The organism is Pseudoalteromonas sp. SCSIO 43210 (assembly GCF_054133285.1).
Genome location: NZ_CP087225.1, coordinates 634,386 through 1,095,758 on the forward strand (window position 1 = coordinate 634,386; position 461,373 = coordinate 1,095,758).

Consider the following 461,373-nt stretch of genomic DNA (forward strand, 5'->3'; position numbering starts at 1 on the left):
AGCAGTTGCAGCCGCTAAATCAATGGGCTTAAATGTGGCTGGTGTCGATTTACTTCGCTCATCTCGTGGGCCACTTGTGATGGAAGTAAACTCATCACCTGGTCTTGAGGGTATTGAGATCGCAACAGGTAAAGATATTGCAGGTATGGTGATTGACTTCATCGAAAAGAATGCTTCAAGTAAAGGAACAGCAACACGTGGCAAAGGTTAAAATTAACCGTCCTTTTACCTTATTAGGTGAACAGATTGGCGTAGGCGAGCGTAAAACGCTTGCCTTAGAAGCCGCAAAGCTTTACACCCATTCACCACTTAATATTCCTATAGAAGTGGTGAATGGTGTAATGGAAGGACCTGTGCTAATGGTCTGTGCTGCTATTCATGGTGATGAATTAAATGGCGTAGAAGTTGTACGCCAGTTACTTGCTAAAATAGATCCTAGTCAGTTACGTGGCACGTTAATCGCTGTGCCTATTGTGAATGTGTTTGGCTTTATTCATAAATCGCGTTACTTACCAGATCGACGTGATATGAACCGCAGTTTTCCAGGCTCTGAACGTGGCTCGTTAGCAGGACGTATGGCTTATATGTTTTTTAATCAAGTAGCAGTACATTGTACGCATATCATTGATTTACATACGGGGGCTATTCACCGGACTAATTTGCCACAAATTCGTGCTAATTTAGCAGATGAAGCAACAGCTGAAATGGCTAAAGCATTTGGCACGCCAGCGGTTATAGATGCATCACTGCGTAATGGCTCTCTTCGCAGCGAAGCGGCTAACTTAGGCATACCTGTTATAACCTATGAAGCAGGTGAAGCACTACGATTTGATCCTATTGCAATTGCAGCCGGTGTGCAGGGCGTTGATTATGTTATGCGTCATTTAAAAATGATTCGTGGCAAACGCCCGAAAAAATTACCAGATCCGATTATTGCAGGTTCTACAAGTTGGATACGCGCAGAAGTTGATGGCATTGTTCGTGCTCAAGTATCATTGGGCGAACGTGTAATTAAGGGCCAAATACTTGCTTATATTAGTAGTCCGTTGGGTGACTCTGAACTTGAGCTTTTAGCACCTAAAGGTGGGATTGTTATTGGCCAACAAACGATGCCATTAGTAAATGAGGGCGATGCAGTCTTTCATCTAGCTTACTTTGCGAGTGACAATGGTTTAGTTGAGCAGCAGCTAGAGAGCTTTATAGACGAAATAAATGATTTAGATGACGAACTTAAAACTGCGGAACTAAATAATTAATCGTTAACTTAAATTCTGTTTAGTTAAGCATTAAAAAGCCGCAGAAGGTAATTACCTTCTGCGGCTTTTTTGTGACTATTATTTTTTAACTATGTTTTTTTAGGGCCAATAATACGCTTTATAACAGGCGTTTTTGTTGGTTTTGGTTCTTTATTTAAAACCATGACAGGGCGCGTCACAAATAAATTGTTAGGATAAATAACACGATGGCCATCAATGTGTTCAAGTACTACATTCATCAAACCCATTTCGACAATGCGACCTTCAACATGATTCGCGCCATCAATAATTCGTACCCAATAACCAACGCGGCAGTCGTTTTGAATAAACATTAATAAGAATGCAGTTAAGTTACTTAATAACGACCATGCGGCAAAAAGTGCAACACCTAGCATGGCAAATAATGAGGAGCCAAGTACAAGTAAGCCACGTAATTCAATGCCCCAAAATACCAGTACTAAGCATATCATTACACAGGCAAGTATTATTTTAAGCAGTAGTTCTGCGCGCGATTTGTGATGTAAATCTACTTTACCCTTAATGGTTTTTTCGAGAAGCTTTTTAGTCAGCTTTAATAGCAACGGATAAAGTAGTAAGGCGATCAGGGTCACAATCAGTTTATATTGTGTACCAAAAAAATCTAAAATCTCTAACGGTTCCAAAATACATTCTCATATGGGGAGTAAGTAATAATTAAGTAATTAGTTTAACGTTTTAAGATGATGCGAAATAGTTATTTAAAAAGATTTTTTCACATTAACTAACCATTGTACTGAGTCTACATCGTCATAACTATCAAGCGGTGCGGCGATGTCAATGTGGATCATAGTACCTGCGTTAGCTCTGCTTGGGGCTAAGCGTAAACCTATGCCAACATTTTTAAGTACGTGATCGTTCTCGCCATTATCTTTGTCGTTAAACCACGCTCGGCCAACGTCAATAAACCCAGCGCCACCTACTTTAAATAGCTGAAGCAAATCGTACTCCCAATAATAGCGTTTTTCTAAACTAACTAAAAAACTGCGATCGCCGTGTTGATAATCCATAGGGTAGCCTCGTAAACCAGTTTCACCACCTAAAGTAAGTTGTTGGTCGGCAGTTAAGTTTTTAGCATATTGCAAACGCCCTTTTACATACCACGATTGATCAACACTGGTGTTTAAGTAGTATTGAATTTGACTAGTGGCCCTAAAGTTTTCTAATTGTTTGTGTTCTTTATTCCAATATCCTTCAATGTCAGTGTTAAAACGCCATAGAGTATTATCGCCAGAAAAATGTGCTTTTTTAAAATTTAATGAATAAATAGCACGACTATCATCATCACTCAAAGATTCATCAGAGTAACCAACAAGGGCTTTAACATTCCAGCCTAGGTTTAAATCTTCAGTGCGGTACATACTGTCGAAATTGCGTACTTTTATAAAGTTATCTTCAAACCAGTGGCCGCTTATAAATGGGTAACTTAAACTTCTGTCATCGGCAAGTGGTGCAAAGGTGGTGTCTATAGCTTCAAAGGTATGCTGCTCGTCGGTATAACCTAAGGTTAAGCGCTGGGTCCAGTTATTATTAAGCGCTTTAGAGTGCCCTATAAATGCACTGGTTAAATCGCTAGTTTGATCAAATTCGCTAAACTCTTCGCCGCGTTTATATAATGACTCTTCGCGCTGTTCTGAATAGCTTAAAATACCGTAACTAAGAGGGGTGTCAATTGCGTAAAATGGATAGGTTAACTCAAGTAAATGGCGCTTGCCATCGCTGTTATCGGCGTACTCTAGACGGCCGCGGTAGCGAGTAGATAAAATATTAGGATCGTCGTAAACAAATAAGTAACCATTGCGGTCGCTGTCAGTCGTGCGTGAAAACGATAGGCGTTTACCCCAACCAAAGAGGTTTGATTCTCTAAAGCCAATGCTTGATTTATTTTCACCACCGCTGCGGCTAAAGTTTATTTCAGGTAGAAGCGTCCATAAATCACGAGTCACTACCTTTACATCAATGTCACCATCGCAGTTCTCAGTTGCACTAATTTGGGCGTCATATAAGTAACTTTCTTTGCGTAGGAGGCGCTCTGATTCAGCTAATTTTTTAGCATCATATTTATCGCCGGTGGCAAACAGTAGGAGGTTATTAATTACATCCGGTTCGGTTTGAATATGTGCGCGGTTGGCAAAGCGAAATAATGCATTATTTTCTTCTTCGAGTTCGGTATTAAATACATTGAGTTGCTTAAGTGAAATAGTGGCAATTTTAGCATTGGGTTTAGCGCTTACAATGGAGATATCGTCGTTGAGTTGGCGGCGTAAGTTTTTATTATTAGAGTGGTCTAACTTTTCAACTTGGCAACGAGTATTATCATGAGTTTGTGCTAATGCGCTTTGCATGAATAAGGCTAAAATACTTAAGCTAATACAGTACTGTGTGATCCATTTCTTAGTTACCATTCAAACCCTTTACTGCTACGTAGCAAATTACTACCGTAATATCAGCTTACATCATAGTTACTAAAATGTAAGTTAAAAGTATTGAGTTTGAAAATTAAATATAAGGACTTTGAACTAAAGCCGCTAACTTAAATAAAAGGTGAGTGCAGCAAGTAGATGATCGGCTTCAGTGCCTTCTCCATTTATCCAAATACTTTGGCTGTAGTGCTCATAGTTTAAATTAAAGGTTTGCTGCTGGTAGCTAAAGCGAACTTGATGACGGTCAGCACCAGCAGAATACTCGTTGAGCGTTATATCGTCTGAATGTAAAAATAATGTACTCCACAGCTCAAAGTCTTCGTCATGCGGAGGCTCGATGGGCGTAATTACAATACATTTATGAGTATGGTCGTATTCTATTTTTGTCATAATGCTCTTAATTTGTAGCTAAGTAATTACGAATTGCAGTTAAAAAGGCGCCGCCATATTTATTTAATTTAGTGAAACCAACTCCCGACACTTTTAAAAACTCACTGTCATTTGTTGGCATAAGCTGCGCCATTTCAGCCAAGGTTTTATCATTAAATACTACATACGGTGGTACATCGTCGGCATCAGCAAGTTCTTTACGCAGTGCTCTTAAGCGGGCAAAGAGCTTTTTATCATAATTAAATTGCGCTAATTTATCTTGGTACACGTGCTTGGCTTGCAGGCGAGGTTCAGCCAATTGCAAAGCATATTCACTTTTTAAAATTGCACGCGCGGCTTCTGTTAATCTAAGTGACGCACCTTGTGTTATATCTTGGCTTAGTAAACCCTGATGAATAAGTTGACGTAAAATACTAAGCCAAAATTCACTGCTTTTATCTTTACCGATACCGTAAGTACTTAACTCATGATGGTTGTTATCGCGTATGCGGCTCGTGTTTGCACCGCGAAGTAATTCTACAATATAACCTAGGCCAAAACGTTGCTCAGCTCTATACACACACGAAAGCGCTTGCTGTGCGACTAACGAACCATCAAAGCTTTTAGGTGGGTTTAAGCAGATATCACAGTTGCCACAAGGTTCGCGCTGGTATTCACTAAAGTAGTTTAGCAATATTTGACGGCGACACGTTTGCGCTTCAGCAAAGCTAGCCATGGCGTTAAAGCGTTGTTCTTCTACACGGCGACGTTGTTCGTCATCAATGTCTTCAAAAAAGCGCCTTACACGACCAATGTCAGCCGGATCAAAATACATGATGGCTTCTGCGGCAAGGCCATCTCGCCCAGCTCGTCCTGTTTCTTGATAGTACGACTCTATACTTTTTGGAATATCGTAATGCAATACAAAGCGTACGTTAGGTTTATTAATCCCCATCCCAAAAGCAACAGTTGCTACTACAATTTGAATGTCGTCGCGGGCAAACCCAGTTTGCACGAATTGTCGTTGTTCGTTACTCATACCCGCATGGTAAGCGGCAGCGTTTAGCCCTGCATCTGCAAGTTTTTCAGCAATGTCGTCTACGCGTTTGCGGCTGGTGCAATAAATAATACCGCTTTGGCTTTTTTGCTCTTTTAAGTAGCGAAGCAATTGCACCATAGGTTTAAATTTTTCTTCTATGGTGTAGCGAATATTGGGGCGATCGAAGCTACCAGTATGAATATAAGGCTGTTGTAGTTTTAATTGCTCAACGATATCAAACCGGGTCGCTTTATCAGCCGTGGCGGTAAGCGCCATCATAGGAACATGTGCAAAACGTTGCTTTAATTCGTTTAAGCGAAAGTAATGAGGTCTAAAATCGTGACCCCAATGCGACACACAGTGCGCTTCGTCAATGGCAAATAAGCTCACATTTAAATGCGATAAACGCTCTAAAAAGTCGCGTTGTAATACTTTTTCAGGCGCTACATATAAAAGCTTAATTTGCCCCTGATGAAGCTGTTGATACACCAATTGCTGTTCTTCTCGCGCTAAGCTGTTATTAACGTAAGCGGCTTTTACGCCAAGTGCTTGGAGTTGCGTTACCTGATCTTGCATTAGCGATATAAGCGGAGATATAACAATGGTTACGCCTTCAAGCACTAAAGCGGGTATTTGATAACACACAGATTTCCCACCACCTGTGGGTAGCAATACAAGCGAGTCATGCCCATTTATAGCTGCATCAATAACTGCTTTTTGACCGTCGCGAAATTCGCTGTAGCCAAACACTTGTTTGAGGACAGTTTCTGGTTTACGCACAAGCGTACTAGAAGGTGGTGTTAATGTATTCATTGGCGGGTATTTTAGTGGTTTTTTAACGAGATGTCTTTAGCTGAGTTACTTGATGAATTATTTAAGTGGAGTCTCGTAGTTTTACACTATGTATGTTTTACTCATCTTACCAGTTTTGGCATAGAGAATAATAATGAATAAAGAAATGTTAATTGAACAAGTCGGGGCGTTGTTTGTAAATGGCATGCCGTTTAATCAGTTTTTACAAATATCGGTAGAATCACTGAGTCCTGAACAAGCAAAAATTACCTTTCCTTGGCAGGATGTATTTATTGGTAATCCAGCGCAAAAAATATTACACGGAGGTGTTATTTCAGCCGTGCTTGATAATGTGGGAGGAATGCTTGCTGCAGCAAGTGTGATTGATAAATTAACAGACTTAGATATTGGTAGTGTGCAAGCGAGGCTAGCTACGCTTGGAACCATCGATTTACGCACCGATTATTTACGCCCAGGCAAAGGCGAAGTGTTCACCGCGAGTGCAACGCTTATTCGTTCAGGCAACAAAGTGTGTGTATGTCGAATGGAGTTACATAATGAAAAAGCTATTCAAATTGCGTTTGGTACTGGTACGTATTTAGTTGGATAAACAATCCATGGAGAGTAAACTAGCGACCTTTTAGTATCACTAAGTGTTTTTATTATGTCGATTGATACAGAGCAGCGTAAAGGCGCTGTTTTTGCTTGCCTAGCATTTGTGATGTGGGGGTTAGCACCTATATACTTTAAATTTATCCAGCATGTGTCAGCTTTTGAAATATTAATGCATCGCGTTGTTTGGTCTGTCGTTTTTTTAGTACTTGTGGTAAGTATTCTTAAATATTGGCACAAAATAAAGCGTATTATTGTTCAGCCCAAACTAGTGTTAATGCTTGTTATTACTTCAGCGTTACTGGGGTTTAATTGGGGACTTTTCATATGGGCGATAAATAATAACCATATGCTGGATGCAAGCTTGGGGTATTACATAAACCCATTGTTAAATGTATTGCTGGGTATGCTTTTTTTAGGCGAGCGTTTACGTAAGTTTCAGGGCGTTGCCGTTGCACTCGCGTTTTCGGGAGTATTATTGCAACTCGTTAGCTTTGGCTCGTTTCCGGTAGTTGCTTTTTCATTGGCAATATCATTTGCACTTTATGGCTTATTACGTAAAAAACTCCCCGTTGAAGCTCTGCCAGGGATATTGCTTGAGGCACTTATATTATTACCTGTAGCGCTTGTTTATTGGTGGTTAATGGCGCCTTCTGACACATCAAGCCTTCCCGCTAACGATTGGCATACTAATGCGTTACTAATTAGCGCGGGCATTATAACTACATTACCGTTATTGTGTTTTACTGGCGCAGCTAAGCGTTTGCAGTACACTACATTGGGCTTTTTTCAGTACATTGGGCCAAGCTTAATGTTTATGCTCGCAGTGGTGTTTTACGGTGAGGTATTTGATGCAGAAAGATTAGTTACATTTGCATGTATTTGGAGTGCGCTTGCTATATTTAGTTGGGATTCTTACTATCAATCACGCAAACGAAAAAAAGCGGCAGTGGCGACAGCACAAGTGGCTAGTTAACTATTCTAGCTAATAATTTTGTTGCGGCCAGTTTCTTTTGCATCATAAAGTTTTAAGTCGGCCTGTTTTAATAGTTCATCAATTTGATAAACAGGCCCTGACGAAAAACCAATAGAAATTGTGAATCTAATGTTGGCTTTACTAAATTGTTGGCTATTAGCTTCTATAAAGTACCTAAATCCTTCAAGTTTTTTGAGTGCTTCTTGTTTATCGGTATCGGCAAAAAAAACAGCAAACTCTTCACCCCCCAAGCGTGCTACTAAATACTTTTTAAAGTATTTGCTAAAACAAATAGATAAACCTTTTAATACTTCGTCGCCTGCATCGTGGCCATAGGTATCATTAATTGCTTTAAAGTGATCGATATCAAGCATAGCTAATGCGCCATTACCGTTATCAAGTTCAATTTTCTTAAGGGATTTTCTAGCCTCTTCAAAAAAGTAACGACGATTGGGGATTTTTGTGAGGTAGTCTGTATTAGCTTGGTTTTTTATGGTTGCTAAAAGCGTTAACATATCGACATTTTGGCTTAATCGACAATAAAACTCCTCACTATTGAAAGGTTTATGTAGGTAATCATTTGCCCCGTTCTTTAAGAATAAGGTAGATAAATCTGAAGAATCAGCGCCTGAAATGCCAATTATTGCTTTTTCATCGTTATCATATAAACGCCTGATTTCTGTGCATAGTTCATCGCCGTTCATATTAGGCATTTCATTATCAGTGATAATAACGGAGATATCAGGTGATGTTTCAAGCATAACAAGTGCTTGTTTACCATCTTCAGCTTGTAAAGTTTGATATTTATGGCGGGTTAACAAGCTACATATGTACTGTCGTGTGGATAAAGAGTCGTCAACAACGAGTACTTTTACATTTTCGTTTCGAGGTAGTCGTAATAGCTGTTTTTCGAGATACTGATACGCTTGTTTATTTTCTTTGATGATGTAGTCAATTATAGGGTATTTTTCTACTGTATCGCGTGTTTTTTTATCAATATTACCCGTCATTACAATCGTTGGGATTTCAGCGTCGATAGTACAAGGAACTGCTTCGCCATTAGGCGCATCAGGTAAAATAAAGTCAACTACAGCACAAAAGTAGCTATTTTTACTGATAAGTTCTTTTGTTTGAGTTAGAGATTCAGCTATATCTACTTCATAACCCGCTTTAAGCGCGATGTGTTTTTGCACCCGCGCTATTGTTGGCGTATCTTCAACTATTAGTATTCTTCGCGTCACGTCACAACCTTGTTTATATTTTTGCAAAAGTATTTGCTTATACAAGTTGTAACTGCTAAAACGCAAAAAAGCAAATAAGTGAAGAGCTTATAGGTTATCTGCTTCAGAATAATACTCTTGGCTTATAGGAGCTGGCCCTGATATTTTTGAGCGGCCAAATAGGGTATGAAACTTACTCTTACATGTTGTAAGTTTAAGGTATTTAACCCAAGCACGCTCAATCGGATTTGTTGGCTCTAAAGTCCCCATTGCTACGGCTAAAAATTGTTCTTGGTGTTCGTTTTGTGGCTCAATAGTTTTGTTGTGTAAGCCTTTTAAAACAACGCCATGTTGGTCTAATATGCTGGCTTCTAATAAGGTGAAGTTTCCACTACGGCTAAAACCGCGTGGGAAGTTGTGATCATCATAAAACTGACGTTGGCTAACAAATGCTTGACGAAGTAGTGAAATATCATTGCTCATAGCTTTATCCTCATGCCTTAGTAATTAGCTGGAGTATGATGCAAGTTTGGCAATTTATTAAACAAGTTATTTTTATCGTGAGGATAAAAAATTGGATATAGATTTATTAAAAACATTTGTTGAAGTTGTGCGTACACGTCACTTTGGTAAAGCGGCCGAAAACCTTTATATCACCCAATCTGCGGTGAGCTTTAGGATTCGTCAGCTAGAGCAGGGACTTGGGGTTAATTTATTTATACGCCAGCGTAATAATATTCAACTTACAGCGCCGGGTGAGCGTTTGTTGCCACATGCTCAAATGATTATTACGGGTATGCAACGCGCCAAAGTAGATGTTGCGCTTGCCGATAATATGCATAAGCAAATTAGCTTAGCAGGAACGCCTAATATTTGGGATGCTTTTTTACAGTTTGGTATAACAAATATTGTATCGGCGATGCCGGGCGTGTCATTAGTCGCAGAAGTTAAAGCACAACAAGAAAGCACTCGGTTGCTATTAGAGCGAACTCTCGATTTAGCCATTTTATTTGATCCGCCTAAAGTAGATGAATTAGTAGTAGAGCGAATTTGTGAACTGCCTATTATTCCAGTGAGTGGCTATGATACTGCAACTAACGAAAACTTTTTTGATAACCAATATGTATATGTTGATTGGGGAACAACTTTTTCACTTTGGCATGCGCGTCAGTTTACAGGTAAAACGCCGCCTTACTTCAGAACAAGTACTGGTCGTATAGCACTTGATTTAATATTACAGTGCGGCGGGAGTGCGTTTATTCCTCAAGTACTTGTAGAGCATCATTTAAATAAAGGTGATTTATTTCATGTTAAAGATGTAAAAAATACGTCACGAGATGTATTTATTGCCTATCATAGAGATAATGAACAGAAAGAATTAATAGAAACGTTGGTAAATTTGTTATCACAAATGACACCTAGCTTGACGCTGGAGCCTAATTTATAGGTACAAATGAGTTGCTGAGTATCGATGTTATTTTGATTTCATATTTAATGCACTTTTATTAATTTAAAATTACAGAAATATTTCGATTGTAATATTTCTGTAATTTTACAGTGACAAACTGCTGCTGTTTTAAAATTAGTCTTTTGTGATTATCCAAGGAAATAACATGAAATTTGTAAAATCGAGCTTATGTTTAGCGCTATTAAGTGGCTTATCTTTTAATGCTCTTGCTGATGTAGACGTGTACGGCAAAGCGAATGTAACTATTCAATCATCTGATGACGGTGAAGGGTCGTTCACTGAAATTAAAAGTAATAATTCTCGCTTTGGTCTTAAAGGTTCTGAAAAGATAACAGAGGGCTTAGAGGCTGTTTATAAATTTGAGTTTCAAGTTGACGTGTCTGATGCGGACTCAAAGGGTGATAATGATGACAATATTTCTGCGCGTAACCAATATATAGGGTTAAAAGGTGTATTTGGCCAAGTTGTTGTTGGTCGACACGATACTGCACTTAAGTTATCTCAAGGTAAAGTTGATTTATTTAGCGACCTTGAAGGCGATATTAAAAGTATATTTAAAGGCGAAAATCGTTTAGGTGATTCTGTTACTTATTCATCAAATACTTACGAAGATTTTAGAGTACTTGCTACTTTTATTGCAGAAGATGATGAAGATGCAAAAAATGGCTATTCACTAGGACTTACTTATGGCGATTCTTCACTTAAAAAGAGTAAAGTATATGCATCAATTGGTGTTGATAGTGAAGTAAATGGCTACGATGTAGTTCGTGCAACTGTTCAAGGTAAAATTAATGATTTTAAAGTAGGCGCAATGTACCAAACACAAGAAAAAGTAGACGGCAGCGCAGAGGCTGACGGGTACTTATTAAGTGCAGCTTACATAATGGGAAACAATACATTTAAAGTGCAATACCAAACTATGGATTTTGACGACAGCGATGATAAGTCAGCAATCTCAGTAGGTGTTGATCACAAGTTAAATAAAAATATTAAAGTATTTGGTTTTTACTCGGGCTTCGACATGGACAACAACGTTGACCAAGATTACTTAGGCTTAGGTATGGAATACAAGTTTTAACTATTCGCTAAATTAGTTAAAACACTCCCTTTTTAACCGCACTCTTTTGAGTGCGGTTTTTTTTGCTTTAAATTATTTACTTAGCCGCCCATAATAGAGCTTAATTTGGAATGAGGTGCGAGTCCTCGACTGTTCCCGCAACTGTAATTAGCGCAAAGCTTTAAGTCAGATACAAATGGTATAGTACCAATTTTATTAAAAACATGATCTTTTTAGTGAATTAAATAACTTACTAACTTCGTTAAAAATTATTCATATAGAACAACTATATGTCATAATTTCCGCCTTGTTATTAAGCTGTTTATTTGTCGCTATAATAAATCACTAATTTAATGCAATTGGTATGAATTCTTTTAACGAGCGGGTTTACTCATTTTTCTTGTAGTGCATTAGTATTTTTATCGCATTTTTGGTGAGTTTAACCTAGGGTCTGTCGAACTTTGCGGATTAAAATTTGTTCAAACTAGGGGCTATTTAATCGCGGCGCGAGGTTTGTAACCTAGTGGGCTAAGTAAAAACCGAGCAACAAAGAGTAAATAGCCCCTAGGAAGAACCCTTTGGGCAGCGCCTGTTTGGCATTAATGCTACGTTATCGCCCATTTATGGGGAATAACCACACTACATAGGCTCTGCCTTGCCTAAATACCAAACAGACTGTTGCAAATTTAACCTTGAAAGATCAACAGACCCTAGCCTAGGACTGACTATTGCACACTCAAACGCCATTAAATACACCATTACTAAACGTTAAAAACGTATCGTGGGGTATTGGCAATAAAACGATTCTCAAAAAAATAGACCTTAAAATAACTACAGGTAAATTTGTTGGCTTGATTGGTCCCAATGGCGCTGGTAAATCGAGCTTATTGCGTTGTTTATATCGTTTTAGTAAACCCAGTGATGGCGTTGTAGAATTTAACAACACCGATATTTGGCAATTAAAAAGCGATGAGTACGCAAAAAAAGTAGCGGTTGTTTTACAAGAAACTCCGTCGCAATTTAACTTAAGTGTATTTGACGTTATTGCGCTTGGGCTAACGCCTCATAAATCGCTATTTAGCTCAATAACTAACATTGATAAACAGAAAATCACCCAAGCTATCAACACTGTAGGGTTGGCAGATCATAGCGATCAAAGCTTTGAGTCACTTTCGGGGGGGGAAAAGCAACGTGCCTTGATAGCCCGTGCGATAGTCCAGCAACCTCAGCTGTTAATAATGGACGAACCAACTAGCCATTTAGATGTTAAATATCAAATACAAGTAATGGAACTTGCTAAATCGTTGGGTGTAACGGTATTTGCATCGTTTCACGATTTAAACTTAGCTTCTGCAATGTGCGATGAACTAGTGGTTATTAAAAACGGTGAAATTACACATACAGGCGCGCCAAGTGAGGTATTAACCGAAAACATGCTAGGCGACGTTTTTGGTGTCTGCGCCCAAGTAAATAACCACCCGCAATTATCGAAATCGGGAAATAGCATCCCTCATATCACTTACTTTTATGGTTACAAATAATATGAGCGCAGTTAATACTCGCCACTCACTTGCGCTATTTGTAAGTGTTGCAGCTGCTTTATTTAGCTTATTTGCAGCACTTAGTTTTGGTGCAGCAGAGACCTCACTTCAAGACGTACTTAATAGTTTTTTGCTCTCAAATGAGGCGTCTTTTAATACGCGTATTATTTTTGAACTAAGAATGCCACGCACATTACTCGCCTTTTTAGCTGGCTCTGGTTTAGCAATTTCGGGGCTTATTTTACAAACGGTAACGCGTAACCCTTTAGCCGATCCTTACTTGTTTGGTATATCGTCGGGTGCCTCATTTGGCGTGGTATTACTTATGGCGCTAGCAGGCGTTAGCGCAGGTTTTATGTTATCGGCAGCAGCATTGCTGGGTAGCTTACTCGCCATGAGTTTATTAATACTTATTGCAGGTAGGCAGCAAAGTGCACAGGTAGAATCAATGTTATTAGCAGGCGTCGCTCTATCGTTTTTATTTAGTGCATTTACCAGCTTGTTGCTTTATTGGAGCGACCCTCAGGCAGTAGCCGCTATTTTATTTTGGACACTGGGCAGCTTTGCGCGTGCGCAGTGGGCTACGCTTTGGTTGCCTTTGTTGGTAATTACATTGTGTACGTTTGTAATGTTGAGCTTTAGAAGGCAACTCAATGCTATGTTACTGGGCGATGAAAGCGCAATTACATTAGGTGTTAGGGTCCAGCGCTTTAGAATACTCATGCTGGTTTTGAGCTCGTTAATTACCGCTGTGCTGGTGGCTATGTGTGGTGGTATTGGGTTTGTAGGATTAATGATACCGCATATTGTGCGCTTTTTTATATCCCAAGGCACCATCGCTGGCTTACTGGTAACCAGCTTGGTGGGCGGTACATTTATGGTGTGGGTTGATGTACTTTCGCGCTCATTGCTTAAAAACCAAGAGCTGCCCGTAGGCGTTATTACTGCAGCTATTGGCAGCGTATTCTTTTTGAGTTTATTGTTTTTTAGAAAGCGAAAGGTGTAATTCCATGAAAACCTTAATGGTGCAAGGCACTACATCAGATGCTGGTAAAAGCACTTTAGTTGCTGCCCTTTGCAGGGTGTTTGCTAAGCGAGGGGTAAAGGTTGCGCCTTTTAAACCACAAAATATGGCACTTAATAGCGCAGTAACAAAAGATGGCGGCGAAATTGGTCGTGCGCAAGCTTTGCAAGCAATAGCAGCTAAAGTAGAGCCCGAAATAGATTTTAACCCTATATTACTTAAGCCTAATAGCGACACGGGCGCACAAGTGATTATTCACGGAAAAGCCATTAGTAATATGGAAGCTGGCAAATATCACGACTATAAAAAAGTGGCGATGGATGCAGTAATTACCTCACATAACCGCTTAGCTAAATGCTTTGAATTACTCCTTGTTGAAGGAGCGGGTAGCCCTGCTGAAATAAACCTGCGTGAAAACGATATTGCCAATATGGGCTACGCCGAAGAGGTAGATTGCCCAGTAATTATAATTGCTGATATTGATAAAGGCGGCGTATTTGCACATTTGGTAGGTACACTTGCGTTGTTAAGCGAGTCAGAACAAGCGCGCGTAAAAGGCTTTGTTATAAACCGCTTTAGAGGCGATATAGGTTTGCTGCAAGGCGGGCTAGATTGGCTTGAAGAATACACAAACAAACCCGTACTTGGCGTATTACCTTATTTGCATGACCTCGCGCTTGATGCTGAGGACGCTGTCGCAATTGATAATAATGTAACCAACGCCACAATTAATATTGCAGTGCTGCTTGTTCCCCACATTAGTAACCACACCGATTTTGATGCACTGCGTTTGCACCCAAACATTAATATAAATTATGTGCGCCATACGCAAACGATCCCAGACGTTGATCTGATAATTCTCCCAGGCAGTAAAAATGTGCTGGGTGATTTAAGTTTTTTGAAAAATGAAGGCTGGGACACTCAAATTAAGCGCCACTTACGCTATGGTGGCAAAGTACTTGGTATTTGTGGCGGCATGCAAATGCTGGGCAATACAATCAACGATCCCGAGGGTATTGAATCGTCATTAAGGCAAGTAAATGGACTTGCCCTGTGCGATTTTGAAACCACGCTGACAGCACAAAAAGTATTAACTAAAATAACCGCTACACTGCTTTTAAATAACCAATCAACACCCTGTAGTGGTTACGAAATACATGCAGGAATTAGCCAAGGTACAGCGCTTGACAAGCCATTTTTAACCTTTGATGAAAACCACCCAAATGGTTTTACGTTTGATGGCTTTATTAGCGATGATAACGCCATTGCGGGTACGTATTTACATGGCTTATTTGATGAAGCCGATGCGACATCGCAAATTTTAAAATGGGTAAAACCAAGCGCCTCAATTAACCCAATTAGTATTGCCACTCATCGCGAGCAGCAGTTAGAACGATTAGCAACCATGTGCGAAACGCATTTAAATATACAGCAAATTATCTCGATTTATGAAGGGCACAATAATGACTGAACAAAATAACGATAAGCACAAGCAGCGCCAACAAAAAGTAAAAGAACAAGTGGATGCACGTGTTGCGGCAGCGCAAGATGTAAAAGGTATTTTTCAGGTAATCACCGGTAACGGTAAAGGTAAATCAACCTCAGGCTTTGGCGTTGTAGCACGCTGCGTAGGGCATGGAAAAAAAGCAGCCGTTTGCCAATATATTAAAGGTACGTGGGAATGTGGCGAGCGTAATTTATTACAAGGTGCAGGCGTTGAGTTTGTTGTAATGAACACCGGTTTTACTTGGGATACGCAAAATAAAGAAGCCGATACCGCAGCCGCGCAGGCAACATGGCAAGAGTCAAAACGTATGCTTGCTGATAGCAGTATTGATTTAGTATTACTCGATGAGCTTACGTATATGGTGACATACGGCTACGTAGATTTAGATGAAGTAGTAACAGCGCTTAATAACCGCCCGCCAATGCAGTCAGTTATTATTACAGGGCGTGCAGCACACCGCACTTTAACCGACCTTGCCGATACAGTAAGTGAAGTGCGTAATGTAAAACATGCATTCGACTCAGGTATAAAAGCGCTAGAAGGGTTTGATTACTAATGCTTAAAGTGTTTTTTATTGGGCTACTGCTTTTTAGTGTATCGGGCAGTGCACTTGCAGAGCAGACCAAGGATTCTAAAAAGCTGCGCATAATTGCGCTTGCACCGCACATTGTCGAAAACCTATTTGCCATAGGGGCGGGCGATAATATTGTGGGCACGGTTGATTACGCCGACTTCCCAGGTGAAGCCCAAAGTATTGAGCGCATAGGGGGTTATTACGGCATCTCGCTTGAAAAAGTATTGGCGCTTAAACCCGACTTAGTTATTGCGTGGAAAAGCGGAAATCAAAGCGAAGATTTAGCCCAAATAGAGCGTTTAGGTATAAAAGTATATTTGAGTAATCCCACCACAATCGCTGGTGTAGCCGACGAGTTACTTACTTTTGGTGAATTTACAGGGAATATTGAGCAAAGCCAGCAAGCGGCAAATGCATTTACGCAAAAACTAAACGGTATAGTTAAAAGCCAGCAAGATAAAAAAAATATAACCGGATTTTATCAGTTATGGGCTGAGCCCATGATGACAGTAAGTAAAAATACATGGATAAGCCAACTGATTGAAACATGCCATGTAAGTAATGTATTTGCACAAAGCACCACAGATTACCCGCAAATTAGTATCGAAAATGTTATTGTTACTAAGCCGCAAGTTATTATTATCCCTGATGAAAAATCAAAAACGCCACAGCCGGTTGTTAATTGGCAAAAGTGGCCAGAAGTACCCGCTGTTAAAAATGATCAATTTATTAGCGTAAATGCCGATTTATTACATCGTTTTACTGTGCGCATGCTAGATGGACTTGCGGATATGTGTGATAAAATAGACGTATCACGTAAACAGATTAAGAGTACACAATGAGCAATTGGGCTACATTTTTAGAAAGTGAATTACAGCAACCTTACATGCAGCAAACGTTAGAGTATGTGGCTAATCGCCGCAATGAAGGTATTGCTGTTTACCCGCCTGAAGCTCAAGTTTTTAGTGCTTTTGATGCCACCGCACTTAATGACATACGCGTTGTAATTTTAGGACAAGACCCATACCACGGAGAAGGGCAAGCGCATGGCTTGTGTTTTTCGGTATTGCCTGATGTAAAAAAGCTGCCGCCGTCGCTTAAAAATATGTACAAAGAGTTAGCTACCGATATCAGCGATTTTATTATTCCTGAGCATGGTTACCTGCAAAGCTGGGCAGATCAGGGCGTGTTTTTACTCAATACAGTATTGACCGTTGAACAAGGGCAAGCGCATTCACATAAGCATTTAGGATGGGAGCAATTTACCGATAATGTAATAGCGCATATTAATAAGCACTGCGAAGGTGTGGTATTTATTTTATGGGGTGCACATGCACAAAAAAAAGGGAAAGGCATAGATAGTGCACGCCATCATGTTTTAAAAGGGCCACACCCATCGCCGCTTTCGGCGCATAGAGGCTTTTTTGGCTGTCAGCATTTCTCAAAAACGAATGAGCTATTGCGAGCCCAAAAAGATAAGCCAATTAACTGGCAAATCTAATTTATTCCAAAGAACTCAAATTGTTTAAACCATTAAAAAAGGCTTCCAGATTCTGGAAGCCTTTTTGTTTAGTTGGGGCGTATTGAATTAAAAATCGAGCTCATCAATTGCAATACTGTCTGTAAAATAATCTAGTTCTTGTAGTTCTTTGCGTAGGCGCTGTTTGTCTTTTATTGCTTCTATTTCACGCCACTTCCTTTTTTTATTCTTTTGAGAGGTTTTTCTAGTTGTATCAGGACCTTCTAATATCTCTAATATATCGTTTAGGCTATCCATGAATTTCTCCTATTGATTTATGACCTCAAGAATACCTATACCACAGGCCTAGCTAAAATAGAACAAAAAAGTGACAGTTATGTTACGTAAGTGTGATTAATTGATGAAGGTTTATACGAGGATTATATGAAGTCGATATGAAGATTATATAGAGGGGTAGCGTATTTTAGGCATAAAAAAACGCCGCTATTGCGACGTTTTTAAAACACGATTATAGCAAATTACATTGCTTTAAAGCGCGCCTCTAGTTGTTCTTGTGCATCAGCAAAAGAGCGAATACCTTCAGCTAGTTTTTCAGTAGCCATAGCATCTTGGTTATGTAACCAACGGAACTGTGCTTCTGTTAATGGCTCTGGTTTTGGCTCTTGTGGAACATCGCTTTGCAGCAAGTATTCTTGTGCGCCTTCAAGGTTGCCTAAATCTTCTAAAAGATTAGGGCTAATAGTTAGCTTGTCACAACCTGTAAGTGCAATAATTTCGCCTGTGTTACGGAAACTTGCACCCATCACAACTGTTTTGTAGTCATGGCGTTTGTAAAATTCAAAAATGCTGCGTACAGACTGAACACCTGGATCTTGTAGCGGATCGGTTGGTTTTTCCATACCGTTAGCAACGTGCCAATCTAAAATACGGCCAACAAATGGCGAAATTAGAAATACGTTTGCATCGGCACACGCGCGGGCTTGGGCATCGCTAAATAATAAAGTAAGGTTACATTTAGTCCCTTCTTTTTCTAGCTGCTCAGCGGCTTTAATACCTTCCCACGTAGACGCTACTTTAATTAAAATTTTGTCTTTGCTTACACCTTCTTTTTCGTAAAGGCTAAGTAGGGTATGTGCTTTATCAATCGTAGCTTGCGTATTAAACGAAAGGCGTGCATCTACTTCAGTAGAAATATAACCAGGTACAATAGCGCTAATTTCTTTACCTAGTAATACGGCAAAGTAATCGCATGCTAGTTCAAGTTGTTTAGCAGGCTCTTGCTCGGTTTCTTTTGCGTAGCTCCAAGCTTTATCTAGGTAAGGCTTATATGCTTCAATCTCGCTCGCTTTTAATAAAAGCGACGGGTTTGTAGTTGCATCTTCTGGTTGATGCTTTTTAATAGCTTCAATATCACCAGTGTCGGCTACGATAGATGAATGTTGTTTTAGCCTTTGTAGAGCTGAAGTCATTTGCTTTCCTCATTCCAAGCAAGTTAAAAGAAAAATCTAATCACTCTTAATATATACAATCCATACTGCAACAGTGTGACAATGCTTGATAGGTCTTATGTCCTGATCAATAAAAAAACGGTAATGCATGGGTTATTAAGAGAGGATTTATTTAAACAAAACGTGCTTTTCGTTTCATTTAATGTTGAAATTGACACTAAATAAATTACAAGTCAATAGCTAACTATGATCACTGTTATTTCACCTGCAAAAAATCTTGATTACGAAACGCCACCCGCAACAGACAAGTTCACTCAGCCTGAATTACTAGAGCACAGCGAAGAGCTCATGAAAGTATGCCGTGAACTAACACCAGCGCAAATTGGCAGTTTAATGAAAATTAGCGATAAGCTATCTGGGCTTAACGCTGCACGCTTTAGCGAGTGGGCGCAGCCGTTCACACAAAGTAATGCTAAACAAGCCGCACTTGCCTTTAATGGCGATGTATACGGCGGTTTAGATGCAAGCACGCTTAAAGCTAGCGAGCTTGATTACGCACAAAACCATTTACGTATACTTTCTGGCTTATACGGCTTATTAAAACCACTTGATTTAATGCAAGCTTACCGTCTTGAAATGGGCACCAAGCTTGAAAACTCGCGTGGCAAAAACTTATACGAGTTTTGGGGCAGCGTAATAGCGAACAAACTAAACGAAGTATTAAAAGCACAAGACGCGCAATACTTAGTTAACCTTGCTTCAAACGAATACTTTAAAGCGGTAGATAAAAAAGCATTAAATGCACAAATTATTACCCCACACTTTAAAGACTGTAAAAACGGTCAATACAAGGTAATTAGCTTTTACGCTAAAAAAGCACGCGGTATGATGGCGCGCTACATTATCGAAAATAAAGTAACGCAATTAAGCCAACTTAAAGAGTTTACTGTGGCGGGTTATTACTTTAGCCCTGAGGCAACAGTTAAAGAGCTTGAGCCTGTATTTATGCGCGACGAACAAAATTAAACTGAGCGTAAACTTAATTAAATAGTTAAAAAGCCATGCACCGCATGGCTTTTTTGATGTTGGCGTTATATTTGCAACCTCATCTAATATTAATGAGAACACTAACTAAATAGGTGCAAATAAAATGATCAGCATTCCGTCAGTTGGCGAAGCCGAAAAACTAATAGAAGAAAAGCTCGGAGGGTGGTTTGATGTTGTAATAAGCCATATCCCTAATTTTATAGTGGCAATTGTAATTGCCATAGTATTTTCAATATTGGCGCGCTTTGCTGGCAAGCTGATGAAAAACGTGTTGCGCCGCTCTCTCGACTCAACGCAAATTGCCGATTTAATGGCGTCAATATTCAAAGTTATTGTGTTGTGCATAGGTTTATTTATAGCGCTCGATTTTGTTGGCCTAAAAGGCACCGTCACTTCGCTACTTGCTGGTGCGGGTATTGTGGGTTTGGCCATTGGTTTTGCGTTTCAAGACATGACCGAAAACCTAATTGCTGGTATAGCAATGGGTGTACGCAAGCCATTTAAAACAGGTGATGTAATAGAAACCGATGATGTGTTTGGTTCGGTGCATTCTATAAACCTACGTAACACGCTAATAGAGAGCTTTTACGGGCAACTAATACTTGTACCAAACAAAGTCTTATTTAGAAATGTACTAAAAAATTACACCACGCTAGGTATAAGACGTATAGAAGTACCCGTAGGTATTTCGTATGGCGACGACATAGAAAAAGCAAAAGACGTTATAGTCGATAAAATTAACGAATTTGACTTTGTAATACGTAAAGACGAAACCGCTGTATATGCTGAAGGTTTTGGCGACAGCAGCATTAACTTACTGGTGTGGTTTTGGATTAAATACCCAGGCGAGCCTGACTTTATGACGGTACGCCACAAAGGGGTTGTTGCCGTTAAGCAGGCACTCGACGAAGCTGATATTAGTATTCCTTTCCCAATTCGTACGCTCGACTTTGGCATTAAGGGCGGTGAGAAACTCGATGCCATGATAAGCGATAAAATAAGCCCGCAGTCATCAACTAAAAATAGTAGCGACGGTGCTGACTCTAGCCAAAGTGAGTAATTTAGTTAAAACACATTAGCCAAAAGCATTGGGAAATAGTTACTTACCAACAGCGCATTTTTACAGAGTAAAATTGCGCTTTTTAGTACATGCTTTTAATAATTATTAAGCCTGAACAGGGTAAGCCAAATTTAATCGGTTTTTGTTTATTATGATAACCGTGTTATTTGCCATAACTGATAATGTGATTACAATATGACCATTATTAATTTAAATAGTTTATCAATGCGTAAAGTAGCATTACTACAGTTCATAACCCTTACTTTATTAAGCTTCATGCTTGGGTGTACATCAATAAGTAATAAGCAGAGTACGAGTGAAAAACATAATTTTAAGTATGGTTTGAGCTATAAATTAAATGTAGATGACAATACTGCTGAAATACTTTTTCTTAATAAGAACGATACCCCTATAAACGCACTTACCCTACCAAATAAAACGGTATACATTGCAAAAGAGCAGTTACGAGAATTTTGCAGATCGGATGGTATTTTATGCGCTAGGGAAAAGTCTGAAAGTAACTTTGTTAGTTGGTCTCCCGATGGTGAGTTTTTAGCCGTTTTTGCAGGTGACACCCAAGGTTTTTGGTTTTTACCAACAATTGAAATAACCAAGTCTGCATTTAATGAAAGTCATATACTCAAGGTTGGACTTCATCAAACAACTAACCAGTTTAATATCGGTTTGTTTCATCAAACCGGTGGATGGTTGAATAACGAACAATATATTTTTTCAGCTGGTTTGAGTGGCAATAATTTTATTTATAAGTTCAACACAAAAACAAAGGAACTTAAGGGTTTTCCTTTTGAGTTAAATGAAGATTCTACAGTGAGCAATTTCGAAGAGGTATTTGTTGATAGTTATTCTTCGCAAAAAAGTAGTTTTAAAATAAGTGATGTGACTAAACAATTAGAAAAATTAAAATAAAAAAGCGCAGCTTGTGTTGGAGTAACAAGCCGCGCTTACGAATTAGTTATATAAATAGGTTTATGTGGTACGTATTAAATAACGCTAATTTTGTTACGAATGATTTTAACCCCATCTATATTTTCTAGAAATTTTTGAGCTAGTGCGCGCTGAAAACCAGTTTGTGCTTCACCGTACAAATCTACTTCACCATTTTTTACCTGCACACGAATATCACTTAACGCTAAGTTAGGATTAGTTCGTAGGGTGTTGGTGATAGTTTGTTGTAGGTTAGGTTGAGTGGCTACACTGCTTACTACTGCCATGTTGGTTGCTGCACTTACCTTTGTAGCGCAAACTAATAAAAATAAACAACAAAATGATACTAAAGCGATAGTTAACTTGAAGCGGTTCATAACTTAATCCTTACATTACGGTGAATCGTGCAGCCACAAAATGGAAATTCCATCGGCTAGGTTATCTTTGTAGTTACAATTTCGGTGCCAATATTAACGCTATGAAATATAAGATAATTTTATTAAGTGGGAATTAAGGTGGGCAAAAATTACATTTAAATGGGTATGAGTTACATGCTTGGGTTACATATGTAACGGGTACAAACACCAGAGCCTGTAAGGCTTGCATTAAAAAGCCGGCAAAAGCCGGCTTAGTATAAAAATGTTTTAGGTTACTTCTTCTTTTTAACCTTGGCCTTTTTCTTGGCTTTCATTTTTACTGGATCTTTACGCTTTTTAGCCGGTGGCTTAGCTTCTTTATGCTGTGGCTCAACACCTCTAATTACACGGCGTTTTAACTTTTGCTCAACGTAGCGCTCTACTTTATATAAAATGCCAATGTCATGTGCTTCAACTAACGATATTGCTATGCCTTTTTTACCAGCACGGCCAGTACGACCAATACGGTGTACATATACGTCGGCAGTGCGCGGCATATCAAAGTTAATAACGTGACTGATGTCAGATACGTCAATACCACGTGCAGCTACGTCGGTAGCAACTAATATGCTTGTTTTACCACTGTGGAAGTTTTCCATGGCTTTCATACGTTTGTCTTGTGGCATTTCGCCGCGTAACCACGCTGCTTTTACATCATTAGTTGTAAGTTCACCAATCAATGTTTCTAAGCGTTCGCGAGTTTTAACAAACACAATTGCTTTAGTCACGTCAGGATTTTTTAGCGTGTTAACTAACAATTCAAGCTTATGATGGTAATCGTCGGCTAAATGTACCCACTGATGAATTTTTGCTTTTTCTTTACGTGACGATTCGGCTTCTAATAGAGCTGGGTCGTTTAATGTTTTTTCAGCAAACCTTTCTACGCTGTCACCTTCAAGTGTTGCTGAGAATAAAAAACATTGGCGACGATTTTTAGCTTCGTCACAAATACGGCTCATTTCTTTTTTGAAACCCATATCTAACATGCGATCTGCTTCATCAATAATAAGCATTTCTACATGTTCAGCATGAAAGTTTTCGGTTTCTAGGTATTCCATTAATCGACCTGGTGTGGCGATTAAAATATCGTTATTTTTTTCGAAAATTTCTTTATGCGTGCCGTAGTTAATACCGCCTGTTACTACACCAATTTTTAGGTGTGTGCGTTTAGCTAGTAGTTCACATTGTTCATGAATTTGATAAGCCAACTCACGAGTCGGGGTCATAACGAGGACGCGCGCAAAACCAGGATCACGACGTGGGAAATCCAGTAAGTACTGAATAGCCGGAATTAAAAATGCCGCTGTTTTACCTGTACCAGTAGGCGCAGATGCTAAAATATCGCGCCCCTGTAGTGCTTCAGGAATAGCTTGTTGTTGAATGCTGGTTGGCGTCTCGTAGCCCATTTTATTAATGGCATCGAGTAGCTTGTTATCAAGATCAAATTCAGAAAATTGCATAGAGTGTCTAAAATAAGGGACAATTACCCTGATTATACGCGCTATGCTGCGCTTGGTGAATGAAAAGGTGAAAAAATGTCTGGTTTTGTATTTAAACAATTTAAAGTTGAACACGACCACTGTGCAATGAAAGTTTCTACCGATGGCATTTTGCTTGGCGCATGGGCTAATTTAAGCGGTGCAAAGTCATTACTTGATATAGGCACAGGCACCGGCTTACTAGCATTAATGTGTAAGCAGCGCAGTAATGAGCTTGATATAACTGCGGTAGAAATTGACGAAAGCGCCTATACCCAAGCATTACAAAATGTAGCTAATAGTCCGTGGCCAACAATAAGTATTAAGCACCAAACTATTCAAAGCTTTAGTAGTGAAGTTAAGTTTGATGTTGTTATCTCCAATCCACCGTATTTTAATCACAGTTTAAAAGGCGATAATGCTGCGCGTAATACCGCGCGCCATACCGACGGCTTAAGTTTTGAAGAGTTAATAAATGCGTTTAAACGTTTAAGCCATAGTCGCTCTCGCTTTAACTTAATACTCCCAAGCGTTGAAGGCGCATTATTTATTGAGCTTGCTACTCAAAATGGGCTTTATTTAAACACTCACTGCCAAGTAAAAGCCACGCCCAATAAAGATATTAGCCGCAGTTTAATGACATTTAGCTACGTAAAAAGCGATTTAGAATCATCAACCCTGTGTATTAGAAACTTAGATAATACCTACACTGCTGATTATATAGCTTTGTGCAAAACATTTTATTTAAAAATGTAAGTTACTTAGTAATGAAGGTTATTTAGTAATAAAGGATAGTTTACCCGTTATGCATACGTATTCAGTTTTTATTTCATCGACTATAAGCCTAGTGTTAACCACTTGTAAATAACATCGAGTAGTTGTTTTGCTCGCTCAACAATTGGATCACACACTATGAAACTCAATAAAATAATCACCACCGCAGGTTTAAGTCTAGGGTTGCTCTTACCTAGTATTGCCACAGCTACGCCCACCACATTTGTGCATTTGTTTGAATGGAATTGGCAAGATGTAGCGCAAGAATGTGAACAGTATTTAGGACCAAAAGGCTATGCTGCAGTGCAGGTATCGCCACCTAATGAACACATTACAGGAGGCCAATGGTGGACACGCTATCAGCCTGTAAGTTATGAACTGCAAAGTCGTGGCGGTAACCGTGCACAGTTTATTGATATGGTAAATCGCTGTAGTGCAGCTGGGGTTGATATTTATGTTGATACGCTTATTAACCATATGGCAGCAGGAAGTGGCACAGGCACAGCGGGTAATAGTTTTGGTAATAAAAGCTTTCCTATTTATAGCCCACAAGATTTTCATGAAAGTTGTACCATTAATAGCTCTGATTATGGCAACGATCGCTACCGAGTACAAAATTGTGAACTCGTTGGACTTGCCGATTTAGATACCGCTTCAAACTATGTGCAAAATACCATTGCAGCATATATTAACGACTTACAAGCTATTGGCGTAAAAGGCTTTCGGTTTGATGCTTCTAAACATGTTGCCGCAAGCGATATCCAAAGTTTAATGGCCAAAGTAAATGGCTCGCCAGTGGTTTTTCAAGAAGTGATTGATCAAGGTGGAGAGGCTGTTGGCGCCTCTGAATATTTAAGCACTGGTTTAGTAACTGAATTTAAATATAGCACTGAGCTTGGTAATACTTTTAGAAACGGCTCGCTTGCATGGCTGAGTAATTTTGGCGAAGGGTGGGGCTTTATGCCTAGCTCTTCTGCGGTGGTTTTTGTAGATAATCACGATAATCAACGTGGTCATGGCGGCGCTGGTAATGTAATTACCTTTGAGGATGGCCGCTTATATGACTTAGCCAATGTATTTATGTTGGCTTATCCGTACGGTTATCCAAAAGTAATGTCGAGTTATGATTTTCATGGTGATACAGATGCTGGTGGGCCAAACGTACCTGTACATAATAATGGTAACTTAGAGTGTTTTGCTAGTAATTGGAAGTGTGAGCATCGCTGGTCATATATTGCAGGCGGGGTCGATTTTAGAAATAACACCGCCGACAATTGGGCAGTAACAAATTGGTGGGATAACACGAATAATCAAATATCATTTGGTCGAGGTAGCTCGGGTCATATGGCTATTAACAAAGAAGACTCAACACTCATTGCAACGGTGCAAACAGACATGGCGCCTGGGCAATACTGTAATGTGCTAAAAGGCGAGTTGTCGGCTGATGCTAAAAGTTGTAGTGGCGAGGTTATAACGGTTAATTCCGACGGTACTATTAATCTCAATATTGGTGCTTGGGATGCAATGGCAATTCATAAAAATGCCAAGTTAAATACAAGCTCTGTGCCAAATACAGGGAGTGACTGGCAACGCACGGTTATTTTTATTAATGCACAAACGCAAAGTGGACAAGATATGTTTTTGCGCGGTGGTGTAGATCACGCTTATGCAAACGCAAATCTGGGTCGAAACTGCCAAACAAGTAATTTTGAGTGTGCAATGCCTATTCGTCATAATAATTTAAAAAACGTGACAACAAGCCCTTGGAAAGCAAATGATAACTACCTTGATTGGTATGGCATAGAAAATGGGCAAAGTAGCGAAGCAGAAGGTTCTGCGACCGACTGGACAGCGAATGTTTGGCCAGCAGGTTGGGGCGCTGAAAAAACGGTAAACACAGATGGTTTTGGTGTGACATCTTTAAATATATGGGGCGAACACTATTGGATGCTTGATGTAGATATGGATTGCAGTAAAGCGGTTAATGGATGGTTTGAACTAAAAGCATTCATTAAAAACGGCCAAGGATGGGAGACTGCTATTGCTCAAAACAATACACCTTATACAAGCACTAATCATATGGCGCAATGCGGAAAAATTAATAAATTTGAGTTTAATAACTCAAGTGTAGCCATTCGTAGTTTTTAAAAAATAAATAAAAAGCCTATATTTGAACCTAAGCCTAAGCTAATGATTATTAGTTTAGGTTTTTTAGGTACTGTTCTTTCATAGTGTGTTTATAAATCACCTGTTATGATTCACTCATTAGTTACATTGAATTAAGACAACACAATGAAAAAATTAAATAAAATAATACTACTAAGTACATTCTCTGCGGTTGTTTTGGCAAGCCAAAGTGCACTGGCAGCCATGACCCCAGTTGGGCTTTGGAAAACGATTGACGAGGATACAAACCAAGCTAAGTCGTATGTACGTATTACCCAAACCAACGGTACTTTAAGCGGTAAAGTTGAAACTATTCTAGACCCTACAAAACAAAATGATACATGCAATAAATGTGATGATGAGCTAAAAGATCAGCCTATTTTAGGAATGACTATTATTACTGATGTAAAAGCTGAGGATGATGACGTTTGGGGAGATGGCGAAATACTTGACCCAACAAATGGTAAAACCTACACCTTACAGCTCACAGTGCAAGATGAAGGTCAGAAACTTGAAGTTCGTGGTTACATTGGCTTTTTTTTCCGTAACCAATATTGGCTAAGGGTTGAGTAATTACTTTGTAGCGTAGCAATAATGGCTACGCAATTTTAGTTAAAGCGTTTCGCCGTATTCAGTCATTACTTGTTCAACCCAAGTCGCAATACGGTCATCACTTAGCTCGTATTGGCTGTCTTCGTCCAGTGCGAGCCCTACAAATTGTTTGCCATCGGGAGTTAGCGCTTTTGAAGCTTCAAACTCGTAACTACTGTCGTTGGACCAAAAACCAAGTTGGGTAAATGTTTGCGTATTTATTTCGTCGTGCAGCATCCCTAGCGCATCTTGAAACCACTGCCCGTAACCTTGCTGATCGCCCATGCCAAATAAAGCAATGGTTTTACCGCTTAGGTTTACGTCGGCTATGTCGTCCCATTTTGACTCCCAGTCTTCTTGTATTTCACCAAAATCCCATGTTGAAATACCAAAGATGATAAAGTCGTACTGCTGCGCATTTTTTAGTGGCTCGTCTTTAATATTGTGCAGGGTAACTATATCGGCACCAATAATGTCGCGAATCTTTTCTGCTGCCATTTCGGTGTAGCACGTAGTAGAACCAAAAAATAAACCAATTTGCATCGTATTTATCACTGTGTAATTGCCTGATATGATAGGCTCAAGTTTACCGTAAGGTATTTTTAATTGATACCTTAGCAAAGCATGAGAGCATAATGTGACAACGCTATCTGACGATTCTTTTGAAAATGACAGCAGTATGAGCAGTAATAGCGACTACCTAGAAACCTTTTTAGATAGCCTGTACTTAGAGCAAGGCGTAAGCGAAAACACATTAAGTGCTTATCGCAGCGATTTAGATAAGTTTTGCCTATTTTTAAAGGGCGAAAACTTAATGACGGTAACCGGGCTTGATATAGAGGGTTACTTAGCTCACAGAGTTGATTTAGGATTAAAACCACGTAGTACGGCACGTAGTATTAGTGCGCTAAAGCGTTTTTATCAGTACTTTGTGCGCGAAAAAATAATTAGTGATTCGCCCATGCTAAATATTGCTCAACCAAAAGCAGGGCAGTCGTTACCTAAAACACTCTCAGAAGCTGAAGTTGAGGCATTGTTAAATGCGCCCAATACAGAAGAAGCGATGGGACTGCGCGATAAGGCGATGCTTGAACTACTTTATGCAACGGGTTTGCGTGTAAGTGAGCTTGTTGGGTTGCGTATGGAGCAAATTAATTTGCGCCAAGCTGTGGTGTTTGTAAAAGGTAAAGGTAATAAAGAGCGCTTAGTGCCACTTGGCGAGGAAGCCATGTACTGGCTTGAGCAATTTTTAAAGGTCGGGCGTGCGCAAATGATAAAACACGCCACCGATTTTGTGTTTCCGTCTAAGCGCGGTGTTGGCATGACGAGACAAACCTTTTGGCATAGAATTAAACACTATGCTATTTTGGCAGCAGTTGAGTCTCCAATATCGCCCCATACAATGCGCCATGCTTTTGCTACGCATTTATTAAACCATGGGGCAGATTTACGTGTGGTACAAATGATGTTGGGCCACAGTGATTTATCAACCACACAAATTTATACCCATGTTGCTAATGAACGTTTAAAATCGGTGCATGCGCAGCATCACCCGCGTGCTTAATTTGAAATTAAATAGCACTAAGCCGGTCAATTTATAAGTACTTTTGGAATAGAGAAAATTATGAAAAAATTAATGTTAGCAGGTGCCATGTTGTGCACAAGTATTAGTGCATTTGCAAATGGCGTTGCTGTAGCTCCTGATGCTAATGATCCTATAGTGACTAAATTTGCGACTTTAGGCGTAACGGTTAAGCAAATTAACCCAAGTCCAGTTGCAGGGTTAAAAGAGCTTATTACCAACAAAGGCGTGCTTTACGCAAGTCCAGATGGTCAATTTTTAATGCAAGGTACGTTAATCGATTTGAATAATCGTAATAACCTAACTGAGCAAGCATTAAACGGCGTGCGCGTTGAAGGCATTAAAGAATACGAAGATTCGATGATTGTGTATAAAGCACCAAACGAAAAGCACAGCATTACCGTATTTACTGATATTAGCTGTGGCTACTGTCGTAAGTTGCACCGTGAGCTAGATGATTTACTCGATGAAGGTATTACCGTTAAGTATCTTGCATTTCCGCGTGGTGGGCTACAAGGTTCTGGTTATGCTGATTTAATGAATGTGTGGTGTGCTAAAGATCAGCAAGAAGCACTGACTGAGGCTAAGTCGGGCGCAGACACTAAAGTAATTGCAGGGTGTAATGCACCAGTTGCTGAGCATTACCAGCTAGGTCAAAGCTTTGGTATTAGCGGCACGCCGGCTATTGTTTTAGAAGATGGTACGATGATCCCAGGTTACCAGCCTGCAGCAGCATTAAAAGCAGCATTAGATGCTAACAAAGCGTCGTAATACGTTTTATAGTTAATAAAAAGGCCTTAATGGCCTTTTTTTGTCTTTTTAGTACGACTCAATAAGTTAAAACTCTGCATGAAAAAACTAATCATTGCGCGTGAAAACGTTGACGACTCGCATTTACCGAGTAATTTACACCCTGTAATTAAACAAATTTATGCTAACCGCAATGTATTCAATGCCGAAGAGCTAAATAACAGCGTAGCTACGCTTCACGACTTTAAATTGTTCAAAGACATCGACAAAGCCAGCGATTTATTAATTGAAGCATTAAAAGCGCAAAGCCAAATATTAATAGTCGGCGATTTTGATGCTGATGGCGCAACGAGTACGGCCACTTTAATGCAAGGCCTTGAGATGTTTGGTTTTAAGCATTTAGATTACTTAATTCCGGACCGGTTTAGCTTAGGTTATGGCTTGAGCCCCGCACTTGCAGAGCAAATAGTACAAATTAAGCCTGATTTAGTGATCACCGTAGATAACGGCATATCGTGTATTGCCGGTATTAATATTTTAAAAGCGGTTGGCATAAAAGTGCTGGTAACAGATCACCATTTACAAGGTGAGCAGCTGCCAAATGCCGATGCAATAGTAAATCCAAATAGGCACGAATGTAACTTCCCGTCTAAATCTATAGCAGGCGTTGGCGTTGCTTTTTACTTACTGATAGCACTGAGAAGCGTAATGCGAGACCTTGGTTATTTTGAGCAGCAACCGCCGCCTAATTTAGCTAACTTGCTCGATATTGTAGCGCTTGGTACGGTTGCTGACGTGGTCGCACTTGATGCAAATAACCGCACCTTAGTACATCAAGGTTTAGCACGTATTCGCAGTGGTAAAACACGCCCAGGCATCACCGCGCTTATTGAAGTGGCTAACCGCAATGCAGCGCGCTTAAGCGCAAGCGACTTTGGCTTTTCACTTGCGCCGCGTTTAAATGCAGCAGGGCGATTAGACGACATGAGTTTAGGTATAGCGTGCTTGCTCAGCACCGACATAAACCAAGCGCGCAGTATAGCGAGCGAGCTCGATAGCTTAAACTTTGCAAGGCGCGAAATAGAACAAGGCATGCAAGTGGAGGCACAAGCTGTGCTTGATAGGCTCGCATTTAGCGACGATAGCATCCCTGATGCTATTTGTTTGTTTCAAGATGATTGGCATCAAGGTGTTATTGGTATTTTGGCTGGTCGCTTGAAAGAAAAATACCACCGTCCAACCGTTATATTTGCTGGTGGCGAAAACGGTGAAATTAAAGGCTCGTGCCGCTCTATTGAAGGGCTACACATGCGCGATTTACTCGAAGGACTCAATACAGCCGACCCACACTTAATTAATAAATTTGGTGGCCACGCAATGGCCGCTGGTTTAAGTATTAACGAGCAGCACTTTAACGACTTTAAAAAAGCGTTTGATGCCGCAGTTAGCGCGCAACTTAGTGAAGAAAGTAAGCGCTGCATTGTGTTTACTGACGGTGAGCTGCCAAACGACTGCTTTACTATGGAGTTTGCTCAACTATTAAAGCAATCGGGCCCGTGGGGGCAGCAATTTCCTGAGCCAGTGTTTGAGCACACCTTTGAAGTAATACAGCAGCGCATAGTCGGCGAAAAGCATTTAAAGCTCGTTTTAAAGCATCAATCAGGGAGATTAGTAGACGCCATTGCCTTTGGTATTGATGTAAAAGAATGGCCCGACACAGAAGCGAAGTTTGTAAAAGTAGCGTACCAACTCGATATAAATGAGTTTAGAGGTAAATTTACACTGCAATTAATAGCCAGAGAACTTGAAAAAGTGTACTAAAAAATATGCACAAAGCATGCATAAAAGGCTAATAAAGCGCGCAGTTTTTTGTTAAAATCGGGCGTTTTTATCATTTGACGATAACTTACGCGGTATAAACGCGCGTAAATCAGCCATTTTGGAGTAATGACCATGTTTGAAGTGAATCCTGTGATTAACCAAATCAAGGAAATTCGCGAACGTACTGAGTTGCTTCGGGGGTACCTTTGACTACGCTCTTAAACAAGAACGCTTAGAAGAAGTTAACGCCGAACTTGAAGATTCAGCCGTATGGAATGAGCCTGAACGCGCACAAGCGCTTGGCCGTGAAAAATCAGCATTAGAAGCCGTTGTTGAAACAATCGACAACCTTGTAGCCGGTACTGACGACGTTGAAGGTTTACTTGAACTTGCTGTAGAAGCCGAAGATCAAGATACCTTTGATGAAGCACAAAGCGAACTCGCTGATTTGAATGCGCAGTTAGAAGGCTTAGAGTTTCGTCGTATGTTTTCAGGTCCTCATGACTCAAACGATGCGTACCTTGATTTACAATCGGGTTCTGGCGGTACTGAAGCACAAGACTGGTGTAACATTCTACTTCGTATGTACTTACGTTGGGGCGAGGCTAAAGGCTTTAAAGTTGAGCTAGTTGAAGCAACCGACGGTGATGTTGCTGGTATTAAAGGTGCAACAGTTCGCTTTGTTGGCGAATACGCTTACGGTTGGTTACGTACAGAAACAGGCGTTCACCGTTTAGTACGTAAAAGCCCATTTGACTCAAGTGGTCGTCGTCATACTTCGTTTGCTTCTGCGTTTGTATACCCAGAGATTGACGATAATATTGAAATTGATATTAATCCGTCAGATCTACGTATAGATGTTTACCGTGCATCAGGCGCGGGTGGTCAGCACGTTAACACTACCGAATCGGCAGTTCGTATTACTCACGTACCAACAAACACCGTAGTGCAGTGTCAAAACGAGCGTTCACAGCATAAAAATAAAGCCCAAGCGATGAAGCAATTAAAAGCTAAATTATTTGAGCTTGAGCTACAGCAGCAAAATGCTGAAAAACAAACGCAAGAAGATGCTAAATCTGATATAGGTTGGGGTAGCCAAATACGTTCATACGTACTTGATGACGCACGCATTAAAGATTTACGTACCGGCGTTGAAAACCGCAATACCCAATCGGTACTTGACGGTAACTTAGATAAATTTATTGAAGCCAGCCTTAAATCTGGCCTATAACCACCAAGCTAATAAAGAGCTAAAAAATGACTGATAAAATCCAAGACGAAAACAAGTTAATCGCTGAGCGTCGCGGCAAGTTAGACGCGATACGCGAAAATTGCCCAGCCAACGGTCATCCAAACCAATTCCGTCGTGAGCATTACACGGCTGATTTGCAAGCCCAGTTTGGTGATAAGAGCAAAGAAGAATTAGTTGAACTACAAGAAGTTGTGTCTATTGCTGGACGTATTTTAGCAAAGCGTGGACCGTTTTTTGTAATTCAAGACATGAAAGGTCGCGTACAAGCGTATGCATCTAAAGATGTTCAAAAAGATCTTAAAGAAAAATATGGTCAGCTAGACACTGGCGATATTATTGGTGTTAAAGGCGCGTTAAATAAATCGGGTAAAGGCGATTTATACGTAGAAATGACTGAGTATCAATTACTAACTAAGTCACTTCGTCCGTTACCTGAAAAATTCCATGGCTTATCAGATCAAGAAACAAAGTACCGCCAACGTTACGTTGACTTAATTACTAACGAAGCAACGCGCGAAACATTCCGTATTCGTTCACAAGTAGTTGAAGGCATTCGTCGCTTTTTAGCAGAGCGTGACTTTATGGAAGTAGAAACACCAATGCTACAGGTTATACCTGGTGGTGCATCTGCGCGTCCGTTTGTAACTCACCATAACGCGCTTGATATCGACATGTACTTACGTATAGCGCCAGAGCTTTACTTAAAGCGCTTAGTGGTAGGTGGTTTTGACCGTGTGTTTGAAATTAACCGCAACTTCCGTAACGAAGGGTTATCTACACGTCACAATCCAGAATTCACAATGATTGAATTTTACCAAGCATACGCTGATTACATCGACCTGATGAACATCACCGAGGACATGCTACGTACGGTTGCAACTAACGTATTGGGTAGCCCAATTGTTATAAATACAACGAAAGACGAAAACGGCGAAGTAACTGACTCAGTTGAGTATGACTTTGGCCAACCGTTTACACGTTTAAGCATGGCAGACGCTATCTTAAAATATAACCCTGAGTTTGATGCTGCGGTATTTAATGACCCAGAAAACCACTTTGACGAATTAAAAGCGTACGCTAAACAAGTGCACGTTAAAATTCCTGAAAACTGTGTTTGGGGCCCAGGTAAGTTTTTGTGTGAAATATTTGAAGAAACAGCAGAGCACATGCTTATTCAACCTACGTTTATTACTGGCTACCCTTGGGAAGTATCACCACTTGCACGTCGTAACGACGAAAACTCATTTGTTACAGACCGTTTTGAGTTTTTTGTTGGCGGTCGTGAACTTGCAAATGGTTTCTCTGAGCTTAATGATGCACAAGACCAAGCTGAGCGCTTTACTCGTCAAGTTGAAGAGAAAGACGCAGGCGATGATGAAGCAATGCATTACGATGAAGACTACATACGCGCACTTGAGTACGGCTTACCGCCAACTGCAGGTGAAGGTATTGGTATTGACCGTTTAGTAATGTTATTTACTGACTCATCTACAATTAAAGACGTTATTTTGTTCCCGCATATGCGTCCACAAGCTGACTAAGCTTTGAGTAAAACAAAGTAAGTTAATAAACGCCGCCTAATCGCGGCGTTTTTGTGTTTAAAGCCTAGACAATAAAGGTATGCTTTTAACAAGGTACTTCGTAAATAAAAAGATGTAATTTGTTAATTGTTTTTGATTAGGGTGGCGCTGTTTTTATAAACTTAAGCATTTGATATTGTTTGTTTTGATTCTTTTAAACAAATTTGGTTAGTATTATAACTTTTTATTATGACTGTTTTTTAAACATTTCGTTGTATTTATGTAACTTTTTTAGCTACACTATGGCGAAAATTTAAGCGGCCTAGGTTGTACGCTTTAACTAAGAATAATCAAACGGACTTATAGAATAATAAAATGAAAAATAAACGCGTTGAAGAGTCGTCAGAACTCTGTACGACAGAGCAAGAACGACAAGCTTACTATAGAGCCTGTATTGCTGAGTTTCAGCAGTTGGGGTATCAAGAGCAGTACCTTGCAAACCTAACAGATGAGTTAGTACCAGTTGAAGGTATTAATCCTCACTCTGAAGACTCATAAGCCGCTTAATTTTCAAACTAATTACACTTTAAAACCAAGCATATGTGCAATCTATAACCATATAGTCGTTTTTGGTAGAAAAGTGTTTGACATATTTTCTGAAATCTTTATTATACGCCCCACAAGACGGAGAGGTGTCCGAGTGGCCGAAGGAGCTCCCCTGCTAAGGGAGTATAGAGTTTGTAGCTCTATCGAGGGTTCGAATCCCTCCCTCTCCACCATTTCTTTTAATGGCGTGTTTTGTAAAGTTTTAAAGTATGGGTGCATAGCTCAGCTGGATAGAGTACTCGGCTACGAACCGAGCGGTCGGAGGTTCGAATCCTCCTGCGCCCACCATACTTTAATAACTCTGCTTAGAGTCTAAATAAGCAATTAAAGTGTTTGGCTTTATAACCAAGCGGTCGGAGGTTCATTCTTAGAAGATACGTCCTGCGCCCACCATACTTTAATAACTCTGCTTAGAGTCTAAATAAGCGAAAGCTCTACTTAGAGTTAAAATAAGTAAACTATAAAGTGGGTGCATAGCTCAGCTGGATAGAGTACTCGGCTACGAACCGAGCGGTCGGAGGTTCGAATCCTCCTGCGCCCACCACTTTATAGACTCTGCTTAGAGTATAAATAAGCTAAACTCTCACTTAGAGTCAAAATAAGTAATAGTAAAAATGAAAGTGGGTGCATAGCTCAGCTGGATAGAGTACTCGGCTACGAACCGAGCGGTCGGAGGTTCGAATCCTCCTGCGCCCACCACTTTCATGTTTTCATACGCTTTTAAGTGTAAGAAAAATAAACCGATGGAAATCGGTTTTTTTATGCCTGAATTTATACGCTCTGCTTAGAGTTTAAATAAGCAATCTATGAAAGTGGGTGCATAGCTCAGCTGGATAGAGTACTCGGCTACGAACCGAGCGGTCGGAGGTTCGAATCCTCCTGCGCCCACCACTTTCATAACAAGCCGACATTAAGTCGGTTTTTTTGTGCCCGAAATAAAGTGAAGTGTAAGCTACCACTCCTGTAGCCGCAGAGCTTGCTCGCGTGAGAAGCGGCAGCTTCTAATTACTTACCACCGATATAACTGATGCTTTATTTACGAGCTTTGCTCGTCGCGTCAGCAAGCTGCACGCCTACAAGTAAAACCAACCCAATCTTTAAATCTAAACTCCGAGCTTATTCATCCGTTGTAGACGCAGAGCTTGCTCGCGTGAGAAGCGCCAGCTTCTAATTACTTACCACCGATATAACTGATGCTTTATTTACGAGCTTCGCTCGTCGCGTCAGCAAGCTGCACGCCTACAAGCAAAACCATCCCTAATCTTTAAATCTAAACTCCGAGCTTATTCATTCGTTGTAGACGCAGAGCTTGCTCGCGTGAGAAGCGACAGCTTCTAATCACTTACCACCGATATAACTGATACTTTATTTACGAGCTTCGCTCGTCGCGTCAGCAAGCTGTTCGCCTACAAGTAAAAACAGCTCTAATCTTTAAATCTAAACTCCAAGTTTATTTATCCGTTGTAGACGCTGAGCTTGCTCGCGTGAGAAGCGCTTACCACCGATATAACTGATGCTTTATTTACGAGCTTCGCTCGTCGCGTCAGCAAGCTGCACGCCTACAAGCAAAACCATCCCTAATCTTTAAATCTAAACTCCGAGCTTATTCATTCGTTGTAGACGCAGAGCTTGCTCGCGTGAGAAGCGACAGCTTCTAATCACTTACCACCGATATAACTGATACTTTATTTACGAGCTTCGCTCGTCGCGTCAGCAAGCTGCACGCCTACAAGTAAAGCCATCCCTAATCTTTAAATCTAAACTCCAAGTTTATTTATCCGCTGTAGACGCTGAGCTTGCTCGCGTGAGAAGCGCCAGCTTCTAATCATTTACTACCGATTTAACTGAGACTTTATTTACGAGCTTCGCTCGTCGCGTCAGCAAGCTGCACGCCTACAAGCAAAACCATCCCTAATCTTTAAATCTAAACTCCAAGCTTATTCATTCGTTGTAGACGCTGAGCTTGCTCGCGTGAGAAGAGGCAGCTTCTAATCTATAAAATTCACAGCAAGTTTACGATCGTTGTTTGTCGCGTCAGCAAGCTGCACGCCTACAAGCAAAACCAGCCCAATCTTTTAAATTCAAACTCCGAGCTTATTTATCCGTTGTAGACGCTGAGCTTGCTCGCGTGAGAAGCGCCAGCTTCTAATCACTATATCTAAGTCCACTTACCCCCTTTCTAAAGCTGCTCTTTAATATTACCTATGTTATTTTAAACACCTTGTTTAAAAGGATATTGCAGTATGTTTAAAACCCTATTTATTACGTTATTTTTTATTTTTAGCGCCATTTTTATTGCAAGCGTGCAAGCCAACGAAGTTAACAACTCACTTGTAGTAGGTGCGCAGCAATATGCTAAATATTTACCGCAGTTAAAAAATAAACGTGTAGGGCTAGTAGTTAATCAAACATCAATGGTAGGGCAAACTCACTTGGTAGATGCGCTGCTGACTAAAAATATTAATATAACTAAAATTTTTGCACCTGAGCATGGCTTTCGCGGCGATCACGATGCGGGCGCACATGTAAAAAATGCCGTTGATAGCAAAACTGGGATTCCGCTTATTTCTATTTACGGTAAAAATAAAAAACCAAGCCAAGCTGCTTTAGCCGATGTTGATGTGATTATTTTTGATATTCAAGATGTGGGAGTGCGTTTTTATACCTACATAAGCTCTATGCACTACATGATGGAAGCCGCTGCAGAGCAGGGGATAGAATTTTTAGTACTCGACAGACCCAACCCAAATATTGCCTACGTTAATGGGCCAATATTAGAGCCAGAATTTAAATCGTTTGTAGGCATGCACCCAATTCCTGTTTTACACGGAATGACCGTTGGCGAACTTGCCAAAATGATCAAGGGTGAGGGCTGGATCAATAAAGCGCCCGCTTTAAAATTAACGGTGATCCCTGTTGATCATTACACTCGCAAAAGTACTTACAGCTTGCCTATAAAACCCAGCCCTAACTTACCTAACGATCAAGCCATTGCGCTTTACCCGTCACTTTGTTTTTTTGAGGCAACGCCTATCAGCATTGGAAGAGGCACCGACTTTGCATTTCAAGTAATTGGCTATTCGCCAGTTGCATTAGGTGATTTTAATTTTACACCGCGCGCAATTAAAGGCGCTGCTTTAAACCCTAAATTTAAAAACCAAACCGTGCAAGGGCTCGATTTAAGACAAGTAAATACCACAGGTCTAAATTTAACTTACTTAATAAGTGCGTACACGGAGCTTAGTAAAAATAATATCTCTTTTTTTGAACGTGCAGACTTTATGGATAAACTAGCGGGTACTAATAAATTGCGCTTAGCTATTGAAGCAGGGCAATCAGAGGTGCAAATAAAACAAAGCTGGCAGGCGGGGCTTGCGCAATTTAAAGCGCAAAGAGCGCCTTACTTGTTATATAAATAAGGGCGCCCATGTTTATTGCTTTAAAAAATAAAAGGCGTGGTTATATAAAAAAAGCGTTTGTAGTGGTTTTAAGTTTTATTATTGTGGGTTGCAGTACACCGCCTGAACCTATTAGCTCGGTGCTACCACTTACAAAAAGCCAACTTGTAGAGCTGCCTAATGCACAAGTGGTTGTAACGTTTCCTGAGGTAAATCCAAGTAGCCGGTTTTATGTAAATAACCGAGGAACGTTTAAAGCTTACAAAGGGCGCGGGCAATTATTAATACAAAACCACAACGCACAAAGCGCCGATATTTATATTAATAATCAAAAGCTCGACGTTAACCAACTAAGCGCCAATACTCTATACAATTACAGTTTGGCAAAAAATACTCACAACGGTGTTAATACCTTTAAGGTTGAAAATATTCTCCCTGCTGGCGCAAGCTTAACACTGCGTTTTGCATTTCCTACTTTAAGCGATGAACCAAAAAAGCATATAGATTTTACTGAAGTAGATACATTAATTGAACGCGATGTAAAAGCGGGTTTTCCTGGGGCTGTGTTGGCCGTTGTTAAAAATGGTGAGCTAATAAAATTAACCGCCTATGGCGATGCAAAGCAATACCAGCAAAGTGATTTAATGTTACTACGCCCAGAGCCAATGCAAACTAATACTTTGTTTGATCTTGCCTCAAACACCAAAATATTTGCCACCAACTTTGCACTTATGAAATTAGTAAGCGAAGGGCTGTTAAATATTAATAAACCCGTGCAAAGCTACCTAAGCGAATATAAAGGCGAAGGGCGAGCAATGCGCACAGTAAAAGACTTACTCACTCACAGCGCCGGATACCCGCCAGTATTTGACTTTCATCGTAAAGATGGCAGCAATGGCGACGCGTTTTATTCGCAAAACAGTAAAACCACCAAACAGCTATTACTTACCAGCGTCCCTTTTAGTAGTAAATCATCTGGGCAGCCTATTTACTCAGATATTGATTACATGATTTTAGGCGTACTCATTGAGCGCATAACTGGGCAGCCCCTTGACGAATATCTAGAGCAGCAAGTGTACGCACCACTAAAATTAACTAACACGTTATTTAATCCACTTAAAAAAGGCTTTAAGCCGCAGCAATTTGCAGCCACTGAGCTTAGCGGCAACACACGAGACGGGCGCATTAAGTTTGATAATGTTCGCACCAGTGTTTTACAAGGCCAAGTGCATGATGAGCGCGCTTACTACTCACTTGATGGCGTAGCAGGGCATGCAGGGTTGTTTAGTAATGCCCACGATTTAGCCGTGCTTTGCCAGCTATTACTAAATAATGGTGGCTACGGCGACCAACAATTATTTAGTGCAAGCGCCTTAGCGCAATTTTTAACGCCGCAATCAAGCGATGAAACCTACGGGCTTGGCTTTAGGCTTGCTGGTAACAACCAAGCTAGGCGTTGGCACTTTGGCCCTTATGCAAGCGCACAAGCATACGGGCACACAGGTTGGACGGGGACCGTGACCGTAATTGACCCCGCTTACGACTTAGCTATTGTTTTACTTACCAATGCTCGCCATAGTGCCATTAAAGGCTCGCAAAAACGTTACGAATTTACAGGTAAACAATTTGAAACCGCACAGTACGGATCGGTAGTGTCGCTTATTTATGAAGCGTTACTAAATCAATAAGCTATCGTATAGGTTAAAACGTACTAACTGTGCCACCTTAAGTGATTTATTTACAGGTGACTTGAGTAAGCCAATCCATTAAGCTAAGCGGTCTATAAAACTAAGCCGGTTTATGTTGTTAGGCTTAACAAATAAGCGTTAAAACGCGTACAAAGCGAGGTTTACTCGCTAATAATTAAGGTTAACTTTTTATGCATTGGTATTCTATTTTACCGCCGCTAATTGCGATTGCTATCGTGTTTTGGCGAAAAGAAGTGATTATGGCGCTACTTGTTGCTGTTGCTTCTTCTGAGTTTTTACTCGCCTTTCAGGGCGAAGGTAATAGCTTGTTTGACACTTTTTTAAATACCATTGAACGTATTATTACGGTTGCCAGTTCGCCAGGTAATACACGCATATTAATATTTAGTATTTTAATTGGTGCACTGCTTGCCTACATTCGCGAATCTGGCGGCGTTGCAGCAACCGTTAATATGCTAATGAACAAAGGTATTGCAAAAAGTAAGCGCCAAGTGGGCTTTTTAACCATGTTTACCGGCATTGCGGTGTTTATAGAATCTAACCTGAGCGTACTTACCTCGGGTATTTTATCGCGTGGCTTATTCGACAAATTTAAAATGAGCCGAGCGCGTCTAGCGTACATTATTGACAGCACCAGTGCGCCAGTGTGTATTTTAATACTACTTAACGGCTGGGGCGCATTTGTACTTGGTTTGTTAGGTAACTATGAGCTAGGTGAGTCGGCTGTATCAGTGTTATGGGGCAGCGTAGGGTATAACTTTTACGCCATAATTACCCTTGTCATTGTTTTTTACACCATCGCGTTTGATAAAGTGCATGGCCCAATGAAAGAAGCCGAACAAAAACTAGAGCTTCAAATAACTGACTTAAAAGAAGAAGTAAAAGGCTCTAAAGCGCGTTACATGTTAATCCCGCTTATTACGCTTATTACCAGCATGGTTGGCTTTATGTATTACACCGGTAATGGTGTACTAGCCGAGGGCAGCGGTTCTAAATCAGTATTATATGCAACGGTTTTAGCCATTGTTGTCGCTTACTTTTTAATGATTGGCTCACGTAAATTTACGCATCATCAATTAGTTGATACCGGTTTTAAAGGTATGGGCGAATTAATGCCACTGGTCGCCATTGTACTGCTTTCGCTTACACTTGGCGCAAGCTTAAAAGAATTGGGTACTGGCGTATTTGTAGCATCGCTTGTTGGCGACTACCTACCTATTTACTTAATCGTACCAGTGCTGTTTTTAACCGGCGCAGTTATGTCGTTTACTACGGGTACATCGTGGGGCACGTTTGCTATATTAATCCCAATTGGTGTGCCCCTTATTCAAGCGCTTGGTTTACCGCCATCGCTTGTTGTAGGTGCTATTTTGGGTGGTGGTATATTTGGCGATCACTGCTCGCCTATATCCGACACCAGCGCAGTATCGGCTATTGCATCGGGGTGTGACTTACTCACCCACGTTAAAACGCAGTTACCGTATGCCTTATTTGGTGGCGCATTGACGTTTATAGCGTACTTAGTAACAAGCATACTTGTGTTATAAAAACGTCTTATAAAAGTGTGCTGTAAATACTGAGTTTTAATTATTTATAAAATGCCTTGAAAGCCTGCAAATATGCAGGCTTTTTTAGGGCACAAAACAAGGATTGTTTAAATGAAAAATAAAGTTTTTGTCTTTTTTAGTTTTTTATTGTTTTTGAACGCATGCTCTTACCAAGAAAGCGAAACAGAACAAGCTAATAGGTTAGCAAAAACATACCAGCTCGATATAAAAACAGATAATCCAAAGCAATCTTATCCGAAAGATTTTACCGAAGAAGAGGGGACTTTAGCGAATGTTGAAGTGACTATAACCTCTTTAGATAGTGTTGCTGAAACTCTTGATGGGATTGAGTCTGCCTTGGGAGTTTACCCAGAAGGATTTATTTCTGAAGTAATTGATACTATTTATATTGTAGGCGCTATAACTATTGAAGGAGCTGCGGCTGGCGGAACTTATGGTTCTAGATGGATAGCTTTATCTAATGTTGCACAATGGAATGAAACAAAAGCTAACTATGAAAATGCGTATCGTGGAGTACATCATGAACTTAGTTCACTCATATTTAATAACTCACCATTTAGCGTAATGACATGGCAAAGTTTATTAAATAGAGATTGGAAGGCTGCAGTATCAAATTTTGAGGCACTTACAAAAGGTGAGTTAGCGCCAGATTATAGCGCAGGCTTTTTGTCTGATTATGGTAAAACATCTATGGGTAATGATTTTAATACTTACGCCGAATTTGCCTTTGCTGAACCTGAAAAATTGCGGGAACTTGCCGCAACCTACCCAATAATAGCTAAAAAGCTGAGTTTGTTTATTACTGCGTATACGCAGTTTTCGGCTAAATATCAGCAAAACTTTGAAGAATATTTTACTCGAACGGGTTTAAGTGATGTTGCGGTAGAACCTGAAAATGTAGAAATGACGATTCATTTAGACTTGAGTAACATTAAGCCGAAAATTATCAGATAACGCTATTTGATTACGATCTTACGTTTTTAGCGTACTTAGTAACAAGTATGTTTGTATTAAAAAATACGATTTTTACATAGTTAAAAGCCTGATTAACCGCAGGTTTTTTTGTTTAAAAAAAGCTTACATAGGTTGGGTTGAGTGACAAGAAACCCAACTGTTCTACAATGCAGTTTGCACCTATAAAGCTAAGTATATGTATATCTTTTGTAGGCGCATAGCTTGCTAGCGCGTCGGGCGTTAGCCTGAAAAGTTAGATTTAGTATTTGCGCACTAGGTTACTCATCGACTACTGATTCCAGAGTCATAGTATTAAGCATGACATCTGTGTTTTAGTTTTGCATAAAACAAAATCCGCCCTATGCCTTCTTAAAAAGGACTATTCATTTTGATTTGAGGGACTTTAAGTCACAAGCAAACTAATAAAAAGTGTATTTTTGTTATTGTGAGCTTAAAAATTATTTTTAACAATTCTTTACTCTTTTAATTCATGCAGTAAGCAAGTAATGCTGAAACTGATATCGAGTTGTATTATGATTAATTTAAAAAGTAATAAGGCTAATAATGAAAATGGATCTAGATTCTAAACAGAGTGCACTTCAAAAAATATCAAAACAAAATGCACTTTCAGCTGCTTTAGGTGCTGCATTCTGGAGTGTTCCTATTTTAGTTCTATGGGCATTTCTGTTTGAGTTAAAACCAGCTGCAGGTCCTGTGATGTTACTCATTAGTGGTGCATTAGTTGGTGCAGCTGTACGGTTTCATGGTCGAGGATACGAGCGTTTATTTTCGCTAATAGGTTTAATTGCTCATGCTTGTATTGTATTTGTAGCGTGGGATTTGCAGATTATTCTTGTTGGTGGCGTTTTAGCGGTTATTTTAGTTGGGGTTTATATTTTTGGCGCATGGGGAGCTGCCTACATATCACGCATTAATGTATCAATGCACGACCATAAAGAATTTGATAAATTATTTGAATCTGCCGATTATCAAAAACAAAAAAAGCTAAAAAATAGATGGTTCATTGTACTTCCTGTCGTTAGTGTTTTAACGCTTGTTGCAGGTTTTATCACGGCAATAGGTATCGTTATTTTTCAGCAACAGCAGCATATTGATATTGAGGTACAACAACATCAGCAGCGTGCCGCTGAATTTCGTGGTAAGCATATTGAAACAAATAATGAAAACCTCGCCTCTATGAGCACCAAAAAAGCATTAACATATGCTTATGCGTATCAGTCAGGAAGACACTTCGATGAACGAGGATATTATAAAGGAGCCTACCCGCAAGATAGCTTCCAAGCTTTAGTAATATTACGTTACCTAGCTAATGAAAAGAAAAACCCGCGCGCACAATTTATTTTAGGAAAAATACTTAATAACGAAAAAGGCCAGGCTTTATTATTACAAGCCGAAAAAGCAGGTGATGAATTTGCTATGCTTTATAGTATTTATGAATTTGGCTGTCTAATTGATGCGAAGAGAGGCAAACAGCTTCTAATGAGCTTTGCTAAAAATATAGAAGAGCAATCGGTTATTATTGACATACAGAGTATGAACAGCGACGACTTTAATGATCATTGTACAGTATTAGATAGTACTGAATTTGATTATCGTTATATACGAGATTATTAGTGAGTATTGAATTGAGAAGTATTGAGTTTCAATTCAAATCACTGCTCTAAGGTTTAGTTTTTTACTTTGAGTATTTAAAAACTTTATTTTAGATTTTGTGACGCATAAAGCTTCAGCCAAGAGGTATTGCCATGGATCCCTTTTTGTAATTTTATCTATGGGCGGCGACGTATTTTCTATTGCATCGGGAGGACTTACTTACCGGTGTTAAAACACGGCTATCGCCAGCTTATTTGATGACGGCCTGATACTTTTAACATACGTAGATTGAGCAGCACGAAACCCAACGGATCTCCAATGTAGTTTGCACCTATAAAGCCAAGTATATGTATATTTTTTGTAGGCGCATAGCTTGCTGGCGCGTCGGGCGTTAGCTTGAAAAAAATAGAGTGAATAATTAAAAAATTGCACAGAACTCACGTTTACTTATTGATATGTGGCACTATATAAAAAAGTATTATTTAAAAGGAATTAAATGAAAGAATTCAATTGGAGTAAAGCAACTAAGCCTCCATTAGAAGAATATTTTCCTGCAGATAAATTAGATCGTGCTCGCTACGCCACGTTCTTATCAAGGCTATTGGCTCAAGAGGGGTTTGACGAAAGCAGGCCGGATGATGAACAAAAGAAAAACTATGTATTAAACTTAAATGCTGAATGGGGGGCAGGTAAAACCTATTTTCTTAAGCGTTGGTCACAAGAATTAATAGTAGATTATCCTGTTGTATATATTGATGCATGGCAGCAAGACTATTCAGACGACCCATTTTTAACTGTAATTGCAGGTATTATAAAGCAGCTTCAACTGCAGGCTAAGTTTAATATAACAATACCTAAAAGCGCAGTTTCGATGTTTAAGGCTGTTGCACCTGCTATTGCACAAGGTTTAACTAAAAAAATATCAGGCATCGATTTAGATGAGTTACACACATTACTATTTTCTGATGAAGAAATTGAAAATGACCAAAATCAAAATTCTAATAAGCTGACGGGCAGCGACTTTTCACCGGCAGTAAAGGCGCTTGCACAAAACTTAATTAAAGATCATGAAGCTAAAAATAAGAGTATTGAAGTAATAAAGTCTAAGTTAGCTGATTGGGTCAGTAAGTTTGAGAAGCAGGAAGGTAAGTCGTTACCCATATTTATTTTTATTGATGAATTAGATCGCTGCCGCCCAAGTTATGCAGTAGAAATGTTAGAGACGATTAAACATATTTTTGATGTTAAAGGTATCGTGTTTGTTGTAGCAACGGATACAGAACAACTCCAACATACAATCAAATCAATTTATGGTGAAGGCTTTGATGCTAAGATTTACCTAGGCCGTTTTTTTAATAGCCGCTATAGCTTAAAACGACCTGTTTTAAAGGATTTTTTATCAGTACATAGTGATACAACTAAATTTGAATCTGCGCATTTAAAAAGTAAAAAAATTGAGATACTCCCTCGAACACAGACACCAGAAACCGCTTTAGCTAATATCTCAGTTGTTTTAGATGCGTTTCAGGTATCAGCAAGAACAGCCATTCAGATTACTGAGCGAATTACTGCCATTATTGTAAATTTACCAAGAGGTAAAAAAGTAGATGTACTCGTTCTCGCTATCTTATTTTGTATTTATGAAAAAGACCACTCACTTTATGAAGAGGTAATAACAGGAAGGTTTAAACGAGATGGAAAAAACCATAAGGGCGAAGTACGAAATATAAGCTTAAATAATTTTTTAAAACAGAGTATTCAAGAAGTACAACAACTAGCTGAGATAAAATACTTTATTGAACCATTATCTTACACAAATTCATTCTACTTAGGTCAAATGGCAAGTAGAAATAATAATTTTGCTACTGGAAATTACTCTATACAACTAGCTGAATTTATTGATAGTATCTTTTGCAGAGTATTTAATAATACAACAAATTCTTTGGCTGCAATGGTTAGTTCAAGTAGTGAGAATGTAACGGCACTTCATAGCGCTGAACAAAACTTAGCAAATGCTGATGTGAGAAAGCCTAGGGTTGGCAATATTACACTATTATGGTTAAGTTATATTTACATAAAAGATGGCTATAAAGAAATTACCAAAGAGCACTACCGTGATTTTATCGAGCTTTCCTCACCATTAGATTACATGGGCGATAGTTAACTATCTCTGTGCAGCGCGAAGCGCCTCTGTGTTCTCGGTGGTAATATTTATCTAAATTACCACCAATCTCAACTGGACCAATCCACCTAAGCCCCACACTGCTTAACCCCAGCGCCCGCATGTTTAAGCGCTATAATCTGCCCTTTACCGTTATGTGCCATAGCGAGCATATCACCCGTATTTATATCGTTTTCAACCGCGTGTTTACCCTTTAAATCATTGAGCAGTGAATGCTTAATTTGCACGAGTACCTCGTCATTACAGCTGGCTATGTACCAGTCGTTATCTACCTTCACCAGAGTGCCGTATTCTATATGGCGCTGTTGGTGGCGGCGTAAATCGTTAGCTAATTGACTATCAAGCGCGTGTTTTTGCTCTTTAATAGAGCTTGCGTAGCTACCAGCTTGGTTTATTTCGTGTGTTTTAATAATTGAATAGTCGTGAATGTCTATAGTGTTAAATCCGCTGTTAAGTACGGTTTTAGGCGCGTGGTTAATGCCATCTTTATTATCAAACACAATAAAAGCAAATACACCCAGTGCGCAGGCAAGGCTGGTTAGCTGCAGCGTAAAGCCGAACTTTTTAGGCTTTGTGTGCGTGGCCTTTTTAAGTAGCGCTTTTTGCTGAGTGCTTGTAAGTGTTGTGCGCGCTTTTCGCTCTTTGTAATGTTGTGTGAGCTTTTGATCAAGCGGCTCATCAGGCTTGTTCATTGTTTGCTCCTAATAAACGTTTAAGATTTTGCTTAGCATAGCGCAGCCTTGTTTTAATGGTCTCAAGGTTGCTTTGCGTTATAAGCTCTATGTCGGTGAGCGAAAAGCCTTCTTGTTGCAAGGTTATGGCTTCGCGCTGTACAAAGGTAAGTTGTTTTAGGGCGGCGTCGAACGCTTCGTAACTTATGTTTGAGCTGCCTATATGCGAGTCTCCACTAGTTAAGTCTCCACTAGTTAAGTCGCTTTCGCTCTTATCATTTTGTGCTGCTAAATGCGTGTTTTCGTCAAGCTCTACAAAGTGCTGTTGCTTGCGGTATTCGTCAATGAGTGTGTTGCGGGCAAGTTTAAACAACCACGCTTTAGGTGTGGTTTGCGCTTGGTAAAGGTGGCGTTTTTCGATTACTTTTAGCCATGTTTGTTGGCTTACGTCGTATGCTAAATGCGTATTAGATTGCGTAACAAGGTAGTGGTATAAGTCGTTACTGTAGAGGGCAATAAGCTGCTCTAAGTAACGATTGTCGCCACTTTTTGCGTAACTTGCCATGCAGTCCTTGCTTGGCGTTTCAAATAACCATGACTTAATACTTAGTAGCATAGGCGTTTAGTCCATTAAATAGAGTTATCTAATTTAAAATCGAGCTGTACGGTTTGACCTGTTTGTAATTGTGCCACACCTTCAATTACTTTGGGGCGATATTTCCAGCGTTTAATTGCTCTTATTGCTTCGCGATTAAAGGTGCGTTTGGGTTCGGCGTTAATAACTACCGGGTCGATTACTTCACCGGTGGGCGAAATACTAAAGCTTAGTTGTACCCAACCTTCAATACCATCGCGCGCGGCTGTGGTTGGGTATTTAGGGTTTATGCGCACTATGGGTGTTGCATCCCCTGTTGGGCGATTAATGGTATTATTAATGTCGTCACCAAAATCATCAATTGTAACTGGCGTAAAGTCGCTAATTGCCAACACAGGATCGGCTGATGTATCAAGCGGTGGTGCTTTTGGCGGCACTTTAGGCATTGACGGTGGCGGCTGTATTTTTTGTATATGCCTGACTTTTGAATCCTCAGGTGCCTGAAAAATCTCTACTATAATATCGCCCCCTGGTTTAACCGGTGCGCGTTGCTCGCCACTTATTAAATATTGCATAAACGCAAAAGCTGCAAAGGTCATTGCGGCGCCGCCAATAACGGCGGTCGATGTTTTAATAAATACTGGGTTGTTAGGTACTTCAAGTGTGTGCATAAGCCGCTCCAAATTAATGCATTAGGGTGTTTTCAAAGCTATAACGGGTGGCAAATCAAAAAGGGGTGAAATAATTTTATAAAAAATCTGGGGTTTAGTTACAATAGCCATTCGCAAATATTAAAACTTAACTTTTTAGGCTGTTATGCAACTCATTGAAATAAATAAAGCGCGTTACCGTAAACATTTAAACCGTGTTATTGCAGGATGTGGTATTGGTTTGGCTGTAGGCAGCTTGGCTATATCGCAAACGCTGATTGCTTTATTTCCTGATGAAAGTGGTAGCCACTTTCATTGGAACTTAATAGGTGTTGCTATTACAAGCGTTGGGCTTGCGTGGTTACTTCATAAATACCGTACACATAGCTTTATGACTGAAGTTGTTTATGTGTGGGAGCTTAAAAAAGCACTTAATAAAATAACCCGTAAAATGGCTAAGTTAAAAGCCGCTGGCCGTGAAGGCAATGCCGATGCGTTATTAGCGATTCATTATAGCTACGCGGGCTCTCGGTTATTGTGGCAGCTAGACGATAATCTAATCACCATGGACGATTTAGCCATTAAACAAGCTGAGCTTGAATCTGTTGCAGCGCAACATAACGTAACGCTAAATGCTGATGAGTATGATGCGAGCATTTTAAAACAGTTTTAGTTTTTAATGTTTAAAGGAGTGTCTAATGAAAAAAATATTAGTTGTTTGTTTAGGTAATATTTGCCGCTCGCCAACCGCAGAGGCGGTATTAAAAGCCCGTGCTAAAAAGCTTGGCGTTAACGTTAAAGTCGATTCGGCAGGGACTATTGGTTACCACGAAGGTAAAACGCCTGATAGTCGTTCAATGGCAGCAGGGGAGAAGCGCGGTTATAGTTTTAAAGGTATTTATTCGCGTAAAGTACGCACAAGTGACTTTACTGAATTTGATTTAATTTTAGCGGCCGATACACAAAATTTAGCTGATTTAAAAGCCCAGTGCCCTGCGCATTTACAGTACAAATTAGCGTTGTTTTTAGAGTTTGGTGAACAGAGCGTTAGTGCGATTCCCGATCCTTATTACGGCGGTGATGATGGCTTTGAAAATGTGCTTGATTTAATTGAAGCCGCAAGCGACAAAATACTGTCAAAAATTTAAAAGGTATGGTTAAGTTATAGTTAATGAATGACTGTTAATATGCCATTGGTAATTTAGGTATGAATACTGGGCTTATTGCAATTCACTCTATTGTAATTGGTACACCTTTTTGGAGAACGATATGAATTCAGTTAAGAAAATAGCAATGACAATGTGTATAGCACTCCCTGTATTTGCTCATGCTGGGGAGTCTATTGTTAAATGGCATGACTTTAACGATTATCGTGATGTACGAGCGTCGAATCAAGCCAGAGGGTCGTATCATAAACACATTGCAAGTAGCTTTGAAAAACATATGGCTAAGCTTGCTGAGCAGCTACCAAAAGGTTATAAATTAAACGTAGAGTTCACTGATTTAGATTTAGCCGGTGATGTGCGATACGGCGGTATGGATGAAATACGTGTAGTAAAACCAATCTATTTTCCGCGCATTAAGCTCAATTATTCGTTAACAGATAAAGATGGTAGCGTACTTAATAAAGGCAGTGATGTAGAGCTTAAAGATATGGGCTTTATGGATAAAATTAAAATGGGCCGCGAAGAATCATTTTATTACGAAAAACGCTTATTAACGCAGTGGTTTGGTGAACAAATATTACCAAGTTTAGATTAACTTAAAATAAAAATGCCGCTAAATAGCGGCATTTCTATTTTTAAGTTTTACTTAAAAGTAGCTAACAGCGTGAGTATTTGCTGTAACTTAATAACGGTAGTTTTAAGTTTTTCTTCATCAAAACCATCGTTAGATAAGCTTTCAACGTCAGCGGCTACGTCAAGAACATAAGGCTTAAAACGTTTAGCTTCAAAGCTAAATCCAGCATCTTGTGCAAATAAGGCTTTAAATTTGCCATGGCCTTGCTGCTGTAGTTCATCGAGTTTTTTGTCGGCATCAAGCGCCTGACGATAAACAATTTTTAAATTAGTATTGAGTTGTTCAATAATTGAATCCATGGTTTTCCTAAAGCTTTGTACTGCATGGCCGACATAATACTTGGATTACATTTAAAAGTCAGGTTTGTTATATGAATATATCAGGCACAAGTTTACCCGCTGTTTCTGGCTCAGGCCAAGGCAGTGAGCTTTATAGCGCTGCTTTATCTAAAAAGCAGCAACTAGCAGATGGCGCAGCAGCACTTGCACTTATTGAAGGTGCTGCACAATCGTCGAGTGCACAAACACCGGCTAAGTCGGTAACGGCATCATTGGGTAACAACGTAAATATATACGTTTAAATTAGCTTAAGATCGATAGGTGTTTTGCTTTTTTGACCACCTATTTCTCTAACTAACTTAGGCACTAAAAATCCAGGCAGAGCTTTTAATAGCTCTGCCATTATTTTTATTGCGTCTTCTTCGTTAATATCAAAGTGGCTGGCCCCTTCAACTTTATCTAGCAAATACAAATAATACGGTAATACGTCTGCGTCAAATAACGCTTCGCTTAGATTTATTTGCGCATCGAGCGTATCGTTCACATCTTTTAAAATTACAGCTTGGTTTAAAAGCGTTACGTTTGCTTGTTTAAGCTTTTGCATGGCAGCTTTAAAATCAGCGTCTATTTCGTTGGCGTGGTTTATGTGATTAATAAAAATAATTTTTAATGGCGATTTTGCTAATCGTTCACATAACTCATTGGTAATACGTGCAGGAATAACAACAGGTAAACGGCTATGAATTCGCATTCGTTTAATTTGTGGTAATTGCTCAAGCTCATCTAAAAACCAGCTTATTGCATCATCTTTGGCCATAAGTGGATCGCCGCCACTTAAAATCACTTCGTTTATATCAGCATCTGATTTTATGTAGCTTAGTGTTTCAAGCAGACTTTTTTTATTAAGTTGGTTTTCTTGATACGGAAAATGCCTTCTAAAGCAGTAACGACAATTTACTGCACAGCCGGTTTTAAACATTACTAAAACACGCGATTTATACTTATGTAAAAGGCCGGGTTGTTCGTTATCTTGCTCAAGTAGGGGATCTTTATTAAAACCCGATTTAGTCAAAAATTCTTGATGGCGTGGCATGACTTGCAATAAAAGAGGATCGTTTGGATCGCCTTTGCGTATTTTTTTTATAAAAGGGATAGGCACGCGTACCGCAAATAAACTGCGGGCTTTTAGGTCGTTTTCATGGACTTGGCTCGATAAACCGACCATTTCAAGCAAGGTCTTTGGGCAGGTAACTACATTTGCTAATTCTTTTTGCCAGTTTTTATGCAAATTTGCTTCATTTCTTTGTATCATTGGCATGTAGATTACTCGAAAAAATATAAATAGAGGAAACGATGGCGAATTATAGCACCAACGAGTTCAAGGGCGGCCTAAAAATTATGATGGACGGCGAGCCTTGCAGTATCTTAGAAAATGAAATGGTAAAACCTGGTAAAGGCCAGGCGTTCAACCGTGTTCGTATCCGTAAACTTATCTCTGGTAAGGTGCTTGAAAAAACCTTTAAATCGGGTGAATCAGTTGAAGGTGCTGATGTAATGGATACAGATTTAGCGTATCTATACACAGACGGCGAATTTTGGCATTTCATGAACAACGAAACATTTGAGCAAATTGCCGCTGACGAAAAAGCACTAGGCGATGCTGTTAAATGGTTAGTTGAAAATGATTTATGTACAATCACATTATGGAACGGCAGCCCTATTGCTGTTACACCACCTAACTTTGTTGAGCTTGAGATCACTGAAACAGATCCTGGCCTTAAGGGCGATACAGCGGGCACTGGTGGTAAACCAGCAACGCTTAGTACAGGCGCTGTAGTACGAGTTCCATTATTCGTACAAATTGGCGAAGTAATTAAAGTAGACACTCGTAACGGTGAATACGTAAGCCGTGTTAAGTAAGCTTTAACATTGTTTATAAAATCCCAGCTTAAGCTGGGATTTTTTTTGGAGAAAATATGTCAGCAGATCTTTGGGCCCCAAGCGCAAGCATTGAAACACTAAAACAACGTGCAGCGATATTACGTAGCATTCGTGAGTTTTTTTATACGCGTGATGTAATGGAAGTCGAAACACCAAGTTTGAGTAGTGCCAGTGTAACCGATGTACACTTAGCCAGTTTTAATACTAAATTTGTAGGCCCAGGGCACGCAGGTGGGCTTCCTCTATTTTTACAAACATCTCCAGAGTTTGCTATGAAACGCTTGTTAGCGGCAGGCTCAGGCGCTATTTTTCAGCTTTGTAAAGCATTTAGAAATGAAGAAGCCGGTAGTCATCACAATCCTGAATTTACAATGCTGGAATGGTATCGCCCAGGCTTTGATGAATTTGCACTTATGGATGAAATGGATGAGCTAATGCGGCTTGTTTTAGATGTCGAGCCTGCAACAAGGCTTACCTATCAGCAAGCGTTTGAACAAGCACTTGGGCTCGATCCGTTAACAGCAAGCATAGAGCAATTAAAGCAACTAGCGTGTGAGCAGGGGTTTGCTGATATAGCCCAAAATGAAACGCATAAAGATACCTTACTGCAATTATTATTTTGTATGAAAGTAGAGCCCACAATAGGGCAAGATAAGCCATGTTTTGTGTATCACTTTCCAGCTTCTCAAGCGGCACTGGCACAAATTTGTGAACACGATACACGTGTAGCAGGGCGCTTTGAGCTTTATTATAAAAATATGGAATTGGCTAACGGCTTTAACGAACTCACAAATGCTAGTGAGCAAGCTAAACGTTTTAATGAAGATAACGCATACCGCGCTGAAAACGGTTTAAAGCAAGTACCAATGGATAAGCGTTTAATTAAAGCGCTGGAGCATGGATTACCACAGTGCGCAGGGGTGGCTTTGGGTATAGATAGATTGGTAATGCTCGCAACAAATAAAGAAAAAATTAAAGACGTAATCGCGTTTGATGTGCAAAGAGCGTAATGCTGGACTTGTAGGCGCACAGCTTGCTGGCGCGTTAAAGCGAAGCCTTAAGGTCTTTTTATTTGGTTAGTTTAAAGTAATAAGAAGCTTCGCTTCTCACGTGAGCAAGCTCTACGTCTACAACACATTTTATTATTATTTATGTTTGATATGCAAAGAGTGTGATGCTTGACCTGTAGGTGCGAATTTACTTCGCGCTCATGTAATTTAACTTTATAAAAAAGCGAGGTATAAAACCTCACCTACAAATAAAAACACCGCGTTTAAATTAAACGCGGTGTTTTTTATTGCTTGCTGTAGCTTTCATTTGAAAGCCAACGGCTGTGCTTTACAGATTAAGTGTAAAGGTAACACCTGCTACACGAGGCTCACCTAATTGTGTGTAGGTATGTGTTGCGTAGCCATCTTGTGGGTCATTACCAAATTCAAAGCCACGTGTAGGGACTGTTTCGTCAAATACATTACGAGCCCATGCGCGTACTGCCCACATGTCTGCTTCATAGCCAAAGCTTAAATTAACTAAGTTACTGCTTGGTGCTTGTGAGTTGTGGCTATCAGAGAAGTAATAATCGTCCTTACCTTCAACACCAATCATACCGTAAAGCTCACTTGTAAAGTTATAACGAGCAGTAAACGCATACTGGTATTTAGGTGACTGTGCTTGTTCGCGACCGTCTTGATTTAAGCCTGATTGTGTTACAAAGTCGTCTATTTCAGTGTTTAAGTAACCAGCGCTACCTGTTAAAAACAGATTATCAGTTAGTTGGTAACTACCTTCAACTTCTAGTCCGTAATTGCTGCCAGAACTTGCGTTATCAACATAACCGGTAAATTGCTGACCTTCTACTTGCCATGCTTTTAACTGAATATCATCGCGGTGCATGTAAAATGCACCTAAGCGAAGTGTAAATTTGTCATCAAGTGATGAGCCTTTAACGCCGAATTCGCCACTCCATAAATATTCAGGGTCGAAACTGGTGTGCTGCTGGAAAAAATCAGCGCTTAGGTTTAAGCCTTCATCTTTCGCTTTAGCCAGTGCTTCTGAGTTAATACCACCGGCTTTGTAGCCACGCGTAATACTTGTGTAGATCATCGTACGATCAATTACTTGATACTCTAGCGCAATTTTACCGCCAACCATTACATCGTCAGTGTCTTGTATAAAGCCATTGCTATCGGTGTAGTCACCTTGGTATTGCTCTACACGTAAACCTGTAATGAGTGTTGTTTTAGAACCAATTGGAGTCGCTACTTGACCATATACTGCAACGTTACTGGTTTCGTAAGTTGAAGAAAACGGGCTTGCTAACCATGTGTATTGGCGCTCTAAATCAACATCACGGTTTTGGTAATAAATACCCGCAACCCAGTTACCTGTTTTAGAATTAAATTGTAAATCTACTGATTGGTCATCGCGATCGCGGCTGTAAAGATCGGTTGAGCTGTATCCATCAGGATGTAAGCCAGCAGCACATAAATTTGGCTCACTTGTATCGTTACAACCCCAGTCTTCGTCAAAGCTGTAAAGTAATTCGGAATCAATAGCCGATAGGTTTAGATTTACATCAAAAGCGTCAAAGCCCGTGTAAGTATTATTAACGCCTATTGCGTAGCTTTGTTGATTATCTTGGCCTGGTTCATCGGCAACACTATTGCGGCTGTTATCAAGCGTAAACGCATCGTAACCATTGTTTATATCAATATAGTGAAGGTTTAGCTCAGTATTTAAATGCTTTGTAAGCTGACTGTTTAATTTAAAACGCGCTACTTGCTCGTCTTGATTTTGTGTTTCGTCATTTAAGTACAGGTTATCTACGTAACCGTCTGACTTTCTGCGAAAGTAGCTAACGCGTGCGCTAGTGTCATCTGTTAAGCCTGTGCTTGCTGCAATGCCTGCTTCGCGTGTGTTGTATGTGCCAGCACCTACTTGTAATTTTAAACTTGGATCGCTTGTGGCTTTAGCTGAACCCATTTGGATCATGCCGGCCATACCGTCTGCGCCAAAGCGAGTGCCTTGTGGGCCGCGATAAATTTCTACTTGGTCTATATCAAATAATAATGAGCTGCCACCAAGGCCAGAATAGTTAATACCATCAATAACTAAACCAACTGATGGATTAATCGGGTCTACAAATTGTGAGCGAAGCCCCACGCCACGGATTTGGATATAGCGTCCGCGCGACGCGCCAGAAGTAAAGTTTACATTGGCGGTACTGCCTAATATTTCGTCTAAGTAACTTGCACCACGTAGATTAATTTCTTCTTCGCTGAATAAGCTTGCGCTTGCGCTTAAGGTTTGAATGCTTTCGCGTTGAAAATCGCCAGTTACAACAATTCTTTCTAGGTTGCTATCGTCAGCGTTAGCTGCAAGTGGTGCACCAAGCAGCGGTAAAAGTGCTGCGGTAATTAAAGACAAACGTAAGTTCATTAGGTTACTTAACTCCATTTTAGGGACTCGTATGGTAGCAATTATTTGAGCACATGTGCTATAAACTCGGCAATTATACGTTAAATAATTAGGATTATTAATATGACCTTTAAAGTTGACTTTAAAGTGCGTGATTACGAATGTGACTTACAAGGCATTGTAAATAACAGTGTGTATTTTAATTATTTGGAGCACGCTCGCCACGAATTTTTATACGCAAATGGTATTGATTTTGCTCAGTTAGCAAAAGATAAAATTAATCTAGTCGTGATGCGCAGTGAAATGGATTATAAGCATTCGCTCTTACCGGGTGATGAGTTTTATGTGGCTGTAGAGCCGCAGCGTATAAGTCGCCTTAAATTTGCATTTAAGCAAACGGTTGTTCGTAAATACGATGAAAAAGTAATGCTCAATGCACTAATAATAGGAACGTCGGTTAATGAAAAAGGCCGCCCATTTTTGCCTGATCAAATAGATAATGTATTCAAAACTACAACTTAGTGCGTAGTAGCGTAACTTTTGAACTATCATAGAACAAAAATTTACATTTTAAACATGCATTTTTAACGGATAAATCGCATAAATATTGTTATTATTACAGTAATTAGACAATTAGTTAGTAGTAGCATGAAATTAGCAGCAATACCGATGCTTATAATCGGTTTATGTGTTGGTTGCGCATCGACAGGGACGGTTACCAGTGAGCAGCTAAAATACACCCAATGGCAATTATCACGTGTTGATGGTTTAGCAATTCCACCTTCGTTTAATGCATCAATGAGTTTTATTGAAGCACTGCAAGTAAACGGTTTTGCTGGCTGTAACAAATTTTTTGGTGAAGGTTCGCTTGAAGAAAGTAACCTGACTGTAAGCAAGTTAGGTATGACGCGCAAGTCGTGCGGCAAAGAAATTGATGAGTTTGAGCAGCAGTTATTACAAGCCTTAAATCAAGGCGCAGAGCTTAAAATGCAAGACCAGCAATTAGTCATGCAAGGCGAGCAAACATTTGTGTTTATCCCTAAATAATTTTAAGTTTTTGAAAAACAGCCCCTTGCGGGCAGTTTTTAACTGACGTACACTCAGCGCAGATTTGATGAATAATATATCAAATTAATGAACAGAATTTATATATCAATACTTGTCGGAGTGCCAAAGCTAAGTAATTAGTTTTTGGCTGAGATCGCGAAAGCGGGATCCGTGAACCTGATCAGGTTAATACCTGCGTAGGGAACAAGCTGCCTAAAATGGGACGCTTGTGCGTCTTTTTTTATGCGCACAATAAAGTGATTTATTTTTTAGGCTGCAAAGTAGCATGTACGCTACTTTACGATCTTTCTCTATTCCTTTGGAATATCTGACAAGACAACCCTTAAGCAATGAGGCAAGTCATGTCAAACACTACAAATAAAGCGTCGCGCCGAGAAACTCGCGCTGCCGCGTCTGAATATATTTATAACTTAACGGGTCAACCGTTCCCAAATTCTCATAAAGTATACGTTGAAGGTACTCAACCAGGCGTGCGCGTTGGTATGCGTGAAATCACGTTAAGTGATACGTTTATTGGCGGTACAGATGAAAACCCTGTTTATGAGTCAAACGATCCGCTTCGCGTTTACGATACTTCGGGCCCGTATACCGATCCTAATTTTGAACTAGACGTGCGTAAAGGCTTACCAAAATTTCGTGAACAATGGATTGAAAACCGTGGTGACACTGAAATTTTAGAATCAGTGACGTCGCAGTTTTCGCAGCAGCGCATGGCAGATGAAGGGCTGGATCATATTCGCTTTGATCACTTGCCAAAAATTCGCCGTGGTGTCGCTGGTAAAAACGTAACGCAAATGCACTACGCACGCCAAGGGATTATTACTCCTGAAATGGAATACGTAGCCGTTCGCGAAAATATGGGACGTGCAGAAATTCGTAAAGAATTACTAGCCGCGCAGCATAAAGGCGAGTCGTTTGGTGCGAGTATTCCTGAATTTATTACCCCAGAGTTTGTACGCGACGAAATAGCCCGTGGTCGCGCTATTTTACCAAATAATATAAACCATCCAGAAACAGAGCCTATGATTGTAGGTCGTAACTTTTTAGTTAAAGTTAACGCCAACATTGGTAACTCGTCGGTCAGCTCATCTATTGAAGAAGAAGTAGAAAAAATGGTGTGGTCTACCCGCTGGGGGGCAGACACCGTGATGGACTTATCAACGGGTCGTTACATTCACGAAACCCGCGAATGGGTTGTGCGTAATTCGCCTGTACCTATTGGCACAGTACCGATTTATCAAGCGCTTGAAAAAGTAAACGGTGTGGCTGAGGATTTAACGTGGGAAATTTTTCGCGATACGCTAATTGAGCAAGCCGAGCAGGGTGTTGATTACTTTACTATTCATGCGGGTGTATTACTGCGTTATGTACCAATGACCGCTAAACGTGTAACCGGTATTGTGTCGCGCGGTGGCTCAATTATGGCTAAGTGGTGTTTAGCGCATCACAAAGAAAACTTTTTATACACGCACTTTGAAGACATTTGCGAAATTTTAAAACAATACGATGTGTGTTTTTCACTCGGTGATGGCCTTCGTCCAGGCTCTATTGCTGATGCCAACGATGAAGCGCAGTTTAGTGAGCTACGCACATTAGGTGAACTGACTAAAATTGCGTGGAAGCACGACGTACAAGTATTTATTGAAGGCCCAGGGCATGTGCCAATGCATATGATTAAAGCCAATATGGATGAGCAATTAAAGCATTGCGACGAAGCGCCATTTTACACTTTAGGCCCGTTAACGACCGATATTGCACCAGGGTACGATCATATCACCTCAGGTATTGGGGCGGCCCAAATAGCATGGTACGGCTGTGCAATGCTTTGTTATGTAACACCTAAAGAGCATTTGGGTCTGCCAAATAAAGAAGATGTCAAAGAAGGTTTAATTACTTACAAAATTGCAGCGCATGCCGCCGATTTAGCAAAAGGGCACCCTGGCGCGCAAGAGCGTGATAACGCCTTATCAAAAGCGCGTTTTGAGTTTAGATGGCATGACCAATTTAATATAGGTTTAGATCCAGACCGTGCTCGCGAGTATCACGACGAAACCCTTCCACAAGAGTCAGGCAAAGTGGCTCACTTTTGCTCTATGTGTGGCCCTAAATTTTGCTCTATGAAAATTAGCCAAGAAGTACGCGATTACGCTAAAGATTTAGAAACACGCGGTATTGATCCAAATGACGCTGGCGACGCTATTGAAATAAAAATGATTGATGTAGAAGCCGAAATGAAAGCTAAATCTGCCCAGTTTAAGCAAACAGGCTCAGAAATTTACCACAAAGCGGTATAGCAATAAGTTAGATACAGATGTAGGTGAGGTTTTATACCTCGCTTCTTTAAACATTGAAGAAGTGCGAGTGAGTTCGCACCTACTAATAACTGCTTTTGGAGGTTTTATGTTTTATAACATTGCTGTGGTGGGTTTTGGTTTAGCAGGGCGCTTAGCTGCCCTTGAGCTAAGTAAGTTGCATCATGTAACGGTGTTTGAAGCAGACGACGAGCAAACCCCAAATAGCGCCGGTAAAGTGGCAGCAGCAATGCTTGCCCCGCTTGCTGAGTCGGTATTGTGTGAGGCTGATTTAGCTTTAATGGGGCTTGATTCAATGAAACGCTGGCCGGGCATTATTGCAGAACTTGAAAGTGAAGTTTTTTTTCAGCAGCAAGGCACATTGGTCGTTGCGCATCAGCAAGATAAAGGCGATTTACAAAGCTTTACCCAGAGAATAAAGCCTATAGCAGGGCACAGCGCTCAGGCATTGAATGCTCAGCAAATAGCGCAGTTAGAGCCAGAGCTTGCTAATCGGTTTAACCAAGGTCTATTTTTACCCTGCGAGGGGCAAATAGATAACCAAGCCTTTTATAAAGCAAGTTTTACCATGCTCAACAAGCGCAAAGTTAAGTGTGTGTTTAACCAGCGCGTAACCATTAAAAACGGCGAAATAAATAATCGACCATTTGACTACATTATTGATTGTCGTGGGCTTGGTGCTAAAAGCGATAAACCGCTTAGAGGTGTGCGCGGTGAAGTAGCAAGGCTATATGCACCTGAAGTAAATTTAACGCGACCTGTGCGTTTAATGCATCCGCGTTACCCAATTTATATAGCGCCTAAACCTAATCATGAATATGTAATTGGTGCGACCGAAATAGAATCGCAAGATAGCGGCGCCGCAACAGTGCGATCAACTCTTGAGTTACTTTCAGCGGCTTATACCGTACACAGCGGATTTGCCGAAGCACGACTACTTAATATTCAAGCCGGATTACGCCCTGCATTTAGCGATAACCGCCCAGAAGTATCACAAGTTGGCAATGTAATTAGCATTAACGGCTTATATCGTCATGGTTATATGCTGGCACCGGCATTAGTGGCGCAAGTAGTTTCACGAATAGAGTGAGAATAAAATGAACATTACAATTAATGGCGAGCTACTTAATGTTAATAGCAAAGCGCTCGTTGAGGTACTTCAAAGTTTTGGTGCAGTTGCGCCTTTTGCTGTGGCTGTTAATGGCGAATTTATTCCACAAAGTCGGCACAGTAACTATGTACTTAATGAAGGCGACAGTGTTGAGTTACTGTCACCCATTCAAGGCGGATAAAGCTCATGCAAACTAAAGACTGTTTAACTATTTATGGAGAGCAAATAAAGAGTCGTTTATTGATAGGCTCTGCGCTTTATCCGTCACCCGACATTATGACCCAATCGATAGTCGCCTCTGGCGCTGAAATTGTAACCGTGTCGCTTAGGCGCCAACAAAGTGCAGCAGCGGGTGATGACTTTTGGCAGTTAATAAAAAATACAGGTTTAAAAATACTCCCTAATACCGCAGGGTGCCACAGCGTTAAAGAAGCTATAACGCTTGCAAAAATGTGCCGAGAGGTATTTGCCACCGACTGGATTAAGCTAGAGCTGATTGGCGATGATTACAATTTACAGCCTGACCCTTTTGCGTTACTTGAAGCGACAAAAATATTAATTAATGATGGCTTTAAAGTATTACCTTATTGCACCGATGACTTAGTACTTTGCCAGCGCTTAAATGAGCTAGGGTGTGAGGTGCTTATGCCGTGGGGTGCGCCAATAGGCACGGGTAAGGGCTTGTTAAATAGTTATAATTTAAAAACTATTCGAGAGCGCTTACCCGATACCACATTAATAGTAGATGCAGGTTTAGGTTTGCCATCGCATGCCTGCCAAGCACTCGAAATGGGGTATGATGCGGTATTATTAAATTCAGCCATTGCAGGGGCGGGTTGCCCAATTACTATGAGCCGCGCATTTAAAGGCGCAGTTGAAGCAGGGCGCTTTGCATATCAAGCAAAAGCGATGCCGGAAAAAGACGTTGCAGCCCCATCAACCCCAACAATGGGTATGCCATTTTGGCATCAGCAGTGAAGGAAAGAATATGAATAACGTAGTATGGACAATTGCCGGTTCTGATTCTGGCGGCGGTGCCGGTATTCAAGCTGATATAAAAGCAATGCAAAGTTTTGGTGTACATGGCTGCACGGCAATCACGGCGCTTACTGCACAAAATAGTTTAGGCGTAGAGGCTATTAATGCAGTGTCTACCGATATTATTGAATCGCAGTTACTAGCGCTTGAAAAAGACATGAAAGCCAAAGTGATAAAAATTGGCATGTTAGCCAATGTGCAGCAAATTCAGTTGATCAGCGAACATATAAGCCACTATAAAGCTAAGTGGCCTGCGCCTCCCGTTATTGTATATGACCCTGTTGCTATTGCCTCAAGCGGTGACTTACTAACAGAAGAAGACACCGTCAGCGCAATAAAAGAATGTTTACTGCCGCTGGTTGATGTAATAACCCCAAACACCCACGAAACACAGTTATTAACCGGTGTGTATTTAATTGGCCCAGCTGCAATAAAAGAAGCGGCTAATAAGCTATTAAGCTGGGGTGCAAAAGCCGTTGTTATTAAAGGCGGACATTGGGATTACCCAAGTGGCTACTGCATTGACTATTGTATTGATAGTAATACACAAAATGGTGAAGAATATTGGTTAGGCAATCAAAAAATACAAACACCGCATAACCACGGCACCGGGTGTAGCATGGCTTCGGTAATTGCTGCGTGTTTAGCTAAAGACTACCCATTAAAAGATGCCTTCATTTTAGCTAAAGCATATATAAACCAAGGGCTAAAGCAGTCTGTTCGATACGGCGAGGGGATTGGACCGGTTGCTCAGACCTCGTTTCCCACTAATTTAGCTGACTACCCACAAGTAATTGAGCCAGGTAGCTGGCTGGGCGATGAACTAGATTTCGATGTGCCGCTTGATTTTAATATGGCTGCTGATTTTGCACCTTGTGAAAGTAAATCGCTGGGCTTATATGCGGTTGTTGATAGCACCGATTGGTTAGAAAAGTGCTTACAACAAGGCATTAAAACAGCGCAGTTACGCGTTAAAAATAAAACGCAAGATGAGCTTGATGGGCTCATTAAGCATGCTGTTGAGCTGGGCAAGCAATACAACGCACAGGTATTTATAAATGACTACTGGCAGTTAGCTATTAAGCACGGTGCATATGGCGTGCATTTAGGGCAAGAGGATTTAGACATTGCTAATTTAGCGGCAATTAAAGACGCTGGGCTAAGGCTTGGGCTTTCTACTCATGGTTTTTATGAAATGCTACGTGCGCATAATTATCGCCCTAGTTATATGGCATTTGGTGCTATTTACCCAACCACCACCAAAGACATGACAGGGCAAATACAAGGTCTTGAAAAGCTGATTAAATTTGTGCCGCTTATGCAAAGCTACCCAACAGTAGCAATAGGTGGGATTGATTTAAGCCGTGCTGAGCAGGTAGCTAAAACAGGCGTAGGCAGTGTTGCCGTAGTGCGTGCGATTACCGAGGCTGATAATTACGTAGAGGCTATAAGCGCTCTGCAAGTGGCCATAAGCAGTGCCAATTAAAACTAACAAGGGTAATACTAATAAGGCTGATAAACGTGAGTGAGCTAAGCGATAAAGAAACCCTGCGTTACAGCCGCCATTTATTGCTTGAAGAAGTTGGGCTTGAAGGGCAGTTAGCACTTAAATCCTCAACGGTTTCAGTAGTTGGGGCTGGTGGTTTAGGTAGCCCAGCACTTTTATATTTGGCCGCTGCGGGTATTGGAACGCTTATTTTAATTGACGATGATGAGGTTGAGCTTTCAAACTTACAGCGCCAAGTGCTTTATAAAATAAACCACTTAGGGCAAAGCAAGGTCGCTGCAGCGGGTAAAGTATTAGCGAGCCTGAATAATCAAATAAACATAGTAACGCATTGTCAAAAGCTAGATGAGAGTAATGCCACTAATATTCTAAAAGGTGCTGACATAGTACTTGATTGCTCTGATAACTTTAGTACTCGCTATAGTGTTAATCGTTATTGTATTGCTAATAAAACACCGTTAATTTCTGGTGCTGCACTCGCAACCAAAGGGCAGTTAATGGGCTTTGATTTTAGGCAAAGTGATAGCCCATGTTATGGCTGTGTTTTTCCACAAAGCGAAGCTACACCGGTTATAAATTGCAGTAACGCAGGAGTAATTAGCCCGCTACTTGGTGTAATAGGCTCTATGCAGGCGCAACTTACGCTCAATTTATTGCTGGGGCATGCAGAGGGATGTATGTTTATAACCTTCGATGCGCTTACTTTAAAGCAACAGCATTTTAAAGTGATTAAAGATTCAGAGTGTAAAGAGTGTGGTAAATAGGTTTTGAAGGGGCTTGTGCCTGTTACTACATGTGGCTTTAAGAAACTAAAAGCTGCGCTTTTAACGTGAGCAAGCTCTACGTCTACAACGCATTAAACTTCTGCACCAAACTGTAGACGCACAGCTTGCTGGCGTGATGGGCGAAGCCCATAAAAACATAAACGATGCAGCCTGCAATTACATATAAACCAAAAGCGGCGCTTTTAACGTGAGCAAGCTCTACGTCTACAACACATCAAAACTTCTTCACCAAACTGTAGACGCACGGCTTGCTGGCGTGATGGGCGAAGCCCATAAAAATATAAACGATGCAGCTTGCAATTACATATAAACCAAAAGCTGCGCTTTTCACGTGAGCAAGCTCTACGTCTACAACACATCAAAATTTTTGCACCAAGCTTGTAGACGCACAGCTTGCTGGCGTGATGGACGAAGTCCATAAAGATATAAACGCTATAAGCCTGCAATTACATATAAACCAAAAGCTGACGCTTTTAACGTGAGCAAGCTCTACGTCTACAACATATCAAATTTTTGCACCAAGCTTGTAGACGCACAGCTTGCTGGCGTGATGGGCGAAGCCCATAAAAACATAAACGATGCAGCCTGCAATTACATATAAACCAAAAGCTGACGCTTTTCACGTGAGCAAGCTCTACGTCTACAACATATCAAAACTTCTGCACCAAACTGTAGACGTACAGCTTGCTGGCGTGATGGGCGAAGTCCATAAAAATATAAACGCTATAGCCTACAATTACTTATAAACCAAAAGCGGCCCTTTTCGCGTGAGCAGGCTTTACGCCTTCAAAAATAAAAAACCGCGTTAATTAAACGCGGTTTTTTTAATTTCTAATTAACGATTTATTTTAGTCGTTAATTTTTGCAAACGCAGTACCTAAGCGAGTAACCACTTCTGGTAGTTGATCGTCCAGTATTTCAGCCTTATCAGCACCCCATGCAAGTACCACAGTAGAGCCTAATTTAAAGCGACCCATTTCTTCACCCTTTTTAAGCGTGATAGCGTTATCGCCAGTGGTTGGGTATTTCCAACTAAATACATCGCTACCAGCTGGTGGCGTGACAGTACCTGCCCAAATAGTTTCTATGCTGGCTACAATTGTTGCGCCAACAAGTACCATAGCAAGCGGACCAATCTCAGTTTCAAAAATTGCGACTACTCGTTCATTACGTGCAAACAAGTTAGGCACGTTTTGCGCTGTAAGTGGGTTTACTGAAAATAAATCACCTGGCACGTAAATCATTTTGCTTAGTGTGCCATCAATTGGCATATGAATACGGTGGTAATCTTTAGGTGCTAAATAAATGGTGGCAAACTTACCGCCTAAAAATGGTGTTGTATCATCTTGTGAGCCGCCTAGTAGCGCTTGTAAGCTGTAATCGTGACCTTTAGCTTGTATTAGCTGTCCGTCAACAATATCGCCTAGCTGGCTGATTGCACCATCCACTGGATGAGTGATGATATTGCTATCTTCTACCATTGGGCGCATGCCGTCTTTTAGAGGGCGAGTAAAAAATTCATTAAAGCTTTTATAATGAGCCGGATCTGGGTATTGGGCTTCGCTCATATCTACTTTATATTGCTTAATAAATAGTTTAATTAAAGTCGTTGTTAAAGCACCTGCTTTAGCTGCGGCTAATTTTCCCACTACGCGTGAAATAAAATGTTTTGGCATTGCGTACTGCATTGCGATTTTAAATTTGTCTAAACTCACAGTATTTATCCTAAATTATACGCGAGGCGCACGGGCGCCTGCACGGCCATCGGCCATTGTTTCTAAAATTCGGTGGTAGCTGTCAAAGCGCAATTGAGAAATTCTTCCATCGGCTACAGCTTCTTTAACTATACAGCCAGGATCGTTTAAATGTTTACAGTCTCTAAAGCGGCACCCGCCTATAAATTCTCTAAACTCTTTAAAACACCACGTTACACGCTCAACATCTAAATGCCATAAACCAAATTCACGAATTCCTGGTGAATCGATTAGGTTACCGCCACTTGGTAAATGGTGAAGGCGTGAAACAGTTGTTGTATGCTGGCCTAGGCCGCTGTTTTCAGATACTTCTTTAGTTAATATTTCAGCGTTAGGTAATACAGTGTTAACGAGGGTTGATTTACCCACACCACTTTGACCAACAAAAATGTTATTTTTACCAACAAGTACTTCTTTTAATTCATCAATACCATTGCCCGATATATTACTAACAAGGAGTACTTGGTAATCAAGTTTACGGTAGATATCGAGAACTTTTTGTATTTCACTAAGACCAGCATCATCAATTAAATCTATTTTATTGAGTACTAAAATTGGCTCAATACCCATATCTTCACAGGCTATTAAATAGCGGTCGATAATACTTGGGGTAAACTCAGGTAGTACCGCCGATACCATGAGTATTTGATCAATGTTAGCTGCAATAACTTTTACACCATCGTAAAAGTCAGGGCGGGTAAGTTGTGAGCGACGCTCTTGCGTGGCTTCAATTACTCCGGCTAAATCACCTTCACTTACTTTGGCACGGCGAAACAATACCTCATCACCACACACTAAATTTGACACGGTACGGCGTATATTACAACGCAGTACATCGCCGTTCTGTGTTTCGACATCGGCGTGTTGGCCAAAACGACTGATCACAATTGCGCTCTCGACCTGACCTAAATTATCGGTTTGCCATTCTTGCGCGCCTTTTTTAGCTGGTTTTGAGTCTGCGCTATTAATGCGCTTTTGGTGATTGGCCTTGATCTGACGCGATTGGCCTTTACTTAATTTTTTCTGTTTTGCCACTGGAGGCCTATAACCTTAGTTAAATGTCGCTTTTCCTAAAAAAAGCTTTAGCTCGACGGTTGATGCTAATATGATATATCGAAATGCGTTGGATCTAAAGGAAAGCACCGCTTAGGTATTATGACTATTAATAAATCAAATTTAATTTGGCTCGATCTTGAAATGACCGGACTCGAACCAGAGACCGATAAAATACTCGAAATTGCGACGGTTGTCACTGACGCAGACCTGAATATATTAGCCGAAGGGCCAACTATAGCTATTCATCAAAATGATGAATTACTAAATGGTATGGACGAGTGGTGTACGACTCAGCATGGTAAATCGGGGTTAACAGCGCGCTGCAAAGCAAGTACCTTCGATGAAGAGCATGCTGTAGCGCAAACGTTAGATTTTTTAAAACAGTGGGTGCCTGCGGGTGTATCACCAATGTGTGGTAATTCAATTGGGCAAGATCGTCGCTTTATGAATAAATACATGCGTGAACTTGAAGACTTTTTCCATTACCGAAATCTCGACGTAAGTACTATTAAAGAATTAGCACGTCGCTGGAAACCTGAAGTGCTTGCTAAAGTGAACAAAAAAGGCTCACACCTTGCTTTGGACGATATTAAAGATTCGATTATGGAATTAAAAATCTATAGAGAAAATTTCTTTAATTTGTAAAAAACACTTGCAAACACTCCGTATTATTGTAGAATCCTGCCCCGCTCAAGACGATAACCCACGCGGGGTTAGTGTGTTTGAGTGATTGAATTACCATCAATAAATGCGGTACTAGCTCAGTTGGTAGAGCGCGACCTTGCCAAGGTCGAGGTCACGAGTTCGAGCCTCGTGTACCGCTCCAATTTCTAACCAAAAGAAATTGTAGTGTTGAATGAAAATATAATGCGGTACTAGCTCAGTTGGTAGAGCGCGACCTTGCCAAGGTCGAGGTCACGAGTTCGAGCCTCGTGTACCGCTCCAATTTCTAACCAAAAGAAATTGTAGTGTTGAATGAAAATATAATGCGGTACTAGCTCAGTTGGTAGAGCGCGACCTTGCCAAGGTCGAGGTCACGAGTTCGAGCCTCGTGTACCGCTCCAATCTTTTTATATCCTTAAAGTTTCTGTATTAAAAATCACAAATAAAATTATAATTTAAAGTCTCTCTTATCTATTTTATTGCATATGTAATACTCAGCATTGAAGTTTTGGTTGTTAGAAGCTATCGCTTCTTGCGTGAGCTCTGCGCCTACAATAAAGGTATTGTACTTTGAAGTTATGAGGTATGAGTGAGGTAGGAGGAGTCAATAATTTAAAACCTGAAGCTTTTATTAAAGCCGCTCCCCCTGAATCGTTGCTATAATACGCCTAGCGCCACCAGAGTTGCGATGTTCACCTAAGTAAATACCTTGCCATGTACCTAGTGCTAAATACCCATTAGAAATAGGAATAGTTAACTCACAGCCCAATGTGCTGGTTTTAATATGTGCGGGCATGTCGTCATCGCCTTCATAATCATGGCGGTAATAAGGCTGGCATTCAGGAACGAATTTATTGAAATGGCTTTCCATATCCATACGCACCGTAGGATCGGCATTTTCGTTTATAGTAAGGCTAGCGGAGGTATGTTGGATGAATAAGTGTAACAAGCCTACTGTGTAAGTAGTAAGTTCAGGGAGTTGAGACAATATTTCGTCGTCAATTAGATGAAAACCCCGCGAGCGAGGTTTTAATACTATGACCTTTTGTTGCCAACTCATAGCTTATCGAAACTAACTTCAATATTTGCATTACCAGCATCGCTAGTGAATGGCATGATGATTTTTTTACCTTGGCTTTTATGGGTAATTGTATGCCCTTTCCCTGATACGACAATAGGTGTTGCCATATCAAAATCAAAGCCTTTTTCACCTAATAAATTTTTAGCGCCACCGGTAACCATATTAGTAATTTCGCCGACCATATCGGTTACTTCTTCATCAATTGAATCAGGGCGTTCGCCTAGCATGCGTTCCATAATAGTTAATGCAAGCTCTTCATCAAAGGTAATTGAAAATGAACCTTTAGTTTGTGGGCCTACCATGCCAATAAGGCCAGACACATCACCACAGGCTATTTCATCTGTTTTGATACGTGGCTTACCTGGCTTTAATTGAGTTTGAGCCATGGTACTTAATACATTTATCAAAGAAGATAAAAAAGGATTGATGAACTCTACATTCATATTGCTTACTCTTAAATTGATACTATGAAAATGACTATAATTATATTAAGTATAGCCAATATGGGTAACTTTGAGGGCTAGGATGTCCTACAAGAATCACATTTTCCATGTGCTTCGATAGTTTGTCCTGAAACAACAAATCCACCCTCAGCCGCTAAGTTATTAAGCTCATGCGAAATAACGGTAGAGTGTAACTCTTTTACAAAACCACAAGTATCGCAAATTAATAACTGTACGGGATGAATATGATCAAAATGATGACACAGCATAAATGCATTTGTGCTTTCAATTTTATGAATAAAGCCTAGTTCGGCCAAAAAATCTAAGGCGCGATATATAGTGGCGGGTTTAGCACCTGACTCAGTTACTTTTAATTGTTCAAGTAAGTCATAGGCCCCCACGCCACCTTGGGCACTAGCGAGTAAGCGAAATACTTTCTCACGAATGGGTGTGAAACGTGCGCCACGGTTATCACATACTTGTTTTGCTTTACCTACGAGTGATTCTATATTCATCATTCTCTTATCCTTACGCTACCGTGATATACTAACATACTGTGTTGTAGTTGCAGCGTTTTTATTAGACGCTTTTTATCTAGGAAACCCAGTAATGCATGAATTATTAGCTATATTTATCTTCTTTTTTGCGGTGATAGACCCCATTGGCACTGTGCCTGTATTTATTGCAGTTACTCGCGGTGAAGATGAAAAATTTAAGCGCAAAGTAATATTTAAAGCCGTAGGTGTATCTGCCATCGTGCTTTTATTTTTTGTTGTAGCGGGTGAGCAACTACTTAATGCCATAGAAATTCCGCTTTCAGCATTTCAAATTGCTGGCGGCATAGTATTACTTATTTTTGCACTTTCAATGATATTTGGTGAAAGCAAACCAGAAACAGAAATAAAAAGTGTTCGAGATAGCACTGAGACCGCCATTTTCCCACTGGCTATTCCTTCTATAGCAAGCCCTGGTGCTATGTTGGGGGCCGTGTTGATGACTCGTAACGAAGAGCATACATGGGTTGAGCAGCTAATAACATCATCAACGATGTTAGCGGTGTTGGCTATTGTCCTAATTTTATTGCTCTTAGCTACGCATGTGCATAAATTAATTGGTGACAGTGGTGCAAGTATAATAAGTAGAATAATGGGGCTTATTTTGAGTTCAGTTGCGGTAACAAATATTTTAAGCGGTATTGCTCATTACTTTGGTTTGCAAGTATTTACTTAAAATCGTTGCGATTTTAGGAGACCATAACATTATATTTACTAACTTGAATTTGGAATAATTAATCACACGTAATGATATTTATGACTGGAAAATATTGGGTTTGCGGGTAATCGGCCTGCTGCTTATATGCAAATTACTCTTGCTGCTATTATATGAGTTTTAAGTGTAAGTCTCTGATTTTAAATTGTATTGTTGTTTTTTAATGCTGTATGGCTGTGTTTTTAGAGCGATATAATACTAAACGCAACCCCTTACTATATCGTTACAGTCTTAAATTGCTCACTCGTAGCGTTGTGTAAATTAAAATAGGTATTTTTTATAGTACCAATCCTCATAAAAGTTTTAGCCTAGGAGCAGTTTATCTTTTGAGATTTAATTTTAGCTGTGTGTTTGTTTTTCAGGCAAAACAGAGCCTATGTCGTGTGATTATTTCCCATAAATAGGCGATAATGCAGTACAAATATGCGCCGCCCTAATGGGGCTTTTTAGGGACGATTAACCTTCTGTTACTTACATTGATGAAGTTAAGTAGGCGAGAGCTAGGCATAGAAGCTTTACTCGGTTTTTACTTACTCTTACAGGGATGCAAGCCATTAGAGTTACGCAGGAGCAGTTACCGAAACCACTTGATTACAAACCTCGCGCCGCGATTTAATCGCCCCTAGATTGAACAAATTTCTATTCACAAAGATCAACACGGCCTAGCTACAGTGCAATTTAATTATTGTTAATAGACCTCAAATCTAAGCCGATTGGTGTAAGTAAAATAGTATTGTTTTTATTTTTTAACTGATTTTATAAAAAATTTTACTAAGTAAATAATCCTGCCTATATTTATTAACAATACCACCCTCCATGTAGAATAAATGTTTTTCTTAATTGTTTATTAGTTATTACATTTTTGGCTTTGTTGTAAGGAATACTAACGTTGATGTGATGCTGGAGGGTTTGTTTGTTTCCTTATTTACAAGAGAAGATTATGAAAAATAAAGTTTTAAAATTTACAGCGTGTTTTTTTATATTTTTGACTCCTGCTGTTCAAGCGGGTGACGAGGTGAAACATATACCAGGCGTTTTTATTGGCACTACACATTTTGACAGTGAAAGTGAGTTTACGTTTGGTGTTGAGTATGAATATAAGTTTACTCAAAATTGGGGAGCTGGAGTGGTATTTGAGCGTACAAATGATGCACATCATGGAGATGGAACGGCGGTTGCTTTGGCTTCGCTCTATTATCACCCGACTAAAAATGTTCGTTTAGGTGTTGGTTATGGTGAAGAGCGTATAGGCGGAGCTCACCCCCATAATGAAGATTTATACCGCATTAGCTCTGCTTATGATTTTCATGTCGGTGACTTTGGTATAGCACCAACGATAGCTGTCGATTTTATTGATGATGAAGAAGCAGTAGTTGTCGGTTTAGCTATTACTCGACCTTTTTAAGTTTTTACTTTGTAACAGTAAAGTTAGGTTTAAGCCTAAAATATGAAGGGGTCTAAAATGTTAAATAAGTTATCTATTACAAGTAAAATATACTGCCTAGGAATATCACAAATATTATTAATGGTGGTAATTGGGATTATATCTTTAACACAAATGAACAAAATTGGTATAGAGCTGGTTGATATAGCTGAGCGAGATATTCCGCTCAGCAACATGCTTACTGCAATGTCTGAGCACAAATTAGAACAAACGATATTTTTTCAGCGAGCTTTATTACACGCAAGTTTAGAACCAGGTAAAGCCAATGAAGAAATCGAGAATAAACTCACGTCATTAACGCAAAAAATTCAAAGTGAATTTAATAAGTCAGAAAAATTTGTCACCGATTCTATTGATTATTTGCACAGTGAAGAGGCAAAAGCGAGTTTTACTTCGCTAGCGAGTGACCTGAAGCTTTTAAATAAAGAATACCAAAGTATTTCTCTGAATATTAATGACATTATTGAGGCCACTAAAACGCAATCCGTTGGCAGCTTGGATGATAAAATAAAGTTAATAGAAGTCGCAGAAGATAAATTTGAGGAAAAACTTATAGCTTTACTCTCTCAGATCCAGCAGTTTACTTTAAACTCAGCTTTGCAAGCTGAAAATGATGAAAAGCAAGGTATTAACCTTATTCTTTATATATTTATCTTCTCCGTTATTGTGGGTGTTGTTTTATCATATATGATTAGCAGAGCAATCGCTTTGCCTGTGAATATGCTAAAAAATAGATTAGTTGAAATAGCTGATGGCGATGGCGATTTAACGTTAAAGCTTGATGAAAGCGCCGGCGATGAAACTGGCGATACAGCAAGAGCGTTCAACAAATTTTTATCAATGCTAAGAGAAACAATAAATGAAGCTAATATACATTTATCGCAATTAGACGACTCATCAAAGTTTGCCGTAACTGTTATGCAGGAAACGGTAGTTAATGTTGAAAAGCAAAGAGCTGAAACCGAAATGGTTTCAACAGCAGTAGAAGAAATGAACTGTACAACTTTAGAAGTTGCGAGTAATACCCAGAATGCTTCTGATGTAACAGAAGCAGTCAAAGAGCGTGTATTAAAGGGCAAGGCAGAAGCTTCTGAGGCAAAAGTTGTTATTCAGCGTTTAGCTAAAGAAATAGATGAAGCAAGTACCGTAATTGAGTGCCTTGTTACAGAAACAAATAATATCGGCAGCGTTTTAGATACAATACAGAGTATTGCCGAACAAACCAATTTACTCGCTTTAAATGCTGCAATAGAAGCCGCTCGTGCTGGTGATACTGGTAGAGGTTTTGCTGTTGTAGCGGACGAAGTCAGGGCACTTGCTCAACGAACACAGGTCTCAACTGTTGATATACAAGGGCTGGTTACTCGCTTACAAAGTGAGGCGAAAAATGCGGTTATTAGTATGAATAAAGGGATTAGTAGTGCTGACGAATGCCTTAAAAAAAGTACTGAAACGTCAGAAATATTTGCTAACTCAGCCATTGCTGTTAATGAGATTACGGACCTAAACTTACAGATTGCTACCGCAGCAGAAGAGCAGTCTGCTGTTGTAAGCGAAATAAATCAAAATTTAATTAATATTACTGATATTGCAATAGAAACATCTACAGGAGCAAAAAATACGTCAGAAGCAAATGAAAGTATCGCCCGATATATTGCTAATTTAAGAGTTAATTTGAATAAATTTAAAGTTTAAATTATGTTTTTATATAGAAGCAATGGAAGTGTGGCAATTCGGTAACATCATTACTAATTTAAAGATGTATATTTCTTTGATAATTAATGATTTTATGGGTTATGTAATTGTCTTGGGGCAGTGGTATTAGTTTAATGACTGTCGTGTACACAAATTAATGATATTTGCGTAAATTTATTAGTAGAGCCATATGGTTTATTTTAAGCTCGGCTACACCGATTGTCTTTTAAATGGTGTAGCTCATTATTTTAGTTTTTAGGTGTTTGCTTTGCATTGATGCCCGCTAGGCTTTTGTGTAAAATACAGCGCCTTTTAAGCTGTGCTTAATAACTTAATACCCTGAGGTTTGCTTTGAATAAATGTACTTTGGATAGACGCTTTTCTGTAGCCCCGATGCTTGATTGGATGTGTTGTCATTAATAATCAATAGGTTAAGTTGTTCTTGGGGTACTATAGGGAGACCGAAATACAAAAGCAGACCTGTAGTTTTTTCCAATAGTTTTTTTCGTGTGTCTTGCCTTATAAAATTTACTGTAGTAATTTAAAAACTCACAATTCGAAATCGATACTTAGATAAAGATTTCACTCAATTAACATTGGGTGGAGCGTCTAAGTTCGTGCCGCTCCACCTCTAGGAGCAGGCATGACTAGTAAAACGTTGTACAACACTTTTCCACAGCAGTACCAATCAAAAGCCATAGATAAATTTAGAAGTCATTTCTACCCTCAGCTCGTATCCAATGCTATGGATACCCTCGGCAATGAGCTAGAACCTCACAGTTATATGGTTTATAAACTTTTGGAAGAGGGTAGTGCAGAGTTAAAGCCATATGAGCTCTACCACCTTTATCAACCCCTTACTGCTTCTGAACTGAATTGTGCTGCTGAGAGGATATAAATGCAATGCGAAAACAATGCCGTAGGAATAAACGCCGATTGTCTCAGCTATTAAAAGAGGCTCATGCTAATGGCAAGCGTATAGAGGAATGGATTGGTTTAATGAAAGCTCGCACTCAAACAAAGGCGTGGAATCGGCTCGCTAACCGTTATGATGTGCATTTAGATTGGTCTAATACAGCGTTTGATACTTAATCCAAGTGGTTATTTGTACAGGAAGTTATTTACGCATCATCAACCACTAAAGGAAGGTTCAGAGTGTATATGAGCATCGATGAGCTCCCAATCGAGCATAAAAATAGGTTTTCCAATTTACCGTGGGATCAGGGGAGCTCTCCCATGGAGGTTGTATGAGCGACATAAGTAAACTTAGTTTTATCAAAAAATCGGCTAAAGTTCCCATTAGTGAATTAAAGCTGATAAAACGAAAAGATGGAGGCTTTAGAGAGCATCCTTCAAGGTTTTTTAAGCGACGTTGCCTTAGAAACTTTACCTACAAGAGTATGCAAGACCTAGCTGCTCAATCAAATATCGAGGTTGAGGTATTAGAACTATTTATGGAAGCTAATTTGACCGTTGACCTAGTGTTTGCTGAGCAGCTAAGCAGAGCGACTAAAATTAGTACTGCTACTTGGTTGGAACTACAGCGTCAATATGATGAGTATATAAAACACCGCTGATATAGATTGCAATAAACGGATCACTGCATTCCAAGTTTGAGGCCTATTTTATGATAGTTATTCCTCATACTGGTTACAAGAATACTTTTATAGCCTCAACAGCAGTGCGACTAAATTTTAAAAGGATACTAAGATGAGCTCTTATAAGCTTTTAATTAAATCACTAGAGCTGGCTTCAAAAAATCATGCGCAGCAAAAGCGAAAGTCAGATGGTTCGCCTTATATTAATCATTTGATAGAAGTCGTAGCCTTACTTGCTGATATCGCTGATATCGCTGAAATTGATGATGCCGATGAGCTAAGCGCCGCAATACTCCATGATATTTTAGAGGACACTGATGTTACTAGAGACGAGCTCTATAAAACCTGTGGTAATCGTGTTCTGGAGTTAGTCGAGGCACTTTCTGACGATAAATCGCTATCTTTAGAAGAGAGACGGAAAGATACGCTTAGAGTGCTTCCAAAGAAGCCTATTTCGGTAATGCGTATCAAATTAGCGGATTTGTGCTCTAATGCTTCTGCAATACCATCAGGTTGGTCATTAGAGCGGCAAACAGAATACTTTCAATGGTTAATCAGGTTGCTGAAATTTGTAAAGCATCTAGCCTTGCGTTGCATAATGAGTATCTGAGAAGGAGAGCTGTACACATTGCTGAATAGTACTCTCTAGTTGACCAATACATTTGTAATTACATTTAGACCTGCCAGATAAATGTTTCTATTAGGGCTTATTAATCTGGCAAGTTCAAACTTTAGCATCAAAGTATACCTTTAAACTATTTCCTTAAATTTATTGTCTGTTATTAGTACTCAGCCTACTTCGGCAAAGAGCGAAAAACAGATGGTCGATCTAACTTACCTTTGGACAATTTCAAGTTAGAGCTAATGTTCAAAATTCGCCCTCGAAGTTGAACGATTAAAGGTCTTGATATTGTTGAATTCGGAGTACGTTTAACCTGTACTACCCCACGCACACTAAAGATACATTACCTGCAACATCGACGCCTTTATCGCCACTTTGCTCTGTAACTTGAATATCCTCATATCCCATTGACATTAAGATTCGGGTAACCAGCTTTTCGAATTGGCAAGGATTCATCGACGATAACTGTTCAAATTAAATCTCGTGCTGAATACGATTGTGCTTGTTGATGTCCTTAAGAAGAGCGAATTTATCTTCCTCCGATAATTGTCGGCGGACAATAAAGTTTGAATTTTTCTCTCACGTAGGCTCCAATACTAAGTAGCGCTAGATAGAAAAGTAGACAATAAAGATTGAGACAAACTGCAGTGAAAATACTATTCAATATTTAACATAAAGTTTAATAACCAAGTGACGTCAGCCAGATAATCACCAAGATTAATTTGATGCTTGTCATTACTAGGTTTCAATAACTCACTCTGGGGCAGAGCTAATCTTGAGCAGTTTCGCTCACAGACTCCTAGTTAGTAATACAAACGACAACAGCACATTCCTAAGTGTTGGCTTAGTTCAGAGTAAACTTGGGGACGTTAGTCATAAACGATCTTGCTTAACCTGCATTAATTGCATTTTATGTTGTTTGCTGTAAAAGTTCGTTTAACAAAATATAAATTTTCTCCAGACTTTCTTTTTACTGATTAGTCCCCGCTGCTAATAAATGATTGTCTTTTGTGACCTATGTGCTCGTGAAGCGATAATTTCACCAAAAATCAAAACCTCTTGCAGAATACTAGGGGCTGTTCATTCATTTTCTACAACGCTTTACCTAAAAGATCAATCTCAGAAGCATGCATCTTTACCATTCACCGTTTGTGTCGTAAAGCAACACCGGCGATAAAGATCACTGCGGCCATGATCACGAGAAACTGGTTTAAGATGCTGAACAATTCAATAAAAGCGAGTTTTTGCGCTTGGCCAATATCAACGTACTGAGTAATAGGGTTGATAGCAATTAGACTTTCGGCATTATTCAAGTTTATCGAGCCAATGGTTTGTCCGTGCTGTGGCAATACTTCTCGGGTTGTTGATAGATCAAAACGCCGACTGATAACTAATGACGCTATTGCGCCATTTAATATATTCTCATAAGTTGCCCCAACCAACGCCACACCGACAATGCCACCCAAGATACGAAATAAATTAAAAAAAACAGCGGCTTCTTTGGCATCATCTCTGCTAATATCTTGAAATGCTATGGAGCCGATAGACAATACGATAAGTGGGATGGCTGCGGCTCGAAACAATTGAGAAGCAAACAGATGCTGACCTGACATACCATTTTCGTAATAGCTCAAACCATAGACCGCCAACGACAGCAGCAATACACCAAATGCTATAACTTCATAGCTGAACAGGCGCGGGAATCGGCCAAAAACCTTGATTATAATGACATGGGGTATGGCTATGAAAGAATAGAAGATGCCGATTTCTTTCGGTGTAAATCCATGCATAGTGGACAGGTAAAACGGCAATAAAAACAAATAAACCAAGACACAACATCCGGCCAGTGCGTTCACTGAGCATGAAAAGACAAAAGAAAAGCTCTTTAGAATATTGTAGTTTAGCAGGCGATTTTCTCGGTGGCTCTGAGAATAGCTAAACAGCATAAACAACGCCAGTGCTGCAAATAGGCTGAAAATAAAAGTTTGAGAATTAAACCAACCGACCTTATTACCATTGGTCAATGTCGACTCAAAGAGCACCAGACTCACCATAACAAGTAAAGATGAAACCACTTTTTTGTAGGATATTTGCGACCACTGAATCGTCTCCGGTTTGTCAACGGCATCCAAAGCCAGCAAACACAAAATGCCGATAGGTAAATTGACGATAAACAACGTCCGCCAAGAAACAAATTCAACCAGTAATCCACCAATCAGCGGTGACAGTAACGGGGCAAGCGAGCCAACAACCATATATTTGGTGATGTTTTGATCTCTGTTTTGTTGCGGCAGGTGATGAGAAATAATGTAATAGGGAAACAATAAAAGAATCCCGCCAAAGACGCCTTGAAGTACCCTTAACATCAGGAAAACTTCAAAGTTGTTACACACGGCAATCAGGGTTGAAGAGGCAATAAATCCATAGGAGCAATAGCTCAATAGATTGCGCTCTCCCAACAAACTGACCAATAAGCCAAACAATGGGATGACCGACAACTCGGCTATGAGATAGTAACTGACGATAGCTGAGGCGTCTGTTACAGTGACAGAAAACTCTTCTTGTATGATAGAAACAAACAGGTTGGTAACCTGCACGTCGAACATGGCCAAAAAAGCCAACAGTAACGTACTGTAGAAGTGTCTTTGTGAAATCGGCTGGCTCATTGTCTAGAATCGGGTTTTTCAATGGTTACATTTGCTGTCAGGCCAGGTGTTAAAGACTGTCGCGTGTTTTCAGTTAAAACCAGCTCTACGGGAATACGTTGAGCTGTTTTTACAATATAGCCAGAGGTCAAACTTAACGGTGTGGCACCACGCTTGGTTCCACCAACTGAGCCTATCTTGCTAATAACACATGAAAAGTCGTTCTCACCAATCGATTCAAATGAACACTTGGCTTTTCCACCAGGACTTAGGTATTGCAGGTATTTTTCATCAAAATAAGCTGCGACGTAAACGTCTTTAGTTGGTGATAATACGGCCATCAATTCGCCTTCTTTGACATATTCACCCGCATGCACGTAGACCTCGGCGACTTTACCGACAAGTTCAGTGCGTAATGTAAGGTCGTCGCTCCGTTCTTCGAGAACCATTCGAATCTTTTCAAGATCTTTGACAACCGCAGTTGACAGCTCAAGTGCACGTTGCTGTTTATTGAACTCCTGCTCAAGGGCCTGAATTTCAATGAGTACCTGATTCATCAATACTTCTTCTGAAACGCGATGATACGCATAGCCGTTGTATTCAATGTCAGACAGATAGCCGGTTTTGCCTAACTCCAAAGCCTTTTTATGATTGCTTTCTTTAATTGTGAAAGCATTTTTGGTAAGTATCTGTTTTTGTTTGAGCAATACAAGGCTGGAGGTGAGATCATCGATGCTTTGCTTGAGGTTTTGTTGCTTGAAACGCTCTTGGTTGATTAACATCTGGTTTTCAACCAAATCATAACTGGAGTGCGTATTTCTAATTTGAAACAGCTGCTGCCCGGCTGATAGTAGCAAGCCGCGCTCAACGTTAACTTCTTGCACAATGCCCGCAGCCGCTGCTCTAACTTCGATCAGATTCGCATCAATAAATGCGATATCCGACTGAAGCACTTTAGAGTTGAGCCAAATGAAGTAACCTGCACCGGCAACGACACAAATCGCACAGGTGCTGACAAGTACTGCTTTAAGCTTCATTCAAGATTCCATTTTTTTCCAGGTTTTCTATCTTTTGAATGCTTTGGCTAAGCTCAGCTTCTGAATCGGCGATTAAAACACACAATGCAGGTGAGGTCAGTACATCAATGGTTTTAGGGAAGGGGGAACCATCAATAGCTTTGGTAGTCACAAATTTAACCGCATCGATGTCGTTTAGCCGGTCAATTTTCTTTAGGCTTGCCGATTGGATTTCAGCTACGTTGCTTGTAAACAGTATCTTTCCACTTAACTCTGGTTTGCGCGGTACAGTATTACTCAACAGCTTATAGTTTGAGGCCAATTTGGCGTGTGAGAATCCATTACAGTGTTCAAACAACACATCACCAATACCGCCCAATCCGCTGATCCTGGCATTTACTTCGATAAGCCGTGGGCCAGATTCAGTCATCATCACTTCAATAAGGAATTGGCCAAACTTGATTTCCATTGCGTCCAGAATCTGTGAAACGTAAGCGTGAACAGCTTTTGAGGTTTCAGACTCTCTTGATAGCAGATTGATGGTGCGAATGTTCTTAACACCATCTTGGATGGTTTCGTCATAACAACAAGTCGCGACCTTATGATGCACGCCTTTATTACTTATAATGCAGATTGAGTGCTCTTGCCCAATCAATAACTCTTCGACAACGAGTTCAGCGACCAAATCACCATTTTTGTCATAGCAGCCAAGGAGTTCTTGAGTGCGTGACAGTAATTGCGCTTCATCATCACAAACAAATACGCCGAAAGAACCACCGCTTTCTGTTGGCTTCAAAATGACCGGATAGCCAATTTTTTGCTTGATGCCTTCTAACGTAGCAGCGTCTGGGGTTTCGGTTATGCGTTTGTGCTTTGAAACCTCAACGCCTTTGCTTGCCAAAAACGCATTTACACCGAACTTATTGCCTATAAAATTCTCCAGGTCAACAGCCGGAGTGAGTTCTGGCGTTAATCGCTTAGTCAATAGCACCCATAGTTTGGAACCTGTGTCGAAACCGTTATAGACCCGTTCAACTTGCCAATCTTTAAGTTGTGTTATCAAATCGTCCAATGAATCTTGCTGGTGTAATACAGTACTGAAATCCTCAGCGTCAAAGCTCAGACCAGAATCATCACTTGGTCTGAATGGGCTAAGAACGGCGATAATGTTATGGCCGTCCTGTTTAAGTTGTTTAGTTAAGTGTTGGTAATAGGGGTCGACTACAATCACACACGTCTTTTTTTCTGTTGGCATGCTTAATTCCTTACTATTAGAGTGTATCGATGAAAGCGTTGACTTGTTCAACGTTTTGAGTGAATAGTTGCTCGGTTATGTGATTGGCTATTTCAGCACTGGCCTTAGACAAACACTGAATACCAATCGAGGTTTGCACAATATCAGACATGCTATAGATGCTGCTGACATGCTGGTGCTCTTCGCACAAAGGCATAAAGTGATAGTGCTTGCTCAGTTTTGGCAGGGTTTCCAAACCCAAAGGCAGTTTCTCGTCTTGGCAGTGTTGCCACAAACGGATTTGATTGCGTACACATTCCAATTCCTGGCGATATTCTAAGCCTTGTCTTGGGCCGGTTGCATAAATCACCATATCGTAATGACGCACTTCGCCATTGGCGATGATCTTGATTTGGTTCTCGTTCATGGCCAGTTCACTGATTTTATAGCCATTTAGAATGTTCATTTTATTGAGCAGTTCAACTCGATCCAGATATTCAGGATGCGAACCAGAACGGCCATATTTGAACAGTTTCTTAAGCAGTTTTACTCGGGCCTTGTCTTCAAGTTTGCAATTGAAGTCCAAAATAGGTTGCAGAATATCAGCAGGTGCTTGTTCGCTTTCGTCTGGGTAGATATCAGAGTCATCTCTACCACGCCAAAGCGCCTCGTATATAGCTTGTTCAGGCAAAGGGGTTCTACTGTATACATCAAGTGTTGTACAACCTGATTTGACAGCGATAGACGCGTGATCAAATCCAGAAGCACCAGAGCCTATGATAGCTACTGACTTACCATCGAAGGTGCTGCCGTCATAGTTTTCCCAGGTGCATACGTACTTGTCTCTTGGCAATACATCTGCAAACTCATCCGGCAAGGCCCATTTACCGACTGAGGTCATGCCTGTAGCCAGTACGATTTTACGGGCATAATGGGTTGTTACTTTGCCGTTGTTAGCAATTGCAGTAACATAGCATTGATGTTTTTCAGACCATTGCAGATTGAGCAACTCAGTATCAAAAGAAACATTTAACTGCAATATGATAGTGAACCAATTCAAATATTCAGCCCAGTAATGGGTTGGAATATAGTTAAACTCATCATATTCTTCGGTCGAATACTTTGAGCAAAACCAGCTCTTGAAGCTGAGCAACGGATTGCCGCTTTCAAGCCCAGGGATAAACTTGGGCGTTCTTAAATTTTTCATTTTAGCAAAGGTGTTCCAAGGCCCACTTTTGCCTTCTGGCTGTTGGTCGATGATAGAGATTCGACGTATGCCATTTAACTTAAGATTGTAAGCCAGACACAGGCCTGACTGACCAGCGCCGACGACGATGACGTCCAGCACTTTCTCTTTAGAGACTTGTGTTGTCGGCACCCAACTTTGCTTGGAGAAAAACCTCAACTGGTCGAGGTATTCCGTTATTTGGCTTTCCAGCGCTTCGATACTATTAAACATAATGCTTACATTGACTCCCAAATTTAACTGCTTTTCCGTTAAGACAAAATTTCGCCCAGTGGCTCACCCAACATCAACTCTTCGCGCCAGCGGAGTTTGTTCTGTGAGTAAGAGTAATAGCGTTCCACAGCCATTGAATGAGTTACCTCTTCATATCCAGGAACAACTGGAGGACCTTTGCGAGTGCTATCGTTTCTAAGTTGGCTGTTAATCTTTCTATAAAGCGCGTTGGTCGCTTCATGTCTTTGTTCAATTGACTGATAAGAAGCGGTAAGTACCGGCTCAATTTTATGCCAAAGCGTGGCTTGCAGATCCGCTTTTTCGTTGTCATCTTTAACTAACATTATTCGGGTCAGAATATCGTGTAATTCCGGGTAAAAAGGCACTTGGTTAGCATCCACTAACTTTTTCGAAAAGCTGTCTCGTCCAAATCTAAAATTCACTGACATGCCGGTATCCAAATATTCAATGTAGTGCCAGATTGATGCAGGGAAAATAACCGCTTCGCCGGGCTCAAGAATGCAGTCGTAAGCGCCTAAGTATCTTAGCAAGTCGAGTTTTTCATCTTCCGGCAGGTTTTGGAGCAGCAAATTACTGAAATTCATAGTTGGATGGATTTTTTCCAGCGAAGCGGTCGGTACCATCACAACCCGTTTACGGCCAAATACCTGGTAGAGCATGACATGACGAAAGTCTCCGTCAAAGTGTAAGTGGGCATAGTTGCCTTTGTTGGCGACAAACATGAAGGAGACCAATTGTTCAGGATTGAGTGGCGGCAAGGCAATATTTGGCAGCTCCAGTGTATCTAAAACTTTTTGTGGTGACGGGCACTCGACGCAAAGCAAATCAGTATCTGGGTTTTGTTCGATATGAGCACAGTAGTCTTTGAGCTTCATGTCTGAAATCACATTTTTGACTTTACTGCTTAAGCCTCTTTCTTTTGGAACGGCGTCTTTTCTTAACTGGCTGGTGTAGTTGTTTTGCACCTGAATATCTAAATCAGGCAATAATGACAAAATGTCATCTTGCGTTTTACACTGGCCAATTTTAGCGTTAGCCTGGCTGTTCTGGATGATCACCGGTTTGGCGTTGGCCAAGTATTTTTCGAATATGATTTGTTGATTACATTCCGTAATACGCTCAACGTTATCAAGCGGTTTAATATTTTCGTTTACCATTTTAAATTCCGTTAATTCTCTATCAATTGTTTAACTATTTTTGACAAAGTGCGCAGGCCACCTTGTAGCGCGTCATTCTCGACCGCCAGGGAAATTCGGATGCAGGCACTCCTATTGTTTAGTTTGTTATGAGCGTCTATTAAGCCGAAAAAGAACATAGAGCCGGGAATGACAATGAGTTGTTCTTTCTTGGCTTGCTTGTATATTTCACAGTCACTCAGGCCAACGTGATTGAACTTAACCCAAAGAAACATACCGCCGTCATATTCATGAACCTGCCATTGAACTTGCTCGAAGAACGCATTCATGCAAGACATCGCCAAGTCAAACTTGCTGCGGTAAAGCGGCTGTAATTGATGTTCACAGAGGTTCAAAAGCGCCATGTTATTAAGGGCTTTTTCTGCCATCATCTGGCCATGTATTGAGGCCTGAATCGAACTGTTACATTGAAAGTGCGCCAGCGCTTTAATCAGGTACTTGTCACCAATGGCGATGCCAATGCGTGAACCCGGAATACCGCATTTAGACAGACTAAAGCTGTAGAGCATGTTTTCCTGCAGTGACATAGACACAGGTTTAAAGCACAGAGCAGGGAATGGATTACCGTATGCCGAATCTATGACCAACGGAATGTCGCGTTTTTGGCTGAAATTCTCTAAAAACGCCATCTCTCGGGCGCTCAAAACACAGCCTGATGGATTCCTCGGTTGCGACAGCAATACACCACTATAATCCGATGAACCTGATTCGATAGCGTCAATATCCAGTTGATACCTAAAGGTGCTGTCATCAATCGACTTTTCTACACCCAGCTTGGCATCAATGTGCTCAGGATTCGCCATTAATGCTTCATATCCGACATATTCAGGCAATGATGGGATCAATATTTTATTTTTGCCAGCGTGCTTGTCTTCACTAAAAATATTGCCAAGCATATAAAACAGTGTCTGAGTCCCATTGGTGACGAGCACGTTTTCAGGTGTTATTTGCCATCCCAGCTGGTTTTGGAAGACATCGCAAATGGCCGCGCGAAACGAAGGCAACCCCATTGAATCACCGTAGTGACAAAGGTTGTTCGTTAGCAATTCATTATCGAGGCTACCTACAACATCTTTCCAAAAATGCTTAACCTCGGGTGTGATAAGCGGATTGCCAACCCCCAGGTTAGTCCAGGCTGTATCTTTGGCTGAAGTCATCGCAAGCTTAATGTCTTGTGATATGCGGATCACAGCTGAGTTCTGACAAAGCTGATGGGATGTCTCAAAGTTTTTAGTTATTTGCATGTTAATATAGGCTCACGCAGATAAATCTTCGGCAATCTCAACCGGGTCGCTGTTGTATAAAGTATTGAGATCTTTTTTCAGTTGCTCATATGAAGTGGATTTCAAGATACAAGAGGCTGCAATATCCATGTTTGAGCGACATGCCGGCATTTGATCACCATCGTTAAACAAGGTCACTGGCTCCAGCTGCGACTCAACATCAGGGAAGTTGAACTGATGCAGAGTCCCTTTTTTGACCGGAAAATTTATAAAGGTTGAATAAATGGTGTCTGAGTCATCTCTTACGTAGTCGAATTTTTTGGTTACCAACGCCAGCTCATGTTCAAGTAAGTTCTCTCCAAATATATCCTGGTAGTTTCTGGTGATGGCAAGGCCAGGCGCACGAGCATTACTCTCAATCAGGATACATTCACCGGCTTTGTTAACTATAACTTCGGTATGTTGAATACCGTCAATATAGCCAAGCCCTCTAAGGACGTCTTTGGTGAAGCCTTTGATTTGCTTTTTTAGATCAGTGTCTTGGAGGTCAATCAGATAGTAAAGAGGTTTACCATCCTGAAATTCGATGTTCGGCACTGAGCGACAAACTTCACAGAAATAGATTTTACCGTCTACGGTCAAGGTATCGCAGGAATAGAAATCACCTTCGATAAACTCTTCAACGTCATAGGTCAGTTGCTCTGCAGCTTCACTTAGAAATGCTTCATATTGTTGTTGATCTTCAACAATGCCCACTTTCCAGCTGCCTGCCGATGAAGAGGGTTTGAACACCACTTTATGGCCAAATTGCTGTTGAACCTCACTGAAATTCGTTGGCAACTGAGCTATTTCGCTAACCTCAGTAAACTTGGGCACGCGAACACCGGCCTCAACCAATTTTTGCTTCATCGCAATTTTGTCACGATAGAAAATCAGCTGGTCCGGATGAGGGCCGGTAGAGATATCAAATAGTGCACGAAGTTGCGCGGCAACTATAGTGTTTGCTTCGTCAGCACAGAGGATAGCCATATCGTCAGACAGGTTATTTTGCTTAACATATTCGGCAATCTCATCAACAGCCAATGAATACATTACGCCGTCTACCGTTTCAGCACCGACTTCTACAACAGTAAGAAATTCAGATTTGAATTTGCCGGCTTGGGTCGCTTCTTCTTTGCTGACAAACACGTAAAAGTTCAAGCCTGAACTGTTCAGCCTGTCGAACTGATACATTTGCAATTGGCGTAAGCCGATTAATATAATATTCATTATAAATTCCTTATTTATTGATAAGTTGCTGACATAAATTGATGACGTCCTGTGTCACTTGTGTTGTCTTCGCGGAACCGCCAAGGTCAGGCGTCTTAACGAATTCGTCATAGCATAGATAGTGGCTTATCGCTTTGGTCAAAACCGTAGAGATCTCTTTAAAGCCCAAGTGGTCATACAACAAAGCAAGACTTGAAAAGGAGGCTATTGGGTTGGCTATGCCTTGACCGTAGATATCGGGTGCTGAACCATGTACAGGCTCAAACAAGCCGATTTTGCTTTCAGGGTTGATGTTGCCACTTTCAGTAATCCCCAATCCGCCAACTAAACTCGCGGCTAAATCTCCCAAAATATCACCAAATAGATTACTGGTAACAACGACATCAATACTGTTTGGTTTCATCACCATCTGCTGACAATAGGCATCAACATAGTGATAGTTTGTGGTTATGTGAGGGTAACGCCGAGCGACTGCTTTAAATATGTCTCGCCATAACTTGCCAACATTGGTGATAGCATTTGCCTTGTCTACCAAATCTACATGAGCGCGCTTATTCGCATCCGCCCAAGCAAACGCTGCGTTGATAAACTTCAAGACCTTGTCTTTTGAGTAGTAAGCGGTATCGATTGCTGCTTCGGTTTCCAGTCCTGACTGTACAGAGCCGCCAATTTGACAATACAAGCCTTGGGTGTTTTCACGGAAAATAGCGATATCGATTCCACCGGCTCTCTTAGCTTTTAAGGGCGTACAGTCAAGCCCTGTAGTTCTTATGGGGCGATAGTTAACATACAGATCAAGCTCTTGTCGCAACGCCAATAACAGTTCACGACCATGTTGCATATCAGGAATGCGAGGATCGCCAATAGCACCGAACAAGATAGCATCGTAATTTTGCTGGAGACTTTCAATGTCATTGGGTTTGAGCATGTAACCATGCTCAAGATAGAAGTCAGCGTCCCAATTAAATTGCTGAACGTCCACTTGATATTGGCTGTTGGCGTTAAAAAATTGAATAATCTTCAGCGACTGAGCAGTCACTTCTTTGCCGATACCGTCTCCAGGAATTACGGCAATAGTTTTTTGATTAGGATGCATTGAAAAATTCTCCTGGTGATACAACTCTTCCACAGGCTGCTGCAATAGCAACGACGATTGGTGAAGCAAGATAAAGGTCGCCTGGACCAGAGCGGCCAGGGAAGTTGCGATTCTGAGAGCTTATCGTTACTTCATCTTGTTTTTTAGACACGCCAGGGCCTGCATTGATGCATGCGCCACATGAAGGCTCTATCAGACTGACACCAAAATCTTCAAACAAAGTAATGTATTGTTGTTCTTCGCAATAGCGTTTTACATTGTCACTGCCGAACTGGATGTAGAAAGAAACGTCGTTAGGTTTTTTCACACCAATTTGATTGGCATGTTTAATGACCTTGGCATACATATCCATATCTTCGGTTTTACCACCAGTACATGAACCGCCATAAGCTCTGTCGATGGTAATAGCGTTCAATTGCGCGTCCAAGATATTAGATAATGGATGGGCATTACGAGGATCACCCGGCAAAGAAATACCAGGGCTCAGGTTTCTCAAATCAACCTTGATGCTGTAATCGTAAGTGGCAGATGCATCACCATTGAACTTTCTAAACCCTTCACATTGCGCAGCAGTCAAATTGTGTTGCTTTTGCAGATATTCAATGGTTACGTCGTCAACTTCAAAAATGGCGGTCATTGCGCCCATTTCTACTGCCATATTGGCGATAGTAGCGCGTTCATCCATTGATAATTGCTCAATGCCACTGCCAGTGTAAATCAATACGCTGCCAAGTAATTCGCCAGATTGAATCAATTCATGTGCAAGTAAGTAGATAACGATATCTTTTGCTACAACCCATTTAGCCAGTTCACAGCTTAAATCGATTTGAACACTTTTAGGGCTCTGGTATTTAACGTCTTTGGTCATCCAGGAGTTGGCCATATCTGTTGCACCAACACCAAATGCCAGTGCACCGATAGCACCTGCGGTGCAGGTGTGACTATCGGTGCCGATGATGACTTGACCCGGCAATGCCAAATCTTCCAATACGGCGTTATGACAAATGGCGGCAGAATGTTCTTCTGACTGACCCGAGTAGTATTTCAAATCATGACGCTCAACGAACTCAGCCTGCTCATCAATAAGAGATTGAGCTTGTGCTTTTAGATGAGCTTTATCTGCTGGTAATGTGTCACCCAAATAAGTCAGATGATCCTGAAAGCAAACGATGGATTCATTGTCGTTAAGTGATGCCTCACTGCCAAATTCTCCTTGGAACAAAGATGCACACATTGGCGTAACATATTCATGGGAGAAACGTAAATCCACTTCGCAGAAGAAAGTTCCATCCTCACCTCTGGCTGTCGGTACCTTAGACAGTCGATGCTGAGTAATTTTTTCCAGCATGTTCAACTGACAATCATCACTTGAAAGCGGTACCACTTCTTTGGTGTCGTGATGATGCAGGTTGAACTGAAATAATCCACCAGATTCAACTATGGCTTTGTCAGTAGCTGACATGTTACAGGTAAAGCGATTGATAGCGATGTCATTACCATCAAAAACATCTTCCAGAATTGAAAAATCCGTTGTTGGCAACAAACCGATATTGATACAGTTCTGGTAATAGATTTTTTCAAACGATTTGGCCACAATGATTCTTACACCAGCAGCTTTTTCGGCGTACGGGGAATGTTCTCGTGAAGAACCACAACCTTTGCTACGACCGGAGACCACAACGCTGGGAGCAATTGATTTTACATCACCCTGTTCAATCGCTTTGCTTCTAAAGCCCAAATAGACAAAGTTGGCCAAATTCTCATCATACCAAAAACAACACCAGCCAGGGGTGATCTCATCGGTAGAAATATTATCAGCCAAATCTGCAGAGAGTTTTAAGCCTTGATACTGTGCCTTACTGGTGATACCACCAAGCTCGATCTGGGTCAACATTAATTCAGGGCTGTTGGTCAGCGCCAATACTATCCCATTGGTTGTTACAACATTCATGCAGTTTTTTCCATCGGCTTTGGCACGTTAATCAGTTCTAAAACTTCGCTATGGGTAAGGGTACGGCGTACTTCGTTGGCTCTGCGCAAAATCTTTTCAACCACTTCGTCTTTTATTTCAAGGGAGTTTTGCTCCAGCCAATAGTGCACATTGGCACGGCCAGACATATGGTTGATTTCAATTTTATTTTTGCGATTAAATGTTTTGGCAGGTACGGCGGAATACACCAAGTCAGTCAAGGTTTCGTTTTGTAACTGCTTGGCTTTTTTAATCGCTGATGCATGTACGCCCGAAGCCGTTTTGAATACATCGTCACCGAACACCGGATAGTTAGGTGGAATGCTAAAGTCGAAATATTTTGACGATAACGCAATATAGCGATTTAACTCGCTAACATTCCATTTGCTATGACCGTCGAGATGCAAGTTAGCCAATAGTTGATCCATAGCCGTATTGCCTGTACGTTCACCTATACCAAGCGCCGTGCCATGAATTCGATCACAGCCCGATTCAATTGCCTCCAAAGAATTGATGAGCGCCAAGCCACGGTCATTATGGCCGTGCCAATCAAGATTAATATCAACGCCGTTATTGTTAAAATAGCTAAATGACCAACCAAGCAATGACCTCACAGAAGATGGTACGCATTGACCAACGGTATCGCAGATGGTCAACCGTTCGACACCAAGTTCCATAGCCAGGTCATATAATTTGATCAGTACATTTGGCGTCGCCCTGGTGGCATCTTCAATCACCAAAGTCGGTTTAACATTGTTGTTTAAACTAAATTGCAACGCATCTGAGGCGCTGTTGAGGATAAAGTCCAGATCCCATTTTTCAACCAGCTGTCTTATCGGGCTAACACCAATAAACAATAACGGTTCGATTTCACAGCCCAGCGTTTGCGAAATATTGACAATAGCTTTCGTATCGTCGATATGAGTTCTGCCAGCACAGGAAGGCTTAATATTCAGTCTATTTTTTTTAATAAAATTAACTAAATGCAGTACATTGTTATAGGCTTGAGAACTGGATCCGGGAAAGCCGATGTCAAGATATTCGATGCCAACAGCATCCATCGATTCTATCAACTGCTCTTGTTGCGCTATATCCGGTAAACGCACGCTAGTAGATTGCACACCGTCACGTAGTGATTCATCTAGCAGCGTTAATTGTTTAGATTTAGGTTTTCCCTGATGCCAATCATGGATAAGTTTGTTTATTTCCGATACCACAATCATAAGTCCTTATAATAAAATACAGAGCATAATGTTTTAATTTAAAAGTAAAAGTGATACTTTTGTTAACAGGTGTTAGAAAAAGTAACATATGAAGGACAGTGTAATAACATGTTAAGGACAGCGTATGAGTAAGTTGCCACCTTTGAAGTCATTGCAGTATTTTGAAGCCGCGGCCAGACATCTTAATTTTTCTCAAGCAGCAAATGAGTTATGTGTTACTCATAGTGCCGTCAGTCATCAAATAAAAAAGCTCGAAAGATGGGCTGGTACATCGCTGTTTGTCAGAGTGGCCAAGGGAGTCGAGTTGTCATCGCTGGGCGAGCGACTGATGCAGGATTGCCAAGAATCCTTTGCAATATTAGAACTATTTGCCACTGAAATTAGACCCCAAGGAATAAAAGACGTACTCATTCTCGGTTCGTCGTCAAGTTTTCAAGCTAATTGGCTATTGCACAAAATTGCCGAATTTGAACGGTTCAATCCATCAATAAAAGTTAAGTTTACCACCCAGTACCAGATCAGTGACCTGGTCAAAAAGAAAGTTGACTGCCTGATCCATAGCGATGATAAAACATACAAAGGCATTCACTCTGTCAAGTTGTTCAGTGACAGAATAGGGCCGGTGCACTCACCTGACATGAAGGTCATTGCCAAAACCCCAGAACAGTTTCAAAACAAGAAGTTGATCTCAGCCCAATCTCGCCCTGAAGCTTGGAAAACTTGGGCTGATAAAGTGGGATGTAGTTATTCCAAACTCCATTTTTTTAAAGAAGTCGATAGCCTGTCGTTAATGCTCGTAGCAGCCAAAGCCTCTTTAGGTATCGCAATTGCCCCACAAATGTTGATAAGTGAAGAATTAAAACGGGGTGAGTTGATCGCCCCATTTGGATTTATCGACAGTGCAGCATCGTTTATGTACAGCTTTTTACCAAACAGCAGTAAAAAACAGAGCCTGATTAAATTACAAGATTGGTTGATTAAAACCGCGAATGTGCACGATCAAGTTTAAGCGCCTGGGCGACTATACCTAGCTATTTTAATCGATGTCGTCAGGCTGGACTCTGACATGATAGAGGGGGAGCCTATGTTTCCAATTCCCAGTCAACTTACCAGTGGCGTAACTGATATGAGTAATCCTATTGATGGGATCAGCAATATCATCGCTTACGAGCTGACGCAAGAGTTTTGCCCTGAACAACTATTTGTGTTCTGCGGCCGACATCGCAAAAAGATAAAAATCTTACAGTGGACTAACAATGTTCTGTGGCTTCATTACAAGTGTCTTGAGCAAGGCAAGTACAAGTGACCGGGAATTGAGGGTGAGCAGCTTAGCCTGACAATCTCTACTCATCAGTTAAATTGGTTACTTGAAGGTTTGCCGCTGCAAAACGACTGTAATCACCCTCGACTCTACTATCGTTATCATAACTGTTGAACCTTATTACTTATGAGCATAATAAAGACTCAACGACCAGATTTTTAATCTAAATAATTACGACCATGTAACCCCGTAATTTGGTAGCTTAGTGTCACGCCTTTAGATTTCAGCATCTTAACCGATAAACCTGTACTACTTGCGCAGCAAGCTCAGGCTCTTTTAGACAAAGAAGCGAGTATTACGGCGCTATGATCTTAAGTCTAACAGTTGCTTTTTACTCAACTTCGTCAGTTAGGAAAAAGCAGTGAAGCTCACGCTGGGCATTGCTCAATTACAGAACCGAATACAATAGCCAGAACGTATAAAGTAATGTTTTAGAAAGTGTTCAGAAAAAGTTCAGCAAAATGCATTAACAAATAGGTAAGACCAACCTTCTGAAAACCTGTTTATCACGACAGCGTTGATAACGCTACAATTTCGATAAGGACAGAAGGTGCAAATAGATCGTGGGTTAGACGATAGCTTCTCTAATAAAAAAACCGTATATACGTGCGCATCTAATCTTTTTGTCAAAGCAATTGCTAAACAGGTGGAGTCCATATACGGGATAATAAATTGACTTAACAGCCCTCCTTGTTATCAGATCTATCGACCAATATTTATCAATCGCGCAGAGGTCATATTAATAACTTAGTGAATGTATTTTATGATATCGATAATTTTTATACCGTTTTCATTCCTCAATGGGAACTACAATGTCTGACCGACGGTACTCGCAAGAGTAAGAGCTCTGGCAGAATGACTATGAATGAAATTATGATGATTATCACCTAATCACCGCGACTTCAAAAACTTTTACACTGGATATTTGGCTCGATTTTACAAATCTGACTTTTCAAGCTTACTCGTATACACCCGATTTATTGAGGTTGTGCCTAGTGCTGTTACTCCTATGTGTTGATATTTATCTTCTTTGAAAAGCGATCCTACAGGCATCAAGTTTTTTAATCCAACGAGCATTAAGGTCAGCCATAATTTACGAAATCCAAAACATAAAACGCTAGCAAGCTCAGCCAGCCGAGGAAAAGGTACGATCGACTGGTTCTATGGTTTTAAACTTCATCTTATTGTGAACCATCAAGGCGACATTGTTGCCGCCAAAATAACTCCTGCGAATGTACAAGACATTAAACCAGTAAAAGGTATGGTCGTTGAATCAATGAATAAGCTCTATGCTGACAAGGAATATATTGGAAGAGCTTTAGCTAGCGATCTATTGGTGGGCGGAGTGACTGTCGTTAATGACGTGCGTAAAAACATGAAAGAAAAGGCTTTATCGTTATGGGATAGAGCCATGCTTTCTAGACGTTTTATTATTGAAACAATTAATGACCAACTAAAAAATATCTCAAAAATAAAGCATGCACGGCACCGAAGCGTACATAGTTTTATGCTTAATGTAATAAGTAGTTTAGTTGATTATCAACTCAAAAAAAGTAAACCGCAACTAAGTATTACATCAGCTGAATTCAATGAGATTTCAGTATTCCGTTAAAACGGTCTGGGTTATTTATATCTAAATGTTTGCAATTGAGCGATGAATATACAAAGTAACATAGGTCAATGTGGAAATAACTCACGATACAGAGTGATTCCAGACTCCTGGCCCCCCTGAATATATGCATCCAACAGGGCAGAGCCTAATATCGCTACATCGACTTTACCTTCCAGTTGCTCCACCTGTTTTCTTTTGCGTATTCCAAAGCCGATTCCAAGCGGGATATTGGTATGGGCCTTTATGTGTGTGATGTATTGAATTAATCCACTCCCTTGTTCTAGAGAGCTTTTTTGTTCTGAATTATTGTAAGACGAATTGCCGGTCACCCCTGTTCTGGCGACACAATACAAGAAACTATTAGCCTGGGAAGTAATCTCTTGCAAACGTGGTTCTGGTGTTGAAGGAGTAACTAACCATATGGGCTCAATATTGTTTTTCGCACAGGCTGAACGATAGGTCTGTGCTTGCTCAATGGGTAGGTCCGGTAGTATCAACCCGACGATACCTTCTTCAGCTGCCCGCTGTGCTAATTTGTTTAACCCATAGCGGTACATAGGGTTCAGGTAGCTCATTAGGACAATGCGACTCTGAGGATAACCTCTGGCCAGCAGCCCAAGATGAGACAAACAAGTTTCTACTTTGGGGTTATTTTCCAAAGCATTATGGCAGGCCGCAGCAATACTTGGCCCATCAGCGATAGGATCGGAAAACGGGAATTGCACTTCTAGGAAGTCGACGCCTTCTTCAAGTAGGCGTGTCATCCAAGCAAGACTTTCCTCTATTGTCGGATAGCCATAAATCACATGCGTCATGGCTAAAATAGGCTTACGTTGGCGTTGTCCCTGAATGTAATCAGTGATAGATGGAGTCGTTATTGAGTTCATGCAAGTTCCACCTTAGACAAGGTTGAGTAATCCGCCAAGTAGTGAGATAAAAATTCAGGGAATGCTTCGTCTTGTACTGCTTTGGCTACGTTAAAAATATCCTTGTCACCACGCCCAGAAAGGTTAATGACCAAACGTGTCTCTTTCGGTAAATTTGTCGCATCCTTAAAGGCTCCTGCTAATGCGTGAGAAGATTCTAACGCTGGGATAATTCCTTCTTTACGTAGCAATAAAATACAGGCATCAATTACTTCTGAGTCGTTTGCATAGGTCATTTCAAGACGATTAGTATCCGCCAAATGAGCAATAATTGGCGAAACACCCACATAATCAAGACCCGCTGCAATGGAATGGGTATCCTGTAGTTGTCCAGCTTCATCCTGCAAGAAAACACTGGCAAAACCTTGAGCTATTCCAGGCATCCCTAAATTATCAGAGAGGCGAATGGAATGTTCGCCTAGTGCCATGCCTTTACCGCCTGCTTCAACACCAACCATAGTAATCTCGGAATCATCAACAAAAGGCAAAAACAAGCCACAAGCATTAGAGCCGCCACCAACACAGGCATATAGGCGATCAGGTAACGAGCCAAATTGAGCCTGACTTTGTTCTCTCACCTCTTGGCCAATAACTGACTGAAAGAAAGCCACCATTTCCGGGAAGGGCGCACAACCACAAGTGGTTCCTATAAGGTAATGGCTACTTTCATGACTTGAAGACCAATCTCTTAAGGCTTCATCTAACGCATCTTTTAAAGTTTGTGATCCTGTTGTTATAGGTACAACTGTGGCTCCTAGTTGCTTCATCCAAAATACATTTGGGTACTGACGTTCAATGTCTTTTGCTCCCATATAAATTGTGCATTCAAGACCTAAACGTGCGGCGACAAGGGCCGTAGCAATACCGTGTTGTCCAGCGCCTGTTTCAGCAATAATGCGCGTTTTACCCATACGTTTTACCAATAAACCTTGGCCAATCACATTGTTCATTTTATGGGCGCCACTGTGATTCAGGTCTTCACGTTTTAGGTATATCTGGGCACCACCAAAGTGTTCGGTTAAATTGGCACAAAAGGTCAGTGGTGTCGGACGACCAGAATACTGCTGCCATTGTGTTTTCAGCTCGTCGAGGAATGTGGGATCATTTTTAACTTCTTCAAAGGCATGAAGAATTTGCTGCTGACTGGAATAAAGGATTTCCGGAATGTAACTTCCACCATATTGACCATAAAAACCGTTCTCGCTTTGCATTGAATGTCTCCGATAAATAGAATATAATTACTAAACGGTGTAGTTAAATTAATTGTTGTTTTAAGATTTGTCAAGGCACTTTTAAGGTGACTTAAATCGCTGTACTTGATAATTCCCCGCTAAGAACATAAAAGCGTGGAATCAATGCGTTAGAATACGTGAACGAATTTCTGTAGGGCTGTTAAGCAAGCAAATATTTGAGGAGAACACATGGCACGAGGAAGACCTAGTAAAAAACGGGTTATCGTAGCAGCAGCAGGAGCTTTGTTTACGCAAAATGGCTATCAAGGAACTAGTATTGATCAAGTCGTCGCCTCGGCAGGTGTATCTAAACCAACGGTATACAATAATTTTCCCACCAAATTAGTGCTGTGGGAAAACGTATTGCAAACACTAACAGAACAGGCACAAAACCAGCTAGAAAAACAACTGTTGGTTTTAATGAGTGCGAATAATAAAGATTTTTTAGATGGCTGGATTAGTCTGTGGCTAATATGGATCAACGCGCCAGAGCGTCTAGTGGCTTATCAAATTATGTTAGGAGAACAACATAAAATGCTTGTTAGTACACTCGAACTTTTTAAACGCTTTGAAGACACTTTAGAAAAAGCGCTAACAGGCTGGTTACACGAGAATTCTGTTCCTCAGGAAAAAGAGTTCACATTACAAGCTATAACTCGGGAAGCGCTGCTTACTCCGAGTTTAATGAATCGTGCAAGGGTAAATGAAGAAGCCTTGAAAAAAATCCTCGCACTTCAGCTTGGTTTGTAAAACTTAATAAATAAAGGTCTGTTAATATATACTTGCTCAGACAGTTACCTATTTTTTATGGCTACTTCCAGCTTGCCCCCGTCGCACCTTCTAGAAGTCTATTTTACTAGAATAATCTTCAAATGTTTTTAAGGTGTCACCCAAAGCTTGTATTTGAACACTGTTATTGCCCATATCTACTACAGCTTGGGAAAGCTTTGTTCCTAAGCGACCGACGAAAAATAAAAAACCAATAATATTAAATAAACATGCTTAATATCGGATGAGCTATATGTAGGTAAATTCCGGTTGTCTTAGTGCGTAAATACTTTGGCTGAAAATGATAATGGGGCATAAACGAGTTAGTAGCATAGTCTGCTTATGCACTTCAATAACGTTCACCTATTAGACGCTGCCTTGAATCAAAATCATTGTACAACGATATGTTCTCAAATATAACTTTAGGGTTGCGGTCTGACTTGAAGTCAGGCAGCTTTAAAGAGTTGGATCCAACATTCTTTATTCGTTCATTAGCGTGTTCGTATATAATTGCAATCGTTGAAAAACAATTTCAACACATATAGCTAGGCTGCGATCAAATACTTTTATTCTCAATTCCCGAGGCAATTTAGGCCGAAGGCCTATATGCCTCGGTCAAATGCGAAGCATTTGCCCTAACACTCTGTAGTACTATGAATTGATCACTGTAGTAGTCTTTGACGAGCTTCGCTCCTCAAAGACATGCCATCTTGCTGCGCAAGCTGTCATGGTATATTTTTTATTCTTCGTTCATTGATCGCTGGTTGTGATCATAAGTATTTAGGCAACACTCACCCATAGCCAACCTGTTGTAAGGTTAGCTTTAGTCTTGCCAAAGCATTTGAATTATTATCAAATAGTATTTGGGCTATGCCACGACACTAACTGTCTGCATAACTGTAAGGCTTATCGGTAATAAGTTAGCCGAACTTATTTGTTAGTACCGCCTATCTGCGATGCCTCACCGCTAAAAGTCTATATCCAAACTGAAGGGTTATTAATAACATTGCCCAATCAGATCCAACTTTTTATTGCGACTCATCTCACTGCTGCTGTAGATAGATCCCCTTGTTGATATTCAATGCTCGAATATCAGCTGCTTTAAGCAGCACAGCATTTGCACTCTCATGGGCAAGCGTCTCTTGTCCTACCATCCCCATGACAGCCCGTTTGTTCTGAGACGTAGCTGGCTCAGAACCGGAAGGCTAAATATTATGAGGTTTCTCTTCTCAAATCTCATTCTTGCTTTTGATTATACGAATATAAACATAGAGCTCAAGGTGTTAATTTGCTTAAAAATATGTCGTTATTTGTTTTTCCCTGTAACGCAGGAGATTTTGCAAAATTAAAAATATTGGTTAGTTTTTTAATTTAAGCAGTGTAAGGATCGTTGTATCTGATGGATGTAATGCTTACTGTATAGCCAGCCACCTAAAAGGTGGCTGACTTACAATCTGGCTATGTATTTACTCTAGACCACTCTTCTTTAGCTTTAGCTCTTTGAGCATCAATATACTCGGCTAGATCATTTAAGTGAATGTAATATGGTGCTTTTGCCGAGCTTCCTATTTTGAATGTAGGAATTGGCAGCTCTTCTGCTTTGGCTTTATTCATAGCCGTACGGAGCGAGCAGCCAAAATAGTCATCACAAACCTTACCCAAAGGGATAATGGCTTCTTCAAATTGAGCAAGTAACATAAATACTGTGTTCATAACCTTTCCTAAACCGTTAAAGCTCCTAAAGAGCCAAATTAAAACTAAGGGTTTTGTAGTCAAAGGAAAGTGCTAGATAGGCATGTTGAAGGAGGCTAATGCATCTCAGGTTATCGCAACACAGTATGGGTTACGGCCTAAATGACTGGAGAAACATTCACCAAGTCGAATTTCTAAGAAATGCGTCAACTTTGGCTACGGGTAAATAGTATATCTATATAGTTGGTTATATCAACTATGTAGCATTACCTTTTAAATACAGCCATCAGCTATGTCATGGGGCTTCTCATAAAACTAATAAAAACATGTCAAATTATTAGTTTTTTATAGCTATAAGCTAAAGAGCTGAAATTATTTTCAGCTCTTTCTAAGCACTTTATTTTTAACGTAATTGACTGCGTTGCAGTTTTTTACATTCTGATCAAAGCTAAAAATAACGTTTTATATCATATGGTTAAATCGAATCTGTAGTTGTGGGTAAGTGAGTTCATGTGCTAATTTTAAAGGGTTATGTGTGTAAATTTAGTTTTTCATAAAACAAAAGGCTAGTTATCTGCGTGTAGCATTAGTGATAAGGAAAGGGGGGAGTTCCTAGTCAAATATTAATTCATATTTAAGGTAAGTAGTAATGCACTCTAATCCGTTACAGAAAGACATGAACCAAACAATGCTACTCGAACTTGAGGCAGCTCTGATTGGTGAAGATAAAGCTGTGGCAATTTTAAAATCGGCTAAAGATTTTGTTGAATCTGGTGTATGTGATAACCCGTTGAAAGCGCTATTGGGACATCATTACCGAAATTCCAAAAAAGCGTTTCAAGAATACCTGATTGATAAAGCTGGTGGCAGTTCAGCAAAAGTTGGGACGGCAAGAGTAAAGGCATCAATGCTAAATAAGGCCAGTGAAGCGCTAATTCCGATTAAGCATAAATTTGCTAGGTTTAACTCTCAAAGCATTTTAAAGGCGGCGGCTATAGAGCCTATGAATATTGATGAGCTTAAAAAACTCACTGAGCTTCATGATATATATAATGCGTTAGGAGAACACTACTTTCCGGATTTAACATATCGGGAGAAGGACGCTGCCTTTTCTGTTATCACACAGGATTGTCTTTCGAAAAACCATTTTGCTCGAGTTCGTGAAAAAAGAATTAAAAATTTTACTACTAAAACACATGGTAAAGCAGCTGAAAACATTATTAATGGATGGACTAAGGTAGAGGCGCATTTCTCGCTGCCAGAAGGGCTCATCACTCGCTTCATACCTAAAATGATCCATATATCACAACGTAAATCTTGTCCGAATGGAACGAAGAAGCCGAGTGAGTTATTAGACTTAGGGAAAAACGCTGAAAAACACTTTATGACTTTAGCTAGCTATTTTATGCAACCAATGACGGTCGATGAGATCCTTGAAACTCATCATCATATGCAACTAGCGAATAACTTTTTAAGTACGGCTCAGTTCAAATCACCTAAGAAGTATTGGAGTACTAATGGTCGTGGAGATACGCCGACGGTTGAGATTTGGCGAAATATCTTGCGTAATTTTTCGACTACGTTTGTTAAGTGCGGACTGGTACAGTCAATAGAAGAATTTGATTTTTCCATGCTATTGAATGGGCGTAATTTACAGCTTTTTTATGATTACCATACAAATGGCATCTGGGTTAATAGCCATAAAGATATTATTAATCAGGCTGAGTATAACCAGCGCCGTGCTCTCAAGGTAAAGGGTATAGTAGAGTATGAATTTCTAGGCGGAGATAATCATAAGCAAGCAAAGAAATGCCTAATGAAGCTGCTGGTATTAATTAAATCATCTAATATTTCGTTAGTTCCTTACCTACCAATGTTTTACTTTATCCCGAACTCTCAAGCTAAAACTTTACAAGAATACTGTTTTGATATTAGTAAGCTGGTAAGTAAAGTTGAGGGCTTGATAACACTAATTGATTCTAGTGGTGAGGCTAACCCTAGTGACGGAAATCGTAATATCAAGTGGTTAATCGATACGAGTTACCGTGCCAACAAAGGCCTTCAAGGCGGCGTTGAAGGTGGGGTCATAGAGTATCAAAAAATAGTTAGAAAACTTGAAGAGTTAGCTTATGAACCATGTAGCAATGGGAACGACCGACTAAGGTATTTATCTATTGCATTAGTGATGAGAATTGCTTTGGTTAATCCACTTAGAATTAGTAATTTTGAAGACTTAATCGCTGAACCATACAGAACAGTTGAAGAAGCCGCCAATTCTAAAGCCGCTGCTCTGATATCAAATGCCGATGGTAGTTATAGTACCTTTATTCCTTTACCGCTTGTTAAAAATAGAGCTCACCTTGGCAAACATGCTAAAGGCATTGAAAACAAATTACCTATAGCGCTAAGCGACAAAATTAATGAGTTCATTGAGCAAAGAGCGCTTCATTACCATGGTATGGACAATAGGTTATTTATCTGGAACGGCATAAACAGCCGTGGCGGCTTGCGAGTTAATATGTCGGAGCAGACTTATCGTGTGATTCAGCTAATATGGCCTGAACGGGATTGGATCGTTAAGGGGATCAACCCACATGCTTTGAGGCATTTTGCTGCGACTTACTATCTATCAAAAAATCGCCAAGACTACGCTGGATTATCAATACTGTTAAATGATAAGGAAGAAACGGTACGTAGCGTCTACGCAAAGTTAGACCTTCACTCGATTCAAGAAGATATTATGCGGCATGGGGAATCCTGTTGTAATTTCTAATACGTGCTCTATGGTTATAGCAATGTGATTCTTTCAGTAATCAGCTTATTATGTGTGGGCTTTATCACGACCCTAAAAGTGCCATATGAGTGACTATAGTTTTAAACTATTGGTTTGGGTCAGAGCAAGTAATTACTTGCTCTGTTGAAAAGCTAGTTACTAAAGACAGCAAAGCACCTAAATGCTGGGTAAGGCTTGGTGATTCTTATTAGTAATTAGCGCTGTGAATGCAAGTTGCACGAAAAGAGGGGGGGGGGCTGTAAAGGGATCTCTTCGTTCTTAATAAGGCTCTACGCTACTGAACTGACTTTTGCCTGAGTGCTATGTCTAAGCATGTAGTCGAGCAAAATAATAAGCATTAGCTTACTTTTAATGTCTTTAGGCAAGCTCTCTCCCTCAGTTAGTTGCGTTGAGTACCGTCTAACAATACTATTAGCGGTATATTGTGCGGCCTCAGTAAAAAGAAGTGGCAGTGATTTATCCCGTTGCATAGCAAAGGGGATGTAGGTTCCTTTTATAAGACTGTATGCATCTTCGTTTATCTGATCCTCAGTTAATGGGACGGGGTCTTCGGGGGATGAGATTCTTTTGCCAAATGCAATGACTGCGTCCGACAACCAACGATTTCGGCTAATACCAGAAACTTGCACAGTATGTTTTATATAGTCGTGTATGAAGTTTGGTACTCTAAGGGTAAGCCTTTTTGAATAGACTTGGACTGATTTACTTACTTGCCCTTCAAGCATTTTCTTTCTGCTGCGTCGCATTTTTTATCCTTTTTTAGTTTTTTAAATTGCGAGCAACAGAGACAGCGATACCCCTGCGCTCACAACATGTGTGATTGCACTGAATATTTCTTAGTCTCGATTAAGGTAAATAGTATGCTTGAGGTGCAAGAGTTTGTAAATGGTCGTATAGTCCTCTAAACAAGAGTCGAATCCCTCTGTGGTAACCATTCATCCATAGATTTTTGTTCAGTGACGCTCTTTAAAGTTAAGTGTTCACTCCGCATCCTTGCGTCTATCTACTGCTGTAATTGCTCGAATCTGAACCACTACATGTCCCTATGTAAGTTTTCAGGATTTAATGCTGTGTACACATTCCATAATACTTTTAAGTCTTTGTGCCCAGTCACTTGAGCTACCTCTTCGATACGGTAGTCTCTCTCAAATAGGCGGCTTGCTCCCTCTCGTCTTAAATCATGATAAGTTAGTTCTTTGATGCCTAGCTTCTTTCGAACGTTGCGAAAGCCTGAACCAATAGATTTTGGGTTGTAAGGGAAAATTAATTCTCCTTTTTTAGGTTGTCTAATTGCTATGCTATAGGCTTCGCCTAAAAGGGGGACTCGCATATGATTCCCATCTTTTTTGCGAGGATCTTTTCTATCTCTGCACAAAATAGTCCTTGTATCGTTATCTAAATCGTCCCATTTCAGGTTGGTTACTTCGCCTAAACGCATGCAAGTTAAAATACTGAATTGAAATATATCGACAAAAGGAATATGTGCAGAGCGGTGCTCTTCTCTGACCTTTAAGCCTTGTTCAAGCGCTTCATATTCGCCTTTTTTCAAACGACGTGTTCTTCTTTGGCTTTTTCCAATTAAGTTCATCTGCTCTAACATGGGTTTCGCATCAACATAAGGCTGTTCAGTGATCTCCATACCCCAGAAAGGTTTTGCAGCTTTAAAGACTGACTTTAAATAAAAGTAGTCATGGGCAACTGTTGCAGGCTTGGCACCAGAACTTATTCGCTGATGACAATGCTCAATAATATCTGATGACTTGAGGTCATGGGCATATAGCTTAGCAATGTCATAACTTTTAAGCATGTTTAGGCAAGCCCCTTTCGTTCGTTTTACGTTGGGGGCTATTTTAGGATCTGTTAGGTAACGATCGATAAGGTCGTTAATTCTTATGTACTCTATGGGTCTGGAAAGGCCATTTAAATCTATTTCATTAGAGCGACGTTTCCCCCATGTCTCAGCACTGGCTTTTTTATCAAAAGTTTTACTTTCCTGATGTATAACTTTGCCTTTTTCTTTTACTACAACCTTGCAACGGTACTTCGTAGTTCCATCGGCGCGCTTTCGTTTTTCAACGTAATGTGAGGACATAATATTACCTATAAAATTATCTTTGCCTGACAAGCCGATTGTTCATGATCAATTGGTTGGTTTTTTATATAATAAACATTCATTGTGCAGGTGCCTTAATTCATTCTTTGCTCGGTTCCTTGGGAGACTATAGGGAGACCGAACTTGTTAAAATATCTAAATAACGTGAAGAATAATGAAAGATAACCAACCTGTTATCAAGCTATAAATTATTGATGTATAAGGTAAATTAATGAAAAACCCTGCGCCGCAGTCGAATACGTTAGATAGAAAATTTTCCGTTGCCCCGATGCTTGATTGGACTGATCGCCATTGTCGTACTTTTCATCGCAAAATGACTAAACACACTGTGCTTTATACCGAAATGATAACCACAGGGGCTATCTTATTTGGTCGAGGCGATTACTTACATTTTAATAAACACGAAGGCCCAGTTGCGCTGCAACTTGGTGGCTCTGATCCTAAAGCGCTTGCGCAATGTGCAAAGCTAGCTGGTGAGCGTGGCTATGACGAAATAAATTTAAATGTAGGGTGCCCGTCAGACAGAGTTCAAAATGGCCGATTTGGCGCATGTTTAATGGCTGAACCTCAATTAGTTGCTGAGTGTGTTGCAGCAATGAAAAACGAAGTAAGCATTCCTGTTACCGTTAAAACACGTATTGGTATTGATGAGCAAGATTCGTATGAGTTTTTGTGTGCGCTTATTGAGGCGTCGCATAAAGTAGGGTGTGATGATTTTATTATTCATGCTCGTAAAGCATGGCTCAATGGTTTAAGTCCAAAAGAAAATCGTGAAGTTCCACCGCTTGATTACCCACGTGTTTACCAACTAAAAAAAGATTATCCGCAGCTAGACTTAAGCCTAAATGGCGGTGTTAAAACAATTGAGCAGAGCCTAGAACATTTACAACATATTGATGGTGTAATGATTGGGCGTGAAGCTTACAGTAACCCATTTATGCTCAATGACGTTGATGAGAAAATTTATGGTGATACTGCAAACACGCAATCACGCCACGATGTAGTACGCTCAATGTACAGCTATATTGAAGAAGAAATGCGTTTGGGTGCTAATTTTTGGCATATTGCACGTCACATGCTCGGTATTTTTCAGGGGAAGCCTGGTGCGCGAGGTTTTAGACGCCACCTTTCTGAAAGTGGTCACGGTAAGCAAGCCGATTTATCAGTAATGGATAAAGCATTAAGCTTTGTACCCGAATAAAACTAAGCTTTAAAAATTCTAAATTTAAGCCACTTTCAAGTGGCTTTTTTGATCCTAAAAATTAGTCAAAAGCATAATTTATTGGCTAATTACACTCTATGCTATTCAGCTTAAAGTCACTAAAAACTTAATTGTTTATTAATTATATTGTTGATATTAGGCTGTTTTTCATTGTTTTTATGAACTTGGCACAACTCTTGGAATCTTCTTGTTGAAATTAATTAAAAATCAACAGGAGAATACCATGGGAATATTTAACCGCGTAAATGATGTAATTCAATCAAACATTGTCGCCATGCTTGATAAAGCTGAAGACCCTGAAAAACTTTTAAACCTAATGCTTACCGAGATGCAAGATGCATTGAATGAGTGTCGTAGTACAGCAGCCGCTTTATTGTGTGAAGAGAAAGTAATTAATCGCCAAATTGATACTAAAAAAACAGAATTAGCAGCTTGGCAAATTAAAGCTGAACGTGCGGTTGAGAAAGGCAGTGATGACCTTGCTAAATCAGCCTTACTTGAGAAGCAACGCGTTAACGAAAGCATTGAGAATAAGCAAACTCAACTAGAAACATTGCAAGAGTCTATTGCAAAAATTAAGTCTGATTGTGAGCGCTTGCAGCAAAAAATGGCACTGGCTAAAACAAAGCAAGCTCAGTTAATGCAACGCCATAATGTTGCTATTGCTAGAGGGCGGATCAGTACGCAACTACAAAGCGATAAAGTAGCTCATGCATTGTCTCGTTTTGAACAAATAGAGCAGCGTGTTGAAGGCATTGAAGCTCAAGTAGAGGCTTATGAGCTGACTGATACAGCAAGCTCTACCAGTGCCCAAATTGAGTCGTTAGTTAAAAATGAAAAAATTGATGTTGAACTGGCTCGCTTAAAAGCGAACTTAAATACTAATTTAAAACACACTGCTTAGGAGATTGCTATGAACAGCTTTAATCATCAACGAGGTTGGTATAAAGATACTTTGAATAAAAAAATATCGGGTGTGTGTAGTGGTTTAGCATATAGATTGGACTTTCCAGTATGGGCAACCCGCCTAGTTACTATTTTATTATTTTTGAGTTTTCCGTTTGCAATTGCACTTGGTTATTTTATAGCGCATTGCTGCCTTGAAAATAAAGAGTATTAATACCAAGAGGCATAAATATTTGAACAATTTAACGAATTAAATCACTCTATAGCGTTGTTGGGTTTTTTATTTAGAACAACTAGATATAAAAACTTTTGCCTAGTTATAGCGCAATTTTCTTATCGTTAAATAGACCCATATATAAGCCGGTTGGTATAAGGAGAATTACTATGAAAGCTTTGGCAGTATGTGTATTTATCTATTTATTACTGTTTACTGATTTAATAGCGTTTGTGCATGTTGATTCTTGGCAGTTACCATTATGGATTGCTGATATTAGCTGGGCAGGGCTTGAGCTTGTAGGTGCTTTGGCCGCAATTGTTGCTGTGGTTGCGGTAGTGGCTTTAATTACTATGGGATTAGTTGGAGCGGGTGTTGTGGCATTAGCTGGGACTGTTTTAGCGTTTTTATTCGGATCAATAATGATTGCATGGCCGTTACTATTTGTTGCAGTGTTGTGTTGGCTTGTTGCTGATAACAAAAAAGTAGCCTCTTAATCCTTAATTTGACTGACTATTATGGGTTAACTATGTTAAATTTAGCCTGTAATTTAATGTTTTCACTAGGGATGAAATGATGACAAAGCAGTTTTTTTCGATGGCTTCAGCGTTAATGTTAGGTTTATTTACGTCATCATTGGCGGCGCATTCAGGGCACGAGCATGGTTCTGATGTGGCTGTACTCGAAGTAACTAACGCGCAAGTGAGGGCGTTTTTACCTGCCAGTACTGCAACTGTAGGCTATTTAACGCTTATTAATCACAGTGGAACAAACGCCACTTTAACTAAGGCAACGATTGATGGCTTAGGGCGTGTGGAAATACACGAGCATTCACATGTAGACGGCATGATGAAAATGCAACAAGTTGAATCGGTTGTAATTAAAGCGCATGAAAGTGTCAGCTTCCAACCAGGCGGTTATCATTTAATGGCATTTGAACCATTAGAGCCATTAAAAGTAGGGCAAGAACGTAAACTCACGCTATATTTTAGTGACGGTAACCGCTTGTTTACTAATGCTCAAGTGGTGTCGCTTGAAACGCAAGCTAAGCAGTCAAAACCATCTACTCAACACGCTCATCATTAGGAGTACACATGTCGCAACATAAAGGAAAAATAGCAGGAACAATTTTTTTACTGCTTATCATATTTTACGCAATTGCTGTTTATTGGAGTACTGAACCGGCACGTTTTGATGTTGTTGCTAATGCAAAAGAGCAAGCGCAGTTACGTAATGAAAAAATAGTTACAGGTTATACAACAACGGCAACGCTTATTGAGGTAGCGAGTACGATACTAAATAAACCGGGTGGTTATTTATCGAATGATGTTATACCGCCAAGTATTATTATGGATGACATGCCAGCGTGGGAATATGGTGCGTTAGAAATGACGCGTGATTTAGCGCTTTCTATGCGAAAAGATTTTAGCCGTTCGCAATCGCAATCAACAGAGCATGAAGCACTTAAAAAAGCACAGCCACAGTTTAATATAAGCTCTGAAGCGTGGGCATGGCCAAGCGCGGAGGGAGAGTATCAAAAAGGAATTGATTATCTAGTCGTTTATCGTACACAAATAGCGAATCAGCACGAACGTGATAGCCAATTTTATGCGCGAGCTGATAATCTACGTAGTTGGTTAAAAGAAGCGGAAAAGCGCTTAGGTAGCTTAAGCCAACGTTTAAGTGCCAGTGTCGGCCAAGAAAAAGTGAATACTGATTTAGCTGGAAATTCGTCAAATAAACAAGCGACTCTTGCACCATTACAACAGCAAGTCAGAACACCTTGGCTAAAAATTGATGATGTTTTTTATGAATCTCGTGGCGCAACTTGGGCGTTGTTACACTTTTTACAAGCGGTAGAGTATGACTTTGCAGATGTACTTGAGAAGAAAAATGCTCGTGTTAGTGTGCAACAAATAATACGTGAACTTGAGGCAACCCAAGAAACGGTGTGGAGCCCAATAATTTTAAATGGGAATGGTTTTGGCTATGTGGCTAATCATTCCTTAGTTATGGCAAATTATATTTCTAGAGCCAATGCGGCTTTAATCGAACTTAGCGAACTACTAGCTCAAGGATAAAAAATGAAAAAGTATTGTTTAGCAGCAGCCCTTTCAATGGCATGTTTAGCACCTGCAGCACACGCTGACACTTTATTAGGTTTATATGTAGGGGTTGATGGCTGGAAATCAGATAATGATGGTCAGTTTTCTTATAAAAATAATGCATCTCAAGATTTCAATTTTGAAGATGAAACATTTATAAGTTATTACGCAGCCCTTGAGCACCCAGTACCGTTAGTGCCTAATATTAAATTAAAGTATACCGAACTTGAACTAAACGGTTCTGCAGTTTTAACTGATACATTTAGCTTTAATGGTTCAGACTATGTGGTTGGTACGACAGTTAATTCAATTAGCGATCTAACACACATTGATTATATTCTGTATTACGAAATTTTTGATAACGACTTAATCTCTATTGATTTAGGTTTGAATGCGAAACAGTTTGATGGTGAGATTGCTGTAACGGGTACTACTCAAAGTGGCAACACTAACTTTACTGAAACCGTTGATTTTTCAGGTTTTGTACCACTTGCTTATGGTCGTGCAGAAGCCGGCCTGCCATTTACTGGTTTAAGTGTGTTTTTTGAAGGTAGCTTTTTGGCTATAGACGATAGTAAAGTACAAGATTACCAAGTGGGTATTGCGTGGGAATTTATTGATAACCTAGCGATTGATGTTGCAGTTAAAGCTGGATATCGCTCCATGGTACTAGAACTTGATGATGTAGATAATATTACTACAGATATCGATGCATCTGGCCCATTTGCAGGTATTCAGATTCACTTTTAATTACTCACTTGATAACTAGTTGAGTGATTTTATAGCGTGGTTTACTACTTAGTAGCATGCCACGCTAAATCAAATTCTACTTCTAATGCACTATTTATTAATTGTTTATACACTTTATTTACTGGAACGTTTATTAGTTTAGATAGCTCATCACCCGTTTGAGTGAATTTGTAATAACTCAGTACTAAATCATTGCTTTTTGCTTTTAACGTTACTTTTTGAGACAAAAATGAAAGCGTAAGTTCTTGCCCTGATTTTAACACGGCTGATTCAATTTCTTTTCGATACAATAAGTTAAGATCCATTAAAGTTAAAATGTCAGGAAAGCTGATACCTGTTTTTCCTAAATTTAGAGATACTTTATTGCCTTTGCGTAGTAAATCAAAAATCGATGGTTTTTTATAAAATCCGAGTAAAATAAAGTGACTGTCGTCTTTTTCGTTATAGCTACTTAGTGATACACATTTTTGTAATGCATCGGCTTCGCGCTGAGTCATGTGCTTAAGTGTTTGCAGGCTCTTAATTGAAAATGTTCCAGGATTGAGAGTTTCGCCTGTAAGTATTTTTGCCCATAATGTTTGCATTGATTCGTTTGAGGTGTCTTCACAGAGCCCAATAAAGTGCTCTACCCAATCCGCATCAGGTTGTTTGCTACTTGCTACATCGGGACAAAACGCCATTGCCATCGCTAAGATTGTTTCAATATTTTGCTGTTGCTTAATAAGTAGTAAATCTTGTCGCTTTTGAGCGCGAGCTAAAACTGAATTATCGCTACTAATATGGTACAGCGGTTTTATTTTCCCCTGTGGGTTATAGTTTTTTTCATCGTTTGAGAGTGCGCCATTACTTCCTACCTTGGTTATAGAGTAACCAAGTAATGATTCTATGATGTTTGCTAGATTAATTCTTGCTTGTGCTGTTTTGACTGTCATGACTTTCCATTACATTTTGTATATCACTTAGTTGAGCAACTGTTTTTAAATTATTTAGCCCTAATGCAATTGTATTATTGAGCACATATTCGCTAAATATAGCCATGTAACCAGAAACAAGTATTGTCGTTGCTTGCCCTTCAATATGGCACTCTACATTTACACTGTTGTTACTATTAGTTGTAAACGTCAATGTGCCTTGTACGATATGTTCATTATTTAATAAGGTATTAAATACCATCTTACGATCATTTAATGCAGTAATTGTCATCTCACCATGCCCCCATTTACTGGTCCATGATTGATGAGCTCCAATACCAGCACTTGGTTCACTAACTGCAAATTTAATGGATGGATCGACTTGTTGCCAAGGAGACCATTTATGCCATTCATCAAAATCGGTTGTTAATGATTTGATAGTACGAATACTTGCATTCACTTCGATAGTCTTATTGACGCTATAGTTTTGAGGAAGCATTAAGCCAATAATAATAATAGTGAGTAACAAAATTAAGAGACATTTTAACAGTGTTTTTAATAATTTAATAATTAGGCCTTAACTGAATTATTTACTTAAAATATAACAACTTTCCATTAGTAGACTATAGTATGAGTAGAGTTGTAAACCAAAATCTAAATCTAAAGCTGTAAACTTAGAAGTTCAAACAATCTAATCCTAACTAAGGTGTTGACGAGAATGTTGAGCTGTTATTTTTACTAAGCTATTGTTTTTAAATTGGTTGTTTTTTGCTTGTTATTAATAGGAGCATGAATGTCATCAGAATCGAGCGGTTTTTTATTTTTAAAAGAAGACCATGATGAAGTCATCTCAGAGCCTTCTGATTGTTGGGATATTTTAATCGTCGATGACGATCCTGCTATTCATTCTGTAACTAAATTAGCTCTCTCTGGGTTGGAATACAAAGGAGCTGGATTTCGATTTCATGATGCTTATTCTGGTGCTGAAGCTATTGCTATATTATCTCAAAAAAACTCAATCTCAGTCATTTTTTTAGATGTGATAATGGAAACTGATGATGCAGGTTTACAGGTTGTAAGGCAGGTCCGTGAGGAGCTTAATAACCAACATGTTAGGATTATTTTACGTACAGGGCAAGCCGGTAGCATACCTGAAGAAAGAGTAACTCGTGAATATGACATCAATGATTATAAAACAAAAACGGAATTAACACGTTCTAAGCTCGTCACCTCTTTAATTACTGCAATTCGCTCATATGAACAAATTGGCCAATTAGAGTACCAGCATAAAGCAATGGACTCTATTTTATCGGCTTCGAAGTCTATTTTAGGACAGACCGATATAAAAGTACTGTGCAGAAGAATTATAAAGCACTTAAGTGTTATTTTACAGTGTCCGGATAAAGGCTTAATTTGCAGCAAACTAGATGGTAATAATTACATTCAAGTCTTGGGTGGTTGCACGCGCTATGAAACATACTTTGGAGAAAATTTAGCTGAGGTTGATAGTCGGATATACAATGAAGTAGAAGCGTCTTTTAGTCAAAAAAAACATCAATATACAGATACTAGCGCTACATTTGTTTTAAGAAGTAAGCACAGAAAAGCAGCCATTTATATTGAATGCGACGAAGTGATAACGCGTACTCAATTGCAATTTGCAGAAATATTTTTTGCAAATGTAAGCATTGCTTTAGATAACGTTAGGCTATTTGTTAAGTTGAGAGATGCGGCTTACAGAGACGTACTGACAGGTATTTCCAATCGAACTAATTTTATTGAGCGAATAGAGCGCTATCAAAAACCACAAAAAAATGACTACCTTCTTGTTTTACTTGATGTAATGAATTTTTCGGATGTTAATAATGGTTTAGGGCAAGAGGTTGGTAATAAGTTATTAATTGCTATTGTTGAGCGTTTAAAGGAAATTTACCCAACAGCTAAATTACTATCACGTATTGGGGCTGATGTATTTGGTTTTGTTATCCTTAAAAATGAATTTAATATTACAGACTTTAACGAAAAACTTAGTATTTCATTTTGTGCTGCAGAGCATATATTACCGGTGGGGTTTAAAATTGGTTTATGTCAACAGCAAGATTTTCAAAGTACAGGTATTGAAACCCTCAAAGTAGCTTATATTGCGCTTAATCAAGCTAAAAAGAATAAACATAAAGAAGGTGTTTATTACTGCGTTGATATGGAGGACGCCATTGCATGGCGACTCGGTATTATTAGGCAACTAAGGCATGATTTTGCTAGAAATAAACTAGAGGTGTGGTATCAGCCTCAATTGGCGTTTAATGATCTATCATTAATTGGCTGTGAGGCGCTTTTGCGCTGGCCTTTAGAAAATGGCACTTATATTTCACCTGCTGTATTTATTCCCTTAGCTGAAGATGCAGGGCTAATAGTTGATATAGGACAATGGGTATTAGAGCAAGCATGCCAGCAACAAAAACGATTGGAAAGTGCCGGCGCAGATATTTGCATTGCAGTAAATGTATCTGTTCCACAATTTAAAGTAAAAGGGTATGCACAAACCGTTAAAAATACATTATTAAAATATGGTGTGCAGCCAAAAAATATAGAGTTGGAAGTAACTGAAAGTGTGGTTATGGATGAGTTAGAAACTGTCATTAATACACTCCAAGAACTCAAAAAATTAGGTGTTGAGGTGGCTATTGATGATTTTGGTACAGGCTTTTCATCTTTAAGTTATATCCAGAGTTTACCAATTGATAGATTAAAAATAGATAGGGCGTTTATTAAAGGTTTACCAAATGATGACACAGGTGCAATAGCTGCTTTGGTTATATCACTTGGTGCTAAGTTGGGTTTAAAAACGATTGCAGAAGGAGTTGAAACGCAGGAACAAGCTAAATTTTTGAAAGATTTAGGGTGCGATGAGGTGCAAGGGTTTATGTATGCCAAGCCGATGCCTGAGCACGAATTAATTGAGTTTATTAATAAGCAAAATAATTAAAGTTAAATTATGATTTTACAGCTAAAGCCACATCACACATTGTAATGTTGTATATATAAACAATGCTATAAGGTATAATTCGCGCCTTTTGTTATTCTACGGCTAAATTTATGAGCACACTCAAAGCTAAGCGCGCCTTATTTTCATACCCTAAATATTGGGCTGAATGTTATGGCACCGCGCCATTTTTACCTACTACACGTGAAGAAATGGATGCACTTGGCTGGGATAGCTGCGACATAATTATTATCAGTGGCGACGCGTACGTTGATCATCCTAGTTTTGGTATGGCGGTAATTGGCCGTGTACTTGAAGCGCAAGGCTTTAGAGTGGGCATTATTGCCCAGCCAGCATGGGACTCTAAAGATGCATTTATGGAGCTAGGCAGACCGAATTTATTTTTTGGTGTAACAGCTGGGAACATGGATTCAATGATCAACCGCTATACTGCCGAAAAGCGTATGCGTCATGATGATGCTTACACACCTGATAACGTCGGCGGTAAACGCCCCGATCGTGCCGTAATGATTTACTCGCAAAAATGCCGTGAAGCATACAAAGGTATCCCAATTGTTATTGGTGGTATTGAAGCTAGCCTTCGTCGTATTGCTCATTATGATTATTGGCAAGAAAAAGTACGTCGTAGTATTTTGTTTGATGCAAAAGCGGATATTTTAATTTATGGCAACGCAGAGCGCCCGTTAGTTGAAGTTGCACACCGTATTGCGGCGGGCGAAACGATGGATACGATTCAGGATATTCGCGGCACGGCTGTTATTCGAAAAGAGCCCCTACCTGGTTGGCGTGGCAGTGATTCTACCGCTATTGATAAAATTGGTAAAATCGACCCTATTCCAAACCCATATGGCGCGGATGATGTTGGCTGTAGTAAATCTGAATTTAAACAAGCCGGTATTGATTTAAAAGCTGAAGCTGCAAAACCAATTATGGTTCAGCCTGCGCGACCTAAACCGTGGGAAAAAACCTACGTTAAGTTACCTGCTTATGAGCAAGTAAGTGTTAACAAACCTTTGTACGCCCACGCCTCGCGCATTTTGCATCAAGAAACAAATCCTGGTTGTGCAAGAGCGCTGTTTCAGCGACACGGCGATCGTTCTATTTGGGTAAACCCGCCAGCATACCCGTTAGAAACACATGAAATGGATGCTGTATTTGGTTTGCCGTATCAGCGTATTCCTCACCCAAGTTATGGTGATGCTAAAATACCTGCTTACGATATGATTAAAACATCAGTTAATATTATGCGTGGCTGTTTTGGTGGTTGTTCGTTTTGCTCAATTACAGAGCATGAAGGGCGCATTATTCAAAGTCGTTCGCAAGAATCTATTATTGAAGAAATTGAACAAATTAGAGATAAAGTTCCCGGCTTTACTGGTGTTATTTCTGATTTAGGTGGTCCAACGGCGAATATGTATAAGCTGCGCTGTACGAGCAAAAAGGCAGAGAGTACCTGTAGACGCTTATCATGTGTATATCCTGATATTTGTAAACACATGGATACAGATCATACGCCAACAATAGATTTGTATAAAAAAGCACGTGAAGTTAAGGGTATTAAAAAGGTATTGATTGCTTCAGGTGTTCGTTATGACCTAGCTGTACGCGACCCTCGTTACGTTAAAGAGTTAGTAACTCATCATGTGGGTGGCTACTTAAAAATAGCGCCAGAGCATACAGAGGATGGTCCATTATCAAAAATGATGAAACCAGGTATGGGAGCGTACGATCAATTTAAAGAACTATTTGATAAGTACTCTAAAGAAGCCGGTAAAAAGCAGTATTTAATTCCTTACTTTATATCTGCTCACCCAGGTACAAAAGATGAAGACATGGTAAACATGGCTTTATGGCTTAAATCAAACGACTTTAAGCTTGATCAGGTACAAAATTTTTACCCATCACCTATGGCTAATGCGACGACTATTTACCATACAGAGATGAACTCTTTACGTAATATAAAAAACAACTCAGAAGTTGTTCCAGTACCTAAAGGCGCTCGCCAACGTAGATTGCATAAAGCTATTTTACGCTACCATGATGCAGCAGGTTGGCCGATGATACGTGAAGCACTACGTAAAATGGGTAAAGCTAATTTAATTGGTAAAGGGCCTAACTGTTTAGTGCCAGAAGAAGGGCGTGATGAAAAAATAGGTAAAGGCGGTAAAAAAGGCGGGCGACCAGCATTAACGCGACATACCGGTTTTAGCCAATTTAAAAAGGCAAACACTAAACCAAAAGTAGGTGGTAATCGTCAAAGTACACGTTAGTAATTCAATCTGCCAGTTATTAGTTTAATTGCGATACGCGCTTTTCAGCCTTCGTAATACGTAAGTTGAGTTAACCTTGCTCTTTATTATCAATATTATTGTAGATGATAAAGAGTGAGCTTTTAGAGCCCCCTCTTTGAGCTGCGCGTATTTAGTGCCTATATATTTGCAGTCAGTTCTTCCTTATAACGTTGATGATAACCACAAACGTAATTTAAGTGACCATAACGGCTGAATACCTGTTAGCCCTTGCGTCATTTTATTATCTTTTAAGATTATATAAGATGGCGTGACTTGCCCTTGCCAATCGGTAAATATTTCACTGTGTTGATCGTTGACGGTCGTAAAACTGTAGCCATGATCATTTAGATAGTTATGTAGTTCTTGATCAGAACCTGATTTTATTGCGATGCTCACGACAGGATAATTATTCTCGTTTGCGAGTTCGTTTATGGCAGGGGAGGTAATACTACAAATAGAGCACCAAGTTCCCCAAAAATACACAAGGGTTGGTTTATCTTGGTTCATTGCTGCTAGATCAATGTTTTGCCCTTTATAATCTGTTAATTGTAATTGAGGATTTGCTGGCATGACAGGTTGCCGCCACCAATTGACGGCGGTATAAATGACGAAAAATATAGAGCCATATACCAATACACTTTTTAATATTGATAACCCTTTTTGTTTTAGCGTTTTTTTAGGTGTCTCTTTTTTATTCTTGATATTCGTTGTCATAGTTGCAGCTTTACCCTAAGTATTTTTTACTTTAGTTATTTGCAAAAATTTCTAATTTATACCAGCAACCAGGTAGCAGTTCCTAAAAAGGCGAATATACCAACAATATCTGTCACAGTGGTTAGCACCACACTCCCTGCAAGTGCGGGGTCTATATTCATTCTTTTAAGTATTATTGGAATACTTGCGCCAGCCACACCAGCCACGACTAAGTTCATAAACATAGCGAAGGCAAGTACACCACCAAGCATAAAGTCCCATTGCCATAGGGCAATAACACCTGCAATTAATAATGACCACAAAATACCGTTTAACGCACCAATGGCAAGTTCTTTCATCATTAAAAAGCGTTGGTTTGTTTGGTTTATATGGCCTACTGCAATACCGCGTATAACAAGCGTTAACGATTGACTTCCTGCAACGCCACCCATAGAAGGGACAATACCGTTTAGTACCGCCAAAATAGGTAAAACATCTAGTGTTCCTTCAAAAAAGCTAGCAACAAAGGCCGCTGCAAGTGCGGTTAGTAAATTGACACCTAACCAAACTGAGCGCTTTTTAGAGCTTTTGAGTACTGGCGCAAAGGTATCTTCTTCATCATCTAGACCGGCTAAGCCTAGTAAACTATGCTCTGCATCTTCTCGAATTACGTCAACAATATCATCGATAGTGACACGACCAAGTAATTGATCGTTATCATCCACAACAGGTGCTGATATCCAATTATGGCGCTCAAATAGTTGCGCGACTTCACTTTCATCCATTGAAATTGGGATTGATTCACAATCTTCATCCATTAAATCGCGAACAATTTTTTCAGGTGGGTTCGTTAATAACGTACTCAGTGATAGAGCGCCTATAAAACAGTTGTGTTTATCAACAACATATAGATCATCTGTACCTTCTGGTAGCTCCCCACGTAGCCTAATATATCTAAGTACAACATCGAGCGTTACATCAGGGCGAATGGTTACCGTATCGGTGTTCATTAGCGCGCCAGCTGAACGCTCTTGATATGAAAGTGCTTGTGTTGCACGCTCACGGTCTTGAATATCCATCGCGCTGACAACGTCTTTATAAACGGTGTCTGGTAAACTACGGAGTACTTCACCTAAGTCATCGTGGCCCATGTCTTCAGTTGCGGCTGCAATGTGCTCAGGTTCCATTTGGGCAATAATGCCTAAACGAACATCTTCGGAAAGCTCTTCAAGAACATCACCTTGTACATCAGGGTCAACCAATTGCCAAAGTAGTCGGCGAATTTTATGCGGCGATGACTCTAATAATAATGCGGTATCACAAGGAGCTGTTTTTGCTAACATCCGCCTAACTTGAACAAATTGACCACTGTTAAGCGACTTTGTCACTTGTTTTAATTGTTGTAGTGGATAATCTTGTTCAAAAGCTTCAGGCATTGGCGTCCTTATTGATTTTTATATAACTATGGATAGGGAGGTTTATTAATGGGGTAATTAACCACATTTAGTTTATCTTAGTTTCGGTTTTTAGCTAAGTGCTATTCTTCTTCATTAAAGCGTTGTGCTATCAATTGACCAACGGCATGTAAAGCTTGTTCGGCATCAGGGCCCTCACACACTACTTTCACCTCTTTTCCTTGACTGCTTTCCAGTAGCATTAAAGCCAATACACTGTCCCCAGGCGCTTCTTTATCATCTTGATATATCATGATTGAGGCATCAAATTTAATAGCAAGTTGCGCTAATACTGTAGCGGCTCTTGCATGAAGTCCTAATTTATTTTTTATTAAAAAAGTGTCTTCTAAACGCATAAGTTACTCTACCTAAGCTGAACAGATGATTATTTTGAATGAGTTATTTTTCTTGTTCTCTATGGCGGATTTTTACATTTGGATGTGTCATCGAAAAACTTTCACCAATCGTTTGTGCTAAATATACTGAGCGATGTTGCCCGCCAGTACAACCTATAGCAATAGTTAAGTAGCTACGGTTATTTCGCTCTAAATGTGGCAACCATGTTTGTACAAAAGTTTGAATTTGCCAAGTGAACTTTTGGACAATGCTGTGGCTGGCTAAGTAATCCTTTACGGGTTGGTCTAAGCCATTTAAAGGTTTTAATTCTGGCTCCCAATGTGGATTAGGTAAAAAGCGTGCATCAAAGACATAATCAGCTTCTTTAGGAATGCCGTGTTTAAAGCCAAATGACTCAAAAGTAACAATGAGTTGTTTATCTTTTTTACCCAGAATTTTTTCACGAATTGATTCAGCAAGTTGATGAACACTTAAATCACTCGTGTCGATCATATAGTCAGCGCGAGTAGTGAGAACATCGAGTAGTTCTTTTTCTTTTTTTATAGCTAAATCAAGAGGTAATGAGTCAACTGATAACGGGTGTAGACGGCGAGTCTCAGAAAAACGTTTAATTAATGTTTGATCCTCACTGTCTAGATAAAACAGAGTCGGTTTAGCAAAGCCAGGTAAGTATTCAAGGATATCGTTAAATTCATCTTGCTCTTTTGGTAAATTACGGACATCAATACTAACTGCAATTTTGTCGTAGTTATCAGATACACTTCTCACTAAAGAAGGTAGCAGATTAATTGGAATATTATCTACGCAATAATAACCTAAATCTTCAACTACGCGTAAAGCAACCGATTTTCCAGAACCGGAACGGCCACTTATGATAATTAATTCCATTTATCACCCATTATGTTAATTACGATTGTTCTACAATAACTTGATACAGTTCAGTATCTGATTTTGCGCTGCGTAACTGTTTACAAAAATCTTTATTATTTAGTTTATCAGCTATCGTTGCGAGCGTCTTTAAGTGCTGCTGGTTATCGCCATCAGGTACGATGAGAGCAACAAATATATCAACAGGGCGATTATCTATTGCATCAAAATTAATAGGTGTTTCGCTTACTAATACGAGTGCTAAGGGCTCTTCTGCGCCGCTCATTCGCCCATGAGGGATTGCAATGCCTCTTCCTATACCAGTGCTTCCCAGTTTTTCTCTATTCATTAAGGCGCTGAGAATATCTTGTTGAGAAAGATATGGGAGCTTGTCATGAGCAAGTTGACTGATGAACTCTAAAATTCTTTTTTTACTATTAAAAAGGACCGCAGCTCTGCTGCAGTCCTGACATATAAGTGAACTTAATTTCATAATATTAGTGTCGAGCAAGCTTCTCTTTGTGTTTAATAACTTGGCGATCGAGCTTGTCAATCAGCGAGTCAATGGCGGCGTACATATCTTGATGTTCAGTAGAGGCAAATAACTCAGCTCCACTTACATGAATCGTTGCCTCAGCTTTTTGGTTTAATTTTTCTATATCAAGAATGACATGAACATTATTAATATGATCTGAGTGTCTTTCTAGCTTCGCAAATTTGGTATTTACATAATCTCTTAATGAATCAGTTACTTCTACGTGACGACCAGTTAAGTTTAGTTGCATAAGCATTACCCTCTTTGTTTAGCGTCTTAAATCAAACTTTTTCGCTGATTTGACGGTGGAATAGCTAGAGATTCGCGATACTTTGCGATTGTACGTCTCGCTACTTTTATTCCTTGCTCAGCTAATATATCTGCAATTTTACTATCACTCAATGGTTTTGCTGAGTTTTCTGCTGCGATTAATTTTTTAATGAGAGCGCGTATTGCTGTTGATGAGCATTCGCCTCCATTTTCAGTACTTACATGGCTTGAGAAAAAATATTTAAGCTCAAAAATACCGCGAGGTGTATGCATATATTTTTGAGTTGTTACGCGTGAAATAGTTGATTCGTGCATTTCGACCATTTCTGCTACATCATTTAAAACCATTGGTTTCATGGCTTCGGGGCCATGCTCAAAAAAACCTTGTTGTTGCTTAACAATACAATTAGTTACTTTTAATAGTGTATCGTTTCTACTTTCTAAACTTTTAATAAACCATTTAGCTTCTTGTAGATGCGAGCGAATAAACTGGCTATCACCACTTGATTTAACGGTGCGTGACATTGCTGCATATTGGCTGTTGACTCTGATTTTAGGCATGCTATCTGGGTTTAGTTCAACAACCCAGCGACCTTTTATTTTTTTCACCGATACATCAGGAATTACATACTCAGATTCTTCTCTAACTATAGTATCCGCCGGTTTTGGGCTAAGAGTATGTATTAAAGTCATTATTTCTTTAAGCTCTTCTTCTTTGAGCTTTGTTTTTTTCATTAATGTACGATAGTCGCGAGCAGCTAATAGATCAATGTGCTCGGTTAAAATCATTTTTGTTTCATTAATATAGGGTGTTTCTTTATCGTATTGGTTCAGCTGAATACATAAGCATTCTTGTAAACTACGTGCTGCAATACCAACAGGGTCAAACAATTGAATTCGTTTTAAAACAGCTTCTATTTCGTCAAGTTCAACTTCGTTGTCTTCTTCGTTCTCTTGATTAAAACTTTCTAAAATTTCTTCGCAGCTTAGCGTTAAAATACCCGAATCATCGACGGCTTCAACAATCGCAATCGCAATCGCTTCATCGGTAGGACTAAAGGGAGTCAGTTGTAGTTGCCACATTAGGTATTCATGGAGCGTTTCAGTTGAGGAGCCTTGGTATATAGATTCATCTTCAGGCATTGGTCCTGATGATGACGCTGGGGCTGCGCTCATATATTCATCCCAACTAACATCCATAGCCATTTCATCACTTAGCGTATCTTTAGCAAGTGCTTCACCACTGTCTTGCTCATATTCGCTCGGAACATCATCAGCATTTGCGCTAACAGTGACATCGTCGTTATCTGCTTTTTGCTCGTTTTTACCAGCAGAATCTTCGGCGTAATCTTGCTCTTCAACCTCTAATAGGGGGTTGCTGTCGAGTGCTTCTTGTATTTCTTGCTGGAGATCCAATGTACTGAGTTGCAACAGGCGAATTGCTTGTTGCAGCTGTGGAGTCATTGTAAGTTGCTGGCCCATGCGCAGCTGTAATGATTGCCTCATGTATCTCTAACAATCCTTTTATGTTGTTATAATTAATACTAGCAGATGCTTAAAGACATGGCGTAAATGTTACAGCCTAAATTGTTCGCCTAAATAAACATCACGTACTGTTTTATCGTTTAATACGTGTTCTGGAGTGCCTGATGCAATTAACTCACCATGAGAAACTATGTAGGCTTTTTCGCAAACATCAAGAGTTTCTCTTACATTATGGTCGGTAATTAACACACCAATACCACGATTTTTAAGATGTTCTATTATTTTCTTTATATCTAACACTGAAATAGGGTCAACACCAGCAAAAGGCTCATCAAGCAATATAAATTTAGGATCAGCGGCTAGTGCTCGCGCTATTTCAACTCGGCGACGCTCGCCTCCTGATAATGCCATACCTTGGCTATCACGAATGTGCTGAATACTAAATTCATCTAATAAATTGTTAAGTGTGTCTTCTCTTGCTTGCTTATTCAGCTCTTTACGTGTTTCTAAAATAGCCATTAAATTTTGATAAACAGTAAGCTTTCTAAAAATTGATGATTCTTGGGGTAAGTAACCAATGCCTAATCTAGCACGACTATGCATAGGTAAAAGAGTAATATCGTTATCGTCGATAGAAATCTTGCCTTTATCACTAGGTACAAGGCCTACAATCATATAAAACGTTGTGGTTTTACCTGCACCATTAGGGCCAAGTAACCCGACTATGCTGCCAGCCTTTACTTCCAGACCTACATTTTTTACAACTTCACGGCCTTTATAACTTTTAGCTAATAGTTCTGCTTTTAATGTACTCATGGCTGACCTTTATCGTTTTTTTCTTTTTTAGTCTCAATAGGTACTAAAATAGTATGCACACGATCGGTTGAGTTTTCGTCTTTTTCAGCGCTAATTAATTGCTGTTGCATATCGTAAGTAATACTCTTGGCATTTATTTTTTGACCCGCTTGCGATACTTGTGCATCGCCAATAAGGGTTAAAAATCGTTTAGCTACATCATAACGAACTTCGTTTGCGCTGGCGCTCATTATAGTGCCATCAGTTTGTTTTTCTTCGAAATATGCAGGGCTACCAGTTGCAATTAGTAGCTGTTTATTATCGCCTAATTCATCACGTTTATGTACTTCTAAACGGTTGGCTGTAATACGACGGTTGCCGTGAATAATCTCAACATTTTTTTCAAAAATTCCGACGTTTTCTTTTAATTGGCCTTCTTGTTTGTCGGCACTTATTGATATTTGATTCGCTGCAGGTTGAATCGCTTGTTCAGCAGCGCTAAGGTTGAAAGCTAGTATAAGTGTCGGAATAATAAGTATTTTTGAAATTTTATTGGTCATAATATATAGTTCGCGTATGGTTAATAAGTTTTATCACTTCAGTTTTTAAATCGGCTTCAAGGCCTTTACCGGTGATCTTTAAATTGGGTCCCGTAACAATAACGGGTTGCTCTGAACGCATCGTGAGTAGTTTTATATCTACTTGAATATTATCCGCATTAATCTTGTCTATCATTGCATTATCAGTAAGATTATTGGCAACCACGTTACCTTCTAAAATTAATTGTTTTCCTTCATATAACGTTGCTTCGTCTGCATTTATTCGCCATGTTTGTTTTTCGTTATATAAGGTGAAAATGGGCTTTTCAAAAAAGGTAAAGCCTAACTGTTGATATAATTCCATTTTAGCAGCTGTAACTTTATGATTAATTTTACCATTTTCATCATAGGCCGTTTGTTTTAGCTCAATAGCAATATAATCAGGCTTAGCGATAACTTCAGCTTCAACCTGAGCTGTCATATTTGTTTGTGCAAAATAAGGGTACCAAAGCCAAACCATACAGCTGATGAATAAAACGCTTAAAATTATGCGCGCTGTATTCATGAACTAGTACCTTTGCTAGTAAGTGGTTTGTCGTTCTCTAGCATAAGTAAGTCGGTTAGTTCTCTCACTGCGCCAAAACCACCCAGCATCTGTGTCGTGTAATGTGATAAACGCTTGATTAGTGGGTGAGCATCGTTAACTGCAACGGCAAACCCGACTAATTCCATTACTGGCATATCGGGGCCATCATCACCAATGTAGGCAATTTGATCATCACTTAGGTGAAGCTTGTTTTTTAGCTCTTCGTAAGCAATAAGCTTGTTTTCTTGACCTTGATAAATATGTTGTACTGTTAAACTGGTCATACGTTGTTGCACTATCTGCGAATGGCGACCAGTAATAACAGCCACTTCAAAGCCACTGTTTATAAGCGCTTTAATGCCAAAACCATCTTTTGTATTAAATGCTTTGAGCTCTTCACCTTGATTGCCAAGATAAATTCGGCCATCAGAAAATACACCATCAATATCGCATATAAGTAGTTTTACTTTTTTAGCACGTGCTTTTGCATCAGCACTCAGCGGTTGATAGAGTTCTTCAAATTGCATTTATAATACTCCTGCTTTTAATAAGTCTTGCATATTTAGTGCGCCAATAGGCTGGTTTTGCTCATTAACAACAATCAAGCCATTTATACGTTTGTGTTCCATTATATTAAGCGCTTCAGCAGCTAAAATATCTTGTGTAGCTGTTGTGCATGACCTAGTCATAACAAGGTCTATTTGTGTTGTATGAATATCTAGTCTTTGCTCTAAAATACGGCGTAAATCACCGTCGGTAAATAATCCCACGAGCTGATTACTTTTATCAACAATGGCTGTCATACCAAGGCCTTTGGCTGACATTTCAATAAGTGCATCTTTTACGGTTTGTGAAACGCTAATAATAGGTGTATTTGCGCCGCTGTGCATAACATCTTTTAAGGTTAGTAATAATCGTTTGCCTAAACTGCCCCCAGGGTGAGAAAGCGCAAAATCATCGGCGGTAAAACCACGAGCTTCTAACAGAGCCACTGCCATCGCATCGCCCATAGCAAGAGTCGCTGTAGTGCTCGCCGTTGGTGCTAACCCTAAAGAGCATGCTTCTTTTTCTACTTTAATGCATACATGTACATTTGCATGTGTTGCCATGGTCGATTTAGTATTGCCTGTCATGGCGATTATTTTTGCGCCAAGGCGTTTTAAAACAGGGATAATATTTAAAACTTCACTCGTCTCACCTGAGTTTGAAATAAGCATGACAACATCGTTTTTGGTGATCATTCCTAAATCGCCATGGCTAGCTTCGCCTGGGTGTACAAAAAAGGCAGGGCTTCCTGTACTTGCAAGTGTTGCTGCAATTTTATTACCTATATGGCCTGATTTACCCATGCCAATAACAATAATTCGACCTTCGCAGTCAAACATTAATTGGCATGCTTGATGAAAATTTTCATCTACATATTGCGCTATGTCATTAAGTGCTTGGCGTTCAATATTGAGAACACGAAGACCCTGTTCGATAAAGTTCAGCGTCGTCATTATTTACCCTACTTGACTAAAAATATACCCTTGGTAGCCCAAAAATGCGATAAGCAATAAGCCACCTTCCACTCTATTGATGCGTTGGGTGCCTCTAAAGTTCAATGACATGATGATAAGAGCAAATGTTGCACCAATCATAATGAGTATATCTCGACTCGCTACTGACGGATCGATAATGGATGGATTAATAATACCTGCGAGCGGTAACACAGCCAATATATTAAAAATGTTTGAACCAACAATATTGCCTAGAGCTAAATCATCTTCATTTTTTAATACACCGGCAATTGAAGCTGCAAGCTCCGGTAAGCTCGTGCCAATGGCAATAATAGTTAAGCCAATGACTAGATCGCTTAGGCCAAAGTATTTAGCTATGTCGACTGCTGAACCAATTAAAAAATGTGAGCTAACAGGGAGTAGAACCATGCCAATAACTAACCAAAATACCGCTTTTTTAGTTGGTACATCGTTAGGTACGTCGTCACAGGCTTCGGTTATAAATGGGTCATCTTGGTTTTTTGCGCGCAGTGAAATAATAATCAAACCGCCTATAAACACGATAAAGCCAATAAGTAAGGCGATACCTTCGGCTAATGAAAAATAATTGTCTGAAAAAATATACCAGGTAGCGAATGATATCAGCAAGACCAGTGGCATTTCGCGTTTTAATGTACTTGAAGATACAGACAGAGGTCTAAATAACGCTGTAATACCTAACACAAGTAGAATGTTTGTTATGTTTGAACCGACAGCGTTACCAACTGCAGTATCTGTTTTATTTGCGAGCGCTGCAGAAGCGGAAACCATCATCTCTGGGGCTGACGAACCCATTGCCACAACAGTTAAGCCTACAATTAGGGTTGGTACGCCAAAGTTTTTTGCAAGTGCCGCTGCGCCATAAACAAACCTGTCTGCACTCCAAACAAGAGCCGCAAAACCAAGAATTAAAATAACAAACGAGGTAACCATTATATTAAGCCAGTTATTCAAAATACAGATGGCGCGAATAGTAACAAAAGCAAAGGTGAAAGTATAAATAAAAGAGTCAGGTCAACTCTAATTACAATAACTTGTTGAATAATATTTTAAGGCGCTTATATCAGCACCTTAAGCTGCAGTTAAGCCGTTATAAACGAGTCTTATACTCCTTTTTGCAAGTGTATTACAAAATCTTACGAATTGTTTTTTCCATCTTGGTTAAAAAAGCTTTAAAATAGGTGCACTAGTGAACATTGTTATGGAGAGCGACTTGTCGCAATCAATAGTAGAAGTCAAGGATGTTAGCTTTTCGAGAGGCGATAGAAGCATATATAAAAATATGAGCTTTAGCGTTCCTAAAGGTAAAATCACTGCGATTATGGGGCCAAGCGGAATTGGTAAAACGACCATGTTGCGTTTAATTGGCGGTCAACTTAAGCCTGACTCCGGTGATATTTTATTTGAAGGTGGTAGTATCCCAAATATGTCGCGCAAAGAACTCTACGAAGCGCGAACTAAAATGAGTATGCTTTTTCAAAGTGGTGCGTTGTTTACTGATATGTCGGTATTCGATAATATAGCGTTCCCAATTAGGGAGCACACTGAGTTGAGTGAAGACCTAATTCGGTTGGTTGTGCTAATGAAATTGCAAGCTGTTGGGCTACGCGGAGCGAAAGATTTAATGCCTTCTGAATTATCGGGAGGTATGGCTAGGCGCGCAGCTCTGGCACGTGCTATTGCGCTCGACCCTGAACTTATAATGTACGATGAACCATTTGCAGGCCAAGATCCTATTTCTATGGGGGTGTTGGTTAAATTAATTAAGTCACTCAACGAAGTGCTTGGTTTATCTTCTTTAATTGTAACCCATGATGTTAACGAGGTAATGAGTATTGCTGACCACGTTATTATTATAGCTGATCAGGGTGTAATTGGTTGTGGAACACCTGACGAAATGCGCAATCATGAGTCTCCTTTAGTGCAACAGTTTTTAAAAGGTTTGTCTGATGGTCCCGTGCCTTTTCATTTTCCAGCTCAAACATATGCAGATGAGTTGCTTGGAGAAAAAGCATAATGTTGGATTTATTTCAAAAATTAGGGCATAAGACGCTAGGTCGTTTTGCGGCTCTGGGTCGCTCAACTTATATGCTTTTTGGCGCACTTGTAAATGTACCTAACTTTAAAAAGGGTACACCTCTACTTATTCGTCAGCTCTACATGGTGGGTTCGCAATCTTTGCTCATTATTATGGTGTCAGGTTTATTTATCGGTATGGTCTTGGCATTACAAGGTTATACGGTATTGGTTGGATATGGTGCAGAGGATAGTTTAGGGCCATTAGTGGCATTAAGTTTATTACGAGAACTCGGGCCTGTTGTTACAGCGTTATTATTTGCAGGGCGAGCGGGCAGTGCGCTTACTGCAGAAATAGGCTTAATGAAAGCAACAGAACAGTTATCATCATTAGAAATGATGGCAATTGATCCACTAAAACGAATTATTGCACCGCGCTTTTGGGCAGGCTTTATAAGTATGCCGTTACTAGCGGTGATATTTTCAGCAGTGGCAATTATTGGTGCTCATTTAGTTGGAGTTGATTGGCTTGGTGTTGATACGGGTAGTTTTTGGTCAATTATGCAATCACAAGTATCGTTTCAGCAAGACATACTAAACGGTATTATTAAGAGCTTTGTATTCGCCATTGTGGTGACTTGGATAGCACTTTATAAAGGGTATGACTGTGTGCCGACCTCTGAAGGGATCAGTAAAGCAACCACCGAAACGGTTGTTCATTCGTCATTGGCGGTTTTAGGGTTTGACTTTATTTTGACAGCGGTAATGTTTACCAGCTAATAGGGTATAGATAATGAATTCACGGAAATTAGAAATTTTAGTTGGTTTTTTTGTGGCGTTAGGAATTTTAGCGTTTGCTATGCTTGCGCTTAAAGTCGCCAATTCAGGTATTAGCGGCTCAGGCGAGACGTACACACTTAATGCTAAATTTGAAAACATAGGGTCATTAAAGGCACGTGCACCAGTAAAAGTGGGCGGAGTCGTTATTGGTCGAGTAGAGTCAATTTATGTTCATCCACAGGAGTTCTTGCCAGTGGTTAATATGACCATTGATGCACAGTATTTATGTCGTTTTTCAGACACGAGCTCAATTTCAATTTTAACATCGGGTATTTTAGGTGAGCAGTATCTAGGTATCCACCCTGTTATTTCTCCTAATTCAGCAGAGCAACGCTGTTTAGGTCAAGTCGTAACCGAAAATAAGCAAGACGAAGCAATTGATGATTTATTTGGTGTAGACAGTAAAGCGTTAGGTGACGGTGATTCAATCACTGATACTAAGTCTGCCATTGTACTTGAAGAGTTAATTGGGCAGTTTTTATTCAACCAAGGTAGTGAGTAATTATTATGTTGAAAAAGTTTCTAGCTATTGTAGCAATTAGCACAATGACGCTAACTCAAAGCGTAAGTGCTGCAGATGTTAAACTAAATGATCCAAACAAAATGGTGCGTCAAGTAGCGGACAATACGTTTGCACGTATCAAAAAAGATCAGCCATTAATCATTAAAAATCAAGAGCATCTTCGTGTCATTGTTGAAGAAGAATTAATGCCTTATATTGACTACAAATATGCAGCACTTCGCGTGTTAGGCAGTGAAGTATCTAAAGTACGGGCAATTACAGATGAAGCTGAAAAAGCCCAAGCGATTAAAGATATTCAGCGCTTTATTGGTGTATTTAGAGAATATTTAGTTGCCACTTACGCTGGTGTATTTACACAATATACAAATCAAAAAGTTGAGTTTGGTGCTGAGCAACCATTTAAAGGTAAAGATGTCGTTGTTGTTAAAACTAAAATTCTTGAAGATGGCAAACCTGATATCAGAATAGACTTTAAAGTTCGTGAAGATCGCGATGGTGAATGGCGAGCTTACGATATGATTGCTGAAGGTATTAGTTTATTAGACGCCAAACAAAGCGAACTACAAGGTATTTTACGTCAGCAAGGTATTGACAATGTAAGCAACCTTTTAGAGCAAAAGAGTAAGTTACCTGTTCAATTTAGAGGCAGTAGCTCGAATGATTAAATTGGCAATTAGCCAAGTTGATGAACAGCAGTTTCGAGTAAGTGGTGAACTTACTCGAAATTCCATTAGTAATGAACGGCTTTTGAACGATAAGTTAATAACTAAGCATAAAACCACTTATTTTGACCTTAGTGAGGTATCAAGGGTTGACACAGCGGGCTTAGCTTGGTTAATTCACTCTTTTGCAGAATTTAAGCAGCAAGGCATTCGTCTTGAATTGCAAAATCCACCTGAACAATTGCAAAATTTAATGCAGTTGGGTCAAGTTACAACCCTATTTGAGTGAGAGTTATGGAAACTAGCCAAGTCGAAACATTATTACGCGATGAACTTCAATTAGCTGAAGTGCATGTAAAAGCTAATGGTAGTCATTATGAAGTAATTGCAGTTGGTGAATGCTTTGACGGTTTAAGCCGTGTTAAAAAGCAACAGCTAGTTTATGGTCCGTTGATGAATACAATTTCAGATGGCACAATTCACGCAGTTTCTATTCGCGCTTTCACTCCAACAGAGTGGAAACGTGAACAAAAATTTATTTTACCGCAATAAGTAAGGCCTCCTAAATGGATCAATTTGTAATTCAAGGTGGCACTTCACTTGCTGGTGAAGTTACTATTTCTGGTGCTAAAAATGCAGCGCTTCCTATTTTGTTTGCTGCTTTACTTGCTGATGGTAAAAGTACATTTACTAATGTTCCACGTTTACGTGACATTGTTACCACCGAAGCACTATTAAAAACTTTAGGTGCAGATGTTAATTGGCAAGGCGACACACTTATTATTGATGGCGCAACGGTAAATCAGACGCTTGCCCCTTACGAGCTCGTTAAACAAATGCGTGCTTCTGTGCTTGCACTAGGCCCTTTAGTGGCACGCTTTGGTGAAGCTCAGGTTTCATTACCAGGTGGTTGTGCTATTGGTGCTCGTCCTGTTGATATCCATATTCAAGGTTTAGAGCGCTTAGGCGCACAAATAAGCGTTGAAAATGGTTATATTAATGCCAAGGTAAATGGTCGCTTAAAAGGCGCTGAAATCTTTATGGAGATGGTTAGTGTTGGTGCTACTGAAAATTTACTGATGGCAGCAGCGCTTGCTGATGGAAAAACCATACTTGATAATGCCGCGCGTGAGCCTGAAATTATCGATTTAGCTAATTGTTTAATTGCAATGGGTGCTAAAATCACTGGTGCAGGTACTAGCCGTATCGAAGTAGAAGGTGTTGAGCGCTTGGCGGGTTGTGAGCATAGTATTTTGCCAGATAGAATTGAAACAGGTACATTTTTAGTGGCGGCTGCAATGGCTGGCGGTGAGGTACTTTGTAAGAATACTGATTTCCATTCACTTGAACCTGTGATTGAAAAGCTGCGTGCAACGAATGCATTACTTGAGGTGCATGATGACAGTATTTACTTAGATATGCGTGGCCGAGAGCTTAAAGCTGTTAATATTAAAACCGCTCCACATCCTGGTTTTCCTACTGATATGCAAGCTCAATTTACAGCATTGAATGTTGTGGCAAATGGCAGTGCAACGATTACAGAAACGATTTTTGAAAACCGTTTTATGCATGTGCCTGAGTTACAGCGCATGGGTGCTAATATTCGTCTTGAGGGCAACACGGCTATTTGTGGTGAAACCAAAAGCCTAAGCGGTGCGCAAGTTATGGCAACTGACTTACGTGCTTCAGCGAGTCTAATTTTAACAGGTATAGTCGCGCAAGGTGAAACCGTTGTTGACCGTATTTATCACGTTGACAGAGGATATCAGCGCATTGAAGATAAGCTCAGTGCATTAGGTGCTAATATTAAACGTAGAAGCAGTTAAAAGCGCCTAATATATGTAGGTCGGATATGTAAATACACACCGACCTACAATTAGTAGTTATAGTTTTGTTTCAAGCTCTGCGACCATCACCATGATTTTTTCTATTTTGCCATTTCGATAAAGCTCAAACTCTATTTCTTTCCCTGGTTCTGTATTGCCTATTTTTTCAAGTACTTTTTGCGGGTTTGCTACGGAAAGCCCTGCAATTTTAATAACGATATCTTGTTCTTCAATACCTGCTTGCCAAGCTGGGCCTAAGGGATCTAAGTTCGTAATTCGCATACCTGAAACAGGAGTTAGGCTATCGTTAACTTCTTTACCTGTGCTGTCTACTGCGGTGCCTTCAAAACCAAGGTAGCCTCTAACTACACGACCATGTCGAATCAATTTTCCCATCACTTTTTTAGCAAGTGAATACGGCACAGCAAAAAATATTCCCTGTATGTTTAAATTTTCACGCGTTTTAAATTGGGCTGAAGTGATACCAACTAAATCACCGTTAGAATTGACTAATGCGCCACCTGAATTCCCTACATTAATAGCGGCATCCATTTGTAATAAGTTATTATAAGGGCTGTCTGTAATTTTTTGCTTACCAGTAGCGCTAATAATACCTTGGGTAATTGTCTGTCCTAAATTAAGTGGGTTACCTATGGCTAGTACTACATCACCTACACTCGACGTATAGCTATCGCTTATAGGAATAACGGGAAGGTGGTCTGCGTTTATTTTAAGTAATGCAAGATCAGTAATCGTATCAAAGCCGATTAGTTGGACATCAAAAAAGCGCCTGCCGTCTGTCAGAATAACCATAATTTGATCTGCATTATTCACTACATGATAGTTAGTAAGAATGTAGCCATCTTGCGACATAATCACACCAGAGCCTAATTCTTGTACGGTATTTTGTCTTTTATAACGAGGCTCTTTCGAAATGCTCTCAGAAAAAATAGTCACTACGGAGGGAGCTGCACGTTTAACAGCATCTGAGAAACTTAAATGGCTAGTACTCATTGCACTCGCAAGAGGTACGTTCGGTAATAGAGAAGCTCGCATATTAGGGCTGAAAAAAACCACTAAAAAAGCAATGCTAAGCCCTGCAAATAATGGCGGGAGAATAAATTTTATTAGTTTCAGCACGGGATTCTTATTATAAGGAAGTAATTTCTTTATGATGGCATAAAAAAAATAACAGCGGCAAGTGCCGCTGTTACTTTTATTTCATTTATAGCAATATTTATTACTGAATTAAGATAAATATAGATTCACGGCCACGTTTCACGCCAAGCACTATATTGCCTTTTGTGTCATCGATGATCTTATTCATATCACGAATTGTTTCTACGCGTTGACGGTTTACCTGCATTATAATGTCACCCTCTTCAAGGCCAACACGGGCAGAAGGTGAACGAGGATCTACAGAGGTAACTTCAACACCTTTATTACTATTTTTTTGCACGTTTTCAAGCTCGGCACCTTGAAAAGCAGGATGTAGCTCTTCCCCTGTTGCCGTAACGCCTGATGCACCATCGAGTGTAACTTTAACTGTTTTAATTTTTCCGTCACGATAAATGCCGAGCTTGATTTCTCTACCTTCACCCAAGGTTGCTATTTTGCTTCGTAATTCATGGAAGCCGCTAATATCACCGCCATTAATACTTACAATAACATCACCGGCTTTGATTCCTGCTTTACTTGCAGCGGTGTCATCCATTACTTGCATAACGTAGGCACCTTGTTTGACGTCAAGTTGCTGTGCTTTAGCTAGGCCTGCATCAAGTGGGCGCCCAGAAATACCAAGTGAGCCACGACGTACTTCACCGTGTTCAATAATTTGATCTACTAGGTTTTTCATCATGTTAGACGGGATAGCAAAACCAATACCAACATTACCGCCTGAAGCCCCTAAAATAGCAGTGTTAATCCCTATTAATTCACCATTTAAGTTAACTAAAGCACCACCAGAGTTGCCTTGGTTAATCGCTGCGTCGGTTTGAATGAAATCTTCGTAGCCTTCAATGTTTAAACCACTGCGACCAAGTGCACTCACAATCCCTGATGTAACAGTATGGCTAAGGCCAAACGGATTACCGATAGCAACGGCAAAGTCACCCACACGCAAATTATCTGAGTTTGCTAGTTTTACTTCAGTTAAATCATCAGCGTCGATTTGTAAAAGTGCAATGTCGGATTCTTTATCAGTCCCAATTTTAATCGCTTCAAACTCACGGCCGTCTTCAAGGGTAACAACCATTTTTTCGGCATCTTGAATCACATGGTTATTAGTTACTACATAACCTTCATCAGCATTAATAATAACGCCAGAGCCTAAACCGCTAAATTGACGTTTTTGGCTTCGGGGTTGTTGCTGTCCGAAAAAGTATTCAAGTGGATCCGCACGGCGACGCACTTCTTTTGAGCCTGAAACTTGAATGCTTACAACGCCTGGAGTAATTTTTTCGAGCATTGGGGCAAGTGTTGGCAACTGCTGGCCATTTACGGCAACCGGTATTTTTGCATAAGACGCTACCGGGCTTAATAAAAGGCTAGTAGAAAGAATAGCTGCGCTGATAAGTGATAATTTCATTTTCATAGTCTGGGTTTACTCCACTTCGAGAAAAGCAAAAAATTGAAAAGGGCTGCATAAGCAGCCCTTTTTAATTTATCAGTAAGATAAAACAACAAAGCTGTTATATCTAAAGACTATGGGGTTAAAAAAAAGTTCATCAAGATGCTTTAGAATGTTCTGAAACTTTATTTTGTCCTGCAAATAAACCTGATTCGCCTGAAACATAATCAGCAGGTTGTGCTTTTGCTGATGAACGATCGCATCGGCGTTCTTTTATCGATGCTTGTAATTGCTCAGTAGTTTCTTTTGAAAAGAAAGGTTCAGCTGGTGTTTGCTTCCGATCCTCTAGCAGCAGTTGATTGGTTTCTTCAACATGGCTAAGTAGTTGATCGTAATTCTCTTTCATTTTATTTACAAGCTTGCCTGTACTCGCTAAATGATCGGCTACATCTTGACGATATTGCTCTAACGCATTTTTAGCTTGCTCTGCCTGTTTTTCCAGCTCATCTTGTTTAAATTGTTTTTTAGTGACAAATGCACCAATAAAAAAAGCTATAACAGCAACAATAACAATTAAACCTACCCACGTGACTGTACCCATAAATCTACCCCTTTGGGAAAATAACTAACGAATGCTTGATTCAATTATAAATCATACTAAGTGTAATATACCCCGAGTAATGATGCGTGTTAATATGCTTTGCAAATTAAACTGCATTTTAACTGTAAATAGATATGACTCCTTGGCAAACATACCAACAAGATTTGAAGCGAGATGACTTTGTACATGATGTAGCACAAGAAAATGCAGTGCGCCATTTACAGCGTTTATATGACGATTTAACCCAGAACAAAATAAAATCAAAAAGCTTTTTTGCCAAGTTTTTTAATAAAGATGAGCCAGCGCCTATAAAAGGTTTATATTTCTGGGGAGGAGTAGGGCGTGGTAAAACTTATTTAGTTGATACTTTTTATGAAGCCTTACCAGGCACGCGGAAGATGCGCGTACATTTTCATCGTTTTATGCATCGCGTACACGATGAACTTAAAAAGCTAAACAATACTGTAAACCCATTAGAAAAAGTCGCGGATATTTTAAAAGCTGAAACAGACATAATTTGCTTTGATGAATTTTTTGTTCAAGACATTACAGATGCCATGCTGTTAGGCGGTTTAATGGAGGCATTATTTGCACGCGGTATTGTACTTGTTGCAACGTCAAATATAGTACCTGATGATCTTTATAGAAACGGTTTACAACGTGCGCGTTTTGTACCAGCTATTGAGTTGGTTAAACTCAATACAGAAATAGTAAATGTAGACTCAGGTGTCGATTACCGATTACGTACGTTAGAACAAGCCGAAATTTTTCATAGCCCGCTTGACGAACAAGCAGATAAAAACCTATTTGATTACTTCGATAAACTTTCCTCAGAGCCTGGCCAATTAGATGAGCCTATAGAGATAGAAGGGCGTTTAATCAAAACGCGCAAAGTAGCTAAATGTGTTGTGATGTTTGAGTTTAGTGAATTGTGCGAAACAGCGCGAAGCCAAGTCGATTACATGGAGATTAGTCGCCTATACAATACGGTTATTATTTCTAACGTGAAACAGCTTGGGCAAACTAACGATGATGCAGCAAGACGCTTTATTGCTTTAGTTGATGAATTTTATGAGCGCCACGTAACTTTAATAATTTCAGCTGAGAAGCCGATCACCGACCTTTATACTCAAGGTAACCTTAATTTTGAATTTAAGCGTTGTATAAGCCGTTTGCAAGAAATGCAGTCTTTAGAGTATTTAGCTAAAGAGCATTTAGTTTAAAGTAAGTAGGCAAATGTGTAATAGGCCAACGCTTAAAAATAAGAGGTACATATATAGTACTTCTTATTTCTAAAATTTCTTGTGGAAAAAACAACCGGCGAGTAGCAATGTGTTTTAAGTGCTGGTATACTCCCGCGTCTGCCACGTTGCGTTCTATGCCATCATATAGTCTAGCCACTTGTGAGCGGCGCAAAAGTCTAAAACTCGAAGGGGTTGTAGCAAACTTAGAGCAGTAGTTAATATTAACTACTTGTGGTTTTAATTGAAAAACATTGGATTTTTATAAATGAAAACGTTTGTTGCTAAACCAGAAACAGTAAAACGTGACTGGTACGTAGTTGACGCTGAAGGTAAAACTTTAGGTCGCATCGCTACTGAAATCGCTCATCGCCTACGCGGTAAGCATAAAGTTGAATATACACCGCACGTAGATACTGGTGATTATATCATCGTTATCAACGCTGAAAAAGTTACTGTAACTGGTAACAAATTCAAAAACAAAGTGTACTATTCACACTCTGGTTTTCCAGGTGGTCTTAAGTCTACTACTTTTGATAAACTTCAAGCTGCAAAGCCTGAAATGATCATCGAGAAGGCTGTTAAGGGCATGTTGCCACGTGGTCCTTTAGGCCGCGCTATGTACCGTAAACTTAAAGTTTACACAGGTACTGAGCACAACCATGCTGCACAACAGCCTCAGGTTCTAGACATTTAAGGAGCACCATCATGGCAAATCAATACTACGGTACAGGTCGTCGTAAAAGTTCAAGTGCTCGCGTATTCTTACGCCCAGGCACTGGTAACATCGTAATCAACAAGCGCTCTTTAGAAGAGTACTTTGGTCGCGAAACAGCACGCATGGTTGTTCATCAAGCTCTTGAGCTAGTTGATATGACTGAAAAATTTGATCTTTTCATCACCGTTTCTGGTGGTGGTACAACTGGTCAAGCTGGTGCTATCCGTCACGGTATTACTCGTGCACTTATGGAGTTTGACGAGTCATTACGTCCACAACTTCGTAAAGCAGGTTTCGTTACTCGTGATGCACGTAAAGTTGAACGTAAGAAAGTGGGTCTTAAGAAAGCGCGTAAGCGTCCACAGTTCTCAAAACGTTAATCTATACGTTATCAAAAATTCAAAACCCAGCTTATGCTGGGTTTTTTGTTTTTAAAAATAGTAATTCCGACAATGAAAGATATGCCTAAATTGACTCGTTATCGTGCCTAGGCTTAATAATTACAGTTACTTGTATTGATCAAATTCCTCAATAACAGCGTATTTAATAAACGAAAGTTAAAAAATACTCAGATAGCTGCAAAAAAGTTAAATAATTATCGTAATTAGTTTAAATCCATCAGTTAATTGGTGGAATTTTTTGCTACAATTGGCATGGAAGTAAAACGATCGAGTTTTACGACACTACGCACCGTTTTAGAGTTTTCGCTTAGTGACGTTGATCTTGGTCAGTACATAGTTTTTACAGAAACGGTATTATGACTATTCGGCCCTATACTCAAAACTGGCTTACTGAACCCTAGGTGAAGTAGGGGGTGTTAGAGCATGAGGCTGTGAATAACCTTGTTTTAATCAAGGGTTTTAATTATGATCGTTTCTATTTTAAAAATTTCGAATAATTAACCTGCTGTAACTGATGTTCTCAATATAGCAAGTGTTGAGAATCGTAAGTGGAGATAAGTGGATGAGCAATGCGCCTGTAGACAATGGCCGACGTCGCTTTTTAACCATAGCTACCTCTGTTGTTGGTGGTGTTGGTGCGGCTGGGGCTGCTGTTCCTTTTATTGCGTCTTGGAATCCAAGTGAGCGAGCTAAATCTGCGGGTGCGCCTGTGGAAGTAGATATCAGCAAACTTGAGCCGGGACAATTAATACGTGTCGAGTGGCGTGGTAAACCTGTATGGGTTGTATCACGTACCCCAAAAATGCTTGAGCAGATGAAAGAACATGAAGGTCAACTTCGTGATCCACAATCGCAAGAGCCACAACAATTAGAATCATCAACAAATGATTACCGTTCATTACGCCCAGAAATATTTTTGGCTGTAGGTATTTGTACGCATTTAGGGTGTTCTCCTGGCTTTTTACAAGGTAACTTTGGCGAAAAAGTAGAAGGGACTGACGATGGTTTCTACTGCCCATGCCACGGTTCTAAATTTGATATGGCTGGCCGAGTTTTTCAATCGGTACCTGCACCATTAAACTTAGAAATACCACCTTATACTTTTCTAGATGAAACCACTATTTTAGTGGGCGAAGAAAGAGGGGTAGTCTAATGTTTGGTAAGATTATTGGTTGGATAGACGACCGAATCCCAATGACACGTGTTTGGAATATGCACATTGCACAGTATCCAGCACCTAAAAACTTTAACTTCTGGTACTTTTTTGGCTCACTAGCCATGCTGGTACTAGTAAACCAAATTCTTACAGGTATTTGGTTAACGATGAACTTTGTGCCATCTGCTGAGGGCGCATTCGCTTCGGTTGAATACATCATGCGTGATGTAGAATATGGCTGGTTATTGCGTTACTTGCACTCAACAGGTGCTTCAGCGTTTTTCATCGTTGTATATATGCATATGTTCCGTGGCATGATCTACGGTTCTTACCAAAAGCCACGTGAATTACTGTGGTTATTCGGTATGTTTATTTTCTTGGCATTAATGGCTGAAGCGTTCATGGGGTACTTATTACCTTGGGGTCAAATGTCATTTTGGGGTGCGCAGGTAATCATTTCTCTATTCGGTGCAATTCCGGTTATTGGTGATGACTTAACACTTTGGATCCGTGGCGACTACGTAATATCGGGTGCAACGCTTAACCGCTTCTTTGCATTACATGTAATTGCACTCCCACTGGTTATCGTAATCTTAGTTTTCTTACACATTGTTGCATTGCATGAAGTGGGTTCAAATAACCCCGAAGGTATTGAAATTAAGCGTAAGAAAGGCTCTGTAGCTGAAGAAGATAAACCTAAATTTAAATTTCATGAGTATTACACTGACAAAAAAGATATTGTTGATGCAATACCGTTCCACCCTTACTACACAGTTAAAGATATTGTGGGTGTGGTTGGTTTCTTAATATTGTTCTGTTGGGTTGTGTTTTTTATGCCTGCGATGAATGGCTTCTTTTTAGAAGGTCCAAACTTCGAAGCAGCTAACCCTCTTAAAACACCAGAGCACATTTTCCCAGTCTGGTACTTTACGCCATTCTATGCAATCTTACGCGCAATCCCTGATAAGCTTATCGGTGTTGCAGCAATGGGAGCATCGATTGTTGTACTTGCGTTACTACCTTGGATAGACCGTGGTAGAGTGAAATCGGTTCGTTACCGTTGTGGTTTCCATAAATGGAACATTGCAGGTTTTGTTGTTACTTTCGTTCTTTTAGGTTGGGTGGGTGCAACTCCACAAACAGACCTTAAGACGATAATTTCTCAAATCTGTACTGTGACTTACTTTATGTTCTTCGTACTGTTGTTTGTATACAGTAAGAACGAAAAAACTAAGCCATTGCCAGAGAGGTTAACGAAATGATGAAAAAGCTTATTATTGGTTTATTTGCTTTATCAGTAAACTTGTTGCCGAACATGGTTATGGCAGCAGGTCCATCGGTTCCTTTAATGGAAGCGAATAACGACCTTACTGATCAACCATCTCTACAGCGCGGTGCAAAGTTGTTCATGAACTACTGTCTTGGTTGTCACCAAATGCAGTATCAACGTTATGAACGTACTTTTCGCGATATTGGTATCCCAACAGAGGTTGGTTTAGAACAATTGATTTTTGATGGTTCTAAAGTCGGTAGCCATATTACTAACGCGATTACAAAAGATGATGCAGCAAAATGGTTTGGTGCGGCTCCGCCGGATTTAACGCTAATTGCTCGTGTAAAATCACCAGATTATATTTACACGTACTTAAAATCGTTTTATAAAGATGAATCTCGCCCGTTTGGTGTAAATAACATTGTTTTCCCATCTGTTGGTATGCCTCATGTTCTTCAAGAGCTGCAAGGTTTGCCAACGCCAATTACTGAAGAAGTAGAAGAGCATGGTCACACTGTGACTAAAGTTATTGCTACTGAAACAGATGGTACGGGTGAACTAAGCGTAGATGAATACGACCAAGCAGCTCGTGATTTAACGAACTTCCTTGAGTACGTGGGTGAACCTTCACGTCTTGAGTCGGAAGCATTAGGTATTAAGGTAATCGGATTTTTAATTATCCTGTTTATCTTGGCATTTATGCTTAAGAAAGAATACTGGAGAGATGTTCATTAAGTTTGAACATATTTAAAGGTAATTTTGCAATAGGGGCTTAAGCCCCTATTGCTGTTTTAGTGATTTAATGGAGGTAGGCATGGCCGTAGCTGCCAATAAGCGCCCTGTAATGACCCTTTTTTCTGGGGCTAACTGTATGTATAGCCACCAAGTACGAATTGTACTTGCGGAAAAAGGTGTAAGTGTAGATATTCATTTGGCTGAAAAAGATAACCTGCCAGAAGCACTTCACGAAATTAACCCTTACGGTACAGTGCCAACACTGATTGACCGTGAGCTTGGTTTATATCAGGCAAATATCATCATGGAATACCTTGATGAACGTTTTCCTCATCCTCCACTAATGCCTGTATACCCGGTAATGCGTGGTCGTAGCCGTTTAATGATGCACCGTATTGATACAGATTGGTACAGCCTAGCTGAAAAAATCATCAATAACGCATCTGATGCAGCTCAAGCTCGTAAAGAGTTAACAGAAGCATTACTAGCTGTAGCACCTATCTTTAGTGAAGCTCCTTACTTTATGAGTGAAGAGTTTAGCTTAGTGGATTGTTACTTAGCTCCACTACTGTGGCGTTTACCAGAGTTTGGTATTGAGCTTAATGGTGCTGGTTCTAAAGAGCTTAAAGAATACATGATCCGTTTATTTGAACGTGAGTCATTCCAAGCTTCTTTAACTGAAGCTGAGCGTGAGATTCGTTTATAATGACGCCTAATCGTCCTTATTTATTACGTGCTTTTTTTGATTGGATAGTTGATAACGAATGCACGCCACATTTAGTGGTAGACGCTGGGTTTGCTAATGTACAAGTGCCTACACAGTTTGTTCAAGACGGACAAATTGTTTTAAACATAAGTCCATCAGCAGTCACACAGTTTTCGTTAGACCTAACCCAACTTAGCTTTAACGCGCGCTTTGGTGGTCAGCCAATGCAAGTGTATGTGCCCTTAGGTGCAGTGCTGGCAATATATGCACGTGAAAATGGTGAAGGTACGGTCTTTACAGCAGACGAGTTTTTAGGGGACGAAGACGACTTTGCTCCAGAGCTTGAAAGTGTTGACTCATCAGCTGAATTTATTGATGAAGCACCACCAGAAAAGCCTGAAAAGAAAAAAGGCTCTCATTTACGTGTTATTAAATAATACATAAATGCCAAAAAAAACCGCTTATTAAGCGGTTTTTTTATGCCTGATACAAAAGCGAGCCGGTGTATGTAATTAGGCTATCTATCATTTTACAACTACATATATTCAAAAACTTTTATTACGCGTTCAACGCCAGATACATTACGTGCAATGTTTACTGCTTGATTAGATTCAGACTCAGAGACTAATCCCATTAAAAATACTTCACCGTTCTCAGTAACTACCTTAATATTATTGCTACTAATATTCTTTGCAGTGAGTAGCTGCGCTTTTACTTTTGAGGTTAACCATGAGTCGTGGGTTTGTGTGGTGATACCAATATTTGATCCAATACGGATTTGATTATGAATTTTACGAATACCAGCAACGTCTTCAATTGTACGTTGAGCTTCACCTTTCATTTCTTGATTTGCAACTTGACCAACTAATAAAACGATACCGTTTACGCTTACTGCATTGATATTAGCAAATTTCTCAAGGCGCTCTACCTCACTCAAGGCAATGCTGGCTTTTATCTCAATATTGTTATCATCAATTTGTGAGCCAATAGTGCGGCGATCGTTCGCTGCTGTTACTGCACTAGCTGTACCTGCAACAATAGCGGCCGCACAGCCTTGCAATAATACAACAGTACTTAAAACAATAAGGGAGCGTTTAAACATAGTTTTCATCCTGTGGAAAGAGGGTTAAATCAACAAGTTCGCTTAAACAGTGTAAGTTAACTAAATGCGATTCGATAATACGGCTAGGGCGCTTAGAAGGGGTTCTAATTTCAACGTCATTAGGGCCAAGTAAGCCAACTAATTCCCCTCCATCATCACCGACCATCACGATTACTTTCATATCTTTAGTAAGTGCAGCCTCTACAGCAGAAATAATATGTTTTTCGTTACCGTTTATAGCAAGTGCAAGAAGTAAATCCCCTTGCTGGGCAAAAGCACGAACTTGTCGCGCAAATGTATCGTGATCATCGCCTTGGTTATTTTGACCTAAATTTATATTTTCTTGAGACAAAGCTATCGCGGGGAGACACGGCCGCTCAGTTTCATAATGGTTAACAAGTACACCCGCAATATGTTGGGCTAGCATATGGCAATTTGCAGTGCCGCAACAAATGAGTTTATTACCGTTTATCAAGCTTTGTGCAATGGTAAATGCTGCTGATTCAAGTGCACTGGGTAATACTTCACCTGCAGCGATTTGTACTTGAATGCTCTCTGTAAAAATTTCTTTAATTGTATCTTGCATAGCCTACCAATAATTTATACTTAATCTTTATATGAACTTAAGCCTATATTGCCTAAGTATTTAAAATACGTTTTTAAGCCAGTTAATTTTGGGAGATGATTCTCCTGTAATGGCTACATAATCAATTCTAAGCGCTTCATTTGTTAAGTTTTTAGCGGCTAAGTAATGATAAATACTGCGTTTTAGTCTTGCCTGCTTCTGCGGGCTTAATGCATAATTAGCGCCGCCGCGCGCATTGTTTTTGCGAAATTTAACTTCTACAAAAACAAGGGTGTCACCTTCTTTCATAATGACATCAAGCTCACCAAAGGGGCAGTAATAATTACGCTCAATGGGGGTTAATCCCTGAGATACCAAATATTTTTGCGCTTGGAGCTCATAATATTGACCTTTTTCACGGCTATTTTGCCACAGCTCTTTAAACCACGACATGTCGCCCCCTTTAATTACTTGTTTGTATTGTATTTGCAGATTGCATAAATAGTGGTATTGGGCGCTGCGTTTTTAACTGCACAGGTTTTATACGACGATTAGAATACTGCGCCCAATTTAATGTTCGCTCTATGTGCCCACTGCTGTTTATAGATAACTTACCGCTTAAACCACTAAATTCGTTGCCAGGCACAATACTTAGTTGCCTTATTTCTGGAAGTACTAATATTGCATCATACGCCATAGCAAATAAACGCTGGCTTATATCAACTTGTTCAGGCCATAAAGTGTCATATTGTGCTCGTAAGGTATGTAGTTTAACTTGTGAGTTAAGCATCCATGGGAGCTCAGTAAAATACAGTCCTTCTAGATCACCTTTATCTGTACGGTCAATTTGTTTGCTATGACTTTTAGAGCTGGCATAAAGTGGGATACGATCAGCAAATGTACTTACATTTACATCAAGGTAAGGTTTAATTAAACGGGTTTCTATTGCATCACCTAAAATGTAAATAACATCTATGTCACTACGCGATCGCGTTTCGTTTTCTACTTCTTGTTTAAAAAGTGCTTTTACAGTTTTTATACGCTCTTTAGACTTATCAACTTCTAGTAAGCTGGTAATTGTATTAGGCATATCTTTTTTATCATTATACAGGCCAATCTGAGGTTTGGTTTCACTGTAGCGTTGCCACTGTAAATTAAAGTAGTCAATTAAACGTTGGCCATTTACATTATTAGGTGCAAGCAACATTGGTTTTTGGTAGCCCATGGCTAAAAAGTGTTCTAAAGCTTGTTCTACTTCGTGTTCAGGACTCAGCGCAAAGAAGTAATGCTGCAATGAAATACGCTCACCATCAAAAGTATTTAAATGCAGAGCCGGTATATTTATCAAGGTATTAGCTGCTGTAAGTTTATCAATATTGGCTTTTAACAAAGGTCCAACAACAAAGTCGGGGTTTATTTCCTCAATTTTTGCTGCAAGTTCTTCAGTGTTTAGGTTTTCATCTAGAAACAGAGTTTCACTAATGTTTTGTTTATCAAGCGCAGCTAGAACACCGGCTTTGAGTGCATCGCCTAATCGCTCATTTGGGCCTGATTGTGGGAGCAGTATAACTAAACGTTCTATATTTATAGGGGAAAACTCTGTAAACAATTCATCTTGTTTAGGTAATACCGTTACCGCTGGGTGTCCAACATAGCGGCGTCGCCAGTTATTGATTGCTTGATCTAACTCAACACCGCTGCTTGTATATACTTGATGATATAAGGCAAGGTTAGCCCAACCTTGTTGAATTACTGAACCTCGGTTAAAGCGCTCTAATGCATAAGATGACAGTTTTTTTAAGTTATCCCACAAGTTTTGATTAAGCTGTGGGATCTCAATATTATTCTTAGCTGCTGTCTCAGATGCCCTAAAGAAATAAGGGGCCGCTTTTTTAGGAAAATTTTGTGATGCGTAAATACTGGCAGTTAAAAACTGATGCCATGCAAAGTGCTCGGGTTGGGTTAGTTGCCCGTCTAGCGATTGTAGAATAACCAAGGCTTGAGCATTTTTATCCTGTTGTTTTTGCGCAAACGCAATATAAAGACGGTTTTGAATTTGATCAACACTGGCTGTTAATTCAAGGTCGCTACCTATTTTTTCTAGTAGCGGCCAGTTTTGCTCTGTAATAGCTGCATCTCTTGCGCTATACAACAATTGTATTTTATCAGCCCCTTGACGATTTTGAGCCAATTGATAGATAGATTGTGCGCTGGTAGCTTGATTTTTTAATGCATTTGCACTGTTACTGAAGTTATCACTGTTTTTAGTTGGTTTTTCGGTTGTGCTGCACGCCGATAACCCTGACAATATAATTAATAGACTAACTAGTTTAAGTCGCACAATGATTTCCCAATACGTTAACGCGATTTGCTTATATTACTGACTGACGCAGGAGACCTCAATGTTAAATGAGGAGAATTCACAGAAAATTGGCACTCTTTACATTGTAGCCACCCCAATTGGCAATTATGACGACTTAAGTCAGCGTGCAATCGCGACATTATCGCAGGTTGACTTAATAGCTGCTGAAGATACTCGCCATACCGGCAAGCTACTTAGCCACTTTGGTATCAAGGCTAAAACATTCGCATTACACGACCACAACGAAAAGCAAAAAGCACAACAAATTATTGATCAACTTAATCAAGGTTTAAATATTGCTTTAGTATCTGACGCTGGTACACCACTAATTAGTGATCCAGGCTACGCGGTTGTAAACTTATGCCGTGAGCAAGGCGCGCATGTTACACCTATACCTGGTGCGTGTGCTGCTATTACCGCTGTATGTTGTTCTGGTTTACCCACTGACCGCTTTCAGTTTTTAGGCTTTACGCCAGCTAAAAGCAAAGCTCGGCAAGACTTTTTTACCGAAGCTGTTAACTCAGGTATCACCAGCATAATGTACGAAAGTACGCACCGTATTATGGCAAGCCTTGATGATTTAGCACTAGCACTTGGCGACGATCAACACGTTGTGTTTGCTAAAGAGCTAACCAAAACCTTTGAAACATTTTTTAATGGTAGTGTAAGTGAGCTTAAACAGTTTTTAACAGATGATCCTACCAAGCAGCGCGGCGAAATAGTGCTGATGCTTGCGGGCAAACCAAAGCAAATAGACGATGTTCCGCCTGAAGCGCGCAAAATGTTGGCACTTCTTGAGAGTGAAATGCCAATGAAAAAAGCCTGTGGCGTGGTTGCTGAATACTTTGGAATGAAGAAAAACGCTTTATACAAAACAATTATTGAAGAAAAAGAGTAAATTTTACTGCGCTTGGTATTAGCCTCATGTATACTGCGCGCCGAGTCAGCCAAGATGATCGCTGCCTGTGACGAAAATGATCAGGGGGAGGAAAGTCCGGGCTCCATAGGGCAGAGTGCCAGCTAACGGCTGGGGGGCGTGAGCCCACGACAAGTGCAGCAGAGAGGAGACCGCCAACTTCGGTTGGTAAGGGTGAAAGGGTGCGGTAAGAGCGCACCGGGCCGCTAGTAATAGTCGGTTGCAAGGTAAACTCCACTCGGAGCAAGACCAAATAGGGTTCTATCATTTTAAATAATGAACGCGTGGCCCACGTGAGAACCGGGTAGGTTGCTTGAGCCATAGAGCGATTTATGGCCTAGACGAATGATTATCACTTTCTTCGGAAAGGACAAAACCCGGCTTACCGGCTGACTCACTCATTCAATAAAAAAGCCCGCAGTTAACGCTGCGGGCTTTTTTGTGTTTACAGGTAATTTGACTCCAGTTCATATTTTATTATCAATAATTTCCTATTTATAAATTAACTTCCTATACTTTATGGCTATAAATATCTTATGCTAAATGATATCTATTTATATTTGTTTTTCCGTTAAAATACGACAAATTACCGATACCTTGATGTACCTTCTGTGGGTACTGTTGGTTTTTAAATCAACAGTAACAGGTGAAATATGAAGTTTCGTTTGAGTTTAGGCTCTAAATTAGGGGCTGTATTTGTGGCCTCATTAGGTTTCATGAATGCATCAATTGCAGCTACAACGGCTACAATTGATTTTAAAACAAAAAAATATATCGGGGGTATCTCAGAGCTTGACCGCTCAAAATATTTTAATATACATGGAATAAGCTCTACAAATAACATGACGATTGCCGAGTTAGATTTTATTAAGAATGAGCTACATGCTGATTACGGACGAATTTTTTGGAGCCCTTTTTCAGCCCATAAAGGGGGGGCGCCTTATCCAAGCCAAGCAGATATTATTTCAAGTGGGAAAAGAAATATAGCTAATACAAAAAACTCTAATAAATTTCCTTATTTTTCTAATAATTATGTTGTCACAGATCACCCTCGAAATACGATGTCAGGAACACAGGATCCTGTTCTAGCCGCAACTTGGGCTGCAAATTACTTTAAACATAATTACGATGATATCACTCGCCCTGCTTTTTATGAGCCTATGAATGAACCTTTTGTTCATGCTGGAGATTTTGGTAACGACCAAGAAGCTGTTCGGACACATATGACTAATATTTTTAAAGAAATTGGTAAGAGGTTTGATCAAGAAGGAATTTCAACAAAAGTAATTGGTTATTCAAGTGCTTGGCCATCAATGGAGTTATGGGATTTTAATCATTTCAATGGACGAATGAAAAATTTCATGGACAAAGCAGGCCCTTATATGGATGGGTTTTCTATACATCCGTATGATGGTGTGAATGTAACAGGGGCTAGTAATGAACGTTCAGGTAGTAATGTTGAGTCATTATTAGATTTACTCGAAACTTATAGTCATTTTAAATGGAATACAGTTAAACCTATTGCGATTACTGAATACGGTGGAATAGAAAAAGGCTTTGGTGAAAGATATTCAGATATTCGTTCTGCCCAGTCACTATTGTCACAAAATAAAATGATTATGCAATTTTTTGATAGACAAGATCGCCTTCTTACAACCATTCCTTTTAACACGATGAAGAGCAGCTGGCATTACAATGCAGGGAATAACTGGAACCCATATGGAGCTGATCTACTTCGTCCTGATATAAATAGCATTGTGAATGGTAAGCCTACAAATTTTTTGTGGACAAAAAGAGCTGACTTTTATCGTTTATGGTCTGATGTAAAAGGTAATCGTGTAAAAGTAACGACTACAAATCCAGACATCCAGGTAAATGCTTTTGTAAACGGAAAAAAGGCATACGTTGCTTTAAATACCCTCTCCGATTCTTGGGAATCCGTCGATTTAGATTTTGTGAATAGCTTAGGTAATATCACTAAAGTAAAGCAAAAGCACTTAGTTGTTCGAAGTAATAAAAACCCTACTTACTCAGAAGGTTATGTTCCTTCGCCAATTAACTTCGCTATGGAACCTGGTAGTACTGTGGTGTGGGAATACACTTTTGAAGAACCAATATATTTTGAGGGTGAACAACAAGTCAATCAGTATTACGCAGCAGAACATTTAGTGCCTATTTTAGCTGATACTAGTCATACATTTTCGTTTAACGGTGTAAATGTAAAAGCGGGGGAATCGGTTATCAGAATGAGCCTAGGTCGTAATCACGGTGCATCTTTACAGCCTATCGTTAAAGTAAATGGCGTTGAAGTAAATGTAAATCAGAATTGGAAGGGAGGAGAGCAGTCGTCTAGGGGATCGTTTTTCGGTGTGATCGAAGTACCTGTAGAAAACGCTCTATTATCTGAAAATAATACAGTGAGTGTTACCTTTTCGGATAAAGGCGGAAGAATCGCCTCTATGGTATTACAAGTAAATAATGAATCTAGTGAAACCGTAGCTGATGAAACTGCAAAATTTGCTTATGCTATTAACAGTCTCCCAAGTGCAAGTAGCTACGATATTGCTGTAGATTATAGTGTTAGTAAAAAAAGAGACTTAGTCTTAGAGCTATGGAAAAATAATGTATGGGTTTCACAAAAAAAGATTACTGTTGCGGCTGGTAGTTCACAAGCTGTGTTTACTATCGATACAGTTACACCAACAGTAGAAGGGGAAACAGGCTATGCATTCAAATTAAGTGTTAGGCCTGAAGGTGGTGATTGGAAAACTGCCCTAGAATATAAAGTGATATCAAATATTTCAATTGAGAATAATGTAATTCCATCGGCAGATAATTTTATTTTTAGTGAGGTGGTGACAAGGCTTGAAAGTAAGTTAGCACATATCTTTACGGTTGATTACGCAGCTACTGAAGAACGAGATGTCGTAGTTGAGATTTGGCAGAAAGATCAGTGGTTAGCGCAAGGCCGAGTGAGAGTTGGGCCCAAAACTGATAAAGTTGATGTAAAGGTCGTGCTGAGTACTCCACCTGTAATCGGAACAGAAGGCTATATTTTAAAAGGCTCAATTCGCCCTGTAGATGGAGATTGGAGAACAAATTTAGTGGCAACTAATCAAGTTGGCATTTCAGTTGCTGGTGTTGTCCCCCCTAAAGGGAATGTGTCACTTGTATCTAAAAGCAGTAATAAGTGTTTAGATGTTGAAAAAGGTAAGCAAGAAGATGGAGTGAAGCTTCAGCAATACACATGTTCAGATAATAATACTAACCAACTCTTTTTGTTTGAAAAACGCTTGAATGGTTATTGGGGGATTAGGAATGTTTCAACGAACAAGTGTATAGATAAAACATCTTCGATTCAAAGTGGAGCACTTATCCATCAGTGGTCCTGCGATAAGTCAAATGATAACCAAGCATTTAAGCTCTTAGCTGAAGCAGGTGGTTATTTTCAACTACAAAATAAGCACAGTGAAAAGTGTATTGATATTTTAGGTGGAATTGATGGCATCAATAATGCCGTACAAATAACACAGTCTATATGTTCACAGAGTAACTCTCAGAGGTTTAGTTTCTAAAGTGATTAATTTTAAAGCTCAGAGTAAACTCTGGGCTTTATGTGCATTGAATAATAAAAAAATTAGATCCAGTAACATATTTTGCGTAACTGATAAGTAAAGAAAGCTATTTAAACTATCTCGAGTTCAATCATAAAGCTCTTCAATATCGTTTTTTAATTATTATATAGATAATGTTTTTATTTATGTCACTTCACGGGAGCGCGATCCAACACACTTCTAAATTCGAAAAGTAACCATTTAGACTACTGGTATTGTTGGTTTTTTGATGAAATATATAACTAAATACTTTTAAAGTTCATCATTTAACGTGGTCCCACCACTTATTTTAATTGGGTAACTTATATCGACTTTTACTACTTTTTATTCCAGCTGGCAATTTTTGTGGGATGTTTGAAAAGCTTTTGACTAATATAACCTGAACTCTGGATAATAAACCTATCTCGAACAGCTCTTTTGAGCGCTAACTATGTTGAATTTACTTGCAACAGGCCAGCTATTGACGCGTAAATTCGCCTTGTTTTCACTGAAAACCGCTGGCTAGAGAAAATAAATTTAAATATCACTATAATTCAATGTGTTAGTAAATCTATTAACCAGAGTTCAGGCTAATATAACAGTTGAAGATAATCATTTACTTAAGCTAACCTAAGAGTCGTGTATTGTATAGCAGTGCTTGGGTATAAAGCGTGGGGGAGTAATACAGCATAAATTGCGTAGTTAATATCATGCGGCAACATAAACTCAAAGCATCGGTTTTATTCTAGTACATAATCAATCGAGGCTGAGTTACATAACTTCCGTGAGGACGTATGAAGACAAAAAAACGGCTCTCGAGAGCCGCTTTTTTAGTAAAAGAAGAATTAACAATTAGTTTCTTCAGCGTTTACGCCTTCTTTAACATTTTCACATGCATCTTCTACTTTGTTTTGCACGTCAGTTACTGCTTCGTCAATACGTTCACCTGCGTCTTCTGCATGATTGTCTTCACAACCCATGATGAAAAAACTTGCGAATAGACCGATTAGTGCTGCTTTTACAGTTGTTGAATTCATAATGTAATTCCTTGTAAGTGTTAATTAAGTATAAGTGTTTGTTAGTTTTATGGATTATCTACCTGGGTGATTTACCACGTAGTGCACCTGAAACTAATGAAATCACTAAAAGTACTAAAAAGATAAAAAATATAATTTTTGCTATACCAGCTGCGGCACCTGCGATGCCACCAAAACCTAACACTGCAGCGATTAAAGCAATAACTAAAAATGTGATTGTCCAGCGTAACATTGTTTTCTCCTTGGTTTATAAATTTTGCTCACAATAACTAATGCCAGTTACATGCCAAAGTGTATTGTTGTTTAATATCATGTGTTTATGTTTTTTTGTGTGTTTTGGGCAATTAGTTGATTAGTAACTTTTACGCTTTGCTATGTAAGTTATTCACACCGTTACACATTGCTTGTAAATATTCACTAAATACATTTATCTTGGTAAGACCAATTAACAATTGATCCTTTGTTTTTGTGTTTCATATGATTTTTCATGTTTTTTTTATTTAACCGGATAGTTAATTAACAACTTATATATAACTATTAGCTATAGTCATTATTTCCTGTAACTATTGTAGGCTGCGTGATTGCAGGGTTCTGGTATGTAAATTAGTTGAGTTTTATGTTGATTATAGTTTAATTGGTTTTACCAATTTACAAGATGTAGACAAAATAATTAGTTTTGTTATTATCCAGTGAATAAATATTTAATTAAATCGATTTTTTATTTTCGATATGGGTTTCAAGGGGGAGAAAAATGGATATAGGTGCTCTACTCACAACGGCTGGTAGCTTAATGCTTACTGGTATGGTTGGGGTGTTTGTATTTCTGTCAATATTAATTGGTGCAGTAACGCTTATGTCTAATTTGGTGACGCGCTATAGCGAACCAGAAGCATCACCAGCTAAATCACCGTCTTTTAAATCTCAAGGTGTGCCTAATGAGCACATCGCTGCTATTAGTGCTGCCATTGCTCAGTACAAATCAAATAATAAATAAGGGGCACACACATGGCTAAATTAAAATTAACAGAATTGGTATTACGCGATGCGCACCAATCATTGCTCGCAACACGTATGCGTTTAGACGATATGCTACCGATTGCTAGCAAGTTAGATGATGCAGGTTATTGGTCTATTGAATCGTGGGGCGGTGCTACATTTGATTCGTGTATTCGTTATTTAGGCGAAGATCCGTGGGAGCGTATTCGTGCGCTTAAAAAAGCGATGCCTAATACTAAACAGCAAATGCTATTACGCGGTCAAAACCTATTAGGCTACCGCCATTACGCTGATGACGTAGTTGAAAAATTTGTAGAACGCGCACATAAAAATGGCGTTGACGTATTTCGTATATTTGATGCAATGAATGATGTACGTAACCTAGAAACAGCGATTAAAGCGGCTATAAAAGTAGGCGCGCACGCTCAAGGTACTATTTCGTACACAGTTAGCCCAGTTCATACACTTGATATGTGGCTGACTCTTGCTAAGCAATTAGAAGATTTAGGCTGCCATTCAATTTGTATTAAAGATATGGCGGGCTTATTAAAGCCTTACGATGCTGAAAAACTAATTAAAGCACTTAAAGAAACCGTATCGGTTCCTATTGCTATGCAGTGCCACGCTACAACAGGTTTAAGTACTGCTACTTACCAAAAAGCGATTGATGCAGGCATTGATATGCTCGATACCGCTATTTCATCAATGAGTATGACATATGGACATTCTGCAACTGAAACTATTGTATCGATAGTTGAAGGGACTGAGCGTGATACTGAGCTTGATTTAAACCACCTAGAAGAAATTGCTGCTTACTTTAGAGATGTGCGTAAAAAATATGCGGCATTTGAAGGTAGCTTAAAAGGGGTTGATGGCCGTATTTTATTAGCTCAAGTACCTGGTGGCATGCTTACAAACATGGAAAACCAACTTAAAGAGCAAGGCGCAGCCGATAAGCTTAATGAGGTTTTACTTGAGATCCCACGTGTACGTGAAGATCTTGGTTTTTTACCTTTAGTAACACCAACGTCGCAAATTGTTGGCACTCAAGCGGTACTTAATGTGCTAACAGGTGAGCGTTATAAAACAATTACTAAAGAAACTGCTGGCGTATTAAAAGGTGAATATGGCTTAACACCAGCACCAATGAATAAAGAGCTACAAGAGCGTGTGCTTGATGGAGCAGAAGTTATTACTTGTCGCCCTGCAGATAACATTGCACCTGAGCTTGCAACGCTTGAAGCTGAGTTATTAAAAGAAGCGCAAGAGCAAGGCTTAACACTGGCTGATGATCAAATTGATGACGTACTAACTTATGCATTATTCCCACAAGTTGGTTTGAAGTTTATTAAAAACCGCAACAACCCAGATGCATTTGAGCCAGTCCCTTCTGTTGAAGATAAAAGCGGTAAAGCACCTTCTAAATCAGCTTCAAATAATAACAAAGTGAAGGCTGAGCAGTACAGCGTAAAAGTAGATGGTAAAGTTTATGACGTAGTAGTGGCGAAAGGTGGTGAACTTAAGGAAGTAACATTAAAAGACTCTGAGCACATTCCTCAATCTGCTTCGGTTGCATCAGGTGAAACACTTAACGCGCCTCTAGCCGGTAATATTTTTAAGATTAAAGTTAAAGCTGGGCAAGTTGTTAACGAAGGTGATGTAGTGATTATTATGGAAGCCATGAAAATGGAAACTGAAATACGCGCGACGCATACCGGAACAATTGCTGAAGTGTTAGTTAGTGAAGGCGATGCTGTAACTACCGGCGACGCTATGATTGCATTAGCTTAGGAGTAAATAGAGGATGGACGGAATTTTAAACCTCTGGAATGCGACAGGCATTGCTAACTTTACAATCCCATCGTTAATAATGATTGCGGTAGGGTGTTTATTACTGTTTTTAGCGATAGCTAAAGGCTTTGAACCACTATTATTACTACCTATTGGTTTTGGTGCAATTTTAACAAATGTACCAGTGGCAGGTTTGTCAGACCCAGGTGGGCTTTTGTACTACGTTTATTATGTGGGTATTGATACGGGGATTTTTCCGCTGTTGATATTTATGGGAGTAGGGGCGCTGACCGACTTTAGCGCGCTTATTGCAAATCCACGCATGTTGTTATTAGGTGCGGCTGCACAGTTTGGTATTTTTGCTACATTGTTTGGCGCTATATTACTTAACTATGTGCCAGGTTTTGAATTTACTCTACAGGACGCATCGGCTATAGCCATTATAGGTGGTGCCGATGGGCCAACAGCAATATTTTTAGCATCAAAACTGGCACCTGATTTACTAGGCGCAATAGCAGTAGCTGCGTATTCATATATGGCACTTGTGCCAATTATTCAGCCGCCAATTATGCGTGCATTAACAACCCCAGAAGAACGTAAAATAAAAATGCCAGAGCTTCGCAAAGTATCTAAAAAGGAAAAGATTATTTTTCCTCTTATGGTGCTTAGTTTAACGGCTATGTTTTTACCGGCTGCTATACCGCTGGTAGGTATGTTTTGTTTAGGTAACTTAATGCGAGAGTCGGGTGTTGTTGATAGATTAAGTAACAGTGCTCAAAACGAAATCATCAATGTTACAACTATATTTTTAGGTTTAGCTGTAGGTTCAAAGCTTGCTGCAGATAAGTTTTTAACTGTTGAGACGATTGGTATTTTAGTGCTTGGCGCACTGGCTTTTGCAATTGGTACGGCATCTGGCGTATTTATGGCAAAAGGACTTAATCGAATATCTAAAACGCCTATAAATCCATTAATTGGGGCGGCAGGTGTATCGGCTGTGCCAATGGCGGCACGAGTAGTTAATAAAGTGGGCCTTGAAAGTAACCCTCATAACTTTTTACTTATGCATGCAATGGGACCAAACGTAGCAGGTGTACTTGGTAGTGCCGTTGCTGCGGGTATTTTATTAGCACTTGTTGGCTAATAATTAAAGTGGTAGTTAATAAATGATTTAGCGCAGTTTACTGCGCTTTTTTTTGCTTTTATTTCTCGTCGTTAATAGTTTCTTGTTTCTGTATTTTTGTTTAAAGTGGATGTTCTTCGCAATTTTAAGGATAGTCATAATGCTCCACACACCTTTAGCAAAATATTTACCTAATGTTAGTAAGCTTGTATTTGGATGTATGGGTCTGGGCGGCGGTTGGAATAAAGACGCAATCACTGACGCACATGTTAAGCAAGCTCATGAATGTATAGATAACGCCATTGAAAGTGGTATTAACTTTTTTGACCATGCTGATATTTATACCTTTGGTAAGGCCGAGCAAGTATTTGGTAAAGCGCTAAGTGAGCGAGCAGAGCTTAGAGAACATATATATATTCAATCTAAGTGTGGGATTCGATTTGAAGATGACTTAGGGCCGAAGCGTTATGATTTTTCAGCTAAATGGATTGAGCAATCAGTCGAAGCGTCCTTAAAGCGATTAAACACAGAGTACTTAGATGTACTTATGTTGCACCGCCCTGATCCACTCATGGAAGTTGATGAAATTGCACGTGTATTTAGTTGTTTAAAAGAAAGTGGTAAAGTACGCAATTTTGCAGTATCTAATATGCAGCAGCACCAAATGAACTTTTTACAACATGCGCTCGACATGCCAATTGTTGCCAATCAAATAGAAGCGAGCCTGCAAAAACATCAGTTTGTTGATGAAGGCATATATGCCGGTAACAGTGACGGTAAAGATCTTAATTTTACACCAGGCAGTATTGAGTACTGTCGCCATTTTGAAATCCAAATTCAAAGCTGGGGTAGTTTATGCCAAGGTTTGTACACTGGTCGTGATTTATCAAATGCATCGCAGGCCGATATAAACACCAGTATTTTAGTTAATAAGCTGGCAGCACTTTATGGTACTTCTGCTGAGGCAATTGTACTTGCATGGTTGCTTCGCCATCCCGCATCGATCCAACCAATTATTGGGACGACTAACGCTAAGCGAATTAAAGCCTCTTGTGATGCTGTAAATGTAGAGCTAACTCGTGATCATTGGTATGCACTTTATGTGAGCGCTAAAGGGCATGAGCTACCATAAGTAGGGCACTGATATGAATATATTCGTTATTTTAATTGGTTTGTTTGTAGCACTTGCTGTGCTTATTCCGTTACTTGAAAAGTATCAAACTAAAATAGGGCTCAACGGCGCAACCAAATACAGTAAATATATTTGGCCATTAGTGATGGTGTCTTTAGTTATTCAGCTCATATATGTACTAATGTACTAATGTACTAATGGTTTATAGCGTATACAAAAAAGCCTTTGCAGGTTAACCCCGCAAAGGCTTTTTTAATGTTTATTAATAAACTTTATTTAAGTGCTAACTGTAGCTCGCGATTGCGCTCAAGCTGGGCAATAAAGTTATCAGCAATAGGTTTAAACTTGGCAAGTTCTGAGCGAGGTAATGGCTCTGACTTAGGAAGTTTTACAGTTTTAGGGTTACGGTGAACGCCATTTACTAAAAATTCATAGTGTAAATGTGCACCAGTAACACGACCTGTAGAACCTACAGTACCAATTTTTTGGCCCTGTTTAACTTTTTGGCCCGTTTTAACTAGCTTCTTATTTAGGTGTAAGTACTTAGTTACATATTGCGTACCATGGCTAATAAATACGTAGTTACCGTTGTACTTGCTGTAACCCGCTTTAATTACTTTACCGTTACCAGATGCAACAACTGGTGTACCGGTGCGTGCTGCAAAGTCGATACCACGGTGCGCTCTAACTTGCCCAGTAACAGGGTGTAAGCGGCGAGGATTAAAGCTCGAACTAATATACTTAAAGCTTACAGGTGCACGTAAAAATGCTTTTTTCATGCTACGCCCTTCAGGCGTATAAAAATTGCCGTCAGTATGGCGAATAGCTGCAAAGCGCTGACCTTGGTTTACAAATTCAGCTGCAATAATCTTACCGGTACCAATAAACTCGCCATCAACATAGTGAGACTCGTAAATTAAGCCAAATACATCACCTTTGCGAATGTCGTTTGCAAAATCAACATCCCAACCAAATATGTCAGCAAAGTTCATTATTTGGCGTTCGCTTAAACCAGCTGCAATTGCTGAAGTCCAAAAGTTGTTAGATATTTCGCCGCCAGCGGTTTTGGTTAGCGTTTCAATTTCTTTGCTATCAATAGCTGTATCGTAGTTACCTTCTTCGTTTAAGGTAACAAATAAAGTATCTGTTTTTGAAATTACATAGCGCAGTTGAGCTAAGGAGCCATCTTCAGCTGTCGCAAAACTAAGTATTTCACCTGGGTGAATTTTAGTCAGTTTGCGAGTCTCTGCATTAGTGTTAATTAGTTTATGAAGCGTTTGAGCCGAAAAACCAGCACGCTTAAAGATAATTGCTAAATTGTCGCCATTTTTAACTTTATGATCGACAAAGTCGTATTCTGGTAACTTTTCTGCTGCTTGCTCTGAATTTAACTCAGTTAATTTTTCGTTGTTATCAACTTTAACTTGTAACTCATAGCGCTTACCAATCTCTAGTGCATTTACACTATTATCTTTAGATGCAGTTGCTTTTTCAGAAGGAAGAAAGAGCAAGCCGGCAATAGCAGAAACCAAACCTAGAATAAGCAATTTGTGTTTTTTGGGGAGGGTGTTAACCACGTGAACCATAACGTGCCTTTTTCTGCTGTCAAGATAATAAATACATAATATTGCAGGATATACCTAATAATGTGCGAATACTAGTGTTTTGTAGATTTAAACTAACGCTGAATTGCGCTAGAATCGAGGTTTGAAGACCTTTTTTAACTGCTTCGTTAACTCAGACTATACGTATTATGTTTAGTTGCATTAATCACTTAAAAAGTTATTTTAATTAGGTAAAATTTGTTATGTTAGTTACATATATAATCTTGGTTTAAACCTGTATTAAATCGAGATAACGCAACTAGCTAGTCGCCTCTTTCGTTGGCAGAATTTTGGAGTAATACACAGTGGATTTACAAACCGCTCTTGCAGAGATAAAACGCGGTGCAGAAGAAATATTAATTGAAGACGAATTAGTTGAAAAACTAAAGACGGGTAAAAAGCTAAAAATAAAAGCGGGTTTTGATCCAACAGCACCCGATTTGCATTTAGGGCACACTGTACTAATTAATAAAATGAAAACCTTTCAAGATCTTGGTCATGAGGTTATTTTCTTAATTGGTGATTTTACAGGCATGATTGGTGACCCAACAGGCAAAAATGTAACGCGTAAACCACTTACTCGTGAAGATGTACTGGCTAATGCTGAAACGTATAAAGAGCAAGTATTTAAAATACTTGATCCAGCAAAAACAACAGTTGCGTTTAACTCTACTTGGATGGAAAAGTTAGGCGCTGCAGGTATGATAAAACTTGCTGCTAATCAAACCGTTGCGCGTATGCTTGAGCGTGATGATTTTAAAAAACGTTACGGCAGCGGTCAGCCAATTGCGATTCATGAATTTTTATATCCACTTGTGCAAGGTTGGGATTCGGTTGCACTAGAGTCTGACGTTGAACTGGGTGGTACTGATCAGCGCTTTAACTTGTTAATGGGCCGTGAGCTACAAAAAGTAGAGGGTCAAAAGCCGCAAACAGTATTAATGATGCCATTACTTGAAGGCACTGACGGCGTTCAAAAAATGTCTAAGTCGCTTGGTAACTACATTGGTATTACTGATGCGCCAAACGATATGTTTGGTAAAATAATGTCAATTAGTGATGTGCTAATGTGGCGTTATTACGATTTATTAAGCGCGCTTTCTATTGAGGAAATTGCAGCTCAAAAAGAACGTGTTGAGCAAGGTACTAACCCGCGCGATATTAAAATTGAGCTCGCAAAAGAGTTAATAGCGCGTTTTCATAGTGAAGAAGATGCACAAGCTGCTCATAATGATTTTATTCAACGCTTTCAGAAAAAAGCGCTGCCAGATGAAATCCCTGAGCTGACAGTAACAATTGCCGAAGATGCTATTTTAATTGCTAACTTGCTTAAAGAAGCAAACTTAGTCGTAAGTACATCAGAAGCAATGCGTATGATTAAGCAAGGTGCAGTTAAACTTAACGGTGAAGATAAAATCACCGATACCAAACTTGAAATAGCAAAAGGCACAACGGCTATTTACCAAGTAGGTAAACGTAAGTTTGCAAACATCACTGTAGCTTAAACACAGTTTAAAAACGTAAAAACCAGCCTCGGCTGGTTTTTTTTGGCTCGTATTTTAAGCCCTTTAAATCACTTTTAATATTTCTATGCTGACTATCACTAACAACCAAAATACACGTGCCTGATTCAGTCTATTAATTATTACGGGTACATCATTGGGTGTGGGTAATCTATCAGTACCAATACGCATTTTATTAAAGCGAGTTCCAAAATAAACAGCTGGTCCGCCTAGTTGTACCCCAATAGATGCAGAACATGTACTGAGTAGCCAGCCCGTATTTGTTTGATAAAAGTGCCGGCCATAATGCTTTATATAATGCATGCTTTGTTTGCTTGCTCTACTCGCTGCAATAGTTAAAGCGAGTAAGCGCATAGGAATAAACTCAATGATAAACAAACTTACTTTAAGTGGCTTTAAAAACGGGCTGTTAGGAGAGATATCTCCACGCCATGCTTGCAGTATTAAGGTAAGTAGTCGATAAGCAAGGGCGGCAATGGGGCCAAAAGCTAAAAATATAAATATAACTACGAAATAGTATCGAGCAGTGCGCAGTATTAAACTCTCTATTAATGCTTTGATAATACCAGCAGATGAAAGTCTGCTTACTTCACGGGCAAGCAGTGGCTTTAGTAATTCGCGCGCAGTCGATTTTTGATTTTGTTTAGTTAGTTTTGCAATACGCAGCGCTTTTTTATCAATACTTTTACTTTCGAGGCATAAATATAAAATAAGGCCTGCGAGTAATTCAGGGTAAAAAGCGAATTCAAGCAATAGCACCACAATAATGAGAATGACACTTAAAATAAGCGTGCTTGCGAGTGTTGCAGCTAAATATTGGTAACTTTTAGGTTCTTTGCTTTTATATATACGCTTACCAATAGCACTAAAAACGGCATTTAACGCTGTATTGGGGTGATACCAACTAACAAGAGGGATAAAGCGCTCAGCAAAGAGCGCTATAATAAAGGCAATAAAGTCCAAATGGCTCTGAACAATATTGCTAAGCATTTACAGAGATACTGCCGTTAGCTTTTCTAAAAGTGCGACAACCATTTTAGATGAATTGATTGATGCTGTTTCTAGGTATTCTTCAAATGACTGCGGTGATTCTTTTCCTGCAATATCAGACATCGAACGAATAACCACAAATGGTGTATTAAGCGTAAAACATGTTTGTGCAATTGAAGCTCCTTCCATTTCAACGGCAAGCATTGTAGGAAAATCGCTGCGTGCTTTATCAATGCGTACAGGGTCACACATAAATGTGTCGCCAGTACAAATTAAGCCCACTAATGTTTTAACATCACTAATTTTTGCGATTGTTTGCTCTGCTGCTTCAACCAATTTAGGGTGAGCTGCAAAGCCTGCTGGCATTTGTGGTACTTGGCCAATCTCATAACCAAAAGCAGTGACGTCTACATCATGGTGACGTACTTCTGACGAAATGACTACGTCGCCAACACTTAGCGATGGATCGAATCCACCGGCTGAGCCTGTGTTAATTACACAGTCAGGTTTAAAGTTATCGATAAGTAAGGTGGTTGCAATAGTTGATGCCACTTTACCAATACCAGATTGAACAAGTGTTACTGTGTTGCCAGCTAGTTCGCCAGTATAAAAAGTGAAACCTGCTTTAGTTAAAATTTGTGGATTTTGCATAGCTTCGCGTAAAATTTTAACTTCTGGCTCCATTGCGCCAATAATACCAACATTCATAATGTTTAATTCCTGAGTTTGAATGACTTGATTATACGTGAAGTTAGCCATAAAAAACAAAAAAGCGAGCAGTTTTCACGGCTCGCTTAAAATACTTTTAGAAACGTGTTTAGCTCAGAGTATTACTAAATTTCAGCTAAAGCTGTTGTTTGTGCCTTTGCTTGAGAAGGTGATAGTACTGCCGGTTTATGAACACGATTACGAATTGGGCGTTTTGCTTGAGAGGCGCCAGGTTTACCAATTTTATACATAATAGCATCGCGTACTTCAGAAGGGCGGTATCCCGACTTTACTTTCATTCGAATATGAGGAATACCTGCTGCTTCAAGTGCACCATTAACAAACCAATCACGCTGTGCTTTGTGGCCATCTTTATTTGCGTTATTAACTAAATCAACTGCGGCTACAATAGTCATTTTATCTTTATCGATTAATACAAAATCAAGTTGTTTATTTTTTGCTTTAGCAATTGCTGCACGTTTAGATTTAGGTGATAAGCCTTCTTTACAATCAATTACATCGACTAATTTTACGCGGCTTACAATTTTGTATTGATCGCCAACAGCACGTTCTAATAAACTTAAAAAGGCACTCTCTACTTGCGTAAATACGCTCTGCTTGCGAGTAAATGGATACGGATTCCCACCATCGTCACTAAATTTTGATACAACAACAGACGCACCCACAACTAATACTAAAATAGATAATAAAGCGAATTCCATACGGTAACCTCATAACAACAAATTGACACTGCATAACTAAAGCAATTAGTGTGCCTAAATAATGTGTATTAAGGTTTTATTGTTATCGCGTTTTTATGCTTTATTCAGTTTATGGTTAAGCTTGATAACCGTTAGTGAGCCCTTTAACTGCAATAGCAACTGCATCATGGGCATGGAGTGATTCATAATGGTTTATTTGTAGCCAATAATCTGCGTAATTATTATGTTCAAGTAATGCTTTTATTTTACGTGCAGCATCTTCGCAAAACATTAAGTTTTGACCATTCAAACGAGCAAACTCCTGTTCATCTTCGCGCTTAACTGCGGCTTGAACAGGTGTTCTTAGTTCCTCCTCAAGCATGTTTATTAAATTTACGACGTCAAATTCATCAGTTTTGCTATTAAGTTTTACTTTTACATTAGCAATAGAGCGTTGTGAGTGAGGGGTGGCAACAATACCTTGCGTTGTACCAAGCCACTCATGTACGTCTTTCTGGCTCAGTGTTTCTTGATTAAACTTCTCACTAAATGCATTTTGTATCAGCTGACGAGCAAGCGCCGCTGAACAGGGACAGGTTGAAGAATAAGTAACGTCGACTGTTAGCTCATAATGAATATTGTTATTTTCAAGTGTACTAGTGAGCGTAATTGGATAGCTTTTCCAACCTGTTTTACCACTTAGTAGTGATTTACGGCGTAATGGTAGTTCAAATTTAAATTCAATTTGTGCTTTATCGCTCAGGCCTTCGTGACTAGTAATAAATGTATCGAGTGCTTGCGCTATAGTTTGAGGGTTAACTTGCTGCTCAGTAGACAACATATCAAGGGCTAAAAATAGGCGCGACATATGAATGCCTTTAGCCTCTTCTTTGTGAAGGTTAACAAATGCACGGGCTTTAGCATTAACAGTAACAGGCGCTAAATCACGGGATTCGAAAATGAATGGCAGCTCAATTTCACCCATACCAACCCAGTCTAATTTACCTGTTTGTAAAGCGGGGGCGGTGTCAGCTATATCGGGCATATTAGTTTGCATGGTATGTTACTCGTTAATTGCAATGATAAGGCGTCGTATTTTACACGAAATAATCATCTCCTGAAATGAGGACTTTAATAGTGTTTACTTTCGAGCATGAATTTTTTCTGTTTTTGTCGCACAACATGAAAATAGCTAATAGAAAAATGCTAAAATCGGCAAAAATAGTATGTTTAGCAATTTTTACTGCCTTACTTATGTTTAAGCACACCGCTAAGAGATAAAATTACGTATGACCGATTATTCTTTGAGCCCTTGGGTTCGGGTACTTTCCAGCTTAATAACACGATTTGGTGAGTTTAAAACTGCCGCTATTTGTTATTCTTTATTATTAGCCGCATCTCTTATTTTATCGAGCATGTTTTATTATGTCGCAATAGGTGAATTTCACTTTGTTGATATTTTAGCCGTGGTTTTTTTTGCTGCTGTTGTGTCTCCGCTAATTATTAGTGTGCTACTCAATTCAATCCGTCAGTTAGACGCCTCATATGCATATTTAGATAGCGCAACCAAACAAGAAAAATTACTAAATCAGACGCTTAAAGATAATATCAGCCGATTAAATATTGAAATTGATGAACGTAAAATGGCATTTCATGCTAAGCATCGCGCTATTGAAGAGTTACGCCGAGAAATAGCAGAACGTAAAAAAACACAGCAAGAGTTAGCACAACAAAGTATGTTGCAACGCTCTATTGTTGACTCATCACCTGATTTATTTTATTACCGCGATAACAATGGTGTGTTTGCTGGATGTAATAAAGTATTTGAAGAAGTAATGGGAAAGTCCAGCAGTGAGCTTATTGGTAAAACAGTTGAGCAAATATTTCCAAGTGATTTTCTATCTGAAGTTTTAAGAACCGATAAAGAAGTAGAGCAAAACCATCAACCCCTAACTATCGATGTTGGTTACGAAGTAAACGGTGAAACTCGTTGGTTTGAACTACGTAAACTTCCTTTTATTAATGATGAGGGCGATTACATAGGTTTACTTGGCTTTGGCCGTGACATCACCAGCCGAAAAGAAGCCGCGCAAGCACTTGAAACAGCATATAAAGATAAAGGGAAGTTTATTGCAACATTGAGTCATGAGTTACGTACTCCGCTAAATGGTATTGTTGGGTTAACTCGGATGTTACTTGATACGGATCTTAATAAACAGCAACGCAGTTGGTGTAATACAGTCTTCTCGAGTGCTGAAACATTAGGTAATATTTTTAACGATATTATAGATTTAGATAAAATAGATAGAGAACAACTCGATATAGCCACTAATTCAATTAATGTTTCTGACTTTATTAATGACGTTGTGAATTTTGCTGGGCTTATTGCTGAACAAAAAGAACTAAAGTTTAATATTGAGCGTCATGGTGTGCTTGACGTATATGCAGAGTTAGATCCGACCCGATTGCGCCAGGTTGTATGGAACTTAATTAATAACGCTGTTAAGTTTACTCAGCAAGGTGAAGTTAAGCTTGTTTGCCGTAGAGAAAATCGCTCTGAAGGCGCCTGGTTAGTCATGAAAATTTCAGATACAGGCCAAGGCATACCGCAAGAGCAACTCCCACGAATATTTGATATGTATTATAAAGCACCAGATATAAAAGGGACTAATGCAATTGGTTCAGGAATAGGACTTGCTGTTACGAAGGCCTTAGTGAGTGCTATGAATGGTATTATCACTGTCGATAGTACCGAAGGGAAGGGCAGTTGTTTTACGGTTCAAATACCCTTAAGCCTCTGTATTGCTCCAACGGAACAAGGTTATGTTGGTCGAAGCCTGCATATTTTACTGGTAGAAGATGTGCCGCTCAATGCAGAGATTGCGACTAACTTATTAGAGCAGCGAGGACACGAAGTATTATGGGCCGAAACAGGTGAAGATGCTCTATCTTTTGTTGAAACTGAAGACGATTTAGATTTAATTTTACTTGATATGCAATTACCAGATATAAATGGTGACGAAGTAGCTAGGCAGATACGAGCTGATAGTTATTTTGATAAATTACCGATTGTTGCACTTACTGCTAACGTTCGAAGCGCAGAAGAAGAGCTTGCGGGAATATCAATACAAGGAGCACTTGCTAAACCTATTAATACAGTGAAACTTGATAAAATGCTTGCTGACCTATTCGATATTAAAAAAATAGAGAATAAAGCGCCTCAGTTAAAAGTGAGTGCAGAAGCACTTAAAGGCATTAATGCTCATCTACTTGATGTTGAGACAATAGAAGACTTTGTTAACTCAATGGGAGTGGTTGTATTTAAACGCAGTAGTCAGTTGTTTGAAAAGTTAAACCCACAATACCAACAAGAGTTACTTGCTTCATTAAATAGCGGTGATAGAGAAGAGTACAAATCGGTAGCGCACAAGCTTAAAGGAGCCGCTGGATCTGTTGGTTTAAATGATGTGCAACTTCATGCAAAAGTAATGGAATATGGCGCTATTGATGAAACTGATGAAGTTTTAAACGAATGGTTAGATGTTCTAGCAGATAAAATAAATGAAGGACAACAAGCCCTTCATTTATTTTTACAGCAATTAGAGTAAATGTTCGTTCTAATTAGCTATCAATTTTACCAATAAAGCGATAACCCTCACCATGGATAGTGCTGATTAACTCTGATGTTGAGTTGTCGCTTTCAAAGTGTTTACGAATACGACGAATTGTAACATCAACAGTACGGTCGTTTGCACGAAGCTCACGGCCCGTCATGTGTTTAATTAATTGCTCACGGCTAAAAATGCGGCCAGGAGAATCAAGCATTAAACGCAGTGCTCTGTACTCACCTTTAGGTAAACGCTTAGCATCACCATTGGGAGATGTTAGGCAACGGCTGTTTTCATCAAGTTCCCAACCATTAAATGTAATAACACCATTTGTTTCTAGTGCTGATTCTTCACCACCTAGCGCTGTACGTGTAATTAGGTTACGCGCTCTAATTGTCAGTTCGCGTGGGTTAAACGGTTTAGTGATATAATCATCAGCACCAATTTCAAGCCCCAAGATACGATCAACATCGTTATCTCGACCCGTTAAGAAGATAAGGCCCACTTTGCGCTTTTGGCGTAATTCACGAGCTAATATAAGACCGTTTTTACCTGGAAGATTGATATCCATAACTACAAGATTAACGTCATCGTTATTTGTAAGCTTGTCATGCATGTCATCGCCATCAATGGCTTCAATAACTTTGTAACCTTCAGCTTCAAATAAACTAACGAGGTTTAGTCGAGTTACGTCTTCATCCTCTACGATTAGAATGACTGGCGTTTGCATTATTAATTAACCTTTTGGATTATTTACAAAAAAATCGGTATTACACATAAAACCGATTACTAGAGATTATAGGATTATATCCAATTGTTAACAAGAAAAAACAATGTGGATAAATTTTAAACAGTAGCGTATTCAAAGTTTACTAAAAAGGGCCGTGCAAAAACTACTGTTTAATAGATATATCTACGGATGTACTCATTTGAATAGTAAAGTCGAAGCCATTTTCTTTTAATAATCGATACATCCATCAATTATGTAAAAGTGCTTAAAATAATCAAACCAATTCAAAGCGAAATTATATCATCATCTAACCTTTCATCAATGTATGTGATATCACAAAGATGATAAAGTTCACAAATGACTTCGTATTAATTATTTAATATTACGTATTTTACCACATGCACTCTTTATGTGGTCATTAAGTAGTAATTCAAGGACTAAATTTTAAATTAATGTACTTTTTAGTTATATTCCATTAAGGAATTGTAATTATAAAGCGTGCACCCTGTTGTTCTTCTAGATCAAAGAGTATTCGCCCCCCAAGTGATTGCGTAACTAAATTATAAACTAGATGCATTCCAAGACCGCTTGCACCTTGCCCTCTTTTAGAGGTAACAAAGGGGTCAAAAATTCTATGCTTAATACTGTTATCTACACCTTGGCCATTGTCACTATAAACGATAGTGAGTTGTTTCCCGATTAGCTCAATATCAAAGCGTATTTCGTTGTTTTCAGCATCTAAAAAACCATGAATTACAGAATTAAGTAATAGCTGTTGAAATATTTGCTGTAACGGCTCTGATTTACTCTGTATGGCTAAATCAGTAGGACAATTAATAGTAACGACAGGGTTTTTATCGGTAAGCTCTGATTGCATTGATGTTAGAACATCGCTGATAAGCTTATGGATGTTTAAATTGGTATTGTCACCATCATCTTGAATAACCGCAACTTTTTTAAAGTTAGAAATTAAATCAGCAGCGCGATTTAAGTTACGATAAATTAAATCAAGATTTTCTATACCTTCATCTATAAAGTTTTTTAATTGGTTAGACGTAAGTTTTTTATCATCAAAGCTTAGTTTTATATCAGCGAGTTTATCACGCAACAATGTAGAGCCGGTGATCCCAAGTCCAATCGGTGTATTAACCTCATGAGCAACGCCTGCAACCATTTGCCCAAGTGAGGCCATTTTTTCATTTTCTACAATTTGTGTTTGATACTGGTGCATACGCTCAAGTGTCGTTAAAAGATCTTGATTTGCTTCTCTAAGTGCAATAGTACGTCGATTTACTTTTTCTTCTAGATTCTGGTTTAATTGTTTTATTTCTTCTTTATCTTTTTCGTGTCGGGTAAGTTGCTTTTGAGTTCGGGCAAGCATGATATTTAAACTGTTAGAAAGCGCGGTAATTTCTTTTACATTGGTTGATGGCGCTCGTGCGTCGTAATTATGGTTCTTTGATACGTCTTGCAATAGTCTGTTTAAATGCTCAATTGGCTTTGCAATCCGTTTTTGTACTTTTATAGCAATAAAGTACACCACAATAAGTATTAGTAGCGTTAAAAATATATCGATTAGTATTTTTTGTTTTATATATACATCAAGGCTCTCAAGACTTCCACGCATGTAAACGTAGCCAACTAATTTTTCATCATTTAAAATTGGGCGTATAAGTTCAATATATTCATTGTTGATACGTGGTGTTTCTAATTCGTCAATGCTATCTATTCTAAGTGGCACCGGAGGTGTTTTTTTTGCATTAAAACTGATAAAAAAAACTGGTTTTTGTGAGGTTTTTTCTATTGAATAAATATGGATGTTTTTAACAAGTGGGATTTTATCAAACGATTTAAGCCGTCTTTCTTCATTTTTTCTATTGTTTGTTATTACAGAGTTTCCTGCATCAAAAGCAACAATTTCAGAAAGAATAACCAGTTTGCTAATAATTAACTGCTTTTGTTCTTTAACACTTAAATAAGTTGAAATAGAAATAGATAACGACAAGCAAATAGTTGTTATAAGCATAATTAAGTTTATTAGCGCTTTGCGAATACTGCTTTGATGTACTTTTTTAGGCATTGTTTGATCGTCGCCTGAGTTAATTTAATTAGTTAAGATTATAGTTTAGCAAAGACGCAGAAAAATGAAGGAAAAAACGAGGCTAATTCTTATATTTATTCGAAAGTTAGCGCGAGCACTTAACGTGCTCAATCAGTTAAATATTTAAATTAGCTACTATAAACAGCAAATTTATTATTTTTAAATACCGTTTGATAGTCTGCAAATTGAGACTCTAGAATAGGCGGGTACTTTAAAAAGCTGTTAGCAACAATATTCAGCTTGCCCACTTTCGTCAAATGTAATTTTGCGTTTGCAAGAAAAGTTTCAGCAACAGTGTAATCAGTTGCAATACCAGTATGAAATGGTGGGTTACTTACAATTAAATCAAATTTTCCGCTAATATTTTTCAGACCATCGCTTAATATAGCAATGCCTTTTATACCATTTAGCTTTAAAGTTTGTTCTGTTGCATATGTTGCTAAGGCGCTAACATCGCTACAGACAAACTCAAGGGCTGAGTTTTGCAGTCCTAAATAGGTTGCTATTAAACCTGCGCCGCAGCCAAAGTCGAGCACTTTACCTTGTTTTATCGTTGGTGCGTTTTCAAGTAGTATTTTTGTTCCTGCATCCAAACTGCCGTGGTTAAATACCCCAGGAACACTGATAGCTGTAAACTCAGTGTCGGCAACATTAACAATAAACTTTTTGTGATAGGTCGTAATATCAAAGTGTGGGTGTTTGGTTATTTCAGCAAATGAGTAAAGAACGCAGTGCTTAGCTGAATCAATCTTGTTACTAAACTCAGCTTTACCAGCTAATTGTTTTTCAATTGATTTAACACCACTTTTGTTTTCACCTACCACCAATAGCTCGGCATCATCAGTAATAGCAGAGCGGATATTATCAAGTGCCATAAGTAATTCTGGTTTTGATTTAGGGTAGTAAAGAATAACTAAATCGTAGTCGTTACCAGGTATTGTGTGACTTACATGAATATCAACATCTTTGGTGTTTTTAGCAAACTCTCCGTTAGCATGGTTGTAGCTAAACGCAGTTACTTTGCTTTGCGGGTTAAGTTCTTTAAGCTCTGTTAAAAAGCCATCTTGAACAAAGTTGACCACCAAGATAGATTTACCCGTTAGTGCCTCGCTATTTCGAAGTAACAGTAAACTTGGGTTGGTTAATACGCTCATAAATGGCTTTGCCTTACAGTATGTTTAGTTTTATTAAAAGTGAGATTAAGTAATTAAAATTTAATTACTCAGTACGCTCAAACATTAAATCCCATACGCCATGGCCTAAACGATGGCCGCGTTGCTCAAACTTAGTAAGAGGGCGCAAATCTGGGCGTGGAACATAATCGTTTGTTTCAGATTGGTTTTTAAAACCAGGTGCCACTTTCATAACTTCAAGCATATGCTCTGCGTAGTTTTCCCAATCTGTAGCCATGTGAAAAACACCGCCCATTTTTAATTGAGTTCTTAATTTTTCAACAAACTCAGCTTGTACAATACGACGTTTATGATGACGTTTTTTATGCCAAGGATCAGGGAAAAATAATTGCAGTGTGGTTAAGCTTTCATTAGGTATGCAATCTGCAAGTACTTCAATTGCATCGTGTTCAAAAATGCGTAAGTTGGTAATGCCTGCTTCATCGGCATCCATTAAACAAGCACCAACGCCTGGGCGGTGTACTTCAATACCGATAAAGTTTAGATGTGGGGCATTTGTTGCCATTTCGACAAGCGATTTACCCATACCAAAACCAATTTCTACGACTACATCGTTGTTGTTGCCAAAAACTTCGCTTAAATCAAGCATACCGTTTTTATGCTCTAGGCCCATTGTTGGCCAGCATTTTTCGATTGCAGCGGCTTGGCCTTTGGTTAATCGACCTTCGCGTTTTACAAAACTGCGAATGGTGCGGATGTATTTACCTTCTTGCTTAGCTTGCTCAAGGTTAGTGTTGCTTGATTCACTCATATTATTGGCCTGACAAAAACAATGTGTTTAAAAATGGTTGCATATTATCCCTGACCGAGCCCGCAATCACAAGTATTAGCTGGTTTTGCACCGCGTATAGCTTGATCTTTTTGTTAACTGCAATAGACTGAGCCGCCATTGGGCATCAGTAAAAGTTAAAAATGTTGGATTTAAATAAAGAACAGTCACACTTATTTTCTAATCAAGTTGTTGATTGGTATCACCTTCATGGGCGTAAAACGCTTCCATGGCAACTAGGTAAAACTCCTTATAAAGTGTGGGTGTCTGAAGTGATGCTGCAGCAAACCCAAGTTATTACTGTTATTCCGTATTTTGAGAAATTTATGGAGAGCTTTCCAGATATCATAGCTTTAGCTGATGCGGATGAAGACTTAGTACTGCATCACTGGACTGGCTTAGGGTATTACGCTCGTGCGCGTAACTTACACAAAACAGCTAAAATAGTACGTGACAAATACCAAGGTGAGTTTCCGAAAACACTCGATGAAGTAATGGATTTACCTGGAATAGGGCGCTCTACTGCCGGGGCTGTTTTATCATTGTCGCTTGGGCAGCATCACCCTATTTTAGATGGGAACGTTAAGCGAGTATTAGCGCGCTATTTTATGATTGAAGGCTGGTATGGTGTTAAAAAAGTCGAAAACCAGCTTTGGCATTTATCAGAGCAGTTAACGCCTAAAGATAATGTTACCGAGTTTAATCAAGCTATGATGGATTTAGGGTCGAGTGTTTGCTCACGCAGTCGGTTTGATTGCGAGGCTTGCCCATTAAACTCAGGCTGTGGTGCTTTTAATGCAGGCAAGGTAAAAGAGTTCCCACATTCAAAACCTAAAAAAACAACGCCTAAAAAAAGCTGTCATCAGTTAATAATTAAGTGTAATGACAAAGTTTTAATGGAAAAACGACCTAATTCGGGAATTTGGGGGGGGTTATTTGGCTTTTTTGAATTTGCTGAGTACGCAGATCTAGAAGTATTTATGGCGCAGCAAGGGTTTAAGGCTCAGCTAAAACAGCTTGATCCATTTGCACATATATTTTCGCATTTTGAACTAACGATAAATCCACACGTACTGAATATAAAGTGTATTCCTGATGTTGTTAATGACAGACAGTTAATATGGTATCCATTAGATCAGTCGATAGAAGTTGGTTTGGCCGCACCGACTAAAAAGTTGGTTAAACAAATTGCACCAATAGGTTAAACTGTTTGCATTTATCGCTAAAGAGAATTAATTATGGCACGTACAGTATTTTGTCAAAAGTTACAAAAAGAAGCAGAAGGTCTTGGGTTTCAATTATACCCAGGTGAAATTGGCGAAAAGATTTTTAATAATATTTCCAAAGAAGCATTTGCTCAGTGGCAACATAAGCAAACAATGCTGATTAACGAAAAGCATTTAAATATGATGGATCCAGAACATCGTATATTTTTAGAAGAGCAGATGGTTGGCTTTTTGTTTGAAAATAAAGATGTAGAAATTGAAGGTTATAGACCTCCAGAAAAGTAATTTTACTTTAAATTAAAAAGGGCTGTCTAACAGCCCTTTTTAATTTTGTTAAACGATAGCTAAATTAGCTCATCGTCTTGTGCGGCAATTTTCACTTGTTCTTTTAAAAATTGAGCCGCTTTTGAATATTCAATCTCTAACTTATCTCTTAAATCAATTAGCTCATCACTTGTTAGTTCATCAGCCTTACATTTATCTTCAAATGACGTTGCTAAATCGGCCACCATTTGCGCACCGATTGTCTTTGATATTGACTTTAACTGGTGACAGCCTTCAATTATTTCATTTAAGTCACTTACCATAACACCCGAATTAATAGATTTAATTAAACTTTGGCTTTGTTCTAAATACATTTTGAAAAAACGCATTTGTTTAGCTTTATCACCGTTTACATATTTAGCAACGGCATCCATATCAACAGGTAAAGCGGTATTTTGATGAATAACAACATTTTTACCGTTGTTTTGTTTATCGCTCCAGCGTTTTAAAGTACTTTCTAATGCATTCAATTCAATGGGTTTAGTGATGAAATCATTAATACCTACTGCTAAACAGCGCTCTTTCTCACCTTTTAAAGCATTGGCCGTGACGGCTACAATATAAGGCTGGGCATCGATTGCTTCTAGTAACTCAGCTTCACCTCGGATTTTTTCAACCATGTCGTAGCCAGACATTTTAGGCATATGCAAATCAGTTAAAATAAGTGAGTAATTGCCTTTACGCCACATATTAAGGCCTTCTACGCCATCATTGGCAACTTCTACTCCGTAACCCAATATGTGTAACTGGTCGGTTAATACCTGTTGATTTAAGAGGTTATCTTCAACAAGTAGTATTAGTTTGTTAGCTTGGCGGGCTTGCTCAACATTTAAATAGTTGTTAAGCGTTTTAGTTTTTTTAATCTGTTTTGGTTGGTGCAGGCCAGCGGCAACAAGTATTGAAAGCATAAAGTTAGATTTACATAATGGAGCTGCATTAATATAAAAAATATTTTTATGATTTATGGCTGCTTCATCTAGTTTGCTCAGCACTACCACTTGTTGGTTATTATCTTCCAAAGAATAAAGCAAACGTCTTAAAAGTGCGTTAATTTTATCCATATTGTCGATACCGTCAACGACCCAAATTATATCCGGATCATATTGATGCTCTTCAATTTCCTGCTCATTATACACATTCGTTATTTTAGCACCCATAAATGATAAATAACGATACATTACTTTTTGACGCTCAAGGTGATTACTCACAACAACAATGTGTTTAGCGTTTAATGCTCCTTTGTGATCATATTTTATTTTCCCCGAAGTGCTAAATGGGAGCTCAACAGTGAATTCACTACCAATGCCAATATGGCTGTTTACGTGTATGGTTCCAAGCATTAGCTCTGTTAAGCTTTTACAAATAGATAAGCCTAAACCGGTACCGCCATATTCTCTTGTGATTGAGTTTTCTGCTTGAATAAATGGATTGAATATTTCTCGCAATTGAGCTTGTGTCATCCCTTTACCGTTATCGGTTACACAAAAACGTAAAGTGAAGTGATCGGCTGTATTATGTGCAACTTCAACTGAAATTTTCACATGGCCCTGCGTTTTTTCATCCGTGCTAGTAAATTTAATTGCATTACTACATAAGTTATAGAGTACTTGGCGTACTCTAATAGTATCACCTATAAGGTTTATCGGAATGTCTGGGGCAATAGATAGCTCTAAATCAAGCTCACGTTTTTTTGCCACTGAGGAAAGCACTCGAGCAACTTCTTCAATAGTATCAGTTACTGAAAATGGGATTGGGTCTATATTGAGTTTACCAGCTTCAATTTTTGAGAAATCTAAAATGTCGTCCAATATACTTAGTAGAGAAAATGCAGACTCACGAATAATGGTACTCAGACGATGCTGAGCGCCATCAAGCTCTGTTTGACGAAGTAAATCAATAGTACCTATAACACCATTCATCGGTGTTCTGATTTCGTGACTCATAGTCGCTAAAAAAGTTGTTTTAGTTTCACTTGCTCGTTCGGCCTTTAACGTTGCTTGTTCAAGGGCCAGTGTGCGGTTGTGCACTTCTGTTTCTAAGCTGTTTTGAAGCTTTTGTAGCTCTTTTTGGGCTGTGTCGTTATTTGTCATTGCCGTTTGTACTTTTTGCAGCAACAGATTAATATTTTGCGCAACAACATTTAAACCTATTTCAAGTTGTTCACTTACATTACTATCGTAATTACCGTTCTCAGCGATGGCTTGAAGCTCTTCGGTTAGCAAACCAGTGCTTGCACGTAAGCGATTGTTTATATAAACATTAAATATTAATGCAAATATAAACAGTGCTATAACACTGGCAATAGCGATTAGATAGGTAACAACTTGGGAGTTCTGCATGGTAAGTAAAAGGTTGGATTGCTTTTGCTTAATTATAAGCTCTCCAATAGGTTGGTCGTTTAACATTAGTAAGTGATGTAAAACACCATCGTCAATTAGGTGCTCATTTAGTTTAATAGAAGCGATTGCTGGTTTGGTACTGCTATATACTAATTCTGTTTGTGAAGTGGAGTTAAAGCGATACAAAGTGTAATGAAAGTCATTATTTAATAATGAGGTTAAATCGAGTAACTGCCTTACTTTACCTTGGCCATACATAGTTAAAGCATCGACCAAAGGTAAATCAAGCCTAGTTGCGAGATCTGCAATATTTATAGACGGCTCTATTTTTTCAGAACGAGTTTGATTTTGTGAGTAAAGTGAATAGGCAACAATAGCAAGCGATGTCACTACTATATTAATGATTAAAAAAAGAGGTAGTAAGCCCTTTACCGGCGAAGAATATTTACTCTGCATTGATTGTTCCCGTTGGTATATTTTACTACGATAAGTCCTTATCGTATTTATCTGAGTAATCGTAACACCTAAAAAAAATAATTCACTACGTTTTTAGTCTGGTTTCAGTGTATTTATATGCTACATCAACTTTTGTTGTAGGAAAAATAAACATTATTAATAAAAAATGTACGGGGTTGGCTGAAAACCGTGCAAACGGTTATAAAGGATAAAAAAAAAGTTGACTTGTAAGGGCAAAACTCGTTTAATACGCCGCACGCCCAGATAGCTCAGTCGGTAGAGATGAGTGGGAATTGCATTAAAAATCATTTAAGATTTTTAATTAGCACTGTTTAAGTGCCTCGATAGCTCAGTTGGTAGAGCAGAGGATTGAAAATCCTCGTGTCCCTGGTTCGATTCCGGGTCGAGGCACCATTTATTACAGTAGTGGTGTTTAATCAACAGTTTAAACATTATTACGCGTGCCTTAGCACACAGTTTTGTGTGCCGACTTAGCTCAGCTGGTAGAGCAACTGACTTGTAATCAGTAGGTCAACCGTTCGACTCGGTTAGTCGGCACCATTTATAAAGCTAAAAGTTAAATAATTATTTTACTTTTAGTTAGCACAGTTTATGTGCCTCGATAGCTCAGTCGGTAGAGCAGAGGATTGAAAATCCTCGTGTCCGTGGTTCGATTCCGCGTCGAGGCACCATTTACTTTAAGTTCTCAATCTTTAAAATTGAACGTGCCTTAGCACACAGTTTTGTGTGCCGACTTAGCTCAGCTGGTAGAGCAACTGACTTGTAATCAGTAGGTCAACCGTTCGACTCGGTTAGTCGGCACCATTTATTTACTAAACTAGTTTAGTAAAAAGTTAACTTAGAAAATTTAGTTAACTAGCACAGTTTATGTGCCTCGATAGCTCAGTCGGTAGAGCAGAGGATTGAAAATCCTCGTGTCCGTGGTTCGATTCCGCGTCGAGGCACCATTTATTGAAAAGCCTTGCTTATGCAAGGTTTTTTTATTTTAAGTGCTTTATAAAAGTTCTCAATCTTTAAAATTGAACGTGCCTTAGCACACAGTTTTGTGTGCCGACTTAGCTCAGCTGGTAGAGCAACTGACTTGTAATCAGTAGGTCAACCGTTCGACTCGGTTAGTCGGCACCATTTATTTTAGGTAATTTAAAGCAACTAACTTGTAATCAGTAGTCTGTTCAAGTTACCCGTCGACTCGGTTAGTCGGCACCATTTATTTTAGGTAACTTAAAACAACTAACTTGTAATCAGTAGTCTGTATAAGTTACCCGCTCGACTTTGTTAGTCGGCACCATTTATTTAAAAGCCTCGCTTACAGCGAGGCTTTTTTGTTTTCAACTTGAGAATTAAAAATACCCATAGTTAAGAGCAAGGCAACTGACTTGTAATCAGTAGTCTGTTCAAGTTACCCGCTCGACTTTGTTAGTCGGCACCATTTATTTAAAAGCCTCGCTTATAGCGAGGCTTTTTTGTTTTCAACTTGAGAATTTAAAATACCCATAATTAAGAGCAAAGCAACTGACTTGTAATCAGTAGTCTGTATAAGTTACCTGCTCGACTTTGTTAGTCGGCACATTTATTTAAAGCCCCGCTTATTGTGGGGCTTTTTTGTTTTTGTATAGTTAATCTCTTAAACACATTACAAAAAATTAATTTTTTATTATTAAAAACTGCTGATCATTTACTCATTTTTACCGTATAACTTGCAAATATGTTAGTTCATCGCTAGCTATGTAATGTTATGTAAAGTAGGTTGAGCAAAATTTGCCAAAGTGCTTGAATTAACCTCATAAATAGCAGTAATTTAGGTTTAATTATGATTTGGCAATGCAAGCCAACCCTATTGGCAATTAGTGTGATGCTGCTTAGCGGCTGTGCGAGTGATTTAAACTCGTCGCAGCGCATGCAAGCGCCTAATAATATGCCTCAGCAATGGCAGCAAGAAGCATCAAGCTCAGTATTAAAAGTACAAGAGCAATGGCTTACGCAATTACAAAACCCTACGCTTAACAAATTTGTACAACAAGCACTTAAAAACAACCAACAGCTTTTGCAAACGAGTTATGATGTTGAAATTCAAAAGCAGCAACTTATAGTCTCGGGCGCTGCACTTTGGCCAAGCCTCGACTTATCAACACGTACAAGCCGTAGTAAAGACAACCGCCCTGTAAGTTACGACAACGCAAGCTCCGTAAGTTTAAATTTAACTTACGAGGTTGATTTATGGGGTAAGCTCTCTGACGCTAAGCGCGAAGCTAATCTTAACTATTTAGCGCAACTGGCACGATTTGAGCAAGCTAAACAGCAACTCGTTGCTGATGTAGTAACAGGCTGGTTCGATGTGGTTACGGCGCAGCAATTACTGGATTTATTTAAGCGTCGTGAAGCCAATGCACAACAAAATCTAGATATTATTGAGTCTGGCTATCGCCAAGGTATAAACGAAGCGCTCGATGTGTATTTAGCGCGTAATGAGCTTAATAATGAACGCTCTCGCATTGCCACTCAAACAGCGAGTTTATCGGCATCAGCACGTGTACTTGAGCGTTTACTTGGTGAATACCCAAAAGGCGCTATTACTGCTAGTAGTGACTTACCTGTTATTAATACCGATATTCCTCTAGGATTACCTTCTGAGCTTATAACGCGAAAACCTACTCTACGTGCAAGTTGGTATGAGCTTTTAGCAGCCGATGCATCATTGGCATATGCGCATAAACAACGCTTTCCAAGTTTAGATTTAACAGCTTCATTAAGTGATAGTACAGACCGAGTAAGCGACTTTTTTTCTCCATCAAGCCTTGCATGGTCTTTATTAGGTAGTATTTCAGCGCCACTTTTTGAAGGAGGGCGCTTAAAAGCCAACGAAGAAATAGCGCGACTTAATACTCAAAAGCAAGAGCAGCTTTATTTACAAACGCTTTATGACGCGTTTGGCGATGTTGAAAATGCAATTTCGCAGCAGCAGTCCCTCAAAGCTCAATATACAAGCACATTAGAGGCACAAGAAAACGCACTAGCTGCAGAGCAATTGTCGTTTGAGCAGTATCAAAGTGGCTTGGTGACTTATACAACTGTGCTTGATGCCCAAGACCGTTCTTTTGACGCGCAAAGCTCCTTAATCGATATTAAAAACCAATTAATAGCCAATAGAATTAACTTACACATTGCCCTTGGTGGTGATTTTGCAAAGCCCTCAAGTGAACTAAAGAGCAATAACGATGAAAACTAAAACAGCAAAAATTATTATTCCAGCGGTGGTTATAGTTGCCACTATTTTAATTGTTATGTTTATTAAAAATAACACGCCTGAGGCTAAACGCTTTGGGACACCTCCTAAGGCATCAATAAGTGTGGCTGCGCTTGAGCTAAAACCACAAAATTATCAAGTGATGATAGACAGCTACGGTACGGTAAAACCACGTACACAAAGTTTGTTAGTGGCTCAGGCATCTGGGCAAATAATTGAAGTAAGTGATGACTTTAGAGAAGGCGGTTTTTTTGAAAAAGGCGATGTACTTTTAAAACTAGACGACAGAGATCATCAGGTTGAAGTTAAATCTGCTCAAGCCAATTTATTAACCGCAGAGCAAGGTTTGCTAGAAGAGAAGGCGCGTGGGCAACAAGCTATTACCGATTGGAAGCGCCTTGGCGGCTCAAATCAGGCAAGCAGCTTAGTACTACGTGAGCCACAACTAGCAGCCGCTGAAGCGGAGGTTTTATCGGCGCAGGCAGCACTTGAAAAAGCGATGCTTGATTTAGAGCGCACTAAAGTAACGGCGCCATATGCGGGGCGTATACTCAGCCGTAGTGTTGATTTAGGGCAAGTTGTTACTAACAACACACAGCTAGCCACCATTTACGCAATCGATAGCGTTGAGATTCGCCTACCAATTAAAAATAAAGATCTCCCATTTGTAAATTTACCAGAGCAGTATCGCGATGGTGCTAAAAACCAAGCGGGTTCAATTGTTAAATTTACTTCTGACTTAGTAGGTGAGCAAACGTGGCAAGGTCAATTAGCACGCACAGAAGGTGCTATAGATGAAGGCGCACAGCAGCTTTATGTAGTTGCTAAAATTAATGACCCGTATAAAGCAACAGCAAATAACCAGTACCCAATAAAAATTGGGCAGTATATAAAAGCGCAAATTACCGGCAGAACAGTATCTAACGCACTTATAATTCCTAACAGTACAATTTATCAAGGAACGTACGTTTACATTGTTGAAGGTGGCGTACTTAAGCGCAAAGACATCACACTAGCTTGGCAAAATGCGACTCAGGCGATGATAAAAACCGGTTTAAACGCAAATGATAAGCTTGTTATTACGCCGCTTGGTCAAGTAAGTTCAGGAACTCAAGTAAGTATTTTAGGTGAACAAAGTGCAGATCAACCTAAAAGCCGTGGAGCGAATGGGCAAGGTAAAGGAAAGCGCCCTACAGCTGAGCAGCTTGAACAAAAAGCAAAAGAGCTTGGTATTAGTGTTGAAGAGTTAAAAAAACGCCGTCCAGCAAAGCAAGGAGATAAGCCATGATAGCTTGGTTTGCCAAAAACCATGTTGCAGCTAACTTATTGCTAGTAACGTTGCTGCTGTCGGGGCTTTTTAGTTTATCGACTAAAATACCGCTTGAAGTATTCCCTTCATTCGAAACCGACATGATAAGCGTGAACGTAAGTTTGCGTGGCTCAACACCAGAGGATGTAGAGCAAGGCGTAACAATTCGTATAGAAGAAGCCGTACAAGATTTAGAAGGTATTAAGCAAATATTTAGCCGCTCTTCTGAAGGCTCTGGCTCTGTAACAATAGAAGTTGAAACGGGCTACGACCCGCGTGAGCTTTTAGCCGATATTAAAAGTCGTGTAGATGCAATTAACACCTTTCCAGCCGATGCTGAAAAGCCAATAGTCGCGCTTGCGGAGCGAATTCGCGAAGTTATCGCGGTTACTGTATCGAGTGATTACGGCGAAAAAGAAACCCGTGAATATGCAGAAACAGTACGCGATCAAATTCTACGCTTACCAAATGTGACGCAGGTAGAGCTAAGTGGTGTTCGTGATTACGAAATAGCCATTGAAGTAAGCCAAGACGTTCTTCGCCAGTACGATTTAAGTTTGGCACAAATATCGAGTGCCATTGCTAATTCAAGCTCTGATATTTCTGCTGGTAACTTAAAAACTGAAGGTGGGGACGTACTTATAAGCTCTAAAGGGCAAGCATATCGTAAAGATGAATTTGCCAATATTGTTGTTAAAAACCAAGCTGACGGCACGATTATTCGTTTAGGCGATATTGCAATAATTAAAGACGATTTTGAAGAAACCCCAGTACGTACTCGCTTTAATGGTAAGCAGGCTGCATTTATCGACGTATATCGAATTGGTCCGCAAAGTGCGATTACTGTTGCTGACGAAGTTAAAAATTACATAAAAGAGCAACAAAGCTCCCTTCCACAAGGATTTGAACTAAGTTACTGGGATGATGATTCGGAGCTGGTTAAAAGTCGAATTGCCACACTAACGACCAATGCCCTACAAGGCGGTATTTTAGTACTTGCTTTACTTACTTTGTTTTTACGACCTGCAATTGCATTTTGGGTATTTATTGGTATTCCGGTATCGTTTATGGGGGCGTTTATAGCGATGCCTATATTTGGCGTAACCCTTAATATCATGAGTTTATTTGGCTTTATATTAGTACTGGGAATTGTTGTTGATGACGCCATAGTTACTGGCGAAAATGTCTATACCCATTTAAAAACAGCTAAGTCGGGCGAGCAAGCTGCAATTTTAGGTACTCAAGAAGTCGCAACACCAGTAACATTTGGTGTATTAACTACCGTTGCTGCCTTTTTACCTTTGGCCTTTATTGAAGGGGCACGCGGTGCCTTGTTTGCACAAATACCGGTAGTGGTTATTCCAGTATTATTGTTTTCATTGATTGAATCTAAATTTGTACTACCCGCACATTTAAAATATATAAAACTACGCCACGAAAAAGGCGAACCTTCAAAGTTTGATGTTATTCAACAGCGTTTTGCAGATGGATTTGAAAACGCGATTTTAAAATATTACCAACCAACTTTGAATTTAGCACTGCGCCATAAATTGGCTTCGGTAAGTTTGTTTGTTGGTGTGTTTATAATAATTTTAACCATGATCACTAGCGGTTGGACTAAGTTTGTATTTTTCCCGCGTATACCAAGCGAAACAGTCCGCGTTAACTTAACACTACCAACAGGTACGCCTTTTGAAGTCACTAATAAATACGTAATTGATATGTCGCAAAAGGCGCAGCAATTACAAGAAAAATACCGCGACCCAGATACAGGTGAAAGCGTTATTTTAAATATATTAGCCACAACAGGTGGGCGCGGTGGTGTATCTAATTCAGGCTCTGTACGCTTTGAAATAACACCGGCTGAAAAGCGTGAATCAGACATAGGATCAAGAGAGCTTGCCAGCGAATGGCGCGATTTAATTGGTGTCATTCCAGGTGCTGAAAGCTTAACGTTTAGAGCCGAAATTGGCCGAAGTTCTGACCCAATTGATGTTCAGCTTAGCGGGACTTCATTGACTATTTTACAAGACGTGGCAGATCACATTAAAACCCGTTTATCGACCTACCCAACGGTATTTGATATTGCCGATAGCATGTCTGATGGTAAAGAAGAGTTACAAATAGAGCTTACGCAGCAAGGCTTAGCGCTGGGTTTAAATAGAGTTAATGTTGCAGGGCAAGTGCGTAACTCGTTCTTTGGCTCGCAAGTACAGCGTATTCAGCGCGGACGTGATGATGTTCGTGTAATGGTACGCTTGCCTATTGAAGAGCGTCGCTCTGTAGCCGATTTACAAAATATACTTATAAATACACCAGCTGGTGGCTCGGTGCCGTTATCGCATGTTGCAACTCTTACCGCAGGGCAGAGCCCGTCAACTATTAACCGAATAGACCGCTACCGTACTTTAAATGTAACAGCGGATATCGAAAAAAATAACACCAACATGATCATACTTCAGGCTGACCTAACGGAGTATTTAGATGAGTTAATGCAACAATATCCTGGAGTAGATTATAAACTAGAAGGTGAGGCTAAAGAGCAGCGAGAGTCGTTTGGGTCATTGGCTTGGGCGCTTGTGTTTGTATTTTTCATAATTTATGCGCTATTAGCAATACCGCTTAAATCTTACTTACAGCCAATTATAGTAATGAGTGTAATTCCATTTGGCATGATAGGTGCTGTAGTCGGGCATTGGATTATGGGCATGGATTTAACCATTATGAGCTTGCTTGGTATGCTCGCTTTAACTGGGGTGGTAGTAAATGACTCCCTTGTACTAGTTGATTTTATCAATAAAAAGCGCAGTGAAGGCGGCAAATTACTAGATGCGGTTAAAATTGCAGGTGCATCGCGTTTTCGCCCTGTAATGCTAACTAGTTTAACGACCTTTATTGGCTTAATGCCGTTATTATTTGAAAAAGCGACTCAGGCGCAGTTTTTAATACCTATGGCGGTAAGTCTAGGGTTTGGGATTATTTTTGCGACCTTTATTACTTTATTGTTAGTGCCAATAAACTACATGATGATGGAGCGCTTTCAAGGTTGGTTTAAGTAAATAAGCGTAAGCATTTAAAATTTAGCTGTAAGTAAGAAATTGCTTGCAGCTTTTTTTTGCCAAAAATTATAAAAATAATGTACGAAGGTATAGCAAAAAAATGAATAAGTAATAAGAGGGAGTATAAAAACAAGAAGGTGTTCCCCAAGATACGGTACCCGGTTTCAGTCCTGAAACCAGAAGGTTTCAGGGCGGAAATCTGCGGTTTACCGTAGGCTTCTCGGTACATGCCGAGCTTGCACAATAGTAGACGAACAGAAATCCTGGTATAAAATTTATCGGCTCAGGGACTTAACCAAGCTCCGGTACCCCAGGGAACAATTTAAGTATATAAGACATAATCCAATCCTTAAACCCCAAACGTAAAAAATTAAACCGTTCGCTTAGTTTTCCCGCACCTTTAACTCGCCATTTACTTTATCGCATGGTTTTTGAGCTTGATCATACAATTAATTGGAGTTGCTTTTTATCGAGTGGTAGCATTGCCTTAACTTGCAAAGCGAAGATTCGATTATGAACGATTTACCCGATTACGAAAAAGCTCAACTGCTTTTAGAAAAAAACGAAATATTTGTATCACCTGCTGAAGCGCATGGTGTAATTAGTGGTTTACTTGCGTGTGGTTTAACCATTGACGACAAAGAATACTTAGGCCTTTTAAGCGATGTGTTTAACGATGGTGAATCGTTTAGTAACGATTTAAAGCAGTTTTTTGGCACTATTTATAAGCAAGTAGTTGCGAGCTTTAATGATGATGAATTTCAGTTTGATTTATTTTTACCAAGCGACGATGAAACACTCATCGATCAGGCTAATGGTCTCGTATCATGGGTAGCAGGCTTTATGCTTGGTTTTGGCTTAAAGCAAAAGGATTACGGTAAACTATCGAGCGATGTTAAAGAAGTTATTACTGACTTTAGCGAAATCACTCGCTTAGATACCACTTTTGAAGAAACCGAAGAAGACAGCCAAGCGCTGCACGAAGTGATTGAATATGTGCGCGTATCAGCACTACTTTGTTTTGCAGAGCTTGGTAAAGAGCAAAACACGCAAAGTACTAAAAAAACACTTCATTAGTTTAAAAAGTTAAACGGGTTGGTTAATAATGGTTGAAGTACAAAAGTCAGAATTTAAAGCACGCCGCGAGCGTTTACTTGCGCAAATGGATAAAAATAGCGTTGCTATTATCCCTGCTGCGAGCGAAGTTACGCGCAGCCGCGATACCGAATATGCATTTAGACAAGATAGCGACTTTTTCTATTTAACAGGCTTTAACGAACCCGACGCTGTACTTGTACTATGTAACAACAGCGATGCACCGAGTACTTTATTTTGCTTAGATAAAGACAAGCTTGCCGAAATTTGGCATGGCCGCAGGGTTGGCTTTGATAAAGCTAAAAGTGACTACTTGTTTGATGAAGCTTACCCGCTAAGTGAATTAAACGATAAGCTACTCGATATACTAAATGAAAAAGATGCGATTTATTTTGCACAAGGTGCTTATCCTTCATTTGATACTAAAGTGTTTTCGTTACTAGGTACACTTCGAAGTGGCTCACGAAAAGGCCTTAAAGCACCGAGTACTTTAAAAGAAATACGCGGCCTTATTCATGAAATGCGTTTGTTTAAATCGCCAAGCGAGATAGATGTTATGCGAGAAGGCTGTGAAATTAGTGCGCGAGGGCACATGCGCGCTATGCGTTTTTCACACCCCGGAGCTACTGAATTTCAGCTAGAGGCAGAGCTGCATCATCATTATGCCATGAATGGTGCGCCGCACCCGGCGTACGGCACAATTGTTGGTAGTGGCGACAACGCCAATATTTTACATTACACGCAAAATAGCGACGTATTAAAAAATGGCGACCTGGTACTTATAGACTCCGGTTGCGAGCTACAAGGTTACGCCGCCGATATCACCCGTACTTTTCCAGTAAATGGACAATTTAGCGAAGAGCAAGCCGCGCTTTATAATATTGTTCTTAAAGCGCAAGAAGTTGCTTTTGATGAAGTAAAACCCGGCGGGTTTATGTCGCACGCTAATAAACGTGCAATGGAAGTAATGACCCAAGGTTTACTTGATTTAGGTATTTTAACCGGCGACTTTGATGAGCTAATGGCAAAAGGGGCATGTAAAGAATATTACATGCACGGGCTTGGACATTGGCTTGGTTTAGATGTACATGATGTTGGCGATTACAAAGTAAATAACGTTGAGCGTGCATTTGAGCCCGGTATGGTACTCACCATAGAGCCTGGGCTTTATATAAGCGAAGACTCAAGCGCACCGCAAAAATACAAAGGCATTGGTATTCGTATCGAAGATAACTTGCTAGTTACCGAAACCGGCCATGAAAACTTGACCCTAAGCGTACCTAAAAAAATTAGCGATATAGAAGCACTTATGCAAAGTGCTAAAAACGTATAAAGCTCGGAGAGTAAAGTGGCTAAGCAGTTTGATGTAGTTATTATTGGCGGTGGTTTAGCAGGAGCAAGCTGCGCATTAAGTGTGGCTAAAACTAATCCCGCGTTAAATATTGCCGTTGTAGAAGCTAATCAAGTAACCGGCGACTACCACCCAAGCTTTGACGACAGAAGCATTGCACTTGCTCAGCAATCGGTAGAGTATTTACAAAGCCTCAATTTATTTGAGCAAAATGCCCCTTACACCGCAGCAATCAAAAAAGTGAGCGTGTCTGATAGAGGCCACTTTGGCAAAGCGCACATTAATTGCGACGAATTTGCTAAGCCCTCACTTGGTTACGTAGTAGAAGTAAATCCATTTGGCCGAGCGCTTCACCTGCGTTTAACGCAGTCAAATATTACGCTTTTGTGCCCCGATAGCGTAACTGCCATTGAGCAAACTCTGCATAGCAATACACTCACCCTACAAAGCGGCGAGCAATTAAACGCAGCGCTATTGGTTATTGCTGATGGCGCACAATCACCAACACGTAGTTTACTTGGGCTTGGTTTTAATACCCAGCCTTATGAACAAGGCGCTATTATTGCTAATGTAGAAGTGGCTGGTGGGCATAATAATCATGCCTTTGAGCGCTTTACACAAAACGGGCCTATGGCGTTATTACCCATGAGCAATAACCGTTATTCGTTAGTATGGTGTATGCGTCAAGAGCAGGTTGAACAGCACATGGCACTTAATGAACAAGACTTTATAAGTGCACTGCAAAGCGCGTTTGGTTATCGCGGTGGGCAATTTACTAAAGTAGGCATGCGCACGAGTTACCCGCTCGTTTACGGGCAAGTTGAGTCTTTAATTGCGCACCGTACAGTGGTTATTGGTAATGCTGCACATGCTATTCATCCTATTGCAGGGCAAGGTTTTAATTTAGGCCTTCGCGACGTGCAAGTACTTAGTAATTTAATAACAAACAGCCAACACGATTTAGGCAGCTATGCGTTTACACGTGAATATTCAAAAAAGCGCTGTGATGATATAAAAATCGTAATGAGTTTAACCGATGCACTTGTTAGGCTTTTTTCAAACTCATCGCGAGTGCTCGCATTGGGGCGCAGTATTGGGTTGTTTTCGATGGATTTATTTCCCGCATTAAAAGCGCCATTAGCCAAACAGTTAATGGGGCAAGTTAAACAAGGTAGGCGTTTATGAAGCAAGCACAGGTTTGTATTGTAGGTGGTGGCTGCGTAGGGTTGACACTGGCACTTGGATTGGCAAAAGCCGATATAAGCGTCGTTGTACTCGACGGCGCACCAACACAAGCGTTGCCAACTGACGAATATGGTTTGCGCGTAAGTGCGCTAAGCATTGCAAGTCAAACCTTGCTTGAGCAATTAAACGTATGGCCCGAAATTATCGCACAGCGAGCGTGCGCTTATACGCATATGGATGTACGTGATGCCGACAGTTTTGGCAAAATAGCGTTTGATAACGAACAACTTGAGCTTGAACATTTAGGCCATATTGTTGAAAACGACATTATCCGCTACGCGCTTATAAAAGAGCTAGAGCAACAACCAAGTGCCACGATAATGTTTGATACGCAGTATCAGCAAATACATCAAAGCGAATCTGATGTATTTATAACGCTTAAAAGCGGCGAGCCAATTATTGCAAAACTGCTGGTGGCGGCTGATGGTGCAAATTCAGCTATACGTAAACAATTTAATATGGCGCTGAGCTTTAAAGATTACGGCCATCATGCGCTAGTTGCGACTGTTAAAACTAAAGAGCCGCACGCAAATACCGCACGCCAAGTGTTTTTACCAACCGGGCCACTGGCATTTTTGCCTCTGAGCGATGCAAATACGCATTCAATAGTATGGTCTACAAGCCCAAACCACTGCGATGAGCTGCTTGCAATGGACGACAGCAGCTTTAATAAAGCCGTTATGGCTGCAATAGATGGTCAATGCGGTTTGTGTGAAGTGCAAAGTAAGCGCGTGGCTTTCCCACTTAAAATGCGCTACGCCCAGCAATGGGTTTCAGGCAAAGTGGTACTCATTGGCGATGCTGCACATACAATCCATCCACTTGCAGGGCTTGGTATGAACCTAGGCCTAAAAGATGCGGCTTATTTAATTGAGCTTTTAACAAGTGATAGCAAGGAGTTTGCAAGCACGCGCACACTTCGCGATTACGAACGTACCCGTAAGCTCGACGCACAAAAACACATAGCCATGATGCAAGGGCTAAAAGAGTTATTTGAAGGGGCTAATCCGTTTAAAAAGCTTATTCGCGGAGTAGGGTTGTCGCTAGTTGATAACCTAGGGCCAATAAAACACTTGTTCGCCAAAGAAGCGATAGGAAAGTAAAAACATCGACAATAAGTTTTGTAAAGAACGATGCTTAATTTAAGAGCGCCTTTTTTAATGTTTATATTGAGTTAAATTAAGTGCTTCTTATTTTTTGAAATTCATCCAAACTAAACACTTGAATTCAAGACGATTAATTACCAAACCTCGAATTTTATAAGCGCCAAGTTAAACATACCGCTGAAAATTTAACCTCAAAAAATAAACATGCCTTATACCAATCCGCAATAATACTTAATCAATTTGAGGGATTAAATCTGACACTAACTGTGTTAAAATTTTCTGATATAGAACAACTAATTTGCCTTATAATCGACAAGGTTTTCTTGCCCCAAAATAGACCACTTAATTAATCGAGTTGGTATTATTGATAACTATAAAAATAATGAACTGCGCTTAAAGTTAACTTAAAAAGCAAAAAAGAGGATTTAATGGCAAATTTAATAGAACTAACAACTAAAAATAACACCGCTATACTCACCATGAATACCGCTGAAAACCGTCATAATCCAGTGTTTTTGGCTGAGTTTAATTTACACCTAGACCACATTGAAGCAGATCAAAATATTAAGTCAGTTATTTTAACGTCTTCGAGTGATAAAAATTGGTCATTGGGTATCGACCTTCAATGGATGTCTAATCCAAGTATTTTACCTGCAGCAATTTCTGACTTTATGGTGCAAATAGGCGATTTATTTAAACGCATCGTTACTTTTCCTATGCCTATTATTGCTGCGTTAAACGGGCATACCTATGGTAATGGTGCTGTACTTGCGTGTGCGTGCGACTTTAGATTTATGAAATCAGACAAAGGCTTTTTTTGTTTTCCTGAAGTGGATGTAATGGTGCCGTTTGTTCCGTCGATGTTTCCTATAATTAATAAAGCAATTTCGCAAACATTCTTTAATCGTCTAGCTATGTCAGGAGAGCGGGTTGGTGCAGAGCAGCTGCTAGAGAACAAAGTAGTTGAAGCTGTGTTTGCAAATAATGACGAACTACAAGCGGGTGCACTTGAGTTTGCCCAGCAGTTTAATAAAAACCGTTGGATTTACGCTCAAAATAAAACACAAATGAATAAGCAGATTTTACTTACGATGAAAGAAGAAGACCCAAGCTTTATTGATAATATAAGTAAACTGCTGTGGAAAAACCTACAAAAAAAATAGTATAGATTTTAGCATTGCTACGAGATGACTAAACACTTTGCAGTTAAGGGATCGTTAAGCCCCATTGCGCTAGATTTTTAAACTATACACCAAGGTAAAAGTGCTTTCTTAAAAGTTTAATAGCTTTTACCTGTCTCATTATAACTATATGGGTTAAAATACCTACATAACCAACTAACAAGATAGTGAATGTCAAACCAAGATCCAAATCTCAGTCGAGAACAAGAAAAGTACGAAAACCCAGTCCCTAGTCGTGAGTTTATACTTACTCACCTTCAAGAGCGTTCAAAGCCTGCTAACTACGCGCAATTATGTGAAGAACTAGCAGTAAACGATGACGAACGCCAAATAGCATTTAAACGCCGCCTTCGCGCTATGGAGCGTGACGGACAGCTGTATTTCAATAAATTTAAATGCTACGCCCTAATTGACGAAGCCGGTTTAACCAAAGGCAAAGTAATAGGCCACAGAGACGGTTTCGGCTTTTTAGAAGTTGAAGGCGAGAGTAAAGATTGGTTTATTGCTAAGCACCAAATGAATATGGTGTTACATGGCGACATTGTACTAGCTAAAGGCACTAAACGTGGTTCTGGCTCAAAATGCGATGCACGTATTATAAAAGTGCTTACTAACGAGCGCGCGCCAATTGTTGGCCGTTACTTTGTTGAGCACGGTGTTGCTGTTGTAGTCGCGGAAGACCCGCGCATAACGCAAGATATAATGATTTTACCAGGCAACGAAAACGGTGCCCGCCATAACCAAATGGTGCAGGTTAAAATTACGCAAAATCCAAGCCGTAACATGAACGCGGTAGGTAAAGTTATAGATGTACTTGGTGAGCATTTAGCCCCAGGTATGGAAATTGAAGTTGCACTGCGCAATCACGATATTCCACATGTATGGCCAGAAGAAGTTGAAGCACAAGTTGCTCATCTAGGTGAATTTGTTGAAGAAGCTGACAAACAAGGTCGCGTAGATTTACGTGATTTACCACTTGTAACTATTGATGGCGAAGATGCACGCGACTTTGATGACGCCGTATATTGTGAACCTAAAAAATCAGGTGGCTGGCGCTTATGGGTTGCCATTGCCGATGTATCGCATTACGTAGGAATGAACACGCCGCTTAACAAAGAAGCAATTTTGCGTGGTAACTCAGTGTATTTTCCTGAGCAAGTAATTCCGATGCTACCAAAAGTGCTTTCTAACGGATTATGTTCGCTTAATCCAAAAGTAGATCGCTTATGTATGGTTGCCGAAATGACCGTATCGAGCGCGGGTAAACTTTCGGGTTATAAGTTTTACGAAGCCGTGATGAACTCGCATGCACGTTTAACTTACACCAAAGTAAATGCCATTTTACAAAACGACGAAAAACTACGCGAAGAATACTCAGCCGTTGTGCCACATTTAACTGATTTACAGCAAATGTACATGGCACTTAAAGCAGCACGCCAAGACCGTGGTGCCATTGAGTTTGAAACCCTAGAAACACGTTTTGTATTTAACGCTCAACGTAAAATAGAATCAATAGTGCCTGTTATTCGTAACGACGCGCACAAACTCATTGAAGAATGTATGATTTTAGCCAACGTATCGGCGGCTAAAATTCTTGAAAAGCACGAAGCGAGTGCGCTTTATCGTGTGCATGACGAACCAGACCAAGAAAAGCTAGGTAACTTTACTAAGTTTTTAGGCGAGTTAGGTATTGAAAGTACATTAAGCGACGAACCAACACCAAAAGAAATAACGCAAGTATTAGCGCGACTAGGTGACCGCCCAGAAGCTGAACTTATTCAAACTATGCTACTGCGCTCAATGAAACAAGCTGTATATCAGCCAGATAACATTGGTCACTTTGGTTTAGCGTTATCGGCTTATGCGCACTTTACATCGCCAATACGTCGTTACCCAGATTTAGTAGTACATCGTGCTATTAAAGCAGTAATAAAAGCACAAGGTCAGCAAACGTCTGGCGAATACGCTTATACCGACGACGAAGTTGATCAACTAGGTGAGCAGTGTTCTACAACAGAGCGCCGCGCCGATGATGCAACTCGCGAAGTAGCGGATTGGCTTAAATGTGAGTTTATGCAAGATCACGTAGGTGACGAGTTTAACGGTGTTATTTCATCGGTCACTAACTTTGGTTTGTTTATTCGTTTAGATGATTTACAAATTGATGGGCTTATTCACGTTACTAATTTAGGCGATGAGTTTTTTGCACATGATGCTGCAAAACACACCCTAATAGGTGAGCACTCGCATACTGTTTATCGCCTTGGCGATAAAGTAACAGTTAAAGTTGCATCGGTTAGTTTAGACGATCGCCGTATAAACTTAACGCTTAAAGGCGATGTTGCACAAGACAGATACTCACGTCGTCGTGCACCTAAAAAAGGCTCAGGAAAATCTGAGCATGCGCCAGCAAGTGTGCGTTCGCAATTAAAAGCAGGCAAAGTACCAGGTAAAAAGTCGCACAGCGATGACAAACCAAAAGGTAAAAAAAAGCCAGCAAATAAAGATAAAGGCAAGCCTGCAAATAAGTCTGCAACAAAACCTGCAGATAAAAAAGCAGCAGACACTGCCGTAAAGAAAAAACCGAAGAAAAAGGCCGTTAAAAAGCCTAAAAGAGCAGGCAAAAATGCCCGTAAACGTACTAGCCCAGGAGCAGACAATACGTGAGTAATGAATTAATTTTTGGCTTTCATTCTGTTGAAGCAATTTTAGAAAGCGAACCAGAGCGCTTTGTAGAAATTTATGCCCTTAAAGGTCGTGACGACAAACGCTCAACTCCGATTATTGATGAAGCACGTAAATTTGGTATTTCAGTACAGTTTATGCAGCGCAAAGCCCTTGATAGCAAATCAAAAGGTGAGCAGCATCAAGGTATTATTGCTAACGTAAAAGCAGCGCCAACGTTTAATGAAAAAGATCTTGATGAGATAATCGCTCGTGAAGACACACCGTTTTTACTGGTGCTTGATGGTATTACCGATCCGCATAACTTAGGCGCATGCCTGCGTAGTGCAGACGCTGCTGGTGTTCACGCTATCATTGTACCTAAAGATCGCTCTGCAAAGCTTAACGGCACAGCGCGTAAAGTAGCTTGTGGCGCAGCCGAAACAGTACCGCTTATTCAAGTGACTAACCTCGCGCGTACGCTTCGCGAAATTAAAGATGCAGGCGTATGGGTTGTAGGCACTGCTGGCGAAACTGATAACCACGTATTTGATGCAAGCTTAACAGGCCCAATGGCTATTGTTATGGGTGCAGAGGGCGAGGGCATGCGACGCTTAACGCGTGAGCATTGCGATATGCTTGTTAAAATTCCAATGGCAGGTACAGTTTCAAGCTTAAACGTATCGGTAGCCACGGGTATTTGTTTGTTTGAAGTTTTACGCCAACGTAACGCAAATAACTAATACCTAATAAATAATACCTAATTAAAATTAAGTATTAAAAAAGCCGAGATTGAAATTCAATCTCGGCTTTTTTGTGTCTGTAATTTACGCTTTAACTTTACACCAATTGATGCTCTATTATAGCGATAGGAAAATAGCTCTATAGTAATACCAAGCTGCATAAATCTTTGATCAATTTAACGAATTAAATTGCACTATAACGTCGTTAAAAATTTTTTATTTAGAACAACTAGATACAAAAATTATTGCCTAGTTCTAGTGTAATTTTCTTAACGTTAAATAGACCTCATATATAAGCAGATTGGTATAAGGCAAAAATAACAAAATATAGTGTTCTTATATGAGTTACTTTTAACGTAGCTAGTGAACTATTTCTCCTATACAAAGCGCAGGTAAACGGTTTAATAACAAGGTAATAGTTTAGATGTGTAGTGCTTTTACATAAAAAATTATTAACGCTGTTAGTGAACCGTTTAACCAGCTTTTAATTTAGAATGAGTAAGTGTAGCCCATCTGTACAGTACGCGGCTTACCTGGCTGAATGCCACCGTTTGAACGGTTAGCAACGTATGTTTTATCAAACAAGTTATCAACGCTTAGGTATACTTTTTGATTTTCATCGATTAAGTATTTAGCGGCTAAATCCCATACTACGCGGCTATCAATTGCGTTTAAGCCCGACTCAGTTAAGTTAGCATGCGCATCAGATACGTAACGTATTTGGCTGTTAACTACAAACGCAGAAAACTCTGCACCTAACGATAACGCTACTTGGTTTTCTGGTACGTAAGGCATTGCATCGCCTTTTTCTACCGCGCCCCAAATTTCTGAATCAAAATCGTTTTTAAACCCAGAGTCTGTGTAGGTGTATGTTAATTTAACTGGGAACATAGCTGTATCAGTTGCAAACGTACGTGCTGCACTAAATTCAAAGCCTGCTACTTCTACTTCACCGTAGTTGTATTGGTCGCCAATGTTGTCGTCGCTACAACCAACCGCTGCAGTACAGTTACCGTGCATGTTGTCGTAGTCAGAATAAAAGGCAATTATTTCACCACTAAAGCTATCCATATTGAAGCGAGAGCCAAACTCAATGTTTACGCTTTCTTCTTCTTCTTGGTCTGCATTACCAGGTGCTGCTGGCGCATAACCTTTTTGAATGCCCGCAAGTAACGTTACGTTTTCGTTAAGCGTGTAAGTAGCACCTAACGACGGAACTAAAATTTCGGTATCGTTCGACACATCTTTAGTTAAACCGTTACTGCGCGTTGGATCTGATTTAGACCACTCTTCACGCGTAATAGTAATGTCTTCATATCGAAGACCAGCACTTACTACTAATGCATCAATTGTCCACTCGTCTTGAATAAACAAGGTGCTTGCTTCGGCACTATCTACGCGGTTGCTATCAGAGCCCGGAACGCCTTGCTCTGTAAGCGTTAAGCTTAGGTCTTGATTAAGTGTGTATTTGTCTTCCCACTGAAAACGATCCATCTCGTCTTCGTGGTAACGCACACCAACAGTGATGTAATGATCGCCTGCCGGAATATGTAATTCAGACTGAATACCCTTAGCTTGGTAATCGCGATTATTAGCTTTAACACCAATACCTTCAATGCCTTCGCTTGTCGGGTTTGCTTCAAATTCGCTGTATTGCTCAAGGTAGCTTTCGCTTACTTTGCTGGCTTTGTACCAGTTGCGATGAAAATCGTTTAAGTAAGCGGTTGCTAAAAACTCATAGCCATCACCAAAACGGTACGCGTAGTTAAGTTGATATGCGTTGTGGCGCGTATTCATTTCATCGTTTTGCGATGCAGCATAACGACGGTAAGGACTCTGTTTATAATCTTCGTCAGTTAAGCCCATGTATGTTTCGTCTGATGTTTCGTCAGAGTACTTAATTTTTAGCTCAAGATTATGCGCATCGTTTTGACCAAACGTGTGGCCAAACTTTAATAGTAAATCTGTTTTTTCAAAACCGGTGTTGTCATTGCCTACTGGCAGCTCTTTAAAGCCATCTGCGCCGTAAGTAAATACTTCAATTAAACCCGCTGTGTTATTTTTTTCTTTACCAAAGTAAGCGTGGCCTTTGTAGTAACCGTCGCTACCAAGGGCTGCATCTACCATACCTTTTGAGCTATTTGGCTCAGTGGGTAAGCTGCGAGAAAGTAAGTTTAAAACACCACCCGTAGTACGCGGGCCGTACTTAACTGAGGCTGCGCCTTTTAATACTTCAATAGATTCCATACGACCCATAGTAGGGAAGTAGTAAGCAGAAGGTGCCGAATATGGCGCTGGTGCAACTAACACACCGTCTTCCATTACTGATATTTTATCGTTACGGCCAGTACCTGTACCGCGCATACCAATATTAGGACGAAGGCCGTAGCCATCTTCTTCTTGCACGTAAACGCCTGGAACAGATGCTAAAACGCGAGAAATATCGGTAAACTGGAATTTTTGAAGCTCTTCTTCAGAAATAAACGTAGCCGAACCAGGAATATCGTTAATTGCCTGCTGAGAGCCAATAACGGTAATTTGTTCAAAGCGTTGTTCTTTATTGCTGGTGTCTTTTGCTATTGCAGTAGCGCTAAAAGACAAAGCAACCGCAGTTGCTAGGGTAGATACTAAAAATTTAGGGTTCATTGTGTTCCTAATTATGTCAATTATCCAAATTGGCGTAATTGGAACACGTTAACGAATACGAATCAATGTTATTAACTATTTAATGATTCAGTTTTTTAGAACTAAAAACACCTACTTATGCAACTTAGTTAACTAAATTATTTCTTTTGTAGCAGTTTGTAATTACTTAACTAGTTATAAAGTTTGAACTGGGTATATTTACTTTTAAGCGCTTTATATTAACTAGTTTAGATGTGATTATCGTTAATTCATTTTATTTTCAATTGGTTATGTTTATTGGTGTTAGCCTAAACGTAGTGCGATAAACTCAGCAAGTTTATCTACTGCATTTTCCGACTCGCCCGAACTTTTAACCAAACTAATACCAATATTACCAAGAGCAGGTAAATGCTTGGTTTGAACTTGATAGTTAAGTTCACTCGGTACTGTGCTTTTAGCAAGTACCGTAATACCTAAGCCTTCTTTTAATGCGGCAATAAGACCGGTTAAATCGGCGTTGCTATAGACAATTCGGTATTTTATACCTGCACTTTTTAATGCATCAGTAGCACGGCGACGATAAATACACCCCTCTGGTGCGGTAACTAGCGTAACCACGTCGTTTTGTGCAAGTGATAAATCGCCTACCCATACGAGTTTGTCTTGCATAAAAATAGGGAATTTTTCAGAGCTGAGACGCTCATTTAGCGCCAGCACTAAATCAAACTGATCTTGCCTTGAGGCCGAAAGCAAATGTTTACTTAAGCGCGATTTAACTTCTAACGACACCTCTGGGTAGAGTGCCACAAAGTCGCCAATAATTGAGGGTAAAATACGCGCCGCAAATTCGCTCGGAATACCTAAGCGCACTTTACCTGCAATGTTTTCTGAGGTGAACTGCTGCAAAATAGCATCGTTGTGCTGCATCATCTGCTTTGCCATAGGCAGTAATAGCTCGCCGTACTGGTTTAATACTTGGCGCTGTCCTTGTTTTTTAAATAGTTTATAGCCAAGCACATCTTCTAAACGTTTTATTTGTAGGCTTACCGCAGGTTGCGATAGGCCAAGTAAGTCGCCTGCTTTAGCAAAACCACTTACTTCAACTACCATTACAAAGGTGCGTAAACTGTCGGTTGATATGTTTTTCATATTTATAATTACAATTTATATGGCTATATATATAAGTATTATTTATCAATTGATAAATAATTACAATTTGTTGTTACACACCTCGCGCAATATACTTTTAGCATTGAAAATACACAGGTGTTTGTTATGACTTTTAACCCAATAATGTTTGCCCGCCACAGCAACGCAAGTAGTGCGGTTACTAACGCTTTGCAAGCAAACAGCAGCAATGTTGTAATGGATTTTAGTGGCACCGAAACCAGTGTATTTTTAAGTTCTATTTTAGGCCTTGATTTAACTAAGCTTACCGCCAGCGGTTTAGGCTTAAAAGGCACGCTTGATGGCGACTATAATTCTGACTACAGCTTTGCTGTTTATTACTTTAGTGAAACTGCGTTTAGATTCGTACTGCCACACAGCGCAAGCCTTCAATTACAAGCGCTTATAAATGAGCAACAACTTCGTTTTGATATCGATTATGTAATGCGAACCGACCTAGCTACTTTTACTCTAAGCGGTAGCAATGCATTTGACACCCTAGTAAATGCTTTTAAATTAACACCAGGTTTGCGCCTTTCTGACGCGCAACTTTGTTACGGTGCACAAAGCGGTGATGTATTTATTACCGCCATTGATAATAACGACGAACAACACTTTGTATTAGTCGCTAAACAACAAAAATTACAAAAATGGCAAAGCTACATGCAAGCGCAAGGTTTTGCACTTATGCATAGTGAAGCCGCATAACGAATACAAACAACAGGTAAGCATAACAATGCTTGCCTGTTTTTATATCTATTTAAGCCACGCCCTAAACAGGGTTAATTTAAACGTGAAGGAATGTTATGACTTCTAAAACTGTACTACATGCTAAGCACCTAGAAGCGGGCGCAAAAATGGTTGATTTTCATGGCTGGGAAATGCCAATCAACTACGGCTCACAAATAGAAGAACACAATAGCGTACGTACCGATGCTGGTATGTTTGACGTATCACACATGACTATTGTTGATATTGAAGGGCCTCAAGCAAAAGCATTTTTACGTAAGCTAGTAGCTAACGACGTTGCAAAATTAACCGTACCAGGCAAAGCGCTTTACACCGGCATGCTTAACGAGCAAGGCGGTGTAATAGACGACTTAATTATTTATTTCTTTAGTGAAACGTTTTACCGCCTAGTTGTTAACTCAGCAACGCGCGAAAAAGACCTAGCGCATTTAGCTAACGTATCGAGCGACTTTGACGTAACTGTTACAGAGCGCCCAGAGTTTGCAATGATTGCAGTACAAGGCCCTAACGCTAAAGCAAAAACAGCCACTCTTTTAAATGCTGAGCAACAAGCCGCTGTTGAAGGTATGAAGCCATTTTTTGGTGTTCAAGTAGGTGATTTATTTATTGCCACAACGGGTTATACTGGCGAAGACGGTTACGAAATAGTAGTACCGAACGACCAAGCAGCCGATTTATGGCAACAACTGCTAGACGCAGGTGTTAAGCCTGCTGGTTTAGGTGCACGCGACACGCTACGTTTAGAAGCAGGTATGAACCTTTACGGCCTAGATATGGACGAAAGCGTATCACCACTTGCAGCTAACATGGCATGGACCATTGCATGGGAACCAGAAGATCGTGACTTTATTGGTCGTGACGTGCTTGTTAAGCAACGCGCAGAAAAAAGCACTGACAAACTAGTTGGCTTAGTGTTTGAAGAAAAAGGCGTTTTGCGTAGCGGTTCTAAAGTAATTGTTGACGGTGGGGTAGGTATTATTACCTCAGGTACTTTCTCACCAACACTTGGTTTTAGTGTAGCCCTTGCACGTGTACCACGTTCAACAGGCGATACAGCTCAAGTAGAAATGCGTAAAAAATTAGTAAACGTTAAAGTAGTAAAGCCTAGCTTTGTACGTAACGGTAAATCAATAATTTAAATAATTTGGTTATATCAATCAGTGTAATTACAGTGATTGATATCCTCCCAATATAAACCAAAGGACAAATAAAATGAGCAACATTCCTAGCGAGTTAAAATACGCACCTTCACACGAGTGGGTTCGCAGTGAAGGCGACGGTACATTTACTGTTGGTATTTCTGAGCATGCACAAGAACTTCTTGGCGACATGGTATTTGTTGAATTACCAGAAGTTGGCGACGAAGTAGACGCTGGCGAAGACTGTGCAGTAGCAGAGTCAGTTAAAGCAGCATCAGACATTTACGCACCTATCAGTGGCGAAATTGTTGCTATTAACGAAGAACTTGAAGATTCACCTGAAACAGTAAACAACGACGCTTACGGCGACGGTTGGTTATTCCGTATTAAAGCATCTGACGAGTCTGAGCTAGATAACTTATTAGACGCTGAAGGTTACTCGCACACTATCGACGAAGAATAATCATTTTTTGTAGATAACTAAAAGCCCCGTTTAATGTATAAAAATGGGGCTTTTATGATTTTACAGCGCACAACCCCATACTGAGTGAGCTGTTAAATCGTCAAATATTTTAATTAATGCTAGTTACCCATTAGCATTTAGGATCATAGGAATCTGGATTCATGTCAAACGCCAAATCTCTTGAAGAACTAGAGCAAAAGCAAGATTTTATTCGCCGCCATATTGGGCCAAGCCCAGCACAAGTAAGCGATATGCTAAGTGCTTTAGAAGTATCGAGTGTGCAAGAGCTCATTGACCAAACTGTACCGGCTAGCATTCGCTTAGAGCAACCGCTAACAGTTGGACAAAGCCGTACTGAAGTTGAAACACTAAGCTACTTAAAATCAGTAGCAAGCAAAAATAAAGTTTTCAAATCGTACATTGGCCAAGGCTACCACCCAACTAACGTACCGCACGTAATTTTACGTAACGTACTAGAAAATCCAGGTTGGTATACAGCGTACACACCGTATCAGCCGGAGATTGCACAAGGGCGTTTAGAATCATTATTAAACTTCCAAACTATGACCCTAGATTTAACTGGTCTTGATTTAGCAAGTGCATCACTACTTGACGAATCAACAGCCGCTGCAGAGGCTATGGGCCTTGCAAAACGCGTATCAAAAGCTAAAAAAGCCAATGCCTTTTTTATTGCCGACGACGTACACACACAAACTATCGACGTAGTAACAACGCGTGCCGAGCAGTTTGGTTTTGAAATAATTGTAGGTAAAGCAGAAGATGCCGTAAACCACGACATTTTTGGCGCATTGTTCCAATACCCAACTACATCAGGCGAAGTGGTAGACATAACAGACCTAATTGCTGGCGTACAAAGCAAAAAGGCCATTGCCTGTGTTGCTGCCGACATAATGAGTTTATTACTATTAAAAGCACCGGGTAAACTAGGCGCAGACGTAGTGCTTGGTTCGGCTCAGCGTTTTGGCGTACCTATGGGTTACGGCGGTCCACACGCTGCATTTTTTGCAACACGTGACGCATACAAACGTTCATTACCAGGTCGTATTATTGGTGTATCTAAAGACCGTTTAGGTAACGACGCACTACGTATGGCAATGCAAACGCGCGAACAACACATTCGCCGCGACAAAGCCAACTCAAACATTTGTACAGCGCAAGTATTACTAGCCAACATGGCAGCGTTTTACGCGGTATACCACGGCCCACAAGGCTTAAAAACTATCGCGCAGCGTATACATCGCTTTGCTGATATTTTAGCAACAGGTCTAAAAACTAAAGGCATCGCACTTAAGCACAGCACTTGGTTTGATACGCTAACAATCGTTGACGACAGCAAAAACGACGTAACAGCACGTGCAATTGCAAAAGGCGTAAACTTTGCTACAAACCACGAAGGCGAGTACTCAATTTCGGTATCAGAGACAACAACACGTGCCGATATTACTGAGTTATTCGATATTATTTTAGGCGAAGGCCATGGCCTAAGTGTTGACGCTATTGCAGCAGACGTTGAAGCAAATGGCAGCGAGTCAATCCCTGCAAGTTTAGTACGTGACGACGAAGTACTAACGCATCCAAACTTTAACAGCTACCACAGCGAAACAGACATGCTTCGCTACATTAAGCGACTAGAAAGCAAAGACTTATCGCTTAATCACTCAATGATCTCGTTAGGCTCATGTACCATGAAACTAAACGCGACTGCTGAGATGATCCCAATTACGTGGCCTGAGTTTGCAAACCTTCACCCATTCTGCCCGCTAGATCAAGCAGAGGGTTACCAAATAATGATTAACGAGCTACACGACTGGTTAGTAAACATTACCGGTTACGATGCAGTATCACTACAGCCAAACTCTGGCGCGCAAGGTGAATACGCAGGCTTAATCGCGATTCGTAAATACCACGAGTCACGCGGCGATGCACACCGTAATGTATGTTTAATTCCAAGCTCTGCGCACGGTACTAACCCTGCATCAGCGCAAATGGCGAGCATGAAAATTGTGGTAGTTAACTGCGACAAAAACGGTAACGTAGACATGGCCGACCTTAAAGCGAAAGCTGAGGAAGTGTCTGAAAACTTATCGTGTATTATGATCACATATCCGTCTACGCATGGTGTATACGAAGAAACAATTCGCGAAATTTGCGACATTATTCATGAGCACGGCGGCCAAGTTTACATGGACGGCGCAAACATGAACGCGCAAGTTGGCGTAACAAGCCCAGGCTTTATTGGCTCAGACGTATCGCACTTAAACTTGCATAAAACATTTTGTATTCCACACGGTGGCGGTGGTCCAGGTGTTGGCCCAATTGGTGTTAAATCGCACCTTGCGCCGTTTATGCCAAACCATAGCGTAATTAACGTACCAGGTACTAACATCGGTAACGGTGCGGTATCAGCAGCGCCTTACGGCTCAGCCGCTATTTTACCTATTTCATGGGCTTACATTACCATGATGGGCAGCGAGGGCTTAAAACAAGCCACTGAAATGGCAATTGTTAATGCTAACTACTTAACGCATGAGCTAAGCAAGCACTTCCCAATTTTATACCGTGGCCGTAACAACCGTGTTGCTCACGAATGTATTGTTGACTTACGCCCGCTTAAAGAGCTATCAGGCATTACTGAAATGGACGTAGCTAAGCGCTTGCAAGACTACGGCTTCCATTCACCAACTATGTCGTTCCCAGTAGCTGGCACATTAATGATTGAGCCAACTGAGTCTGAATCAAAAGGTGAGATTGACCGTTTTATCGAAGCAATGGTGTCGATTAAAGGCGAAATTGAAAAAGTAATCTCTGGCGAATGGTCAATCGAAAACAACCCGCTAGTGTTTGCACCGCATACACAAGGCGACGTATTAGGTAACGAATGGGACCGCGCGTACGACCGTTTTTACGCTGCATTCCCAGTGCCTGCAGTGGCTAAAAACAAGTTTTGGCCAACCGTTACACGTATTGATGACGTGTACGGCGACCGTAACTTAGTATGTTCATGCCCAGCGGTTGAGACATATAGAGATTGATAATTTTTAAAATTTCCAATTAAAGATTGGGAATTTATAAAATTGAAAAAGCCGTTGCAGCAATGTAGCGGCTTTTTTGTGTGTGTTTAAACATTGTAGACGCACAGCTTGCTGGCGTGTTGGGCGCAGCCCAAAAGGTGTTTAATTGTTGAAGGCGCATACTTTGTTTCCTTTTGGCTCATTGAGGGATTAGAAACCTTATTCAAGGTTTTGTCGCGCTGGCGACAGCAGCCAAAGAGGGGGCTATAGATTTTCAAACTTAACGCTGCTGCAAGTAATTCATCCTTGAAGCTGGGTTACTGTCGGCATCCATGCCTTCACTTCCTCATACTGCGAAGCTGCGCTTCGGTTATTCGTCACCTCTCAGCGCACCCGAGCATCACGCTTAATCCTTCAAACCACAATCGATGTGAACGTAAACGCCATGAAAGCACATCCATGTGCAAGCATGGCTTTCATTTTATCCATGAAATGCATTACTCATCAATTGCTTACTTTCAGGGCGTGATGACGGGGAAGGGTGTTAAACGTGAGATTAGTGTTTGGCCTTGGCAAAAAACACGACCTGACCCTCTTTATCTCTATTTGGATTGAAACGAAACCCAACAAATCACAAATATACTTACTCGCTTAAAAGCCAAGAGTATATGTTATTTATTGTAGGCGTTTAGCTTGCTGACGCGCGGGCGGCAGCCCGAATAAGTATTTGAATAGGTGTTTGAGGTTATCGTCACCGATAATGTTAATGTGTTTCGTACTTTTAAATATTAGAAACCTTATTCAAGGTTTCTTGCCAGATTGCTGGCGGCAACCAAGGGGCGGCTACCGCCGACCGCCCCTTGGAACCCCACGGCGCCCCGAGCATCACGCTATTTCCTTCAAACCACAATTGATGTGAACGTAAACGACGAAGATAGGCCATCCATGGCCTAGTTTCGCCTTATCGCGCTTCCATGCGCGATATTACTCATCAATTGCTTATTTTCAGGGCGTGATGACGGGGGAGGGTGTTAAACGTGAGGTCATTGTTTGGTCTTGGCAAGAAGCAAGACCTGGCCCTCTATTTTCTGTTGAATTCACAGCTACCACTCAAACCTCTCATTGCTCTCTGAATCACGTTCTGTTTCTCTTTCGTAGTTACTAGCAATATATGCTTCCCATTGAACTTTTTTAGCAATACCCCATGCTGATATTTCTTCGTTAGTTGAATCTATTAATGGCTGAAATAATGGTAATCGTGATTCAAGTATTTTTGCTCTTGAGTCTGTCCATCCATTCGGGCTGAAGCTTGTGAGATACTCATCTAGAACTTTAGCTGGTTCAGGGCAGGAGTTTAATAGCTCTATTGCTAGTGGTGTCCACTTAATTGATTTTTCATTTGATTGGTACGGCGTAATTATAGATGCGAGTACAGGGTAACTATCTTTGCCATTACTTTTACACCAATCTAGCGTGCTTTTCATATCAACTTTAGAAAATGGGCTTACTTTCTTATCAAACTTACCTTTTATTGCATTTCTTATCTGTGTTTCAACTTCAGCATTACTACCTATAAATACTTCAAGAGCTAATATTGGGTGTAATTGAATAACTGTAGACATAAATTCAGGGAAATCATATCGGCCAATTATATGTTTCAAAATTTTCGCTTTAATTGCCTCTAGAACAGTTAAAGCATACTCTTTATTTGCACCAGCAGAAAAGCAGACATTGGCTATTTGGGTTAAGCTATGATCGCTGCCTCCCAAAGGTCCTCTTTCTTCTGGGTAATCGAATAATGCTAAAAATGATGCAGATTTCTCTTTAAGCAAGTCTGAAACAATATAGTGTTGGTTTTGCTTTAGCCCATGAAAACGCATAGATAATATATGGATAGCAACGTTCTGCCCACATTCTTTGTGCCAAATCAAATCCAAAATCTCGCATAACTTTTCATCAGGTATTGGTTCGTGCCTTCGTCCAGGTGCGAGGTCGTTATACTCCCTTATTAGGCATGTATTTTCCTGTAGCGATTGAATAATACGAGCGGTAGACTCTGTATCAATCTGGTAGCTTAGTTGAACTCTGATGAAGTGTTGTTTAAGTATAGGATGAATAAGAAGGCTATCTAAGAAATGATTAGTCAGTGCGATATTATATGTCGAAAGGTAATATATTTGGCCACATAAAAAATCAAGATTTCTTTCTTTTTCTGGAAGTTTCTCCAATACACTTATCACTTTAGTTAATGCTTCAGAGTTATTTTTTACTCCTTCAGCGTAACCTTTGCCGAATGCAAATAAATTAGAGCTTATTTCTGAGTATGATAGTAGTTTGCGAAGAATATCTTCATACTCTTTTGGCGGTCTGTTTGCTAATTGGATACCTAGTTCAATAGAGTATTCGTGCCCTTTTTTATACCCACGCTCAATTACTTTACCATTATCATCCATCTCCTCTAGGTCATAAAATTTCCACGGTTCAGCTAAAACGTACATATCTATATCGTCCAGAATACAATTTGGTGATAGTAGTTCAGAAATTGACTTTAACCTTTGAATATTATCTTCATTTGATGAACTACAGTCAAACCTCAATATTGAGTGGATTGCTTCAAAGCCATCGCTCCACATTCCTGATTTGCTTATTTCTACACATATCTTCTCAATTACATCTCTAAGGCAACTTACTCGCCATAAGCTTCGTAAGTTTTTACTGAGTATTTTCTTTGCGAATGACGAAACTTGAGAATCACTGGCTATTAACTCAGCTGTATATTCGATGAATAGTTTATACCAGTCTTCAACATCTTGGTTGGTCTTTGGTCTGTAACCAAAGTCTCTTGGGTTTGCACCAAAATCAAAGCTATGGTGTGAGGAAAAGTGCCAAGCTTCTAGAGATGAATCTAAAAGCTCAAAAGCTAGCTCAATGCTATTCTCAGTATCGCTAGCAATTAAATTATTTATAACATTTAATCGCTGCTCTTTGGTTGCATGAGTACCAGATAAATATAGTTGGAACAGTGATTTTAAAATATTTCTGATAGAGTTGTAATTCTCAGTTTTATCTTCAGATAGTGTGAATTGGCATAACAATTTAGCGCATGTGTCAAAATACTGTTCCTCATATGCAATAGATCTAATAAGCCTTGTTATTTCGGTAAATTGCTTATTTTTTCGTGTACAAAACTCAGGCTGTTTAGCTAAAGCTTCAATGTGAAATAAAGCTTCTTTCGTTGAAATAGGTGCTACATTATTAAGTAATATCCAAGCAAGCTTATTTTTGCCTTTTGTATATAGTTTATATAACAGCCCATTTTCACTTAACCAATCATTAACGATGATTTTAGCTTCTTCACATTGAGGTAGGTAGCCTAGTCTCCTAGAAAATGACTTTAATAATCGCTCGTTTGTAGATTCATTAAAGTTACTGGAAATAATAGCGGAACTTATATTTTCTAACGCATATTTGGCTAACCTATTAGCAATAGGGTGGGGTAATACAGCCATCCATTTACTACGTTGCTGAACTAAGTTTCGACGTTTTAGTTCTATTGCCGATTCAAACATAGTTTTTGAAGGAATTTCTGATAGGTTACTGAGAAATGTAATATCATCACTATATAGCTTATCACTATTAATTTGGAATGAATAAACTAGTGAAAGATATTGAGCTGCCTTTTCGAGTGACTTTTCATTGGTATGGCGTTGATAAAATAGCCTTCTAAATAGTTCTTCATCCCTTAGACTTGAAATGTTTTCGTCTTTACCTATTGTTTCAGCCAAAGCCAAAGCTATTCTTGAGTTACCACCTGAAAATTCACTAATTGTTCTAGAGTTTTGCTGACCTAGGTGCTGATATCTAGCGTTAAGTATTTTTTCTATAAGCTCGATTGAAGATGGCTCTAAAGAGAATACTTCAGTCTGCTCTGGTTGGTCTTCTCTTAAATCATATTCGACAGTCAGTAAGTTGGTGTTACTGCTTTCAACGCTGCATAGGGTTGTAAGTGATCTATGTAAGTCAGGTGGGCAGTTATCTATAATTAAAACTGCTTTACGGCCTTCTCCCGCGATTTTTTCTGCCAGAGCTTGTGGCGTTGGTGTTGGAGCGTTGGCCATATCAGTATAGAATACAGCCCTATGGGGTAATGGATTTTCACCAATACGCTCATCAAATAAAGCTTGCACAAATCTAGTTTTTCCAACACCAGATAAACCAACAAGTCTAATCGATGCTTTTTTTTCTAGTAATTTACCGCGAATAAGGTTTAAGCCGTCTAAACCTTTATGTCCTTCATTATTGTTTGACGATGAATCGAGTAACCTAACCTGTTCATCAAAGAAATATTCACCGGATATTCCATGGGGGCAATTTGCCCAGTTATTATATCCTTCCCATGAGTTTGTATCGTTATAAAACCTAGAATTTATCCATAGCTCATGAAATTCTCTTTTTTTTTGAGATATAAAGCCTTTGACGTGTGTGTAAATTTCGTCTTCTTTGTCTGCTGGTTTACAGATGTTTTCGTGACAAGATTCAATAGGAATAGCTCTAGTTTCCGGTAAGCCTGGATCTGCACTGTCAGGCTTAACAACTTGTATTACACCATACATTTTCTTTGTTTCTGTAAGGATAAGGTGTCTTATTGGGGCATTCGAAGACCAATCTCTATACCAAGTGTTGAGTTCTCTTAAATTAGGATCATTTCTACTTAAAGATGCAGTGGCTACTGATGGCTTTAATAAAGTAGTACACTTTAAGAGAGCTCTAGCAGCTAAATTATGGCCAAGTAAAGCTATGTCAGAGCCCAAGTGAGGAGTTCCTAAAAAAGCCGCACCTGACACTCTGCCTAAAAATTGTTGTGCTTCGACTCTATTAGTTTGATCATGAGCAATTCTAAGTATTTGCTTCGTAATTAACCCACCAAGACTATGACAAACAAAGAATATTTCGCCTTCAGATAGCTGAGGAGTTTTTAGCATATGTTCAAATATATTGGTAGCAAGGTCAGGGATACCCATACCAGTGCTATTGAAAGATAATTTTGGTGCGGAATATTCAACAGTCCATATGTTTAGATCGCTATTATCTTCAGCTAACCACATTGGCCAAGCTTCATCTTTAGAGCCTTTTTTAAGCCAAGTGCTGTTAGCACTTCCTCCTAGCCCATGTAGAAAAATAACATGAATATCTTTTATCTCATCAGAATCTGACCTAAGTACTATTTTTGCCACTGTTCTTTCTCTTCAATCCATTGTTTAATATCTACACGTTTAAAACGCCAGCTACCACTGACCTTGAAGTCAGGAAGTTTACCTTAGCTAGCTAATCGGTAAGCGGTTTTTTCATTGAGTTTTAAATAGAGCGCTAACTCTTGAATAATGAGTATATCTTCAGCGGTTCACAATGTCCCCTAACTTAGATTAATCCCATCATATGAAGAGCAAAGTTTTGACTACATACCAAGTACCTAGATTTATAGTTTATTGCTCATTGAGTTAATTACTCTGTCTAGACCACTGCGAATAGAGTTTAAGAATGCGTTTACCATGTGATTAACCGTGGCAGAGGGCGTGAGAAAATAAAGGGCAATGTTATTGCCCTTTATTATGCGCTTTAATTGGTAGTTATAAACTATAGTGCGACTAAGCTTTGCTCTAGCATTGCCTTTATTTGTTTTACTATTTTAGCTTCTGTTTCAGGTTCGAATTGTTGTATACGTGGGGTATGAATATGCTCTGTAGGTATACTTGAATTAAGCGCATCGCGCAGGCGAATACTTCGGTACGATATTTCGTTAGACAGGTAACCACCGCCGCCGCCATTAACCGCAATACTATTTTTGAGCTCGCCGTACGAATCTGCTTTATACAGGACCAAAGGGGTCAAATCTTGACTTCATACATCAATGGTCTAGATTTATAGTTTACTGCTCATTGAGTTTATTATTATGTCTAGACCGCTGCGAATAGAGGGACCAAAGGGGTCAAATCTTGACTTCATACATCAATGGTCTAGATTTATAGTTTATTGCTCATTGAGTTTATTATTATGTCTAGACCGCTGCGAATAGAGTATGAAAGTGCGTTTTATCATGTGATGAATCGCGGAAGAGGGCGTGAAAATACCTTTTTGAGTGATGACGATTTTAAGCATTTTTTATACTGCATTGAGCAAGCAAGCCTTCGTTTTAATATTGAAGTGCATTCGTATTGTTTAATGACCAATAATTACCACCTACTAATAAAAACTCCTGATGCAAATTTAGGCAGGGCCATGAAACATATTAATGGTCTCTATACGCAATATTTTAATAGAACACACAATACAGACGGTGCACTGTTTAGAGGTCGCTATAAGGCTGTGCTGGTGGATGCTGATAATTACTTACTACACGTTAGTCGTTACATACATCGTAACCCAATAGAAACAAGTACACCGTTAGTAGATGAGCTAATTGACTATAAATGGTCTAGCTATTCAGCTTTTATCAAAAAAACAGCGACGCCGAAATGGTTTGTTCGAGACTTTATATTTTCGCTTCAAGGAAAAAAGCGCAAATATGCTGCTTACAAACAGTTTGTTGAATATGAAAACAATAAAGAAATAAGTACTTTTTATGGCGCTAAAAAGTTATTTTCGGTGTTGGGCGGCGATGAATTTATTCAGAATGTTAAGGAGTATATTGCAAAATCAGACAACGAAAAAAGCGTTGTTGTTCAGAGGCGTTCAACTGATGATGTTGTTGCGTACTTAGCTAAATATTTTTGTATAGATACACATGATATTGTAACGGTTAAGAAAGGGCGTAGAGAGAAAAACTTACCTTGTATGTTTGCCATAAAGTTATGCCAAGATTTAACAGGGCAAAATTTGAAAGCGTTAGCCGTTGTTTTTAATGTTCAACATTATTCAGCCATATCCCAAACGGTATGCAGGCTAAATAAGTTAATAATTGCAGATGATAAGGTCAACTTACAGTTCGAAAAACTTCGAGATAGTTTGATGTATGAAGTCAAAGTTTAACTCATTTGGTTTTTTGGTCTGCCCTCTGGAGTAACAAGTTTACTATGGTGCGGTATTGTAGTTGGAGGAGGTACGGGTAGCTAGATAGAAAATATTTCTCAGGAAAAGGAGATAAATTGGGAGGGGTTTTATATGAAAAGATCGAAAAGTGACTATTGATATCGAACTTTTTGGCTTACTTTTATTTGGGATTGGTCTAGGTGTCATTTTTATCATTTTTTTACCGTTAGCCTTTTATTTAAAAGGGGAAAAGCTCAGAACGGTTGAAGATATTTTAGAGTCAGGAAATCGTTACTATTCCCTAAATATTTTTATGGTGATCCATGGTTTACTTCATTATGGCAGTGTATTTTTATTTGATTGTTATGCAAAACGTTATAATTTATTAAATGATAGAAACAAGGTACCAGCTCAAGTCTCCATACTATTTAAAGTGTATTTTGCAATTTTTATGCTTTGCGTACTTTTAATTTTTTTACCTATATTATTTTGTGAATAATTACTTTAGCCGATAGAAAAATCAAAGGGGCACCCATTAGAAAGTTCCGGTTAAGCAGGCAGCTGTGTTTTCTTGATCTTTTTATTCAAAAACCAAGTGTTCTTATTATTTAAACTCAATTTAAATATGACTACGCACCTAGTAATGGCGTCGATTGGTGTGAATATGCACTGTGTGCTGGGTAATAACGCCGTGAAAACATATCCATGCTTGCCTATTTTCAGGGCATGGTGACGGGGAAAGGTGTTAAACGTGATACTTGTTTTGGTCTTGGCAGAAACAAGACCTGACACTTAGCATTCTTCTGTATTCTAGGTTTTAGCGAGTAACTTTAGTTTTAATAAATGTTTAACTTTGCAGGGATGACTATTTGTTGGTTTTATTTGTGAGGTGTATGTTTTATTTTTGTTTACAAATCATTTCAATTTAGTTACTTGCTAACCTGTTTTTGACCTATTTAAATTGAGATAATGAAATGGAATAAACATAATGGACTAATAAAAATGAATAAATTTATACTTACCCCACTCGCTATTGCACTTTCTTTAACGCTCAGCGCATGTGGCGGCTCTTCATCAGAGGGGAACTCTGTAAGCTCATCAAATGGCGGCAGCACTGCTCAGCTTCAAACCATTTCATTACAAACATTAACTCGCCAGTGTGGAACCGATTCTGCGTATCAAACTGATGTGGTATTTCACAATGATGATGGTGATGCTATCGGCTCTGTTAAAACCGACGCCCAAGGTAGTTTTTCAGGTGAACTACCTTCTGGTACAAAACATGTATCAGTACTGGGTGATGTTGTTGATGAAGCCGATGGTGCTTATACGCACATATTTACAGAGCTTGATATTGAAAATAGAACTAATTTAGGTAAATACCATTTTAATAAGTTTAGCGAAAGCTGTGGTTGTCGCGCAGTGAGCATAGATACATCTGAACTAAATACAATACCTAATGATTACAGGGTGTATCAATACGAAGGCTCAGAAATTTCAGATTCTGTTTTTATTTGCCCAACTACAGAAAACCTTTACCTTACCGCAAAATCTTACTTTTCAAATGACGCTAAAGTGGCTGTTATTGAAGTTCCGCAAAATGCGTCTGTGATAAAAATAACGGATACAGATTTTAGCCATGATGGTGTGGAGGTGGCTAATCAAGGCAGTTTTAATGCAGCTTCTGTTAGTACTCGAGGGTATATAGAAGATATAAATTCCTATGAGTTTGTACAGTTTACATACATTAACTCCCCTGAACCGCTATTTGTTTTCCCAACGGTGACTGAGCATAACTTTTATGTACAAACAGATTCATCGGTTGAGCCAACAAGAGTTGATGGTGCCCGAATCGACATGCATAGTTATGCTCGAAGTAGTGTAGATTCAGATGGTAGTTATGAGTTGACAGAGCTACCTACTATAACCGAAGACTTAGGATTCAGTTTACTTCAATTTACTGAAAGCAATGATTCAAGCTTTGATTTTAGTAATGTTGATAGCCGATTTGCAAGAGCAGTATGGGATTACAGCTTTTTGGTTGATGATGAAGCAGAAAGCCGATTTGATTGGACAATAAGAGGTGGCATAAGCGGTCAAATTCCAGATTTATCTTTTGGTACTGTGTTTCCTGAACCTACTGATGAAGTTATATTAGAAGAACTCACATTATTTCTGTTTGGTTACGCAGGTAATGCAACTGATGCAAACAGTTATGCAAAGCTTTTAGATACGATTACTGAAGGCGGGCATTTAACTAAGCCTGAATTTAGTAATTACGTATATGTATTTTTAAATGCTGAATTAGATTAATAATTACGTTTAATTTTGTATTATAAGGCCACATTTGTGGCCTTATAAATTATGATATTTTTTCTTTTAATAGTTATGAAGGTTTATTGGATAACACCATGCTCTCAATTAATGGCACCGTAACATAAGCACTCCACTTTACTGTTAAGTTACTTTTTTAGTAGGCGGTGTTTGGCATGACAAATTTTTTACTTGAAATCCAAAAGGACCAAACCTTGAGGAACCCCACATTTTTATCCGAACGACAAGTACTCACCACAACCCTTATTTAATTGTACCAATACGTTAGGTGCCGATTAGCTTTCGTGAGTGTCGCCCTATTGGTTTCTTTATTAGCCATGCGAAGGCCATCGTTGCACCGACACCAACAATCATATTTGCAATACCTAATAAGCCGATAATGAAAGCATCTCGATGACTTTGAATATAGTCTTGCAGGCCCATAATTAGAAAACCAACGAAGAAAACATGGTAAAAATAAATAGAAAACGAATATTCACCAATGTTGCATATGGTTTTTGGTAGACGTGTTTCAATATTTTGAAGCCACTTTAAGAGTAGTAAACAAGCTAATATTTTTTGAATGTAGAAAAGAGTTTGTCGAGATGAATACCACCCATCTACTTTATATTCATTAATATATTGGGTAAGGATGGCTGCGCTGATCAAGGCAATAAGAGCGATTAACCACGTTTTATATTGATTGACCTTAGCCATTGTCTTTTCGTAATGACTCCCTATTATCATTCCGAAACAATATGCACCACAAAAATACACCAAACTCTGCATGCTTAGAAAATCAGGAAAGGCGCTGCGGGATATAACCAAGGGCACGCATGCAAGAAAAAACATCAGCTTTGGTGTGCGTTTATTCACAAAATCTAGCAATGGTGTCAATATGAAAAGTACTAATAAAATCGGGATGTACCAAAATTGAATAGCTGCGGTTCCGGATACTAGGTTTGTGGCGACTGTGATAATAAACGATATATCGGTTGCTGCACCATCAGCAAGATAATATTGCCAGTACACAGCTGTCGCTATTGTGCTTGCGGCAACATAGGGTAAAACAACATTTAGTATTTTACTCTTATAAAATGAAATCCACCCTTTATTCTGTAAAATTTTACTGAAAAGTAATCCCGAGATAATGGCGAAGTATAGTGTGCTGCCGTGAAACAATAGTTCAGTTGAGTAAAAAAGCGTTTTTAAACCGAGAGAATCTAAATCGCCAGTCCAAAAAATAGCAAATGACCACGCATGTGCTGCGACAATACTTAAGATCGCAATGCCTCTAAAGGCTTGTAAATGAGAAATATATGAAGACATAGACAAAAATCATCGCTCGTTAAATATACGTTATAATTATGTTACTGTTCAGGTGGTGCGATAGATACCCATTACATACGTATTCAGGGCTTATAAATTTAAACGAGGTAAATCTTACTACTCCAAATTTATCGCCAAAATGCCACCTTGAGCTTTTTGTATCTTGCCTTTTCATTTTATAACGCAGCGATTTAGTGTCTTTTAATTGCTAATCCAAACACGATGCAATAGATAATGAGTCGCTTGAGGGGTCTCACTTTGCGTCTTTCTCGCTAATGTATATTTTACCAAACCCAACAAGTGCCTATTTTTTAAGATCGACAGAGCCTGCGAAGCAGTACATTATAATGCGTGCTTTAATTGATTTTAAAAAAGGGGATTTAATTGGATTCACTCACACAAGTGGTGCTTGGCAGTGCAGTTGCTTATGCAACATTGGGCAGTAAATTAGGTCGCAAATCTTTATTAATTGGGGCGGCGTTTGGCACTTTACCAGATTTAGATGTGCTAATTAATTTTGGTGGCGATGTTGAAAATTTTGTTTATCATCGTAGCTTTAGTCATTCTTTGTTTATACAGCTGTTATTGAGCCCCTTATTTGCGTGGCTTTTACTCAAAATGAATTGGGCTAAATGTATAACGATGACGCGTTGGTCGGCTGGCATTTTTTTAATTTTAAGTACGCATTCATTACTCGATAATTTTACCGTTTACGGTACGCAGTTGTTATGGCCGTTGTCGACATATCCTTTTAGTATTTCGAGTATATTTATTATTGACCCTGCGTATACTTTGCCTCTTGTGTTGTCTTGTATAGCGCTGTGTTTTGCACGTATGCGACCGCATGCACAACTTATAAACACGAGCGCGTTAGTCATTAGTTCGTTGTATTTAATTTGGGGCTTTGCGGCTAAATACCACATTAATAGTAAAATTTATCAGGCGCTGAATCAAAAAAATATCACATTCTCACATTTTGAAAGCACGCCGACTCCGCTTAATACTTTGCTGTGGCGCGCTGTGGCTATTACTAAGCAAGGTCATTATGAGATTTATGTATCTGTGTTTGATGAAGTTAAAAACGTTGATATTCAATTTTACCCTACAGAAAACGCGTTGCTAACTAAGCTCAATGATGCAAAGCAGATCGTGTTATTAAAACGATTTACCAAAGGGCTGTACGGTGTTTATCAACAAAATGAACAGGTTGTTATTAGTGATTTAAGAATGGGGGTAGAGGGCAACTATGTATTTTCATTTGTGGTTGCTGAACAAAAAGATCAGCAGTTGATCCCAGGGCAATATCAGAAGCTCAGTAATCGATTGCCGCTAGATAAGCTTAAGCTGGTTTTTGCTCGTATTACAGATCCAAATATCGATTTATAAACGAGCGTGGCAGTATCCACTTTTTTAATCATGGGTTTTAGTTGGGATTGCTCACTATTACCTAAGCCTAATTTAGTCATCAGGCCCTTTGAGCGTAAATATTAAATGCTTGCGCATATCTTTTAAAATAACGCCTTTTTTAAGCATTTCGCCACTTAAGCGTTTTTGCCATTTTAATAAATTTGGCTCTGCGGCCGCTAAGGCTTGCTCGCTTTCAAACTGAAAACACAAAAGTAGTGAACTTGGAAATAAATGATATTGAACATCAAACCAGCATTGCAGCATGCCTGGGAGCTCAGCGCGGCCTAGTTCTTCTAATTTTTCAGCTGTATTAAGTACAAGTGCTTGCTGTTTTATTTGCACCGCAGAGAGTTTTTTCATTATTAAAATCCAAGTTAGCGGCTAAAAAATGCAGCCGGAATGGGGGCATTATACGCAAGCTTGTAGGCAAGCAACAACCGTAGGTTGATTTGAGTTAAACGAAACCCAACGCATAGCTAATGTAACAAACAGAGCTATAGATAAATGTGAATGTTATTCGTTGTTGGCGCATAGTTTGCCGATGCGTTGGGTGATAGCTCAATAAGCGGATTCTACCGCCAGTGCTTAAGTGTTTCGCTCAAGGTATAAAATTTTATTCAAAGTTTACTGCGTTTACAAAAGCTCTCCAAATACGCCTCTGTAATTTATGAAGCCTAAGGCTACTTTACTAACTAAGTAGTTGTTTAATAATATCCAATTTAGGATTAGTATTAGAAACTACTTAAAACAATAAAAGTAAGAAGCAATGCGCCCTTACTAAAGAGGTATACATGGAAGATGCATTCATAGCCGTATTTGCAAATGTCGGTGCTATCTTAATTTTAGCTTTAACATTAAAAGCATTTAATAAAGTCGATATAAATATAACGTGGTCTTTAATCTCATTAGGCATTTTTACGTGTTACGTTTTTGCTCTATTTAGAGGCGCCGAGGTAATTCCTTTGGATATATTTTTTACTGATATGTCTTGGAATTGGTCAGGAAAAATAGCTGTAATTATCCTGTGGGGGAGTGCAATCCTAGCCTTAGCGAAATATAAACATGGCTTTCGTATTGCTGATGCTGGTTTTACTTTCAAACAAAGTGAAGGTTCTTTAAAACCTGCTTTTATTGTTCTGTGCTTGTTTGTAGTTCTCCAAGTCATTGTTTCATGGTTCTGGAGTGGCGAGCCTCGCTATGATTTAGAAACATTACTTTATCAAGCAACCATGCCAGGGGTTGACGAAGAACCGATGTTTAGAGGGGTCTTACTATTTTGTATTTCCTTGGCAATAGTATCTAAGCGATACAGTTTGGCGAGCGCGCCGATAAATATAGGTGGATTACTTTTAGTTTTGTTATTTGGCTTGGTGCACGGCGTTATGTTTAGCGCTGGTGAGTGGTACTTTTCGTTTACCTCTATTTTATTAACCGGAGGTTATGGTTTTATTTTACTGTGGCTAAGAGAGCGAACGGGGAGCTTGGTATTTCCAATCCTAGCCCATAATAGTGTTAACTTTGTTGGGCAATTAATTTAGGCAATGACTAAAACCTTGTTTAAGGTTTTTTCGCCCTAGGATTACAGTGGTACAGATTGCAGTGAAAAGGAAGGTGTCTTCGCTTTCTCTGGCCCCGATTATTACGTTTGATTCCGGAGGCAATTAATTGATTTGAACGTAAACGTCATGAAATAAATTATTCATCAGTTGCTTATGTTCAGGGCATGGTGACTGGGAAGCTCGTTTTTATTTATAGTTACGCTATTCATACTTGCCACAGGGCATCAATACCTTTATGTGCTGTAAGTGAACTCCGGGATCTACTTAACTAGGGGTTCATGTTATTTATATAAAAACGCGCACTACTTGTTGATGAGTGTAATTATATGGGTAGGAGTTTTTTACAAAATTTAGTGATTTTTACTTTAATAATAAGAATGTTAGAACTGGATTTTAATTTATCTCATTGATTTAAAATAATAATTTATTTGGTTCGAGTTTTGCTCAGTAGTAAGTGTATTTTCTTAAATAAATAAAGGAGTTATTATGAGTACCGTTATTACTGGGTTATTCGAAAGTGCATCACAAGCAACACTCGCAATTTACAGATTAGAAGCTTTAGGTATTAATGAAGCTGATATTAGTATTGTAGCCAATGACTCATACGCAAAGGAAGATTTTGCTGTAGACGAAGGTACAAAAGCTGCTGAAGGCGGTATTATAGGCGCGGCTTCAGGTGGTATTCTTGCTGCAATTATTGGCGGATTTACTGCCGTAGGGACTGTAGCAACCGGTGGTACAGGCTTATTAGTTGCCGGTCCATTAGTCGCTGCATTTGCTGCTGGTGGAGCAGGCGCTGCAGTAGGTGGTACTTTAGGGGCCGCAGTTGGTGCGTTTATCCCCGAGCACGAAATTAAGTATTACGAAGATGCCATTGAAAAAGGCTCTATATTAATTGGTATTAAGTACGATAGTGACAACAAAAACGCTATTGAAGAAATACTTAACAATGCAGGCGCAAGTAACGTTTCTACAGCGTAATGCTAGCTAATTAGTTTCAAAGTTAATAAAAAAGGTGAAACTTAGTTTCACCTTTTTATGCTATTTTGCTTTTGATTAGGCATAAATCTCACTTTAAGTAGCGCTTACAATTAAGTTATTATTAATACCAAACCCGAGAACACTTTGAATTATTTAGCTCACCTTTATTTAGCACAGCCTACAGCCGATTCTCACTTTGGGAACTTATTGGGCGACTTTGGTGGTAAAAGGCATGTAGAACACTTACCAAACACGGTTAAAAATGGGCTCGATAACCACTATTTAGTCGATAAATTTACCGACTCCCATCCTTTAGTTAAACACGCCAAGCAGTACTTTTCACCCGAGCGTAAGCGATTTACTGGTGTGGCTATTGATGTGGTGTTTGATCACTTTTTAATTGTGCATTGGCAACACTTTAGCAAGCAATCTTTAAGTGAGTTTAAGTACACCAGCTACCAGCTTTTAAATCAGCGCATACCTGTTATGCCAACGTGTATGCAGCATGTTGTAACAAGTATGACTAAAAACGATTGGTTTAAAGAATACGAAACCATTGATGGAATAGGGCTAGCACTTGATAATATTGCCAAGCGAATTCGTTTTACTAACACTTTTTCGGGTGCGGCTGATGATATAGCGCGTAACTACGATGAATTAGAAGCCGTGTTTCTAGCGTTTTTTCCGGAGCTAATTAAGTATGTAAGTAAGTCTGGTTTTGAAAGCACTTAAAAAAGTTAGATAAAGAGCTTTATTTAAAGTCAGTATGCATAACTATACGATGATTTGGCTGGGCGTTTTTTTGCTATTAACGACATTGAAATTGGTTATTCAGCCGATATTTTTGAAGATGATGTTGAAACAAAAACACAAGATATACTGCTTTCTTATAGAAAATTTAAAAATTCTAACATCACTTTTAACTATCAAACGCTTGAAGGGCTGCAAGGCACGGCTAGCAATTTAGGCGGCAATTAGTTAGGACAATTTTCTCGAAAAATACACGTTCAACTAAGTTTGAGCTATCTGGCCAGCACAACTTTTATACCTTCAATAATACAAATCCAGATCTAGGTTTAAAAGATCTGGGTAGCGACATACAGCGGTGAAATTTCTTGGACTTCCGACAATAAAAAACTTATGGTCGTACTACGCGCTTGAGAACAAACAGGCCGACATATAGATACTTCTTTTGGTGACTTGTCAGTAATTAAGTTTTTTAGTATTGAGCACCGTAATAGTGAATTAAGCAGGAATATTATGAGTAAGAATAACGATGTACCTCAGGCTTATGTGAAGCAAGAGGAAGGCTATCGAATAAAGGCCTTAAGATTGTACCCTTGGGTATGCGGGCGTTGTGCTCGTGAGTTTGAGTACTCTAATTTACGTGAGTTAACGGTGCATCATGTTGATCACAACCACAGTAATAATCCTGAGGATGGCAGTAATTGGGAGTTATTGTGTATTTATTGCCACGATAATGAGCACAATAAATACCACGAACACATTATGTATGGCGGGTCGACTACAGAGCGAAAAGTAGAGGCTGCAACGCATTCTCCGTTTGCTGATTTAAAATCGCTGTTAAATAAATCAAAGTAATATTTGAACCAAGTTAATGATTAAATAAATAGGCTAAAATTTATAACGGCGATTACTGGCTTAACAGTTATTGCAAAATGTAAGCTTTAGCGATTATTTTCCATTCATTATCTAATTTAGATAATGTTAGTGCATCATAAAAACGGTTAGTAGAACGAAATAAAACAACAGCTAAACGATCGTCAACTATGTTCATACTAATAATTTCACCATCGAGGTTTCCACCCGCTGGATTTTTGTTTGATGCCCATTGGTTAAGCACACTGGTCATATCTTTATACGACTTAATAACGTTTTTACCGTCGTCGTTTTTTACTACACCAACCATTGTTGCGTGCTCTGCTGCAAATGCGCGAAATAAACGCTCTTTATTCGCCTCACCTTGACCCTGAAAGTAGTCGTTTACTGCAGCTTTTATCGCGACTTTATCAGAGGCTTTATCTGCGTGTGCACTGAACGATAAAAAGGTAACACTTATAATAACTAACAACGATTTCAACATAAAACTCTCTTTTACTAATTCTAAAACGCACTAAACTTAAGGTTGCTGGCGTAAGCTAAAGCAACCTCATAATATTATATTTAAGTTAAATTTTACTAATTAAAGCTCTTTGGCTGTTTTGTCTTTTATGTCAAACCAGTTTGAATCGGCTGAATTAATAAAGCCTGGTACGTCTTTTAGCCATTGTTTTTGAACCGATTTATCAAGATTTAAATAAAGTTTGTTTTCAACAATTTTGAAAGCCTCTGGATCTACGTCAAACTTTTTCTCCATTGATACACCAAATGCACAAAAGCCACCAAATTGTGGGGCGTATTTTTCTGGGTTAGCTCTAAATAAGTCGCGGTGCTTAGCTGAGCTGAACTTATAAATGGCATTTTTATGCGTTGCAGTATATTCAGAACTGCCTGTTACCGCTTTGTTTTGGGTAAAGTAAGCAACGGTATCGTAACCACTAATTGCAATGTCGTTAACGTCGGCATTTGTGTCTATGTCTGCTGCAAAGCTTAGTGAACTTGCAAGTACCGATGCTGCAAAAAAAGCTGATCTAGTGAGTGTCGAAAATTTCATGTGTATCTCCAAAGGGGAATTTAATTAGTGTGTTTGTTTAAAACTCAACTGTACTTTATCGTTATTGTTTGGTTAATATGCGTCTATTAGTCTGCATTTTCATACCAATAATCCAAAGAGGCGTTTATGGACGTACTTTCGAGTGTGCTGAGGCATTTTTCACTTAATGCCAATGTGTTTTTTAGTGGGAACATGTGTGGTACTAGCGACTTTAGTGACGATAAAGGTGTTGGGCATTTACATTTATTGCGCTCAGGTACGTTAAAAGTGCGCAGTAATAATGGCTTCGAAGTCGTTTTGTCTAAGCCTTCGGTTATATTTTTTCCTCACTCTACAGGGCACTGTTTATTTTCGGATAAGGGGGAGGGGGCTGATTTAGTGTGTGCACAAATTAGCTATCAAAGTGGAGGGTATAGCCCTTTATTGCAGGCGCTGCCTTATTGCTTAAATTACGAATTAACGGGTGATGGATTATTAGCGCAAAGTGCTTTTTGGATTTTTGATGAGGCATTTAAAGACGCCAGCGGTAAGCATTTAATTATAGATCGCTTATGCGATGTATTTTTAATTAGTGTGCTGCGAAAAGTACTAGAAGAAGGCACAATTAAAAGCGGAATGATGGCAGGGTTTGCCCATCCTCAGTTGGCTAAGGTATTAATTAAAATACATCAAACCCCAGAGCAAAGCTGGTCGCTTAGCGCTATGGCTGAGGAGTGTGGTATGTCGCGTTCTAAATTTGCCGATACCTTTAAGCGAGTAATTGAGCAAACACCGGCTGACTATTTGGCTGATTGGCGTTTATCGGTTGCTAAAAAGCTTATTTTAAAAAATCAAAATATGGATTTAGTGGCTAATCAGGTTGGGTACGAAAATGGCTCTGCACTTGCCCGTGTATTTAGAAAAAAAACAGGGCAAGCGCCAAAAGAGTGGTTATTGAGTCAGCAGTAAATTTTTTAGTAAGTTACTTTTTTAATCGGGTAAAACTTTTTAAACTCTGGGAGTGCAGTATTTAGAGCTCTGGATGTCAGTTTTACGTTGATAAAAATAGTGTTTATGTGATTTGAATTAGCCAGTACTGCAACATACAGCTGTTATTCTATTATATGACCTAACTTTCGCCATATTCCTATTCGCTTTATTACGAAAAGTTAAAGAACCAATAGCATTCTTTGGCACTAACTTAACCGCGCTCTCCTTATCTGTTTTACCACATTTTTGCGGCTCATTTATTTATGGAGTTATGCTGAGTGTGGTTATTATCGCGACCCTATTTTTAGTCTCTTTTGTTTTAAAAAGAGATACCTAGCAACGCTTTATATTTACGTATATGACCATGAGTGGATTACTAACAAGTTGTATAGTTAAAGGCATTATGGTGGCCTACTTTTAGACTTTTTTGAGATAGATTTTAAACAGCTGATACTTTTTAAACTTTAGCTTTTTATTTTATCCATATTAAAACCAATCTGCTGCAACTTGCAGTGGAGTCGGGTCGCCTTTTTTAGATACCCAAAACACTAATGCTTGCTTTGTTGGCGATATTTTTTTAGCGCGAGGCAGGGTTAAGTCAGTTAATGATAATTGCTGCTTAGTTTGCATGTTACTTTGCTCGTAACCTATAACGACAAAGTCGTGTTTTAACTTATGGCCTGCGTTTTCGCCGCTGTGTATTTGTGTTTCTATACCAAAGCCTAACAGAGCTACATGAGCTGTTAAGTTTTGGTTAGTATCATCTTTGGTATTAACGGTATCGTATTCGAGGTTAATTTTACTGTTGTTTATAGTCGCTTTTAAATTACCTAAATAAGGGGTTTTAGTTATAGGTATGGTTTGTTTATAAAACCAACCTTGCCATCCGCTGCCGTTAACCATAAACCCGGGTGTTGCTACAATACGGCTTTTACCTAAGGCTTTATAGGTGCGTTGTCTTTTACTAAAAACAGCAGAGGCAAAGGGGTCTTTCCATCCTAAATAATCCCAATAAGTAACATGAAAATTAATAGGGATTAAATCAGTCCATAGTTTTTCATCATCTGTAAACGTTGAAATCCAGCGCTCTGCTGGTGGGCAACTACTGCAGCCTTGCGATGTGTAAAGCTCTAAAAAGGTAGTTGGATTAGCTGTGCTTGCAATGGTTACTTGCTCAGCAGCTTGGCTTTGAGAGCAAAATATTATTAACCCAGCCAATGCTGGAAAAAGCGATTGAGACAGTGTTTTAAAAGGCATGTTACTTCTCGAAAAGATTTATACTGTTTGTAGCATAAGTGATATTTGTAGATGAAGTATCACGAAATACTCACAATTAAATCACGTTTTAACCGTATATTTATCTATTAAAAACTTAATTTGAACACCCGCTCAAGCTGTGCTTTAATCATTGTTCAATTATTGAGGGACTTTACATGATTAAATTTTATTTTCACCATACGCCTAACCCAATGAAGGTGGCACTCTTTTTAGAAGAAACAGGCTTGCCGTTTGAGCTTGTTCCTCTTGATACTTTGAAAGGTGAGCAACATACACCTGAATTTAAAGCAATTAATCCAAACGCTAAAGCACCTGCCATTGTTGATGGTGAAACGCGTGTGTTCGATTCGAATGCTATTTTAATGTACCTTTCTGAAAAATATGCAAAGTTAGAGGGTAAGGCCGATGACCGCGCTGAAATGCTGTCGTGGTTAATGTTTATTGCATCTGGTTTGGGTCCGTATTCTGGGCAAAGTGTACACTTTAGACATATGGCGCCAGAAGGGCTTGATTACGCGGTTAATCGATATTTGCGTGAAGCACAGCGTCACTACGAAGTGCTTGATACGCACCTTGAAGGTCGTGACTTTATTGTGGGTGATACATATACCATTGCTGATGTATCTGCATGGGGGTGGATTGATAAAGCGTCGGTTGTATTAGGTGAAGAGGGCTTAGCGCCTTATCCTAATCTTAAACGTTGGTTTGAAAGCATTGATAGCCGCCCAGCGGTTGCACGTGCACGCGTAATTGGTACTGATATAGCCTTTAAAAAAGAGTTTGATGAAGATGCTAAAAAAGCATTTTTCCCTTCCAATTACCCTAAACAATAACTATAGTAAGCGAGCTTATTATGGGCCGCTAGTTAACCTGAACTCTGGATAATAAATCTACCTCAAGCAACTATTTTCAGCGCTCACTGCGTTGAATTTACTTGCAATAGGTCAGCTATTGACGCGTAAATTCGCCTTGTTTTCACTGAAAATCTCTGGCTAGAGAAAATAAATTTAAATATCAACATAATTCAGTAGGTTAGTAAGTATCTTAACCAGAATTCAGGTTAATTATCAAATTTTAATGATTTCTCTATTGTTGGACTGATTACTTAACGTGATGGTCGTTAAAAATAGTGAACTCTCATGTTCGATAGAGTCCTCTAGTAAAATACAAAAAATAAGTAAACGCGTATTTATTCCTGCTTTACCCCATCCTAATTTTGAGAATAAATCATCTATCAGGTTTTGCGTTATGCTTTTAACCCCAATCCAATAATCTAAGTCTTCTTCCAATTCGTGAGTGAGTTTTAGTAAGGTTTGATTTAGTTTTTCTAGCGTTTCAAAATGGTTTGTACTGGCATCAAATGCTTTAACTGCTTTTTTTACATTTTTTAATGTTGTTGGAAAACGCTTTAGCGCTCTTGCAGCTTTTCCAATGGTTGTAAGGCGTTTAGCTACTCCCTTCCACGACTTATTTGCATTGGCACCATTTTGAGAATCAGGGACAAGCGCAAGATAGTCATCCCATTTATCTGTATTTTTTAAATCTTTTTTAATACGACGGTAATCAACGGTTCTACTAGAATCCCCATCTAATAAATGGTCAAACAATATACTTAGATCATTATATGATTCATCTTTTAGGGCATATAAATGCAGTATATTAAAAATAACTTTCCTTTCAAAAGGCGAACCACTTTGTAAGTAAATTAAATAACGTGCTGCATTATGATATAGCTTATCGCCATTTAGTTGTTCAAATTGTGCATAGACTTCATGCCCAGAACGCATCGTCATTGCTATGACGCTACTAGTATAAATGTTGCTGTTTTCAATACTATGTTGATAACGACTAATTGCGACTTTTATATTTTGCTCGGGAATAAGTATGGGTACATCTATTGGTAAAGAGTCGGCATGACGGTGGGTCGACAAATCAAGGGAATCAAAGAAGTCTTCAATCTCTCTTAAATTGTGCAGTTTGTTATCTTGATTTGTATATTCAAGTGAAATAGCACCATTAAACTCGGGATCTAATGCTGATTGCGCAACACCAAAGATGATTCCTAATTTTGCTTGTCTGGATTCTGAAAGCCCTGATGCAGTTCCTTTAATGGTGTAATCGTGTTTAACATATAAGTTACCATTGGCATCAACTTCAACCGTTAAGTCTCGATTAATATCGCGTACTTTACTAATATCAAAGCCAATAATGTTTAGGCCCAGCCGAGTTGAACTATTAAGTGCTGTTTCAAACCGTGTAGTGATAGGTATTAAATTTATTGCACCCGCTCTGTTTAATGCTTGCATAAGTAATGAGGCTTTTTTCCCGTCGCCTATCGCTAAACAGCGGAATAAGGTTTGTACTTGTTTATTTTCTGGTTGGAGGATTGTTATTTTTAATTTTTGAAGTTCGAATAAACGTTGTTGTTTAATCGATTCTAAATTAAGACCAAACTTAATGTTGGCTGCTTTTTCTAATTTTTCAGTGATGTTCTTTTTAAATATCTGGTATCGATTTATTACACGATTAAAATTAGCTTCTATATTTTGATCAAAATTAGCAATCGTCTGTGCTACGTCATCGCCGAGCGAAGCGATAGGTTTTAGTTGGGAAGCTGTTTTCTCTTTTAAATCGTTAGCAAACTCATCCGCTTTCTCACGAAGTTTTTGCTGTAATATTTTTATTTTTTCAGACAGATATTTTTCTGACTTGTGCTGAGCAGCCATAAAAATAGGGTCAGCATTTGATTGCACAACACCAAATAAACTCAGTAATCTATTAATTATAGATGTTGCTAAGTCGTCTGGGGCCGCTTCTGTTGAGAGCAATGTCTTATTGAATTGCACGATTAGCTCATCATCAAGTAACTTTTTAATTACATCATCGATCTCATTTTGTCCTAGTGTGATTTCGGCTATTGGCTTGTACCATGTATCTTCATCAATTGTATGTAATATGTCATCAACCAAGATTTGGCCAGGGTTACTGTATTCCTCAAGCTTACTAACCAGTTCATTACCTTTACCAAGCAGCATTTCTATGTACTGTTTGGCGAGTGCATCCATTCCTTCAATTTCTGCTTCAAGTGCTAGTTTTAAGGTGTTTTTTGTCTGCTCTGTTTCTCTTAAAGTTAGTAATAGTTCTATTTGCTGTTGATCATTACGATATACATCAAGTTCCAAGTCACCAGCTATTTCTTGGCGCCTTGAAAGTGAGACTGCTACGGAGGCGTCTACTCCAATAAGATGCCCTTTAAGATTTGTTTTTGAAGCGAGCGATTTTCCAATTTCTAATTCGCCAGATAATATTAGAGAAGATGCCATTTTAATTGAAAATGCACGATATCCCTCTCTAGCATCACTACTAGTACGCTTGACTAATTGAGTGTTTATATCGTTCAAGTTCCAAGGGCGAACTGGTTTTTTAAACATACTCCACAGGGTTTTATAGCTAGTAGTTTCTTCATTTACTTGGTAGTACGAATCAAACTCCACACTACCTGATTTATCTAAACCGGCACCTATTTTAAAAATATTAGCAGAGGTTGATGTTGATACATTAATATCATAGGCAGCTTTTACATCTTGATTGACGAGGCAAAACCCATTTGGAAGTGTTTTGGATAAAAATGTTGGGCGCTTTGTGTCATTTAAAACAGAGATACTAAATTCACCGTAGGCACCAGCTGTTACACCAACACTAAGTTGATCAATTTTTGATTTGTGCTCTTTAGTAAATTCAAACTCTTTTTTTAATCCGTTAGTTTGTTCACCAATTGGTGTTTCAAGAACAGACCAAAGTTGAAATGCTTTATAGGCTTCTTGATAAATTTCAGAGCTTTTAATTTTTTTTATTTGTTCAGCTGAAAAAAGTACGACTATATTTTCAATGACCTTTTTTATTTCCTCGACTAGGTCATCTATATTGGGGTCTTTAATAATTCCATAAGCACTGTTAACCAAAGTAATAATATCAGAAAGCTTAGTGCTATTTGCTTCATCAATATTAAAGTACTTTTTTAAATTTGCGGCAGAAGATAGGCTTTCGAGTAAGTCGTGGGCTTTAGCTGGTGCTAAATATGAGGAAGGAACAACGCGATCAAGTGATGTTAGTGATATCATTTTAAAAATCCTTTTGATTTTAGTTTATATTTTATTGATCACCTTTTATGCGACTACATCAACTGTAACCTAGAATAAATTGCTGTTAAATAAATGGCAAGGCTATATTTTAAACAACATATTGATTGAATCATAAGTGCTTAATTTTTGGTTATAAGCGTAACTAGAATAAACGATTTAATTAAAAGCTGCGCTTTTCACTCGAGCAAGCTCGGCGTCTGCAATAAATATTAAACCCGAGTTTAGCTTTATTTGTAGGCGTACAGCTTGCTGACGCGACGAGCAAAGCTCGTAATGTTTTTTGGTTGTAATCGTAACTATAACGATTTGATTAAAAGCTGCGCTTTCACGCGAGCAAGCTCGGCGTCTACAGTAAATATTAAACCCCGAGTTCAGCTTTACCTGTAGGCGTACAGCTTGCTGACGCGACGAGCAAAGCTCGTAATGTTTTTTGGTTGTAAGCGTAACTAGAATAAACGATTTGATTAAAAGCTGCGCTTTTCACGCGAGCAAGCTCGGCGTCTACAATAAATATTAAACCCCGAGTTCAGCTTTACCTGTAGGCGTACAGCTTGCTGACGCGACGAGCAAAGCTCGTAATGTTTTTTGGTTGTAAGCGTAACTAGAATAAACGATTTGATTAAAAGCTGCGCTTTTCACGCGAGCAAGCTCGGCGTCTACAATAAATATTAAACCCCAAGTTTAGCTTTACCTGTAGGCGTACAGCTTGCTGACGCGACGAGCAAAGCTCGTAATACTTACCTATATACACTTATCTATAAAAGCTTTAAAAACTTGCTTGCTTAATTATCCTACTAAGCGTAAAATGCGCGCTCATTTCGGCTTTTAAACTATTAATTCCTTGCCTTAAACCGACCGGCCGAAACGGTAGAAGGCTCTATTAACCGTAAGGAATATCCATGCGTCATTACGAAATCGTATTCATGGTTCACCCAGATCAGAGTGAGCAAGTTGCTGGTATGATCGAACGTTATACTGGTTCTATCACTGAAGCTGGTGGTGTTATCCACCGTCTTGAAGATTGGGGCCGTCGTCAATTGGCTTACCCAATTAACAAGCTTCATAAAGCTCACTATGTTCTAATGAACGTTGAAGCACCAACTGAAGTAATCAGCGAGCTAGAAACTACTTTCCGCTACAACGATGCAGTGCTTCGTAACTTAGTTATCCGCACTAAAACTGCTGAAACTGAAGCGTCTCCTCTTGCAAGAGAAGAGAAGAAAGAAGCACCAGCTGCTTAATTGTTTTGAGTCCAAGCATGGCGTTTAACTGGCGGTAAATATAAATGGTTAGCCCTTTTATGAATCAGCTGGTTATATCTGGGGTAGTTTGTAAAACGCCCAAGTTTAGCCAAAGCCCAGCTGGCACCCCGCATTGTATTTTTGTTGTAGAACATAAATCGATGCAAACCGAAGCAGACCTTAACCGTAATAGTTACGTGAGGCTTCAGGTAGTTGCCAGTGGAAAGCAAATGCAACAACAGACTCAACATTTGCACGTTGGGCAGGCATTGCAAGTGAGTGGTTTTTTAAATCGCCACGAAGGTCGTAACGGCCTTAGCCAATTGGTTTTGCATGCTCAGCATATCGAAAGAATTATTTGAGGAATTAATCTCATGGCACGTTATTTCAGACGTCGTAAGTTCTGCCGCTTTAAAGCGGAAGGCGTAAAACAAATCGATTACAAAGATCTAGCTACTCTTAGAAACTATGTTACAGAAAGTGGCAAAATCGTACCTAGCCGTATCACAGGTACTAGCGCTAAATTTCAGCGCCAGCTAGCAACTGCTATTAAGCGTGCTCGCTACTTAGCCCTTCTTCCATACACTGACTTACATAAGTAAGCAGCGGATTAACAGTTTTTAAAAGGTGTAGAAACATGCAAGTTATTCTACTAGATAAGATCGCTAACCTAGGTAGCCTAGGTGAACAGGTTGTAGTTAAATCTGGTTTCGCACGTAACTTCCTTTTCCCTCAAGGTAAGGCAGTTCCTGCGACTAAAGCTAACATTGAAACGTTTGACGCTCGTCGTGCAGAACTTGAAGCGAAAATCGCTGAACAGTTAGTAGCTGCACAAGCACGCGCTGAAAAACTAGAAGCATTAGCAGAAGTTACATTAGTATCTAAAGCTGGTGACGAAGGTAAGTTATTCGGTTCAATCGGTACTCGTGACATCGCTGACGCTATCTCAGCTGTTGGTGTTGAAGTTGCTAAGTCAGAAGTTCGTTTGCCTCTAGGTACTATCCGTGAGACTGGTGAATTTGACGTATCAATTTCAGTTCACTCAGACGTAACGGCTACTATCAAAGTAATCGTAATCGCTGAAGCTTAATTTTTAATTAAGCGACAAAAGCCGTGCTATTAGCACGGCTTTTTTGTGCCTATAATTTGGCTAACTTTATTAGTTAAGGGCACTGTTAAATAATACCAATCCGCAATAATACTTAATCATGTTGCGGGGCTAAACGTGTCGCTACCTGTGTTAAAAAATTCTCATTTACGACTGCATGGATGCAGAAGGTAGAGCAATGCAGGAGCAATTGCCGAGAACAACTAAATAGCGAATTTTTTGTCTAGCTATCAACACGTTTTTCCATCCTCAAAATAGATCACTTAATTAAGCGAATTGGTATAAAGCCTCGTAAAAGTCCCTTTTTTATTCAATTATTTTTTCATTCTCCTTAAACCTTTTCGAACTGTCATTACGTCTAACTTATCAATACACTTAAATAGCAATTCAACAATAATAATTAAAAGGCGGCATCACGGATGTTACACGTTAAACCCGAACCAACGCCTTTGTGCGAAGCTGCACTCATTGAGCGAGTTAAATCGGGTGATCAAGGCGCATACACAAGGCTTTATGAGTTACATATAAAACGAGTATACGGTTTATGTTTACGCTTATTAGCAGACCAAGCACACGCCGAAGACGCCGCCCAAGAGGTATTTGTACAGGTATGGCATAAAATAGCATTGTTTGATGGGCGTTCGCAGTTTTCTACTTGGCTATATAGTGTTGCCAGTAATGTAGCGATAAGTTACCTGCGCAAGCAAAAAAACTGGTTGCAAAAAGTAGTAAGTATTGAACACAGCGGTATGGATGAGCAATCAGCTAACGACTGCAAAGGCTTAAATGGCCTCGATAAGTTAATAGTAAGGCTTCCTGAGCGCGCACGTATGGTATTTGTATTATTTGCTATTGAAGGTTACAGGCACGAGGAAATCGCGGAGCAATTAGGTATGGCTGTTGGTTCAAGTAAGTCACAATATCATCGTGCTAGGCAGTTATTACAAGAGTGGTATGAAAATGAGTAAACCAAACTTTAACGACTACTTAAATAAGTCATTAAACACGCTTGATAAAGAAATTACGCCACAAAAAGATTTATGGGCGGGGATTGAGCGAGCAATTGTTAATAATAAGCAGAGTCCAAACAGCACTATTATTTGGCCAAAACTAACAGCAATAGCTGCCTGCACATTAGCTGCTTTAATTGCTGTAAATCTAATTGTTATAGCGCCCGAGCCACAACCCGTAGTGGCTATAAGTGATTACTTTTCGGCGCAAAAAAACAGTTTGTTGGTTGAATACGAAAATAAAGAAGCATTGACCACTAACTGGCAAACGCAACTACAAGAACTGGAAGAAGCTGAGCAAGCAATAAAGCAAGCTCTTGAAAACGAACCACAAAACCAAGCGCTACTGACAATGTTAGCGCAAATATATCAACAACAACTTGATTTAATTAACAAGGTGCACGCGCCACGTTGGCAGCACATTTAGGAGTACGACATGAAAGCGATTTTATTAGGACTGAGCTTATTTCCATTGGCAGTATTTGCGGGTGAAAAAATAGATAAGCAAATAGACGTACCAAGTGGCGGCACTATTTTTATTGAAAACCAACGCGGTGATATACATATTACAGGCTGGGATAAAAACGAATTTAAAGTATCTGGCGAGCTTGATGATAAAGCACAAGGTTATGAGCTTAAAACAAGTGGCGATAAAACACAGTTTATTGTAAAAATGCCCCGTAAATCAAATTGGGGTAATAGTGGTGACGGCTCAAACCTAACTATATTTATGCCTAAAAGCAGTAGCTTAGAGTTTGCTGGCGTTAATGTATCGGTGACTGCAAAGGAGCTTAAAAACGGCGCTGAAGTTGATGTGGTTAACGGTGAAATTACGGTAAATGATATTACTGGCAACATTAAGCTCACCACTGTAAATGGTGATGTGAACGCTGAGAACTTAAACGGTAATATTCAGTTTGAAACCGTAAATGGTGAAATTAACGATAGGCAATCAAGTGGAGAGCTGCGTTTTAGCGCTGTTAATGGTGATATTAAATCAACTTCAAGCGCTAATGATGTACGCCTTGAAAACGTAAATGGCGATATAGAATTTACGCTATCGGCTATTAAAAACCTACGTATTAATACGGTAAATGGCGAAGCAGAAGTACAGATTAACGAGCTTTTAAAAGGCGGTGATGTACGTTTTGAATCAGTAAGTGGTGATGCCGACTTTTATTTCCCACAAAGTGTATCAGCAAAGTTTGAAATTAAAGCCCATGCTAATGGTAAAATCATTAATAAAGTTACTAGCGATAAAGTCAGTAAAGCTAAATATGGCCCAGCCAGTGATTTAGAGTTTAGTATTAATGGCGGTAATGCTAATGTTGAAATGGATACCATTAGTGGACGAATAGAGCTGCGTACCAAATAACACTCATTCCCCATCACGATTACAAAAAGCAGGAAAGATTTCCTGCTTTTCTATTTGCACAGCCCCTGCAAGTCGATAGAATAGAGCCATTCAATTTTACTACTGTGAAGTTATGGCCAAACCAGATAAGCAAGTCGATACTCTTAAAGTTCCTCCCCATTCAATAGAAGCTGAACAATCTGTTTTAGGTGGCTTAATGCTTGATAACCAAGCTTTTGACCGCGTAGCTGAGCTTGTTGTATCACAGGATTTTTATACCCGCACGCACAAGTTAATTTTTGAGGCGATGACGGCACTTGCTGAGATTGGCGATCCGATAGATTTAATCACTATTTCTGAAAGTTTAGAAAAAAATAATAAGCTTGCAGGCATTGGTGGTTTTGCTTACTTAGCCGAAATTGCTAAAAATACCCCAAGTGCAGCCAACATTGATGCCTACGCAAACATTGTACGAGAGCGTGCTGTTGTACGTGAAATGATTGGCGTGGCAAATGAAATTGCAGAAGCGGGTTTTAATACCGAAGGGCGTACTAGTCACGATCTACTCGATTTTGCCGAAAGCAAAGTATTTAAAATTGCCGAGCAACGTACAAAAAGTACGGAAGGCCCGCAAAGTATTCATAACATACTCGAAAAAACCGTTGATAAAATAGAAGAGCTTTATCAATCGCCACAAGATGGTGTAACGGGTGTGAGTACAGGTTATGCCGATCTTGATAAAATGACGACGGGCCTGCAACCGTCTGACTTAATTATTGTGGCAGCGCGTCCTTCAATGGGTAAAACCACCTTTGCGATGAACCTTGCAGAACATGCCGCAATGACTCAAGACAAACCCGTGCTAATTTACTCGCTAGAGATGCCTTCAGAACAAATTATGATGAGGATGCTAGCGTCTCTTGGCCGTATTAACCAAACTAAGGTACGTACTGGTCAGTTAGATGATGACGATTGGGCGCGACTTTCATCAACAATGGGCTTGTTGATGGAAAAAGGCAAAATGTATGTTGATGATGCCTCGGGCTTAACACCTACCGATGTTCGTTCTCGTGCACGTCGTATTGCGCGTGACCACGGCGGCATTAGTATGATCATGGTCGATTACTTGCAGCTAATGCGCGTACCTAGCCTTGCTGATAACCGAACACTTGAAATTGCTGAAATTTCGCGTTCACTTAAATCGCTAGCAAAAGAGCTAAAATGTCCGGTTGTTGCGCTTTCGCAGCTAAACCGTACGCTAGAGCAACGTGCTGATAAACGCCCAATTAACTCAGATTTACGTGAGTCAGGGTCGATAGAGCAGGATGCCGATTTAATCATGTTTATTTACCGTGACGAAGTTTACAACGAAGACAGTACCGATAAAGGTATTGCCGAAATCATCATAGGTAAACAACGTAACGGCCCAATTGGTAAAGTGCGTTTAACATTCCAAGGTCAATTTTCTCGCTTTGATAATTACGCGGGACCAGCGGTAGATGACGATTACTAATGCGCTTAGCCACTGCTGAAATTAATTTAGCTGCACTTGCGCATAATTTAGCGCAAGTTAAGGGCTTTGCACCTAACAGCAAAGTGATGGCGGTGCTAAAAGCAAATGCTTACGGGCATGGATTAGTAACGATTGCGCAGCATTTAAATAATGCTGACGCATTTGCTGTGGCACGTATAGATGAAGGGCTCGCCCTTCGAGCTGGGGGCTTAACAAAGCCAATTGTTTTACTAGAAGGCTTTTTTAACAAAGCCGATTTACCGATTCTACTTGCCAACAATTTTCAAACTATTATTCACGATGAGTACCAATTAGCGGCGCTTGAAAAAGCAAAGCTAGATGCACCAATAACATGCTGGTTAAAAGTAAATACAGGTATGCATCGATTAGGTATTGCGCCAGAGCAGTTTGAAGCGTTTTATAGCCGCTTGCAAAAAACACCTAACGCTAAAAATACCGTTAATTTAATGACCCACTTTTCGTGTGCTGATGACATTGATAATGCTAAAACGGTTCAGCAAATTACGTTGTTTGATAATTTAGTGAATGGCATTGACCAAGCGCATTGTTTATCAAATTCTGCTGGTATTATTGCCTGGCCAAGCGGTCATGGCGATTGGGTACGTCCTGGGCTTATGCTCTATGGTGTATCGCCAATGGCAAATAGCATTGGGCAGCAACACAAATTAAAACCAGTTATGCGCTTAACTACGCGCGTAATTGCAGTGCGTGATGTGCCTGCTAATGAGGCTGTTGGATATGGTGGTCGTTGGAAAAGCGATAAACCAACCAAGTTAGCTGTTGTGGCTATGGGTTATGGCGATGGTTATCCTCGGCATGCTAAAGAGGGGACGCCAGTTATAATTGGTAAGCAGCGTTATGGTATTGTAGGAAGCGTAGCTATGGACATGATTAGCGTTGATATAGGGGCTAATGAGAACAATATTAAAGTAGGAGACAGAGTCACTATGTGGGGCCCTGAGCTACCCGTTGAAGAAATAGCATTGTGCGCTGGTACCATTCCTTACGAGCTATTATGCAATATTACACCGCGCGTAAGTTATGAGTATCAGCGTTAATACAGCTATAAGCGATACTTACTCTTTTATAAAGTAAATGTCGCTAAAGCCCATACGGGCAAATTCTTGGTCGCGAAAGTTACGCACAGAAGCAGACCCTTTTGAGGTCATTTCTATTTGGCGTACCATGCTTAAGTAATTTGTTAAATCAATACCTTCGGCGGCAGCAATTGCTTGATACATGTCGTGGTATTTATCTTTTGCGAAGTTAATTTCGCGCGGTTGGTTTTTAAACGTATACGTTATTCTACGTGCCATAATAAGCTCAGTTAAATTGAGTGTTAGTATAATTTTACACTGTATTGAACTGGCATTGAATGATTTGTTTAAATCAAATAATTAAAAAGTAGAGTTTAAAATGAAATTATCAGTAGAGATCAGTAAATATCCACTTCACCAAGATTACATTCCGTTTATTAAAGGCTTTATCGACCGCTTAAACGAATACGAAAATTTAAAAGTGATTACTAATACGTTATCAACGCAAATTTTTGGTGATTATGATTTAGTAATGCAGGTGTTAAGTACCGAAATTAAGCGCTCATATGAAGAATTTGGTAAAGCTATTTTTGTATGTAAGTTTCTCTCTGGCGACTTATCGCCTGAATAATCTATAATACCAACCTGCATAAATCTTTGATCAATTTAACGAATTAAATTGCACTATAACGTCGTTAAAAATTTTTTATTTAGAACAACTAGATACAAAAATTTTTGCCTAGTTCTAGCGTGATTTTCTTAACGTTAAATAGACCCCGTATATAAGCAGATTGGTATAACAATCGGCACAACTGAACGGTGATTGCATAGTATGGACTTTTTAACACAAACCTTAAGTGGTTTTACAGCGATGTCGCATTGGGAATACATAGCGGTGGGGCTGTCGATGGCGTACTTATTATTGGCAATAAAAGAAAGCTTATGGTGTTGGCCTGCAGCATTTTTTAGCACACTCATTTATACAATAATGTACTGGAATGGTGCATTGTTAATGGAGTCATTACTTAATTTTTATTATATGTATATGGCTGTATTTGGGTGGGTTGTATGGCGAAAAGGCAAAGCTGAAAATCTAAATATTACGTCTTGGTCGATGAACCGTCATGCTGTTTTAATCAGTTTAACAACTTTCGCTGCAATAGTTATTGGCTACGTTATGCAAAACTATACTCATGCCGACTTTGCTTATCTTGATAGCTTTACAACATGTTTTGCAGTAGTAACTACTTACTTAGTTGCTAAAAAAGTCCTCGAAAACTGGCTGTACTGGATTGTAATAGATGCCGCTTCTATGTATCTATACTACGAAAAAGGCTATTACCCAACGCTAGCACTCTTTATATTTTATACCATTATGGCAGCGTGGGGCTTCAAAACCTGGTACGAAGAGTACGAACAAAGCCAAGCTAAGCCTTTAGCGCAGCTTTAATTAATGATTGAGCATAATCAGTTAGTAAAAATGTGTAGTGCGTTTATAGAGCCTAAAAGCATTGTTTCAAGCGAGCGATTGCTGAATGGCTTTAGCAACGATAATTTTTTAATACGTACCGAGCAACAAGGGTATTTGTTAAAGTGTTATAAAAGCCGTTGGCCAAGTGACGGCCTTGAAGCGCAGCGCTTTTTAAGTGACTTGGATATATGCCCTGCGCCTATTTGGCTCGATAAAAAGAATAGTCGTGCGGTATTTGATTATATTGAGGGTGAAACCGCACAGTCAGATATAACGCTCAGCTTAGTTAATAAATTAGCCCAAGTACACAGTTACAGCGCAACGACTACACCAATGGATATAGCCAAAGAGCTGCACTTTTATCAAAATACGGATGTATATACGTTATACAAATCACAAATAGAGCGGGCACTAAAAGCAGTTACAGCGATGCCATTTAATGCGGGCTTTTGTCATAACGATTTAGTAAGAGACAACATTGTTGTAAATGCTTCGGGTATGTATTTAATTGATTTTGAGTACGGACAAACTAACGATGTGTATTTTGATTTAGCCGCGCTGTGCGTGAGCTTTAATTTGGATGGGCAAAGTGAAGGTGAGTTATTAGATAATTATAGTAAGTACAGTAGAGCCGGTGTAAGCTTTTTTAAATCAGTAAATAAACTTGATTTTTTTAAGCTGTTTTTTTTAATATTGAGTATAGGGTGGTATGAGCAGCGCGACATAACTAATCACTTAATTGAATTACGCGCGCAACTAAATAAACTCACTTTATCTATGAGTTTTTAAAGACCACCAAAACGTGCAGCTAGTTCTTTATATTTTTTTACTTCATCAGCATCAAATTGCGGTTCGCCATTTTCATCCTGCGATTTCGCAATTAGTAAACTTTCACGAGTAAGGCGTTTAACACGCTCTACTTTTACACCTAAAAACTCAGCAACTTGCTCAGTAGACATCAAACTCATAATCACTTCCTCTTTTAAATCAAATCACATAGTCACTATAATAGTTAAAATGTTGCTAAACAGTTACTTTTTTTTATCTAATATTGATAAAAAGCGTGTTTTTAACTAATTGTGAAGTGTTTTATTCTAAATCGCTTAATTAATAGGCATCTAAACGCATGGTGCTGGCAATTAACGACGGATATCTTTATCATTATAGACGCCAAAGCATTGATATCGCGAGTTAGTGCTGCGGCAACAAATGTGCTCTCGTGGTGAAATGGATATCACGTGGCCCTCCGGAGGCTGAGTTGTAGGTTCGATCCCTACCGAGAGCGCCATTTGCTTTATATGTTTATGCCCTAAATTATTTCAGTACTTTTGCATAATCAAACTCTTTTCAATATCTAAAATTGGTTAACGATACTAGATAACATTGATTGAACTTCATTTTTATAAAAATAGTGTTCTTATTAATTACACTTAAACTTGAATGAAAATAAACTTTTAGTATCTCAGTTCAAAACCCTTTAGCGTTCCCCATTAAATTAAAAATAACGCAAAATTAAATGAGATATTATTTAATAATATAAATTACTACTTTTTAGTGAATTATAACTACTAAAGTACGAATGAATGGACTTTAAGTATTAAACAATGCTATTTAAGGTACATATTCATTAATTGTAGAAATAGCCGCTTTTATGCTAATAACTTTACCTATCCCTGAGCTAATACCTGGCATGTATGTCGACAGTGTTACTAAGCAACATGAAGGGATTAATAGTATAAAAATTAAGACTAGCGGGTTAGTCAGAGACAAATCTATAATTAAGCGTTTAATTGCAGAAGGGGTTCTTGAACTTCTTATTGATTTCGCTAAGAGTGAAGTCGCAATCCCCGCCAAATATAAGCCACAAAATAAACCTAAAACATCGAGCAGCCAACAAAAACCAGTTAAGGCCAAATCTGCAATAACGGTACAGCAAGAATTTGCTAAAGCGAGTGTAAGTTACGACCAACATAACCGTAAAATACAATCTTTATATAGCGATTTAATAGCCGGATTAACTCTTAACGTAAAAGTACTTGATGAAATAGCAAATGAAATCGTTGCTTCAGTATTTCGTAATGCTAATGCGATGACAATCCTTACTCGAATTAAAGATAAGCACAGCTATAATTGGCGTCATATGATCAACTGCGCCATTTTTACGAGTGTATTTGCTAAATACCTAGGTTACAAAGAAGCGCTTGTGCAGGAGCTTGCTATGGGCGCACTACTGCATGATTTAGGGCAATCTAAACTACCGCAAGGCATACTATCAAAACCAGGCAAAGTTACTAATAACGAAATGGCGAGTATTAAAAAACATGTTGCTTTAGGGCTGGGTCTGGTCAAAGGTGAAAAGAGTATTTCGCCACTTATGTTAGATATGATAGTCAATCACCATGAACGATTAGATGGTTCAGGTTATCCCCGGGGCATTGCTGCAGAAAAAATAAGCCGTCCCGCACGGATAATGGCAATTGTAGATGTATATGATGCGATGACAGCAGACAGGCCTCATCAAGATGGCGAAGAACCTATTAATGCACTGCGTTACTTATTGGCTAACAAGCAAATGTTTGATGCTGAATTAGTGCAGCGTTTTATAAAGTGCTTGGGCGTGCATCCCGTAGGGACTATTGTGAAGCTAACTAATGAACGCCTAGCGTTAGTATTGGAGGGGAATAACTTGAATCCGATAAAGCCAAAAATTAAGTTATTTTTTAATGCTAAACATGGGCATCATGTAACTGCTAAAGATATTGATTTAAGTGACAGTAACCAAGAGCTTAAAATTTTAGCGAGTGTTAAACCACTAGACTATAAAATTAATTTGTCTCGTTTGCTAAAAGAGCATCTGCTTGCGTAGTGTTTGTGCACTTTCGTTGATTGCTTTTCTTAGCTGAAATAAATGCCCCTAAAAAACAACTTCCCATCAGTGTTAGCCACAATAAAGTGCCTAGCTCTACATGCAGTGCTAAACAACAAAATGCGAGCGAAATTAGTGCGTTTAGCATAGCACCAAGCCAATAGTGATTTACTGGATTGTCGCATTGTCCTGCTTGCGTACATGCGCAGTAATTTGCTTTATAAAAACAAAATACACTCGCCCCACAAAAAATAAGCCCAGCTACAATAAGTGAAATGATCACAGTTTTATTTCCTTTGTGATTTTGTAGTGAGTGTAAATTGCTAACCACTTCAAGTCAATCTAAATGATAACCAATTACATTTAGAGTATATGCTCTAATAGCACAGATCTAGTCCGATGAGTTTTAATTAGTTGTTAAAATGTCGTTAAAAATCATGTTTTTCATAGTATTTTGACGTATTCATAGAGTCTTTTATAAAAAAATCAGGTAGTGTAGCCGGGTTTGAAATCCTAATAACAACACACATAGCTATCCAAACAGTTAGTTTGGTTAAGGACACAACAATGAAATTTACTAAAACTCTTATTGCAGCTTCGCTTGCATTTGTTTCTGCAGACAGTTTTGCAGCTGCATTTCAACTAGCAGAACAAAATGCATCAGGTTTAGGCCGTGCATATGCTGGTGAAGCTTCTATTGCAGACGACGCATCTGTTGTTGCACGTAACCCAGCACTAATGACTTTATTTAAAGACAAGCAACTAAGTGTTGCTGCTATTGGCGTTATTCCTGATGTAAGTCTTGAAGGTGAAAGTACTAATAACGGTATTGACCCAAGCGCATTAGATGATGACAGCATTGCTCCTAGCGCCGTTGTTCCTGCAATTTACTTTACTATGCCTTATAACGACAAAGTATCAGTTGGTTTTGGTGCTTTTTCTAACTTTGGTTTATCTACTGAGTTTAAAAATGACTACGTAGCAGGGCAAATTGCAGGTGAAACAGAAATATTTACTGTTAATCTTAATGCAAGCGTTGCTTATAAAGTATCTGAGCAATTTAGCTTTGGTGTAGGCCTAAATGCTATTTATGCTGATGCAACAGTTATTCGTAAAGTTGGTGCAAATGCAAGTGGCTTTGACTTTGGTACTGATGCAGTAAATCTTCAAGGTGATGATACTGGTTTTGGTTTAAACGTAGGTTTAATGTATCAATTAGATGAAAACAGCCGTTTTGGTTTTAACTACAGAACAGAAACTGATATCACGTTTGATGGTGATTTTTCTAATGGGCTACCTGCAGCCGCTGGCGGCACACAAGGCACAGTGCTTCCTGGTTCTGTAGAAATCACTTTACCAGCTATTGCTGAGTTTTCTGGTTCGCATCAGTTAGACGAAAAATTAGGGCTGCACTACAGTGTATTATGGACTGGGTGGAGTAGCTTTGAGTCTTTAGAAGCGCAAGTAACAGCACCAACGGGTAACAAGTTTACCGCGTTTGAAAAGAACGAGAGTTTTAGCGATTCATTCCGCTACTCAGTCGGTGCAGATTACCAGTTAAACGAAGATTTATTACTACGTGCCGGTGTTGCATTTGATGAGTCTCCTGTATCACAAACACATCTATCAATTTCGATTCCTGATACAGACCGTTTCTGGTTCTCGTTTGGTGGTAACTACACTATCGATCAAAACTCTAATGTTGATCTTGGTGTAAGTATTATCCGTGGTAAAACACAAACGTTTACAGAAGCTGATGACTCAGGCAGCCAGTGGGGCTTCGAATCTAAAGGCCACGCAGTACTAATTGGTGCTCAGTATAACTACAAATTTTAATGTAGGAGTGTCTTGTGGTTAATCACAGGGCACAAAAAAGCCGCTCACTTTATTAAAGTGAGCGGCTTTTTTAATGCCTATTAAATAGTGTTAATAGGCATAATAACTAAAATTATAAGCTTTCTATTTTAGTTTTTTGCTCAAGTAGCTTAGTTTTAGCATCGCTAAACTCAGCCAACTTTGCATTTTCTTTAGCAAGTACCGCTTCAGGTGCGTTATTAACAAACTTTTCGTTAGCGAGTTTGTTTTGCACTTGTGCTAGGCCCTTTTCGGCTTTTTCGAGTTGCTTATTAATACGCGAAAGCTCGGCTTCTACATCAATTAAGCCCGCCATTGGGATCATGATCTCAAGGTTGCCAACATAAGACGTTGCACATGCTGGTGCGTCGTTTTTGTTTTCAAGCATTGTAAACTCTTCAATTTTTGCAAGTGATGCTAAAAATGATTTGTTTTCTTCAATGCGGCGCACGTCGTCGCTTGATGCATTAGCAAGTAATACGCTAAGTGGTTTACTTGGACTAATATCCATTTCACCACGAATATTACGAATCGCTAAAATGAATTGTTTAACCCATTCTAAATCGTCCATTGCTTTAGCATCAACGCTTGCTTCATTATATACAGGGAACGGCTGAACCATAATGCTGGTGTTCTCTGTTTTAAGGCCTGCAAGAGGTGCAACACGCTGCCAAATAGTTTCAGTGATGTATGGCATCATTGGGTGCATTAAACGCAGTAAGCTTTCAAGTACGGTAATAAGTGTATTACGTGTACCACGTTGCTGCGCTTCATTACCTTTAAATAATACCGGCTTAGTGAGCTCTAAGTACCAATCACAAAATTGGTTCCAAGTGAATTCGTAAAGCGTGTTAGCAGCTAAGTCAAAGCGGTAGTTATCTAAATGCTCTGTATAGGTTTTAACAGTAGCTTCATACTGACCTAAAATCCAACGATCAGCTAATGAAAGCTCCGTTTGAGCACCGTTTGCAAAACCACAGTCTTGCTCTTCTGTGTTCATTAATACGTAACGGCTCGCGTTCCATAATTTGTTACAGAAGTTACGGTAACCTTCAAGGCGGTTCATATCCCAGTTAATATCACGACCAGTAGATGCCATTGCAGCAAGTGTAAAGCGAAGGGCGTCGGTGCCGTGTGCTTCAATACCGCCTGCAAATACTTTACGCGTATCTTTTTCGATTTTAGCGGCAAGTTTTGGCTGCATCATGTTACCAGTACGTTTTTGTACTAGGTTTTCAAGTTCAATGCCGTCAATCATGTCTAATGGGTCAAGTACGTTACCTTTTGACTTAGACATTTTATCGCCATTGTCGTCACGTATTAAGCCAGTTACATACACGGTTTTAAACGGAACTTGTGGTTTGCCATTTTCGTCTTTTACAAAGTGCAGCGTCATCATAATCATGCGCGCAACCCAGAAGAAAATAATATCAAAACCAGTTACCAACACGTCAGACGGGTGGAAGGTTTTTAAATCATCGGTATTTTCTGGCCAACCTTGTGTAGAGAACGTCCAAAGCGCTGATGAGAACCACGTATCAAGTACGTCTTCGTCTTGGCTTAGCGTTACGCTGTCTGCAATGTTGTTTTCACGGCGTACTTCTGCTTCGTCGCGACCAACAAATACATTGCCTTCACTGTCGTACCAAGCTGGAATACGGTGACCCCACCAAAGCTGGCGTGAAATACACCAATCTTGTACGTCGTTCATCCACGAGAAGTACATGTTTTCGTATTGCTTAGGTACAAATTGAATGTCGCCGTTTTTAACTGCGTCTTTTGCAGGTTCAGCAAGGGGGGCAACACGTACATACCATTGGTCGGTAAGTAGTGGCTCAATTACCACACCAGAGCGATCGCCGTAAGGAACCGTTAAACCATGGTCTTCAATTTTTTCAAGTAGGCCTAGCTCTTCAAATTCTGCCACAATCGCTTTACGCGCAGCAAAACGATCAAGGCCGTGCAGGCGCTCAGGAATTGGCGCATCAAACTCAAGCTCTTTACCGTCAAAGGTGTATGTTTCACCTTGGGTAAGAATAGCGGCGTCTTTATCGAAAATGTTGATCATCGGCATTTGATGACGCTTGCCCACTTCGTTATCGTTAAAGTCGTGCGCTGGGGTTATTTTTACACAGCCCGTGCCTTTATCTTTATCGGCATGTTCGTCAGCAACAATTTTAATACGACGATTAACTATTGGTAATAAAATCTCTTTACCGATTAAATCTGTATAGCGTTCGTCATCTGGATTTACTGCAACACCCGAGTCGCCAAGCATGGTTTCAGGGCGAGTTGTAGCAACTACTATGTAGTCTTTTCCGTCTTGTGTTGTTACGCCATCAGCCAGTGGGTAACGTAAGTTCCACATGTGGCCTTGCTTGTCTTTGTTTTCAACTTCAAGATCAGAAATAGCAGTGTGTAATTTAGGATCCCAGTTTACTAGGCGTTTGCCACGGTAAATTAGGTTTTCTTTATGAAGGCGTACAAACACTTCTTTAACGGCTTCAGATAAACCATCGTCCATTGTAAAGCGTTCACGATCCCAATCAACCGATGCGCCAAGGCGACGAAGCTGCTTAGTAATAGTGCCGCCCGATTCTTTTTTCCATTCCCAGATTTTATTAATAAAATCTTCACGGCCTAAATCGTGGCGTGTTTTGCCTTCTTCTGCATGCAATTTACGCTCAACCAACATTTGCGTTGCAATACCTGCGTGGTCAGTACCTACTTGCCATAATGTGTTGTTACCTTGCATACGTTTAAAACGCGTTAAGGTATCCATTATTGTATCTTGGAAGGCGTGGCCCATGTGTAAGCTACCTGTGACATTTGGCGGCGGGATCATAATTGAATATGGTACGCCTTTGCCAGACGGCTTAAAGTAGCCTTTTTGTTCCCAGTCTTGATATAGAGACTGTTCAATATCTTGCGGATTGTAGGTTTTATCCATTACACAGAACCTTAAATAAGTACTTAAATTAGTTGGTTAGCTATTTAACTAAACGTGTTTTTAGTTATTAATATCTTGCGTGGTGAGATTGGCACCGAGTTGGCGCAGCTTTTTAAAGCGCTCGCGAGCAGCTTGCTTAGCAACGGGTTCTACGGGTACAAAATCAAAAACTTGGTTAAATCGACGAATAAAATCCGGTAAGTTATTAGCCAAATTAATTAAAACTTTACGATTACCAACAGGAGGCGTAATACCAATTTCTACAGGTGCGCCGCCTTTAGGGCCTTCACCTTGTAGGTTATGAGGTACAAAACTGTCGGGATCGAATGCCCAAATTATTTCATCAATGGCACAGGCGGTCTCGTTGTTATCGACACATATAAATACGCGTTGACCGTTTCGATACTGATCGGCTGCAATTTGAGCTGCCAAAGCAAAATGATCGTCTGGCTTTGCTAACGATTCATCTTGTTGCTTTAGAACGAAAAATTGGGCGTTCATGTTCATTGTATCGGGGTTTCCCATAACATTAAATGTGCACTAAGTTGATACACATAAATTAAGAGGCAGATTTTGCCATATAACGCGTTTTGCTTCAATTAATACACAAATAAATAAGGCGCCAAACGGCGCCTTATAAACAGGTTTAAAGTTAAGTGTTCACTTTAATCTTGAGCGGCTTCACTTACGCCAGCTCTATTTAACAAGTACTGAGTAAGCATAGGAACAGGGCGACCAGTTGCGCCTTTTTTAGCGCCACTTTTCCACGCTGTACCGGCTACGTCTAAATGCGCCCAATGATACTTTTTAGTAAATTTAGACAAGAAACATGCAGCGGTAATTGTGCCAGCAGAACGTCCACCTAAGTTAGTAAAATCAGCAAAAGGGCTATCTAGCTGATCTTGATAGTCGTCCCACAGTGGCAACTGCCATGCACGGTCACCACTTTGCTCAGACGCTTTTAATAAATCGTGTGCAAGTGGGTTATGGTTTGATAGTAAACCAGTCGCATGCGCGCCAAGGGCTACAATACAAGCGCCAGTAAGTGTTGCTACGTCAATAACCGTATCTGGATTAAAGCGTTCAACGTACGTTAGCGCGTCACACAATACTAAACGGCCTTCAGCGTCAGTGTTTAACACTTCAACCGTTTGCCCTGACATAGTTGTTAAAATATCACCCGGGCGATAAGCATTTGGACCAGGCATGTTTTCACAGCCCGCTAAAACACCAATAACGTTAATTGGCAATTGCATTTGTGCAAGCGAACGCATTGCGCCAATAACACCTGCAGCGCCGCCCATGTCGTATTTCATTTCGTCCATGCCTTCGCCTGGTTTTAACGAAATACCGCCTGAGTCAAATGTTAAACCTTTACCAACAAGTACAATGGGTGCTTGGTCATCGGCTGCGCCTTTATAGTTAATAATCGACATAACAGATTCATTAACGCTACCACGACCAACAGCGAGGTAAGAATTCATGCCTAGCTCTGCCATTTGCTCTTCGCCAATAATATCAACAGTGATGTTGTCAAAATTAGTTGCCAGCTCTTGTGCTTGCTCACCTAAGTAAGCAGGGTTACAAATATTTGGTGGCATATTGGCTACGTCTTTACACAACTTGCTACCTGCAGCAATGGCTAAACCATGCTCAATGGCACTTTCGCCAATAGTTAGTTCACGGCGTGTTGGCACGTTGAATACCATTTTACGTAATGGACGACGAGGGTCTACTTTTTTGCTTTTTAATTGGTTAAACGTATATAAACAATCTTGCGTAGTTTCTACCGCTTGGCGCACTTTCCAGTAGGTGTCGCGACCTTTAACGTGTTGTTCTGTTAAAAAGCATACCGCTTCCATTGAACCAGTATCGTTTAAGGTATTTATTGTTTTAGAAATAATTTGTTTGTATTGTTTATCGTCAAGTTCGCGTTCTTTACCACAGCCTACAAGCAATATGCGCTCGCTTAATACATTAGGTACATGATGCAATAATAAAACTTGACCTGGTTTACCTTCTAAATCACCACGGCGAAGTAAGTTTGAGATATAACCGTCACTGATTTTATCGAGTTGTTCACCAATGGGGGATAACCTACGTGGCTCGTAAACGCCAACTACAATACATGCGCTACGTTGTTTTTCTGGGCTACCACTTTTTACGCTAAATTCCATTGTCACTCCTGGTTTTGAGTCGATTAGGCTATTAAATAGGGGCTAAAAAAAAGATTTCTAGTCTAATAACTCTAATATTAGCTGATTTTGCTAGACTCTTACTGTGTAATTGAACTTTATATGCTTAAGGGCTACTAATGCAACATTATATCGTGCTCTTAGGTAGGATAATTAAATTTGATGGCTTATAATAATGGCTAATTTGCCAGTACAAGCTGCGTAAAATAGCTATTTAACTATTAAATTATCACTATCTTAGTGAAATTCCATGTTTAACAGGGGCGAGCATTGCTAATTTTCCGTTATTTGACCTCAGAGGTTTTAAAATCGCAGGTCGCCGTATTTTTAACTTTAATGACCATTTTTTTGTCACAAAAGTTAGTTGTTATTTTAGGCGATGCCTCCGAGGGTAGTATCCCTGCCAAACTAGTTCTGTCGATGATTGCACTTAAATTACCGCAATTAGCCTCTTTAATACTTCCGCTGAGTATATTTTTAGGCATTATTTTAGCTTACAGCCGTATTTATGCTGATAGCGAAATGACCGTGCTTAAAGCCTGTGGCGTAAGTGAATGGTACGTTGTGCGCGTTACGCTTATATCAAGTGCAGGGTTGGCATTTTTAGCCGCAGCGCTCACCATGTACATAGCACCATGGGCAAGTGAGCAAGAATACCAATTAAAAGAACAAGCTAAAGCCGATGCCGGTTTATCCGCGCTAAGAGCGGGGCGATTTCAAGAAACCGGTAACGAAAAAGCCGTGGTATTTATTCACAATATTGAAAAAGGCGGCAAAGAGCTTAATAAGGTATTTGTAGCGCAACTACCTAACAGCGAAAAAGATAACCTTGCACGCCTAGTTTACGCAGAACAAGGCGTAGTAGTAGAAGCCGTTAATGGTGAACAGCAGTTAGTGCTTACTGATGGTAAACGTTATGAAACTGACGGTTTAACACCTGCACTTAATTTAACTGAATTTGACGGCTACAGCGTACAAATCCGCGATCAAGAAATAGAGCATCAACGCCGTAAGCTAGAAGCGGTGCCAACTAATCAGTTGCTGGCAATAAATACCCCTGAATCTATAGCACAATGGCAGTGGCGTCTCGCTATTCCACTTTCTATTCCACTGCTTACTTTGCTCGCTGTGCCATTAAGTGTTGTAAACCCGCGTCAAGGTAAGTTTGCTAAATTAGTGCCCGCTATTAGCTTGTATTTGGGTTACTTTATTTTACTTAATGCAGCTAAATTTGCAGTTGAGGATGGTAAAATACCACCATCAATAGGGTTGTGGTGGATCCACATAAGTGCCCTATTTATAGGTGGGCTATTAATAATTAAAGGGCGTCCATTGGGCGCTTGGCTCAAAGCTGTTGTAACTAAGCGAGAACTAGGCTCATGATGAAAACGCTTGATTGGTATTTAGGCCGCAGTATTTTACAAACAACAGGCTTTGCCTTATTGGTATTGGTGGGTATTAGTACCCTCATAAAATTTATTGAACAGTTAAAATCGGTAGGGCGTGGTAGTTACGACTTAATTACCGCAATGCTTTACACTTTATATACTATACCGGGTGACCTTGTTGTATTTTTCCCTATGGCTGCGCTAATTGGCGGATTAACGGGTTTAGGGGCACTCGCCTCAAACAGTGAGCTGGTGGTAATGCAAGCGGCAGGTATGTCGCGTTTACAAATAATCGGCTCGGTAATGAAAACGGCCGTATTTATGGCTTTTTGTATGATGGCACTTGGCGAGTGGGGTGCACCAGAGGCACAGCTGCACGCTAAAGAAATGCGTAATCAGGCAATACATGGCGGTGATGTATTTAATGCGCAAAAAGGCGTATGGGCTAAAGATGGTAATAACTTTATTAACATAGAAGATGTTGATCAAAATGGAATGCTGCATGGTGTGTACATGTATCATTTTGATAAATCATTAGATTTGACTCAAATTACTAAAGCAAAAAATGCTTTGAGTCGTAATGACGGTTGGCTACTTCGTGATATAAATAAGGTAATTATCACCGACGAAAAAATTACCACAGAACAGGTGCCTGAAGAATTTTATGCCTCACAACTCACCGCTGAAAAGCTGGGTGTTGTATCAGTCAAGCCAGAGTCGTTATCGTTTACTGGTTTATGGTCGTATTTAGGGTATTTAGAACAAAATGAGCAAGACACTAGTACCTACGAGCTTGCCCTTTGGCGTAAGTTTATGCAGCCTGTATCTGTTGCGGTAATGCTGCTGGTGGCGCTCTCGTTTATATTTGGCCCACTACGTACCGTTACTATGGGGGCGCGTATTATTATGGGTGTTGTAACCGGTATCGTGTTTCATTTAACTAACGAAATATTTGGCCCAGTGGTTATGGTTTATCAAATACCAGCTATTGTAGGTGCTGTATTACCAAGCATAATATTTATAAGTTTTGCGACATACTTGATGAATAAACGAGTTTAATGCTTTTAAAATAGTGTAGGTAATAAACTTATAAACATAAAAAGCGTGACAGTAGCCACGCTTTTTCACTTTAAAATTAGTGATATAGGTTCAATCTAGCTCACGATAAATACGCTTGTTTTCTTCTTTTGTCAGTGCAATTACTTCGGTTTTAGAAATATAATCTTGTAATGCATTTTTGTTTTTAAAATCAACTAACACCACTAAATTGCCTAACCCAAGTAGTGAGCTTACACAGCGGATAATCGCTTGAGGCCAGCTAATAAGGTTCCCGTCGAGTGTTTGTACTTTTAAACGCCATGCGCGCATACCAATGGTTTGGCCACTTTTAGTCCAAAAGTAAGCAAAAAAGAAAATGTTTATACCTACAAATAACGTACTTCTAATACCGTATAGCAGTGGGGAATCCTGTATATAAGCTGCAGGATCTTCTGCTTGAGCAATAAAACCCAAGGCACTTAGTCCTTGAATTACTGCAAAATAAAGTATGGCTGTAAGCATAGATAAAGAAATTACGACTAAGGCATCGTAAATTAAAGACGCAAAACGACGCCAAAAACTCGCCCGTGGAAACTTACCAGACATAAAGACACTCTCACTATTAATATGCTCGCTAGTTTAGCAAAAAAGCTTACAAATACTAAGTGCTATAGTTTAGCGATACTATTTAACCTAACAATCTCTTTTGTAAATGTTAATAGATGGCTAAATGTTAAGCGGTTGATCATGCTAATGTCATAAAACGCTTGCTGCTGCATGTATTGTTTGTATAATGCTTGGCATAGAGACGAAGGCATATAAACAAACCTTAGCTCTAAAGTGGTTTTTCTTTATCTTCTCGTGTTTAGAAGGTTAAAGAAAAATGACGCCAGCGTGATGAAATTGGTAGACATGGGGGATTCAAAATCCCCTTCCGAAAGGAGTGCCGGTTCGAGTCCGGCCGCTGGTACCACTTTTTATAGCCCCTGCTAGATTTAGCAGGGGTTTTTTTATGCCTGAATTTTGAGTGATTAGCTTAAAGTATTACTAATAATATAGCGCAGATATAATATCAATTCGTGATAATTCTTAATTAATTTTAGGGATTAAACCTGATACCAACTGCATTTGAAATTTCTGCCTTACGACTCCATGTATGCAGAAAGTAGAGCAATGTAAGATCAATCGCCGAGAACAATTAAATAACGGAGTTTTTGCCTTGTTATCGGCAAGGTTTTTTACCTAAAAATAGGCCCCATACAATAAGCAGAACGGTATAGTTTAAGTACTCTGTTTTAACTTTTGATTGCTTTACTTACGTGCTGTTTATTTTTGTTGTAATGAGGGTTTTTGCAAGACTGTAACAGCGGCACTTAAATGTATTAAGTGCCGTTAAAAATATTTTCTTTATATTAGTCGATTAAACTTACTTGGCCTTGGTAAGTATTATCACCAACCGAAAAGCTACCTTTACCATTCCATTGATTATCTACTGCGAAGCTTGCCGTGAATGGCGACTGATAGCTACCAATTGCAGGTGGTGGGAAGGATACAATGGCTTGGCCAGTTACTGCACCAACTTTGGTTACGTCATTGTAACCTGTTGCATGCATATGCCCTGATGCGCTAGAAGTAAATTGTGGCGCATGCTGAGTTCCCTCTAAAATGGCCCCATTTGCTCTACCATTTAATGCTCCTGTTTTTGGATCTACTGATAATTGTAATTCCATAGAACCACCACCAACAACGCCAGATTTAAACTGTAGTTTAACCAGATATAAGCTTTCGTTAGACATTTTAATCTTCCTTTTTAAGTGTGTATGAACAATATTTAGTGGTTTTTCACTAACTAACCTAAAACCCGGGTAAAGATTTACTAACATATTGAACTGTATTGATATTTTTTATAGCTAGGTTTTTTCAGTGAAAATAAGGTGAATTCACCGCCAATAGCGGATCTGATTCAAATGAATTCAACTCAGTTAGCGCTGAAAATAGTTGCTTGAGATTGATTTATTATCCAGAACTCAGGTTAACTAAGGAAAGTGTAGAACGATTGCAGCTAAATATGTATTACAGAGCATTACAGGCAAAGGTGTCCCTAATTAGATGTTTGGATCTCGAAAATCATGTAATTAAAGCCAGAGTAGTTGAATATAAAATATAGTAGGTATGAGTTTAGTCGTGTGTGGTCTCGTTATTATTGTATTTATTGCTGTGCGAAAGCACACTTTAGCATCAAGCGTATTGTCATTTTTTATTGTCATTTTTTTAGATGTTACGCTTAATTCAGGTATTATTTGTACATCAAGTTTTTTAAGACATCATCATGACCCAATTAAGTGCCAAACAGAACATTCAAGCGATTGTTAAAGCAATCAAGGCAGAAGAAGTGTTACTTCGTCAAAAACACCCATTACTTGCACATCAAAATACCTTAGGGTTAATTATTTTATTGCTGTCGCTTAGCGCATTAACTGGTGTTGGTGTTTTATATTATTTAGCCATCATACCTGCTTGGGTATGTATAGTACTTGCGGCTATTGCTGCGTCTATTTCCCATGAGTTAGAGCACGACCTTATACATAAACAATACTTTAGTAATCAGCCTTTCATGCATAATTTTATGATGTTAGTAGTATGGTTAATGCGACCAAATACTATTAGCCCATGGTACCGACGTAAAATGCATTTACACCATCACAAAACCTCAGGCACACAACAAGACCTAGAAGAACGCTTGGTGGGAAACGGTATTAAAAATCCATTTTTACGTGCGCTAGTTATTGTAGATGGGTTATTAGGGTTAGTTATTTCTACCAAACGTTTTAGAAAAGAAATTAATGGCTTTAGTTTTTCGAGTGTTTTTAATGCTGGGTTTCCGGTAACAACTGCGTATTTTGCTATTTTATACAGCGTTATTTTATTTCATATTGTTGATTTATTTATACCACTTTCGCTAAATTCACCTAGCTGGGTACTAAGTATAATGAATGTGTTTGAATTTTTAATGGTCGTGCTCATTTTGCCTAATATTATTCGCTCAAGCTCGCTTAATTTTGTTACCTCAAGCATGCATTACTATGGCGGCGTTAATAACATGCTTGAGCAAACTCATGTGCTAACGAGTCGTTTATTTATGCCGTTTCACTTGTTTTGTTTTAACTTTGGTAAAACGCATACCATTCATCATTTTGTGCCAAATCAGCCGTTTTATTTACGTCAAATGTTAAGTGAAAAAATACTTAAAGTAATGGCGCAGCATAACGTGCGCTTTAACGATTTTGATAGCATAAAAAATGCTAACGCATTTAAATAATTACTCCCAACATAAGGGGAGGCTCTACATTGCTATTCTTATTTTATTATCTAAACGCATATAAAAAATAATTTAGATGTACCACGTTACGCTATTAGCTTAACGTGGTATTGCTGTTTTATTTAAAACATCGGATCATGTTTGTAGCACTTGCTCAACTTTGAAAAAATCACTCTCAAAAATTAAAAACCTAACCGAATATACAAATGAACCGGCGAGCAATTTTTTATATTTTAAAAATAATGAATCGATATTGCCGGTCTTATATCTCGATTCAATCTTCATAAGCATTAAGGATTTAAATAATGGAAATTACTGGAAGCTGTTACTGTGGTGAAATTAAATACCAAGCAAAGTCTCAAAATAACAACGCACTTGTTTGCCATTGTAGCGATTGCCAACGTATGTCGAGCGGCCCATTTAGAGCAGTTATAATTGCAGAGCCAAATTCGGTCGTGTTTACCCAAGGGGAGCCAAAAGAGTTTGTTAAAACAGCGCAAAGCGGTAACAAGCGTGCGCAAGGTTTTTGTGGTACATGTGGTACAACACTTTATGCAACTAACGAAGCTAAAGCTGACCGTGTATATGGCTTGCGTATTGGTGCGGTTGATCAGCGTGAGCAGTTTACGCCAACAGCACAAATTTGGGCTAAATCAACATTGAGCTGGTTGAACGGCTTACACGAAGTACCTGCGTTTGATACAACCCCACAAAACTAGTTAGTTGGGGTTATCAGTATTACTTTTTAGTAAGCGGTTTGAAATTTATTTAACCAAATGACTGTCTACTTATAAGTCAGTCATTTGGAGAATAATATGTGTAGTTCACCTAAAAGCAGCCGAGCAGTGAAAAAAACAGCCATTAGTTTTAATGATGAGCTTACTCAAGAGCAGCGCTGGCGTTTTGCTGCAAAAGCTAATTTAGCACAAGAGCGCCGTGAACAGCGCGAAGCAACGAATAAACGCTATGAGCAAAAGCACGCGAGTAGTAAACCTTCGTCTGGTTTATTTTCGTGGTTACAGCAGCTAGTTAGCTGATTTAGCTAAAGTGGTGCTTTTACCACTGCCCAAACCACACAAAGCACACAGTACTCCGGCAATAGCGCACAACCACAATGGCGCACTCCAACTTCCCGTAGTCGTGTGTAATGCACCAGCTAGCATAGGACCAATAGCCGCGAGCAAATAACCTACGCTTTGCGACATACCTGAAAGCGACGCTGCTTGTTGCGAATCGTCAGTTCGTAAACTAATAAACGACAGCCCCAATATAAAACATGCCCCAGAGCAAAAGCCCAGCATTAGGGTCCAAACAAAAGCAAAGCTAGGCATGTAAAGCAGCCCCAAAGCACTGAGTGCACTCAACATGGCTAAAATAAAGCTAAGCGCGCTTTGATCTTTTAATTTGGCAAGTAACGGAATTAATATTAAACCCGGTAATGCAGTCGCTATTTGAAAAGCCCCATGATAAGCACCTGCTTGGGTAGCTGAGTGACCGGTTTCGGTTAATATGCTTGGTAACCACGTAATAATTATATAATTTAAAAACGAGTTTAAGCCCAGCAGTAGGGTAATTTGCCATGCTAGTAAATAGCGCCAAACACTTTTTGACGTGTCGGTGTGTTGAGCAATACTCGCGGGTTTTGTGTGCTTACTTAATTGCGACATCCATACAATAATACTCGCCAGAGTAATAATAGCTGATGAGCCCAGCGCAAGTTGCCATCCTAATCCGTTTAACTGACTAAGTGGAAATACTAAAGTAGAAAACCCACCCGATACCACGCCCATAGTAAGCACGTAGGCTGAGGTCATTAATGCAACCTTTGCAGGAAAGTCGCGCTTAATTAAACTTGGTAATAATACGTTTGCGATGGCAATGCCCACACCAATAATAGCGGTGCCTACAAAAAGCATAGCTGAGGTATTTATTACCCGCGCTGCAACCCCTGCAAGTATAAATAACAAAGCCACAAACAAGGTGCGCTCTAACCCTTGCTTTTTAGCAAGAGTTGCGGCCATTGGCGATACAACCGCAAAGGCAATGAGTGGCAATGTTGTTAAAAAACCAGCTTGCGATGCGCTAAGCCCAAAGTGATTAATAATTTGTTCAAGCACAGGTGCAATGCCTGTAAATGTGGCGCGTAAATTTGCGGCAATAAGTAATATGCCAAGCACAAGTAATATGCCAGCAAAGCGTGATTTAGGTGTGTTATTTAACAAAAGGGAAGACCATTAAAGCTAATACTTAATGGGCGCTAGTATAAAGGCTTAGCAAAAACTATAATTTAGAGATAATGACATTAAATAACTAAAAACAGACAAAACTATGTTTGATGCAATTGGCTGGGACGACATTAAAAATTTTGAAACTATGGCGCAGCCCATAATAGCCAAAATAGAGCATGCCCATGCAAGTCACGAAATACCACTACATACTCATCCAAAAGGGCAATTAATTTTAGCGCTACATGGTTATGTAACGTGTGAAGTGTCGGCCAAAATGTGGATGGTGCCTACGCACAGTGCAATTTGGATCCCAGCACAAAAGGTGCATAGCAATAGAGCGTCTGATAACGCGCAGCTTTGTCATTTATTTATTGATAGTAGTAAAAACGGTATGCCGTTAAATACCTGTACGTTAGCTATTACGCCGCTGGTTAAAGAGCTAATGTGTGAGTTGGCTGGGCATAATCAGCACTATACTTTAAATAGTAAAACAGCGCGTTTAGCGCAGGTGTTATTTGATCAACTTATTGAAATGCCCGTACAACCACTGGATTTTGTATTATCTAAAAACGAGGTAATTCAAACCATGAGCGATCAGCTTATAAATATGCCAAATAACCGAAAAACACTACCACAATGGGCTAAGCAGTTTGCATTAACTGAGCGCACATTAGCGCGGTTAATTAAAAAAGAAACAGGCATGACATTTGGAAAATGGCGTACGCAATTGCATATAATTACAGCCTTAAAAGCGCTTTCTGATAAGCAAAGTGTGCAGCAGGTGTCGGAGTTATTAGGGTATGAGTCGGTGAGTGCTTTTATTACTATGTTTAAAAAGGTAATGAAAAAGTCGCCCATGAAATACATGAGCGACTTAAATCAGCTAAATTAGCTTAGCCCTTAAATAAGCATTACCAAGTGTAAGTTGCCGAAAGCATCGCGTTACGAGGTCTACCCGGGAAGTATCTGTCGCCGGTAAAACTGGTGTAATCGGCGCGCTCCGCATAAGCCTCATCAGTTAAGTTAATAATACGAGCAAGTAGCTCAAGATTATTAGTAACTTGCCACTGAGCGCGCAAGCTTAAAACATCATGCCCTTGGTATTTATTTAAGTTTTCTGGGTCGGTGTAGTAGTTACCAACGCGGTGCCACTGCAAAGCAAATTGCGCGTTGTATAATGCCTGCCATGTTAAATCGAGATTAGCAATATTACGCGGCGCGGTATCTATGTCGTTGCCGTTTATATTTAAACCGTTAAGTATTTGGTTGTTAGTATAAGTATGCTTTGCGTGTGTGCCTGCAAAGTTAAGTGCAAGCGACTTAGTGAGCTGGTAGTCAAGCTCAAGCTCAATACCACGATGGCGAGAGCTGCCATTATTTACCGTAAAAAAGTCACTATCGCGGTAAATCGTATTGTGTTTACTCATAGCGTAAAGTGACACACCATAACGTAGTTTTTCGTAAATCCCTTTAATACCCAGCTCTGCGTTATTGGCTATTTCGGCGCTTAAATTTGCAGTGGTTTGCTCGCGTTGTAATTGGTATAGCTCAGCCGCTTGTGGCGCTCTGTAACCGCGAGAAAAGTTTGCATAAAGCGTGTTATTTATATTGTACTGATAACTAACCCCAAGCTTTGGCGATAGATTACTAAAACTATTTTTAGCACTCGCTGGGCGACTGTATCGGCAGCCACCAAAGCCGCATTCTGTGCCATCGTCTTTTGTTCTACCTGCTAGCATATTATTGGTGTAGTCGTACTGCATATGCTCGTAGCGCACACCTGCGGTAAGTAACCATTTATTTAATTGCCAATCAAGCGATGCAAAAGGGGCATAAAGCGTGGCGTTTACATCGTAATCGTAATGCTTACCTTGGGGTACTGTAGCAACTAAAAATGTAGAGCCTTGAGTGGGCTCGTTTTGGCTTTGAGTAAAGTCGGCTTGCGTGTATTCGCCATCAAGCCCTAGGTTTACTTTTACATTACGTTGTAAATTATATTGATAAAGCGATTGTACGCCAAAACCAGTTTGGCTGTTTTTTTCAAGCGGTGTGCCGGGTAAAAAGTGCTTAAAAAAGTCCATGCTTTGGTCGCGAAAATATAACGTAGTAGAGAGCACATCATTGTTATTTAATTGCCATGTTGCATTGCTCCATGCTCTAAATGCGCGTGCTTTTCTAAATGCGTCAGGGTCAAAGTTTTTTTGCGCGAGGTCTTCGTTTTTATAGCTTTCAAAGCCTGTAATAAATCCAGCCGTTTGCTGATCAAGATTTGTGTAAGTAAGGCCTGAGGTAAGTAATAAATTATTATTTGAATAGCGATGGCGAATATTTACTTTTTGTTGCTCTACGCTTTCGTCGTCGCGGTAACCGCTATCATCGGTAACACTTGCGTTAATGCCGATACCGCTTTTGCCGTAATCTTGTCCTGCACGTAATTTGTAGCGGGTATAGCCGTACGAGCCATAGTCTAAACCAACTAAACCACCGCCTTGTGTGGTGTCGGGCGTTATTACATTAATAACACCATGCACAGCGTTTGAGCCATAAAGTGCAGAGCCAGGGCCTTTTAGCACTTCAATACGCTGCGCCATTTCGCTGTGCGCTTCAAATAACTCGTTTATGTTACAAAACCCAGCGGCTCTCAGTGGTATACCATCTTCTAAGGTTAATATGCCACCACATGCGCCTGCGGCCGAAAGTACCGGAGAGCGCAATGCGGGTAAATATTCTTGGCCATTTCCGCGTTGAATATTAGCACCCGCTACACGTTGTAGGGCTTCTTCAATATGGGTAGGCGCTATGCTATTTAGCTGCGCTTCGCTGAGTGCGCTTATTGATAAAGGGAGTGGGGTAGATAGCGCTTCAATACGTGATGCCGTAGTTGTTATTGTTTCTATTGCATCGTTGTTTTGATTATCGGCAAACGCAGCGTGGCTAAAGGGTAATATCAGCGGCAAAAAATAAGGTTTCATACATTCCTTGAAAGTAATCTATATTGCATTGCCTCTATAATATGCGGTTTTAATATGCATTTAAACTTGTTGCGTTAAAGCGTACGTAACCTATAAACCCGATACGTAATTGATAAAACAAAACAAGCCACAGCAGGAAACACCAAAGCCAGCACTAAGTAATGCTTAAATAAAACGTAGCCGGTTATACCGCCTAGTAAAAAGCCTGCAATAATGAGTAAAAACATAACGCCTTTACGGGTATCAAATTGCTCACCTTTAAGCGCTTTACCTAGCATTAAACCAAGGTCAGTAAAAATACCGGTTAAGTGTGTGGTACGAACTACTGCGCCACTGTAATTAGTTGCTAGCGCATTTTGTAACCCACACGCAGCAGACGTTAAAACAATGCCGTAAACGAATGTGTTTTTGAGTAAATAAGCACTCGCAAGTAGTAGCAATCCTTCAATAAAAAGCAAAGTGTCGTAATGACGACCAAGTTTTAATGAGCCACCAGAGAGCAAAAAGCCCGACAGTGCCGAACCCAACATAAAGCTAACAATTATTGAAAGTAACAATAAGGCAGTACTGGGATTAGTTATTGCTTTAATACCAAGTAAAGTAACAGAGCCAGATACATGCGAAATAGCCTGGTGCTCAAATCCTAATAAGCCTACAGCGTTTACTATGCCCGCTATAAATGCGAGTGTAAACGCGCCATATTCAACCCACTTTGGTAGTTTTGTAAACATTGCTTAGATCTTATAATTTCTATGTAGATAGGTTTATATCATACACCTAAAGATATTTTTTTTAGGAACATAAAATAAAGATAAACGCATTTAGTCATCGTTTTTGTTAAGTCGCTTTGCTTGAAAAGCTTTAATTTGCTGATCGACTTTATGTGTATCAATGACTCCAAATTTAAATGCGATATACACAGGAAGTTGAAATTCATTTAATTCAATAGAGGTGATGTTTTTGAAAGGTTGTGTGTACCAAAGGCCAGCTTGGTAATTTGTAATAGCGTACTGCACTCGCCCTTTTTTAAGGAGCTTAAACGTGTCTTCGCTAGAAAGTGAACGCATTATATTATTTGAATCTATTGCGTACTTTTTGGCAATTTCTACTGGTAAATCAACGCCTCTGAGCATTGATATTGCAGCTTGAGATAAATTATTATTAATAACGTTTTGATCGTTAATCGTAAACAAGCCAAATTTAGTTATATGCAGCGGCACCGTTGTAAAGTCTAAGTATTTAGCACGCTCTGGATTATTGCCTAATGAAAAATAACAGTCAAAGTTATCTTTTTTCATTTCTTTTTGAACACGTGCCCAAGGTAAATGCACTAGTTCAATATTTAATTCTAGGTTGTGCTCAATAAACCTTAAATATTCAATATCTAAACCAGTAAATGTTTCGGTGTTAGTGTCATATATTGTAAAAGGGGGGTAGTGAGTAGTAACACAGCGTATGATTTTATTTTGCGATGCAAATAACGGTGTTGAATATAAAATTATAAAAAAGAAAATTACACGCATTAAGCCAAAACCCAGTTTTTTTTATTAGTGTAGAAGATTATGTTTGATTATCCAGTCTGGTGCGTTTAACTGTACTGATCTAAGTAAATATAAAAAGCGTATTAACACAATTTGAGCAAATCTAAATGTTTAACACAGAGCAACAATCACGAATTATAGAAATGGCGTGGGAAGACAGAACCCCTTACGAGGCAATAGAGCAGTTATACGGATTAAAATACCCGCAATTGGTGGTTTTTATGCGAGACAACGTTTCAAAAGGCAGTTTTAAAGTTTGGCGTAAACGCCATGCTGGTCGCAAAACAAAACACTTAAAATTACGTGACCCTGCTATTATGCGTAGTCACTGTAAAACACAATATAAACAGCGATGAGTTAGCTTAAATTTTAATGGCTGGCAATTTCATTCGTTGTTCATACCCGTTTGTTAAACTCGTAAATTAATCCCAGTTATTAAATTCACTAAGTTAACTTATAAGGATATTAAAATGCTCATTGCGCTGGCTATCATCATCGGTTTTTTTTTACTGGTTACCTTGTTACCTATGTCTTACAGCCAACACTATTTGGTGCGTAGTTGCGACTTTGTGCGCTTACAAGTGTTTTATATTGCCAGTTTAGTCACTGTTACTTCGTTATTTTTATTATGGCAAAGTAGCGCAATAGGCTATGTATTTATAGCCTTAACCTCATTACTTATAATGATTTTACAAGGTAAATGGATTTACCCGTATACGTGGCTTGCTAAAAAAGAAGTGCAAAGCGCACCTAAGCACATCGACCATAGCATACGAATTATGTCGGCAAATGTACTTATGTCGAACCATAAAAGTGAGCAGTTAATTAGCCTTGTTGATGAGCATCAACCCGACCTACTCATTACGCTTGAGAGCGATAGCTGGTGGGAAAATAAATTATCAGTCATTAAAAAAAATTACCCATATTACATAGAATGCTCTAAAGACAATCGTTACGGCATGCACTTATACAGCAAGTTTAAAATACTCGATGCACAAATATGTGAGCTAATAGAAAAAGATATTCCCTCAATTCATATTTTGTTTGAAAACGATGAAGGCCTGCAAATGCAAGGGCACTTTATTCACCCCGCACCACCAAGCCCGACAGAGGAAGACTCATCGCGTCCGCGCGATTCGGAGCTAATAATGGTCGCTAAAGCGCTTAAAAACCCAACACGACCTACCATAGTTGCCGGTGATTTAAATGATGTAGCTTGGTCGCGCAGCACCCGTTTGTTTATGCAAATAAGTGGCTTTTTAGACCCTCGAAAAGGCCGAGGTTTTTATAATACTTTTCATGCAAGTTACTTTTTTATGCGCTGGCCACTCGATCACTTATTTCACAGCCCAGGTTTTAAAGTAAAGCGTATTAAGCGCCTAGCTAAATATGGGTCTGATCACTTTGCGCTACTCACTGAGCTTATCTACGAAAACGCTAATCAGCAATCATTAGAAACTAAATCCGATGAACTTAAGCAAGAAGAAATTCAAGAGCTTGCCATGAGTAAAGCAGATAAGCGAAAAGTGCCAAGATTTGAGGAAGAGTAACGGCTATCAACTTGTAAAAGCATAAGGTCTAAATAATCGCTTGTTAAGAATAATTATTATTTTAATTCAGTGTATTACATTAGTTTACTTTATAATTTGGACTATCATATAGAGTCCCTGGAGATTAGGAAACAATAGTTTTCCTTTCTCATCGACCATTTTCCAGTCTATTCTGCAAGAGCCTGGGTGTTTAGGTGCATGAAATTTGACTGAAATATCTACACTAGCGCTTGGAACTGTTTTATTAATACGGACTTTTTGAACAGATTGACAGAGGCCTATTGAGTTCAGTGTTACTCTTTGTAGGTATCTATCCTCCCAAGTTATATTACCCGAATTTTTAATTCTCCAAGTCTTAACAAAAGTTGTACCTGCTTTTATTGGGGTACCATCCGGTATAGTAACGTCTTTTATAAAGTAGGAACTATCAGCAGGCACCGGTATGGGCTCTAATATTTTTTCAATTACTTTAGAATTGTTGATATAGCTATAAATTGCCGAGATAACAATGATAACGGTTAACAATGAAATGAATATGGATGTTGATAGCCATACAGGTATATATCTACTTTTTTTATTTTCTAGCGAGCTAATAGTTTTATTTTGACAAACTATTAATTTGGCTACTTGATCTTCTGTGATATTTAGTGCGGTTGAAAGGTAAGTTTTTAAATCAGCAGTAAGTGCTCTTTCTCCGTTAATTACCTTATAAAAATGAGGTTGGCTCACTCCTGATTCGGCAATAATCTGTTTCATTAGTATTTTTTTATTATCCGATAATGTTTTGAGTTTATCCTTAATGTTTTCCATGTTGTTGATATTAATTAGTTTGTTTATTTGTATTTATGATAGCCTGTTAATTTGTTATCGGATGTTATTTTTGTGTTTTTTTTGTGATCTTTTTCTGAGATGTTTGTTTTGCTTTTTAGCATTCGACATTAATTCATATAATCAAAAGGAAACAATGATGACTAAAATTAAACTACTAACGATCAGCTCTATTATGGCAATGAGCATATTTGTAAATGACTCGCATGCTGCTGATATTGGAACTGTTATATGCGAAAGCAGTTCATCTACAGCTGAGCTTACTGTAAATATTAGTGGAATTACTTGGAATGACTGGTGGGATCATGAAAGCGTTCAAGCTCATGGTTTTACCCAAGAGGGTCGAATTATTAGTTTTGATCCACAACGGCTCAATCCTAGTAAGCAAAATTACTTTTTTAGTTATAATGGACCATATCAAATAAATAGTATCAAAACGTATGTAACGACTAATATGATTGATATTGAAGTAAGTTGTTCGTAATCAAAATTAGTGAAAGGAATGAGCTATAACTTTTTTATAGCTCATTTTCTACGCCATTTTTTGAATAGTAAAGCGTATAACCCCAAAATGGGTCGAGTGACAAAAATTGAACTTTATTTAATTCCCCAGTTAGGAAATAAGCTTTAACTCGCGTTACTTTAGAATCTTGCTTTACTTCCCATGAAATTGTTGTGTCATTTAATGTGCTGTTTACAGGTTCACCAAATTCATCTGATATATCAGCTTTAGATGTGTGAGTATCAAAGCTACGTAACTTTTCTAAAGTAGACTTTTGAGGTGCTGACATTAAGGTTAACGCATCTTCAGATGCATTTAGATAAAATGCGCCAATAAGCCCTGTCACGAAGACTAGTAATATACTTTTTTTCATATGATCCATTTTTTATTAATTGTTTATGGGTAGTTTTTTTATTTGCTTTTATACGTTCATACTTTTTAGAAACGACTCTTTTATATTTCGTACCGCCTGATTATAGAACCATTATTTGATGGTTATATACATTGTAAGTTTTAGCTATCGCACCAGCATATAAATAATCCCCCCTATGATAACTATTTTCTTGATAGTTTTACCATGCTTATTCCTTTATATACGCTGTTTACTTCCATAAGTTTTTTGCCTTTTGAAAGTATCATCGGATGGTGTGATTTTTAGTTAGTGGCTCATTTTTGTTCTGGCGGAACAAAATATAATTAAAAATAAACTTACAAAAATAGTACAAGCAAAGTATTCATAACAATTAATTGAACAGGGAAATGGTGTTCCCCTAGTTCAGTGGACACACCCTGATTACCTTTATAAAAGGTAGAATCCCATTACTTTCCTGGATATTTAATTTTTAAAAGCGCGATGTAAAATCGCACCTACGAATATATCCAAAACTCGGTACTATCTCTTACTAAAAACTAAGTACTGCCTCCTGAGAATTACTTTTTAAAAGTAATAAAAAAAGCCTAAAAGCGGTTACCCACTTTTAGGCTTAGTAATTTTTGTATTTTAAACACATATTAAAAATCTGTATTTAAACACTTATTTCATTTATGCAGCTAAATTAGCTGGCAATCATAATGCTTTTAACATTTACGAATTCACGCATACCAAAGCCGCCGTGTTCTCGGCCGTAGCCACTGCCTTTAACGCCACCAAATGGTAGATTAGGTTGTGCTAAACCATAACCATTGATATTGATCATGCCGGTGTCGAAGTACTTTTTAGCGAGCTCAATGGCTTTTTTCTCATCTTTTGAGAAAATACCACCGCCTAAGCCATAGCGAGAGTCGTTGGCGATTCGCATTGCGTCGTCGTTGTCTTTGGCTTTAATAAGCGAAGCAACTGGACCAAATAATTCGTCGTCGTAAGCAGGCATACCTGGCGATAAATTATCAAGTAGCGTTGGTGGGTAGTAGTAACCCGTTTGCGATGGTATTTCGCCGCCTGTTACTATATTTGCACCTGCTTTTACTGATTCCATTACTTGGTCGTGAATGCTGTCGCGTAAATCTTCACGTGCCATTGGGCCTAAGTCTGTGTCATCTGCCATTGGGTCGCCCATTTTCATGGCTTCAAACTGCTCTTTTATTTGCGCTTTAAAGTCATCGTAAAGTGACTCAACAACAACATAACGTTTAGCTGAAACACATGTTTCGCCATTGTTGATCATGCGCCCGGTTACACAGGTTTTAACTGCAAGCTCTAAATCGGCGTCATCAAGTACTAAGTAAGCGTCGTTGCTGCCCAGTTCTAACACTGTTTTTTTAGCGTGTTTACCCGCTTCTTCAGCTACTTTTTTACCTGTGGCATCACTACCCGTAAAGGTTACGCCGCTAATTGCCTTGTGAGCAATGAGTGAGCTGGCGGTTTTACCATCGATGAGTAAGTTGTTGAAGCAGTACTCTGGGAAACCGGCTTGCTTAAATAGCGCTTCAATTTTTTCAGCCATGCCAAATACGTTACCAGCATGCTTTAATACGGTTGTGTTACCTGCCATGATGTTAGCGGCGCTGTAACGAATTACCTGATAAAGCGGGAAGTTCCACGGTTGAATACCCAGTAGTACACCCGTTGGTTGGTAGCTAATGATTGCACGGCCGCCATCCATCTCGCGATCTTCATCGGCAAGTACTTGTGGGCCGTTTTCAGCAGTATAACGACAAATGCCTGCGCACAGCTCAACCTCTTGTAAGCCTTGCTTGTACACCTTGCCCATTTCTTCGGTCATAAGTTTTGCAATCGCTTCTTTTTGCTCTTCAAAAAGTGATACTAAGTTATTTAAATATTTCGCGCGTTCAGCGAATGACGTTAAGCGCCATTTTAAATATGTTTCGTGAGATTTTTCTATTTCCTGCTCCGCTTCTTTTTGAGAAAGCAGTGTATAGGTTTCAATGGTTTGCTCAGTTGCGGGATTAATCGTTTTAACTGTGTTACTCATTTATATCTCCTTACTAATTATGTATAGGTAGTAGTGCAAAACGAACACCAACTATTTAAAGATATAAAATTAAGTTTAACCTTTTGTTATTTATATCTTTTTGTTTTTTATTTGTGAGTGTGCTTATTTTTTATTTAGTTAGTTTTCTGATATGTTCTGTAAATAATGCAAGTTGCAGAAAAAATTACATGGAGAATAAAATGATACGGACACTTTTTGATATTTCAGTTGCGCTAATACAAGCGCCTATGGCAGGTGTGCAAGATGCCAACTTAGCTGCGAGTGTTTGTGAGGCTGGTGGGCTTGGCTCATTACCATGTGCGATGCTTTCTAATCAGCAGCTTATCGAACAGCTAGAGTTGCTTAGCCGCTCAACCAGTAAACCTTATAATCTTAACTTTTTTTGCCATTCAACCTTGCAATATACCAAGCTGCAAAAACAACAATGGCATTCATTATTAGCCCCTTATTTTAATGAATACGCGATTGCTGAAAGTAGTTTAACGGACGAAGCTTCTCGACAGCCAATAAATCAAAGTGTTATCGATATTATTGCGCCTTATAAACCTGCCGTGGTGAGTTTTCATTTTGGTTTACCTGCGCCTTCTTTGCTTGGACAAATTAAAAGCTGGGGAACAAAAGTCATTTCTACCGCAACAACTGTTGAGGAGGCTAAATGGCTTGCTGATAATGGTGCAGATGCTGTTATTGCCCAGGGCTTAGAAGCGGGCGGACACCGTGGTCATTTTTTATCTATGGATTTAAGTTTGCATAAAAGTACGGCTGAACTAGTGCAAGAATGCGTTGCGCACGTATCAGTTCCTATAATTGCTGCTGGTGGAATTGCAACTGAGGATGATGTAGCACATATGCAAACATTAGGCGCATCAGGGGTACAAGTTGGCAGTGCGTATTTACTCTGTAATGAGGCAACTACGTCAAAGCTTCATCGTGATGCTATTTTAGCTCAACAAAAAGATAGTACCGCGCTTACTACGTTGTTTTCAGGTCGTGCTGCGAGAGGCGTTTGTAATCGCGTTATGCAAGAGCTTGGTGCAATACCTGCACATGTGCCACCATTTCCTTACGCAAGTATTGCAATAACGGCTTTAAGAAGTAGGGTTGAATTGCTAGGTGGTAGTGGCTTTTCACCTTTGTGGTGTGGTCAAAAATACATTCCAAGAGAGAACATTAGCGCAGCTCAGATTACACAAATATTAATGCAAAAATGGTCTGTATAAATGCGTAGCTGTAAATAGTTGAACGCATGTTAGCTACGCAGGTAAAAGGGCGTATAAGTAATTAAGCGTGAGTCGTAATTAAAAAAGTTGTTTAGCAATCTTTTTGAGTAAATAGGTTTCACGAAGGATCGATAACCCTTGCTTTTCACTATTTGCTAACGTGCGTTCGTTGTGTGCGATTGCATCGCTAATATTAACCCATTTAGCGGTCATTCCATTTTGCTGTTCGTAATGCTCTAGTTGTGTTTTACCCAGCTCGTCGGCAATATTACAGACGTAGCAATACGATTTGATATGGATAATATCAAAGTCCTCTTTATACCAAGGGCGATACTCTTCATAGAGTCCAAAAGCTTTAACTACACTTATTTGTTGTGCACCGGTTTCCTCGCTTAGCTCACGTATTAAGCCTTGTTCAATACTTTCGCCGTCATCTACTCCACCGCCTGGCAGGCTGTAGTCTTCATAACGATTTGTATACATTAAAAGTATTTTATTATTTTTAGTAACAATGGCACGGGCTGTTAAGCGGGTAAAAATAGTGCCTTCATTAATATTAATACCAGAGTGAATCAAGGTTTTTAATTGCTGCATTTCGTCTCCTTTTTAAGTTTGTAATGATAACAGTTGCTACCATTGTATAAATAGAAACGATTTTAATTATTTTTTAGGGTGTGTTCCTTTTTCGAGATTAAAAAAATTCAATCTTGAAATATTACCACGCCTAGTGATCGATTTTTTTAAGCATACGTAAATATTAAGTTGGTAATATAAACGCAGTGAATCACTTAAGTTAATTCGGGTTATTAGATTCTAGGCGTGACTTTAAATTTGTATTTAAGGTGCGTAGAATAATAAAAAAGCATAGGGATTTATCATGTTAAACATACTTTTAGTTGATGATGACGTTGAGTTTAGTGACGTTGTTTGCCACATAGTCGAATTCCTCGGCCATAATATAAACACCGCAACCAGTTTAAAAGAAGCACACCAATGGTTTGAAAATAATACTTTTGACCATGTGCTGCTTGATTTTATGTTACCTGACGGCAGCGGTTTACACCTACTTGATCATTTGAAAATGATTGGTCAATCTCCAAAAATTACACTTATATCGGGCCATCCTTCAGTTAAGGGGATTTTAGCTGAAATGTGTGAGCCTAATGTTGGGCATTTATTAAAACCATTACAGCGAGAAGACTTAGAGCTGGTTTTAAATGGGCCTAAAAAAACAGCTAAAAAAGTAAAACCCAGTGGTATTACGCGCCACTTTGGTAGCTTAATCGGTGAATCAGAGCCAATGCAAAAACTCTACACTATGATTGAACGTGTTGCTAAAACAAATGCTAACGTGATGCTAATGGGAGAAAGTGGCGCAGGTAAAGAAGTGGTTGCTCAGGCTATCCATAACGCTAGCCAGTGCGAAGGTCCATTAGTTGCAAGTAACTGTGGTGCGCTTTCAAAAGAGTTAATTGGTAGTGAATTATTTGGCCATGAAAAAGGCGCATTTACCGGTGCTATAGCGCGCAAGGAAGGTGTGTTTGAACAATCTAACGACGGTACTTTATTTTTAGATGAAGTAACTGAAATGCCGATTGATATGCAGCCAAATTTATTGCGTGTACTTGAAACTAAAAAAGTAACGCGTGTTGGTGGAAATAAAGAGATACCCACCAATTGCCGAGTTATTTCGGCGACGAATCGCTCGCTTATAGATTTAGCGCAAAATAATGTAATTCGTGAAGATATTTATTTTAGGCTGGCTGTTTTTCCTATCGATATACCGCCACTTCGCGATCGTAAAGAAGATATTCCCCTTTTAGCTAAAGCTTTTTTAGAGCAACTAAATGATGAAAATGGCACTTCATTTAGTTGGAAGAGTGAACAGTTAAAAGAGCTGCAAAATTATGAATGGCCGGGTAACGTTCGTGAAATTCGCCATGCGATACATCGTGCATTTATTATGAGCGATCCGCAATCAAGTGAAATTACTCTGCCTGATAATTTAGAGTCACCTTTTTCTCGGGTTAATAATAAAACCGCTGAAAAGCAGGTATCGGCAGGGCAAACAATCGAAGAAGTCGAAAAAGAACTTATTCATGCCACGCTTGATAAAGTACAAGGTAATAAAACGCTTGCAGCCCAAATGCTGGGTATTAGTACAAAAACACTTTATAACCGCCTTAATGCGTACGGTGGGATTGGTGAATACAAGTAATTTAAGTTCAGGTTAAATAAAAGGAAATAGAGTGTCTGAAGAAAATAACGAAGCCATAATGCTTAATAAATTAGTTCATGATGCAAGAGCCCCGTTAAATAGAATCTCAATGAATGCGGAGCTAATTAAATTAGTGTTGGAAAACGATATGCCCAAACAAAAGGCACTCGAGGCCCTAGATAAAATAATTTTAAACTGTCAGCAGTGCAGTGAGAGTTTACAAAATATTACAGAGCATAATAACGGTTAGTAAATTCAACTAAGGCAATTATACATCTATGAGCAAGCAAAAACAGCAAGGTAAAGCGAATGTTACATGGGCCGCTTTTATAGTCGTAGTACTAAGTATTATTGTGGGTAATGCTTTTTTGGCGTTAAATACTATTCAGGGGTTAACGCAAACCCAAAAGAGTTTAGACAACACCAGCATGCTAACGACGGCAATTGAGCAACTGCATTTGTCAATAGTGCAAGCTGAATCTGGGCAGCGTGGCTATTTATTAACAGAAGAAGATGATTATTTAACACCGTATTATGATGCTATTGGGCAGTTAGAAGCACAAACTAATCATGTAAAGTCACTTCGTTCTGAAATTGATGGTCAAGCTGAGCGAATTGCTGAGTTGTTACTGCTTGTTGAGCGTAAAATACGTGAATTAAAGAAAACAGTTAATCTTGCATTAGATGATAAAGAACGACGTGCGTTAAATATAGTTAACACACATAGCGGTAGAGACCTATATAAGCAAATTCGTGAACATATTAATGAAATTCAAGACCGTGAATTACTCTTTAAGGTGAGTCACTTTTCGAAATTAGCAAAAATAAAAAATGAGGCAAAAATTACCTTTGCCATTACAGCCATAACAAGTGCTTTGCTTATTATTGGTATGTTTATTATGACCAGACTTAATTTAAGAAACGCGGCGCAATATAGGCTAGAACTTGAAAATCAAAATGAAACATTAGCAGGTAAAGTGTCTGAGCGTACGCAAGAGTTAACCCTGTATTCTGATGAGTTAAGCCGAAGTAACCGGGAACTTGAAGAGTTTGCTTTTGTGGCAAGTCATGATTTACAAGAGCCGCTTCGAAAAATTCAAGCCTTTAGCGACCGCCTCGAAACCATGTTTAAAGATGAACTGGGTGAAAAAGGGATGGATTATATTGGCCGTATGAAAAATGCGGCGCAACGCATGTCTAACTTAATTAACGATCTATTAGAGTTTTCACGCATTACAACGCGCGGTAAAGACTTCGCTGATACAAATTTAAACGAAGTGGTAAGCGATATATTAAGTGATTTAGAAATTGCGATAAAAGAGTCTAATGCACGAGTAGATGTAGAAGACTTGCCGGTTATTCAGGCTGATAAAAGCCAAATGCAGCAACTATTTTTAAATCTATTGTCGAATGCGGTTAAATTTAGGCATCCGGATGTAAGCCCACACATAAAGATTAGTTATGTGCATGAGGATATTTTTAGTGCTGATCATAATACGCATTTAAGTTTCCAAGTTATTACTATAAAAGATAATGGCATTGGTTTTTCACAAGACTATGCCGACAAGATATTTGTTCCATTTCAGCGTTTACATGGTCGTTCACAATACAAAGGGACAGGTATTGGTCTTTCTGTATGTCGGCGTATTGTAGAGCGTCACGGTGGAACAATTACAGCCCAAAGTAAAGACGGTGAAGGTGCTACCTTCGTTATAAAACTACCTGTGGAAGCTGCGCTTTTCACATTGCAAGGAGAGGCTTAAATGCCCTATTCAAAAGTAAAACCGATTACTATTTTAATGGCTGATGATGATGAAGATGATCGTTTGCTAACACAAGATGCCCTTGCTGAAAGTCGTGTACTTAACGAGCTTCACTTTGTTGAAGATGGTGTTGAGCTACTTGAATATTTAGAGCGCAGAGGTAAATTTGAAGATAAAGCTGTGTCGCCACGACCAGGACTTATATTGCTTGATTTAAATATGCCAAGAATGGATGGACGTGAGGCACTTGAGGCCATTAAATCAAATCCCAACTTGAAAGGTATTCCGGTTGTTATTTTAACTACGTCTAAACAAGAAGAGGACATGGTTAAAGGTTACAACTTAGGCGCTGCATCGTATATAACCAAACCCGTGACGTTTGATGGCTTGGTTGAGCTAATGAAAACGCTAGGAAAGTATTGGGTAGAGTTTGTAGAGCTGCCGACAACTTTTAACGATTAAAGGAGATTTTATGTTAGATAAAGTGACTCAGTTGCTGCTTGTAGAAGATGATGAAGATGATTACATACTCACTTGCGACTATTTAGACCAATTGGATTCACACACGTTTAACATTCAATGGATTAGCTCCCCAGAGCAGGCAATTGAAACGCTTAGTAAAAATGAGCATGACATTTGCCTGCTTGATTACCGCCTAGGTGCATCTAATGGATTAGATGTATTAAAAGAAGCCATTGCGAATGGCTTTAGCGGACCCATTATTATGCTTACTGGGCAGTCAAACGACGAATTAGATTCAGCGGCGCTTGATGCTGGTGCAGTAGATTACTTAATAAAAACAGAAATGAGCTCGAGCCGTTTTGCACGCGCTATTCGTTATGCACTTGCTCGTAAAGATGTTGAAGGCGAGCGAGTAGAGCGTTTAAAAGCCGAAGCCGAAAATCGCTCAAAAGATCGCTTTTTAGCTCATTTGAGCCACGAATTACGTACCCCTCTATCGTCCATTTTAGGGTACACCGAACTCTTAATGCAGAGCGACTTTAGTCAGCAAGCAGAAAATGAGCTAGGTGTTATTTATCGAAACGGTAAGCACTTATTAAGTTTGTTAAACGATGTACTTGATTTATCTAAAATAGCTGCCGATAAGCTAGAGCTGACCCTAAGTGAAGTTAATCTCGATAGCATGCTTGCTGATGTATACACATTAATGCGTGTGTCTGTGCTCGATAAAGGCCTTACGCTTTGCTTTGAATCTCATCAGCCATTACCTTTGGTTGCACAACTAGATGCAACAAGGATGCGCCAAATATTAATAAATTTAATAAATAATGCGGTTAAATTTACTGATAAAGGCGAAATAGTTGTTAATGCGTGGACACAGTGGGTTGATGAGCGCGAAATGCTATTTTTTAGCATTAAAGACTCAGGTATGGGTATTGCACCTGAAAAACAAGAGCTGATTTTTAAACCGTTTGAGCAAATTGCCGATGTAGAATCGCGCTCTGTTGGTGGTGCTGGTCTTGGTTTGGCAATATGCGCTGAGTTATTAGCGCGTATGCAAGGAAGCATTAGTTTAGACTCCGAAATTGGCAAAGGCTCTACATTTACTATTTCTGTGTATCCGGGCGATATTAGCGAAGTAGAACGACAGGTACTTAATTTTAGCAGTGCCCCACAATTACAAAGTAAATCAGCACCTTGTAAGGTGCATGGACGTGTATTAGTGGTAGATGATTTACGCGATTTACGCATGTTGGTTGGCCACATGATTAGTACTTGTGGTGCAAGGGTTGATTATGCGGAGCATGGGCAACAAGCGCTTGAAAAAGTGCGTATTGCGGATGCTTACAAAGCTCCATATGATATTATTTTTATTGATATTCATATGCCTGTAATGGGTGGCAAGGAAGCGACTATAGAGCTTAGAAAAATGGGCTATAAAGGCCCAATAATTGCGCTTACAGCGGCAACGATGAAAGGCATTCGCGAGGAACTGGCAGCCCTTGGTTTTAACGATGTAATCCCCAAACCGGTTGACAGTGCAGTTTTGTACCAGTGTTTACAAGATTACTTAGTGGCGCCTGAAAGCGCACCACAACCTAAAAATATAAATAGTAGTAAAAGTTTAACCGAGAAAAAACAGCGTTTTTTACTTGTTGAAGATGACCACGATGCTGCGCAAATTACGCAACTACTCTTAGAAAGTTTAGGCGTAGAGACCGTGATTGCATCGAGTTGCGCGCAATGTTTACAAATACTCAATCACGATCAGCAATTTAATAAAGTATTGTTAGATATGCACTTACCTGATGGGCGTGGCATTGATTTAGGCCAGAAAATTAACGAGCGTTACCCAGAGCTACGCTTGGTAATTGTAAGTGGCGCAGAGCCAGATCCAAGAGAAATAAAAGATTTAAATATTGACCGAGTTTTATTAAAACCTATTAACTTGAGCTTACTCGAAACGCTTATTAGTTAGGGCCTGTTTATCTTTAGAGGTTAAATTTGCAGCAGTATGTTTGGTGTTTAGGCAAGGCAGAGCCTGTGTAGTGTGGTTATTCCCCATAAATAGGCGATAACGTAGCACAAATGCCAAATATGTGCTGCCCGAAGGGTTCTGCCCAGGGGCTATTTACTCTTTGTTGCTCGGTTTTTACTTAGCCCACTAGGTTACAAACCTCGCGCCGCGATTAAATAGCCCCTAGATTGAACAAATTTTAATCCTGAAAGGTCAACAGGCCCAATAACTGAGACATTATTTATATGAATTCAATAAAGCTAGTATCTGAAGAATTAACGCCAACAAAAATAGTGTGTGTTGGCCGTAACTACACCGCACACATTGCAGAGCTAAACAACGAAACGCCAGATCAAATGGTGTTATTTAACAAACCAAATAGCGCGATTACTAATACGCTATTTGCAGCTCATAACGGCGATACGCTGCATTACGAAACCGAGTTATGTTTTGTAATTAAAAATAAAAAATTTGCAGGTGTTGGACTCGGCCTTGATTTAACTAAGCGTACCGTGCAAAGTAAATTAAAAAATAAAGGGCTACCTTGGGAGCGCGCTAAAGCATTTAATGGCTCGGTTATTTTAAGTGATTTTGTAGAGCTAACCGATGCGATGAAGCATTTTACATTTGAACTTAAAATTAATAATGAAGTAATTCAGCAAGGCGATACTCATTTTATGCTGCATAACCCTGACTCAATTTTACACGAAATTAGTGAATTTATGAGCCTAGAAGATGGTGATGTGGTTATGACAGGTACGCCGTCAGGCGTAGGTGAAGTGATTGCCGAAAGTGTGTTCACAGTAAGACTTTACGCTAATGAGCAATGCTTACTTGAGCAGCAATGGAGTGTAAGTTAACTGGACAATTAAACAGGTAATTAAACGTGATTTAGTTACCTGTTTAGGTTTGTATTAATAGGGCATTGGATTGTTTCTAAAAATAACATCGATACTTGTAAGTACGTCGTCACTTAGCGTGATATCAAATGCATCAATATCTTCTTTTAATTGCGCCATATTTGTTGCGCCAATAATTGAAGACGTTACACCGTTTACTTGATTACACCATGCAAGAGCTAGTTGAGCAGGGGAAATATTGTGATCATTCGCAAGTTCAACATACTGTTTGGTTGCTTGCTCTGCGTTTGGTGTATCTCTAAAAATACCGTTACGTTGCATAAAGGTCCAGCGAGAGCCTTCTGGCCGAGCACCATTTAAGTATTTACCCGTTAATAAACCTGCCGCTAAAGGCGACCAAGGTAAGTAGGCAATATCTTCGTGAACACATTGCTCTATTAGATACGGCCAATCTTTGGTATGCGCTAAGCTAAACTCGTTTTGAATAGATACTATGCGCGGCAAATTATGCTCTTTTGACAGGTTTAAAAATTGGCTTATTCCCCAAGGTGTGTCGTCAGATAAACCACAGTGCTTGATTTTACCTGCTTTAACACAATCGTTTAAACCTTCTAAAATATCCAGCATGCCAGCTTGATGTTCTTGTGTGTTTACGTCGGTAAATTTAAGCATACCTGGCCATTGTCTACCAAAGTGTGGGGTAGAGCGGTTTGGCCAATGTAATTGGTATAAATCTATGTAGTCAGTTTGTAAGCGTTTTAGTGATTCATCAACCGCCTCTATAACAGTTTGGCGAGTAATATTACCGCCATCGCGAACCCATGCTAAGCCGTTACCAGCAATTTTGGTTGCAAGTACAATTTTATCGCGCTTTTGTTGGTTACGAGAGAGCCAGTTACCAATAATTTGCTCAGTTTTACCATAGGTATCGGGTGATGGAGGAACTGCGTACATTTCGGCTGTATCAATAAAGTTTACGCCTTGAGCAAGTGCGTAGGCTATTTGTTCATCTGCATCACTTTGGGTGTTTTGCATTCCCCAGGTCATGCTACCTAGACATACTCTTGAAACATTAACACCACTGCTTCCTAGTGGACTGTATTGCATAAAATTTCCTTATTACTCGTCTTGAGCGTAGCTAATTAAAGCCGATAAAAGAGGCTCTGAAATAGGGGCTTTTTGACCTGTTTCAAAATCAAACATAACCACTTTCGAATTACCGGTTGTGGTTATGGCATTTTGTGCGTGACTAAATACTGTATAATTCATCATAAATCGGTCTGTTTTAATGTCAGAAATAGTGACGCCTACAGTAAGGGTATCTGGAAAAGTAACAGGGCGCTTATAACGAATATTATTTTCGCTTATAACAGGGCCGATGCCGCTTGGGCTAATTGTATCAAATAAGTTTATTTTATTTAAAAAGTCGATTCTGGCTATTTCAAAGTAACGCAGGTAAACCACATTGTTTACGTGTTGAAGGGCATCCATATCGGCCCACGCTACAGTAATGTCAGTATGAATAGGGTGCTGATCTTTAAACGTTTGCATGCACTTTAACTCTTTATTTTAAAGCACTAGATTATCAATATGACGATATGACCTCAAGGTAATTAGTGCGCTGTTTTTATGTATGACGAGTTTACTAAACTTGAACCCACCATAATAAATCGATTAATCAGAGTTTAGGAGCTTGCTTATTAATAATGATTAAACAATAATGGCTGTATAAATAAACAGTGTTGTAATGGTGATGAAAAAGTTTATTCATATAGATATGGACTGCTTTTATGCGGCAGTTGAGATGCGCGATAATCCTAAGCTGGCCAATGTGCCGCTTGCTATTGGTGGCAATAGTCGCAGAGGTGTACTTTCTACAGCCAACTACATTGCCAGAGAGTATGGCGTGCGCTCAGCTATGTCTAATTATCATGCAAAACAATTATGCCCTGATTTAGTTATTGTACCTGGGCGCATGGCTGTTTATAAAGAAGCTTCAAATCAAATACGTGAAGTATTTAATCGTTACACCAACTTAATTGAACCACTCTCTCTTGACGAAGCTTACCTTGATGTAACTGATAGTAGCGTTTGTAAAGGCAGTGCTACGCTTATTGCGCAGCAAATAAGAGCTGATATTTATAATGCTACAGGGCTTACTGCATCCGCTGGTATTGCTCCTATTAAATTTATTGCCAAAATAGCGAGTGATGAAAACAAGCCTAACGGTCAGTTTGTTGTATTACCTGATGAGGTGGATGATTTTTTAGCACAGTTACCTCTGGGTAAAATTCCGGGTGTCGGTAAAGTAACGCTCGAAAAACTCAATTTAAAAGGATTATATACAGGTAAAGATGTACGCGAAAAAGGCGTAAATTGGATGCAACAGCATGTAGGTAATTTTGGCGTATCGCTTTACCAAAAATGTGCAGGTGAGTATGTCGGTAAGGTATCTACTAATCGTATTAGAAAGTCGCTAAGTGTTGAGCATACCTATGAGTATAACAAAACCAGCTTACAAGAATGCCTAGAACAGTTGCCTACGTTGTTAGATGAGTTAAAGGTGCGCTTGGAAAAACAACAATTACAAAATCGGATTAATAAACTGAGCGTTAAAGTTAAATTTGCGAATTTTATAGTAACCTCTGCGGATCAGGCTTATCACCAATTAAATACTGAGGTTTTTACACAACTACTTACTAAAGCTTTCCAGCGAGGTGTGCAGCAACCGGTCAGGCTTTTAGGTATTGGGGTGGGCATAAAAAATCAACCAGATCAAAACTTCCAACTTAGTATTCTCGATTAAGCTGTAAAGCCTGTAATTGCAAGTTGCCACTAAAAAGTGGATTAAACTAAACACTCATCGCAGCTTGCTGGTCTTCAATATTCAAATCGACGATAATAGGGGCTTATGTTTTTTAACAGGACCTTTATTTATGGCATATCCAAAAGCCGTGTTGGCTCAGCCAGTAAGTGCTAGCCTTGAATTCGCATCACATGATGCATTAATCATTATTAGTGATGACTTTTCTCAATTACCAAATAACTCGCTACGTGATGCTGTTTTAGCACAATCAAAAGTAGATTCTCGCATTGGTAAGCAAGTTATTTTATTAGTGATTGAAAATAAGCGTGTAGTACTTGCGCCAACCGGTCCACTAAACAGAGATTATGACGATGTGCGCCGTTATTTTGATGCAGCTAAACTTGCAATCAACGAAGCGAAAGCATCGGGTAGTATCAACCCTGCATTATTTTTACCAAATTTAAATGGCGATAGCCGTTATCAGCATGCTTTAGAAGTTGCTTATTTAGGTGCTTGCCAAGCATTATGGCAGCCATTAGAAGCGCGTGAGTTTCATGGTGAAGGTATTGAACCGATAACAAGTATTGGTTTAGTTGGTGCTAGCGAGCAAACAATTAAAGCCGTTAATGCAATTGCTGCTGGTCAATATGCTGCGCGTGATTTATGCGGTACTGAACCTGAACGTATGGCTCCACCGCGCTTTGCAGATTACTGTGTTGATTTATTTAAAGGCTCAAACATTGCGGTTGATGTAATCGATGATATTGCAGCTATTGATAAAAATTACCCAATGTTAAGCACTGTTGCTCGCGCATCGTATGCAGTTGAGCGCCACCACCCACGTGTTGTTAAGCTTGAATATGTACCAGAGGGTGAAATTACTCGTACCCTAATGTTTGTTGGTAAAGGCCTGGTATACGATACAGGTGGAGCCGATTTAAAAGTAGGCGGATATATGGCTGGCATGAGTCGTGATAAAGGCGGCGCAGCATCTGTTGCTGGCTTTATGAAAGCAGTTGCTGATTATCAACCTAAAGGCGTTAAAGTAGTATCGTACTTAGCCGTTGTTCGCAACTCTATTGGCTCAGATTGTTTTGTACCAGATGAAATAATTACTAGTCGTGAAGGTATCCGTGTACGCATCGGTAACACCGATGCAGAAGGGCGTTTAGCAATGGGCGACCTGCTTAGCGAAATGAAAGATTTAGCTAAAACTGAGGTTAATCCAACGTTATTTACTGTAGCTACATTAACGGGTCATGCAGCTCGCGCAATGGGTCCATACGGTGCGTATGTTGAAAATGGTCCTGCTCGTAGCGCTGGTGTTTCACGTCAAATAGCTGACCTTGGAGATTTGTGGGCCGATGGCGCTGAAGTATCGCGTTCACGCCGTGAAGACTACGACTTTATTAAACCACGTACGCTAGCTGACGATGTTTTATCTAGCAATAACGCAGCATCTGCAGTTACTGCGCGTGGGCATCAGTTCCCAATGGCATTTATGGCTATCGTAGGTGGGCTAGATAAGCACGGTAACGACTCTGCACAGCCTCTACCTTATGTTCATATGGATATAGCAGGTAGCGGTGTTGAAGGCGGTGATTGGCAGCATGGTAAGCCAACTGCGGCATCAGTAACTAGCTTGTTTGCTCGTTACTGTTTATAAAATTTAAGGCCTGTTGACCTTTGTGGATTAAAATTTGTTATACCCAATGGCGGTTTGATCACGACTCGAAATTTTTAACCTAGTGGGCTAGGTAGTTGCTCCTGCGTTACTTATATATGTAACGTAGGATGACCCCAAAGGGTAGAGTATGTTTGTCATTTATGAAGAATAACCAGATACCATAAATAGGCACTGCTTTACTTAATTACCAAACATACAGCTGAAAATTTAATCTGGAAAGATAAGCAGGCCTCAATATATAAATAAAAGCCCCAAATTATGAACCATAATTTGGGGCTTTTAATTTACACTATTTAAAATGTGACTCGAGGCTGATTTTTATTCTGAGTTCAATATTTAAACTATAGCTTAAAGCGATTAACAACATTGGATAACTCCGAGCTGCTTTGTTTTAGTTTATCACTAGCATCGGTAAGTTGTTTTGTATTGCTTAACGACTGTTCAGTTGAATGTGATAGGTCATTAATACGTAAATTAACTTCATCGGCTGCAGATGTTTGCTGTTCAGTAGCACGTGCTATTTGACTGTTCATTTCAGTTATTACTGATACAAGTCTTTCAATTTCGTTAAGTGACGTGTTGGCAGATGATGCTTGATCAACCGTTGATACGGAAAGTGTTTGGCTCGCTTTTACGGCTTCAACAGCTGCTTTAGTACCTTCTTGCAGCTTGGTGATCATTGATTGAATTTCATCAGTACTTTTCCCCGTACGACTCGCTAGTGTGCGCACTTCGTCGGCAACAACGGCAAAGCCTCGGCCGTGCTCACCTGCTCGAGCTGCCTCAATTGCAGCGTTAAGTGCAAGTAAGTTGGTCTGCTCCGAAATACTTCTAATAACATCGAGTACAGAACCTATATTATGGCTTTCGTTAGCTAGATCTTCCGTTACACGGCTCACTGTTTCTATATTGCTAGAAAGGGTTTCTATGGCAGTGATTGTTTTAGCTACAACATTTTTACCAGTAGATGCATTTTTAGCTGCATCATTAGCAGCCTGTTCTGCGGCTTCCGCATTACGGCTTACATCATGTATTTGGTGAGTCATTTGCTCCATTGCGGCGGCAACTTGAGTAGAGCTGTCGTTTTGTAATTCTATGAACGATTGACTTGTTTTACTTGATTCGTCAACAGTATGAACGTGCTCATTAACGTCTCGTACACTTTGTGAAACATTAGTTAGTGATTCACGCATTTTTGATATAAAGGAATTAAATGATTTAGAAAGCTCAGAAATCTCATCGTTGCCTTCTTCATTTAAAGTGCGCGTTAAATCGCCTTCGCCTTGAGAAATATCTTTCATCATATCGGCTGCAAGACGTGTTGGGATAAGAATACTTTTGCCAATAAAATAGCTAAGTAAAATAATGGCTAATATCATTACAACAGCATTGAGAATAATTAGGTTTCGTTGTTCTGAAAATGCGGTATCAATTGAATCAAGGTAAACACCAGAGCCAATAATCCATTGCCATTGATTAAATCCTTTAACAAATGCAATTTTTTCAACAGGTTTATCTTTACCAGGTTTTGGCCACTTATAAGGTATGAAACCTTCGCCATTCTTTTTCACTATATTTACCATATCAACAAATAATGCTTTCCCGTCGGGATCTTTATTATTGCTTAGGCTTTTACCTTCAAGTGCCGGTTTTATGGGGTGCATTACCATTTCTGGTTGGTAGTTATTAATCCAAAAGTAATTAGTTTCATCGTATCTAAGTGCACGAATAGTTTGTATCGCTTGGGATTGAGCTTGTGTTTGGGTAAGCGCTTTATTTTGTTCCAGCTCATAAAAGTGATCGATTATGCTATACGCGGTTTCTACTACATTTTGTGTTTTAAGGTATTGTTCGTTCTTAAGGGCATTGTATTGGTGAGTTAAGCTCGAAATACTCAATACAATTAAGCCAAAAATAACAATACCTACTAAAATGGCAAAACGTTGGAAAATACTAAAACGACGAAGATTAAGCATACATTTATCCTTTATGAGTTTGCACTATTAAGTGCATAGAATAAGCGTAGCTAAAAAGTGTATTTAATCTAGGCTTAGCTGCTAATAAAACAAAAAAAGGCTGATTTTTCAATCAGCCTTTAGTCTACCTTTAATATTAACTCATCTATTTAACATCAAAATGACGATTAAAGAAGTTTGTTATGGTTTGATGTAGGTGTGTTTGCACTTGTTTCCCACGTAGGCTGTGTTTAGAGCCAGGGTAGGTCATCATTTCAAACTGTTTTTCGTTATCTTGAAGCTGTTTAAATAATTTAGTGGAATGCGTAAACAATACGTTGTCGTCAGCCATACCATGATAAATCATTAATGGGCCTTTTAAGCCATCTGCATATGGAAATACTGCGCTGTCTTCGTAGCCTTTAGCATTTGTATCGGGGTGACCTAAATAACGCTCTGTGTAATGTGTATCGTATAGAGCCCAATCGGTTACTGGTGCACCTGATACGCCGGCTTGAAAGTAATCGCCCGCTTTAAACATAGTCATAAGTGCCATGTAGCCGCCGTAGCTATGGCCATAAACACCAATGCGTTGTGGGTCTACGTAATCAAGGGTACGTAAAAACTCTACGCCTTTAATTTGATCGGCAACCTCAACCACACCTAATTTTTTATAAATAGCATCTTCAAACTTTTTACCACGGTTGTACGAACCACGGTTATCCAGTTGAAAAATGACATAACCTTGTTGCGCCATGTACTGAAAGTACAAGTTTTTACTGCGCCAGCTATTCGTTACTCGCTGAGCATGCGGGCCGCCGTATACGTTAACAATAACAGGATGCTTTTTGCCATCAGCAATGGTGCTAGGCTTAAATAAACGGTAATGCATAACTTGGCCATCATCGGCTTTAATTGTGCCGTATTCTGGTTTTGTTAAGTCGCTTAAATAAGGAGTAAGGGGGTGGCTACTATCTAGCTTATTTTCTTCAAGCCAGGTAATGAATTCGCCGTTTACTTTACGAAGTGCTGCTGAGTTTGGTTTATTATCAGACGAGCTATTATCGATAAAGGTTTTATTGTCTTTTGCTAGCACAACATTGTGGTACTGACCTTTTTCGGTGATACGTTTGGCATCGCCTTTTTTAAATAAAGGCGCGCTGTATAAATGGCTTTCAAGCGGTGTATCTTTTCGACCGGCAAAGTAAACAATGCCTTTTTTCTCATCAATACCTTTTAAGCTATCAACAGCCCAATCACCAGAGGTGATTTGACGTACAAGTTGACCGTTTGTGCGATACAGATATAAATGTTTAAAGCCGTCTCGCTCAGATGCCCATACAAAATGTTTTTTGTCTTTTAAAAACTCAAGATCAAAATGTAGGTTAATCCACGTTTCGCTATTTTCGGTCAGTGCTACTTTTTGGGCTTTAGTTTCGCTGTTATAAAAACGCAGTTCTAATTTATGTTGCGAGCGATTTTGCCATTGGTACGACAGTGTATTGCCGTCTTTTAGCCATTTAGCGCGCGCAATGTAAATGTCTTCATCTTTACCTAAATCAATCCAATCTACTTTTTGGTCGTTTAGCTTAACCACACCAAGTTGAATTTTAACGTTATCGGTACCTGTAAACGGGTAGCGCTGGTTAAATAATTTAACTTCGTCAGCGTAAATTTCGTTACGGATAGCTTCTTTTACTGGGGTTTCGTCAACGCGGGTATAGGCAATTTTAGTTTCATCACCTGACCACCAGTAACCTGTCATGCGGCTCATTTCTTCTTGAGCTACAAATTCGGCCATGCCGTTTTTAATTACGCCGCCGCCATCTTTACTAAGCTGAATTTCTTTACCAGACTCAAGCTCTAAAGCGAATAGGTTTTGCTCTCGAATAAACGATACGTAGTTACCTTTAGGTGAAAAGCGTGCATCGGTTTCAAATGTTTCAGTGTCGGTTAGTTTTTTACTTTTAGCAGAGGCTAAATCGTAATAATAAAGGTCGCCATTGAGTGGGAATAAAAGTGCTTTGCCATCTTTAGACCATTTGTATTCAAGTATGCCTTTACCAAAGATACGTTGGCGTTCGCGGCGTGCTTTTTCTTCATCTGATAGGTTTTCTGGGCCTGAAAATAACTTTGCTGAATCAACTAGCACACGATTGGTGTTATCTTTTAGGTTGTATTCCCATAAGTCGTAGCGATTGTAGTCATCGCTTTTACCTTGCAAATAAGTCACACGGCTGCCGTCAGGCGAAAATTTAAGTTGCACAGGTGATTTACCTGAAAGGCTTGGATCGTCAAAAATACGCTCCAGCGATAAAGGTTTTGCTTGAACAGCAAGGGTGCCAACCATTAATGGCAGGGCCAGTGAAAGATGTTTTATTTTTTTTAGCACAAGGTTGCCTTCGCTTTTATAAATATTGCTTTGAATGGTAAAGCCAAGCGTGTGCAACTGCAACTAAATGCTATAAAGTGGCAATTATTAAAGACAAAGTAGGACATAACAATGACTAACCCTGAATTTAAATTAGCGCCAGAGCTTAAACGCGACTGTATAGAACTTGCCGATTGGCCGTTGTGTAAAGTACTTTTATTGAACGACAGCTTGTATCCGTGGTTTGTATTAGTGCCTAGGCAGGCTAACTTAAAAGAGATAATTGATTTATCTGAGGATGATCAAATTGTTTATTTAAAAGAGTCAGCCAAGCTAAGTAAATTATTAATGGATGTATTTAAACCTGATAAATTAAACATAGCGGCTTTAGGTAATATGGTGCCGCAATTACATATTCATCATATTGCGCGTTTTACGAGTGATGCTGCATGGCCTGCGCCAATTTGGGGTAAGCACCCAGCAGTGCCTTATACAGATCTACAAATCACAGAGCTAAAAAAAGCGCTGCAGTTTTAAGCTGCAACGCTTTTTTAGGGTTTAACTAAGTTTAACTAAACTTATTTAAGCCCTAGTACTTCCCTACCTTGCTTAAATGTTACATCTACAGGGATATTAGCTTTACTTAGTTTTTCTAAGTCTTTAGCAAGTTCTTCTTTAATGTCGCCATGCGTTGCAATTAGTTGATCTACTTTTTCATAATCGCCATCACCTTGTAAGGTTAAAATTAAGCGAGAAAGCTTGGCCATTGCAATGCTCATTTTTTCCATATTAACGCGGTATAAGCCTGCTTCATTTTTAGAAAAAGCACCTTCTTGAGCAAAAAAGTTAAAGCGGATCATATTTGCTTTACCATGCGCGCTTGATGCTCCAAAACGAACTGAGCGGAATATACCTGCCATGAAGGTCGTGTAATAATCTTCAATAGTGCCTTCAGTAATTTCGCCTTTTTTAAGTAACTGTTCAATCATGTATAGACCTAAAATATCGGCTTTACCTTCTTCAAGTGCACTTGCGTGTTCTTGTAGTGATTGACGAACAGTGCCTTTACCTGTGATTGTATTTTTAATACCTAAACCGTGAGCCACTTCATGGAACATCGTATTGGCAAAAAATGCATCAAAAGTAATGTGTTTACGCTGCTCTGGTACAATTAGCTGCTCTGAAATTGGCACTAAAATTTTATCAAATTTAGCACACATCGCATTTTTAAGTTGTAGACGACGAGTTCCTTTTTCTAGCTGTACTTGCTCATCGTTTGGTAAGTTAATTGCGATTGTTTTACTACCCGCGTTTGAATGCCCAGCGTAGTAAACAACATCATATGCATTTAGGTCGGCGTCAGAGCCTGGTACTTCTTGTTTGTACTTAGCATCAACGGGTAAGTCTTTTTGAAGCTCAGGTAAAAATGCTGCAAATTTAGCTAGGCGTTCACTCCATTTTAAATCTTTAATTAATACATAAGATTCATAAGCAGCGCGGTAACCAAATAACTGATCTTCATAAGTTTCTATAGGACCAATAACCACATCAATAGGGTTATTTTTCATGTCCATCCATGCAAAGTCAGAGACTTGGAAGTCATCTTTTTGCAGAGCATCAGCTCGAAGATTTAAATAACTAGCAAATTCTTTGTCATCGGCGAGCTTACTGGCTTCGCGCAAAAGATCAGCTGCTTTTGCAAGTTCTGCAGCGTATTCTTTTGAGTAGGGTACGCTATAAAGCTTACCTTGCTCGTCACGCTTAATTACAGAATAAAGCCCTGTTTTGTCTTTTACGTCTGCATTATTTAATTCTTCTTTGGTTATGTCAGCAGGGTAAAACTGTGCACCAAGTGGCTTTTCTTTATAGCTGGATAAAAATGCTTTATCGCCATTTAAACGATCCCATGGGCCATAGTTTATATCGGCAAATTGACGTACTTTTTCGTCACTTAGCTTTGCTAAAAAAGCATCTTTATTATCACCAAATGCTTGTTTCCAAAATAACTCATCCATTACTTTTGAAGCGTCAATAAGCTTTGCAACCATCGCTCGTTGGTTGTCGCTCAGGTGTGATAAATCACTTTGCAGACTAAAGTCGGTGTAAATATCTAAACGTTGTTTATCTGCATTAATAAGCTTAGGGCCTGATTGTGCACTGCTTTTTTGAGCAAGCTCTACGGCTGTGTTGTCGGTAGAAGACGGCGCTTGTTCAGAACATGCACTAAGAAAAACGACACCAGAGAGCATAATTGCTTGGCTAATTTTATTTAAGATCATTATGTTGCCTGTTTGAAAAGTAAGTTTAATAATTTTTATGCACCAGCTAAGTAGCTAAATACATATAAACGTTTGCTTATAGTGACTGCATTAAAGCAAAACTAAATGGTAAATAGCAAGTGTTAGGCGTTGTAAGACAAGCCCTTGCGATAAAAGACATAGAATAAGGAATAAACTTCTATAATTTTCTTAACTTTAACGGTAAGTTAGACAATACTAATTGTACTATGAAAATTACAAAAATTAATTGTCGAAGTTTGCAGTTGCATTGCAATCGAAGAACAAAAGGATGACAGATCTATGTCTACAGAAAATGCATTATTAACAATTTTAGTCGATAGAATAAATAACGATACACTCGTTTTACCTACATTACCTGAAGTTGCTGTAAAGGTTCGCCAAGCTGCTGATAACTCTGATGTCAATTTGATGCAAATGGCAGATGTGATATCACAAGATCCCGCGCTTTCCGCTCGTATGATAAAAGTAGCTAATAGTGCGATTATGGGGCGCTCTGTAAAAGTATCCAATTTACAACAAGCAGTGACACGTATTGGACTTCGTCAAATTAAAAATATTGCAACAGCAATGGCTATGGAGCAATTATTTGTATCTAATAACGAGATAATTAAAGGCTACATGGGCAAAGCTTGGCAAAAAACATTAACGGTTGCGAGTCATTCAATAACACTTATGGAGTTTTACTTAAAAAATAATAAACATACTTCATTAAATCGCGATTCAATCACTCTAGCTGCATTGGTTTATAACATTGGCGTGTTACCTATTTTAACTGAAGCTGAGCGTCATCCTGAAGTATTTGCTAACCCGAGCTTTTTAGCTCATGCAATTCAAAAGCTTAGTGGGAAAATTGGTTCTTCTATCATGCGTGCTTGGGAGTTTCCTGAAGAATTTTCTAATGTCGCTTTAAGTTGGGCTGATCCGAGTTATAAGTTAGAACAAATAAGTTATGTCGATTTCATTCGTATTGGCGCTATTTTAGAGGGAACACTCCAGGTTTCTGATAAGTCAGCTGCTTTACAAGTGTATATAGAAAAAGGGGTTATCCCTTCCATGGATCTGTTCTCGAGTGATGAATACAACGATATGCTTGACGATGTGAAAGACATGTTTAGCTAAAGTAAGTAATACCAGTCCGTTTAGATTATTTAAAGGTTTATACGGATTGGTATTAATGTTGACTATTAAAACACGATTTAATTGCAATGCTGTTTAAGGTATACATTGGAGCAATTTTTTGAAATATTTAAATAACCTGAACTCTGGATAATAAATCCATTCCGAGCAGCAATTTTTAGCGCTAACTGCGTTGAATTTACTTGCAATAGGCCAGTTATCGACAGTATTTTCTTATCTCAAAATAGGTCTCTTAATTAAGCGAATTGGGGATTATTTGCTGTACAAGCACGCACATTCTAACATTGTCATATTAAAAATCTGATAATCGCAACTCATATCAAATTTTTAACTGAATGTTGTAAGGCCTTAAATAACCTTTTTATGGATAACGTTTTACTAATTATTTAACTAGCCAAGCCAATTAATCAAAAACCTTAAAGCTGAGCAAAGCTGTCTACGTATTCACTTAGTTTGGGTATATCAACCGCTTGCAAACCATCGTTACTTCTAAGCACTAAGCCTTTTTCTACAAGTTCTGTAACAACCCGCCTGTAAGCTCTCTCAGTTGTTGCAAAACGTTCGGCTTCTGCATTTACCGTAGGGTAAGCTCTAAGCAGTGTAGGGTTGTTGTTTTCGGCTCTTAGTAAACAATCTTTAGCTATGTTGTAGCTTAGCGGTAGTAATAGCTTATCTAGATTGATTTTTTGATTTTCTTGAAATTTAGCCGCTATAGTCTGCGCTGTGTATAAACTCAGTTCTGGTTTTTCAAGCAGCAGCGCGCGCCAATGCCTTAATTCAATAAGGTTATAGGTTACATCACTAAAACACGTGACCGTATAAATACACGGATTATTATTTAGCGCTTCTATTTCACCAATAAGGGTGTTGTTACAATCCAATTGTCCTAACAGCAGGCGTCGTCCATTTCCTACATCGTAACTAAACGACACAGTGCCACTGCGTACAAGCACAAGCTTGCTTAAAGGCTGATCTTGATGGATCAGAACTTCTTTTTTTGATTGTTGATAGCTACTACCGGCAAAGGTTAAAAGCTGATCAACAAGGTAACTAGAAAAATGGTATTGAAACATCAATGTGCTCTTCGGACATTTGTCCTATTTATTACATCTTAATGACGATAGCATTAAGACACTAAGAATTTACGCTAACTTGCTACTAATACTATTAGCTTTGCTAAGAGTATTATTTTACCTTCATTTCCCGTGTAATGATTTAAGAAGTTGCTGGTATTTTCCGGCAAACTTTTTCAGGTTTTTTAAGCAAGTTAGCTTTTTTATTTTGTTGTTACTTTGCAATACTTATAAATGTCATAAGCTAGCAGTAGTGTAATGCTAACCTAAAGGCTGGGAGAGAACAATTGAGTTGGGAATATTTAGGTTATATTGCGTCAGCTTTATTGGTTGCATCGTTAACAATGACTGATGTAGTAAAACTACGCTGGTACAACATGTTTGGTTGTATTGTATTTACTGCATATGGTGTTGCCATTGGTGCAGTACCTGTGATTTTTACCAACGGCTTATTGTCGCTCGTAAATTTATATCACATTATAAAAATATATCGTCAGCCAAAAGTTGAAGCGCCTAAAAGCTAAAATACTACGCTGTAACTATAAAGGGTTAACTTGCGTTAACCCTTTATAGGTTTTATTTATCGATAATATTTTTTTCTTTTTCGTACCGTTTTATTCCTGCTATCCATGTTTGCAACACATTCGTTTCATAAATCTCATCAACAGGTATTTTAAAGTAATCTTTGTCTATTAAAATAAAGTCAGCCCATTTACCTTGTTCTAAGCTACCAATTTTAAACTCTTGATGTGCGGCATACGCACCGCCTAAAGTAAATGCACGTAATGCATCTTCTCTACTTAATACTTCACTTGCACGCCAACCATTTTTAGGTAATTGATTGTGGTCCATGCGTGTAATGGCTGAATATAACCCATAGAATGGATTAGCGAGTTCTACAGGGTAGTCTGACCCAGCCGCAATAATAGAGCCTTGCTGTAAAAAAGATTGCCAAGCGTAGGCACCGCTTAGTTGTTTTTCAGTTAAGCGTTGCTCTGCCATATGCATATCTGATGTAGCATGCACTGGTTGCATTGATGGGATTATCTTTAACTTTTTAAAGCGAGGAATGTCTTCAAGCGTTACAATTTGCGCATGTTCTATACGGTTACGAAGTAATATCCCTCCCGTTTTTTTAAACACCTTCTCATAAGCATCAAGTACCACTTTATTTGCTTTATCGCCAATAGCATGGGTGTGAGCGCTAAAACCGCGCTTAAAGCTTTGCGTAAAGAGTGCTTCGAGTTTTTCTTGTGTCTCTAGCATTAATCCATGATGGCCTGTACGGTCTGCATAATCTTCAATAAGAGCTGCGCCACGAGATCCAAGTGCACCATCGGCGTATACTTTAACACTGCGGATTGACATGAAACTGTTTGCGTCTTGGTATCGCCCTGCTTTAAGCATTGTGTTTAAGTCGGGGCTAGCGCCACTTAACATGGCCACAATACGCACAGGTAAATTTCCTAGTTCACTGCGTTCTTTGTAAACTTCCCACGTTGCTTTATCAATGCCAGCATCATGGGTAGAGGTAATACCTAAACTTAATAAATGCTTTCCTGCTGCATCAAGCGAATCGCTTATATCTTGCTTGGAAGCTTCTGGCATATGCTGGGTAATTAGCGATTCTGCTTTATCTACAAATATGCCGGTAGGGTTGCCAAATTCGTCTTTAATTATTTCACCGCCTTCAGGTGCTTTTGTTTGGGCGGTAATACCTGCAAGTTCGAGCGCTTTTGAATTTGCCCAAATAGCGTGGCTATCTACACGTGAAAGCACAACTGGACGATCATTAACTACTTTGTCTAAATCTTTAGCTGTTGGGAAGCGGGTATCAGCCCAAAGCTCTTGGTTCCAACCTCGCCCTATAATCCAACCTTGTTTGTTATTGGCAAATATTTTTAGTTTATTTGTGACTTCATCAACTGATTTTGCACCACGTACATCAAGCTGCGATAAGTTATCTCCCAGGCCAATAACATGGCCATGAGCATCAATTAAGCCTGGTAATAAGGTGCTACCTTTTACATCAATGAGCTTGGCGTCTGGGTAGCTATTTTTTAGTGTATCGCCACCTACTTTTACTACTTTTCCATCTTTAATGACAAGGGTAGAAAACTGCTGTACTTCGCCTTTGTATAAAGGGGTGTAACCATTGGCGTTATAAATTACTTTTGTTTGTGCAAAAGTGTAGCTAGAACTTGCGCAAAGGCTGGCTAGTATGAGTGGTTTGATTAGTTTTTTGAGTAGCATAAGGCATTATTTTTTATTGTTAGTGAATCAACACTAACAAAATCATTTTTATAATACCAATATGATGAGATGGTTGGGGGACGAAGTAAACTAAAGCTAGTTAGTGATACCTACCTAGCTTAAGAGTTAACAATTATTTACTCGCGTATAAACCGTATTCATTTAATGTTAGCTTACCATCTTTATCTTGATCATAGCTTGAAAATCGAGACCAAAGAGCAGGGTCTATTGATGCTTCGCCACGTGTTAAAAAGCCATCTTGGTTTCTATCAAATTTATTAAATTGTTCAACAATATTATTGCTTGCGGCAAAACTTAGAGTGCAAAAAGTGCTGAATGCAAAAAGTGCCATATAGCGTATTTTTTTCATAGGAAATACTCAGTAGAGGTTATTGGTTAGATAATTTTTAAATTCGATTAATGAAATTTGGTTATCTTGATCTTTATCCCATATCAAAAATGTGCTCAATAATTGTGGTTGAGGTTCAAGTTCATCATGGGTTAAATAACCATTTTTGTTAGTATCGAGATGGGAAAAGCGTTGCTTAACATCAAGTGCTAGGGCGTCAAAACTTGATAGTATTAAGATGCTTGTAACAAAGGAAAGTATCCTCATGGTATTTCTTCCAAGAGATTATTTAACCTGTAATCTGGTTGAGAGGTTAATTAACACATCAGGCCTATTACAAGTAAATTCAACGCAGTCAGCGCTGGGAATAGCTGCTTGAGATAGATTTATTAACCAGAGTTCAGGTTATTTAGGTTATAAACAATTTAGTAGAAGCGGGGAAAGCACTTGCCATAATTTAAATCCCAACATTAAATCCTTTTACACACTCCCTCAGGGATTATGGCAAATGCTTTAGTTCACTCTACTAGATAAAAGCTTAAGCAAAACTTAACTTGTTAAGGCTTAAAGCTTTTAAACTCTGTCTTAGAAATTACTTCATCATCGTTTTCGTCTAAATCGGTAAATTGCTTCATTACTTCTTTGTCTTGCTTGGCTTCGATAATTGATATTTGTCCATTCATATCTTTATCTAAGTGGGCAAAACGCACATTTGTTGGCGATGCAATTACGGTGGCACTAATTGCTAAAAACATTAATGAAAAAGCGGCTATAAGTTGTTTCATAATCACGTTCCTTATTAAATGAGTTTATTGAATAAATTTTTTGAATTCATCTAGCGACAATTGCCCATCTTGATTAGTATCAATTTGAGAAAAATTCTCGTGTAACACAGCATCTTCACCTGCTTCGGCTTCACTTAATGTGCCGTTACTGTCTTTATCAAGTTCGTTAAAAGTCGCGTGAACGTCCATTGCGTGTGCATTAGCGCCTAAAAAGCCTAAAGCCAGTAATGATGAAATTACTAAAGTGCGTTTGTTCATAATTATTTCCTTATTGATTAAAGTTATTCCTCCTATTACAAAAATGGTGCCAATAATAATTATTGTTATTTTTCAATTGGTTATTATTTTTGCTTTAAGCCAGTGAGAAGTTTTTACTGGGTTTATTGTAATTTTTGTGCGCCTTTTGCAACACTATTTAGTGAGATTAAAGGTAGGGTTTAAAAATCAAAGGATTACGTTGTCTCTATTTGGCGACACATTGTTTTTGTAGCGCTGGCTGTTAATCGTATTAAATATAATTGCTGGTTCAGCTAGTGTATAAGGTAAGCACTTAATAATAGAACGCTTAACTTAAAAGGACTAAACGAAATGCCAGCAACCATAGCTAAAAAATACCAAGCAATGCTTAACTGGCGGCCTAATTTAATTGGGCAATTTGCAATGAGTATGCTGCTTTCGTTACTCCCGCTTTCTATAGTGGTGATTGTATTTTTAAATGCGCTTAACAAGCAATTAGCAGTTACTCAAAGTATCGTGAGTAACAACTATCAAGTTACCAAATCGTTTAATACTCTAAAACAAGAGCTCAACAGCCTTGAGCGCGCCACTAGGCAAAACTGGGTATTAAAAAGTGAATCGCTTGATAAGCTCATTGTCGATAAATGGCAATCATCCCTACAAAGCATTGATGAACTCAAATTTGTAAACACGAATAAAGAGTATATTCACCAATGGCAACGCTTATATACCACCTTACAAACCGCGCATGTAAAACTCGTTGAGCAAAAACAACAACAAGCTGAGCTATTTGTGCCAGTGAGCGATTTAGTTGCTGAGCTTACTTTATGGTTACGTGATAAAAACGAAGCGCAAATTACCAATAACCAAAATGAGCTTACAAGCTTACAAACTTCATTTATAAACTGGCTGGTGGCACTTATTCCGCTTACTTTAATTGTTGGTGGTGGTTTTTTATGGCGTATAAGTGGGCGACTAAAAGGGTTAACTACGGTTATTGATAAGCTAGGGCAGGGGCATTGGCAGCAAAAAATATCTGTGAAAGGTTCAGCTGAGCTTGTTGAGCTAGGAGAAAAGCTCCAATGGGTGCAAGAGCAACTTCATATGCTTGAGCAGCAAAAAGATACTTTTTTACGCCATGTTACCCATGAGCTAAAAACGCCGCTTGCTTCAATGGTTGAAGGCACTGACTTATTAACTGATGAAATAGTAGGCCCAATTACCGCTGAGCAAAAAGCAGTGCTTGAGCTTATTAGCCAATCTATGGTGCGCCTTCGCACAATGATTGACAGCCTGCTGAGTTATAATGCGATTCGCACCAGTAAAGACAGCTTAAGCGAAGTTGAATTTAGTCTTCTTATTAATAAAATAAATAGCCATTTTGAGCATCGCTTAAGTGCGCGTGAGCAAGCTCTGCAGTGGCAAAACACTTTACCTAACAAACCGCTTGCTTTACCTAGTGAGCTTATTGAGATGATTTTAATTCAGCTTATTTCAAATGGCTTAAAATTTTCAGATAATAAGCAAAGCGTTACTATTAATTTAGCGCTTGAGCAAAACCAGCTTTGTATCGTTGTACTTGATAAAGGGTGCGGTATTAAAGAGCAAGAAAAAACTCAAATTTTCAGCGCATTTTATCAAGGTAAACACAGTAAAAATGTTACGCTGCAAGGCAGTGGGCTGGGCTTAACTATTGTAAAAGAGTCTGTTGAACAGCTAAGAGGTACACTTAGTGTTGAGCATAACGAGCCACATGGTTGCCGGTTTTCAATTAAAATTCCCATAACAAAAAGTCTAGGAGTTAATTAACATGCGCTTGCGTTTAATCGCTATTTTATGTGTGCTTAGTAGCATGGTTATATCAGGTTGTGAAATTAATAATGGGCAAAAAGAGCGTGTGTCAATTACACCTGCACCTGTGGTCGATACAAAAAAAACGAACGACAAAAACAGTAACCCTAGTCCAAAACCTAGACCAAAAATTGAACCAAGCTATCCTCCTGCAGAGCAAGTTATTGCATGGCACGCTAATCAGTGTGGCGGATTTAAATTGGTACCTAACAAAGATGTTTTTACAGGTGAAAACGAACTTAAACGCTTTTTTAAATTTATGTGCTTAAACATAAATGATGATCCAAATACGGTAATGACTAAGTTGCTAAAACTCGATCTTGCTTACTTTTGGCCTGATGACATAAAGCAATATTTATGGCTTCAAAAGCAGCAAGTAACTATGCAAATAAATGCTAAAAAAGAGCAGCAAGCACTTAATAATAAAATGCAAGAAACCCTCTCATCGTTAGCTACGATTGAGCAGCAACTTTTACTACGAGAAGAAACGAAGGAGCAGTAACGATGGCAGCAACTAAAGTGCAAAGTGCAAAAGTATTACTCGTTGACGACGACGCTAGCTTATTAAAACTGCTCGCTATTCGTATTGAATCAAAAGGATACGAAGTGACAACCTGTGAAAGCGGCTTAACCGCACTACAAATACTTAAAAGCCAAGTGTTTGATGCCGTAATAACCGACTTACGCATGGATGAAATGGATGGTATGGCACTGCATCGTCAGCTGCAAAGCCGCTACCCAGCATTACCTGTTATTATGATGACAGCGCACGGCTCAATTCCTGATGCAGTAGAGGCAACTAAGCAGGGCATTTTTGCATTCATAACTAAACCTGTAGATAAAGATGAGCTATTTGACAGTCTTGCTAAAGCAATTGAAATTCACGGTGTTAACGCTGATGAAGCTGCACCTAAAAGTAATATAGTTACGCGCAGTGGTGCAATGCTGCACTTGTTAGAGCAAGTAAAACTACTTGGGCCAACGCAAGTTAATGTACTTATTTCGGGGGCTAGTGGTACTGGTAAAGAATTACTCGCACAGGCGATTCATCAGCATAGTCATGTAAGCGGTGGCCCTTTTGTTGCAATTAACTGCGGCGCTGTACCAGGGGAGCTTTTAGAGTCCGAATTATTTGGTCATAAAAAAGGCTCTTTTACGGGCGCAATTAAAGATCACCAAGGCTTGTTTCAGCAAGCTGAGGGCGGCACGCTATTTTTAGACGAGATAGGCGATATGCCACTTAACTTGCAGGTTAAGTTACTGCGCGTATTACAAGAAAAAACAATTCGCCCAGTAGGTTTTCAAGAAGAGATAGCAATAGATGTGCGTATTGTATCGGCAACACACAAAAATCTTCCTGAAGCTATTTTAAACCAGCAATTTAGAGAAGATTTATACTATCGCTTAAACGTAGTTAATTTAAAATTACCGCCACTGTGTGAACGCCGCGAAGATATAAGCTTATTAGCACAACATTTTAGTGCAAGCATTGCTAAGCGCATGAACCAAAATGAAAAACACTTTGCAAGTGATGCTATGCATACACTTGTACGTTACGATTGGCCAGGTAATATCCGCCAATTACAAAACGTAGTAGAGCAGGTTGTAGCATTAACGCCAAGCGATGTTATTTCAGAGCACTTAGTGTTAGCTGCGCTAAATAGTAATGAAAAAAACGTAGAACCATTATCACTAAACGACGCTAAAAAAGAGTTTGAGCGCGACTATGTAATTAACACTTTAAAAATGGCTGGTGGTAACGTAGCTGAAGGCGCTAAGCTTGCCAAACGTAACCGTTCAGACTTTTATAAACTGATTAAAAAACATAATATTGATGTAGATAATTTATAAAGAGAAGCAAATGCAGTTATTTATGGTGTATTTAGGGGGGCGAATTCAGGGTTGCCATATAGAAATGCATGATATTCGTTTTGTTGTAGGGGAGAATATAGAACAAACCTTCTCAAAGTTAAAAAGCCAGTGGGTAGGCGACAGAAGTAGTGTTCACATGGATAGCTACATGGCAATTAATCATATAGATGGTTTTAAAGTAGAAGTAGTCGAGAGCTATGTTGAACAAAATAAGCAACTCTATTTTGTAAATTTAGGCGCTTACCGAAGTGATTCTATGGCTGAGCAACACGACTTTGCACTGTATGTTGCAAGCAGTAGCCATGAAGCTAAAGAGCGTGCTAAAAACGATTTACTTGCAGGGCTTAGTCATATTCATAAAGATGATTTACATGATGTAGACGATTGCTTTGCCATTGATTTACTCGACAGCCAATTGAATATAAAGTTAACCCCCAGCGGTGAAGCACAAACCATAAAGCCAGATTGGTTTGGCTACCATATATTGTAATGACTTATGAGTATCGGAGCAGCTTGTTATTAACGCTGCTTTTTTTGTGAGATTAAAGCGACATAAAGACATGTTTTGCTAAAAGCAAAGCAATGAAACTAACTTTTAATGACACCTATATTGCAACATTTCTCCTTCCGCACGATATTTATATCTTTCAAAAGCTAATAATTAATTGTATCTGCCTGATGTGGGTACTCTTTTATTTTTGCATGATCCAAGTTGTAAAAATACATAGAAAAAGTGCAATCACTCTTAAAGTTCATCATCAACCTCACCTAATTAGATGCCAATAATCTGTGGCAAAGTAAAAAGCGTGCCACCTAATAAAGCGCGCCATACATACGGTTAGAAAACAGTGTGTTTCAATGAAAGCTAACTACGGTATGTGATTGCATGCTTTATGTAATATTTTAAGTTATTGTTTTTAAATGAATAGACTTTAAAAAGATATAAAGAAGTGACATAAAGGAGGTTAAGGTGATTGCTATTTAATTAACATTTATTTAATTATAAGTAACAAATAAAATAATTAATAAATTGAACTGTTTTAACTTAAAAATAATGACATAAATATTAAAAACATTCATAAAGGGAAGCGTGTGAACACTTTATCAACAAGAAAATGCCTATTAGTAATCGCGATCACTGCAAGTTTTTCTCAGCAAGTGATAGCACAAGAAAATATTGATGTTGGACCACAAACAAATACAACGTTAGCTAAAAAAGTGGCCAAAACCAAAGAAAAAGTAGAAAAAATTGTTATAACAGGATCTCGTTTAAGACGTGATAGTTTTAGTGTTCCTACACCACTAGTTGTTATGACTCGTGAAGATATTGCTGATACAGGTGTGGGATCGTTAGCTGATATTTTAGTTGATGGTATTCCTTCATTAACTGAAGATATTAGTAATACTAATAGTCAGTCATTAGTTTCGGGTACCGGGCTTTCTACCGTTAATTTACGCGGTTTGGGTGCTAGTAGGACGTTAACATTGATTGATGGGCGTCGTGTTGTTTCAAATAGTTACAGTGGTAATAAAGTAAGTTTAAGTACGATCCCTAGTGGTATGGTGCAGCGCGTTGAAGTTATTACCGGTGGCGCATCTGCAACTTATGGTGCAGATGCGGTATCAGGTGTGGTTAATATAATTACGCAAACTGATAAAGAAGGCTTTAGTTTAAGCGGTCGAACAGGGGAGTCGTTTGAAGGCGGTGCAAAAGAATTCACGATTGATATGGATTACGGTACTTCATTTGATGATGATAAAGGTTACGTCTTTGTTAGCTCTAGTTGGGACCGTGAATTTGGATTAAGTTACTCAGATAGAAAACGTGCCCAATTAGAAGATGTTCATGGCTACGACAGCTCGCTTATGTGTAACACAATGCAAAATGCAGATGGCGATGATGTATGTATGCGTGATCAAACACCCGCCGATTGGGCAAGCAAAAGTGATGGAACTCTAGGAGGCGTATTTTTAGAGTCTAGTAATAATGACACTCAATTTTGGTACGATGGGCAAACGTTACGTGATGATTGGAAAGGTAACGAAGAGCGTTACGGTATTAATTCAAATGAGTATGTTGCGCTCAAAATACCAAATGATAAATTTAGCACTGCCGTAAAACTTAATTACGATATTAACGACTCACTAACAGCATATGCTCAAGTTCAGTTAAGCCTTACTAGTTCTTTCAATAATAAGTCACCAGAAGACGATTATGAAAGTGCCTATGTACCAACTTTTGATGCAGAAACTGGCGATGCTTTAGATGATATTCGACCTGGATATATTCCAATAGATAACCCTTATGTTCCCCAGGAGATGATTGATACTAATCCATATAAAGATCGTATTTATTGGGATAGACGTTTTGGTGAAGTAGGTAATATTACAACCGAAAATAATCGTACAACCCTTCGTACTTGGGCTGGTTTACAGGGAACCGCTTTTAATGATGAGTGGGAATGGGATATGTCGGTAGGCTTTGGTAAATTTCATCAAGAACAGCATCGTAATAACGAACTAAATATAGTCAAAGTAAACCAAGCTTTGCAAGCAGAGCAACTCGAAGATGGTACTATTCAATGTAAAGATGAGCAAGCACGTGCAGATGGTTGTGTTGCATTAAATATATTTGGCGAAGGTTCAATTACACCAGAAATGGCCGATTGGATACGCAGTAGTCCAACAATTAATACCTATATTGAGCAATATAATCTTTTAGGTTACATGACAGGGGATTTATTTAAGCTACCAGCGGGTAATGTATCAGCTGTATTTGGAGGTGAGTACCGCAAAGACACTGTTGATTTACAAACCAGCGAAGAGCTAAAAGTGGGGGGGATCACTTGGAATACAATTCCTGAGTTTAATGAATCAATGGATGTGTTTGAAATATTTAGTGAATTTAGTATACCGCTACTCAGAGAAGTAACTTTTGCTAAGTCACTTTCAGTCGAAACGTCATTACGGTTAGCACAATACAGCGTCGATAGTTTAGACAACGTAGCCAGTTATAAGCTTGGTTTTATGTGGATACCCGTTGAAGGTTATGGCATTAGAGCTAACTATTCACGTTCACAGCGTGCGCCAAGTATCAGTGATCTTTATTCACCTCCTCGAGGTGACTTTGATAGCTTTGATGACATATGCGAAGGTGTAACAGCTACCTCAACAGAAGTTGGCCATGCAAATTGTCGATTAGATCCAACTCTTGCTACTTTAATCTCTGAGGATGAAGCATTTGAGTTGGCAGATGAGAACAATAGTTACTCTCCAAATGCAGGTAATTCAAATGTAAATGTTGAGACATCAGATTCTTACACGTTTGGAATCACAATGGCGCCTGACTTTTTAACAGGCTTCAACCTCGCGATAGATTACTACGACATTTCAATTGAAGATGCGCTTGGAGAAATCCCTAACGAAGAAATATTAGAGCAATGCTATAACTCAAGCCTAAGTTATGGCACCGACAATGCATTTTGTAACGATATTACACGAAACAGTGAAGGCCAGATAACTAAAATTATCCAACGTGTATATAACTTAAACGAAGAAAGTGCGCGTGGGGTTGATATAACATTTTCACAAAAAATGGATCTAAATGATTACGGTTCTTTAACACTAAAAGGTGATTTTAATCACGTTATTGAGCAGTCAACGACTTATGAAGGTAACGATGGTTTAGAGACCTTAAATTATGCAGGTTATTATACATCTCAAGATAAAGGTTCGGTTTCACTTCGATGGAAGCTTGATGAGTTAAGTGTACGCTGGAAAGTTAAATACTTGGGGGGATTCAAAGATGAGCTAGAGACTGATGAAGATGTTAGCGATTATCTGGATGCTGTAGCTGATAATAAGGTCCTTTGTAATACGGGTGATAGCGGGTGTATTGAAAACCCAGAGCCATTGTACTTCCAAAATTACGGAACCTACCTAAGACACGATATTTCAGCCTCGTATTCAATGAAAATGGATAAAAACTCTCGTTTGAAAATATCAGGCGGTATCAATAATATATTTGATAATAACGGTTTGTTCCACAAAAGCACTGGTAACTACTACAGTGGTTACGGTGGTGGTGTTGGTCGATTTGGTTTTATAAAAGCTGAATATTCATTTTAATCGACGATAGCTTTATTTAAGTTTTTGCCACAAGGATGTGGTTTCATAAGGTTAAATATGAAACATATATTTTTTTTACTACTGCCTTTATTAGTATGTTCTGGGTTATATGCATTTTTTGAATATGACTTGTACACAAAAAATCAACAAACAACAATTAATGAGTTTTTTGTACTAAAAGACGGGCCTTATATTGCTGAAAGTAACTCTGTATTAGATATAGCTTGGATTTGTAACGATAAGGCGAAACACCAAGCAACAGAATTTAAAAGCATACCAATTTATTTTTCTCAGTGTGGTTTAACCGCAGAGGTAAACACCCTTGAGTTTACTGAAGATATAATTGAATTTACTGGAGTTTCTAAAATAGCGGCTCTAAGTGATTTGCACGGACAGTTTGATTTAATGAAGCAATTATTAACCAATAACAAAATTATAAATAATGAAGGCAAGTGGAGCTATGGGGATGGCCATTTTGTGATTACCGGAGATATATTTGATCGAGGTGATAAAGTAACTGAAATTCTATGGTTTATTTTTGAACTTGAGCAACAAGCTAAGCAAGCTGGTGGCTCTTTGCATTTATTATTAGGTAATCATGAGGTTATGGTACTGAATAACGACTTACGTTACCTGCATGCTAAATATGTCCGCACGGCAAAGTTACTTGATGTAGAATTTGTTAGTCTATTTAATAAGCACACTATTCTTGGTCGTTGGTTACGGAGCAAAGCGGTGTTAGTAAAAATAGATGATTATTTATTTGCTCATGGGGGGGTTCACCCCGACTTTGCTAAAAGTGCAGTGTCATTGCAATCGATAAACACAGTTTTTAAACAAAATTTAGTTAAAGTTGAGCTAGGTAACCCTAGAGAGGGCTTTGCTAAAAAATTACACAAAAAGAACGGGCCTATTTGGTATCGCGGATATTTTAAAGATGATGGTGCAACAGATATAGAAATCGATTTGTTGCTACAACATTTTGAAATTAAAAATATAGTGGTGGGACACACCTCTCAAAAACGAATAGAGTCGCGCTACCAAGGTAAGGTGATCGCTATCGATAGCAGTATTAAAAATGGTGAGTACGGAGAAATTTTATTTATAGAAAATGGTCTATTTAGTCGAGGCACTTTATCAGGCAAACGTTTAGCATTAAATTAAGCTTAATATAAGGGGAGGATTACTTGCTCTTTTTTTATTTTTATTGGAATAGTCAATAATTCATCGTGACTAAATTAAAAACCAGCATTCACCTATCCAACATTTGTGTTTTAATTACTTAACTCATGTAGAATAAAATAATAACTCGTAAACAGTGAAATATTGTTTTTAGATGTAATTGTTTGTATTTTAAATAAAATAGTAAGGTAAGTATTTCATTATGAATGTTGAACAGCCTTTTTTTCTGGGTCCCTATACTGTGCTGCCTCAAGAAGATGCTATTTTAATCAACACTAAAAATAAGCAATCAATTCAACCAAAAGTAACAGAGGTACTTTGCTATTTGGTTTTACATTACCCTCGTGTTGTTTCTCGCGCTGAATTAATTGAGCATGTTTGGGGGAATAATGAACTCGTAGGGGAAAAAGCACTTACTAATACCATCTGGCAAATAAGGCAATGTTTTAAATATCCCAATAATGAAATTTGTGTAATAGAAACAATACGCAAGAGAGGTTATAAGTTATTAGTTAAACCACAAGCCGTTAACGTAGAACAAGCTCCTTCCCTTTCAAGTAAAAACGACAAATCTAATGCTATACCTTGGTTAACCACACTATTTTTAATAACTATGATCATAGGCTTACTTTCTTTTTACTTAGCTCCTAAAAAGGCAGCTAATGCCACTGTTACGCAAATAACTAAAGATCCTGGTAGTGAATTATTTGTTTCACCTTCACCAGATGGTAAAAAAGTGATTTATATATGGGCTAATAATGCAGGGCGTCACTTATATTTAAAAGAGTTAGCTGCACCTCAAGTGCCACCTATACAGCTTACTATTACTAATGCATCCTATAGTCGAGCTGTTTGGAGCCTTGATCAACAATATATTTATTTTTTATCTACAACTGCCTCTAAGTGCTTTGTTATAAAGTTTGAACTAATTAGTAAGAAGGAAACTAAACTAGCTACTTGTCCAGTTACAACTGGAGTTAAATATATTGCAATGTCATCAGATGGAAGGACGCTCGCTTTTAATTCTAAAGTGACAGGAGATATAGAAGACGGCATTTACTTTTTAAATTTAAATAACAATCAAGCAAAGCCTGAGCGGTTTAGTTGTCAAGACAATTGCGCATACAGAGAACGTGATATTGCTTTTTCTCCTAATGGTGAATACGTTGCCGTAGCAAGGCGTGCAAGTAATACTAGCGAAAATATATTTATAGTAAACTTAAAAACCAAAGCTGCTCAGCAAGTTACATTTAAGCATAATGATATTGAGGGGATGACCTGGCATAAAAGTAACGATTTGCTTGTCTTTGGAAGTCAAAAAGCAGATAAGCATTCAGGGTTTATACTTAATTTAAAAACCTTGAAGCAAACACCTTTAAATATATCTGGGTTTGGCTTTCCTAGCTTTTCTGCAGACGGCAGTCTATTTTACCAAAAGCGCCGAGAAACTTACTATATAGCGGGTTACGATCTTTCTACATCGGTTGGTACTAGTATTTATCCCGTTATTGAATCTGAGTTTAGCAATAAATACCCTACTTATTCAGAGGTATCCCAAGAGCTAGCCTATCTATCAAATGAAAGTGGTTATTACGAAGTGTGGCTATCTGATATTTATGGCAGTAATCGCAGGCAGCTTACTAATTTAAAAAAGAATGCTAAATATCCCCTTTGGTCTAATAATGGTAAGAAATTAGTATTTGCGAGTGCAATTAGTAAGAGTGAAAATGAAATTTATGTTTATAATTCAGTAACAAAAAAAATCAATCGCTTAAATATTACATTAGATAAGTTTGGTCGCCCTACTTGGCATCCTAATAACAAAGATCTTGTAATAAGGTTAAATGTAGCTGGAAAACGTGAACTCTATTTATTAGATACTAATACGCTTATGACAAAAAAAGTAACAGATAATAATGGACGTTTTGGCTATATGGATAGTGATAAAATACTCGTATATGTAGATAATAAAAAGGAGTTATATAAGGTTGATATAAATGAACCTCATATGCCTGTAAAGCTGCTCGATAGAAAACAGTTTGGTACCCGCTATGGCTGGAGTATACATAACCATGAAGTTTATTTTAAAAGTGGTGATAAAGCAGGGGATTCAATAAAACGTTTTAATATTGGGAAAAAACTATTGACCGATATTTTGTATGTCCCAACAATCTCTATTTTAGATTCAGAGCCTTTTTCTATGATCCCTTTACATAAAAAACTGTTATTTACTAAAAGTCTATCGGAACAATCTAATATTAATCAATTACATCACCCATTATTTAATTGATTTTCAACGAATGAGTAACATAAATGCTTTGCTATTAGTTTGAACAATAGCTAATTGAATATAAAGTTGGCCCTAAGTAGGCTGCCATAAATTAGTTTTAGCTAAATATTTTATAGTGTTACTTAAAAAACAGATAGGGATAAGTTGTGAAAAAGTATGGCTTCTTAGTGTTTATTCTATTATTGACCGGTTGCGAGTCAATATCGCACTTAGCGCCAGTAAGGGATCTCAATAAACTTGCAAAACAAGTAAAAAACAATCCCACCGATGTTAAAGCAATTGAAAAACAAGTAAAAAAAACGCGGCGTTCAATTAAGCAGCAAGTGGGGAGCGTTAGTCAGCTATTAGCAACGTTAGAAAGTGTAGTTAGTCGTAAATGGGGTAAAAAAAATACTCAGCAACCAACACGCAGAAAATATGTAAAATACAGCAATGATTACCAAGCACGCGCTGTTATTGATTTTGACCGTAATATGGTACAGGTCGAAACCATAGCCACTAAAAATACCAATTCGCTTCTAACTCAAGCAATTGTAATGACATTATTGACCTCAAGTGATCCACATAAAACAGACATTTTTACCAGTGAATCGCCTATTTTAGGGGATGAACCTTTTTTGTATCAACAAGTGCTTGATGAAGACGGGCTCCCCATAAAATACCAATGGCGGGCAAATCGTTTTGCTCGTTACTTAGTAGACACTAAGGTACAAAAAAAACGTAGTGATGGTCATTCAATTACATCGGTATCTTTTCCTCTGGTAGAACAAAACGCTCACTTACGAAAGCAAAAATACAGTGATTATGTATTGGCTGCGGCAAAGAAATACCAAATATCTGCGTCGCTTATCTACGGTATTATTGAAACAGAGAGTCACTTTAACCCTTACGCAGTAAGTTCTTCAAATGCATATGGTTTAATGCAAATAATTCCATCGCGCGCAGGAAGAGACGTCTATCAAAAAATAAAGAAAATACCAGGGGAGCCGAGTAAAGAAGTATTGTTTGATCCTAAAAGAAATATAGATATTGGCAGTGCGTATTTAAGTGTACTAAAAAATAGCTATTTAAATAAAATACAAACCAAACAAAACCAACATTACGCCATGATTTCTTCATATAACGGTGGCGCAGGCAATGTACTAAAAATATTTAATTCAAATAGAACAATCGCATTTTCAAAAATTAACCAATTAACGTCGAGCCAGTTTTATAAAATACTCACAACTAAGCACTCTAGAGCTGAATCGAGACATTACTTAGAAAAAGTGACCGTAGCAGAAAAAGCATATCAATAAGTTTCAAATTTATTTGTTATTGATAAACAAACCATAGCTGAATTCCTGTTTTGGTTCAATCGGTTACTTCAATTTCAGGTGAAATATTAAAAGGAGGTTTGGTGCTATTTTAACTGCCGTTTAAAGGCTGTTACTGGTTTTTGAGTGGCTAGGTTGAGAGGGAGTGGCTTTACTTTCTTTGTGTGTTTTTTTAGGCTGTGTATCTTGTTTACTTTCAAAACATTGGCATTTAAGTGAATATTATTTAGGTGCTTGAAAATACATAAGCCCTATGATGAATCAGCTTCCTTGCTGCATTGAAAAATAACGGAACAACGCTACTAAAATCTGCGGTGGAAAATAAGTATTAGTGCTCATCAGCGTGTGTTGTTATCTGTTAATTAGCTATCTTCATTAGAGTTGCAGTTATGACAGCCGTTGCACTAATACATGCTACTAGTAGTGGGACTATAACCTTCCATCGCTCAAAGTTTGAAACCTGCCTATCATGAATTTCAATAGCAACTTCTATTAATTTTTGCACTAAACTCGGCTCTAATCGCTCACGTATTTTCTTACCATTTTTGGTTTCGTAAGATGCTACGTAACGAGATACTAAAGAGACCCTATTTATTTTATCTTCCTCATCTCTAACACGAAATAGCTCAGGGTGGGATTTTGATAGCTCTACCCAAGAATTCGCAGACCTTGGAATTAGTTTTAGTTCTTCAATTAAGCCTTCTTCACTACGACTTGTATTTCGATGGAATGCTAATACCTGAATTAGTGCGATGACTTCGCCTAGCCGATGCTCTTTTAAGTACTCTTTTGACATTGCAATATATCCCCATGGCTCATAAATAATGAAGTGTTAGGTTGGATTGGAATCTCGTTTTTACACCGAAGGATAAGGCATGACCTATTGGTAACTATACCTTCGCTAATTACGCCACGAAAAATCAGTTATTCCTCTTGTTCTTCTTTTTCACTCTTAGCCGCCATTTTAAACGCCACAATAACCAATCCAAACATAGCAAACGGTAGTGCTGCCAACATGTATTCAACCACATTACTGTCTTGAAAGTTTGCTTGTAGTAAAAAGTGACCTGCTACGCACATTAAAATAACCACTAATAAAATGGGTAGTAACATGAGTTCTTTTTTTGATGAATGATTTTTCATTGAATACGAGGCTATAGCTAAAAATAATGCGCCATTGTAATGAGCTTGTTTAGGCTTGGCAAATACCGCAGAATTTTTTAATTAATGATATGATTAGCGTCAAACAATTGGGCAAGTGTTATTGGGAATAAAGTGAAAAGTAACTTAAAACAAGTTTACCTCGTTGGCGGTGCAGTGCGCGACAAACTGCTAAATATAAAATCAAAAGATAACGACTATGTAGTGATTGGTGAAACGCCTGATACAATGCAGTCGCTCGGTTTTGTACCAATAGGTAGCGACTTTCCGGTTTATTTACACCCAAAAACAAAAGAAGAATATGCACTAGGGCGCACAGAGCGCAAAAGTGGCAAAGGCTATACTGGCTTTGTGGTTGATGCCAGCCCAACCGTTACGCTCGAAGAAGATTTAGCAAGACGCGATTTAACTATAAATTCAATGGCGCTTGACGAACACGGTAATATTATTGACCCGTTTAATGGCCAAACAGACTTACAAAATAAAATACTGCGCCATACCACCGCTGCATTTGTAGAAGACCCTGTACGGGTACTGCGTATTGCCCGTTTTTTAGCGCGCTATGGCAGCGATTGGTGTATTCACCCAAGTACGTATGCATTGATGCGCGAGCTTAAAAATAAAGGTGAGCTAAATCATTTAGTACCTGAGCGCGTGTGGCTTGAAACAGAAAAAGCACTGGGTGAAAAGCACCCTGAGCTTTATTTTGAAGCATTGCAAGGCTTGGGTATTTTTCCAGAGCTTGAGCGCATGGTTAATGTACCGCAGCCAGCAAACCATCATCCTGAAGGGGATGTATTTGTGCATACTATGTTGGTACTTAGACGCGCCGCAGATTTAAATTTTGATTTGGAAACTCGTTTTGCAGCGCTGACTCATGACTTTGGTAAGGCGCTTAGTTTTAAAAAGTATGGAAACTTACGTGGGCACGAACGCGAAGGTGTTGCAATTATTGAGGCGTTTTGTGAGCGCTTAAAAGTGCCTAATCGCTTTCGCGATGTTGGTGTACTCACCAGTGATAATCACACCCTTTGCCACACAATTGATCAGTTAAGGCCGCAAACCGTTCACAAGCTAATAGTGACTAACTTAAATGCTTTGGTACACCCAGAACGTTTTATAGCGTTTACTCAAGCATGCCAATGCGATGCACAAGGGCGTGGTGAAACACTGGTTGATAAGCCATACCCGCAAGCAGCTAAACTGCGAGCAATTCATACTGAGCTGCAAAAAATGGATAAGAAGCAAGTAGTGCAAGATGCGCTTAAAAATGGCAAAAAAGGCCCTGAAATAGGCGAAGAAGTAAAACTAGCAGAAATAAATTGCATTAAAGCATTTTTACAAAGCGAGAAATTGGAAGCTCAACAACGTTAGGCTGAGTTAAATTAAATAGTGTGACACGCCTTCGTTTTTAGGTATGTCGGGTTTTCGAAGTTCTTTATAATTAGCGTTCTTTGGTTTTACATTTTCAGATTTAGGCTTTTTAGATGGCCTATATAGGTCAAAAATAAAGTCTAGCTCTTCACGTTCTAGTAATTCTTTCATAAAGTAATCTCCTCAATAAGCAACTAGGGTATGGTCGTTCGACTGAATTAAAAGTGAATAGTTACATATGAAGTTGTACTAAATTGTAATCGGCAGGTTTTAAGGGGTGAGAGGGGTTTTTTGTTAATTTATATGGAGTTAAGGTAAATTAAATTAACTCTTTTTAACTAAAAATATACAGCTTAATTTATTACGTACTTACTATTTGCATATAGTGCTGTGGCTATAAATATAACGGTATAAATACAGCCTTAACCATTTACTAACGGCAGTGTTACGGTAAATACGACACCATCGGCTTGTTCGTTGTTTTGCGCAGTTACGCTGCCTTTATGGTAATCGCACACCAGCCTTACAATATAAAGCCCTAACCCCAAATGTGGCTGTTGCTGCATTTGCTGGCTACGTACTGACACCATTGAATCAAAAATATGCTCAGTGAGTCCTTCTGGTAACGCGGGGCCTGTGTTTCTCACAGTTAATATTGCTTTATTTTCGCTCTGCTTAAGGCTCACATTAATCGCCGTATTGGCTTCACTAAACTCCATCGCGTTATTGATAAGCTTATCAAGCAGCTGGGCTATAAACTCCGGTGCACCTTGCATAGGTAATTTGCTTTGGCATACATCAAGCGTAAATAACTGGTGTGGGTAAGTAAGCTGATAGCCTTGCATGCAGCCATTTATTACTTTTTGTAAATCAAAAGGCTCAGGCTCGTTGCTTTGAATACTTTGCTCAAGGCGAGTAGCTTCGCTCATGGTGGTTATTATTTTACCTAAGCGTTCAACACCTTCACTGGCGCGATCGAGGTATTTTTGACTCAGCTCGTTTTGTGGCAAGCTTTGTAAGTTCTCGAGTGACGAGCGCACTACGGCAACCGGCGTGCGCAGCTCATGTGATAACCGCGACGACATGTTTTCTAAGTAATCGGTATAGCCGCTAAGTCGGCTTACAATGTTTGAAAAACTACGAGACAGATCGCCAATTTCATCGTTAGCATCACTGTAATTAATACTGCCGGTAACACGCCCTTGCGCATCAATTGCTTGCTCGGCAGTATCGCGCAGCCGCCTAATTCTGTTCGATATACGTGAGGCAAAAAAGAACAAGGTGACAGTACCAATTAGCATCACAGCTAAAATAACGTTAAACAGTTTTTCGAGCGATTTGTTACGCAGCGTACGTACGCCGTTTGTGGTTTCCTCTGCTATTACCGCGCCAATTACTTGGTCTTGAATCCAAATAGGGTAAGCGGCCGATAAAATAACGGCTTTGCTGTCGGGGGTTAAGCGCCAAGACGATGCTGGTTGTCCTTTTAAGGCTTTCGCTAAATGTGTGCCCTGCATAGAAGCTACATCGTGCAGGGTATCTAAAAACTCATTTTCGGGGCGCGTTAATATTTTATAGTAAATTGGGTGTAAGTAATTTTGCTCAAAGCGCTGCCACCAAGTTTCAGGTACTTGGTTAGCAAGCCCATCAGCCCATACGCCATCTGCATTTTGAATAGTACCCGATTGCGCAAGTACGCGATGATGGTTATCAACCACCCAAATACGGCTACCACTGTGGCCCATACCTTTTAAAATACGGCTAATTTCTGGGGAAGGGACTAATACCGAGCCCAAATCGTTTGGGTTATTTAAGTTTGAGGTCGACATTATTTTAGGCTCGAGCAGTGCCCCTTTACTATCTATGTCAACAATAGCAAAGCCAAGTTTGTTGCCCAGCATGCTAATTGGAAAGCGCAGCTCTACGTTATAACCTGATTTGGTACTTTCAAAATAGCCCTGAATTTTTGTAAAAGGGGCTTTGGTATTTGCATCAAATGCATTAACCCAGCCATCTTGGCGCGGCGCAATAATGTAAGTATTAAACTGGCCGTCTGGCGTTTTTAGGCCAATTTGTAAATAATCGTTATTGGTAATGCTTAAGCTATTTTTAGCGCGATAAATAAGGGTATTGTCGGTGACTTTAAATACGGCGTATAAGTAGTTATCAAATTTTCCCACCATGTGATCAAACGATAAGTCACTGGCTTGATGTTTGTTATCTGTTTTTTGTAAGTAGCGCTTGTCGTAATGCCAAAATAGCGGTTGGTAGCTGTCCCAATCGTTAAGTTTACCGTCGAGCTGAATAGGGTTTTTAAGATTATAAGCGTATAAATCGCGGCCTTTTACTACTTGGTCTAAAAAGTTGGTTTGCTCGTCAAATAATGCGGGGCGCTCATGTAATGCAGTAGCAAGAGCACGAGTGGTGCCTACTAGGGTTTTTTCTTGGCCTTGGCGTAAAAACTTTTCCATTTCCCATACGTACTCGTAGCCAAGCCACGGCAGCAAAAACAAAAAACATGAAAGTAATATAAATTTACTGCGCAGACCAAATCGTAGCATTAGTGTTGTTCCCACCTGTAGCCCATGCCATACACTGTATCTATGCAATCAAAGGTGCTATCGAGTGCTATAAACTTTTTACGAATACGTTTTACGTGTGAAGTAATAGTGCTGTCGTCTACATAAATTTTTGCATCGCTCATTAAATCGTTACGGCTTTTAACATGGCCTGGCCGCTGGGCGAGTGAATGCAGCATCCAAAATTCGGTTACGGTTAAATCAACTAATTGTTGTTGCCAAAATACCTGCATACGTTGCGTGTCGAGTGTTAACTGCCCGCGTGTTATGAGGGCGTTTGCATCAGCAGGTTGTTCAAGCGCTTCCATGCGGCGAAACAGCGCACCAATACGTGCAGCCAAGTGAGCCAAGCTTATGTCTTTTGTTAGGTAGTCGTCGGCGCCCATGCGCAGGCCGCATACGGTATCTATTTCGCTATCGCGGGCGGTTAAAAAAATAATAGGCAGTGTTTTAGAAAGCGATCGCAATGTTTGGCACAGTAAAAAACCACCATCTATTTCATGGCCTAGGCCAATATCAACAATGGCTAAATCGGGCAGGGCGTTTTTAAATGCAGCTTCAGCGCAGGCGCGATTTTCAAAGCCACTTACTTGGTAGCCCTGTGCGCTCAGCATTTCTATGTAGTTTTCGCGGATTGCGGGTTCATCTTCAACGATGGCTATTTTTTTCATTTTAATCATTATCCTATCGGCTCTGTTGTGCACTATATCGAAGTTTTTAAGCTAAGTAAGGTTAAAAAGGCAATTGCCATGTTTTTGCCACAATTGCTCAGCAGTTTGCCATTTTTGATCCCCTTTGCTGCCACTTGAGCTTGTTTTAATACACCCATCAAAACAAAACATCACAAATTAAAAAGTAAGTTTAAGGATCAAATCATGAAGAAGACATTAATTGCGTTAACACTCGTTGCTAGTTTTTGTACTCCAGCAATTGCCTCAACATCTAACACGCCATCAAAAGAAGCCCATAAAGAAACGGCTATTGGGCTAGGTGCAGGCGCTATTATTGGCGGCGTAGTAGGCGGGCCAATAGGTGCGTTTATTGGGGCATTTGCCGGTGGTTTAATAGGTGATTCAAAAGTAGCTGATAACAAAATTGCAGAGCAAGAGCGTGCAATTACGGTTATGAAAGAAAAAACCAGCGATTACCAACACGTGCTTAACCACAATAATATGTTAGAGCAACAGCTAGAAGTGCTTGCCAATCAAAATGAGCAGTTAACTCAAGTTCAAATTAATAACTTATTGGCGATGACGGTGCAATTTAAAACAGGTTCAAGTGTTATTGCCCCGCATTTTGCGCTGCAGTTAGACCAACTCGTTACCTTGTTAAACAACCAACCACAACTCGCACTTGATTTAAGTGGCTTTGCCGATCAGCGTGGCGATGAGCAAGCCAATCTTTTACTTTCCAAAGCACGTGTAAATGCCGTACAAAGCTACTTAATAAAACACGGTGTGAGCCACAAACGCTTAAGTACGCAGGCATTTGGCGAGCAGCAAACATTGGCTAACAGCAACACGGTGGAAGATAACTTTTTTGATAGACGCGTAACGCTTACCACTCGCTCAATGAGCCCAGAAAATGGCCAAACGGCGAGTAACTAAATCTAACTGAATCTAAGTAAAACAAAGCGTTCGATGGAGTGATTTTATGTTGAGTAAACCGACCAAAATGCTTACTAAAGTAAGCATTTTTATATTCATAGCGATTGTGCTGTTAGCGAGCTTCAAAAGCCATGCGCAATCACCCAAGTTAGAACTTTTTGATAGCAATGGTGCGCCAGCAGGCCCAGCAATAATATTAAAAAGCGACGCCAATATGACCTTAACTGGCCTAATTAATCATGTTGTAGTCACGCAAACCTATCAAAACGAAAACCCGTTTGCAGTCAACGCGCGCTACGTTTTTCCATTGCCTGATGAAAGCGCCGTACATGCCATGACGATGCGTATAGGTGAGCGAGTCATTAAAGGCCAAATTGATAAAAAAGTGGAAGCCGAAAAAAAATACGAGGAGGCTAAAAAAGCAGGCAAGCAAGCGGCCCTTGTACGCCAGCAACGCGCCAATATGTTTATTACGAATGTGGCAAATATTGGTCCTGGTGAGCAAGTGATTATTGAGCTTGAGTATCAAGAAATAATTGATTACAGCAGCGGCACATTTGCTATTAGATTTCCTACTACCATTACACCGCGTTATCACGCGATTAGTGGTGAGGTTGAGGTTAGTACTCAAAATCAAGCGCATGTTAATCCGCTCCCAACTGGGTGGTTGAGCCCTGTTTACAGCACTCAAAACATCACTCAAAATGATAACGTACCAAGCAGCCAATTTAGCTTAAACATTAATATAGACGTAGGCTTAGAGCTGGTGGATATCAATTCTAAATTTCATAATGTTGATGTACAAAACACTGCGTTTGGACAATATAAAATAGCCTTAAATGAGACAAATGCAGTTAATCGCGATTTTGTACTTGAGTTTAAACCGCTGCAAAAAGAGCAGGCTCAAGCCGCATTTTTTACTCAGCAGTTTGAAAATGGTGATCGATACGGGCTTGCTATGCTAATGCCACCAGGGGATCACTTTACACAAACTCAGCGCTTACCTCGCGAAATGGTATTTGTAGTTGATACGTCAGGCTCTATGCACGGGCAATCTATGGAGCAAGCTAAAAAAGCCTTGTTTTATGCGCTTTCATTACTTGATAGCGACGACAGCTTTAACATTATTGGTTTTGATAACATAGTGACTCCAATGAGCGATAAACCACTTATAGCCAATGACTTTAATTTGCGCCGTGCAGAGCGATTTATTTATAGCCTAGAGGCCGACGGTGGCACTGAAATACAAGGTGCGCTTAATGCCGTACTTGATGGCAGCCAGTTTGATGGTTTTGTACGCCAAGTTGTATTTTTAACTGATGGTAGCGTAAGTAATGAAGATGCATTATTTAAAAATATTCAAAGTAAGTTAGGCGATAGCCGCTTATTTACAGTGGGTATTGGCAGCGCACCTAACAGCTTTTTTATGCGCCGAGCAGCAGATATAGGTAAAGGCTCATTCACGTTTATAGGCAGCACAAGCGAGGTGCAACCTAAAATGCAGCAGTTGTTTGATAAGCTAGCACATCCGGCTATTACTAATTTGGCGCTAAGCGATGAAAGCGGTAACAGCTTAGATTTTTGGCCATCACCACTACCTGATTTATATTTTGGCGAGCCTATCATGGTCGCTATAAAACTTAATAATGCTAAAAGTGTGGTACTTGCTGGGCAAACAGCACAAGGGCCTTTAAGTATTAAATTAAGTACACAAAATAGCTCAAGCGCTCAAGGTATAGCAAAACTGTGGGCGCGCCAAAAAATTAAGTCATTACTTTTATACAACGAGCAAAATACAGTTAAAGATGAAGTACAGGAGCTTGCGCTTACTCATCAATTACTTAGCCCGTTTACTGCTTTTATAGCAATTGAACAAACTCAAATAAAAGAAGTGGCAGAGCAAACGGCGCAAGCTAGTAATGCAGTACCACAAGGTATGGCAATGCGTTTACCGCAAACCGATGGGCAAAGCAGGTTACATATGTTGCTAGGCTGTATTTTATTATTGGGATTTGGCGCGCTTAAAATAAATCGAGGGCTTAAATTAAGTAGGGAATATAAATGAAAAAGTGGCTAAGCGTGGGCTTACTAATAGCTGGGCTTGGATTATTTGGTCACGGCGCTTATATGCAGGCAAAAGCGTGGCTTGCTCAAGTATTAATTGAGCAAGCATGGCAAGAGGCACTTAAATCACCCGGCACTAAAGTAAAACCGTGGTATTACGCCGACAGCTACGTTACTGCAAAGCTTGATTGGCCAAGTCATAATAAGACATTAAGTGTATTGGCTGGAGCGAGTGGCCGTAACTTAGCGTTTGCGCCTAGCCAATTTTTACCCGCAGGAGAGCTTGGCGGAAAAGAGTTTGGAAACGAAAAGGGCGCGCTAATAGCCGGGCATAACGACACCCACTTTGCATTTTTACAAAACGCCAAAGTGGGAGAGGCGTTTACTTTGCAACTGCAAAGTGGGGTGATTCAAAATTATAAGGTAACGGGGATTGAGGTTATTCATCAATCCCAAAACTCATTTTTACAAACACCTGGGCTGTATTTGCTTACCTGTTACCCTTTTGATTCGCTTGCCTCGGGTACTGATTTAAGATTGCTTGTATCTGCGCAAATGTCTTCGCCTGATTCACTAAGCGGTATATCAACCACAAGTTCTTGATGACGCTGGCTTACCATTACGCCAATAAATACCACAAATATGCTCAACCATTGCCAAACGTTGAGTACTTCGCCCAAAATAATCGCTGACAAAATAAGTGTAAAAATAGGAATTAAATTAGAGTACGCCGCAGCGGTTAATACCGATACCTTGCTAATAGCATAGTTATACATGCCGTAGCCGCCAAGGGTTACACACGAACCTAAATACAAAATGCTCATAAGCGCAGTTAAGTCGTGTTGGTTTTCGCTTGGTAGGTCGATAAAAAATAAAAACGGCGCAAAAAATAAGCTGCCGCTAATACCTTGCAACGCAATTAAAGTAAGAGGCGAGTAGCGATTAGCTAAATGTTTAACACTTACGGTATAAAATGCAGCGCACACCATAGCCATAAGCTCTAAAAAGTTACCTAACAACGGATTAGGTGCTTGATCGGAACTTGGTGAAAGAAGCGTAAGTAAAATACTGCCGCCAATACACAGCGTAAAACCGACCACGATGGATTTACTTATGTATTCTTTAAGCAATAAAAAGGCAAGTAGCGCAATAATAATGGGCAAGCACGACACAATAACACCGGCCTGCGAGGCCGATGTGTATTCCATTGCATGGCCTTCAAATAAAAAGTACAAGCAAGGCTCAGCAAGCGACATACCCACTAAATACTTCCAGTCACCTTTTAAATACTCAAACCGAATAACGTAGCGCCATAAACAAAGCGACAAAACTAACGTAGTGAGCATGCGTAAAAATATCACCAATGCAGGGTCGTAAATGGCAATGGCGTATTTAAGCGCTATAAAAGAGCTGCCCCATAAAAAGGTGGCAATAATTAAACATAAACTGGCAGGCATAGAGAGTAATTTACATAATTTAATAAAATCAGATCCTAGCATGAATATTTTTAACTTGTTCAAAAATACCGAGCTGGTATAAATTAATTCATCTTTAATTAATCAGTAGTAAAAAGCACATGCAAAGGGAACAGGTAATAGTTGTAAAGCTTGGTACAAGCGTACTTACTGGCGGCACAGATAAACTAGATAAAGCACACATGGTTGAATTGGTACGCCAATGCTGCGAGCTTAAAAAGCAGGGTCATCACGTTATTTTAGTATCGAGCGGCGCGGTTGCTGCTGGGCGCGAACAACTATTAAAACCCTGTGGCAGAAGCTTAATTGATAAACAAATGCTTGCTGCAATTGGACAAGGTCAACTTATTCATATTTGGCAGAGCCTATTTGCTTTATACGGTGTAAACGTAGGGCAAATGCTACTTACTCGCGCCGATGTAGACGACAGAGAGCGCTACCTTAATGCCCGCGATACACTCAATGCGTTATTAAATTACGACGTTGTACCCATCATTAACGAAAATGACGCAGTCGCAACCAGCGAAATAAAAGTAGGCGACAACGATAATTTATCGGCACTTGTCGCTATTTTGGCTAATGCTAATAAGTTACTGCTACTTACCGATCAAGAAGGGTTATTTACCAGCGATCCTCGCACAAACGCCGATGCCACCCTCATTGGCGAAGTAACACACATAAACGATGAACTGCGCCAACTTGCTGGTGGCAGTGGCACAAATTTAGGTACTGGCGGCATGGCGACTAAACTGCAAGCCGCTGACATTGCAAGGCGCGCAGGCGTTGAAGTTATTATTGCTAAAGGCGCAGGTAAAAACGTTATTTTAAAATGTATGAGTGACGAGTTACCAGGTACGCGCTTTTTAAAACTCACCGCCCCAAAAGATGGCCGTAAAAAATGGCTACTCGCTGGGCCTAAAAGTACCGGCCAAATTGTTATAGATACAGGTGCTATTAGTGCCCTTCAAAATAAAGGTGCAAGCTTACTTGCTAAAGGCGTTACTAATGCATTTGGACGTTTTGAACGCGGTGATTTAATTGATTTAATAGATAATAAAAATCAAGTGATTGCACGAGGCTTAACGCGCTTTAGTAGTACCGAGGTAAATAAAATAAAGGGTGCTCATTCTAGTCAAATAGGCCAATTACTTGATTACGATAGTGGCGCAGAAGTACTTCATAGGGATGATATGGTATTGCTATAGAAGCACTTTTAGTAAATTAAATTACTTGGGTGTAATTCTCGCAGTATTACACTTTTTTGATTGTAAATTTGTGCTAAAATCTGGCTCCTTAAATTGTTGTAAGCAGAGCACAGAACATGAAATTAGTTCGTTGGTTTTTAGGTTGTATAATCTTATTTTTTAATTTTGTATTTACTCCTCGCAGTAAAAAGCGCGCAAGCGACGAGCAAGCACAGCTTGATCTGCAAACCTCACAATTTAAACTGTATCAATTTAAAGCATGCCCGTTTTGTGTAAAAGTACGTCGCGCCATTAAACGCGAAGGCTTAAACATAGAAACGCGTGATGCAAAAGACAATGAGCAATATCGTCAAGAGCTACTAGAGCAAGGCGGTAAAGTTAAAGTTCCTTGCCTGCGTATAGAGCAAAACGGTCAAGTACAATGGCTGTATGAATCAAACGATATTATTGCTTACTTAAACAAAGTAGCTGCATAAACCACTTTTATTATCTCACTTATTTAAAGAGAATATACCATGACAATTCGCACCCGTGTTGCCCCGTCGCCAACTGGTGACCCGCATCTTGGCACCGCTTATATCGCCTTATTTAACTACTGTTTTGCTAAACAACAAGGCGGTGAATTTGTACTTCGTATAGAAGATACAGACCAAGTACGTAGCACGCCAGAGTCTGAACTTGCGATTATGGATAGCCTACGTTGGTTAGGGCTTGAGTGGGATCATGGTCCTGATGTGGGTGGCGAATTTGGTCCTTACCGTCAATCTGAGCGTAGCGATTTATATAAAAAATACGCGCATCAGTTAGTTGACGATGGCAAAGCGTTTTACTGCTTTGCAACAAGCGAAGAGCTTGATCAAATGCGTGAAGAGCAAATGGCAGAAGGCTTGCGCCCTAAATACGACGGTCGTGGTTTAAACCACACAGATGAAGAAATTAAAGCAAACTTAGCGGCAGGCAAACCTTACGTTATACGTATGAAAATCCCAAGCGAAGGCACATTTAAGTTTAACGACTACCTACGTGATGAAATTGAGATCCCGTGGGAAAACGTAGACATGCAAGTGTTATTAAAAGCAGATGGTTTCCCAACGTACTTTTTAGCGAACGTAGTTGACGACCACCACATGCAAATTAGCCATATTTTCCGTGGTGAAGAATGGATTAACTCAGCACCTAAGTTATTAAAACTTTACGAAGATTTTGGTTGGGAAGCGCCAGTACTTGGTCACTTACCATTACTACGTAACCCAGATAAATCAAAGCTGTCTAAGCGTAAAAACCCAACATCTATTAATTACTATAAAGAAATGGGTTACCTGCCAGAAGCCGTACTTAACTACTTAGGTCGTATGGGTTGGTCAATGCCTGATGAGCGTGAAAAGTTCACACTTAATGAGATGATTGAAAACTTCGACATGAAGCGCGTATCGCTTGGTGGTCCAGTATTCGACGTAGATAAATTAAGCTGGTTAAACGGCATGTGGATCCGCGAAAACCTAACCGACGAGCAGTTAATTCAGCGCTTTGTTGATTGGAAGTTTAACGGCGAAATGCTCGCTAAAATATTACCAGAAGTTAAAACACGTATTAATACGCTGTCGGATATGGTTGAGCTTGCAGGGCACTTTGTAGGTGGTATTCCAACTTACGATCCTGCGCTATTAACAGCCGGCAAAGCAGACGAAAACGTGATTCGCCAAGCGCTGCAATTTTTTGTATGGCAGCTTGAAGGTTTACGTAGCTTTGAAAAGCCAGCTATTTTTGCAATTGCAAAAGAAGTGGCAACATTCCACGAGCTTAAAATTAAAGACTTTTTAGAGCCAATTTTTGTCGCAATTACAGGCAAAACATCAAGTACGTCAGTGCTTGATGCAATGGAAATATTGGGGTCTGACTTATCACGTGCTCGTTTACGTGTAGCCCTTGCTCATTTAGGTATTTCTAAAAAGCAGGCTAAAAATATAGAGCGTGCGTACCGCGAATACCCAAGTTCATAATTGCTAAACAATGTACTTTTAAAAGCCGAGCTTTACTAAGCTCGGCTTTTTTGTTTCAGGCTGTTTAGCTATATGACATCGTATTTTGATATTGTTTAGCCTAAGTATTCATAATTTACTAAATGCTACAATAAGGCATATAAACTCATAGGAGGCAGTATGATTGCAACCGTTAAAAACAAAGCTATTTTTAGCAGTAATACATTCTCGATAAACCTTGTTACTTACCCAACTAATCACAGCGTAATGAACCATATTGATCCCGTGCAGCAAGGGCGCTATTACAAGCTCAATTTTGTATTAGAGCAACCTAAAACAGGTGGGGTATTTAAATGCTCAAAATGCATTATAAATTTATTTAATCGTGTGTATTTGTTTAGACCCGATAAGTACGAACACAGCGTATCTAAAATCGAGTCTGGAAAGCGCGTACTACTTAGCTTTGCGCTTAATATATAATTTGCACTTTTACTTATTGATAGTCGTAGGCTTGTCCGCTACATAAAACAGATAAGTCGCAATACGATACAGACGTTTCGCTACAAGAGTTAATAGTAAAAGCATTCCCGCCTCTGCGCATGGCATCAGCTTTAAGTAAATCGATAGCATTTGATTTAGAGCGATTGTAACCTACATTATTGCTACCCATACCGTCGCCATCACAGCTTTCACCTTCTATTCGCCCTAAAAGGGTAGCGCCACTTTCGTGTGCTTCTTGGTCGCTATAAAACTGCTGTAAATCTCTTTTATTAACATAGGTGCCAATTTCTTGAGATAAAACGCCGTTGTCTATATCTGTATGAAAAGTAACGCCAGAACAGCCAGTTAACACGAACACCACACTCATTATTGTTATAAAACGCCGCATATTTATTAGTCCCTTAATTTATTATTTGAAATAGTAAATTACTAACAAAATCAAATGCGGGCAATGTTTACTACTAAGTAAATTGTTAGCATTTGTAAATGTATTTAGATTTTACTGAGCATAGGGTAAGTAAACAAAAAGAAGTGGCAAACGTTCACCAACCAATGGCATAAAATAGCCCACTCTAAGCGCTGCGTTCTATAAAAAATATAGCCGTATCCTAAGCCTGCTATAAACGAGACCAGCACATAGTTAATGCCTCCTGCAAAATGTGCCAAAGCAAAAATACCAGCCGTAATTAAAGGAGCAAGTAACGCTAAACGGGTTGGTGTAATAATTTGGCTAAGCTTAGTTTGTAGTAAACCTCGAAATAAAGCTTCCTCGGCAACACAGGTAAATAAAAGATTAATAGCAATAAAGGCTAACCAAAAGTCGGGCACTTTTGGGTTAAAGCTTACAAGTCCAAGCATTAAAGCCGCTATGAGCGTAGCTAAAACAGTAGCAATAACTATTAAAATGGGTTGTTTAACGTTTAATTGACCCGCTTTATTAGAGTCTGCTTTTAAAGGCCTTTTATTTGAATCTAAGTTTGAAAAAAAGTAAGCACAAAGAAATAACCCAGCCATAGCTTTATCAAAATTAGCATAAAGGGTAAAAGTAATCGCATCGCTGGTAATACGCTCGTTTATAACAATAGGGAGGTTACTAAAACCAGGCACCCAATGAAGTGCTAATGCTAATGAGGTAATAACAAAAACAGTACCTAATATAGTGCGTATTATTGCCCGCTTTGTATTTAGCGCACAGTAGTATAAAACAACGTAAAGCCCAGTGCTCAGCAGAGCATATAAATTTATATAACCTTCAGCATAAGCACTTACAACACTTAAAGCTACTAAGTAGTGCCAAAGGGGTTGTCGTATTATAAGAATATTGCAGCGAGAAAAAACGCATAATATTGACAATGCCAGAATATAAAAAGCCATTTATTTATCATTTTCTAGTGTTAAGTACTAAACAATAACGTCAATTTTGTATTAATAAACCATTATATTTTCACTAATCGGTACTGTCATCGTTGGTGTGTGTTTATAGATTTAATGAACAGGCTTATCTTATTAAACAGACAGTAATGAGCGATAAGTAGCTAGGCAGTACTTACGTGTATGAAATTAAAATTTGATCTTGGTCAGCCTATAAAAAGCAACTTCCAAAGCAGTACTTGTTATTAGTAACACCGTCTTTTGTTATCAATTTAGTTGGTTGCCTAGGTTAATAAATGCTGTGAATACAGACAGTGATTGTTGTTTTGTCCAATATTACTGATCTCCACCATTTTGGTGTATTTTTGCACTGATTAAAAATAATTTTCATTTAACCAATTGTTTACATATGTTTATTTGATGGTTAAGATAAATGCATTGTAATATGGACATTTGTCGGTTTATAAAACGACAAATGTCGTAGACAAAATTGTTATGTTTCTAGGAGTATTTCGTGTCAGCCGATGAAGTTATGAATGAGCAACTGAATCAATCTATTCGTTTGATAGAGCAAGTTATGGAACAAGCTTATTTCACATCAAAAGAACGAGATATTAGGTATAGTGTTGGTGGCTTAGGTCGAACTATAGGTCTAATTAGAGAATTTCAGGAACAAATTTACCACCAATTTCCAGACTTAAAAACAGAAATTAAAATTAGTTTAGATCCGCCTTTGACAGCAGAGCAAGCAGAGGTTTGTTCGAAGTTATCTCCGGATGAATTAGATAAAATTGACGGATTTTTGTTATCGAACACTAGGTCTAAATTTCGGAAAGTAGCGCGTGTTATAGGCATATCAATGCAAAATGAACTTGATTCATTTAATTTGCCAGATCTTTTTTATGCGGAAAGAATAAAATCTTTGGTAAAGCGTGGAAAGTTAGATTCACAAGGAAATCTTGGTGCTATGAGGTTTAGTGAAGTTAAATTACCTGATATGTAAATCGAAACATAACAAGAAAATCAACAAGGACACGTAACAGTTGGCTACGTTTCGCTTCGCTACACAATTTTAGCCAACCATTACTTAGCCTGTTATTTTGGCGTTGGTATGACTCCCACTGTCAAGTTAAACGCACTGATCCCTGCCTAACTTTTTTAAGCCATAATTACTTTAGCTCGAATTAGAGCGAGTTAATACATAGGATGAAGCAAGTAATGTCGTCGGTTATCTTGCTGATATTCGTTGGTTATTACTATTTCTAGTAACAGAGCAGACCTTACTTATTTCGTCGTGGCACCTGTCTTCAGTCTATGTTCGTGGTTCAATGAAGCGTTAGCTACATTGCCATCCTAACGCCGTCGGTGGTTGTGCCACTCCCGATGCTTGATCCTATGCATTAACTCTAATTCGTTTATCATGCAGGTACTCTTGCCAATCTAAGTTTTGTATTTACTGGCGTTAGCACCACTTCTTTTGCAATTGCCCATATGTATGCAATCATTTCTCGAGCAATGGCGGTGACAACCAGGTTGTAATGTTTCCCTTTGGCTATCATTTTTTTATAGCGCTTGCAGAGCCTAAGTTGTGCTTTCCACGCAATATCAATAATGTCCTTTGGTAAACCTTCTTGTCGTTTTTGCATATCTGTCGATATATTTGCCGCATACCGATAAGTGTGTGCGCCTTCAACGAGAAGGCGCCTCGCTCGGCCGTTTCCGCATTTTGTGATGGCGCCAATATGGCGTTTGCCACCACTCGAGTGCTCACTAGGTACAAGACCAAGATAACTCATTAATTTGCGGGGGTGGTCGAAGCGCGATAAATCGCCAAGCTCAGCAACAACGCCGGTGGCGACCAACAAACGAACGCCACGCATAGCTTGTATTGCTTTTACTACAGGATAATAACGCCACTGGTGAACATGGTGAGTTCATTGTCTAGCCGTTCAAGTCGGCTTATTCGTTCATTAATTGTGTGTAAAAACTCTTGTAAGACGATGTGCTGCGCGGGATGTGGCAACACAAGTTCAGTGAGCCAACGTAAATGTTTTTGTGACCAATTCGCGGTGCCTTTGTAATTAATATTATTGCGAAGCAGCAGCGCTTTTAATTGAAACTTAGCATCTTTTAAATCTTTCATTGCTACTTCACGTGCACGAGATAAATCGCGGACGGCTTCATCTTCAGGCTCGGGGACATAGATAGGTGTTAAATCTTCAGATTTAAGTAATTTAGCGAGCTTAAGGGCATCACGTTTATCGGTTTTAATCTTCTCACCAGGTTTTTTAGGAATAAGAGAGGGTGCAACCACATAACAGCAATGGCCAAGGCTGGTAATTAATCGGTAAATCCAATACCCACATGGGCCTGCTTCATAAACAAAATGAAGTGTTGCGCGAGGATATTTCGATTCGAACTGACGAACAAGCTTTTGAACGGCCACTTTGGAAGACGAGAATCGACCAAGGTGCACAGGTTGCGCGCCTCTGTGTTCTTCAATATAGGCGACTTCATTGAATTCTTTATGTGTATCAAGACCGATAAAAAGTATGTTATGTTTATTCATGTTAGCCTCTGCTGTTTAGTTAATTAACAAACTAATTATGGCTCTGGCTTTGAATTAAGCTAACCCACGAAAAGCGGAGGCTAACACCGTGTGGGAGTCATTATGTCTAAAGCGCTAGTCGTATACTGAGAAGTTGATGCACCCAAAGTTCTTATCATTATTTTTAGTTTTGTTTTCATTAAATATTGCTTATGCCGAAAGCGATACTCATATTGAAACCGAAATCCAAAATACTATCGACACTGAAGATATTGTAGGATTATCTTGGTCAACAATTTCAAAGGGGCATGTTGAGGTTGGTAGTGTTGGATATGCAAATATTTCAAAACTTGAACATATGATGCCTGCACAAAAAATGCATGTAGGCTCAGTTACCAAATCGGTTCTGGCAATGGGCGTTCTCCATTTAATATTTGAAGGAAGACTCTCATTAGATAGCAATATTGAAGCACTATTGCCAGGATTGAACTTCGACAATGTTTGGCATCATCGTTCACCTATCAAGGTCAAAAACTTACTCGATCATACTGCTGGATTAGACAATATCAGGATGTGGCAGTTACTAAGCACTAAACCTTTGCCAAATACGCCACTTGGAAAAGCTTTTGAATCAAGCAGACAAAACTTATTAAAGATTAGAACTGAACCAGGAACGCAATACTCATATTCCAATATGGGATATACATTACTTGCAATGGTTATAGAAGCTGTAACCAACCAGCGTTATGAAGAGTTCCTCGATGACAACCTTTTAGCCCCTTTAGAAATGTATGACAGTAGCTTTGAGTTTATCAGCCAACAAGGTCAGTACGCCGATCCTTTATTAGCAATGGGCTATCATGAAAATAATGTTACTCAAATTGCTGTGCCTAGCTATCTTAGACCTTCGGGACAATTCACAACTACCGCCCCTGACATGGCTAAGTTTATGAATTTTATTTTGAATGAAGGCAAAGTAAATGGTCAAAATTTTGTAAAACCTGAGCATATGAAAATGCTTACTAATCCTTTCAACACTAAAGCACATATAGAAGGCCTGAATATTGGGCATGGCCTTGCGTTTGCTAATAGAGATCGGCATAACGTGCTTGGCATGTGTCATCCAGGTACAACATTTGGATTTAGAGCCTATATTTGCCTTTTTCCAGATGAAAAAAAGGGATTTTTTTACGCCGCTAACACGGATAACGAAACTGCCGACTATGAAAAGTTTAATAAATTATTTATCAATAAACTAAGCGTGGTGTCAGCGTCTATTGCAGAGAGCACGGGAAAGGGAATTGGGTTGTCAAAGTTGGAGGGCATTTATCTACCATCCCCAAATAACATGGCCGAATTTGAATTCATTGATATGCTTTTCAATTTTATTTGGTTAGAACAATCAAACGAGCACCTTCTAATGAAGTCATTGCAAAATGCCGATAGGCGCTTAATTCAAGTCGGCGATCACTTATTTAGAGATGTTAATAGGACACAAGCTTCCCATGTTTTCTATTGGGATAGTGAGAGGAGATTGTTTCTTAGTAATGGTCTTAAAACGTTTAAGCAAGTTTCAATTATAGCATTGGTACTTTATTGGTTAAGCTTAAGCTTTGGTCTAATAGGACTGTTTTATATATTTTTAGTCGGATTAATTAGGGTCATTAAACGAGACAAAGAAAGCTTCGTTCGAATAAAATGGGGATTTATAAACCTACTATTGTTCAGCTTTCCTGTATACCTCTATGTTCAGCAATCCTTTCTACAATTTGGTGATATTACAGCGGCAAGTGTTTCCTTGGCTTTTCTTTCAGGAATTTTGCCACTAACACTGTTATTTTCTTTATGGATTTCTCTAAGAGTAAAATTACAAAGTAAACTAATTAAATTGGATGTTGCGGCAATTTTGATATCGGTACAATTAGTTTTAGTATTGATTTTCTGGGGGCAGCTCCCCGTTATATTTTGGCAATAAAGAGTAGCGCTTTAATCGGGTAGCCGGAGGTCTCTAACCTCCAGCCCCCACACCACCCATCATGCGCTTTTTATTGACAGGAAGTGCAATGGGCGGTTCATCTCCCGTAATGAATATTGATCCAAATATCTCTCAATGACACTAAACCTTGTGATGCTAAATAGTCATTGCCTAGCGCAATGTTAATTCCTTTTGTTTTTGAGCTTCGACAAGACCTTTGTTGGTGATACCACATGCTATCGCGAGTCGTTCGCTAACACCCAGTTTTATTAAACTGCGTACTTTCGTGCGTGGTTTACGCCATTGCCACCAGTAGCACATTCTTATCCTACGGCGGATCCAATGATCTAAATCCACCGTTAACTGATAAGCGTTGGCTATTAGGTAATAGTGTCCCCAGCCACGTAAATACTGCGTGAGTTTATGAATTTGTAGGGTCATTGAGATCCCCCAGTTGCGGTTAGTGAGCTCTCTTACATTTGCTTTAAATTTCTCTAGCGGAATATTACAGTGAATAAAGGCATGAATAAATTGACCTTACGGGGTCAAATGAAAGTGAATGCCTTTAGTTTACGCTGCGGCAACTGTATTGCCTTGTTCATAATATAGAAAAGTTGCAAAACACGATGCATTAAGAAGGATAAGCCATTTTACCCTAAATAAAAGCCACTCAAACACCCGTAATTTCTTCTAAAACGCCAATTAAAACAATATCAAACACTTCAATATTCTGCGTAAAAATACAGTAATCAATTGAACCAAAATAGGAACTCAGCTATGGTTTGTTTATCAATAAAAACAAATTTAAAAACGAGTTAATCTACAGGCTCGTTAGCCTTTTTCAAGGAGCAAGGATGAATTTTAAAAGTGTGGTTAAGTGGTTTTTGGGAGAAGATGGATACAAAAAGAGGGATTTAACGGCAATAGAAGAGTTAAATCGCTCTTTTATGATGGCTGCTAAATGCAGATACCTGTAGTGGTACAGTGATTTTGGCCACCCATTAAGAAAGAAATGTTATGCTAATAAGCATACAAATTTGGGTGAAAAAATGACGAAATTAAAACGCGCAACATATTCAGCGGCAATTAAATTAGAAACGGCTCAGCTTGTAGTAGACCAAGGTTATACGCAAGAAGACGCAGCAAAAGCTATGGGGGTGGGTAAATCAACCGTAAGTAAGTGGGTTACTCAATTAAAGCTAGAACGCAATGGTCAGTCACCATTAGCGTCACCAATGACGCCCGAACAAATTGAAATCCGCGAACTTAAAAAACAAATCCAACGCATTGAATTAGAAAAGGATATATTAAAAAAGGCTACGGTGATATCAAGTGGTCAGTGCAACACCTTATAATTGATTATTAATTAGGTGGTTATGACTGACTTATCAAAACGTGGTTTAAGTGATATTGAAAAGCTGAAAGCATGGTTCTTATGGCGTGAAGGTAAAACGCTTAGCGAAATAGGTTTGACGCTTGATAGACATGCTGGTTCTATATTCGGAGTACTTAAACTAAAAGGTGGAATATCGCCAGTGCAACGAAAGCGTCGATTATCGTTTCTTTCTTTAGAAGAGCGAGAAAATATATCAAGAGGTTTAGCTTCAGGCTTATCTATCAGGGCAATAGCTCGTAATGTAGAAAAGGCAGCGTCAACGGTAAGCCGTGAAATCAAACGCAATGGTGGTATTGCCAAATACCGTGCCGTTACGGCTGATAAAAATGCGCTAGAGCGAGCATTAAGGCCAAAGCAATGCAAATTACAAAAAGGTAATCCACTTAGCGATTTGGTTGAGTCTAAGCTACTAGACGACTGGTCACCAGAGCAAATTTCTGGCTGGTTAAAAATAAAACACCCAGCATCATCTGAAATGCATATTTCACATGAGACTATTTATAAAACGTTATTTATCCCATCACGCTATATTTTCGAAAAAGCAGTCCTTAGCCATCTTCGCTCAAAACGTAAGTTGAGGCATGGTAAACGCTCAACAAATAAGGGAATTTATAAAGGTATTATTGATGCTAAAACAATTCATGAAAGGCCCCATGAAATTGAAACACGAGCAACTCTAGGTCACTGGGAGGGCGATTTAATATCAGGAGGTAGCAACTCACATATAGCAACATTGGTTGATCGAAAAACACGGTATACAGCTTTGGTACAAGTTGATGGTAAGGATACTAAAAATGTAGTAAATGCACTTATTCTGAAATTTAATGGTTTACCAAAGGCACTTAAAAACACACTAACGTGGGATCGGGGAATGGAATTAGCAGACCATAAAAGATTTACTAAAAATACGAATACAGATGTTTACTTTTGTGACCCGAGTAGTCCGTGGCAAAGGGGAACAAATGAAAATACAAATCGCCTATTAAGGCAGTACTTCCCCAAAAAGACAAGTCTACATGGCTTTGACCAAAGTTATTTAGATAAAATCGCTAATAAACTAAATAATCGACCAAGAAGGATATTAAACTATTTAACTCCTAATGATATGATTAAAAACCATGTTGCACTGACCACTTGATATCACCACTGCTCTCTTGATGTCCGACTCCCTGAACAATTCTCGTTAATCGAGAAGTTAAATCAACGAGAGCGTTATCCAATTAGTCTGCTGTGTAGCGTATTCAATGTGCATCGCAGCAGCTATAAGTACTGGGCCATACGGGATACAGCGCCGACACCTGAGCAAGCAAGATTAGAGGCTGAAGTAAAAGCAATACATGCGATGAGTGGTGGTTCAGCAGGGGCACGGACAATCGCAGCGATAGCAACGAACAATGATTTTGAATTGAGCCGTTATCGTGCAGCTAAGCTAATGGTTAAATTAAAGCTCGAAAGCTGCCAAGTACCTCAACATTCATATAAACGTGGTGGTAATGAACACCTTGAAATCCCAAACCTGCTTGATAGACAGTTTGATGTTGTTGAGCCGGATACCGTGTGGTGCGGTGATGTGACGTATATTTGGACAGGCAATCGCTGGGCTTATTTAGCCGTGGTTATTGATTTATTTGCACGCAAAGTGGTTGGCTGGGCAATGTCGTTGTCACCAGATACTAATTTAACGCTAAAAGCGCTTGAACTCGCATATGAAAGCAGAGGGAAACCGACAGGACTCATGTTCCATTCAGACCAAGGTAGCCATTATACAAGTTTAAAATATCGCCAACGTTTATGGCGCTATAAAATCACACAAAGTATGAGTAGACGTGGAAATTGTTGGGATAATGCGCCAATGGAGCGGTTTTTTAGAAGCTTTAAGACGGAATGGATGCCAAAGATTGGATATGGAAACTTTATAGACGCTAAATATAGCGTAAGTGATTACATAAATGGATATTACAACAATGTTAGGCCGCATCATTATAATGCCGGTTTAGCGCCAAATGAATCTGAGGTTAGATATCAAGATTCTAAAACTGTGGCCAAAATTAGTTGACCACTACAATATACGGGACAGGAGAAAGACGCTGAGGACGATATTGAGATTAGGCATAAAAAATTTATAAAAGTTTTTGGTAGAGATAGCAAGACCAAGAATCAATTGTTAACTTGGTTTGTAGAAGAGCAACTACAAATATTAGAGTCAATTCTTCATGTAAAAGAACAGTTTAACAATACAATGTCTAATCTATTTTATGATTCTATTTGGCCTCGTTGGGAAGAGTGGGTCGGTAAAGAGGAGGTGAATATTGATGAAATGAACGCTTCGTTAATTAGGCATATGGCTACACACCTCCACGCCTCATATCTAAATAAAGTTACTAATGTACATCCTGAAGAATATTATTTTGTACCCCCATTAAAACAGAGTTGGGATACAGGGGACATTACTGTGTTTGAGGATAAGCACTATATACTCGTAACTCCCCGATGTGAAATCGCTAATAAAAAAAATAATACTTTTCAATTTGTCGAACTGAAATCTGTAGCAGCTGAACTAGAAAAAATAGATCAGAAAATCATAGATAAAAATAATGAATTACTTGAAGTTAACGATGATAAAGAAAATATTGAAAGAGCAATTGCAAAGGAAGAAAATAAGAAGCGAAATATGTTTTCGCATGGTGGTAACAAAAGCTCTTTACATTTCTTACCTAAGATAAAGAAGGACATTGATAATAGTTATGGTCCTTTTCATGCACAATTTGATCACATGATTTTTATTAAAAAAAATGGCGATGAAAAATTGACTAGTTTTAGAGAAAATAAATATGCAAGCCTTTCAAATGAGTTTGTTCCTTCATTAGTGCAGAGGCTTGGTTCTTACTTTAACCGTATTGGTTCTCCTGATTATTCTCATTACTAAGTTTCAGCTAAACGAAGTCAATAAAATAAGGAAGAACTTTGTAAGAAAAAGTCAATAACTGAATGAGTTATCAAAAACTATTCTGAGTGAAACTCTAGCTAAAATTCCAAAAGATAGATGTTATTCCACTTAGTAATCTTTGGAATAAGTTTTTGGACCAATTGATTTTATTAGGTTGATGATAATCTTACCTATCTGCTGTGCCAAATATGGAGGCACAGCATTTCCTACTTGAACATATTGATTAGTTCTCGTACCTTCGAAAATATAATTATCAGGAAATGTTTGTATACGTGCGGCTTCACGAACACTTAAACTTCTACATTGCTGCGGATCGTAATGCACGAAATAGTGGCCGTCCTTTGAGATATGGCTTGTTACGGTAGTAGCGTACTTATCTGCTACTTGAACTCTAAAACGATCTGAATGTGTACCAGTATCCCAATTAGCGTGGGCCGGGGCTAGTTCTTCTGGGAAATGACGAGACTTAGGTGATAAACCTTGAATTTGTGCGTATGCAGCACAGTATGAGTAACGTAGTAAGTCATCAACCATATGTCCTCTGGTTTCATGATTTAGCACCACGTTTAAGTTAGGGTCTATATACCAAGTTTTTAGTGGCTCTGGCATGGTTGGGGTTTTGCCGCTTAATGCATTTTCTGTTCTAGACAACCCGATTTTTGGTTCGAGGTTTAGGCTATTTGCTGATTCTAGGTCAAATTGTTTTTTCAGAATTCGCTTTAACTTAGCTGCATTTTTAGTAACAGCTGTTTCCCAATCTTTTGCGTTATCTTTTTGCTTTGAGAAGCCGCTGCGTAAATTTGGTAAGTCACTAATAGCTTGTTCTACAGTAACTTGGTGTTCGCATAGTTTTAGTGTTTCTGGGGTTGCTTTAATATCCTCACGTACACCAAGTAAAATTACACGATGCCTAGCTTGAGGTATACCGTATTGCTCACAACGAATTAAAAAATCAGCTGTATCTTTGTATTGTGGGTCTTCTGGATTCTCCGCATCAACTACTAATGAGTAGATTTTATATTTTGGAATTTTTTTATGCTTTGTTATTGAACCAGGGCTGCGCAAATCTTCTAATATTTGTGGAAACATGACTTGGCCGTTAACTTTTGCTGTAAGTATTCCTCTTACATTTTCCATCACAAAAATATCAGGCTTCGCTAGGCAAATTACTTCTAAGTATTCTTTATATAAAAAGTGGCGAGTATCCTCTTCTGCAATGTAACTTTTATTCCCAGCATTTCGAGAACGCCCTGCAAGTGAATAAGCTTGGCATGGAGGCCCACCAATTAGTAATTTTGGCCCTTTATGCTCTTTTACAAGATCTTTAATACGCTTATGAATAAGCTTATTATCTTTACCAAGTTCTTTAGCACCATTGAGAGTTTCTTGATTGGCTTCTGTTGCAACATCGGGGTGAAGTTTAAACAACTCATCACGTGTAATTTTTCCGTGCAGATAATTATAGTAATTATCTAATGGCTGAGATTTTGTTTTGAGTGAGCGAAAGAAAGCACGAGTAGTAAGAGTTTTATGGGCATGGAAATCTTTTTCAACAGAAATACCTATTTGAAAAGGTGATTTTCCATCGGAAGTTTGGGCTGCTGAAATCCCTTCGCCAAGACCACCCGGGCCTGCGAATAAATCTATAACAAGAATTTCACCGTTTTCCATAACTTTACTACTAAATAAATTAATGACGTGGGATGATACCAGGCTTATACATAGTCTTAAAGTTTTAAATAGTAGCACTACTACTAATAGAACAAATTAGCAGCACTAATTTAAATTGAGGAAATAATGTGACCCTCGGGACGCCGAGAGATTCCAAAGAGAAGTCGGCGGTTACTTCTCTTTGGTTGCCATCGCCAATGCGATATAAGTAAATTATTTTAAAAGCTTCGCTTTTCGCGCGAGCAAGCTTTGCGCCTACAGCAAATTTTAAGGCTGCTGCTTAGGCAATTCTCCCCCTTTCGACTTCACCTGCAAACACATAATTAATGAGTAATTACCTCGCATGGATTCGAGGGAAGTGATGCTTTCATGGCGTTTACGTTCATATTAATTATTTGTTTAAAGATAAGTGAAATTGAGGGGGGCCGTGTGATTCCAAAGAGAGACCGGCGCTTGTCTTTCTTTGGTTGCCATCGCCAATGCGATATAAGTAAATTATTTTAAAAGCTTCGCTTTTCGCGCGAGCAAGCTGAGCGCCTACAGCAAATTTTAAGGCTGCTGCTAAGAAAATTTCATTGAGAGTACCCTCGACATTTAATTAGTTTATTACAATTTTTTAATGTATAAATCATATTCTGCAATAAGGTCTTAATAGGAAAAAAAGGAATAAATATGGATATAGGGATTAAGAAGGAACAGCTGCTAGGCATAGCTACACAACAATTTGGTCATTTATATAACCGCTTTGGTGAGGGGATTTATAGCTCGCATGAAACCTTAAAAAAAGGAGATGTGTATTTATTAGGTTTAAACCCGGGTGGATCTGGTGAATGCAAGTTAGGTAATTTTATGGCAGATACACTAGTTCGCACGAGTAATGCTTTTTTAGATGAAGAATGGGAAAAACCCAAAAAGAAATCGACTTCTAAGCAAGGCAACAATAAATATGCAAAAGGATCCGCTCCACTTCAAAAGCGAATTCAAGGTTTACTTGAAGGACTGGACCAAAGTGTGGCTGATGTATGTGCTAGCAATTTAATTTTTACCACTTCAAAATCATCATCTCACGAAGATTATAACTTTGGCTTTGCAGGTACTTTTTGGCCTTTTCATCAAGCTGTTATAGAAATAGTGAGACCAAAAGTAATCATCACTTTTGGAAATGGCAAACTTCACTCACCGTTTGGCTTTTTAAAATCGATGTACTGTGATGAAAGTAATTTAAATACTTTTGAAACCATTCCAGCAGAGCATGGAGAGAGGCAATGTTATGGTTTTAAAGCTGATATTAATGGTAGGTCAACTGCAATAATAGGCTTGCCGCATTTAAGTTACTATAGCCCAAACAAAGAGCCTATTTTAAAATGGATGAAAGAATTTTCAGGTATATAAAGCTGTTGAAATAATGTATTTCAATAATGAACACATGGCGCTATGCGCCCCTTGGTTGCCATCGCCAACGCGATATTTGTAAATTATTTTAAAAGCTACGCTTTTCGCGCGAGCAAGCTTTGCGCCTTCAGCAAATTTTAAGGCTGCTGCTTAGGCAATTCTCCCCCTTTCGACTTCACCTGCAAACACATAATTAATGAGTAATTACCTCGTATGGATTCGAGGGAAGTGATGCTTTCATGGCGTTTACGTCCATATTGATTTTGTGTTTGAAGATAAGTGAAATTTAGGGGGCCGTGTGATTCCAAAGAGAGACTGGCGCTTGTCTTTCTTTGGTTGCCGCTAGCAATCAGGCAAACACTCGAATGAATTATTTACAATTTTGTAAGTAAAAATCAAGGTGCGAGATAAGTTTCTGCCGATAATTTAAAGACTACGCTTTTATGCCCAAAAACATTAGGATATGTAAATTTAACTTACTATTAACTACTCTGAAAAATAAGAAACAATACAAAGGCAAAGCATCATTCCTGTGACTGAAATCAAGTGGACTGCGCCTATTACTTTGTCAATTGGACGTGAGTACTTGGCTACAAAACGTCCATCAAACATCGGAGTTGGTATACGGGAGCGTTCAAAAAACATCGAAAATATATAAAATGACACACTAGCGCCAATGCCTTTATCCCAACTGGGGGGAAGCACACCATCTTTTTCCATATTTTTATTAATATGTTTGATTGAAATTCTCGAAAATAAAATGCCGGAGGCAAAAGTACCTATCATAAATACGATCAGAGAATATCCAGCTAAATGAGCTGCGGGCATTTAAAAAGTCCCTTCAAATATAGGTTTTCTGTCGTATATGTTTTCAGAAGTTTTTTTCATAAAATTATTCATTTTAATACTTGCTGTAAAACCGACATATAACCCTACACCTATAGCAATAACCCATCCATAAGGAGTTAACATAAGTAAAGAGCTTAGTGCTGTGGTAGTAATTGAACCGACAAAAATACCAGATGCAGTAGAAGCTCCAAAGCTGGCCAATTCAGTTGATAGACTTCTTTGCCAGTCGCCACCATTTTTGTAATTGTTGTAAACCGAGTTTGCTCTAAAAGCGCCATCGAGTAAGATCATTCCATTACCAAGCCAACGCCCTGTGTTTTCAATATATTTAATTTTTCTAAATTCTGCGGTGCTACTTATATCTAATTTAGTGGAGTGTCTGGCACTTTTAGCTATGTGAACACCACGATTAGGATTAGACCAAACCGTACCTCTGCGACTTGCACGGTTAGTATTCATAAAGCGTTGTAGTTCAGCTTGATATTTAACTTGAAGCTCTTTAAATAGTCCAAGAGCTTTTTGCTCTAAAGCGACCATATGGTATTTAGGCATGCCTGACTTATGTGCGGCCCGTATATCTTTTAAAGATGCTTCATATTTACCCGCTAAAGTAACAAATTTTGAACTGCGAGCTTCTATTGATGTGGCGCCTGAACCAACAATACCATGTGTGTTGTTTGCTAAAAATGGTATAACTTGAGCTTGAAAGTCAGAAATAGCAAGTAATGTTTCGCTGCCAAAATCTCGCAGCATTCCAGCTATGTTTCTTCTTGATTGTGCTGATAAAAGCGCAAATTGATTGACTATATTTTTTTGTTCTGTTGTAGGAGCGGTTAAAGAGTCAGTGTATTCTTTGCGCCAAATATATGGTGTACCTGAGGTGATTACTTTACTTTTTATGTGATTGTTATCTTGTGAGAAAGTATTGTTTTTATCAGTTTTACATTTTACTACTTCTGCAGTAACTGCATCCAAGCAGATTCTAATTTCTAGAGCCATGATCAGTATCCTTACTTTTCAATTGTTTAAAAAGACTAATGATTTTTAATTAAGTAGTCAATACATAATTGCTTTTCACTTAGTAAGAGTAAAGCAATTGTGGTTGCTAATGTTATATGAAATTCAATAAGCTACCCTTCCTACGAGAGCAAGTAGGGTGCCTACAGCAAATATTTAAAGACTGAAGCCTTGGTAATCATCCCCTTCAACTTCACCTGCAAACACATAATTAATGAGTAATTACCTCGCATGGCGGAATTTTGTTCCCGACAAATTCCAAGTGCCTAAATCCCTTTAGGCGATGTGAGGAAAGCGATGCTTGCAAATGGGTGAAAAACGTAGTTTTGAACGAGAGGGTAGAGATATCCGAACTGGGCAGCGTACAGGGATGTGAAAGTGATGCTTTCATGGCGTTTACGCTCATAATAATTTTGTGTTTAAAGATAAGTGAAATTGAGGGGGCTGTGTGATTCCAAAGAGAGACCGGCGCTTGTCTTTTTTTGGTTGCCGTCGCCAATGCGATATAAGTAAATTATTTTAAAAGCTTCGCTTTTCGCGCGAGCAAGCTTTGCGCCTACAGATGTATGAGTGAGCTTTGTTTAAAACCAAAAGCGCGATATAAAATCGCACCTACGCTTTGTTGAGTGTGGTGTTTGTATTGTTGTAGGTGAGGTTTTATACCTCGCATTGTGTTTAGGCGTGTACAAGGTTGCAGCGAATAAACCCATCTACAAATTAAAAGCTGCGCTTTTCACGCGAGCAAGCTTTGCGTCTACAGGTGTTAGGTGAGCGTTAAGGTTATATAAGCCAAAGCGCGATGTAAAATTGCACCTACGTTTTTGTTGAGTGTGGTGTTTAAATTAATGTAGGTGAGGTTTTATCTATGAATCTTTGTTTAGCTCTGTAATCGCTTTAATACTAAATGCGTGCATAGTTGTGTAGTGTTGCTTTTTAATGATTGTTTTAACGATACTTTGATCAATATTTAAGTAATCGTGAACAAGAGCATTTCGTAAGCCTATAATTTTACGCCATGACAGTAGTTCTACCTCACTCAAAAAGCCTAAATTAGTAAGTTCGCTAAATGTTTGATAGGCGTTGCTACTGGTACTACTTTTGTGCTGCTTAAGCCAATGCTTTGATAAACCAATACACACCTCGGTCATTAACTGTAGTAATCGCTCTGCAGCTCGGTAATCTCTGCTATTAAGTGAATCGATTTGACTGAGTTCGTCGAGTTCTTGCATATATTCGTCAATATGGCGTGTTACTTCACTTAAATAAAGTGTAATTCCGGTATCAGTCATGTTTACTCGCTATGGTTTCAAATTCGAACTGGCTATATATACGCTGCTGCTCTTTCATCGCTCTAACACTATTATTGCTTATAATTATTTTTCCATATTCAATAACGTTGAAAGCTAAATAACTTGGAATAATATTTATATCAACAATCGAAATAAGTTGTTCGTTAAGATTAAGTGCATTACTTATTTCAAGCTCAAGCTCTTTTGGTCTAAGGCGCTTATCAAAGAACTCCAGATCAAAGTTTTTAAATGCTACGGCTAAGTCAATGTCACTATGGGGTTGGGCTGTCCCTTTTGCGTGGGAGCCATATAACCAAACCACGTCAATGTCGGTGTTTTGCTGCAAGTACTTAATTATTTTCTGTATAACTTCATTTGCCACGAAAAACTAACCATTGATAAAAACTGTAATAATAACCTATCAGTTTTCTAGTGAACATTAAAATTGATATTTGTTTTATTTAGGGCGTGTTGACCTTTGTGGGGTGAAATTTGTTCAATCTAGGGGCTATTAAATCGCGCCGCGAGGTTTGTAACCTAGTGGGCTCGGTGACTGCTTCTGCTTTACCCTACTGGCTTACATCCATGCAAGAATAAGTAAAAGCCGAGCAACAAAGAGTTAATTGTCCCTAAAAAAACCCAAAAGGCAGTGCATGTTTGGTATTTATGCTGCGTTATCGCCTATTTATGGGGAATAACCACACCACATAGACTCTGCCTTGCCTGAATACCAAACAGTCTGCTGCAAAATTAATCACGAAAGGTCACACGCCCTAATAGCAAGCTGGGCTTCTGCAGTTGCTTAAGTGAGCTATCAATCTCAAAGTGTCATTAACTTAGCTTAAGTAATTTATATTTTAGATTCGATTCTATTATTTATAAATAAGGTAAAGTTAACTTGTGGACGATAAATATACATTTAAACTCAAAAATAACTTATTTACTTCTGAATTATCCCACATTCATTTATGCATAAAAATAATTAATAAAGTTGCAAATAAGCTGAGTGAACAAATAATACAATTACCAAATATGGATGCGTTTATTTAGGTTCGAAAAATAAATTAAAACCAAAAGCGCGATGTAAAATCGCACCTACGGTTTTGTTTAATGTGGTGTTTACATTATTGTAGGTGCGGTTTTATACCTCGCATGGTGTTTTTGTAAAAGCCAAGACCAAAGCGCGATGTAAAATCGCACCTACGGTTTTGTTTAATGTGGTGTTTAAATTATTGTAGTTGAGGTTTTATACCTCGCATGGTGTTTTATTTAAACCAAGAACAAAGCGCGATGTAAAATCGCACCTACGGTTTCGTTTAATGTGGTGTTTAAATTAATGTAGGTGAGGTTTTATACCTCGCATGGTGCTTTAGGCATGTACAAGGTTGTGGCGATAAAGCCCATTTATAAATTAAAAGCTGCGCTTTTCACGCAAGCAAGCTTTGCGTCTACAGGTGTTAGGTGAGCGTTAAGGTTATATAAGCCAAAGCGCGATGTAAAATCGCTTGTTTATTTCTTCTCTGTGTAGCGCTTAAAAGTAATGAGGCAATTAACACAATTATTCGCCTCATTGTATGAGGCGAATAATTGACGTAGACTGAAGCTAATCAATTTTAGGACATAAAGACTATGTGGATATGGCAACAGCAAAACTGGCCAAACTTTACGTGGGATGATGCGGCGCTTGCTCCTTTGCTAAGGGAGCTTTCATATAATCAAGGTTTATTAGTAGGGCGTATGGGCGTGCAAACTGCTCATCAAAAGCAGCAGGCCCTTGATACCTTACTTGCAAATATTATTCACTCCAGTGCGATTGAGGGCGAAAAACTTAATGCATTTTCGGTTCGCTCTTCACTTGCAAAAAAGCTCAATATTGATGAGCAGCCTTACCCAACAACTGTGCAAAGCGATAATCTTGCAGAGATTATGCTTGATGCGATAAATAACACAGACTCAGCGCTTAATTTAGAGCGAGTGCTTAATTGGCATCGCTTATTGTTTTCAGGTGAGCAAAGCTTGTTTACTAAAATTGAAGGCGGGCAATTGCGTGGTGACGAGCCTATGCAAGTAGTGTCGGGGCGCTTAGATAAACCGATATTACATTTTACAGCGCCTCCTAAAGAGCGAGTAAATAAAGAGCTTTCACTATTTTTTAACTGGTTTAACAAAGCGCAAAATGAACCTCAAATAGACCCTTTTATTCGGGCAGCTATCGCACACTTATGGTTTGTAACAATACATCCACTTGAGGATGGTAATGGGCGTATTACACGGCTTATAACCGACCTGGCATTAGCGCAAGAACATGCTGAGTCAATTCGGTTTTACGCTATGTCGGTGGCTATTTTAGAAGACAGAAAAAGCTACTACGAAGTGCTTGAAGCAACTCAGCGTGGAGAGCTTTGTATTACAAAGTGGATTAAGTGGTTTTTACGTACGCTCAATAATGCGATACACCATACGCTTAATAATATTGAGCAAACAATTTTTAAAACCAATTACTGGGCAAGTAAAGATCAAACAAAGTTAGGTGAGCAGCAAGTAAAAGTGCTTAATAAGTTACTCGATGGCCAATTTGAACAGGGTATTAGTGCGAGTCAGTATCAAAAAGTGGCTAAGGTTAGCCGTGCAACCGCAACACGCCATTTATCGGACTTGCAAACGCTTGGATTCATTAAAAAAACCGCCGCAGGTGGGCGTAGTACACGTTACAAGGTTGTCCAATGAGGCAATTAAACACCTATTCACCTCGCCATGTGAGGCGAATAGGGGTTTTAATTGTTGTAGGTGCAGTTTTATACCTCGCATGGTGTTTTTGTTAAAGCCAAGACCAAAGCGCGATGTAAAATCGCACCTACGGTTTCGTTGAGAGTGTTGTTTAAATTATTGTAGGTGAGGTTTTATACCTCGTGGGCGCTTTATTAAAGCCAAGGCTAATGTGAACTCCCACCCATAGCTTTAATTTTTGCTTTTTTGATTAGTAATGTTGATGTGTTTTTTCACATTTATAGGTACACTCTTTTAAAGTTTTAATTCAGGGAATGAATAATGATTAAATGGATCTTACTAATTTTAACCACAGTATTTACTACAAAACTATATGCTGATGAGGCCTACTTCCAAACTCGTTGCGATAGCATTAAAAAAGAACGCGAAACTATTCGGTCTAGGTTTAGACATGGATACAGTATTAAAGAAGGCGAGTATTTAACCTCACGCGATAAATTCTTATTTACCCAGCTTGCTAATCACTGCAGTAAGCCTAAAAAGAGAGGTAGCGCTTATCAGGCTACTTCTTCTACCTCAACTCGTACGCCTAATAGCAATTGGCTACTCAATCAAAAAGTATCAAACATGTCTTTGCACAGCGATAGCTATAAAGATGCTGCTAAGCTTGATGCTTGGTCAACATTTTATAAACTACCTAAACGTTGCCGTAAAAAAGGGATAGGGTCGGCCGACTTTGTGTGGTGCAGCGAATATAGGGGGAAGCAAAAAGATCTTTTTGAAGCACAGTGGAAAGAGCACCCATAAATATGTTTAAAACTAAATTACGCGTGGTGTTTGTATTTTTTGTGCTGCTAATTGCGTCGGCACTTATTGCTAATCATTTTACTGGACGGGTATTTAATTATAGTGACCCAATTGGTGAGGTTAAACGCATATATAACTATCTAGCATCGCAAATAGTTACTGAGCCTTTAAGTACAAAACGGCCCGAAAAAGTAAGCACAACGACGTTGCAACATACGTTAGTGTCTGCGGATAATCACTTATCACAAGTTAACAATACGCGTTGCGTAGATGTATCGTTAGGTGAGGTTAAATATAAACGTAATGGCGATATATTTACGTGGACCGACAGTGAGGGCGTTCCTCATTTTAGTGATAAAAAGCCTGACTTTGCAGTAGCAACTTACAATCCTGGTTTTGTTGAATCGCTAGATTATTTTGATCTTACTTTAAATACACCTAATTTACCGTCGTCATTTAATCAAGAGTTGCACATTAAGCTCAATACGGTATTTAAGGCGTATGGCCAAGTAATTGGTGTGCATGCGCTTAAAAAGGTGAAACTAAACCTAACGGTTTTGGCTACTCGCAGTGCTTACGAGTCGGCAATAAAGCATCGCGGTGGTGACCCTAAAAACACTGCGGGTATGTATTTTCACGGGAGTAATTCTGCTTTTATTCATTATGATAATGGACAAAGTGCAATGCGTACGTCGGTTCATGAAGCGGTGCACGCCATAAATAAGGCTGTATTGGGTTACACACCAAGATGGCTAAATGAAGGGTTTGCGGAGTACTTTGAGCTGACTAAAAATAATATGCAAACAGGTATTGTTGAACCAAATAGATCGTGGACAAAGAATAACAATATTACTAAAAGTGTATTTACAATTAATTGGTTAATCGGCTTAGAGGATACGTGGAGAAAAGGCGATAACAGCAAACTTTATGCAAGTAGTTGGGCTGCTATTTATTTTTTAATGGATACACAAGCAGGTAGAGCTTTACTAAAAAATATAATGCTTACTGAGCAACAATCACCGTGTAGCAAGTTGTCTGCAAAAAAGTTAAAAAAAATGCTGTATACGCAATTACCAAATCTTAAGCGTGAGTATTCTCAGTGGTTAAAAATGCCTTTTAGGGCTCATAATTTTTAACCTGTCTGTATATTGATGAGGTTAATGAGCGGATTAGGGTTATTTATGCGTCATTCGCAGTAATTTGAAACTAAAACCAAAGCGCGATGTAAAATCGCACCTACGCTTTGTTGAGCGCGGTGTTTGCATTGTTGTAGGTGAGGTTTTATACCTCGCATTGTGTTTAGGCATGTACAAGGTTGTGGCGATAAAGCCCATCTACAAATTAAAAGCTGCGCTTTTCACGCAAGCAAGCTTTGCGTCTACAGGAGTTAGGTGAGCGTTAAAGTTATAAGCCAAAGCGCGATGTAAAATCGCACTTACGTTTTTATCGCAGGCAGATCATTCTTTGGTTTGCATTTTTTTAGCGCGTTCTTCTGCGTCAATGAGTGCTTGTGATTTAGGTGCGCGTTTTTTTTCTTCTATAGTTGGCTTTTCTGCCGAATTTGGATCCCAGCTTTCATCAAGCGATAAGTTTGCAAATGGATTGCTGCTTGCTTTGTTTACTGTTTCTTTTTTTTCAGCTGCACTCTTTGTTGTTTCATGCTCTGCGTTTATAGGCCTTGGTGCTGCTTTTGGCATTACTTTTTCGCCTGGTAGCGGAGCATTTGGATCGAAGGTGCGTATTTCTGGTTCTTTAAAATTGTGCGCGGAACTAAAGTTGGTAAACTCTGGGGTCGCTACTTTTTTAGGTGTATGTAAATCGTCAGTAGTTTCGCTAGGTTTTAACGGTTCTGGGCTTACGATAACCGGTTTTAGCTCATTATTTATGAGTGGATTACTGTGCACGGTTGCAGAAGATTGTGTTGTTTGTTTAGGCTGTTTTTTTATCGGCTGAGCATGGGGGTCAAGTTCTTGTACTTGTGGCTCAGTGAAGCGATTGGCCTTGTTAACTTGCGCTTCAGTGGTTTTAGCGGCTGCTGCAAATTCGGTGTAGTTTGGTTCTGATTTTGGTTTTATTTCAGTAAATGTTGTTTCGTTTGTTTGCGCTAATGTTGTAGGCAAGACTTCGTCAATATTGTTGTGGTCGGCGTTTATTTTTTGTGTTTTATTGGCTTTTAATTGTGGCTGGTTGCTCTTTATTGTTTTATTTTCATCTATTATTTCAGGCGCATTGATTGGCGTTTGCTTGGTTGGCGCATCTTTCGTACTTACGTTTAATGGTGGGGCTATTTTTTGTGATTTAAGTACCTGTGTTTCAGTTACCACAGGCGCAATAATTTCGGCTTTACTTTGTTTAGTGCGACGTAAACGTATTAATACCATCACAGCAATAAGTATTACTATTACAAATAATAAGCTGGGTAAAAGCAGCGAACTTTGATCTATTGGTACAGGTACAATAACCGGTGCTGGTTTTGCTACGGGAGCAGTTATATTTGCTGGTGTTTTAACCTTTACAGGTACACTGCTTTTTAGTGGCTGTGTACTTTGTTGATCAATAACTGATTTGGCTTGAGGCTCTGCATTTATTATTACTTCATTATTAATATTTGGCTGTTCAATCGTGTTTTGTTGTTGCTCATTTTCAATACTAACGGGCAGTGGCGTTTGTAGTGTTGCTGGATTTTGTGGCGTGTTAAGTGTTGGCTCCACAACTTGAAATTGCACTGGTGTTATAACCGGAGCTGTTTCTATTGGCGGCTTTGGGTATGTTTGGGCTTGTTTGGGTTTGTTACAGTTATTGTTGTAGTCGCGTATTGCGTTTCTGTATTTTCGACTTGTTTTATCACCACTATTTTGCTGTATTTCTTGTTTTATAAGTATGCACATGGCTTCGTTATATGCTGCGCTGTTAACGCTATAAAATAGGGCAAAACAAAAGGTAAGGCGTGTTAGTAAAGTGATCATAAAGGTAAATAGCGCTTAAACATTAATAGTTCGATTTTAAGCGCAAAACTAAAATTTATCTAGGGGCTGGTTATCTTTCGAGGTTGTATGTCTGGTATTTAGGCAAGGCAGAGTCTATGCAGTGAGGTTGCTCCCCATAAATAGGCAATAACACAGCATAAATGCCAAACATGCGCTGCCCCTAAATTGAATGAATTTTAATCCTGAAAGGCGACAGAGCCTAAAACTTACCGCGTTATTAGTCTATTACCATTAAGCTACGATACTCGTCGTAGGCAAATTGGTCGGTCATGCCGCTTATGTAATCTTGAATCAATCTACAACGGTAATAAAACTCGTATGCGGCAAAGTGATCAGGTTCCTCTTGCATGGCGTTAATGGCATGTGAGTAGCTGTTTAAGTGCTTTTTAGATAGTTTTTTAACTAATCTTGACTCGATTAACAATCGTGAATCGCCATTGAGCGCACGTTTAAAATCGTCGCTATTTAATAATAGTAATGGTTTATAGCAATCAAGTAGGCCGTTAATGATTCTATAGCCTTGCAGTTCGAGCTTTTCGACTTCTTTGTTTGAAAACACATATTTAAGCGCTACATTTTTTAATGCTTTGGTAACAGCATGCAGGTGACTTCTGTCCTCTAAAAGGGCATGATTAAAGTCGCCATGATAAATCGGCTCTATGTTTTCGATAAAGCGTTTTGCCGCATGACTCACCAGCGGGTGCAGGAGTGAAACGCGCAAGTATATAAAAAATTCACTGTTAAAGTTATATGGTTGTGCTTTGGCGCGTTCGAGTGCGTAGTCTACGGCTTTATCTACAAAATCTAGGTGTTCAGAATCGTCAATGGTGAGATTTATAAGTGCTTTTTTATAGTGACTTTTAAGCTGAATGCATAATAGCTCAGTGCTTATAATATCTTTTTCTACAGCGTCTTCAATGTCGGCAAGACAATATGAAATATCATCAGCAGCTTCCATTATATAACTGGCAGGATGACGGCAATAAGGCTCTATGGTTAATTCCTTTTGTAGTGTTTCTACGAAGCTTTTTTCGCTGTAGTAATACCCAACTTTTTTCATTAAGTAGTTTTTATTTTGTGGTATGTCTTTTGTATCAAGGCCTGCTGGGCGGGTGTACTTTAAAATCCCCGCACTTTGACTGTAGGTTAGATTGAGTGTTTGCAAAGAGTGAATAATACGTATGCCTTGCGCATTACCTTCAAAGTTACAAATATCCAGTGCAAGGTGTTTAAAAACAACGCCAATGCCTGTATTTGGCTCTTTACAACGTTCGGGTGTAACGCTTAGCAAATTATTATTAAACCAATGATTTATAGCTGCTTCGCCAAAATGTCCAAATGGCGGATTGCCTATGTCGTGCATGAGGCAGGCCATTTCTACTAGGCTTTCTAGTGGGCGTTCTACTCCTGTTAGGCCGTAGTCTTTTTGTTGTTGGTAGCTTAAATTAGCAAAAATACGCTGCACTATAAAACGACCAACTTGTTGTACTTCAAGCGAATGAGTAAGGCGCGAACGAACGGCTGCATTACGCTCAAGTGGAAATACTTGTGTTTTTTGTTGCAAACGACGAATAGCGGCACTGTTTATTATACGACCTCGGTCGCTTTCAAGCGCCATTTGCAAGTTAGATGTTGTGCGATACATGCGCGCAGGGGTTATTTTTTTACTAAAATCAATAGTCATCGTTGTCCTTTTTGATTGTTGATGACTGGCAAAGTGAGTGCGCGGTGTCATTCTTTTTTAATATACTTACGTTAATATATACACCTAGATGAGTTAGGTACAGGCGCTTGTATCATTTGCTGGCAGTCAATTGTATTATCAAATCATTATTTTCAGTATTTAGCGCACTTTTAACTAGGCGGGTATTTATAATGAAGCAGTGGATCTTAAAGGTAATATCAATTTGCCTATTAACAGGAATGAGTAATGTTGCACTTGCAGCAAAAGAACAAACGGTGGTGCTTGTATCAATTGATGGTCTGCGTTGGGATTACATTGAAAAGCACGGTGCGCCAAATTTAAAGGCAATGGCCGATCGCGGCGTTCGCGCGCAAAAGTTAATACCTGTTTATCCTACTAAAACGTTTCCTAATCATATTTCTATTATTACGGGCTTACTTCCTGTCAATCACGGTATTGTTGATAATAACTTTTGCGATAAAGCCCGCAGAAATGAGTGTTACAGTATGGGTAAAGCACTTGGCGATAGCACTTGGGTAAAAGGTATTCCTCTTTGGAATTTAGCAAAAATGCAGGGGCTTAAATCAGCAACGTACTTTTGGCCTGAGTCGGATGCGTTATTTAACGGCATGACCCCCGATTACTTTTACCATTATTCTAAATATAGCGATTACCAAAGCCGTGTAGATCAAATTATTCAGTGGTTAAGTTTACCAAAAGCACAGCGCCCGCGTTTTATTGCAAGTTACTTTTCGTTGGTTGATAGCATGGGTCATGAATTTGGGCCAGACGCACCACAAACTCGAGATGCAGTTAAACAGCTTGATGAGTTGATGGGGCAATTACAAACTCGCTTACGCAAATTAGAGCAAGACGTAAACCTAGTAATTGTATCGGATCACGGTATGACGAGCGTAAACCCAGATAAAAGTATTGATGTAACAACATTGCCTCAAGATGAAAACTTTTTAGTTAAAAATACAGGCCCTCGTTTACTTATTTATACACAACCGAATGCTGAAAATGCTGATATAGCAGGCTATAAAGCGCGTTTAGAAAAAGCGGCTAAAGGACGTTATACCGTTTTAACTGATGAACAATTAGCAGGCTATCATTATAATAAAGGTACGCGTGTGGGCGATATCGTTGTACAAACCACAGCACCTGCGGTGTTTACTAATACTAAAAAGCCGATGTATTTAGGTACGCATGGCTATGCCTATACCGATGACATGGCTGCTACGTTTATAGCTAGTGGCCCTGCTTTTAAAGAAGGAATTAGCTTAGATAAAGTAAGTAATCTTGATATTTATCCTGTGCTTGCAAAAGTAATGGGTCTTAAATTATTAAGCAAAGTTGATGGTGACGGTAAAACGTTAATGCCCGCTATAAAGCAAAAAATGGTTGTACATTAAGCTTTACCAAAAAAGAGCGCTAAGCGCTCTTGGGGGAAGGTTATAATGTTTATTTTTTAAAAGTGGGTAATGGATAGCCCACTTTTATAAGCATTTATTTAAAATTGGCAATGCTTGTTTTAGTTGCTGTTACAGTGCGAATAGCATACGACTGGTTAGTTACACCAAATGGTATGTTATTTACACTCCAATTAGGATTAGAGAAGTAGTCGTACTGTGTTGCACTTCCATATACATGTGGATAGGCCATAATACTTGCAAACTCATTTTGTACACCGTGACCCATACCGTCAGTGTATACACCACCAGAAGTATCACCCTGTTTACGTGAATGTGCTAAGCCTTGGTTATGACCAAGTTCATGTACAAACGTAGTTGCACCACAATCAATAGCTGTAATTGAATACATGCGGTCGCTCATTGAGTTGTATAGGTTGCCGTTAGTACCTTGTCCAACCCATGCTAAACCACATGAAATAAGTCCATTTCCAGCACTTTCGCCAGTACCTAGTACGGCAATCATATCGGCTTTCCAATCGCTGCGTAAACCATCTACATAGCTGCTTTCGGTTACCGAATCAAGCCACTGCTCTGATGGTGTAATGGCATAGTCACCTAGGTTTTGTGTACCCGCTAAACGGAGCGTAATACCTACACCATTTTGGCTATAAACCTGATTTGTAAAGGCAATTAGCTGATTGATTTTAGTGTTGATATTACTAGTAGCCGCTGCTGACTGATCTGTATATAAAATACCGATATCAATAGTCTCTGCTTGTGCAACACTTGCTACACATAGTGCTGCTGCAACAGCGGTTGTAGTGATTACTTTTTTCATTATTGTATTTCCTTACTCTTAGTGTGGTTGATTTTTGGTGTTTAAAATATTGTCGCAACGGGTGCGCTCAAATTTTTAATTTGGTTAATTAGCCATCTATTTTTGGTGCAAATATGTCTACACCTTTTTCAATTTTAGGTTTAGGTGCCGTTACGTCATGCTCTATATGATTTTTATATAAATCACGTTTTGCAGCTATCCAGCCATACTTACCTTTACTTTCAAATACGTAATTACCCGAAGGTGCCGTAAATTGCCCGTATACGGCGTCTTTTCCTACGGTTAATACTGTGTTGTGCATTGCGCCATCTACGCCAACTACGCGGCCAAATATACTTTTATCACCGTTGCTTGATTCAATAACATTAGTGATCTCTGCTGTGAACGTTTCGGCTGTTTGAGGAATTGCTAAGTCGAAGTTTTCGCCCGCTTTTAATGCCTGCAATGAAGCTAAGTCAAATTCAATGTAAGCTTCATTATGTAAGTCAGTTGGTAACACTTTTGCATTTATAAGTACTTGTTTTGCTTTATTTGAGATGCGGTTTACAGCATCAAATTCATTAAATGTCATATTTTGTTTTGGGGCTGAAACCGCTTTGACATTAATAGGATCTTTACTCATATCAATAGGGGCTGGCGCATGTGTATTTTGTGTACGAAGAGTACTAACCGGCAGTAAGTCAATTGCTACAGGTGCAGTTGGTTCTGCAGTGTGGTCGGTATGAATAAATAGTTCATAAAGTGCAAATGCCGACAAGGGAATGGCAATAATTAAGACTGCAACTTTTTTCATCTGTTTCTCTTTTGGTGTTTTAAGTTAACTATTTGTTACTTTTTATAGCATAAATTAGATTAGATCAAGCGAATAAATGTAATCAAAAAGTGTTAAGCACTTTATTTTTAAATCCCTTATTAAACTTATGGTTATTTTTTATAGGTACAAATGTTGAGTGGTTATGTACTGATTTCTCCAGTGTTTTGGCGGGCTTTAGATTGTTTGTGATAACTTTTTTATTCTGTTTAATACAATAGTTTTATGTTGGTTTGGTCATTAATTTAGGTAAAAAATAAAAATGAATTTATTTCACTTTTTGTAGCGTAATAGTTAATTGCAAAGAAAATATTAGCCACGTATGTTGTGTACATAAAAATAAATATTAGAGAGATTTATGGCGGTTTCTGATCAGTTGCTTAATCGAATTACAGCAGGACTCGTAGCGGTTATTATTGGTTTTTCGAGTTCAATTGCGTTGATTTATCAAGTCGTAATTACCCTAGGAGGCACTCCTGATTTAGTTGCCAGCTGGATTTTAATGCTTGGTTTGGTTATGGGGCTTAGTTCCATTGGTTTATCGTATTATTATAAAGTGCCGGTATTAATTGCATGGTCTACTACTGGGGCTGCATTACTTATTTCAAGCGCTCAAGGGTATAACTTGAATGAAGCGATTGGTGCATTTATGTTATCGGCGTTGTTAGTTTTTTTGTCAGGCATAACGGGCTGGTTTGAAAAAATAATGAACCGTATTCCCAGTGAACTAGCATGTGCCATGCTTGCTGGTGTACTTGTTACGTTTGGCATTGACGTGTTTAATTTTATGAACGACATGCCTTTAGTGATTGGCTTAATGGTACTTATGTACTTTGTAGGTAAGCGATTTTTTGCCCGCTTTGCAATGCTTAGTGTACTTATTGTGGGTGTGTTACTGGCGTGGAGTATGGGAAATATTGATACGACTGCATTGCATTGGAAAATGAGCCAATTTACTTACACCGCTCCCATGTTTAACTTACAAGCATGTATTAGCATTGGTTTACCACTTTATATTGTCACCATGACGTCGCAAAATTTGCCCGGTATAGCCGTTCTCAAAGCACATAATTATAAAGTACCTATTTCTGCATCACTTAATGTGACAGGCTTCATTAATATTATAACTGCACCATTTGGGGCATATTCTATAAATTTAGCTGCAATAACCGCCGCTATTTGCATGAGCGAAGAAGCGGATAAAAACCCTGATAAGCGTTATTGGGCAAGTATTGCTGGTGGTGTTTTTTATATAATAATGGCGTTATGTGCTGCAACGTTAGTTGGGCTAGTTGCAACTTTACCACAAGCACTTATTTTGGCACTTGCAGGTATTGCACTGTTTGGCACTATTGCGAATAGTTTGCAGCAAGCATTGAATGGCTCGCAATATACTGAAGCTGCCATTGTAACATTTTTAGTTACAGCGTCAGATTTAACGCTGCTCTCGGTCGGATCTGCTTTTTGGGGAATTATCGCAGGTGTGTGCACGGTAATGATTACCCGAAAGGATTGAGTTAATACTTAATTGTTGTAGGTGAGGTTTTATACCTCGCTAATTTTTAAGCTTTTGCATGCGCGAAGTAAATTCGCATCTACAAGTTGGGTGTTTAATTGTTGTAGGTGAGGTTTTATACCTCGCTAATTTTTAAGCTTTTACATGCGCGAAGTAAATTCGCACCTATAAGTTGGGTGTTTGATTGTTGTAGGTGAGGTTTTATACCTCGCTAATTTTAAAATTTTTACAAGCGCGAAGTAAATTCGCACCTATAAGTTGGGTGCTTAATTGTTGTAGGTGAGGTTTTATACCTCGCTAATTTTTACAAGCGCGAAGTAAATTCGCACCTACAAGTTGGGTGTTTGATTGCTGTAGGTGAGGTTTTATACCTCGCTAATTTTTAACTTTTTACAAGCACGAAGTAAATTCGCACCTACAAGTTGGGTGTTTGATTGTTGTAGGTGAGGTTTTATACCTCGCTAATTTTTAACTTTTTACAAGCGCGAAGTAAATTCGCATCTACAAGTTGGGTGTTTGATTGTTGTAGGTGAGGTTTTATACCTCGCTAATTTTTACAAGCGCGAAGTAAATTCGCACCTACAAGTTGGGTGTTTGATTGCTGTAGGTGAGGTTTTATACCTCGCTAATTTTTAACTTTTTACAAGCACGAAGTAAATTCGCACCTATAAGTTGGGTGCTTAATTGTTGTAGGTGAGGTTTTATACCTCGCTAATTTTTAAGTTTTTGCATGCGCGAAGTAAATTCGCACCTACAAGTTGGGTGTTTGATTGTTGTAGGTGAGGTTTTATAAAATAAAAAGCGGTGTTAATGCTAACACCGCTTAAAAGCCACTATTTACTCGCAGTTATGAACGTTTATAACATCGGTTTTAGCACATCATATATGGCTTCAATGTGATCGTCTCGGTCATTGAGTGCCGCAATGTAACGGTATTTTTCGCCACCAGCTTCTTCAAAAATTTCACGATTTTCGCCTTCAAGTTCTTCAAGTGTTTCGAGGCAGTCAGCACTAAAAGCAGGGCTTATAATCGCTATGTCTTTAATTCCCTCACTTGGTAGGCTTTGAAGTGTTGCATCGGTATAAGGTTTTAACCATTCAGCTTTGCCAAAGCGGCTCTGAAATGTACTAATTACTTTATCTTTATCCAAGCCTAACTTTTCTACTACTAAGCGGGTCGTTTGTAAACACAAACAATGATACGGGTCGCCTCGTTCTAAGAATAGTTTAGGCATGCCGTGGTACGAAAAAACCAATTTTTGTGGCATGCCGTTGGCTTCTAAATCTTCACTGATGCTGTTTGCAAGCGATTCAATATAGCGTGTATTTTTATGATAGCCGTTTATAAAATGTAGCTCTGGTACCCAGCGCCATTTACGCAGTACGTTTGATACAGCATCAAACGTAGAACCCGTAGTTGGGCTCGAATATTGTGGATACATTGGCATTATAACAATACGTGTTAACCCCTTTTCACGTAAGGCTTCAAGGCCAGCTTCAATAGATGGATTGCCGTAGCGCATTGCCATAACAACTTCGGTATTGGTGTAGCCTTTTTCTTTTAGTAGGGTATTTAACTTAATACTTTGCTGGCGTGTAATATGGGTTAGTGGTGATCCGTTTTCGGTCCATATACTTTCATATAATTTGGCTGAACGCTTAGGGCGGACTCGTAAAATAATACCATGCAAAATAATCATCCATACTAGGCGTGGTATTTCTACAATACGGGGGTCTGATAAAAACTCTCGTAAGTAAATACGCAGTGCTGCAGCCGTCGGCGCATCAGGACTACCTAAGTTGGTAAGCAATATTCCCGTTTTTTGGTTAAAACGCTGATCGTGGGGATTGTCGGTAACGGCAGAAAATCGCGACACGGTGTGCTCCTTCAAGCAAAGTCATTAATTTATTTTAGACACATTGTAACGAAAAAAACTGCGATTTAGATCAATCATTTAGCGGTTTTAACCATTATTCTAAATGGAGTCGGCTTTTTGGCTTCAAGCTGTTGGAGTTTTTCGATTGATTTGCGGCTAAATATATGGCCTTTTGGTAATAGCATTATGCCTGTGTGGCTATGCAGAGCGTGTCCTAAAATCATGTTCTCTTTCAGTTCGCTAGCATTACAAATAAGTATTGAACCAGCTGAGCTTTTTTGCTCACGCATTTTTGTTTGACTAGCCTCAAGAGCACGTACAATTTTAGGGTGATAAAATGTACCGCTATAAAGCTTTACAGTATCGAGCGCATGTACATGGCGGTCTTGCTCATTTGCGGCATTACTTTGTTCAAAAGCATCCCAGTAATCACGCGCTAAACCCAACACCATTGCGCCAATCGGTATATCGTTGCCGGCTAAGCCTTTTGGCATGCCATTCCCGTTATAACGCTCAAACTGATGGTAAATAGCGTCAGAAACATCATGTAAATGTGTTGCTGGCATTAGCATTAATTGCGCTGTGCTTGGGTGCGTATAAAATGTTTTACGCTGCGACTCGCTTAATTTATTGACTGGTTTTTTATAAAGATCAGGATCCATGGCAAGTAACCCTATTTGCGCTAAGTAGCCAGCCATCGGCGCAAGATCGATACTTTTCTGCGATAAATTTAAATAAAGCGCTATTTGGGTGCAGGTATTGGCAATGTTTTGTGCCCTATTTCCATCGAGATAAGGGTTTGCATTTATAAAGTTATATAAAAGCTCGACGGTTGATTTATGCTCTATCTTTTCTCGTTCACTTGCTTCTTCTAATTGTTTTAAAACTTGTTTGATTTGTTTAGTTCGTTTTTCTACGCGTTGTTCAAGATCATTGTTTAATTCGATAAGCTCTAAGTTTTGAGTTTTTACTTGTTCTTCAAGTATTTGATTTTGTTTTTTTAGCTGAAATTTTTCAAGGCTATTATTAATGCTGCCAAGTAGCAGATCGTTTTGCCAAGGCTTTTGGATATAACCGCTTATTTGACCTTGGTTAACTGCGGCTAAGGTCGTTTCTATGTCGGCATACCCTGTTAATAAAATACGCTGTGTGTCAGGCGCTAGCTTACGGGCTTGCTCTAAAAACTGTGCGCCATTCATTTTTGGCATGCGCATATCGCTGATGATTAAGCCAAATTCGTGGTTTTTTAAATGTGTTAAAGCTGTTTCGGGGTTACTGCACGCGATCGCCGTTAGTTTGTTTGTTTTTAGTAAACGGGTGAGTGAACGCAATACTATTTCATCATCGTCAACGCATAGTACATCAATGTGAGTCATGGCAGCTTTTTTAGCTGTGTCTGTCATAGCTTTATCCTTACAAGTCAATAATGTATTTTTTATTTAAGATTACTTTATTAAAGCGTAGCTCAAAAAATCACTCCAGTTACATAATTGTCAAAGATGATTAGGGCGCGTTGATCTTTGTGGATTAAAATTAGTCCCTAGAAAGAACCTTTCGGGCAGCGCATGTTTGGTATTTATGCTGCGTTATCGCCTACTTATGGATAATAACCACACTACATGGCCTTGCCTAAAAACCAAGCGGTCTACTGCAAGTTCAACCACCAAAGAGCAACACGCCCTAAATGTTTATGCTTAAAGTTAATTGCTGAGTAGTCGGCAAGTTAAAAATGCTTGTTTACGCTATATGCTATTTTCGACGAAGAAATAAAAGTAAATAGTGCCTTAGACTAAGTTACGAGTATTTTTTGTTCATTACCCGTCAAAACAGACAATAACCATTATAATTCACATTGTAAACAAAACGTTAAATCTGGTAATTTGAAAATTAATACCTGTTTTGTATGTATTTAACGCACTTTTAAGTGTTTTTTTCTTATGTTATAAAATATTTGCATAATTACACCATTTTTTATTTCTTTTTATTTGTATATGTTGCTAGGATGTTTGCACAGGCTGCTAATAAAGTGGTTTAAATAATTTATAAGAACACACAAAAAAACAGGGTCGTCACTATGTCAACATACCGTTTAAATACACTTGCTGTAGCCGTTGCTTTTGCGTTTAGCGCACCAAGCATTGTTAACGCAGAAGAAGCACCAGTGCAAGCTGCTAAAAACATAGAGCAAATATCTGTATTAGGATCGCGTGTATCTAACCGCACCTCTACAGAGTCTTCTTCTCCTATTGATTTAATTGACGCGGATGATTTAACTAAAGGTGGTTTTACCGAATTAGGCCAAAGCCTTCAAGCGACAGCGCCTTCATTTAACTTTTCGCGTACACAAGTATCAGACGGTTCTGATTTATTTAGACCCGCAACACTTCGCGGCTTACAACCAGATCAAACCCTTGTATTAGTAAATGGTAAACGTCGTCATAACCAATCAATTTTTGGCCTTAACGGTACAGTAGGTGCAGGCGCTGCGGGTACTGATATGAATGCCATTCCGCTAACGGCGCTTAAAGGCGTTGAAGTATTACGCGACGGCGCTGCAGCGCAGTATGGCTCTGACGCGATTGCAGGTGTTATTAACTTATCTCTTAATAACTCAACCGGTATTACAACGGGTTTTGTACAATACGGCGGCACAAGTGAAGGTGACGGCGACACTATTTCAGCAGGTTTAAACCGTGGTTTTGAATTAGGTAACGAAGGCGGCTTTATTAACCTATCGCTTGAGTACCGTGATGCCGACGGCACTAATCGTGCAGAGCGCGATACAGGTGGTTCGCTTAATGTTGAACCAGGTACGCTAAGTGAAGATGTACGCTGGGGCCAAGGTAACTCAGAAAGTGAATTTACGTCGTTATTTTACAACATGGCATTACCAATGGGCGACGGTGAGCTTTACTCGTTTGGTGGCTACTCAGAGCGCACGGCGCTGGGTAATGGTTTTTACCGTAACTTTAACGAAGCCTCTAAAAACGTAACACAAGTATACAGTGATGGTTTTTTACCGCGCATATATAATGAAGCACAAGATATTTCAGTCGCGCTTGGTTTTAAAGGCGATATAAACACAGATTGGACTTACGATGTATCGGCTGTTTATGGTGAAAACCAATACGATTTTACATCACGCAATACATTAAACGCTTCTTACGCGGCTGAGTATTTATTTAATAACCCAAGTGCAAGCGATACCGATATTGCAGCAAACTCAGGCCCTACTGGCGGTTACTCAGGTGGTTTTAGATTTGATCAAACAACGGTTAACCTTGATGTAAACGGTATTGTAGATATTGGCCGTAGTGAGCCTTTATATGTAACAGTAGGTGCCGAATACCGTAAAGAAAACTACGAAATAGTGCCTGGCGATGAAGCATCATACGCGTGTGGGTTAGCAAATATGGATACCTCGTACCCATCAGTAAACGATCCGGATCAATTTGCACAGTGTGGTTTTCAAGCTTATAACGGCCTACGCCCTGAAGCGGCTAACGACAGCGACCGTAACAGCTACGCAGTTTATGTAGATGTAGAAACCATGATCACCGACGCATGGAACGTAAGTGGAGCACTACGCTATGAAGATTTCTCAGATGCTGGGGATGATTTAATTGGTAAATTAGCAACACGTTATGAATTTTCAGATGACTTTGCAGTACGTGGTGCACTGTCTACTGGTTTTAGAGCGCCATCACTTCAACAAAGTGGTTATACAGCTTTTACAACTAACTTAGGCTCAGACGGTACCTTAACGCAGTCGTTCACGGCAAACACTGGGACCGCTTTCCCAAGTGCGTTAGGCGTCGATAGCTTAGAGCTTGAAACATCAACAAACTACAGTGCAGGTTTTGTTTACGATGTAACAAGCGAGCTTTCGTTAACGGTTGATTTTTACCGTGTAGAAATTGAAGACCGTATTACGCTTGGCAGCTTACTTTCGGCTGACGACGTATCGTTTAGCTCTGAAGCGGTTGCAGCGCTACAAGCAACGGGAGCTGTGCAAGCTAACTACTTCTCAAACTCGGTTGATTCTACTACGCAAGGTGTTGATATTATTGCATCGTACCGCACTGAAGTTGAAGGCGGCAATTTAGGAGTAACCTTTGCAGGTAACCTAAACGATACTAAAATTGACAGCGTAAATGCAAAAGACGGTATTCCTGAAGCGGTTGCTTTTGATGATTTACAACGTAGCTTTTTTACCGACGGACAACCGAGCGAACGTGCAACGCTTACGTTTGACTACGAACGCGATGCCTACACATCAACCATTCGCTTTAACTACTTTGGCGAAACAGACGTAAAATACTTTGGTAACGACCATATTTCATTACCAGGTGAGCTTTCGCCTACGGGTTCATTTAAACCAACAAGTACAGTTGAGTCTGCTGTGTTAGTTGATTTAAATGTAAGCTACCAAATTAACGACATGTTTGCGCTTTCGGTTGGTGCCGATAACGTATTTGACGAAACGCCAGATGAATTAGGTGATGACGAAGTACTTAACTTTATCACCAACGGCGCATTTAAATACCCTGTACGTGCATTGCCATACGGTTTTGACGGCAGAACGTATTATGCAAAAGTAAGCTTTAGTTTTTAATTTATAAAGTAAACTAAAGTAATATTAAGCGCAGTTATTAACTGCGCTTTTTTTATGCTTTTTTATTATAAAAAAGTACCTGTTGGGCATTAAAAATACTTGCGCGGTTGAAAATTAAGCCTACAATCGCCATCTCTTAAATAGGCTAATATAAAAGCCTCTTTATTATTTAACTTAAAATAACCATTAGTTGATAGGAAATATATGACTAAAAAATCTAAAGCAAAAACCGCAAACACCAGCGCGGTAGACACAGGACGAGGCGTTATAAACCACAATGCACTAGCAGCGTTGGTAACCTCTAAATTATTTAAACCACAGGTGGTTAAAGCTAAAAAAGGCAAAGGTTCGTTTAAACGTAGCAACAAGCATTCAGGACAAGAGTCCTATTTAATCGCCGCTTAAATAGCACCGATCAAATAGGGCTTTCGCCAGCGCAGAACTAACTCACGCGAGAAGCATCGTTTTTAATTTTAAAGTCTGTTTTTCATTTTAAATATGACGAGCTGCACTCGTTACGCCAGCAAGCTGCGCGTCTACAAGGGAATGATTATTGAGCTGCGGTTATGATTTCTTGTAGGCGTAGAGCTTGCTCACGCGAGAAGCGCAGCTTCTAATCTAAAGTCTGTTTTTCATTTTAAATATGACGAGCTGCACTCGTTACGCCAGCAAGCTGCGCGTCTACAGGGGAATGATCATTGAGCTGCGGTTACGATTTCTTGTAGGCGCAGAACTAACTCACGCGAGAAGCATCGTTTTTAATTTTAAAGTCTGTTTTTCATTTTAAATATGACGAGCTGCACTCGTTACGCCAGCAAGCTGCGCGTCTACAGGGGAATGATCATTGAGCTGCGGTTACGATTTCTTGTAGGCGTAGAGCTTGCTCACGCGAGAAACGCAGCTTCTAATCGAAAGTCTGTTTTTCATTTTAAAATATGACAAGCTGCACTCGTTACGCCAGCAAGCTGCGCGTCTACAAGGGAATCATCTTGAGCTGTGGTTACGATTTTTGTAGGCGTAGAGCTTGCTCACGTTAGAAGCAAAGCTTCTCATTACTTAATATCCTAAAAACTGCGTTTTTACACGCCAGCAAGCTGCGCGTCTACAGGCTATTCCAGTCTTGTTACTTTTACTTTTATTTTTCCTGCGTTCGCACCATAAAAGCGGCTTAAGTCGTTTGCAAATGGGCAAAACTCACCAGATTTAGTAATTTTAATATCAGCGCCGTCAGCTATTTTAAATAGGTGCTCGTCGTTTTTATTAATCGCTCCTATCAACGAAAACCATTGTGCATGAGGCAATCGTCTAAACGGTTCAAGCACTGCCATTGGGATTTCTTTTACGCCAAGCTTCACATTATCGCGATGCCAACCTATTGGTGTGCACTTTATACCATCGTCAAACCAGTATTGATTTAGATATGGGGTAAAACGGTAAGTAGCGCCTTGCTCTAGCATAAGGCCAGTTGCATTGTATTGCTCACTAGCAAATACTATTACATCTTGGCTTTGGTTAACGCTCAGCACATTCATGTTTTGATTAGCCAGTTCTATATGTTGGCTTAAACCAATAAAGCTAAGCGTGGTGTTGTCGTTATAGCTAATTTTGTAATGCAGTTTTTTAAGCGATTCTGGGCGGTAACTGGTTAGCTTGTTAATACGCTCTGCAACGCTGTGATGCACTAAAGGTTTAAGATTGCTAGCTTCGTTATCTATAAGTACATAGCATTCTCTGTCTACCAGTTTAAATAAGGGGTTAAACCAAAAGTAATTTTGCTGATGACTTAATGCGAGCGGATCAGGAATAACCGTCACATCATCTTGCGCAACTAAGTTGTTATCGGGTAGTAGTGTTGTGTAATCTATATCGTTGCTAGTTAATAACGAAATATTAAGCGGTTGCTCTATTAACCACTCAAGTGCATAACGCAAGCTAATATCGGCTAGGCCATCGCGGTAGTAACCACCACCAATGTCTGAATGCGCGCCAGCAAACCACAGCTCGGTAATATTATTTTGATGGTTCATTAGTGTGGGTTCAAAGGCGCGGCGTTTTTCGTCAAGCGATACACAGTGCAGAGCTTGAGATACGTTTGTGGCTATGGTGTGGTTTTCAAAAATAACATGTTCAGCGCCGCGCGTTGCTTTACTTACTTTTGATAAGCCAATTGAGGCTACTGTATCAAATACACAAAGGTAGACTCGTTCACATATTAATAACTCCAGACATTTTGCAAAGCGCCTGGCAAGTGCTGCACCTCGACTAAAACCTGTTAAAAGTAGTGAATCGCCTAGTTGGTAATGAGTTTTAAAATCGGTTAAAGCCTGATTTAAAATACTGGCTACATCGTCACCACGAGGTGCAAATGTTTGGTTTAATACACGCTTTAAGCGACTACCTTTAGTGCCTATCCCTTGATAATAAAAACTGAGTTGGTTTGACTGTGCGGTAATGGGGGAGTCTTCTAATTTACCGCCAAGCAGTAAGTGTAATTTTAGAATATTAGAAATACTGGCGTCTTCTTTAAAGTGTTCTGAGCTAAATTGCTCTGCGTCACGGGGCTCATTCCCTGTGCCATCAAAGTTGAAAATTAGCGTTTTGCCCGTCATAACCCAATTTCCTTAGTTGTTTTAAATACTCTACACAGACAATGTTAAAAATTAAAGACAGTGATAACGCTCACTGCCTTTAATTTAAATCGCCTTTAATGTAACTTCATTTTTGGGCGCACTACACGCAGTACTTTTTCGCTTATCCATAATGCAAAGGTTTTTGCACTGCCGTGAATGGCGCGTTGATGCATTCTATAAAGCGATATATACATAAAGCGGGCAATTTTACCTTCAATAAAAAAGGTATTACTGGTGAGGTTACCCATTAAATTACCCACAGTACTGTAGCTTGATAAATTAACAAGTGAGCCATGGTCGCTATACTTAAAACCGCGTAGTGGTTGCTGTTTTAGCGTGGCGATAAGGTTTTTTTCGACGCACTGCGCCATTTGGTGCGCCGATTGTGCGCGTGGTGGTACTTGCTTACCATCTGCCTGCGTAAATGCGCAGCAATCGCCTAACACAAAAATGCTTTCATCAACGGTGCTTTGTAAAAACTCGTTTACTTGAATTTGGTTGCTGCGGGTCAACTCAAAAACACCTAAATCTTTTATAAAATCAGGCGCTTTTACGCCTGCTGCCCACACCATAATATCGGCATCAATGTGTTCTTCATCTTTGGTGATAAAGCCTTGTGCGGTGCCTTCTTTTACTTGCGTTTGCTCACGTACGTTTACGCCGAGTTTTAATAGTTCGCGTTTGGCGCTGGTGGCTATGCGCTCTGGTAATGCAGGTAAAATACGCGGGCCTGCCTCTATTAAATGTATATGTAAACGTTTAGACGACATATTTGTTAAGCCATACAACTTTAATAGCTCAGACACATGGTAAAGCTCAGCTGAGAGTTCAACACCGGTAGCACCGCCGCCTACAATGGCGATATTGAGCGATTGTTGTTGATTGTCGTCCTGATGAAGGCGCGTAAAGCTGTCGAGTAATGAATGCTGAAAGCGTTCTGCTTGTTGGCTTGAGTCTAAAAAGTAACAATGCTCTTTTATACCTGGGGTATTAAAGTCGTTACTTACGCTGCCAATGGCAATAACAAGGTGATCGTAGCGTACCGTGCGCCCAGGTAAAATGGTGTGGCCTAACTCGTCGTTGAGCGGGGAGAGAGTAATTGTTTTATTGCTTTGGTCTATATTGCAAAAAGTACCAAGTTGAAAACGGTAATGATGTTTTGCGGCATGGGCTGAGTACACAACGCCATCTAAATCGGGGTCAATAGAGCCTGTCGCTACTTCGTGCAGTAACGGCTTCCATATGTGGGTACGGTTTTTGTCTATTAACAGTATATCTGCTTGGTTTTTTTTCCCTAGTTTATGCCCTAGTTGGGTTGCAAGCTCTAGCCCGCCAGCACCACCGCCAATAACGACGATTTTAGGTATTGTAATACTCATAACGTTGCCCTTAAAAATAATATACCCAAATAATCTGTATTATTTTTAGTGTTTTGAGGTTATTTGGGTATTATGAAAATTATTTTTGGCAAACGTAATAACATACTCTTTAGTGAGGTTATTTTGCGCTTAAATAAAGGATATGTCAGCAAAAAATGATGATTAAAGGCATATAAGTTATACTCACTTTTTTATCGCTTAGCTGTGCAGTTAAATCGCTGTTTGAAAAACAACGAAAAGGGTATTTATGACCACGCCATTAATTCAGTCACTTGAACAACATTTTGGTTTTAGCCAATTTAGAACAGGGCAGCAACAAACTATAGAGCAGCTTTTAAATGGTCAATCGTCGTTGGCTATATTTCCGACCGGCTCGGGTAAATCGTTGTGTTACCAACTCACTGCTTTGCACTTACCTAATTTAACCTTAGTGGTTTCGCCTTTACTTGCGTTGATGAAAGATCAAATTAGCTTTTTAAATAGCAAAGGTATTTATGCTGCAAGCCTTGATTCGAGCCAAGATCAAATGCAAAGCAGCACTGTAATGAACGACGTGCGAAACGGTAAAATTAAAGTATTAATGGTCTCGGTTGAGCGATTTAAAAACGAACGCTTTAGAGAATTTATAAGCCAAGTGGCGCTTTCTATGCTGGTGGTAGACGAAGCGCACTGTATATCTGAATGGGGCCATAACTTTAGACCCGACTACCTTAAACTGCCACGTTACCGCGAAGAGCTTAATATTCCTTTAGTGTTGTTGCTTACTGCAACGGCCACTAAAAAAGTAAAACGCGATATGGCAGAGCGATTTGCTATATCGCCTGAGTGCATTGTACAAACGGGCTTTTACCGCGCTAATTTAGATTTAAGCGTGTTGAGTGTTAAAACAGCCGATAAAAATACCGAGCTTACCAACATTGTGCGCGCGCAAAATGGCCCTGGTATTGTGTATGTAACGCTACAGCAAAGCGCAGAGCAAGTCGCTAATGTGCTAAGCGCGCAAGGTATTCACGCTGTTGCTTACCATGCAGGGCTTGAAGATACGCTACGCTGGCAAATTCAAGATGACTTTATGGCGGGTAAAATTAACGTAGTGGTGGCTACCATTGCCTTTGGTATGGGCGTTGATAAGTCGGACATTCGCTTTGTTATACATTATGACTTACCTAAATCGATAGAAAACTACAGCCAAGAAATTGGCCGTGCAGGGCGCGATGGCAATCCATCAGATTGCTACACCCTTGCCAATTTAGATGGGCTAAATACGGTTGAAAACTTTGTATATGGCGACACCCCAGAGCTTAGCGGTATTGAATACGTAATTAACGATATTCGCCAAAGCCACCAGCAATGGGAAATGCAAGAGTACAGCCTTTCAAGCGAAAGCAATATTAGGCAACTGGCCCTTAAAACCTTGCTAGTACAACTAGAAATGCAAGGCGCAATAACGCCACAATATGCCTACTATGCCGATTTTAAATACAAATTTTTGGTTGATAAAAACGAGCTACTAAGCCAGTTTGACCAGCAGCGCCAAGCATTTTTAACACAAATATTTAGCCATACCGATTTTAAAAAAATATGGGGTACGCTAAATTTTGACTCCCTTACACAAGCCGCGCAGGTTGATCGAAAACGTGTAGTGGCTGCTCTTGACTACCTAGCCGAAAAAAACCTAATAACGCTTGAAACCAAACGTATTACCCAAGTATACAAAGTGCATGGAGAGGTTATAAATAACCCTGAACTTGCCCAGCAACTGCACGACTACTTTAGCGATAAAGAACAGGCCGAAATTAAACGTATTGCTGCACTGGTTCGCTTTTTTGAGCTACAAAGTTGCTTAAGCTATAACTTAGCGCGCTATTTTGACGATCAAAATGCACCTGAGCAATGCGGGCATTGTAGTGTGTGTAGAGGCCATGCGGTTAAGCTTGAATACTCTATAGAGCCTGCCTATATTGACGAGCAACTTATTTATCAAAAGGTAGATGAGTTTTTAGCGCATATGGCAGGTAAGGGTAATCATAATGTGGGTATTGAAACCCAATGCCGCTTTTTAGCGGGGATGAGTGTGCCGTTATTTGCGCGTAATAAAGTGCGCCAGCTGAGTGGTTTTGCACTGTGCGAGCAGATGCGTTACAGCGAAATTAAAGCAACACTTCTTGCTAGATAGGTATTTAAATAATTACCAAACCAGAATAACGATAAAAATGTTAAATTTTTGTTTGTTTTCTCGTGGTTTAACTATACTCAACGTGGATATCTCGTTCACACATAGATGATGTGAGCATCGAGACTTCAAAATTGATTGTTTTAGATGTGTTTAAAACTGCTGCAAGAAAGAGACAAAGTGGCTCGTTTTCATCAGCAGTAATGAGTAATAGTAAAGTAACCACGTTTGGTATTATTTTTTAAGGGGATAGAGATGAAAAAATTAGTGTTATGTGTTCTGTTTTTGTTTAGTAATGTTGCCTTTGCAGATTTTGCCATTATTGTGCATCCCTCGAATGATAGCAGCTTTGACGAGTCTGTTATTACTCGAATTTACACCGGAAAAGAAAAGTCGTTTAGTAATGGCAATGCAATTATTCCTGTATCTCAAGAAGAAAAAAATACCGCTACAGAGCAGTTTAACAGCAAGTTACTCAATAAAAGCGCTTCACAGTTGAGAGCATATTGGTCAAAACTTATTTTTACTGGCAAAGGCACGCCACCTAAAGCGCTCGAAAATGACGCTGAGGTCATTAAAATGGTTGCAACTAACCCAAATACCATTGGTTTTGTTTCTACCTCTGCGGTATCGGGCGATGTTAAAGTGGTTTTAAACTTTTAATATTAAAAAACACCAAACAAGCGTGCTAAGTAATTGCACGCTTAATATTTTTAATTGGCATACCCGCTCGTTTAATTAAATGAGCTACTTTAAGATAAAAAAGTATTGTTTATAACAAGACAAAAATTTCGTTATTTAGTTGTTATCGATAATTGCTCCCTGCATTGCTCTGCATCCTGCACCCATACAGCCGTATATAAGAAATTTTAGTATCAGATTAACTAATCAAATTGATTAAGTATTATTTCGGATTAGTATTATATTTATCAACTACAATAAAATTTACTAGCACGTTTTGTTTGCTCGTGTATCCTAATTGACGAGTTTCTCTTATTTAAGCCACTATGCCGCATATTGTTATCCCCGTTGAAAATATTTCTACTATCTCAGAGCCAGTTACATGTGCTAACTGCCAAGCCTGTTGTTGCCAATTAGAAGTGCGCATAGTAACCGATACCGGCGTGCCCTTTAACTATATTGAATACGATAAATGGGGGAGCGAGGTGATGAAGCGCGCAGACGATGGTTGGTGCGAAGCGCTCGATAGAAATACGCTTATGTGCTCTATTTACGAAAACCGCCCATTGGTATGCCGCGAGTTTGAAATGGCGTCGGGTGAGTGTATTACTGAGCGCGATTTAGCGGGTATATAGTGATAGCATCCAAGTTAGTTAACTAGATTATACCTACATACAACTTATTATTACCTACAACAAAGGGGCTTAAAGCCCCTTTTTTAATTACTGTAAAACGCTAAACACTTAAACTTTAAAGTAACTAATATATTTCTTAAGTGTGTTTGAAAGGTCAGCTAATGCAACGGCTTCTTGTGCGTTACTATTAAGTGACATACTGGTTTCTTTCGACATACTGGCAATTTCTTCAACGCCGGTACTAATTTGCGCCACGGTGGCTACTTGGTTTGATGTTGCTTCAACAATTTCAAGTACGTTACTTAATGAGTCGTTAGCTTGTTGCTGTATTTGGTGTAGTAACTCGTTTGCCTCGTGAGTAAGCGTTAAGCCGTTTTCGACTTGCGGTACAGTCGTTTCCATTGCTGTTACCGACGCTTGCGTGTTTTCTTGTACTTGCAAAATCATCTTTTCAATATCGCCTGTTGCATCACCGGTACGCTGGGCAAGTTGTCTTACCTCATCAGCAACAACGGCAAACCCTCGGCCTGTTTCGCCTGCTCTTGCGGCTTCTATTGCAGCATTTAGTGCAAGCAAGTTTGTTTGATCAGAAATACCGCGTATCACACTTAAAATATCGCCAATGTGTTTTACATGTTCTTGAAGCACATTTACTTGAGTAACCGTCGCTTTTACCGTTACTGATATTTGTTCAATTTCGGCTGCTACTTTTTGCACCGCCGTACTGCCTTGCTGCGATAACTGGGCCGTAATTTTTGAATTGTCTTCAGTTTGTCTTACTGCATCGGCAACAGAATGAATACTGCGACTCATTTCTTCTAAACTACTGACAGCAGAATTGGTATATGTCACTTGTGTATCGGCTGCGCTTAGCGCTTGTTGTGAGCCTGATGCCACACTTGCTGAATGTGTTGAGAGCTCTTCAGATGAATTAATAATACTATCTACAATGGCTTTTAGCTTAGTTTGCATTACTCCTACTGATGCCATCATGCTGTTGGGGCAACACGAGTGTACATCGCCTCTTAAATCGCCTTGTGCGATAAGTGCAATTACTTCAGCGGCTTCTTGCGGTTCTCCACCGACTGAATTTCTGATCAGCTGGCTAATAATATAAGCGACGCTTGCACCAATGATAATAGCGAGTGCCGTTAACGAAATCATCCATATTTTAAATGAGCTGGCTACTTCGCGGGTATCGATAGTTGTTATTTGATTTGCTTGCTCTTGCAAGTTTATGAATTGGTTTATGGTATTAAGCCACTCGGTAAAAGCAGGGCGGGCATCGTTTAATAAAATATTCGAAGCCTCGTTTAAATTACCCGCATTTTTAGCACTTATTACATTTTGTATAAAGGGGAGGGTACGTCGTTCTATTTGGTTAATTTTATTTATAAGAGCGCGCTCTGCACTCGACATATCTGTAGTTAACTCGGCCATAGCGCGGCTCGATGTTTGATAAAATGCGTTGAGTTCTTTTATATTATTAAAAACGGTATTTAAATCGCTCTGGTTTGTTATTAACACAACATCGCGAACTGCAATAGCCCTGTCGTGTACACTGCCTCTAAAATTAATAGCGTATCGCTGTTTTACCGAATTTACGTCTGTTATGTGAGTAATATTAGAGTTAATGAGGCTAACACGTGAAATTCCGATAATGGTTAAAATAAGCATCATTGATAAGATCACGCCGAAACCAGTAGCTAAGCGCATATTTATTGTCATGGTTTGTCCCAAATATGAAAAGTACTCGTTTTTAAGCTTACCAGTACAATTAAGAAATTTTAGAATAGTGAATGCATTATGCACCATGACTACTAGATTTAGCACAATAATAAGTTTTTTTTGTAAAAAATATGTATATAAAATTTATGGTTAAGCTATAAAGCTAAAAAAGAGGCCTAAGGCCTCTTGAGTTTATCTATATTAAATCATTTATTAGTCGTACTTTGCTTCTAGCTCATTAGCTGTATGAAACTTTTCATGGCTTTGTAATTGCTCGTCGTATTTAACGAGGTTTTTAAAGTGCGCTAATTGACCTGAGTTTTTAACTATTTCAACAATAAACGACATCATAAAGTCAGCGCCCGTTAGGGTATCGCCCACTAAATAACGTTTACTTTCAAGGCGGTCGTTAAAGTAGCTAATTACTTTAGCTGTTTCAGCGTCGGCATAGCCTTCTAAAAACTGTGTTTTAGCGCCGTCTTTTAGTACAAACATTTTAAGTAAAAGCGGTAAAATTGCTGAGCTTTCTGCAAAGTGAAGCCATTGCTGGTAGTCAACATATTCAGCGGTATTAACTTTTGGAGCAAATTTACCGTTGCCGTATTTAGAAATAAGGTAGTCGGTAATAGCGCCTGATTCAGCAATAATTAAACCGCCGTCTTCAATTACCGGCGACTTACCAAGTTGATGAATATGCTTTAATTCGTCAGGGGCTAGGAAGGTGTCTTTATTACGCTGATAAGCCACAATTTCGTAGTCAACATCTAGCTCTTCTAAAAGCCAAATTATACGTTTAGAACGGGATTTATTTAAATGGTGTAGTTTAATCATGTCAGTCCTTTTATGGCTTGTAAGGGCTTGGCCTTACAAGCCGTTTAAAATTAAAGTGGGTTATTAATTTTAACCACTGTTTTACCAAAGTTTTTGCCGCAAATCATATCGTTGAACGCGCCTACTGTATTTTCGATGCCTTCTACCATGTGCTCACGGTATTGAATTTTCCCGTCTTGTAGCCATTTTTGCATGTCTTGTGCAAACTCGTCGTAACGGTCACCGTAATCATCAAAAATGATAAAACCTTGCATTTTAATACGCTTAGTAAGCAATTGACCCATTAGCATACCTAAACGGTCAGGGCCTTCTGGCAAGCTAGTAGCGTTATATTGCGATACTAAACCACACAATGGTACGCGCGCTGCGGTATTTAGTAATGGTAGTACGGCGTCGAATACTTTACCGCCCACATTTTCGTAGTAAACATCAATGCCTTTATCACAGGCTTTTTCTAGCTGCTCCGCAAAGTCATCAGCTTTGTGATCGATACAGGCATCAAACCCTAGTTTTTCAACTGCGTGTGCACATTTTTCGCTACCACCAGCAACACCCACTACTTTACAGCCTTTAATTTTAGCTATTTGACCAACCGTTGCACCTACTGGGCCTGTTGCTGCTGCAACAACTACGGTTTCGCCTTCTTTAGGCTGGCCAATATCAAGTAAACCCATGTAAGCAGTAAAGCCAGGCATACCCATAATACCTAATGCGTATGAAGGGTTTGCAGGCTCTTTACCTAACTGCATTAAGCCTTCGCCGTCGGTAATGGCGTAGTCTTGCCAACCTGTGTAGGCAAGTACCCATTCGCCGATCCTAAACTTATCGTTTTTAGACTCCTCTACTTGGCACACGGTTGCGCCAACCATTACATCGCCAATATTAACTGGATCTGCGTACGACTTAGCATCGCTCATACGACCACGCATATACGGGTCTAGTGATAGGTATATAGTACGTAGTAAAACTTCGCCGTCTTTTAATGCAGGAAGCTCTACCGTTTTTAATTTAAAGTTTTCATCTGTTGGAGCGCCATTAGGGCGTGATTCAAGAGTAAGTTGGCGACTAGTTGTAGACATAAAAGATCTCCTATTAAAGTGAATTTACTTAGCGAATGTTTATGCGTTAAATTAATATCTAACCTAAACAATAATGCGTGCTAAGCAGTGTAAATATATATTTTTACCTCAATAGATGAGCTTTGGGCGAGGTACTGGTAATTCAAGCTTTGCAGAGTATTTATTCTAAATGGTTTATTTTAGCTTACTAAATATATGATTGTTGTAAAACACCCCGTTTTTATAAATGGCCTGTTTAAGCACAGCCTCTTGTTCAAAGCCGCTCTTAGTAAGTGCCTTCATAGAGCCAGTATTACCAGCAAACACAGCGCCAAAAATTCTATTTAGGTTAGATTGCGCAAACGCTTCTTCGCAGATAAGTTCAATAGCGCGAGTAATAATGCCTTGCCCCCAATAGGTTTTATTTAGCCAATAACCAATTTCGCCACTGTGGCTGTATTCAAATTCGCCGGAAGTTATGCCAATACAGCCCGCAAATTCCCCATTTACAGCAATGGCCTTAATAATACCGTTTTTTGAGCCTTGGTTTATCCACCAATCAGCATCGGCTTGAGTATACGGAAACGGAATTTTTGACGATAAGTAACGAGTCACCTGTTCATCATTTAAGGTGTTAATAATAAAAGGCGCGTCTTGGGCTTTAAACTCTCTGAGGGTGATCATATTTTTCCATAAATTTTTAGTATGCACGCTAACTTAGCAATCATTTAAGAGTTAAACAATCAGAACCTAAATTAAACGGTTTACGGCTATTACTTTGTTTTAAAGTCCTCTAATATAAGCAAAATATTACACCTATTTTAGATGCCATTATGCACCCTCACATTAAAGCGCTTTATAACAGCGCCCAAAAACCAAGCCGTTTAATTATTGGTTTAATGAGCGGAACCTCGTTGGATGGGCTTGATGTTGCACTGTGTAAAGTAACGGGCGCAGGCTTAAATACACACATTGAGGTTTTAAATTTTACCACCGTTGACTACAACGACGATTATAAAACTAAAATAAAGCAGGTATTTGCTAAGCGAGAATGCGATTTAGAGCTTGTTACTTTATTGCACCCGTGGGTAGGTAAACTCCATGGCGATATGGTTAACCAGTGCTTACATACTTGGCAAATAAACCCAGCAAATATTGATGTAATAGCGAGCCACGGGCAAACCATTTACCACTGTCCGCAGTCGCAACATAATCACAAAAGCTTTAATAACGGCACTTTACAAATTGGCGATAGCGACCAAATAGCCGTTACTACGGGTATTACAACCATTGGGGATTTTAGGCAAAAACACATAGCCGCAGGAGGCGAGGGCGCACCACTGGCTGTGTATGGCGATTATTTATATTTTTCGAGCGCTATTGAAAGTCGGGTTTTGCTAAATATGGGCGGCATAGCTAACTTAACGTTTTTACCCAAAAATGGTGATGCAAACGGTGTATTTAGCTCCGATATTGGCCCCGGTAATACCATTATGGATGCCTACGTACAGCAGCATTTTATAGGACTACATTATGACGATGGCGCAAAAATAGCAAAAGCAGGCAAGGTAAATACGCCATTATTGAATGCATTATGTAATAACGCGTTTTTTAAACTCCCAATGCCTAAAACCACAGGGCCTGAGGTATTTAACTTAGCGTATTTAAACGCCGCACAGCAACTTACAAATACTCACCATTTAAGCCATGAAGATATAATGGCCACCTTAAATACCTTTACTGCAACCGTTATAGCAAACGCATTAAACGAGTGTGCAGAGCGCGCACAAAATTGTGTGGTGTATGCAAGTGGTGGCGGTATTCATAATCCGTTACTAATGGCGCAACTTACAGCGCTTTGTCCACGTATTAAGGCGTTTAAAAATACTGACGATTTAGGTATAAATCCCGACGCAAAAGAGGCCGTGTTATTTGCTATTTTAGCAAACGAATGTCTAGCAGGAGAGCAGCAACACCTAAGTAATACTGCACAAGGTATCGCGGGAGTCACTATGGGTAAAGTAAGTTTTTCAGACTAATAACTTATAAGTAGTGTCGCGTAATTTAAGTGCAGTGAGTACTAAAACAGCGATAAAAACGTAGAACCCATACTCGCAAAGTAGCTACGAACGCCTTGAGGCTTAGCATGTTCAGTTGTTATGTGTTCAGGAATGTAGCCTTGCTCAAATGCTTTAATGTACACATCGAGTTGTTGGCTTTCTTTTAAGGTCGTGTTTTTTCCGTGCAGCATCATTTGCACTACAAAACACTGGCTTTGTGTAATGTTACTTAAAGTTAGGTTTACAGTACCAAATTCAAGGTCGTCATTGCTCAGTGTTTTTTCAGTAAAATACTGCGCCCCACGCGCACTGGGCTGCGTTGCACTTAGTGAAATAACATCGCTCTCATTTGCGCCATCAGGCAAGACACACTGCAGCGTAATGTTATGCGCAGCATTGGCTTTTAGCGATAGCTTTTCATATTCCATAGCGTGGCTCATCGCCGCAGACATAGAATCATCAAATGATTGCAGTGCAAATGTTAGTTGCACTAAAGGTGTACTCATCTTACTTAATCTTCTTGAGTGTATTCATTTATCGGATAGAGATTATCGCGGATCAAAGTTACAGAATTATGACTCTTATGGTATAAAAAATACGCGTTAAGTTGTCTTGATCCAAAAATGATCATTTCTTGTTTGATTTTTTAGTGCACAGAATAAAAGCAACAGATGAAGGTGATAAGCGAACAAAGAGACTCAAGAGTAAAGTGGTTTTCCGGATAGCAGGTTAATAAAGTGTGGACTTGTCGGATGGCACTGCGCTCATCCGACTTACGCTTATCTGCTTTATTCTTATCGAGTTTAGATTTATGCTTGTTTAACTTATTAATAATTTTTTTGTATAAATAATAGGTAAAAAAGCCTCTTTAAACTAAAGCTTTTAACCAAACGACCGATAGGTTACTTAATAGAGTTTAGCGATTAAGGATAATCATGGTTAATAATGCACTTGGCAGCCAGTCTAATTTAAGCACTTTACTTGCCCAATCAGTTAATAACGCTAACCAAAGCTCTGTTAGTCCTTCGCTGCACACCAGTAGCGACCTTCAAGCTATTAATGATTTACACATTAACGCGCCTAAAATAACCGATGGGTTATTAAGCCAGTTAAATAATGAAACTCTTGATGAAGCACTAGCCAGTAATCAAAATGTAGAGGACGTTTTAAAGCAGCAACTTACCTCGTTATTTACTATTTCAAGCACGCCCAGCATGCTTAACTATAAACTCTCCGATGAAGAACTCGCCCTGCGCACCGTAATAAGCTCTCAGCATGAGGGGTTATTAAAAAACGAAAATAGCACCCAATTAATTGAGCGATTAAGTACGTCGGTTAAAAATATTCAGGGTGCTTATGCTAATACCAGCGAGATTTTATCGAGTTTAGGTCAGCTTGGGCATGAACAAAAAACGTTTTTAGCCTCAAGCCAGCAACGTGTAGAGCGCTCGCTTAATCCATACATGGAAAGCCTTAATCGCGCAAAATACGAGGATGACGATAACTACCTGTTTGAGCTCTCGGTAAAAACTAAAGAAGGTGATGTTATAAACATTACCTTTAACTCATCGCAAGGTTATGACGAAAAAACAGGTGAAGCGATAGATGGCTTTGGCATAAGTTACGAAGTTAATGGTAATTTATCTGAGGCTGAACATGGTGCTTTAACGCAGGTTATAGCGGGTGTTGGCGAAATGGCCGATGAGTTTTTTAAAGTGAGTGAAAATTCATTCAACCCTCTTATAGTGCCAAACCAAACAGACATGAGTTTAGATTTTTTAGCGGACTTTAATAGTGAACAGTTAGCCGGTTTTAATGTGTCGTTTTCAACAACACAAAATGATGCGCTTGATACTGCCCAGAACACGCTTGATTTAAGTTACTCCATTGATGAAGCATCAAACCAGCAAGCACTTGTGTTTAAAGCCGTAGGTGGGCAAAACGACATTGATTTTGCACTCGATATGTCAACCATTGGCGCTAAAGACACGCAGCAAATGCAGCAGTATTTAGCGTCGCTCGATCAAAGCCTAGAAGATAGCCGAGTAAACAGTACTGAAGATGATAAAACATCGGCGTTTGGTAAAAGTGGCGATGAGGCAATGCAACAAGGTTTTGCATTGTTTAAAGGCGCTTTTGCGAGTATGTCAGCGGCGGCTGAGCGTTATAGCAATTTGGAGTCACTTGCAGATCAGCACTTTAATGATGGGCGCGCTATGGTTGCTGATTTGGTTGATAACATGATTACAAACGATGCCCGTTACCAAGGGCTTGGTAATAAGGCGCCAAATACATTAGGCACGGGTATTTCTAAGCTCGCTGATTTTGATGCTACATTTTCTTATGCGCTTGATAACGGCGACTATCAACCTAAAAGTACAATTGAGCTAAGCCAAGCGACTGAACAAGCCCAATTAGGGGAGCTTAGCAGTGTAACGCAAAGTAAAAATGTAAGTAGCCACTTTGATTATCAATACAGTCGCCCTGATTATTACGACAAAGAAGAGAGTTATAACGTAAACACCGCCGTTAAAAATAAAGAACTTGTGGGGCTCGATCAGTCTCACAAAGTTGATGTTGATACAAAAATGTTTGAGTTTAATCCACAAACAAATCAATACGAGCTGCAAATGGCGATGCAAGAGCAAACAGTTAGTAAAAGCGACATTCGCTTAATTGACGATATTTGGCTTGAAGAAAACGAAAACAGCTACAACATGAATAAAAAAGAGCGTGTTGAGAGTGACGAAAAGCAAGACGAGTTTGAAAAAACAAGCAGCCATTCTCATAATAAACTAGTTACCTTAATTGGTGACTTAGATAAGCTAGCTGAGAATAAAAACGTAAGGCGAGAATATTTAACTAACTTATCGCAAGTTAACTTTTTTATGGATAAAAAGTAACGGTTTTGAGTTGTTCACTCCACACTCAATATTGGGTATAGTCGTTTAATACCTAAATTAATACCTAAAGTAAGAGTAACCTTATGTTTAAACAATTAATTTTACTGTGCGCTTTAAGCATGCCGCTTGTAAGCTGCGCTGCTACGGCGCCATTTTCGGGCGAGATAAGTACGCAAGCACTGCTAAGCGACTACGATAAATTTAACGAACAATACAAAGTGTTTACGCCAACGGCGCAAGATATAGCGCTAATGCAAAAATTAGCAGGTAAAGAGCTTATTGTATTGTTCGGCACGTGGTGCCACGACAGTCAGCGCGAAGTGCCAAAGCTTATTAAGTTGCTAGATGAATCTAAAGTTACCCTTGCCAGTATTGACTACGTGGCCGTAGGCTACAACAAACGCGATGATGCAGGCATTGCACAGGCCCACGACTTACAATACACACCTACGTTTATTGTTAAGCAAAATGGCAAAGAGTTAGTACGTGTAGTTGAAAAGCCAACGGGTACGTTAGCGCAAGACTTAACGCAGGGCTTGTAAATAGAGCTATTTATATTAGAGCTTGTCGGTTTAGCTAATCTGTTTATAAGTTAGATGGTGAGCTGCAATAAATAGTTTATTAATACATTAATGTGTGGGTGGTGCACTTCCAATTAGAATCTAGGAGATTTTTTGTCTGTTCAATTAGAGTGGCTGTCCTGTTTAAATAATTTGAGCCCGTATATAAGCTAGCATCTAAATTTATTTTAACTTTTTCTTTTTGACATTTACGGGGAGTCCATATAAGACCCTAGATAGAGGCTGAACAATATTAGGATGATCTCCAGTTAAACCTGCTTAGTGGCGGTCTAGTTTTGTTAGTTCAATAAGCGATTATGCAACATAAACTGCGTGTTGTGTAAATACTAAAGTGTTAACTGTCCAAGGAGGCTACATGATCGAAGCAACTTGCCATTGTGGAAATATAGCGATAACCACAAAAAAATTACCGAAATCAGTAACCAGTTGTAATTGTTCCATATGTTATCGTATTGCAGCTTTGTGGGTATATTACACAGCGAATCAAGTAGTAATAAAACAAGAATCAAATAATGCTGTATATCTATGGGGTAATAAACTACGTTCGTATCACTCGTGCTCGTTTTGTGGTTGCACCACTCATTACACTCAAAAACGAGATAATGGTATAAATAGAGTTGCAATAAATGCCAGAATGGTAAACTCAGATATTATTAAAGCAGTAAATATCAGATATTTTGATGGTGCGAATACATTTAAATATATCGAGCAATAAAGCACTCAACAAGAGGCTAAGCTTACCAATTATCGCATATACGCGACTTACAAATCGCGTATACACTTATTGATATAAACATTATTCACTAAACAGGCTTTTTTCGAATGCTTGTGCGGCATGTGAAGACGGTCTGTCTTTATAATGCAGTTGGTATAGCGGCCGAGAGAGTTGCTCGTTATTTTTTTGGCTCAGGCGCGTTAATTTACCTAACTGCACTAAATCCTCAGTAACTACATTTGGCAATAAAGCGACCCCCATACCTTGAGCGACAGCCCTTGCTATGGCTTCGTTGCTGCCCAATTGCATACTGCGCTCTGCTATTACGCCATGTTGGGCTAATAACTTTACCGACATTTCTAAAGTGCCCGAGCCCGGCTCGCGCAGTAGCCAAAATTGATTGTTTAACCATGCTTTTAAGTTTTTAGTGGGCTCAAAGTCGCTGGGTATAACGATACTCATTAAATCGTTTTGCCAGTGCTTATTTATAATATGCGGCTCAGTTGGTGTGCCTTCAACCAGTGCTAAATCGATAGTGCATTCAAGTATGGCGTGCTCAATTTGCGCGGTATTAGCCACTTGTACTTCTACTTTTATATGTGGGTACTGCGAGCAAAATTTAGCTAAATAGGGCGGTAGCCAATAGCTGGCAATGGTTGTACTAGTGCCTATAACGAGCGTGCCACGCTTGAGCCCTGTGCGTGATTTAATATCTTCAATGGCGGCTTTTTCAATGGCAAAAATGCTACGTGCATGATCATACAAGGCTTGGCCGCCGTCGCTTAAGGTAAGTTTTTTGCCTTTAGATGCACGCTCTATAAGTTGAATATTTAATTGGTGCTCAAGCTCTTTTAGCGCTTTAGATACAGCCGGCTGGCTTATAAAAAGCGCTTCAGCTGCGCCTGAAAAACTACCAAGCTTTGCTACCGTATAAAACACCCTAAGTGCATGCAAGTTCATTGTGTCTCTCAAATTACATAACTTTAAGTTATCAAATCATGATTTTAATGTATTGGAGTTATATTTTGCGCTTTCTTAAAATGAAGTCAACAGTTTAACGTTGTTCAATTGAGAGAATATTATGCTTAGCGCTATTAAAAATTTGGGTCTTAATACTAAGCAATACGGCGATACGCGCTGGTGGTTAGGTATGCTGCTGGTGGCTGTTTTGGCGGGATCATCTGTTGCATTAAGTAAGTTACCCGTAATGCAAAGTGCGCAATTTAGCTCTTTAACGATTGGTATTGTGCTTGGCATTATTGTGGGTAACAGTGTGTTTTCGCGCATTGCTACGCAAACCGATATAGGTGTTGATTACGCTAAAAGTATATTGCTTAAAGCGGGGGTTGTGTTGTTTGGGTTTAGAATTACTTTTGCGCAAGTAGCGGGCGTGGGCTGGGAAGGCTTATTAACCGATGTTGTAATGCTGTTAGGCACATTTATTTTGGCAGTGCAGCTAGGTAAGCGCGTATTTAAGCTTGATGAACAAACAACCATATTAATTGGCGCGGGTAGTTCTATTTGTGGTGCCGCTGCGGTTATGGCAACTGAGCCGGTTATAAAAGCGCAAGCGCATAAAGTATCGGTAGCGGTGGCAACGGTGGTGGTGTTTGGCACGTTAAGCATGTTTGCCTACCCAATCATGTTTGATTACATGGGATTGAGCGAGCACGCTTACGGTATTTTTGTAGGCTCAACTATTCATGAAGTAGCGCAAGTGGTTGCAGCGGGCACAGCTGTAAGCGCCAATGCTGCAGATACCGCCGTTATAGAAAAAATGCTAAGGGTGATGATGCTTGCGCCATTTTTAGTGGGCTTATCGTTTTGGCAAAGTAAAAAGCATGCTAAAACAAACAATAACGTGCATGGCGGCGAGCAAAAAGCGGGTATTACAATCCCTTGGTTTGCGGTGCTATTTATTGTGGCAAGTGGTGTACATTCGCTATCAGTTATTCCTCAAGTCGCTACAAGCGCAGTTGTTTGGTTTGATAATATATTACTCACCATTGCAATGGTGGCTTTAGGCTTACGCACACATGTAGGGGCAATTCGCCAAGCGGGTATTAAACCGCTGTTGCTGGCGCTGTGCTTGTTTTTATTTTTAACATTGGGTGGTTACGCTATTAATATAGGCATTGCTGAATTGTTTTAAACGTTACTTGGTAAAAGTTGATTGGCGGCTTAAATTGGCCAATCAACTTCGTTTAAGGTATCCAGCTGCCTACTGGTATTTTTATTGCCTTGCCATTTATTAGTGTAAACAGTGTGCGGGTCAAACTGTAACGTTTGTTTTTGTATATTAAAGTGCCTACCACCACGCGGATCTACGCCTACACCTGCTATATATTGCCAATTACCCCAATTAGCTTCTACATCGTAATCAATCAGTTGCTGTTCAAAATAAGCTGCGCCGTATCGCCAATCAAGGCCAAGCTCGTTTACTAAGCAGCTTGCTGCAATTTGCCTTGCTCTATTTGATATATAACCCGTAGCATTAAGCTCATTCATAATGGCATTGACTAATGGGTAGGGTGTTGAGCCATTACACCATGCAGCAAATCGGCTTGGCATAAATGTAGTAAGGGGTTTGGTTTGCTTTTGGCCTTTAAAGCTAAACAGGCTTTTACCGGCCTTAAGTGCATGCCATTTAAAATACTCTCGCCATAGCAATTCAAATTTAATCCAGTAGGTAGACTCGTTTGTTATATAACTTTGTTCGTACGCCTCAACTGCTTTATAAACTTGCCGCGCACTTACACAGCCAAAAGCAAGCCAGGTACTAAATTTTGTGGTGTTATTAAAGCCATCAAGCTCGTTTCGAGTTATTTTATAAGTACTTGGCAGCAAGCCTGAAAAGTATTGCTCTAAGTGTGTTTGTGCACTTTTAAACCCGCCATGCATTACACCATTATTTGCTATACGCTCTAAAGGTTTTTTAGCGCACAAGGTTCTTGGCTGAGGGAGCAAACCGTTTGGTAATGTTGAAAGTGAAATGGGGCTAGTGGAGGCCTCTACCTTTTTACGAAACGGGGTAAAGTGTTTAGGTAATTCGCTTAAATCAAACGGTAGGTCACTGTGTTTAAAGAGCGTGTCTTGCTGCGACCCTGTAAATTTAGTATTAGGGCAATGTGCTTTGAGTAAGTTTATTTGGCGTTGCTCGTACAGGCCAAATTGCTCGCTGTATACCACTTCATCTATATTTTGCTCATTTATACGCGCTTTTAAAAGCGATACGGGTTCGCCTTCAAGCACATGCAGGGTTTGCCCGCGCTCAATAAGTGTTTGTTGTAGTTCGTACAAGCTTTGCATTAAAAACTGATGTTTATGCACGCCATATGGCTTTTGTTGGTAGTTATTATTTTTAAACCAGTGCGGGTTTATAACAAATACAATATCTAGTGCGCATTGCTGCGACACAAGGTCACTAAAAATAGCATTGTCGGTTAGACGTAAATCGTTTTGTAGCCAATATAAAATGCGTTTGCTCATAGGTTAGCTCAGGTTTTTGCAATCATTAACTTTACGAAGCAAAAGCGGGTAGAGATTAGTTTTGAGGTGTTTAAGAGGGTTTTAAAAAGAGGCGGCAAATAATACCGCCTCCTTTAATGTTAAATAGCTGATTTTTGCTCTGCTATCCAATCGTTTATTACGTCTTCTAATACTTCCATAGGCAGTGAACCTTGACCTATAACGGTGTCGTGAAAGCTGCGTATATCGAACTTAGCACCTAGTTCTTTTTCAGCTTTTGCGCGTAGTTCGCGTATTTTTATTTCGCCCATTTTGTACGAAAGCGCTTGGCCTGGCCATGATATATAACGATCTATTTGATCCTCCATCGCACTTTGTGGCAAAGCAGTGTGATCTGCCAAGTAGTCAATAGCCTTTTGGCGGCTCCAACCAAACGCATGAATACCGGTATCAACAACAAGCCTCACTGCACGCCACATTTCGTAACCTAAACGACCAAAGTCGCTGTAGGGGCTTTGATAAAAGCCGGCTTCTTTTCCTAAACGTTCGGTGTATAGTGCCCAGCCTTCGCCAAATGCTGAGTGGCTAAGTGTGCGTCTAAACTGGGGTACATTTAACTCCATTGCAATGGCGTTTTGTAAATGGTGCCCTGGTATTGCCTCGTGAAGGCTTAGTGCTTCTAAATTATACAAAGGCTGTAGCTTAGGTGTTGAGGCCAAAAAGTAAGTGCCAGGGGAGCGGTTATCAGCAGGTGGCATATAAAACGCACCACGACTCGCTGAGCCTTTAATAGTAAAGGTGTTACGCGGTAAATGATTAAAGTAGGTTGGTAATTTTCCATACATTTTTTGCGTTATAAAAGCGGTTTTTTCTAGCAAGTCTTGCGCGTCTTTTGCGTAAAATTGCTCATCGGTTGCTAAAAATTCTAAAAAATCGCTGTATGTGCCATCAAAACCTACTTTATCAATAATGCTTTGCATTTGCGCTTTAATACGCGCGACTTCTTTTAAGCCAAGCTCATGAATTTTCTTTGGTGTGGCATTGGTTGTGGTGTAGTAATTAACTGCATATTTGTAATACTCAAGCCCGCCTTTAACGCTTGCAATACCCGGCTGGGCTCTACAGTTAGGCATGTAATCGTTTTCAAAAAAGTCGTAAAAATGCTGATAAGCAGGGACTACTTTTGAGCTGATTAAGGCCTTTGCTTTATTTTGGTATGTGGCTTTTTGCTCTGCTGTAAACGTGTTTGGTATACGTGTAAAGGGCTCGTAAAGGGCACTGTTTTCAGGTTGCTTAACAATATGCGCGCTAATGCTTTGGCTGTAATTTTCAAAGGTTTTGCAGTAATGAGTAAAGCCTGTTTTTATACCTTCTTTCATTAAATCAATATTTTGCTGATTAAATCGAGGGTAGTCGGCAAGGCTGATTAAAAATGCGTTGTAATCGTCGGGTGTTAAAAATGCCATGTTAGCCGGTGCTTCGGCAAAATAAGTATGCCAGCCACTTAAAAAATTAACCGGAAAATACTTATCTTGATAAAGGTAGCTTTGCTGCTCTGTTTCTCGCTCATATTTAAATAAGCGGTAGTTCATTAGCTGCTCGTTGTTGAGCGTTTTTGGGTCAATACTGGCTAAGCTTTTTAGTACGCTGTTGTTATAAGCTTGGCGCTTTGCAATGGCTTGCTCGCTCCAATTTGGCAATGTACCGCTGGGTTTCCAGCCGTCTGGGTCGGTACGAAAAAATATTTTTTCGGTTTTGGCATTTTGCCAATGGTTATCAATAATGGTTTTTAAATCAGTGTTACTGTCGGCTAAGCTTGGTAGCGATACAACCGCTAAGCATATAGCTAGAATACTTTTTTTAAACATAGTCATCCGTTATTGGCGAGTTAGTTATTATTTATCGCGCTTTTTTATTTTAATTTGTGCTCAATATAGTACCAAGTTAACTTAATCAATGCGCTTACTTTTATAACCCGTACCTCTAGGTTTTACTTTTTGATTGAACAAATTTCACCGCTGAAGTGAGTGGGGCACTAGTTTATTGTTTTATCAGCGTTTAGAATGATTAAAACTAATTACAATAAAAGACCGTCATGTTTAATAAAGTAATAGCGCTGATTGATGAAGCTAATAACCAAGATCCAAATACTGAGCAGCACAATGGACAAAGCTTTCCTAAAGAAAGTTTATACGCCTTGCGCATGAGCGAAATGTTAACTCGTTTTAAACCAGATGCCGATGAACTCATGCAAATTGCAGTGCGCGGGCAGCATATACAACGCTGGAAGTCGCCACGTAGTGACTTTGAAATGAATAAGCAGGGCTATCATCAATGGCGCAGTGCACTTTATATATTTCATGCTAGCAGTGTTGTTGCGCTCATGAAGCAAGCTGGTTACGATGAAGCTGAGCAAAACCGAGTGTACGATGCGGTCGCTAAAAAGAATATTAAACGTAATCCAGACAGCCAGCTTGTTGAAAATGTGGCTAGTTTGGTGTTTATTGAACATTATATGCTTGGATTTGCCAATGCAAAACCAGATTACAATGAGGAAAAGTGGATTGGTATAATTCGTCGTACTTGGCAAAAAATGTCAGATGAAGCGCATGAGTTTGTACTTGCAGGTAATATTACATTACCCGCACCACTTGTTGGGCTTATTCACAAAGCGCTTGAGTAAAGTAGTATAAGTTAAGTATTAAAATAAAAAGGAGTTTTAAATGCATTGCCCACGTACAAATGCCTCTCTTGAGCCGTTATTAATTGGCGGTATTACTGTTTACACCTCAGCGCAAGGCGGCGTATTTTTTGATAACAGCCAAATTTTTAAATTTAGCTCGCCAGAGCTAAAGCATGGTCAGGTGTTGCTAAAGCATTTGAGTGAACATAGCGAGAGTGAATACGATGTATCGCTACGAATTAATTGCCCAAAGTGCAAAAAAATTGTAATGATGCGCAGGTATTTTTCGCCAGTAAAGGCCGTCGAAATAGATGAATGCCCAGGCTGTGCAGGAATATGGCTTGATAGTGGCGAGCTGGCAAAAATACACGAAAACCACTTAACACCCAAAGAGCGTAAGCTGTTAGCTCATGAAATGGCAACTAATCATGGGTTTATAACTATTAAATCACCTACTTCTAGGTTTATGCCAACTAATAAAAATAAAAGTGCGCATGAAACCACCGTTGAGAACTTGGTTCGCTTAGCTTTACTTAGTTTGTGACTGTTAATAACATATTAAAACAAAAACGGCGTACTAAAAAGTACGCCGTTTTTATTACAATAAACTAATTTTTAACGAATTTATTTATTACGATTTTCTTTAGCAAATGCACGTATTTTACGCTTTTGCGACAGTGTTACTTTATTAACACGACCAGCAAATGGGTTTTCACCTTCTCTAAATTCAATTTTGATTGGGGTGCCCATAATTTTAAGCGCTTTACGGTAGTAGTTCATCAGGTAGCGTTTATAACTATCTGGTAAATCTTTAACTTGGTTACCGTGAATAACAATACGTGGTGGGTTATAACCACCGGCATGCGCATATTTGAGCTTAACACGACGACCACGAACAAGTGGCGGCTGGTGATCGGCTTGAGCCATGTCCATAATACGACGCAACATTGCAGTACTTATACGTTTAGTTGCAGACTCATACGCTTCGTCAACAGATTCGAATAAATGACCAACACCTGTACCGTGTAGTGCAGATATAAAGTGTAGGCGTGCAAAGTCAATAAAGCCTAAACGGCGATCGAGCTCTGATTTAATACGATCTTTAACGTAATCGTCTAAGCCATCCCATTTGTTCACAGCAATAACCAATGAACGACCTGAGTTAAGGGCAAAGCCTAATAAGCTTAAATCTTGATCTGAAATACCATCGCGAGCATCAACAATCAATAACACAACGTTACAATCTTCGATTGCTTGAAGCGTTTTAATTACAGAGAACTTCTCAACTACGTCGCTTACTTTTTTACGTTTGCGAACACCGGCTGTGTCAATTAACACATATTCTTTTTCATTTCGCGTCATCGGAATGTAGATAGAGTCACGTGTTGTACCTGGCATATCGTATACAATTACGCGTTCTTCACCGAGTATGCGGTTAGTAAGTGTAGACTTACCAACATTAGGGCGACCAATAATGGCAAGCTTTACAGGTTTGTCTGCAAATGCCTGGTGATCGGTGTCGCTGTCTTCATCTTCTTCGTAAAGATTAATAAGCTCTTCGTCATCGCCTGTTACGTCTTCGTCTTGTGCAGCTAATTCAGCAATAAGCGGCTGAAGTGTTTGCTCAAGTAATAACGTAATACCACGACCATGGGATGCCGCAATATGATGAATTTCACCTAATGATAATTGGTAAAATTCAGCACAGTTTGAATCTGCATCAATACCATCGGTTTTGTTGGCAACAACAAAACACTTTTTATCTTGCTTGCGTAAGTGATTAGCAATTGCTTGGTCAGCTACGGTCATACCTACACGAGCATCTACTAAAAACAGAACAATGTCGGCTTCTTCAATGGCTAGCAGAGATTGATCTGCCATTTCGATTTCGATGCCTTCTTCTGAGCCATCAATACCACCCGTATCTACCACGATAAATTCATAGCCATCATAACTAGCTTGGCCATATTTTCTATCTCGTGTTAAACCAGGGAAATCGGCTACGAGCGCATCACGAGTACGTGTTAAACGGTTAAATAATGTGGACTTGCCCACATTGGGTCGCCCAACTAGAGCGATCACGGGAAGCATAAACTACCTCTTTAAAAAACAACAAAAGGCTTCGCAGTGCGAAGCCTTACAAAAAATAATTAACTATTAGCAGGTTATACTAATAGTAGTAAGTTAGTTCGGTATTTTAACCGCACTAACTTCACCATCACGGGTGTATAAAATCAGTTTATCGTCGGCAACAACAGGCTCAATAAAAAATCCTGAACTGTCAAAGTCTTCACGAGATACTAGCTCGCCAGTTTCTTTATTTAACCAATGCAGGTTACCTTCTTGGTCGCCTATAGCTAAATGGCTACCCGCAACTGTAGGGCCTGTTAAGTACCAACCACGTAGAGCGGGTTGGCTCCAACGTTCAATACCTGAATCTTTATCCAATGCGTAAATAACACCATCGCTATCTACTACATAAATACTTTGTGCATCCATTGCAATATCGCGGTAGCTACTGTATTCACGTTTCCAGACAATATTACCTGAGCGAATATCAATAGCGGCTAAGTTACCATTATAAGCAATAGCATATGCGTATGGGCCGCTAATAAGTGGTTGAGTATCTACGTCAACTAGGCGTTCAAACTCTGATGCACCTTTAGCTACCGCTATTTCTGCGCTCCATGCTGAGTAACCACTTTCTGAAATCAAAACGTTTAACTTGCCTGTTTCAAGGCCAACTAATACACCACCGTTAGCAACGGTTGGTGAGCTTTGTCCGCGCAATGTTAGCGGCGGTACTTCTTGTTCAAAGCTCCAACGCTGCTCACCTGTATCTGGGTGTAACGCTAATAATTTACCAGACGCTAAATTAACAAAAACTAAGCCATCGCCAGCTGTTGGTTTTGATAGCGATTCACCAGGTACATTTTTACGCCAAACTTCTTCACCGGTTTCACGGTCAAGGGCAATAATAAAGCCATGTTCAGAGCCAATATAAATCTTACCATAAGCTTGTAAAATACCGCCTGATAATTTTGCTGTACCGTTGTCACTCCATGGCCAAAATGATAAATCCTGACGCACGTCAGTTTCCCATTTTGTGTCGCCATTCGTAAGCGAAAGTGCTTCAATCTGGCCTTCACGGCTAGCAACATATACAGTATCTTTATAAATAGCAGGCGTTAGTCGAGAGAAATAATGCTCTACACCGTCACCAACTGATTCTTGCCAAACAACGTCAGTTTCAAACTGGTTTACAATTTCAGGAAGTACTAGTTCGTCTTCATCATCACTTGATGAACAACCCATCAGTGTTGCCATACATAGGGCAAGGGTTGCAGTCGTTAATTTTCTCATGCCTAAAACCTTAAGCCGCTGGGCTAGTTACTGCTAGGTCATCTAACTTAACTTGTAATAGTGGGTTACTGGTTAATCCACCTGCATCTACAGCTGCTTGATAAGCAGTGCGAGCCTGATCTTTATTACCTTGCTGAGCGTAAATATCGCCTTTAAGTTCGGCAACGTTTGCGTTAAATGCTTCTGGTAATGGTGCATTTAATGTATTTAATGCATCGTCATATTTAGTTTGTGCAATTTGAATGCGGGCTAAGCGTGTAATCGCAATTGCTTTTAGTTCTGTATTTTGCACATTAGATACGATCCAACTCAGTTTTTCGCTTGCTACATCTAACTTTTGCGCATCTACAGCATCTTTAGCAGCAACAAATGCGGCTAATGTTGCGTAGTTTGTGTCTTTATTTTCGCTGATAAACGTATCTGCTGAAGATAATACATCATCACCTTCAACAAGCTTAGTGAAAGAGTTTGATGCTTTCTCAGCTGTTGTGATTTGGTTTTGGTTATACGCTTTCCAGCCATACAAACCACCCAAGCCAACAACTATACCTAGTGCAAGTGAAACGCCGTTTTCACGGAAAAAACGTTTAATGGCTTCTGCTTGTTCTTCTTCTGTTGAATGTATATCCATGTTTACCTCTAATGTCAGCTTAGCCGTTAATAAGCTCAGCTAATAGCGTTTTAGCTTGTTCTAATTCTAGTGTGACTTGTTCTTTACGTTCACGTAAGTACTTTATAGTCACAACGCCTTTTTCTAATTCATCTTCACCGATAATAACAGCAACAAGTGCATCGCTTTTATCAGCACGTTTTAATTGTTTTTTAAAGTTACCGCCGCCAGCATGTACCATAACACGTAAACCGGCTACGTCACGACGTAGTTCAGAGGCAATAATAGGTGCTTGAATACTTGCTTTGTCGCCCATCGCTGCTAAATATACATCAGCATTGCGACGAATGTCACCCACACACTCAATAGCCTGTAGCAATAATACTAAACGTTCTAGGCCCATTGCAAAACCAACCGCTGGGGTTGCTTTACCACCTAGTTGCTCAACTAAACCATCGTAACGACCGCCAGCACAAACAGTGCCTTGTGCGCCTAAACTGTCGGTTACCCATTCAAATACGGTACGGTTGTAGTAGTCTAAACCACGTACTAATTTTTCATTAACCGTGTATGAGACGCCTGCGGCGTCTAAACGTTCACATAAATTTTCAAAATGTTCTTTTGATTCAACATCTAGGTGCTCAGATAATTTAGGTGCGTCGGTTAATATGGCTTGTACATCTGGGTTTTTGCTATCAAGTACGCGTAATGGGTTTGAATACATACGACGTTTTGAATCTTCATCAAGCACATCTATGTGTTGTTCAAGGTAAGCTACTAATGCATCACGGTAATCGGCGCGCGCTTCGTTAGATCCTAATGAGTTAAGCTCTAAGCGTACGTGCTCAGTAATACCAAATGCTTCCCATAGTTGCGCTGTTAATAAAATAACTTCGGCATCTATATCGGCTGTGGCAATACCAAACGTTTCTAAACCAAATTGGTGAAACTGGCGGTAACGACCTTTTTGCGGGCGTTCATGGCGAAACATTGGTCCCATATACCAAAGACGCTGCTCTTGGTTATATAATAATCCATTTTCGTTACCTGCGCGCACACATACAGCGGTGCCTTCAGGGCGCAGTGTTAATAAGTCGCCATTGCGATCTGCAAAGGTGTACATTTCTTTTTCTACTATATCGGTTACTTCACCAATAGAGCGTTTAAATAAGTCGGTTGATTCTACAATAGGAAAACGAATTTCTTGATAACCGAACGATGCTACTGTCTCGCGTAAAATGCTTTCTACTTTCTGCCAAACTTGTGTGTCGCCTGGCAGACAATCGTTCATACCGCGAACTGCCTGAATTTGTTTTGCCACTGATAAATCCTAAATGCTGTTTATGTGTAATAAAAAATGCTTACACAACAAGAATGCTAAAAATTGACCCGCTATTATATACCCAAACTACCCCAAGATGCGACTTTCAGTTGGAATTAAAAGCGATTTAGGCAAGGCATTGATTGCAAATAATAGAGGTTCTATTGTTAAAATCAATAACGCAGTATAAATCGCTTTAAAACCAACCCATTGGGCGGTTCACAGGCACTTACTCTCATCGTTGTTACTTTTTAAAAGGGATTGCCATACTTGCAAAGTAACGCCTTGATATTAAATCCCTGTGAAACGCTGAGTTCTGTATTTTGAGGTGGTTTGGGTATCCACTTGCTATAAAGGTCAACGGCAAACAGCGTTGTTTGCCACTAAATACGGTATTTATTCGACTATTTTTATGTCGATAGGTGTTTGGTTTTGCTTTTGGGCTATAAAGTCACGTACATAACCTTCGAGTTGTTCAACAATATTATTGTTATCGATACGTGCTTTTTGACGCTCGCCATTAATATATAAGCCAGAGCGACGGTTTGCACCAGCAAGACCTATATCACTAACGAGTGCTTCACCTGGGCCATTTACAACACAACCAATTACCGAAACCGATACAGGCTCAATAATATCCTCTAAACGCTCTTCAAGCTGGTTCATGGTGCTAACTACATCAAACTCTTGGCGTGAGCAGCTAGGGCAGGCAATAAAGTTAATACCGCGTGAGCGTATACGCAGCGATTTTAAAATATCAAAGCCTACTTTGATTTCTTGTACTGGGTCGGCTGCAAGTGATACTCGTAGTGTGTCGCCAATGCCTTCAGCAAGTAACATACCTAAACCAACGGCTGATTTTACCGAACCTGAGCGCATGCCGCCTGCTTCGGTAATACCTAAATGCAGTGGTTGGTCTATTTCTTTAGCAAGTAAGCGATAAGCGCCTACCGCTAAAAATACATCTGATGCTTTTACTGATATTTTAAATTGGTCAAAATCAAGACGGCGTAATATATCTACATGGCGCATTGCTGATTCTAATAAGGCTTCAGGTGTAGGCTCGCCGTATTTTTCTTGTAAGTCGCGCTCAAGTGAGCCGCCATTTACACCAATACGAATAGGAATGTTATGCTCGCGAGCTGAATCGACCACGGCTCTAATACGTTCTTCGCTGCCTATATTACCTGGGTTTATTCGTAGGCAATCCACGCCGTATTTTGCCACTTTTAAGGCTATACGGTAATCAAAGTGAATATCGGCTACTAAAGGGATAGTGACTTGTTCTTTAATACTTTTAAATGCATCTGCTGCATCCATTGTTGGCACTGACACACGCACAATGTCGGCACCGGCATCTTGTATTGCCTGAATTTGTGCCACGGTTGCATCTACGTCCATGGTATCGGTATTGGTCATTGATTGCACTGCAATCGGTGCACCATCACCAATAGGTACATTACCTACATTGATACGAGTTGATTTTCTGCGTTTAATTGGAGATTCTGAAAACATAGCGACTACTCTGCTAGTGGTAATTTAAATTTAGCTAAACGATTTTTAGGAAAAGCCGAAATGTCGATAGGCTCACCATCCAAGGTAATACTTACAACGTCATGCTTACCTAGTACAACAGAAAAAGGAGGAGTACCGCTAACCGTCATCTGGTAGCCTGCTTTTTTAACACCAAAAGCTACTTTTTCACCCTCACCGTCATAAACTTCAACCCAGCTTTCATCGTTAAAGTTCATCACGATTGTACTTATACCTGGTGTTTTATCCAGATCAGTAGTTACTGTTTCTACGGGTTGTTCTACTGAATCATTTAATGTTTCGCTTTGCGGTTGTACCGTTTTATTAGTATCTGCTTGTTGTTCTTGTTCAAAAAAAGGAGATTGTGCTGCTTGTCGCTCACTCATAATTGAGTTCTCAACATTAATATTACTTGTTTGTTCTTCAATTGGCGTGGCATTTTGCCAAAACCAAAGTGCAGACGAACCAATGACGATCGCTAAAATAATATAACTCACGAACATTAATCGGCTGTCATTGGCTTCTTTCTCCGTTCGGCGTGAAAAGCTTTGCATGTTCGCGGGTTTAGCCGGCTCAGGTGGGGCTGGCATCATAGCTAGAATAGGCGTGCAATCAACTTTTAATTCTCGGCAATAGTTTTTAATATAACCTTTTACAAACGTAATAGGACCGAGTAATTGAAATTCATCGTTTTCAAGACGCTTTATTTGTAGTTCAGATAGTTTTAACGGCTTAGCAATTGCTTCAATGCTCACATTCGCTTGCTCACGATGTGCTTTTAGTATTTGACCAACCGTTGGTTGTTCGCTCTGTGTTTGCGTATTGTCTTCATTCATAATGTGTATGAGTCTGGATCCACTAGTAAAAGTCTATGCCCTGGCGTAAGTGCTATGTCAGGACTTAATTTATTCCATCGCATTAATTGATCAATTAATACACGCCGCTGGGTAGCTATTTCGTAAAGGGTGTCGCCAGCTTTAATTTCGTAATAAACATTAGGATCGTTTAGGTAAATTTTACTTCCATTCATTACCCGATCCGACTCTTTTAAACCATTCCATTGTAGAAGTTTTTGTAGTTTAACATTGTATCGCACCGAAATGCTAAATAGGTTTTCACCGAATTGAATTACATGAAATGGGATGCTTAAAGTTGGTACTTTAGGGTTAAGCATTGGTGGTTCAATGTGTTCACTTGCCTCATAACTCTTAAACTGTATGTCATTATTATTTTGGCGGCTACTTTCAGCAAACACGTTAGTATCTTTCATTGCAGTGTAAAAAACAACATCAGAATCATTCTGTTCTATAGGAGCCTTTATTACAGGGGGAGTTTGCTGCGAATTAAAGTTTGCATCTTTAGGGGCACCAAAAGAAATTATTTTAATGCTGTCATTTGGTTTAGTTAATGTTTTTTCGGCTTGTTTTTGTGATTTAGGTACTTGTGGAGCGGCGACCGTTTTTTGCATCATATTAGCTGAACTATGACCAGTTGTTAAAGCAAGCATGATAGCCGATGTATCGGTTTTAGTACTTGAACTAGTTACTGTTGGTGTCGTTTCTTTTTCTGAAATAGATGATGGGGGCGCGCTTGTATAAGTATTTCCTTTATTAATTGGATTAACAGTACTTGCAATAACTGAACTTGCATTATCCATTTGAGTTTGGGGTGCTAAACTTATGCGTTTGTTATCGTTGGTAACTAAGCTTGTTGAATTATCTCTAGCAATGTGTTTTTTCCGGGTGATTTTTATTTTTGGTTTAACACTAATTTGTCCACCATTACTTGTTTCTTGTAATTCATCAAGTTTAGCTTTTCGGTATTTTTCTCTTAAAATTTCAAATTCGCTTAACCGTACTTTTTGCTCTCGAATTACGTATGCTTCATTACTCGTTGGGTAGGTCTGTGAAATAGTGGTCGCAATTTTTTCTGCATCTTCTATTTTACCCATTCGATTTTTTATTAAATAGTTAAGCATCAAAGCCCGAGATGAAACTTTGCCTGTATCGTCATAACGCTTTAAAAGCTCACTTGCTTTGTGTAAATCACTTTTAGCATAAAACAGTGCAGCTAAACTGATTAAAGTAGACGTTCTTTGCGAGCTGTGGTTCATGGCTTGTTTAAAATAACTTTCAGCATTATCAAAATCGTTAAACTCAATGGCACATAAAGCTAAATTTTCGTAGCTTTCTGCAACACGAATGTAGCTAGGGATTTCTATTGCTTTTAAAAATTGATCAGTGGCTCGGTCGTATTCATTTATGCCACATAAAAATACACCGTAGTTATTTAAGGTATTTGGATCGTCTGGTTTTATGGCGAGTGCTTTTTGGTAGGCTTTATCGGCCAGTATATTTTCACCAACTTGTTGATAGTAATAAGCTAGAGAGTAATGAACCTCTGGTAAATTTGGTGCAAATTCGGCTGCACGCTCTAGATTATATTTAGCCTGAGAATTATTGCCTGTATTTAGGTATTGTAATGCTAGAGCAATACGCGTTCGCGCTGCGCCTATATTATTAATTTTATTTTCGACGACGGGTTTGTCACTGCCGTTATAACTATTTTCGGTTACACACCCGCTTAGAGCGAGTGCCGATATAGTTAAAGCAAGTAAAGATCGCATTACCTTATCTCTGTATTTTAATCCATATCTTCTATCTTACCTAAAAGCCTTTATGTTGCATCATATATTTAAAAATAAACGAATTAATATAAAGGCTTTAAGTATTTTACTAAAAGTTATGCTTGATGAATGTTTACACTAATCGCATTATCATCACGCATTTTCTTTTTAGCTAAGCGCTTAGTACGATCCACTACATCACCCACTAGTTGTCCACAAGCTGCATCAATATCGTCCCCTCGAGTACGACGAACAATACAGGTAACGCCAGCTGCTTGTAATACCTTTGAAAAGCGATCAATACGGCTGTTACTTGAGCGAGTGTACTCATTACCTGGGAACGGGTTAAACGGAATAAGGTTTACTTTAGATGGTGTGCCTTTTAACGTTTGCACGAGTGCATGCGCCTGATCGGTGCTGTCGTTAATACCGTTAAGCATAACGTATTCAACGGTTACGTCTTTATTAGCTTTTGAACCGTCGATATAACGACGACACGCGGCTAAAAATTCTTCAATTGGGTACTTTTTATTAACGGGCACTAAAATGTCACGCAGTGCGTTATCTGGTGCATGCAATGAAATAGCCAGTGCTACGTCAATTTTCTCTTTTAGTAAATCAAGTGCAGGTACAACGCCTGACGTACTTAATGTTACGCGGCGCTTAGATAAACCAAAGCCCCAATCGTCCATCATTAATTCCATTGCTGGCACTACGTTTTTAAGATTAAGTAAAGGCTCGCCCATACCCATCATTACAACGTTAGTGACTGGGCGCTTTTCGCTATGGCCATCAAGGCCTATATCTTTAGCTACACGCCAAACTTGACCAATGATTTCAGATACTTTTAAGTTACGGTTAAAGCCTTGTTGAGCAGTAGAACAAAAAGTACATTCAAGCGCACAACCCACCTGTGATGATACACATAAAGTAGCGCGTTCTTTTTCAGGGATCCAAACAGCTTCTACTTCTTGGCCGCCTTCAAGAATAAGTGCGTACTTAATAGTGCCATCGCTCGCTTGTTGGCGAACGGTGATTTCTGGTGCAACAATTTCGCATTCAGCTTTAAGCTTTTCTTTAAGCTTTTTATTTACGTTGGTCATTTCGTCAAAGTTATCTACGCCAAAATGATAAATCCATTTCATCACCTGGTCACTACGAAACGGTTTTTCACCGAACGATGCAAATAGCTCGCGCATTGCATCTCGGTTTAAATCTAATAAGTTAATCTTTTTTTGCTCGGTCATGAAACAACCTCAATCGGTGACGGTGGAGATAAAATTTACGAGGACGAATTGTACACAATTCACTCACTTTAATCATTAAGTAAAATATCAAAAAATGCACTTATGGATACTTTGCGTAATGACTAAAAAAGGGCCCGAAAGCCCTTTTCAATATGTTAACGAATTCGAATTAACGAGTACGTGAACAAAGCTCTTCGTCAGCGAAGAAGTACGCGATTTCGCGAGCAGCAGATTCAACAGCGTCAGAACCGTGAACAGCATTTTCGTCGATGCTATCAGCGTAGTCTGCACGTAAAGTACCAGCTAGTGCTTCAGCAGGGTTAGTAGCACCCATGATTTCACGGTTTTTAAGAACAGCGTTTTCGCCTTCAAGAACGGTAACCATTACTGGACCAGATGTCATGAAAGATACTAAAGCACCGAAGAAAGGACGTTCGCTATGTTCTGCGTAGAAACCTTCAGCTTTCTCTTGTGAAAGGTGAACCATTTTAGCTGCAACGATTTTAAGGCCAGCAGATTCGAAACGGTTGTAGATAGCGCCAATGTGGTTTTTAGCAACTGCATCAGGTTTTACGATTGAGAAAGTACGCTCTAAAGCCATCTTTATGCTCCAATAATTTTAAGTAAAAGTGTGAATATTAACGGGCGCGAATTATACGCGTTTTAAGTGAAAAATCCTAATTTTATTAAAAACCAGTTTGATTGCAGTTTTGTGATCTCGATCAAAAGCACAATGCTTGGCGGATTTATAATGCCGCGCTCGTAAATTAATTAATCATGCAACCGACTTATACTCGGTTCGATGTATGGAGCGCACATGCCAACTGTTTCTTCTTTAACTTCTTTTGTACCTGAACTGTTATGCCCTGCAGGGAGCTTAAAAAATATGCGCTACGCGTTTGCTTATGGCGCAGATGCGGTTTATGCGGGGCAGCCTCGTTATAGTTTGCGTGTGCGTAATAATGAGTTTGACCTAGAGACCCTGCAAATAGGCATTAGTGAAGCGCATGCGCAAAATAAAAAGTTTTATGTGGTGTCTAATATTGCGCCGCATAACGCTAAAGTAAAATCGTATTTACGTGATATAGAGCCAGTTATAGCAATGAAACCCGATGCGCTGATTATGTCAGACCCTGGTTTAATTATGCTTGTTCGTGAAAAATGGCCAGCCATGCCTATTCACTTATCGGTACAGGCTAACGCCGTAAACTTTGCAAGTGTGCAGTTTTGGGCGAAGCAGGGCATTGAGCGGGTTATTTTATCAAGGGAGCTGTCGCTTGAGGAAATTAGTGAGATACGCACACTTTGCCCAAATACTGAGCTTGAAGTATTTGTACATGGCGCACTGTGCATGGCGTATTCAGGGCGTTGTTTGCTCTCCGGTTACATAAACAAACGCGACCCAAACCAAGGTACCTGTACCAATGCATGCAGATGGGATTACGATGTTAAGCCAGGTGTTGAGAACGAAACCGGCGAAATGGTGCATAAAATTGATCCCAAACAGGTTATTCCTACATTAGGTGAAGGCGCGCCGAGTAACGATGTATTTATGTTAGAGGAGCAAGGCCGCCCTGGCGAATACATGCCTGCGTTTGAGGATGAACACGGCACGTATATTATGAATTCCAAAGATTTACGCGCTGTACAATATGTAGAGCAGCTCACAAAAATGGGTGTACATAGTTTAAAAATAGAAGGGCGTACTAAGTCATTTTATTATGTGGCGCGCACTGCACAAGTTTATCGCAAAGCAATAGACGATGCGGTTGCAGGCAAGCCGTTTGATGCGGATTTATTTAAAACATTAGAAAACTTAGCGCACCGTGGTTACACCGAAGGCTTTTTAAAACGTCACGCCCATCAAGATTACCAAAATTACGAGTATGGTCACTCTGTATCAACTAAGCAGCAATTTGTGGGTGAAGTACTTGGGCGCTGCGAAAATGGCTTAGTTGAAATAGACGTTAAAAATAAATTTTGCACAGGCCACTCTTTAGAGCTAATGACGCCAAAGGGAAATATTAGTTTTGTGCTTGAATACATGGAAAACAAAAAAGGCGAAAGTATTAGCGATGCTAAAGGCTCTGGTCACATTGTAAAAATACCGCTAGATGAGGGCGTTAACTTAGCGCACGCTATTTTAATGCGTAACCTAGATGCACACCAAGATACCCGAAATCCGTTTAAACAAGCAGTTTAAGGGGTATAAGTAACACCAAAAATCGGTATTTTGGTGTTACTTCATAATCTATTTTAACTACCCGTTAAATGCTTATTCATGGCGTACGTATTATTAAGCTGTTGCTCTATTAAGCTAATCGTTTTTTATTTACGTCGAGTGTTTTAGCGGTGTCTTTAAAGTTTAAAATAATCTCCGCTATTTCAGATATTATAACTTGTACTTGTTTCCAGTTTGCATAACCTGCTGCAGAGGCCAGCTTTTGAATCGCTTTTAGTGGCGGGTTTTTTCCAAATCCAGCAAACGAAGTAGCATGCTCGTTAAAAGGGTGAGGACTAAAAGTGACATCATAAAAAGGCGCTAAATCCCACTCACCAGAATCTTCTTGTAAAAAGCCCATTTTTTACTGTGGTCGTCTTGGTTACAGCTAAATAAATTAAACATAGCCCGACGAAATTGTAATTGCCCCGCAGCAGGTGATTTGCATAAAACACGGCTCGCTTTAATTAAATCCTCATAATCTAATGTAAGTGTACGAAAATCAGCATCTAGCAAGCCACATGCACTATGCATATGTTTGCAGCCCATTTTATCACCCGTTAATTTAAACCTATCGAATCGCTTTAAGGCAAGCCATTGCTTTGCACCGGTCCCTTCTGGGGCGGGTACCAGTAATCGTTGAGGTGGGTTTAATCCCGCTTGTTCAGCTAAATCCAAATACACAGCTTCACATAACCCTTTCTCATGTCCTAAAGCGAGGTTTTTGGATGTGAATTTGATTAACCAAGCATCATCGCCTGTTTTAGGTTTTGTCCTACATTCTTGTATATTATTGTCAGGAAAATAAATTTGAGCTTTAGGGCGTGCACCGCCGGAGCTGCCAGCAGCCACTAACGCAGAAAGTACTTTTTCTGTCTGCCCGTCAAATATTGCTTGGGCTTGTTGACCCAATGTAGCAAGACCAGCGTCATCGTCATTTGTGCCATCATAATGAGTTTCAGGTGTAAACGATAATGCCCCATAGCTAAATGGCCAACAAAAGATAGCGGTCCATTTGGGTCACAAAGTTAGGCATTATATTATTTTGTCTGAATACACGGTCCTGTAGTAGTAACCCCCACTCATCAGGTAAACAATCAGAAAAGACCCCATGCAATCCATTATGTGGGCTTTTGGGTGCTAACTGAACATCTCTATTGAAGGCGAGTGAGAATGGCGAAAGATTACCATATGTGTCTAAATAACTTTGGTCGAACTGAAAATAAACACCTTGCCTATTTTGAGCAAGTACACCCACCATTAACTCTGTTGAGTCTGACAGTGTACGTTTTACTTCTAGCTTTTCTATGGGTTTAATAAAGGCCATTGTTTAATTCCTGATCAATAGGCGTTGGCGCATTCTTGCCTTGAGTTGGCGCTTTTGTTAAGTCATATAAACGAGTTAAATCGTCGAGTGTTTGCCACAAAAGCAATAGCTGCCTAAACGAAATAAGCCCTGTAACCTCAAACTTTTTTATTGTAGAAGCCGGTACTGTGCTTTTTTTAGCTAACGCCTCGCGTGACATTTTTGCTTTTTTGCGACGTTCTTTTAGGTGCTCAGCAAAAGCCAGCTGCACATCACCTTCGCTTAATAATTAATAACAGAACCTCGCGAACTTGATTGGGCATTACTGTGTCCAAAATTGCTTTTTTATGAGCGTAATGGATATTATAGTGTCCATTTTTAGTTATAAAGTTAATGATTGAATGCGAGTTACCCAATGTAATTTTTATTGATTGAGATCAACAAGAAAACGCAGAATAAAATGCATAATTTACGGCTGCAAATTTATGCTAGAAGTACTAGAGGTTAGAGAATGGCTTTACTAATTAACAGCAAATGTATTAACTGCGACATGTGCGATCCAGAATGCCCTAACGAAGCCATTTACATGGGCGCTAAAATTTACCAAATAGCCCCCGCAAAATGCACTGAATGCGTAGGCCATTACGACAAACCAACCTGTGTCAGCGTATGCCCAATTGACTGCATAAAGCCCGATCCTAATCATCGAGAAAATATAGACGAACTGGCTGAGAAATATGTCAGGCTAACGAGTTAGTTTGTTAATTGGCTTTTATGTGTAATGGGTTACAAAGCGAAAGTTGCGACACTGTCGCAATAATCAAACTGCTCGCATATTGCGTATTGTGACTAGGGCGTGTTGATCTTTGGTGGGTGAGTTTGCAGCTGTATGTTTGGTTTTTAGGCAAGGCAGAGCCTATGTAGTGTGGTTATTCCCCATAAATAGGCGATAACGCAGCATAAATACCAAACATGCGCTGCCCTTTGGGTTCTTTCTAGGGACGATAAACTCTTTGTTGCTCGGTTTTTACTTAGCCCACTAGGTTACAAACCTCGCGCCGCGATTTAATCGCCCCTAGATTGAACAAATTTCAATCCACAAAGATCAACACGCCCTAATAAATATCCCCTCATATATTTTTAATTAAGTCTCAATAATTCGCGCTCTTTACGGTATGATAACTCAATAATTTGTATTGATATTCTGGTCTGAGATAGCTATGGAAACCGCACCTAAAAAAACCGCCACAAAGCCCGCTACTAAAAAAGTTGCTAAAAAAGTTGCTAAAAAAAACACAAAACAAGCACAAGTCGGGTTTGAAGAATCGCTTTGGGATGCCGCCAATAAACTACGTGGCAGTGTTGAATCAGCCGAATATAAGCACATTGTTTTAAGCTTAATCTTTCTTAAATTTATTAGTGACAAGTTTGAAGTACGTCAAAAAGCCATTATTGCTGAGCACGGCGATGAATACATCGACATGGTCGACTTTTACGCAATGGATAACGTGTTTTATCTTCCAGAAGACGCCCGCTGGTCATACATTCAAACCAACGCCAAGCAAGGCGATATTGCCGTTAAAATAGATACCGCACTTCACGGCGTTGAAAAAAACAATAAATCACTCGCGGGCGCATTGCCCGATAACTACTTTTCACGTTTAGGGCTTGATGCCAGTAAGCTCTCAGCGTTAATCGATACTATTAATAATATCGACACCATCGCCAACCAAAACGAAAAAACAGAAGAAGACTTAGTTGGCCGTGTTTACGAATACTTTTTAGGTAAATTTGCTGCATCTGAAGGTAAAGGCGGGGGCGAGTTCTATACGCCAAAATCAATTGTTACCCTAATAGCCGATATGATTGAACCATTTGAAGGTAAAATTTACGACCCATGTTGTGGCTCGGGCGGTATGTTTGTGCAATCGCTTAAATTTATAAATAGCCATAACGGTAATCAAAAAAATGTGTCTATTTATGGGCAAGAGTACACCAACACCACCTATAAACTGGCAAAAATGAACCTTGCTGTGCGCGGTATTTCGGGCAATTTAGGCGATATAGCAGGCGATACCTTTTTTAAAGATCAACACCCCGACCTAAAAGCCGATTACATAATGGCAAATCCACCATTTAACCAAAAACAGTGGCGCGCCGATAACGAACTAGTTGACGATGCCCGCTGGGCCGGTTACCCAACACCGCCTACTGGTAATGCCAACTATGCGTGGATCATGCACATGATCTCAAAACTCAGCGAACATGGCACGGCAGGCTTTGTGCTGGCTAACGGCTCAATGAGTTCAAACACCAGTGGCGAGGGCGATATTCGCCAAAAAATAATCGAAAACGATCTAGTCGATTGCATGATAGCTCTACCAGGGCAGTTGTTTTACACCACGCAAATCCCGGTGTGTTTATGGTTTATAAGTAAAGATAAAAAAGGCAATAACGAAAAAGGCCTACTAAAACGCCGTGACCGCCAAGGCGAAACGCTATTTATAGACGCCCGCGAAATGGGCTCTATGGTTAACCGTACCTTAAAAGAACTCACCAACGACGACATAGCTAAAATAACCCAAACCTACCACATTTGGCGTGGCGAAGAGCTAACTACTGCAAGTACCGAGCGAGAAAGCGCAAATAAAGAGCAAAGCGAAAATAAAGAGCAAGAACAAGAGTACAAAGATGTCGCCGGTTACTGTAAATCAGCCACCCTTGCCGATATAAAAGCGAACGACTACGTACTTACCCCTGGGCGCTATGTCGGCGCGGCCGATATTATCGACGACGGTATCCCGTTTGAAACCAAAATGAGCGAACTTAGCCAAACCCTTTATAGCCAAATGAATCAAGCAGATGAACTTGATAACGCCATTCGTAAAAACTTGCAGGCCTTAGGCTATGGTGAAGAGCGTGATGGAGAAAAACGTAATGACTCATAGTGAAGAACACCCATCGACTCAAAACGAGCACTTATTAGTTGATATTCGCCGCATTGTTGAGCAAGCCCGTGGGCAAGTTAAACAAACCGTAAATACCGCCATGCTGCAAGCGTATTGGCAAATAGGGCGCTTAATTGTAGAAGATGAGCAAGGCGGTGAAACACGCGCAGCCTACGGCAAAGCAACATTAAAACGGTTATCGCAGCAACTCAGCACAGACTATGGCAGAGGATTTGACATAACCAACCTGCGTAATATGCGCCGTTTTTATCTCGCCTTTGAAAAACGAGACGCAGTGCGTCTCGAATTAAGCTGGACGCATTATCGTGTACTATTACGGGTTGATAGTTCAGCTGCGCGCAACTGGTATCGAGATGAAGCCATTTTACAAAATTGGTCGGCGCGCGCGTTAGAACGTCAAATAGGTACGCTATATTACGAACGCTTATTGTCTAGCAAAGAAAAACAACCCGTTGAGCAAGAAGCCCAACAAAACACACAAGTATTGGCAGAGTCCGCAAAAGGCTACCTGCGCGATCCCTACATTTTAGATTTTTTAAACCTGCAAGACAAAAGCTATCAAGAAAACGACCTAGAGCAAGGCATTATAAATAACTTACAACAGTTTTTATTAGAACTTGGTAAAGGCTTTGCTTTTGTAGAACGCCAAAAGCGTATCCGTTTTGATGACGAAGACTTTTATATCGACCTCGTTTTTTATAATTTTAAACTCAAGTGTTTTTTATTGCTCGACTTAAAAATTGGCAAACTCAAGCACCAAGATATAGGCCAAATGGATACCTACATTCGCTTGTACGATGATCGATACACCAGCAGCGACGATAACCCCACCATAGGTTTAGTTATATGCAGTGAAAAAAGCGAAGCCGTTGTTAAATACTCTGTACTGAGCGACCAAAAACAACTCTTTGCCGCAAAATATTTAGCCCATCTACCCAGCGAAGAAGAGCTGCGCATAGAACTCCAAAAAGAGCGCGAACGTGTGCAAGCGCAGTTGCTTAACCAGCAAGTTAAAGGCCAAGATAATGAATAAACAAATTGGGTGTGTTGTTGATAGCCAAATGAAGCAAAGCGATGAGCTTGGTAAAGCTATTCGTAAAAACGTGGAGGCGCTGGGTTATGGGGAGTAACTTAGAATATAAACCTTTAAAGTCCTTCTTGGCAGAAAAACCCCGTAATGGGCTTTATAAAGGAAATGAACACCAAGGTTCGGGTAATCGTTGGATTAAAATGAATGAAATATTTTCATTAGATTTTATATCTAATGAAAATACTACAGAGAAGCTAATGGTCACTGAATCAGAAATTGAAAGGTTTTCTTGTAAATCTGGCGATTTATTATTCGGCCGAACGTCTCTAACCTTGGAAGGAGTTGGGGACTGTTTGCTTGTCCAAGATATTGATGATCAACCTATCTTTGAGTCAAACTTATTTAGACTGAGATTTGATTTGGCGAAAGCATACCCACTTTTCTTTTACTATTTTTTTAAGTCACTTTATGGACGACAGATAATACAGCGTATCGCTAAACAAACAGCGGCAACGAGTATTACTGCGACGGACTTGATCGAAGAAGACGTACCAAACTTCTCATATTCGGATCAAGTTAAGATAGCGAACCTAATAAATGGATTCGATAAAAAAACTTACTTAAACCGCCAAACCAATCAAACTTTAGAACAAATGGCGCAGGCGCTGTTTAAAAGCTGGTTTGTTGATTTTGATCCAGTATTCGACAACCTACTTGCGAGCGTTGATTTTAAGTTGGAAAACCTTGAAACTAGTCTGCCTGATGAGTTAAAACAAAAAGCACAGCGCCGCTTAATGGCACTGGACAGTTTGGAAAATGCGGCAGAATGCAAAGCCTCACTCATTGCACTCGCTCACGAGTTACAAGCACAGTTACCAACAAAAGAAGCAACACAAGCAGCAGTGCAAATATTAGGTAAAACCGCTGAAACCCCCGTTAAAGCAAACTTTAACGCCAACCCTAAAATATTAGCGCAACACGCCAATACCCACGCCCACTTCACCAATGAGTTCGAGCACAGCGAACAACTAGGCTGGATACCAAAAGGCTGGAAGCAAAAATATCTAAGTGATTTACTTGAAGTTAAATATGGTAAAGATCACAAAAAATTAGATGATGGAAAGTATCCTGTTTACGGCTCGGGCGGACTTATGCGTTATGCCGAAAGTTTTTTGTATGATGGGGAGTCTGTACTTATCCCTAGGAAAGGCACTTTGAGTAATATTATGCATATAAATGGCTCATTTTGGACTGTTGATACTATGTTTTACACGATCCCTAAAGTACCAAAGGTTGCAAAGTTTATGTTTTACCACTTGAAAGCTTTAGACTTTGCAGCAATGAATGTAGGGTCAGCTGTACCAAGCATGACAACTAAAGTACTTAATAGCTTAGAGCTACTTTTTCCTTCAGTAGAAGTTCTTTATAAGTTTGACAGAGTAATCGAGGATTATTTTAACAAGATAGATTTCAACAAATTAAATATCAACCAACTTGAAAGTTTACGAAATACTTTGCTACCCAAACTCATCTCTGGCGAATTACAAATACCCGATGTAGCCACTGATGAAGAAATAGTAGATTAACCTTAGCTAAGCGTTTAAAGGCCATAAAAACAACAATAAGGATGTTTGATGAAATTTACTGAAGCCAAATTAGAACAAGCGGTGGTTGAGCTATTAGGCGAGCAAGGCTACCCGCATTTACTCGGTGGTGAGCTAAGCCGCAATAATAGCGAGGTATTAATTAAAGACGACCTTCGTGCTTTTTTAACCAAGCGTTACGCTAAAAATAATATTACCACCGATGAAGTAGACTCTATTATTGCAAAGCTTGAAAAGCTGCCTGCCAGTGATTTATACGAGAGTAATAAAACCTTTTGTAAGTGGCTGAGTGATGGATTCTTACTTAAAAGGGAAGTACTTACACGTGAGCGTGGAATGGTAGCAGGCAGTGCAGCGCAAAAAGATTTATATATTCAGCTGCTTGATTACGACAACGTTGAGCAAGGCATTAAAAGCAGCCTAATAGCAGGCAGTGCTATGGCTGCTTTGGATAATATGGCTCTCGATAACGTGAATGAAGCCAGCGTTACTTACCTGCAAGACGACAACATTTACCGTTTTGTTACCCAGTTAAAAATACAAAGCCCCACAAGCTACGACAATATTGAAATGCGCATTCCCGATGGCATTTTATATGTAAACGGCTTGCCGTTGGTGGTGTTTGAATTTAAAAGCGCAATACGCGAGCAAGCCCCCATTTTTGAAGCGTATGAGCAGTTAACGGTGCGCTACAGACGCGCTATTCCTCAGTTATTTGTATTTAATACCTTGTGCGTTATAAGCGATGGCGTAAACAACAAAATGGGTAACTTATTTGCGCCGTATCAGTTTTTTTACTCGTGGGGAAAAGTAACGGGGCAAGAGCTAACCGCGCAAGAGGGGATTAACTCGTTACATACCTTATTGCAGGGCTTGTTTGATAAAGCGCGCCTGCGCGATGTAATGCGCAACTTTGTGTTTTTTCCTGATTCTGACAATAAAAGCGCGGGCAAAAAAGAGATAAAAATTGTGCCGCGTTACCCACAATATTATGCGGCTAATAAGTTGTTCGAAAATATAAAACTTCATTTAAAGCCAATAGGCGATGGTAAAGGCGGTACGTACTTTGGTGCAACGGGTTGCGGTAAAAGTTACACCATGCAATTTTTAACACGCTTGCTGATGAAAAGCATTGAACTTAAAAGCCCCACCATTATTTTAATTACCGACCGAACCGATTTAGACGATCAACTCTCGCAGCAATTTGGTAATGCAAAAACCTACATTGGCGATGACACGGTAAAAACAGTCACCAGCCGTACTCACTTGCGTGAGCTATTAAAAGGCCGTAACAGCGGCGGTGTGTTTTTAACCACTATTCATAAATTTACCGAAGATACCCAGTTATTAACTGATCGCACTAACGTTATTTGTATTTCTGATGAGGCGCATCGTAGCCAAGTTAACCTTGATCAAAAAATTACTATTACCGAAAAAGGCCCTAATGCCGGAGTGAGAAAAACCTTTGGTTTTGCAAAATACCTGCACGACTCACTGCCCAATGCTACTTACGTTGGTTTTACTGGTACGCCAGTCGATGCCACGTTAGACGTGTTTGGTGAAGTGGTTGACTCGTACACCATGACTGAGTCAGTTAAAGATGAAATAACCGTACGCATTGTGTACGAAGGGCGCGCCGCCAAAGTGTGTTTAAACAACAGCAAGCTGGCAGAAATTGAAGCCTATTACAAAGAATGCGCCGATGCAGGCAGTAACGAATTACAAATAGAAGACAGTAAAAAAGCCACTGCGAACATGAATAGCATTTTAGGCGACCCTGATCGTATTAAAGTGCTAGCAAAAGATTTTGTGCAGCACTACGAAAAACGTGTTGAAGAATGCTCAACGGTTGCAGGTAAGGCAATGTTTGTGTGTAGCTCGCGTGGCATTGCTTATCAGTTGTATCAAGAATTAGAAGAATTACGCCCAGATTGGTTTGATGTTGTCGACTCTTTAAACGAGCAGGATAACGCTCAAAATTTATCGGATACCGAGCGAAAGCGCGCTATTAGCGAAGGCCGTATTGCAGCCCCTTCTGAAAAAGTAAAAATGGTGATGACCCGTGGTAAAGACGACGTAGCACGCTTATATAATTTACTTGGCAGTAAAGACGAGCGTAAAGAGCTTGATAAGCAATTTAAAAACAAACATTCAAACTTTAAAATAGCCATAGTGGTAGATATGTGGCTAACCGGTTTTGACGTGCCATTTTTAGACACCATGTACATTGATAAGCCACTGCAAAAGCACAGCTTAATACAAACTATTTCGCGGGTTAATCGCCAGTTTGAAGGCAAAGATAAAGGCTTGGTAGTCGACTACATCGGTATTAAATCTGAAATGAATAAAGCCTTAGCGCAGTATTCAAAAACAGACGAAACCAACTTTGAAGATATTACCGCGTCGGTTATTGAAGTAAAAAATCACTTAGCGCTACTTGCCCAGTTATTTCATAAATTTGACAGCAGCCCTTACTTTACAGGCGAAGCAGTTACGCAGCTAAATAGCTTAAACCACGCCGCCGAGTTTGCGCTAATTACTGAAAAGCGCCAAAAGCGTTTTATGGATTTAGTTAAGCGTTTAAAAGCCGCTTACGATGTATGTTGTGGTAGTGAAAAAATTAACGAAAACGAGCGTAACCACATTCACTTTTACCTCGCTATTCGCTCTATTATTTACAAGCTAACCAAAGGCGAAGCGCCCGATACCGCGCAAATGAACGCCAAAGTACGTGAAATGATAGCCGAAGCCCTACAAAGCGACGGTGTCGAAGAGGTATTTAAACTCGGCAATGAAGACGGTGGCGAAATTGATATTTTTAATGACGACTACATCGCCAAAATAGAAAAAATAAAACTTCCCAATACCAAAATAAAAATACTGCAACAAATGTTAGCTAAAGCCATAGGCGAGCTTAAAAAAGTAAACCAAACCCAAGGTATCGACTTTACTAAACGCTTTGAATCGCTGGTACAGCGCTATAACGAGCGAAAAGATGATGACATATTGGTAAGTAACGTACTCGATGAGTTTTCAGACACTATGGTTAATATGATTTACAGCGTACGCGACGAAATGAACGCCGGCGACGAGCTAGGTATTGATATTGAAGAAAAAGGCTTTTACGACGCATTAAAAATGCTCGCGGTTAAATACGACTTTGATTACCCCGAAGATAAGTTGATTGAGCTCGCCCAAGCGGTAAAAGTAATAGTGGACGACAAAGTTAAATTTGTTGATTGGAACCACCGCGAAGATATTAAATCATCACTAAGAGTAGAGCTTATTTTAGTACTGGCTAAATTTAAGTACCCACCAATAAGCAACGACGAAGTGTACAAAGAAATATTTGAGCAAGCACAAAATGTAAAAGCGAATAAAGAGAAGTAAAACATAAAGCGCACGATGTTCAATAGCTAAGCGAATAATTGGTAGTGTTTAAAAGTTGGTATCTGTTCAGTAAACTTGTGAAAAGAAAATTCAATTGAATTTCATAGATACAGTTTAAGCTACTTAATTAGCTTAAACTCAATGATCAATACATTATACTGTCAGCTTTGTTATTGCGCTATTTTAGTGGCGCTATAGTAAAACACTTATTTAATGCAGTAGTGATAACCACACAGTTAACATAGCTCTGCAGTGTTATTTATAGAGGTGTTTTTAAGTCCCCCTGGGATTTGTGTACAAATTGGTTGTTTAATGGGCAAAAAAGGCGATGCAGCCCTTTGTTTGTATAGCTTTCGTACTAAATTGATTTAATTGTCAAAAAGCTGAAATAAAACATTGACCCCCGCTCGAATCTCCCTATAATGCGACCCCACTGAGACGGGAAACGCCAACGCATAGCGAGGCACGAACTACTCAGAGAGTTAAATAAAACTTCGGTTTTAAATTGTCGAAAGAAAGTTTAAAACAAAGTGTTGACTCGAAAAATAAAGGGTGTATTATTCGCATCCCTTGAGACGCTAAAGCGACTCAGAACGTTCTTTAACAATATAAAGCAATCATCTGTGTGGGCACTCGTACAGATTGAGTTCTAACAGCCAAACTACTTATTCTTTATGGGTAATTAGCGAGGCAAACAAATTAGAGTCTCAATTGAAAACTGAGTGACCAACAGAAGTAACTTATTTATAAGTTGCTTCGGCACAGTCAATTCAATATCGAAAGATATTAAAAAATTCAGAATTCATTGAGCTGTCGAAAGACATAAAACTTTTTAATTGAAGAGTTTGATCATGGCTCAGATTGAACGCTGGCGGCAGGCCTAACACATGCAAGTCGAGCGGTAACAGAGAGTAGCTTGCTACTTTGCTGACGAGCGGCGGACGGGTGAGTAATGCTTGGGAACATGCCTTGAGGTGGGGGACAACAGTTGGAAACGACTGCTAATACCGCATAATGTCTACGGACCAAAGGGGGCTTCGGCTCTCGCCTTTAGATTGGCCCAAGTGGGATTAGCTAGTTGGTGAGGTAATGGCTCACCAAGGCGACGATCCCTAGCTGGTTTGAGAGGATGATCAGCCACACTGGGACTGAGACACGGCCCAGACTCCTACGGGAGGCAGCAGTGGGGAATATTGCACAATGGGCGCAAGCCTGATGCAGCCATGCCGCGTGTGTGAAGAAGGCCTTCGGGTTGTAAAGCACTTTCAGTCAGGAGGAAAGGTTAACGGTTAATACCCGTTAGCTGTGACGTTACTGACAGAAGAAGCACCGGCTAACTCCGTGCCAGCAGCCGCGGTAATACGGAGGGTGCGAGCGTTAATCGGAATTACTGGGCGTAAAGCGTACGCAGGCGGTTTGTTAAGCGAGATGTGAAAGCCCCGGGCTCAACCTGGGAACTGCATTTCGAACTGGCAAACTAGAGTGTGATAGAGGGTGGTAGAATTTCAGGTGTAGCGGTGAAATGCGTAGAGATCTGAAGGAATACCGATGGCGAAGGCAGCCACCTGGGTCAACACTGACGCTCATGTACGAAAGCGTGGGGAGCAAACGGGATTAGATACCCCGGTAGTCCACGCCGTAAACGATGTCTACTAGAAGCTCGGAGCCTCGGTTCTGTTTTTCAAAGCTAACGCATTAAGTAGACCGCCTGGGGAGTACGGCCGCAAGGTTAAAACTCAAATGAATTGACGGGGGCCCGCACAAGCGGTGGAGCATGTGGTTTAATTCGATGCAACGCGAAGAACCTTACCTACACTTGACATACAGAGAACTTACCAGAGATGGTTTGGTGCCTTCGGGAACTCTGATACAGGTGCTGCATGGCTGTCGTCAGCTCGTGTTGTGAGATGTTGGGTTAAGTCCCGCAACGAGCGCAACCCCTATCCTTAGTTGCTAGCAGGTAATGCTGAGAACTCTAAGGAGACTGCCGGTGATAAACCGGAGGAAGGTGGGGACGACGTCAAGTCATCATGGCCCTTACGTGTAGGGCTACACACGTGCTACAATGGCGCATACAGAGTGCTGCGAACCTGCGAAGGTAAGCGAATCACTTAAAGTGCGTCGTAGTCCGGATTGGAGTCTGCAACTCGACTCCATGAAGTCGGAATCGCTAGTAATCGCGTATCAGAATGACGCGGTGAATACGTTCCCGGGCCTTGTACACACCGCCCGTCACACCATGGGAGTGGGTTGCTCCAGAAGTAGATAGTCTAACCCTCGGGAGGACGTTTACCACGGAGTGATTCATGACTGGGGTGAAGTCGTAACAAGGTAGCCCTAGGGGAACCTGGGGCTGGATCACCTCCTTATACGATTTAGAACTTATTTGTTCGTAGTGTCCACACAGATGATTGTTAATTAGTGCTTGTCCTTCGGGATAACTAATTAATATGCTCTTTAAAAATTTGGAAAAGCTGATAATAAAATTCTGATGAATACAGTGTATTTATCAAGAGTTTTCAAAAGTAAAAAAACAATGGTAGCAGTACCATTGAGTGCCATTTAGTTAACTCTTATGAGTTGATTGATTGGTATCTACTTTAGTATTCAATATTGACTTCTGGCGAAGTTAAACTGTCACAAAACAAAGACCCGTTTGGGTTGTATGGTTAAGTGACTAAGCGTACACGGTGGATGCCTTGGCAGTTGGAGGCGATGAAGGACGTATTAACTTGCGATAAGCCTAGTCAAGCTAGTAAAAAGCGCTTGAGACTAGGATTTCCGAATGGGGAAACCCACCTGCTTGCAGGTATCGTTAACTGAATACATAGGTTAACGAGGCGAACGCGGAGAACTGAAACATCTAAGTACCCGTAGGAAAAGAAATCAACCGAGATTCCGAAAGTAGCGGCGAGCGAAATCGGAACAGCCCTTAAGCTTATTATGTGTTAATGGAAGGCTGCTGGAAAGCGCCACGATACAGGGTGATAGTCCCGTACATGAAAAGACATTTTAAGTGAAATCGAGTAGGTCGGAGCACGTGAAACTTTGACTGAATATAGGTGGACCATCATCTAAGGCTAAATACTCCCAACTGACCGATAGTGAACCAGTACCGTGAGGGAAAGGCGAAAAGAACCCCTGTGAGGGGAGTGAAATAGAACCTGAAACCGTGTACGTACAAGCAGTAGGAGCCCACTTGTTGGGTGACTGCGTACCTTTTGTATAATGGGTCAGCGACTTATATTTTGTAGCGAGGTTAACCGAATAGGGTAGCCGTAGGGAAACCGAGTCTTAACTGGGCGACTAGTTGCAAGGTATAGACCCGAAACCCGGTGATCTAGCCATGGGCAGGTTGAAGGTTGAGTAACATCAACTGGAGGACCGAACCCACTAACGTTGAAAAGTTAGGGGATGACCTGTGGCTAGGAGTGAAAGGCTAATCAAACCGGGAGATAGCTGGTTCTCCCCGAAATCTATTTAGGTAGAGCCTCGGACGAATACTTACGGGGGTAGAGCACTGTTAAGGCTAGGGGGTCATCCCGACTTACCAACCCTTTGCAAACTCCGAATACCGTAAAGTAATATCCGGGAGACACACGGCGGGTGCTAACGTCCGTCGTGAAGAGGGAAACAACCCAGACCGCCAGCTAAGGTCCCAAAGTCATAGTTAAGTGGGAAACGATGTGGAAAGGCCCAGACAGCCAGGAGGTTGGCTTAGAAGCAGCCATCCTTTAAAGAAAGCGTAATAGCTCACTGGTCGAGTCGGTCTGCGCGGAAGATGTAACGGGGCTAAACTATGCACCGAAGCTGCGGATTCAGAATTTATTCTGAGTGGTAGGGGAGCGTTCTGTAAGCGGTTGAAGGTGTACCGGGAGGTATGCTGGACGTATCAGAAGTGCGAATGCTGACATGAGTAACGATAATGGGAGTGAAAAACTCCCACGCCGGAAGACCAAGGGTTCCTATCCCATGTTAATCAGGGTAGGGTAAGTCGACCCCTAAGGCGAGGCCGAAAGGCGTAGTCGATGGGAAACAGATTAATATTTCTGTACTCGATATAATTGCGATGGGGGGACGGAGCAGGCTAAGCAAGCATAGCGTTGGTAGTCTATGTGAAAGTGAGTAGGGCGTTTGTTTAGGTAAATCCGGACGAACACTAAACCTGAGACACGAGACGAGTCACTACGGTGATGAAGTTGCTGATGCCATACTTCCAGGAAAAGCCTCTAAGCTTCAGATTATATGGAATCGTACCCCAAACCGACACAGGTGGTCAGGTAGAGAATACTAAGGCGCTTGAGAGAACTCGGGTGAAGGAACTAGGCAAAATCGTACCGTAACTTCGGGAGAAGGTACGCTCCTATCTGTGATGAGACTTGCTCTCTAAGCGGACGGGAGCCGCAGTGACCAGGTGGCTGGGACTGTTTATTAAAAACACAGCACTGTGCAAAATCGCAAGATGACGTATACGGTGTGACACCTGCCCGGTGCCGGAAGGTTAATTGATGGGGTTATCCTTAGGGAGAAGCTCTTGATCGAAGCCCCGGTAAACGGCGGCCGTAACTATAACGGTCCTAAGGTAGCGAAATTCCTTGTCGGGTAAGTTCCGACCTGCACGAATGGTGTAACCATGGCCACGCTGTCTCCACCCGAGACTCAGTGAAATTGAAATCGCAGTGAAGATGCTGTGTACCCGCGGCTAGACGGAAAGACCCCGTGAACCTTTACTACAGCTTGGCACTGAACATTGAACCTACATGTGTAGGATAGGTGGGAGACTTTGAAGCAGCGACGCTAGTTGTTGTGGAGTCAACCTTGAAATACCACCCTTGTAGTTTTGATGTTCTAACGTTGGCCCCTGAATCGGGGTTACGGACAGTGCCTGGTGGGTAGTTTGACTGGGGCGGTCTCCTCCTAAAGAGTAACGGAGGAGCACGAAGGTTGGCTAAGTACGGTCGGACATCGTACGGTTAGTGTAATGGTAGAAGCCAGCTTAACTGCGAGACAGACACGTCGAGCAGGTACGAAAGTAGGTCATAGTGATCCGGTGGTTCTGAATGGAAGGGCCATCGCTCAACGGATAAAAGGTACTCCGGGGATAACAGGCTGATACCGCCCAAGAGTTCATATCGACGGCGGTGTTTGGCACCTCGATGTCGGCTCATCACATCCTGGGGCTGAAGTCGGTCCCAAGGGTATGGCTGTTCGCCATTTAAAGTGGTACGCGAGCTGGGTTTAGAACGTCGTGAGACAGTTCGGTCCCTATCTGCCGTGGGCGTTTGAGAATTGAGAGGGGTTGCTCCTAGTACGAGAGGACCGGAGTGAACGAACCGCTGGTGTTCGGGTTGTCATGCCAATGGCATTGCCCGGTAGCTACGTTCGGAACTGATAAGCGCTGAAAGCATCTAAGCGCGAAGCAGGCCTCGAGATGAGTTCTCACTAGACTTTTAAAGTCTCTGAAGGGCCGTTGAAGACTACAACGTTGATAGGCAAGATGTGGAAGTGGTGTGAGCCATTAAGCTAACTTGTACTAATTACCCGTGAGGCTTAACCATACAACGCCAAACGCGTTTTATGTGATAGTGAAACAAGCGAAGAAGTTAATATGACTAAAGTAGAAATTTACTGAAAGACTTAAAAAATATTATCAGATATTTTCCAAATTCAGTTAGTGCGCAGAAATACGTATTAACGCCCAAATTTGCTTGGTGACAATAGCGTTTTGGACCCACCTGACTCCATGCCGAACTCAGTAGTGAAACGAAACAGCGCCGATGATAGTGTAGCATTTGCTATGTGAAAGTAGGACATTACCAGGCTTCAAATTAAAGAAACCCGTTGCAGCAATGTGACGGGTTTTTTGCTATCTGGGATTTAGTAAATAGCCAAGAGTCCATGCCGAACTCAGTAGTGAACTCAAAGCTTCGACCGATGATAGTGTAGCATTTGTTATGTGACTTTCTACCGCTGTGGGCACTAAGACATTACCAGGCTTCAAATTGTAGAAAGCCCGAATCTAACGATTCGGGCTTTTTTACGTCTGCAGAAAAGTGAAATGTGCACACTTAACACTCGCTTATATCAACCCCCATCACGTAGGTCGGGCGAGCGAAGCGACTCCCGACGCTAAAAGCATAAAAATCTCCGCTCGACAATGAGTGGTAGCATTTGAACTGTGACTCTCCACCGCTGTGGGTACCATGACATTCTACTGCGTAGCGCACCGACTTTAAATTGTAGAGAGCCCGAATTTAACGGTTCAGGCTTTTTTACGTCTGCAGAAAAGTGGATGGATAATACATAGTATCATTGGTAGACTTATCCTAATCTTTTATGCCCATTTAGCTGACTTTGCTTGTTAATTAACAGTATGAACACTAAAATTAATTTATAGTATTAGCTAAAAAATAATGTGTGTGAGCTCCCTCAATGAACTATCAACCTTTTATAGATGACTCAGTATCCCTAATAGAGTTTACACGTATTTACCTCGCTATTTTCTATACATTTGTGGCGGGATTTTATACTTATAGAATTATTTATAAAAATCGAACCACACCCTCTGGCGTTATTTTTCCTGGTCAGCAGTATTGCTCTAGTTGGTGGAACCATATGGCGTTTAAATTTTTCAGGGCTGCTATTTGGTTTGTGTGTGTTGTGAGAGTTTTTATTCCTGAATTAGATAATTACTTAGTATTATTTGAACCTTTAAACGGTTGGCCTGGGGTCATGTTTGGCAATGTATTACTGAGTGCTGGGTTTATATTAAGTATGTTTGTACATTTTGATATGGCATCACTTTGGCGCTCAGGAATAGATCCTAATGGGCCAAAGGAGCTAAAAACCACTGGACTCTATGACTATTCTCGCAACCCTATGTATTTAGGTGTTGCAGCGGCTCAAATTGGTTTCTTTTTAGCATTGCCGTGTGTATTTAGTCTGATATGTTTGATTGTAGGGGTTACCGCTTTATATAGACAAACTTTAGTAGAAGAAGAGCATCTATCGCAATCTTTTTCAGAGCAGTATCAGTATTATAAACAACGCGTACCTCGCTGGTTGTAATAAAGACACTACCCACATACGAGCTGGTATTTAATTTTAAAGTAATACTTTAGATTTTACGTACTTTTCAATAAAGCTTTGTTTAGTGATTGGTTTTGAAAATACATAACCTTGAATATAATCACATGCTAACTGTTTTAATAGTAAGTACTGATGTTGGGTTTCTACCCCTTCAGCGACAACCTTGACACCTAAATTATGTGCCATTGTTATTATTGCCTTTATAAGCGCTATGCTGTTTTCATTGGTTTCTATATCTCTAATAAAAGAGTGATCAATTTTTAGGATATCGATATCTAAGCGTTGAAGATAGGCAAGTGATGAATAACCGACACCAAAATCATCTATTGCTATATCAATATTTTTTGCGTTAAGCCGCTTTAATTGACTCTGTATTAAAGAATCAGGATCCATTAGCGTGTTCTCTGTAACTTCTATGAGAATAGTATGGGCGGGGAGTTTGTATTGCTCACTTGCTTCTAGCCATTCATTTACCCAATTACCAGCACGATCAATCTCAAGTGGTGACGTATTTACGCTAATTTGTATAGGTGTTTCGCAAAGTAGATTAAATTGAACAGTATCTTTAATTGCTTGTAGTTTTACCCACTGGCCAATATCGCTTATTAAGCCATTCTTTTCAGCGATTGGTATAAATTCATTTGGGCCAATTAGACCTCGCTCAGGGTGATTCCAGCGTATTAACGCTTCGGCTTTGGGTACTGATGTACCATTGATAGAAAAAATGGGTTGATAATAAAGCTCAAATTGACTTTTTTTAAGGGCAGTATGTATTTGTTCTATTAAACGGCGCTTTTCGATTGCTTGTTCTTCCATAGCATAAGTGAAAAATTCGTAGCGGTTTCTACCTTTATGTTTAGATAAATACATTGCTTGATCAGCTCGCTTTACTAAGTCTTCTACTGTTACCCCATCCGTTGGATAAAAAGTTAAACCTAAACTTGCAGTCACATACACCTTTTCTTTTTTTAGATGAATACATTGCATTAAGCTACTTTTTACTGCATTTGCAACCTTACTTGCGCTCGCTTGATTGTCTACTCCTTCTAGAATAAGAGTAAATTCATCACCGCCTAGTCTTGCTACAGTATCGTTAGCTGTTATGCAGTTTTGTAATCTAACTGCGACTTGATGTAACAGTAAATCGCCATAGTCATGTCCGAGACTGTCGTTTATTTCTTTGAAGCCATCTAAATCAATAAAAATAAGGGCAAAAGTTATATTTTTTTTGCTAATTAAACTTTGTAGTTTTTCGTAAAAGTAACGTCTGTTAGGTAGGTCTGTTAGGCCATCTTCATATGCATATTGGTGTAATTGGAAATTTGCATTTTCAAGTTCTTTAGTACGAAGCCGAACTTGATTCTCAAGTGAACTTTCTCGCTGTTCAATCGTGTGTAACATATCGTTGAAACAGGAAGTAAGTTCGCCTACCTCATCTTGCGAGAGCTGTTTTGCACGTAAGCTATAGTCATTCGATTTTGTTATTTGGTTAGCTGTTTGTGCCAAATATAATATAGGGTTTAAAAACCGACGTCTGAGTAATAAGGATAATAGTAAGCTCACAATAAATGTAAATATCATCAAAATAATAAGAAATTTACTATAAAATGCCACTCTATCATTAATGTAGCTATCATTAGCCCTAATTTTTAGCTCACCATAGCAATGAGAATCTAGCTCTAAAACGGTACTTATTTCTATACTATGTTGTGCTGTTTTAGACAGAGAATTGGCGATAGCAAGTGGTTTACCATCCGAATTACTCACAATCACAGATACTATATCTGAGCGAATAAGCAGTGGGTTAATAAGTTCTTGTATTGCCTCTGCATCGTCAAACATAAGCGCTGTCGTTATATTAGGGGACAACATTTTAGAAAGAGATACTAAACTTTTTACTTGCTCTTCTTTCGCGCTACTTATTTCATAGGCACTAAATACGGTTGTGACTGTTGCGGTTGATACTAGGGCGACACACATTAAAATGACTAAAAGTTTTTTGCTCATTGTGTTTAATAAAAATAGTTTTTTCATTGCATTACCTATCAACAACGCGAGCAAGGCGTAATACTTTTGAACTCATTGTAATACCTACTTCTTTAAGTTTTTTAGGCGCTATTTCGAAACGAATTTTACCACTTGAAAGAAAAAATCTAATGTGTCCGCCATTTTTAATAAAACCTTCAGTTTCACCTATAACCATAATATTGTCATAAGGAAAAACCTTTAGGTTTTCCCAATTAGAGACTGTATTGACGGTTATAAAAAGCATATCACACGATACGTTTGATATATCGTTGAGAGCAATATGTTTATTCTTTAAAGGTAATCCTTTTACTATTCGTTCTTTTAAAACAATGTTTGCTAACTCAATAAAGTGTTTATCAGGGCTGCATAGAGTAAAAAAGTTGTCTTTTTGAGGAAGCGAGTGCCATTGAGAAAATCTGGCAAAATTATATAAGAAGCCTGCTTTAAGCATGTATTCTTTTTCCATTGCATTACAATTCGCACTAAATAAAAATACAAATATAATTAAGGTACGATGGATTAAACTTTTTGACTTGAGCATGTTATAAACTTAAAACGTAGTCATAATTGTGAATGTAAAAGATTCATCAATATAATTGGGTATAGTATAGGTTTCGTTTGTATTACCATATTCGATGTGAGAACTTGCTAATAAATTTTTACCTGAAAGCGCAGTTGACCACTGTTGGTTTATCTGCCAATTCCAAGTCAAATCTAATGCTGCGTAGTTATCTGTGTTATACGCATTAGAATTTTCTACTCGTAATGTAGAAAATAGAGAATGGCCGTTAAATAGAGTGTAATTTGCTTTTGCAAATACCTGCCTATTTGTTGAATCAAACCCAACCACAGAGCTTGTGTCATAAGGTAAGCTATATTTAAAGTCTGTATAACTGTACCCAAGCTCTGTGCTGAGAGTATCCATAGGTTGCCAAGATAAAACGACATCAAAACCTTTTGTTGTTGTTTTTCCAACAGAGATTAAATCAAGGTTGATTTGAGTTGTTGTAAGCGCTTGAGCTGCTTGTGGGATCTCTCCCGATCGAAACAGAGCGAGAGCAGGCAAAAATTGTTCAAAATGGGTGTTTAAGTTAATAACTGCTACGTTTTTACCACGCGTGTTATAAGCGGAAAAGTCTATTGACCAATCGTTATCGGAAAATCGGTAACCTAGTTCGTGAGAGATATAATTCTCAGATTTCACTTTATCGTTACCATTTAAAAAAGTGGCGATTCGATATTCATCTATAGCTACCAGCCCTGTACTTGTGCCAAGTACATCAATAACTTTGGTTCCATTAAGTTTAAAGTTATCGTTAAACTCAATAAGCGTGGGGATTCGTACACTTCTGGATATAGCGCTCCAAACAAGATGATTCTCGATTGGTTTGTAAACTAACCTTGCTGAAGGTTGGTTTTCCCACCCTGTTAGATCATTATGATCTAATTTAGTGCCAATTATAAAATCGAGAGTATCAGGGATAAAGTTATATTGAGCTTGAATAAGCCCACCATACTGCTGAAGGTTATCCAAATCTTTATCGCTATCTAAAAAGACACTTTGTGCAAATGAAATGGTGTTATAGCGGTAGTTTAATCCCCAATCAAACTGTAGTGACTGGTAAATAAAATTCATTTGGTAGTCAATATCTATCGATTCGAAATGCTCTTTTATGTAGGCTTGAGATCCATTTTGTTTGAGCCATGATACCTGTAACATCTGATTGGCATTGCCTGATATTCTGTGTTCTAAACGGGCCATCATACGTGAGTCGATACGCTTTAAATCATCAGAAAATGCAATGTTTTCATTTGTAGCATCAACTACACCTCGGTAGTTTTGGCCTAATTTTGAATGCGTAACATCGCCTTGAAATAAACCCGACAATTCATCATTAGGTGTATAGTCAGCACGTATACCAAAAGAATATTGTTTCGTAGTATCATTTGGTTTGAGTCTAGCTCCTTTTTTAGATGCATTTGCATGTTTTGCATGGCCATAAATTCGATAACTGCCTTTATTACCAATATCGTTTCCATAACGAAAATTTGTATCGACATTTATTTGATTGCCGGTGGTTGCTGTTGCTAATGTGTCACGAGTATCAATACTATTTTTAGTAATAATATTGATAACACCATTATTTGCGTTACTTCCCCATAAAAGCCCACCTTGCCCTCGAATGACTTCTATGCGTTCAATATCGTACAAAGGAACATTGAGTGTTTCCCAATAAACAGCTGCAAATTTTGGTGTATATAAACTTTGGCCATCGATCATGACTAATAACTTGCTAGAAAAGCGAGAAGCAACGCCTCTCGAAGAGATAGCCCACTGGTTATTATCGAGTTGTCTAACAATAAGCCCAGGAACCATTTTTAGTGCTTCAGGTACAGACATAGCACCAGAGTTAGTAATTTGCTCTTTACTTAAAACATAAATAGAGGAGGCTGTATCAAATGCTGATTGAGTTCTTTTCATTGCTGAAGTGACTTGAACATCCATTCCCATTAGGGCATCAAGGTCAAGGTTTTCGTAATCAAATTGCTCAGCCATTAGTAAGGGAGAAATAAAGGTTAATGGCCATAAAAAGCGTTGTGATATTTTCAATGAGGTGTCTCCTACACAATCCAAATTCAAAAACAATCGTTGTTTTTGTAAAGCATCTGTTATCACATGATATTAACATAAATTAATGATGTGAAAGCACTTTATATTATTAATAAAATTGATTTTGGAATTTTTTTAGTTCGCTCAAAATAATAAACGTCTTGGGCCAGTTGACCTTTCAGAATTAAAATTCATTCTATCTCGGGGCTATTTTATCTGGTTACTAAATTGGAAAAAGCAAAATACAGATCCTATATTTTAACTCTGTTTCATAGGTAATCATCAAGTATAAGTAGTTTTGAGCCGCCATGGTTTAGCAATGCGTTATAGGCTTAATTATTACTCGCTATTTATATAGATGGCGCATTATTAAAATGTGAGTGAATATATCGTTTCTTTAAAGCTATTTTTTGCTTTTGTTGTAGGGGTGTCGAATACTGGATTTAGCTTCATTAAACCTAGAGGCAAGCAGGTATGATAAAAAGTGGGTTAGTGGATTTACAAGAAGTACTTGATTTAATGCTTGATGCTGTTTGTGTTGTAGATAAGCAAGGTACATTTGTTTTTGTTAGCGCCGCGTTTGAGCGAATTTTTGGTTATTCAGCCAATGAAGTTGTTGGTAAAAAAATGATTAATTATGTCTATTCTGGAGATCATCAAAAAACGCACAATGCAATTGCTTCGCTTTTATCAGGAGAGTTAATAAACCCTCGTTTTGAAAATCGTTGGCTCAGAAAAGATGGACAATTAGTCCACATACTATGGTCTGTTCGCTGGTCTGAAGAACATCAAGTAAGAATTGCAGTGGCTCACGATATTACCGAGCGAAAAGAGATGGAAGAGCAGCTTTATTACATGGCAGGGCATGATGCATTAACGGGTTTACCAAACCGTTCGTTATTAATGGATCGATTGCAAAAAGTAATTGTAAAAGCTCACCGAGATAATTTATTTTTTTCACTACTGTTTATTGATATAAATGGCTTTAAAGCTGTAAATGATACTTATGGTCATAACGTTGGTGATAAGTTGTTGCATAGCATTGCACAGAGGCTGTCGAATGTAATGAGGGAATATGACACTGTAGGGCGTTTAGGTGGGGATGAGTTTTTAATTATTTTAGATAATTTAAAGTCACCAACCGAAAGTGTTGTTATTAGGCGTAAAATTTTAGCTCAATTTAAGGCTGAATTTCAATTGGATGAATTAAGTCTCAATATCTCTCCTAGTATTGGTATTGCCAATTACCCTAATGATGGACAAACTGATCATCAACTCATTAAGTATGCCGATCAAGCTATGTACAAAATTAAAGGCGCAAATGTTGCTAAAGTTATGTAGTCATTTTTATTAATTTAATGCCTATGCTGAACTACTTTTTTTAATATCTTGTTGCCAATTGAGTGCTAAAAAATCAATAAATGTACGTACTAACGTTTGCTGATAACTTCGTGATAGGTACACCGCCCATAGGCTATGGCCAGGTGAATAATAATGCGGCAAGACTTCTACTAGCTCGCCATTTTTTAAGTGTTTATTTGCTAAATCGCAAGGAATATTAGCAATTCCCATCCCCCTAATTGCCGCTTTAACTAAAATGCCCATTTCGTTTGATTGCAAATTCCCCTTAATTGCAACTTTTTGATCATTTGTTGCCGATATTATTCGCCATTTTGTCGCACTACTGTGCACTAGGCAATTATGATTTAGTAAGTCCTGAGGTTTAATTAAGGGGGGCGACTCAGCTAAGTAGTTTGCCGAGGCACATAACACACCATCAATATGCATTAGTTTACGGGCAATATGTTGATCATCAGGTTGTTCAATATAGCGCAGTGCCACATCAACACGTTCGTCTACCAACTGTGATAAGTTATCCGAAAGTACAAGCTGAACATTTGTTTTGGGGTGTAGTTGTAAAAATTGCTCCACTCTTTCAAATAATAAATTTTGACCCAGCCCAATAGGCGATGCAATTCTGATTGTACCAACTAGTTCATTATTATGGCTATGAGCACGACTTTTTAAATCAGAGACTGTACTGAGTATTTGTTGGCAGTAAATTAATGCTTCTTCACCTTGAATAGTTAAACTTACTTTACGTGTTGTGCGATGAAATAATCTCAACGATAACCACTGTTCTATTTCTTGTACGTGACGAGTAACTTGTAAGCGGCTTAGATTTAAGTGCTCAGCAGATTTAGTAAAGCTGCCACAGCGGGCAACTTCTACAAAGCTTGTAATTGCAGTAATTTTATCCATTAGTAACTTATTATGAACTAATATGTATCGTAACAGTGTATTTATCACTTAAAAGTGTGCAAGTAAACTAACTTCATTAACTCAATAATAGGATACAGATAATGAAAGTAGCAGTTTTAGGCGCAACAGGCTGGATTGGCAGCACAATCGTACAACAAGCAACTAAGCGCGGTTTAGAAGTGGTCAGCATTGTACGTGACGCAGCGAAAATAACAGATAATACAACTGCCGTTCGCGTATTTGATTTACAAAGCCAAGATAATATTGCTTCAGTACTTAAAGGTATAGATGTACTTATTGCTTCAGTGGGCGGACGTGCAGTAGGTAATCATGAATTAGTTGCACAAACCGCAGAGCGTTTATTAACAGCTTTAAATGGAACAAGCACGCGTTTGATTTGGGTAGGTGGTGCGGGTAGCTTAGAGGTTGCACCAGGGGTAACACTTGTATCAACACCTGAATTCCCTGCAGATTACAAAGATGAAGCACTCGCACAAGGTGAAGCATTAAATGTATTTAAAACGACCACTAGTTCTGCTTCGTGGACTTTTGTAAGCCCTGCTGCAGTAATTTATCCTGGTGAAAGTGAAGGTCCTTATCGTATTGGCGGAGATCAGTTTTTTACAAATGAAGCTGGTGAAAGCAAAGTATCAGTCACTGATTATGCAATAGCATTAGTTGACGAAGCACAAAAAGCTGCACACTTAAACCAACGTATTAGTGTTGCTTATTAACTTATATTAAGTTTAAAGCATTTGATTATTTAGATGCTAAGCGCTGGCTCCTAAGGGCAAAATAATTTAATCTGAGAGTATTAATCCTTATTAAATTATTTGTCTTATGAGCCTTCTTTTTTCGCTTGCGTTAGCAAGTCTTCCTGCTTTACCTGAGCCTGTTGCAAATAATGCTGTGGCTAAAGTTATTATTAAAAATCAGCCTTATTTTTTAAGTTTTATGGGATTAGGCCGCGATAAACAGTACTCGTCAGTGCATAACAAAGTGTGGGCGCTTAAAGTTGGCGATTCACAGTGGCAATCTAAAACTGGTGTGCCTTCAAGCTTGCCATTAAAAGGGCGCTTAGCAAGTACCGCAGTCGGTTTAGGTGAATACGCCTATGTGTTTGGCGGCTATACAGTTGCAGAGGATCATACTGAAGTTTCAAGCCCCGACGTATATAGGTACGACGTAATAAAAGATACCTATACTCCTTTAGCCAATATGCCAGTGCCTGTAGATGATAGCGTAGCGCTGAGCTACAAAGCGCGTTACATTTACTTAATTAGCGGTTGGCATAACGACGGCAACGTAAATTTAGTACAAGTATACGACACGCGAAATAATACATGGGAGCAAGCCTCACCATTTTTAGGTGCTCCCGTATTTGGTCAAGCGGCAGCAATTAGCGGCAATACAATTGTTGTGTGTGATGGCGTTAAAACACAAGCCAATCCTGATTCGCGTCGCTCGTTTGCAGGCGTAGCACAGTGCTTAAAAGGTACAATAGATTCAACTAATCCACAAAAAATAGATTGGCGCACATTGCCACATCCAACAGGTTCCGCCCACTATCGAATGGCAGCCACCAGCTATAATAGCAATATTTATATGCTGGCAGGTTCTAACAATCCATATAATTACAGCGCAATAGGCTACGACGGTAAACCTGCACCAGCAAGTGATCATGTTTGGCGCTTTAATATCGAAAAAAATGGATGGCAGGTTTTATCACCGGTTGAGGTAAAGAGTATGGATCACCGTGGTTTACTTGAACACAATGGGGTTTTATATCGAATTGGCGGTATTGACAATAAACAGCAAGTAAGTACTAATGTACTGGGTTACGAGGCTGAAAAGTGAACACTCTTTACATCACAGGAGCAGGAGTAAGCGCAGCCAGCGGTATTCCAACCTTTAGAGGGGAGGATGGTTATTGGACCATCGGCAGTAAAAATTATACACCTATGGAAATGGCAACGCGCGCAATGTACAAAAACGCACCGAAAGAGTTTTTAGCGTGGTATTACCATCGCTTTGCAACGTATCGCAACCATGGTCCAAACGACGTACACCATTGGCTGAGTGATAAAAACCTAATTACTCAAAATATAGATGGGCTTGATGGCAAAGCAGGTAATAAAAATTACATTGCTATTCATGGCAGGCTCGATCAAATGACGCTATTTCACCATCAAGGCGATGATGTAACCCCGTTTGCCGCTCCGTGGGAAAAGGTAGATGAAAGCTGCCTGCACGACTCCTTATTTGAAGTGTTTAATATTAAAAACCGATCACCTGAGCTTAATTATTCTTTTAAACCCTTTGTTTTATTGTTTGATGAGTATTACACCGAGCTTTATAGAATTAGCGAAGCGCAAAAACGCATGAGTAATGCCGATAAAATTGTATTTATGGGGACTTCGTTTAGCGTTAATATTACGCAAATGGCGATAGAAATAGCGCGTGATTACAACATTCCCATTGAAGTTGTAGACCCCGAACCAGCTCATATTTTACACCCCAATGTGAGTTATAAAAAAATGACTGCGCTTGAGTATATTCAAAATAGCTAAATTAAGTTGGTGATTATGTGTGATAAATACGCTATTTATATTTATTTTACAATTTTATAAAGTATTTCTCCTTCGCTTGTACATTGTTGATCTATAATCTTAACTTATACATTAATCGTCATACTGTAAACATAACAACACTGAAGAGATGTAAATGAGTGATTTAACAGCAATAGCAAACTTATCAATATTATTAGTAGAGCCTTCAGATGTTCAACAAAAGCTTATTATAAAATCACTGACTCAGTGTGGTGTAAAGCAGGTTGAAAAAGCAACATCGCAAGAACAAGCACTAACAATGCTTAATAGTTACCAGCCTGATTTAGTTATTAGTAGTATGTACTTTTCAGACGGTACCGCTGACTCCTTACTACAAAAAATCAGATCAAATCCACTAACAGAAAACCAAGCATTTATGTTGGTGTCAAGTGAGCGTAACAAAAAGTACTTAGAGCAGTTAAGGCAGTCGGGTGTATTAGCTATTTTGCCTAAACCATTTAGTGCTGAATCTATAACGCGCGCACTTAAAGCTACTTTAGATATTATTAGTGAAGAAGAAGTTGAGCTTGAACACTTTGATATTACTTTATTACGTGTACTTGTAGTTGATGACAGTCGCTTTGCGCGTAAACACATTATTCGCGTACTTGCGGGGATGGGGATCCCAGCACCAGTAGAAGCTGAAGATGGCAAACAGGCCATCGAACAATTAAATACACAGTCATTCGATTTGATTGTTACTGATTATAATATGCCTGAAATGGATGGAAAAGAGCTAACCGAAACCGTCAGAGGGTCAAACACTTACTCACATATCCCTATTTTGATGGTGAGTTCAGAAGCAAACGACACTCACTTAGCCAATATTGCTCAAGCTGGCGTTGATGCCATTTGTGATAAACCATTTGAGCCTGCAACAGTTAGAGATTTATTGTTTAAAATAATGTCTTAACTTATAAACTTAAGGCTAGCAGTAAAAATGCATTAGCCTGAGCAGATAAAATTAAAGCAGCGCTTGTTAAAAGTCGCTGCTTTTTTATTATTGGCTAGGTACGTTATAAAGCCCAAACGCCACAAAACATAATATAACTGCAATTGTGGTATCAAATATTCGCCATCTAAATGATGAACTTAATATACTTTTAAGTTTAGGTGCAAAAAGCACTAAAGTGCTGAACCAAATTATTGACCCAACACAAGCACCAAGTGCAAAATGCATTGGGTTTGGTTGTAAAGCGCCAATATTGCCAAGTAATAACACGGTATCTAAATACACATGTGGATTTAGCAAACTGATTGCAAAAGCCGAAAGGGCAGTACTCCACCAGCTTACTTTTTCTACTTGGCTTATTTTTAAACCCGAAGTCCCTTTAATCGCTCGCATTGCAGATCCATACGCTAAGTATAATAGCATCGCAATACCGCCCCATGTTAACCAAGGCAGTAATCCCGGTAATAACTGCTGTAATTCATTTGCTGCAAATACACCTATTAAAATAAGAGTCGCGTCGCAAATAATGCATACCGTGGCTAAAACAAACCGATTAGCGCCAGCCATGCATTGGCTTAAAATCCAAATATTTTGCGCGCCAATGGCAATAATTAAACTTAGCCCCAGCATCACACCCGATAAAAACGACATACTTTAAATCCACTCAATCATTCAATGCCTTGCAGAGTAGGGGGTACTCTGTTACAAATCCAATGAATATATTTAAGGTTATATGCGTAAAAATCATGATTGATTATCAACTACTCAATGCACTGTCGGCGGTTATTAGTGAAGGCGGGTTTGAAAAAGCCTCTAAAAAGCTATTTATTACGCAATCGGCAGTAAGTCGGCGTATTCATCAACTCGAAGCCAAACTTGGAGAGCCTGTAATAATTAGGACGCAGCCACCGCGCCCAACCGCTCTTGGCAAGCGTTTACTTAATCATTTACAACAAGTCCTGCAGTTAGAAGTTGCTTTAAACGTAGATGCACTTAACGAGCACTCCAGCTTAAACACACCTCTTAGTGTAAAGTTGGCTGCCAATGCTGACTCACTAGCCACATGGTTGCCAGAAGCGCTAGCCATGCTAGATACAGAATCTGATTGTAAATTTAGATTTGAAGTGATCTCAGAGGATCAATCTATCGCCCATAAAAGAATGAAAGACGGCGAGGTAATGGTATGTATTAGCTCATCTTCTGAGCCTGTAAATGGCGGGTTAGCGAGCCCATTAGGCGCTATACGTTACAAGGCAATTGCGAGTCCTGACTTTATTAAACAGCATAACCTCACTTCGCTTACGCAATTGGCGCAGGTACCTTGTTTAGTTTTTAGTGAATATGACAAGCTACAGCACCAGTTTTTAGCCGATATTAACGGCTCAACGCCAGAGTATATACATATATATCCCTCATCAGAAGGATTTAAACAAGCCATGATTGCAGGCCTAGGCTATGGTTTATTGCCGACTTTGCAGCTTGGTGATTCCCTGCAAAAAGGGGAGTTAGTTGACTTATTTCCAGAGTATTATATTGATACGCCCTTGTATTGGCATTATTGGCAAAGTGAAAGCCCGCAACTTAAAGCACTGCGAAAGTTTGCAATGCAAGTTGCGGCTAACCGATTAGAACCAATTTAAAGGTGTTTATAACTGCCCTAATCTATAAATGAGTAATGCCGTTTTTTTAATGTTTTTATCAAGGCTGGTTAAATCGGCTGTTTCGTTTTTAGTGTGCGCACCGCTGCCCATCAAGCCTAAACCATCAAGTGCCATATCAACATGGTTTGCCGCAAACGAAATATCAGCCGCACCTGCATTACGTGGATTGGCGGCTACTACTTTGTTGAAGCCTAAGTCGTGGCTTGCGTCGCTGTATAATTCTAATAGCTTTTTATTGCCATCAGTTAATGCCATTGGCGGGTAACCGTCTTCAAAAATAAGCTCTGCTTTACTGCCATCTAAGTTTTTAGCCACAATTTGTAGCATAACCCTTTTAGCGCTTTCTACCTGCTTTGGCGAAAGTGCGCGTAAATCACCTGCAACATGCACGGTTTGTGCTATTACATTACTTTTACCAAATGCCGTTGCTGACGAATTAGCACTGTCGTAGTCGGCATTTGTACCGCCCACAATAAGCCCCGGGTTAAATGTTAAATTAGGTTGCGTGGCAAGTTGCTCTCTAAAATCATTTAAAATGCGTGATACTTCGTAAATAGCGCCATATCCAACGCTTTCGCTAAATATTTGTGACGAATGCGCTGCATTTGCCGTTACGTTTAGCGTCCAGCCGGTATAACCACGGCGCGCCGCCATAGCTGTTTTTATATTGTTATCGCCATTTTCATAGCCAAGCGCTACGTCAGCCCAAATTGCCGCATCAACAATAGCTTGTTTAGATAAGCTAAGCGGGCGACCGCTGCTTTCTTCATCGCCAGTCAGTAACACTTTTATGCTTACATTTTCGAGTAAATTAAGGGCTTGTAAGCTTTTAAGTGCGGTAATTATTATCGTGTTACCGCCTTTCATATCGGCAACGCCTGGGCCACTGGCTGTATCGGTATCAAGCTGTTTGTAGGTAGTAAAGTTATCGTTTTTGGCAAATACCGTATCTAGATGGCCGATCATCAGTATTTTTATTGCATCGGGGCTTTTACTTTCATGTGTTGCCAGTACATGCCCTGCGCGGTTAAACGCACTGCCATCAAGCCATTCAACTTTAAAACCAATGGCTTTGAGCTGCTCGCTTGTCAGCGCGCCTACTTTTTTTACACCTTCAATATTAAGCGAACCGCTATTAATATTTACGGCTTGCTCTATTTCTTTAAGTGCGTGGGGAATGTTTTTATCGACCTGTTTTACTATTTCACGCTCATTTTTATCAAGCGCAGCATGGCTTGTAAGCGGTAAGATACTAGCGAGTGTGAGGATAAGTGCATGGCTAAATTTTAAAAATGACATAACAGCATAATAAGTAAAAAATAAGAATATTTAATATGAAGTAAAAATCCAGAGGATTCAATAGAAGTAGATTATGATTTTTAACTAATTTTATAAACAATAACGAGTTACAGGTTTAAGGGTGAACGCGTTATTGGTTTAAACACAGATATTTAAAATATAATTTGTTAATTAATAATCAACGGGTATAACTAATCAGCTATACGTCTGATATTACTGACCTCCACCATTTTGGGGTTTTGCTACATTTAGAAAAGGTAAGGCGAATCTAACTAACTGTTTACAGTTGTTTATTTTATAGCTAGGATAAAGTCATTGTAATATAAAGACATTTGTCGGTTTGTAAAACGACAAATGTCGTAGACTAAATTGTTAGGCATTTAAGGATAACTCATGACTTCTGAGCATAAATTCCATTCATATGTGACCGTTGCTACTGTTATGGTTATGTATTTTATGATTGAGAATGTAGCTCTTTTTCTCAATGAATTTGGTGTAGCTAAACCAATTGTAACGTTACTTTCAGCGGTTGGTATTTACAATTTATTTGCCAAAATATTATCGAGTCTTGCTCGAAATTGGTTGTGGCTTAAAAAACACTTGTTAGGTGCTTCTTTCCTTAATGGCACTTGGGTTGGTGAGTTTAAAGGTTCTAACAATGAAAAAATCATAATGGTTGAAGCTTTCGACCAAACTTTAAATCACCTTGTAATTCGTGGTGAAGCTTTTAAAGAAAACGGTGAGTCTTACGCCCAGTGGATTTCTAAGGCTACCTTTATTAATGAAGTCGATGGTGTTTTAACCTACACCTATACATGTGACAAAGACGATGATAAATCTACGTTTCAGGGGGTATGTGTTTTCAATTTTGAAAGAGAAGCTGCACATCTACCACCTACATATATCAAAGGGTATTCAACTGATGTTATAGACGGTGTTAGAACTAGTAATCGAGAAAAGAAAATAGAAGATAAACTTCTGCCTTTACTAGAAGCATTCGAATTGGCAAAAAATGCCTAACAAGCTGTTAAACAAGCAATTAGGATGACACCCATCCTAATTATTACGAAAAAAGCCAACAAAAACAGTGTGAAGAGTGAGTTTTTATAAATAATGGCAAACGATTCGGCTGTATTGAACCGGCTTTCCTTTAAATAAAAAGCGGAATATCACAGTGAATAAAGGCATGAATAAATTGACCTTACGGGGTCAACGGAGCCAAGCGAAAGTGAACGCCCAATGGCAACTGTATTGCCTTGTTCATAATATAGAAAAGCTGCAAAACACGATGCATTAAGAGAGGCAACCCCTTTTAAGCCAAAATAAAGCCACTGAAACACCCGTAAATCCCTCCAAAACTCGAATAAAACCCACACTAAACACTTTTTAATATTCTGCGTAAAAACACAGTAATCAATTGAACCAAAATAGGAACTCAGCTATGGTTTGTTTATCAATAAAAATAAATTTAAAAACGAGTTAATCTACAGGCTCGTTATGTGGTGAAATCAGGGGTCAGTGTTGTGGATTGGTTTCAAGAATATAAGAAGTTAGTTTTTTCTAATACTACATCAGTAGATCAAATTGATAGGGCTATTTCGCTTAAATATGAGCATGTCCCTAAAACTCTTTATAAGTATCGTTCCATAAATGAATACTCTTTAAGGAATTTAAGGGATGATTCAATATGGTTATCAGATCCAAAAAACTTCAATGATCCTTATGATTGCTCATTTCATCACAAGGTAGACTTAGATCCTGACAATACTGATTCAATTCTATCAATTGCTCGTGAAAATGATTTGATTGGAGAACTTACGGAACAGCAAATCCACTCAATTTCTGAAAGTAGTGACCCATTAGTAAAACTTCTTGAACTTAGTTACCCAGATAGACCTGATTATGGTCGGACTTGTGGAGAAGCATTAAGTCGTGTCATGAAAGAGAGAGCAAATTCTCTTGTTCAAGAAACATCTGAGGGTTTTAAACAAATGTTCAAAATCTGTTGTTTTTCTGAAAACCCAAAGTCAATTCTTATGTGGTCACATTATGCTGATTATCACTCTGGCTTTTGTATCGGTTATGATTTTCATGAACTTGGTAATGATGATTTAAGAACAAGGTCAATTTACCCTGTAATTTACTCCGACGAAATGTTTGATGCTACAGGAAAACAAAGAAAGGACAGGCACAAGTTTTTTTGCAAAAATCATAGTATCAACTACTGTTATTACATACAGTTCAACTAAGGTTGATATTTTATGACTCGCGCAAGAAAAAAGCTGATTGATTTAGCGTCCACATCTTATTATCACTTAATCTCACGATGCGTGAGACGCGCATTCTTGTGTGGTGATGATAAATACACAGGTAAAAACTTTGATCACCGTAGGGCGTGGTTAGTAGAGCGAATTAAGTTATTAAGTAGCGTGTTCGCCATAGAAATTGCTGCTTACGCGATAATGAGCAATCACTACCACCTTGTTGTGAACGTCAATAGACGTCAAGCACTAGATTGGTCTGAAGATGAAGTAATTGAACGCTGGTATCAACTTTATAACGGCCATGTTTTAGTCGACCGCCATTTAAATGGTGAGCAGTTAGATAAGCCGAGCTTGCTCTTTTTCAATGAGATCATCGCTAAATGGCGCGCAAGGCTTTATGACATCAGCTGGTATATGAAAAATCTTAATGAGTACATTGCCCGCGAGGCCAATAAGGAAGATAACTGCACGGGCAAGTACTGGGAAGGGCGCTATAAGTCACAGGCATTATTAGATCAAACAGCAGTACTCAGTTGCATGGCCTACGTTGATTTGAATCCTATCAGAGCAAATGTAGCCGATACGCTTGAAGACAGTGATTTTACCTCAATTCAAGAGCGTATAGCGCATTTCAAAGCCTTTACCACAGACACGGTCAAAGCAAATAAACCCCTCAAACAAAAAGATATTGTTCAACATGAAAGTCAACCAACACAGCTAAAGCTATTTGGTAGTAATCATATTAAAGGCACGATCCCCTTTGCCTTACTGGATTACATTGAATTAGTCGACTGGAGTGGCCGCCAGATAGATCCAAAGAAAAAAGGGCATATCAACAAAAGCATACCAAAAGTGCTCCTAACGTTGAATATAGAAGAAGCGCAATGGCTTGAATCAATTCAATGTTTCAGGCAGCAGTACTCAAATTTTGTAGGCAGCAAACAACGGTTAAAGCAGCAAGCTGCCAGCAACGATGTAAAATGGTACAAAGGCGCAGGTTGAACAGTTGTATCTTCATTGGTTTGTTTAAAAAACACGTTATTAAACAAAATGTCGACCTCGATTTGCCTTTTATACCTAATATTCCTGCCAAGCAACTGAATTCTAAGTGCTGTAACTAACACTAACAGTGCGCAAAAAAATAATGATACGGTTACCCACGATGGGAGAAGCGCAAAATTTTCTGACAAAAATATGTGTCTGTCCTTTTTTACCCACGCTTTTTTACCCATTTTTTACCCGTGCTTTTTTACCCGTGCTTTTTTACCCGTGTCCTTTTTTACCCCAGTGTTTTAACCTCACTTTCTTTTTTGAGATCGTTCATTTCAACGATCTCTAATAACACTATCTATTTGAACTAAACATTAGATACTTACGCTGCCTTTCGATGCACAATAATAACTGCTCGTTTAGACGTTCCAACGACATCACTAATATCTCACAATCTAGATCAAAGGAGTCAATGCGCTTTCCTTTTCCAGCTAGAATACAGCCATTATTATGGACATCTTCCAGTCGTTGGAAGTACAACTCATCTTCAATTTTACCTTCATGAAAACCTTGGAGGTTTTTTCCTAAGTAAAGTAAAGGTTCAATTGAAGGAAGGCACAAAAAGTCATCATAGTACTTTAGACAGAAATACATCTCACCAACTATATATTCCATTTTTATTTTCTCTTTAGATTGATTTAAAATTCGACCAATTAAGTAATGTAATGGTCAACTAACTTTGATCACAGTTCTAGATTATTGATGTCTAAGCTCAAATTCATTAGGCGCTAAAGTTGGTTAATCTGCTTATAAGCCTGTTTTTTCGCTTAACGATGTGATTATTATAAGGGGGAAGTACAGGTCTATTTATATTTTTGCTAAGCTTTGCTTGAACAGTGCTTATTGAGCAGGGGTTTATAGCTAAAAAATAGAGCCAAGACTATTTAAAATATTTTAATCAATATAAATGTTTGGGTCAACTAATTCAGGATAGTGAATTAAATTTTTCTTCTGCTACAACAGCGCTAACCATTTGATTATGGTTACGTGGTCTATGCCAGTTATAATATTTCATCAAATAATTGCTAATACCTTTTTCTGCTTCTTGATAATTGTCAACAACAACCAAAAAGTGATTTACTCCACCATTTGAATAATGAAGCTCGCCATTAATCAGGCTTGTTTCTTTTCTTTGAGCCTATAACTTTCCCACTTAATTTGAACAATATGTAAGTGGTGTAAAATTCTATCTAACATCGCTGAAGTTAACGCTGTGTATTAGTGTGATTACCAAGGGATTCTGTCGGTCTAATTACCGAGCGACTTTGCCGTAGTGACCTTAGCAAGTAATACCTATTTGGGCAATCTGATCGAAACAAAAAAAACGAAACACAGATCAATAATTGTCTTATTCGAAGGTATCTACCACTGCTAAAGCACTCGTTCGTATGATTTAGGAATTTGTATCAAGAGCGCAACAAGCGTCCGTGTCAGAATTCGGAGCTGCTAATTTTTTTCAACACCTTGATTGTTTCCATGTGACTAGACTCCATCTAAGCAATCCCTTATTCTTGAGTTTCTTTTACTAAACAAGCATTTAAATAAGGACATTGAATGACCAAGTATTTCTGCACGATTTTTTTTATTGTCACGGCTTCCTTTAGTGCGTATGCGGATTCATTTAAAGAAAATGCTGTTGAGCGGCATTTACCTTTTCAAAAAATACCAATTTCATCTTCTGTGTTAAATGAAACCGTTGATATCTATGTTCAATTGCCTTTCAAGTATGAAAGTGAATTCAATCAAAACTATCGTTATCCTGTTCTTTACACTTTAGATGCACCTGTAGGGTTGCCTCTTGTATCAGGCGTTCTTGCCCCGCTGAATGGCTACAATAGCGCCCCTCAAATGATCATCGTTGGGATCTCTACTTCCAACAGAGGCAGAGATTTTACACCAACATCTGATCCAAATTACGAAGAGCATAGCGGCGGGGCAGATAAGTATTTAACGTTTATTGAACAAGACGTTATCCCATACATCGAGAAACACTATCGGACAGAAAAATTTAGAATACTCTCTGGGCATTCATACGGCGGGCTGCTTGTGTCACATAGTTTTCATAAAAGGCCAAACTTGTTCCAAGCGCACTTTGCCAATAGTCCCTCTGTGTTCTGGGAGAGCGGAAAAACCGTTAGCGATCTCATTAAGTTCGTAAAAACGAATCCCATGCACAAAAATTTTCTATACATGAATATAGGGAATGAAGGTAACCCAGAATCAGATTCCCCAGAAGGTGTTCAGATGCTCTCAGGGATTCAAAAGATAGAGAGAGAACTTGCGAATTTAAATACACCGAACCTGCGTTACAAATTTGAATACTTTCGAGAAGAGCCTCATCAGAATACACCGATTTACGGGACAATTGGGGCACTCAGAGGTTTGTACCCTCAGTGGTCTATTCCATATGAAACATCAGTTGAAGGCTACGAAAGTGTCCTAGCGCACTTCAAAAAGCTATCAACCCTATATGGGTATCAAATTGAACCAAAATCCTGGCAAATGTATGATGAAGGCATAGGACAACTCACCTACTTAGAAAATCCTGCTGAAGCAATTAAGTATTTTAGCTACAACATCAGTCAGGAGCCATCTGCATATAGCTCTAGGCTTCATATCGTTGACGCCTTTGTAAAACTTGGTAAAAAACAAGAAGCGTTAAAACATTTAAACATTTTGTTGCGCAGAGATGATTTAAGTGATGAGGAACGTCAACAATTGACCGAGAAAAAGTCGAATGTAAATTTGATGTAAGTTTAACCAAAATAGCGTTGATAACCAAAATAGCGTTGACACCCATCCTAACTGTTACGGAAATTGTCAATTAGATCATGATGGCAAGTGGGTTTTATAAATAATGAATCACGTAAAAACTGAGCTACATTAGTAAGGTGAAAGTAAAAAGAGAAAGTCAGTAGGTCGATGGCAATTGTACTGCTTTGTTTATTATATAGAAGGGCTGTGTACACGATGCATTGAGAAGGGGAAGCCCTTTTAACCTAAATAAAAAGCCACTTAAACACCCGTAGTCCTTTCTAAAATACTAATTAAAACGATATCAAAAATTTCTTTATATGCTGCGTAAAAGTACAGTAATTGATTGAACCGAAATAGGAACTCAGCTATGGTTTATCCATCAATAAAAATAAATTAAAACGAGTTATTCTACAGTGTCGTTAGGCACACATGGAGGTTTCGTGAATCTTAATCAAGTTACATTGCCAGTTAAACACATGGATAAAGCGACTGAGTTTTATTTAAAACTAGGTTTTACCCAAATTGTCGATACTCCCCATTATGCCCGTTTCGAATGTCCTGACGGAAACTCAACCTTTTCACTTTTATTAGAAACTGGTAGTTTTTTAAATGGCGTAGTAATCTATTTTGAGCATGAAAAACTTGATCAGTGGGTATCTGATTTAAAATCTATTGGCATCGAGTTTTATCAAGAGCCAACAGATCAAAGTTATCTGTGGCGTGAAGCAATATTGCACGATCCATCAGGTAATAAAATCAAACTGTATTGGGCGGGGAAAAACAGGCTTAATCCACCATGGCGAGTAGATAAGCGCGCCTAGTAAGTAATTTAAATATAATAAAAAAGCTGGTTAGGTTTTACCTCGTTTCATGTCCCAACCAACTATTTTTGTCCGATCAAGTGGACGTTAAGACTGTGGAATTACTCTTTTTTAAGAAAAACAGCCTGTTTTATGGGTTCCAAATGCATTACCTAATGCTTTAAAAACGATTAGAGTTAATTACAGGAACTCGTTTTTTAATTGAATTTGGCTGTTGGAGTTATTTTACAGTCTCGTTATGAGCCTAGGGTCTGTTGATCTTTCAAGGTTAAATTTGCAGCAGTCTGTTTGGTATTTAGGCAAGGCAGAGCCTATGTAGTGTGGCTATTCCCCATAAATGGGCGATAACGCAGCATTAATGCCAAACAGGCGCTGCCCAAAGGGTTCTTCCTAGGGGCTATTTACTCCTTGTTGCTCGGTTCTTACTTAGCCCACTAGGTTACAAACCTCGCGCCGCGATTAAATAGCCCCTAATTTGAACAAATTTTAATCCGTAAAGATCAACAGACCCTAGGATAATAATGAGAACATTTCAGCTTTTAGGTTTTATACTTGCGATTGCAGGGTTTATTTTAGGCTACGTGATGCTAGCCTCAATTGATGGTGAAGCATCCGACGCTTCAGCAGGAGGAACAGGCATAGGCGTTATGTTTATGGTGTTACCTATTCTTGGTTGGTCTGCGTTAATATTAGTGCCCTCTTCAGTAGCATTGTTCAATCATAAAGTAAGAGAACGCACTTATTTCAGAGGCAATTTTTGGCTAAACCTTTGGAAAGTAAACCTAGTTATTTCTTTTGGATATATTGCCGTTGTTCTATATTTTGCTTACATATGGTTTAAGGGCAGCATTGGCAATTAACAAAGCCTCTAAATGTTCAATACCTTTAATTCATTCTTACCTACTAACATCTAACCCAAACTAAGGACTAATAACCATCAGGTTTAACACCATTAGCATTAAACCTGACAGTCAAACTCCCCAGCCAACGTTAATTAGTTGGCATTAAATAAATCTCGCGCACACTGTTTCGCTGGTTTGCTTCAATAGCAAACAGTACGGCGTCGGCTACATCTTGCGGGTCGAGTTTGTCGGGTTTAGCGTCATCAAAAAATGGGGTGTTTACCATGCCTGGGGCTATGGTTGTGCAGCGGCCGTTCCACTCGCTCATTTCCTCAGCTAAGTTTTGTCCAAAGCCATAAGCAAACCATTTAGTTGCACCGTAAATAGAGCCGCCAATTGGCTTACGGCCAGCGGCAGAGCTGGTTAATATAAAGTGACCTTTGTTTTGGCGTAAATGCGGCAGTGTTAATTTTGCAGTCCACAGTAGGGCTTTAATGTTTATATCGATCATGCTTGACCACTCATCGGGGTCGCCTTTTTCGGTGCCAGCGGTTGAAACGCCCATACCCGCGTTAGCAAAGGCTACGTCTAATCGGCCAAACTTTTCAATGCCTTTGGTAACTACGTTTTCAAGCGCGGTAAAGTCGGTTGCATCTGCGGCTACGCCCAGCGCATTATTTGAGCCTAACGACTTTACTAACTCAGTTAACTTATCTTCGCGTCTAGCGGTAAGTATTACTTTATGACCATTATTTACAAGGGTTTTTGCGGTTGCTTCACCAATGCCACTTGAAGCGCCGGTTATGAGTACTATTTTTTCTTTTGCCATAGATAACCTCTTTAATGAACGTTAAAAACTTAAACCGAGGATACCAAGAAGCGATTAACCTACATTGAATAGTCGCTATAAATTAGCCGTAAATGGCCGTGTTTTATATTCTAATAACCATGGTTTTTAGGCCGTTTATTAAAATTGAAATAAGTGATTAAAAAAGATAGGTTTAAATTTTTTATTCTATATACTCGCGCCACTTCTTTTGAAGTCGATTTTTATTAGATTTAACCATTATTTTGCTGAGTGTCAGCAACATTTATCGGAACAAACATGAAAGATAAACTTTTAGCGTTTTGGCAAAGCCATTCAGAAACAATCATCACTTTAGGGTACAAAGTGATTTTAGCGTTGGTGATTTTAATTGCGAGTGCCTTAATTGCACGCTCGGTTAAAAAAGCGATTAAAAACGCTAAATCGCCATTAAAAAAAGTGGATAGTACGCTGCTTCCTCTTTTATCGAGTATTGCTGGTTATTTAGTTTATATAATTGGCGGGCTATTTATTTTAGATATTTTTGGCGTAAACACGGCCAGTTTAATTGCGCTAATGGGTGCTGCTGGTTTAGCGATTGGTTTAGCCCTTAAAAATACGCTGAGCAATATTGCTGCGGGTATTATGCTGCTAATACTCAGACCTTTTAAAATAGGCGACTTTGTTGATGCCAGTGGCACGCTTGGTACTGTGAGTGAAATAAACTTATTTACCACTATTTTTAAAACCACCGACGGCCTTTATATTGCATCCCCTAACGGCAAAGTATGGGGTGGAAATATTAAAAACTTTACCCGTAATGGCAAAAGACGAATGGATATAGTGGTGGGTATTTCGTATGCCGACTCTATTGACGTTGGCTTAAATGTGCTTAAAGAATTAGCCGCATCAGAGAGCCGATTACTCGCAGAGCCTGCCCCTAAAGTAATGGTAACTTCAATTGGCGAAAGCGCGGTAAACATTCAATTACGTGCGTGGGCTGTTAATGGTGATTATTGGCAAACTGTGTGGGATTTAAACAAACGTGTTAAAGAAGCTATTGAAGGCGCAGGGCTGAGTATTCCGTTTCCGCAGCGTACGCTGCATATATCGGAGTCTATGGCGTCGGCAGTAACTGTTAACAAAGATGCTTAAATATGTATTAACATAAACATAAGCACAAATAAAAATAGCGAGCCTTGGCTCGCTATTTTTGTATTAGCCTTTGTGTTAACTGAGGTATTAACCTTCTAATTGAAAGTCGTACACTGAACCTAAATTAAGTAGTTGGGTAAGCTCATCAAGTGCTTGGTAGCTTTCGGTGAGTAGGGCTGAGTCTGCAAAGTCACTTGCGCCTAATTTGTCGCGGTAGTTACGTTTTGCCCAGTCACACAGTTGTGTGTATTTAGTATCAGTTAAAATAACCTCTGGGTTTACTGCAGCAAGTTCTTGATCGTTAAGAGCTACACGTAAACGCAAGCAAGCTGGGCCGCCGCCATTTTGCATACTTTGGCGTAAATCAAAAAACTGTACTTGGTTTACTGGGTTATCAGCCATAATCATTTCTTCAATGTAGGCGTTAACTGCGCTGTTGCGTTTACACTCTTGTGGTGCCACTAACAGCATTGAACCATCTTCAAGGCTCACTAGCTGGCTATTAAATAAGTAACTACTTACAGCGTCGGTAATGCTTACTTTATCGGTAGGTACTTCAATAATATAAAATTCTTTATTGCCCACATACGCTTCGCGAATATCTTGCAATGCCAAAGCTTGGTTTAAAAATGCTTGCTGGTGGCACAGTAATACGTTGGCGTTACCTACTGCAATTACATCGTTATGAAACACGCCTTGGTCTATTACGTCTGGATTTTGCTGTAGTAAAATTTGGCTTGAATCTTTTAAGTTATGTAAACGGCAAATTGCTTCTGAGGCTTCGAGTGTTTGCCTTGCAGGAAACTTAGCTGGTTTTGGTAATTGGCTGTTAAACGCGCTGGCACCAAATACAAACATTTCAAGGCCTTGCTCGCCGTGGCTGTCACAAAAACGAGTATGGTTTGCTGCGCCTTCGTCGCCAAAAAAGCCTTGGTCTGGCAAATGGGTATGGTGCGCAAAGTATTTGTCGTTATTAAACATCGCTTTTAATAAGCGCGTAGTGGTTGCAGGCTCTAATGAACGATGAAACTTATTATTTAAATTAGCTGAAGTAAAGTGTACTTTGCCGTCGGTTGTATCAGGAGATGGCGATACCGTAGCTGCATTGGCTGTCCACATTGCAGACGCTGAATAACACGCGCGTAATAATATAGGATCTGCTTTAAATGCTTTATGAATTACTTGTGCATCGTTACCGGTAAAGCCTAAGCGGCGCAGTACGTTTAAGTCGGGGCGCGCATGAGGGGCAAATACACCTTGAGTTAGGCCTTTGTCGTGCATGGCTTTCATTTTTTCAAGGCCTTGAAGCACAGCCTCTTGAGGATTTGAAAAGCTTGCTGCGTTATTTAACGAGGCAACATTACCATACGATAAACCAGCGTAGTTGTGAGTAGGGCCAACTAAGCCATCAAAATTAACTTCTAAAGCGTGCATACACGTTCCAACTAAAATTTTTCAATAGGGTGCAACAATACAACGCAATAGGGCTGCTTGCAAAGTTATAAACGCAGTGTTTTTACTAATTTTTTCGAGGTTTTTAAATATGGAGTTTATTACAAGGGAGTTGTTTTTATATTGAATGATTAATTTGAAGTTTAATTAAAATGTACACATAAATTTCATAGTGTGCAAAAGCTTAGCCTAAAGTAGGTTTTTACATTTAAGCTTTATGCCAAGCCTTTACACAATACGATGTTACTTAACATAGACGCGCTCTTTGTCAGCGGTGGTATGGGTATTTGTTGGATCATTAACTTGCCAAACGCTAATGTCTAAACGCCATAAAAGGTAAAGGGTATGGTATAAGTTGAACATGGTTTTTCCTTGGTATTTTCACTGAACACATCAGTTTATAGGAAGAAGTATGCCAACATTAACTTGAATATTTTATGAATAGAAATCAGGTATTTAGTATTTAAGTGTAAATACGTACTAAAGCATTAGCACCAAAGCGGTGATGTATTTTTAAAATGTGCACCAGTGTGGTGTGTTTTTAACAAAAAGCCCTGCAACTATTGGGTCACTTAAATGTGCAAGGCTTTTTAAAAACTGTAGTCACTTAATAAGTAAATTAGCGGCCTACTTTTCCTTTTACTAAAGGCTCGAACGACATTACTTTAAACTTACCGTGGCTTTGATTTTTGCCATTATTAAGTACAGGCGAATTATGTAAATCGTCAACGGTAAAGTATATTTTATGATCAGCCCCGTAACTAAAGCCATCAGGCCAGCTCAAACGTTCGTCTTTAAATAATACTTCGTAGTTGCCAGTGGGTTTAACTACGCCAATTGCGCCATTGGTTATGTCGGTTACATATACGTTACCGCCGCCATCAACAATAATACCGTCTGAAATTGGCTTAGTGCCGTAACGCGTAACTTTGTCTTCAAGCGCTTTAGCCCAAAGGCTCTCGTTATTTATATCGCTGGTGGCAATGCGGTAAACCGACGTGCCCGACATAGATCCAAAGTAAAGCCAGTCTTCGTTAGGGTCAAGCGTAATAGGGTTAACACCTAAGCGGGCAGGTTGGCCGCCAAGGCTCATTGTGCGCCCATCAATAACCATATCGATATTTTCGGCTGTGGTGTAATGGCTATTTTGTAATACTCTGCGTGCTACACCTGTTTTAAGGTTTACCGTAATAATAGCGGCTTGGCTGCCTTGGGCTGTGTCGGCAATGTATACAACGCCATGCTTATTATCGATGACTAAATCGTTTAAAAACGAGGTGTCGGTAATGGTCGGTTTAGCCAGATAAATAATTTTGTGCAGTTGCTCTTTGTTTGTATCCCAACCTACTAAGCGCCCAGCGTGATCGGGCCCTGAAGTGTCAAGCATCCATAACACGCCATCGCTTGATACGTTTATGCCAAGTACATCGTAAAAACCTTTACCGTTATTGTACGCGTATGCCCATTCTTCATTAGGGTAGGGCTTAGTTGTACCATCGCTTAAAAGCTCCATAATTTTTTGCTTTTGGCCAAAAAAGCCATGTACAGATAAAAATTTTCTGCCCGATGGGGTAATAGCAATGTTGCCCGGTGGGTGCTGCGCATCAAATGTGGCTACTGTTTTTAAATCAGCATTTTGGCCAGCGGTGTTAGCAGTTACAGCGTTGCTACCTAAAAGTGCCGTGCTACACGCCGCTGCTAATAGTAATTTTTTAATATGAGTCATTTTTAAAACCTTTTAAAACACGTTTATTGTTTAAAAATTAAGAGCCTAATCGGCTAAGTCGTTTACTACTAAATCGAGCAGCTGCATTAACTGCTTCGCTTGTGTTGCATCTACACTATCAAATTTACATAAAATATTTTTAGGAATATCTGCTGCTTTTAACTTAAGTGATTGGCCATGCTGGGTTAGCTGCACTAGGCGTTTGCGTTTGTCGTGCTCATCTTTAATAACAGCCAGTAATGATTTGTCGCTCATTTTTTTGAGTATTTGGGTCATAGCACCGCCGTCTATCGCGGTTTTATCTATTAGCTCTGCAATTGTTATTTCGTCTTGCTCCCACAGCGCCATCATTACTACGTATTGCGGGTAAGTTAAATTTAGCTCGTTTAAAGGCTCGCGATACGCACGCGCAATGCTGTTAGATGCCATGTATAACCGATGGCATAACTGATTTTTTAACTTTAATTGCTCAAACGGCATAACGTTATCCTTTATTTCGATACATGCTATTTTAATTTGCATGCAAAGTATTTGCAATCTCTAATTACTTGTTCTATTATTTTGCACACAAACTAAATTAATTACTAAACTTTGGAGTTCATTATGAATGTATTACAAAACGTAGCTTACACTGCAAAAGCAACTGCAACTGGCGGCCGTGAAGGCGTAGCTAAATCTGATGATGGTCGTTTAGATGTAAATTTATCAACACCTAAAGGTTTAGGCGGAGACGACGGACAAGGCACTAACCCAGAGCAATTATTTGCCGCAGGTTATGCTGCGTGTTTTATTGGCGCACTAAAATTTGTAGCGGGTAGCGAAAAAATAGATTTACCAAGCGACACACATATTGACTCACAGGTATCTATTGGCGCGATTGAAGGCGGTTTTGGTATTGCAGTAAAACTTGCTGTGTCACTAGGTGATATGGATAAAGCTGCAGCGCAAACGCTTGTAGATAAAGCACACCAAGTATGCCCATATTCAAACGCAACACGTGGCAATATTGAAGTAGAGCTTTCAGTTATTTAATTAATTGCTAAGTTAACTAATACTGTAATAGCCCAGTGGTTTTGTCACTGGGCTTTTTTGTGCGTGGAGTTTAATAAAATGAGTCATTAAATGAATATACAAAAAATCATATATTCACTATTCCATATATTATATTTTTGTTTTATTGTATGTGCAATAAAACTGCGAGGACAATATGGAACAATTCAACCCACTTCAATTTTATAAATGCCTAGCGGACGATACGCGTTTAAAAGCAATGCTGCTCATTAGCCATCAAGAAGAGCTATGTGTATGCGAACTGGTTGCTGCACTTGAGCTAAGCCAACCTAAAGTGTCTCGCCATTTAGCGCAGTTAAGACAATGCGGATTGTTGAGCGACCGTAAACAAAATCAATGGGTTTATTACAGTATTAATAAAGCCCTGCCAGAGTGGGCTAAAAATGTATTAACGCAAACGCTTACTGCTAACCCTTCATTTTATGAAAACGATTTAACGCGCTTAAATGTTATGGGTAATCGCCCTGAACGTATTATTAGCTGCTGTAACTAACTTATTAAAGGTATTTAATTATGACTATTAAAGTAGGTATTAACGGTTTTGGCCGTATGGGACGTTTGACTCTGCGTGCAGCAGTTGATTGGCCAGAAATAGAGTTTATTAAAGTAAATGATGTAGCGGGCGATGCTAAAACCCACGCACATTTAATTGAGTTTGACTCAGTACACGGGCGCTTAGCACAACAGGTTTCTAGTGATGATAATAGCTTTAGTGTGGGTAAACACACGATTGCAGTTACCAACAACAAAACTATAAACGAAACTGATTGGTCTGATTGCGATGTAGTAATAGAGGCCAGCGGTAAAATGAAAACCACTGAGCTGTTAAATCAATATTTAGCACAAGGCGTTAAGCGTGTTGTGGTAACCGCACCTGTAAAAGAAGACGGTATTTTAAATGTAGTAATGGGGGTAAACGATGATCTTTATAACCCAAGTGAGCATAAAATTGTTACAGCCGCCTCGTGTACTACTAACTGTTTAGCACCAATAGTAAAAGTACTGCAAGAAAAAGTGGGTATTAAGCACGGCTCAATGACTACTATTCACGACATTACTAATACTCAAACGATTATTGATGCCCCTCATAAAGATTTACGCCGTGCGCGTTCGTGCGGTACAAGTTTAATACCTACTACAACCGGTAGTGCAACGGCTATTACGCATATTTTCCCTGAGCTAAAAGGTAAATTAAACGGCCATGCCGTGCGCGTACCTCTTACTAACGCATCAATTACCGATTGTGTTTTTGAGCTCGAGCGAAGTGTTACACAAGACGAAGTAAACACGTGGTTTAAAGACGCTGCAAATAACGAGCTACAAGGTATTTTAGGCTACGAAGAAAGACCGCTTGTATCTATAGATTACAAAACAGATCCGCGCAGCTGCACCATAGATGCGCTTTCAACCATGGTAATTAACAACACTCAACTTAAACTATACGCTTGGTACGATAACGAGTGGGGTTATGCAAACCGTACTGCTGAGCTAATGCTTAAAGTTGCACAAAGTGATTTTGCTTAATCTCGTTTTAAAAGGTTTAACGCTATGCTTGCGCAGTTAGCTAATTTACCAAGTTCTATAAAGCAATATTTAATAATTACTGGTAACTATTGGGCATTTACTTTAACTGATGGTGCGCTACGCATGTTGGTGGTGCTGTATTTTCATCAGTTGGGTTATGGTGCATTTGCGATAGCCATGTTGTTTTTGTTTTATGAAATATTTGGGGTGATCACCAATTTAGTAGGTGGTTGGCTTGGCGCGCATTTAGGGTTGAACAAAACCATGAATGTAGGGCTTGGGCTACAACTTGTCGCCTTAGCCATGCTTTGCGTGCCAGGGGATTGGCTAACCGTTGCCTATGTTATGGCAGCGCAAGCACTGAGTGGCATAGCAAAAGACTTAAATAAAATGAGCGCAAAGAGCGCCATTAAGTATTTAGTACCACAAGACGATGCAGGGCAAAGCCAATTATATAAATGGATTGCCATACTTACCGGCTCTAAAAATGCGTTAAAAGGAGTGGGCTTTTTTTTAGGCGGCTTATTACTAACTGTGTTTGGTTTTGTGGGGGCATTAATAAGCCTAATTATTTTACTTAGTGTTGCGTGGGTTATTAGTTTAATTTTTTTAAAAGGCGAGATTGGTAAAGCTAAAAACAAACCTAAGTTTAAAGAATTATTTTCTAAATCCCGGGCAATTAACTTACTTAGTACAGCGCGTTTATGCTTGTTTGCGGCGCGCGATGTATGGTTTGTAGTTGCACTACCTGTTTACTTAGCCGCTCAGTTTAACTGGGATCATTGGTGGGTCAGCGGCTTTATGGCTTTGTGGGTAATTGCTTATGGGCTGGTGCAATCGCAAGCACCGCGAATAACTGGGCAAGGTGATTCAACTTCACATTCGGTCAAAAAAGCGTATTGGTGGGTCGTTTTATTAAGTGGTGTAACTGGCATTTTAGCGTTGTTGATGCAATTGGATATAGCGGTACATTTTACGCTTGTAATCGGCTTACTTATTTTTGGTGGAGTATTTGCTGTAAATTCATCGCTGCATAGTTACTTAATAGTAAGTTTTGCTAAAAATGATGGGGTGTCACTCGACGTTGGCTTTTATTATATGGCCAATGCGATAGGGCGTTTGCTTGGTACGGTGCTTTCTGGTTGGGTTTTTCAAGTATATGGGCTTAGTGCGTGTTTATGGGTAAGTGTTTGTTTGTTAATAATGGCGACAATTACGACGGCATACCTGAAAAAGCAGTAAAAACCCAACTAATTGTATTAAATTCAAATTGTTTGATGATATTTATAGCTTCATTTTTTAAAACTACTAAACTATAGCTGTAGATTTAATCAAAAGGTGTATGGAATGCGGGAAATATCGTTAGCAAAAAAGTTACTCTGGCTTACCGTCGGGAGTATATTTATTACAGTATTGGTGCTTTCTAGTGTTTTATGGTGGCAATTATCATCAAGCAATGAGCAGTTAGCGAGCAAATCTGAAGAGTATATCGTTGCTGAGGTTGAAGAAAAACTTAATGCCAATGCTGCAGTATATGGTGAACGAATTGCTGGCTTTGTTAACGAGGCTTACCGAGTTCCGTATTCATTAGCCGCATTACTTGGTGATGCTGCAAAACAAAATACGCTAAGTAGAGATACAGTTGTAAGCATAAACCGCTCTATTTTAGAAAATAATACACTTTTATCTTCTATTTATTCTCAGTTCGAAGCTAATGCTTTTGATGGGCAAGATGCTCAATTCCAGCGGGGCTTTAAGCATTCTGTTGATGGTGATGGCACGCTCGAAGTCTATATTACTCGGGACGAGAATGGTACGGTAGAACAGCAAAAAGTGGCTAATGCAGCTGACAAATATATAACAAATTTGAACGAATTTGGACTTCGCGAAGCTGAATGGTACTTATGTGCAAAGGATACGCTCACACCATGTATTATGGAGCCTTACCTTTACGAAATTCCGTCCGGTGATTCGGTAATGTTAACGTCATTAACAGTGCCAATTTTAAAATCTGGGCAGTTTATTGGTTTAGCTGGCGTAGACTTAACACTTCCTACTTTTCAAGTGATGACTGAACAGCTTTCTAAACAACTTTATAACGGTAAAGCAAAAGTAACATTATTGAGTGACATAGGCTTAATTGTTGGCAGTAGCCATTATAAAACTAAACTAGGGCGTCCACTAAAAGAAGCGATTAGCTCATCGCTGTACAACGATATTGAAAAGTCAAAAGGACAAAGCGGTATTTTTAAGGTTAATAACGAGTACCTTGTTAATTACCCTATCAATATTAAACTTGCCAATAAGCAGTGGTCTTTAATTATTGAAGTACCAACAGAACTTGCGCTCGCAGGTCCTGAAGCGTTGGCTGAAAACATGCAAGAAACTGCAGCATCGTTAGGGTCTATTATTTTAGTAACCGGTTTAGCTATAGCTGCAATTGCATTTGTTATAATGAAATTAGTGGTTGGCGGCATCGTTGCACCGCTTCGACAAATTCAACAACGTGTTGATAACCTTGCAAGCTCTGAGGGTGATTTAACGCATACATTGCATGTTGATAGCCACGCTGAACTTATTGCATTAGCTGGTGGGTTTAATCGATTTTTAGCAAAACTACGTGATTTAATTTCTGAACTAAAAGCGGTGTCTGAGCAAACCAAACAGCAAGGCGAGATAGCGCAACACATTGCCATAGATACAAAGCAAAATGTGCAATCTCAATTTCAAGAAATTGAAAGTGTGGTAACGGCTATGAACGAAATGAGCGCAACAGCACTCGAAGTAGCCAGAGCATCAGAACAGTCAGCGCAGCAGGCAGATGAAATTAATGGCTTAGTGGTTAGTAGTGAGTCGAGCTTATCGTCAGCGATGAGCCAAGTTAAAACTATGTCTGAAGAAATTAAAGAAGCTAACCAAGCGGTTGAAAAAGTAGCATCGCGTAGTAAAGATATTACGCAAATTTTGGATGTGATCCGTACCATTTCAGAACAAACTAACTTATTGGCACTTAATGCGGCAATTGAAGCTGCACGTGCTGGTGAACATGGCCGAGGCTTTGCGGTAGTTGCTGATGAGGTAAGAGCGCTTGCGTCTAAAACGCGTTCATCGACTGACGATATCAGTAAATTGATCGATAGTTTGTTACACGAAGTTGGCAATGCCTCAACTGTAATAGAAAAAGGCGTAGTGCGCGCACAAAGTGCTGTTGATGAAACCTCAATTGCATTTGATGCTCTTCACAGTGTAGTGGTTAAAGTTGATGAAATAACTAATCAAATTACACATATTGCCACGGCAGCTGAAGAGCAAAGTTTAGTAACTGAAGAAATAAATCGTAATTTAACACTTATATCAGATGCAGCTTCGCAGCTATCCGATTTATCGGCACAAGCAGGCGATAGCAGTGAAGTACTCAACAAGCTTGTAACGCAACAAGATTCAGAGCTTAATAAGTTAAAAACGTAATATTGAACGTCAAAAAATAAAAAGGCAGTAATTAAATTACTGCCTTTTTTAATTAAAACAAGCGGTTTATAGGTTTTTCATGAGCGCAAACATTTGATTGATCATAGGTTGGGCCAGTAGTTCAACGCCTGGGCGATTAAAATAACCACGTAACCCTGTAAACTGAATCTGAAAAAAACGTGCGTACTCGATAGCTGTTAATTTATCGCTCAACTCATTTTTTGCTATTGCTTGCTCAAAAAGTACAGTGAGATAACCTTCAAACTTAGCCGCTAAATCTAAACTCAATTCATATAAACTACTGTTTTTATCGGCAAACTCATTGTTAGCTTTTACTAACATACAGATTGCACTCGGGCTACAATCTTTGTTTTTAATTACCACATTTTCTACAAATGCACGTAAGCCACCTAAGGTTGTGTCTGACGAAGATAAAAAACCGTCAATTTGGCTTTTCATTTGCACCGTATAGTCTTTTAGTGACTCACTATATAGCCCTTCTTTTGAACCAAATGCAGAATAAATACTGCCTGGTCGCATATTAACGGCTTCTTGTAAGTCTCGCGTTGAGGTTGCATGAAAGCCTTTTTCCCAAAATAATTGGCTGGCAACACGAACAACATTTTCGCGTTCAAATTTAACCTTATTAACCATTTCATTCTCAATTAATTTGAACAGTTGCTCAATTTTAACTTGAACAGTCGCTCAAAATCAAATAGTATGTGTTTCGAAGTTACATAAACCTAATTATTTTTGGAGCTAAACATGGCAGAATTTACTTTATACACGGCAGAAAATGCACCAGAAGAAGCAAAACCACTTTTAGCTGATTCAGTAGCAGCATTTGGTATGCTTCCTAACTTACATGCAGTAATGGCTGAAGCACCAACATTACTTAAAGGTTACCAAGTACTGCATGACTTGTTTCAAAAAACGTCATTTAATGCAGAAGAGCTAACAGTAGTATGGCAATCAATTAACGTAGAGCACGACTGTCATTACTGTGTTCCTGCTCACAGTGGTATTGCAGCGGCAATGAAGGTTGATCAAGGTATTGTTGACGCACTTGTTAACAAAACACCACTTGAAAACCCTAAGCTAGAAACTCTTCGTGAAACTACACTCGCAATGACACGTGAACGTGGCGTGATCAGCGATGAGCAAATCGAAAAATTCTTTGCCGCAGGTTACGCTAAGCAACAACTACTTGAAATTATTGTAGGCTTGTCTCAAAAAGTAATGAGCAACTACACTAATCACCTTGCTGATACACCAGTAGATGATGCATTTAAAAAATACGTAAAATAAATACGGTTCTATAAATGACAATAGGCAGCTTAGGCTGCCTTTTTTGTGTTTATAAATTGCGATTATTTAAACTTAACGGCTTTTGTACTGCGTGTATAAATACGTTGTTCGGGCTTTGTCCACTCACCCTTTTTTAAATAAGAGATTGATACAATGAATTTATCGTCTTTTAAATCACTTGTAGACTTAACCTTAGTCACTCCCTCTTTACTGCCTGTTACTTCTTCGTAGGCTACAAACTGAGTCGGGCTTAATACTGTTATAGTGCCTTTTGTATAAAAACCTGCTGTTGTGAAGTAATAAAAGACGAGTGACTTTTTTTTGCTATCATAAAAAATCGTCGATTCGCCGCCATACTCACCCTCATTAATAGAGTGCATAGTACGAATAGCTTTACCGTTTAGCGTACGTTCCCACCTGCCGACATCCTGAACTGGCTTTGCGCCTGAGACTACCTTAAAGTCGGTTTGCCAAGTGCCTAAGTAAGGCTGAAATATTGCTAGCTCTTTATCGAGGGTTAAGTTGTTTTCGTCCGCGTAACTAAAAGTAAATGAACAGAGGAGCAACGCTAAGAATAACGCTTTAAAATGTGTCATAATTTAACTCTTATTTTTAAATTCTGTGCGTTCAGTATAGGTGATAATTAATTGATAAAAAAAGCCTTAATAACAATATCGAGTCTTTTTATTGCTTTAACTTGGCTAGCTTACATGCTTAGCTATATTGCTCTTTATATACCAATTTATCTCAGTATTTTGAGTATGTTAACATTTTTAATGTATGCTTGGGATAAGCGCAAAGCAATACAATCGGCACATAAAAAAGTAAACCGTACGCCTGAGCGCACGTTGCAATTACTTGCTCTGTGTGGTGGTTGGCCAGGTGCATTATTTGCACAACAATTACTACGTCATAAATCTAAAAAACGTCGTTTTATATTTGTGCTGTGGGTATGCATTGCAGTTAATTTAGGTGGGATCGTGTATTTTTGGTTGAATAGGGGGTATTTACTCGTTTGACTAAATAGAAGGTTTGCTGAGCTAACTTAACCTGAACTTTGGTAAATAATATATTACTCAGAGTTCAGGTTACTTAACAGTATAAATGGCTTACTGTTCAGATTGACTTGTTAGTGCTTCATCTAATCCAACAGTTAAAATAGTTTTTTTGTCAACAACGACCCATTTTCTGTAGGTTTGGTATCCAGCTCTGCTGACTTCAATATCGTATTTGCCTTCTTTTAGCTCAATGGCATCTTGATAGACCGGGTTTATGTTCATAATACGAACGCGAGCATCTGCGGGAGTCGTAATAACGGTTAATGAAATTGGTGCTACAACTTCTTCAACATCTACTTTGGCTTCGGTAACAACCTCAGTGACGACTTTATCAACTGTTGAGGTGGTTGAACAACCGCTTAGTAATAGGATGGCTGCAAGTGCGCTTAAGTTTTTCATCGATACTCCATTAAGTAATTTAAAAATGTTGAAGGTTACGAAAAATCTTGGAGGAGTGTCTTAAAAGCTCAACTCGTCGTCCTTGACTCTCGTTTAAAAAGCGGTGGATAGTCTAATATGTATCCACCATATATTCAATTATAGTTATTTTCTTATTGCTACGCTCATCATCTAAACAAACTCTGAGTTAGTAGCCTAACTATTTTATTTACAGCATACTGTCTAACGACTGCGTAATGGCCTCACTTCTTTCGACTAATTGCTCCGCAGTTCGGTACATTTTTCGCTTCATTAGAGTATTAGCCATTGTAATATATCGCTTTGACAAATCTTGTTTTAATGTCACTAGAAGAGGAAAATCAGTTGGTAGATCAGCAGACTCTAAATTAATAAGTTCTTCAAACTCTAGTAGCTGCTTGTAATCCTCAATACCTTCCAATTGTTCAGAGTAACGTTGAAATCTTGGTTGATAAAAAACAATAGCATCCGAGAGTGGGTAGGTAATTTGCTCACCTATCGCTAATTTTTTCTGATAAAAGGTCAGTGCATCAATTGCAGATTCTCTTTTGAGTAAATTTGCGAAAAGGAGTTCAGCTTTTTGATTGCTGGTAAATATCGCTTTACCAACATTTAAGAGTGCTTTTTGCGCAATTACGTCATCTTCTTCTACTGCTTTGTCTAACGCTATTTTAAAATTATCAAAATGTAAGGAAGAGGGCTCGTACACGTAGGTATTATCAACTTCTTTTAAGTCTTGAATTAGCTGCGGGATATTATTATTGTCACTTTCGTTATAACGAGACTGTTCTAACAATAAATTAATTCTCGATGTGATATCAAAAATTATTGACTGACGCTCTCTTAGGATGCTCTCTAACTGCACTGAAAGTTTTTCTGAGTCAGGGTAGTAGTCGAGAGCTTTAGAGTAGATTGAAATTGTTTTATCAAAATCTTTAAATTTATTTGAATTATTATTATTAAAGTTATTAGCTCTTTTATCAAAACTGCCTAATATGCTCGTTTGATTTACTCTTAATAGGCCCTGCTTTAATACTTCGTACTGCGGAGGAATTTCAGCTAACTTATCTAAAATATGAGGCCCATTCCAAGACATCCAAGTTTCTACTTGTTGATTAATTGCGTTCGCATTATCAAGTTTTGCCTCTAGTTGCTTTACTTGCACAGTGTTAGCTAATTGATATTGAATAGCTACAATAACTAAAATAACGGATGCTGCGACTAAACCGATCGCTGGCTTTAAATTAGACTTAAGTTTTTTAGAAATAGGTAATAAAGAACTTTGTCGTTGTGACGTTTCTAACGATAGTGCATTATTTATACTTTGCCATAACCAAAGTGGACAATTGCTTGGACGTTTAGCAGTGGTACTCTTTGGTAGTTTATCGGCTGCAACTCGATTAAATGGATGTTTACTACTTAATAGTTCAAACGCAATACATGCGTATGAAAACACGTCATCTTTAACGGTAGCACTGGCACCATTTAGTTGTTCAGGACTTGCGTAGGTCGGTGTATAACCGCCAATATCGCCCAACTCAACATTACTTCTAACGGCATACGCATCTTCAATGTTTTTATGCTTTGCGATACCAAAGTCGAGTACTTTTAAGTCCCCATTACTGTCAAATATGATATTGGATGGTTTGAGGTCATTATGAATCACCCCTCTTGAATGTGCATATATAAGAGCATCAGCAAGCTGTTCTAAAATCACTTTCGCTTTTTTAAATGCCATGCCTGAGGGCTTGTTGCGTTTAATTATTTGTTCTAAAGTTTCTCCCTCAACAAGTTCCATTGTGACGTAATATAAATCACCATCGGAATCTGCTGAAAACACTTTAACGATGTTAGGGTGGGAGAGCTGTTGTGTTTTTGCTGTTTCGTCTTTTAGAAGAGTAATTGCTTCTTCTGAGTATGAAAACTCTTCTTGCAACACTTTTAAAGCAACAAATGCTTCAGCACGATTTACATTTTCTAAGAAGGTATCACGCGCTCTGTAAATGTAGCACATGCCGCCTTGTCCAATTAGTTCTTCAACCAGGTAGCGATCGGAAATCTTTTTTCCGATGAGGTTAATCTTATTTTTAGCAGAGGTTCTTTTTTGATTAGAATCAAGTGATGCAATTTGAGTTTTGTCACTCGGGTTGTTAATACCGCTCATTATAAATCCTTTTATTGTGTTTATTTAAATAATTACAAAGGTAAGCTTTATACTTATTATCAATTTCCCTCTGATATTGTCGTACATTTTTACAAAAAATCTCGACTATAGCAATGTTTCAATTATTGAATATTTATATCTAAATTTTAAAACAGCTAATTTATACGCTATCGGGAATATTTAACAAATGTAACTTTATAAAAATATAAAAAATAAACCCACTTTTGAGCACATACTTAAGTAAAAAAGAGAGTTTAGGGCGTCAATGAATGAGATTAAGTAATCAAGATAAATCAATTGAGGTTTTACTTTTTCATTTTATAGAGTACGGATTTTGGCCGAAATGTAAAAATATTAACGGCCACAATTGTTCAGTATATCGATTAAGTTAATATTTATTTTTACAGTATTTTATGGCTCAATAAAAGTCAGTCTATATTTATATATTAATTTCAATGTTGACAATAGTTTCTCTTCTACTTTATCCTACCGACAATAAAGATTTAAGGGACTGACTTATCAAATGGAACTGATACTAAACATAACTAGTTATCATAGACTCTCACCTGAAATTGAAGCATCTAAGACTGTAGTAGATAAACTCATCTTTGGTCGCTCTGAGACTTGTGATTGGCATCTGCCCGATCCTGAAAAAATAATATCAAGTAAACACGGACAAATCGTAAAAGAAGGTGATTCTTTTTATATTTACGATAATTCAACGAATGGCACCTTTATAAACTTTGCTGTAACCCCACTTGGTCAAGGAAATAGGCAGGTTCTTGCTGACAGTGACGTATTAACTATTGGCGACTTTCAAATTGATGTTAAGTTGGTTGATGATCGCGTTTCACCAGTGAGTAATACCGATTTTTCGGCCAGTCAAAACAGTGATAATAATTACCGTGCGGATAGTAAAGATTCATTTTCACAATCGCATCAGTTTTTAGACGAATCTATTTTAGATGAATCAATGCCTGGAGTTTCTATGGTGCAAGAGCCCTTTTTGAACTCAGGTAACCAGATCCCAGAAGATTGGGATGATTTATCACGCCTGATGAACCCAGAACACTCCGATGCATCAAAACATGACTCTGCGAATGTTCAAGAGTTAAAAACGAATTCTCCACGAGTACAATCGGAAAGTCGAAAAATAGCCCCTAAAGAACAAACTGTCGAGACTGCATCACCAAAAATAGCTGCAAAAAACAGTACTGCGTTATCTGATGCATTTTTAAAAGGTTTAAATATAAAGCCTGAAGTACAAAATTCGTTAAATACAGAAAAGCATTGGTTTGAAATGGGGCAAGGCCTTAATTTATTACTCAATGGCCTTATGGACTCTTTACGTCAAAGAGCGCATGTAAAAAGTCAATTGAGGTTAAATCATACAATGTTTCAAACTGAACAAAACAACCCTTTAAAATTTTCTGCTAATATAGATGACGTTATTCAGAATTTATTCATAAGGAATAGTGCAAGCTTCCTCTCGTCTAAGGAGTCGATAAATGAAAGCTTTATTGACTCTCGCAGGCACGAACATGCGTTATTAGCCGGTGCAGATGGTGTACTTAAAGGGATGTTAGAGCAAGTTTCTCCCCAACAGATAAGTCAGCAAGCAAATGATAATTCTAACGTATTAAAAATTATCCCTGGGCAAATTGAATCTAAATGCTGGAAGTTATATCAGAGTTTACATGATGATTTGTCACAAGACGTTAGTTCCAAAGGGGCAATGGCTATGTCAGATGATTTTTTAAAGGCATACAACGATAGACTTAAAGAAACGCTTTAGAAAGGAAATTAAACAATGTATAAAATTAAGCTCTACTTAATGAGTTTTAGTTTACTATTTTTAGTACTAGGATGTTCTACCGTTAATAAACTTGTTCCGCCTTCAACAGATCTGATTATTAATGTATCTAAGAATGTGAATCCTGATACGTCGGATAGACCTTCACCTGTAGTTATGAAAATATTTGAACTTAGTTCTCGAACTATTTTTGATACACAAGATTTTTTTAGCCTTTACGATACGCCTGAAAAATTATTAGGGCCTGATCTGTTAAAAAAAGACGAGCTTGAATTACAGCCAAATTCAGTACAAAAATATAAAATGAGTCTCAATCGAAACACTCGTTATGTGGGGGTTGTGGTTGCTTATAGAAACATTGATCAGGCAAGATGGAGAGCTGTAATTGAAGTTGATCCTACCGGTTATGATGATATAAATGTCAATGTAGAAGCTATTGCTACATACATGAGAGAGAAATAAAAAAAGGATTTGTAAAATGGGTGATAACACTCGTGTTGCTTGGACTGAAGGGATGTTTTTAAGGCCGCAACACTTCCAGCAATCAGATAAACATATTGCGAATGTAATCCAACAAGTGTGCAGTGGTAACCTTGCAGATCCTTGGGGAATACTTGAGGTAGCAATTGATACTGAACTGCTAAAATCGGGTCAATTTGCGATTGAATCACTGTCGGCAATTACCCCAGATTTACTACCGATAGATATGCCTCAGTCAACTTCTTTGCCTGAGCCATTAGTGGTCGGCAAAGATATATATGACGAGATAGTTTATCTTGCAATACCGGCATTGAAAAATAGCGGCATAAACTTATCTGCCCCAGAAGAAAATATTGTAACTCGTTATAAATTGAATGATTTATCAGTGAGTGACGATTTAGTGGGGGCGCAATCTCAAGAAGTTATTCAAGTCGCTAAAATATATAGTAAGTTAGTACTTTCCTCTGATGATCACTCTGGTTATATATTGCTGCCTTTAGCAAGAATTCTAGACGTTAGTAGTGAAGGGCAAATAAAGCTAGATAATAAGTATATACCGGCATCTTTAAAAGTAGGGCAATGCAAGCCTCTTTTGGGTCTTGTTCGCGAAATTGGTTCAATGATCAAACAGCGCTCAGAAAGCATCGCCGTTAGATTGTGTCAAGGATATGCAGGAAGTACATCAGTTGCCGACTTTATTATGCTGCAAACATTAAATAAGTATGATGCAGTATTTGACAACTTATTATCAGTCAATAATATCCATCCAAATATCTTGTATATTAGGTTGATTGAGCTTGCCGGAGAGCTGTCGACGTTTAGTACTGTTAATAAACGAGTTCCTAAGCTCCCTAAATACGATCATAAAAACTTGGGTCAAGTGTTTAGCGAAGTCGTTAACTTCCTATATCAGTCGTTGAGTCATGTTATTGAGCAAACAGCAACTGAAATAAAGTTAGAACAAAGCAAATTTGGAATTTCATTTGGTGCATTAAACGATAAGTCGGTGCTAAATTCAGCTCAATTTATTCTAGCAATAAAAGCAAGTGTTCCGCATGAAGAGTTACGTAAAATACTGCCATCACAGATAAAAATAGGCAGTGTAGAAACTATACGTGATCTTGTTAATAACCAAATACCAGGAATAACAATCAGTAGTTTACCTACAGCCCCAAGACAAATCCCATATCATGCAGGTTTCCATTATTTTGAATTAAATAAACAGGGAGAGCATTGGGATAAGTTGCGCTCTAGTGGCGGAATTGCCATTCATTTATCAGGTAGCTACCCAGAACTACAATTAAGCCTTTGGGCAATTAGAACTTAATTTTAAAGGAAGAGTTTCAATGGACGAAACCATTATCAAACCACGCCCTGGTAGATTAGGACGTGATACCTCTAGTAAAGCAAATACTGACAGTGATGCTGATAAAACGGTGATGTCTGTCGAATCGCCATCGACAAAGCTACCAAGTAGCGTCAAAGTGTCTATCTTTAAAAACCCTCTTTTAGAAGCTGCAACTGACTGTTTTTCAATAGTCATATCTATTAGTCAATCAGCCGAAATGACAAATTTAGCAGCTTTAAAACATCGTTGTGTTGAGGCCATAAAGCGGTTTGAAGTTGAAGTTCGCAACCAAAATTTATCTAAAGATATCATCAACAATGCGCGCTACTGCCTATGTGCTATTCTCGATGAATCGGTATTAAATTCAAAATGGAGCTCAATGGAATGGGCCGATGAAAGCTTATTATCTACATTCCATAAAGAAACATTTGGTGGTGAATATTTTTATACATTACTCGATGACGCGCTGTTACAACCTGAAAAAAACAAGCAATTTTTAGAGTTACAGTATCATTGTTTAAACCTTGGTTTTAAGGGCAAATATAGATTAGATACTGTTGGTGATAATAAAGTTGAAGAATACCGTTCTCAGATGTACCACCTTTTAAATCAATTAGATGGGCCAATCAATAACAAGTTATCACCTAATTGGAAAGAGCGAGTTGCTGCAGGTGTTGAACTTAGAAATCAAGTACCGCTTTGGGTGATTTTTTCTGTTTTAGGGCTCGTGTTACTTGCCGTTTATTTATTTATCAATATGAAACTCAATGATGATGTTTTTGCTATCAATGAAAAACTTGCCGTTATTCATCCACTCGCAAATGAGCAAACTGTCGATAAAAAAGACCAGCAACTATTAGTTTTAGAGCAGCTACTACAAACCGAAATACAGAGGGGGATTGTGGTTGTTAAAAAAAGTAATGATCGGATCAGAATTTCCATCAAAAGTGAAAGTTTGTTTAATCAAGGTAATTCACAGTTACTGCCTTCTTTTCAGCCTATTCTTGAGAAACTTGCACTTAGTTTAGAGGGAACAAAAGGCAGAATATTAATTACGGGTCACACAGACGACACGCCTATTAGTACCGACAGATACCCCTCAAATTGGCACCTTTCTTTAGCTAGAGCAACACAAGTTGCTAATTCTATGGCTAAAAGTACTAACCTTAGTGGCCGTTTATGGCCTGAAGGTAAAGGGGCCGCAGAGCCAATCGCCAGCAATTCAGATTCAGCTTCTAGGTCATTGAACCGACGAATTGAAATCGATCTATTATTTTAATGAGGCTGATATGAGTTTCTCGCAAAAATTTAAAAAAATGACATACGCTCTTACATCTCGTACCGCGATGCTAATTATAGGTTTCCTAGCTTTATCATTATTGATTTGGTTTGGTGGTCCTTTAATTGCAGTGGCAGATTACGTCCCTTTAGCAAGTATTGCTGCAAGGTTGCTAACAATATTACTTATATTGTTGCTCTTTTCTGTGACAAAAATTTATCGTCTTGTGCAGCAAAATAAAAGAGATGAAAAAATGGCTGATGAGTTAATCGATAGCGATGACTCAGGCGGCAGTGAAGTAAACGAAGAAATCACGACTCTAAAAACAAGAATGAATGAAGCTATCGACTTGTTAAAAGATGTTAAGTTGTTCAAAGGTAAAAATATTTACCAGTTGCCGTGGTACATAATGATCGGCCCTCCTGGCGCGGGTAAAACAACCGTTATTAATAATTCAGGATTGGATTATCCATTAAAAGATAAACTGGGCGTTGATTTAGTTCATGGCATCGGTGGTACACGAAATTGTGATTGGTGGTTTACTAATAAAGCGGTATTGATCGATACCGCCGGTAGGTATACAACTCAAAATAGTCATGCAAAACATGACTCACGAGCATGGGAAGGGTTTTTAGGTCTATTGCGAAAGTATCGTCCACTTAGGCCAATTAATGGTGTGATGATCAGCATGGGTATATCTGAGTTGATGAGTCAGACTAAAACTGAGCGTAACTTACATGCACGTGCAATAAAGCAACGGCTACAAGAGCTTCAAAATCAGCTTGGGATGACATTTCCTGTCTATGTTATTTTTTCTAAGGTTGATTTAATTGAAGGATTCAGAGAATTTTTTGGCGAATTAACGGAAGAAGAATGTGAACAAGTATGGGGAGTTACCTTTGAGCTTGATCTTGCTAAAGACACCCAGGTAGAAGCGTTTAATAAAGAATTTCATACTTTAATTTCTAAATTAACAGAAATGCTTAATCGCAGATTGATAAATGAAAGAAACGAAGCGATCAGAGCTAAAATATTCGAATTCCCTAGGCAGCTAAGAGTACTTCAAGGTGTCGCTGATGGCTTTTTAAAAGAAATATTTACACCTAATGCATATGAAGAGCTGCCCATGTTTAGGGGCGTTTACTTAACGAGCGCAACTCAAGAAGGAACGCCTTCTAGCTTTTTGAATGATGTTAACTCAGGTAAAACAGATTATATCAATCAATCAAAAAGCTTTTTTATAAAAAATGTTTTAGAGAGCGTGATTTTTCCAGAGCAAAATTTAGCAAGTACAAATAAACATCACGACAAACAAAATAAATGGCTACGCGTTGCTAGTATCTCATTAGCTGTTATTGCGCTATTTGGCTTTTCAATTTCTTGGTACTTTAGTTTTGCATGGAATAGTAATCTAATTGCAGAAACTGAAGAGGCTATTTCGACATATCAAGAGCTTGATTCAGCGTCATTTGATCGAAATAACTTAGTGGTTTTAAATGATAGGTTAAACGCGCTGAGAAATTTACCAGCAAGTGCGCCATTTTTAATGGACTCGGAAGAGTCACCATCATTTGGTTTTAATAAATTAAATGAAATTAAAGCATCTTCTGTTAATGCTTACGATCGTTCTTTACAAACTTATTTAGAACCATTTATCAGCAATACCCTTATAAAAGAAATGGCAGCCCATCCAGAGCACCTTAGTTATTTATATGAGACTTTGAAGTGTTATTTAATGCTATTTCAACCAGAGTATTTTGAAAGTGAAGACATTACAGCATGGTTTGATGCTTACTTAGAAAGAAACCTTCCGGGTGATAAGAGTATTCAAATTAGAGATGAATTAATGGGTCATATTTCAGCTTTGTTGAACAAAGGTATTAATCAAACTGATGTTGATAACCAAGCTGTACGAACTGCACGCGCTGAATTAACTAAGTTGCCTATAGCAGAAAGAGCGTATCAACGTCTGCAAGCTGACTTTCTTAATAGTAGTATTCCGCCGTTTAGATTAACCGATATTATTAGTTTTGAAAGTGCGCAAAAATTTACGTTTCGTAATAATGGTGAGCTAACTAGAAATATCCCTGGGTTGTACACATTTAATGGATTTCACGGTATTTTTAACGTTGAAAAAAGTAAAATGTTAGGTAATTTAATGGCCAGTAGTTGGGTGTATGGTGAAGAAGCATCAGGCACTTACGATATTTCAAAAGATGAAATAGAAAAGAAATTAGAGCAGCGTTATTTTCAAGACTATATTCATTATTGGCAGTCGTTCTTAGATGACTTAAGTCTTAATCAATATAGCTCACCGGCAGAGGGCGTTAATATTACGGATGTATTAGCGGGTTCAGAAGCGCCAATTAAAAATATTATTATTGCAGTTCAAAAGAATGTTCAGCTGACAAAACTACCGGTATCGGAAAATCAAAAAGCAGCAGGTAAACTGGCTGCTAATGCTGCTGAAATTGCAATGCAAACGAAAGCAAATAGGATCAAGCGATTTTTACCTGACGAAGCGCCTAAGTTCGACATAAAGTTGCCAGGTTACCAAGTCGAAGAAGCATTTGAAGATGTGATAAACATTGATTCTCAACAGCTCGATAATATTCAGAAAAATCTGCGAGAGCTTAATATTTATTTAACCAAGCTCGATCGAGGCGATCAGCTTAAGTATTCAATAAAAGATCAAATTAGTGGTAAGAGTAAACCAAGCTTTATACGTCAATTAGAGTTTCAAAGTCGAGATTTACCTTATCCATTCAATAGCTGGTTATTAGATATAAGCAGAGACACTAGTAATATCACCAAAAATAGTGCAAACAGGCACCTGAACGAAATTTGGAAAAGCAAAGTTTTAAGAGAATACAATGCTGCGATTGTGGGAAGGTACCCTTTCTCTCCACAGGCAGATAAAGAAGTAAATATGAAAGACTTTGCTCGCTTTTTTGGACCAGGTGGAACCATTGATAGCTTTTTCAATAGCTATGTTGCGCCTAGCGTTGATATAAGCTCAAGTCCATGGAAGTTTGAAAAAGACATTGGTATTAGCAGTGAAACATTAAAAATGTTTGAACATGCTTATCAAATCCAAACCGCTTTTTTTGATGGTGGAAGTAATACCCCTCGAATAGAGTTTGGTTTACGAACATTTAAACTGGATAAAACAGTGTCTAGCCTTATGATAGAAATTGATGGACAGTCAATGACTTACCGACATGGTCCATTAAAAGTAACAAATTTCATTTGGCCTGGAGCATCTGGTCAAAGTAAAACAAGAGTGGTGTTTACGCCTCCAAATGGTGGCCGCTCAATTAACACAACTTACCAGGGTGAATGGTCACTTTATAGAATGCTTGATGAGCTTAGCGAAAAAAGAAGCCAAACTCGTAACGATCTAGAGCTGCACTTTTCAATTATGGGAAATAATGCAAAAGTCGAATTGTTGCCTAAATCAATCAGACATCCATTTTGGAATACAAGCGTAGAGAAGTTTTCATGTCCGACACGATTATAAATATAGGTTATCTTGGTAAAGTTCCCTCTTTAGGCGACTTTGTTCAAGATAACGTTTCTAAGGCATTTTCTGAGCATTGGGAGCAATGGTTACAAGCAGCCATTGCTGTTAGTAAGGAGCAGCTAGGAGAAGCATGGCAGGATAATTACTTGGTAGCGCCTGTCTGGCACTTTGCCTTGAGCCCTAATATAGTTGGCGACAACGGGGTTATGGGAACCATAATACCGAGTATGGATGCGGTTGGAAGGCATTATCCTTTTACTCTATTGAGTGAGACGCAAAGTGACCCTATTGCTATATTAAACTCAGGTGTGTTTTCTTTAGAGTATGAAGATGTGGTTTTAAAAGTATTAGAGGGCTCGGTTGATCTTTTTTCGTGGAGAAAAGAGGTCACCCAAACGCTTAATATAATGACGGCTGAAAAAAAGCAGGTCAGCTATTCTCATTCACCCGATAAAAACAAAGCGGGTGAGGCGTTTGAATTTTCAGGTACTGAGCTGTCAGATAATGTTTTAGAAGATGCAATGCATGCCATATTACATAAGAAACATGGTGATTATAGCGTTTGGTGGACACATGGTTCATTTAACATCAAACCAATGGTGCTTATTACATCTGCACTACCTCCTGTAAATCAAGTTGCAGCCATGTTAGATGGTAGGTGGAAACATTGGGAATGGAATTATACGCAGGTAAAAAATAGTGATTAGTAAATTTTGTACAAGTTATGCCATTACCCACCGAGGTGTTGTTAGGCAACTAAATGAAGATGCCCATGTAGAAATTAATAGTCATAACCTGTGGGTTGTTGCTGATGGCATGGGAGGCCATGAAGCCGGTGAAGTCGCAAGCCAGTTAGTTGTTGATGTTATTAGGACAAAAGTTCAAGAGCTTGAATTAGATGTTTTAAGTATTTCTCATATTGTGGGGGCGATTGAAGAAGCAAATAGACAGCTCAGTGAATACAGTGCTTCTTATCTAGATAATAAAACGGCGGGCAGTACGGTTACTGCGTTATTTTTAAAAGATGGGAACTACCATATTTTATGGGCTGGTGATAGCAGAGCCTACTTATTACGTGATGGTGAGCTTCAGCAGATATCAAGAGATCATAGCCAAGTAAATGACTTGATTGATGAAGGGGTTATTTCTGTTGAAGAAGCGAAAAATCATCCTCTATCTAATGTAATAACACGCGCAGTTGGTGTTATGGAAAATGTAAAAGTGGATGTTATTAAAGATAAAATAAGAACCGGTGATATATTTTTACTTTGTTCTGATGGGCTAACTGGAGAATTATCTGATGACGATATATGCATGTCTTTAGAACCAAATAGTATTATTGATTCGGGTATGGCATTAATGCACTCTTCTTTAGTTCGAGGTGCAAGAGATAATGTGACATGTATTTTAATTAAATATGATGAAACAAAAGATAATCAAGATATTAATGCGATTAATAATATGGATGAGGCGACGATTCCTTTATTTACTAAATAACATATTGATTATTTTAAATAAGATTGTTTTAAATTATTTAAATGATGTTATTTGAAAGTATACTAAAAATTGATTGTTTATATATTGGCAATAATGAATTTTTAAACACAATTGTAACTAAGCTTGTATTTTAATATAAAGAATGTAATATAAAATCCGCTCCGCTTTATTGGAGTTTTATGGATAATTATTAGGACAATGGAATGTTTTTATTAGATGAATATATCTCCCCTATTTCAGACACTGAGATTGCAGGTATTGATCCCCGCTCAGATGTCTCTCCTACGTCTACATATTATGCTTTAAAAGATTTGAGAAATCAGCTCAGAGCGGCTGAAAGAAATGCATTGGTTGATGAGCAAGGTATCTCCTCTTTGTCGCGAGACTGGTTACCTCTCCTTGAGCAATGTAGCAAAGCAATAAAAACCGAAAGCAAAGATATTGAATATTTGGCATGGCTAATTGAAGCAATGTGTCGTATTTACGGCTTTAAAGGCTTGGCGTTTGGCTTTAAAGTTGCTCATAACCTAATTGAAAATCACTTTGACGATTTATACCCTACACTCGACTCAGATGATGAAATTTGGGATAAAGTATCAGCACTAGTGGGGTTAAATGGCTCTGCGGGTGAAGGTACGTTGATCATACCAATAAAGAGTATTTACTTAACTGATAGTGTAAGTATGAATTCTTATTCTTTTTGGGAATATCAACAAGGATATGATGTTTCTCGTTTGAGTGATGATAAAAGAGAGAAAAAAATTACTCAAGGTGCAGTTGACTTCGAATTAATAGAAAAAAGTGCGGCAGAAACCAGTACTGATTTTTTTGTCTCTCTAAAGTTAGATATTGAAGAAGCGATTGAGCAATTTTCCACGCTTAGTGAAGTAATGGACAGAGTGACAGGTCAACCACAGCCGACTTCTAATATAAAACAGGCACTTGAAGTGAGTTTGGCGGCACTAAAACACGTTGCTGCAGATAAGCTTGAAGCGGCAGAACAAGCACTAGCTCAAAAGAATGCTAGTGAAAATGTTGAGCTAGAAACTGAGAACGATGCGGGAGTCGAAGGCGTAGTTGAAAAAGCGAATAGCAATGAGATTAATTCTAGAGAAAATGCAATAAGTAAACTAAAAGAAATAGCCACATTCTTTAGAAAAACAGAGCCTCACTCGCCGATGTCGTACACGATAGAACAAGTAATTCGATGGAGCGAATTATCGCTACCTGAGTTATTAAATGAACTAATTACAGATAGTGATGCTAGGACTGGGTACTTTAAGTTGTCTGGCATTAAAATCAGCGAAACTGAAACATAAGTAAAAGGAGTTCTCAATGAGTATCCATGATAAATTAAAACGAGTTCGTAAGCCTAGAGTACATATCACTTATGATGTGGAAACTGAAGGCGCAGCGGTTAAAAAAGAATTACCATTTGTTGTTGGTGTGATGGGGGACTTTTCAGGAGATAATGCTGATGCCTTAAAGCCACTTAAAGACAGACGATTTATACAAATAGATCGCGACAACTTTAATGATGTTTTAAAGCGTATGAGTCCTTCTCTGAATTTATTAGTCGACAATACATTAAATGATGAAGGTTCTCAGTTTGAAGTTAAGCTTAACTTTAAATCGATTGATGACTTTGAGCCAGCAGCTGTTGTAAATCAGGTTGAACCATTACGTAAATTAATGGAAACACGTAATAAACTACGCGACCTAATGACTAAAATTGACCGCTCAGAAGAACTTGAAAATGTATTAGAAGAAGTACTTAGTAATACCGCAAGTTTAGACTCTATCGCTAAAGAGCTTAAATTAGAGGAGACTGAAAAATGAGTACAGAGCAACTAAGTACAGAATTAGAGTCAACGACTGAAGTGAGTTCATCTTTACTTGAACAAGCTATTGGTGCAACTAAGCAAACAGATGCGAGTCGCGCAGAAGAGTTACTTAAAACACTGACTGAAGAAGCCTTGAAAGGGACAGTCCAGTGGAATAAAAACATGACTGTGACGTTTAATGAAGCAATTCAATTAATCGATCAAAAAATATCAAAGCAGCTAAGTGTTGTTATGCACAGTGATGAATTTCAAAAGCTTGAAGGTTCATGGCGTGGATTACATCACCTAGTGATGAACTCAGAAACAAGTGGCACACTTAAAATCCGTGTTTTAAATATGAAGAAAAAAGAACTTCATAAAGATTTAAGTAAAGCGGTTGAATTTGATCAAAGCCAGACGTTTAAGAAAATATACGAAGCTGAATTTGGCACACCAGGTGGTGAACCTTACGGCACAATCGTTGGCGATTTCGAATTTACTAATCATCCTGAAGATGTTGAAGCACTTAGTTTAATGTCTAATGTTGCAGCTGCAGGCTTCTGTCCATTTATTGCGGCATCGTCGCCATCATTATTTGGTTTCGATAACTGGGAAGAATTGACAAAACCTCGCGATTTAGAAAAAGTCTTTGAATCATTAGAGTATACAAAATGGCGCTCATTTAGAGACAGTGACGATTCACGTTTTGTATCTTTAACAATGCCTCGTTTCTTATCTCGCCTGCCGTACGGTGCTGCTTCGAAGCCAGTGGAAGAGTTTAACTACGAAGAGTTTGAAGTTGAGCCTAAAGATGGTCGTTCGGTCAGTACTGAAAATAAAGACTATTGCTGGAGCAACGCAGCGTACGCTATGGCAACAAATATGACAAAAGCTTTTGCTCAATACGGCTTTTGTACTGCTATTCGTGGTGCTGAAGGTGGCGGTAAAGTAGAAGGCCTACCAACACATATTTTCACTAGTGATGACGGCGACCCAGATCTAAAATGTCCGACTGAAATTGGTATAACAGATCGTCGCGAAGCAGAGCTAAGCAAATTAGGATTTTTACCACTTTGTCATTATAAAAATACTGATTATGCTGTGTTTTTTGGTGGTCAAAGTTGTCAAAAACCACAAATTTACTCTACACCAGATGCGACTGCTAATGCTGCAATTTCAGCTCGATTACCATACTTAATGGCGACGTCTCGTTTTGCGCATTACTTAAAAGTGATGGCTCGTGACAAAATTGGTAGCTTTATGGAAGCAGAAGACGTTGAATCTTGGTTAAATCGTTGGATACTATCTTACGTTAATGCGACAGAGGGCGGTGGTCAAGATATTAGAGCACGTTACCCTTTAGCTGATGCAAAAGTATCGGTTAAAGAAATTCCAGGTCAACCTGGTGCTTACAATGCTGTTGCCTGGTTAAAACCTTGGTTACAAATGGAAGAGCTTACTTCTTCTTTACGCCTTGTAGCTAAAATTCCTGAGATTGGTTAACTAACCTCTCTCTAGCGTTAAGGATAATGCATTAGAATGAATCACGAAGAGTTTTCATTTATAAATCAAGACTTCACTTTTCAACAAAAGTCGCAGTCTCGAATAAGTGATAATGAAGCTTTGCTTGATAGGTTTTTAAACGAAAAAAACCTAGATAAAGCATTATTATTATGGCTTGAAGGCTCTTCTGATTCACCTATTTCATGGAATAAGGAGTCTTTAGGTCCCTATCTACAACGTATTATAGTTGAGCTTGATCAGCTGATATCTAAACAACTAAATATAATTATTCACGACAAACGGTTTCAAAAATTAGAAGCTAGCTGGCGTAATATGTGGTGGCTTTTATTGCAGAGCGAGCAATACGATAAAGAAAATAAAGTAAAAGTAAAAGTATTAAACTGTAATTGGATGACCTTATCTAAGGATGTAAATAAAGCAATTGATTTTGATCAAAGCATGTTTTTCCAATTATTATATCAAAGCGAGTTTGATAGTGCCGGGGGAGAACCTTTTGGGGTTGTTATTGGCGATTACGAAATAACAAATACCTTTTCTGAAGGAACGACTTACAACGATATTGATACAATAAAAGAGATATCAAGAACGGCGGCTGCCGCTTTTTCTCCTTTCATCTGTTCCGCTTCACCCAATTTATTTGGCGCTGATAGTTTTTCTGACTTAGGTTATTACTCCGATCTTTTTAATCATTTTGAACAGCCTGAATATGCAAAGTGGCAGAGCTTTAGAAAGATGGAAGAGTCGCGATTTATCGGCTTTACATTACCGCATGTCCTCGTTAGGCCACCTTATAGTAATGACGGAAAACGCCATCAAGATTTTTATTTTAAAGAGCAAATTGTTGACCCTGAAACAGATATACTTTGGGGGAATGCTTCTTTCCAGTTCGTATCAACAATAATAAGAGCTTACTGTGAGAGTGGCTGGTTTGGTCATATTCGTGGCATTGAACCAGGGAAAGTTTCAAAAGGGTTAGTGACAGGGCTAGCACGAGACAATTTTGCTAATGATACATATCAAAAAGAGGCTAAACCGCCTTTGGATTTATTGGTAACAAGTAAGTTTGAGAAACAGTTTTCTGAGCTTGGTTTTATTCCTGCTTCATCGGTTACAAATACAGAACATATTGTTTTTTATAGTAATGCGTCTGTTCAAAAAGCAAAAAATTATGACTCAAGTGCTGCAAATATAAATGCGCGTTTATCTTCAATGCTGCAGTATATATTGTGTGTTTCTCGTTTTGCGCACTATTTAAAATTATTAGCACGTGATCGCGTAGGCTCATACAGTACTGCGCAAGCATGTGAAAGAGATTTACAGGCTTGGGTAAATAACTATACCACAGCATCAGATTCAGCTTCTGAGCAAATCAGAAGCAAATACCCATTAAGTAATGCAAAGATAAAAGTTAGTGAAAATAAGGCTAATCCAGGGCATTACTTTTCTGTTTTGCAGTTACAACCACACTTTCAATTAGATCAAATGGTTTCTAGCATTAAATTAATAACTGAGCTTAGTCCTCACCATAAAATAAAGGAATAGTAATGAAAAAAATACATAGCTTAATTCGTGAGGGGAAACTCACTGATGCATTGTCATGCTGCGCAACAGAATTGCAAGATGAACCTTTAAACTTTGATATTAGAAGTATTTACGCAGAGCTACTTTGTATTAATGGTGAACTTGAAAAAGCAGATAAACAATTAGATTTTATGGTTCAAAAGAACCCAGAATTTGCCGTTGGTGCGGTCAACCTTCGTCACTTAATTCGTGCGCAGCAGTCGAGAGTTGATTTTTATCAAGGTAATGGAATTCCTAAACTGTTTCATGATGCAGATGAACTCGACACTTTATTTTTAAAAATGCATGTTGCTTTACTCGAAAATGAAGTTAATGAAGCCGCTGAGTTAGCCCTAAAAATGGAAGCGCTTAGAGCTACAATATCACAAGATGATTCAACTGGAATTCGAGATCTTGATGATACCTTAGGCCCATATTTAGAAGTGTTAGGTACAAATGGCGAGTTTTATTTAGCCAATTTTAATGAAATAGAAACATTAAGAGTACAGCCTAACGAATCACTACTTGAAAGTATTTGGTTACGAGTGGAAATAACAATTAAAGATGGCCCATCAGGTACAGCTCATTTACCGCTTGTTTATGCAAATTCAAACAGCGACATTGAAAAGTTAGGGCAAGTGTCTGATTGGGAAGAACTTAAAGACGAGTTTATTATCGGTAAAGGAATGAAAATGCTATTTGTTAATGATGAGGCAATCACTATTCCTAACTTAAAAATAAACGCACTCGAAACAGCCTAATTTATATTTGAATAATCATGATTGAACATAAGCAACAGCTTCAAGCATCAATTATCGATAAACTTATCGATGATGAGCCCGACTTTCAAGATGCACCTTCTCGCACCGAAGGGATAACGATTAGTGAACTCAGAAAAAATGTGCGAAGAGACATAGAAGCGTTGCTTAATGCGCGAATTCAATGGCATACATGGCCATCACAATATGATGAATTAACAACATCTTGCTTATCATATGGGCTTCCTGACTTTTCGAGTATGTCAGTAAGCTCTCATGAAGGACGAACATTATTGTGTGAGACGGTCAGAGATACGATTTTAAAATTTGAACCACGATTTCTTGAGGTTGAGGTGTTTACTGATGAAGAAGTGCCAATTAATAGAGTACTCAATTTGCGAATAAATGCGCTTTTGTATGCTGATCCCGAGCCTGAATTCATTAGTTTTGATTCTGAAGTTGAGCCAGTTAACTTAGGCATGAAAATTATTGAGGCATCTTTATGAACGATGAATTATTAAAGTATTATAATCGTGAATTAGCATTTGTGCGCCATTTAGGTAAAGACTTTGCTGATAAATATCCTAAGGTTGCGGGGCGATTAAAGCTTAGTGAAGATCATATTGAAGACCCTCATGTATCGAGACTAATAGAATCCTTTGCTTTTTTAACCGCCAATATTAGACAAAAGTTAGACGATAGTTTCCCTGAACTAACGGATGCCTTACTGGGTCAGATGCTGCCAGATTATCAAGCACCAATACCATCAATGTCGATAGTTAAGTTAGAAGCCGAAAACCTATCTACCACGGGTATTGTGATACCTAGAGCGAGTGAAGTAGAAACAAATGTTGAATCTATGAAGCAATGTAAGTTTCAAACCTGTTATGAAACTTACTTATGGCCTGTAGAAATAACAAGCGCTCAGTTTGACAACAGCCCATTTGTTGCGCCTAAACCGAGGTGGCATGAAAAAGCAAAATCAATATTTAAACTTGAGTTAACTGGTGAATACAAAGGTGTGTCGCTGGCAGAAACAGGACTTGAGAGACTACGTATATTCATCAATGGTCAATGGCACCATACGTTAAAAGTGTATGAATTACTTTTTAAGCATTGTATTGGAGTTGCGATTGATAATGGCGAAGAAGGGATTAAATACGTATCAAAAGATCAACTTAAAGCTGTTGGTTTCGACGCAAACGAAGCCGTTGTTCCTTATTCACAGCGCTCTTCTTCCGGTTATCGTTTATTAGTTGAAAATTTTACTTTCCCAGAGAAGTTTAGATTTTTTGAGTTACAAGGAATTAAGTCGTCACTGCCTAAAAAGTCTAATCAATGTACTTTGTATTTTTACTTAGATACAGAATCAGCTGAACTTGAAAAACAAGTTGATAAAAATATGTTTTTACTTGGTTGTACGCCAATTATTAATCTATTTGAGCAAGAGCTAGAGCCAATACGACCAGAAATAAGTGAATACGAGTATAAATTAACACCCCGCTATATGGACTCAGAAATATCTGAGGTGATTGGCCTTTGTGAAGTAATTGCTTTTGATCATAAAGGGAATAAGCAGATTGTATCCCCTTTTTACGGACAAACGCACCCTAAATACCAGGGGCATGAAGACTTGTTCTGGCACATACGAAGAGAAACTGCATCTTGGGCCGGTGGTTATGTTGAATCAGGAACTGAGACATTTTTATCACTTGTAGATGCGACGTTTGAAAACAGTGCAATGGAATACGGTGAGGGAAATACTGTATTAACTGTTCGTGCAAATTGCAGTAACCGAAATTTACCTGCAAGTATGCCTTTTGGCGATGATGAGCTTGGGCTACTTATGCCTGAACGTGGTGATGTAATTAAAAAAATCCGCTGTTTAATTCCTTTTACGCATGCAGTTAGGCCAATTTTAGCTGACGCAACAAGGTGGCAATTAGTTAATCATTTAACACTAGATGCTTTTAGTGGTGATGATGCATGTGTCAAATTAAAAGAAGTCCTTCGTCTTTATGATTTTAGAGCTTCACCGCAGACAAAAGGCATGATTGACAATATCTACAGAGTATTAGTTACCTCTTCAACTGCACGAGTAGTACAAAGTGGTAGGGTGAGTTTTGCAACGGGGAGTGATATTGAAATTACCTTTGCTAATGATGACTTTTCTGGCAGCGGCATGTTTTTCTTTGCCTCTATTTTAGACCATTTTTTTGCACAATTTGCTGCAATTAACAGCTTTACGCGTGTTAGCCTCAGATTAAAAGAGCAAGAACAAATATATTATCAGTGGCCAGCTAGAGTGGGTGATAGTCCTCTTTTATGATTAAGCATATTATTTCTCAAGCATCGCAAATAGACTTTTATAAAGCCGTTTTCATAATAGAAAACCAGCTTAAAAAGGATGGCTTAGAGCACCGTCACGTAGGCTACGATAGTAACCCAAAGCACGAGCTTATTAAATTTACGGCAACTCAAAAGTTTGGTTACCCAGGTAACGCGATTACAAAATTAGAGGAAACAAGTTTTGAAGATGGCCTCCATAAAGTAAATATGCAGGTATCTTTTATGGGCTTAACAGGTTGCTCAGGTGCGCTACCACAATTTTACAGTGAATTGGTTATGCAACGCCTGAGATATAAAGACACCACTATGCGTGATTTTTACGACATGTTTAATCATCGCCTAATTTCTTTGTATTACAGAGCTTGGAAAAAATATAAACCATCACTGAATCATATAAATAAAGATAAGAATAAAGACCCATACACACAAATTTTAGGTTTGTTAAGTGGAGGTTACAACGAACATCAACTTCATTTTTCTGGTTTATATAGCCGAAAGATAAGAAATGCATCGGATCTAAAAAGCATTCTTACTTCTTATTTAGGGTGTGATGTTGCGATTAAACAAATGATTGGCCAGTGGCATGATCTTAAGCCTCAAGAGCAAACACGCCTAGCTAGTCAGGCACTCTTTGAAGGGCAACATGCACGCTTAGGTGTTGACACTGTGATTGGTAAGCAAATATGGGATGTTTCATCAAGCATTGAAATTCATATTTCTTCAGATGACCCCTCGAAAGCTAAATCGTTATTACCTAAAGGGTCTTTGTTTGAGCTTAGCAATAAAATTATAAAAGATTATGTCGGAAATTCAGTTCAATTTCGGTTAATTATTGAATCTGATTTTCATGAGTTAGAGGCGGTATCGCTTTCTAAAAATAATTGTCAACTAGGCGCTAATAGTTTTTTAGGTGCCGGTAAAAACACATTTAAAAATAAACCTACTAAGTTATCGTTTAAAGGATAATTAAAATTAAAAGGAATAGTGTATGTCTTCGATGACACTGAATAAGCTCGTTGAAAAATTGAGTCCCGACTGTAGAAAGAGCCTAGAAGCTGCTGTTGCAATTTGTAATAGCCGTAGTCATTTTACTGTTGAATTAGAGCATTGGTTACTTGCTATGATTGAACAAAAATTAGATGACGTTAGGCTTATATTTGGCTCATTCGATATTGATATTGATAGAGTTCAACAAGACTTAAATCAGTCGCTTGAATCATTAAAAACAGGTAGTGAGTCTTCACCTAGTTTATCCGTTCATGTGACTAGCTTATTAAAGCAATCGTGGTTAAGCACAAGTATAGAATTTACAGATAACCAAATTCGCAGTGCTTATGTTCTTTATACACTCACTAAAGACGATACACTTTCGAGCTTAGTGACTCGTTGCAGTAAGTTATTTAATAAAATTGAACCTGGGCAACTCTTGCATGCCTGGCCAGAAATAGTTGCCCAATCAGAAGAGCGAAACCATTCAGTACAAAGTGCAACTGCACAAACAAACTTAAGTTCTAAAACCCCTAGCCTTGACCAGTTTACTGTTGATTTAACGGCGCAAGCACTGGAAGGAAAAATTGATCCTATTTTAGGAAGAGATTTTGAAATTCGTCAAATGGTCGATATTTTAACAAGGCGTAGACAGAATAACCCTATTCTTACCGGTGAGGCCGGTGTTGGTAAAACGGCTGTTGTAGAGGGACTTGCACTTAGAATCGCACAAAAAGATGTACCCGCAGTGTTACAGAATGTGAAAATTCATAGCTTAGACTTAGCTTTGCTTCAAGCTGGGGCTGGTATGAAAGGTGAATTTGAAAATCGCTTGAAATCTTTAATTAATGAAGTGAAAAATGCGATTAATCCAGTAATTCTTTTTATTGATGAAGCGCACACTATGATAGGGAGTGGTGGTACCGCTGGTCAAAATGATGCTGCAAATTTATTAAAACCAGCACTCGCTCGAGGTGAATTACGTACAATCGCTGCGACAACATGGGCTGAGTATAAAAAGTTTTTTGAAAAAGATGCCGCATTAACTCGTCGTTTTCAGGTTGTTAAAGTTGAAGAGCCAACACCAGAAAAAGCAGTGGCTATGTTACGCGGATTAGTGCCTGTAATGGAACGCCATCACAAAGTATTTATTTCTGAGCAAGCATTAGAGAGCGCTGTTCACTTATCTCATCGCTATATAACAGCAAGACAATTGCCAGATAAAGCGGTTGCATTGCTCGACACTGCTTGTGCGCGTGTTGCCATGAGCCAAGCATCGACCCCCAGTAATATAGAGCAACTTGTCAATAGATTAAGTGAGATTGAAACGCAAGTACAGATGCTAAACCGCGAACAAAAAACGGGGTTAGATCATTCAGAACAATTAGATACGCTAAAAGCTGAGTTAGTTGATATTGAAAAGCAACTTGAGCCATTAAATGAGCAATTTAAATTAGAAAAAGAGATTGTTACAGATCTCAACAAAGCACTCGAATCAATAAACTCCGAAGAGGATGAATCTTCAGCACAGATGCTTGAAAGGTTAAAAGAAAGTAAACATAAACTTGCCTCATACGAGCATAACATGGTGCATTGGCAAGTGGATGAAGAGTTGATTGCACAGGTTATCTCTGATTGGACGGGAATACCCGTAGGGAAAATGCATGAAGATGAAATTCATGGCATTTTAAACCTAGCAAGCCAAATGAAAGAGCGTGTAGTAGGACAAGATCATGCACTTGATTTAATCGCTAAGGTTGTACAAACGTCTCGTGCTCAACTAGCCGATGAAAGTCGACCAAATGGTATTTTCATGCTCGCTGGCCCTAGTGGTGTTGGTAAAACAGAAACAGCCTTATCACTTGCCCAAGAAGTGTATGGCAGCGAAGAAAATGTCACCATTATTAATATGTCTGAATTTAAAGAAGAGCATAAGGTGTCTTTATTGCTCGGCTCACCTCCTGGTTATGTCGGATATGGCGAAGGCGGTATTTTAACCGAAGCAGTAAGAAGGAAGCCCTACAGTGTTGTGCTGTTAGATGAAATGGAAAAAGCGCACCCAGGTGTTCAAGATATTTTTTATCAAGTATTTGATAAAGGTACAATTAAAGATGGTGAAGGGCGTGACATCGATTTTAAAAATACAATTATTATTATGACTTCAAATGTGGGCACAGATACCACAATGAGCTTATTTGAAGATGAAGAGAGTAAACCAAGTATAAAAGGTTTATTAAAAGCATTACAAGACGATTTATTAGGTTCATTTAAACCTGCATTTTTAGGACGGATTAACGTAATTCCTTATATTCCATTGAGTGATAATATACTGACTGAAATCGCAGGGATTCAAATAGATAAAATAATTAAAAGAGTTAAAAAGAATTATGACGCAAAACTCACTTATAAAAGTGATGTTGTTGAGTATATTATTGCTAATTGTCAAAATGCAGGGTCGGGTGCAAGGAATATACATACGATTTTGCAAAATAAAGTATTACCTTTATTATCTGAAGTTTTATTATCTAGCATGGTAGATGGCAACAAAGTTAGTAGTATATTGTTGTTAATTAAAGATAATGAATTTGAAATTGAATTAAATTAAATTTATTTTTAATATAACTGATTAATAAGGTTGTTTCTTTAGTTTTAGGGCATTATAATTTTGGTGTCTTAGGTAACTACATGGAATTTTTGAGACATTGTCTTCATCTAGGGAAAGGAATTCTGAAGACCTTTTCATTGCTGTTATAAAGATAATGATTTCAAAGGAATTTTGGGAAACCAAAGTAAATAATCCAGTATTAATGGATAACATTGTTTAATTAAAAGGAGCATTATCAAATGCAAGCAAATACATATTTAAAATACGGTTCAATCAAAGGCGAAACTACTGCTGAGTCTTTCAAAGATTTAATTACAGTTTTATCACTTGATTGGAACGTAAGCCGTGAAATTAGCTCAGCCACTGGTACAGCGATGGATCGTGAATCTAGCTCTACTCGTTTAGGCGATGTAACAATTACTAAACTTCAAGATAAAGCGTCTCCTGACCTTTTCAAAGAAGCAACTATTGGTAAAGGTTTACCAGCTATTTTCCATATCACTAAACAAGGTGATAAAGTTGAAGAAATCATGAAAATCGAACTAACGGATGCAATGATTTCTAGCTATTCAGTATCAGTACAGAACGATCGTCCAATTGAAACAATCACTATCAGCTACACTGAAATGATGATGACTGTTACACCGACAGACGACAAAAATAACATTACTGCGCCACTTGTATATGGTTACAGCGGTGTTAAAGGTCAACAAATGTAATATTTGTTGTCTAATAATGGCTCTGGGCTTTGCTCAGAGCTTTTTTTGATCTCTAGGATGGGAAAAGCAAGGAATGCAAAAAGCAACACAAGATAAAAACGTAATTCAAATTAGCACCCCTGCTGGTAAAGACGCCCTCTATTTAACTCGTTTTGTCGCCCAAGAGGCAATGTCTGACTTATTTGTTATGTCAGCTAATATGTATACGATTGGCAAGCAAATAGCACATGAAGACTTAGTTGGTAAGCCTGTTTCTATAAAAGTAAAAAATGCTGAGGGTGGCGGCGAACGTTATTACCATGGCATAGTCAGTCATCTTGTTTCAAATGGCAGCCGTACAGCGGATGTCGATGAACAAAAAAATTATATTGACTATCAAGCGACAATAGTTCCTTTTGCGGCGTCAATGCGCAACCGTAAAAATAGTCGTATTTTTCAAAAGAAAACAATTAAAGATATTTTTGCAGATTTGTTTGGCCAACACGGTGTTGCCTTTTCAGACAAAACAAGCAAAACCTACCCTAAATACGAATATTGTGTTCAATATCAAGAATCAGATTTTGATTTTATACAACGCTTACTTCAACACGAGGGCATTTTTTACTTCTTTGAACACTCAAACAGCAATCATACACTTGTATTAGCTGACGATGTTACAGCCTACGAAGTGTGTGGAGAGGCAAAGGTAGTTTATTCAACCGGACACCTTAGCGAGTCGCATGTATCACGCTGGCAAGGTGGTTTAAGCATTGCCCCTGGTAGCTTTAAGCGTGTTGGGTACGATTTTAAGCAACCCTCAAGATACCCTGATGGAGAGCAAGCAAATCCTGAGTTGCCAACACAATCGGTATCAGAAATATTCGAATATACAGGTGAGTCTGAATGTCACCCTCGTGCAGCAAGTATGGCATCGGTACAGTTAGAGTCATTGCAAAGAGACATGAAATTATCAAGCGGTAAAAGTGATTGTCGTTCTTTTACCGTGGGTAAATTATTTGGTTTTAAAAAACATGAAGATCCTAGATTAGAAGGAAAAACCTTTGTTATAACGTCAATGATGACGTCAATAACGGTGCCTAATCAATCAGGTGGTCAGCAAAGCGCGGCAGACGAGGTTTACTCAAATCACTTTGAATGTGTACCAAAAGAAATACCATACAGAGCACAAATTAATAAAAAGAAGCCTGTAATCAATGGTGTGCAAACGGCAATAGTGACTGGCGACAGTGCTGACGAAATAATGATTGATCAATTTGGTCGCGTTAAAGTGCAGTTTGACTGGGACCGAGAAGGCAAAAAAGATTCGAAAAGTTCATGTTGGATACGTGTTGCTCAAAATTGGGCTGGTAAAAAGTGGGGCGCCTTTTTCTTTCCTCGTGTAGGGCAAGAAGTACTTGTTGATTTTATAAATGGTGACCCAGATCAACCTATTATTAGCGGCGCAATTTATAACGCTGATTTAATGCCTCCGTATGCATTACCCGCTGAAAAAACACAAAGTGGGATTAAAACACGATCAACAAAAGAAGGTGGCGCTGATAACTTCAATGAGCTGCGTTTTGAAGATAAAAAAGGCAGTGAGCTTTTATACATACAAGCTGAAAAAGATAAACAACTATATGTTAAAAACGATCAAAATGATAAAACCGATAACGACCATAATGTTAAAATTGGTAACGATCGAAAAGTAGATATAGCTAACAATGACAGCTTAAAAGTAGCTAAAAACCTTATTGCTGATATAGGTGAGAATGATACTTTAAAAGTAGGAAAAAAATTAAATATCGAAGCCGGTGATGAAATTATTATTAAAACAGGATCTGCTCAGATTAAAATGAGTAGCAGTGGTAATATAACTATTGAAGGCACTAATATAAATATTAAAGGTAGTAATATAAAAGTGGATGGCAGTGCCATTACTTTATCTGCCGGTTTAATTAAATTAAATTAATGCAATTATGGAAATAATAAATAGTTTTCAAACAGGTTTGAGAAATGGCATTAATAACAATGGGCATGTTGTATATTGTCGTTATGGGTTGCCTCATTTGATTTGTTTACCAGTTAATAGGCCTGATGATCCATTGCTAAATCCTGCATTAAGTCATTTAAAGGCAATGGATGGCTACTATGCACAACAGTTTTTTGTATACTTACACACCTCGTTAAATAGTGAGGATGTTGTATCAGGGTTATATCAGTATGTAATGCAAAGCCCTGTGGCGCTTTCGGATTATACTAAAAGTGAACTAATTGATGAATTATCTCGCTTAGTTGCACATAATAAATTATTAATTATTCCTTTATACGAATAATAGAATTACTTAAAAATCAGTAATAAGACAAGGAGTCTAAATGGGTAAGCCAGCAGCTACAATTGGTCATATGCATGTGTGTCCTAAAACTACCGGCACAGTTCCGCATGTTGGTGGTCCTGTTGTTCTAGGCTCTAGCAATGTATTAATTGGAAGTATGCCCGCAGCTCGCAAAGGCGACATGATGGTATGTATTGGTCCACCCGATAGCATTAAGTCAGGATCTGGCTCAGTTAAAATTAATGGAAAACCAGCCGCAAGAATGGGTGATGATAGCTCCCATGGTGGAAAAATTGTTGTTGGTAATCCGACTGTATTAATAGGTGGCTAACGTTGCTATCTAATTACTTAAGTAACTATGAAGCTCAATTGCTGGTAATTAGTAATGCGCAGCTTTGCCCGTTTACTTCTGTAGGGCATGTTAAAACACTCAAAAAAAGGCTACTAGAGTTATGTTGGTTAAATGCTAAACGTAATAACTTAAGCCAAGTATTTGTTAAGCCAAATTTAGAGCAGCTAATTGTATTTCAGGAAAGTGGACAGACCCATAATTCTATTTCTCAAGCTTGTATAGAAATAATGGCAAACCTTCCTCAAACCGTAAATATTAAGTTTATCAACTGTGTGCTTAACGAGCCTGAGTTACACGCGGTTGCAAAGTTAATTATACGTAAAGTTTTATTACAGCAACACAGCCTCAACCTTGTGCCTTTAATTGATATAAGCACTTTGTTTTTAGCTTATAGCACTGAGGATAAAATTTCAGACCAAGCTTTGAGCGCAATTGAAGAGATTTTATTCGTCACAAGTAAATCGAATACCAAAGAACTAATAAATATTTTTGATAATTTAACCAAAAATGGACTTGTTAACTCACCGTTAATGTCTCTTTTTTTACTATCGCTAAGTCTTGAACAAGTTAATGTTGTTAGTAACTATGCAAGCAACATTGTATCTGTTGATCATACTTTGCAAGTATTACTACAAAGTGGGTT

At 39.2% G+C, this 461,373-nt stretch carries 403 protein-coding genes, 16 tRNA genes, 3 rRNA genes, 2 other RNA genes, 8 pseudogenes and 2 riboswitches (2 of these 434 running past the window's edge); of the genes and pseudogenes, 261 read left to right on the forward strand and 171 right to left on the reverse strand.

Going from position 1 to position 461,373, the window contains the following annotated elements; all coding sequences use genetic code 11:
• Both rimK and LOS73_RS02730 read left to right on the forward strand, forming a co-directional pair.
• Positions 1–211 carry the 3' end of a 30S ribosomal protein S6--L-glutamate ligase gene (gene rimK / locus LOS73_RS02725; RefSeq protein WP_033040841.1) on the forward strand. Its footprint begins 695 nt before the window's first position, so the window shows 211 of its 906 coding nt (coding positions 696–906); the start codon falls outside the window, past its left edge; its stop codon occupies positions 209–211.
• A complete protein-coding gene (locus tag LOS73_RS02730) occupies positions 198–1,256 on the forward strand; it encodes a succinylglutamate desuccinylase/aspartoacylase family protein (protein ID WP_007376498.1) in 1,059 nt (352 codons plus the stop codon). The genes rimK and LOS73_RS02730 overlap by 14 nt, the downstream gene beginning before the upstream one ends.
• An 89-nt stretch (positions 1,257–1,345) precedes the next feature.
• Here the strand turns inward: LOS73_RS02730 and LOS73_RS02735 are convergent, their stop codons facing one another.
• The 4 genes from LOS73_RS02735 to recQ all read right to left on the reverse strand — a co-directional run bounded on the left by LOS73_RS02735 (position 1,346) and on the right by recQ (position 5,936).
• Positions 1,346–1,918, reverse strand: a complete 573-nt coding sequence (locus LOS73_RS02735) for a mechanosensitive ion channel domain-containing protein (RefSeq protein ID WP_007376497.1) — start codon at positions 1,916–1,918, stop codon at positions 1,346–1,348.
• A 75-nt stretch (positions 1,919–1,993) separates the two neighbouring features.
• The gene (locus tag LOS73_RS02740) at positions 1,994–3,697 is read right to left on the reverse strand and encodes a BamA/TamA family outer membrane protein (RefSeq protein WP_457934440.1); all 1,704 of its coding nucleotides are present in this window, start codon (positions 3,695–3,697) and stop codon (positions 1,994–1,996) included.
• Between the two features lie 123 nt (positions 3,698–3,820).
• Complete coding sequence (locus LOS73_RS02745) at positions 3,821–4,105, reverse strand: DUF3630 family protein (RefSeq protein WP_007376495.1); 285 nt, start codon at positions 4,103–4,105, stop codon at positions 3,821–3,823.
• A gap of 7 nt (positions 4,106–4,112) precedes the next feature.
• Positions 4,113–5,936, reverse strand: a complete 1,824-nt coding sequence (gene recQ / locus LOS73_RS02750; protein WP_457934441.1) for a DNA helicase RecQ — start codon at positions 5,934–5,936, stop codon at positions 4,113–4,115.
• 133 nt (positions 5,937–6,069) lie between these two features.
• Between recQ and LOS73_RS02755 the strand changes: the two genes are divergently transcribed.
• Together LOS73_RS02755 and rarD are read left to right on the forward strand one after the other, a co-directional pair.
• Complete coding sequence (locus LOS73_RS02755) at positions 6,070–6,525, forward strand: thioesterase family protein (RefSeq protein WP_007376493.1); 456 nt, start codon at positions 6,070–6,072, stop codon at positions 6,523–6,525.
• Between the two features lie 54 nt (positions 6,526–6,579).
• On the forward strand, positions 6,580–7,503 hold the full coding sequence (gene rarD, locus LOS73_RS02760; protein ID WP_033031372.1) for an EamA family transporter RarD: 924 nt from the start codon (positions 6,580–6,582) through the stop codon (positions 7,501–7,503).
• A gap of 5 nt (positions 7,504–7,508) precedes the next feature.
• On the opposite strand, the gene LOS73_RS02765 is transcribed toward rarD, so the two are convergent.
• On the reverse strand, positions 7,509–8,744 hold the full coding sequence (locus LOS73_RS02765; RefSeq protein WP_033031400.1) for a response regulator: 1,236 nt from the start codon (positions 8,742–8,744) through the stop codon (positions 7,509–7,511).
• An 87-nt stretch (positions 8,745–8,831) separates the two neighbouring features.
• The gene (locus LOS73_RS02770; RefSeq protein WP_007376490.1) at positions 8,832–9,206 is read right to left on the reverse strand and encodes a MaoP family protein; all 375 of its coding nucleotides are present in this window, start codon (positions 9,204–9,206) and stop codon (positions 8,832–8,834) included.
• Positions 9,207–9,297: 91 nt separating this feature from the next.
• Between LOS73_RS02770 and LOS73_RS02775 the strand changes: the two genes are divergently transcribed.
• The 8 genes from LOS73_RS02775 (at position 9,298) to ung (ending at position 17,395) form a co-directional block, all read left to right on the forward strand.
• Positions 9,298–10,170: a LysR family transcriptional regulator gene (locus tag LOS73_RS02775; RefSeq protein WP_033031370.1), complete on the forward strand. Its 873-nt coding sequence runs from the start codon at positions 9,298–9,300 to the stop codon at positions 10,168–10,170.
• 166 nt (positions 10,171–10,336) lie between these two features.
• The gene (locus LOS73_RS02780; RefSeq protein ID WP_033031368.1) at positions 10,337–11,269 is read left to right on the forward strand and encodes a porin; all 933 of its coding nucleotides are present in this window, start codon (positions 10,337–10,339) and stop codon (positions 11,267–11,269) included.
• Between the two features lie 43 nt (positions 11,270–11,312).
• A riboswitch (cobalamin riboswitch) is annotated at positions 11,313–11,464 on the forward strand.
• Between the two features lie 512 nt (positions 11,465–11,976).
• The gene (locus LOS73_RS02785; protein WP_033031366.1) at positions 11,977–12,789 is read left to right on the forward strand and encodes an ABC transporter ATP-binding protein; all 813 of its coding nucleotides are present in this window, start codon (positions 11,977–11,979) and stop codon (positions 12,787–12,789) included.
• 1 nt (position 12,790) lies between these two features.
• On the forward strand, positions 12,791–13,795 hold the full coding sequence (locus LOS73_RS02790) for a FecCD family ABC transporter permease (protein WP_033031364.1): 1,005 nt from the start codon (positions 12,791–12,793) through the stop codon (positions 13,793–13,795).
• Between the two features lie 4 nt (positions 13,796–13,799).
• The gene (locus LOS73_RS02795; RefSeq protein WP_457934442.1) at positions 13,800–15,284 is read left to right on the forward strand and encodes a cobyric acid synthase; all 1,485 of its coding nucleotides are present in this window, start codon (positions 13,800–13,802) and stop codon (positions 15,282–15,284) included.
• On the forward strand, positions 15,277–15,876 hold the full coding sequence (gene cobO / locus LOS73_RS02800) for a cob(I)yrinic acid a,c-diamide adenosyltransferase (protein ID WP_007376484.1): 600 nt from the start codon (positions 15,277–15,279) through the stop codon (positions 15,874–15,876). Before LOS73_RS02795 ends, cobO begins: the two co-directional genes overlap by 8 nt.
• Positions 15,876–16,736, forward strand: coding sequence for a cobalamin-binding protein (locus LOS73_RS02805; protein WP_457934443.1), 861 nt, complete (start codon positions 15,876–15,878; stop codon positions 16,734–16,736). Before cobO ends, LOS73_RS02805 begins: the two co-directional genes overlap by 1 nt.
• Positions 16,733–17,395, forward strand: a complete 663-nt coding sequence (gene ung, locus LOS73_RS02810) for a uracil-DNA glycosylase (RefSeq protein ID WP_007376482.1) — start codon at positions 16,733–16,735, stop codon at positions 17,393–17,395. The genes LOS73_RS02805 and ung overlap by 4 nt, the downstream gene beginning before the upstream one ends.
• Positions 17,396–17,482: 87 nt before the next feature.
• Here the strand turns inward: ung and LOS73_RS02815 are convergent, their stop codons facing one another.
• Together LOS73_RS02815 and tal are read right to left on the reverse strand one after the other, a co-directional pair.
• Positions 17,483–17,671, reverse strand: a complete 189-nt coding sequence (locus LOS73_RS02815) for a DUF3545 family protein (RefSeq protein WP_002961395.1) — start codon at positions 17,669–17,671, stop codon at positions 17,483–17,485.
• A gap of 221 nt (positions 17,672–17,892) precedes the next feature.
• Positions 17,893–18,843 (reverse strand): transaldolase, encoded by a 951-nt coding sequence (tal, locus tag LOS73_RS02820; RefSeq protein WP_008136388.1) that lies wholly within the window; start codon positions 18,841–18,843, stop codon positions 17,893–17,895.
• Between the two features lie 225 nt (positions 18,844–19,068).
• On the opposite strand from tal, the gene yaaA reads away from it, so the two are divergent.
• The 3 genes from yaaA (at position 19,069) to LOS73_RS02835 (ending at position 21,856) form a co-directional block, all read left to right on the forward strand.
• Positions 19,069–19,848, forward strand: a complete 780-nt coding sequence (yaaA, locus tag LOS73_RS02825) for a peroxide stress protein YaaA (protein ID WP_007376480.1) — start codon at positions 19,069–19,071, stop codon at positions 19,846–19,848.
• A 124-nt stretch (positions 19,849–19,972) separates the two neighbouring features.
• Positions 19,973–20,929: a mechanosensitive ion channel family protein gene (locus LOS73_RS02830; protein WP_007376479.1), complete on the forward strand. Its 957-nt coding sequence runs from the start codon at positions 19,973–19,975 to the stop codon at positions 20,927–20,929.
• Positions 20,930–21,124: 195 nt separating this feature from the next.
• Positions 21,125–21,856 (forward strand): hypothetical protein, encoded by a 732-nt coding sequence (locus LOS73_RS02835; RefSeq protein WP_306724196.1) that lies wholly within the window; start codon positions 21,125–21,127, stop codon positions 21,854–21,856.
• Positions 21,857–21,930: 74 nt separating this feature from the next.
• Here the strand turns inward: LOS73_RS02835 and LOS73_RS02840 are convergent, their stop codons facing one another.
• Together LOS73_RS02840 and srmB are read right to left on the reverse strand one after the other, a co-directional pair.
• Positions 21,931–22,251, reverse strand: a complete 321-nt coding sequence (locus tag LOS73_RS02840) for a BON domain-containing protein (RefSeq protein WP_457934444.1) — start codon at positions 22,249–22,251, stop codon at positions 21,931–21,933.
• A gap of 272 nt (positions 22,252–22,523) precedes the next feature.
• Complete coding sequence (srmB, locus tag LOS73_RS02845; RefSeq protein ID WP_007376476.1) at positions 22,524–23,750, reverse strand: ATP-dependent RNA helicase SrmB; 1,227 nt, start codon at positions 23,748–23,750, stop codon at positions 22,524–22,526.
• Between the two features lie 75 nt (positions 23,751–23,825).
• Here srmB and LOS73_RS02850 point away from each other — a divergent pair, with 75 nt between their 5' ends.
• The 3 genes from LOS73_RS02850 to LOS73_RS02860 all read left to right on the forward strand — a co-directional run bounded on the left by LOS73_RS02850 (position 23,826) and on the right by LOS73_RS02860 (position 27,281).
• On the forward strand, positions 23,826–24,524 hold the full coding sequence (locus tag LOS73_RS02850; RefSeq protein ID WP_457934445.1) for a tRNA1(Val) (adenine(37)-N6)-methyltransferase: 699 nt from the start codon (positions 23,826–23,828) through the stop codon (positions 24,522–24,524).
• Between the two features lie 156 nt (positions 24,525–24,680).
• Positions 24,681–26,690: an alpha-amylase gene (locus LOS73_RS02855; protein ID WP_033023380.1), complete on the forward strand. Its 2,010-nt coding sequence runs from the start codon at positions 24,681–24,683 to the stop codon at positions 26,688–26,690.
• Positions 26,691–26,834: 144 nt separating this feature from the next.
• Complete coding sequence (locus LOS73_RS02860) at positions 26,835–27,281, forward strand: DUF2147 domain-containing protein (protein WP_033031353.1); 447 nt, start codon at positions 26,835–26,837, stop codon at positions 27,279–27,281.
• Positions 27,282–27,320: 39 nt separating this feature from the next.
• Here LOS73_RS02860 and fldB read toward each other — a convergent pair whose 3' ends face one another.
• Entirely contained in the window at positions 27,321–27,842 is a 522-nt protein-coding gene (gene fldB, locus LOS73_RS02865) for a flavodoxin FldB (RefSeq protein WP_008136395.1), read from the reverse strand.
• A gap of 94 nt (positions 27,843–27,936) precedes the next feature.
• On the opposite strand from fldB, the gene xerD reads away from it, so the two are divergent.
• From xerD to LOS73_RS02950, 17 genes are all read left to right on the forward strand, one after another.
• On the forward strand, positions 27,937–28,863 hold the full coding sequence (gene xerD, locus LOS73_RS02870; protein ID WP_008136396.1) for a site-specific tyrosine recombinase XerD: 927 nt from the start codon (positions 27,937–27,939) through the stop codon (positions 28,861–28,863).
• Positions 28,864–28,923: 60 nt separating this feature from the next.
• Positions 28,924–29,652 carry a bifunctional protein-disulfide isomerase/oxidoreductase DsbC gene (dsbC, locus tag LOS73_RS02875; RefSeq protein ID WP_033040415.1) on the forward strand — a complete coding sequence of 243 codons (729 nt, stop codon included), beginning with the start codon at positions 28,924–28,926 and terminating at the stop codon, positions 29,650–29,652.
• A gap of 78 nt (positions 29,653–29,730) precedes the next feature.
• Positions 29,731–31,452 carry a single-stranded-DNA-specific exonuclease RecJ gene (recJ, locus tag LOS73_RS02880; protein WP_096793750.1) on the forward strand — a complete coding sequence of 574 codons (1,722 nt, stop codon included), beginning with the start codon at positions 29,731–29,733 and terminating at the stop codon, positions 31,450–31,452.
• Between the two features lie 132 nt (positions 31,453–31,584).
• Positions 31,585–32,683 (forward strand): peptide chain release factor 2 gene (prfB, locus tag LOS73_RS02885; RefSeq protein ID WP_096793749.1). Its coding sequence is split into 2 segments (ribosomal slippage): positions 31,585–31,659 and positions 31,661–32,683, totalling 1,098 coding nucleotides; the frame shifts between segments, so codons are not numbered across the junction.
• 26 nt (positions 32,684–32,709) lie between these two features.
• Entirely contained in the window at positions 32,710–34,245 is a 1,536-nt protein-coding gene (gene lysS, locus LOS73_RS02890) for a lysine--tRNA ligase (protein ID WP_007376466.1), read from the forward strand.
• Positions 34,246–34,599: 354 nt separating this feature from the next.
• Positions 34,600–34,782, forward strand: a complete 183-nt coding sequence (locus LOS73_RS02895; RefSeq protein ID WP_007376465.1) for a hypothetical protein — start codon at positions 34,600–34,602, stop codon at positions 34,780–34,782.
• A gap of 128 nt (positions 34,783–34,910) precedes the next feature.
• A tRNA-Ser gene (locus LOS73_RS02900) sits at positions 34,911–35,003 on the forward strand.
• A gap of 38 nt (positions 35,004–35,041) precedes the next feature.
• Positions 35,042–35,118: transfer RNA gene (locus tag LOS73_RS02905), tRNA-Arg, on the forward strand.
• Positions 35,119–35,297: 179 nt separating this feature from the next.
• Positions 35,298–35,374: transfer RNA gene (locus LOS73_RS02910), tRNA-Arg, on the forward strand.
• A 78-nt stretch (positions 35,375–35,452) separates the two neighbouring features.
• Positions 35,453–35,529 (forward strand) — tRNA-Arg (locus LOS73_RS02915).
• A 115-nt stretch (positions 35,530–35,644) separates the two neighbouring features.
• Positions 35,645–35,721, forward strand: a tRNA-Arg gene (locus LOS73_RS02920).
• 1,352 nt (positions 35,722–37,073) lie between these two features.
• Complete coding sequence (locus LOS73_RS02925) at positions 37,074–38,249, forward strand: exo-beta-N-acetylmuramidase NamZ family protein (protein ID WP_457934446.1); 1,176 nt, start codon at positions 37,074–37,076, stop codon at positions 38,247–38,249.
• Between the two features lie 8 nt (positions 38,250–38,257).
• Positions 38,258–39,916, forward strand: a complete 1,659-nt coding sequence (gene pbp4b, locus LOS73_RS02930) for a penicillin binding protein PBP4B (protein WP_457934447.1) — start codon at positions 38,258–38,260, stop codon at positions 39,914–39,916.
• Between the two features lie 191 nt (positions 39,917–40,107).
• Positions 40,108–41,484 (forward strand): Na+/H+ antiporter NhaC family protein, encoded by a 1,377-nt coding sequence (locus LOS73_RS02935; RefSeq protein ID WP_457934448.1) that lies wholly within the window; start codon positions 40,108–40,110, stop codon positions 41,482–41,484.
• Positions 41,485–41,595: 111 nt separating this feature from the next.
• Positions 41,596–42,459: a hypothetical protein gene (locus LOS73_RS02940; RefSeq protein ID WP_457934449.1), complete on the forward strand. Its 864-nt coding sequence runs from the start codon at positions 41,596–41,598 to the stop codon at positions 42,457–42,459.
• 564 nt (positions 42,460–43,023) lie between these two features.
• Positions 43,024–44,094, forward strand: coding sequence for a hypothetical protein (locus LOS73_RS02945; protein ID WP_007378822.1), 1,071 nt, complete (start codon positions 43,024–43,026; stop codon positions 44,092–44,094).
• A 475-nt stretch (positions 44,095–44,569) separates the two neighbouring features.
• Positions 44,570–46,237, forward strand: a complete 1,668-nt coding sequence (locus tag LOS73_RS02950; RefSeq protein WP_457934450.1) for a KAP family P-loop NTPase fold protein — start codon at positions 44,570–44,572, stop codon at positions 46,235–46,237.
• Between the two features lie 86 nt (positions 46,238–46,323).
• Here the strand turns inward: LOS73_RS02950 and LOS73_RS02955 are convergent, their stop codons facing one another.
• From LOS73_RS02955 to LOS73_RS02965, 3 genes are read right to left on the reverse strand one after another with little or no spacing between them, the layout of a single operon-like run.
• Positions 46,324–46,947 (reverse strand): hypothetical protein, encoded by a 624-nt coding sequence (locus LOS73_RS02955; protein ID WP_457934451.1) that lies wholly within the window; start codon positions 46,945–46,947, stop codon positions 46,324–46,326.
• On the reverse strand, positions 46,934–47,542 hold the full coding sequence (locus tag LOS73_RS02960; RefSeq protein WP_457934452.1) for a sigma-70 family RNA polymerase sigma factor: 609 nt from the start codon (positions 47,540–47,542) through the stop codon (positions 46,934–46,936). The genes LOS73_RS02955 and LOS73_RS02960 overlap by 14 nt, the downstream gene beginning before the upstream one ends.
• A gap of 14 nt (positions 47,543–47,556) precedes the next feature.
• Positions 47,557–48,192, reverse strand: coding sequence for an energy transducer TonB (locus tag LOS73_RS02965; RefSeq protein WP_457934453.1), 636 nt, complete (start codon positions 48,190–48,192; stop codon positions 47,557–47,559).
• Between the two features lie 145 nt (positions 48,193–48,337).
• Here LOS73_RS02965 and LOS73_RS02970 point away from each other — a divergent pair, with 145 nt between their 5' ends.
• From LOS73_RS02970 to LOS73_RS02980, 3 genes are all read left to right on the forward strand, one after another.
• Positions 48,338–48,844, forward strand: coding sequence for a DUF3087 domain-containing protein (locus LOS73_RS02970; protein ID WP_007378817.1), 507 nt, complete (start codon positions 48,338–48,340; stop codon positions 48,842–48,844).
• A 25-nt stretch (positions 48,845–48,869) separates the two neighbouring features.
• Positions 48,870–49,319, forward strand: coding sequence for a low molecular weight protein-tyrosine-phosphatase (locus LOS73_RS02975; RefSeq protein ID WP_457934454.1), 450 nt, complete (start codon positions 48,870–48,872; stop codon positions 49,317–49,319).
• A 121-nt stretch (positions 49,320–49,440) separates the two neighbouring features.
• Positions 49,441–49,932, forward strand: a complete 492-nt coding sequence (locus LOS73_RS02980) for a DUF3016 domain-containing protein (protein WP_007378815.1) — start codon at positions 49,441–49,443, stop codon at positions 49,930–49,932.
• Positions 49,933–49,979: 47 nt separating this feature from the next.
• On the opposite strand, the gene LOS73_RS02985 is transcribed toward LOS73_RS02980, so the two are convergent.
• On the reverse strand, positions 49,980–50,270 hold the full coding sequence (locus LOS73_RS02985; RefSeq protein ID WP_002960798.1) for a hypothetical protein: 291 nt from the start codon (positions 50,268–50,270) through the stop codon (positions 49,980–49,982).
• Positions 50,271–50,341: 71 nt separating this feature from the next.
• Between LOS73_RS02985 and LOS73_RS02990 the strand changes: the two genes are divergently transcribed.
• The gene (locus LOS73_RS02990) at positions 50,342–50,551 is read left to right on the forward strand and encodes a hypothetical protein (protein WP_002960797.1); all 210 of its coding nucleotides are present in this window, start codon (positions 50,342–50,344) and stop codon (positions 50,549–50,551) included.
• Here LOS73_RS02990 and epmB read toward each other — a convergent pair.
• Complete coding sequence (gene epmB, locus LOS73_RS02995; protein WP_457934948.1) at positions 50,548–51,561, reverse strand: EF-P beta-lysylation protein EpmB; 1,014 nt, start codon at positions 51,559–51,561, stop codon at positions 50,548–50,550. The two genes, LOS73_RS02990 and epmB, sit on opposite strands and share 4 nt — an antisense overlap.
• Before the next feature lie 41 nt (positions 51,562–51,602).
• Between epmB and efp the strand changes: the two genes are divergently transcribed.
• Both efp and epmA read left to right on the forward strand, forming a co-directional pair.
• Complete coding sequence (gene efp, locus LOS73_RS03000; RefSeq protein ID WP_024596699.1) at positions 51,603–52,169, forward strand: elongation factor P; 567 nt, start codon at positions 51,603–51,605, stop codon at positions 52,167–52,169.
• A gap of 56 nt (positions 52,170–52,225) precedes the next feature.
• A complete protein-coding gene (gene epmA / locus LOS73_RS03005; protein ID WP_033031955.1) occupies positions 52,226–53,200 on the forward strand; it encodes an elongation factor P--(R)-beta-lysine ligase in 975 nt (324 codons plus the stop codon).
• 328 nt (positions 53,201–53,528) lie between these two features.
• Here epmA and LOS73_RS03010 read toward each other — a convergent pair whose 3' ends face one another.
• Entirely contained in the window at positions 53,529–55,646 is a 2,118-nt protein-coding gene (locus LOS73_RS03010) for a TonB-dependent receptor (protein ID WP_457934455.1), read from the reverse strand.
• An 84-nt stretch (positions 55,647–55,730) separates the two neighbouring features.
• Between LOS73_RS03010 and LOS73_RS03015 the strand changes: the two genes are divergently transcribed.
• The 8 genes from LOS73_RS03015 to LOS73_RS03050 all read left to right on the forward strand — a co-directional run bounded on the left by LOS73_RS03015 (position 55,731) and on the right by LOS73_RS03050 (position 63,407).
• Positions 55,731–56,129 carry an acyl-CoA thioesterase gene (locus LOS73_RS03015; RefSeq protein ID WP_007378757.1) on the forward strand — a complete coding sequence of 133 codons (399 nt, stop codon included), beginning with the start codon at positions 55,731–55,733 and terminating at the stop codon, positions 56,127–56,129.
• A gap of 126 nt (positions 56,130–56,255) precedes the next feature.
• Positions 56,256–56,654 (forward strand): META domain-containing protein, encoded by a 399-nt coding sequence (locus LOS73_RS03020; RefSeq protein WP_033031959.1) that lies wholly within the window; start codon positions 56,256–56,258, stop codon positions 56,652–56,654.
• A gap of 106 nt (positions 56,655–56,760) precedes the next feature.
• A riboswitch (TPP riboswitch) is annotated at positions 56,761–56,875 on the forward strand.
• Positions 56,876–57,016: 141 nt separating this feature from the next.
• A complete protein-coding gene (thiC, locus tag LOS73_RS03025) occupies positions 57,017–58,969 on the forward strand; it encodes a phosphomethylpyrimidine synthase ThiC (protein WP_234047867.1) in 1,953 nt (650 codons plus the stop codon).
• 106 nt (positions 58,970–59,075) lie between these two features.
• On the forward strand, positions 59,076–60,077 hold the full coding sequence (locus LOS73_RS03030) for an FAD-dependent oxidoreductase (protein ID WP_033031963.1): 1,002 nt from the start codon (positions 59,076–59,078) through the stop codon (positions 60,075–60,077).
• A gap of 7 nt (positions 60,078–60,084) precedes the next feature.
• Complete coding sequence (gene thiS, locus LOS73_RS03035; protein ID WP_002960781.1) at positions 60,085–60,279, forward strand: sulfur carrier protein ThiS; 195 nt, start codon at positions 60,085–60,087, stop codon at positions 60,277–60,279.
• A 5-nt stretch (positions 60,280–60,284) separates the two neighbouring features.
• Positions 60,285–61,076, forward strand: a complete 792-nt coding sequence (locus tag LOS73_RS03040) for a thiazole synthase (protein WP_033031965.1) — start codon at positions 60,285–60,287, stop codon at positions 61,074–61,076.
• Between the two features lie 10 nt (positions 61,077–61,086).
• Positions 61,087–62,622, forward strand: coding sequence for a thiamine phosphate synthase (thiE, locus tag LOS73_RS03045; protein WP_033031967.1), 1,536 nt, complete (start codon positions 61,087–61,089; stop codon positions 62,620–62,622).
• 35 nt (positions 62,623–62,657) lie between these two features.
• Positions 62,658–63,407 (forward strand): HesA/MoeB/ThiF family protein, encoded by a 750-nt coding sequence (locus LOS73_RS03050; RefSeq protein ID WP_457934456.1) that lies wholly within the window; start codon positions 62,658–62,660, stop codon positions 63,405–63,407.
• Positions 63,408–64,276: 869 nt separating this feature from the next.
• Here LOS73_RS03050 and asd read toward each other — a convergent pair.
• Positions 64,277–65,143 (reverse strand): archaetidylserine decarboxylase, encoded by an 867-nt coding sequence (asd, locus tag LOS73_RS03055; protein ID WP_007378748.1) that lies wholly within the window; start codon positions 65,141–65,143, stop codon positions 64,277–64,279.
• A gap of 15 nt (positions 65,144–65,158) precedes the next feature.
• Positions 65,159–66,217, reverse strand: a complete 1,059-nt coding sequence (rsgA, locus tag LOS73_RS03060; protein ID WP_007378747.1) for a small ribosomal subunit biogenesis GTPase RsgA — start codon at positions 66,215–66,217, stop codon at positions 65,159–65,161.
• A gap of 120 nt (positions 66,218–66,337) precedes the next feature.
• On the opposite strand from rsgA, the gene orn reads away from it, so the two are divergent.
• From orn to LOS73_RS03080, 4 genes are all read left to right on the forward strand, one after another.
• Positions 66,338–66,883, forward strand: a complete 546-nt coding sequence (orn, locus tag LOS73_RS03065) for an oligoribonuclease (RefSeq protein ID WP_007378746.1) — start codon at positions 66,338–66,340, stop codon at positions 66,881–66,883.
• 105 nt (positions 66,884–66,988) lie between these two features.
• Positions 66,989–67,064, forward strand: a tRNA-Gly gene (locus tag LOS73_RS03070).
• 43 nt (positions 67,065–67,107) lie between these two features.
• Positions 67,108–67,183 (forward strand) — tRNA-Gly (locus tag LOS73_RS03075).
• Positions 67,184–67,226: 43 nt separating this feature from the next.
• Positions 67,227–67,302, forward strand: a tRNA-Gly gene (locus LOS73_RS03080).
• A 230-nt stretch (positions 67,303–67,532) separates the two neighbouring features.
• Here LOS73_RS03080 and LOS73_RS03085 read toward each other — a convergent pair.
• The 3 genes from LOS73_RS03085 to LOS73_RS03095 all read right to left on the reverse strand — a co-directional run bounded on the left by LOS73_RS03085 (position 67,533) and on the right by LOS73_RS03095 (position 68,940).
• Positions 67,533–67,961, reverse strand: coding sequence for a secondary thiamine-phosphate synthase enzyme YjbQ (locus tag LOS73_RS03085; protein WP_008135799.1), 429 nt, complete (start codon positions 67,959–67,961; stop codon positions 67,533–67,535).
• On the reverse strand, positions 67,958–68,425 hold the full coding sequence (locus LOS73_RS03090; protein WP_007378744.1) for a chemotaxis protein CheX: 468 nt from the start codon (positions 68,423–68,425) through the stop codon (positions 67,958–67,960). The genes LOS73_RS03085 and LOS73_RS03090 overlap by 4 nt, the downstream gene beginning before the upstream one ends.
• 77 nt (positions 68,426–68,502) lie before the next feature.
• Positions 68,503–68,940, reverse strand: a complete 438-nt coding sequence (locus tag LOS73_RS03095) for a transcriptional repressor (protein WP_033015589.1) — start codon at positions 68,938–68,940, stop codon at positions 68,503–68,505.
• 94 nt (positions 68,941–69,034) lie between these two features.
• Between LOS73_RS03095 and LOS73_RS03100 the strand changes: the two genes are divergently transcribed.
• The 7 genes from LOS73_RS03100 (at position 69,035) to LOS73_RS03130 (ending at position 75,041) form a co-directional block, all read left to right on the forward strand.
• Positions 69,035–69,655 (forward strand): MarC family protein, encoded by a 621-nt coding sequence (locus LOS73_RS03100; RefSeq protein WP_007378742.1) that lies wholly within the window; start codon positions 69,035–69,037, stop codon positions 69,653–69,655.
• A gap of 979 nt (positions 69,656–70,634) precedes the next feature.
• The gene (locus LOS73_RS03105; RefSeq protein WP_033029560.1) at positions 70,635–71,099 is read left to right on the forward strand and encodes a hypothetical protein; all 465 of its coding nucleotides are present in this window, start codon (positions 70,635–70,637) and stop codon (positions 71,097–71,099) included.
• A gap of 57 nt (positions 71,100–71,156) precedes the next feature.
• Positions 71,157–72,833 (forward strand): methyl-accepting chemotaxis protein, encoded by a 1,677-nt coding sequence (locus tag LOS73_RS03110; RefSeq protein ID WP_457934457.1) that lies wholly within the window; start codon positions 71,157–71,159, stop codon positions 72,831–72,833.
• A gap of 643 nt (positions 72,834–73,476) precedes the next feature.
• Positions 73,477–73,731, forward strand: coding sequence for a hypothetical protein (locus LOS73_RS03115; RefSeq protein ID WP_457934458.1), 255 nt, complete (start codon positions 73,477–73,479; stop codon positions 73,729–73,731).
• Between the two features lie 5 nt (positions 73,732–73,736).
• Positions 73,737–73,925 (forward strand): hypothetical protein, encoded by a 189-nt coding sequence (locus LOS73_RS03120; RefSeq protein ID WP_457934459.1) that lies wholly within the window; start codon positions 73,737–73,739, stop codon positions 73,923–73,925.
• Between the two features lie 155 nt (positions 73,926–74,080).
• Positions 74,081–74,410 (forward strand): hypothetical protein, encoded by a 330-nt coding sequence (locus LOS73_RS03125; protein ID WP_457934460.1) that lies wholly within the window; start codon positions 74,081–74,083, stop codon positions 74,408–74,410.
• 133 nt (positions 74,411–74,543) lie between these two features.
• Complete coding sequence (locus tag LOS73_RS03130) at positions 74,544–75,041, forward strand: HD domain-containing protein (protein WP_457934461.1); 498 nt, start codon at positions 74,544–74,546, stop codon at positions 75,039–75,041.
• Positions 75,042–75,371: 330 nt separating this feature from the next.
• Here the strand turns inward: LOS73_RS03130 and LOS73_RS03135 are convergent, their stop codons facing one another.
• The 11 genes from LOS73_RS03135 to LOS73_RS03185 all read right to left on the reverse strand — a co-directional run bounded on the left by LOS73_RS03135 (position 75,372) and on the right by LOS73_RS03185 (position 89,404).
• The gene (locus LOS73_RS03135; RefSeq protein ID WP_457934462.1) at positions 75,372–75,509 is read right to left on the reverse strand and encodes a restriction endonuclease; all 138 of its coding nucleotides are present in this window, start codon (positions 75,507–75,509) and stop codon (positions 75,372–75,374) included.
• Between the two features lie 686 nt (positions 75,510–76,195).
• The gene (locus LOS73_RS03140; RefSeq protein ID WP_457934463.1) at positions 76,196–77,719 is read right to left on the reverse strand and encodes an MFS transporter; all 1,524 of its coding nucleotides are present in this window, start codon (positions 77,717–77,719) and stop codon (positions 76,196–76,198) included.
• Positions 77,716–78,735, reverse strand: coding sequence for an HlyD family secretion protein (locus LOS73_RS03145; RefSeq protein ID WP_457934464.1), 1,020 nt, complete (start codon positions 78,733–78,735; stop codon positions 77,716–77,718). Before LOS73_RS03145 ends, LOS73_RS03140 begins: the two co-directional genes overlap by 4 nt.
• On the reverse strand, positions 78,725–79,969 hold the full coding sequence (locus LOS73_RS03150; RefSeq protein ID WP_457934465.1) for an ATP-grasp domain-containing protein: 1,245 nt from the start codon (positions 79,967–79,969) through the stop codon (positions 78,725–78,727). Before LOS73_RS03150 ends, LOS73_RS03145 begins: the two co-directional genes overlap by 11 nt.
• 16 nt (positions 79,970–79,985) lie before the next feature.
• Positions 79,986–81,407 carry a SidA/IucD/PvdA family monooxygenase gene (locus LOS73_RS03155; RefSeq protein WP_457934466.1) on the reverse strand — a complete coding sequence of 474 codons (1,422 nt, stop codon included), beginning with the start codon at positions 81,405–81,407 and terminating at the stop codon, positions 79,986–79,988.
• 38 nt (positions 81,408–81,445) lie between these two features.
• Entirely contained in the window at positions 81,446–82,585 is a 1,140-nt protein-coding gene (locus tag LOS73_RS03160; protein WP_457934467.1) for a cupin-like domain-containing protein, read from the reverse strand.
• Between the two features lie 11 nt (positions 82,586–82,596).
• Positions 82,597–83,868: an aminotransferase class I/II-fold pyridoxal phosphate-dependent enzyme gene (locus LOS73_RS03165; RefSeq protein WP_457934468.1), complete on the reverse strand. Its 1,272-nt coding sequence runs from the start codon at positions 83,866–83,868 to the stop codon at positions 82,597–82,599.
• Positions 83,869–83,880: 12 nt separating this feature from the next.
• Positions 83,881–85,116 (reverse strand): ATP-grasp domain-containing protein, encoded by a 1,236-nt coding sequence (locus LOS73_RS03170; RefSeq protein ID WP_457934469.1) that lies wholly within the window; start codon positions 85,114–85,116, stop codon positions 83,881–83,883.
• 10 nt (positions 85,117–85,126) lie between these two features.
• Positions 85,127–86,212 (reverse strand): isocitrate/isopropylmalate dehydrogenase family protein, encoded by a 1,086-nt coding sequence (locus LOS73_RS03175; protein WP_457934470.1) that lies wholly within the window; start codon positions 86,210–86,212, stop codon positions 85,127–85,129.
• Positions 86,202–88,163 carry an aconitase family protein gene (locus tag LOS73_RS03180; RefSeq protein WP_457934471.1) on the reverse strand — a complete coding sequence of 654 codons (1,962 nt, stop codon included), beginning with the start codon at positions 88,161–88,163 and terminating at the stop codon, positions 86,202–86,204. The genes LOS73_RS03175 and LOS73_RS03180 overlap by 11 nt, the downstream gene beginning before the upstream one ends.
• Entirely contained in the window at positions 88,160–89,404 is a 1,245-nt protein-coding gene (locus LOS73_RS03185) for a LeuA family protein (protein WP_457934472.1), read from the reverse strand. The genes LOS73_RS03180 and LOS73_RS03185 overlap by 4 nt, the downstream gene beginning before the upstream one ends.
• A 124-nt stretch (positions 89,405–89,528) precedes the next feature.
• Between LOS73_RS03185 and LOS73_RS03190 the strand changes: the two genes are divergently transcribed.
• The 3 genes and pseudogenes from LOS73_RS03190 to LOS73_RS03200 all read left to right on the forward strand — a co-directional run bounded on the left by LOS73_RS03190 (position 89,529) and on the right by LOS73_RS03200 (position 92,337).
• Positions 89,529–90,413 carry a LysR substrate-binding domain-containing protein gene (locus tag LOS73_RS03190; protein WP_457934473.1) on the forward strand — a complete coding sequence of 295 codons (885 nt, stop codon included), beginning with the start codon at positions 89,529–89,531 and terminating at the stop codon, positions 90,411–90,413.
• 75 nt (positions 90,414–90,488) lie between these two features.
• Positions 90,489–90,710 carry an IS66 family insertion sequence element accessory protein TnpB gene (tnpB, locus tag LOS73_RS03195; RefSeq protein ID WP_457934474.1) on the forward strand — a complete coding sequence of 74 codons (222 nt, stop codon included), beginning with the start codon at positions 90,489–90,491 and terminating at the stop codon, positions 90,708–90,710.
• 753 nt (positions 90,711–91,463) lie between these two features.
• Positions 91,464–92,337: pseudogene (locus tag LOS73_RS03200) on the forward strand (IS982 family transposase).
• Positions 92,338–92,402: 65 nt separating this feature from the next.
• On the opposite strand, the gene trpA reads toward LOS73_RS03200, so the two are convergent.
• Both trpA and trpB read right to left on the reverse strand, forming a co-directional pair.
• Positions 92,403–93,224 carry a tryptophan synthase subunit alpha gene (gene trpA / locus LOS73_RS03205; protein ID WP_457934475.1) on the reverse strand — a complete coding sequence of 274 codons (822 nt, stop codon included), beginning with the start codon at positions 93,222–93,224 and terminating at the stop codon, positions 92,403–92,405.
• A complete protein-coding gene (trpB, locus tag LOS73_RS03210) occupies positions 93,221–94,474 on the reverse strand; it encodes a tryptophan synthase subunit beta (RefSeq protein ID WP_457934476.1) in 1,254 nt (417 codons plus the stop codon). The genes trpA and trpB overlap by 4 nt, the downstream gene beginning before the upstream one ends.
• Positions 94,475–94,684: 210 nt before the next feature.
• Between trpB and LOS73_RS03215 the strand changes: the two genes are divergently transcribed.
• Positions 94,685–95,245, forward strand: coding sequence for a TetR/AcrR family transcriptional regulator (locus LOS73_RS03215; protein ID WP_457934477.1), 561 nt, complete (start codon positions 94,685–94,687; stop codon positions 95,243–95,245).
• Positions 95,246–96,721: 1,476 nt separating this feature from the next.
• Here the strand turns inward: LOS73_RS03215 and LOS73_RS03220 are convergent.
• Positions 96,722–96,976, reverse strand: a complete 255-nt coding sequence (locus tag LOS73_RS03220) for a pyocin activator PrtN family protein (RefSeq protein ID WP_457934478.1) — start codon at positions 96,974–96,976, stop codon at positions 96,722–96,724.
• A gap of 628 nt (positions 96,977–97,604) precedes the next feature.
• Here LOS73_RS03220 and LOS73_RS03225 point away from each other — a divergent pair.
• Positions 97,605–99,728: a hypothetical protein gene (locus LOS73_RS03225; protein ID WP_457934479.1), complete on the forward strand. Its 2,124-nt coding sequence runs from the start codon at positions 97,605–97,607 to the stop codon at positions 99,726–99,728.
• 290 nt (positions 99,729–100,018) lie between these two features.
• On the opposite strand, the gene LOS73_RS03230 is transcribed toward LOS73_RS03225, so the two are convergent.
• Positions 100,019–100,495 (reverse strand): hypothetical protein, encoded by a 477-nt coding sequence (locus LOS73_RS03230; RefSeq protein ID WP_457934480.1) that lies wholly within the window; start codon positions 100,493–100,495, stop codon positions 100,019–100,021.
• Positions 100,496–100,782: 287 nt separating this feature from the next.
• A complete protein-coding gene (locus tag LOS73_RS03235) occupies positions 100,783–101,841 on the reverse strand; it encodes a tyrosine-type recombinase/integrase (protein WP_457934481.1) in 1,059 nt (352 codons plus the stop codon).
• A gap of 232 nt (positions 101,842–102,073) precedes the next feature.
• Between LOS73_RS03235 and dusA the strand changes: the two genes are divergently transcribed.
• From dusA to LOS73_RS03270, 7 genes are all read left to right on the forward strand, one after another.
• Entirely contained in the window at positions 102,074–103,063 is a 990-nt protein-coding gene (gene dusA / locus LOS73_RS03240; protein WP_457934482.1) for a tRNA dihydrouridine(20/20a) synthase DusA, read from the forward strand.
• 244 nt (positions 103,064–103,307) lie between these two features.
• Positions 103,308–103,988 (forward strand): PspA/IM30 family protein, encoded by a 681-nt coding sequence (locus LOS73_RS03245; protein ID WP_007378283.1) that lies wholly within the window; start codon positions 103,308–103,310, stop codon positions 103,986–103,988.
• Between the two features lie 9 nt (positions 103,989–103,997).
• A complete protein-coding gene (locus tag LOS73_RS03250) occupies positions 103,998–104,204 on the forward strand; it encodes a PspC domain-containing protein (protein WP_149606928.1) in 207 nt (68 codons plus the stop codon).
• 170 nt (positions 104,205–104,374) lie between these two features.
• Positions 104,375–104,701, forward strand: coding sequence for a hypothetical protein (locus LOS73_RS03255; RefSeq protein WP_007378285.1), 327 nt, complete (start codon positions 104,375–104,377; stop codon positions 104,699–104,701).
• A 79-nt stretch (positions 104,702–104,780) separates the two neighbouring features.
• Complete coding sequence (locus LOS73_RS03260) at positions 104,781–105,290, forward strand: copper chaperone PCu(A)C (protein ID WP_457934949.1); 510 nt, start codon at positions 104,781–104,783, stop codon at positions 105,288–105,290.
• Positions 105,291–105,298: 8 nt separating this feature from the next.
• Positions 105,299–106,285: a DUF2333 family protein gene (locus tag LOS73_RS03265; RefSeq protein ID WP_457934483.1), complete on the forward strand. Its 987-nt coding sequence runs from the start codon at positions 105,299–105,301 to the stop codon at positions 106,283–106,285.
• Positions 106,286–106,288: 3 nt separating this feature from the next.
• On the forward strand, positions 106,289–107,059 hold the full coding sequence (locus LOS73_RS03270; RefSeq protein WP_149614689.1) for a TIGR04219 family outer membrane beta-barrel protein: 771 nt from the start codon (positions 106,289–106,291) through the stop codon (positions 107,057–107,059).
• A gap of 44 nt (positions 107,060–107,103) precedes the next feature.
• Here LOS73_RS03270 and LOS73_RS03275 read toward each other — a convergent pair whose 3' ends face one another.
• Together LOS73_RS03275 and LOS73_RS03280 are read right to left on the reverse strand one after the other, a co-directional pair.
• Positions 107,104–107,991 (reverse strand): TIGR03899 family protein, encoded by an 888-nt coding sequence (locus LOS73_RS03275; protein ID WP_457934484.1) that lies wholly within the window; start codon positions 107,989–107,991, stop codon positions 107,104–107,106.
• On the reverse strand, positions 107,960–108,499 hold the full coding sequence (locus LOS73_RS03280) for an SRPBCC family protein (protein ID WP_008135818.1): 540 nt from the start codon (positions 108,497–108,499) through the stop codon (positions 107,960–107,962). Before LOS73_RS03280 ends, LOS73_RS03275 begins: the two co-directional genes overlap by 32 nt.
• 264 nt (positions 108,500–108,763) lie before the next feature.
• Here LOS73_RS03280 and LOS73_RS03285 point away from each other — a divergent pair, with 264 nt between their 5' ends.
• Together LOS73_RS03285 and LOS73_RS03290 are read left to right on the forward strand one after the other, a co-directional pair.
• Positions 108,764–110,956, forward strand: coding sequence for a GGDEF/EAL domain-containing response regulator (locus LOS73_RS03285; RefSeq protein WP_457934485.1), 2,193 nt, complete (start codon positions 108,764–108,766; stop codon positions 110,954–110,956).
• 110 nt (positions 110,957–111,066) lie between these two features.
• Complete coding sequence (locus LOS73_RS03290) at positions 111,067–113,244, forward strand: YgiQ family radical SAM protein (RefSeq protein ID WP_007378293.1); 2,178 nt, start codon at positions 111,067–111,069, stop codon at positions 113,242–113,244.
• Between the two features lie 183 nt (positions 113,245–113,427).
• On the opposite strand, the gene LOS73_RS03295 is transcribed toward LOS73_RS03290, so the two are convergent.
• From LOS73_RS03295 to LOS73_RS03355, 13 genes are all read right to left on the reverse strand, one after another.
• Complete coding sequence (locus LOS73_RS03295; RefSeq protein WP_457934486.1) at positions 113,428–113,979, reverse strand: protein disulfide oxidoreductase; 552 nt, start codon at positions 113,977–113,979, stop codon at positions 113,428–113,430.
• Between the two features lie 56 nt (positions 113,980–114,035).
• Positions 114,036–115,394 carry a magnesium transporter gene (gene mgtE / locus LOS73_RS03300; protein ID WP_007378295.1) on the reverse strand — a complete coding sequence of 453 codons (1,359 nt, stop codon included), beginning with the start codon at positions 115,392–115,394 and terminating at the stop codon, positions 114,036–114,038.
• Positions 115,395–115,495: 101 nt separating this feature from the next.
• Entirely contained in the window at positions 115,496–115,768 is a 273-nt protein-coding gene (locus tag LOS73_RS03305; protein WP_033029547.1) for an HPr family phosphocarrier protein, read from the reverse strand.
• A gap of 43 nt (positions 115,769–115,811) precedes the next feature.
• On the reverse strand, positions 115,812–116,657 hold the full coding sequence (rapZ, locus tag LOS73_RS03310) for an RNase adapter RapZ (RefSeq protein WP_007378297.1): 846 nt from the start codon (positions 116,655–116,657) through the stop codon (positions 115,812–115,814).
• 19 nt (positions 116,658–116,676) lie between these two features.
• Positions 116,677–117,129 (reverse strand): PTS IIA-like nitrogen regulatory protein PtsN, encoded by a 453-nt coding sequence (gene ptsN, locus LOS73_RS03315; RefSeq protein WP_033015583.1) that lies wholly within the window; start codon positions 117,127–117,129, stop codon positions 116,677–116,679.
• 4 nt (positions 117,130–117,133) lie between these two features.
• Positions 117,134–117,421 carry a ribosome hibernation promoting factor gene (gene hpf, locus LOS73_RS03320; RefSeq protein ID WP_007378299.1) on the reverse strand — a complete coding sequence of 96 codons (288 nt, stop codon included), beginning with the start codon at positions 117,419–117,421 and terminating at the stop codon, positions 117,134–117,136.
• A gap of 26 nt (positions 117,422–117,447) precedes the next feature.
• Positions 117,448–118,947 carry an RNA polymerase factor sigma-54 gene (locus LOS73_RS03325; protein WP_007378300.1) on the reverse strand — a complete coding sequence of 500 codons (1,500 nt, stop codon included), beginning with the start codon at positions 118,945–118,947 and terminating at the stop codon, positions 117,448–117,450.
• A 69-nt stretch (positions 118,948–119,016) separates the two neighbouring features.
• The gene (lptB, locus tag LOS73_RS03330; protein WP_007378301.1) at positions 119,017–119,742 is read right to left on the reverse strand and encodes an LPS export ABC transporter ATP-binding protein; all 726 of its coding nucleotides are present in this window, start codon (positions 119,740–119,742) and stop codon (positions 119,017–119,019) included.
• Entirely contained in the window at positions 119,739–120,281 is a 543-nt protein-coding gene (gene lptA / locus LOS73_RS03335; protein ID WP_457934487.1) for a lipopolysaccharide transport periplasmic protein LptA, read from the reverse strand. The genes lptB and lptA overlap by 4 nt, the downstream gene beginning before the upstream one ends.
• Positions 120,271–120,825: an LPS export ABC transporter periplasmic protein LptC gene (gene lptC, locus LOS73_RS03340; RefSeq protein ID WP_149614695.1), complete on the reverse strand. Its 555-nt coding sequence runs from the start codon at positions 120,823–120,825 to the stop codon at positions 120,271–120,273. Before lptC ends, lptA begins: the two co-directional genes overlap by 11 nt.
• Positions 120,822–121,373: a 3-deoxy-manno-octulosonate-8-phosphatase KdsC gene (kdsC, locus tag LOS73_RS03345; protein ID WP_007378304.1), complete on the reverse strand. Its 552-nt coding sequence runs from the start codon at positions 121,371–121,373 to the stop codon at positions 120,822–120,824. The genes lptC and kdsC overlap by 4 nt, the downstream gene beginning before the upstream one ends.
• On the reverse strand, positions 121,374–122,345 hold the full coding sequence (locus tag LOS73_RS03350) for a KpsF/GutQ family sugar-phosphate isomerase (RefSeq protein ID WP_007378305.1): 972 nt from the start codon (positions 122,343–122,345) through the stop codon (positions 121,374–121,376).
• Positions 122,346–122,348: 3 nt separating this feature from the next.
• On the reverse strand, positions 122,349–123,317 hold the full coding sequence (locus LOS73_RS03355) for a calcium/sodium antiporter (RefSeq protein WP_007378306.1): 969 nt from the start codon (positions 123,315–123,317) through the stop codon (positions 122,349–122,351).
• Positions 123,318–123,585: 268 nt separating this feature from the next.
• Here LOS73_RS03355 and LOS73_RS03360 point away from each other — a divergent pair, with 268 nt between their 5' ends.
• The 7 genes from LOS73_RS03360 to murA are packed head-to-tail and all read left to right on the forward strand — an operon-like array spanning position 123,586 to position 128,251.
• The gene (locus tag LOS73_RS03360) at positions 123,586–124,401 is read left to right on the forward strand and encodes an ATP-binding cassette domain-containing protein (RefSeq protein ID WP_033015593.1); all 816 of its coding nucleotides are present in this window, start codon (positions 123,586–123,588) and stop codon (positions 124,399–124,401) included.
• Entirely contained in the window at positions 124,401–125,180 is a 780-nt protein-coding gene (gene mlaE, locus LOS73_RS03365) for a lipid asymmetry maintenance ABC transporter permease subunit MlaE (RefSeq protein WP_007378308.1), read from the forward strand. Before LOS73_RS03360 ends, mlaE begins: the two co-directional genes overlap by 1 nt.
• Positions 125,181–125,193: 13 nt before the next feature.
• Positions 125,194–125,742, forward strand: a complete 549-nt coding sequence (gene mlaD / locus LOS73_RS03370; RefSeq protein ID WP_008135833.1) for an outer membrane lipid asymmetry maintenance protein MlaD — start codon at positions 125,194–125,196, stop codon at positions 125,740–125,742.
• 5 nt (positions 125,743–125,747) lie between these two features.
• The gene (locus LOS73_RS03375; protein ID WP_007378310.1) at positions 125,748–126,428 is read left to right on the forward strand and encodes an MlaC/ttg2D family ABC transporter substrate-binding protein; all 681 of its coding nucleotides are present in this window, start codon (positions 125,748–125,750) and stop codon (positions 126,426–126,428) included.
• On the forward strand, positions 126,421–126,714 hold the full coding sequence (locus LOS73_RS03380) for an STAS domain-containing protein (RefSeq protein ID WP_033029543.1): 294 nt from the start codon (positions 126,421–126,423) through the stop codon (positions 126,712–126,714). Before LOS73_RS03375 ends, LOS73_RS03380 begins: the two co-directional genes overlap by 8 nt.
• 5 nt (positions 126,715–126,719) lie before the next feature.
• Positions 126,720–126,977, forward strand: a complete 258-nt coding sequence (locus tag LOS73_RS03385) for a BolA family protein (RefSeq protein ID WP_007378312.1) — start codon at positions 126,720–126,722, stop codon at positions 126,975–126,977.
• 14 nt (positions 126,978–126,991) lie between these two features.
• The gene (murA, locus tag LOS73_RS03390; RefSeq protein ID WP_007378313.1) at positions 126,992–128,251 is read left to right on the forward strand and encodes a UDP-N-acetylglucosamine 1-carboxyvinyltransferase; all 1,260 of its coding nucleotides are present in this window, start codon (positions 126,992–126,994) and stop codon (positions 128,249–128,251) included.
• 57 nt (positions 128,252–128,308) lie between these two features.
• Here murA and LOS73_RS03395 read toward each other — a convergent pair whose 3' ends face one another.
• From LOS73_RS03395 to LOS73_RS03405, 3 genes are all read right to left on the reverse strand, one after another.
• The gene (locus LOS73_RS03395; RefSeq protein WP_007378314.1) at positions 128,309–129,391 is read right to left on the reverse strand and encodes a trypsin-like peptidase domain-containing protein; all 1,083 of its coding nucleotides are present in this window, start codon (positions 129,389–129,391) and stop codon (positions 128,309–128,311) included.
• Positions 129,392–129,491: 100 nt separating this feature from the next.
• On the reverse strand, positions 129,492–130,844 hold the full coding sequence (locus tag LOS73_RS03400) for a Do family serine endopeptidase (RefSeq protein WP_096793713.1): 1,353 nt from the start codon (positions 130,842–130,844) through the stop codon (positions 129,492–129,494).
• A gap of 133 nt (positions 130,845–130,977) precedes the next feature.
• On the reverse strand, positions 130,978–131,421 hold the full coding sequence (locus LOS73_RS03405; protein ID WP_008135838.1) for a Z-ring associated ZapG family protein: 444 nt from the start codon (positions 131,419–131,421) through the stop codon (positions 130,978–130,980).
• Positions 131,422–131,555: 134 nt separating this feature from the next.
• Between LOS73_RS03405 and zapE the strand changes: the two genes are divergently transcribed.
• The 8 genes from zapE (at position 131,556) to LOS73_RS03445 (ending at position 138,088) form a co-directional block, all read left to right on the forward strand.
• Positions 131,556–132,644 carry a cell division protein ZapE gene (zapE, locus tag LOS73_RS03410; protein WP_457934488.1) on the forward strand — a complete coding sequence of 363 codons (1,089 nt, stop codon included), beginning with the start codon at positions 131,556–131,558 and terminating at the stop codon, positions 132,642–132,644.
• Positions 132,645–132,930: 286 nt separating this feature from the next.
• The gene (gene rplM, locus LOS73_RS03415) at positions 132,931–133,359 is read left to right on the forward strand and encodes a 50S ribosomal protein L13 (protein WP_007378318.1); all 429 of its coding nucleotides are present in this window, start codon (positions 132,931–132,933) and stop codon (positions 133,357–133,359) included.
• 8 nt (positions 133,360–133,367) lie between these two features.
• Complete coding sequence (gene rpsI / locus LOS73_RS03420; protein WP_086007041.1) at positions 133,368–133,760, forward strand: 30S ribosomal protein S9; 393 nt, start codon at positions 133,368–133,370, stop codon at positions 133,758–133,760.
• 583 nt (positions 133,761–134,343) lie between these two features.
• A complete protein-coding gene (petA, locus tag LOS73_RS03425; protein ID WP_007378319.1) occupies positions 134,344–134,934 on the forward strand; it encodes a ubiquinol-cytochrome c reductase iron-sulfur subunit in 591 nt (196 codons plus the stop codon).
• A complete protein-coding gene (locus LOS73_RS03430) occupies positions 134,934–136,199 on the forward strand; it encodes a cytochrome b (protein WP_457934489.1) in 1,266 nt (421 codons plus the stop codon). Before petA ends, LOS73_RS03430 begins: the two co-directional genes overlap by 1 nt.
• On the forward strand, positions 136,196–136,945 hold the full coding sequence (locus tag LOS73_RS03435; RefSeq protein WP_008135840.1) for a cytochrome c1: 750 nt from the start codon (positions 136,196–136,198) through the stop codon (positions 136,943–136,945). Before LOS73_RS03430 ends, LOS73_RS03435 begins: the two co-directional genes overlap by 4 nt.
• A gap of 79 nt (positions 136,946–137,024) precedes the next feature.
• Positions 137,025–137,651: a stringent starvation protein SspA gene (gene sspA / locus LOS73_RS03440; RefSeq protein ID WP_007378322.1), complete on the forward strand. Its 627-nt coding sequence runs from the start codon at positions 137,025–137,027 to the stop codon at positions 137,649–137,651.
• Complete coding sequence (locus LOS73_RS03445) at positions 137,651–138,088, forward strand: ClpXP protease specificity-enhancing factor (protein ID WP_007378323.1); 438 nt, start codon at positions 137,651–137,653, stop codon at positions 138,086–138,088. Before sspA ends, LOS73_RS03445 begins: the two co-directional genes overlap by 1 nt.
• A 98-nt stretch (positions 138,089–138,186) precedes the next feature.
• Here LOS73_RS03445 and dolP read toward each other — a convergent pair whose 3' ends face one another.
• Genes dolP through LOS73_RS03465 form a run of 4 tightly spaced genes read right to left on the reverse strand, consistent with a single transcriptional unit; the run spans position 138,187 to position 141,659 of the window.
• Entirely contained in the window at positions 138,187–138,753 is a 567-nt protein-coding gene (dolP, locus tag LOS73_RS03450; RefSeq protein WP_008134588.1) for a division/outer membrane stress-associated lipid-binding lipoprotein, read from the reverse strand.
• Positions 138,746–139,339 (reverse strand): SIS domain-containing protein, encoded by a 594-nt coding sequence (locus LOS73_RS03455; protein ID WP_007379077.1) that lies wholly within the window; start codon positions 139,337–139,339, stop codon positions 138,746–138,748. Before LOS73_RS03455 ends, dolP begins: the two co-directional genes overlap by 8 nt.
• Before the next feature lie 60 nt (positions 139,340–139,399).
• On the reverse strand, positions 139,400–139,771 hold the full coding sequence (locus LOS73_RS03460; protein WP_007379078.1) for a YraN family protein: 372 nt from the start codon (positions 139,769–139,771) through the stop codon (positions 139,400–139,402).
• Between the two features lie 10 nt (positions 139,772–139,781).
• On the reverse strand, positions 139,782–141,659 hold the full coding sequence (locus tag LOS73_RS03465) for a penicillin-binding protein activator (protein ID WP_457934490.1): 1,878 nt from the start codon (positions 141,657–141,659) through the stop codon (positions 139,782–139,784).
• A 61-nt stretch (positions 141,660–141,720) separates the two neighbouring features.
• On the opposite strand from LOS73_RS03465, the gene rsmI reads away from it, so the two are divergent.
• The 3 genes from rsmI to LOS73_RS03480 all read left to right on the forward strand — a co-directional run bounded on the left by rsmI (position 141,721) and on the right by LOS73_RS03480 (position 146,171).
• Positions 141,721–142,578: a 16S rRNA (cytidine(1402)-2'-O)-methyltransferase gene (gene rsmI, locus LOS73_RS03470; protein WP_033029532.1), complete on the forward strand. Its 858-nt coding sequence runs from the start codon at positions 141,721–141,723 to the stop codon at positions 142,576–142,578.
• A gap of 41 nt (positions 142,579–142,619) precedes the next feature.
• An RNA gene (gene rnpB, locus LOS73_RS03475) (RNase P RNA component class A) lies at positions 142,620–142,997 on the forward strand.
• A gap of 252 nt (positions 142,998–143,249) precedes the next feature.
• The gene (locus tag LOS73_RS03480; RefSeq protein ID WP_457934491.1) at positions 143,250–146,171 is read left to right on the forward strand and encodes an RICIN domain-containing protein; all 2,922 of its coding nucleotides are present in this window, start codon (positions 143,250–143,252) and stop codon (positions 146,169–146,171) included.
• Positions 146,172–147,034: 863 nt separating this feature from the next.
• Here the strand turns inward: LOS73_RS03480 and LOS73_RS03485 are convergent.
• Both LOS73_RS03485 and LOS73_RS03490 read right to left on the reverse strand, forming a co-directional pair.
• Complete coding sequence (locus LOS73_RS03485) at positions 147,035–147,226, reverse strand: hypothetical protein (protein ID WP_007378921.1); 192 nt, start codon at positions 147,224–147,226, stop codon at positions 147,035–147,037.
• A 58-nt stretch (positions 147,227–147,284) separates the two neighbouring features.
• A complete protein-coding gene (locus LOS73_RS03490) occupies positions 147,285–147,458 on the reverse strand; it encodes a DUF1328 domain-containing protein (RefSeq protein ID WP_002961939.1) in 174 nt (57 codons plus the stop codon).
• A gap of 519 nt (positions 147,459–147,977) precedes the next feature.
• On the opposite strand from LOS73_RS03490, the gene LOS73_RS03495 reads away from it, so the two are divergent.
• The 5 genes from LOS73_RS03495 to LOS73_RS03515 all read left to right on the forward strand — a co-directional run bounded on the left by LOS73_RS03495 (position 147,978) and on the right by LOS73_RS03515 (position 152,458).
• Complete coding sequence (locus LOS73_RS03495; protein WP_007583814.1) at positions 147,978–148,220, forward strand: OadG family protein; 243 nt, start codon at positions 147,978–147,980, stop codon at positions 148,218–148,220.
• A gap of 11 nt (positions 148,221–148,231) precedes the next feature.
• Complete coding sequence (oadA, locus tag LOS73_RS03500) at positions 148,232–150,013, forward strand: sodium-extruding oxaloacetate decarboxylase subunit alpha (RefSeq protein ID WP_033039644.1); 1,782 nt, start codon at positions 148,232–148,234, stop codon at positions 150,011–150,013.
• 13 nt (positions 150,014–150,026) lie between these two features.
• Positions 150,027–151,157 (forward strand): sodium ion-translocating decarboxylase subunit beta, encoded by a 1,131-nt coding sequence (locus tag LOS73_RS03505; RefSeq protein WP_076925246.1) that lies wholly within the window; start codon positions 150,027–150,029, stop codon positions 151,155–151,157.
• A gap of 139 nt (positions 151,158–151,296) precedes the next feature.
• Complete coding sequence (locus LOS73_RS03510) at positions 151,297–152,268, forward strand: aldo/keto reductase (protein WP_457934492.1); 972 nt, start codon at positions 151,297–151,299, stop codon at positions 152,266–152,268.
• Between the two features lie 13 nt (positions 152,269–152,281).
• Positions 152,282–152,458: a hypothetical protein gene (locus LOS73_RS03515; RefSeq protein WP_007378927.1), complete on the forward strand. Its 177-nt coding sequence runs from the start codon at positions 152,282–152,284 to the stop codon at positions 152,456–152,458.
• Positions 152,459–152,540: 82 nt separating this feature from the next.
• On the opposite strand, the gene LOS73_RS03520 is transcribed toward LOS73_RS03515, so the two are convergent.
• Positions 152,541–153,854, reverse strand: a complete 1,314-nt coding sequence (locus tag LOS73_RS03520) for a peptidoglycan DD-metalloendopeptidase family protein (protein WP_007378402.1) — start codon at positions 153,852–153,854, stop codon at positions 152,541–152,543.
• Positions 153,855–154,177: 323 nt separating this feature from the next.
• On the opposite strand from LOS73_RS03520, the gene tyrS reads away from it, so the two are divergent.
• Positions 154,178–155,377: a tyrosine--tRNA ligase gene (gene tyrS, locus LOS73_RS03525; RefSeq protein ID WP_007378401.1), complete on the forward strand. Its 1,200-nt coding sequence runs from the start codon at positions 154,178–154,180 to the stop codon at positions 155,375–155,377.
• A 63-nt stretch (positions 155,378–155,440) separates the two neighbouring features.
• Here tyrS and LOS73_RS03530 read toward each other — a convergent pair whose 3' ends face one another.
• The 4 genes from LOS73_RS03530 to folE2 all read right to left on the reverse strand — a co-directional run bounded on the left by LOS73_RS03530 (position 155,441) and on the right by folE2 (position 158,851).
• The gene (locus tag LOS73_RS03530; RefSeq protein ID WP_457934493.1) at positions 155,441–156,385 is read right to left on the reverse strand and encodes a cobalamin biosynthesis protein CobD/CbiB; all 945 of its coding nucleotides are present in this window, start codon (positions 156,383–156,385) and stop codon (positions 155,441–155,443) included.
• Positions 156,386–157,093 carry a 5'-methylthioadenosine/S-adenosylhomocysteine nucleosidase gene (mtnN, locus tag LOS73_RS03535; protein WP_008133796.1) on the reverse strand — a complete coding sequence of 236 codons (708 nt, stop codon included), beginning with the start codon at positions 157,091–157,093 and terminating at the stop codon, positions 156,386–156,388.
• Between the two features lie 125 nt (positions 157,094–157,218).
• Positions 157,219–157,815 (reverse strand): DUF2726 domain-containing protein, encoded by a 597-nt coding sequence (locus LOS73_RS03540; protein ID WP_007378398.1) that lies wholly within the window; start codon positions 157,813–157,815, stop codon positions 157,219–157,221.
• Between the two features lie 115 nt (positions 157,816–157,930).
• Complete coding sequence (folE2, locus tag LOS73_RS03545; RefSeq protein ID WP_457934494.1) at positions 157,931–158,851, reverse strand: GTP cyclohydrolase FolE2; 921 nt, start codon at positions 158,849–158,851, stop codon at positions 157,931–157,933.
• Positions 158,852–159,083: 232 nt separating this feature from the next.
• Between folE2 and arcB the strand changes: the two genes are divergently transcribed.
• The gene (gene arcB, locus LOS73_RS03550; protein WP_096793700.1) at positions 159,084–161,402 is read left to right on the forward strand and encodes an aerobic respiration two-component sensor histidine kinase ArcB; all 2,319 of its coding nucleotides are present in this window, start codon (positions 159,084–159,086) and stop codon (positions 161,400–161,402) included.
• A gap of 13 nt (positions 161,403–161,415) precedes the next feature.
• On the opposite strand, the gene arcA is transcribed toward arcB, so the two are convergent.
• From arcA to trmB, 4 genes are all read right to left on the reverse strand, one after another.
• On the reverse strand, positions 161,416–162,132 hold the full coding sequence (arcA, locus tag LOS73_RS03555; protein WP_007378395.1) for a two-component system response regulator ArcA: 717 nt from the start codon (positions 162,130–162,132) through the stop codon (positions 161,416–161,418).
• 475 nt (positions 162,133–162,607) lie between these two features.
• On the reverse strand, positions 162,608–164,212 hold the full coding sequence (locus LOS73_RS03560) for an ATP-binding protein (RefSeq protein WP_457934495.1): 1,605 nt from the start codon (positions 164,210–164,212) through the stop codon (positions 162,608–162,610).
• Positions 164,213–164,361: 149 nt separating this feature from the next.
• Positions 164,362–165,387, reverse strand: a complete 1,026-nt coding sequence (locus tag LOS73_RS03565) for a methyltransferase (RefSeq protein ID WP_033039627.1) — start codon at positions 165,385–165,387, stop codon at positions 164,362–164,364.
• A gap of 64 nt (positions 165,388–165,451) precedes the next feature.
• Positions 165,452–166,177 carry a tRNA (guanosine(46)-N7)-methyltransferase TrmB gene (gene trmB, locus LOS73_RS03570; protein ID WP_007378392.1) on the reverse strand — a complete coding sequence of 242 codons (726 nt, stop codon included), beginning with the start codon at positions 166,175–166,177 and terminating at the stop codon, positions 165,452–165,454.
• Between the two features lie 161 nt (positions 166,178–166,338).
• On the opposite strand from trmB, the gene mutY reads away from it, so the two are divergent.
• Together mutY and LOS73_RS03580 are read left to right on the forward strand one after the other, a co-directional pair.
• Positions 166,339–167,400: an A/G-specific adenine glycosylase gene (gene mutY / locus LOS73_RS03575; protein WP_457934496.1), complete on the forward strand. Its 1,062-nt coding sequence runs from the start codon at positions 166,339–166,341 to the stop codon at positions 167,398–167,400.
• Between the two features lie 33 nt (positions 167,401–167,433).
• Positions 167,434–167,706, forward strand: a complete 273-nt coding sequence (locus LOS73_RS03580; protein WP_007378389.1) for an oxidative damage protection protein — start codon at positions 167,434–167,436, stop codon at positions 167,704–167,706.
• Positions 167,707–167,765: 59 nt separating this feature from the next.
• Here LOS73_RS03580 and LOS73_RS03585 read toward each other — a convergent pair whose 3' ends face one another.
• Positions 167,766–170,540, reverse strand: a complete 2,775-nt coding sequence (locus LOS73_RS03585; RefSeq protein ID WP_457934497.1) for an ATP-binding protein — start codon at positions 170,538–170,540, stop codon at positions 167,766–167,768.
• Positions 170,541–170,878: 338 nt separating this feature from the next.
• On the opposite strand from LOS73_RS03585, the gene LOS73_RS03590 reads away from it, so the two are divergent.
• The 9 genes from LOS73_RS03590 to LOS73_RS03630 all read left to right on the forward strand — a co-directional run bounded on the left by LOS73_RS03590 (position 170,879) and on the right by LOS73_RS03630 (position 178,173).
• Positions 170,879–170,954 (forward strand) — tRNA-Phe (locus LOS73_RS03590).
• A gap of 71 nt (positions 170,955–171,025) precedes the next feature.
• Positions 171,026–171,101, forward strand: a tRNA-Thr gene (locus LOS73_RS03595).
• Between the two features lie 55 nt (positions 171,102–171,156).
• Positions 171,157–171,232, forward strand: a tRNA-Phe gene (locus tag LOS73_RS03600).
• A gap of 57 nt (positions 171,233–171,289) precedes the next feature.
• Positions 171,290–171,365 (forward strand) — tRNA-Thr (locus tag LOS73_RS03605).
• Between the two features lie 67 nt (positions 171,366–171,432).
• Positions 171,433–171,508 (forward strand) — tRNA-Phe (locus tag LOS73_RS03610).
• Positions 171,509–171,610: 102 nt separating this feature from the next.
• Positions 171,611–171,686: transfer RNA gene (locus LOS73_RS03615), tRNA-Thr, on the forward strand.
• Positions 171,687–172,371: 685 nt separating this feature from the next.
• Positions 172,372–173,787 carry a TolC family protein gene (locus tag LOS73_RS03620; RefSeq protein ID WP_457934498.1) on the forward strand — a complete coding sequence of 472 codons (1,416 nt, stop codon included), beginning with the start codon at positions 172,372–172,374 and terminating at the stop codon, positions 173,785–173,787.
• Positions 173,777–175,093 (forward strand): efflux RND transporter periplasmic adaptor subunit, encoded by a 1,317-nt coding sequence (locus LOS73_RS03625; protein WP_457934499.1) that lies wholly within the window; start codon positions 173,777–173,779, stop codon positions 175,091–175,093. The genes LOS73_RS03620 and LOS73_RS03625 overlap by 11 nt, the downstream gene beginning before the upstream one ends.
• On the forward strand, positions 175,090–178,173 hold the full coding sequence (locus tag LOS73_RS03630; protein WP_457934500.1) for an efflux RND transporter permease subunit: 3,084 nt from the start codon (positions 175,090–175,092) through the stop codon (positions 178,171–178,173). The genes LOS73_RS03625 and LOS73_RS03630 overlap by 4 nt, the downstream gene beginning before the upstream one ends.
• 137 nt (positions 178,174–178,310) lie before the next feature.
• On the opposite strand, the gene ssrS is transcribed toward LOS73_RS03630, so the two are convergent.
• Positions 178,311–178,493: non-coding RNA, 6S RNA (gene ssrS, locus LOS73_RS03635), on the reverse strand.
• A 193-nt stretch (positions 178,494–178,686) separates the two neighbouring features.
• Between ssrS and LOS73_RS03640 the strand changes: the two genes are divergently transcribed.
• The 7 genes from LOS73_RS03640 to rlmB all read left to right on the forward strand — a co-directional run bounded on the left by LOS73_RS03640 (position 178,687) and on the right by rlmB (position 187,558).
• On the forward strand, positions 178,687–179,250 hold the full coding sequence (locus LOS73_RS03640) for a UPF0149 family protein (protein WP_007378383.1): 564 nt from the start codon (positions 178,687–178,689) through the stop codon (positions 179,248–179,250).
• 28 nt (positions 179,251–179,278) lie between these two features.
• Positions 179,279–180,601 carry a Xaa-Pro aminopeptidase gene (gene pepP / locus LOS73_RS03645; protein WP_007378382.1) on the forward strand — a complete coding sequence of 441 codons (1,323 nt, stop codon included), beginning with the start codon at positions 179,279–179,281 and terminating at the stop codon, positions 180,599–180,601.
• Positions 180,602–180,616: 15 nt separating this feature from the next.
• Positions 180,617–181,804 carry a 2-octaprenyl-6-methoxyphenyl hydroxylase gene (gene ubiH / locus LOS73_RS03650; protein WP_007378381.1) on the forward strand — a complete coding sequence of 396 codons (1,188 nt, stop codon included), beginning with the start codon at positions 180,617–180,619 and terminating at the stop codon, positions 181,802–181,804.
• Positions 181,801–182,967: an FAD-dependent monooxygenase gene (locus LOS73_RS03655; RefSeq protein WP_457934501.1), complete on the forward strand. Its 1,167-nt coding sequence runs from the start codon at positions 181,801–181,803 to the stop codon at positions 182,965–182,967. Before ubiH ends, LOS73_RS03655 begins: the two co-directional genes overlap by 4 nt.
• A 431-nt stretch (positions 182,968–183,398) precedes the next feature.
• A complete protein-coding gene (locus tag LOS73_RS03660; RefSeq protein WP_457934502.1) occupies positions 183,399–184,133 on the forward strand; it encodes an enoyl-CoA hydratase/isomerase family protein in 735 nt (244 codons plus the stop codon).
• Between the two features lie 189 nt (positions 184,134–184,322).
• Positions 184,323–186,818, forward strand: a complete 2,496-nt coding sequence (gene rnr / locus LOS73_RS03665; RefSeq protein ID WP_007378378.1) for a ribonuclease R — start codon at positions 184,323–184,325, stop codon at positions 186,816–186,818.
• Positions 186,815–187,558, forward strand: coding sequence for a 23S rRNA (guanosine(2251)-2'-O)-methyltransferase RlmB (gene rlmB / locus LOS73_RS03670; protein WP_457934503.1), 744 nt, complete (start codon positions 186,815–186,817; stop codon positions 187,556–187,558). The genes rnr and rlmB overlap by 4 nt, the downstream gene beginning before the upstream one ends.
• Before the next feature lie 489 nt (positions 187,559–188,047).
• Here rlmB and LOS73_RS03675 read toward each other — a convergent pair whose 3' ends face one another.
• Together LOS73_RS03675 and LOS73_RS03680 are read right to left on the reverse strand one after the other, a co-directional pair.
• Positions 188,048–190,204 (reverse strand): TonB-dependent receptor family protein, encoded by a 2,157-nt coding sequence (locus LOS73_RS03675; protein WP_457934504.1) that lies wholly within the window; start codon positions 190,202–190,204, stop codon positions 188,048–188,050.
• A gap of 282 nt (positions 190,205–190,486) precedes the next feature.
• Positions 190,487–191,332: a LysR family transcriptional regulator gene (locus tag LOS73_RS03680; protein ID WP_007378851.1), complete on the reverse strand. Its 846-nt coding sequence runs from the start codon at positions 191,330–191,332 to the stop codon at positions 190,487–190,489.
• A 126-nt stretch (positions 191,333–191,458) separates the two neighbouring features.
• Here LOS73_RS03680 and LOS73_RS03685 point away from each other — a divergent pair, with 126 nt between their 5' ends.
• The 4 genes from LOS73_RS03685 (at position 191,459) to gcvP (ending at position 196,755) form a co-directional block, all read left to right on the forward strand.
• Positions 191,459–192,058 carry a hypothetical protein gene (locus LOS73_RS03685; protein WP_008134254.1) on the forward strand — a complete coding sequence of 200 codons (600 nt, stop codon included), beginning with the start codon at positions 191,459–191,461 and terminating at the stop codon, positions 192,056–192,058.
• A 98-nt stretch (positions 192,059–192,156) separates the two neighbouring features.
• Positions 192,157–193,239, forward strand: a complete 1,083-nt coding sequence (gene gcvT / locus LOS73_RS03690) for a glycine cleavage system aminomethyltransferase GcvT (protein WP_008134257.1) — start codon at positions 192,157–192,159, stop codon at positions 193,237–193,239.
• 73 nt (positions 193,240–193,312) lie between these two features.
• Positions 193,313–193,702: a glycine cleavage system protein GcvH gene (gene gcvH, locus LOS73_RS03695; protein WP_024590231.1), complete on the forward strand. Its 390-nt coding sequence runs from the start codon at positions 193,313–193,315 to the stop codon at positions 193,700–193,702.
• A 161-nt stretch (positions 193,703–193,863) separates the two neighbouring features.
• A complete protein-coding gene (gene gcvP, locus LOS73_RS03700) occupies positions 193,864–196,755 on the forward strand; it encodes an aminomethyl-transferring glycine dehydrogenase (protein ID WP_457934505.1) in 2,892 nt (963 codons plus the stop codon).
• 34 nt (positions 196,756–196,789) lie between these two features.
• Here gcvP and LOS73_RS03705 read toward each other — a convergent pair whose 3' ends face one another.
• The 3 genes and pseudogenes from LOS73_RS03705 to LOS73_RS03715 form a co-directional block, all read right to left on the reverse strand.
• On the reverse strand, positions 196,790–196,915 hold the full coding sequence (locus LOS73_RS03705; protein ID WP_262501067.1) for a hypothetical protein: 126 nt from the start codon (positions 196,913–196,915) through the stop codon (positions 196,790–196,792).
• 922 nt (positions 196,916–197,837) lie between these two features.
• Positions 197,838–201,968: an esterase/lipase family protein gene (locus LOS73_RS03710; RefSeq protein WP_457934506.1), complete on the reverse strand. Its 4,131-nt coding sequence runs from the start codon at positions 201,966–201,968 to the stop codon at positions 197,838–197,840.
• A gap of 400 nt (positions 201,969–202,368) precedes the next feature.
• Positions 202,369–202,605, reverse strand: a pseudogene (locus tag LOS73_RS03715) (hypothetical protein); the annotation flags it as partial.
• Positions 202,606–202,785: 180 nt separating this feature from the next.
• Between LOS73_RS03715 and LOS73_RS03720 the strand changes: the two are divergent.
• The 3 genes from LOS73_RS03720 to LOS73_RS03730 all read left to right on the forward strand — a co-directional run bounded on the left by LOS73_RS03720 (position 202,786) and on the right by LOS73_RS03730 (position 206,073).
• Entirely contained in the window at positions 202,786–203,760 is a 975-nt protein-coding gene (locus LOS73_RS03720) for a transposase (RefSeq protein WP_457934507.1), read from the forward strand.
• Positions 203,761–203,908: 148 nt separating this feature from the next.
• The gene (locus tag LOS73_RS03725) at positions 203,909–204,259 is read left to right on the forward strand and encodes a hypothetical protein (RefSeq protein WP_239462876.1); all 351 of its coding nucleotides are present in this window, start codon (positions 203,909–203,911) and stop codon (positions 204,257–204,259) included.
• Between the two features lie 503 nt (positions 204,260–204,762).
• A complete protein-coding gene (locus tag LOS73_RS03730) occupies positions 204,763–206,073 on the forward strand; it encodes a hypothetical protein (protein WP_033028871.1) in 1,311 nt (436 codons plus the stop codon).
• A gap of 285 nt (positions 206,074–206,358) precedes the next feature.
• On the opposite strand, the gene LOS73_RS03735 is transcribed toward LOS73_RS03730, so the two are convergent.
• Positions 206,359–207,402: an acyltransferase family protein gene (locus LOS73_RS03735; protein WP_007378457.1), complete on the reverse strand. Its 1,044-nt coding sequence runs from the start codon at positions 207,400–207,402 to the stop codon at positions 206,359–206,361.
• A 384-nt stretch (positions 207,403–207,786) separates the two neighbouring features.
• Here LOS73_RS03735 and LOS73_RS03740 point away from each other — a divergent pair, with 384 nt between their 5' ends.
• On the forward strand, positions 207,787–208,788 hold the full coding sequence (locus tag LOS73_RS03740; RefSeq protein WP_008134262.1) for a metal-dependent hydrolase: 1,002 nt from the start codon (positions 207,787–207,789) through the stop codon (positions 208,786–208,788).
• A gap of 72 nt (positions 208,789–208,860) precedes the next feature.
• Here the strand turns inward: LOS73_RS03740 and LOS73_RS03745 are convergent, their stop codons facing one another.
• Positions 208,861–209,169: a hypothetical protein gene (locus LOS73_RS03745; protein WP_007378459.1), complete on the reverse strand. Its 309-nt coding sequence runs from the start codon at positions 209,167–209,169 to the stop codon at positions 208,861–208,863.
• Positions 209,170–209,600: 431 nt separating this feature from the next.
• On the opposite strand from LOS73_RS03745, the gene LOS73_RS03750 reads away from it, so the two are divergent.
• The 5 genes from LOS73_RS03750 (at position 209,601) to LOS73_RS03770 (ending at position 212,951) form a co-directional block, all read left to right on the forward strand.
• Complete coding sequence (locus tag LOS73_RS03750; protein WP_007378460.1) at positions 209,601–210,347, forward strand: CPBP family glutamic-type intramembrane protease; 747 nt, start codon at positions 209,601–209,603, stop codon at positions 210,345–210,347.
• A gap of 507 nt (positions 210,348–210,854) precedes the next feature.
• Positions 210,855–211,349 (forward strand): hypothetical protein, encoded by a 495-nt coding sequence (locus LOS73_RS03755; protein WP_007378461.1) that lies wholly within the window; start codon positions 210,855–210,857, stop codon positions 211,347–211,349.
• Positions 211,350–211,493: 144 nt separating this feature from the next.
• Positions 211,494–212,081, forward strand: a complete 588-nt coding sequence (locus tag LOS73_RS03760) for an acyl carrier protein phosphodiesterase (protein WP_457934508.1) — start codon at positions 211,494–211,496, stop codon at positions 212,079–212,081.
• 54 nt (positions 212,082–212,135) lie between these two features.
• Entirely contained in the window at positions 212,136–212,327 is a 192-nt protein-coding gene (locus tag LOS73_RS03765) for a hypothetical protein (protein WP_008134268.1), read from the forward strand.
• Between the two features lie 282 nt (positions 212,328–212,609).
• Entirely contained in the window at positions 212,610–212,951 is a 342-nt protein-coding gene (locus LOS73_RS03770; RefSeq protein WP_033028867.1) for a YajD family HNH nuclease, read from the forward strand.
• Positions 212,952–213,018: 67 nt separating this feature from the next.
• Here the strand turns inward: LOS73_RS03770 and LOS73_RS03775 are convergent, their stop codons facing one another.
• Positions 213,019–213,453 carry a nuclear transport factor 2 family protein gene (locus LOS73_RS03775; RefSeq protein WP_033038104.1) on the reverse strand — a complete coding sequence of 145 codons (435 nt, stop codon included), beginning with the start codon at positions 213,451–213,453 and terminating at the stop codon, positions 213,019–213,021.
• 99 nt (positions 213,454–213,552) lie between these two features.
• Entirely contained in the window at positions 213,553–214,023 is a 471-nt protein-coding gene (locus tag LOS73_RS03780) for a YHS domain-containing (seleno)protein (RefSeq protein WP_033038106.1), read from the reverse strand.
• Between the two features lie 126 nt (positions 214,024–214,149).
• On the opposite strand from LOS73_RS03780, the gene LOS73_RS03785 reads away from it, so the two are divergent.
• Positions 214,150–214,971, forward strand: coding sequence for an AraC family transcriptional regulator (locus LOS73_RS03785; RefSeq protein ID WP_457934509.1), 822 nt, complete (start codon positions 214,150–214,152; stop codon positions 214,969–214,971).
• 507 nt (positions 214,972–215,478) lie between these two features.
• Here LOS73_RS03785 and LOS73_RS03790 read toward each other — a convergent pair.
• Positions 215,479–216,249 carry a DUF1223 domain-containing protein gene (locus LOS73_RS03790; protein ID WP_457934510.1) on the reverse strand — a complete coding sequence of 257 codons (771 nt, stop codon included), beginning with the start codon at positions 216,247–216,249 and terminating at the stop codon, positions 215,479–215,481.
• Positions 216,250–216,425: 176 nt separating this feature from the next.
• On the opposite strand from LOS73_RS03790, the gene LOS73_RS03795 reads away from it, so the two are divergent.
• The gene (locus LOS73_RS03795; protein ID WP_033028864.1) at positions 216,426–217,103 is read left to right on the forward strand and encodes a glutathione S-transferase family protein; all 678 of its coding nucleotides are present in this window, start codon (positions 216,426–216,428) and stop codon (positions 217,101–217,103) included.
• 234 nt (positions 217,104–217,337) lie between these two features.
• On the opposite strand, the gene LOS73_RS03800 is transcribed toward LOS73_RS03795, so the two are convergent.
• Positions 217,338–220,391: a hypothetical protein gene (locus tag LOS73_RS03800; protein ID WP_033038109.1), complete on the reverse strand. Its 3,054-nt coding sequence runs from the start codon at positions 220,389–220,391 to the stop codon at positions 217,338–217,340.
• Positions 220,392–221,311: 920 nt separating this feature from the next.
• Here LOS73_RS03800 and rpsF point away from each other — a divergent pair.
• From rpsF to alr, 9 genes are all read left to right on the forward strand, one after another.
• Complete coding sequence (gene rpsF, locus LOS73_RS03805) at positions 221,312–221,653, forward strand: 30S ribosomal protein S6 (RefSeq protein ID WP_007378473.1); 342 nt, start codon at positions 221,312–221,314, stop codon at positions 221,651–221,653.
• 44 nt (positions 221,654–221,697) lie between these two features.
• Positions 221,698–222,015 carry a primosomal replication protein N gene (gene priB / locus LOS73_RS03810; RefSeq protein WP_457934511.1) on the forward strand — a complete coding sequence of 106 codons (318 nt, stop codon included), beginning with the start codon at positions 221,698–221,700 and terminating at the stop codon, positions 222,013–222,015.
• 12 nt (positions 222,016–222,027) lie between these two features.
• Complete coding sequence (gene rpsR, locus LOS73_RS03815) at positions 222,028–222,255, forward strand: 30S ribosomal protein S18 (protein ID WP_007378475.1); 228 nt, start codon at positions 222,028–222,030, stop codon at positions 222,253–222,255.
• Positions 222,256–222,290: 35 nt separating this feature from the next.
• The gene (rplI, locus tag LOS73_RS03820; protein WP_002962755.1) at positions 222,291–222,743 is read left to right on the forward strand and encodes a 50S ribosomal protein L9; all 453 of its coding nucleotides are present in this window, start codon (positions 222,291–222,293) and stop codon (positions 222,741–222,743) included.
• 437 nt (positions 222,744–223,180) lie between these two features.
• The gene (locus LOS73_RS03825; protein ID WP_007378476.1) at positions 223,181–223,729 is read left to right on the forward strand and encodes an RNA polymerase sigma factor; all 549 of its coding nucleotides are present in this window, start codon (positions 223,181–223,183) and stop codon (positions 223,727–223,729) included.
• Positions 223,716–224,198, forward strand: a complete 483-nt coding sequence (locus tag LOS73_RS03830) for a hypothetical protein (protein ID WP_007378477.1) — start codon at positions 223,716–223,718, stop codon at positions 224,196–224,198. The genes LOS73_RS03825 and LOS73_RS03830 overlap by 14 nt, the downstream gene beginning before the upstream one ends.
• 9 nt (positions 224,199–224,207) lie before the next feature.
• On the forward strand, positions 224,208–225,146 hold the full coding sequence (locus LOS73_RS03835) for a DUF4097 family beta strand repeat-containing protein (protein ID WP_007378478.1): 939 nt from the start codon (positions 224,208–224,210) through the stop codon (positions 225,144–225,146).
• A 112-nt stretch (positions 225,147–225,258) separates the two neighbouring features.
• Positions 225,259–226,638, forward strand: a complete 1,380-nt coding sequence (dnaB, locus tag LOS73_RS03840) for a replicative DNA helicase (protein ID WP_002963050.1) — start codon at positions 225,259–225,261, stop codon at positions 226,636–226,638.
• Positions 226,638–227,717 (forward strand): alanine racemase, encoded by a 1,080-nt coding sequence (alr, locus tag LOS73_RS03845; protein ID WP_457934512.1) that lies wholly within the window; start codon positions 226,638–226,640, stop codon positions 227,715–227,717. Before dnaB ends, alr begins: the two co-directional genes overlap by 1 nt.
• 18 nt (positions 227,718–227,735) lie before the next feature.
• On the opposite strand, the gene LOS73_RS03850 is transcribed toward alr, so the two are convergent.
• Positions 227,736–227,975 carry a DUF2960 domain-containing protein gene (locus LOS73_RS03850; RefSeq protein ID WP_007378480.1) on the reverse strand — a complete coding sequence of 80 codons (240 nt, stop codon included), beginning with the start codon at positions 227,973–227,975 and terminating at the stop codon, positions 227,736–227,738.
• 100 nt (positions 227,976–228,075) lie between these two features.
• Here LOS73_RS03850 and LOS73_RS03855 point away from each other — a divergent pair, with 100 nt between their 5' ends.
• The 3 genes from LOS73_RS03855 to LOS73_RS03865 all read left to right on the forward strand — a co-directional run bounded on the left by LOS73_RS03855 (position 228,076) and on the right by LOS73_RS03865 (position 229,956).
• Positions 228,076–228,327 carry a hypothetical protein gene (locus LOS73_RS03855; protein ID WP_007378481.1) on the forward strand — a complete coding sequence of 84 codons (252 nt, stop codon included), beginning with the start codon at positions 228,076–228,078 and terminating at the stop codon, positions 228,325–228,327.
• Positions 228,328–228,528: 201 nt separating this feature from the next.
• Positions 228,529–229,146 carry a nicotinamide riboside transporter PnuC gene (pnuC, locus tag LOS73_RS03860; protein WP_007378482.1) on the forward strand — a complete coding sequence of 206 codons (618 nt, stop codon included), beginning with the start codon at positions 228,529–228,531 and terminating at the stop codon, positions 229,144–229,146.
• Positions 229,147–229,149: 3 nt separating this feature from the next.
• Positions 229,150–229,956, forward strand: coding sequence for a phosphotransferase (locus LOS73_RS03865; RefSeq protein WP_457934513.1), 807 nt, complete (start codon positions 229,150–229,152; stop codon positions 229,954–229,956).
• On the opposite strand, the gene LOS73_RS03870 is transcribed toward LOS73_RS03865, so the two are convergent.
• The gene (locus tag LOS73_RS03870; protein WP_007378484.1) at positions 229,953–230,135 is read right to left on the reverse strand and encodes a hypothetical protein; all 183 of its coding nucleotides are present in this window, start codon (positions 230,133–230,135) and stop codon (positions 229,953–229,955) included. The two genes, LOS73_RS03865 and LOS73_RS03870, sit on opposite strands and share 4 nt — an antisense overlap.
• 245 nt (positions 230,136–230,380) lie before the next feature.
• Between LOS73_RS03870 and LOS73_RS03875 the strand changes: the two genes are divergently transcribed.
• Together LOS73_RS03875 and LOS73_RS03880 are read left to right on the forward strand one after the other, a co-directional pair.
• Positions 230,381–230,455: transfer RNA gene (locus LOS73_RS03875), tRNA-Arg, on the forward strand.
• Positions 230,456–230,818: 363 nt separating this feature from the next.
• A complete protein-coding gene (locus LOS73_RS03880; RefSeq protein ID WP_007378485.1) occupies positions 230,819–232,033 on the forward strand; it encodes an HD-GYP domain-containing protein in 1,215 nt (404 codons plus the stop codon).
• Here the strand turns inward: LOS73_RS03880 and LOS73_RS03885 are convergent.
• Positions 231,993–232,316 (reverse strand): hypothetical protein, encoded by a 324-nt coding sequence (locus LOS73_RS03885; RefSeq protein ID WP_007378486.1) that lies wholly within the window; start codon positions 232,314–232,316, stop codon positions 231,993–231,995. The two genes, LOS73_RS03880 and LOS73_RS03885, sit on opposite strands and share 41 nt — an antisense overlap.
• 284 nt (positions 232,317–232,600) lie before the next feature.
• Here LOS73_RS03885 and LOS73_RS03890 point away from each other — a divergent pair, with 284 nt between their 5' ends.
• On the forward strand, positions 232,601–233,869 hold the full coding sequence (locus LOS73_RS03890; RefSeq protein WP_008135697.1) for an outer membrane protein transport protein: 1,269 nt from the start codon (positions 232,601–232,603) through the stop codon (positions 233,867–233,869).
• Between the two features lie 112 nt (positions 233,870–233,981).
• Here the strand turns inward: LOS73_RS03890 and LOS73_RS03895 are convergent, their stop codons facing one another.
• From LOS73_RS03895 to pepA, 3 genes are all read right to left on the reverse strand, one after another.
• A complete protein-coding gene (locus tag LOS73_RS03895; RefSeq protein WP_457934514.1) occupies positions 233,982–236,837 on the reverse strand; it encodes a valine--tRNA ligase in 2,856 nt (951 codons plus the stop codon).
• Positions 236,838–236,897: 60 nt separating this feature from the next.
• Positions 236,898–237,344, reverse strand: a complete 447-nt coding sequence (locus tag LOS73_RS03900; RefSeq protein ID WP_007377064.1) for a DNA polymerase III subunit chi — start codon at positions 237,342–237,344, stop codon at positions 236,898–236,900.
• 158 nt (positions 237,345–237,502) lie between these two features.
• Entirely contained in the window at positions 237,503–239,014 is a 1,512-nt protein-coding gene (pepA, locus tag LOS73_RS03905) for a leucyl aminopeptidase (RefSeq protein ID WP_033031420.1), read from the reverse strand.
• A gap of 288 nt (positions 239,015–239,302) precedes the next feature.
• On the opposite strand from pepA, the gene lptF reads away from it, so the two are divergent.
• Positions 239,303–240,415, forward strand: coding sequence for an LPS export ABC transporter permease LptF (gene lptF / locus LOS73_RS03910; RefSeq protein ID WP_007377062.1), 1,113 nt, complete (start codon positions 239,303–239,305; stop codon positions 240,413–240,415).
• Positions 240,412–241,479 (forward strand): LPS export ABC transporter permease LptG, encoded by a 1,068-nt coding sequence (gene lptG, locus LOS73_RS03915; protein ID WP_033015376.1) that lies wholly within the window; start codon positions 240,412–240,414, stop codon positions 241,477–241,479. Before lptF ends, lptG begins: the two co-directional genes overlap by 4 nt.
• 90 nt (positions 241,480–241,569) lie before the next feature.
• Here lptG and LOS73_RS03920 read toward each other — a convergent pair whose 3' ends face one another.
• Positions 241,570–242,064 carry an RDD family protein gene (locus LOS73_RS03920; RefSeq protein ID WP_007377060.1) on the reverse strand — a complete coding sequence of 165 codons (495 nt, stop codon included), beginning with the start codon at positions 242,062–242,064 and terminating at the stop codon, positions 241,570–241,572.
• 282 nt (positions 242,065–242,346) lie between these two features.
• Here LOS73_RS03920 and LOS73_RS03925 point away from each other — a divergent pair.
• Positions 242,347–242,431, forward strand: a tRNA-Leu gene (locus LOS73_RS03925).
• 439 nt (positions 242,432–242,870) lie between these two features.
• On the opposite strand, the gene LOS73_RS03930 is transcribed toward LOS73_RS03925, so the two are convergent.
• Positions 242,871–243,254, reverse strand: coding sequence for a DUF1842 domain-containing protein (locus LOS73_RS03930; RefSeq protein ID WP_008134994.1), 384 nt, complete (start codon positions 243,252–243,254; stop codon positions 242,871–242,873).
• Positions 243,255–243,787: 533 nt separating this feature from the next.
• Here LOS73_RS03930 and LOS73_RS03935 point away from each other — a divergent pair.
• The 3 genes from LOS73_RS03935 to LOS73_RS03945 all read left to right on the forward strand — a co-directional run bounded on the left by LOS73_RS03935 (position 243,788) and on the right by LOS73_RS03945 (position 245,814).
• Positions 243,788–244,777, forward strand: coding sequence for a fatty acid desaturase (locus LOS73_RS03935; protein WP_033031422.1), 990 nt, complete (start codon positions 243,788–243,790; stop codon positions 244,775–244,777).
• Positions 244,778–245,082: 305 nt separating this feature from the next.
• A complete protein-coding gene (locus tag LOS73_RS03940; protein ID WP_033038028.1) occupies positions 245,083–245,496 on the forward strand; it encodes a GFA family protein in 414 nt (137 codons plus the stop codon).
• A gap of 96 nt (positions 245,497–245,592) precedes the next feature.
• Positions 245,593–245,814 carry a hypothetical protein gene (locus tag LOS73_RS03945; RefSeq protein ID WP_033038026.1) on the forward strand — a complete coding sequence of 74 codons (222 nt, stop codon included), beginning with the start codon at positions 245,593–245,595 and terminating at the stop codon, positions 245,812–245,814.
• On the opposite strand, the gene LOS73_RS03950 is transcribed toward LOS73_RS03945, so the two are convergent.
• Entirely contained in the window at positions 245,803–246,999 is a 1,197-nt protein-coding gene (locus LOS73_RS03950; protein WP_033038024.1) for an MFS transporter, read from the reverse strand. The two genes, LOS73_RS03945 and LOS73_RS03950, sit on opposite strands and share 12 nt — an antisense overlap.
• A 106-nt stretch (positions 247,000–247,105) precedes the next feature.
• Between LOS73_RS03950 and LOS73_RS03955 the strand changes: the two genes are divergently transcribed.
• Positions 247,106–247,897 carry an AraC family transcriptional regulator gene (locus LOS73_RS03955; protein WP_007581507.1) on the forward strand — a complete coding sequence of 264 codons (792 nt, stop codon included), beginning with the start codon at positions 247,106–247,108 and terminating at the stop codon, positions 247,895–247,897.
• Positions 247,898–247,916: 19 nt separating this feature from the next.
• Here LOS73_RS03955 and LOS73_RS03960 read toward each other — a convergent pair whose 3' ends face one another.
• The 3 genes from LOS73_RS03960 to LOS73_RS03970 form a co-directional block, all read right to left on the reverse strand.
• Positions 247,917–249,977: a TonB-dependent receptor gene (locus LOS73_RS03960; protein ID WP_457934515.1), complete on the reverse strand. Its 2,061-nt coding sequence runs from the start codon at positions 249,975–249,977 to the stop codon at positions 247,917–247,919.
• 74 nt (positions 249,978–250,051) lie between these two features.
• Complete coding sequence (locus LOS73_RS03965; RefSeq protein WP_007377050.1) at positions 250,052–250,708, reverse strand: YoaK family protein; 657 nt, start codon at positions 250,706–250,708, stop codon at positions 250,052–250,054.
• Positions 250,709–250,798: 90 nt separating this feature from the next.
• Positions 250,799–251,500: a substrate-binding periplasmic protein gene (locus LOS73_RS03970; RefSeq protein ID WP_007377049.1), complete on the reverse strand. Its 702-nt coding sequence runs from the start codon at positions 251,498–251,500 to the stop codon at positions 250,799–250,801.
• Positions 251,501–251,625: 125 nt separating this feature from the next.
• On the opposite strand from LOS73_RS03970, the gene LOS73_RS03975 reads away from it, so the two are divergent.
• Both LOS73_RS03975 and LOS73_RS03980 read left to right on the forward strand, forming a co-directional pair.
• Complete coding sequence (locus tag LOS73_RS03975; protein WP_008137566.1) at positions 251,626–251,874, forward strand: TIGR03643 family protein; 249 nt, start codon at positions 251,626–251,628, stop codon at positions 251,872–251,874.
• Between the two features lie 114 nt (positions 251,875–251,988).
• Positions 251,989–253,068 carry an endonuclease/exonuclease/phosphatase family protein gene (locus tag LOS73_RS03980; RefSeq protein ID WP_007377047.1) on the forward strand — a complete coding sequence of 360 codons (1,080 nt, stop codon included), beginning with the start codon at positions 251,989–251,991 and terminating at the stop codon, positions 253,066–253,068.
• A gap of 84 nt (positions 253,069–253,152) precedes the next feature.
• On the opposite strand, the gene LOS73_RS03985 is transcribed toward LOS73_RS03980, so the two are convergent.
• Complete coding sequence (locus tag LOS73_RS03985; RefSeq protein WP_239462866.1) at positions 253,153–253,878, reverse strand: NBR1-Ig-like domain-containing protein; 726 nt, start codon at positions 253,876–253,878, stop codon at positions 253,153–253,155.
• A gap of 154 nt (positions 253,879–254,032) precedes the next feature.
• On the opposite strand from LOS73_RS03985, the gene LOS73_RS03990 reads away from it, so the two are divergent.
• Positions 254,033–254,380 (forward strand): hypothetical protein, encoded by a 348-nt coding sequence (locus LOS73_RS03990; RefSeq protein ID WP_139016133.1) that lies wholly within the window; start codon positions 254,033–254,035, stop codon positions 254,378–254,380.
• 34 nt (positions 254,381–254,414) lie between these two features.
• Here the strand turns inward: LOS73_RS03990 and LOS73_RS03995 are convergent, their stop codons facing one another.
• Both LOS73_RS03995 and LOS73_RS04000 read right to left on the reverse strand, forming a co-directional pair.
• Positions 254,415–254,771 carry a hypothetical protein gene (locus LOS73_RS03995; protein WP_149607000.1) on the reverse strand — a complete coding sequence of 119 codons (357 nt, stop codon included), beginning with the start codon at positions 254,769–254,771 and terminating at the stop codon, positions 254,415–254,417.
• Positions 254,772–255,453: 682 nt separating this feature from the next.
• Entirely contained in the window at positions 255,454–256,830 is a 1,377-nt protein-coding gene (locus LOS73_RS04000; RefSeq protein WP_457934516.1) for an NAD-dependent succinate-semialdehyde dehydrogenase, read from the reverse strand.
• A 200-nt stretch (positions 256,831–257,030) separates the two neighbouring features.
• Here LOS73_RS04000 and LOS73_RS04005 point away from each other — a divergent pair, with 200 nt between their 5' ends.
• On the forward strand, positions 257,031–258,071 hold the full coding sequence (locus LOS73_RS04005; protein ID WP_033031435.1) for an NAD(P)H-dependent flavin oxidoreductase: 1,041 nt from the start codon (positions 257,031–257,033) through the stop codon (positions 258,069–258,071).
• Positions 258,072–258,149: 78 nt separating this feature from the next.
• On the opposite strand, the gene LOS73_RS04010 is transcribed toward LOS73_RS04005, so the two are convergent.
• A complete protein-coding gene (locus LOS73_RS04010) occupies positions 258,150–258,665 on the reverse strand; it encodes an NUDIX hydrolase (RefSeq protein WP_008137549.1) in 516 nt (171 codons plus the stop codon).
• 283 nt (positions 258,666–258,948) lie between these two features.
• On the opposite strand from LOS73_RS04010, the gene LOS73_RS04015 reads away from it, so the two are divergent.
• The 6 genes from LOS73_RS04015 to LOS73_RS04040 all read left to right on the forward strand — a co-directional run bounded on the left by LOS73_RS04015 (position 258,949) and on the right by LOS73_RS04040 (position 265,391).
• Positions 258,949–260,289 (forward strand): sigma-54-dependent transcriptional regulator, encoded by a 1,341-nt coding sequence (locus tag LOS73_RS04015; protein ID WP_007377040.1) that lies wholly within the window; start codon positions 258,949–258,951, stop codon positions 260,287–260,289.
• A 58-nt stretch (positions 260,290–260,347) separates the two neighbouring features.
• Positions 260,348–260,539 carry a histidine kinase gene (locus LOS73_RS04020; RefSeq protein WP_033016122.1) on the forward strand — a complete coding sequence of 64 codons (192 nt, stop codon included), beginning with the start codon at positions 260,348–260,350 and terminating at the stop codon, positions 260,537–260,539.
• Between the two features lie 28 nt (positions 260,540–260,567).
• On the forward strand, positions 260,568–262,052 hold the full coding sequence (locus LOS73_RS04025) for a sensor histidine kinase (RefSeq protein WP_008137547.1): 1,485 nt from the start codon (positions 260,568–260,570) through the stop codon (positions 262,050–262,052).
• Positions 262,053–262,514, forward strand: coding sequence for a response regulator (locus LOS73_RS04030; RefSeq protein ID WP_007377037.1), 462 nt, complete (start codon positions 262,053–262,055; stop codon positions 262,512–262,514). It begins immediately after the preceding gene.
• 10 nt (positions 262,515–262,524) lie between these two features.
• Complete coding sequence (locus LOS73_RS04035) at positions 262,525–264,492, forward strand: response regulator (RefSeq protein ID WP_457934517.1); 1,968 nt, start codon at positions 262,525–262,527, stop codon at positions 264,490–264,492.
• A 284-nt stretch (positions 264,493–264,776) separates the two neighbouring features.
• Entirely contained in the window at positions 264,777–265,391 is a 615-nt protein-coding gene (locus LOS73_RS04040) for a fumarylacetoacetate hydrolase family protein (protein ID WP_007377035.1), read from the forward strand.
• A gap of 54 nt (positions 265,392–265,445) precedes the next feature.
• Here LOS73_RS04040 and LOS73_RS04045 read toward each other — a convergent pair whose 3' ends face one another.
• On the reverse strand, positions 265,446–266,498 hold the full coding sequence (locus tag LOS73_RS04045) for an aldo/keto reductase (protein ID WP_457934518.1): 1,053 nt from the start codon (positions 266,496–266,498) through the stop codon (positions 265,446–265,448).
• A gap of 12 nt (positions 266,499–266,510) precedes the next feature.
• Positions 266,511–266,942, reverse strand: coding sequence for an acyl-CoA thioesterase (locus LOS73_RS04050; protein ID WP_007377033.1), 432 nt, complete (start codon positions 266,940–266,942; stop codon positions 266,511–266,513).
• Positions 266,943–267,144: 202 nt separating this feature from the next.
• Here LOS73_RS04050 and dinB point away from each other — a divergent pair, with 202 nt between their 5' ends.
• Together dinB and LOS73_RS04060 are read left to right on the forward strand one after the other, a co-directional pair.
• On the forward strand, positions 267,145–268,197 hold the full coding sequence (dinB, locus tag LOS73_RS04055; RefSeq protein ID WP_033016120.1) for a DNA polymerase IV: 1,053 nt from the start codon (positions 267,145–267,147) through the stop codon (positions 268,195–268,197).
• 130 nt (positions 268,198–268,327) lie between these two features.
• The gene (locus tag LOS73_RS04060) at positions 268,328–269,863 is read left to right on the forward strand and encodes a M17 family metallopeptidase (RefSeq protein ID WP_342865856.1); all 1,536 of its coding nucleotides are present in this window, start codon (positions 268,328–268,330) and stop codon (positions 269,861–269,863) included.
• Between the two features lie 362 nt (positions 269,864–270,225).
• On the opposite strand, the gene LOS73_RS04065 is transcribed toward LOS73_RS04060, so the two are convergent.
• Positions 270,226–271,860: a methyl-accepting chemotaxis protein gene (locus LOS73_RS04065; protein WP_007377030.1), complete on the reverse strand. Its 1,635-nt coding sequence runs from the start codon at positions 271,858–271,860 to the stop codon at positions 270,226–270,228.
• A gap of 145 nt (positions 271,861–272,005) precedes the next feature.
• Entirely contained in the window at positions 272,006–274,231 is a 2,226-nt protein-coding gene (locus LOS73_RS04070) for a S9 family peptidase (RefSeq protein ID WP_033023629.1), read from the reverse strand.
• 111 nt (positions 274,232–274,342) lie between these two features.
• Here LOS73_RS04070 and LOS73_RS04075 point away from each other — a divergent pair, with 111 nt between their 5' ends.
• Positions 274,343–274,747 carry an HIT domain-containing protein gene (locus LOS73_RS04075; RefSeq protein ID WP_007377028.1) on the forward strand — a complete coding sequence of 135 codons (405 nt, stop codon included), beginning with the start codon at positions 274,343–274,345 and terminating at the stop codon, positions 274,745–274,747.
• Positions 274,748–274,788: 41 nt separating this feature from the next.
• On the opposite strand, the gene LOS73_RS04080 is transcribed toward LOS73_RS04075, so the two are convergent.
• Complete coding sequence (locus LOS73_RS04080; RefSeq protein ID WP_457934519.1) at positions 274,789–276,489, reverse strand: dipeptidyl-peptidase 3 family protein; 1,701 nt, start codon at positions 276,487–276,489, stop codon at positions 274,789–274,791.
• A gap of 300 nt (positions 276,490–276,789) precedes the next feature.
• Here LOS73_RS04080 and LOS73_RS04085 point away from each other — a divergent pair, with 300 nt between their 5' ends.
• Positions 276,790–277,629 (forward strand): HDOD domain-containing protein, encoded by an 840-nt coding sequence (locus LOS73_RS04085; protein WP_007377026.1) that lies wholly within the window; start codon positions 276,790–276,792, stop codon positions 277,627–277,629.
• A gap of 434 nt (positions 277,630–278,063) precedes the next feature.
• On the opposite strand, the gene LOS73_RS04090 is transcribed toward LOS73_RS04085, so the two are convergent.
• Positions 278,064–278,720 carry a Crp/Fnr family transcriptional regulator gene (locus LOS73_RS04090; RefSeq protein ID WP_002962665.1) on the reverse strand — a complete coding sequence of 219 codons (657 nt, stop codon included), beginning with the start codon at positions 278,718–278,720 and terminating at the stop codon, positions 278,064–278,066.
• Between the two features lie 287 nt (positions 278,721–279,007).
• On the opposite strand from LOS73_RS04090, the gene LOS73_RS04095 reads away from it, so the two are divergent.
• On the forward strand, positions 279,008–279,244 hold the full coding sequence (locus LOS73_RS04095; RefSeq protein WP_007377025.1) for a YgjV family protein: 237 nt from the start codon (positions 279,008–279,010) through the stop codon (positions 279,242–279,244).
• Between the two features lie 52 nt (positions 279,245–279,296).
• Here the strand turns inward: LOS73_RS04095 and LOS73_RS04100 are convergent, their stop codons facing one another.
• From LOS73_RS04100 to LOS73_RS04120, 5 genes are all read right to left on the reverse strand, one after another.
• Positions 279,297–280,973 (reverse strand): amidohydrolase, encoded by a 1,677-nt coding sequence (locus tag LOS73_RS04100; RefSeq protein WP_033038000.1) that lies wholly within the window; start codon positions 280,971–280,973, stop codon positions 279,297–279,299.
• A 133-nt stretch (positions 280,974–281,106) separates the two neighbouring features.
• Positions 281,107–281,343 carry an EF-hand domain-containing protein gene (locus LOS73_RS04105; RefSeq protein WP_007377023.1) on the reverse strand — a complete coding sequence of 79 codons (237 nt, stop codon included), beginning with the start codon at positions 281,341–281,343 and terminating at the stop codon, positions 281,107–281,109.
• A 9-nt stretch (positions 281,344–281,352) separates the two neighbouring features.
• Positions 281,353–281,589 carry an EF-hand domain-containing protein gene (locus tag LOS73_RS04110; RefSeq protein ID WP_033016114.1) on the reverse strand — a complete coding sequence of 79 codons (237 nt, stop codon included), beginning with the start codon at positions 281,587–281,589 and terminating at the stop codon, positions 281,353–281,355.
• Between the two features lie 290 nt (positions 281,590–281,879).
• Positions 281,880–282,107, reverse strand: a complete 228-nt coding sequence (locus tag LOS73_RS04115) for a hypothetical protein (RefSeq protein ID WP_008137524.1) — start codon at positions 282,105–282,107, stop codon at positions 281,880–281,882.
• Positions 282,108–282,131: 24 nt separating this feature from the next.
• The gene (locus LOS73_RS04120) at positions 282,132–282,365 is read right to left on the reverse strand and encodes an EF-hand domain-containing protein (protein ID WP_033031627.1); all 234 of its coding nucleotides are present in this window, start codon (positions 282,363–282,365) and stop codon (positions 282,132–282,134) included.
• Positions 282,366–282,695: 330 nt separating this feature from the next.
• On the opposite strand from LOS73_RS04120, the gene LOS73_RS04125 reads away from it, so the two are divergent.
• The 8 genes from LOS73_RS04125 (at position 282,696) to LOS73_RS04160 (ending at position 294,965) form a co-directional block, all read left to right on the forward strand.
• On the forward strand, positions 282,696–284,153 hold the full coding sequence (locus tag LOS73_RS04125) for a sensor histidine kinase (RefSeq protein WP_457934520.1): 1,458 nt from the start codon (positions 282,696–282,698) through the stop codon (positions 284,151–284,153).
• A gap of 1 nt (position 284,154) precedes the next feature.
• On the forward strand, positions 284,155–284,697 hold the full coding sequence (locus LOS73_RS04130) for a hypothetical protein (protein ID WP_007377018.1): 543 nt from the start codon (positions 284,155–284,157) through the stop codon (positions 284,695–284,697).
• 2 nt (positions 284,698–284,699) lie between these two features.
• Positions 284,700–286,046, forward strand: coding sequence for a sigma 54-interacting transcriptional regulator (locus LOS73_RS04135; protein WP_457934521.1), 1,347 nt, complete (start codon positions 284,700–284,702; stop codon positions 286,044–286,046).
• A gap of 10 nt (positions 286,047–286,056) precedes the next feature.
• The gene (locus LOS73_RS04140; protein WP_457934522.1) at positions 286,057–286,557 is read left to right on the forward strand and encodes a DUF1543 domain-containing protein; all 501 of its coding nucleotides are present in this window, start codon (positions 286,057–286,059) and stop codon (positions 286,555–286,557) included.
• 602 nt (positions 286,558–287,159) lie between these two features.
• Complete coding sequence (locus tag LOS73_RS04145; RefSeq protein ID WP_457934523.1) at positions 287,160–290,195, forward strand: TonB-dependent receptor domain-containing protein; 3,036 nt, start codon at positions 287,160–287,162, stop codon at positions 290,193–290,195.
• Positions 290,196–290,252: 57 nt separating this feature from the next.
• Entirely contained in the window at positions 290,253–291,359 is a 1,107-nt protein-coding gene (locus LOS73_RS04150; protein WP_457934524.1) for a metallophosphoesterase, read from the forward strand.
• Positions 291,360–291,579: 220 nt separating this feature from the next.
• On the forward strand, positions 291,580–293,667 hold the full coding sequence (locus LOS73_RS04155) for a winged helix-turn-helix domain-containing protein (RefSeq protein ID WP_457934525.1): 2,088 nt from the start codon (positions 291,580–291,582) through the stop codon (positions 293,665–293,667).
• 146 nt (positions 293,668–293,813) lie between these two features.
• A complete protein-coding gene (locus LOS73_RS04160; RefSeq protein ID WP_457934526.1) occupies positions 293,814–294,965 on the forward strand; it encodes a murein transglycosylase domain-containing protein in 1,152 nt (383 codons plus the stop codon).
• 376 nt (positions 294,966–295,341) lie between these two features.
• Here LOS73_RS04160 and LOS73_RS04165 read toward each other — a convergent pair whose 3' ends face one another.
• Together LOS73_RS04165 and LOS73_RS04170 are read right to left on the reverse strand one after the other, a co-directional pair.
• A complete protein-coding gene (locus tag LOS73_RS04165; protein ID WP_033037986.1) occupies positions 295,342–295,779 on the reverse strand; it encodes a hypothetical protein in 438 nt (145 codons plus the stop codon).
• A gap of 128 nt (positions 295,780–295,907) precedes the next feature.
• Positions 295,908–296,126, reverse strand: coding sequence for a hypothetical protein (locus tag LOS73_RS04170; protein ID WP_033023621.1), 219 nt, complete (start codon positions 296,124–296,126; stop codon positions 295,908–295,910).
• Between the two features lie 132 nt (positions 296,127–296,258).
• Between LOS73_RS04170 and LOS73_RS04175 the strand changes: the two genes are divergently transcribed.
• On the forward strand, positions 296,259–297,518 hold the full coding sequence (locus LOS73_RS04175) for a multifunctional CCA addition/repair protein (RefSeq protein WP_033031615.1): 1,260 nt from the start codon (positions 296,259–296,261) through the stop codon (positions 297,516–297,518).
• A gap of 6 nt (positions 297,519–297,524) precedes the next feature.
• Here the strand turns inward: LOS73_RS04175 and LOS73_RS04180 are convergent, their stop codons facing one another.
• From LOS73_RS04180 to pdsR, 3 genes are all read right to left on the reverse strand, one after another.
• Entirely contained in the window at positions 297,525–297,689 is a 165-nt protein-coding gene (locus LOS73_RS04180) for a hypothetical protein (protein ID WP_002961633.1), read from the reverse strand.
• Positions 297,690–297,940: 251 nt separating this feature from the next.
• The gene (gene pdsS, locus LOS73_RS04185) at positions 297,941–300,079 is read right to left on the reverse strand and encodes a proteobacterial dedicated sortase system histidine kinase (protein WP_457934527.1); all 2,139 of its coding nucleotides are present in this window, start codon (positions 300,077–300,079) and stop codon (positions 297,941–297,943) included.
• Positions 300,079–300,768, reverse strand: coding sequence for a proteobacterial dedicated sortase system response regulator (pdsR, locus tag LOS73_RS04190; protein ID WP_033031611.1), 690 nt, complete (start codon positions 300,766–300,768; stop codon positions 300,079–300,081). Before pdsR ends, pdsS begins: the two co-directional genes overlap by 1 nt.
• A gap of 204 nt (positions 300,769–300,972) precedes the next feature.
• Here pdsR and pdsO point away from each other — a divergent pair, with 204 nt between their 5' ends.
• The 3 genes from pdsO to LOS73_RS04205 are packed head-to-tail and all read left to right on the forward strand — an operon-like array spanning position 300,973 to position 304,371.
• Entirely contained in the window at positions 300,973–301,704 is a 732-nt protein-coding gene (pdsO, locus tag LOS73_RS04195; protein ID WP_457934528.1) for a sortase-associated OmpA-like protein PdsO, read from the forward strand.
• Positions 301,705–301,750: 46 nt separating this feature from the next.
• The gene (locus LOS73_RS04200; RefSeq protein ID WP_457934529.1) at positions 301,751–303,769 is read left to right on the forward strand and encodes a marine proteobacterial sortase target protein; all 2,019 of its coding nucleotides are present in this window, start codon (positions 301,751–301,753) and stop codon (positions 303,767–303,769) included.
• Entirely contained in the window at positions 303,766–304,371 is a 606-nt protein-coding gene (locus LOS73_RS04205) for a class GN sortase (RefSeq protein WP_081824594.1), read from the forward strand. The genes LOS73_RS04200 and LOS73_RS04205 overlap by 4 nt, the downstream gene beginning before the upstream one ends.
• Here the strand turns inward: LOS73_RS04205 and LOS73_RS04210 are convergent.
• Positions 304,266–305,225: a DMT family transporter gene (locus LOS73_RS04210; RefSeq protein ID WP_033031605.1), complete on the reverse strand. Its 960-nt coding sequence runs from the start codon at positions 305,223–305,225 to the stop codon at positions 304,266–304,268. The genes LOS73_RS04205 and LOS73_RS04210 overlap by 106 nt on opposite strands.
• Positions 305,226–305,344: 119 nt before the next feature.
• Here LOS73_RS04210 and proB point away from each other — a divergent pair, with 119 nt between their 5' ends.
• The 4 genes from proB to LOS73_RS04230 all read left to right on the forward strand — a co-directional run bounded on the left by proB (position 305,345) and on the right by LOS73_RS04230 (position 308,907).
• On the forward strand, positions 305,345–306,448 hold the full coding sequence (gene proB, locus LOS73_RS04215; RefSeq protein ID WP_033031603.1) for a glutamate 5-kinase: 1,104 nt from the start codon (positions 305,345–305,347) through the stop codon (positions 306,446–306,448).
• A 116-nt stretch (positions 306,449–306,564) separates the two neighbouring features.
• Positions 306,565–306,924: a glutaredoxin family protein gene (locus LOS73_RS04220; protein WP_007377005.1), complete on the forward strand. Its 360-nt coding sequence runs from the start codon at positions 306,565–306,567 to the stop codon at positions 306,922–306,924.
• A gap of 39 nt (positions 306,925–306,963) precedes the next feature.
• Positions 306,964–308,448 (forward strand): glutamate--tRNA ligase, encoded by a 1,485-nt coding sequence (gene gltX, locus LOS73_RS04225; protein ID WP_008137490.1) that lies wholly within the window; start codon positions 306,964–306,966, stop codon positions 308,446–308,448.
• Positions 308,449–308,607: 159 nt separating this feature from the next.
• Positions 308,608–308,907: a hypothetical protein gene (locus LOS73_RS04230; RefSeq protein ID WP_007377003.1), complete on the forward strand. Its 300-nt coding sequence runs from the start codon at positions 308,608–308,610 to the stop codon at positions 308,905–308,907.
• A gap of 13 nt (positions 308,908–308,920) precedes the next feature.
• Here LOS73_RS04230 and LOS73_RS04235 read toward each other — a convergent pair whose 3' ends face one another.
• Complete coding sequence (locus LOS73_RS04235) at positions 308,921–309,316, reverse strand: hypothetical protein (RefSeq protein WP_033031601.1); 396 nt, start codon at positions 309,314–309,316, stop codon at positions 308,921–308,923.
• 104 nt (positions 309,317–309,420) lie between these two features.
• Positions 309,421–310,302, reverse strand: coding sequence for a CPBP family intramembrane glutamic endopeptidase (locus tag LOS73_RS04240; protein ID WP_033031598.1), 882 nt, complete (start codon positions 310,300–310,302; stop codon positions 309,421–309,423).
• A 511-nt stretch (positions 310,303–310,813) separates the two neighbouring features.
• On the opposite strand from LOS73_RS04240, the gene LOS73_RS04245 reads away from it, so the two are divergent.
• Positions 310,814–311,302 carry a DUF3658 domain-containing protein gene (locus LOS73_RS04245; RefSeq protein ID WP_008137482.1) on the forward strand — a complete coding sequence of 163 codons (489 nt, stop codon included), beginning with the start codon at positions 310,814–310,816 and terminating at the stop codon, positions 311,300–311,302.
• Between the two features lie 415 nt (positions 311,303–311,717).
• Here the strand turns inward: LOS73_RS04245 and LOS73_RS04250 are convergent.
• Positions 311,718–312,868 (reverse strand): annotated as a pseudogene (locus LOS73_RS04250) (IS110 family RNA-guided transposase).
• Between the two features lie 136 nt (positions 312,869–313,004).
• On the opposite strand from LOS73_RS04250, the gene LOS73_RS04255 reads away from it, so the two are divergent.
• Positions 313,005–314,822, forward strand: a complete 1,818-nt coding sequence (locus tag LOS73_RS04255; RefSeq protein ID WP_033031596.1) for a serine hydrolase domain-containing protein — start codon at positions 313,005–313,007, stop codon at positions 314,820–314,822.
• A 97-nt stretch (positions 314,823–314,919) separates the two neighbouring features.
• Here LOS73_RS04255 and LOS73_RS04260 read toward each other — a convergent pair.
• Positions 314,920–315,320: pseudogene (locus tag LOS73_RS04260) on the reverse strand (group II intron maturase-specific domain-containing protein); the annotation flags it as partial.
• 3 nt (positions 315,321–315,323) lie between these two features.
• On the opposite strand from LOS73_RS04260, the pseudogene LOS73_RS04265 reads away from it, so the two are divergent.
• The 5 genes and pseudogenes from LOS73_RS04265 to LOS73_RS04285 all read left to right on the forward strand — a co-directional run.
• Positions 315,324–315,457 (forward strand): annotated as a pseudogene (locus LOS73_RS04265) (transposase); the annotation flags it as partial.
• 414 nt (positions 315,458–315,871) lie between these two features.
• Positions 315,872–316,138: pseudogene (locus LOS73_RS04270) on the forward strand (transposase); the annotation flags it as partial.
• Between the two features lie 60 nt (positions 316,139–316,198).
• A complete protein-coding gene (locus LOS73_RS04275) occupies positions 316,199–317,356 on the forward strand; it encodes an IS30 family transposase (protein ID WP_457934530.1) in 1,158 nt (385 codons plus the stop codon).
• Between the two features lie 12 nt (positions 317,357–317,368).
• Positions 317,369–318,274: pseudogene (locus LOS73_RS04280) on the forward strand (IS3 family transposase); the annotation flags it as partial.
• A 105-nt stretch (positions 318,275–318,379) separates the two neighbouring features.
• A complete protein-coding gene (locus tag LOS73_RS04285) occupies positions 318,380–319,144 on the forward strand; it encodes a hypothetical protein (protein ID WP_457934531.1) in 765 nt (254 codons plus the stop codon).
• 129 nt (positions 319,145–319,273) lie between these two features.
• Here the strand turns inward: LOS73_RS04285 and LOS73_RS04290 are convergent, their stop codons facing one another.
• Complete coding sequence (locus tag LOS73_RS04290; protein ID WP_457934532.1) at positions 319,274–320,836, reverse strand: DNA cytosine methyltransferase; 1,563 nt, start codon at positions 320,834–320,836, stop codon at positions 319,274–319,276.
• A gap of 672 nt (positions 320,837–321,508) precedes the next feature.
• On the opposite strand from LOS73_RS04290, the gene LOS73_RS04295 reads away from it, so the two are divergent.
• On the forward strand, positions 321,509–322,228 hold the full coding sequence (locus tag LOS73_RS04295; RefSeq protein ID WP_008136853.1) for a uracil-DNA glycosylase family protein: 720 nt from the start codon (positions 321,509–321,511) through the stop codon (positions 322,226–322,228).
• 486 nt (positions 322,229–322,714) lie between these two features.
• Here the strand turns inward: LOS73_RS04295 and LOS73_RS04300 are convergent, their stop codons facing one another.
• The 4 genes from LOS73_RS04300 to mntA form a co-directional block, all read right to left on the reverse strand.
• Positions 322,715–323,056, reverse strand: coding sequence for a hypothetical protein (locus tag LOS73_RS04300; protein ID WP_457934533.1), 342 nt, complete (start codon positions 323,054–323,056; stop codon positions 322,715–322,717).
• On the reverse strand, positions 323,057–324,076 hold the full coding sequence (locus LOS73_RS04305) for a hypothetical protein (RefSeq protein ID WP_008136860.1): 1,020 nt from the start codon (positions 324,074–324,076) through the stop codon (positions 323,057–323,059).
• An 881-nt stretch (positions 324,077–324,957) separates the two neighbouring features.
• Positions 324,958–325,383 (reverse strand): type VII toxin-antitoxin system HepT family RNase toxin, encoded by a 426-nt coding sequence (gene hepT, locus LOS73_RS04310; RefSeq protein WP_457934534.1) that lies wholly within the window; start codon positions 325,381–325,383, stop codon positions 324,958–324,960.
• Positions 325,376–325,765 carry a type VII toxin-antitoxin system MntA family adenylyltransferase antitoxin gene (mntA, locus tag LOS73_RS04315; protein ID WP_033037881.1) on the reverse strand — a complete coding sequence of 130 codons (390 nt, stop codon included), beginning with the start codon at positions 325,763–325,765 and terminating at the stop codon, positions 325,376–325,378. The genes hepT and mntA overlap by 8 nt, the downstream gene beginning before the upstream one ends.
• A gap of 1,247 nt (positions 325,766–327,012) precedes the next feature.
• Between mntA and LOS73_RS04320 the strand changes: the two genes are divergently transcribed.
• The 3 genes from LOS73_RS04320 to LOS73_RS04330 all read left to right on the forward strand — a co-directional run bounded on the left by LOS73_RS04320 (position 327,013) and on the right by LOS73_RS04330 (position 330,053).
• The gene (locus LOS73_RS04320; RefSeq protein ID WP_007379068.1) at positions 327,013–328,110 is read left to right on the forward strand and encodes a Fic family protein; all 1,098 of its coding nucleotides are present in this window, start codon (positions 327,013–327,015) and stop codon (positions 328,108–328,110) included.
• 321 nt (positions 328,111–328,431) lie between these two features.
• A complete protein-coding gene (locus tag LOS73_RS04325; RefSeq protein ID WP_008138614.1) occupies positions 328,432–328,917 on the forward strand; it encodes a hypothetical protein in 486 nt (161 codons plus the stop codon).
• 2 nt (positions 328,918–328,919) lie between these two features.
• Positions 328,920–330,053: a DUF1570 domain-containing protein gene (locus LOS73_RS04330; protein ID WP_007379070.1), complete on the forward strand. Its 1,134-nt coding sequence runs from the start codon at positions 328,920–328,922 to the stop codon at positions 330,051–330,053.
• A gap of 321 nt (positions 330,054–330,374) precedes the next feature.
• On the opposite strand, the gene LOS73_RS04335 is transcribed toward LOS73_RS04330, so the two are convergent.
• Together LOS73_RS04335 and dgt are read right to left on the reverse strand one after the other, a co-directional pair.
• Complete coding sequence (locus LOS73_RS04335; RefSeq protein WP_457934535.1) at positions 330,375–331,883, reverse strand: cell wall anchor protein; 1,509 nt, start codon at positions 331,881–331,883, stop codon at positions 330,375–330,377.
• A 238-nt stretch (positions 331,884–332,121) separates the two neighbouring features.
• Complete coding sequence (dgt, locus tag LOS73_RS04340; protein WP_033030037.1) at positions 332,122–333,588, reverse strand: dGTPase; 1,467 nt, start codon at positions 333,586–333,588, stop codon at positions 332,122–332,124.
• Between the two features lie 191 nt (positions 333,589–333,779).
• On the opposite strand from dgt, the gene LOS73_RS04345 reads away from it, so the two are divergent.
• Entirely contained in the window at positions 333,780–335,003 is a 1,224-nt protein-coding gene (locus tag LOS73_RS04345) for an alkaline phosphatase family protein (RefSeq protein WP_033030035.1), read from the forward strand.
• Between the two features lie 94 nt (positions 335,004–335,097).
• Here the strand turns inward: LOS73_RS04345 and LOS73_RS04350 are convergent, their stop codons facing one another.
• The gene (locus tag LOS73_RS04350) at positions 335,098–335,841 is read right to left on the reverse strand and encodes a reprolysin-like metallopeptidase (protein WP_007378991.1); all 744 of its coding nucleotides are present in this window, start codon (positions 335,839–335,841) and stop codon (positions 335,098–335,100) included.
• An 88-nt stretch (positions 335,842–335,929) separates the two neighbouring features.
• Entirely contained in the window at positions 335,930–336,634 is a 705-nt protein-coding gene (locus tag LOS73_RS04355; RefSeq protein ID WP_457934536.1) for a hypothetical protein, read from the reverse strand.
• 376 nt (positions 336,635–337,010) lie between these two features.
• On the opposite strand from LOS73_RS04355, the gene LOS73_RS04360 reads away from it, so the two are divergent.
• The gene (locus LOS73_RS04360) at positions 337,011–338,168 is read left to right on the forward strand and encodes a benzoate/H(+) symporter BenE family transporter (RefSeq protein ID WP_008139254.1); all 1,158 of its coding nucleotides are present in this window, start codon (positions 337,011–337,013) and stop codon (positions 338,166–338,168) included.
• An 857-nt stretch (positions 338,169–339,025) separates the two neighbouring features.
• On the opposite strand, the gene hemH is transcribed toward LOS73_RS04360, so the two are convergent.
• Together hemH and LOS73_RS04370 are read right to left on the reverse strand one after the other, a co-directional pair.
• Positions 339,026–340,045, reverse strand: a complete 1,020-nt coding sequence (gene hemH / locus LOS73_RS04365; protein ID WP_008139258.1) for a ferrochelatase — start codon at positions 340,043–340,045, stop codon at positions 339,026–339,028.
• Positions 340,046–340,119: 74 nt separating this feature from the next.
• The gene (locus LOS73_RS04370) at positions 340,120–341,448 is read right to left on the reverse strand and encodes an HD domain-containing phosphohydrolase (protein WP_457934537.1); all 1,329 of its coding nucleotides are present in this window, start codon (positions 341,446–341,448) and stop codon (positions 340,120–340,122) included.
• Positions 341,449–342,119: 671 nt separating this feature from the next.
• Here LOS73_RS04370 and LOS73_RS04375 point away from each other — a divergent pair.
• Together LOS73_RS04375 and arfA are read left to right on the forward strand one after the other, a co-directional pair.
• Positions 342,120–344,660, forward strand: a complete 2,541-nt coding sequence (locus LOS73_RS04375) for a TonB-dependent receptor plug domain-containing protein (protein ID WP_457934538.1) — start codon at positions 342,120–342,122, stop codon at positions 344,658–344,660.
• Between the two features lie 204 nt (positions 344,661–344,864).
• Entirely contained in the window at positions 344,865–345,065 is a 201-nt protein-coding gene (arfA, locus tag LOS73_RS04380; RefSeq protein ID WP_033028674.1) for a ribosome alternative rescue factor ArfA, read from the forward strand.
• A gap of 704 nt (positions 345,066–345,769) precedes the next feature.
• Here arfA and LOS73_RS04385 read toward each other — a convergent pair.
• Positions 345,770–347,269 carry a phospholipase effector Tle1 domain-containing protein gene (locus tag LOS73_RS04385; RefSeq protein ID WP_457934539.1) on the reverse strand — a complete coding sequence of 500 codons (1,500 nt, stop codon included), beginning with the start codon at positions 347,267–347,269 and terminating at the stop codon, positions 345,770–345,772.
• Between the two features lie 95 nt (positions 347,270–347,364).
• Positions 347,365–348,669, reverse strand: coding sequence for an NAD(P)/FAD-dependent oxidoreductase (locus LOS73_RS04390; RefSeq protein ID WP_096794238.1), 1,305 nt, complete (start codon positions 348,667–348,669; stop codon positions 347,365–347,367).
• A gap of 247 nt (positions 348,670–348,916) precedes the next feature.
• Between LOS73_RS04390 and LOS73_RS04395 the strand changes: the two genes are divergently transcribed.
• The 3 genes from LOS73_RS04395 to LOS73_RS04405 all read left to right on the forward strand — a co-directional run bounded on the left by LOS73_RS04395 (position 348,917) and on the right by LOS73_RS04405 (position 352,158).
• Positions 348,917–350,845, forward strand: coding sequence for a RecQ family ATP-dependent DNA helicase (locus tag LOS73_RS04395; protein ID WP_457934540.1), 1,929 nt, complete (start codon positions 348,917–348,919; stop codon positions 350,843–350,845).
• A gap of 252 nt (positions 350,846–351,097) precedes the next feature.
• Positions 351,098–351,505 (forward strand): type 2 periplasmic-binding domain-containing protein, encoded by a 408-nt coding sequence (locus tag LOS73_RS04400; RefSeq protein WP_033028677.1) that lies wholly within the window; start codon positions 351,098–351,100, stop codon positions 351,503–351,505.
• Between the two features lie 344 nt (positions 351,506–351,849).
• The gene (locus tag LOS73_RS04405) at positions 351,850–352,158 is read left to right on the forward strand and encodes a YkgJ family cysteine cluster protein (protein WP_007377413.1); all 309 of its coding nucleotides are present in this window, start codon (positions 351,850–351,852) and stop codon (positions 352,156–352,158) included.
• Between the two features lie 108 nt (positions 352,159–352,266).
• Here the strand turns inward: LOS73_RS04405 and LOS73_RS04410 are convergent, their stop codons facing one another.
• The 4 genes from LOS73_RS04410 to LOS73_RS04425 all read right to left on the reverse strand — a co-directional run bounded on the left by LOS73_RS04410 (position 352,267) and on the right by LOS73_RS04425 (position 356,459).
• Positions 352,267–353,886 (reverse strand): methyl-accepting chemotaxis protein, encoded by a 1,620-nt coding sequence (locus LOS73_RS04410; RefSeq protein ID WP_007377414.1) that lies wholly within the window; start codon positions 353,884–353,886, stop codon positions 352,267–352,269.
• 213 nt (positions 353,887–354,099) lie between these two features.
• On the reverse strand, positions 354,100–354,717 hold the full coding sequence (locus LOS73_RS04415) for a glutathione S-transferase family protein (RefSeq protein WP_033028678.1): 618 nt from the start codon (positions 354,715–354,717) through the stop codon (positions 354,100–354,102).
• A 50-nt stretch (positions 354,718–354,767) separates the two neighbouring features.
• Positions 354,768–355,796, reverse strand: coding sequence for an NADP-dependent oxidoreductase (locus LOS73_RS04420; RefSeq protein WP_007377416.1), 1,029 nt, complete (start codon positions 355,794–355,796; stop codon positions 354,768–354,770).
• A gap of 174 nt (positions 355,797–355,970) precedes the next feature.
• Positions 355,971–356,459: a GNAT family N-acetyltransferase gene (locus tag LOS73_RS04425; protein ID WP_457934541.1), complete on the reverse strand. Its 489-nt coding sequence runs from the start codon at positions 356,457–356,459 to the stop codon at positions 355,971–355,973.
• 149 nt (positions 356,460–356,608) lie between these two features.
• Here LOS73_RS04425 and LOS73_RS04430 point away from each other — a divergent pair, with 149 nt between their 5' ends.
• Positions 356,609–357,814, forward strand: a complete 1,206-nt coding sequence (locus LOS73_RS04430) for an anhydro-N-acetylmuramic acid kinase (RefSeq protein WP_457934542.1) — start codon at positions 356,609–356,611, stop codon at positions 357,812–357,814.
• Positions 357,815–357,855: 41 nt separating this feature from the next.
• On the opposite strand, the gene LOS73_RS04435 is transcribed toward LOS73_RS04430, so the two are convergent.
• Positions 357,856–358,341, reverse strand: coding sequence for a hypothetical protein (locus LOS73_RS04435; RefSeq protein WP_008139604.1), 486 nt, complete (start codon positions 358,339–358,341; stop codon positions 357,856–357,858).
• A gap of 429 nt (positions 358,342–358,770) precedes the next feature.
• On the opposite strand from LOS73_RS04435, the gene LOS73_RS04440 reads away from it, so the two are divergent.
• From LOS73_RS04440 to LOS73_RS04450, 3 genes are all read left to right on the forward strand, one after another.
• Complete coding sequence (locus LOS73_RS04440; RefSeq protein WP_457934543.1) at positions 358,771–360,738, forward strand: hypothetical protein; 1,968 nt, start codon at positions 358,771–358,773, stop codon at positions 360,736–360,738.
• Between the two features lie 83 nt (positions 360,739–360,821).
• Positions 360,822–361,280, forward strand: coding sequence for a thioredoxin family protein (locus tag LOS73_RS04445; RefSeq protein WP_457934544.1), 459 nt, complete (start codon positions 360,822–360,824; stop codon positions 361,278–361,280).
• A 394-nt stretch (positions 361,281–361,674) separates the two neighbouring features.
• The gene (locus LOS73_RS04450; RefSeq protein ID WP_457934545.1) at positions 361,675–362,034 is read left to right on the forward strand and encodes a GFA family protein; all 360 of its coding nucleotides are present in this window, start codon (positions 361,675–361,677) and stop codon (positions 362,032–362,034) included.
• 81 nt (positions 362,035–362,115) lie between these two features.
• Here LOS73_RS04450 and LOS73_RS04455 read toward each other — a convergent pair whose 3' ends face one another.
• Positions 362,116–362,994, reverse strand: coding sequence for a LysR family transcriptional regulator (locus LOS73_RS04455; protein WP_457934546.1), 879 nt, complete (start codon positions 362,992–362,994; stop codon positions 362,116–362,118).
• A 121-nt stretch (positions 362,995–363,115) separates the two neighbouring features.
• Between LOS73_RS04455 and LOS73_RS04460 the strand changes: the two genes are divergently transcribed.
• Positions 363,116–364,186: a YeiH family protein gene (locus LOS73_RS04460; RefSeq protein WP_457934547.1), complete on the forward strand. Its 1,071-nt coding sequence runs from the start codon at positions 363,116–363,118 to the stop codon at positions 364,184–364,186.
• Between the two features lie 29 nt (positions 364,187–364,215).
• On the opposite strand, the gene LOS73_RS04465 is transcribed toward LOS73_RS04460, so the two are convergent.
• A complete protein-coding gene (locus tag LOS73_RS04465) occupies positions 364,216–365,523 on the reverse strand; it encodes a DASH family cryptochrome (RefSeq protein ID WP_457934548.1) in 1,308 nt (435 codons plus the stop codon).
• A gap of 119 nt (positions 365,524–365,642) precedes the next feature.
• Positions 365,643–367,370, reverse strand: coding sequence for a DUF885 domain-containing protein (locus LOS73_RS04470; RefSeq protein WP_457934549.1), 1,728 nt, complete (start codon positions 367,368–367,370; stop codon positions 365,643–365,645).
• 227 nt (positions 367,371–367,597) lie between these two features.
• On the opposite strand from LOS73_RS04470, the gene LOS73_RS04475 reads away from it, so the two are divergent.
• Positions 367,598–368,185, forward strand: a complete 588-nt coding sequence (locus tag LOS73_RS04475) for a DUF4202 domain-containing protein (RefSeq protein WP_457934550.1) — start codon at positions 367,598–367,600, stop codon at positions 368,183–368,185.
• A 40-nt stretch (positions 368,186–368,225) separates the two neighbouring features.
• Positions 368,226–368,729, forward strand: coding sequence for a TFIIB-type zinc ribbon-containing protein (locus LOS73_RS04480; protein ID WP_457934551.1), 504 nt, complete (start codon positions 368,226–368,228; stop codon positions 368,727–368,729).
• 80 nt (positions 368,730–368,809) lie between these two features.
• Here LOS73_RS04480 and der read toward each other — a convergent pair whose 3' ends face one another.
• The 9 genes from der to ndk all read right to left on the reverse strand — a co-directional run bounded on the left by der (position 368,810) and on the right by ndk (position 379,486).
• Positions 368,810–370,276 (reverse strand): ribosome biogenesis GTPase Der, encoded by a 1,467-nt coding sequence (gene der, locus LOS73_RS04485; RefSeq protein WP_033017497.1) that lies wholly within the window; start codon positions 370,274–370,276, stop codon positions 368,810–368,812.
• 93 nt (positions 370,277–370,369) lie between these two features.
• Positions 370,370–371,548, reverse strand: a complete 1,179-nt coding sequence (bamB, locus tag LOS73_RS04490) for an outer membrane protein assembly factor BamB (protein WP_457934552.1) — start codon at positions 371,546–371,548, stop codon at positions 370,370–370,372.
• A gap of 10 nt (positions 371,549–371,558) precedes the next feature.
• A complete protein-coding gene (locus LOS73_RS04495; protein WP_033037917.1) occupies positions 371,559–372,179 on the reverse strand; it encodes a YfgM family protein in 621 nt (206 codons plus the stop codon).
• 19 nt (positions 372,180–372,198) lie between these two features.
• The gene (gene hisS / locus LOS73_RS04500; protein ID WP_007377437.1) at positions 372,199–373,479 is read right to left on the reverse strand and encodes a histidine--tRNA ligase; all 1,281 of its coding nucleotides are present in this window, start codon (positions 373,477–373,479) and stop codon (positions 372,199–372,201) included.
• A gap of 396 nt (positions 373,480–373,875) precedes the next feature.
• On the reverse strand, positions 373,876–374,994 hold the full coding sequence (ispG, locus tag LOS73_RS04505; protein WP_008139556.1) for a flavodoxin-dependent (E)-4-hydroxy-3-methylbut-2-enyl-diphosphate synthase: 1,119 nt from the start codon (positions 374,992–374,994) through the stop codon (positions 373,876–373,878).
• Positions 374,995–374,999: 5 nt separating this feature from the next.
• A complete protein-coding gene (locus LOS73_RS04510; protein WP_007377439.1) occupies positions 375,000–375,848 on the reverse strand; it encodes a RodZ domain-containing protein in 849 nt (282 codons plus the stop codon).
• Entirely contained in the window at positions 375,845–377,638 is a 1,794-nt protein-coding gene (gene pilW, locus LOS73_RS04515) for a type IV pilus biogenesis/stability protein PilW (RefSeq protein WP_457934553.1), read from the reverse strand. The genes LOS73_RS04510 and pilW overlap by 4 nt, the downstream gene beginning before the upstream one ends.
• Positions 377,639–377,754: 116 nt before the next feature.
• A complete protein-coding gene (locus LOS73_RS04520; protein ID WP_007377441.1) occupies positions 377,755–378,885 on the reverse strand; it encodes a bifunctional tRNA (adenosine(37)-C2)-methyltransferase TrmG/ribosomal RNA large subunit methyltransferase RlmN in 1,131 nt (376 codons plus the stop codon).
• A gap of 169 nt (positions 378,886–379,054) precedes the next feature.
• Positions 379,055–379,486: a nucleoside-diphosphate kinase gene (gene ndk / locus LOS73_RS04525; protein ID WP_007377442.1), complete on the reverse strand. Its 432-nt coding sequence runs from the start codon at positions 379,484–379,486 to the stop codon at positions 379,055–379,057.
• 216 nt (positions 379,487–379,702) lie between these two features.
• Here ndk and trhP point away from each other — a divergent pair, with 216 nt between their 5' ends.
• Positions 379,703–381,088, forward strand: a complete 1,386-nt coding sequence (gene trhP, locus LOS73_RS04530; RefSeq protein WP_457934554.1) for a prephenate-dependent tRNA uridine(34) hydroxylase TrhP — start codon at positions 379,703–379,705, stop codon at positions 381,086–381,088.
• A gap of 109 nt (positions 381,089–381,197) precedes the next feature.
• Here trhP and LOS73_RS04535 read toward each other — a convergent pair whose 3' ends face one another.
• The 4 genes from LOS73_RS04535 to LOS73_RS04550 all read right to left on the reverse strand — a co-directional run bounded on the left by LOS73_RS04535 (position 381,198) and on the right by LOS73_RS04550 (position 382,683).
• Complete coding sequence (locus LOS73_RS04535) at positions 381,198–381,467, reverse strand: hypothetical protein (RefSeq protein WP_008139548.1); 270 nt, start codon at positions 381,465–381,467, stop codon at positions 381,198–381,200.
• Positions 381,428–382,018, reverse strand: coding sequence for a type II toxin-antitoxin system HipA family toxin (locus LOS73_RS04540; protein ID WP_008139546.1), 591 nt, complete (start codon positions 382,016–382,018; stop codon positions 381,428–381,430). The genes LOS73_RS04535 and LOS73_RS04540 overlap by 40 nt, the downstream gene beginning before the upstream one ends.
• Positions 382,019–382,091: 73 nt before the next feature.
• Positions 382,092–382,433, reverse strand: a complete 342-nt coding sequence (locus tag LOS73_RS04545) for a HipA N-terminal domain-containing protein (protein ID WP_337150028.1) — start codon at positions 382,431–382,433, stop codon at positions 382,092–382,094.
• Positions 382,420–382,683 (reverse strand): helix-turn-helix domain-containing protein, encoded by a 264-nt coding sequence (locus LOS73_RS04550; protein WP_457934555.1) that lies wholly within the window; start codon positions 382,681–382,683, stop codon positions 382,420–382,422. Before LOS73_RS04550 ends, LOS73_RS04545 begins: the two co-directional genes overlap by 14 nt.
• 240 nt (positions 382,684–382,923) lie before the next feature.
• Between LOS73_RS04550 and LOS73_RS04555 the strand changes: the two genes are divergently transcribed.
• From LOS73_RS04555 to LOS73_RS04595, 9 genes are all read left to right on the forward strand, one after another.
• The gene (locus LOS73_RS04555; protein ID WP_045984404.1) at positions 382,924–383,169 is read left to right on the forward strand and encodes a YfhL family 4Fe-4S dicluster ferredoxin; all 246 of its coding nucleotides are present in this window, start codon (positions 382,924–382,926) and stop codon (positions 383,167–383,169) included.
• A 463-nt stretch (positions 383,170–383,632) separates the two neighbouring features.
• Positions 383,633–385,360, forward strand: a complete 1,728-nt coding sequence (locus LOS73_RS04560; RefSeq protein WP_457934556.1) for an N-6 DNA methylase — start codon at positions 383,633–383,635, stop codon at positions 385,358–385,360.
• Positions 385,350–386,414 carry a PDDEXK nuclease domain-containing protein gene (locus LOS73_RS04565; protein ID WP_457934558.1) on the forward strand — a complete coding sequence of 355 codons (1,065 nt, stop codon included), beginning with the start codon at positions 385,350–385,352 and terminating at the stop codon, positions 386,412–386,414. The genes LOS73_RS04560 and LOS73_RS04565 overlap by 11 nt, the downstream gene beginning before the upstream one ends.
• 125 nt (positions 386,415–386,539) lie before the next feature.
• Positions 386,540–387,997 carry a restriction endonuclease subunit S gene (locus tag LOS73_RS04570; protein ID WP_457934559.1) on the forward strand — a complete coding sequence of 486 codons (1,458 nt, stop codon included), beginning with the start codon at positions 386,540–386,542 and terminating at the stop codon, positions 387,995–387,997.
• A gap of 48 nt (positions 387,998–388,045) precedes the next feature.
• Positions 388,046–391,405: a type I restriction endonuclease subunit R gene (locus LOS73_RS04575; protein WP_457934560.1), complete on the forward strand. Its 3,360-nt coding sequence runs from the start codon at positions 388,046–388,048 to the stop codon at positions 391,403–391,405.
• An 833-nt stretch (positions 391,406–392,238) separates the two neighbouring features.
• A 16S ribosomal RNA gene (locus LOS73_RS04580) occupies positions 392,239–393,774 on the forward strand.
• Between the two features lie 298 nt (positions 393,775–394,072).
• A 23S ribosomal RNA gene (locus LOS73_RS04585) occupies positions 394,073–396,963 on the forward strand.
• A 149-nt stretch (positions 396,964–397,112) separates the two neighbouring features.
• Positions 397,113–397,227: ribosomal RNA gene (gene rrf, locus LOS73_RS04590) — 5S ribosomal RNA — on the forward strand.
• Together the 16S, 23S and 5S rRNA genes form the textbook arrangement of a ribosomal RNA operon.
• Positions 397,228–397,837: 610 nt before the next feature.
• Positions 397,838–398,473 carry a methyltransferase family protein gene (locus LOS73_RS04595; RefSeq protein WP_007379046.1) on the forward strand — a complete coding sequence of 212 codons (636 nt, stop codon included), beginning with the start codon at positions 397,838–397,840 and terminating at the stop codon, positions 398,471–398,473.
• Positions 398,474–398,509: 36 nt separating this feature from the next.
• Here the strand turns inward: LOS73_RS04595 and LOS73_RS04600 are convergent, their stop codons facing one another.
• The 3 genes from LOS73_RS04600 to LOS73_RS04610 all read right to left on the reverse strand — a co-directional run bounded on the left by LOS73_RS04600 (position 398,510) and on the right by LOS73_RS04610 (position 403,133).
• Entirely contained in the window at positions 398,510–400,528 is a 2,019-nt protein-coding gene (locus tag LOS73_RS04600; protein WP_457934561.1) for an EAL domain-containing protein, read from the reverse strand.
• A gap of 4 nt (positions 400,529–400,532) precedes the next feature.
• Positions 400,533–400,973 (reverse strand): YfiR family protein, encoded by a 441-nt coding sequence (locus LOS73_RS04605; protein WP_457934950.1) that lies wholly within the window; start codon positions 400,971–400,973, stop codon positions 400,533–400,535.
• Positions 400,974–401,072: 99 nt separating this feature from the next.
• Positions 401,073–403,133: a TonB-dependent receptor plug domain-containing protein gene (locus LOS73_RS04610; RefSeq protein ID WP_457934562.1), complete on the reverse strand. Its 2,061-nt coding sequence runs from the start codon at positions 403,131–403,133 to the stop codon at positions 401,073–401,075.
• Positions 403,134–403,607: 474 nt separating this feature from the next.
• Here LOS73_RS04610 and LOS73_RS04615 point away from each other — a divergent pair, with 474 nt between their 5' ends.
• Positions 403,608–404,474 carry a diguanylate cyclase domain-containing protein gene (locus LOS73_RS04615; RefSeq protein ID WP_033030826.1) on the forward strand — a complete coding sequence of 289 codons (867 nt, stop codon included), beginning with the start codon at positions 403,608–403,610 and terminating at the stop codon, positions 404,472–404,474.
• A 21-nt stretch (positions 404,475–404,495) separates the two neighbouring features.
• On the opposite strand, the gene LOS73_RS04620 is transcribed toward LOS73_RS04615, so the two are convergent.
• Positions 404,496–405,395, reverse strand: a complete 900-nt coding sequence (locus LOS73_RS04620; protein WP_008138147.1) for a LysR family transcriptional regulator — start codon at positions 405,393–405,395, stop codon at positions 404,496–404,498.
• Between the two features lie 101 nt (positions 405,396–405,496).
• Here LOS73_RS04620 and LOS73_RS04625 point away from each other — a divergent pair, with 101 nt between their 5' ends.
• The 4 genes from LOS73_RS04625 (at position 405,497) to LOS73_RS04640 (ending at position 408,917) form a co-directional block, all read left to right on the forward strand.
• Positions 405,497–406,129, forward strand: coding sequence for an NAD(P)-dependent oxidoreductase (locus LOS73_RS04625; protein WP_007379043.1), 633 nt, complete (start codon positions 405,497–405,499; stop codon positions 406,127–406,129).
• Positions 406,130–406,235: 106 nt separating this feature from the next.
• The gene (locus tag LOS73_RS04630) at positions 406,236–407,252 is read left to right on the forward strand and encodes a Kelch repeat-containing protein (RefSeq protein WP_457934563.1); all 1,017 of its coding nucleotides are present in this window, start codon (positions 406,236–406,238) and stop codon (positions 407,250–407,252) included.
• Positions 407,249–407,965 (forward strand): SIR2 family NAD-dependent protein deacylase, encoded by a 717-nt coding sequence (locus LOS73_RS04635; RefSeq protein WP_457934564.1) that lies wholly within the window; start codon positions 407,249–407,251, stop codon positions 407,963–407,965. The genes LOS73_RS04630 and LOS73_RS04635 overlap by 4 nt, the downstream gene beginning before the upstream one ends.
• A 154-nt stretch (positions 407,966–408,119) precedes the next feature.
• Complete coding sequence (locus LOS73_RS04640) at positions 408,120–408,917, forward strand: response regulator transcription factor (RefSeq protein WP_033030834.1); 798 nt, start codon at positions 408,120–408,122, stop codon at positions 408,915–408,917.
• A gap of 87 nt (positions 408,918–409,004) precedes the next feature.
• Here LOS73_RS04640 and LOS73_RS04645 read toward each other — a convergent pair whose 3' ends face one another.
• Positions 409,005–409,607: a LysE/ArgO family amino acid transporter gene (locus LOS73_RS04645; protein ID WP_457934565.1), complete on the reverse strand. Its 603-nt coding sequence runs from the start codon at positions 409,605–409,607 to the stop codon at positions 409,005–409,007.
• 95 nt (positions 409,608–409,702) lie between these two features.
• Here LOS73_RS04645 and LOS73_RS04650 point away from each other — a divergent pair, with 95 nt between their 5' ends.
• Positions 409,703–410,596: a LysR family transcriptional regulator ArgP gene (locus tag LOS73_RS04650; RefSeq protein WP_457934566.1), complete on the forward strand. Its 894-nt coding sequence runs from the start codon at positions 409,703–409,705 to the stop codon at positions 410,594–410,596.
• Between the two features lie 6 nt (positions 410,597–410,602).
• On the opposite strand, the gene LOS73_RS04655 is transcribed toward LOS73_RS04650, so the two are convergent.
• Positions 410,603–411,916 carry a M20/M25/M40 family metallo-hydrolase gene (locus LOS73_RS04655; RefSeq protein WP_457934567.1) on the reverse strand — a complete coding sequence of 438 codons (1,314 nt, stop codon included), beginning with the start codon at positions 411,914–411,916 and terminating at the stop codon, positions 410,603–410,605.
• A 393-nt stretch (positions 411,917–412,309) separates the two neighbouring features.
• Here LOS73_RS04655 and LOS73_RS04660 point away from each other — a divergent pair, with 393 nt between their 5' ends.
• The 3 genes from LOS73_RS04660 to LOS73_RS04670 all read left to right on the forward strand — a co-directional run bounded on the left by LOS73_RS04660 (position 412,310) and on the right by LOS73_RS04670 (position 415,182).
• Positions 412,310–412,936 carry a hypothetical protein gene (locus LOS73_RS04660; RefSeq protein ID WP_457934568.1) on the forward strand — a complete coding sequence of 209 codons (627 nt, stop codon included), beginning with the start codon at positions 412,310–412,312 and terminating at the stop codon, positions 412,934–412,936.
• 503 nt (positions 412,937–413,439) lie between these two features.
• Positions 413,440–414,165: a DUF2971 domain-containing protein gene (locus LOS73_RS04665; RefSeq protein ID WP_457934569.1), complete on the forward strand. Its 726-nt coding sequence runs from the start codon at positions 413,440–413,442 to the stop codon at positions 414,163–414,165.
• Between the two features lie 12 nt (positions 414,166–414,177).
• On the forward strand, positions 414,178–415,182 hold the full coding sequence (locus LOS73_RS04670; protein ID WP_239462886.1) for a transposase: 1,005 nt from the start codon (positions 414,178–414,180) through the stop codon (positions 415,180–415,182).
• Positions 415,183–415,524: 342 nt separating this feature from the next.
• Here LOS73_RS04670 and LOS73_RS04675 read toward each other — a convergent pair whose 3' ends face one another.
• Positions 415,525–415,845: a hypothetical protein gene (locus tag LOS73_RS04675; protein ID WP_033016158.1), complete on the reverse strand. Its 321-nt coding sequence runs from the start codon at positions 415,843–415,845 to the stop codon at positions 415,525–415,527.
• A 498-nt stretch (positions 415,846–416,343) separates the two neighbouring features.
• Positions 416,344–416,442 (reverse strand): annotated as a pseudogene (locus LOS73_RS04680) (ATP-binding protein); the annotation flags it as partial.
• 342 nt (positions 416,443–416,784) lie between these two features.
• On the opposite strand from LOS73_RS04680, the gene LOS73_RS04685 reads away from it, so the two are divergent.
• From LOS73_RS04685 to LOS73_RS04695, 3 genes are all read left to right on the forward strand, one after another.
• Positions 416,785–417,984, forward strand: a complete 1,200-nt coding sequence (locus LOS73_RS04685) for an alpha/beta hydrolase-fold protein (protein ID WP_050484113.1) — start codon at positions 416,785–416,787, stop codon at positions 417,982–417,984.
• 443 nt (positions 417,985–418,427) lie between these two features.
• Entirely contained in the window at positions 418,428–418,808 is a 381-nt protein-coding gene (locus tag LOS73_RS04690; protein ID WP_096794277.1) for a VOC family protein, read from the forward strand.
• 521 nt (positions 418,809–419,329) lie between these two features.
• The gene (locus LOS73_RS04695; protein WP_457934570.1) at positions 419,330–419,668 is read left to right on the forward strand and encodes a carbon starvation protein CstA; all 339 of its coding nucleotides are present in this window, start codon (positions 419,330–419,332) and stop codon (positions 419,666–419,668) included.
• Positions 419,669–419,798: 130 nt separating this feature from the next.
• Here the strand turns inward: LOS73_RS04695 and LOS73_RS04700 are convergent, their stop codons facing one another.
• Positions 419,799–420,479, reverse strand: a complete 681-nt coding sequence (locus tag LOS73_RS04700; RefSeq protein ID WP_457934571.1) for an SDR family oxidoreductase — start codon at positions 420,477–420,479, stop codon at positions 419,799–419,801.
• A 276-nt stretch (positions 420,480–420,755) separates the two neighbouring features.
• Between LOS73_RS04700 and LOS73_RS04705 the strand changes: the two genes are divergently transcribed.
• Positions 420,756–421,610, forward strand: a complete 855-nt coding sequence (locus LOS73_RS04705; protein ID WP_457934572.1) for a mechanosensitive ion channel family protein — start codon at positions 420,756–420,758, stop codon at positions 421,608–421,610.
• Between the two features lie 87 nt (positions 421,611–421,697).
• On the opposite strand, the gene astB is transcribed toward LOS73_RS04705, so the two are convergent.
• The 3 genes from astB to LOS73_RS04720 form a co-directional block, all read right to left on the reverse strand.
• Positions 421,698–423,044: an N-succinylarginine dihydrolase gene (astB, locus tag LOS73_RS04710; protein WP_306724937.1), complete on the reverse strand. Its 1,347-nt coding sequence runs from the start codon at positions 423,042–423,044 to the stop codon at positions 421,698–421,700.
• 637 nt (positions 423,045–423,681) lie between these two features.
• Positions 423,682–424,788 carry an L-dopachrome tautomerase-related protein gene (locus LOS73_RS04715; protein WP_342864774.1) on the reverse strand — a complete coding sequence of 369 codons (1,107 nt, stop codon included), beginning with the start codon at positions 424,786–424,788 and terminating at the stop codon, positions 423,682–423,684.
• Between the two features lie 45 nt (positions 424,789–424,833).
• Positions 424,834–425,268: a MarR family winged helix-turn-helix transcriptional regulator gene (locus LOS73_RS04720; RefSeq protein WP_039486559.1), complete on the reverse strand. Its 435-nt coding sequence runs from the start codon at positions 425,266–425,268 to the stop codon at positions 424,834–424,836.
• 123 nt (positions 425,269–425,391) lie between these two features.
• Between LOS73_RS04720 and LOS73_RS04725 the strand changes: the two genes are divergently transcribed.
• From LOS73_RS04725 to LOS73_RS04745, 5 genes are all read left to right on the forward strand, one after another.
• On the forward strand, positions 425,392–425,820 hold the full coding sequence (locus LOS73_RS04725) for an organic hydroperoxide resistance protein (RefSeq protein ID WP_024611591.1): 429 nt from the start codon (positions 425,392–425,394) through the stop codon (positions 425,818–425,820).
• A 175-nt stretch (positions 425,821–425,995) separates the two neighbouring features.
• Positions 425,996–426,352 carry a metalloregulator ArsR/SmtB family transcription factor gene (locus LOS73_RS04730; protein WP_457934573.1) on the forward strand — a complete coding sequence of 119 codons (357 nt, stop codon included), beginning with the start codon at positions 425,996–425,998 and terminating at the stop codon, positions 426,350–426,352.
• A 20-nt stretch (positions 426,353–426,372) separates the two neighbouring features.
• Entirely contained in the window at positions 426,373–427,383 is a 1,011-nt protein-coding gene (locus tag LOS73_RS04735) for an ArsJ-associated glyceraldehyde-3-phosphate dehydrogenase (protein WP_457934574.1), read from the forward strand.
• 24 nt (positions 427,384–427,407) lie between these two features.
• Entirely contained in the window at positions 427,408–428,625 is a 1,218-nt protein-coding gene (arsJ, locus tag LOS73_RS04740; RefSeq protein ID WP_457934575.1) for an organoarsenical effux MFS transporter ArsJ, read from the forward strand.
• Positions 428,626–428,730: 105 nt separating this feature from the next.
• The gene (locus LOS73_RS04745; protein ID WP_149606011.1) at positions 428,731–430,851 is read left to right on the forward strand and encodes a methyl-accepting chemotaxis protein; all 2,121 of its coding nucleotides are present in this window, start codon (positions 428,731–428,733) and stop codon (positions 430,849–430,851) included.
• 66 nt (positions 430,852–430,917) lie between these two features.
• Here LOS73_RS04745 and LOS73_RS04750 read toward each other — a convergent pair whose 3' ends face one another.
• A complete protein-coding gene (locus LOS73_RS04750) occupies positions 430,918–431,505 on the reverse strand; it encodes a TetR/AcrR family transcriptional regulator (RefSeq protein WP_007377108.1) in 588 nt (195 codons plus the stop codon).
• Between the two features lie 111 nt (positions 431,506–431,616).
• On the opposite strand from LOS73_RS04750, the gene LOS73_RS04755 reads away from it, so the two are divergent.
• The gene (locus LOS73_RS04755; protein WP_007377107.1) at positions 431,617–432,159 is read left to right on the forward strand and encodes a carboxymuconolactone decarboxylase family protein; all 543 of its coding nucleotides are present in this window, start codon (positions 431,617–431,619) and stop codon (positions 432,157–432,159) included.
• Positions 432,160–432,221: 62 nt separating this feature from the next.
• On the opposite strand, the gene LOS73_RS04760 is transcribed toward LOS73_RS04755, so the two are convergent.
• The gene (locus LOS73_RS04760; RefSeq protein WP_033028445.1) at positions 432,222–432,755 is read right to left on the reverse strand and encodes a hypothetical protein; all 534 of its coding nucleotides are present in this window, start codon (positions 432,753–432,755) and stop codon (positions 432,222–432,224) included.
• Positions 432,756–432,806: 51 nt separating this feature from the next.
• Here LOS73_RS04760 and LOS73_RS04765 point away from each other — a divergent pair, with 51 nt between their 5' ends.
• Positions 432,807–433,178, forward strand: coding sequence for a DUF1294 domain-containing protein (locus LOS73_RS04765; RefSeq protein WP_033039797.1), 372 nt, complete (start codon positions 432,807–432,809; stop codon positions 433,176–433,178).
• 90 nt (positions 433,179–433,268) lie between these two features.
• Here LOS73_RS04765 and LOS73_RS04770 read toward each other — a convergent pair whose 3' ends face one another.
• Positions 433,269–433,616 (reverse strand): hypothetical protein, encoded by a 348-nt coding sequence (locus LOS73_RS04770; RefSeq protein ID WP_007377104.1) that lies wholly within the window; start codon positions 433,614–433,616, stop codon positions 433,269–433,271.
• Between the two features lie 208 nt (positions 433,617–433,824).
• Positions 433,825–435,798: a serine/threonine-protein kinase gene (locus LOS73_RS04775; RefSeq protein ID WP_008137777.1), complete on the reverse strand. Its 1,974-nt coding sequence runs from the start codon at positions 435,796–435,798 to the stop codon at positions 433,825–433,827.
• Between the two features lie 523 nt (positions 435,799–436,321).
• Between LOS73_RS04775 and tagH the strand changes: the two genes are divergently transcribed.
• From tagH to LOS73_RS04880, 21 genes are all read left to right on the forward strand, one after another.
• Entirely contained in the window at positions 436,322–437,593 is a 1,272-nt protein-coding gene (tagH, locus tag LOS73_RS04780; RefSeq protein WP_033028447.1) for a type VI secretion system-associated FHA domain protein TagH, read from the forward strand.
• 15 nt (positions 437,594–437,608) lie between these two features.
• Positions 437,609–438,073: a type VI secretion system lipoprotein TssJ gene (tssJ, locus tag LOS73_RS04785; protein WP_033028448.1), complete on the forward strand. Its 465-nt coding sequence runs from the start codon at positions 437,609–437,611 to the stop codon at positions 438,071–438,073.
• 16 nt (positions 438,074–438,089) lie between these two features.
• A complete protein-coding gene (gene tssK, locus LOS73_RS04790) occupies positions 438,090–439,418 on the forward strand; it encodes a type VI secretion system baseplate subunit TssK (protein ID WP_008137773.1) in 1,329 nt (442 codons plus the stop codon).
• A gap of 19 nt (positions 439,419–439,437) precedes the next feature.
• Positions 439,438–440,718 carry a type VI secretion system protein TssL, long form gene (gene tssL, locus LOS73_RS04795; RefSeq protein WP_033028450.1) on the forward strand — a complete coding sequence of 427 codons (1,281 nt, stop codon included), beginning with the start codon at positions 439,438–439,440 and terminating at the stop codon, positions 440,716–440,718.
• Positions 440,719–440,728: 10 nt separating this feature from the next.
• The gene (tssM, locus tag LOS73_RS04800; RefSeq protein ID WP_008137770.1) at positions 440,729–444,238 is read left to right on the forward strand and encodes a type VI secretion system membrane subunit TssM; all 3,510 of its coding nucleotides are present in this window, start codon (positions 440,729–440,731) and stop codon (positions 444,236–444,238) included.
• Entirely contained in the window at positions 444,220–444,948 is a 729-nt protein-coding gene (tagF, locus tag LOS73_RS04805) for a type VI secretion system-associated protein TagF (protein ID WP_007377097.1), read from the forward strand. Before tssM ends, tagF begins: the two co-directional genes overlap by 19 nt.
• Positions 444,941–445,738 carry a PP2C family protein-serine/threonine phosphatase gene (locus tag LOS73_RS04810; protein WP_007377096.1) on the forward strand — a complete coding sequence of 266 codons (798 nt, stop codon included), beginning with the start codon at positions 444,941–444,943 and terminating at the stop codon, positions 445,736–445,738. The genes tagF and LOS73_RS04810 overlap by 8 nt, the downstream gene beginning before the upstream one ends.
• Positions 445,739–445,941: 203 nt before the next feature.
• Positions 445,942–447,057, forward strand: a complete 1,116-nt coding sequence (tssA, locus tag LOS73_RS04815; RefSeq protein WP_149606005.1) for a type VI secretion system protein TssA — start codon at positions 445,942–445,944, stop codon at positions 447,055–447,057.
• A 16-nt stretch (positions 447,058–447,073) separates the two neighbouring features.
• A complete protein-coding gene (tssB, locus tag LOS73_RS04820; RefSeq protein ID WP_007377094.1) occupies positions 447,074–447,577 on the forward strand; it encodes a type VI secretion system contractile sheath small subunit in 504 nt (167 codons plus the stop codon).
• Complete coding sequence (gene tssC, locus LOS73_RS04825; protein ID WP_007377093.1) at positions 447,574–449,064, forward strand: type VI secretion system contractile sheath large subunit; 1,491 nt, start codon at positions 447,574–447,576, stop codon at positions 449,062–449,064. The genes tssB and tssC (LOS73_RS04825) overlap by 4 nt, the downstream gene beginning before the upstream one ends.
• A 36-nt stretch (positions 449,065–449,100) precedes the next feature.
• On the forward strand, positions 449,101–450,627 hold the full coding sequence (gene tssC, locus LOS73_RS04830; protein ID WP_457934576.1) for a type VI secretion system contractile sheath large subunit: 1,527 nt from the start codon (positions 449,101–449,103) through the stop codon (positions 450,625–450,627).
• 2 nt (positions 450,628–450,629) lie between these two features.
• Positions 450,630–451,406: a type VI secretion system accessory protein TagJ gene (locus LOS73_RS04835; RefSeq protein WP_007377091.1), complete on the forward strand. Its 777-nt coding sequence runs from the start codon at positions 450,630–450,632 to the stop codon at positions 451,404–451,406.
• A gap of 17 nt (positions 451,407–451,423) precedes the next feature.
• Positions 451,424–451,909, forward strand: a complete 486-nt coding sequence (tssE, locus tag LOS73_RS04840) for a type VI secretion system baseplate subunit TssE (protein ID WP_007377090.1) — start codon at positions 451,424–451,426, stop codon at positions 451,907–451,909.
• Positions 451,906–453,732 carry a type VI secretion system baseplate subunit TssF gene (tssF, locus tag LOS73_RS04845; RefSeq protein ID WP_008137759.1) on the forward strand — a complete coding sequence of 609 codons (1,827 nt, stop codon included), beginning with the start codon at positions 451,906–451,908 and terminating at the stop codon, positions 453,730–453,732. Before tssE ends, tssF begins: the two co-directional genes overlap by 4 nt.
• Complete coding sequence (gene tssG / locus LOS73_RS04850) at positions 453,729–454,718, forward strand: type VI secretion system baseplate subunit TssG (protein ID WP_033028453.1); 990 nt, start codon at positions 453,729–453,731, stop codon at positions 454,716–454,718. Before tssF ends, tssG begins: the two co-directional genes overlap by 4 nt.
• A 22-nt stretch (positions 454,719–454,740) precedes the next feature.
• Positions 454,741–457,344, forward strand: coding sequence for a type VI secretion system ATPase TssH (gene tssH, locus LOS73_RS04855; RefSeq protein ID WP_008137754.1), 2,604 nt, complete (start codon positions 454,741–454,743; stop codon positions 457,342–457,344).
• A gap of 239 nt (positions 457,345–457,583) precedes the next feature.
• Entirely contained in the window at positions 457,584–458,063 is a 480-nt protein-coding gene (locus LOS73_RS04860) for an Hcp family type VI secretion system effector (RefSeq protein WP_007377086.1), read from the forward strand.
• Between the two features lie 73 nt (positions 458,064–458,136).
• Positions 458,137–460,014: a type VI secretion system tip protein TssI/VgrG gene (gene tssI, locus LOS73_RS04865; RefSeq protein ID WP_457934577.1), complete on the forward strand. Its 1,878-nt coding sequence runs from the start codon at positions 458,137–458,139 to the stop codon at positions 460,012–460,014.
• Positions 460,015–460,021: 7 nt separating this feature from the next.
• A complete protein-coding gene (locus tag LOS73_RS04870; protein WP_007377084.1) occupies positions 460,022–460,378 on the forward strand; it encodes a hypothetical protein in 357 nt (118 codons plus the stop codon).
• A gap of 40 nt (positions 460,379–460,418) precedes the next feature.
• Positions 460,419–460,709, forward strand: a complete 291-nt coding sequence (locus tag LOS73_RS04875; protein WP_007377083.1) for a PAAR domain-containing protein — start codon at positions 460,419–460,421, stop codon at positions 460,707–460,709.
• A gap of 2 nt (positions 460,710–460,711) precedes the next feature.
• Positions 460,712–461,373, forward strand: partial view of a hypothetical protein gene (locus LOS73_RS04880; protein ID WP_096794297.1) — the 5' portion only. It continues 367 nt past the right edge of the window; 662 of the gene's 1,029 nt are visible here — the first part of the coding sequence; the start codon lies at positions 460,712–460,714; its stop codon lies off the right edge, out of view.

Excerpts from the sequence above, each read along its gene's own strand:
- LOS73_RS02740 (WP_457934440.1), bottom strand. The coding sequence starts at position 3,697 with ATGGTAACTAAGAAATGGATCACACAGTACTGTATTAGCTTAAGTATT.
- LOS73_RS02745 (WP_007376495.1), bottom strand. The coding sequence starts at position 4,105 with ATGACAAAAATAGAATACGACCATACTCATAAATGTATTGTAATTACG.
- recQ (WP_457934441.1), bottom strand. The coding sequence starts at position 5,936 with ATGAATACATTAACACCACCTTCTAGTACGCTTGTGCGTAAACCAGAA.
- LOS73_RS02755 (WP_007376493.1), top strand. The coding sequence starts at position 6,070 with ATGAATAAAGAAATGTTAATTGAACAAGTCGGGGCGTTGTTTGTAAAT.
- rarD (WP_033031372.1), top strand. The coding sequence starts at position 6,580 with ATGTCGATTGATACAGAGCAGCGTAAAGGCGCTGTTTTTGCTTGCCTA.
- LOS73_RS02770 (WP_007376490.1), bottom strand. The coding sequence starts at position 9,206 with ATGAGCAATGATATTTCACTACTTCGTCAAGCATTTGTTAGCCAACGT.
- LOS73_RS02780 (WP_033031368.1), top strand. The coding sequence starts at position 10,337 with ATGAAATTTGTAAAATCGAGCTTATGTTTAGCGCTATTAAGTGGCTTA.
- LOS73_RS02790 (WP_033031364.1), top strand. The coding sequence starts at position 12,791 with ATGAGCGCAGTTAATACTCGCCACTCACTTGCGCTATTTGTAAGTGTT.
- LOS73_RS02795 (WP_457934442.1), top strand. The coding sequence starts at position 13,800 with ATGAAAACCTTAATGGTGCAAGGCACTACATCAGATGCTGGTAAAAGC.
- cobO (WP_007376484.1), top strand. The coding sequence starts at position 15,277 with ATGACTGAACAAAATAACGATAAGCACAAGCAGCGCCAACAAAAAGTA.
- LOS73_RS02805 (WP_457934443.1), top strand. The coding sequence starts at position 15,876 with ATGCTTAAAGTGTTTTTTATTGGGCTACTGCTTTTTAGTGTATCGGGC.
- ung (WP_007376482.1), top strand. The coding sequence starts at position 16,733 with ATGAGCAATTGGGCTACATTTTTAGAAAGTGAATTACAGCAACCTTAC.
- LOS73_RS02815 (WP_002961395.1), bottom strand. The coding sequence starts at position 17,671 with ATGGATAGCCTAAACGATATATTAGAGATATTAGAAGGTCCTGATACA.
- tal (WP_008136388.1), bottom strand. The coding sequence starts at position 18,843 with ATGACTTCAGCTCTACAAAGGCTAAAACAACATTCATCTATCGTAGCC.
- yaaA (WP_007376480.1), top strand. The coding sequence starts at position 19,069 with ATGATCACTGTTATTTCACCTGCAAAAAATCTTGATTACGAAACGCCA.
- LOS73_RS02830 (WP_007376479.1), top strand. The coding sequence starts at position 19,973 with ATGATCAGCATTCCGTCAGTTGGCGAAGCCGAAAAACTAATAGAAGAA.
- LOS73_RS02835 (WP_306724196.1), top strand. The coding sequence starts at position 21,125 with ATGACCATTATTAATTTAAATAGTTTATCAATGCGTAAAGTAGCATTA.
- LOS73_RS02840 (WP_457934444.1), bottom strand. The coding sequence starts at position 22,251 with ATGAACCGCTTCAAGTTAACTATCGCTTTAGTATCATTTTGTTGTTTA.
- srmB (WP_007376476.1), bottom strand. The coding sequence starts at position 23,750 with ATGCAATTTTCTGAATTTGATCTTGATAACAAGCTACTCGATGCCATT.
- LOS73_RS02850 (WP_457934445.1), top strand. The coding sequence starts at position 23,826 with ATGTCTGGTTTTGTATTTAAACAATTTAAAGTTGAACACGACCACTGT.
- LOS73_RS02855 (WP_033023380.1), top strand. The coding sequence starts at position 24,681 with ATGAAACTCAATAAAATAATCACCACCGCAGGTTTAAGTCTAGGGTTG.
- LOS73_RS02860 (WP_033031353.1), top strand. The coding sequence starts at position 26,835 with ATGAAAAAATTAAATAAAATAATACTACTAAGTACATTCTCTGCGGTT.
- fldB (WP_008136395.1), bottom strand. The coding sequence starts at position 27,842 with ATGCAAATTGGTTTATTTTTTGGTTCTACTACGTGCTACACCGAAATG.
- dsbC (WP_033040415.1), top strand. The coding sequence starts at position 28,924 with ATGAAAAAATTAATGTTAGCAGGTGCCATGTTGTGCACAAGTATTAGT.
- recJ (WP_096793750.1), top strand. The coding sequence starts at position 29,731 with ATGAAAAAACTAATCATTGCGCGTGAAAACGTTGACGACTCGCATTTA.
- lysS (WP_007376466.1), top strand. The coding sequence starts at position 32,710 with ATGACTGATAAAATCCAAGACGAAAACAAGTTAATCGCTGAGCGTCGC.
- LOS73_RS02895 (WP_007376465.1), top strand. The coding sequence starts at position 34,600 with ATGAAAAATAAACGCGTTGAAGAGTCGTCAGAACTCTGTACGACAGAG.
- LOS73_RS02925 (WP_457934446.1), top strand. The coding sequence starts at position 37,074 with ATGTTTAAAACCCTATTTATTACGTTATTTTTTATTTTTAGCGCCATT.
- pbp4b (WP_457934447.1), top strand. The coding sequence starts at position 38,258 with ATGTTTATTGCTTTAAAAAATAAAAGGCGTGGTTATATAAAAAAAGCG.
- LOS73_RS02935 (WP_457934448.1), top strand. The coding sequence starts at position 40,108 with ATGCATTGGTATTCTATTTTACCGCCGCTAATTGCGATTGCTATCGTG.
- LOS73_RS02940 (WP_457934449.1), top strand. The coding sequence starts at position 41,596 with ATGAAAAATAAAGTTTTTGTCTTTTTTAGTTTTTTATTGTTTTTGAAC.
- LOS73_RS02945 (WP_007378822.1), top strand. The coding sequence starts at position 43,024 with ATGAAAATGGATCTAGATTCTAAACAGAGTGCACTTCAAAAAATATCA.
- LOS73_RS02950 (WP_457934450.1), top strand. The coding sequence starts at position 44,570 with ATGAAAGAATTCAATTGGAGTAAAGCAACTAAGCCTCCATTAGAAGAA.
- LOS73_RS02955 (WP_457934451.1), bottom strand. The coding sequence starts at position 46,947 with ATGAACAAGCCTGATGAGCCGCTTGATCAAAAGCTCACACAACATTAC.
- LOS73_RS02960 (WP_457934452.1), bottom strand. The coding sequence starts at position 47,542 with ATGCTACTAAGTATTAAGTCATGGTTATTTGAAACGCCAAGCAAGGAC.
- LOS73_RS02965 (WP_457934453.1), bottom strand. The coding sequence starts at position 48,192 with ATGCACACACTTGAAGTACCTAACAACCCAGTATTTATTAAAACATCG.
- LOS73_RS02970 (WP_007378817.1), top strand. The coding sequence starts at position 48,338 with ATGCAACTCATTGAAATAAATAAAGCGCGTTACCGTAAACATTTAAAC.
- LOS73_RS02975 (WP_457934454.1), top strand. The coding sequence starts at position 48,870 with ATGAAAAAAATATTAGTTGTTTGTTTAGGTAATATTTGCCGCTCGCCA.
- LOS73_RS02980 (WP_007378815.1), top strand. The coding sequence starts at position 49,441 with ATGAATTCAGTTAAGAAAATAGCAATGACAATGTGTATAGCACTCCCT.
- LOS73_RS02985 (WP_002960798.1), bottom strand. The coding sequence starts at position 50,270 with ATGGATTCAATTATTGAACAACTCAATACTAATTTAAAAATTGTTTAT.
- LOS73_RS02990 (WP_002960797.1), top strand. The coding sequence starts at position 50,342 with ATGAATATATCAGGCACAAGTTTACCCGCTGTTTCTGGCTCAGGCCAA.
- epmB (WP_457934948.1), bottom strand. The coding sequence starts at position 51,561 with ATGATACAAAGAAATGAAGCAAATTTGCATAAAAACTGGCAAAAAGAA.
- efp (WP_024596699.1), top strand. The coding sequence starts at position 51,603 with ATGGCGAATTATAGCACCAACGAGTTCAAGGGCGGCCTAAAAATTATG.
- epmA (WP_033031955.1), top strand. The coding sequence starts at position 52,226 with ATGTCAGCAGATCTTTGGGCCCCAAGCGCAAGCATTGAAACACTAAAA.
- LOS73_RS03010 (WP_457934455.1), bottom strand. The coding sequence starts at position 55,646 with ATGGAGTTAAGTAACCTAATGAACTTACGTTTGTCTTTAATTACCGCA.
- LOS73_RS03015 (WP_007378757.1), top strand. The coding sequence starts at position 55,731 with ATGACCTTTAAAGTTGACTTTAAAGTGCGTGATTACGAATGTGACTTA.
- LOS73_RS03020 (WP_033031959.1), top strand. The coding sequence starts at position 56,256 with ATGAAATTAGCAGCAATACCGATGCTTATAATCGGTTTATGTGTTGGT.
- thiC (WP_234047867.1), top strand. The coding sequence starts at position 57,017 with ATGTCAAACACTACAAATAAAGCGTCGCGCCGAGAAACTCGCGCTGCC.
- LOS73_RS03030 (WP_033031963.1), top strand. The coding sequence starts at position 59,076 with ATGTTTTATAACATTGCTGTGGTGGGTTTTGGTTTAGCAGGGCGCTTA.
- thiS (WP_002960781.1), top strand. The coding sequence starts at position 60,085 with ATGAACATTACAATTAATGGCGAGCTACTTAATGTTAATAGCAAAGCG.
- LOS73_RS03040 (WP_033031965.1), top strand. The coding sequence starts at position 60,285 with ATGCAAACTAAAGACTGTTTAACTATTTATGGAGAGCAAATAAAGAGT.
- thiE (WP_033031967.1), top strand. The coding sequence starts at position 61,087 with ATGAATAACGTAGTATGGACAATTGCCGGTTCTGATTCTGGCGGCGGT.
- orn (WP_007378746.1), top strand. The coding sequence starts at position 66,338 with ATGACTATTAATAAATCAAATTTAATTTGGCTCGATCTTGAAATGACC.
- LOS73_RS03085 (WP_008135799.1), bottom strand. The coding sequence starts at position 67,961 with ATGAGTTGGCAACAAAAGGTCATAGTATTAAAACCTCGCTCGCGGGGT.
- LOS73_RS03090 (WP_007378744.1), bottom strand. The coding sequence starts at position 68,425 with ATGAATGTAGAGTTCATCAATCCTTTTTTATCTTCTTTGATAAATGTA.
- LOS73_RS03095 (WP_033015589.1), bottom strand. The coding sequence starts at position 68,940 with ATGAATATAGAATCACTCGTAGGTAAAGCAAAACAAGTATGTGATAAC.
- LOS73_RS03100 (WP_007378742.1), top strand. The coding sequence starts at position 69,035 with ATGCATGAATTATTAGCTATATTTATCTTCTTTTTTGCGGTGATAGAC.
- LOS73_RS03105 (WP_033029560.1), top strand. The coding sequence starts at position 70,635 with ATGAAAAATAAAGTTTTAAAATTTACAGCGTGTTTTTTTATATTTTTG.
- LOS73_RS03110 (WP_457934457.1), top strand. The coding sequence starts at position 71,157 with ATGTTAAATAAGTTATCTATTACAAGTAAAATATACTGCCTAGGAATA.
- LOS73_RS03115 (WP_457934458.1), top strand. The coding sequence starts at position 73,477 with ATGACTAGTAAAACGTTGTACAACACTTTTCCACAGCAGTACCAATCA.
- LOS73_RS03120 (WP_457934459.1), top strand. The coding sequence starts at position 73,737 with ATGCGAAAACAATGCCGTAGGAATAAACGCCGATTGTCTCAGCTATTA.
- LOS73_RS03125 (WP_457934460.1), top strand. The coding sequence starts at position 74,081 with ATGAGCGACATAAGTAAACTTAGTTTTATCAAAAAATCGGCTAAAGTT.
- LOS73_RS03130 (WP_457934461.1), top strand. The coding sequence starts at position 74,544 with ATGAGCTCTTATAAGCTTTTAATTAAATCACTAGAGCTGGCTTCAAAA.
- LOS73_RS03135 (WP_457934462.1), bottom strand. The coding sequence starts at position 75,509 with ATGAATCCTTGCCAATTCGAAAAGCTGGTTACCCGAATCTTAATGTCA.
- LOS73_RS03140 (WP_457934463.1), bottom strand. The coding sequence starts at position 77,719 with ATGAGCCAGCCGATTTCACAAAGACACTTCTACAGTACGTTACTGTTG.
- LOS73_RS03145 (WP_457934464.1), bottom strand. The coding sequence starts at position 78,735 with ATGAAGCTTAAAGCAGTACTTGTCAGCACCTGTGCGATTTGTGTCGTT.
- LOS73_RS03150 (WP_457934465.1), bottom strand. The coding sequence starts at position 79,969 with ATGCCAACAGAAAAAAAGACGTGTGTGATTGTAGTCGACCCCTATTAC.
- LOS73_RS03155 (WP_457934466.1), bottom strand. The coding sequence starts at position 81,407 with ATGTTTAATAGTATCGAAGCGCTGGAAAGCCAAATAACGGAATACCTC.
- LOS73_RS03160 (WP_457934467.1), bottom strand. The coding sequence starts at position 82,585 with ATGGTAAACGAAAATATTAAACCGCTTGATAACGTTGAGCGTATTACG.
- LOS73_RS03165 (WP_457934468.1), bottom strand. The coding sequence starts at position 83,868 with ATGCAAATAACTAAAAACTTTGAGACATCCCATCAGCTTTGTCAGAAC.
- LOS73_RS03170 (WP_457934469.1), bottom strand. The coding sequence starts at position 85,116 with ATGAATATTATATTAATCGGCTTACGCCAATTGCAAATGTATCAGTTC.
- LOS73_RS03175 (WP_457934470.1), bottom strand. The coding sequence starts at position 86,212 with ATGCATCCTAATCAAAAAACTATTGCCGTAATTCCTGGAGACGGTATC.
- LOS73_RS03180 (WP_457934471.1), bottom strand. The coding sequence starts at position 88,163 with ATGAATGTTGTAACAACCAATGGGATAGTATTGGCGCTGACCAACAGC.
- LOS73_RS03185 (WP_457934472.1), bottom strand. The coding sequence starts at position 89,404 with ATGATTGTGGTATCGGAAATAAACAAACTTATCCATGATTGGCATCAG.
- LOS73_RS03190 (WP_457934473.1), top strand. The coding sequence starts at position 89,529 with ATGAGTAAGTTGCCACCTTTGAAGTCATTGCAGTATTTTGAAGCCGCG.
- tnpB (WP_457934474.1), top strand. The coding sequence starts at position 90,489 with ATGTTTCCAATTCCCAGTCAACTTACCAGTGGCGTAACTGATATGAGT.
- trpA (WP_457934475.1), bottom strand. The coding sequence starts at position 93,224 with ATGAACTCAATAACGACTCCATCTATCACTGATTACATTCAGGGACAA.
- trpB (WP_457934476.1), bottom strand. The coding sequence starts at position 94,474 with ATGCAAAGCGAGAACGGTTTTTATGGTCAATATGGTGGAAGTTACATT.
- LOS73_RS03215 (WP_457934477.1), top strand. The coding sequence starts at position 94,685 with ATGGCACGAGGAAGACCTAGTAAAAAACGGGTTATCGTAGCAGCAGCA.
- LOS73_RS03220 (WP_457934478.1), bottom strand. The coding sequence starts at position 96,976 with ATGAACACAGTATTTATGTTACTTGCTCAATTTGAAGAAGCCATTATC.
- LOS73_RS03225 (WP_457934479.1), top strand. The coding sequence starts at position 97,605 with ATGCACTCTAATCCGTTACAGAAAGACATGAACCAAACAATGCTACTC.
- LOS73_RS03230 (WP_457934480.1), bottom strand. The coding sequence starts at position 100,495 with ATGCGACGCAGCAGAAAGAAAATGCTTGAAGGGCAAGTAAGTAAATCA.
- LOS73_RS03235 (WP_457934481.1), bottom strand. The coding sequence starts at position 101,841 with ATGTCCTCACATTACGTTGAAAAACGAAAGCGCGCCGATGGAACTACG.
- dusA (WP_457934482.1), top strand. The coding sequence starts at position 102,074 with ATGAAAAACCCTGCGCCGCAGTCGAATACGTTAGATAGAAAATTTTCC.
- LOS73_RS03245 (WP_007378283.1), top strand. The coding sequence starts at position 103,308 with ATGGGAATATTTAACCGCGTAAATGATGTAATTCAATCAAACATTGTC.
- LOS73_RS03250 (WP_149606928.1), top strand. The coding sequence starts at position 103,998 with ATGAACAGCTTTAATCATCAACGAGGTTGGTATAAAGATACTTTGAAT.
- LOS73_RS03255 (WP_007378285.1), top strand. The coding sequence starts at position 104,375 with ATGAAAGCTTTGGCAGTATGTGTATTTATCTATTTATTACTGTTTACT.
- LOS73_RS03260 (WP_457934949.1), top strand. The coding sequence starts at position 104,781 with ATGACAAAGCAGTTTTTTTCGATGGCTTCAGCGTTAATGTTAGGTTTA.
- LOS73_RS03265 (WP_457934483.1), top strand. The coding sequence starts at position 105,299 with ATGTCGCAACATAAAGGAAAAATAGCAGGAACAATTTTTTTACTGCTT.
- LOS73_RS03270 (WP_149614689.1), top strand. The coding sequence starts at position 106,289 with ATGAAAAAGTATTGTTTAGCAGCAGCCCTTTCAATGGCATGTTTAGCA.
- LOS73_RS03275 (WP_457934484.1), bottom strand. The coding sequence starts at position 107,991 with ATGACAGTCAAAACAGCACAAGCAAGAATTAATCTAGCAAACATCATA.
- LOS73_RS03285 (WP_457934485.1), top strand. The coding sequence starts at position 108,764 with ATGTCATCAGAATCGAGCGGTTTTTTATTTTTAAAAGAAGACCATGAT.
- LOS73_RS03290 (WP_007378293.1), top strand. The coding sequence starts at position 111,067 with ATGAGCACACTCAAAGCTAAGCGCGCCTTATTTTCATACCCTAAATAT.
- LOS73_RS03295 (WP_457934486.1), bottom strand. The coding sequence starts at position 113,979 with ATGACAACGAATATCAAGAATAAAAAAGAGACACCTAAAAAAACGCTA.
- mgtE (WP_007378295.1), bottom strand. The coding sequence starts at position 115,394 with ATGCCTGAAGCTTTTGAACAAGATTATCCACTACAACAATTAAAACAA.
- LOS73_RS03305 (WP_033029547.1), bottom strand. The coding sequence starts at position 115,768 with ATGCGTTTAGAAGACACTTTTTTAATAAAAAATAAATTAGGACTTCAT.
- rapZ (WP_007378297.1), bottom strand. The coding sequence starts at position 116,657 with ATGGAATTAATTATCATAAGTGGCCGTTCCGGTTCTGGAAAATCGGTT.
- ptsN (WP_033015583.1), bottom strand. The coding sequence starts at position 117,129 with ATGAAATTAAGTTCACTTATATGTCAGGACTGCAGCAGAGCTGCGGTC.
- hpf (WP_007378299.1), bottom strand. The coding sequence starts at position 117,421 with ATGCAACTAAACTTAACTGGTCGTCACGTAGAAGTAACTGATTCATTA.
- LOS73_RS03325 (WP_007378300.1), bottom strand. The coding sequence starts at position 118,947 with ATGAGGCAATCATTACAGCTGCGCATGGGCCAGCAACTTACAATGACT.
- lptB (WP_007378301.1), bottom strand. The coding sequence starts at position 119,742 with ATGAGTACATTAAAAGCAGAACTATTAGCTAAAAGTTATAAAGGCCGT.
- lptA (WP_457934487.1), bottom strand. The coding sequence starts at position 120,281 with ATGACCAATAAAATTTCAAAAATACTTATTATTCCGACACTTATACTA.
- lptC (WP_149614695.1), bottom strand. The coding sequence starts at position 120,825 with ATGAATACAGCGCGCATAATTTTAAGCGTTTTATTCATCAGCTGTATG.
- kdsC (WP_007378304.1), bottom strand. The coding sequence starts at position 121,373 with ATGCAATTTGAAGAACTCTATCAACCGCTGAGTGCTGATGCAAAAGCA.
- LOS73_RS03350 (WP_007378305.1), bottom strand. The coding sequence starts at position 122,345 with ATGACGACGCTGAACTTTATCGAACAGGGTCTTCGTGTTCTCAATATT.
- LOS73_RS03355 (WP_007378306.1), bottom strand. The coding sequence starts at position 123,317 with ATGGTTACCTCGTTTGTTATTTTAATTCTTGGTTTTGCGGCTCTTGTT.
- LOS73_RS03360 (WP_033015593.1), top strand. The coding sequence starts at position 123,586 with ATGGAGAGCGACTTGTCGCAATCAATAGTAGAAGTCAAGGATGTTAGC.
- mlaE (WP_007378308.1), top strand. The coding sequence starts at position 124,401 with ATGTTGGATTTATTTCAAAAATTAGGGCATAAGACGCTAGGTCGTTTT.
- mlaD (WP_008135833.1), top strand. The coding sequence starts at position 125,194 with ATGAATTCACGGAAATTAGAAATTTTAGTTGGTTTTTTTGTGGCGTTA.
- LOS73_RS03375 (WP_007378310.1), top strand. The coding sequence starts at position 125,748 with ATGTTGAAAAAGTTTCTAGCTATTGTAGCAATTAGCACAATGACGCTA.
- LOS73_RS03380 (WP_033029543.1), top strand. The coding sequence starts at position 126,421 with ATGATTAAATTGGCAATTAGCCAAGTTGATGAACAGCAGTTTCGAGTA.
- LOS73_RS03385 (WP_007378312.1), top strand. The coding sequence starts at position 126,720 with ATGGAAACTAGCCAAGTCGAAACATTATTACGCGATGAACTTCAATTA.
- murA (WP_007378313.1), top strand. The coding sequence starts at position 126,992 with ATGGATCAATTTGTAATTCAAGGTGGCACTTCACTTGCTGGTGAAGTT.
- LOS73_RS03400 (WP_096793713.1), bottom strand. The coding sequence starts at position 130,844 with ATGAAAATGAAATTATCACTTATCAGCGCAGCTATTCTTTCTACTAGC.
- LOS73_RS03405 (WP_008135838.1), bottom strand. The coding sequence starts at position 131,421 with ATGGGTACAGTCACGTGGGTAGGTTTAATTGTTATTGTTGCTGTTATA.
- zapE (WP_457934488.1), top strand. The coding sequence starts at position 131,556 with ATGACTCCTTGGCAAACATACCAACAAGATTTGAAGCGAGATGACTTT.
- rplM (WP_007378318.1), top strand. The coding sequence starts at position 132,931 with ATGAAAACGTTTGTTGCTAAACCAGAAACAGTAAAACGTGACTGGTAC.
- petA (WP_007378319.1), top strand. The coding sequence starts at position 134,344 with ATGAGCAATGCGCCTGTAGACAATGGCCGACGTCGCTTTTTAACCATA.
- LOS73_RS03430 (WP_457934489.1), top strand. The coding sequence starts at position 134,934 with ATGTTTGGTAAGATTATTGGTTGGATAGACGACCGAATCCCAATGACA.
- LOS73_RS03435 (WP_008135840.1), top strand. The coding sequence starts at position 136,196 with ATGATGAAAAAGCTTATTATTGGTTTATTTGCTTTATCAGTAAACTTG.
- sspA (WP_007378322.1), top strand. The coding sequence starts at position 137,025 with ATGGCCGTAGCTGCCAATAAGCGCCCTGTAATGACCCTTTTTTCTGGG.
- LOS73_RS03445 (WP_007378323.1), top strand. The coding sequence starts at position 137,651 with ATGACGCCTAATCGTCCTTATTTATTACGTGCTTTTTTTGATTGGATA.
- dolP (WP_008134588.1), bottom strand. The coding sequence starts at position 138,753 with ATGTTTAAACGCTCCCTTATTGTTTTAAGTACTGTTGTATTATTGCAA.
- LOS73_RS03455 (WP_007379077.1), bottom strand. The coding sequence starts at position 139,339 with ATGCAAGATACAATTAAAGAAATTTTTACAGAGAGCATTCAAGTACAA.
- LOS73_RS03460 (WP_007379078.1), bottom strand. The coding sequence starts at position 139,771 with ATGTCGTGGTTTAAAGAGCTGTGGCAAAATAGCCGTGAAAAAGGTCAA.
- rsmI (WP_033029532.1), top strand. The coding sequence starts at position 141,721 with ATGTTAAATGAGGAGAATTCACAGAAAATTGGCACTCTTTACATTGTA.
- LOS73_RS03480 (WP_457934491.1), top strand. The coding sequence starts at position 143,250 with ATGAAGTTTCGTTTGAGTTTAGGCTCTAAATTAGGGGCTGTATTTGTG.
- LOS73_RS03485 (WP_007378921.1), bottom strand. The coding sequence starts at position 147,226 with ATGAATTCAACAACTGTAAAAGCAGCACTAATCGGTCTATTCGCAAGT.
- LOS73_RS03490 (WP_002961939.1), bottom strand. The coding sequence starts at position 147,458 with ATGTTACGCTGGACAATCACATTTTTAGTTATTGCTTTAATCGCTGCA.
- LOS73_RS03495 (WP_007583814.1), top strand. The coding sequence starts at position 147,978 with ATGGATATAGGTGCTCTACTCACAACGGCTGGTAGCTTAATGCTTACT.
- oadA (WP_033039644.1), top strand. The coding sequence starts at position 148,232 with ATGGCTAAATTAAAATTAACAGAATTGGTATTACGCGATGCGCACCAA.
- LOS73_RS03505 (WP_076925246.1), top strand. The coding sequence starts at position 150,027 with ATGGACGGAATTTTAAACCTCTGGAATGCGACAGGCATTGCTAACTTT.
- LOS73_RS03510 (WP_457934492.1), top strand. The coding sequence starts at position 151,297 with ATGCTCCACACACCTTTAGCAAAATATTTACCTAATGTTAGTAAGCTT.
- LOS73_RS03515 (WP_007378927.1), top strand. The coding sequence starts at position 152,282 with ATGAATATATTCGTTATTTTAATTGGTTTGTTTGTAGCACTTGCTGTG.
- LOS73_RS03520 (WP_007378402.1), bottom strand. The coding sequence starts at position 153,854 with ATGGTTCACGTGGTTAACACCCTCCCCAAAAAACACAAATTGCTTATT.
- LOS73_RS03530 (WP_457934493.1), bottom strand. The coding sequence starts at position 156,385 with ATGCTTAGCAATATTGTTCAGAGCCATTTGGACTTTATTGCCTTTATT.
- mtnN (WP_008133796.1), bottom strand. The coding sequence starts at position 157,093 with ATGAATGTTGGTATTATTGGCGCAATGGAGCCAGAAGTTAAAATTTTA.
- LOS73_RS03540 (WP_007378398.1), bottom strand. The coding sequence starts at position 157,815 with ATGGAATTCGCTTTATTATCTATTTTAGTATTAGTTGTGGGTGCGTCT.
- folE2 (WP_457934494.1), bottom strand. The coding sequence starts at position 158,851 with ATGCAAACTAATATGCCCGATATAGCTGACACCGCCCCCGCTTTACAA.
- arcB (WP_096793700.1), top strand. The coding sequence starts at position 159,084 with ATGACCGATTATTCTTTGAGCCCTTGGGTTCGGGTACTTTCCAGCTTA.
- arcA (WP_007378395.1), bottom strand. The coding sequence starts at position 162,132 with ATGCAAACGCCAGTCATTCTAATCGTAGAGGATGAAGACGTAACTCGA.
- LOS73_RS03560 (WP_457934495.1), bottom strand. The coding sequence starts at position 164,212 with ATGCCTAAAAAAGTACATCAAAGCAGTATTCGCAAAGCGCTAATAAAC.
- LOS73_RS03565 (WP_033039627.1), bottom strand. The coding sequence starts at position 165,387 with ATGAGCGTATTAACCAACCCAAGTTTACTGTTACTTCGAAATAGCGAG.
- trmB (WP_007378392.1), bottom strand. The coding sequence starts at position 166,177 with ATGAGTGAATCAAGCAACACTAACCTTGAGCAAGCTAAGCAAGAAGGT.
- mutY (WP_457934496.1), top strand. The coding sequence starts at position 166,339 with ATGTTGGATTTAAATAAAGAACAGTCACACTTATTTTCTAATCAAGTT.
- LOS73_RS03580 (WP_007378389.1), top strand. The coding sequence starts at position 167,434 with ATGGCACGTACAGTATTTTGTCAAAAGTTACAAAAAGAAGCAGAAGGT.
- LOS73_RS03585 (WP_457934497.1), bottom strand. The coding sequence starts at position 170,540 with ATGCAGAGTAAATATTCTTCGCCGGTAAAGGGCTTACTACCTCTTTTT.
- LOS73_RS03620 (WP_457934498.1), top strand. The coding sequence starts at position 172,372 with ATGATTTGGCAATGCAAGCCAACCCTATTGGCAATTAGTGTGATGCTG.
- LOS73_RS03625 (WP_457934499.1), top strand. The coding sequence starts at position 173,777 with ATGAAAACTAAAACAGCAAAAATTATTATTCCAGCGGTGGTTATAGTT.
- LOS73_RS03630 (WP_457934500.1), top strand. The coding sequence starts at position 175,090 with ATGATAGCTTGGTTTGCCAAAAACCATGTTGCAGCTAACTTATTGCTA.
- LOS73_RS03640 (WP_007378383.1), top strand. The coding sequence starts at position 178,687 with ATGAACGATTTACCCGATTACGAAAAAGCTCAACTGCTTTTAGAAAAA.
- pepP (WP_007378382.1), top strand. The coding sequence starts at position 179,279 with ATGGTTGAAGTACAAAAGTCAGAATTTAAAGCACGCCGCGAGCGTTTA.
- LOS73_RS03655 (WP_457934501.1), top strand. The coding sequence starts at position 181,801 with ATGAAGCAAGCACAGGTTTGTATTGTAGGTGGTGGCTGCGTAGGGTTG.
- LOS73_RS03660 (WP_457934502.1), top strand. The coding sequence starts at position 183,399 with ATGGCAAATTTAATAGAACTAACAACTAAAAATAACACCGCTATACTC.
- rnr (WP_007378378.1), top strand. The coding sequence starts at position 184,323 with ATGTCAAACCAAGATCCAAATCTCAGTCGAGAACAAGAAAAGTACGAA.
- LOS73_RS03675 (WP_457934504.1), bottom strand. The coding sequence starts at position 190,204 with ATGAACCCTAAATTTTTAGTATCTACCCTAGCAACTGCGGTTGCTTTG.
- LOS73_RS03680 (WP_007378851.1), bottom strand. The coding sequence starts at position 191,332 with ATGAAAAACATATCAACCGACAGTTTACGCACCTTTGTAATGGTAGTT.
- LOS73_RS03685 (WP_008134254.1), top strand. The coding sequence starts at position 191,459 with ATGACTTTTAACCCAATAATGTTTGCCCGCCACAGCAACGCAAGTAGT.
- gcvT (WP_008134257.1), top strand. The coding sequence starts at position 192,157 with ATGACTTCTAAAACTGTACTACATGCTAAGCACCTAGAAGCGGGCGCA.
- gcvH (WP_024590231.1), top strand. The coding sequence starts at position 193,313 with ATGAGCAACATTCCTAGCGAGTTAAAATACGCACCTTCACACGAGTGG.
- gcvP (WP_457934505.1), top strand. The coding sequence starts at position 193,864 with ATGTCAAACGCCAAATCTCTTGAAGAACTAGAGCAAAAGCAAGATTTT.
- LOS73_RS03705 (WP_262501067.1), bottom strand. The coding sequence starts at position 196,915 with ATGCGCCTTCAACAATTAAACACCTTTTGGGCTGCGCCCAACACGCCA.
- LOS73_RS03720 (WP_457934507.1), top strand. The coding sequence starts at position 202,786 with ATGTCTAGACCGCTGCGAATAGAGTATGAAAGTGCGTTTTATCATGTG.
- LOS73_RS03730 (WP_033028871.1), top strand. The coding sequence starts at position 204,763 with ATGAATAAATTTATACTTACCCCACTCGCTATTGCACTTTCTTTAACG.
- LOS73_RS03735 (WP_007378457.1), bottom strand. The coding sequence starts at position 207,402 with ATGTCTTCATATATTTCTCATTTACAAGCCTTTAGAGGCATTGCGATC.
- LOS73_RS03745 (WP_007378459.1), bottom strand. The coding sequence starts at position 209,169 with ATGAAAAAACTCTCTGCGGTGCAAATAAAACAGCAAGCACTTGTACTT.
- LOS73_RS03750 (WP_007378460.1), top strand. The coding sequence starts at position 209,601 with ATGGAAGATGCATTCATAGCCGTATTTGCAAATGTCGGTGCTATCTTA.
- LOS73_RS03755 (WP_007378461.1), top strand. The coding sequence starts at position 210,855 with ATGAGTACCGTTATTACTGGGTTATTCGAAAGTGCATCACAAGCAACA.
- LOS73_RS03770 (WP_033028867.1), top strand. The coding sequence starts at position 212,610 with ATGAGTAAGAATAACGATGTACCTCAGGCTTATGTGAAGCAAGAGGAA.
- LOS73_RS03775 (WP_033038104.1), bottom strand. The coding sequence starts at position 213,453 with ATGTTGAAATCGTTGTTAGTTATTATAAGTGTTACCTTTTTATCGTTC.
- LOS73_RS03780 (WP_033038106.1), bottom strand. The coding sequence starts at position 214,023 with ATGAAATTTTCGACACTCACTAGATCAGCTTTTTTTGCAGCATCGGTA.
- LOS73_RS03785 (WP_457934509.1), top strand. The coding sequence starts at position 214,150 with ATGGACGTACTTTCGAGTGTGCTGAGGCATTTTTCACTTAATGCCAAT.
- LOS73_RS03790 (WP_457934510.1), bottom strand. The coding sequence starts at position 216,249 with ATGCCTTTTAAAACACTGTCTCAATCGCTTTTTCCAGCATTGGCTGGG.
- LOS73_RS03795 (WP_033028864.1), top strand. The coding sequence starts at position 216,426 with ATGATTAAATTTTATTTTCACCATACGCCTAACCCAATGAAGGTGGCA.
- LOS73_RS03800 (WP_033038109.1), bottom strand. The coding sequence starts at position 220,391 with ATGATATCACTAACATCACTTGATCGCGTTGTTCCTTCCTCATATTTA.
- rpsF (WP_007378473.1), top strand. The coding sequence starts at position 221,312 with ATGCGTCATTACGAAATCGTATTCATGGTTCACCCAGATCAGAGTGAG.
- priB (WP_457934511.1), top strand. The coding sequence starts at position 221,698 with ATGGTTAGCCCTTTTATGAATCAGCTGGTTATATCTGGGGTAGTTTGT.
- rpsR (WP_007378475.1), top strand. The coding sequence starts at position 222,028 with ATGGCACGTTATTTCAGACGTCGTAAGTTCTGCCGCTTTAAAGCGGAA.
- rplI (WP_002962755.1), top strand. The coding sequence starts at position 222,291 with ATGCAAGTTATTCTACTAGATAAGATCGCTAACCTAGGTAGCCTAGGT.
- LOS73_RS03825 (WP_007378476.1), top strand. The coding sequence starts at position 223,181 with ATGTTACACGTTAAACCCGAACCAACGCCTTTGTGCGAAGCTGCACTC.
- LOS73_RS03830 (WP_007378477.1), top strand. The coding sequence starts at position 223,716 with ATGAAAATGAGTAAACCAAACTTTAACGACTACTTAAATAAGTCATTA.
- LOS73_RS03835 (WP_007378478.1), top strand. The coding sequence starts at position 224,208 with ATGAAAGCGATTTTATTAGGACTGAGCTTATTTCCATTGGCAGTATTT.
- dnaB (WP_002963050.1), top strand. The coding sequence starts at position 225,259 with ATGGCCAAACCAGATAAGCAAGTCGATACTCTTAAAGTTCCTCCCCAT.
- alr (WP_457934512.1), top strand. The coding sequence starts at position 226,638 with ATGCGCTTAGCCACTGCTGAAATTAATTTAGCTGCACTTGCGCATAAT.
- LOS73_RS03850 (WP_007378480.1), bottom strand. The coding sequence starts at position 227,975 with ATGGCACGTAGAATAACGTATACGTTTAAAAACCAACCGCGCGAAATT.
- LOS73_RS03855 (WP_007378481.1), top strand. The coding sequence starts at position 228,076 with ATGAAATTATCAGTAGAGATCAGTAAATATCCACTTCACCAAGATTAC.
- pnuC (WP_007378482.1), top strand. The coding sequence starts at position 228,529 with ATGGACTTTTTAACACAAACCTTAAGTGGTTTTACAGCGATGTCGCAT.
- LOS73_RS03865 (WP_457934513.1), top strand. The coding sequence starts at position 229,150 with ATGATTGAGCATAATCAGTTAGTAAAAATGTGTAGTGCGTTTATAGAG.
- LOS73_RS03870 (WP_007378484.1), bottom strand. The coding sequence starts at position 230,135 with ATGAGTTTGATGTCTACTGAGCAAGTTGCTGAGTTTTTAGGTGTAAAA.
- LOS73_RS03880 (WP_007378485.1), top strand. The coding sequence starts at position 230,819 with ATGCTAATAACTTTACCTATCCCTGAGCTAATACCTGGCATGTATGTC.
- LOS73_RS03890 (WP_008135697.1), top strand. The coding sequence starts at position 232,601 with ATGAAATTTACTAAAACTCTTATTGCAGCTTCGCTTGCATTTGTTTCT.
- LOS73_RS03895 (WP_457934514.1), bottom strand. The coding sequence starts at position 236,837 with ATGGATAAAACCTACAATCCGCAAGATATTGAACAGTCTCTATATCAA.
- LOS73_RS03900 (WP_007377064.1), bottom strand. The coding sequence starts at position 237,344 with ATGAACATGAACGCCCAATTTTTCGTTCTAAAGCAACAAGATGAATCG.
- pepA (WP_033031420.1), bottom strand. The coding sequence starts at position 239,014 with ATGGAATTTAGCGTAAAAAGTGGTAGCCCAGAAAAACAACGTAGCGCA.
- lptG (WP_033015376.1), top strand. The coding sequence starts at position 240,412 with ATGATGAAAACGCTTGATTGGTATTTAGGCCGCAGTATTTTACAAACA.
- LOS73_RS03920 (WP_007377060.1), bottom strand. The coding sequence starts at position 242,064 with ATGTCTGGTAAGTTTCCACGGGCGAGTTTTTGGCGTCGTTTTGCGTCT.
- LOS73_RS03930 (WP_008134994.1), bottom strand. The coding sequence starts at position 243,254 with ATGTCTAACGAAAGCTTATATCTGGTTAAACTACAGTTTAAATCTGGC.
- LOS73_RS03935 (WP_033031422.1), top strand. The coding sequence starts at position 243,788 with ATGACCCAATTAAGTGCCAAACAGAACATTCAAGCGATTGTTAAAGCA.
- LOS73_RS03940 (WP_033038028.1), top strand. The coding sequence starts at position 245,083 with ATGGAAATTACTGGAAGCTGTTACTGTGGTGAAATTAAATACCAAGCA.
- LOS73_RS03945 (WP_033038026.1), top strand. The coding sequence starts at position 245,593 with ATGTGTAGTTCACCTAAAAGCAGCCGAGCAGTGAAAAAAACAGCCATT.
- LOS73_RS03955 (WP_007581507.1), top strand. The coding sequence starts at position 247,106 with ATGTTTGATGCAATTGGCTGGGACGACATTAAAAATTTTGAAACTATG.
- LOS73_RS03960 (WP_457934515.1), bottom strand. The coding sequence starts at position 249,977 with ATGAAACCTTATTTTTTGCCGCTGATATTACCCTTTAGCCACGCTGCG.
- LOS73_RS03965 (WP_007377050.1), bottom strand. The coding sequence starts at position 250,708 with ATGTTTACAAAACTACCAAAGTGGGTTGAATATGGCGCGTTTACACTC.
- LOS73_RS03970 (WP_007377049.1), bottom strand. The coding sequence starts at position 251,500 with ATGCGTGTAATTTTCTTTTTTATAATTTTATATTCAACACCGTTATTT.
- LOS73_RS03975 (WP_008137566.1), top strand. The coding sequence starts at position 251,626 with ATGTTTAACACAGAGCAACAATCACGAATTATAGAAATGGCGTGGGAA.
- LOS73_RS03980 (WP_007377047.1), top strand. The coding sequence starts at position 251,989 with ATGCTCATTGCGCTGGCTATCATCATCGGTTTTTTTTTACTGGTTACC.
- LOS73_RS03985 (WP_239462866.1), bottom strand. The coding sequence starts at position 253,878 with ATGGAAAACATTAAGGATAAACTCAAAACATTATCGGATAATAAAAAA.
- LOS73_RS03990 (WP_139016133.1), top strand. The coding sequence starts at position 254,033 with ATGATGACTAAAATTAAACTACTAACGATCAGCTCTATTATGGCAATG.
- LOS73_RS03995 (WP_149607000.1), bottom strand. The coding sequence starts at position 254,771 with ATGAAAAAAAGTATATTACTAGTCTTCGTGACAGGGCTTATTGGCGCA.
- LOS73_RS04000 (WP_457934516.1), bottom strand. The coding sequence starts at position 256,830 with ATGAGTAACACAGTTAAAACGATTAATCCCGCAACTGAGCAAACCATT.
- LOS73_RS04005 (WP_033031435.1), top strand. The coding sequence starts at position 257,031 with ATGATACGGACACTTTTTGATATTTCAGTTGCGCTAATACAAGCGCCT.
- LOS73_RS04010 (WP_008137549.1), bottom strand. The coding sequence starts at position 258,665 with ATGCAGCAATTAAAAACCTTGATTCACTCTGGTATTAATATTAATGAA.
- LOS73_RS04015 (WP_007377040.1), top strand. The coding sequence starts at position 258,949 with ATGTTAAACATACTTTTAGTTGATGATGACGTTGAGTTTAGTGACGTT.
- LOS73_RS04020 (WP_033016122.1), top strand. The coding sequence starts at position 260,348 with ATGCTTAATAAATTAGTTCATGATGCAAGAGCCCCGTTAAATAGAATC.
- LOS73_RS04025 (WP_008137547.1), top strand. The coding sequence starts at position 260,568 with ATGAGCAAGCAAAAACAGCAAGGTAAAGCGAATGTTACATGGGCCGCT.
- LOS73_RS04030 (WP_007377037.1), top strand. The coding sequence starts at position 262,053 with ATGCCCTATTCAAAAGTAAAACCGATTACTATTTTAATGGCTGATGAT.
- LOS73_RS04035 (WP_457934517.1), top strand. The coding sequence starts at position 262,525 with ATGTTAGATAAAGTGACTCAGTTGCTGCTTGTAGAAGATGATGAAGAT.
- LOS73_RS04040 (WP_007377035.1), top strand. The coding sequence starts at position 264,777 with ATGAATTCAATAAAGCTAGTATCTGAAGAATTAACGCCAACAAAAATA.
- LOS73_RS04045 (WP_457934518.1), bottom strand. The coding sequence starts at position 266,498 with ATGCAATACAGTCCACTAGGAAGCAGTGGTGTTAATGTTTCAAGAGTA.
- LOS73_RS04050 (WP_007377033.1), bottom strand. The coding sequence starts at position 266,942 with ATGCAAACGTTTAAAGATCAGCACCCTATTCATACTGACATTACTGTA.
- dinB (WP_033016120.1), top strand. The coding sequence starts at position 267,145 with ATGAAAAAGTTTATTCATATAGATATGGACTGCTTTTATGCGGCAGTT.
- LOS73_RS04060 (WP_342865856.1), top strand. The coding sequence starts at position 268,328 with ATGGCATATCCAAAAGCCGTGTTGGCTCAGCCAGTAAGTGCTAGCCTT.
- LOS73_RS04065 (WP_007377030.1), bottom strand. The coding sequence starts at position 271,860 with ATGCTTAATCTTCGTCGTTTTAGTATTTTCCAACGTTTTGCCATTTTA.
- LOS73_RS04075 (WP_007377028.1), top strand. The coding sequence starts at position 274,343 with ATGACTAACCCTGAATTTAAATTAGCGCCAGAGCTTAAACGCGACTGT.
- LOS73_RS04080 (WP_457934519.1), bottom strand. The coding sequence starts at position 276,489 with ATGATCTTAAATAAAATTAGCCAAGCAATTATGCTCTCTGGTGTCGTT.
- LOS73_RS04085 (WP_007377026.1), top strand. The coding sequence starts at position 276,790 with ATGTCTACAGAAAATGCATTATTAACAATTTTAGTCGATAGAATAAAT.
- LOS73_RS04090 (WP_002962665.1), bottom strand. The coding sequence starts at position 278,720 with ATGTTTCAATACCATTTTTCTAGTTACCTTGTTGATCAGCTTTTAACC.
- LOS73_RS04100 (WP_033038000.1), bottom strand. The coding sequence starts at position 280,973 with ATGCTACTCAAAAAACTAATCAAACCACTCATACTAGCCAGCCTTTGC.
- LOS73_RS04105 (WP_007377023.1), bottom strand. The coding sequence starts at position 281,343 with ATGAAAAAAATACGCTATATGGCACTTTTTGCATTCAGCACTTTTTGC.
- LOS73_RS04110 (WP_033016114.1), bottom strand. The coding sequence starts at position 281,589 with ATGAGGATACTTTCCTTTGTTACAAGCATCTTAATACTATCAAGTTTT.
- LOS73_RS04115 (WP_008137524.1), bottom strand. The coding sequence starts at position 282,107 with ATGAAACAACTTATAGCCGCTTTTTCATTAATGTTTTTAGCAATTAGT.
- LOS73_RS04120 (WP_033031627.1), bottom strand. The coding sequence starts at position 282,365 with ATGAACAAACGCACTTTAGTAATTTCATCATTACTGGCTTTAGGCTTT.
- LOS73_RS04125 (WP_457934520.1), top strand. The coding sequence starts at position 282,696 with ATGCCAGCAACCATAGCTAAAAAATACCAAGCAATGCTTAACTGGCGG.
- LOS73_RS04130 (WP_007377018.1), top strand. The coding sequence starts at position 284,155 with ATGCGCTTGCGTTTAATCGCTATTTTATGTGTGCTTAGTAGCATGGTT.
- LOS73_RS04135 (WP_457934521.1), top strand. The coding sequence starts at position 284,700 with ATGGCAGCAACTAAAGTGCAAAGTGCAAAAGTATTACTCGTTGACGAC.
- LOS73_RS04140 (WP_457934522.1), top strand. The coding sequence starts at position 286,057 with ATGCAGTTATTTATGGTGTATTTAGGGGGGCGAATTCAGGGTTGCCAT.
- LOS73_RS04150 (WP_457934524.1), top strand. The coding sequence starts at position 290,253 with ATGAAACATATATTTTTTTTACTACTGCCTTTATTAGTATGTTCTGGG.
- LOS73_RS04155 (WP_457934525.1), top strand. The coding sequence starts at position 291,580 with ATGAATGTTGAACAGCCTTTTTTTCTGGGTCCCTATACTGTGCTGCCT.
- LOS73_RS04165 (WP_033037986.1), bottom strand. The coding sequence starts at position 295,779 with ATGTCAAAAGAGTACTTAAAAGAGCATCGGCTAGGCGAAGTCATCGCA.
- LOS73_RS04170 (WP_033023621.1), bottom strand. The coding sequence starts at position 296,126 with ATGAAAAATCATTCATCAAAAAAAGAACTCATGTTACTACCCATTTTA.
- LOS73_RS04180 (WP_002961633.1), bottom strand. The coding sequence starts at position 297,689 with ATGAAAGAATTACTAGAACGTGAAGAGCTAGACTTTATTTTTGACCTA.
- pdsS (WP_457934527.1), bottom strand. The coding sequence starts at position 300,079 with ATGCTACGATTTGGTCTGCGCAGTAAATTTATATTACTTTCATGTTTT.
- pdsR (WP_033031611.1), bottom strand. The coding sequence starts at position 300,768 with ATGAAAAAAATAGCCATCGTTGAAGATGAACCCGCAATCCGCGAAAAC.
- pdsO (WP_457934528.1), top strand. The coding sequence starts at position 300,973 with ATGAAGAAGACATTAATTGCGTTAACACTCGTTGCTAGTTTTTGTACT.
- LOS73_RS04200 (WP_457934529.1), top strand. The coding sequence starts at position 301,751 with ATGTTGAGTAAACCGACCAAAATGCTTACTAAAGTAAGCATTTTTATA.
- LOS73_RS04205 (WP_081824594.1), top strand. The coding sequence starts at position 303,766 with ATGAAAAAGTGGCTAAGCGTGGGCTTACTAATAGCTGGGCTTGGATTA.
- LOS73_RS04210 (WP_033031605.1), bottom strand. The coding sequence starts at position 305,225 with ATGCCTGCCAGTTTATGTTTAATTATTGCCACCTTTTTATGGGGCAGC.
- proB (WP_033031603.1), top strand. The coding sequence starts at position 305,345 with ATGCAAAGGGAACAGGTAATAGTTGTAAAGCTTGGTACAAGCGTACTT.
- LOS73_RS04220 (WP_007377005.1), top strand. The coding sequence starts at position 306,565 with ATGAAATTAGTTCGTTGGTTTTTAGGTTGTATAATCTTATTTTTTAAT.
- gltX (WP_008137490.1), top strand. The coding sequence starts at position 306,964 with ATGACAATTCGCACCCGTGTTGCCCCGTCGCCAACTGGTGACCCGCAT.
- LOS73_RS04230 (WP_007377003.1), top strand. The coding sequence starts at position 308,608 with ATGATTGCAACCGTTAAAAACAAAGCTATTTTTAGCAGTAATACATTC.
- LOS73_RS04235 (WP_033031601.1), bottom strand. The coding sequence starts at position 309,316 with ATGCGGCGTTTTATAACAATAATGAGTGTGGTGTTCGTGTTAACTGGC.
- LOS73_RS04240 (WP_033031598.1), bottom strand. The coding sequence starts at position 310,302 with ATGGCTTTTTATATTCTGGCATTGTCAATATTATGCGTTTTTTCTCGC.
- LOS73_RS04255 (WP_033031596.1), top strand. The coding sequence starts at position 313,005 with ATGCACCCAAAGTTCTTATCATTATTTTTAGTTTTGTTTTCATTAAAT.
- LOS73_RS04275 (WP_457934530.1), top strand. The coding sequence starts at position 316,199 with ATGACTGACTTATCAAAACGTGGTTTAAGTGATATTGAAAAGCTGAAA.
- LOS73_RS04290 (WP_457934532.1), bottom strand. The coding sequence starts at position 320,836 with ATGGAAAACGGTGAAATTCTTGTTATAGATTTATTCGCAGGCCCGGGT.
- LOS73_RS04295 (WP_008136853.1), top strand. The coding sequence starts at position 321,509 with ATGGATATAGGGATTAAGAAGGAACAGCTGCTAGGCATAGCTACACAA.
- LOS73_RS04300 (WP_457934533.1), bottom strand. The coding sequence starts at position 323,056 with ATGCCCGCAGCTCATTTAGCTGGATATTCTCTGATCGTATTTATGATA.
- LOS73_RS04305 (WP_008136860.1), bottom strand. The coding sequence starts at position 324,076 with ATGGCTCTAGAAATTAGAATCTGCTTGGATGCAGTTACTGCAGAAGTA.
- hepT (WP_457934534.1), bottom strand. The coding sequence starts at position 325,383 with ATGACTGATACCGGAATTACACTTTATTTAAGTGAAGTAACACGCCAT.
- LOS73_RS04320 (WP_007379068.1), top strand. The coding sequence starts at position 327,013 with ATGTGGATATGGCAACAGCAAAACTGGCCAAACTTTACGTGGGATGAT.
- LOS73_RS04325 (WP_008138614.1), top strand. The coding sequence starts at position 328,432 with ATGATTAAATGGATCTTACTAATTTTAACCACAGTATTTACTACAAAA.
- LOS73_RS04330 (WP_007379070.1), top strand. The coding sequence starts at position 328,920 with ATGTTTAAAACTAAATTACGCGTGGTGTTTGTATTTTTTGTGCTGCTA.
- LOS73_RS04335 (WP_457934535.1), bottom strand. The coding sequence starts at position 331,883 with ATGATCACTTTACTAACACGCCTTACCTTTTGTTTTGCCCTATTTTAT.
- dgt (WP_033030037.1), bottom strand. The coding sequence starts at position 333,588 with ATGACTATTGATTTTAGTAAAAAAATAACCCCTGCGCGCATGTATCGC.
- LOS73_RS04345 (WP_033030035.1), top strand. The coding sequence starts at position 333,780 with ATGAAGCAGTGGATCTTAAAGGTAATATCAATTTGCCTATTAACAGGA.
- LOS73_RS04350 (WP_007378991.1), bottom strand. The coding sequence starts at position 335,841 with ATGAAAAAAGTAATCACTACAACCGCTGTTGCAGCAGCACTATGTGTA.
- LOS73_RS04355 (WP_457934536.1), bottom strand. The coding sequence starts at position 336,634 with ATGAAAAAAGTTGCAGTCTTAATTATTGCCATTCCCTTGTCGGCATTT.
- LOS73_RS04360 (WP_008139254.1), top strand. The coding sequence starts at position 337,011 with ATGGCGGTTTCTGATCAGTTGCTTAATCGAATTACAGCAGGACTCGTA.
- LOS73_RS04370 (WP_457934537.1), bottom strand. The coding sequence starts at position 341,448 with ATGACAGACACAGCTAAAAAAGCTGCCATGACTCACATTGATGTACTA.
- LOS73_RS04375 (WP_457934538.1), top strand. The coding sequence starts at position 342,120 with ATGTCAACATACCGTTTAAATACACTTGCTGTAGCCGTTGCTTTTGCG.
- arfA (WP_033028674.1), top strand. The coding sequence starts at position 344,865 with ATGACTAAAAAATCTAAAGCAAAAACCGCAAACACCAGCGCGGTAGAC.
- LOS73_RS04385 (WP_457934539.1), bottom strand. The coding sequence starts at position 347,269 with ATGACGGGCAAAACGCTAATTTTCAACTTTGATGGCACAGGGAATGAG.
- LOS73_RS04390 (WP_096794238.1), bottom strand. The coding sequence starts at position 348,669 with ATGAGTATTACAATACCTAAAATCGTCGTTATTGGCGGTGGTGCTGGC.
- LOS73_RS04395 (WP_457934540.1), top strand. The coding sequence starts at position 348,917 with ATGACCACGCCATTAATTCAGTCACTTGAACAACATTTTGGTTTTAGC.
- LOS73_RS04400 (WP_033028677.1), top strand. The coding sequence starts at position 351,098 with ATGAAAAAATTAGTGTTATGTGTTCTGTTTTTGTTTAGTAATGTTGCC.
- LOS73_RS04405 (WP_007377413.1), top strand. The coding sequence starts at position 351,850 with ATGCCGCATATTGTTATCCCCGTTGAAAATATTTCTACTATCTCAGAG.
- LOS73_RS04410 (WP_007377414.1), bottom strand. The coding sequence starts at position 353,886 with ATGACAATAAATATGCGCTTAGCTACTGGTTTCGGCGTGATCTTATCA.
- LOS73_RS04415 (WP_033028678.1), bottom strand. The coding sequence starts at position 354,717 with ATGATTAAACTACACCATTTAAATAAATCCCGTTCTAAACGTATAATT.
- LOS73_RS04420 (WP_007377416.1), bottom strand. The coding sequence starts at position 355,796 with ATGTCTACAACTAGTCGCCAACTTACTCTTGAATCACGCCCTAATGGC.
- LOS73_RS04425 (WP_457934541.1), bottom strand. The coding sequence starts at position 356,459 with ATGATCACCCTCAGAGAGTTTAAAGCCCAAGACGCGCCTTTTATTATT.
- LOS73_RS04430 (WP_457934542.1), top strand. The coding sequence starts at position 356,609 with ATGCACCCTCACATTAAAGCGCTTTATAACAGCGCCCAAAAACCAAGC.
- LOS73_RS04435 (WP_008139604.1), bottom strand. The coding sequence starts at position 358,341 with ATGAGTACACCTTTAGTGCAACTAACATTTGCACTGCAATCATTTGAT.
- LOS73_RS04440 (WP_457934543.1), top strand. The coding sequence starts at position 358,771 with ATGGTTAATAATGCACTTGGCAGCCAGTCTAATTTAAGCACTTTACTT.
- LOS73_RS04445 (WP_457934544.1), top strand. The coding sequence starts at position 360,822 with ATGTTTAAACAATTAATTTTACTGTGCGCTTTAAGCATGCCGCTTGTA.
- LOS73_RS04450 (WP_457934545.1), top strand. The coding sequence starts at position 361,675 with ATGATCGAAGCAACTTGCCATTGTGGAAATATAGCGATAACCACAAAA.
- LOS73_RS04455 (WP_457934546.1), bottom strand. The coding sequence starts at position 362,994 with ATGAACTTGCATGCACTTAGGGTGTTTTATACGGTAGCAAAGCTTGGT.
- LOS73_RS04460 (WP_457934547.1), top strand. The coding sequence starts at position 363,116 with ATGCTTAGCGCTATTAAAAATTTGGGTCTTAATACTAAGCAATACGGC.
- LOS73_RS04465 (WP_457934548.1), bottom strand. The coding sequence starts at position 365,523 with ATGAGCAAACGCATTTTATATTGGCTACAAAACGATTTACGTCTAACC.
- LOS73_RS04470 (WP_457934549.1), bottom strand. The coding sequence starts at position 367,370 with ATGTTTAAAAAAAGTATTCTAGCTATATGCTTAGCGGTTGTATCGCTA.
- LOS73_RS04475 (WP_457934550.1), top strand. The coding sequence starts at position 367,598 with ATGTTTAATAAAGTAATAGCGCTGATTGATGAAGCTAATAACCAAGAT.
- LOS73_RS04480 (WP_457934551.1), top strand. The coding sequence starts at position 368,226 with ATGCATTGCCCACGTACAAATGCCTCTCTTGAGCCGTTATTAATTGGC.
- der (WP_033017497.1), bottom strand. The coding sequence starts at position 370,276 with ATGCTTCCCGTGATCGCTCTAGTTGGGCGACCCAATGTGGGCAAGTCC.
- bamB (WP_457934552.1), bottom strand. The coding sequence starts at position 371,548 with ATGAGAAAATTAACGACTGCAACCCTTGCCCTATGTATGGCAACACTG.
- LOS73_RS04495 (WP_033037917.1), bottom strand. The coding sequence starts at position 372,179 with ATGGATATACATTCAACAGAAGAAGAACAAGCAGAAGCCATTAAACGT.
- ispG (WP_008139556.1), bottom strand. The coding sequence starts at position 374,994 with ATGTTTTCAGAATCTCCAATTAAACGCAGAAAATCAACTCGTATCAAT.
- LOS73_RS04510 (WP_007377439.1), bottom strand. The coding sequence starts at position 375,848 with ATGAATGAAGACAATACGCAAACACAGAGCGAACAACCAACGGTTGGT.
- pilW (WP_457934553.1), bottom strand. The coding sequence starts at position 377,638 with ATGCGATCTTTACTTGCTTTAACTATATCGGCACTCGCTCTAAGCGGG.
- LOS73_RS04520 (WP_007377441.1), bottom strand. The coding sequence starts at position 378,885 with ATGACCGAGCAAAAAAAGATTAACTTATTAGATTTAAACCGAGATGCA.
- ndk (WP_007377442.1), bottom strand. The coding sequence starts at position 379,486 with ATGGCTTTAGAGCGTACTTTCTCAATCGTAAAACCTGATGCAGTTGCT.
- trhP (WP_457934554.1), top strand. The coding sequence starts at position 379,703 with ATGCCAACTGTTTCTTCTTTAACTTCTTTTGTACCTGAACTGTTATGC.
- LOS73_RS04535 (WP_008139548.1), bottom strand. The coding sequence starts at position 381,467 with ATGGGCTTTTTACAAGAAGATTCTGGTGAGTGGGATTTAGCGCCTTTT.
- LOS73_RS04545 (WP_337150028.1), bottom strand. The coding sequence starts at position 382,433 with ATGGCCTTTATTAAACCCATAGAAAAGCTAGAAGTAAAACGTACACTG.
- LOS73_RS04555 (WP_045984404.1), top strand. The coding sequence starts at position 382,924 with ATGGCTTTACTAATTAACAGCAAATGTATTAACTGCGACATGTGCGAT.
- LOS73_RS04560 (WP_457934556.1), top strand. The coding sequence starts at position 383,633 with ATGGAAACCGCACCTAAAAAAACCGCCACAAAGCCCGCTACTAAAAAA.
- LOS73_RS04565 (WP_457934558.1), top strand. The coding sequence starts at position 385,350 with ATGACTCATAGTGAAGAACACCCATCGACTCAAAACGAGCACTTATTA.
- LOS73_RS04575 (WP_457934560.1), top strand. The coding sequence starts at position 388,046 with ATGAAATTTACTGAAGCCAAATTAGAACAAGCGGTGGTTGAGCTATTA.
- LOS73_RS04595 (WP_007379046.1), top strand. The coding sequence starts at position 397,838 with ATGAACTATCAACCTTTTATAGATGACTCAGTATCCCTAATAGAGTTT.
- LOS73_RS04600 (WP_457934561.1), bottom strand. The coding sequence starts at position 400,528 with ATGAAAAAACTATTTTTATTAAACACAATGAGCAAAAAACTTTTAGTC.
- LOS73_RS04605 (WP_457934950.1), bottom strand. The coding sequence starts at position 400,973 with ATGCTTAAAGCAGGCTTCTTATATAATTTTGCCAGATTTTCTCAATGG.
- LOS73_RS04615 (WP_033030826.1), top strand. The coding sequence starts at position 403,608 with ATGATAAAAAGTGGGTTAGTGGATTTACAAGAAGTACTTGATTTAATG.
- LOS73_RS04620 (WP_008138147.1), bottom strand. The coding sequence starts at position 405,395 with ATGGATAAAATTACTGCAATTACAAGCTTTGTAGAAGTTGCCCGCTGT.
- LOS73_RS04625 (WP_007379043.1), top strand. The coding sequence starts at position 405,497 with ATGAAAGTAGCAGTTTTAGGCGCAACAGGCTGGATTGGCAGCACAATC.
- LOS73_RS04630 (WP_457934563.1), top strand. The coding sequence starts at position 406,236 with ATGAGCCTTCTTTTTTCGCTTGCGTTAGCAAGTCTTCCTGCTTTACCT.
- LOS73_RS04640 (WP_033030834.1), top strand. The coding sequence starts at position 408,120 with ATGAGTGATTTAACAGCAATAGCAAACTTATCAATATTATTAGTAGAG.
- LOS73_RS04645 (WP_457934565.1), bottom strand. The coding sequence starts at position 409,607 with ATGTCGTTTTTATCGGGTGTGATGCTGGGGCTAAGTTTAATTATTGCC.
- LOS73_RS04650 (WP_457934566.1), top strand. The coding sequence starts at position 409,703 with ATGATTGATTATCAACTACTCAATGCACTGTCGGCGGTTATTAGTGAA.
- LOS73_RS04655 (WP_457934567.1), bottom strand. The coding sequence starts at position 411,916 with ATGTCATTTTTAAAATTTAGCCATGCACTTATCCTCACACTCGCTAGT.
- LOS73_RS04660 (WP_457934568.1), top strand. The coding sequence starts at position 412,310 with ATGACTTCTGAGCATAAATTCCATTCATATGTGACCGTTGCTACTGTT.
- LOS73_RS04670 (WP_239462886.1), top strand. The coding sequence starts at position 414,178 with ATGACTCGCGCAAGAAAAAAGCTGATTGATTTAGCGTCCACATCTTAT.
- LOS73_RS04675 (WP_033016158.1), bottom strand. The coding sequence starts at position 415,845 with ATGGAATATATAGTTGGTGAGATGTATTTCTGTCTAAAGTACTATGAT.
- LOS73_RS04685 (WP_050484113.1), top strand. The coding sequence starts at position 416,785 with ATGACCAAGTATTTCTGCACGATTTTTTTTATTGTCACGGCTTCCTTT.
- LOS73_RS04695 (WP_457934570.1), top strand. The coding sequence starts at position 419,330 with ATGAGAACATTTCAGCTTTTAGGTTTTATACTTGCGATTGCAGGGTTT.
- LOS73_RS04700 (WP_457934571.1), bottom strand. The coding sequence starts at position 420,479 with ATGGCAAAAGAAAAAATAGTACTCATAACCGGCGCTTCAAGTGGCATT.
- LOS73_RS04705 (WP_457934572.1), top strand. The coding sequence starts at position 420,756 with ATGAAAGATAAACTTTTAGCGTTTTGGCAAAGCCATTCAGAAACAATC.
- astB (WP_306724937.1), bottom strand. The coding sequence starts at position 423,044 with ATGCACGCTTTAGAAGTTAATTTTGATGGCTTAGTTGGCCCTACTCAC.
- LOS73_RS04715 (WP_342864774.1), bottom strand. The coding sequence starts at position 424,788 with ATGACTCATATTAAAAAATTACTATTAGCAGCGGCGTGTAGCACGGCA.
- LOS73_RS04720 (WP_039486559.1), bottom strand. The coding sequence starts at position 425,268 with ATGCCGTTTGAGCAATTAAAGTTAAAAAATCAGTTATGCCATCGGTTA.
- LOS73_RS04725 (WP_024611591.1), top strand. The coding sequence starts at position 425,392 with ATGAATGTATTACAAAACGTAGCTTACACTGCAAAAGCAACTGCAACT.
- LOS73_RS04730 (WP_457934573.1), top strand. The coding sequence starts at position 425,996 with ATGGAACAATTCAACCCACTTCAATTTTATAAATGCCTAGCGGACGAT.
- LOS73_RS04735 (WP_457934574.1), top strand. The coding sequence starts at position 426,373 with ATGACTATTAAAGTAGGTATTAACGGTTTTGGCCGTATGGGACGTTTG.
- arsJ (WP_457934575.1), top strand. The coding sequence starts at position 427,408 with ATGCTTGCGCAGTTAGCTAATTTACCAAGTTCTATAAAGCAATATTTA.
- LOS73_RS04745 (WP_149606011.1), top strand. The coding sequence starts at position 428,731 with ATGCGGGAAATATCGTTAGCAAAAAAGTTACTCTGGCTTACCGTCGGG.
- LOS73_RS04750 (WP_007377108.1), bottom strand. The coding sequence starts at position 431,505 with ATGGTTAATAAGGTTAAATTTGAACGCGAAAATGTTGTTCGTGTTGCC.
- LOS73_RS04755 (WP_007377107.1), top strand. The coding sequence starts at position 431,617 with ATGGCAGAATTTACTTTATACACGGCAGAAAATGCACCAGAAGAAGCA.
- LOS73_RS04760 (WP_033028445.1), bottom strand. The coding sequence starts at position 432,755 with ATGACACATTTTAAAGCGTTATTCTTAGCGTTGCTCCTCTGTTCATTT.
- LOS73_RS04770 (WP_007377104.1), bottom strand. The coding sequence starts at position 433,616 with ATGAAAAACTTAAGCGCACTTGCAGCCATCCTATTACTAAGCGGTTGT.
- LOS73_RS04775 (WP_008137777.1), bottom strand. The coding sequence starts at position 435,798 with ATGAGCGGTATTAACAACCCGAGTGACAAAACTCAAATTGCATCACTT.
- tagH (WP_033028447.1), top strand. The coding sequence starts at position 436,322 with ATGGAACTGATACTAAACATAACTAGTTATCATAGACTCTCACCTGAA.
- tssJ (WP_033028448.1), top strand. The coding sequence starts at position 437,609 with ATGTATAAAATTAAGCTCTACTTAATGAGTTTTAGTTTACTATTTTTA.
- tssK (WP_008137773.1), top strand. The coding sequence starts at position 438,090 with ATGGGTGATAACACTCGTGTTGCTTGGACTGAAGGGATGTTTTTAAGG.
- tssL (WP_033028450.1), top strand. The coding sequence starts at position 439,438 with ATGGACGAAACCATTATCAAACCACGCCCTGGTAGATTAGGACGTGAT.
- tssM (WP_008137770.1), top strand. The coding sequence starts at position 440,729 with ATGAGTTTCTCGCAAAAATTTAAAAAAATGACATACGCTCTTACATCT.
- tagF (WP_007377097.1), top strand. The coding sequence starts at position 444,220 with ATGTCCGACACGATTATAAATATAGGTTATCTTGGTAAAGTTCCCTCT.
- tssA (WP_149606005.1), top strand. The coding sequence starts at position 445,942 with ATGTTTTTATTAGATGAATATATCTCCCCTATTTCAGACACTGAGATT.
- tssB (WP_007377094.1), top strand. The coding sequence starts at position 447,074 with ATGAGTATCCATGATAAATTAAAACGAGTTCGTAAGCCTAGAGTACAT.
- tssC (WP_007377093.1), top strand. The coding sequence starts at position 447,574 with ATGAGTACAGAGCAACTAAGTACAGAATTAGAGTCAACGACTGAAGTG.
- tssC (WP_457934576.1), top strand. The coding sequence starts at position 449,101 with ATGAATCACGAAGAGTTTTCATTTATAAATCAAGACTTCACTTTTCAA.
- LOS73_RS04835 (WP_007377091.1), top strand. The coding sequence starts at position 450,630 with ATGAAAAAAATACATAGCTTAATTCGTGAGGGGAAACTCACTGATGCA.
- tssE (WP_007377090.1), top strand. The coding sequence starts at position 451,424 with ATGATTGAACATAAGCAACAGCTTCAAGCATCAATTATCGATAAACTT.
- tssF (WP_008137759.1), top strand. The coding sequence starts at position 451,906 with ATGAACGATGAATTATTAAAGTATTATAATCGTGAATTAGCATTTGTG.
- tssG (WP_033028453.1), top strand. The coding sequence starts at position 453,729 with ATGATTAAGCATATTATTTCTCAAGCATCGCAAATAGACTTTTATAAA.
- tssH (WP_008137754.1), top strand. The coding sequence starts at position 454,741 with ATGTCTTCGATGACACTGAATAAGCTCGTTGAAAAATTGAGTCCCGAC.
- LOS73_RS04860 (WP_007377086.1), top strand. The coding sequence starts at position 457,584 with ATGCAAGCAAATACATATTTAAAATACGGTTCAATCAAAGGCGAAACT.
- tssI (WP_457934577.1), top strand. The coding sequence starts at position 458,137 with ATGCAAAAAGCAACACAAGATAAAAACGTAATTCAAATTAGCACCCCT.
- LOS73_RS04870 (WP_007377084.1), top strand. The coding sequence starts at position 460,022 with ATGGAAATAATAAATAGTTTTCAAACAGGTTTGAGAAATGGCATTAAT.
- LOS73_RS04875 (WP_007377083.1), top strand. The coding sequence starts at position 460,419 with ATGGGTAAGCCAGCAGCTACAATTGGTCATATGCATGTGTGTCCTAAA.